We start from the raw sequence: 376779 nt of genomic DNA, 5'->3' as shown, positions 1-376779 counted from the left end.
TCGGCATTTCATGGTCGGAATAGCCAAGGAACCAAGTATAGCCATGCGGCGGTGGCGGCGTGACCGAAGGCGGAGGTGGCGGTGGCGGCGGTGGCGGCGGCGCATCGCTCAACGGTTGCGGTATCGGCGCCTGGGTCGCTTTCGGCGCGGTCACGGGCGTCGGCGTCTTGGTCGGCGCGGCGGTCTTGCCGCTGGCATCGGACTGCTGAACCGGGGCCGTGGGGCCCACGAAATCAACCGACACGGCAGCCAGATCCGGCTGCTCGTCCGGCTTCTTGGCCGGCAGGGAGACGATCAGCGCCACGAGCAGCAGGAAATGCAGGACCGCAGAGACGATCGCCGCCCGGCGCATCGGCTGGTTCACGGGCGCCCCCATAGGCGATTGCAGCGAGGCAGGTTGAAGGGCGACAAAGCGAAATCCATGATCTGCCGGAGGGGGCGCAAGCAGGCGGCCTTACTGGCCGCTGCTGCCGGAGGGAGCGGTGGTCGTGGTCGAAGCGGGGGCCGCGGCACCGGGGGCGCCGCCGTCGGGCTGCTGGGCCAGCAGCGCGACCTTGGAATAGCCGCCGGTCACGATGGTGCCCATGACCTGCATGATCTGGCCGTAGGACACGGTCTGATCGCCGCGCACGAAGATGCGGCGGTCGGTCTGTCCATTGGTCACCGCCTGCAGCTTGGCTACCAGCGAACCGATATCGGTCTGATCATTCTGCACGAAGACCTTGCCCTCGGCATTGATCGAGATGGTGATCGGCGTGCTGTCGGTATTGACCGGATTGGCGCTGGTCTTGGGCAGATCGACGGTCACGCCCGAGGTCATCAGCGGCGCCGTCACCATAAAGATGATGAGGAGCACCAGCATGACGTCCACCAGCGGCGTGACGTTGATATCCGCCATGGGACGGTAGCGCCCCCGACCGTTGCGGCCGCCGCCGCCGATGGTGCCCATGCCCATGGCTCAGGTCCTCTCTTCGGTCTGGCGCGACAGGATGGCGCTGAACTCGGTGCCGAAACCCTCAAGCCGCCCCGCGAAGCGGGACAGGTCGGTGTTGATCGCGTTATAGGCGAGCACCGAGGGGATGGCAGCGACGAGGCCGATGGCGGTCGCGAAAAGCGCTTCGGCGATGCCGGGGGCGACCACGGACAGATTGGTATTATGCATCGCGGCGATGGCCGAGAAGCTGTGCATGATGCCCCAGACCGTGCCGAAAAGGCCGATGAAGGGGGCGGTCGCGCCGACGGAGGCGAGGAAGATCATCCACCGCTCCATCCGTTCCAGCTCGCGCTGGATGGTGACGTTCATGGCGCGGTCGACGCGCTCGCGCACCGCCGTATGGCCGATATCGGCGCCCGCAACGCGGGAGGTGCGACGCCATTCACCCATGGCGGCGCCGAAAACGGCTGCCATCGGATTGCTGGGCTTCTGCCCCTCATGCTCATACAGGTCGTCCAGGCTGCCGCCGGACCAGAAGCGATCCTCGAAGGCATTGGCCTCACGATTGGCGCGCCGCAGGCTTGTCGTCTTCTCGAAGATGATCGCCCAGACCCAGATGCTTGCGGCCAGCAGGCAAAGGATGACGAGCTTGACGACGATATCGGCTTGCAAGAACAGACCCCAGAGCGACAGGCTGCTCCCGGGCGTCGCCAGCTGCGTGGCATTCACCGCCTGATCCAAATCACGAAACCCCTATGTTGTCAGCGGCTTGAGCGCCTTCTCGCGCCCGAGCCATAGCCGTTAGTGCGTCACGCCAGGCTGCCGGAATGCGGCCCGCCCGCCCGGTTCCCTCTGCGACGCTGACCAGCGTCACATCCACCACCACCAGCGTCTCGTCGTTGCGCTTGACCCGCTGCCGCAACTTCATCGACGCGCCCCCCACCGATACCGTGGTCGTCTCGACCACCAGCGAATCGTCGAGCCGGGCAGGGCGCTGATAGTCCAACTCCGCGTGTCGCACCACGAAGATCATGCCGTGTCGCAACATCATATCGGAATGGGGCAGGCCCATGGCACGCAGGGCTTCCGTCCGCGCCCTTTCGGCGAAGCGGAGATAGTTGGCGTGATAGACGATGCCGCCCGCATCCGTATCCTCGAAATAGACGCGAACCGGATAGAGATGGACGCCGTCAGCCACAGCAGTCTCGGTCATGGCTTGGCCGGATTCCTGTCATGTGCGGCGAAAAGATCGGGCGCGAGCAGGGCTGTCTGCTCCGGCGAGGGCGGCGGCGGCACCATGTCGAGGTGACGCCAGCCGGGCTCGCCCAGCATGCGGCCGCGACTGGTGCGCAGAATAAGCCCCTCCTGAATGAGATAAGGCTCGATCACGTCTTCCAGCGTATCCCGCGCCTCTGCCAGTGCTGCCGCCAGCGTCTCCACCCCCACCGGGCCGCCGGCGTGATGCTCGGCAATGCGGCGCAGATAGCGGCGATCCATGGCGTCCAACCCGCGATGATCGACCTCCAGCCGGGTCAGCGCGGCGTCGGCGATGGCGCGATCGACCTGACCGCGACCTTCGACGGCCGAAAAATCGCGCACGCGGCGCAGCAGGCGGCCGGCGATGCGCGGCGTGCCACGGCTGCGGCGGGCGATTTCATGGGCGCCGTCTTCCGTCAGATCGAAACCAAGCAGACGCGCGCCGCGTGCCACGATGACGCGGAGTTCATCCGGCGTGTACAGGACAAGGCGCAGCGGAATACCGAATCGATCCCGCAAAGGTGTGGCCAGCAGGCCGGACCGCGTCGTGGCGCCGACCAGGGTGAAGGGCGGCAGGTCGATCCGCAGGGACCGCGCGGCCGGGCCTTCCCCGATCACCAGATCGAGCTGGAAATCCTCCATCGCCGGATACAGCACTTCCTCGATCGCCGGCTGCAGGCGATGGATTTCGTCGATGAACAGCACGTCGCGCGGCTGCAAATTCGTCAGAATGGCGGCGAGGTCGCCGGATTTCTGGATGACGGGGCCGGAGGTCGCGCGGAAACCTACGCCCAGTTCGCGGGCGACGATCTGTGCCAGCGTCGTCTTGCCGAGGCCCGGCGGCCCGTGCAGCAGCACATGGTCCAAAGCCTCGCCGCGCGCGCGGGCGGCTTCGATGAAAATGGCAAGGTTCTGGCGGTTGCCTTCCTGGCCGATGAAGTCGGACAGCGTCTGCGGGCGTAGGCTGGCCTCACCCGCGTCTTCCGTGGCGCGGACGGGGGAGACGGGACGTTCCTCCATGTCTTCCGACATGTCAGGTTCCGGGCTTTTCCGGCTGCGCGGGCGCGCGGTCATCGCGCCAACTCCCGCAGCGCGGCCGGGATCAGGGTCGCGACATCGGGATCGTCACCCAGTTTCGCGGCCGCGCGATTCAGCGCTGCCTGCGCTTCCGGCCGGCGATAGCCGAGGTTGAGCAGCGCCGAGAGCGCGTCATCCAGCACGCCGCCGGGGGCGGCGGCCGGCGCGATAATGCCATCGGCGAGGGCGATCGGCAGCGGCAGACTGCCGGCTTTTTCCTTCAGCTCCAGCGCAAGACGGGCGGCGAGCTTCGGCCCGACGCCCGAGGCGCGGCCGAGCGCGATGCGATCCCCGGAGCCGATGGCAAGCGAAATTTCATCCGCCGAAAGCGCGGAGAGGATGGAGAGCGCGACCTTTGGGCCCACGCCCTGCACCGTCGTCAGCAGCCGGAACCAGGCGCGCTCGGCGGCTGTGACGAAACCGTAGAGCGTGATCGCGTCTTCCCGCACGAAAGTTTCGATCAGAAGACGAACCATCGCCGGTGCCGGCGGCAATGCGGATAGCGTGCGGGACGAGGCCTGCACCAGATAGCCGACGCCGCCCGACGTCTCGATCACGCAATGACCATCATCCTGGGATTCCACCACCCCGCGCAGGCTGCCGATCATGCCCGCACCGCATTGGCGGCCGAGCGGCTCCAGGCATTGCGGCTCGCCCGGTGATGGGCGTGGCAGATGGCGACGGCCAAGGCATCGGCGGCGTCCGCGCGTTTCAGCGTGGCACCCGGCAGCAGACGGCGGACCATGACGCCGACCTGGTTCTTATCCGCGCCCCCCGTGCCGACGACGGAGAGCTTCACCGTTTTGGCGCCATATTCGGCGACCGTGAGGCCGGCGAGCGCGGGCGCGAGCAGCGCGACCCCGCGCGCATAGCCGAGCTTGAGCGTGGCGGTGGCATTGGTGTTGACATAGGTTTCCTCGACCGCCGCCTCCTCCGGGCGATACAGCTCGATCAAGGCCGACAGCGCCTCGTGCAAGGCGCGCAGGCGTATCGGCACGCCGGCGGTGCTGTCGGTCATGACGATCCCGTCCGCGACATGGCGCAGGCGGTTGCCGTCCGACTCCACCACGCCCCAGCCGGTGATGCGCAGGCCAGGGTCGATGCCAAGGATTCGAATCAAGGCCAGCGCGTCATCCTCTCGGATTGAACCTCAGTCGGACAGCTTTTGCAGCAGCGACTCGGGCAGGTCGAAGTTCGCATAGACATTCTGCACATCGTCGAGTTCGTCCAGCACATCCAGGAGCTTGAGGACCGATGTTGCCGCATCTTCATCCAGCGGTACGCTGACACGCGGGCGCCAGTCGAATTTTGCCGTGTCGGACCCGCCGAAACGGCTTTCCAGCGCATCCTGCATGGCGAAGAAACTGTCGGGCGCGCCGGTGATTTCGTGCCACTCCTCCGTGCTTTCGACATTGTCGGCGCCGGCATCGATCGCGGCTTCCAGCATGTCGTCGCCACTGGCGCTGGCTGCCGGATAGCGGATGACCGCCAGACGGTCGAACATGAAGCTGACGGAATTGGTCTCGCCCAGGGCGCCGCCGTATTTGTTGAACGAGGCGCGGACTTCGGAGGCGGTGCGGTTGCGGTTGTCGGTCAGCGCCTCGACGATGACGGCGACGCCATGCGGGCCGTAACCTTCGTAGCGGACCTCGATATAGTCATCGCCGCCGCCGCCGCCGGTCGCGGCTTTCTTAATGGCGCGATCGACCGTGTCTTTCGGCATATTCTCCTTGCGGGCGGCCTGAATGGCCGCGCGTAGGCGCGGATTGGCGGCCGGGTCCGGCAGGCCCTGCTTGGCCGAGACGGTGATTTCGCGGATCAGCTTGGCGAACTGACGCCCACGCCGGGCGTCCTGCGCGCCCTTGCGATGCATGATGTTCTTGAACTGGCTATGACCGGCCATGGTTGCGGCTCCGCAAGGCGTGTGACTGTGACAATTGGGCTGGTCTCTCCGCCAAGCCAGGGGCAGGCGTCAAGTGCAGCTAGGACTGCCCAGTCGGCTTTCCGACTAAATCCACGCGGCGCAGCAGAGTGATCGCGGCCTGAGCCGCGACCGTCATCTTGTCTCAATACCGGCGCATCAGCCCGACAAGCTTGCCCTGCACGCGGACGCGTTCGGCCGGGAAGATGCGGCTTTCGTGGCGCGGGTTCGCGGGTTCCAGCGCGACCGAATTACCCCGGCGGCGCAGGCGCTTGAGGGTGACTTCCTCCTCGTCCACCAGTGCCACCACGATGGTTCCGTTCTCGGCCGTGTCGGCGCGGCGGATGACAACCGTGTCGCCGTCCCAGATGCCGGCGTCGATCATGGAATCGCCCGCGATTTCCAGCGCATAATGCTCACCGGTGCCGAGCATGGAGACCGGCACTTCGATGAAGGTCGAGGTATCGCGCATGGCCTCGATCGGCAGGCCGGCGGCGATGCGGCCATATAGCGGCAGCTGCACGGCACCGGCTTCCGGTGCCGCGCGAACGCCCGTCAGACGGGGTGAGAAGTCGCCCTGAATGACGGTCGGGGCGAAGCCCGGCGCCGGATCGGACCGTTTGGGCGTGTCGGCGATTTCCTTGCGGTCGCTGACCAGCGCCATTGCCGCTTCACCGGGCAGCCGCAGCACTTCCAGCGCGCGCGCCTGATGGTGGCGGCGGCTGAGAAAGCCGCGCTCCTCCAGCGCTGAAATCAACCGATGGATGCCGGATTTGGAGCGGAGGTTCAGCGCCTCCTTCATCTCGTCGAAGCTCGGCGAGTAGCCGGAGGCTTTGAGATGACGGTCAATAAACATGAGCAGCTCGTGCTGCTTGCGCGTCAACATGATCGGGCCCTTTGGCTGCCTCGCTTTGCCGCCAATGGGCCGGAACGGATCATGACCGGGCCACCTGGGCCCGAAACGTCACGAAACCGAACGCGAACAAATCAGCAACTTTGTTCTTCTAGGGAATCGTGACGCGTTGCGTCAAGCACAAGAATGGCCAGGGGCGATCCGGCTAACTCTCGGAAATCGAAAGAAATTAATTTTTGTCGTCGTAGGGGTTCACGGTTCCGCGGAAATCGATGCGGATCGGCGTGCCTGGCAGGTCGAAAATATTCCGCAATTCATTGACGAGATAGCGGCGATAATCCTCCGGGGTGCCTTCGGCGCGGGTGCCGAAAACCACGAAAGTCGGCGGTCGCGCCGTCGCTTGCGTAACGTAGCGCAGCTTCAGACGGCGGCCGGAGACATTCGGCGGCGGATGACGGCTGAGCGCATCGTCGAACCAGCGGTTGAGGGCGGAGGTGGTGATGCGCTTGTTCCAGGTCGCGTAGACCTGACGCACCGCGGGCAGCAACTTCTGGACGGATGCGCCGGTCATGGCGCTGAGCGTCACGACGGGAATGCCCTTGAGCTGGGCCAGGCTGCGTTCCAGCCGGTCCGACACGGCCTTGCGGGTCGCGTCGCGGTCTTCCACGGCGTCCCACTTATTCAAGGCGACGACCATGGCGCGGCCCTCGCGCTCGACCAGACGGGCGATCTGCAGGTCCTGATCATGCAAGCCGTCGACGGCATCGACCACCAGCACCACGACTTCGGCGAAGCGCATGGCGTTGATGCTGGCGCCGGTCGACATTTTTTCGATTTCGTTCTGCACGCGGGCGCGGCGGCGCAGCCCTGCCGTATCGACCAGCTGATAGGCGCGACCATCCACGTCATGCAGCGGCATGGTAATGGCGTCGCGCGTAATGCCCGGTTCCGGGCCGGTCAGCATCCGGTCCTCGCCTAGAAGGCGATTGACCAAGGTGGACTTGCCCGCGTTCGGCCGGCCGAGAATCACAAGCTTCAGCGGCTTGCCGGGATCTTCGGCGGCCGTCAGTGCCTCGGTCTCGTCCTCATCCTCGTTGCGGGTTTTCTTGGCCGGGGGCAGGGCGGCCGCGATATCGGCCATCAGCGAACTGATGCCCTCGCCATGTTCGGCGGAGACCAGCAGCGGCTCGCCCAGACCCAGGGAATAAGCGTCGATCGAGTTGTCATAGCCGGCGCGGCCTTCGGTCTTGTTCGCGACCAACAGCACGGGACGGCCAAGGCGGCGCAGCCAGGTGCCGAAATGCGCGTCGGGCGGCAGAATCCCGGCGCGCGCGTCGACCACGAACAGAATGAGGTCGGCCTGTTCCAGAATGGTGGCGGCACCCTGGCGCATACGCCCGGACAGGCTTTCGGGTGGGGCTTCCTCAAGCCCGGCGGTATCCGCGATGCGCACCATACGGCCGCCGATGCGGCAGGTGGCTTCCTGACGGTCGCGCGTCAGTCCTGGCTGATCTGCAACCAACGCCTGACGCCGCCCGATGAGGCGGTTGAACAAGCTGCTTTTGCCGACATTGGGGCGTCCGGCGATGACGACAAGCGGGGTTTCCATGCGCGAGGGGCAATACTGCCAAAGGATGGTTACAGGTAAGTGGTTATCCGGAATGTGTGGTCAGCGCCAGACGGGCGGGAGACAGACCTGAGATCGGTCCGTGGAGGCATCATCCGCCATGGTCGGGCTCAGGAGGAAGGAAAATGGAAGAATGAGCAGCACAGCAAGCACCCGGGAAACCCGAGCCATCCCGCCGGAGGGCATCGTCATGGCGGTCCTTTTGGCGGTCAGCTTCTCCCACTTCCTGAACGACACCATGCAATCGCTGCTGCCGGCGATCTATCCCAATCTGAAAGAGCAGTTTCAGCTCAACTTCGTGCAGATCGGGTTGTTGACATTCGTTTTTCAGGTGACCGCCTCCCTGTTGCAGCCTTTGGTGGGCATGGCGACCGACAAGCGGCCGCAGCCCTATTCGCTATCGGTCGGCATGGGCTTCACCATGATCGGGCTTATTCTTCTGTCGCGCGCCAATAGCTATCCCTTCCTGCTGGTCGCCGCCGGCATGATCGGGATCGGCTCGTCAATCTTTCACCCGGAATCCTCCCGCGTCGCGCGGCTTTCCTCCGGCGGTCGGCACGGCCTGGCACAATCCGTCTTTCAGGTCGGCGGCAATTTCGGGACGGCGCTCGGGCCCGTGCTCGCCGCCTTCATCGTCGTGCCCCATGGCCAGCGCAGCATTGTCTGGTTTTCGGGCATCGCATTGCTCGGCATGGTTGTGCTGGGGGCGGTGGGTCGTTGGTATCAGCAGAGGATGGCGAGCAATCGTCGTCGTCCGCGTGCGCAGATGCATCCGCATGAGGCACTGCCCCAGGCCCGTGTCCTCATCACCATGATTATCCTGGTGGCGCTTGTTTTCTCGAAGTTCTTTTACCTGGCTAGCATTTCCAGCTACTACACTTTTTATCTAATACATCAGTTCAATGTTTCAGTGCAGTCGGCGCAGCTATTACTGTTCGTCTTTCTCGGTGCGGCCGCGCTCGGTACTGTCTTCGGCGGTCCCATCGGCGACAAGATAGGTCGTAAACTTGTAATCTGGGTCTCCATTCTTGGCATTCTGCCCTTCACCCTGGCACTCCCCTATGTCGGCCTCGGCTGGACGGTTGTACTCTCCTTCATTATCGGTTTCGTGCTCTCCTCCGCGATGCCGGCCATGATTGTCTATGCGCAAGAACTGGTCCCTGGCCGAGTCGGGTTGATTTCCGGCCTGTTTTTTGGATTGGCTTTCGGTATGGGGGGCCTTGGCGCCGCGGCGATCGGCATCATCGCAGACCGTTTTGGAATAGTTACGACTTATGAAATCTGTTCGTTTTTGCCGGTGATTGGTCTTCTGGCTGCCTTCCTGCCGCATATTCGCGCGCCGCAGCATGGCTAGGAGCTGAGTTTTTCATATTTTTTCGCGGTGGCTTAAAAAATCACCACGAAAACCCTCGACCAATCGCAACTGCGAACACATATCGCGCGTAGGTACCAGCGAAAACTTTTGAGAACCGCAAACTTGAGGAGGGTTGCTCTATGGCCCGAGCGATGACGACTAAGCCCAAAGCCGGCGGCCGGACGAAGACAGCGGAGATGCCCCGCTCTGCGGTCGCCAAATCTTCTGCCGTATCATCAGCCAATAAGGCTTCTGCAAAACTGGCCGCCGCATCATCTGCCGCCAGCAAGGAAGAACTGCGCGCTCGCATTGAAAAGTTGGAGCGGGCGAATGCAACGTTGCGATTCAAGAACAAGGATCTGCGACTGGCTCATGTCGAAGCCTCGGAACAGGTCGACGCTTTGACAATGAAGATCGAGAGTCTGGAACGCCGCGCTGAGCGTCAGTCGCGGCAGGACCTGCCGAAAACCGCCAAGTCTCGCGGCCCCGCTTCACCCGCGCGTGGACGCGGCGTCAGCAAGGCGATGGCCAAGTCCATGGATCAGGACGAGGACCGGATGGAAGACATGGCCGAGGCGTAAGCCCCGGCCGCTTGCCTCAGGCTTCGGTTTCCGGGGCCGGCGTTTCCGCATCCAGGTGAATAAGCCGGATGCGCTTCCCCCTTGTCGCAAGTGCCACTCGCCCATCCCGCAAAGCCATTGCATCCTCACCGAACATCCGGCGGCGCCAACCCTGCGTCGCCGGCACTTGCGGTTCGGCCTCCGTCGCCAGCTTGTCGAGATCGTCGGAGGAGGCGAGAAGGCGCGGTGCGACCCCATGCTCCTCGCTTTTCGCCGCCAGCAGGACACGCAGCAGAGCAACCAGAGCGGGTGACGCGCGGGGGCCTTCGCGCTCCCCGCGCGGTGCAATCTCCGGCAAAGCATCGTCCGGAAACGATTTCGATTCGGCAATGGCGGCAAGCAGCGATACGCCGCTTTTGCCCTCCGCGAAGCCACGGGTAATGCCGCGCGCGCGGGTCAGCGCCTCGGCGCTGTCGGGTGCCAGCGCCGCGATCTCAGGGATCGCCTCATCCTTCAACAGCCGCCCGCGGGGAATATTGACGCGCTGGGCCTCACGCTCCCGCCAGGCCGCGATAGCGCGCAGCAGACCGGCCTGCCGGCGATTGCTGGGGCGCAGCTTAAGGCGCTGCCACATCGTCTCAGGATCGGTGCGGTAGAGGCCGGGGTCGGTCAATGCCGCCATCTCCTCCTGCACCCAGTCGCCGCGATTCTCGCGCTCCAGCCGCGCCAGCAGCTTCTGATAGACGGTCCTGAGATGCGTCACGTCCGCTGCCGCATAGGAAAGCTGAGAGGCGGAGAGGGGACGCGCCGACCAGTCGCTGAAACGGTGAGACTTGTCGATCTGGGTGCCGGTCAGCGAGGAGACCAGGGCATCATACCCAACCTGATCGCCGAAACCGGCGACCATGGCAGCCACCTGCGTATCGAAGATCGGGGTCGGCGTCGCGCCGAACATCAGCAGGAAAATCTCCACATCCTGTCGCGCGGCGTGGAAGACTTTGGTGACGCGGTCGTTGGCGAGCAGCGCACCGAGCGGGGCCATATCGATGCCCTCCGCCTGGGCGTCGATCACCGCCACGTCGTTTTCCCCGCCCAGCTGCACGACGCAGAGTTCCGGCCAATAGGTGCGCTCGCGGATGAATTCGGTGTCGATGGTGACGAAGGGCTCGGCCTCCAGACGCGCGCAGAGCGCGGCGAGCTCGTCACTGTCGGTGATGAAAACGGGGGTTGGAAACTCGGTACGGGACTGACGCGACATAAGGTCTTTCTATAGGGCCGCGCTCCGCTGTCAAAGCCTCACGGGTCCGTTCTGGCCAAGCCATCGTCATATCTGGCGCGGGACGCGCGGATGGTGGCGAAATTGGCGTCCGCCCATTGCGCAAGGGCGTGGAGCGGTTCAAGGGCAGACAGGCCGAGCGGAGACAGGCGATATTCGACGCTGGGGGGCGTGGTCGCGAAAACATGGCGGGTGACCAGCCCGTCGCGTTCCAGAAGCCGCAGCGTCTGGGTCAGCATGCGCTTTGAGATATCGGGCACCATGCGCAGCAACACGCCGAATCGGCGCGGTTCGCCAGCCAGCGCCATCAGGACCAGCATGGTCCACTTGTCACCGATCCGGTCCAGGACATTACGCATCGGGCAGCGGCCCGCATCGAAGTCACGCTCCTCCCAGATCCCGAACTGCGCCGCGATCGCGCTTGATCGCAGGATTGCCTCTGCCACATCAGCCAAGGTGGTTATCCTCCGGTAACCAGGGGAGAAAAAACTGCCGTCTTACGCCCCTGACCTAGACATTCTACCAATAGTCTCAGTTTGAGACCTTAGGAGAATCAACGATGTCAGACAATCAATCTCGTATTGCCTTGACCGGCGCCAGCGGCCAGCTTGGCCGGCTGGTGGTTGCCGAATTGCTGAAAACGGTCGCCGCGGACCGGATTGTGGCCCTGGTCCGCAGCGAAGCGGCAGGCGCCAGCTTCGCGTCCCAGGGCGTCGATTGGCGGATTGCTGACTATGACCGTCCCGATACCTTGGCCGCGGCGCTGGCCGGGATCGACCGACTGCTGCTGATCTCCTCGAACGATCTGGCCCATCGCATCGGCCAGCATGCGGCCGTGATCGCGGCGGCCAAGGCAGCCGGTGTGTCTTTCATCGCCTATACCAGCGTGCTGCATGCCGATGTCTCGCCGCTCGGCCTGGCAGCCGATCATCGCGCGACGGAGCTGGCCCTGCGGGAGTCGGGCCTGGCTTATGCCCTGCTGCGCAACGGCTGGTATACGGAGAATTATTTCGGCGCGATCGCCCCGGCGCTGGCCCATGGCGTCGTGCTGGGCAGTTCGGGCGAGGGCCGCATCTCGGCCGCGCCGCGTGCCGATTATGCCGCCGCCGCCGCCGTGGTGCTGACCTCCGACAGCCTGCCGGCCAGCCAAGTTTTTGAACTCGCCGGGGATAATGCCTTCACGCTGCCGGAATTCGCGGCGGCGCTGAGCCGGGCGAGCGGCGACAAGCCTGTCAAATATATGGACATGCCGCAGGCTGAGTACAAGGCGGCCCTGCTGGGCGTCGGCCTGCCGGAACCGATCGCTGAACTGGTCTCCGACAGCAGTGCGGCGGCGGCCGATGATGTCCTGTTCGATGACGGGCAGGCGCTGTCCGGCCTCATCGGGCGGAAAACGACCCCCTTGGACGAAAGCTTGAGCGCGGCCCTCGCGGCCGCCTGATCATATCGGTGTCATAAACATCAAGCGGTGGCGTTGGCATACTCCTCTGCCGCGCCAGCCCTTGCAAACTTTCGGGACGGCGCCAATTCGGGTCGGAGTGAGCGGCAAAGGCCGCCTGAACAGAATGAGGAGACTAAGCCATGATCAATACCAAGCTGCTATCCGCCCTGACGATTTTCGGTGGCCTTGCCATCAGCACTGGCGCCTTCGCGCAATCGGCGTCGCAGTCGAGCCTCGTCAACGGTGCGACGACGGGCCTTGGCGCGCATCACCGTTTCTCGACCATCGCGGCGGCGCAGGATCATTGCCAGGGCGATACCATCGTCTGGTCGAATGGCATGAGCAAGACGTACAAGATCGTGCAGTCCGGCGCAGGCAGCGCCAGCCACGGCTTCTTCGCCTGCAAGATGGAAGCTGACAGCGCCGGGTTCACCCAGGGCTGACGGATTAATTTGAAGACAAAAAAGGGGGGAGGCCGTCGGGCCTCCCCCCTTTTTTATGCGTCTTCGCCGATGAGCGCGGCAGGGTCCGGCGGCGGTTCTTCCACCGCCGCCGGATAGGCGGTTTCGATCTGCGCGATATCGTCTGAGACGGCGGTGGTGACGGGTATTGGCTTCGGCGGCCGCACATGTACGGCGCGGCGCTTGGTCCGCGCACTGCCGTAGCTCGGCTCCAGGACCAGTTCGAACAGAAGCAGAGATCGCCCGGTCACCTCATAGCTGTGGTCGAAGGCGAAACGCGGTTCCGGGTCGACGGCCTCGTCATCGAGATTGGTATCGACCAGCAGGCGCCATTCCCGGCCGCCCACGACCTCGGGCAAGGTGAATTCCACCACATCGTGATAGGCGTTGAGGATCAGCAGCAGCGTCGCGTCCCGGCCGCGCTGCACGATGCCGGTTTCCTGCGCACGACCGTCCAGCAGCACGCCCAGACAGCGGGCGTGACCCTCGCCCCATTGGTCATCGGCCATTTCGGTCGCGTCCGGCGCCAGCCAGGTGACGTCCTTCAGTTCCAGCGTCTCATCCCATTGGCCGTTGAGGAAGCGACCGCGCGTGAGTAGCGGGAAGCGGCGGCGCAGCGCCGAAAGGCGCGCCGTGAAGCGCATCATCGCTTCCGCCTCCGGTCCCATCTCCCAGTTCAGCCAGCTGACCTCGTTATCCTGGCAATAGGCATTGTTATTGCCCAGCTGGGTGCGCGCCATCTCGTCACCGGCCAGCAGCATGGGCGTGCCTTTGGACAGGAACAAGGTCGCCAGCATATTGCGCATCTGGCGGATGCGCAGGCCCTGGATCTCAGGATCATCGGTCGGGCCTTCGGCGCCGCAATTCCAGCTCAGATTATGGGAATGCCCGTCCTGGTTGTTCTCGCCATTCGCCTCATTATGCTTGTCGTTGAAGCTGACGAGATCATTCAGCGTGAAACCGTCATGCGAGGTGATGAAATTGACCGAGGCCCAGGGCTTGCGGCCGCGCCGGCCGAACAGATCGGCCGAGCCGGTGAGGCGGGAGGCGAGATCGGCCATCTGCCCGTCATCGCCTTTCCAGAAGCCGCGCACGGTATCGCGGAATTTGTCGTTCCATTCGCCCCAGCCGGGCGGAAAGCCGCCGACCTGATAGCCGCCGGGTCCGCAATCCCAGGGTTCGGCGATCAGCTTCACCGCACTCAGCGCCGGGTCCTGTTGCACGGCCTTGAGGAAGCCTGACTGCTCATCGAAGCCATGCGGCTCGCGCGCCAGAATGGTGCCGAGGTCGAAGCGGAAACCGTCGACATGCATTTCCGTCACCCAGTAGCGCAGGCTGTCCGTCACCATGCGGATGGTGGAAGGATGGCTGAGGTTGAGGGTGTTTCCGGTGCCGGTATCGTTGATGTAGTAGCGCTTCTGATCCGGCAGCAGGCGGTAGTAGCTTGCGTTGTCAATGCCCTTGAAGGACAGCGTCGGACCCAGCTCATTCCCTTCGGCGGTGTGGTTGTAGACGACGTCGAGGATGATCTCGATCCCGGAATCATGCAGGCGCGCCACCATTTCCTTGAATTCGGAATAAGCGGTCTCGGCCACCTGGGCGTAGCGCCGGGCCGGGGCGAAGAAGCTGAAGGTGTTATAGCCCCAGTAATTCGTCAGGCCTTTTTCGACGAGATAGGAATCGTCCGCGAAACGGTGGATGGGCAGGATCTCGACCGTCGTCACCCCCAGCTTGCGGAAATGCTGCAGCATGGGCGGGGAGGCGAGGCCGCGGAACGTCCCGCGGGTCTCGGGCGGCAGAGCGGGGTGCAGCCGCGTCAGGCCGCGCACATGGGCTTCGTAGATGACTGTCCGCTCCCAGGGCACGGCGGGCGGATGGTCCCGGCCCCAGGTGAAGGCGGGGTCGATCACCCGGCAGCGCGGCATGAAGGGCGCGCTGTCGCGCTCGTCATAGGATAGGTCGGCGTCGGGATGGCCGATCGTATAGCCAAACAGCGCATGATCCCAGGTCAGCTCGCCGACCACGGCCTTGGCATAGGGGTCCAGCACCAGCTTGTTCGGGTTGAAGCGATGCCCGGCATCGGGCTCGTAAGGGCCATGGACGCGATAGGCGTAATAGGTGCCTGGGCTCAGATCCGGAATGAAGCCGTGAAAGATTTCATTCGTATATTCAGGAAGCGGAATGCGTTCGATTTCGCGCTCGCCCTGATCGTCGAACAGGCAAAGCTCGACCTTGGTCGCATTGGCGGAAAAGAGCGCGAAATTCACGCCGAGGCCGGTCCAGGTGGCGCCCAGAGGGTAGGGGAGGCCCTCCCGAATTGTGCCGCCGAAGAGTGCCATGCCTTGCTCCATTCCCAGTCTATCGGTCAGGGAGATGGGGATGGCGCGGCCAGCCGCAACGCGGGCGCGGTGGTTTCAGACCGATTGGTGCGGTGTTCGCGGCAGGCGGAGCGCGTGCGGACCCTGCGCGACTGCGCCATAGATGGGATAGTGATGGGTCTTGCCGCGTGAATCCTTGAAGGTCACGAAAACCCAGGATTTCTGGACGATTTCCGACGTTTCAACACCCGAAATAAGGAAATAGGCATCCTGCACGCCGTCCCAGGCCTGCACCAGTTCCACCCAGCGGCAGGCAAGGGTCAGCTTCTCGTCCGGCCTGCCCGGCATATGGGTGATCAGGGTGATGGTTTGGGCCGCCCAGCCGGAATCATTATCCATCGATCTGCTTTTCGATTGCTTGAGCGGAAGGATAGGGCGGCCGGGCGACGCTCGCAAATCGTCCCCCGGGCGCGGCAGGCCTGCGGGTCGGCTCGTGCTCAGGCGCTTTCGCCTGGGTCAGGCGACTGCCGTCTGCTCTCTGATCAGTAGATCAGCCGGTATGCCCCACGCAGCACGGATGAGGCTGATCATCGCCAGGCTGAGATTGCGGCGCCCGGCCAGGAATTCGCTGGCCCGCGAGCGTGATCCGAGCACGGAGGCAAGTTCGGATTGCCCAAGATTGTTCTGCTCCATGTAAAAGCGCACCACCTCGACCGGATCAGGGGCGTCAACTGGATGATATTGGCGCTCGTATCCCGCGATGAGGGTGGCGAGCACGTCAAACCGATCAGCTTCCGGCGAGCCGAACAGGGGTTCATGCGTGAAATAAGGCTCTATTTCCCTAAGCGCCCAATCATAATCCGCCTCGGTGCGGATCGGTCGAATGTCCATCAGACGGTCTCCGGGTTGATACGGTCATAGTCGCTGTGCTTGCCGACGAACTTGATGAGCACGCGATGATGGCGGTAGGCGATATGCGCCACTATCCGGTATTTATTGCCGCCGATATCGAAGATGACGCGGTTGTCGCCGACGAAGTCAGCGGCCCCGAACATCCGGCGGATGTCCGCGGGACCTGACCAGTCCGCCTTGGAAACCAGACTGTGCCAGGCTCGCAACGGCAATTCAGCGCGCGGGTGCTCGTGCCAGAACTCCCGAAGCATGCGGAGTGCGATCACCTGCATGATCCGTGACTATCATGTTCCATTTTTAGGAACAAGAAAAAGCGCGTGCGCGCAAGATTGGGTGGGCCGGAACCGAAACCGCCCTCAGCCGCCCAGCCAACGCGTCCAAAAGCTTGACAGCGCCGGGAGGCCGCGCCTTGTTGCCCGCCCGGCTTCGTTGATCACCAGGACCCTTCGCTCATGCATTCCTATCGCACCCATCATTGTGGCGCTTTGCGCACCACCGATGCCGGCGTCACCGCCCGGCTGTCCGGCTGGGTTCATAGCAAGCGCGATCATGGCGGCCTGCTGTTCATCGACCTGCGCGACCATTTCGGCCTGACCCAAATCGTGCTGCCGGCAGGTTCCGAATCCTTTGCGGCCGCGGATGAGTTGCGCGTCGAAAGCGTCATCACCGTCACCGGCGAGGTCGTGCTGCGCGAGCCTTCCACGGTTAATCCGCGCCTGCCGACGGGCGGGATAGAGCTGCGCGTCCGCGCGCTGGAGGTTCAGTCCTCCGCCGATGTGCTGCCCATTCAGGTTGCCGGCGATCAGAACTACCCGGACGATCTGCGGCTGAAATACCGCTTCCTCGACCTGCGCCGCGATCGCGTTCACCGCAACATCATGCTGCGCGCGCAGGTTATCGCCTCGCTGCGCCGGCGGATGGTCGATCAGGGATTTGTCGAGTTCCAGACCCCGATCCTGACGGCCTCATCGCCGGAAGGGGCGCGGGACTTTCTGGTGCCCGCGCGCAACCATCCCGGCAAATTCTACGCCCTGCCGCAGGCACCGCAGCAGTTCAAGCAGCTTGCCATGGTCGCGGGTTTCGACCGCTATTTCCAGATCGCGCCCTGCTTCCGGGACGAGGCGGCGCGTGCCGACCGCAGCCCTGGCGAATTCTACCAGCTCGATTTCGAGATGAGCTTCGTGACCCAGGAAGACGTCTTCAACACGATCGAGCCGGTGATGGCGGGTGTCTTCGAGGAATTCGGCAACGGTCGCAGCGTAACGCCGACGCCCTTTCCGCGCATTCCCTATGCCGAATCACTGCTCGTCTATGGCTCGGACAAGCCGGATCTGCGCAATCCGATCAAGATCACCGACGTCACGGCGCATTTCGCCGATTCGGGTTTCGGGCTTTTTGCCAAGATCGCGGCCTCGGGCGGCATTATCCGCGCCATTCCGGCGCCGGGTGCGGGCGGCAATCCGCGCTCCTTTTTCGATAAGCTCAATGAATGGGCGCGGGCCGAGGGGGCAGGCGGCCTGGGCTATATCACCTTCGACGCCGAGGGTCCGAAGGGTCCGATCGCCAAGAACCTGGAAGCCGACCGTGCAGCTGCCATCGCGGCCGCCTGCGGCGTCGGGCCCGGCGACGCGGTCTTCTTCGCTGCCGGCAAGCCGGACGTGACGCCGAAATTCGCGGGCGCCGTGCGCACCAAACTCGGCACCGATCTGGGTCTGATCGAGGAGAACGCCTTCCGCTTCTGCTGGATCACCGATTTCCCGATGTATGAGCTGAACGAAGAGACGGGGAAGATCGATTTCAGCCACAACCCCTTCTCCATGCCGCAGGGCGGGCTGGAGGCGCTGAACAATCAGGACCCGCTGACGATCAACGCTTTCCAATACGACATCGTCTGTAACGGCATCGAGCTGTCGTCCGGGGCCATTCGCAACCATCGCCCGGACATCATGCTGCGGGCTTTCGAGATCGCGGGCTATGGCGCCGATGTCGTGGAAGCCCGTTTCGGCGGCATGCTGCAGGCCTTCCGCTACGGCGCGCCGCCGCATGGCGGTTCGGCGCCGGGCGTCGACCGCATGGTCATGCTGCTGGCGGACGAGCCCAATATCCGAGAGGTCATCCTCTTCCCGCTCAACCAGGGCGGCGAGGATCTGATGATGGGTGCGCCGGCCGAGGTGACGCCGGAGCGGATGCGGGAATTGTCTTTGCAGATCGTGCTGCCGCCGAAGGTCGTGAAAAGCTGATTGCAAGCCGATGATGATCGGCCTGACGAAAGACCTGGGCTGAACAAACTCAGGTCTTTTCTTGAGGGCAACCTCGCTTTCGTTTTCTGGCTCGCAGTCTGGGCAAAGTGTATGACTTGTGGAAACTGAGTCGTTTCTTTGTCCAAGGGAAGTCGGAGGCCGCCATTTCTGGACTTGGCATTATCGTCGGCATGGTCGCGGAAGCGCGGATAGCGCAGCGGGCCGGCTGCGCGGTCGCGATCGGTGGGGGAATGCCCCAGGGTGCGCGGAAAATGGCCGAACGTCTGGTGGCCGACGGCGCGACAGCGTTGATCAGCTTTGGTCTGGCCGGCGGGCTTGACCCGGCGCTCGCGGCCGGTGTGGCGGTCGTGCCCTGCAGGGTCTTGCATCAGGGCCAGGTTTACGACTGCGATCCCGCTCTCTCCCGCGTTTTGCTGACTGTCGGCCAGCAGGTGGATTTTTTGCTCGCGGGCGACGGTGTTGTGGGCTTGGCTGCCGACAAGGACCGGCTTTGGCGGCAGACGGGTGCGGCTGCGATCGATCTCGAAAGCGGGGCCGTGGCCGAGGTGGCAGCGGCGAGGGGCTTGCCTTTCGCGGTATTGCGCGCCGTCTGCGATCCCGCGTCGCGCGATCTGCCGAGCGCTGCGATCGAAGCCCTGGATGAGGCAGGCCGCATCGCACCAATGAAAATGGCGGGCATATTGGCCCGCCATCCCCAGCAAATCCTCGGTCTAATCGCCCTTGGCCGCGACGCCGCCCGAGGGCGGAGAACCTTAATCCGCGGTGCCGAAAGCCTCAGGGGCCTTGCTGCGGGTAACGCGAACCTTCGGTGACTTAGCTGCCAGCTCTTCCATCCGCTCTTCGACATGGCGGCTGAACACGGCGTAGTCGGCCGGCCGTTGGTTATCGAGTGGGATTTCGGCGGCCATGGCCCCTTCCGTCTTCGGCCCGCGAATGGCGGAGACGGCCATCTTGATCGGGTGACGGATGGCTTCCATGACGGCGGTCGCCTCATAGCCGGAATGCACCATGCAGTCGGCGCATTTCTCGTAATTGCCGGTGCCGTAAGCGTCCCAATCCGTCGTGGCCATCAGTTCGGCATAGGTCTTGGTATAGCCTTCGCCGAGCAGATAGCAGGGGCGCTGCCAGCCGAACACGTTGCGCGCGGGCTTGCCCCAGGGCGTGCAATGGAAGGTCTGGTTACCGGCCAGGAAGTCCAGGAACAGCGCCGACTGGTTGAACTTCCACTTGCGGCCCTTGCCGTAGCGGAAGATGCCGCGGAACAATTCCTTGGTCTTCTGGCGGTTGAGGAAATGCTCGCGGTCGGGCGCGCGCTCATACGCATAGCCGGGTGAGATCATCACGCCGTCGATGCCGAGATCCATCGCGCTGTCGATGAACTTGCCGACCCGCTCGGGCTGCGCGCCGTCGAACAGCGTCGTGTTGATGCACAGGCGGAAGCCGCGCGCCTTGGCGTTCTTGATGGCGCGGACGGCGACATCATAGGTGCCTTCCTGGCTCACGGCGTTGTCGTGCATTTCCTGGTCACCATCGAGATGGATATCCCAGGCGAAGTTCTTGTGCGGCTTGTAGAGGTCGATCTTCTTCTCAAGCAGCAGCGCGTTCGTGCAGAGATAGATGAACTTGCCGCGCTTCAGAAGGCCCTCGATGATCTGCGGCATTTCCTTGTGCAGCAGCGGCTCGCCGCCCGCGATGGCGACGATCGGCGCGCCGCATTCGTCGGCTGCCTCCAGGCATTCCTCGACTGTCAGGCGCTGGTTGAGGATCGGCGCCGGGTAATCGATCTTGCCGCAGCCGTTGCAGGCCAGGTTGCAGCGGAATAGCGGCTCCAGCATCAGCACCAGCGGGTAGCGCTTGTTGCCGATGAGATGCTGTTTGACGACATAGGCGCCAACGCGGAGCGCTTGATTGAGTGGAACACCCATAAGTGGTCAGCCCCTATTGTTAAGCGACATCCGCCACTTCGGGCGGCAGGCGGAAACGAACATCTTCCGGCACGCCATCGAGCAGGCCGACCTCGACCTCGCCGAACTGGCGCAGGCCATCAAGCACGTTTTGGACCAGCACTTCCGGGGCGGAAGCACCGGCGGTGACACCGACGCGGTCGATACCGTCGAACCACTCGGACTTCAGCCCTTTTTCATCATCGATGAGGTAGGAGCGGCAACCAAGTTCTTCGCCGAGTTCGCGCAGGCGATTCGAATTGGAACTGTTCCGGGAGCCGACGACCAGAATGACGTCGACTTCCCGTGCCAGATCACGCACGGCCTGTTGCCTATTCTGAGTGGCATAACAGATATCGCGCACGTCCGGTCCCATGATGGTCGGGAATCGGGTCTGCAGCGCCTGGATAATGCCGCGCGTATCATCGACCGACAGAGTCGTCTGGGTCACGTAGGCAAGCTTGTCGGCATCCGAGACGTCGAGCGTCGCGACGTCGGCAACCGTCTGCACCAGATGAACCTTGGCCGGGATTTGGCCGATCGTGCCTTCGACCTCGGCATGGCCGGCATGGCCGATGAGCACGATCTCACGCTCCTGGGACGCATAGCGGCGGCCTTCGGCATGGACCTTGGCGACAAGCGGGCAGGTGGCGTCGATCACCGGCAGACCAAGGCTGACGGCCTCATCCTGCACCTTTTTGGCAACGCCATGGGCACTGAAGACGGTGATGGCGCCTTCCGGCACCTCATCCAACTCATCGACGAACACGGCGCCGCGCTGGCGCAGATCCTCGACGACATGACGGTTATGGACGATCTCATGCCGCACATAGATCGGCGGGCCGTATTTCTTGAGGGCACGTTCCACGATATCGATCGCGCGAACGACGCCAGCACAAAAGCCGCGCGGCTGGGCGAGGAGGACACGCATATGTCTGGTCTTCTCCAAAAATCCTTGGCCGGACGTCCCGGAACAGGGGGCAACGACGGGCCTAAGTCATGATGGCTCGCAAGCCACTCATATCACGGGATAAGCAATTGCCGAAGCCTGAGCAAGGTTTTGCTGCATTGCAATCGGCCAGTTCACAAAGCCGTGGGCAGGTGAGGGGCAAGGTCACGGCGAGTGACACTTGTTTTCGGTCCGGCCTTAGGTACAACCGCGCCGCACGTTTCAGCCGGCGTCGCAGATTGAACGCCGAAGCCAGCTTGCGGATGGCGGTTTACTCCTCCTCGTTCTGTGGCACGCCGACGATGTCCGACGGTAAGGCAAGGTGCGGGTTAAGAAGATTTTGGAGGGCGGTCCCCGTGGCCGCGACATAGCATGATGCTGCGGTCACGACGGTTTCTTCTGGCGGCGGTCTGTTCCACGGCGCTTTTTCCCGTGGGGGCGTTTGCCCAGACAGCGTCCGGTTCGCCGACGGCGCCCGTCAGCGCGCTCAATGCAGGTCTGATCTCTATCATGAAGGCGGGCGAGCAGACGCCCTTCCTGCAGCGGTTCCAGACACTGGCGCCGATTGTGGATCAGGTCTTCGATCTGCCGCGCATTCTGCGCATTTCGGTCGGGTCCTATTGGAGCGGGCTGCCGGCGGCCCAGCAGCAGAAGCTGCAACAGGTTTTCCGCAGCTTCATCATCGCGACCTATGTCGCGAATTTTCAAAGCTATAACGGCGAGGTCTCCTCCATATCGCCCCAGACCCGCAGCGTCGGGGCGGAGCAGGTGGTGACAAGCCTGCTCGCCAAGCCTTCGGGCGACAGTTGGCGCATCGATTATGTGATGGGGCAGGCGACAGCGGGCTGGAAAATCCAGGATATTTTGCTAGACGGAACAATCAGCCGTGTTGCGGTGCAGCGATCCGATTTCGCCTCTCTGCTATCGGACGGCAACGCCACGCAGCTGATCGCCAGTCTGGAGCAGAAAGTCTCGACCCTTTCGGCTGGTGCGATCAGTTCTTGAACCGTTAGGAGCCTTCAGGCCTTGACCCTGCTCGCCGACGTAACGGCTCTCTTCTCCGCAGCCGGCCTGGTGCAGGCGGGCGGAGCGTGGCAGGCATTGAAGCGCTTCAACCAGCGTGCGCGGCCGCAATTGACCGACCGGCCGGCAGTTACGATTCTCAAGCCGCTGAAGGGCGACGAACCGCTGCTGGAGGCCGCCCTCGCGTCCTTCTGCACGCAGTCCTATCCCGAATATCAGATTGTCTTCGGCGTCCAGGACGCCAACGACCCGGCGATTCCCGTGGTCGAAAAGCTCCAGGCGATTTTTCCGAACCGCGACATAACGCTGATCGTCGATGAGACGCAGCATGGCGGCAATCGCAAGATCGCGAACCTCATCAACATGTGGTCCGCCGCGCGGCATGACGTCATCGTCCTGGCCGACTCGGATGTGCATGTGACGCCCCATTTTCTGGAACGCGTGGTGGCGGGGCTGGCAGAGCCGGATATCGGTCTGGTGACGGCACTCTATACCGGGGTCGCCAGCCGGCCCGGCATAGTCGGGCCTTTCGGTGCCGCGCAGATCAACCACATTTTTTTGCCGGGCGTGATGGTCGGGCGCGTGCTCGGCCGGCAGGACTGTCTGGGGGCGGCGATCGCGCTGCGGCGTGAGACGCTGGATGCCGTTGGCGGCTTTCCGGCGCTGCTGCCGCATCTGGCCGATGATTTCGCCCTTGGCCGGCTGGTCCGGGCCACCGGCCAGCGCATCGCGCTGATCTCCGGCCTTGTCGTCACGACGGTTTCCGAGGACAGCATCCGCGCGCTTTTTGCGCATGAGCTGCGCTGGGCGCGCACCATCCGCGCGCTGGAGCCGGTCACCTATGCGACGACCGCCCTTCAGTTCCCGGTCTTCTGGGGCTTGATGACCATCCTGACCGCCGGTTTTGCCTGGTGGTCTGTGATCTTCGCGGCCTCGGTCTGGATTTTGCGCGCCTTGCTGCTTCAGGCAGTGACGCGCCAACTCGGGCGAGGGCGTTTTTCCGGCTGGCTGCTGCCTGCGCGAGAAATTTTCTCGCTGTCGGTTCTGGTTGCCAGCTATCTTGGCAATCGTGTCGTCTGGCGCGGCAACAGCATGGCTGCCGTTTCTGATCGCCAGCAGTTCGGGGCCGGCTCTGGCTGGCTTGGTTTCGGTAGACTACGCTTCGGCAAGACAGGCCGCCTTACTCGGGGTATCAATCAGCTATGATGAAGACACTGTTCCTGCAGCCGCCCTCTTTCGACGGTTTCGACGGGGGCGCGGGCTCCCGCTACCAGGCGCGGCGGGAAATCAAATCCTTTTGGTACCCGACTTGGCTGGCTCAGCCTGCGGCACTCGTGCCCGGCAGCCGCCTGATCGATGCACCGCCGGCCCGCATGGGCATGGAGCCGATCCTGGCCGATGTGAAGGACCGCGACCTCGTCATCATCCACACCTCGACGCCGTCCTTCCAGAACGACGTCAAGGTCGCCGAGCAGATCAAGCAGGCCAATCCGGCCGTGAAGATCGGCTTCGTCGGCGCCAAGGTCGCGGTGCAGCCGACCGAGAGCCTGGCCGCCTCCACGGCCATCGATTTCGTCGCCCGCAACGAGTTCGACTTCACGATCAAGGAGATCGCGGAAGGTCGTGACTGGGCGGAGGTCGACGGCATCTCCTACCGCGACGCGACCGGCGCGTTGAAGCACAACCGCGACCGCGCGATCCTGGAAGACATGGATCAGCTGCCCTTCGTGACCGACGTCTATAAGCGCGATCTGAAGATCGAAGACTATTTCATCGGCTATCTGCAGCACCCCTATATTTCGATCTATACGGGGCGCGGCTGCAAGTCCCGCTGCACCTTCTGTCTTTGGCCGCAGACGGTCGGCGGCCATCGCTACCGCGTGCGCAGCCCCGAACATGTGGCGGCGGAAATCAAGCAGGCGATGAAGGACTTCCCGCAGGTTAAGGAATTCTTCTTCGACGACGATACCTTCACCGACAACCTGCCGCGCTCCGAGGAAATCGCCAAGGAACTCGGCAAGCTTGGCGTCACCTGGTCCTGCAATGCCAAGGCCAATGTGCCGCGCAAGACGCTGGAAGTGCTGAAGGCCAACGGCCTGCGCCTGCTGCTCGTCGGCTACGAGAGCGGTAATCAGCAGATCTTGCACAATATCAAGAAGGGCATGCTGGTCACGACGGCCGAGCAATTCACCAAGGACTGCCACGAACTCGGCATCAAGATCCACGGCACCTTCATCCTCGGTCTGCCCGGCGAGACCAAGGAGACGATCGAGGAAACGATCCAGTTCGCGACCCGTATCAATCCGCATACCATCCAGGTTTCGCTGGCCGCGCCCTATCCGGGCACGGCACTCTATAAGCAGGCGCTGGAAAACGGCTGGCTGGACGCGAAAAACGCCGAGCTGATCGACGACAGCGGCATCCAGATTGCGCCGCTGAGCTACGAGCATCTGACGCACCAGGAAATCTTCGATAACGTGGAAGTCTTCTACAAGCGCTTCTACTTCCGCCGGTCCAAGATCGGCTCCATCGTATGGGAGATGCTGGGCAGCCGGCAGATGCTGGTGCGCCGTCTGCGCGAGGGCGTGGAATTCTTCCAGTTCCTGCGCGAGCGTCACAAGATCGCTGCCTAAGGCGCTGTCTTGTTCAAAGCTGTCGCCCGCGTGCTTGTCACGCGGGTCTACCGCTGACGGCACCACCACGGGTAGGTACGCGGCATGACGCCGCGCATGACGGATGATCGCCGCCGCGCCATCATCTCCGCCGATGATTTCGGCCTGTCCATCGCCGTCAATGAGGGTATCGAGCGCGCCCATCGCAATGGGCTGCTGTCGACCGCGAGCCTGATGGTCGCGGGCGACGCCGCCGTCGATGCCCTGCGCCGGGCGCGGACGATGCCGGATCTGAAGCTCGGCCTGCATATCGTCGCCATCGAAGGTCCGGCGGTTCTGCCGCCGGGGGAGATCGCGGCGCTGTTGGACGGGGAGGGGCGCATCCCCTCGGATCAGCTCGGCCTTGGCCTGCGCTACGCCTTCAACGCGCGGGTGCGGGCGCAGTTGAGCCGGGAGATCGCGGCGCAATTCCGCACCTTCGCCGCGACCGGCCTGACGCTGGACCATGCCAATGCCCATAAGCATATGCATCTGCATCCTGTCGTCGGGCAGATGATGATCGCGGCCGGCCAGCAATACGGCCTGCGCGCGCTGCGCATTCCGGCCGAGCCGGCGGGTGTCATGGCATCCCTTGATGTTCCGCAGGGTCCTGGCGCGCGGGCGCTGCTGGCCTGGACGCAGTTGCTGCGCGGGCAAGCGCGGCGGGCCAAACTGCAGACCAATGACCATGCCTTCGGCATCGCCTGGAGCGGCCATATGACCGAGGATCGGCTGCTACGGCTCATTCCCCGCCTGCCGCCGGGCCTTTCGGAACTCTATTTCCACCCGGCGGCCGGCCGCGACGCGCTGCTGGATCGTTTTATGCCAAGCTATGAGCATGAGGCAGAGCTTGCCGCCTTGACCAGCCCGCGCCTGGCCGATGCCTTCCGATCGGCCGGGGTGGCGCTGACCACATGGTCTCAGTCCCACGAAACAATGCTCTTGCGTTGACAGGATCGGCCGGGGGCTTAAAGGTCCGCCGCTTCCCGGATGGAGACTGATATGACGAGCGCGAGTCTGGCCGCTCCTGAACTGGCCCCGCTGATCGATGCCCTGTGGGATCGCCGCACCGAGATTTCGTCGAAAACGAGGGGCGCCGACCGTGATGCCGTCGATGCGGCGTTGGCCTTGCTGGAATCGGGCGAGGCACGCGTGGCCGAGCCGAGCGCGAGCGGCTGGCAGGTCAATCAGTGGCTGAAGAAGGCTGTGCTGCTGTCCTTCCGTCTGCAGGACAGCGTCGCGGTGCCAGGGGCCGGCGGTGCGCCCGTCTATGACAAGGTGCCGATGAAGTTTGAGGGCTGGGGCGACAATCGCTTCGCCGATGCCGGTTTCCGTGCCGTGCCGGGCGCGATCGTGCGCCGTTCGGCCTTCATCGCCCGCAACGTCGTGCTGATGCCGTCTTTCGTGAATGTCGGCGCCTATGTCGGCGAAGGCACGATGATCGATACCTGGTCGACCGTCGGGTCCTGTGCGCAGGTCGGCCGCAACTGCCATATCAGCGGCGGCGTCGGTCTGGGCGGCGTGCTGGAACCCTTGCAGGCCAATCCGGTCGTGATCGAAGACGATTGCTTCATCGGCGCGCGGTCGGAAGTCGCCGAAGGCTTCATCGTCGAGCGTGGCTCGGTCATTTCCATGGGCGTCTTCCTTGGCGCCTCGACCAAGATCATCGACCGTGCCAGTGGCGAAATTTTCCAGGGCCGCGTTCCGGCTTATTCCGTGGTGGTTCCGGGCACGCTGCCGGGCAAGCCGCTGCCGGATGGCACGCCGGGCCCCTCGCTCGCCTGCGCCGTCATCGTCAAGCGCGTCGATCAGCGCACGCGGGAGAAGACCTCCATCAACGACCTTCTGCGGACGTGAGTTTGCCCGACCTCTCGCTGCAAGCCCTGACCGATCCGTTGCCGCTGGCGCAGGCTCTGCTGCGCTGCGCGTCGGTGACGCCGGCCGATGCCGGCGCCCAGGATGTGCTGGCGGAGGCGCTGTCGGCGCTGGGCTTCACCATCAACCGGCTGCCCTTCGGGGAGACGCCCAATCTCTATGCGCGTCTCGGGACCGAGGGACCGCATTTCTGCTTCGCGGGTCATACGGACGTGGTGCCGCCGGGCGAAGGCTGGACCTTTGATCCCTTCGGCGGGGTGGTGGCGGACGGCATTCTGTATGGCCGTGGCGCCTGCGACATGAAGGCGGCGATCGCGGCTTTCGTGGCCGGCGTCGCCCAGGCCAAGGACGCCGGCAAGCTGCGGGGCTCGGTCTCGCTGCTCATCACCGGGGACGAGGAAGGGCCGGCGCGCGATGGCACCGTCCGCGTCGTCGACTGGATGCGCGCGCAGGGCGAGGTCCCGGATTTCTGCCTGGTCGGCGAGCCGACCAACCCTGAGGCGCTGGGCGATATCATCAAAATCGGTCGTCGCGGCAGCTTGAGTGCGGCGATCGCCGTGCCGGGCGTTCAAGGCCATGCGGCCTATCCGCATCTGGCGGACAATCCCATCCACAAGTTGCTGGCCTTGTTACAGGCGCTGGTGACGCATCGGCTGGATGAGGGCAATCGCTGGTTTCAGCCGTCCTCGCTGCAGGTCACGAGCGTCGATGTCGGCAATCCGGCGACCAATGTCATTCCGGCCAGGGCCACAGCCAAGCTCAATATCCGCTATAACGATGCCCATAGCGCGGCGAGCCTGGAGGCTTGGATTATGGCCGAGGCTGAACGTCACGCCCCTGGCGCGACGATTGCCTTTCATCGCACCGGTGAGAGTTTCCTGACCGATCCGGGCGGCGAGGTCGAGAAACTGGCCGAGGTTCTGGGTGAGGTTTTCGGCAGAACGCCGAAACTCGATACCGGTGGCGGCACGTCGGACGCGCGGTTCATCACGCATCTCTGTCCGGTCGCCGAATTCGGCCTCGTCGGGCAAAGCATGCATAAGCTGGACGAGCAGACGACGGTCGCGGATCTTCGCGCGCTGGCCGGCGCTTACGCGACGGTGCTGGAGCGTTTCTCGGCATGATGGGGCAGGGCATGAACGCGAAGCCGGGGCGCGCCAATATCCTGCGCGGCATATTCCTGATCTGTCGCGGCAAGGCCGGCGGCCTGACAGAAATCGGCAGCGGACCGGAAGCCTTCCTGTCGAGCCTCGCGCCGATGATCGCTTTTCCGCTCGTCGGTTGTGCGCTGATGGCGATGCAAGGGCGCGTGCAGGACGGCATGACCGACTTCCTCGCCTCTCTCGTCGCCATCCTGGCGCCGCCGGTGCTGTCCTTCTCCCTGGTCAAGCGCTGGGGGCGGGAAGCCGGCTGGTACCGATTCGCGACCGCCTTCAACTGGTGCCAATGGGTGCTTCCGGTGCTGGGGGCCGCCCTGGTGATTCTGGCCGGCATTCTGGTTCAGGCAGGTCTGCCGCTGCGTCCGATCGTCATCGTGCTCTGCTGCCTGCTGCTGGGCTATGCCTTCTGGCTGCATTGGTTTCTGGCGCGGCATGCTTTGGCGCTGAGCGTGGGACGAGCGATTCTGCTGGTCGTCATCATCAATATGCTGACCATCGCGCTGGTGGCGGGGCCGCAGCTGATCGCCATGGCGGCCGGTGGGTCGTCGCCGCTGCCGCCAGGATGAGCGACGGCGCCAAGCAGGGTTTGCGCCTTTGGGCGCAGGAGATCGCGCTCTCTGCCCGCGGCATTGCCATGCTCACCTTCGGCCGGCCCGAGGGTGCCCGGTCCTTCACGAATGACCTGTCGGCCACGCGGCGCAGCTTCATCACCGCGCTGTTCGCTTTCCCGATCTTCGTGCTGTTTCACTATATGGATTGGCTGGCCGGGACAGGACCGCTGGAGAGCACACATGCTCTCATTCTGGACCTGCTGAGCTATCCGATCTCCTGGGCCGGCTATGCGCTGATCGCTGTGCCTTTGCTGCGCATGCTGGGTCTGGAAGCGATGTGGCCGCGTTTCATCGCGGCCTGGAACTGGAGCAATCTCGCCCAGTATGTGCTGCTGATGCTGACCTCGGTGCCGCTGTTGCTCCATGCGCCGTCGATCCTGTCGGAGACGGCGGCGCTGGTCGGTTACGGCTGGGCGCTTTGGCTGGAATGGTGGACGGCGCGGCTGGTGCTGGGCCTGTCGCCGAGCGGTGCCGCTTTGCTGGTATTGGTCGACGTCGCTTTCAGCGCGATCGTGTCGCTGATCACGCTTTATCCGTTCCCCGGATTTTCGCTCGGCTGATCGGGACGCGGGCGCGGTGGCGCCGGAATCAGACCATAGCGGCCCATAATCTCCCGCATGCGCGCGACGTCCGGCGGTCCCTCGGCCGGAATGGCGGCCGCGACCTCTCGGAAATAATCAGGCCCCAAGGCGCCGGGGGTCAGAATGACGAGGCAGCGGGCGACATCCCCGCTTTTATTGTCGAACCCGTGGACAATGCCGCGCGGGATGAAAAGGCTCTCGCCGGCCGGAAGGTCGAGGGTCGTGCCGTCCAGGGTCCAGCGGCTGACGCCTGACAGGCCGTAGATCGTCTCCTCCCAATCGCGATGCGAATGCGCGACGGGCATCGCCGCATTGGGGTGCAGCACCATCTCGAACATGTCGAGCATGCCACCGGTATCGTGTTTGCTGTGCAGGAACCGCAATTCCATGGCGCCGATGTGGATGATCTCGACCATGCTGTCCCCATTCCCGTTTGCGCTTGTTTTATAGGCGGAATGAGAGGTCTGGGCAAAAAAAGGGAGCCAGTTGCCTGGCCCCCTGACGGCTAAGCGAGGGTCACACCCAATCGTCGCTGCCGCCGCCACCGCCGCTGTCATCCCAGCTGCTGTCGCCGCCGGCCGAGGAATCGTCCGTCCAGCCGCTGTTATCCTGCGTCGTCTGGTCCGGCATGGTTTGCCAGCCGCTATTATCGGCCGCATTGCCGCCCCAGCCGGAATTATCGGCCGCGCCCTGATCCGGCACCGAAGCCCAGCCGGACTGATCGCCGGCGGCACCCGCCGCGGTCGCGGCCGCACCCTTGTCGGTGAACAGACCTTCGATCGCGTTGAAGGCGAGCATGCCGCCCGCGACGCCGGCGGCGGTCGTCAGGGCTGAGCCCAGGAAACCACTACCGCCGCGCTGGGCCATCATGCCCTGCTGGCCGTAACCCTGATTATAGCCGCCCTGGTTATAGCCGGGGGGCGGGGCGCCGAAGCCCGGCTGCTGCTGGGCATAGCCCTGGTTGGGATAAGGCTGGGAATAGGGGGGCTGCTGATAGCCGCCCTGCTGGGGCTGGCCGCCGCCGAACATGCGGCTGAAAAACCCGCCGCCCTGCTGGGGTTGGCCGCCGCCGAAGCCTGCAGGCTGTGCCACGACCTGCTGCACCTGCTGACGCAGCGCCGCATTTTCCTGCTGCAGCACCTGAAGCTGCTGGGCCGCGCCCTGCAGCGCCTGTTCCTGCCCGAAGGCGAATTGCGTCATGCGATAGCGCGCTTCCGGATATTGCTGGAACAGACCGGCCAGATGGCCGTCCGCATCGGTATCGACCGGGGGCAGGGAGGTCTGCGTGCTGGGAACCGAGCCCGCCGTTGGGGCGCCGGCCACCCGCTGCACGAAGCGGGAGATGATATCGCGTTCCTCGGGGGTCATTGGGTATCCTGTTCAGGAAAGTGTTTCGACCGCAGATTTGGTGGCGGACGGGCGTTCTGTCTATCGCGCCCGTGTTATCTTACCGAAAAGACAGCTGTGGTTCAGCTGGCACTTAATCGGCCGAGGACTGCGCGGCACTCAGTCCCAGACGCGGCCATTCGATCGCCGGGCAGCGATCAATGACGACGGTCAGCCCGGCCGCGCGCGCGGCCGCGGCGGCGTCCTGATTGACCACGCCGAGCTGCATCCAGATCACCTTCGCCCCCAGGCGGATCGCGTCCGCGACCACGGGCCCGACCTGGTCGGCGGCGCGGAAGATATCGACGATTTCGAGCGGGGCGGCGTCATCCAGGCTGGCGACCACGGTTTGGCCGTGAATGGTCTGCCCGGCGATTCCCGGGTTGACCGGCGTCACCGCGAATCCGTGGCGCAGCAAAAAGCCCATGACGCCATGCGACGGACGCTCTGCTTTCGCCGAAGCGCCGACCAAAGCCACGCGTTTATAGCGAGTCAGAACCTCGCGGATTGTAGCATTTGTTACATCCGCGGAGGTCGCGACGGGGAGATGGCTGGGCATGAAACGGTTCTTCCGATTTTTGTAGTCATAGGCGGCAGCCTCGCCAAGCGCAGGCAGGAGCGAAGCCTGGGAATAGACTTGCCCAATTGCAACAATTTAGCCACACTGACTGAGCCGAGATGTCTCTCGAGGACCAATTTCGGCGGCCAAGTTTAGGGAGACGTCTGGCGGGCTGGTTTTTCAAACCAGTCATGCTCGGTTGGCAAAGATCAGCCGGAATAAGCAGGGATTGGCCGAGGTTAATCCCTGCTTATTTGCATTTCCCCTTCCCAATCTTTTCAGTCCCATACTTGAGGTTTTGCGCTCTGCGATGATGGCGAGGGCAGGGCTTCGCACTGCGCGAAATCAAATGCGGTATTATAATACCACAAGGCAAAAGCCTTGACCGACCAAGGGGAAGCGGCCATAAGCCGCGCACTCTAAAAGGAACCGAGTTCGGATGAAGACAACCCTCTCGCTGAAGCCCACTGAGGCTCGCAAGAACTGGGTGATCATCGACGCGGAAGGTCTGGTTCTCGGCCGCTTGGCGGTCGTTGTTGCCAACCGTCTGCGCGGTAAGCACAAGCCCCAGTTCACCCCGCATGTCGATTGCGGCGACCACGTCATCATTGTGAATGCGCGCAAGGTGCAGGTCACGGGCAAGAAGGCTGAGCAGTCCGTCTTCTACTATCACACCGGTTATGCGGGCGGCATCAAAGGCCGTACCGTCGGCCAGCGTCTGGCATCCGCCCATCCCGAGCGGGTGGTCGAAAAGGCGGTTGAGCGCATGATCACGCGCGGCCCGCTGCAGCGCCAGCAGATGCGTCACCTTTATGTCTACGCCGATGATGTCCATCCGCATGCCGGCCAGCAGCCGACCGTGCTGGATGTCGGTGCCCTCAACTCCAAGAATCGGAGGGCCTGATCATGTCAGAGACCCAGACCCGCACGCTCGCTGATCTCGCCGACGCTCCGATCGCAACCAGCGCCGAGGCCCTGGTCACGCGCGTTGAGCCGAAGCGCGACGAATTCGGCCGCTCCTACGCGACCGGCCGCCGCAAGGAATCCACTGCCCGCGTTTGGATCAAGCCCGGCAAGGGCGAGATTTCCATCAACGGCAAGAAGGCGGCGACCTATTTCGCACGCCCCGTGCTGCGCATGCTGATCACGCAGCCCTTCCTGGTGGCCGACCGCTATAACCAGTTCGACGTCATCTGCACGGTCAAGGGCGGCGGTCTGTCCGGCCAGGCTGGCGCGGTCCGTCACGGCATCAGCCGCGCGCTGACCTATTACGAGCCCGAGCTGCGCGGCATCCTCAAGGTTGCCGGCTTCTTGACGCGTGATAGTCGCACGGTTGAACGTAAGAAGTATGGTAAGGCCAAGGCCCGCCGTAGCTTCCAGTTCAGCAAGCGTTGATCTACCCGTCGGTGCCACCTCTCCCGGGGCCGATGGTCATCCAGGAGAGTGTGGTGCCGACAATCTTTATCGACGGCGAGGCTGGAACCACGGGGCTTGGCATTCGCCAGCGCCTGTCCGGCCTCCCCGAAGTCAGGCTGCTCAGCATCCCCGATGCCGACCGGAAAAATCCGGCCGAGCGTCAGAAGCGGATGGCGGAAGCCGATCTCATCATTCTTTGCCTGCCCGATGCTGCGTCCCGCGAAGCGGTGGCGCTGGCTGCTGCCCTCGGCCCCGATGCGCCGCGCGTGCTGGACGCCAGCACGGCCTATCGCGTCGACCCGGACTGGGCTTTCGGCTTCCCCGAACTGACCGCCGGCCAGGCCGATCGGATTCGCGCGGCGACCCATGTCTCCAACCCCGGCTGCTATTCGACCGGCGCCATCGCGCTGCTGCGCCCGCTGGTCGAGGCCGGCAAGATCGCGCCCCATACGCCGCTCACCATCAATGCCGTCAGCGGCTATTCCGGCGGTGGCCGCACGATGATCGAGGCGCATGAGGCCGAAGGCGGCCCGGCTTTCGAGCTTTACGCGCTGGGTCTTGGCCATAAGCATGTGCCGGAAATCGAAATCCAGGCGGGGCTCAGTCGGCCGCCGGTCTTCGTGCCGTCGGTCGGGCATTTCCGCCAGGGCATGCTGGTCTCGATCCCGCTCCATCTCGACACCTTGCCGCGCTGCCCGACGGCGGCGGAGCTGACCGAGGTGCTGGCGGCCCATTACGCTGGTGCGCATGAGATCGAGGTTTCGGCCGAGCCCATCGGCAGCCTGCGGCCGGAAGCGTTGAACGACACCAACCGTATGTCGCTGCGCGTATTCTCGCATCCAGAGCGGCGGCATGCGCTGCTGGTCGCGCAGCTCGACAATCTCGGCAAAGGCGCCTCGGGCGCCGCTGTCCAGAACGTTAAACTCATGCTCGGGCTGGACGGCTGAACCGGATGGCGGCGACGATCCTGAGTTTCGAAGGCAAGGCGCCGCGCATCGACCCGACCGCCTGGGTGGCGCCGACCGCCGTGGTGATCGGCGATGTCACGATCGGGGCAGGGTCCAGCGTCTGGTATCATTGCGTGCTGCGCGGCGACACGAACGTCATTCGCATCGGTGCGCGCACCAATATCCAGGACGGCTCCATCCTGCATGTGAACCGTGACACATTCGCGTGCATTCTGGGTGATGACGTAACGGTCGGGCATGGCGCCATCGTTCATGCCTGCACGGTCGAAGACGGCGGTTTCGTCGGTATGGGCGCGACCGTGCTGGACGGTGCCGTCGTCGCCTCGGGCGCGGTGCTGGCCGCCGGCGCGCTGCTGACGCCCAATAAAAAGATGGGCCCGAACGAGCTTTGGGCGGGCAGCCCGGCCCGTTTCGTGCGGGTGCTGGGTGAGGAGGAGCGGGCGCGCTTCACGGCGACCGGCGCGCATTACGTGGCATTGGCCGAGCGTCACCGCAGCGGCACCTAGCCTTTGCATCCGTTTGGCAAATCTGCCCGTAATAGTTGCAATCTTGCAAAGGTATGCGTCATGAAGCGTTTCGCCCCTGTTGCCAGTTTCGCGGTGATGACCCTGCTCGGCGGATGCATGTATGCCGATCCGCTTCCGTCGACCGCCGTGCTGCAGCCCGCCGCCTTGCAGACCAATGGCGATGTCGATGTGCGGGCGATCAATCTCGTGGCCTATGGCTTCGGCCATTATAAGGAGCTGCAGGGCGATCCGGCGCTCTCGGCAGAAACGGTTGCGGCGCTCGATTATCTCGGCGGCCAGCTCAATACATCGCCGCGCTGGCAGATTATCCCGTCCCTGTTCCGGCTGCAGATGCTGGACGGACGCAATCAGGTGCGCGGGTTGCTGGGCATCAGCCCCGATGTGCCGTCGCAGGCGGTGGTCGATACCATGGTCGGTCTAGAATATGCCTATCGTGCCGGGGACCAGGCGGCGGTCGACAAGCTTTTGGCCGCGCCGATCTTCTCGCTGCCGCCGGCCGAGACCGCGCAGCGCCTCGCCAATCTTCCCTATCTGCCGGCGCTCAACAATGCGGCGAGCCATACGGCAGCCTTTGCTTTCGGCATCTATGTGGGTGGCTGATCAAGCCGGGGGGCGGCTATGCAGGGCAATTTGGGACGAAATAACGCCTGAAGCGCTTTGCCCCCCCTGATCGCTCCGCTATACAGCGGCCATGGACCTCAAAACGCATATCCGGTCGATCCCGGATTTTCCGAAGCCCGGCATTCTTTTCTATGACATCTCGACCTTGTTGCGGGATGCCGATGCCTGGCAGGTAGCGATGACCCGCATGGCGGATATCATTCGCGACTATAAGCCGGACTATCTGGCCGGGTTGGAAAGCCGCGGCTTTCTGTTTGCCGCCCCGCTCGCGCTCAAGCTCGGCTGCGGCTTCGTGATGCTGCGCAAGCCAGGCAAGCTGCCGGGCAATGTCGTCGGTCTCGACTATACGCTGGAATACCGCACCGACCGGATCGAGGCGCAGGCCGATGCCGTGCCGCCGGGCGCGCGCGTGGTGGTGGTGGACGATCTGCTGGCCACGGGCGGTACCTTATCCGCCGGCATTCGCCTGCTGCGCCAGTTGGGTGCTGAGGTTCCGGCCGCTGTCACCCTGATCGAACTGTCCTTCCTGTCGGGCCGTGACCTGATCGACGTGCCTTTCGCGTCCCTGCTGCAATACGACAGCTGACGGCCGGGCTGGGTCCGCCGCATGTCGCGTTCCGGATATTCACGCCGCAGCGTCCTTCGTCTCTCCGCTCTGCCGCTTGGCCTCGCCGCAGGGCCGGCTTTCGCCCAAGTTCAGGCTGCGGGGACCCAAGCGACCGGACCCGCGGTCTTTGAGAACGGGGTTTCGGTTCTGAGCAGCGGTCCGGCCTACGGCTATGTCGCGGGCTGGACCAAATTGCTGACCCCGCATTTATTGGGCGCGCTGCCGCATGACGTGACGGCGACCTTCGACGCCATGGGCGGTCCCGATGGCGTGACGGTCGGCAATGCCTTCGGTGCCCGGATGGACCCTGACGGCAGCACGCTGATGGTCGCGCCCGGCGCGGCGCTGCTCGCCTGGCTGGAAGGCGACAGTCGCGTGAAATACGCGCCGGATCATTGGACGCCGATTGTCGTCGGGTTGACCCCGGCCGTTCTGGTCGGCCGCCATGGGGTCTCTCTCACGCCGGGCCGTCGCCGGCCGTTGCGGATTGGGGCGACAAACCCGATCGGGCCGGAACTCGCGGCATTGCTGGCGCTTGATCTGATCGGCGTTCCGGCTGTGCCCGTGTTCGGCATGGGCGACGCGACCAGCCTCGCGGACGGGCTGCGCCGTCGCGCGATCGACCTTGCCTTCCTGTCAGGGCCAAAGATCAAGCAATCACTGCTGACGGCCGCCGGTGCCGGCGCTACGCCGCTGTTCTCGACCGGGGCGCAAGGCTGCGATGGTCCGGGCAAGCGCGATCCGCTGCTGCCGAATGTGCCAAGCTTCGTCGAGGCGGCGGCATCCCTTGCGATCGACGCGCCGCAATTGCCCAACTTCGGGGGCTATGACGCGGCAGCGGCGGCAGCGGCGACCTGCTTCGCGGCGGTCATCCCGGATCTGGTCCGCGCCGAGACAATCGCGACCTGGCGCCGCGGCGCGCAGGCCGGAACGGATAGCCTGTCGGTTGCAGCGGTCTCCGTGCCGCAGGGCGTGCGCTTCCTGACGGGGGGCTGCGCGGCTGCCCTGTTCACGCAGATGGCCGGCGGCCCCAGCATGATGAGCGCGCTGCGCGCCACGATCATGCAGCGCTACGGTTGGCACGCGTCCTGATTGGACGCCTGATCGGTCAGGTCGTTTTGGGCTTTTTGGCGCGGGGTTTGCGCGGGCGCGGCGTCGGCGCGACATCGCCCTGATCGGTCAGCTGGCCGGGAAATTCGCCCAGATTTTCCTGGATCGCGGCTTCCTCGACGCCGACCGGCGCGGACGGGTCGATACCTTCGGCAATCGGGTTAGGTAGCTGGCCGGGATTGCCGCTTTCTTCCATGAGCACGAGTTCTGCGGCGCGTTCCCAGAATTCGACCGCACGGCCATGGGGCCGGCCCTCACTCTCCCACATGTGATAGGCGCGCTCGCGGATCGCTTCCTCGCGCGCGGGGTCGAATTTCAGCGGATTCGTCATCTATCGTCTCCATCCAGGCCAGGACCGGCCTTATCTTTGCAAATGATATCCGCGCTGCCGTCGTCTAGAGCAGATCACAGCCAGATGGAATCATCTGACTGTGTGAAGATGCTCGCAAAAACAATAATCTAGAACGGTATCGGTGAGCGTAATCGAGCAGGAGACGCTCTAGGTGGTGCGCCATCCCGGCCGAGACTAGTCTGATGCTCCGAGCCGCGCCTATGCGTGATTCGGAGTGATACAGACTTGCCATAATCAGAATCATTTTCGGCCATACCGTAGAATCACTTTTCTCACGGACAACTTCTGGCCCATTGTCATTCAAATGAAGTCTTTGATCGGGATATCCTGCTGCCAGAAAGCCTTCGGTCGCTTCGCGATGCTCAATCACGCGGTGTCGGACACTTATGTCCGCGCGGTGGGAGAGCTGGTGGGCGGTGTTCCGGTGCTGATTCCGGCCAATGGATCGCGGGCCGATATCGAATGCCTCATTGAGCGGCTGGACGGCATTATCCTGACCGGCAGCCCATCGAATGTCGAGCCGGCGCTGTATGGCGGTGAGCCGCATCCGCCTGAAACGCCTGAGGACAAATTTCGCGACGCGGTCACCTTGCCGCTGGTGCGATCGGCCATCGCGCTGGGCTTGCCGCTTCTGGGGATCTGCCGCGGCTTTCAGGAGATGAATGTCGCGCTCGGCGGCAGTCTGCATCAGCGCTTGCAGGATCTGCCCGACCGTATGGATCATTCGACGCCGATGCAGAAGCTGGCGGTGATACGTCATGCCAAGGCCCATGCGATTCGCGTGGTACCCGGCAGCTGGCTGCATCGCGTCGCCCAGGCGCGGGACATTGCGGTGAATTCCCTGCACAACCAGGGTGTCGATCGCTTGGCGCCGGGCCTGGTCGCCGAAGGCTATGCGCCGGACGGGACGATCGAAGCCTTTCGTGTCGCCCAGGCGCCGGGTTTCGCCGTCGGCGTCCAATGGCATCCGGAATACGACATGGACTCGGAACCGGTGTCCCGCCGCATTTTCCTGTCCTTCGCCGATGCGGTTGCGTCCTATCGCACGGGCGGCCAGCGGCTCTCGACCGCCGCCGACTGACGGGCGCGCTATCCCATCAGGCGGAACCGCCTGCCGCTCAGATCGTGCCGTGCGGCGAGCTGAAGATCGAAGCGATGACCTGCGCATGGCCATCGCGGCTGACCAGCACCACGCCGTCGCCCGCCTGAAGCACGGTATCCGGCGGCGGCCGGCTGATTGACTGTTCGTCCGGCCGCTCCAGCCCCACGATGAAGAAACTGCCGGCGCCCGCGCTTTCCGTCTGCGCGAGGCTGAGACCGACACAGCGGCTCTCGGCCGCGACGGGATGGGTCAGCACGTTGAGGCCGAGGCGCAGAAGCTGGTTCTGAAAGGCGCGCATACGCTCGCTCCCTTGCAGGAACTGCTCGCTTTCCGGAAAGAGGATCATCTGCGCCATGCGCTCGGCACCAATATTGGCGGGCATGACGACGCGATTGGCGCCGGCCTGGATCAGCTTGCGCTCGGTCGAGGCAACCTCGCCGCGCGCGATGATTTCCAAACCCGGATTGAGGCTGCGGGCGCTGAGCGTGATGAAGACATTGGCCGCATCGTCCGGCAGGACGGTCGCCAGAACGCGCGCCCGCTCGATGCCCGCCTGCTGCAAGGTATGCTCATCCGTCGCGTCCGCCTGAAGGCAGAGATAGCCGAGGTCGCGGATTTCCGCGAAGCGGCGCTCGCTCCGTTCCAATATGATGAAGGGCATCTGCCCGGCCGATAGCTCCTGCGCCAGGGTATAGCCGATGCGGCCGAAGCCGCAGACGATGACATGCCCGTCGAGTTGGTCGATGTCGTGCTTCATGCGCCTCGTGCCGAAAAGCTGCTGGAACTGGGTGATGGTGATGAACTGCACCAAGGCACCGGTGAGGAAGATCATGCCCGTGCAGCCGAGGACAATCAGCATCATCGTATTGGCGCGCAGGAAGGGCGTGCTGATCGTCCGCACCTCGTCATAACCGACCGTATAGATGGTGATGACGACCATGTAGAGGGCGTCGCTCAGGCTCCATCCGGCGGCCAGATAGCCGCAGGTCGCGGCGACGCAGATGATGAAGACGAACAGCCCGCCGAGCACGAGATTGCGGATGGGGGAGCCGAGCAGCCGGCCCAGCCAGATGCGAAACGGCAGCGGACGTTTGCCGCGCGCGAGCTTAGGGTTTCGTCTCGCCATGCCGCCTGGTGACGCTTCCGAAGTGTAACGACCTTTCTGCCGCGCCGCAGGCGGCGGGTCCAGCGTTTGTGCTGTGAAACTGCGGAGTCTTTGCGCTGGACGCGTAACGGTGCCAGCCCTATCGGCTTGGCTTACGCGCGATAGGGGGTGGCATGCCGGTTCCGGGTGATGAATGGTTGCTGGTGATCGATATGCAGCGGGTTTTCGCCGATGCGCCCAGCCCCTGGGCTTCGCCGGATTTCTATCGGGCGCTGCCGCAGGTGATGCGGCTGGTCGAAGCCTATCGCGGCCGCGTCATCCTGACCCGTTACGTGGCGCCGATGCCGCCGACCGGTGCCTGGATTCCCTATTTTGCGGCTTTCCCCTCGGTACTGCGCGCCGAGGACGACGCCATCTGGGATCTGGCGCTGCCGGTGGGTGAGGGGGCTCTGGTCGAAACGCGCGAGACCTTCAGCAAATGGGACGCACGGATGGCGCAGCTGGTCGGGCCCGACAGCCGCGTCGCGGTCTGCGGGGTCGCGACGGAATGCTGCGTGCTGGGCACTGTCCTCGGCGCGGTCGACGCCGGGCGCTTCGTTCGTGTCGTCACCGATGCCTGTGCCGGCGGCACGCCGGACGGGCATGACCAAGCCTGCGCGATCCTCTCCGGTTTCGCGCCGATGGTCAGCCTCGTCACGACGGGCGCTTTGCTGGCCGACTGAACCAGCGCGGCGTCAGGCTGGCCGCGCCTGCTCCGTATAGATCATCCAGCCGAGGCCGAATTTATCGGCGACCATGCCGAAGGCGGGCGAAAAGAAGGTCGGACGCAGCGGCATGCGCACCTGCCCGGTCTCGGCCAAGGCCCGGAACAGCGTTTCCGCTTCCTCCGGCTTTTTAAGAACCAAGGTCAGGCACATGCCGGTGAAGTTCGGACTGCCGCCGCAGCGTCCATCCGACAGAAAGACCGTCGTCTCGCCGATCGTCATCTCGGCATGCATCACCATCTCGCCCGCGCCGGGCGGAAACATGGTATGATCGGGGTCGTCAGGGTTGTCCCGAAAGCGCATCAGCGGGCCGATCTCGGCGGCGAGCGTCTGCCGGTAGAATGCCAGCGCCTCCTCGCAGCGACCTTCGAAGAAAAGATAGGTTTGAACCTTCATAGCTTCCTCCGCACCGTGTTTTGGCCGGGCGGGCAAGACCGCGACCGGCGAGCGCGATCTTACACGGATGAGAGCCTGGCTGCGGCGATCAATGCCCTGGATCAAAGACTCGGCTGCCTAAGCGGCGTAACATGGCAAACGCAGCTTTGCGTTTTTGGCAAGCCAGACCGTCTCTATCCGGTTTGGCGGAGGTCCTGAAACCGTCGTGCCGCTCGGTTGTCATGATGATCTTTGTTGACAGCCGCGTTTCTAAAAGACACCTACCGAGAAGTTATCCCGGAGATTGACGATCCTCCATGTTCGGGCGACCGCGGCGATCTTAGGTTTCGTAACAGACAGGGGCGGTCGACGCATTCCTCCCATGCCGCCAGAGCGATGTCGCGATCGAGCTGACGCTTGACGACCTGCCTAGACCGGCTTTCAACGGGTTCGAAGATTTCAAAAATGATCGAAATGGCAAGAGATACGCGATGAGAGAGTTTTTCAGGCAGGTAGCGCGGCGGAAACCGTTGCTTCTCCTCCCCCTGCTGCTTCTGTCCGGCTGTAGCAACTGGGCCATCATGGACCCGCAGGGGCCGATCGGCCGGGCTGAGAAGAGCCTGGTCTTCACCGCCGTTATTCTCATGCTGATCGTCGTTGTGCCGGTCATCGTGCTGACCCTTGTCTTTGCCTGGCACTTTCGCGCCAGCAACAAGAAGGCCGTCTATCGTCCGGACTTCCATCACTCGACGACGATCGAAATCATCGTCTGGGTCGTCCCCTGCCTGATCGTGCTCGCACTCGGCATTCTGACCTGGAAAACCACCCACGCGCTGGACCCCTACAAGCCGCTTGTCGCTCAAAATGGCGAGAAGCCGATCGAGGTTGACGTCATCGCCCTCGATTGGAAGTGGCTGTTCGTCTATCCTCAGCTGCATATCGCGAGCGTGAACGAGCTGGCGATGCCGGTCGGTGCGTCTGTCGACTTCCGCATCACCTCCGGCACCGTGATGAACGCTTTCTTCATCCCGCAGCTCGGCACGCAGATTTATGCGATGGGCGGAATGCAGACTGAAGTGCATCTGTCGGCCGACCATGCCGGCATCTACCAGGGCCTTTCGGCGAATTTCAGCGGCAACGGCTTCTCGGGCATGACGTTCAAGGCCATCGCGACGGACAAGGCCGGGTTTGACGCCTGGGTGCAGAAGGTCCGCGGTTCCAGCCAGGTGCTTGACACGCAAAGCTTTGCGCTTCTGTCCAAAGCCTCTGAAAACGTTCCCGTGTCCTATTACGGCACAGTGAACGGCGATATTTTTGGCGAGCAAATCGCGTCCTTCGTTGGCTCGCCCCCGTCGATGAAGACCATGAAGGGCAATGGCGACCAGGCCTCCGCGAAGACGACGGGCGGCTCGAACGGCATGAGCGGGATGTGATGCTCAGCGAGATGAAGGTGCAGTGACATGCTCGGAAGACTAACCTGGGCGGCGATCCCGCTGGATAATCCTATTGAAATGGGCGCGGTCGGCCTGATGGGCATCGTCGTGCTCATCGTGCTGGGCTTCATCGCCCGTTACAATCTTTGGGTCTATTTGTGGAAAGAGTGGATCACCACGATCGACCACAAGAAGATCGGCATCATGTACATCCTGATGGCGCTGGTGATGCTGCTCCGCGGCTTCGCCGATGCGATCATGATGCGCACGCAGCTGGCTTTCTCTCATGGCGCCAGCCACGGCTATCTGCCGCCGGAACATTACGACCAGATCTTCTCGGCGCACGGCGTCATCATGATCTTCTTCGTGGCGATGCCCTTCGTCATCGGGTTCATGAACGTGGCCGTGCCCTTGCAGATCGGCGCGCGCGACGTGGCCTTCCCCTTCCTGAACTCGATCAGCTTCTGGCTGACCTTCGTCGGCATGGCGCTGGTCAATCTGTCGCTTGCGATCGGTGAGTTCGGTCAGGCCGGCTGGCTCGCCTATCCGCCGCTCTCCGAGCTGAAATACAGCCCCGGCAGCGGCATCGATTACTGGATCTGGTCGCTGCAGATTTCCGGTATCGGCACCCTGCTGACGGGCGTGAACTTCTTCGTCACGATAATCAAGATGCGGGCGCCGGGCATGACCTTCATGCGCATGCCGGTCTTCGTCTGGACGATCCTTTGCACCTCCATCCTCATCATGGCCGCCTTCCCGGTGCTGACCGCGACCATCGGCATGCTGACGCTCGACCGTTATCTGGACTTCCACTTCTTCACCAATGACGGTGGCGGCAACCAGATGATGTATGTGAACCTCATCTGGGCCTGGGGGCATCCGGAGGTTTATATTCTCATCCTGCCGGTCTTCGGCGTCTTCTCCGAAGTCGTCTCGACCTATTCCAGCAAGCGGCTGTTTGCCTATACCTCGATGGTCTGGGCGACCGTCTCGATTACCGTCCTCTCCTTCGTCGTCTGGCTGCATCACTTCTTCACCATGGGTTCCGGTGCGGATGTGAATGCCTTCTTCGGCATCTCGACGATGGTCATCGCCATCCCGACGGGCGTGAAGATCTTCAACTGGCTTTTCACCATGTATGGCGGCCGCGTGCGATACGAGCCCGCGATGCTCTGGACCGTGGGCTTCATGGTGACCTTCACCATCGGTGGCATGACCGGCGTCATGATGGCCGTGCCGGGTATCGACTTCATCGTCCACAACAGCCTGTTCCTGATCGCGCATTTCCATAACGTGATCATCGGCGGCGTGGTCTTCGGCTGCTTCGCCGGACTGAACTACTGGTTCCCGAAAATGTTCGGCTTCAAGCTGGAAGCCAAGTGGGGCACGCGCTCCTTCTGGTTCTGGCTGGTCGGCTTCTATGTCGCCTTCGTGCCGCTCTATGCGCTGGGCTTCATGGGCGCCACGCGCCGTATGGAGCACTACGACAACCCTGCCTGGGTCCCCTATATGTGGGTCGCCCTGCTGGGTGCCGTCCTGATCTTCTGCGGTATCGTCTGCTCCATTCTGCAGATCGTGGTCTCGATCCGTGACCGCGCCAAGCTGCAGGACGTGACCGGCGACATCTGGGGCGGCCGCACGCTGGAATGGGCGATCTCATCCCCGCCGCCCTTCTACAACTTCGCCACCACGCCGACGGTCGCCGATGCCGAACCGCTGTGGGATGCGAAGCAGCGCGGCACGATCGAGCGTCAGGCCCGTGACCACTACGAAGACATCCACATGCCTAAGAATACGGGGGCCGGCTTCATCATCGCCGTCTTCGCCGGAATCATGGGCTTCGCGATGATCTGGTATATCTGGTGGCTCGCCATCCTCAGCGTCGTCGGCATCATCCTCACGCTGATCATTCGTACCTGTAATGACGACATCGACTACTACGTGCCGGGTGAAGAGGTCGCGCGCATCGAAAAAGCGCATTTCCTGAAGGTCGCCTCGCTCGAGACGGAGAAGCAGCATGCCGACTGATGCGGTCGCCGCCCACGGCGGCCACGACCACCACCACGATCACGCCCAGGAACAGCTGGCCAATAAGGTCTTCGGCTTCTGGCTCTACCTGATGACCGACTGCATCCTGTTCGCCACCGCCTTTGCGGGCGTGGCGGTCAACCGGCATTCCTATGCCGGCGGGCCGACGGGCAAGGATATCTTCGAGCTTAACGGCGTCATCATCGAAACCGCCTGCCTGCTCTTCAGCTCGGTGACCTACGGTTTCGCCATGCTGGCGGCGCATCGCAACAACAAGTCGCAGGTCATGCTTTGGCTTGGCATCACCTTCCTGTTCGGCCTCGGCTTTATCGGGTTCGAAGTGAAGGAATTCATGCATCTCGTCGCCGACGGCAACGGGCCTGAGCGTAGCGCCTTCCTGTCGTCCTTCTTCCTGCTCGTCGCGACCCATGGTTGCCACGTGACGGCCGGCCTGCTGTGGATGGCGACGCTGATGTTCCAGATGGGTGTGATGGGCAAGCCGCTCAACACGACCTATATGAGCCGCCTGACCTGCCTCAGCCTGTTCTGGCACTTTCTGGACATCGTCTGGATCTGCGTCTTCACGGTCGTCTATCTGATGGGGGTCATATAAATATGGACCACAGCGCACACGGCCATAGCCATGGTCATGTCGATGCTGCCGGCGCTTCGCACGGCAGCTACACATCCTATGCTATCGGCTTCGTTCTCTCCGTCATTCTGACGGCGGCTGCCTTCTGGGCGGTGATGAGCCATGCGATGTCGCCGGGCGCGACGGTCACAACCATCGTGATCCTCGCCATCGTGCAGGTGTTCGTGCATCTCTATTACTTCCTGCACCTCAACTTCTCGTCCGAGCAGCGCTGGAACATCACGGCCTTCGCTTTCGCGGGGATTGTCGTTCTCATCGTCATCGGTGGTTCGCTGTGGATCATCCACAACATGACCGACCGCATGATGCCGCAGATGCAGCAGTCCCTTCCGGGTCTGCAGGAGCAGCAGGGCTAAAGCCTCGTTGCTTTCAGCGTTTGATTGGGAAAGGGGGGAGCGGGCAACCGCTCCCCTTTTTTGTTTGCGGATAAGGAACGATTTGTCGCCTATAGTTTACAGATAGGTCTGTGAAGTATAGATAACAAAATGGAACTGCGACGCACCCGCGAATTTGCAGATTGGCTTGACCGCCTGACGGACCAGGAAGCGCTTCGCCGCATCATCGTCAGGCTCGCTCGGCTGGAAGCCGGATTGTTCGGAGATGTGCGGCCGGTTGGTGACGGTGTCTCAGAGCTACGCGTCGATTACGGACCAGGCTATCGCGTCTATTTCGTCCAGCGTGGTCGGACTTTGATCGTTCTTCTGTGTGGTGGCGATAAGCGCAATCAGGATCGTGACATCAAGTGGGCGCGGCGATTGGCGGCCAGTTTGGAAAATTAGGCGAGCGCAATGGTAAAGACCGAACCCCTTGATCTGGCGAAGTATCTTGATACGCCGGAAGCGCGGCTTGCTTTGCTGAACGATGCTTTTGCTTCAGGAGAAGCGACCTATGTCGGGCATGCGCTGGGCCTCATTGCCCGATCCCGCGGCATGAGCGATGTCGCGCGTAAAGCCGGGGTCAGTCGCGAGGGACTGTATAAGTCCCTGAGCGACGATGGGGATCCGCGGCTGACGACGCTGCTTGGGGTTGCAGGCGCCCTCGGCTTCAGGCTTGCGGCGCTGCCGCTGGAGCAGAAGACGTCCGAAGACGTCTCTGGCTGACCATCAAGCCAGCCGTTCGGCGGCGCGGCGATCGGCATTGCCGATGAAGATGGACAGGAAGGCCGCGACGACGCCCAGCATGCCGGCGAACAGGAAGGCAGGCAGGTAAGACCCTTCCAGCGACCGGCTGAGGCCGGCGATGAAGGCGGCACTCGCGGCCCCCAGCTGATGGCCGGCGACGATCCAGCCGAAGATAACGGGCATGCGATGATCGCCGAAGGTCTCCGTCGCCAGGCGCACCGTCGGCGGCACGGTCGCGATCCAGTCGAGCCCGAAGAAGACGCCGAAGGCTGCGAGGCCGTACAGGCCGAAACCCGAATAGGGCAGGTAGATCAGGGCCAGGCCGCGCAGCGCGTAATACATGAACAGCAGCTTGCGGCTGTCGAAGCGGTCGGTCAGCCAGCCCGATAGCGTCGTGCCGATAAGATCGAAGAAACCCATCATGGCGAGCAGACCGGCGGCGCGGGTTTCCGGAATGCCGTGATCGGCGCAAAGCGCGATCATATGCACGCCCACCAGGCCGTTGGTCGTGAAGCCGCAGATATAGAAACTGGCAAACAGCAGCCAGAAGGTGCGGCTTTTCGCGCCCAGCATCAGGCCGCCGAACGCCTGCGCGAAGAGCGAGCCCACGGGGGCGACGGCCGGAACCGTTCCCGGCTTGGCGCCCCAGGGCAGCAGACCGATGGAGGACGGACGCTCCGGGATCAGAAAACCGATCAGCGGGATCATCAGCGCGGCAGCGGCGGCGATGATCAGCACAACCGGCCGCCAGCCGTCCGAAATGGCGATCGTCGAAAGGACCGGCGTGAAGATCAGCGTGCCCGTCGCCGTGCTGGCGGTGAGGATGCCCATGACCAGTCCGCGACGGGCAGTGAACCAGCGGGTCGCGACAATCGCGCCCAGAACATTGGCGACGCAGCCGGTCGCCATGCCGGAGAGCACGCCCCAGGTCAGCATCAATTGCCAGGGTGCGCGCATGAAGCTGCTGGCGAAGGTCGAGAGGGCCAGCAGGCCGAAGGCCAGCATCGTCACATGCCGGACGCCGTAGCGCTGGATAAAGGCAGCCGCGAAGGGACCGCAAAGCCCATAGAGAAGAATGCCGATGGCCGCCGCCAGGCTGACGGTCGCACGGCTCCAGCCGAAACTATTCTGCCAAGGGATGATCAGCACGCCCGGCGCACCGCGAACGCCGGCGGAGACGAGCAGGCAGACAAAGATCACACCCACGACCACGAAGGCATAGCGGGCGCCGAAAGGACGGCGATGAGCCGGAAGAGCAGGGGACTGGGACATGCGCCCGACCTTAGGGCGATTGGGCGCAATAGCCAGATGCCGGGCGTGAGGCTTGTGTCTGGTTGCGCAATCTTTTGTGTTATCTCCCTATTGCACGCCATGGTCCCGACCTTGGTCATTCATCGTTGCGAAGTGACTACGCTATAAGGAAGTCCTTCCCGTCCCATGCCTTCCGCGAGCGACTGAATGACTGTGACTGCACCAACGCCCGTCCCGACACCGCGAGGATCCGGTCGTGCCGCCTTGCGGCAGATACTGGCGACCGTCGTCTTCACCTTCGTCGGCTATCTCGTCGTCGGCCTGCCACTCGCGGCGCTACCGGTCTTCGTCCACAACACGCTCGCCTATAGTTCCGTGCTCGCGGGCCTGTCCGTCAGCGTGCAGTATCTGGCGACCTTCATCACCCGCGCACCGGTCGGCCGCATGACCGATACGGTGGGCCCGAAGCAGATGGTGCTGTTCGGCCTGCTTTGCTGCGCCGGGTCCGGAGTGATGACGCTGATCGGCGGAGCCCTGTACCATCATCAGGCCGTCAGCCTGACGCTGATCCTGATCGGCCGGCTGTTCCTGGGTGCGGGGGAAAGCGGCGTTGCGACCGGGTCCATCGCCTGGGCCATCGGCCGCACCTCACCCGCGCATAGCGCCAAGGTCATTTCCTGGAACGGGGTCGCGACCTACGGCGCCATCGCCCTCGGCGCTCCGCTCGGCATCGTCATCGAAAATCTGTTCGCCTTCTGGACGATCGGCGTCGTCATGATCTTGGTGCCGCTGATCGCTTATCCTTTTGCGATGAAGGGGCCTGTCACCAAGCGCGTTCGCGGCGAGCAGCTGCCGATGAAAAGCGTCTTCGGGCGCGTGCTGCCGCATGGCATGGCATTGGCTTTGGGTTCGATCGGCTTCGGCACCATCGCGTCATTCGTTACGCTGTTCTATGCCAGCCGCCATTGGCCCGATGCGGCGCTGGCGGTGACGGCTTTTGGCGTCTTCTTCATCGCCTCGCGCTTCATGTTCGTCGGTATCATCGCCCGCGAAGGCGCGCTGCGCGTCTCGTTCTATTCCTTCATGGTCGAGGCCGCCGGTCTTTTCATGCTGACCTTCGCGGGCTCTCCCTTGATCGCGACCATCGGCGCTGCCGTCACCGGCTTCGGCTTCGCGTTGATTTTCCCGGCTTTGGGGGTGGAGGCCTTTAATCGCGTGCCGGCCACCAGCCGCGGTGCGGCGCTCGGCGTCTTCTCTGTCTTCCTCGACGTCGCTCTCGGCCTCACCGGACCGCTCGCCGGCCTATTGGTCGGCTTCTACGGCTATTCCGCGATCTTTCTGCTCGCGGCCTTCGCTGCGATCGTCGCTGGCGTCATGATGCTGGGCCTCGGCGCGCGGCTCAGGCGGCCGCGCCCGACACCATCGGCCGCCTGATCATTCGCCCATCTGCCGCGCGCCGCGCTGGCCCTTATGCGCATCGGCGATGGTGAAGGCGGTATTGACGAGTGCCACATGGGTGAAGGCCTGCGGGAAATTCCCCATCTGGCGCTTCAGATCGGGGGCATATTCCTCGGCGATCAGGCCGAGATCGTTGGCGAGGCCGACCAGCCGACGGAACAATGTTGTCGCCTCGTCCAGCCTTCCCTGAAAGGCGAGGTTATCGACCAGCCAGAAGCTGCAGGCCAGAAACACGCCTTCGCCCGGTGGCAGACCGTCATCGCTGTCATGGGTATCGTAGCGGCGCACCAGCCCATCGACGACGAGCCCTTTTTCGATCGCCTCGACCGTGCCGATCATGCGCGGATCATGCGCATCCATGAAATGCACATGCGGGATCAGCAATAGGCTGGCGTCCAACTCGTCACCGTCAAAAACCTGGGTGAAGCTGTTCAGCTTTTTGTTGAAGCCGCGGGTCAGGATCTCCTCCCGCACCGCCGCGCGCTCGGTCCGCCAGCGCTCGATCGGTGCGGTGAAACCATGGGCCTCGACATCGCGGACGGAGCGGTCGAGCGCCACCCAGCACATGATCTTGGAGAAGGTGAAGGGCTGGCGGCCGCTGCGCACTTCCCACAGGCTGTCGTCATTCTGGCGCCAGATATCGCAGATATGGTCGGTCAGCGCGCATTGCAGGCCCCAACCGTCCGGCGTGTCCGCCAGGCCAAGCCGCCGACCGGCGGAGAGCACCGACATCACCTCGCCGAAGACATCCAGCTGCAATTGGCCGGAGGCGGCGTTGCCGACGCGGACGGGGGCCGAATTCTCATAACCTGGCAGCCAGGGCACTTCCCATTCGTCCAAGCGCCGCTCACCGGCGATGCCGTACATGATCTGGATCTGGTCCGGCATGCCGGCGGCGGCGCGCATCAGCCAGTCCCGCCAGTCCCGCGCTTCCGTGCGGTAGCCGGCGCGGAGCAGGGACCCCAGGGTCAGCGTCGCATCGCGCAGCCAGCAATAGCGATAATCCCAGTTGCGCGGGCCACCCAGCTGTTCGGGCAGGGAGGTTGTTGCCGCCGCCACGATACCGCCGGTCGGCGCATAGGTCAGCGCCTTCAGCACGATCAGGGAGCGGCGGACTTCTTCCGTCCATTCGCCGTCATAGGTCGAGACCTTGGACCAATCCTCCCAGAACAGAACGGTATCCGCCAGCAACTGATCGGCGTCCGGCAGTTCGGGCAGATTGAGATGCGAGGCGTTATGGACCAGGCAGAAGCTCTGCCGCTCGCCCGGCGTCACCTTGAAGCGCGCCTCCGTCACCATGTGTTCGCTGATCAGCGGGATCGAGGAAAAGAGCGTGATGCGATCCGGTCCGCAGATCGCCTGCAACCCGCTTTGATCTTCCAATCCGATGACCCAGGGGATGGTGCTGCCGTAATCGAAGCGGAGCGTAAGATCGAGCGCCATATCGACCTCACCTGTCAGCCCTTCGACGATGCGGATGATGGCGGTTTCGCTGGCGCCGACCGGCATGAAATCCGTCACCCTGGCGCGGCCGGTCTCGGTTTCGATGATGGTGTCGATGACGACGCTGCCGTCACGGTAGGCGCGGCTGACCCGCGCGTCATCGGTCGCAGCACCCAGGCGCCAACGCCCGTGCTCGGCGGTTCCGAGAAGAGCGGCCATGCAGGCGGCACTGTCGAAACGCGGCAGGCAAAGCCAATCGATGGACCCGTCCCGGCTGACGAGCGCGCAGGTCCGGCAATCGCCGATCATCCCGTAATCTTCGATGAGGGCGGGCCGGTAAACGTCGCTCTGACTATCGGGCATGGGCAGCCGTCTCCTGACACAAGAGGTCTTTCCTATGCCGCAGAGTTTGGCCCATCCGCGCGGAAATAAAGCCTGAGCGGACGGGAGGCTGCCAAACGCTGCGGCGTTATTCGTCGCCGGGAACGCCGTAGGACGGCGCCGCCACCGGGTTCAGCGCCCTGGTGACGTAGGCCTCCATCTGCGGCTTGTAGATATTCCAGAGCCGGCCGAGTTCGGCGATCGGCGTCTCATGCCAGTCGACCCGCAGATCGGCAATCGGCCAGGAAACCTCGCCCACCATCTGCATGCCGGCGGAAAAGATCGGCCCGGCCTCGCCACCGGCTGCCAATCCGGCCGCCATGGCGGCGATGATACGGTCGCCCAGGTCCTGGCCTGCGCTCGCCTCGAAAGCCGCGACGATCGCCTGCGGCACGTCGGGATTGGCGAGCAGATTGCCCGCCGAAACGACATCCTGTCCCTCGGCCTCTCCGTGGGTGCCGAGCGTGCCGCTACCCGAGAAGACGGCGGTGCGGCCTTGGGCATCGATCATGGTCAGCTGACGGTGATCGATATGGGGCGTCACCGCGACCAGAACCGCGCGGGCCGCGGCCGCGTCGGCGCCAAGCGCCATAAGGTCCAGCGCTTTCGGTCCAAGCCTCGGGTCGGTGATGTTCTGCGTGGTCGCGGCACCCACGCCGGCGCGGGCATAGGCGCAGCGGGCGGCGACGGCGGGGGAGGAGGAGGCGACGGCGACCGCGAAGCGGCCGGTCGTCGCACAGCGGGCAGCGATGGAGAATGTCATATGTCATTCCTGCCCGCCTTGACCCTGCGGCCGCAAGCCTCTCTCTTTGTCGCGATCTTTCCCCCGGAGGCCAGCATGACCGACATTACTCTCTCCAAACCCATCCGCCTCGTCGTCACGGATGTCGACGGCACGCTGGTCCGCAAGGACAAGACCTTGCATCCGGAAACCATCAAGGCCGCGCAGGAGCTGAAGGCCGCAGGCATCGTGCTTTGCCTCGCCTCCTCCCGGCCGCCGCGCGGCATGGAAATGTATCTGGAGCCGCTGGGCATCACGACGCCCCATGCCGGTTTCAATGGCGGCCAGATCGTCGCCGCCGACAACAAGACCATTCTGGATGAGCTGGCGATCCCGGAGGACGCCGCCCGCGTGGCGGTGGACCACATGACGGCCGCCGGGCTGGATGTCTGGGTTTTCGCCGGCAACGGCTGGTATGTGAAAAGCGCCAATGGCCCCTATGTCGCGCATGAGGCCGAGGTGACGCGCAATACCTTCACCGTCGTCGAGGATTTCAGCCCTTACCTGTCGAACACCAACAAGATCATGTCCTCGTCGAAGGATTTCGATCTCGTCGGCCGGGTGGAGGAGGAATTGCAGGCCAATCTGCACGGCCAGGCCTCGGTCAACCGATCCTCGCCCTATTATTGCGATGTCACCCATATGGACGCGAACAAGGGCCATGCGGCGCTGGCCCTCGCCAGGATCGCGGGCGTGACGCCGGAGGAGATGGCTTGCCTGGGCGACATGAATGTCGATGTGCCGATGCTGAAGATCGCAGGCCTTTCCATCGCCATGGGCAATGCGGCCGAGAGCGTGAAGGCAGCGTCGATGGTGGTGACCGGCGACAATGACGGCCCGGGCTGGGCGGATGCCATCCGCACCTATGTTCTGAAGTCCTAAACCAGACTTTCCACCACGCGCGTCAGAAACGCATCGCCGGCCGCGAGTTCATCCCGCGTGATGAACTCGTCCGGCTTATGGGCGCGGTCGATGGAGCCGGGCCCGCAGACCACGCTCGGCAGACCGAGCATGTCGCGGAACAAGCCGGCTTCCGTGCCGAAATCGAGTTTCGTGAAATGGGTCGAACCGCCGGCCAAGGTCGCGAGTGCGACGGCGGGTGAGGTTTCGGGCTCGGCCAGGCCCGGATAGGCATTGGTGACCGCGATGCTGATCGCACCGCCGCGTGCGGCGGCAATGGCAGCTGCGCGGTCGCGCAGACGGATCAGCAGCGCTTCGTAATCCTCGCCGGCCGGAAAGCGGATTTCGAACGCCAGGCTCGCCTCCGCCGGCACGATGTTGAGCGCGGTGCCGCCGCTGATGGTGCCGACCTGCGCGGTCCCGTGCGGCACGGCATAGGCCTTGTCCCGCACGCCTTGTTCGGCAAGCCAGGCCGCCACCGCCTCGACCTCGGCCACCATCGCCGCCGCCATGCCGATGGCATTGACGCCGAGACCCGGATTGGCGGAATGCGCGGCCTGTCCCTGGCAGGTGACGCGCACAGCGACCTTGCCCTTATGCCCGGTCGCGATGACAAGGCCGGTCGGTTCGCCGACGATACAGGCGCGCGCCCGGAACCCTTCGGCCGCCATGGCCTGCAGCATCGGGCGGACGCCGACGCAGCCGATTTCCTCGTCATGGGAAATGGCCAGATGCAGCGGACGCCGCAGCGTCAACCGGCTGGCGGTTTCGGCCGCCGTCACCATGCAAGCCAGGAAGCCCTTCATATCGACGGAACCGCGCCCGAACAGCTTGCCGTCACCCTCCCTCAACCGGAACGGGTCGGTGGTCCAGGCTTGTCCCGCGACCGGCACGACATCCTCATGCGCCGAGAGCAGGATGCCGTCCGGTCCGTCCGGCCCGAGTTTTGCCCAAAGGTTGATCCGGTTCGCATCGGTTCCGGGCATAACGCGAACGTGAGCGCCTAAGTCAGAGAGGCGCTGTTGCAACCAGCCCATCAGGTCCAGGTTCGGACCGCCGGCCAAGGTCGGAAAGCCGACGAGTGCGCTCAAGGTTTCGATAGTGTTTGTCATGGCAAGTTTTTAGCATCCTTTATGGCGCGGTGCGCCAGCCTGCCGCTGCGGGTTGGAACGGTTCTTGCGTGGGATGGTTCATGAGATTCGATAAAACCTTCGCGCCCGCCGATGGCGGTTCGGGCGCTGCCTCCCTCCCTGGCGCGGCCAGCGTGACACCGTCGCGGCCGAAGCGCCGCCGTGGCTTCGTCGATCGTGCGCTGACACCACGCGCGCCCATCTCGGCCCGCGCCGCGCTAATTGCCGGCCTGGTCGTCTGGGCCATCGTCCTCGGCGTCTGGTCGCTGCTGACCTATGGCGGCGTCATGCCGGACATTTTCCTGCCGTCACCCTCAGCCGTGATCGAGCGCGGCATTTCGATGGTGTCGGACGGGACGATCTGGCCGAATATGTGGTCCTCGATCGAGGTCATCCTGCTCGGCTTCATCATCTCCTCCGTCGTCGCCGTGCCGCTCGGCCTGCTGATGGGCACCTTCCGCATCGTTCAGGCGGCGCTGGAGCCGCTGGTCAATTTCATTCGCTACCTGCCGGTCACGGCCTTCGTGCCGCTGTTCATTCTGTGGATTGGCCTCGGCCTGTCGCAGCGCGTCGCCATCATCATCTTCGGCACCTTCTTCCAGCAGCTGGTCATGATCATGGACGGTGTGCGCGCGGTGCCGGAGGATATGCTCAACGCGTCCTATACACTGGGCTCCTCCCGGCGCGACGTGCTGACGCATGTCATTCTGCCGGCGGCCAAGCCCGGCATCATCGATACGCTGCGCATCACCATGGGCTGGGCCTGGACCTATCTCGTGGTCGCGGAACTCGTCGCGGCCGATAGCGGTCTTGGCTATATGAGCATGCAGGCGATGCGCGGCTTTCAGGTGGACAAGATTTTCCTGGCCATCGGCATCATCGGCATCCTGGGCCTGATCACCGATAGTTTCTTCCGGCTTCTGCGGGCCAAGACGGCAGGGTGGGCAGCATGAGCGCGGTCATGAACAAGCCCGTCACGGAGATCGCCGGCGCCCCGCTTCTGGAGGCGCGTTCGGTCGAGCTGCGCTACAATAGCGGCACCAGTTCCGTCCTCGCGCTGGACCGCGTGTCGCTGGACGTGCGGGAGAAGGAATTCGCCGTCATCGTCGGCCCCTCCGGCTGCGGCAAGTCCAGCCTGCTCTATCTGGCCGCCGGGCTTTTGGAATCGACGGGTGGGGAGATTATCGTCGGTGGCGAGGAAGTGGATGGTCCGGGCCGCGATCGTGGCATGGTCTTCCAGGCCTACACGCTGTTTCCCTGGCTGACGGTCGCCGAGAATATCGAATTCGGCCTCAAGCGGCGGCGCATGCCGGCGGCCGAGCGGCGCGAGATCGTCAGCTATTATCTCAATGAAGTGGGACTGGCGCAGTTCGGCAACCATTACCCGAAGCAGCTGTCGGGCGGCATGAAGCAGCGCGTGGCCATTGCCCGCGCGCTGGCGAACGACCCCAAGGTCCTGCTGATGGATGAGCCTTTCGGCGCGCTCGACAGTCAGACGCGCGCCACCATGCAGAAGCTGCTGCTGCGTGTCTGGGATCACAGCCATAAGACCGTGCTCTTCGTGACGCATGATATCGACGAGGCCATCATCCTCGGCGACCGCGTGCATGTCATGACGGCACGTCCCGGCCGCATGAAGGCGACGGTCAAGATCGACATTCCGCGTCCGCGTTCGCTGGACATGATGCTTGACCCTGACTTCATCGCCATCAAACGCCAAATTCTCGGTCTGCTGCATGACGAGATCGACGAGGATCATTGATCCGTCATCATGCTGTCCGCGAGCCTTCCCGCCGCAACCCTTTTGACCAAGCAATCAAGGAGACGACTTCGATGAAGATCCCGAACTGGCGCCGTTACGCGGGTGCGGCCATGGGCCTGGTGCTGGCGGCGGCGGCTACCGTCGGCGTCGCGAAGCCCGCCGAAGCCGGCAAGTTGCAGCTCTCCATGACCGTCTGGGTCGGCTACGGCCCGATCTTCCTGGCGCGCGACATGGGCTTCTTCAAGAAGCGCGGGCTGGACGCGAAGCTGACGATCGTGAGCGACAGCTCGCTTTCCATGGGTGCCATGGCGGCGGGACAGATTCAGGGCACGGCGGTGACGCTGGACGAGATCCTGAAATATCGCTCGCCGGAATTCTGCTTCAAGACGGTGATGGCGCTGGATGACAGCCATGGCGCCGACGGCATGGTGACGGGTGACAGCGTCAACAGTATCGCCGACCTCAAGGGCAAGACGATTGCCATGAACGAAGGCTCCACCAGCCAGTTCTGGTTCAATTATCTGCTCAGCAAGCAGGGCATGACGCAGAGCGACTTCAAGGTCGTGAACATGACGGCCGATGACGCGGCCGCCGCCTTCATCGCGGGCCGCATCCCCGCCGCCGTGACCTGGGAGCCGAACCTGTCCTTCGTCAAGGAACACAACAAGGGCAAGGTGCTGATCAGCTCGGCTGCCACGCCGGGCGTTATCCTCGACGTGCTGGTGCTGCGGTGCGACACCATCAAGAACGACCCGCAGGATGTGCAGGCGCTGGTCGACGGCATTCTGGAAGCCGTGGATTACACCAAGGCCCATCCGGACGAGGCCTATGCCGATATGGCGAAGAGCGTCGGCGGCTATCTGTCCAAGCCGGCTGATTTCGCCTCCGCCGCCGGTGGCGTGAACTTCTACACCGCTGCCATGAACAAGAGCTATTTCGGCACGCTCGCGGCGCCGGGCCAGGCTCAGGACGTCATGAAGCTCGGCCTGCAGATCTGGGGCAAGCTCTCCACGATCAAAATGCCGATCACCTATCCGGACGTCATCGACCCGTCCTTCATCGACAAATAAGCGCCAGCCGCTCCCACAAAAACGCGCCGGGGAGAAATCCCCGGCGCGTTTTTTATGTGAAAATGCGAGCAAGACCGCGCTTTAAAAATCTACTCATAAGTGCAACAACACAGGCGGATTTGGGGTGCGCCCGTTGTCACATCGTCTCAAGTCATAGAGCCCGCGATGGTGTGGGATGCGGTTAAAACCGCGTGGAGAGATCCACGATGGAGCGAAAAAATCTGGGGCGTTTGTCTGGCCCTGTCGTTCCTCATCTTTGCCATTGTCATCGTCGCGCTCGTCATGGACGCGTTCAGACTTATTGCCTGGACTTTGACGGGCAATAGCGCGGACGAGAAATTCGATCTCGATATTGTCTATGACGTCGCTAACATCCTGATGCCGATCATCACGGTGATCGCGCTTCTCATCGCCTGGAACCAGCTCAGATCGGTGGAGGAGCAACGAAAATCAGCGGAAAAAAGCTCAAAAGGCGAAACCTATATCGGGCTTTTTGAGGGAATGGTTGCTGACTTTCAGGCCATCGAAACGCTGACCCTGGAATTGACCGAGCGCTACATCGTCTATTTCGGCGGAGTGCCGAAGCAGGATGAGCCCGATTCCATCGGCACCTACGTCAACCATATTATCAGGTCATGGCCTGCAAACTATCCGTCGATGCTTGCCTTGCGGCAATTTCTTCTCAGGCTCGAAAATTTAGGGTTTCTGGCGCGCAAAGACTATATCGCCATGGATGATGTCTTTGGCGTGCTTGAAGGTCCGCTGCGCGAGACGCTTCGGATCTACGGGGTCTATATCCAATCCCTGAAGGATGACTCTAAACCAACGCCGCAATCGCCGGATGAAGAAGGGCGGCGGTTGGAGCATGCTCATTGGCTTCTAGCGGAGACGATCGACTACGAACCGAAGGTGCTGTTACCGCGCGCGAAGCGCCGCCTGCCGAATAGCTGAACTCAGCGCGGCGGCGGCTTCGGCATCTGGAAGACGGGCGTATAGCCAGAGGTTTCCCTCATGATCCCCATTCCTTCTCTGCTGCGTCTTGTCGGGCCAGCGTCACCGCAGCATCGACATCACGCTCCGCATGCTATTCCATTCAAGGCGTGGAATCAAACATAACGTGAACATCGGCTATGTCGAGTGCTGGGCTTCGCGTTGAAGCCCAGCCTCGATCATTGCTTGGACGTTCCTCAGCCCTTGGCGCGGGTGCGGACAGAGCGGTTATAGCCGCCACCAGCACCCGGGCCCTTGCCGAAGCTGGGCTTGCGGGCGGCGTAATCCGGACGGTCGCCGCTGGGGCGATCGCCATCGCGGCGCGGCGGACGGCTGCTGCGGTTGAAGTCACCGCGCGGGCGGGGGCTTTCCGCCGCCGGCGGGCCGTCGGCATGCTCGATACGGATTTCGTTGTCGCCGGCTTCGCCGACCGAGGCCATGAAGGCTTCGGAGGCCGCCGCGCTGATCTGGAACCGCGTCTCATGATCGGTGATGCGGATCGCGCCGACATCTTTTTTGGTGACAGTGCCGAGGCGGCAGATCAGCGGCAGCAGCCACTTCGGATCGGCCTTTTTGCTGCGGCCAACGCTGGTGCGGAACCACACCATCGGCTCGCCGGCATTCTCATAGAAATTCGCGCGCGGACCTTCGCCACCCTGATCGGGGGCGCGGTCGAAATTGCGTTCGCGGCGTTCGCTGTAGTCGCGCGGCGCCTTTTCGCGGTCGCGCTCGCGGAAGCCGGGACGGGCCTCCTCGAAGCCGGGACGCGCGCCTTCGATATCGGCCGGCGCCGGCAGGGACTGGCGGCGCACACGAATGAAGGCAGCAGCCATGGCTTCGGCGCCGTAACGCTCGGCCATCTGATAGGCCAAAGCCGCGTCATCCTCGGCCGTCGGCTCGGAGATGATGGCGTCGTTCAGAAGGCGCTGCTGGTCCTGCTCGCGAATTTCCGCGGCCGAGGGCGCCGTGCTCCACCGCGCCGTGATGCCGGCGGTGTTGATCAGCATCTCGGCCCGGCGGCGACGCGAATGCGCCACCATCAGCACGCAGATGCCCTTGCGACCCGCACGGCCGGTGCGGCCGGAACGGTGAAGGAGCGTTTCCTTATTCGTCGGCAGATCGGCGTGGATGACGAGGCCGAGTTCCGGCAGGTCGAGGCCGCGGGCCGCGACATCGGTCGCGACGCAGACGCGGGCGCGGCCGTCACGCACGGCCTGCAGCGCGTTGTTACGCTCCTGCTGCGACAATTCGCCGGACAGCGCCACGGCATTGAAGCCGCGTGCGTTCAGCGCATCCGTCATGGTGCGCACGCCGTCGCGACGGGCGCAGAAGATGATGGCCGGGCTGTCGATCAGGCGCAGCGTGTTCACCGTCGCCGCTTCGACCAGGCTCGGGTCGATCTTCATGGCGCGGTATTCGATATCGGCATGCGGCTGGCTGCGGTCGACGGTGTCGATGCGCAGCGCGTCCTTCTGGAAGCGGCGCGCCATATTCGCGATTTCACGCGCGATGGTCGCCGAGAACAGCAGGGTGCGACGCTCGGCCGGGGCCGCGTCGAGGATGAATTCCAGCTCCTCGCGGAAGCCGAGATCGAGCATCTCATCCGCTTCGTCCAGCACGACCACACGCAGTTGTGAGGAATCGAGCTGACGGCGCTCCAGATGGTCCTTCAGGCGGCCGGGGGTGCCGACCACGATATGGGCACCGCGCGCGAGCGCACGGGCCTCGGTGCGGGCATCCATGCCACCGACGCAGGACACGATGCGGGCGCGGGCCTCGGCATAAAGCCAGGTCAGCTCAGCGTGAACCTGCTGGGCCAATTCGCGGGTCGGCGCGATGATCAGGGCCAGCGGCGCGCCGGCCTGGGGCAGATGCTCGGCACCGGCGAACAGCGTCTCGGCGAAGGCAAGGCCATAGGCGACCGTCTTGCCAGAACCGGTCTGGGCGGAGACAAGCAGGTCCCGGCCGGGTTCAGCTGCCAGAATAGCGGCCTGGACAGAGGTCGGTTCGGAATAGCCGCGAGCCTCTAGGGCCTGCGCCAGAGCGGCGTGGGGGGTCGGAAAGGGCATATTGGTTTCGGGGATCCACCAGCAAAAGAAGCGCGTCATAGACCAAAGCGTCAGCGTTTCGCGACCTTTTCCGTAACAGGGGAGGCGTGCGTCAGGCACTGCCTTGTTTTAGTCACATCCCTGGTTGCCTGCTGCGCCGGCGGCCGGCCGGTCAGGAGGGGTTGGCGCTCTCGGTGCAAAAGGATTACGAGAATGGTCATGTTGCATTCCCGGCTCTGTTCGCGCGAGTGGATTTCCTGATGTCCGCTTCGTCCGCTTCCGATTCTACGCTGTCCGCTGCTTCAGGCGCTGTCAGCGATGTGTCTCATCTGTCCTTCGAGGAGGCCTTGGCCGAGCTCGAAAAAATCGTCCGTGGCCTGGAAAGCGGACAGCAGAAACTGGAAGAGGCGATCACCGCTTTCGAGCGTGGCAGCCAGCTGCGCCGCCATTGCGAAGCGAAGCTGGCCGAGGCCGAGACGCGAATCCAGGCGATTGTCGAACGGGCTGATGGCGCGCTGACCACCCGGCCCGTCGAATGAATGATTTTGAACAAAATGGAACGCGGATGCAGGTAGTCGGAAGCGAGCAGGCGACAAAGCTCGCCGAGGTCATGAAGAAGCGGGCGCAGGAGGTCGAGCGGGCGCTGGACGTTCTGCTGCCGCTGCCCGAAGGGCCGGAGAAGCGCCTGATCGAGGCTATGCGCTACGCCGTGCTCGGCGGCGGCAAGCGGCTGCGCGGCTTTCTGGTCATGGAAGTGGCGAGCCTGTTCTCGGTGGCGCCAGCCTGCGCCGCGCGCGTGGCTGCCTCGGTCGAGATGCTGCACGCCTATTCCCTGGTGCATGACGATCTGCCGGCGATGGATGATGACGACCTGCGCCGTGGCCAGCCCTCCTGTCACAAGGCTTTCGACGAGGCGACGGCTATTCTGGCCGGTGATGCGCTGCTGACCCGCGCCTTCGAAGTGCTGGTCGATGTCGACACGCATTCCGATTCGCAGGCGCGTTGCGAGCTGGTGGCCGCCCTTGGCGCCGCTTCCGGCGCGCGCGGCATGGTCGGCGGCCAGATGATCGATATGCTGTCGGAAGGCCAGGACCTGTCCGGCGCCGAGGTCACGCGCCTGCAGGCGCTCAAGACCGGGCGGCTGATCCAGTATAGCGCCGAGGCCGGCGCCATTCTAGGTCGCGCGCCTTCCCACCAGCGGCATCTGATCGCGGCTTTCGGCCGCGACCTCGGGGCCGCTTTCCAGATTGCCGACGATATCCTGGATACCGAAGGCACGGCTGAAGAAATCGGCAAGACCGCCGGCAAGGACGAGGCCGCGGGCAAGGCCACCATGGTTTCGATCATGGGGCTGGAACAGGCCCGCGCGCATGCGTCGATGCTGGCCGAACAGGCGGCGAACTATCTCTCCAGTTTTGGAGAGAAAGCCGCCAATCTGGTCGCGCTTACCGATTTCGTGGTTTCGAGACGGAGCTGATTGCCCATGCCCCCGCATACCCCCTTACTCGACCGCGTGACTTATCCGGCCGATCTGCGCAATTTCTCGGCCGAGCAGTTGGCGCAGGTCGCGGAGGAACTTCGGGCCGAGGTCGTCGACACCGTCTCGGTCACCGGCGGCCATCTTGGCTCGGCGCTGGGTGTGATCGAACTCACGGTCGCGATCCATGCCGTTTTCGATACGCCCAATGACCGGCTGATCTGGGATGTCGGCCATCAGGCCTATCCGCATAAGACGCTGACCGGCCGGCGCGACCGTATTCGCACGCTGCGCCAGCCGGGCGGCCTGTCCGGCTTCACGCGCCGCAGCGAAAGCGAATACGACCCTTTCGGCGCTGCCCATTCCTCCACCTCCATCTCCGCCGGTCTCGGCATGGCGGTGGCGCGCGACCTGAAGGGCGATGATCCCGACAAGCAGATCATCTGCGTGATCGGGGACGGCTCGATGAGCGCGGGCATGGCCTATGAGGCGATGAACAATGCCGGCTCGATGAAGAGCCGGCTGATCGTCATCCTCAACGACAATGACATGTCGATTGCGCCGCCCGTGGGTGCCATGAGCGCCTATCTGTCGCGGCTGATCTCCTCGCGCTCCTTCCTCAACCTGCGCGATCTGGCCGCCAAGATGGCGAAGCGTTTCCCGCGCTCGATCGAGCGCACGGCCAAGCGCGCCGAGGAATATGCCCGTGGGATTCTGACCGGCGGCACGCTGTTCGAGGAACTGGGCTTCTATTACGTCGGCCCTATCGACGGCCATAACATGGACCATCTTCTGCCCGTGCTGCGCAATCTGCGCGACCATGAGGAAGGCGGCCCGGTCCTGCTGCATGTCGTGACGCAGAAGGGCAAGGGCTATGCCCCGGCCGAGCAGAGCCCCGACAAGTATCACGGTGTGACGCGTTTCAACGTCGTCACCGGCGAGCAGGGCAAGGCACCGCCGGGTCCGCCGAGCTATACCAAGGTCTTCGCCAAGGCGCTGATAGCCGAAGCCGAAGCCGATCCGCGCATCGTCGCGGTCACGGCGGCGATGCCGACGGGCACCGGTCTGGACAGCTTCGGCAAAAGGTTCCCTGACCGCACCTTCGACGTCGGCATTGCCGAGCAGCATGCGGTGACTTTCGCCGCCGGCATGGCGACCGAAGGCATCAAACCCTTCGTTGCCATCTATTCCACCTTCCTGCAGCGCGGTTACGATCAGGTCGTGCATGACGTGGCGATCCAAAGCCTGCCCGTGCGCTTCGCCATGGATCGTGCCGGCATGGTCGGCGCCGACGGCCACACCCATGCCGGTGTCTATGACCTTTGCTTCATGGGCTGTCTGCCCGGCATGGTGGTGATGGCGCCCTCCGACGAGCTGGAGCTGATGGATGTGGTGGCGACGGCTGCCGCCATCGACGACCGTCCCAGCGCCTTCCGCTACCCGCGCGGCGACGGTTTCGGGCTGGATCTGCCCGCGCGCGGCAAGGTTTTGGAACTCGGCCGTGGCCGCGTGATGCGCGAAGGCAGCAAGATCGCGGTCCTCGCCCTCGGCCCGCGCCTGTATGAGGCGATGAAGGCGGCGGACGAGCTGGCCGCCCGCGGCTTCAGCACCACGGTCGCCGATGCGCGCTTCATGAAGCCGCTGGATACCGATCTCATCACCCAACTGGCGCGAAACCATGAAGTTGTCATCACGATCGAGGACAATGTCTCTGGCGGCTTTGGCTCGGCCGTGCTGCACTACATGGCCGTTTCCGGCCTGTTGGATCGTGGAGTGAAGGTGCGTCCCATGGTGATTCCTGACCGGTTGATTGACCACAACACGCCGGCCGCTCAGTCGATCGAGGCTGGTTTGACGGCCAAGGATATCGTCGCGACGGCACTGACGGCGCTTGGCGTGGCCGACGCGTCCGGCTCCACGTCCTCCGGTTCAGCGGTGCGCGCCTGATGTCCAAGACAGCCCCCGTCGACAGCGCCCGCATGTTCCGCAATGCGCTGGGTTCCTTCGCGACCGGCGTCACCGTCATCACCGCCCGCGCGGCGGATGGCGCGGATGTCGGCGTCACCGCCAATAGCTTCAACTCGGTCTCGCTCGATCCGCCGATGATCCTGTGGAGCATCGGCAAGAACTCCTCCAGCCTCGCTGCCTTCATGCAGGCGGAAAACTTCGTCGTGCATATCCTGGCGACTGATCAGGAGGCGCTTTCGGGCCGTTTCGCGAAATCGGGCACCGACAAGTTCGCGGGTATCGAGGTCGAGCGTGGCCAGGGTGATGTGCCGATGCTGAAGGGCTGTGCGGCGCGCTTCCAGTGCCGCACGGCGTTCCGGCACGAAGCCGGCGACCACTATATTATCGTCGGTGAGGTCAGCGATTTCGACCATGACGATCATGCGCCGCTCGCCTTCCATGGCGGCCGCTACGGCATGTTCGTGCGGAATGACCCCGCCGTGCCGGGTCAGGCGCCGGCCGAGGAAGCGCTGCTATCGGAATTGCTGGTGCGTGCCGAAGACGGGCTTATCCGCCAGATCGAGGACGAGCTGAGCGAGGCCGAGATTTCCTTGCCTGAGTTCGAGGTTCTGCGCAGCGTTTCCGACAGCGTGCTGAACGTCGAAGAGCTGGAGGAGATGGCAGGCCCCGGCCTCGACACCACGATTCTGGTTCTGGTCGAAGACCTGGCCGAGCGCGGCTATCTGGACGCGCCGAAGGGCGGCCCCATCACGCTGACGGAAGAAGGCGAGGCGGCGCTGCAGGGCGTGACCTTGGATATCGAGAGCATCGAGCAGGCGGCGCTTTCTACTCTCTCGCCGCATGAAGTCGCTCTGTTCCGTCGCTTCCTGGCCAAGATCGTCCATAGTTTCGAGGACGAGGCCGAGGGCTGAGGCTTTCGGCAACCGCTCTTCTCTCCTGTCATCCGCGCACTTGTTGCGCGGACCTACCCTCCGCCGCGCCACATCGGCGTCTGGGCGCCGGAACGGGTAGACCCGCGGCACGAGGCCGCGGGCGACAGATTTGGGTCGTTTCCAACTAGACCAGACGGACTCTAATTCGCCGACAGGTGCAAATTCAGCGCCGCCTGCGCGGCATGAAGGTCGGCTCCGGTGAAGGACCCGACCGCCACTGGCGCCGCCGGGGCCGCTGTCAGGGTTAGGGTCTTCGGATCGCTCAGGAAGTTCGCGATCTGCACCCCGGCATCAGCCTGACCCGGCACCAGCGCGGCCGCGAAGAAGGCCGCTGCGGCGCGCGCGCCGTCGGTGATCTCGGCCGGGGTTTTGCCCGCCTGTTTCGCCATCATGGCGGTGATCCGCTGCACCAGGCTTTCATTGCTGAAACTGATGCGGAAGGCACCGATGCCCGTCTGGCCGAGCGCCGCGGCGAAATCGTCGTTCGCCGGCAGGCTGCGGGGCAGATTGGTGAACTGGCCGCTCAAGCTGATGCTGCCGAGGCCTGCGGCGGAGAGCTTGGACGCATCGAGATGCGTATCGCCGCTCGCCTCGTCGTAGCTGCCGCGCTCGGAGAAGGAGAGCACCAGCGGGTCGATGCCGAGCGGCTGCAGCAGCTTCTCCAGGTCAGGCGTCGCCACGGCCGGAATGCTGAGGCCGTTCAGGGACATATCTGTCTGGACGGGCGTGCCGTAGGTGACGCTGTCCTTCAGATCCTTCAGCGTCACCGTGCCGCCATTGGGCAAGGGGGCGCTGAGACCGGCGATAGCGAGACTGGAGAGCTTCAGCCCGCCATTCTGGGCCGTGGCGACCAGGTCACTGAGCGAGGCATCCGCCGGCGCATGCAGCAGGGCGGTCGCATTCAGGCCGCTGAACTCGAAATGGCCCAGGCTGGCGGTGGTCTTGCCTTTCTCCTGCACCGTGACATGACCGATGGCGAAGCGGCCGACGGCCCCATCCGAATAGCCGGTGAGTGCGACGTGATTGATGATCGCTGTCGACGCGGTGCCGCTGTCCTGAAGCGTGAGGTTGACGACAGTCGCATTGCCGATGCCGATGGCGGCGGCCGCATCCCGCGCGAAAGCAGGGGTTTTGACGGTCTCGGGCATCGGGGCGGCGGCAAAGGGCCGACCTGTCAGGGTATCGAGCGTCAGATGATCAAAATGGCTGTCGCGTTGCCGGCCCTTGGTGGTGAGATTGGCAATCTCCAGATGGCCAAGAAGCGGGCGCGGCGCGGTCCAGCTTTCTGCGTCCGGCGTATAGCGCGCCGGGTTGAAGACACGGTCGAGCCCGTCGAGATCGACGGCCGTCGCCGCCGCGTTCTCGATCGTATTGCCATGGCTGTCCGTATAGTGGTTGAGGCTGATTTGCCGCAGCTGGCCGGTTTGGTAATCCGTGAGCGACAAGGCGACGACGCTCATGCCCTGATCGTCGCTGATCGTATTGGCGAGAAGCGACCCGACCGCGACGGGCGTGCCGTTCTCCGGCGCGATCAGCCAGCGCGGTGTGCCGGCGGGCGCCGGGATGCCGGGCGCCAGGATCGACACATTTTTGGCCGAGGCATCGCCGATTTTGATGTGATGGGCCCCGCGCCAGACATCGATGCCGACGAGGGTGACCGTGCTGGTGCGATAGGGGGTTTCGACCGTGCCGTTGCCGGAGACATGGTGCAGCACCACCTTTTGGACCGCCAGTTGCGGCTGGCCGGCCCGGGCGACGGACAGGCCGGACATCCGCAGCGTCTGCGTGAACAGGTTGTAGTGGAGATCGTCATAATGACCGGTGGTTCCGGCGGGCAGGGCGGCGAAGGTCTCATTCACCCGGACGCGGGCCTGATGCTCGGCCCAAAGCTGGGCGCCGCCGGCCGCCACAGCGACAAGCACAATGAAGGAGGGGATCGCGATGCGTGCTTTCTTGAACGGCACTGTCTTGGCTCTCCTGCGGTCTGGGCTCCTCTTCTCCACGGGGCAAGGCATGGGCGCAAGGGGCTGGGCGTGACGGTTCAAGGCACCGCGTGAATCGCACTCTGCACGAAAGGCACCAGCATCGCCTGCAGGCCGAGGGCGATGATCTGCACGCCGATCGAGAGCAGCAGCAGTGCCACCAGCCGTTTCACGGCGCGGGATCCGGCGGGGCCCAGCACGCGGCCGATGACATTGGCTGAGCGAAACAGAAGCACGATGATCCCGCAGACGATCAGCGCCGCCAGCGAGACGCCGACCAGATAGGGCGTGTGCAATCCGGGCGGTGTGGCCGCGCCGAGGGTGATGGCGACCGAGATCGCGCCCGGTCCCACGACCAGCGGCATCGCGATGGGGAAGAAGGCGAAATCGGCCGCCGATGGTCGCGCCGCGGCCGCTTCCTCCGCGCCGTCGTCTGGCGGACCGGTGGCTGCCTCCTCCTCCGAAAAGAGCAGGCGCCAGCCATTGGCTGCCACCACCAGCCCGCCGCCGACTTTCAGGGCCGGCAGGCTGACACCGAAGAAATGCAGAACCGGCGACCCCGCCCACAGGGAGGCGAGCAGAAAAAGTGCGGCATAGAGGCCGACGCGCGCGGCAATGGCGCGCCGCTCGGCATGGCTGCGGTCCGCCGCCATCTGGCTGAAGATGACGGAATTGCCGAGCGGATCGGTGATCGAAAACAGCGCCGGGAAACCCAGCAGCAGGCCTTGCGGCAGGGTGGAAAACGCGCCGAGGGCGGAAAGCAGCTGCATGCCCGGTCCCTCAGCCCTTCGCGGCCGCGATGATCGGCAGCAGCAGCGTCTCCACGCCCCCCGCCACGATCTGCACGCCGATGCATAGCAACAGCAGAGCGAACAGCCGGGTGATGGCGCGCGCGCCGGTGCGTCCGAACAAGGGGGCCAGGCGGTCGGCGAAGCTGAAGATGATCCAGATCGTGATCGCCATGACGACAGCGGCCGTGCTGAGCGCCAGAAGATAGGGCAAGACCGAGCCGTGGGTGGGCCGGTCGGCGCTCAGCGTGATGCAGACCGATATGGTGCCTGGCCCGATGGTGAAGGGAATGCTGACCGGAAAGAAGGCGATGTCGTTCACATTCTCGGCCGCAACCGTGCGGCCGTCCTGCCGCACTTGGCTTTGCTTCTCGACCTCGCGCTTTTCCGGCGTATGCAGCAAATGCCAGGCGCCGACGGCGATGATCAATCCTCCCGCCACCTGCAATGCGCCGAGCGATATGCCGAAGAAATTCAGCACATAGGAGCTGACCCAGAGCGAGAAAAGCAGCAAAGCGAGCGAATAGAGGCCGACGCGCCGGGCCAGTCTCATCCGCTCGGGATGGGTGCGATCGGCGGTGATCTGGCCGAAGATGATGGCATTGACGACGGGATTGACGATCGCGAACAGCGCCGAAAAGGTGAGCAGCACCGTGTGATAGAAATCCGCGTCCGCGAGCGGCAGGATGATGGTCGGCATCCGAGCTCCCTGTCGTTCCAGTGCCGCATTATCAAGGCTGGATCGGTCTTCGCGGTCAAGGTAACGCGGCGATCCCGTTTCCCGTATGATGCGGGTGGATTGTTGAATAGGGGACGGCCGATGCTGACAGGCTTTGCGCAATGGTTGTGCCTGATGCCGACGGCCGCCGCCGTCGCGATCGCCGTGCTCGGTTCGGCGGCGCTATCGGTGGGCGTCCTGTTTGTGGCGCATGCGATCATTCCGCATGGGCTGCGCAGCCAGCATAACGACCTCGCGGGCTTCGTGCTGGCGATCGTCGGTGTCATCTACGCCGTGCTGCTCGCCTTCATCGCGGTTGCGGTCTGGGAGAGTTACGCCGATGTCGGCAATCTGGTGCAGACGGAAGCGAATATGGTGGATGATCTCTATCGGGACACCATCAGCCTGCCGCCCGGCCTGGCGCTTGAGCTAAGGCAGGACCTGTTCAACTACGCCGAAACGGTTGTGCAGAAGGAATGGCCGCATATGGAAGCGGCGATGCCCGCGCATCTCAAAGGCTGGCGCATTCTCGACAGTTTCCACCTCGCGCTCGTCGGCTATAAGCCTGCGGACGGGACGGGATTGGCGGCGCAAAGCACGATGCTGGAGACATTGCGCAAGCTGTATGATGTGCGGCGCGGGCGCTTCCATGCCGCCGAATCCGATCTGCCGGCGGTCGTCTGGTGGAACCTCACCATCGGCGCCGGCATCCTGATCACCTTCAGCTGTCTGTTCGGGGCTGCACGCCTGTCGATGCACGCGGCCATGGTCGGGCTGCTCGGCGCCTCCATCGGCCTCGTGCTTGTCGTCATCGTGCTGCTCGACAATCCCTTTCTCGGCTCAAGCCATGTCTCGGTCGAGCCCTTCCAGGCGCTGACCATGGCGGTGGAGACGATGGATTATCCGAAACCGGGGCAGTGAGGGGCGGAGAAAGCCAGCCTAAACCTGCACATCCCTGGGTCAGGATTGGAGATGAGGATACAAGGCGGCTTTTGTTGTCTTGTCGCCCGCGGACTTGTTCCGCGGGTCTACCCGCTGCGGCGCCTGGCCGATCGCGTGCCTGCAAACTCGGGTAGATGCGCGGGTCAGAGCCCGCGCACGACAGATTTGGGGGCGCTTCCGATCAAACCTGACAGACTGTAGAAAGCGCCCTTTACCTCAAGCCTCGATCGTCACCGCCCGTCCCATCTGATCCAGGTCGAGATGGCAGCGGATGCCGTGGTCGCCCTCGCGCTGGACCAGTTCGGGCTCCGTCGTCTCGCAGATGGTGCCGATCTTGCGCGGGCAGCGGGTGTGGAAGACGCAGCCCGAGGGTGGGCGCATGGCACTCGGGATCTCCCCCTTCAGTCGCAGCTGACCGCTGGCTTCCTCAGCCGCCGAAGCCGCCATCAGGCTCTCGGTATAAGGATGATGTGGCCCGTTGAAGACGGCCTCCGCCGGGCCGATTTCCATCAGCCGGCCCAGATACAGGACGGCGATCCGGTCCGAAATATAGCGCACCACCCGCAGATCGTGGCTGACGAACAGGTAGCTCACGCCTTGTTCCGCCTGCAGATCGGCAAGCAGGTTGAGGATCGCGGCCTGCACCGAAACGTCCAGCGCCGATGTCGGCTCATCGCAGACGACGATGCGGGGGTCACCGGCGAAGGCGCGGGCGATCGCGACGCGCTGTTTCAACCCGCCGGAGAGCTGGCGCGGCCGCATGGGCAGATAGCGCTCCGCCAGCCGGATATGGCTCATCAACCCACGGAGCTTGTCGGCCAGCGCCGCACCGCGATAGCCGCCGAGCTTCTTCATCGGCCGGCTGATGATGCCGCGAATGGTCTGGCTGCGGTTCAGCGCCGCATCCGGGTTCTGGAAGACGATTTGCAGCGCCTCCAACTCGGCCGGCTGCCGCGCGGTCGCCAGATGCGCCAGCTTCTGGCCGTTCAGCTCGATGATGGCGTTGGGGTCCGGAGGCGTCAGGCCCATCAACAGCTTCGCGAGCGTGGTCTTGCCGCTGCCGGATTCGCCGACCAGTCCCAGCGTTTCACCCGGCCAGATTTCGACCGAGACATCGCGCAGGGCGTAGACCGGCGCCGCGGCATTACCGAAGGTCTTGCTGATATTGTCGGCGCGGATCACGGGCCGGAAGGCCGGGACCTTTTTGCGGTCCGTCGGCGGCGCGGGGGGCGTGGTGCGCGGCAGATCGGGCGCCTGTTCATGGAAATGGCAGCGGCTGACCCGGCCTTCCGACACCGGGATCAGCGGCGGCTCGGTGGTGCGGCAGATATCCTGCGCCAAGCCGCAGCGCGGCGCGAAGACGCAGCCCTTAACGTCGGCGAGGCTGGTCGGCAGGAAGCCCGGAATGGTGTCCAGCCGGGTCTGATGTTTCGACAGGCCCGGCCTTGGCAGGCAGCGCAGCAGCCCGACCGTGTAGGGATGGCGTGGTTGGCTGAAAATCTCCCGCGTCGGGCCTTCCTCGACCAGCGTTCCCGCGTAAAGCACGCCGACACGCGCGCACATGCGGCGGATGACGGCAAGGTTATGCCCGATGAACAGGACGGAACTGCCCATCTCCGCCCGCAGGGTCTCGATCAGGTCCAGCACCTCGGCCTCGACCGTCGCATCCAGCGCCGTTGTCGGCTCATCCAGAATGAGCAGCGTCGGGTCGACGGCGAGCGCCATGGCGATGACGACACGCTGCAGCATGCCGCCCGAAAGCTCATGCGGATAGCGGCCCATGACGCGTCCGGCATCGACGATGCGCACGCGGTTGAGGATAGCCTCGACCTTGCCCATGCGCTCGGACGCCGGCACGCCGGCGACCTCGAAAACCTCGGCCATCTGCGCGCCGATGCGGATGGAGGGGTTCAGCGCGCGGCCAGGGTCCTGATAGACCATGGAAATGCTGCGCGTGCGGAACTGGCGCAGCGCCTCGCCCTGCATCGATAGCGCGTCGGCGCCGCCGATATGGATGGAACCCGTGCGCACGCGGCCGTTATCGGGCAGGTAGCGCGCGACGGCCAGCGCCACGGTCGACTTGCCGCAGCCGGATTCCCCGACCAGGCCGAAGGTCTCCCCCTGGCCAATCCGGAAGGACAGGCCACGAATGACCTGCCGGTCGCGACGGCGCACCCGATAGGCGATGTCGAGGTCGCGCACGTCGAGTGCGGCGGCGGTTGCGTCCTGCATGGGGGTCAGAGCGTCAAGCATCGATCACCGATTGCACACCATCTGCTGTCAGGTTGACGCCGACGACCAGGCTGCCGATGGCGATGGCGTAGAACAGCACCGTCCACCAATAGCCGCCGCCGATCAGGCCGTAATTCTGCGAAATCGACAGCCCCCAGTCGGGCGAGGGCGGTTGAATGCCGAGGCCGAGGAAGCTCAGCGAGGCTACGGTGAAAATCGCGTAGCCCAGACGCACCGTCGTCTCCACCAGGATCGGCGGCAGGATATTGGGCAGGATTTCGACGAACAGGATGTAGATCGGCTTCTCGCCGCGCAGATTGGCGGCGGCGACATAGTCCAAATCCCGTTCGCCGAGCACCGCCGCGCGCACCGTGCGCCCGACGATCAGCCCGAAGGAGAGGCCGATGACGACGATCACCGTGGCGTTGGAGGCACCGAGCGCGGTGATGACCAGCATGGCGAGGATCAGCAGCGGCAGCGCCAGGAAAGCTTCGACGATGCGGCTGATGACATCGTCGGTCAGGCCGCGCGCATAGCCGGTGACGAGGCCGAGCACGGTGCCGACCAGCGTGCCGAGCAATGTGGCGAGCGGTGCCACGATCAGGATATCGCGGGAACCCACGATGACGCGGGAAAAGACGTCGCGGCCGAACTGATCGGTGCCGAACCAATGATCAGACGCCGGCGGCGTCAGCGTGTTCAACAGATTGGTGTCGTCAGCGCCGTAAGGCACGATCCAGGGTCCGACGATCGCCATCACCACCCAGAAGATCAGGATCAGCATGCCAACGACGAAGGGCGCGGAGCGCAGCAGCATGGAGATGCGTTCGCGCGAGATGCGCTTCGGCGTTTCCATGGCCTGTTCGGGGGCAGGTGCCCCCACGGTCATCTCTGCGCTCATCGGCTGCCTCCGAAGGAGATGCGCGGGTTGAGCGCGGAATAGAGAAGGTCAGCGATCAGATTGACGCTGACATAGACGGTGCCGATGACAAGGATGCCGGCGGCGAGCATCGGGAAATCCTTCGCCTTGGCGGCCGAGAAGATCAGGCTGCCGATGCCGTGGTAGTTGAACAGCGTCTCCACCACCACAAGACCGCCGATCAGATAGCCGCATTGGGTGGCGATGACGGTGATGGTCGGCAGCAGCGCATTGCGCATGACATGACGCCAGATGACCTGGCGACGGCTGAGGCCCTTCAGCACGGCGGTGCGCGTATAGTCGGAGTTCAGCGCTTCGATCATGCCGGCGCGGGCCATGCGCGCGATATAGCCGAACAGGATCATGAACAACGGGATGGAGGGCATCAGCAGATAATAGATCTGCGTCACCGGCCCGGCATGATGCGGTGCGGTGCCGGTCAGCGGAAAGATATGCAGCCAGATGCTGAAGACCATGATGAAGACGATGCCGGAGACGAATTCCGGCACCACGGTCGCGGATAATCCGGCGATGACGATGGTGCGGTCGATCCAGCTATTCGCCTTCAGCGCCGCCACGATGCCGCCCAGAATGCCCAGCGGCACGACGAGGACGAACGCGATTGCCGCAAGCTTCATGGAATTGAGCATCGCCTGGATGACGAAGGGCGCGACCGGCTCGCGATAGGTATAGGACATGCCCATATTCCCCTGCACCATGCCGGTGATCCAGCTCCAATATTGCACGAGCAAGGGACGGTCGATGCCAAGCTGATGGTTCAGCGCGGCGACCGCGCGCGCATCGGCGAAGGGGCCGAGGATCGCGCGCCCGACATCGCCCGGCAGGATCTGGCATCCCGCAAAGACGATGATACTCAGCAGCAGAAGAGTGACGACCGCCAGGACAAGCCGGTAGAAAATCGCGCGATAAAGACCCATGCTGGCAGTCGCCTCCTAACTCTATCTTCAGCTTTGGCTGATGCTGACCGTTTGCAGGAACAACCGGTCACCGACGGGCGAGACGCCCGAGACGGCCTTCGAAGTCGCATACAGGAAGTTGTAGAAATAGCCGAAGATGATCGGCGTCTCATCCAGCAGCAATGTTTCGATCTTGCCGGACACCGCCTTCTGGCCGGTCAGATCGAGCGCCTTCACGTAATCGGTGACAAGCCCGTCATAGGTCGGGTTCTTGAAGCGGGCAGCATTCCAGGTGCCGGTGCTGGTCAGCGGCGCGTTGAGGAAGACGTTCGGCACGCCGCGATTGCCGTAATCGGTAATGCCGAGCGGCACGTCCAGCCAGTCGGACTGGCCGGGCACGGCCTTGCCGTAATAGGCGTCCTGGCTTTCGATATGCAGCTTGATGTCGATGCCGATCTTCTTGGCGAAGCTGGCGATCAGAACCGCGTAGTCGGGGATTTCCAGGAACTGTTCGGTCGTCAGCGTGACGGAGAAGCCATGGCCGACGCCCGCCTGTTCCAGCAGGTCGCGCGCCTTCTTCAGGTCGATCTCGCGCTGCGGCACGGATGAGTCGGTGGACGGGAAGGCCGGGCAGAAGGGGCTGTCATTGCCGACATCGGCATAGCCCTGGAACAGGCCCTTCACCAGCGCCTTGCGGTTGATGGACAAAGCCAAAGCCTGACGCACGCGCTTGTCTTTGAACGGGCCGGCATCGCATTGCATATGGACCTGCTCATGCGCGCTCGACTTGCAGCGGATGACCTTGAACTGCGGGTCATGCAGAATGGCGCGGCCGGCCGCGACCGGCATCTGCGCCAGCATATCGACCTGACCGCCTTGCAGCGCCAGAACCTGCGGCTGCATATCCGTGTAGAAGGTGAATTCCACGCGATCGAGCAGCGCCTTCGGACCCCAATAATCGTCGTTGCGCACGAAGGAGCAGCCGACCTTCGGGATATATTTCTCGATCTTGAAGGGGCCCGTGCCGACGAAGCTCTGCTCGAAACCGCCGCTGTAGTTCGCGGGCAGGATGACCATGTTGTAGTTGTCGGAGGAGAGCGTATAGGGGAAATTGCCGTTCGGCGCGTCGAGATGGAAAGCGACGGTATAGTCATCAACCTTCTTCGACGCGCCGGGCGACAGAACGCCCTTGAAGGCCGACAGCGCGTTGGATGCGTTCTTCGGGTTGACCAGTCTCTCTACGCTGTTCACCACGGCATCCGCATTCATCGGCTCGCCGTTCGTGAACTTCACGCCCTGGCGGAGTTTGAAGGTCCAGACGGAACCGTCCTGATTGGGCGACCAACTGGTGGCCAGCACTGGGCGCAGCGTGGAATCCGGGTTGAGCGCGCAGAGGAAGTCCGCCGTCTGGATCAGCAGGGTCAGACCGCCGTCATCGGCGATGGTCACGGGGTCGATGGCGCCGGACGGTACCGTCATCGCGATGCGCAGCGTGCCGCCGGGCGTGCCGGCCGCGCGCGCCGGGCGCGTGCTGGCCATGCCCATGGCGCCACCCAGCGCGCCGAGCAGCGGCAGCGACAGGCCGAGCCGCGTGCCATGCCTGAGGAAGCCGCGACGATCGACCTGGCCCGCGAGGGCGTTGTCCATGAGATCGTTTTCGACCTCTGAAAGGTTTCGGCGGACGGCAGAGATCAGCTTATCGCTCTTGGACATTGCACCCTCTTGGTAAGGCCCGGTCAAAAACGGCGGGAAAGCGGAAGAACTTCGGTGTTAGGTAATTCACGCTGAGCGCCTATGCGCTGCTGGAATAGGATCACGGCCGGAAAACCCGCCGTTGTCAATTCGTGTGGCTCGTGCTCCTGGCAAGACGCGAAAAAGTCGAAAAAGATGGCGATCAGGGCCGGCCTTTGGCCGATGTCGAAAGCAAGGGACAGCAAGGATGATGCCAGATGAATTTTTGCTCAATGATCTGGCAAAAAGGAGGAGGCTCCCAAGGCTGCTAAGCTCCCTTGCACGATCGCTAGGCAAATGCCTAGACAATATCGGAGCGTGCCGGCTGGTGCGATATGGGGTGGTGGGTCGTAAGCAATGGCGGTGATTGATCGGCGCTGGCTGCCGTTGAACGCCCTCAGGGCGTTCGAAGCGGTCGGCCGTCAACTGAGTTTTACGGGTGGCGCGCAGCTTCTGCATGTCTCGCAGTCTGCGCTCAGTCGCCATGTCGCGTCGCTGGAAGACCTGCTCGGCCGGCCGTTGTTGGAACGCCGTCCCTCGGGTCTTGCGCTAACCCCGGCCGGCGCGGCACTTCTGCCCGTGGTGCGCAAGTCCTTCGACCGGCTGGAGGAGGTCATGAACGACATCCTGCAGGAGGAGGCAGGCCGGCAACGCCGTCTGCGCGTGCATATGCCGCCGAGCTTCCTGCATCAGGTGGCGCTGCCGATCCTGGGCGATTTCCGGCGTGAGTTCCCCGATATTCTGATCGACGTGTCGAGCAGCCTCGGCACCGGCCTGCCGCCGACCGAGGTCGATGTGGCCGTGGTCTATGACCGGCCGCAGGGCGGCGATACGGTGCGCGATCTGCTGTGGTCCGTGCGCGGCAGTCCGGTCTGCGCGCCCGCCGTGGCGGCTCAGGCGGCGGACCTCGCGCTGCCGGATTTTCTGGCGCGTCAGGAATTGCTGCATGTCAAACTGCCGGGCCAGCCGATCGGCGCGCATTGGACGCATTTCGCCCGCGCCCAGGGGTTTTCGCTCGATACGGCGCGGGGCATGGCTTTCGAAACCGTCACGCTGGCCGCGCAATACGCCATGGCGGGGCAAGGCGTCGTGCTGGCCGATATGGATATGTTCGCTGCCGATATCGCGGCCGGGCGTCTGGTCGCCCCCTATGAGGCGGTGTCCGAGGACGGCTACGGTTATTATCTGGCGCTCCACCCTGAAGATCTCGGTGATCCGGCGATCAGCGTGTTTCGGTCCTGGATGATTGCGCGCCTGGGGCGCGGCGGGCGGAAGGCTTCATGAAGGACTGCCATAATATCGCCGACCTCCGCCGTATGGCGGGACGGCGCCTGCCGCGCATTTTCTCGGACTATATCGATGGCGGTTCGCATAGCGAGCTGACGCTGGGGGCGAATGAGAGCGATTTCGCTCGCTGGCGCCTGCGCCAGCATGTGCTGCGTGATGTTTCGACACGCGATCTTTCCGCGACCTTTCTGGGCGCCAGCCACGCCTTGCCGCTGATGCTGGGGCCGATCGGTTTTCTGGGCATGTTCGGCCGTCGCGGCGAAGTGGCGGCGGCGCGGGCGGCTGGCGCTGCCGGGATACCAAGCTGTGTCTCGGCTTTCGCCATCCGCCCGATCGACGAAGTGGCGCGGGAGAATCCGGCCAGCACCCTCTACTCCCAGCTTTACGTGCTGCGGGACCGCGCGCTGACCGAAACACTGATCGCCCGCGCCGAGGCCGCCGGGGCGGCAGCGCTGTTCCTGACCGTCGATACCGCCGTGACCCCAGTGCGGGAGCGTGACGCCCGCAACGGCTTCCGCAATCTCACCCGGCCGACGCTGGGCCAGTGGTGCAATATCCTCGGCCGCCCATCCTGGTGCTGGGCCATGACCCGCGACGGCAAGCCTGAGGTGGGGCATGCCCGTGCCGCTGGTTTCGGCCGGGGCGTCATGGAACAGGCGGGCAATCTGGCCCGGCAGATCGACCCGGGCTTAAGCTGGTCCGATGTCGATTGGCTGCGCCGGCGCTGGCCGCGCAAGCTGGTGATCAAAGGGATTCTGGAGCCTGAGGATGCGCGGCGCGCGTTGGACGCCGGGGCGGACGGCATTGTGGTTTCCAACCACGGCGGCCGGCAGCTGGACGGCGCGTCCTCCACCATCATGGCCTTGCCGGCGATTGCCGAGGCTGTGGCTGGCAGGATGGATGTGCTGGTCGATGGCGGTTTTCGTCGCGGCTGGCATATCGCCCTCGCTTTGGCGCTCGGTGCCTCGGCTGTCTCGGTCGGCCGGCCCTATGCCTGGGGATTGGCCGCCGGCGGGGAGGCGGGCGTCGCGCGCGCCATCGCGCTTCTGGCGGGCGAACTCGACTCGACTTTGGCTTTGATGGGCCTCAGCAGCGTCGCGGAGCTGCGGGCAGGCGGCGGCAGCCTGGTTCACTTCAATTGACTGCCGTTTATGCTGCAGTGCGGCAAATCGTTATTTATGTAAAACGAGTTTCCTGAAAATGCAAAACCGGATGGCGCAAGCCTGCGCCATCCGGTTTTGCAAAGCCTGATCGGCGAAAAGCCTCAGTCGGCGGCCAGCGCCATCTGCTTACGCGCCATGGTCTGGCGGACGTATTCTTCCATTTCGGTGCCGACGCGATCGGCGTAATTCGCCATCACGTGGTCCGCACCTTCATAGACGCGATAGTCGATCGAAACGCCCTTCTGGGTGTTCAGCTTATCGACCAGCTTCCGCACGCCGGGCTCGGCCACCATTTCATCGGCATCGCCGTGGATCATCAGCCCGCCGGTCGGGCAAGGGGCCAGGAAGCCGAAATCGTAATGGGTCGCGGGCGGGGCGACGCTGATCCAGCCCGAGATTTCCGGGCGGCGCATCAACAGCTGCATGCCGACGAAGGCACCGAAGGAATAGCCCGCAATCCAGAGACCGCCGGAATTCGGGTTCACGGACTGCATCCAGTCCAGCGCGCCGGCGGCATCGCTGATCTCACCAATACCGCCGTCATAGCGGCCCTGGCTGCGGCCGACGCCGCGGAAATTGAAGCGCATCACGGAGAAGCCAAGGCGCTGGAAGCCCTGGAACATGGAATAGGTGATGCGGTTATTCATGGTCCCCCCATGCAGGGGGTGCGGGTGAAGAACGAGCGCCAGGGGGGCGCCCGTGTCCTTGCTGTGGTGGTAGCGGCCTTCCAAACGACCGTCAGGGCCGGCGAACATCACTTCAGGCATGGGCTCAAAACCTATCTTCGATAGCGATTGGGCCTCCCGGTTGCCCGGGCGGCCTTACAACTCAGCCCCTTCGATAAAGGCCCGCCTCCGCAGCTGCATCCTAATTCGTAAGCAATTCCTTCAATTCGCTGGTACCGAATGCCAGCCATGCCGCGCCACCATGGTGATGCGACACTCTACGAGGAGGCTGACAGGCGACGAGCGCAGCCTGAGCGATACGCGATGGCATCACCGCCCCAGGCATCAACGCGGGAAAGCGGAGGAAGGTATCAAGGGATAGCAGCTGCCCCGGCAAAGCCTTTCTTATGTCGAGGACAAGCATGATAATAAGGCGGCAGGCTGCCGAATTCATATGGAAATGTCGCATGGCCTTTATGTTTCTACGGGAAAGCATTGCTGCCTATCGTGAGAAGGACCCCGCGGCCCGGTCCTCGGCGGTGGTTCTGTTCTGTTATCCTGGCCTGCATGCCGTTCTTTGGCATCGCTTCGCGCAGCGCTTGTGGCGGGCGAATTGGACATCGCTGGCGCGCTTCACCGCCCATATCAGCCGCTGGCTGACCGGTATCGAGATTCATCCGGCGGCTAAGCTCGGCCGTCGCCTGGTCATCGACCATGGCATGGGCCTGGTGATCGGGGAGACGGCGATCGTGGGTGACGATGTCACCTTGTACCATCAGGTCACGCTCGGCGGCACCAGCCTCACCCATGGCAAGCGCCACCCGACTATCGGCAATAACGTCATTATCGGTGCCGGCGCCAAGATCCTGGGCGATATCCTGGTCGGCGACGGTGCGCGCATCGGCGCCAATGCTTTGATCATCAAGCCTGTGCCCGCCGGCACCACCATGGTCGCCGCTGCCGCCAATGCGCTGGACCGCGTGCGCGCCAAACCCTGTTTCGACGCGTACGGCACGCCCTGCTCGGAAATGGCGGTCGATCCCTTGCTGCGCGACATCGAAAGCCTGCGCGCGGAATTGGCGGAGCTTGAGGCGCGCGTGGGCAGGCTGGCCGGCGCCCGCGCGTCCCGGCTGGAACCGGCTGACTGATATGGCGGCCTCCTCCCGCGTCTATCTGGATGCCAATGCGACTGAGCCGCTGCGGTCAGAGGCAAGGGCCGCGGTGATGGCGGCGCTCGATACGCTGGGCAATCCGTCGTCCATTCACGGTGACGGCCGCGCGGCACGGAAAATCCTGGAAGACGCGCGGGAGGCGATTGCCACCCGTTTCGGTGGCTCGGCCCGCAACCTCGTCTTCGCCTCCGGCGGGACGGAGGCCAATGCCATCGCCATTCACGGCCTCGCCCGTGGCGGCCGCGTGCTGCGGGGTGCCACCGAACACGCGGCGGTGATCGCCGCCGCCGGGGACGGTGCCGCTATTCTGCCCGTGGATAGAGACGGGCGGGTTATGCTCGACGTCCTGGTCGCGGCTCTGGCGCATGAGAAGCCGGCGCTCGTCTCCGTCATGCTGGCCAATAATGAGACCGGAACCATCCAACCCTTGGCCGAAATCGCCAGCCTTTGCCGTGCGGCCGGCGTGCTGTTTCATGTCGATGCCGTGCAGGGTGCCGGGCGGTTGCCCGTCGATTTTTCCGCAAGCGGCGCCGATTGCATGACGCTCTCAGCCCATAAGCTCGGCGGGCCGCCTGGGGCCGGTGCGCTGTTGCTGACGCCTGCGGCCGCCGCCCTTTTGCAGCCGCTGGTGCTCGGCGGCGGGCAGGAGCGTGGGCGCCGGGGCGGCACCCATGCGCTGCCCAATATCGCCGGCTTCGCGGCCGCAGCCGTCACCTGCCGAGCGGACGAATCGGCCAGGCTCGCACCCTTGCGCGATGCGATGGAGGCGGCGGCTTTGGCGGCCGGCGCCACCGTCATCGGCGCCAGCGCCGCGCGTCTGCCCAATACCACCTGCCTGGCGCTGCCCGGCGTGCGCGCGGAATCGCAGGTCATCGCGCTCGATCTGGCCGGCATTTCGGTCTCGGCCGGTGCGGCCTGTTCCTCCGGCAAGGTCGCGCGCAGCCATGTGCTGGAAGCGATGGGCTTGGGCGATCTTTCGGCTCAGGCGATCCGCGTCTCTCTGCCATGGAACGCGACCGAGGCCGATGCGGCAGCCTTCATCGCCGCCTATCAGGCAATGGCGGCACGCATGCTTCGCCACGCAGCCGCATGATCTATCTCGACAATCACGCGACCACGCCCTGCGATCCGCGCGTTTTGGCGGAAATGCTGCCCTGGTTCACCGAGCGTTTCGGCAATGCCGGCAGTGTCGAACACGGCATGGGCCGTGACGCGGCAGCGGCCGTCGAGGCAGCGCGCATGCAGGTGGCAGCGCTGATCGGCGCCAGCGCGTCGGAGATCATCTTCACCTCCGGCGCGACCGAATCGAACAACCTTTCCATCCTGGGCGCGGCGCGTTTTGCGCGCAGCATGGGCGATAATCGGCGTCGCATCATTACCCTGGTGACTGAGCATCATGCGGTCCTCGATCCGGTCATGGCACTGGCGGATGAAGGGTTCGAGCCCGTGGTGCTGCCCGTGCAGCCGAACGGATTGCTGGACCCAGATGTTTTGGCCGAAGCGCTGACCGTGCCGACGCTGCTCGTCTCCATCATGGCCGTGAATAACGAGATCGGCGTGGTGCAGGATCTGGCGGGGCTCGGCCGCTTGGTGAAGGCGGCGGGGGCGGGTTTTCATGTCGACGCCGCCCAGGCGGCCGGTCGCTTCGCGCTTGATATCGGGCAGATTCCGGCCGATCTCGTCTCGCTTTCGGCCCATAAGATGTACGGGCCGAAAGGGATCGGCGCGCTTTATCTCCGCCGGCGTCCGCGTATGCGGATTGCCGCCCTCGTCGCCGGTGGCGGGCAGGAGCGTGGCCTGCGGTCGGGCACCTTGGCCGTGCCGTTGATCGTGGCGATGGGCGAGGCTGCGCGGCTTGCCCGGACGGAAGGCGAGGCCGAGACTCTGCGCATTCGCGCACAGACCAGCCGTCTACTGTCTCTCCTGCTGGCCGGCATTCCGGGGCTTGTTCTGAATGGCGACGCGGACAATCGGGTTGCCGGCAATCTCAACCTCACCTTTCCGCAGCGCGGCGCTGCGGCGATCCTGGCGGATGTCCCGGACCTTTGCCTCTCGTCCAGTTCCGCTTGCACAAGTGCCGCAGACGGGTCGGTTGGCGCGAGCCATGTGTTGACGGCCATCGGCCTGTCGACCGAAGCTGCAGCACGCAGCTTGCGCATCGGATTGGGACGATTTACCTCCGACGCCGATATCGATCTGGCCGCCACGCAGATGATCGCGGCGGCGCAGCCGGGTCGGGCCGCTGCGGCGGATTGACGGAACTTCTCGCCGGTTCGCAGCCGGCCTTGTGACAGGAATTGAGACGCCGATGCCGAAGATGACCTTCATCGAGCGCGATGGAACGCCCCGCGAAGTGGATGCGCCGGTCGGGCTATCCGTGCTGGAGGTCGCCCATAAGCATGGCGTTGACCTGGAAGGCGCCTGCGAGGGTTCGCTCGCCTGCTCCACCTGTCACGTCGTCATCGACCCGGATTGGTTCGAGAGGCTGACCCCGCCGACCGAGGATGAGGAAGACATGCTCGACCTCGCCTTCGGGCTGGAGGAGACGTCGCGTCTCGGCTGCCAGATCGTGATCAATGACGGTCTGGACGGCCTGGTGGTGAAATTGCCGACCGGCACCCGCAACGCGGGCGGCTGAGGCTAATCTCCCTCTATCGTCATCCGCGCAGCGAATGCGCGGATGACGATGTATTTTGCTAACCGAACGCGCCGACCTCATGCGCAACGGCCGTGCTGATTTCCCGCACCAGCGCGAAGTAGCGCGCGATGGGCGAGAAGATCTCGTCATGCTCGCGCCCATAACCCAGACTATTGGCTGAGGTGCCAGGCTCACCGAAATCGGTGCCCGTCGTCTCATCGGGGGCTTTCGGGAAGATGCGGCCGAGCGTCTGCAGCGCCGCCGGCACATCCAGTCGCAGCAGACGCTGCTGCAGGCCGGTCCGCATGACGCCGAGGCGCGGCGCGAAATCCGGGATCATCGCCGTCAGAATCCAGATGCGGTGAATGGCGGCTAGCCGCAGCGCATGCAGCAGCAGTTCGCGGTCATTCATCTGCGGCGCATCCGCCCAGGCCGCGCGCAATGCCAGATGATCGGCATGGACGCGGCGGAACATGGCCAGCACATCCGACCAGATATTGAGCTGCTCCAGACCGGTCGCGACCGCCGTTAGCGCTTCGCGCCGGCCGGGAATGACGCTATGGCCCGCCCGGTCCAGCCAGGTGCCGGGGTCCAGCGTTTCCACCACGGCGCGCAGCACATCCAGATGCGAATGGCGCATGGCGTGGGACGCGAAATCCATCGAGCGGCGGAAGCGCGGGCTGGTGCGCCGCAGTTCGGCCACCGCGTCCGGGTTGCGGCTGGCGGCAAGACCCAGCCCCTGCAAGGTATTCGCGCACCAGCCGAGCTGCTGCAGGATGGCGTTATTCGGAATGGCGCGCAGCTCACGCGGATGGCTGATGATGGCCGGCCCGCCCGAGGTATCGCTTTGCCGCGCCGCCGGGCGTGACCCCGTGCGGTCGATCAGCGCGGGGCCGAACGTGCCCAGCATGGCGGCATAGCCGGGGTCTTCGACCAGTTCTTCCATGCTATTGCGGATGGTCGCGAAGAAATCCGCCGCAAAATCGGCATCCTGATAGATCGGGTCATCGCCCTCATCCATCTCGCCGAGCGCGAATTCCGCGATCTTGAGGATGGTCGCCTGCGCCAGTGCCGGCGTGCCGAACAGCATATAGCCGTCGCCGCCCTGGAAGGCGCTTTCCTCGCGATACTTGATGCCGGCGACCTCGAAGGCCTTACGTCCGACGGCCGGCGACAGATAGGCGAGACGATCCGTGAGCGAGCCGGGATGTGCGCCACGGCCGATGCTTTCGCCATGCGTGTCGAACAGCACCAGCTCGACGTCGGTGAGGCCATGCTTCACCATCGCCTCGCAGATCTTCAGCCGCAGCCGTTCGATCAGATAAGTCGCCGCAATCTGGCCGACATAGCGGCCCGAATCGGAATAGCCGAACTGGACGGCGAGCTTGCCGGTGCGGCGCAGATAGGCGCGATAATGCGGGCTGCGCAGCGCCTCCTCGATGATGCGATTGCCCTGGGACAGCGCTTCCGCCGTTTCGAATAGCGGGCTGATCTCGATCTTGTCTTCGATCCCGAACAGTTTCGCGAAATAGAGCGCGGTCAGCAGGGTGTAGCCGGTCTCGGTCTCGGCGATCAGGAAGCGCACCGGGCTCGCGCCATCGATATGCTTGACCATCTGCACGACCGTCATCATCAGCCGCGCGGCGGAAGCCTGTTCCGCCATCAGCGTTCCGAAATTGATGGCTTCGGGCTTCACTTCGTCCAGCGCCGTATTGATGGCGCCGAGCAGCACGCGGCGGCGGGACGGATCGGCCGGTGGGTCGGCCAGACCCAGGCGCTGACGGACGGAATTATGCAATTGGGCCGAGTTCAGCCGCACATGGGTATGGGCGAGGCCGAGATTATGGGAGACGAGGCCGGCGCGGACGATCAGCAGCGCGCGCTTCTCGACATCGTCGGCGGCGGCAAGGGCGGCCGGGAACAAAGCCAGCAGCGGCTCGGGCGTCACCAGCGCCTGATCCTGCAGGCGCATCAGCGTGCGGCCGAATTCGCCCACGGCATCGACATCGGTGCCATTGGGCGCGGCGGCAATCTCTTCCTCGACCGCGGCGACCGCCGCCTGGACCTTGTCCAGAATGGCCGTGGCGCTGGGCAAGGGCAGCAGCTGCGCTTCCACACGCTGCAACTGATACAGCTTCATGCGCAGGCGCAGGCGCAGCGTATCCCACCAGCCGATATCGGTGCGGCCGTCGGTATCATAGCCGACCCAGGTGGTCAGCGTGATGGCCTTGGGCGCGAGATCGGCCCAGCGATGCGGCCAGATCCCCCGCGCGGCATCCAGAATGGCGCCGGTCAGCAGGTCGATCGCGTCACGCCCACGGGCGATGGCGGCATGCGCCTGATCGAACTCGTCTTCCAGCGTCACCGGCAATGGGCGGTGGGTGGTGAAGCAGGCGGCACTATCCTCGCCGGAGGCCGCACGCGCCAGCGCGTCGCCGACCGCGTAGGGCAAGGAGAAGGTCGGGTGGGCGGTGAAGACCGCTGAAAAACGGGTGCGCTCCGTCGCCTTCTGGAATTGGGCGAAGGGCACGGCGCTGTCATTCGGGTCAGGCCGTACCAGGCGGGTGGCCAGCACCTGCATGCCGGTGACGGGATCTTCGCCCGAGGAGAGGCCGGTATAATCGGCCAACCGTGCGGCGCGCTGCTGCCAGGCCTCGTCCCTCAGCCAACAGACCAGACCCTGCAGGTCAGCCTCGGTCAGGTGTCCCTGGTCGATGCGCCGGGAAACCGCCAGCGCCGTCGTCATGACGGGATTACTGAACGGGTCCTCGGCCGCGCGGACCAAGGCCTGATTCATGACGCCGAGCAGGTCGGCGGCCAGCGCCGCGATATGCGCGGGCTGTTCGATGGAGGAAGGGACGTCGCCGAGGGGTGCATGTTGGTCTGCCATGCCTACTATTGTGCACCGCAATGCTGCCGGAGCAACGATTACGTGATCTGTCCCGGCGGTTTTCCCGAGAATTTTTTGCGGCGGCCAAAATCGGGCGGGATTTTCGCCCGGCGCTTATCCGCTATGCGGACGGAAATCCGAACCGGCGATCCTTCGCCCTTGCTCCCAGCGCATGAGGTCTTTATAGACCCGCTCCACGCCAAACGGCGTTTAGCTGGCCTGTCCTGTTCGTCTAGAGGCCTAGGACACCGCCCTCTCACGGCGGTAACAGGGGTTCGAATCCCCTACGGGACGCCAAGCTTTTTCCATAAAACAGTGCTGTTTACAGCGAGTATTGGTCAGGTAGCCAGTCCTCGCACCGCAGGCCTTGAACGCGTTCAAACTCGCCAAGATTCCCGGTCACGACGATCAGTCCAAGGCTTCGGGCCTGGCCTGCGATCATCAGGTGATTAAGGTCAATCACGGTCCCGCGCCGCCGGCTGTGTGCGTGGTCCGAGATCGACGCCAGGCGCATCGAAAAAATCGTCCCAGGCCGCTTCGGCCGGCGCGATGATGCGCCGCGGACCGTCCGACACGATAACCACTTCCCGGACATCCTTGGCGAACGCGACCGACTTCGGCAGTCGGACCGTCTGGCAACCGTTGGATAGGAACAGCGATGTGCTGGCCATCATGATCGCCTCATTGTATATCCGGACTGAATATACAATGAGGTTGAGCAGATTCGACGACCGAGTTGCTGCACGTCGCCGCAAAGAGGGGGCGGATCACCGCCCCCGCCGATGTCATCAGTTACGCAGCAGCGTCCAGATACGGTCGAAATCCTTCGTCGCCTTCACGCCGCAGCCGGGCGAGAACAGGATCTTGTAGCCTGCGGGCGGGTTGAACTGCGGCGCCTGGGTGATGCTGGCCGGCAGATACTTGTTCGAATCCGGCACAGCGTTCTGATACTGCGCGAATTCGGTCTCCACCGCCGCATTCTGCGGATCCATCATGAAGTTCATGAACTTCTTGGCGTTCTCCAGATCCGGCGCGCCGACCGGCACGGCAAGATTATCCATCCAGCCGATGCCGCCTTCCTTTGCATAGACGTAATGAATGGTCGATTTGCGGGCCTGCATGCGGGCGGCTCCGCCCGAATAGGCCATGCTCATCGTGGTCTCGCCCGAAATCATGCGGTCGTCGATCGCGTCGGAATTATAGACTTTGACGAAAGGCTTCTGCGCTTCGAGCAGGGCCATCACCTTTTTCAAGGTCGCCGGATCGCTGCTGCAGGGCTCCGCCCCGACATCGAGCAGGGCGAAGTTGATGACCTCGCTCGGCGAACCCAGCATGCCGATCTTGCCCTTGAAGACGGCCGGCGGGTCGAACAGGGTCGACATGCTGTCCACCGGGCCGGGATAGACGTTGGTGTCATAGACGAAGGACGTCGTACCCCACTGCCAGGGAACGGTATAGGCGGCGGTCGCGTCCCAGGGGCGCTTCTGCCAGCGCGGGTCGAGATAGTGGAAATTCGCCATGGATGCCGCGTCGACCGGCTGGATCAGCTTTTGATCGATGAAGATTTTGACGAAATCGTTCGAAACGATGACGAGGTCATAACCGCCGGCGCCAGCCTTGAGCTTGGCCAGCAGCGTCTCGTTCGAATCATAGGTGTCGAGCGTCACCTTTATGCCGGTCTCCTTCGTAAACTTTTTGAGGAGATCGGGGGAGGTGTAATCCGTCCAGTTATAGATATGCAGGACACCGGGGTCGGCCGCCTGGGCTGCCGGGGCCAAGGGAAGCATCACCGGCAAGGCAGCAAGGGCATATCGAACGAAACGATTCATATTTCGACCTTAAGGTAACGGTTGCGAGAGGGCAGAACCCTATCAGCATGTTTCGTGCCAAATCAGGCGAAGTTCGCCTCGCTGGGCGGCGGAAAGGCGCCGCGGGCGTCCTCGAAGCGCATCGCCGCTTGCAACACGGCCCGGTCGCCGCCCCAGGGCCCGACCAGTTGCAGCCCGATGGGTAGACCGCTGCGCGTCACGCCGCAGGGGATCGAGCAGCAGGGGGAGCTGGTCAAGTTGAACGGATGCGTGAAGGGCGTCCAATCGGCTCGCCATTCACCGGTCTGCTCGCCGGGATAATCATGCAGGACCGGAAAGGCCGGTGCCGGCATGCTGGGCAAAACCAGCAGATCGTAGCGTGCAAACAAGGCACGCAAGGCGACGATATACTGGCTCCTTACCTGATGATAGGCGCGGGCATAGTCGACGCCTGAGACCTTGCGGCCCATCGCTGCCAATGTCCGCAGCGGCGGTTCCATCAGCGCCTGCTGCTCCGGCGTAAACCGATCGAGCAGCAATGCCGTGCCGGCAGACAGAATGGTGATGTAGATATCGGTCTCACCCGGCAGCGACAGGCTTGCTTCCTCAACCGTCGCGCCCAGCTCGCGAAAGCGCATCGCGCCTGCGGCGACCGCCTGCGCGATCTCGGGCTCCACCGGCGCGTCGTTGATCGTCGGCAGATAGCCGATGCGCCAGCCTTGCACCCCATCCTGCAGCACACCGTGGAAATCCGGTGTCGTGAAACTGGCGGGGTTGGGGTTGCGCGCGTCGGGCCGGGCGAGGACCGACATCATCAGCGCGGCATCGGCCACACTCCGCGTCAACGGGCCTGAGCCGACCAGCGGACCGGTGATCGAGGCCGGTTCCGGCACCACGCCGAAGCCCGGCTTGAAGCCGACGACGCCGCAGAAGGACGCCGGAATGCGGATGGAGCCGCCGCCATCGCTGCCGAGATTGAGCGGCGCCATATAGGCAGCCGTTGCCGTGCCGGCACCACCGCTGGACCCGCCCGGCGTCATCTCAGGGTTCCAGGGGTTGCGGGTAATGCCGGTCAGCGGATTGTCGCAGACGCCCTTATGGCCGAATTCCGAGGTCGTGGTCTTGCCGAGCAGCACGGCCCCGGCCTCCCGCAATCTGGCGACGGAGGGCGCATCGACCTCCCATTTCTGGTCAGGGTCTACCGCTTTCGAGCCGCAGAGCGTCGGCCAGCCCTTGGTCTGAAACAGATCCTTGATGGAGGTGGGAACGCCGTCCAGAACGCCCAGGCTTTCGCCCTTCTGCCAACGCGCTTCTGACGCCTGCGCTGAGGCGAGCGCCGAGGCTTCGTCGACCAGACAGAAAGCGTTCAGCACGGGGTTGGTCGCCGCGATCCGGTCCAGGCAGGCGCGCGTGACGTCAACCGGGGAGAAGTCCCGGCGCGCATAGCCCGCCAAAAGATCGGTCGCCGTCAGGCGATAGAGGTCCGATGCGCTCATGGACGGATCACGGCATTGACGGTCTTGGCTGCTTTCGTCAGCGCGTCTTTCGCCGAGACATGGCCGGTCACGATCTGATTGGTCGCGATCGCGAAAGCATCGAAAATCTGCGGCGCCTGCGGATGGAACAAAGCCGCCTTGGAGGGTGCGATGCTGGCATGGCTGAGGCTGTACAGCGCCGCGTCTGCTGCCTGGGTGCCGAAGGCTTTCTTGAAGGCAGCGCTGGACCAGGCGGAACTGCGCGTCGTCGCCAATCCGGCGAAGGCCGTCAGCAGGCTGGTCGGCTGGCTCGTCGCCCATTGCAGGAACAGGAAGGCGGCTTTCTTCTTGGCAGACTTGCTGTTGATACAGGCCTGCCAGCAGGACATGTAGGGCGTGGGCGCGTGGCTGCCGTCGGAGACGATCGAGGTGAAGGTCGTCTTGCCGGCCGCCCGGCTTTTGGTCGGGTCCGCGATGGTGCCGGCGAAATTGCTGCTATCGGATGCGATGGCTGCCGCGCCCTGGGTATAGTCGTTCAATACCTCATACCAATCATACGTGCCGACGCCGATCGGCCCCGCCTTGCGCAGCATCTCACCGTAAATCTCCATCGCGGCGATGGCTTCCGGACTGTCGAAGGCGGCGCGGCCGTCCTGCACCAATTGCCCGCCATAGGAGAAGACGAAGCCCATGCTGGCGGCGGTCGCGGACCCGGCGGCTTTGGCGCGCATGGCGATGCCGGCGACATCGGGCGTGTTCAGCTTTTCGGCCGCCGTCAGCAGCGCGTCGAAAGTCTTCGGCACCGCCACACCCTTCTTGTCCAGCATCGGCTGGTTGAAGAACATGATCTGGGCTTCGGTGGTGATGGGAAAGGCGTAGCGCTGCTTGTTGGACCAGACCGGAAAGTCCCGCGCGGCGCCCAGCAGATCGGCTTCATTATACCAGGCCGGGTCCATCAGCGTCTTATCGGCATACATCGCGTCCAGCGGCTCCAACCAGCCGGCGCCGATACCCTGGCCGTAGGAGATGAACATGAAGACATCCGGCGTCGGGCTGCCGGAGCCGAGGCGGATGGGCAGGGCAGCCGTATATTCGGCCTCCGACTGGTAATCGGTCTCGACCTTGATGCCCGTCAGCGCCGTGAATTGCGGGATCAGCGGGGTGATGGCGGCAGACCAGGGATGGGTCGCGCCTGCCAGCTGAATGGTCTGGCCGGCGGCCTGCCGCCAATCGATATTGGCCGCATGATAGGCCGCCGTCGCGTCATCCGCGAAAGCCGCGCGGCCCCAGTTGCCGGCACCGATTGCGGCGGCGGAGCCGAGCGCCAGCTTGCCGAAGCCGCGACGGTCCAGGGTCAGTGATTTGCGATCAGTCATCGGATGATCTCCTAACAAATCTTGTGAAGATATTTTGGGGAAGGGGCGCGGCTCACTTCACCGCGCCCATCGTCAGGCCTTGGACAAGATGCTTCTGAAACAACAGAAGAATGGCGAGCACGGGCAGCAGCATGATGATCGCTGCGGCCGAGAGATGGCCCCATTCGATCTGCTCGTAGCCGATAAACTTGTAGAGCCCGACGGCGACGGTCGGCAGAGACCCGCCGAGCACGAGGGAAAACAGAAACTCGTTCCAGGTGAACAGGAAGGTGAGGATGGCGATGGCCGCGATGCCGGTGCGGCTGATCGGCAGAATGACGGAGAGGAAGGTTTTCAGCGGTGACGCGCCGTCCAGCGACGCGGCCTCCTCCAACTCCTTCGGCAGGCCCATAAAGAAACTGCGCATCAGCCAGACGCCCATCGAGAGGTTGATGGCGACATGGGCGATGATAAGCCCGGCATAGGTATTGAGCAGGCCGGTCATCTCGAACATCACGAAGAACGGGATGAGCATGGCGACCGGCGGCGTGAAGCGCGACGACAATATCCAGAAGCCGATATCGGTATTGCCGCGAAAGCGGAACCGCGCCAGCACATAGGCGGCCGGGGTGCTCAGCAGAACGGTAAAGATCGTTGTGCCGACGGCAACGATCAAGGTCGTGACAAAGAAGCCGATGATCGCGGGGTCATGCAGCATGGCCGTGTAATTCGCGAAAGTCGGAGCGAAGATGAAAGTCGGCGGCCGCGCCGTCACGTCCAGCGGCATCTTCAGCGAGGTATTGAGCAGCCAATAGATCGGAAACACCGTCCATAGGGCAAAGACCCAGAGCACGCCTTGGCGCAGCACGGACTTCATGCGCCGACCTCCGGCACCGTCAGCAGTTTCGACCGGCGCAGGAAAAACTGGGAGGCGAGGGTGATGATGATCATGACGATGATGGCGGTCGCCGACCCTCGGCCGAGTTCGGTGAATTCGATGGCCTGTTTGAAGGCCATGACATTCAGCGTGGTGGTGGAGGTGCCGGGCCCACCGCCGGTCAGGACATAGATGAGGTCGAAGGTCTTGAAGGCATCGACGGCGCGGAACAAGACGGCCAGCGCCACGAAGGGCATCAGCATCGGCAGGGTGACGTAGCGGAAGCTCTGCCAGCCGGTGGCGCCATCGATGCGCGCGGCTTCCAGCGGTTCCGTGGGCAGGGCGGCCAAGCCGCCCGCGACGATCAGCAGGGTCAGCGGTGTCCATTGCCAGACATCGACAGTGACCAGGGAGATCATCGCCATGGTGCTGTCGCCCAGCCAATCCTGCGGCGGCAGGCCGATCAACCGGAACAGGTAATTGATGATGCCGAGGCCGGGATTGAACATCATCCGGAAGGTAAAGATGATCGCGATCGGGGTGACGGCCAGTGGCAGCATATAGATGGTGCGCAGAAATCCGCCGGTGCGGCGGGCGCCCACCAGCAAGGTCGCGATGGCGACGCCGATCACCGTCTCGACCAGTGTCGTCAGCGTCGTGAACAAGACGCTGATCCAAAAGGCGGACCAGAACGCGGCCGAGGTGAAGAGCTGGATGTAATTCGACAGGCCGATGAAGCGAGCCGGCGGTCGCGACAGAAGATAATCCGTGAAACTGAGCCAGACGCTGATGGCGAAAGGCGCGATGGTAAAGGCGAACAGCAGCGCCATCGCGGGCGCCAGCATCAGGAGAATGAACAGACGCTCGCCTTGCCAGATGCTGTGTGGCTTCAGCAGATTCACGATGCACGACACTCCATTCTGCCAAATCCTGTCTTCACTTACGCGGCGGGAGGCAGGAGTTCTTGACAGCACCTGCCAAAAAAATTGACAGTTCGCGCTGGAATTGGCGGATGTATTACTCAATTGCCCATTATTTAGCCGATCATTGAAGTTATGATCTCCAATCGAGCAGCGTCAGCGCGTCTGAGGGTTACTGCCGGCTTTGGGCTGGCGGATTGCCTGGCGCAACTGGGCAGCGCCCCGGACAAGGTTTTTCGCCAAGCTGGCATCGATCCGCAGCTTTTCGATGATCCGCGACGATCGATGCGCGTGAGGGATTTTGCCGCCGTGCTGGAACATGCGGCGCGGAGCACCCGATGCGGCGATTTCGGTCGCCGTTTCGCGAGCACGTACGACATCCGCAGGCTGGGACCGATCGGCTATCTTTTCCATCATGGCCCGACCTTGGGCGCAGCCCTGTCCGATTACGCGAGCTACTTTAATTCACTTCAAAGCGGCACCAGGGTTCAGCTTAATGTCTTCGGTGATTGCGCTGCCATGAGCTACCGGATCGAGGATGCCGAGAGCTACGAGCGCGCGCAGGACGCCGAATTCTCGACCGCGATCGTGATCAATACCGCGCGCCGTATCGCGGGTGCGCGCTGGTTCTGCCATGACGTTCAGTTCGAGCATCAGGCGGGTGAGGGGATGGGCGGTCTGTCGCCCGACTTTCTCGGCGCCCCGGTGCGGTTCGGTGCGGCCAGCAATCGCTTCACCTTTCCGGCGGCCTTGCTGGACCTGCCCAATCCTACGGTCGATCTGCTGCTGACGGATGCTTTGAAACTCTCTCTGACGGCCAAGCCGGTGCCGCTGGATGAGCCGGATTTCCAGACGGCCGTGCGGGATGCCGTCGTCGCCATGCTGATCGCCGGCCAAGGCTGCATGCTGGCTGTGGTCGCGGCCGAGCTTGGGGTGACGACGCGAACCATCCAAAGGCGCCTGCTGGAATCCGGCCTCAGCTTTCAGCGGCTTGCCCTGGAGGCGAAGCTCAAGCTTGCCTGTGACTGGTTGGAAACGACGGCGATGTCTGTGACCGATATCGCCCTCGCTTTGGATTTCAGCGAGACGAGTGCCTTTTCGCGCGCATTCCGCGTCGGTATCGGCCAGTCCCCGCGTGGCTTTCGGGCCGGGCGGCTTGGCCGAGATCATGATGCCTTGCACTCGAAACGTTGAGCGGCCGCCTGCGGCGCCAGAATAACAGCCGCCGGTCTAAAAATTCAGATATGGACGATACATCCGCTTCGAGGGTTCCGATGATGAGTTTGGCCGCGCCGTTCAGCCAATTCGCCTCCGGACTGGAACCGCAAAGCGCGCTGCGCGCGGCGATCACCCAGCATTATCGGACGCCTGAGCCGGATTGCGTCGCCGGTCTGATCCCGGGCGCGACCTTGTCCGGGGCCTCCGCCGAGCTTGCCCGGCACACAGCGACAGCCCTCGTCCGGGCGTTGCGCGCCAAGGGCAGCCGTGGTCCGGTGGAAGGCCTGGTGCGGGAATATGACCTGTCGAGCCAGGAAGGTGTCGCGCTGATGTGTCTGGCGGAGGCGCTGCTGCGCATCCCCGACAATGCGACGCGGGATGCCTTGATCCGCGACAAGATCAGCACCGGCGATTGGCGCGGCCATATCGGGCATTCGACCTCGCTCTTCGTCAATGCCGCCACCTGGGGGCTGGTCGTCACCGGCAAGCTGGTCGGGACCGCCAATGAAACCGGGCTGGGTGCGGCGCTGACGCGGCTGATCGCGCGGGGCGGTGAACCGGTCATCCGGCGCGGCGTCGAACTCGCCATGCGCATGATGGGGGAGCAATTCGTCACCGGTCAGACGATCGCGGAGGCTTTGCGCAACGCCCGTCGGCTGGAAGCGCAAGGCTTCCGCTATTCCTATGACATGCTGGGGGAGGCTGCCGTCACGGCGGATGACGCCGCGCGCTATGACCGGGAGTATGAGGCGGCGATCCATGCGATCGGCACGGCCGCCGCCGGGCGCGGGATCTATGAAGGTCCCGGCATTTCCATCAAGCTTTCGGCGCTCCATCCGCGTTACAGCCGGGCGCAGCGCGACCGCGTGATGACGGAGCTGCTGCCGCGCCTGACCGCGCTGGCGCGGCTCTGCCGGCGCTATGATATCGGCCTCAATATCGATGCGGAGGAGGCGGACAGGCTGGAACTGTCGCTTGATCTGCTGGAAGCGCTGTGTTTCGACGAGGCACTCGCCGGTTGGCAGGGCATCGGCTTCGTGGTGCAGGCCTATCAGAAGCGCGCGCCCTTCGTGCTGGACTGGATCATCGATCTCGGCCGGCGCAGCGGACACAGGTTGATGATACGACTGGTCAAGGGCGCCTATTGGGATAGCGAGATCAAGCGCGCGCAGGTGGATGGGCTGGATGGCTTTCCGGTCTTCACTCGGAAGATCCATACCGACATTTCCTATCGCGCCTGTGCGGCCAAGCTGCTGGCCGCGCCGGATGCGGTGTTTCCACAATTCGCGACCCATAACGCCCAGACCCTGGCCGCCATCTACCACATGGCGGGCGAGGATTTTCACCCTGGGCAATATGAGTTTCAGTGCCTGCACGGCATGGGCGAGCCCTTGTACGAGGAAGTCGTCGGGGCCGAGAAACTGGCCCGGCCCTGCCGCATCTATGCGCCGGTCGGCACCCATGAAACGCTGCTCGCCTATCTGGTGCGGCGCTTGCTGGAGAATGGTGCCAATTCATCCTTCGTGAATCGCATCCAGGATTCTGCGGTGTCGGTGGACGAACTCGTGGCCGACCCGGTGGCGGAAGCCGGGACCGGTGCGCCGCATGAGCGGATCGCCCTGCCACGCGATCTGTTTGCGCCGGGGCGGCCGAATTCCGCCGGCCTCGATCTCAGCAACGACCAGCAGCTTGCCACCATCGCGGCAGCGTTAAGGGAGAGCGTCGCGGTTGCCTGGTCCGCCAGACCGTCACCGGGGTCGGATGCGCCGGCGCAGGCGGTCCGCAACCCGGCCGACCGCCGCGATCTGGTCGGATATGTTGTCGAGGCAACATCAACGCAGGTCGATGCCGCACTCAGCCTGGCGCATGACGCGGCGGCATCCTGGGCCGCGACATCGCCCGACCATCGTGCGGACTGTCTTATGCGTGCCGCCGATCTGCTTGAGGTGCGAATGCCGTCACTCCTCGGCCTTATCATGCGTGAGGCCGGCAAAAGCCTGCCCAATGCGGTGGCGGAAGTGCGGGAGGCGGTTGACTTCCTGCGCTATTACGCGGAGCAGGGCAGGGGATTGCATGCGCCCGATTGCGCGCCGCTCGGCGTGGTGACCTGCATCTCGCCCTGGAACTTTCCACTCGCCATCTTCACGGGGCAGGTGGCAGCCGCGCTCGCCGCCGGGAATTGCGTGCTGGCGAAACCAGCCGAGGAAACGCCGCTGATCGCGGCCCAAGCGGTGGCCCTGCTGCACGAAGCCGGTGTGCCGCTGGGCGTGCTGCAGATTCTGCCCGGCCAGGGCGCGGTCGGCGCGCAACTGGTGGCGGACGCGCGCACGCGCGGTGTCGTCTTCACCGGCTCGACGGACGTCGCGAAGCTGATCCAAAGCGTTCTGGCAAAGCGGCTCAACCCCGATGGCGCGCCTGTGCCGCTGATCGCGGAGACGGGCGGCCAGAACGCGCTGGTGGTCGATTCCTCGGCCCTGACCGAACAGGTGGTGGCCGATGTGCTGGTCTCGGCCTTCGACAGCGCCGGGCAGCGCTGCTCAGCACTCAGGGTCTTATGCGTGCAGGAGGAGGTCGCGGGCCGCACGCTGGCCATGCTGCGCGGCGCGCTCCGCGAATTGTCGATCGGCAATCCGGATCGGCTTTCGGTCGATATCGGCCCTGTCATCACGCCGGAGGCGCAGGCGGGCATCACGGCGCATATCGACCGGATGCGGGGGGCGGGTTTCGCCGTCCATCACATGCCTTTGCCCGCGGACTGCGCGGAGGGCAGTTTCGTCCCGCCGACGATCATCGAGATTTCTGACCTCGCCGCATTGACGCGGGAGGTGTTCGGTCCCGTTCTGCATGTCCTACGCTATCCCAGGGACGGGCTGGACAAGCTCCTTACGGAGATCAACGCCACCGGCTTCGCGCTGACCTTCGGCCTGCATACGCGGATCGATGAGACGGTGGCGCGCGTCATATCGCAGGCGAGGGCGGGCAATATCTACGTCAATCGTAATCTGATCGGCGCTGTGGTGGGCGTGCAACCCTTCGGCGGGCATGGGCTGTCCGGCACCGGTCCCAAGGCGGGCGGCCCGCTTTATCTGCGCCGGCTGCTGTCCAAACTCCCTGCCGAAGCAGGCTTTGCCCTTGGTCGGGAGCAGGATCTGTCCGGTCCGGTCGGGGAGCGGAACCTGTATCGCACGGAGCCCCGGGGCGGCGTGCTATGCGTGGCGGCCGACCGGGCAGACCTGCTGGGGCAGATCGACGCCGTGCAGGCCATCGGCAATCGCGCGCTCGTCGTCGCAGGCGCGTTGACCGATCTGCCGGAAGGCGTGCGGACGGTGTCCGACATCGGGGGGGAGGCTTTCGATGCCGTCCTTTTCGCGGGTGAGCCAGAAGCGCTGCTGGCGCTCAGTCAGCAGATCGCGGAGCGGCCAGGGCCGATCATCGCTGTCCTTGTCCGTCAGGCCGACGGGACCTATCCGGTGGAGTTCCTGGTTCAGGAGCGGTCCATCAGTACCAATACCACGGCCGCCGGGGGCAATGCCAATCTCATGATGATCGGGTAACGATGGGGCGAGGTTCCGGCCCTGCCGCAAAAGGGCAATGGCTTGAGTCTCGCCTCGGGTGGCGGTCGGCGGCGCGCGGAAATCAGTTTTGCTCTATACATCGGTGAGCATCGCATGCATAGCCTGGGCGGCATCGGTCACTTGGCGGAAGAATCCGAAATTGTCTTTTCTGCGTCTAAATCTTAATCATTTCGGATCGTTGTTTCGGGGGCTTCGTCAGGAAGCTGCGCCCCTCACTCTCATTCCCGTCTTATTTGCGATTTTCTTCTCGGTCATGATGGTCTGCGGATGCGTGATCGCGCCGCCGTTTCAGACGCCTGACGAATACGCGCATTTCATGCGGAACGTGCAGATTTCCGAAGGGCACATTGTCGGGTCGAAAGGTGGCAAGGCGAGTGGGGGGAAATTACCCGCGAGCGTCGTTCAAGTGACTAGCCTGTTTGGATATCTGCCTGGTGATTCGACAAGGAAGGCAAACCTCGCGGAGATCGAGCGCTTCGATACCATCACCTGGGTCGGGCCGCCGGTCTTTGCCGATTTCCGCAATACTGTCCTGTACGGGCCCATCCTCTATCTGCCCGCGGCCACGGCCATTTGGGTGACCCGGCATTTGAACTGGACCGTTTTGCAAAGCTACTACATGGGTAGATTTGCCAATGCTCTGGTCTTTATGATTTTGGGCATCCTCGCGCTCGCGATCGCGCGGCGCGGTAGGGTGCTCATCTGTTTTATTTTATCCCTGCCGATGTCGGCCGCGCTCGCGATGTCGGTCTCGCAGGATGCGCAAATGATCGCGCTGGGTGCCGTTCTCGCGGCGATTTTGACCAATCATCGCCAGTCCGATCCCTGGTCCTGGCTCGAATGGGGGTTGGTCGGGCTTGGCTTTGGTGTTTTGGGCATGGCGAAGGCGCCCTATGTCGCTTTGTCGGCAATCCCTTGTCTGCTTGCCGGGCGTCGGGAATTTGTGCCGTCGCTGATCTGCCCCTTGGTTGCTCTCATCCTCACCTTTGCCTGGCTGAAAATCGGCGTGGCACCAACCCGGGTGCATTTCGCGGGTGACGCTGGTGTCGTCGAAGCAACGCAAGCCTTGTTCATTGCGCATCACCCGATCGAATTCGTCGGGATCGTGATCCATTCGATAAGCAGTTTTTGGACAATATACACGGAGCAGTTTACCGGCGCCTTGGGATGGTTGCAGATTCTTCTGCCGCAGAATTATTATGATTTCACCAGAAAATCTCTCGAATGGCTTATCCTTGGTGGCATTGTTCTGCGTATTGTTGGTGAGGTATTTAAGGGCAACTACTGGTTTGTCGTCAGGGCATTGCTGATTATTGCTCTGATGCTTCTCTCCGTTTTTGGGATATTCCTGTCGCTTTATATCATCTGGACGGTGGTCGCGGCGCCGCTCGTCAACGGTATCCAAGGGCGATATTTCCTGCCGATGACCTTCTTTCTTGCGGTCCTGATGCCGAATTTGCGCGACATCGACCTTCCTATCGTCAGAACGGTGATCGGCCGTTCATCAGCCTTGCTTTGTGCTGGCTGGATGGGGTGGGCGGGTTTCGTCTTCTTTCAGGCGATCCTCGTCCATTATTGGTTTCCCTGAGCCAAGGGCGGCGGCTTAATTCAAGGCAGCCGCCAAGCGATCGTCGATCGGGCCTTGTTCAGCCCTTGGCATCAGGGTCATGCTGATAATCCGGCCGTCGGCGCCCAAACCCGCGCGGCAGATGGCATCCGCCTCGACCGTGACATCGTCCGCGTGACGAAGGCGGAGATGAAGCGCAATCACGGCTTGCGGGTCGCTCAGCAGACGATCCCAGGCTGAGTGCAGCTGACTAACATCGGCCGGAAGCACGAAATTGGTGAAAGGCCGGCGCTGCAGGGCATGCGGCGGTAGACCGAGCACGGAGGCAGCGTTGCGGCTGATGGCTCGGATGAAGAATGCCATATCGAGAATACAGAGGTATTCCGGGTTTTCCGGTTGCTCTGCCGGCGGGCGGGGCGCCGCAGGCTGTGCGGTCGTTTCGCTGAACGCGGATTCCATCGGCCAAAAGGCGGGTTTTGGCGCAGCATTGGCCAGGCCCGCGAATGATAGGGCTGCCGGCTGGCTCCTGACGGCCATCGGTGCCGGCTTTTCCCCCCTGGCATAGGACAAAAGGGTGGCGATGCCATAGGCGAGAGCCGCCGCCGGATAGGTCAGAACAGCGATCTTGACGGCGGTGATGACCAGCGGATTGGCATACCATTCCGGATAAAACAGCTCGCCGAGATTCGTCGAAAAGACCGCGCTCGTCGGCCGCCCTTCCTCGGTCAGGGCAATGAGCAATGTCAAAACGACATAGGCCGAAGTGAGCCACATGCCGATGACGCCCAGGCGACGGAAGAGGTTTGCAAGGCTCATCTAAGACGTATTGCCCAAGAAAACGGTCGGAAGGTGCTGACTGCCCATTAGCGCATTCGGAGCTTAATTCCCTAACGCCATATCACCTGAAATTTGTGGTGTTGGATCAAAAAATGAAACAGATCGTCGATGAGTTTATCGAAACTCACTGGTATCCTTGCCCTGACTTGGATCGGATGGCGCTTGGGCTTAGGGAGGGATAGCGGGCATTTCTGACCCCGATGGCCTGGCCCTCTTCCAGCGGGTTTACTGACCGGATTTCTGACCGGATTTCTGGCCGAATTTCTGGCCGAATTGCTGCGGGATTGGCGAGACGATGGCGTTTGACGACGAAGACGAGGAAGATAGCGGGCCGCCCAAGCTGCCTGGCGGCAAATTCTATATGACGCCTGCGGGTTTCGCCCGGCTTGAGGCGGAGCTTGCCGCCCGGCGCGACGAACGGCACCGGGTGGTGGAGATCGTCGCCTGGGCCGCCAGCAACGGCGACCGCAGCGAAAACGCCGACTATAAGGAGGGCAAGCGCCGGCTTCGTGAGATCGACCGCCGCTTGCGCTTCCTCATACGCCGGCTGGCCCATGCCGAAGTCGTCGACGCCGCTGCCCAACCCCAGCGCGACCGCGTCTTTTTCGGCGCCACCGTGACCTACGCCAATGAGCGTGACGAGGAGAGGACGGTGACGATCGTCGGCATCGACGAGGCGGATATGGCGCAAGGCAAGATCAGCATCGGCTCACCCATCGCGCTCGCTTTGCTGCGGGCAAGGCGCGGGGATGAGGTGACGGTGCGGACGCCGCGTGGTGCCGAAATGATTGAAGTGATTGCAATCGCCTATCCCCGGCCGCAGCAAGCGGCCTGACGCCGGGGCAGAGGCTGCTCAGAAACTTTGGCCGGTGCCGAGGCGATTGGGACCCTGCAGAACGTTCTGATCGTTAAGCTTCTTCTGATCGTACTTATATTGATGGACTTTGTAATGTCCTGTGCCGCAGCCGCCGATTGTGCCCGGCTTCGTCGGATCGGCCGCGTTATGGTTGGCGGCCGTTTTATCGGCCTCCGTGCAGCCGTATGTGCCGGCTTTGGCCGTGCTGCCAAGGACGCAGACGGCCAGGAGAAGGGCAATTCCAAAAACTTTCATCGGTTCGGTCTCTGGCTCGCGTGACAAGGATGACGTGACGCCATCCATCGCATGGATCGGATGCACCCACAATCGAGCCATCCGCAAAGGATGGCGGAAAAACGGCCTGAGGTCCGCTGTCGTCGCGCGGCATCGATGCCACTATGCGTGATGCACAAAAACGCTCTCTAAAATACTGTTTTAAAATAAAATATTGAGCGGATGTTGATCACGCTGCTTGATCATTTGATGGGGTTGCACGCTCTGGCGCTTGTCGCGGTGGAATTCCACCCGATGTCAGGGGCAAGGTTTTGAGAAGGATCTGATCTATGAAACGCCTACTGACGGCCGCCGTGGCGGTTGCGATGATGGCAAGCCCGGTCGGGGCTTTCGCGCAAAATTGGCAGGGTGGTGGCGGCCAGCCGCCGCCCCAGCAGCAGCATGGTGGTCACCCGCCGCAGCAGGGTCACGGTGGTCCGGGCGGCGGTCGTCCGCCTGGGCCGCCGGGCGGCCCCGGCATGCACGGCCCGCAGCACCAAGGCGACTGGCGTCAGGGCCAGCGTTTCGACGTGCCGCCCGGTCAGCGTCGGGTGGTGAATGACTGGCATCATCATCACGGGCTCTATGCCCCGCCGCCGGGCCAGCAATGGGTCGAATACAATAACCAATATATGCTGGTCGCCATTACCAGCGGCATCATCGGTGCTGTCCTGGGGGCTGCCGCCGCCGGGTCCTACTGACACCTGAATTGTAATGACGCCGGTCCTGCCCGCTTTGGGGCGGGGCCGGCGCGTCTGCGAAGGATGGCGGCGACGCAGTTTGCGGAATCATCGCCCGGCGGGCTATCACGTTCAGGATTTGTATTTCCGATCGAGATTGCCCGGTTGAACACACTGCCGTTCCGGATCGATGCCCTCATCCCCGTTTGAAGATCCTCCGCGCGACGGTGTGACAGAAGGGCCGTCCGCAGTTTTGCGGGCGCTCAATGTCGGTGTCGCCTCGCTTTGGGTCGCGGTTTGTGCGGCAACGCCCGAGTTCATCTGGCGGGGGGCTCGGGTCGTCGCGAGCCATTTGAATGCGGCGGATCTGGCCTCGGCCCTGCTCGTCGGCCTGATTCTCGCTTTCTGTATCGAGCCCGCGTTGGAGCGGTTTCGCCACACCGCGGCTCAGCCGCCTGGCCCGCAATCCTATAATCTGGTGTTCAGGGCGGCCGTGGGGCTTGCCTTTGCCTTTGCCTCGGTCTGTTTGCATGACGCGATCACGGCCTTTCTCGCCAGCCATGCCGCGGATGACGCGGTGCGCCAGGCCGGACTTGTGGCCGGCCTGAGATTGGCCGGGGCCTGGACGGTGGTGCCTTTCTGCGTCGCACTTGCCTGGCTGACGGTCGGGCGCGCCAGGTGGCGCTGGGTCTTTGCGGTGCTGGCGCTTGCCTCGCCAGGCCTGGCGGCTTTGATGTTCTCTTGGCAGTTGCAAGACTGGATCACGGCACAATTGCCGGCGTCTTGCATCCTTTTGCTCGGCTATCGGCAATGGTCTCTTGGTCCGGTTGCGGGCTTTTTCCGCCGTAACGTCCAGGTCCTGCTGTGGGTCTCCCCGATTTGGCTTATCGGCGCGCTTTTGTTCAATTGGGCCGGCAATCAGCTTGGGCTGGCCTGGACACAATTGTACACCCCGGGCGAAGCCTGGATCGACGTTCGCTTTTATCTCGGCTGGGCGATCGGGCTCAGCCTGGCGCCGGTACCGCTGGCGGAGCGGGCGTGTCAGGCTGGGATTGGTAAGTAAGCAATGCTGGAGACTATCGTTATCGACTTCTCCGACATGCCAAACCGCGCCCCGCCAGGTATTCATATCAAGCACAACGAAGACATGACCTAAGCGGCCAGTTCCTGCTGCACCACGCCTGATTTTACCGTCGCGGCGGATCGGCTATTGATCAGGCTCACGTCCTCGCCATAAGGCGGAGGTCTGCGAAGCTGTGCCGCCGAGGCTGAACCAATCGGCGGGACAGTATCTCCGCTTTCGAATTCAAGTCTGAAGGAACACCACATGTCGGTCCTTAATGAACGACTGGAATGGCGCTACGCCACCAAGAAGTTCGATGCGACGAAAAGCGTGCCTGCGGAAACACTCGAACGCATCCTGGAAGCCGTGCGGCTGACGCCCACCTCAAGCGGGCTCCAGCCGTTTGAGCTGTTTGTGGTGAGCAATGCGGATATCCGCGCGAAGATAAGAGCCGTGGCTTGGGACCAAGCGCAAGTGACCGACTGTTCGCACCTGCTGGTATTTGCGGCATGGGACGACATCACCGCTGATCGCATCCATATGATGTTCGATCTCACCAACGACGTGCGGGGTTTTAAAAACGAGGGTTGGGAAAGTTATCGCCAGATGCTGCTGGGTATCGCTGCCGATCGTGGCACGGAGGCCAATTATCAGGCGGCAGCGCGGCAGGCTTATATCGGCCTGGGCGCGGCCTTGATCGCTGCGGCATTCGAGGAGGTTGATGCCACGCCGATGGAAGGGTTCGATCCGGCAGCAGTCGATGATATCCTCGATTTGAAATCGAAGAACCTGCGTAGCGTTGTCATGTTGCCGCTTGGTTATCGCGCGGCCGAAGGCGATTGGCTTGTGAACTTGAAAAAGGTTCGCCGCGGCCGGGACAGCTTTCTTACCGAAATAAACTGAGCCGGATTTTTGGGAGCGTGCAGAAGCAGTCATAGCGATGGCTGCTCCCAGGGTGCGCTTTCATTTGGCCGCATGCAGGGCAGGACCGGGACAAGCTTGTCCCATTCAGGGCAAATTGTTACCGCCGTGGAGGCGGGGCTCCGTCTTCCGCCGGGTCAATCATCGGCCAGACGGAGTTCCGCCGGGTCTTGACCCAGCATCTCGCATAGCGTGTCGACGATCAGCATGTGGTCGTCGCGTTGCGGCAGGCCCGACACGACAATCGCGCCAATGACGCCCGTGCCCTGAAGCGTGATTGGGAAGCCGCCGCCATGGTCGGCGTATTCGGCCAGCGAAAGCCCGTAGCGGTTGGCGAGCGTGTCCTTCTTCGCGACCATTTCACGTCCGACCGCGTAGCTTGAGCGATGGAAGCGCTCAACGACATTGCGCTTGCGCCTTGCCCATTCGACATTGTCGGGCGCGGAGCCAGGCAGGGCCGCAAAGAACAATTGACGATGGAACAGCCGGATGTCGACGACGATCGGCCAGCCTTCGGCCTCGCCCCGGTGGCGGATAAGCGACCCTAACGCCCAGGCGGTGTTTTCGGTGAACTTGCCGAAGGTCAGGCTGGCTTCCTGCCGCGCGATGGACGCGAGGATTGCGTTTGTCACCATGGGCCTTGCTCCTTCACAGCGTGTGTGTGCCGCGAGGCGGATAATGTCATGAAATGCCCGACCTCGGGCAGGGGCTTCACTTCGGCCCTTGATTAGGGAACTGGTGCCGGGTGAGGGACACTCGCACGTCACGAAAAACGACGCCTAACTTATTGATATCAGTGCCTCAGCGTCTTGCTGTGGTTCGAAATGTATACCCCGGATGTGTATGGCAGGGAAGGTCTAATAGGAACAGGTGTCGAGAGGCCTACAGTCCACGATATCAAGCCATGGCCGAAACACCCATGTCGCCTAGAATTTGTGCCATCCGCTCGGCTATGCCCCTTTGCATGTATATGACAGCCTCCTCCAAGGTTCTGAACGGGCTTCCAGAGCGTCGGTAAAGTGGAGCGGCGTTATCTTCAGGCGGGGTTGAGACCTCTCGGTTTCTCAGAAACTTCATTGTTGTCCTAGATTGTGAGTATGGCGCTTCTCAGCACCGACCTTTCAGCGAGGTGGCTGGGGCGTGACGGCTTAGAGGGGCCAGCGGTCGAATCGCAGATGATGGACGGCGTAAAGTTGACTCGTGCTTCCCACCTCGTTTGGGCTATCGGCCTATGACTTTCCGTCAAGTCAAGCATCACAGTAATTGCTCGAAACACATATTCGCATGCCAGCTAGCCGCTTGCTGTTTGTGCTTCTTGAGCGTCAGCACGCTAGGCGAACCGACCTCCTACCCGTAACGTCCTGCGTGATACATTTGTCGAGTCCGGTTCGAAGAGGTCAGTAGCAGTGTCTGCATCAGGCCGTCATAACCTTACAGAACCGCCTAGCCTCGCCAGGATGTCACGCGAGCTGCGCATCGATGCAATGGTCACGTGGTTTTTCGCAAATTTCGAGGACCCCGTCGAAAGCACACCCTATGAGACTGCGGAAGGTGGGTATCAATACATCTGGGGTGGCCCTTATGAAGCCGCCGACGAAATCACTGAAGCGTTTCCGGACGTTGCTCAGAACGAAGTCGAAGAGGCGGTCGGGCTTATAGAGGCGGGTGGCACTACCGACTGGACAATCGCCCAAGCTCGAATCGTTGAAGAGATTGATGATGACTTGCCATCGCCAGAAATTGTCACTCCACGGTTCCCAGATGGAATTTCTCTGGAAGGGCTGAGCGAACAGCCTCTCTTCATTCAAACGGAAACTTTGGCGATCTGGTTTGTAGGACATTGTGAACCCGCTACTACAGCTTCACCCGTCTATGGCACGGCGACTTATGGCACGGCGGTTTACGGCGGTGGTGGATATTTTGCGGGTCATCCCGCCACCAACATCCTCGAACAAAATTTCCCGAATAAGGTAGGAAAAGCGATCGAAGTGGTCGCTTCGATGTTCGCAGATTTCTGGATATTGAAGCCCGTCAAGCCAGCAATCACAGAATATTCGACTGAAGAAGCAAAGCGCACAGCCTTAGATGCCGCGCTGACGGATCTCTCGGTAGTGTTGGAGAAGATAGCATTCCCGCCGCCTGGGTGTCCTGGAATAAGGCACAATGGAGGTCCCCCCTTAGACGAAGCATCGCAATCGGAAGGTGCATCCATCACCTCCGAGGACTCCACAATTGCCCTCAGGGCTGTTCAAGATATGCGGCTTGCGGTGAAATCTGACGCAGATCCGTCAGTTATAGACGCAATGTGGGGCGGAATCGTCCCCTTAGTGGCCAAATTCGGGAAATGGGCTCTTGGCCAAGCAAAGCTCTTTATCGAAGAAACTCGACCGGAAGCGGCCAAGGCATTTGGTCAAGCACTTCCCGACCTCTTGATTGCCGTAACCGGATATTGCTCTGGCATGGATGTATCAACCTTGGTTAGCCTTCTGCTGATGAAACGCAGAGGACTTTCTGACGACAGCGACTTCTAGATGCGAAAGGCTTTCTCGATTTCCTAGCAGTTCCAGCCAACGCGTCGACGTTCGACACCCGTGATGATCTCCATCTTGCAGAACCGCCCTTGGATCAAAACCCCAATCAAATGTTCGGAAAGATGGTCGGCACCGGCTTTCGATTGCCCACAACCTGCGGAACTGCGAGCGAGCATGTAGCCCAGGTTGATGTCAGTTAGCCTCGAGAGGCCGCGCCACATTACGGTATTGCCCGCACCCGGTTACCTTCAGCGCAAGAGGATCGAAGTCAATTGAGGTATAAGTTTATCGCTCAAGGTCCGTTTTTGTGCCCCTGGTCTCTCCCAACCAATCGAGTGTGCGATGAACGAATTCAAGCTCTGCGCGGCTGCCTGCTAACCGCCGAAGTTTCACTTCGTGAGCCATGACGAATTGTCCGTGCTTGCGAAGACGAGACCTGAAGGTCTTGGCCTCTTCAATAGAAGATGGGTCAACCAACTCGTCCACGGTCGACGCCGCGGATTGAATACAAGCCTGGAACCAACGCGTTTTCTTTATCGTTTCGTTGAGGGCCAACCCTCCGACGTGAGCAAGGACTATCCCAGCTGTGCTTAACATCAGGGGGCCGGTGAAGCCGAGGGCGGCGCCTCCAATCGCGCCACTTGCCACTCCGATCATCACGTTGCGGACTACCGCACGACCAAGAAGCGTGCTTCGTTCCGGGTGACTGCCCGTATCAATTTCATTGACCGCCTCCGACATCTGCGCGGCAACATCAGGGTCCACGAGATCTGGCCGATCTCGCAATGCCGTTACGATTTCGGCGGCGTCATGGCGATATTGTCTTTCTTCGGCCGGTCTGCGTCGGTATCTCTCCTCGCCCACAATAGCCTCTGAACCTGCCGCTGTGGCTAGAATGAAGGGGCCGTGTAAATCCAGAAGAGAGTAAAGTTGTTCGTGTTCGGCTGCACTAAGTGGTGGCAGATCACCCCTCGCGATCGCGTCTTGAGTCGCTTTGGCGCAGTTAAATAAGCGTACACCTGCTGCGTAGAGCCGCCTAAAGTCGATCTGTTCTAGCTCTTGATCGACCAGATTGGCGTAGGCTTCAATTCGATCACTCAAAGTGGGGTGCGGAACGTTGCCGTTCCTCAAAAGTGATGAAAGATCCTTGGACATTTCTCGCAGATCGGGGTGCAGGGAACGCAAAGTAGGCAGGAAATTGCCGTCAGTGTCGATCGATTCTATAGGGGGAAAGCTGAGGACACCGTTGGTGTTAAGCTCAACGTGAGGACCAATGCCTTGTGCTGGTAGAGGAGGGGGAGGAGACGCATGCCGGTAGGTCGAATCGGGATAAATACGGTTGATCACGTCCACCGCGTCATTCCGGCTTATTTGCTGTACACTGAGGAAATAGGCCGCATGGCTTTCACGCTCGCTGAAGAGAGCGACCAGAGCATTGGCGCCCGTCACTTCGTCACGGCCAGAGGACTGCACTTGAATGGTCGCGCGCTGCACCACACGCTGGAAGCCGGCCGTGGGCTTTGGGTCGCCGGGGCGGTCTGTCGCCAGACCGACTAGATCCTTGTCGAGAAATTCGGTCAGGTCCGCGCGCAGCTTGTCGAGATTGACACCGCAGGCGCGGAGAACGGTTGCGGCATCGGTATCCTCGGCCAGACCCAGAAGGAGATGCTCAAGCGTAGCGTATTCGTGACGACGATCAGCAGCCAGCCCAAGGCTACGACGAAGGGTGTTTGCAAGCTCTCGAGACAGCATTCTGGGAGGCCTTCCAAAGCTCGCCGTTATTTTATGTCATCCGGAGGTCACGAGGCCAGCACCAAACCCATAAGCTAATGGCAAAATAGGTTATATTCGTAATTTGGACTTTTGTCCGGATTAGGTGGCGGGTCCCATTTGGACCTGGTCAGAACATCGCAACATGAGGAATCTCTGAAGTTTTTGAGGGCGGGAACGCTTCACCTCCATCACTCCAGCTAGCCCATACCATCGTGGTCCCCGCTCATCTTGATCAGATTGCTCTCGGCATCGACGGCGCCGTCGATGGCATGGCAGCAGCCCAAACCACACTAATTACAGGATGAAGTCGGCTAGTGTGGTTGCTAACGTGGGTGAGAAATATCCTCAAGATTCTACCACCACCACGATATTTTTGCCTAAAGGAAAGATGCTAGTGTGGTGGGCCTTTCAGTGGCCCCAACCACGCCTTCGGCCTAGCCCTTCCCCACTTTCCCGCGCTCCACTTTTTCATCAACGTGGGGTGCTAGTGTGGTGGGCCTAGTGTGGCGACTTACGCGTCCGCTAGCAGTTCCTCGATATCGTGCGGTTCGGTCGGGCGGAACTCTGAAATGTCTCTCGGCGCACCTTCAGCGGCATCATGTGGCGATCTGCGCTTCTGCTCTTCGACCTTAGCCCAGTCGACGTGCAGGCCTCTCCGCGTATTCCATTGTGTGCTTTTGGTCTTGTAGTCCTTTTCGAACAGAATACCCTGCTCTTGCCAAAGCCTCAACAAGCTTTCCGCGCGCTCCTCGTTTACCTCAGCTAGCCTCATGATAACGCTTCCCGCCCAGAGGTCGTGCTTTGCAGTATCACCAGCAACAATGACCTCGCGGGAGCGTTTACCGCGGCGATACCGCTCATCGGGCATAGGCTCGCCGTCCAATGTTCGCAGCATAGCTTCGGCAGCCTTCCATCCAAGCGTGCCAGACTGCCGCCCTGGCCACCAAGCCTGCATAGCCTGTACCGACACGTCTTCCGGGTATTCTGGATCAACGCTTGGCAGTGTTACAGGCACGAGACGGAACCACTGCTGGCTCTCTTGGCGAGGGGCAAGATTGGCCTTCACATTAGCGGAGCGAACGTACTGCCACCGCTCATCATCCGCAACATTGAGCCGCTTTGCGTCCTCGCCCGTCATGGCTGTTAAGGTTGTCATGGCCCGCGCTGCCCCTTGGATGGAGACCGCTCCACGAAAAGCTTCACTATCGCCCGATGATCCACCTTTGCGGAAATGATGGACGAGCCAGATCGCGCAGTCGGTGTCGTTGGCGATTTTGCCCCAGCTGCGCATGACGAAATTCATTTCGTCATTGGCGTTTTCCGAAAGCTCATGGCAATTAACAAAGGGGTCCACGATCAGCAATCGCACCTCACGGCGTCGAATCTCAGTGATAATCTGATCCACAAGAGGCGTGACCATCACCGAGCCATCGTCTTTATACTTCGCGATCACGAAGCTGCGGTCTCGGCCACTGTCCAGGAATATCCGCCCCGCAATTTCGGAACGCTGCACGCCATGAAGTTGGCAAGCGGCTTTAAGCCGAAGAACGTTTTCGCCTTGCGGGTCTTCAAGGCCCAGAAACCAGACATTTCCTTGCCGGTGTACGCGTGCGTGGGCTGACGGCAATCTTGAACTGGGGTTAAGCAGCGACCGGTTAGTAGCTACCGAAAGAGCGACAGCCATTGCGTATGCCGATTTGCCGACACCGCCTGGTGCGCCAAGCGCCGAGACGTACCTGTTGATCAGTTCGGTTCCGTACAGCCATCGGCGGGTATATGGCATATCCCACACAGCATCGCAGTCGGTTGCTTGAAGTGTGGCCGACGCCGCGTCAGCCGCTTGCTGCGTGTTTCTGTCGGCCTCCAGCAGGTCCCCGGCTAGGGTAGGTGCGGGCGCGTCATCGAAGCCCTCCACGGGCTCCGTAGCGCCACTAGCGTCGATGTCATCAGGAGGCGGAACATTATCGTCCACGGCATCGTCTGGACCGGGCGAATCATCGTCCCAATCGCCCGGATCGACCACGAATATGCCGGCTTCGATCCAAGTGTCAAATGGCGGCGTATCGTCACCAGGATCAGGACCGGTGAAATCATTGAAGGCGGACTTGAGGAAGCCGGGGTCAGTCAGGCGGGCAAGATGGACCAAGGACCCGAAGGACAGATCCGTGTACGGGTGGGTTTTCCAGTTATTCCACCGCCCATCGCATTCGGCATCGCGATGTTTGAGGGATTTGGACGACCACTCTTTGAACAGCGCCAGCCCGTCCGGTGATCCTTCCGTTGAGTTGTATATGGTCGCACCGATGCGTGACCAATCATTCCACGTTAAGTTGTCATTGGGGATTCGATTGAGCGATTCGGCGACCGTCGAAGGATCAGTGACCAGAGCAATCCCACGGTCAATCGTAGGCAGCTTTGCCGATAGACGGGCGGCACTTTCCCCCGCCAGAGTCCGCGTCAGCCCAGTGACATCACGGAGCGGCTTGTCATAGCCAGGCAGCGGGTCTGGAACGAAGGTGCTGAAATAGTTGGCGCCGGCCGTCTCCGCTTCCATCGCCGAGCCGACATAGATCTCAACCGGCGAAGCGTCCGCCAGTTCCAACTCATAGAGCCGTGGCTGGATGTCTTCGGCCGGGATCAGTCCGATCGCATGAATGCCGGTGCCACTGGGCGAGACGTGGGCAAACGTATCCAGCTTTTCGAGAAGGGACTTGACCTCACGATTGATCCGCCCGGTTGCGGGATCGCGGCACTTATCGAAGTCATAGACGACTACCCCGGGCCCAACGCGAAAAGCAACCATATCGACGCGGTAACCGCTGGCATGTTCGGGGCGGTAGTCTTTCTTCGGGGTGGGATCGACCATGCCGAGGCGTTCGACGGCGCTGTCGAATGACCGGAGGGTTTCGGGCCGCTTGGTGGAAGCGGAGTAGAGATTGACCTTTGCACGGCGGGAGTCGCCCTGGCGGAGCCCATAGCCGAAATTGGCCCAAGACTTTTCAGGTAGGAAAGGCAGAAGATGACGTGCAACTCGTTTGAAGTCGGCGCCTTGGCGCGAAGAATCATAAGTCAAAGCGGTGATCCGCTTGACTTTTCTGTAGCATTCATGTGCATATTACTTCAATTTAGACTATCTTATATTTGGCGACTCCTTGCACGGGTCGCCTTTTTCTGGAACTAAGTGATCTTTGGGCTCTCACGCTCGCAGTTACGCACATACGCACCGAGCAGAAACCGAATCACGGCGCTCCTTGTTGGAAGCCTAAGATATTCACGTGCCCTCTCAAGACGGGCATCAAAGGCGGCGTCCGTGACCAGGTTGATTCGGTTGGTATTCACGGCGCTAGCTTCTCTTCCTGCTCGAAGGTGGTAAGTGCCTCATCCAGCGCAATGGCTAGCGCGGTGCTGTCGGCGCGTAGGCGCCTCAACCATCGGAATTCCCGAATGCTGTCGGCGAGTTCGGGGCCAAGATCGACTTGGCGGCGTAAAGTGCACATGCTGGTGCGGGAGGCTTTCAAATGTCATGGGAATGCGGCTATCCGCCGCGGGCAACATCATCGGGCCTAAACCAATCGGGCTAAGTCAAGCTTATTTGGTGCATTAGAACATTACAAGTTATCCACAATAGATAAATTCGGGTTGTCCCATACCTTATCGGAAACCGTGACCTCCGACGCTTCAGGGTCACAGGCGACCGACAGAAAAACCCCGACCGACCGACCGACCGGGGTTTTCGTCATAACCAACCGGGTTTGAACGCTTACAGCATCGGCATGTCTCCCCGTGAATACGCCCAAAACGAAACTTCGGTGTTGCCCCTCGCACGTCTAGGCCCGTCGTCGGGCCATCCCCGAAAATGAGCCTGCCTGAGCGCGAAGCTCGCGATCAGCCGACGCGCAGGCCCAGTCAGCACTGCGACGTCATAGGCCACGGTCTCATCGAGCAAAGCGATAAGGTCCTCTGTTATCTGATCGGCCGGCACGGTTAGCGAAATAACCGGGCTGATTTTTGTTGTCAGAGCATTGACTCCAAGATGGATGCCATCGCCATAAGCCCAGTCATCAGGTAGCAGGCTCGCGCCCACTACCTGGATTTCGTAAAACATGGGACTTCCAGTACGTCTGATGCGCGCCGTGAACCTATCTAGTTTCACGTCCAGTCCTCAAAGTTCTCAGCGACGAAGATCAGCGACCCGGCGCGCGAGTACGGATTGGCCCTGAAATTCGACCAACCGCAAAATCGGGCTTGCCTCAAGCCGATGTTGCAAGCCAAGCGGCGATTAAAATCGTCGAGCAGCATTACATCGTAACCGTGCCCGCCCGGAAGGATTTCTCGGATCGAGTCCGTGACCGATTCAGAATCCACGAGCAAATCTAGAATGGGGCGGGTCGTCCGTGCACGACGCGCCTTGCCGAATGCAATTCCAGCGCCGCCTGCTTGTGTGCCGGGGTAGAAAGACCATCCGACAGCGGGGAGCGTCACAAGGGGCTCCTTGGCGCCTGGTAGTCGAACTTCCAATCGCACAATGTGCGGGACGGGGCTGCTCTTATCGTAAATCCCCACCGTCAGGCAGCTCCGAACATGAGCCCATCTATTTGTTCGAACACCAAAGTACGAACCTGGCCATATCGCGGCCGGTGCCCTTCATGATTCGAAATAAGCCTCGCGCGACCTTTTTGTAAGCCGCCGTCGTACCGACGCGCCTCAATATCATAATCGCCCATGACAAGATCGATGTGGCTCTCTACCGTCACGGTGATGCGCGCGGGTTTCGACTGTAAGTCCGGACGCCAATGTGGGGCTATCTCCGCGGGCGTGAATCTACCGTCGAGGACTCTGTGAGGACTGCTCCCATCTATCTGGATTGCCACGAATTCCATGATTAGGATTCCCTCACGCTGGTACCGCTACCCAGCAGGCCCACCCGCCAGACACCGGGCGCGGTCTTTTCACAGATGGCAACGTTCAGCGAAACGCCCGTGATGAGGGGTTGAGTGGGATCAAGGACGATGCTGGCGTTGACGGTCTTGCCTTTCAGGGCCGCGATCATAGCGTCAGCGTCAGTCGCAATGGTCAGGCTGATGCCCGCCGGCTTCTTATAATCTCCGCGATCACCAAGGCTGTAGTCACAAAACAGAATTTCGTACGTTGTGTCGTTGATAGTCGCCCATCGTTTTGGCTGCGGATTTTCAGCACTGACCGGCTGCGGCTTGTCTATGGTCTTGACCCGTGCGGTAGTTGTGTAAGGCGTCACCGTGCCCTGTTTGACGGTCACCTGCTGCGGATTCACCCGAGCGGGGAGCCCACTCTTTTTCACATCCGCAATTTCCTGGCGGAGCCTGTCCATATCAGCTTTGATGAAGCCTATGCCATCCTTGATGTCCTCATTGAGAATACCCATCGAAGCGTTATAATAATGCGTGGCGGCCAGCATGGCAGGTTCGAGTGCAAGAAACTCCCCCAGCGACTTACGCAGGAGTAGATCACGGTCCGTGGTGGGGCCATGTGTAAAGATGTCGCGAAGGATTAATTGCGATTTCTCCACAGCGGCCAAGACGTTTTTATAAGCACCCGCCATCACCTCACGAGCGCTATCTGCATCGCGAGAGGATTTCATCAGGGCAAAGGTGTGTCGGCGCTTGGCTTTGGATAGTGTATTGTACGCGGGATTGTTTGCATCCGCAGCAAATTTAGGCAAAGGTTTTAGGCTTTCGTGTGGTTTAAGGCGTCGTATCTCTGAGCGCCTTCCCCTATATACCTCGCATGTTGCCTCGCATCCTATGGTCCGCTGGGACGGATACGGGAATATCATTGTTAGGACTGGAAATTCCCTAAATCAGGTTTGTTGCTTGGGCGCCCGCAACGTAACCGATGGTTCCATCGGCTCCCATATTATTTCTCGATCATCGACCGCGTCCGCATTTTGGAACTCGGTAAAGACATGTCCCGCCGACCACCGATCCTCACCACAGAGGAGGCGGGTTTCGGCCTGACTGCGCAACAAGCGCCAGGTCGCACGCCACACACATTCGCCAACCGGTAAACCTGTTGCGTCACTCGCGAAAGCGGACACGAGGGTTTCACAGGGAGTCCAAAAGGCTTTAGGGCGCACGGCACCATCCCGCGCTTTGGTATAACGGAACAGAAAGAGATCTTCTTCGCCCTCGTCGATGAAGCGGCAGGACTCCGCGCGCACGGATCTATCGCCGGCTCGAAGCAAACGTATGGGCCGGTAAAGAATGTTGATTAGCTCGGGTTTGATTAGTTCCATCATGCGCCAGTCCATATTATGTCCCTGTGGCGCGCAGTTTATCTCTTCGTCGGGCAAGAATCACCATCCCAATGGTTCACTCTGGGTATACCCAACCGAAACTATCTGAATCAGTCTGTTTTAAACGACTTGAACAAACCAAAACATACCGTTATTATCAGACCAACGTAAACAGACTCAGGGCGAACAATATGCTTACCCGGATGTACCTCAGAGCTTCTAGCCAGGACCAAGATGCACAACGTGCCCGCGCAACCCTCGACAAGTTCGCTGAGGAGCACGATCTTGTGGTCGCCGCGCGATATGCTGAGAATGAGTCGGGTGCGAAGCTTGCCCGCCCGGAACTTTTCCGCCTCCTCGCTGATAGCCGCCCCGGTGATATCCTTCTGATTGAGCAGGTTGATAGGCTCTCCAGATTGAACGACGCGGATTGGAAGCGCCTTAGGGCAGAGATTGACGCTAAGCAGGTCCGTGTTGTGGCGCTGGACCTCCCGACATCCTGGATGCTGCTCAATGGCTCCAAGGACGACTTTTCGGGCCGCATGCTATCGGCGCTGAATGGCATGATGCTGGACATGCTCGCCGCAATCGCGCGCAAGGATTACGAAGACCGCCGCCGCCGCCAAGCGGAAGGTCAGGCTAAAGCCAAAGCCGCTGGCGTATACAAGGGGCGCCCCGAAGACACCAAGCAGCTGGACCGTATCGCCAAGCTGCTTGGCGCGAAGATGTCTTGGAGCAGCATCCAGGACGCCGTTGGATGCAGCCGCGCCACTGTCGCCAAGGTTGCTGCGCGGGCACGTGTAGTTGAACAAGCAGCTTGATGATGCGACATGAAATGATCGCCGTCACATCGACAAGCATTACTAGTAGAAGTCAAGTATTCTTGTCGGTGTGACGGCGATTAAGCTATGCGTTCCAAGTGTAGTGTTATGAAATATTAGATGTTTATTCAATATAATTCTTCTTTATAATATAAGGGACCCCGCCCCCTGGTGGGGAGGCGATCCGGCCTTCTCTTCAACGGGGGTCGAGGGGGTCGTAGAAAATTTTGACTAATCAACATTGGTCGGAGGTCCGACCATCAGCGGTTGCGGCTCCTTCGTGTATAATGCCCTAAGAGAGACGAGCCGCCCCCGGCTTCCCACCCACACGATCGACACGCCGTGCCTGCTATTAACATATCCGGATCTAAACCTGCAGCTTCCACCCGCAAGGGACGCGGCAAACAAACCGCAGTCGAAGACGTAGCCGATACGTTCGCCCAGACCAGCGGCAGCGATGGCAACTCACCCAGTAGCCGCAAAGCCCGCAAGTCGAGGGTCCCCTACAGCGCCGCCGATCGATCGGCCGCTGATTATGAACAGGCTGACACTCTCCGCCGCGAGCGGAAGACCCGGAACGACCAGCGGCTCCTCGATCAGCAGCGCAAGCTTCTCGCCGAACAGGAAGCCCTCCAAAAGCGTGAGTTTCGCCTCCAGCATTTCGAAGGCATCTATGAGGCCACACAGGCGAACCAGGAACGCAACCGGGAGAAGCTGGTCAAGGAAAGAGCGGAACGGTCAAAGCTATTCCAAGGTTATGACGCAGGGCACCGGGACAACCGTGCACGCGACAAGGCCACAGTTGACGCCACGCACCAGCGAAATTTCGGTGGCTACAGCGAAGCCAATCGTGAAAACTCCCAACGCACGGCCGACTCTCGACGCTCGCACTTCCAGGGGTATGCGGCAGCCTGGCGCGAGAACGCAAACCGTGATCATGACACTCGCTTCTCTGGATACGATGAAGCCCATGCCGAGAACGACGCACGGGACGACCACGCCTACCGCAACATGCGCTACGACGCAGATCAGGATAATCGGGCGTTTGACAACGAAAAGGCCCGCAGCAACCAAGGGTTCTTCAGCCGCTATCTGAACCGCAATGCGCGGGGTATCGGCAGTTATATGGCCGGTGGTAGGGGTGGTGGGCTATTCGGTGGTGTCCTCACAAGCCTTGACGAACTTGGACCCGTGGGCGTTGCTGCCAGTGCCGCGCTAGGTGCGGGAGCTGCTACTTGGTTTGCGCCGGCGCTTTATTCCCGAGCACTGGGCGGGCTGATCAACGGTGCGCAGCCTTACTATGACTATGAGAATGGCCTCTACCAGCAAGGTAAATACACCGGGACTAATGGCGGCGCGCTCATCAATCAGCTGAACTGGCAAGGCACGGCTCTTCCCGGTTGGATGAAACGCTACGGGATTGGACCAGCACAGGCGGCGGAAATAGCGGGAAGCACGGGTCTACCCTGGACTACCAAAGACCAGGCATGGACGATCGACAAGAGCATCCTAGGGGCCTCCAATAACGTCTATACGGGTGCTATTGGCCAAGACGACCTGACGAGCATGTACTCCACCGTCAGCCGTGCTTCCGGGCATGGGAACATCCGCCAGGGTGATGCGGCGGCCAATCGCTACTTCGACAAGTTGGGTGCTGTGACGAAACTCGCCATGACCCATGGCATCGACGCATCGACCGTGTCCGATACCATGAAGGGCCTGCTCGCCAGCCAGATCGCCAGCGGTGGGTCACTCAATACCGGCTATCTTGCCCGCCTGGCGGCCGGACTTCAGGCCAGCGGCAGTCCCCTTATGCAAACGGCTCAAGGCGTCCTTGGCGTCCAGCAAGCCCTCGACGGCGCGGCTAACAACGCGGGCTATAACGGCACCGCCATGATGAACAGCGCGATGCTCAACGAGATCGATCGCCGCGGGGGGCTGCCCACCAGCATCGGGGATCTATCCAAGCGGTTTGGAATCAAGGTCGACCCCGGTGATCACGCGCAGGCCGCCATCATCCAGAGCGCCATGACCTTCGCCAAGCAGGGCAATAAACTCGGCTTCTTGACTCTGATGCGTCCGCTACTCCAAGGCAACGACGATTTCACCCGCTCGTCCATCGCGGATTTTAGCCGACTCATGGGGCCTAACCGCATCCCGGTTGCGGCTACATTGCTCACGGGTTCTGCCGATGGCGCGTCACAAACGGCGGCCGCCTCACTCCTCTATCCCCAGCCGACACTTCCAAAAACGCCCCGCAGCGATGGCACTTTCCCGAATCAGCCTTTCTCTGATTACCTTCAGAAATATGCGGATAAGGCCGGCGTGCCCGCGGGGTTGGTGCGGTCACTGATCTACAACGTCGAAGACCCATCGGGCGACCCGAACGCGGTTAATAAGAGCGGAGGCGGCTTTGGAGCTATCGGGCTTATGCAGATCCGCAAACCCGCGCTGGACGACCTGCACAAGCAAGGGATGGATCTCGATATCAAGACGCCCGACGATCTGAAAAATCCGCAGAACAACCTTCGCGCCGGTATCGACTATCTCAAGCTCGTAAATGGCCGGAACGGCGGAAACTGGGAAAGCACCCTCGAGCACTATTACGGATCGAGCAGCCCTGGTGCGAACCAGGCGTATGCGGGTCTTGTGATGGCGGGGTCCAACATCAATTACGACCCAAGCCAGAAGAACGGTTTGGCAAACTACCAGAATCAGTCGCTGGAAGCTGCACGCCGTGATGCCATAATGGCCGCTCAGATCAGCCAGGATGATGTGACGCACTCACTTCAAGGTCTAAACTCCGCTGCTGAAAGCGCAACCTCCGCGCTAGCCAGCATGGCTGCCACGATCCGCAAAGTCTTTGGCGCCGTCACAGCACCCACCTATCACCCGGCACGCTCCATCAATCCACCCATGACCGGAAATTAACACTCTTTACTATGACTAGAACGATGACAAACGACATCCCCATCAAAGCGCCGCCGAAGAACCGGCGCGCAATCGAGATCGCGGCCCTAAAGGCCGAAGCTTTGGCCAAAGACCCTAACGCCAAGTATTGGCAGGACAATCGCCCATGCAGCGCGGCGGGGCACCCGTCACCCCTTCGGTATTGGGGCTGTCATGGTTGCGTCCCGTGTAGGCTAGAAGCGAGCCAGCCATGGAAGAGACGCAACCGGGAACGCCTAGAGGCGGGGTCCGCACAATGATTCTCGCATCGTCCTCTGGACACATTCTGAAGGGGTGGCTCCCCATGCCAAGATCACGCGAGCAATTGCTTGCTCTCTGGGTATCAACAATACGCGCTGAGCTAGGCAGAAGTGCATCCGTTGCGGACGTACGAGATTTCTTTGCGAATCGCTGTCTGGCTTCAGCTGACGAAGCCGATGTAGCATCCTTAGCGCTACAAGAAATCTTACGTCACGGTACATAACACGACGGCGCCGATGAGGGCGCCGTATTCGTGTCAACCGCACGCGTTCATGATATCAGCCCATGTTGTCGGTGTCTCTTGCTGCTGCAGGGTGATGATAATTCCAGTTGGGCCGACCTCCTTGGCCCGCTTGGCATCTATCCGTTGAATCGTCTTGGCGACTTCTGTGAGGCGCAGCTTCATCTGTGCAAAGTCATGGAGCGTTATGGCCGCTTCGCGGAGGTCTCGTCGATTTTCTGCGGTGGTGGCATAGGCTAGGTCGAGCAGGACAACAGAGGGTGCCACTACATGGCCAATATCGGTGGCCCGATCGTCGTAGTCTTCCAGTAGTGTTCGAAGGCAATGCAGAAAAAAGGTGGATTCCGTAGGCTCTTTCACGCAATGTCTTGGTTCACCAGAAATCATCGACATGGCCTTATTTCCACTTTAATTACATCACGCCCGAACCAGCGCCCACAAAACAATAACGAAATCAACATTCGTGCGCAACAATTTTGTTGATGAATCATTAATCTACACAATTAGTGTAAATTAGACCGTGCGTTATTGGCAGATTTCTGCCTTTATTCGTGAAATATCGTCGACCTCGTCAGTTTCAAGAGAACTGTGGACGCTGGTCACCGAATTCCGATCACAGCTGTGTTTGACGAAAAATAATAGGCATGGTGGTCTATAGCTGACGCTTATATGAGAGGGTCAACGTCAATGCCTGGGTTGCCGGTAGGAGCAGGTTTTGCGGTGGGTGGATCGGGTTATCTTCTCGGCCAAGTGACGAAGGCTGGGCGGGACGTATGCCTTACCGCTATAGCGCCTTGGATCGCACGTCGGAACAACATCGAAGCCAACGCCAACATCGTGCGGACGGCCGAAGCACGGAGGCTGGAGAAACTAATCGACGAAAAGACCAAGGCAGATGTAAAGGCCTTACGCGCCGGCAACGCGGCTCTGAATAGCAACAACGAATTGGTTTACTTCCATGACGAGAGTCAGCATCCGCTCATGCTACCACCCGGAGAATCGCTAGGAGAAATCATCAAACTGGCACAAACACAGGACGCGCTCGATAGCGCAGAAAGGTTTCTTGCGCTTCGTCAAATCGCTCGTCTCGCCGAAGAGGAGGCCGCCAGACTCGATCGGCCCGCGAAGTTTGACAAACCCATTGAAAGTGGGTGGCTTAGGCAGTTTAGTGTAGCGGCATCAAACAGCCCTGATGACGAAACCCTCCGAGCCATTTGGGCTAAATTGCTTGTAGCGGAAGCGGATTCGCCCGGTAGCCAGTCGGTTCGAACGATCAACACATTAAGCCTTCTCAGCTCGGATGAGGCTAGGATCTTTGCTGACTTGGCTCCACTAGTTATCGACTTCACTTTCTTTCTCCGGGAGGATGGGATCGTTCAATTGCCGGGGATGAATTTTCCTGCGGGAGCGGCTGTTGGCTTCTCCGGGGATAGCTTTCTTACGGATCGGGGGCTAACTTATGACAAAATGATGCTTCTCGAAAACGCAGGTTTAATCACTTACGATAGCTTTTACTACCTTGATATACCCGTACTGGAATGGGACAATCGTATTTGGTATAAATTTTCATTTCATAACAAGCATCTATTGCTGGTGCGCAGTCCAACCATTAAAGGTCCTGCGCGCCTTCCCTCTGGCAATATAACTCCAGAAGGACAAGCAATCTTGCGATTGGGTGATTTCCAAGGCGACCGATCCTATATGAGTATCCTCGCCGACCATATGAAACTCTACAATCCTGATCGTATCGAAATAGTTCCAGTAATACTGGAGAAAAATGTCTTCGCTTCCGCAGGCTCATCTGAAGTATTATTTACACGACTTAACAACGAAAACGAAGGAAATTAGCCCGCAAATTCCTTATGGAAGTTGTAATTCGGATGGCAGACTTTCAGAACGCAGGAGGCGTCAGATCGGTGCAGCGGGCTTCCTTAGAAACCTATTGCTGAGGTGCTAGCCACTAGTGTGGACTACTGCGGGGAGGGGAGGCGCTTCCGATGTCCATGCTTGTGCCCGTCATGGCGCCCAGATCGTGGTGGAGGTAACGCGACGGTTCCGGTATCGAATACCCCGATGCAAAGAAAAACCTGTGAGTTTACTGCTCAAGCGTGGCAGCTAAGAGACCCCACTCATTGAGCCGGTCCCACGGTTAGGTGTAGTGCCTCACGCCTCTGGATGGCTCGCCTGGTCCCTGTTATTGTAGTTCCGATTCGGCCGAAGGGGATTGTGGCTTGCTCACCTATTTCCAGAAGCATTTCCAAGATGAAGTTATTGGTGGCTTATTCGTCGCCATTATCCTCGGAATTCTAGGCCTCGTCTGGGCCGTTGTCTGGGCAAAGACCGGGCCATGGCTGTCCGACCGATGGGCGCTGAGATCCACTAGGAGCCGCCTCAAAAAGGTAAATCAGCATCATGCCCGTTTGGAAGACCTGCGGAAGCAACTGACGGAACCGCACTACAATAACACCCGGATCTGCGGTGAGTTCGCTCGAGCGATGCTGTTTGGCTTCTACGCGATGTTCTTCCTGATAATCGCGGTGATGATGTTCATCGTCGATATTGAACAGAGTATTTCTGCAAACTTGCTCGATGCGGGCTTGTTGAATTCTGCAGCCTTGGGCCTCAAGATACCCAAGGGTTTACATGGTTACGTGGCGTCAACCTTTGACCAGCTACTGCTGCTGTTCTTCTTTGTAGGCTGGCTATACCATTCCGCATTCTTGCTTCGTGCGTTCGTGAACATTGCCCAGTCCGTCAATCTCCCGCAGAGCATCAAACGTCTCGAAGCGCGCTTTGATGCCTTGGTTGAGCAGAATAGGAAGCAGAATCCACAAAGATAGTCCGCTCCCAACACACAAGCTACCTAGGGTGTGATACCAAGGATGCTCGCGGGCAGGAATTCGTTGATAGGCACGGCGTTTTGACCAGTCTGATTGATCTCACGTCGCTGAAGTGCGGTCCTTTTATCCGAGCCTACAGCAAGCCACTTGAGAGATAGGTCTCGCGAAGCTATCCATGGGCTACGTGACATCACGCGTTAACTTGGATGAACTTGAGTATCGTTTCATTCCGATTTTTTAATAACCACAGAAGTTGCATCAACTTGCGTCTTCGTCAAGGACGTCGCGAACCGCAGGGTTAATGACCATGGGGTTGGGGACCTTGGCAACTGCCGCGTAAAGACGCCGCAACCCCACGCCGCGAACGCCATAAGAGCGCCCGACCGTCTTCCTTGCATGGCCCACGATGGCGTCCCGGTCTTCCTCATGGATTTCGGCAGCTCGCAGTTCGTCTTCCATCCGATGCCGCCACGAATGGTTCGGGGCCTTCTTTGGGTCGGTGATCCCTACGGTTTCTCGAACCCATCTACCCAACACCTGCCAGCCCTTACCACCGCGATTGCCGTGAGCATCGGCTTTCTTGTCCGGAAAAAGGGCCTCGGTTTTATCCCGCCCTTCAATAAGTGAAAGCAGGCCCTCAGCAATGACAGCTGGATGAATGGGGACGTGACGTCTCTGACCGCTCTTCACGCTCTTGCCGGGGTCATCTTCGTTGATTGCGTAGAACCATATGCTAGTTTCCCTGTCTTGCCTGATATCACCCACCGAAAATTGCAGTGCCTCGGCTACCCGCATGCCCGAGAACGCCATGATCCAGGGAGCCCAGCGGCGAGACTTGCGCGCCTCTAAGCGTGCCGCTTCCAATATCTTCACAGCGTCCTCATCGCTGTAAGGATGGCGCTCCGCATTCTTGCTTTTCTTCAGGCGAAGGTCATTATCTGCTGGATTGGTTGTCAGCTTTCCCGCTTCCACGGCAGCACGGAACACTTGGCCAATAAGTGACAGGCGGTTGTTCCACGTATTATTGGTGATTCCACCGGCCTTGATGGCATCGCGCCACCTCCGAAGGTCATCGCGCGTGACCTTACGTGCCTCCCGGTGACCAACCGCAGTTGCCATAGCGTCAATGGCGTATCGGGTCTCAGCCTTGGTGCTTGCCTTTACGGTGGTGACCGCTTCCCAGTCTTTGAAGAGGTCATCCAGGGTAAGCGTCTGCTCAGCCGGCTGAAAGGGAAGCGGTCGAGTGCGGTGCCCTCTTGAGTGGGCGGTGAGCTTTGAACCGTTCAGCCGTTCCCAATCGCGTTCGAGTAATATCGCCCGAGCCATAGCCAGTTCCAGGGGCTCCATAGACTCGTCAGTGATGGCAATGCAGGACAATTGCAGAGCCTTTGCAACGTGACGCTCTATGACCTCTTGGGGCGGCCAGGGATACATCAGGCCAGGGTCGGTGTCAGACTTCGTCAGGGTTTCTGAGCGAAAGTCCGAACGATCCACAGAGGGGTCATATAGCGCCCACTCGCGCCATTTCGTGACGACCGCTTCAATGTCCTCGGATCTCAGCGACACAAGGGACATCTGTTGTCCCCAGCGCTCCTGTCGCTCCTCCCACCACTTTAGTGCGGACGGCCAGCGTTTCAGAGCCTCCGCTTTGTCAGTGGTGCTCAAGCTATGGGTTATCAGCCCCGTGCCAGCAACGGCCTCGTAGGCCTTGGGAATCCGCTTACGGAGTTTCCATATACCCGTCTTCGGGTGCCGCCAAAGGCCAGCAACAGACACAGTGACCATCCAATGTATATCCCCAATGTATACCAGAGGAGACGGTCTAAGTCACTGATAACCCAGAAAACCTAGGTAATCCGCCGCTTTCCGTGAGGGGGTATGCCGGGTGAGGGATTTGAACCCCCGACCTTCGGTTTACAAAACCGCTGCACTACCACTGTGCTAACCCGGCTATCCTGGCAGCCGGGTCCTGTCAGGCTCCGGCCAGTCGCGGGCTTTTAGCTCGCTTTGCCTGCCTATGGCAATCATCCTCTGGCCAGCGTGGCGGGCGGAGGGGAAGCGGTCTGCGGGCATCTTCCCGGCCGCTTTCTTCCCCCTATAATCGGTCTAGTCTTGCCTTTATCCGCCGCAGTCCCGCGGCAGCCTTGTTTGTCGTCGAGATCCATGATTCAGCCCCCGCATACGCAAGCCCGCTACGGCATCGCGGCCATTACATCGGTTTTCGCCCTGCTTCTGGTCATGACGCTTGGCGCCTTCACCTTTGTGCAGGTCGAGCATGGCGAGCGGCTGAGGATAGACGCGGCCGAGCAGCGAAAATGGGATCTCGTCAGTCTGCTGCAGACATTGGTCGATGCCGAGACCGGGCAGCGGGGCTATCTGCTGACGGGCGATCCCGAATATCTGCTGCCCTACAGGAATGCCGCCAGCAAAATTGCGCAGGATGTCACGGCGTTCGAACGACATTTCAGCGCGACACCTGCGGAGCGGCTGACCTTCGACAAATTCTCATCGGCCATCAATGCGAAGATGACGGAGTTGAGCACGACGGTTGCCCTGTATAAGGCCGGCGATCAGGCAAGCGCGATCGACCTCGTGCGCAGCAATTTCGGCAAGGATCGGATGGACGATATCCGTGCCCAGATCGCCAAGGTCTTGATTCGGGAAGATGCAAGGATCGCCTTGCTGCATCATCGGCTCAGGGAATACGCAACTCTTCTCCGCATAATTGTTGTCGGGACATCGATTGTTCTGTTTGCGACGGCAACTTTGACGATCTGGTATCTTCTGCGCGTCCTGGGGGAGACGACAGCGGCGGCGGAGGGGATCAAACGCGCCAATCAGGAAATACTGCTGCAGACGCAACAGCGTGAAGAGGCCGAGACCCAGCTACGCCAGATCCAGAAAATGGAATCCCTCGGTCAGCTGGCCGGCGGTCTTGCCCATGACCTGAACAACATGCTGACGGTTATCATCGGTGGTCTGAGCGTCTTCAAACGTCGTTACGAGCGGGGCGACACCGGGCTTCTTCGCTATATCGACGCGGCCGAGGAGGCGGCAGGCAATGCCGCCACGGTGACGCAGCGCATGCTGGCCTTTTCGCGCCAGCAGTCACTGGCGCCACGCCATCTTGACGTCAATCGGTTCGTCGGCAGCACATCGGAATTGCTGCGCCATGCCATGGGCGGTGCCATTCAGTTGGAAACGGTGCTGGCCGGCGGGATTTGGCCGGTTTTTGCCGATTCAAGCCAGTTGGAGAATGCGCTGCTCAATCTCGCGATCAATGCGCGGGATGCCATGCCGGGCGGCGGTCGTCTGACCATCGAAACCTCGAACGCGCATTTGGATGAGGCTTATGCCACGACCAATCCGGAAAGCCGGGCCGGACAATATGTTCTGATCGCCATCACGGATACGGGCAGCGGCATGAATGCGGCAACGATCGCTCGCGCCTTCGACCCCTTCTTTACGACCAAGGGCGTGGGGCAGGGGACCGGCCTTGGCCTTTCCCAGGTCTATGGCTTCGTCAAACAATCGGACGGCCATATCAAGATCTATTCCGAGATCGGCGAAGGCACCACGATGAAAGTCTATCTCCCGCGCCACCGCGCGGCGGATGCTCCGGGCCAAACAGGCGTAACACCGATCGAGACGGCCATGCCGATGGCGGAAGCCGGGACAATCGTCTTGGTCGTGGATGACGAGGCGCCGGTGCGCGTCGTCACGGCTGAGACCTTGCGGGAGCTGGGCTATAAGGTGCTGGAGGCAGGAAGCGGCGCCGAAGGGCTCGCTCTCCTGGACGAGCATCCCGATATCGCGGTCCTGCTGACGGACGTGATGATGCCGGGGATGAATGGCCGCCAATTGGCCGAGGAAGCCTGCCGCCGCCGGCCGGGGCTGCGCGTGCTCTACGCTTCGGGCTATACCCGCAATGCCGTGGTCCATAACGGCATCATCGATCCGGGCGTGCATCTTCTCTCCAAGCCCTTCACCATGGCCGAGCTTGGCCGCAAGCTCAAAGAGGTGCTCGCGGGCCCGGACGCTGCTCCGCTCGCGCGGGCATGAGTTGCGCGCCGGCGCGAGCACCATCATGCTTGCCTATCCTGGGGGATGGGCGCCCTGTCGTGCTGGCCGCGTCGGGGCGATTTGACGATATGAACGACCTGACTTGCCTTATCCGGAGTCGCGATCATGCCTAAGGATAGTTCGATCCCAGCCGAGTTGCAGCCCGATCCGGCTCATTATGCCTTCGATCTGGAAAGCGCGCTGGCCGCAATCGTGAGCCTGCGCGTCACCGCGCCGGCCGACGCGTTCACGGCCTCGGCACTCGGCACGGAACGTGAGGGTTCGGGCGTCGTCATCCGCGATGACGGTCTTATCCTGACGATCGGCTATCTGATCGCGGAAGCGGAGACGATCTGGATTTCCTCCAGCGACGGCCAGTTCATTCCGGGCCATGCGCTCGCCTATGATGCCGAGACCGGTTTCGGTCTCGTGCAGCCGCTGGGACGGCTCAAGGTTCAGGCCATGGAACTTGGTCAAAGTGCCCAGGTGGAACTGGGGCAGCCGGCGATCTTTGCCTCGGCCGGCGGGCGCCGGATGGCGATCGAAACGCGGATCGTCGGCCGTCAGGAATTTGCGGGCTATTGGGAATATCTGCTGGATGATGCCTTGTTCACGGCACCGGCCCATCCCTTCTGGGGCGGCGCCGCGCTGATCAGCCGCGACGCCAAGCTACTCGGTATCGGTTCGCTCAGCCTGCAGCAGGATGACGCGCGCGGAAACCGGCTCGACATGAATATGATCGTGCCGATCGATCTGTTGCATTCGGTCTTCGGCGATATGACCCGCTACGGTCGCGTCAATCGTCCTGGCTCACCTTGGCTTGGCATCTATGCCATGGAGGAGGAGGAGCGCGTGCTCATCGGCGGGGTCGCGGATGGCGGGCCGGCCGATCTCGCGGGGTTGCGCCAGGGGGATCAGGTTCTGGCGGTGGAAGGGGAGGAGATTCTTAGCCTCGCCCATCTCTGGCGCTCGGTTCGTGTGCGTGGTCCGGCCGGGGCGAAGCTTGTCCTGTCCGTGCAGCGCGATGAGCGGGAGTTGCGCGTGCCCATCGCGACCGTCGACCGCCACCAGCTCCTCAAGGGTCCCCGTTTGCATTGACGACCTGCCCTGAAGTGCCGCCTGCGGGTGTGCTGACAAGGATAGCGTCTTTGCTTGCCATGTGAGAGGTTGGCACTCCAGCTGATGGCTGGCGCAGAGCATTGGCCGCGCCCCTCGATCGGCAGGTGGAAGGCCAAGGTTGGCGACGCAGTAGAAACCAGCCGAGGAGATGCAGCATGGCCAAAGGTCGCGACAAGGGCGGGCGTGAGCCCAAGAAGCCCAAGGCTGACAAGAAGACGCTGGCACCGTCGCAGTCACCCTTCAAGCAGGCGCCGGTGCAGCCGACCAAGGGCAGCGCCAAAAAAGATTGATTTTCCGAGAGACGAGACCCGTTTTCGATCTGCAAGCGGGTTGAAACGCAAAAGGGGCGCCCCGTGAAGGGCGCCCCTTTTTTCGTCTGAGCCAGGAGGGGTCGGCCGGACAGGTCCGGCCGAGAAGGCTTAGGCGGAGTAGTACATTTCGAACTCGACCGGGTGCGGCGTGTGTTCGAAGCGATAGACTTCCTTCCACTTCAGCTCGATGTAGCTCTCGATCATTTCTTCGGAGAAAACATCGCCCTGCAGAAGGAATTCGTGGTCGGCGGCCAGGGCACCCAGCGCTTCGCGCAGGCTGCCGCAGACGGTCGGGATTTCCTTCAGCTCTTCCGGCGGCAGGTCGTACAGATCCTTGTCCATCGGGTCGCCCGGGTGGATCTTGTTCTTGATGCCGTCGAGGCCGGCCATCGCGATCGCCGAATAGGCGAGATAGGGGTTCGCGGTCGGATCCGGGAAGCGGACTTCGACGCGCTTGGCCTTCGGGCTGGTCGTGTAGGGGATACGGCAGGAAGCGGACCGGTTGCGCGCGGAATAGGCGAGCAGCACGGGGGCTTCGAAGCCGGGGATCAGGCGCTTGTAGCTATTGGTCGAGGGGTTCGTGAAGGCGTTGATGGCCTTCGCGTGCTTGATGATGCCGCCGATGAAATAAAGGCACATCTCGGACAGATCGGCATAACCGTTGCCCGCGAAAAGCGGCTTGCCGTCCTTCCAGATGGACTGGTGGGTGTGCATGCCCGAGCCGTTATCGCCATAGATCGGCTTCGGCATGAAGGTCGCTGTCTTGCCGTAGCTATGGGCGACGTTATGGACGCAGTATTTATAGATCTGCATCTCATCGGCCATCTTGGTCAGCGTCGCGAAACGCGTGCCGAGCTCGTGCTGGCTCTGCGCGACTTCGTGATGGTGCTTCTCGATGATGAGGCCCATCTCGCCCATGGTCGACAGCATCTCGGCGCGCAGGTCGACGTCGCCGTCAACCGGGGAAACCGGGAAATAGCCACCCTTCACGGCCGGGCGATGGCCCATATTGCCTTCCGGGTAATCCTTCATCGAAGAGCCGGGGCCTTCGATGCTGTCCAGCTGATAGGTGCCGAAATTGCCGCCCGTGCCGAACTTGACGCTGTCGAAGATGAAGAATTCAGCTTCGGCGCCCACGATCAGCGTATCGCCCAGGCCGGTCGCCTTCAGGTATTCTTCGGTGCGCTTGGCGATGCTGCGGGGATCGCGGGCATAGCCCAGACCCGTCGACGGCTCCACGATGTCGCAGAACAGGATTAACTGCGGCTTGGCAGTGAAGGGGTCCATGACGGCCGTATCCGGGTCCGGCATCAGGATCATGTCGCTTTCGTTGATCGCCTTCCAGCCGGCGATCGACGAACCGTCGAACATGAGACCATCGACGAAGGAATCCTCGTCGATCGTCGAGACATGCTGAGCGGTATGCTGCCACTTGCCCTTCATATCGGTGAAGCGCAGATCCACATATTCGACTGAGTGTTCCTTGATCATTTCCATGACCTTCTGAACACCCGTCAGGGACTCACTCGCCATCCTGAAATCCTCGTTCATGCTTGTTTACGCGTGGTGGTCTGCTGTGACACAGACCGGATGATCCTGGCCATGCGCGAAGGCAGGGCCGCTTCGGCAAGTCTTCCGGAATTACACGGCGTCCGCGCCGCGTTCCCCCGTCCGAATGCGAATCACTTCCTCGACCGTGCTGATGAAGATCTTGCCGTCGCCGATCCGGCCGGTGCGGGCGGCGTTCATGATCGCCTCAACCGCACGCTCAGCGACGCTATCCTCGCAGACGAGTTCGATTTTAACCTTGGGCAGGAAATCGACGACGTATTCAGCGCCGCGGTAGAGCTCCGTATGGCCTTTCTGACGGCCAAAACCCTTCGCCTCGACAACAGTGATACCCTGCAAACCGACTTCGTGCAGAGCCTCTTTCACCTCGTCCAGCTTGAAAGGTTTGATAACGGCCTCGATTTTCTTCATCGCATCCTCGTAGCGGGTCGGGTCAGCGCGGACTCAAGCCCCATGCAAACCGGCGGCCAGAGCACCCGCGGGCACCTTCTATGCGGCCGCAAACTCGCACGCCCGGGCTTGGCCTGCAATTGGCAGCGCGGCGTCTGACGTGTTTTTCATGAAGGAAAGCTTGGAAAGCCTGCGGTTTAGGCGATTGCCTGCAGTGTTTGCCCGCAAAGTGTACAAATAATCGCAGGGCGGATCGGCGACGGGATAAGTTGTCCCGGAGCGTTGTTTTCGCCAAATTGCGCGGCGTTGAGGGAGTTCTGACGTGAAGCCTGCCAATAGCCTGCTCGCCAATACCGGGACCACGATTTTCACGGTCATGTCCGCCTTGGCGCTTCGCCATCAGGCGATCAACCTCGGCCAGGGTTTTCCCGATACCGACGGCCCGGCCGATATCGTCGCGGCCGCCGCGGCCGCCCTTCAGGACGGGCGCAACCAGTATCCGCCGCTGACGGGTGTGCCGGAGCTGCGTCAGGCTGTGGCCGCCGCCAATGCCCGCTTCTACGGGCTCGACATCGACCCTGACCGCGAGGTTGTCGTGACCTCCGGGGCGACGGAGGCGATCACCGCCTCGCTGATGGCGCTGATCGATCCGGGCGATGAGGTCGTCCTTATTGAACCCCTTTACGACACCTATCTGCCGGTCGTGAAACTGCTTGGCGGCGTGCCGAAGCTGGTGCGATTGGCGCCTCCGGCATGGGAACTGCCGCGCGCCGAACTGGCCGCCGCCTTCACGCCGCGCACCAAGGCGATCCTGCTCAACAGCCCGATGAACCCGATCGGCAAGGTGTTTTCGGCCGAAGAACTGGGCTTCATTGCCGGGCTGCTGCAGCAGCACGATGCCTATGCGGTCTGCGATGAGGTCTATGAGCATCTTGTCTTCGACGGGCTGAGCCATATTCCGCTGATGACCCTGCCGGGCATGCGGGAGCGCTGCCTGCGCATCGGCTCCGCCGGCAAGACCTTCAGCCTGACGGGCTGGAAGGTCGGCTATGTCACCGGCCCTGCCGCCCTGATGGGCGTGGTCGCGAAGGCGCATCAGAATCTGACCTTCACCACGGCGCCCAATCTGCAGCGGGCGGTGGCCGTGGGTCTTGCCAAGGACGACAGCTATTTCAGGGGTTTGTCAGCCGATCTGCAGGCGCAGCGGGATCATCTGGTGGCGGGGCTGACCGCCGCCGGCTTCAAGATGCTGCCCTCCGGCGGCAGCTATTTCGTGCTCGCCGACTATGCGGCGCTCGATTCGGACGGGGATGACGCGGCCTTCTGCATGAAGCTGGCGGAGCAGGCCGGGGTCGTCGCCATACCGCTTTCGGCCTTCTACGCGGGCGAAAAACCGCGCCACCACGTGCGATTTGCCTTTTGCAAGCAGACTGCCGTGCTGGATGAGGCGATCGCGCGCCTGACCCGCTACTTCGGCGCGGGGCAGAATACCGCGCAAGCGACGTTGACGGCCGCGGACTGATCGGTCTAAACGGCGGGCCTCGGCGCTTTGATGACAAGATCAAGGCAGCCGGAGACAGGGTGGCGGTCGTAGCTCAGTTGGTAGAGCGCCAGGTTGTGGTCTTGGATGCCGTGGGTTCGAGCCCCATCGATCGCCCCAGTCTCCCTGTTTAGTCTAGCCCCATAGAAAAAGCCGCGTCCGGATGCCCGGACGCGGCTTTTTTATTGGCCTTTGGCCGGCGCCTTAGCCGGCGCGCAGCATCCGGCCCGAGCGGTAGAGCAGAACCGCCATAGCCAGCTTGGTGGCTTCGGCCGGCAGGAAAGGCACCAGGCCGAAGGTCAAAGCCTTCTGCGTGCCGAACAGAACCGCGAGCCAGGCGATGCCGGGGACATAGATGACGGCGATGCCGGCGGCGAAAGCCGCGATCGTGCCGAGCCAGCCGCGCATGATGCCGCGCGAGGCACAGAAGCCCATCAGCGCCGAGGCGGCGAGGAAGCCGAACAGATAGCCGCCGGTCGGCCCGACCATATAGGCGAGGCCCGCGCCCGAGGCGAAGACCGGCAGGCCGAGCGCGCCCGCGACCAGATAGGCGGCCAGCGTCGCTTCCGCGAGGCCGCTGCCATAGACGGCGGAGAGCAGCAGGATGGTGCCGCTCTGCATGGTCATGGCCACGGGCCAGAAGGGGATGGAAATATGGGCGGCGGCGGCGATGAGGCAGACGCCGAGGCCGATCGCCACGGCCTTCAGCGGCAGCGGCAGGCTGCTGGTCTTAGGACGTCCAGCGGTGACGGTCTTTGCCTGTGCGGGCATGGGCAACTCCAAACGACAAGGGCAAGAGGCGGACGCTGGGCTGAGCCTTAATCGACGCTTAGGCCCCGTTCTTCACGCACCGCGAGAGGCGCCATGCTGCCCGTCCTTTTTCCGCTGCGCAAGTAAGACCTGCGTTCGAGGTGGGCTATAGGCAGGTCAAGACGAAAATTGGCGGAGGATCGATCTCAGATTGATCTAAGTCACGCCGGTTGAGGGCGCTTATGCTATGGGCAAGCGGGGCGGCTGGCATTCGCCCAGATCGGTTGTCCGGATAGGACGCCACGCGCTTATTCTGCGCTGCGGGAGATTTGCCGAATGACTGATTTCATCACCCATTGCCGGGCGCATCTGGCTGATATCAAGACGCAGGGCCGCTATCGGCGCTTCACCCCGCTGCAGCGCGAGGCCGCAACCTTCCCTGTCTATGTCATGGCGCAGGATGGCGAGACGCGGCCCGTCACGGTCTGGTCCGCCAATGACTATCTCGGCATGGGTGTGGATCCCGAGGTTATTGCCGGCGCTCGCGATGCGCTGGAGCATCTGGGCGCCGGGGCCGGTGGCACGCGCAATATCGGCGGCACCTCGCCCTTGCATGATGCGCTGGAGGCCGAGCTTGCCAGCCTGCACGGCAAGGAAGCCGCGCTGCTGTTCACCTCGGGGTTCGTCTCCAACCAGGCGACGCTGAACGCCATTCTGCGCAGCCTGCCAGGTTTCATCTGCTTCTCGGACGAGAAGAACCACGCGTCCATGATCGCGGGCATCAAGAACAGCCCGGCAAAATGTCTTGTCTTCCGCCACAATGACCTGGCCCACCTGGAAGACCTGCTGGCGGCCGCGCCGGCCGATGCGCCGAAACTCATTGCCTTCGAGAGCGTCTATTCCATGGACGCCGATATCGCCCCCATCGGCGCGATCTGCGACCTTGCCGAGAAATACGGCGCGCTGACCTATCTCGATGAGGTCCATGCCGTCGGCATGTATGGCCCGACGGGCGGCGGCGTGTCCGAGCGTGACGGTGTCGCGCATCGTCTGACGATCATCGAGGGCACGCTGGCCAAGGCTTTCGGTGCCCATGGCGGCTATGTCGCGGCCGATGCGGTCATCATCGACTTCATCCGCTCGACCGCGCCTGGGTTCATCTTCACGACCTCCCTGCCGCCATCGGTGGTGGGGGCGGCTTTGACCAGCATCCGCCGCATCCGCCATGACGATGCGCGCCGCGCCGCGCTCTTCGCCAATGCCGAGCGGCTGAAGGCCAAGCTGGACGCGGCCGGGCTGCCGCGCATGCCGTCCGTCAGCCATATCGTGCCGCTGATGATCCGGGACGCCGATCTCTGCCGCGAAGTCAGCCGCCTGCTGCTGGAGCGTCACGGCCATTACGCGACGCCGATCAATTACCCGACTGTGCCGCGCGGCACGGAGCGTTTGCGGCTGACGCCGACCCCGCTGCATACCGAGGCTATGATGGATGATCTGATCGCGGCGCTGACCGAAATCTTCGCGGCCCTCGGCAGTAAGGCTGCTTAGACGTAAAAAAACTCCCGGTAATCATCCTGTCATCTCGCCCTATGGCAGGATGGTCCATGAAGAGTTTCTGGCGTTTCACAGCCTGCCGTTTCAGACCAAGGAAAATCCTATGAAGCAGTCGATCGTTTCATCCAGCCGGCGCGGGCTGTTGTCGTTTGCCGCCGTCGCGGCCTTTGCCGTGGCGGGACTGGCTGGCGTCTCCGTCGCCCATGCCGATCCGGTGACGCTGACGGCGAAGCTGGTGCCGGTGACGGGCGCCCCGCCGACCGGTATCGGCCATGTCACGGCGACCTATGATCCCGCGAGCGAGACCATAAGCTGGCAGGTCGATTACGCCGGTCTTTCCGGCCCCGTGCTCGCTGCCCATATCCACGGCCCCGCGACGCCGGGCATGGATGCGGGCGTTGTGGTGCCCTTCACGCCGCCTTTCCCCAGCCCCTTCATGGGGAAGGCGCATTTGACGCTGGATCAGGTCTCGCAGCTTCTGGGTGGGCTGTATTACGTCAATCTGCATACCCAGGCTTTCCCGGGCGGCGAAATCCGCGGCCAGTTGAACGTTCAGCCGAGCAACTGATTTAGAATCAGTTAGAGCCCGCGGCCCTGTGCCGCGGGCTCATAGCAATCCCCAATAAAACGACAGCGCAATCAGCGCGAGGGGATGCAGGAAAATCACGATCCACAGCAGAATGGCCAGAAGGTCAGAGAGTCTCTGACCGAGAGCGGCGTTCCTGATCCGGTCTGACCCCTGCGCCTCGGGCGCAGTGACATCCAGCATTCGCAGTTCCAGAGCATCGGCTGAAACAGCCATCGGTTCACCTCTTACCTCGCAAGCCGATATAACGCTCTAAAATAAAACCGTCTAGACGGTTTGTAACTATCCAGCTAAGCATCGAACCCGAGGCGGAGCGGGGCGGCGCGGCAAGCGCGGCTCGCGCGTCAATCCTGGCGATAGATGTGGAGCGAGAGAGTGAAAACGGTTATTGGGCGTTTGCTTCCGGCGGTGGTCGGATGCTTGGTATTGGCGGGCTGTGCCGGGCAACAGCCGGCTGCTTATACCGGCCTGTCGTCGAGTTCCTATCTCAAACCGAACGACCAGGACGGTTCGGGAAAGATGCCGTTCCGGTATCGTACAACGGTCGACTGGTCACAGTATCACAATGCCGTCATCGAGACTGTCGCGGTTTACGGTGGACCAGACAACCAATTCGGCAAGATGAGCGATCAGGACCGCCAAGCGCTTGCACGATACACGCAGACAGCCCTGACCAAGGCACTCGCGAAGCGCTTCGCACTGATCAATGATCCGATCCCCGGCACGGTTCGGATCAAGATGACGCTGACCGGGGCGGCCGGCAGTGCAGCGGTTATCAGCAGCGTCGCGCATCTCGATATCGGCGGCAACCTCTATAACGGCATTCAGGCCATCCGCGGCAAGGAAGGGCTGATGACGGGCTGGGTGATGTACGCCGTCGAAATCAGTGACGCATCAAATGGAAAGCTTCTCGAAGCCTATGAGGAGAAGCAATATCCGAATGCCTTCAACCCGCTTCCGACCTTTGGCGCTCTGGCCGCCGCAAAGACGGGAATTGACAAGGGGAGCGACGCCTTGGTCGTGCAGATGCAGCAGCCATGACCTTGTCCGGACCTGCGGCGGATGAGTTCACGCTTCCGCGTCACCCCTTGCTGAGGATCATTTTCTGGACATCGACGGCGCTGTTCATCGGCTTCAGCCTTGGTGTGGTGACATCCCAAATCGCTGCCTTTCACCAGCCGAAATGCATCGAGGGAAAAAGCGAGATCGCGCCGTCCCCGTTCACCGGTTAGGCAATTTCAGCGGTGTTCGAGTCACAAAAGCGCGTTAATTTTGTCTCGAACCTGTACAGAGTTGCACTTGCTTTAAGTTTTCGGTAATCCTGACACGTAAAGATCGGGAGATGCCAATGCCGAGCGTGACCGTTTCGGGCGCAGGTACCACTGCTATACTCTCCTATTCGTCGAATGACTCCGCTCCTTACGCAGTCATTTTGGCGAGTTCTCTCAGTGCGGGCCTTGAGGACGGTACCCTGACGGCGCTAAACTATACCTCCGGTCCGTTTGCCCCGGCAGATTTTGGCGGTATCGTCTTTATCAACACGGCCCCCACCGAAATAGTTGAAATACCCGCCCAGGACGTCGGTGTGGTCATCACAGGCGGCCTCACGAGCATTACTGGCGGTGGCGCGGGCGAGACTGTCGTCGCCGGCAGTGGTGGGTTGACCTATACCGACATCACCCCGGACGGAAACACCATCGACTATATCGTAGCAGGCGACGGGCCAAACCTGATCACCACCTCCACGACTGGGACGGGCAATTACCAGATCAATACCGGCGCCGGGAATGACACGATTTTCGTGTTTGGGAATGCCCTAGTCAACGCAGGCACGGGCAATAACACGATCTCGGTGTCCGGCGGCAGCTCGATGATCTCTTCCGAAGGCAACGACAATATCACGATGAGTGGTACCGGAACCGACTCGGTCAATATCGGCACCGGTCAGGCGACGATCAATCCGGGCTCGGCCAACCTCTTTATTTACGAAACCAGCGATTCCGCGAAACCGCTTTTCTTAGCGCCAGGCACCGGATCGGACACGGTTTCCCTGAGCACAGGCCCTGGCACCGTCTACGCTGGATTGGGTGGCAATTCTGTCCTGATTGCCGGCGCTGACGGCACCGCTGCGACCGGCGCCGCGACCTTGCTGAATGGCGCCGCGAGCGGCGACCAGTTGTATGCAACCGGCAGTGGAGCGGTCGTCTTGGCGGCTGGTTCCGGCAGTGAGACCCTCAGCGGGGCAGGTGGGACAGTGGGCGGAGTTTCCATGTCCGCTTCAACCGCCGACCTCATCTTCAGAGCCGGCACCGGAAATGACGTGATCGAGGGCGGCAGCGGCAGCGACACGGTGGAGTTCTTCGGGCTGCGCGCCGATTACACAGTCGCCGAGGGGCCTGCCGGCACGCTGATTGTCACCGCGATCGACGGCGGGTTTTCCGGCGTCGACACGTTGAGCAACATCGAAACGCTCGCCTTTGCTGATGAGACGGAGACCCAGTGCTTCGCGCACGGCACGCATATCCTGACACTTTCCGGTGAGGTTCCCGTCCAGGATCTGAGCGTCGGGGATGTCCTGGTGTCCGGCACGGGCGGTCCGCCGCAGGCCATCCGCTGGATCGGTGCCCGGCGCGTGGATTGCCATCGGCACCCCGATCCGGACAAGGTCGTGCCGGTTCGCATTGCGGCCAACGCTTTCGGCCAGGGCTGCCCTCATCGCGATCTTGTTCTCTCCCCGGACCACGCCGTCTTCGCGGAAGGCGTGCTTATTCCCGTCAAGCATCTGGTCAACGGCAAGACCGTGCGCCGGATGCCGCCGCGAAGCCTGATGTACTACCATATCGAGCTTGAGCAGCATGATGTGGTTTTGGCTGAAGGCCTGCCCTGTGAGAGCTATCTCGATACCGGCGACCGCGCCGCTTTCTCTGACGGCCCGACAACGGATCTGCATCCGGCATGGGGGTCTATGGCCCGTGACATCATGCTGATCATGGATGCCTTGGGCGTGGCACCCCTTCGGGTGGAGGGACCGGAAGTGGAAGCCGCACGCGCAAAGCTTTATCGCCAGGCGGAGGCTTTCGCGAACATTGCCTGATCGTCCCGAGCGCGCGACGGGATATAAGTTCCGTCTCCGCGCCCACTGTTCTCGGTAGAAAAAAGATGCGCGGACTGTTTTTGTAGGGGCAGGTGGCGTAGCCTGTCGCCCCGACAGAACAGACGAGCAATATGGTTGAGAATTCCCTACGCTCCCAACGAACCCGCGAGGCCGCGATTGCCGCCGCATTGGCGATCGTCACGCGGGACGGTGCCACCAAGCTGACCATCGATGCCATCGCGCGGGAAAGCGGTGTCAGCAAGGGCGGCGTGCTGCATCATTTCCGCACGAAGGAGGCCGTGCTGAAGGCCTTGTTCGAGCATCAGATCGAAAGCGGCACCGCTCTTATTCAATCCTTGCTGGATGGCATGGCGTCTAACCAACCTGAACGCCATCTGGCAGCCCAGATAGCGGCCTTCCGCATCGCTGTCTCTCACCCGACATCGGCGAGCTTCGCCATCGCGACGGCGATGGCGGACTCGCCGGAGCTTCTTGCCGGCATCCGGGAGAACGACGCCAAGCGGATTGAGATCGTGAAGGCCGAAGCCGCTGACCCGACGATCGCGCTCGTCCGCTGGTCTGCCGCCATGGGGCTGGCTCTGTCGGAGATACTGGGGCTGAGCCCGGTATCGGCGCAGGAGCGGGAGCGTCTGTTCGACTATCTGCAGGACGACCGGCAATGGTCGCAATCGCCAAAGCCGGTCCCCGCGAAGACGCGCGCCCATCAGGCGCTGTCTTCCTCCCGTCCGTAGAGCAGCAGCAGCGCCAGGATGACGATGCCGTAGACGATGCTGCGGCCGTAATCCGGCATGTTGAACGCCAGCAACACGCTGACCAGCACGGTCAGGCTGATGGCACCCGCGACCGAGCCCAGGTAATGCCCGCGTCCGCCCAGGATATACACGCCGCCGATAACGACGGCCGCGATGGACTGGAACAGATAGGGGTCGCCCATGCCGAGCGCCGCCTGACCGCCGAAACCCACCAGCATGATGCCGGCGAGCGCCGAGAAGAACCCGCTCAGCGCGTAAAGCACGATGGTGACGCCCGAGACATGGATGCCGGCCAGGTGGCTCGCCCGCGCATTATTACCGACCGTGTAGGTCATCCGTCCGAACCGCGTCATGGCGAGCAGGAAGGACACCACGATGATGATGGCGATCCAGATCCACAGCACGATCGGCAGGCCGAGGAAGCTTTGATGCACGGCCGCCTGCACTACGGGCGGGGCATAGGCGCCGCAACTGGTGCAGGTCATGCCGCCCGACAGGCCCAGCGTCAGCCCCTGCATGATGCCGTTCATGGCGAGCGTCATGACCACGGCGGGAATGCCCAGCAAAGCGACGCCCGCGCCGTTCAGGGCACCGACCGCCGCCCCCATGCCGAGTGTCAGGGCCAGCGCGGGAATGGCCCGCGCATCATGGCCGAGCGAACTCGTCACCATCAGGATGGCGCCGGCATTCAGCACCCAGGGCACGGAAAGGTCGATCCCGCCGATCAGGATGACGAAGGTCTGTCCGGCCGCGACGATGCCGACGAAGGACGCCACGACCAGGATGGCGCGAATGCCGCTGGGGCTGGCGAAGCCCGGCCGCACCATCTCGCCCACGATGAACAGCACGATGCCGGCCAGGAAGGCGTAAAGGATGCGGCGCCGTTCCTTGTTGAGGAAGGGCTGCTTTTGGCTCGCGCTCATCGCCGGCGCCTCACGATCTGACCGATGACATTGGCGGCAATCACCGCGGCGAGAAGAAACAGACCCTCGTAGAAGGTCTGATAGAGCGGATCGATATGGGCGAAGAACAGGATGTTCACGACCATGACGGTGACGAAGGCGCCGAACAGCGCGCCGAGCCCGCTGCCGCGCCCGCCGAACAGGCTGACGCCGCCCAGCACGGCCGCGACGATGGAGGTCAGCGTATAGGTATCCCCGGTCGTGGCATCCCCGGCGGTCGCATTCGCCGCCAGAAACAGCCCCGCGCAGGCGGAGGCAACGCCACCCAGCATATAGGCGAGGATCGTCGTGCGCTTGACGGAAATACCGTGGCTGCTGGCCGCCATCGCATCATTGCCGATGGCAAAGACCGCGACGCCCAGCGGCGTGCGCCGGAAGATCGCCCATAGAATGCCGATGATCGGAATATAGATCAGCGACAGCGGCACATTCGGATTGGCGAGCACACCGGTGAAGCCCGGCGGCATCGCGCCGCCCGGCTGCGGCAGGATGCGGATGGCGATGCCCTGGAAGATGGACAGCGTCGACAGCGTCACCAGAATGGGCTGCAACCGCCCGATGGCCACCAGCACGCCGTTGAGCAGACCGCACAGCGCGCCGATGCCCAGGATGGCGATGGTCCAAAGCGTGGTCGAAACCGGACCGCCCATCAGCGTCAGCGCGGCGACGGCATTGGTAAGGTCGATGACACCGCCGACCGAGAGGTCGATACCGCGCGTCAGCACGACCAAGGTCTGCGCCAGCGCCGCGAAGGCCAGCGGCATGGTATTGTTCAGCGTCGAGGTCAGCTCGAAACCGCCTGGCAGGCGATGCTGGGTGACGATATAGAGCACGCAATAGAGAATGACGCAGGCGATCAGCAGCGCGACGACAAGGGCGAGACCGATATTCTGCGTCAGCGCGTGAGACAGGCGCGAACGGCGCGGGCCGCTCGCGGCCAATATTGTTTCGGGTAAGGGCATCTTGGTGCTCAAATCTTCTCAGGCGGCACGATGATCGCGCACGGCGGCGGAGACGATGTCCTCGGCGGTCACGCCGGGGGCGCGCAGTTCGGCCGCGACCACGCCTTCGCGCATGACAAGGACACGGTGGCAGAGATGGGCCAGCTCCTCGGCATCGCTGGAATAGAACAGGATGGCATGGCCATCCCGGGCCAGGGCCACGACAAGCTCGTAGATTTCATGCTTGGTGGCGACATCAACGCCACGGGTCACGTCATACAGAAGAAGAATCTGGCACTCCGTCTCCAGCCAGCGGCCGAGCAGCACCTTCTGCTGATTGCCGCCCGATAGCGCGCCGACGGCAAGCCCGATCCCCGCCGTGCGCACGCGCAAGCTGTCGACCACATGCTGCGCCGCGCGGCGTTCTTCCTGCGGCTTCAGAATGCCGAAGCGCGTCAGGCGCTTGAGGATGGCGAGCGACGCATTGTCCCGCACGCTCATGCGCAGCAGCAGGCCCTCGCTTTTGCGGTCCTCCGGCACCAGCGCGATGCCGCTGGCGATCGCCGCGCGCGGGGAACGGAACCTCTTTTCTTTTCCCTGCACGCTGAGCGTGCCGCCGCTGGCATGCGCGTCACCGAAGACCGTGCGGAACAACTCCCGATGGCCATGCCCGGCCAGACCGCCGACGCCCAGCACCTCGCCACGGCGCAGCGCGAAGGAGACCTGACGCAGATTGGGACCGGACAGCGCGCGCGCCTCCATCATCACCGGCGCATCGTCCGGGGCAGGGGACATGGCCGGGTACAGCGCCTCGACCCGCCGCCCGGTCATCAACCTGACAGCCTCGTCTTCATCGATATCCGTGAAGGTTCCGACATCCTGACCGCCGCGAAAGATCGTGATACGGTCTGCGATGCTGCGGATTTCCGCCCAGCGGTGAGAGGTGAAGACGATGCAGCAGCCTTGCTCCCGCAACCGTCTGATCTGGCCGAACAGCCATTCCACTTCCCGCTCCACGAGCGAGGATGTGGGCTCATCCAGAAACAGGATTTTGGGCGCATGGCTGACGGCGCGAACGATTTCGACCGTCTGCCGTTCGGCGAGCGAAATATCCTCGACCAAGGCGCGGGGATCGATATGCATGACGCCGAAACGCGCGAGCAGCGCATCGGCGTCACGCAGCGTCGCTTTCCGGTCGATCAGGCCGAAAGCGCGGGGTTCCTGCCGCAGCAACAGGTTTTCCGCGACCGTCATCCAGGGCAGCAGCGTCAATTCCTGAAACACGGTCCAGGCGCCGAGCTGATGGGCGGCTTGCGGCCCGGCGAGCGATACCGCCTGGCCGCCGATGCGGATCTCCCCGGTATCGGGCCGCACGCGCCCGCCCATGATCTTGATCAAGGTCGATTTGCCGGCGCCGTTCTCACCGACGAGGGCATGAACCTCGCCGGCGCTGGCGGTGAAGGACGCTTTCGTCAGCGCCGCGACACCGCCATAGGCTTTGCCGATATCGACCGCTTCGACAGCGGCAATGGTCACGATCAGGCTGCCGGCAGATTGATGATGAGTTTCTGATCGGTGCAGGCGCTGCCGTCGATCGCCGCCTGGGCGCAGATATCGACCGGCGATGTCGGGCCGCCGGCTGTGAAGTCATCGAAGAAACTATCGGGCTGGTCAGCGAAGACATTTACCCCGAGCTTCAGGTCGGCGTTCGACAGGAAGACGTTGGGCACGTCGATATTCTTCTTCGGATAGCTGCCGTTCAGGATGCGGCGGGCGAGTTCCAAAGCCATCAGCGACAGATAGGGCGGGCTGCCTGCGGAATAACCGGTGACGGTATGGCCGCCGATACCCAGCATCATCTTGCGGAAACCGTTCTCGGCTTCGCCGGCGGTCGGCGGCAAGGGACGATTGGCGGAGATGAAGGCCTTCAGCACGCCGTCCGTGCCGCCCTGGCACCAGATCGCGTCGATCTTCGGCAGGGAGGGCAGTACGGCAGCCGTATTGCGCTCGGCGGTGGAGGAATCCCACATGCCGGTGAAGCGGTTGACGACCTTGATGCCGGGATTTTGCGCCCAGACACTGTCGGCGCCCTTGTTACGGTCCAGATCGACCTCGGTGCCGGCCACGCCTGTCACCATGATGACATTGCCCTTGCCGTTGATCTGCTTGACGATCCACTCCGCCCAGCCCTTGCCGAGGTCGTACTGGCTGATATTGACCTTGATGGCGGAAGGCGCGGTAACACCGCTGTCGAAGCTCACGACCAGAATGCCGCGTGACGTCGCCTGATGGATGATGCCGTTCAACGCGGTGGGCGAGGCGGCATCCATGACGATGGCATCGACCCGCTCGGCGATCATATTCGAGATCTGCTGCGACTGCTTGCTGACGTCATTGCCGGAATTGTAGATCGAGCCGACGACCTCGGTCTTGAACGGGTCCATCTGCAGCGCGGCTTTGAAGACGTTTTCCATCTCCAGGCGCCATTTATTGCCGATATAGGAATTGGACAGCGCGATCTTGTAGGTCTTGCCCGCGCTCTGCGCGAAGCTTGGTCGCGCTACCATCAGCGGCATGGCGGCGAGGCCCAAACCCGCTGTCTGCAATAGATGCCGACGTGTGGCCTGAATGGTCATGGTCAAGTTTCCCCCGGTTGTCTCTTCGGACGTGTTTTCACGGATAGTCTTGGCTTTTAGCCGTTTCTTATGGACGTCTGCCGATTTTGGATCGGTCAGGCACAGCATTATGCGCCTGTCTCTCTTTGTCCAGAGACAAGGCGCATAAATCAGATCGTTTCACCTCAGTCCAGAGCAGCCGGCCGGCGCTGGCCCCGTTATCGGTTCAATGCAGGATGAGCTGCTCGGTCACTTCGTCCAGATAGATCGCCTGCCGCCGCTTCAGGCGGGCGTCGAGCTTGAGGCGCTTTGCGATGAACGTCTGCACCTCCGCGATCTCATCGACATGGCGGCGGCCGTCCAGCGCATGCGTGACGCTGCTTTGATGCCGGCGGTGGCGGTTCAGCGGTTCCGCGACATAGGCGATGCGGGCGGCCGGCTGGCTGAGGATATCGGCATAAAGATACCAGTCCCCGGCGACCCGGAAATCCCGCAGCTTGTCGCCGCAGCGGTCGAGGGCCGCCAGCAGCGCCGAACGGCGCCAGACCACGCTGCTGACATTCAGGATCAGATTACGCTCGGCCAGGCAACGGCGCAGGAAATCCCGCCCGGCGAAATCCCCATCCACTTCCAGCAATCCCGGCGCGGCGCGATTGTAATAGGCCTTGTAGCTGTCGCTGAGGATCGTGCCGTCCTGATCCATCGCGATACTGTCGCAGAAGGCCATGACATTGTCCGGATTGGCCTTCAGCCGGCGCAGGACATGGCTGAGGAAGCGCGGGTCGCTTTCGTCATCTGCTTCCGCGATCCAGATGAAATCGCCGCTGGCGGCTTCGGCCGCCCGGCGCCATTGCGCGAAGACGGAGCCGGAATTCTTCTTGTTGGCGATGATGGTGATGGCGCGGTCGGCGTCCAGCGCCGTTCTGTCCGCAACCGCGATACTGTCATCGGTCGAGCGATCGTCGAGCAACAGAATTTCTCGCACCGGGCACCATTGCTGGAAGATCGTTTCCAGGCGCGCCGGCATATGCCGCGCATAATTGTAGTTTGGTACAGCGACGGAGAGGCTGAGCAGATCGGGATCGATCAGGTCGATCAGCACCTGCGTATAATGCTGGAAGTTGAAGTCGCTTTCGGCGACGGCCGATAGCCGGGCGCGGCGCGCGCGGATGTCAGCCTCCTTGGCGCCGGCGAGGGCGACCGCCGCATCCGCCATCGCCGCGATATCGCCGCGCGGCACGACGCGGCCTGCGTCATGCTCCGCGATAAGGTCGGGCACGCCGCCCGAGCCCGAGAAGGCGACGATCGGAATGCCGGCACTGAGCGCTTCCAGCGCGGTTGAAGGGAAGGGGTCCTCGCGGGAGGTCAGAATGAAGACATCCGCCGTCGAAAAAAGCACTTCGACGTCGTTTCTGAACCCTAATAGATGGAAGCGCCCGCTGGCCTCGGCCTCGGCGATCTCGGGTTCGAAATAACTCGCCAGTTCGCGGTCCATATTCCCGGCCCAGGCCAGATGCGCGCGCGGGGCGACGGTCTGCAGGCGCTGCCATAGTTGCAGGAACAGGTCGAAGCCTTTGCGCATATCGGCATAGCCGACGCCGATGAACAGCGGCGCTTTGACGGGAATGCCGAGGGTCTTGCGCGTCTCGGCACGCGACGCGGCGTCATAGGGCAAAGTCTGGTAGATGCCCTGTGGCTTGATCAGCGTTTTGGGCAGAAAGTCCTCACCGTCCAAGGTCAGATGCCGCAGCACGCCGTCCCGTACCGCGGCCGCCGGGAAGATGACCTGGCGTGCGGCAATCAGGCCACGGCGCGCCAGCTGGGTCAGGTTCTTTTCGCGGATCAGGCTGGGCAGTTCATGCACCAGCAGAACCGTCGCGATCTCGGCCTCTTCCAGCACGGGACAAGCCCCGCCGGCTGCGACCGTATTGACGATGGCACGCCGAAAGCCGCGCGCGGCGAATTTCTGCGCCTCGACGGTAAGATCGGCCGAGCGCGTCAGCACCGTCACCGGGGCCAAGGCGTCATAGTCCGGCACCATCGGGCCGCCTTCCAGCAGCAGGAATTCGACGGCAATGCCGTGCCGGTGCTTGAACTGCTGCGCGATCGCCAGCAGCAGCGTCTGCGCGCCGTGGCGATGCCCGTCATGCCCGACCAGCAGGATTTTACCATGGGCGATGCTGGGCGCCTCGGCGCTCAACGCACGGGACAAGGCATTGAGATAGGCCGAGCCGAAATGCAGGTCGGGCTCCAGATAGGCGCCTTCAGCCCATTCGTTCCAGGCATTGATGCAGATGATGGGCTCGCCGAAGACAGGGTTCTCCTCGGCGTCGCGTACGAGGGCAGAGACCCATTCGCCGAAATCGGCCGGGGTGCTGCCGTGCAGCAGCAGGCCACGACCTTCGCGCCGTGCGTCATTGTCCCAGGACGGCACCGCTGTCTTGATCAGCGGAAAGGACGTCCGTGGTTCGGCCAAGGAAACCGCGACCGTATCCTGATAGCTCACGACATGGTTTTTCGCGTCCATGTCCAGCCATTCCAGGCTGTCGTTGATCTTGGGCAGGCTGGCGGTGAGCTTATGCGGCGGGAATTCTATCGCAGCGTCGAGCCCGTATTCGCGCGGGTCGATGGCGTCAAAACCCTGGCCCATCACCAGAATCGGGTTTTCCTTGCACAGTCTTTGGAACAGACCGCGCCAGCGGGCGATCGTCGCCCGCGCGTCGGGTATCAGGCCGGGCCGATAGATCATCAGCACGGGCCGGCCTTCCAGCCGGATATAGCGCGGATCGGCGAAATGCCGGCCGAAGGTGCGGATCAGCTCCTCATCCTCGCTCTGCCGGTAATCCTGGCTGATAAGGATTTCCTCGTCATGCCCGTCCCAACGCCGCGTCCAATTCTCGTTCGCCCACATCAGGCAGAAGGGCATGTCGAGGCTGCGGTCGGCGAGCAGCATCTCCAGCGGCTTTTCCATCAGCCGATGGCCGTTGAACCAGTAGAAGTAGAAAATGAACCCGCCGAGGCCAGCCGCCTGCGCCATGTCGATCTGGCGTCGCAAAGTCTCGGGATTGTCGAGCGTGTAATGACCGAGGTCCCTTGGCGTGCGCGGCTGATAATGGCCAGAGAAGCGCGGCGCCCCGCGTGACAGATTGGTCCATTCGGTAAAACCGCGACCCCACCAGGCGTCGTTTTCCGGCATATGGTGGTATTGCGGCAGGTAATAGGCCAGCGCCCGGGCGCGCAGCGGCGTGCCGGCGGGTAGCGGCTCGAACGGCTCGAAGGCTTCGCCGGGACGGCTGAACCGCGCGATTTCCCCCGGAATAGTCGCTTCCTTCACGGGGCGCTTGGGAAAGACCCCGGTTTCGTCCCGCCGCCGCTGATAGTCCAGCAGCGGGTTCACCCCGGGCTGCAGGCGCAGGTAGCGGCTGCGGTAGAAGGCCGTATCGAAATCGGTGGAAGGATCGCGATCCTCCCGAAACCCGATCTGCATGAAATGGATGAAGGCATCCAGTCCGGCGGTCGCGACATCGGCATAGGTGGTGAGATAGAAGCCGGTATCGAAATCGGGGTTAGGGTTGACGCGGCCGCCCAGCCGCTCGCGCAGATAATGCGCGAGGCAAAGATCGTTGGCGGGGACAAGGAAGGTCTCGCGGTACCAGGCCGGGTCGAAATGTTCCGAGGGACGCCGCCCCTCGCGTTCACCGAATTGGATGTAGTGCAAAAGCGGATTATTGCCGCTGGACGCGACGTCCGCGTAATAGGTCAGGTACCAGCCGGTGTCGAAATAGAAATTGGGTTGCTGTCCCTGGCGCCAGCCGGACTTTGCCCAATAGTGGAGCGCCGTCGCGGGATCGGCCTTATATTCCCCACAATACCAGGCAAGGTCGAAAAGCCCGCTCTGTTCGATGACGGTATAGGCTAAGGAATCGAAGTCCGGACCTTCCTCCGAATCGAAGCCGCTATCCATCAAACAGAATCCAATTGACACATGGCTGCATAATGCTGAGCGGGCCGCGTGTGGGCAATGGGTTCCTGCCGATTTCCCCCGTGCCCGATGACTTTGGGCGGCTGCGGCCCAAAGTCCGAATTCGGTCTCTAAACCTTTGATCGAGAGCAGGATTCAGATTTGGGGTAGTTCACCCTGACATCGTCCCGCTTTCGCCGGCTCCGTGCGCCGCCCGGCGCAGGCGATCGTTGATCGCGCATCCAATCCCGTGCTCCGGCAAGGCCATGGCGGCGATGCCGCGCAGATGCTGCGCGCGGCCGAGCTTGTCGAGCATGCGCAGGCCGGCGAAAAGACGTGCTGCCGCCTCGGTCAGGTCGCTGCCCTCGCTGAGATTGAAGACGGCAGCGGCCCCGGTGAGTGCCGGGCCGAAGGCGAGCAGGGCTTCGTCGGCGCCAACCGTCTCGGCCTGCAGGCGGAGCGGTAATTCCGGCGCGTAATGGGCGAGCAATTGGCCGGGCGAGCGTGGTGCGGCCTGATCCGCGCTGTCGGGCACCAGGATATCCGGCGCATAGGCCGCCAGCATCTCAACCGTTATCCCGCCGGCCCGCAGCAAGGCCGGGCGGTCGCCCGAGAGATCGACGACCGTCGATTCCAGCCCGACCGCGCAAGCGCCACCGTCGATCACCGCTGCGATGCGGCCGGACAGGCCGTCCAGCACATGGCCAGCCGTCGTCGGGCTGACCCGGCCCGAGCGATTGGCGGAAGGGGCGGCGACCGGTTTGCCGACGGCGGTCAGCAGCCGATGGGCCAAGGGATGCGCCGGCACGCGCACGGCCTGGGTGGCAAGCCCCGCGCCGGTGATCTCCGCCACCCGGCAATCGGGGCGGCGCGGCAGCACCAAAGTCAGCGGCCCCGGCCAGAAGGCCGCCGCGAGCGTTTCGGCCAGCGGCGTCGGGATGACATCGGCGAAGGCCGCTTCCGTATTTGCATAATGCGCGATCAGCGGGTTGAAGCCCGGCCGGTCCTTGGCCGTGTAGATAGCGGCCACGGCACCGGCATCGGTCGCGTCGGCGCCGAGGCCGTAGACGGTCTCGGTCGGAAAAGCGACGAGCTTCCCGGCGCGCAACAAGGCTGCGGCCTTATCCAACCCGGATTCGTCATCGGATAGAACGAGCGTTTCCATTTTCAATGCCGGTCTCAATGCCGGCCCATGCAATAGAAGCCGGGATTCTCCCAGCCCGCCTTGCCGTAGGTGAGGCGGGTGCCGTCATCCAGCCGGCAGACATGACCACCGGCTGCTTCGACCAGCGCCTGCGGGGCAGCCGTGTCCCACTCCATGGTGCGGCCACGGCGCGGATAGAAATCGGCCGAACCTTCCGCGATGCGGCAGAATTTGGCGGCCGAGCCCATGGGGATCGTGGCGGCCGTCGGCCGGCCGGCGAGGGTCGGTGGCAGAACCGGCTGCCAGTCACCGTGAAAGCGGGAGACGACCAGGGTGATTCCCTCGTCCGGCGGCCTGCGAGCGGAAATTGACGTTTCACCGGTCACGTCCCGGCGAAACGCACCGAAATCCTTCATCCCGAGATAGACCTGCCCCAGCGCCGGCACGCCGACGACGCCCAGCACCGGCTCGCCGTGCCGGATCAGGCCAATATTGACCGCGAAATCATCCAGCCCGGCGACGAAATCCCTTGTCCCGTCCAAGGGGTCGACCAGCCAGAACTCATGCTCGGCGTCAGGCGCGATGCCGGCGGCTGATTCCTCCTCCGCGATCACCGGCACGCCGGGGTCGGCGCGGCGCAGCCCGTCCAGGATCAGCGCTTCGGCCGCGCCGTCGGCATCCGTCACCAGCGATCGGTCCGCCTTGCGGTCCACCCACATGCCGCGGGCACGGATCTCTAGAATAAGCGCGCCGGCGCGCTCCGCGAGGGCAGCGGCCAAGTGCAGCAGGGCTTCATCCGAGGGGCGATAGGTCATGCACGGGTGATAGACGGGCTGGGTGGCATGGCAAAGCACGGCGTTGCTGTTAGTGTTGCATATCGACCATCTCTCGTAACCCGCCGCGCGCCTGTCCTTTCGCGGCTGTGGCAGTTCAAGGATCCGTTCATGCTCGACGTCGCCTTCTCCAAGCTTGCTGCGCCCAAGACCGGCGCGGTTGTCCTGTTGCTGGCCGAGGATGAGCAGCTGTCCGGCTTGGCGGCGGGGTTGAACGAGGCATCGGGTGGCGCCGTCGCGCGGGCTTTGGAAGTGGCAGGGTTCAAGGGCCAAAAGGGCAAGACCGCGCTTCTGCTGGCTCCCGTCGCCGGGCTGACGCGCGTGCTGGCTTATGGTCTCGGCAAGCGTATGGAGCTGACGACCTCCGTTCTGGAGGAAGCCGGCGGCTGCATCGCTGCGACGCTTGCGGCCGAAACCCAGGCCACCATCATCGCCGAAGGCATCGGCGGTGCGGAGGCCGCCCATATCGCCTATGGCGCCGTGCTGCGCAGCTATCGCTTCGATCTTTACCGCACCAAGGAGAAGCTGGAGGACAAGCCGAAGCTCGCCGGTATCGCGGTGCTGCTGGCCGACGCAACGAAAGCCCGCGCTGCTTTCGTACCGCTGAAGGCCGTGGCGGAAGGTATTTTCCTGACCCGCGATCTGGTGACCGAGCCCGCGAATATCCTGACCCCGGCTGTCATGGCGGAGCGCTGCAAGGAGCTGACGAAGCTCGGCGTGAAGGTCGAGATTCTGGGACCGAAGGAGATGACGAAACTCGGTTTCGGCGCGTTGATGGGCGTCGCCCAGGGCAGCGTGCAGGAGCCGCGCATGGTCGTGATGCAATGGAATGGCGCCGGCACACGCCGCGCGCGCAAGCCGCTGGTCTTCGTCGGCAAGGGTGTCACCTTCGATAGCGGCGGCATTTCCATCAAACCCGCTGCCGGCATGGAAGACATGAAGTGGGACATGGCCGGCGCTGGCGCCGTCATCGGTCTGATGGCCGCCCTTGCGGGTCGCAAGGCCAAAGCCGATGTCGTGGGCATCGTCGGCCTCGTGGAGAATATGATCTCCGGCAACGCGCAGCGTCCGGGCGATGTCGTCACCAGCTATTCCGGTCAGACGATCGAGGTGCTGAATACCGATGCTGAAGGCCGCCTCGTGCTTGCTGACGTGCTCTGGTACGCGCAGGAGAAATTCGATCCGGCCTTCATGGTGAACCTCGCCACGCTGACGGGCGCCATCATCGTGGCCCTCGGCCAGGAACATGGCGGGCTTTTCAGCAATGACGACGAGCTGTCGCAGAAGCTGCTCGCCGCCGGCACCGAGACGGGCGAGAAGCTGTGGCGCATGCCCCTGGGTGACGCCTATGACCGCGCCATCAAGTCCGATATCGCGGATATGAAGAATATCGGCGGCCGTTACGGCAGCGCCATCATCGCGGCCCAGTTCATCCAGCGCTTCGTCAACGGCAAGCCCTGGGCGCATCTCGATATCGCGGGCATGGCCTGGTCCGGCAAGGATACGGCGATCACCCCCAAGGGGGCGACGGCTTACGGCGTGCGCCTGCTCGATCAACTCGTCCGCGCGCATTACGAGAGCTGAGCGCAGCCTGTGACTTCGACGAAAGACTGACCGCTGATGCTGCCTCCCCAGCCGGCCCTATCCCTGATCGGTTCGGCCGAACTCGCGCCGCAGACCACACTGGTTATCCCCGTAATCGGGGGTGCGATTCCGGCGGATGTCGCGGCGGCGGCCGCTGCCGGTGGCTTCACCGGGGCTAAGGGCGACACCCTGCGGCTGCATGCGCCGAGCCCCGATCATGCCGGTCGCTCGGTTCTGCTGCTGGGGCTTGGCAAGGGCGGGGAGGCTAAGGCCGAGGCAGCGGGTGCCGCTGCCGCGGCGGCTCTTGGGTCCCTGCGTCATATCGCGATCGACGGCCGTGCTCTGCCTCGCGGTCTGTCGGTCCCCTTGGCCTTGGGCGCGGCGCTGCGCGCCTGGCGGATGCCGCAATACCGCCAGGGCGAAATGCCGGACGATATCTGCCGCATCGACCGTATCGACCTGGTGGTCGAAGACCCCGAGCGGCTGGGACGGCGTTTCGAGGAAGCGCAGATCACGGTCGAAGCCGTCTGCTTCGCCAAAACGCTCACCGCCGAGCCCTCCAACATCCTGACGCCGGCCGCTTTCATCAAGCGCCTGAGCAAGCTGGAGAAGGTCGGCATTGCGGTGGAGGTTATCGAGGGCAAGGCTTTGGCAAGGGAAGGGCTGAACCTGCTCGCGGCGGTCGGCCGCGGTTCCGCCAATCCGCCGGCGCTCGTCATTCTGCGCTGGCCCGGCACGCTGGATGCGCCGCCCGTCACCTTCGTGGGCAAAGGCATCACCTTCGATACCGGCGGCATCTCCATCAAATCGGCCGATCATATGTGGGATATGCGGGGCGATATGGGTGGGGCTGCCGTCTGTGCGGGGGCCATGCTCGCCCTTGCGCGCCGCAAGACACCGGCGCCGGTCTCAGCCGTATTGGCGCTGGCCGAGAACATGGTCAGCGGCGAGGCCTATCGCCCTGGCGATGTCGTGCAAAGCCATAGCGGTCTGACGGTCGAGATCATCGATACGGATGCCGAGGGCAGGCTGGTTCTGGCGGACGCGCTGTCCTATGCCCTGGCCCATCTCAAACCGCGGGCCATCGTCGATGTCGCGACCCTGACCTATGCCGTCGGCGCGGCGCTCGGCCAGGAGATGGCGGGCGTTTATGCCAATGACACCGTGCTGGCGGCCAATCTGGCGGCGGCCGGGGAAAAGGTCTCGGAACGCCTATGGCGTCTGCCGATGACGGATCGGGACCGCGATGCGCTAGCCTCCGACATCGCCGATATCAAGCAATGCCTGGCGGGCAAGCTGGTGCCGGATGCTAGTCTGGCGGCCGCCTTCCTCAGCCGCTTCGTCGGCGACACGCCCTGGGCGCATATCGATATCGGCGGTACCGATGCGCGGGAGGAGGCGGATGAGCGCTATCCCGCCGGCCCCACCGCTTTCGGCCTAAGGCTGCTCGATCAGCTGATCGCGCTGCGCTACGAAGACCCGGATCACCCTTGAGGCTGGACGGAGGCTGAAACCATGGCCGAGATCGGCTTCTACCATCTGACCCGCACCACCACGCAGGACGCGCTGCCGGCCCTGCTGGGACGGACGCTCTCGGCCGGGCAACGCGCGGTGATCCTGTGCGGCAGCGAGGACCGTCTCGCGGCCCTCGATACGGCGCTGTGGCAATGCCAGAACCCAGACTGGCTGCCGCATGGCTCGGCCGCCACAGGCTATGCCGCCCAACAGCCGATCTGGCTGACGCTGCAGGATGAGGAGGCACCGAACGGCGCGCGTTTCCTATTCCTCATTGATGGCATGTCGAGCGCGCGGCTGGACAATGTCGACCGCGCCTTCGATCTATTCGATGGCAATGATGGAACGGCGGTTGCCGCCGCCCGCCAGCGCTGGGTCTCGGCCAAGGCCGGCGGCCACACGCTCAGCTATTGGCAGCAGGGACCTCAGGGATGGGAGCGCAAGCAGTGACCCGGATCGCGACACTGGACCATCGGGCCGTTATCGCCGTCGAAGGCGAGGATCGCGTTTCCTTTCTTCAGGGACTGGTGAGCCAGGATGTGGCCCTGGCCGAACCCGGCCGCGCGCTGTGGTCCGCGCTGCTGACGCCGCAGGGCAAATGGCTTGCGGAATTCTTCATCATCGCCGAAGGCGAGCGGCTGTTGCTGGATGTCGAGGCGGATCAGCGCGAGGACCTCATCAAGCGGCTGTCGCGGTTTCGGTTGCGCGCCAAGGTTAAGGTCGCGGCTGACGACTATGCGGTGCAAGTTGCCTGGGATGGGCCGGCGCCCGATGTGACGGATGGTCTGGTGGCTGTAGATGCGCGCTTGCCCGAGGCCGGGTTTCGCATCCTCAGCCGCGCTGGGCTGCCCGCGAATGCGACGCTCGCGGAATGGGACGCGCATCGGCTCGCCCTCGGCCTGCCGGACGGCGTGCGGGATCTGGAGCGCGAGAAGACGGTTCTGCTGGAAGCCGGGTTCGACGAGCTTGGCGGCATTTCCTGGACCAAGGGTTGTTACATGGGCCAGGAGCTGACGGCCCGCACGCGCTATCGTGGCTTGCTGAAGCGCCGTCTGGTGCCGGTCGGGATCGAAGGTCCGGCGCCCGCGCCGGGCACCATCATCCTGACGGCGGAGGGGCGCGATGTCGGCACCATGCGCTCATCCGAGGGCGCGCTCGGCCTCGCCGTTCTGCGGCTCGATGTGCTGGGCGGCGCGGTCACGCTGATCGCGGGCGAGGCCCGTCTGGTGCCGAAGGTCCCGGCCTGGATGAAACTGCCCGAGCCGGCTTCGGCGGTCTGACCAGGATCTGCTCTAACCAGAAAAATTAACGTCGTCGAGCACACTGTCGGCGCGCGTCGTCACGGCGTTCAGGCTCGCATTATAGGGAATATTGCCCAGCCGGTCGGCGACCTGATCGGGCGGGATGGTGAAGATGGGGGAGGCCAGCAGGTGCTGCACGGCCGCCTGGTCATTCGCCTGATAGGCTTGTCCGAGTGCCAGCATGGTGTTGAGCACGGCCTGCGCCGGAGCGGTCGGGCTGATGCCGACCTGTGCCCGCATCTTGGTGCGCCAATCCAGCATCTGCAGCCGCGTCAGCGAATCCATATCGATCCAGCGCGGGCTGCTGTTCAGCTCCCCGCCCAGATAATCGAGCGCGGCGATCGCGGTCGCAGCCTTGCCGGGATTGCCGGTAATGGCGTGGGCGAAGTCGAAGGCCGCGATATCCAGCGCGCGGATATCGATATCGCCATTGGTACCGAGCGCACCGGCCGGCATCACCGCCGTGTCGGGCGGCAGATCCCTATGCAGGCAGCCGGCGAGCGCCAGAAGGCTGACAGCAGCGAAGGTCGCCAGTCGCTTGCGCATAGGGGCTCTCAGCCTTGGAGGTTAAAGGTGGTTTTCGACCGAATTCGCGGCATGGCTGACGGCATGGCCGGTATTGGAGACATCCTGCCCGGCGCCCGAAATTGTATTGCATCCCGCGAGGGTCAGCACGACCGCGGCGGCCAGCGCCATCAGCAGCAGATAGCGCGGCAGGATCGGGGTCGGGATGGCGGCAGTCCTGGTCTTCACGTTACTCTCCTCATGGGCAGCCCGTTGGTCCGGTCAGATGGTCAGCGGCAGGGTAGAGCATTTCACATTGAAGGGAGCAGACCTGCAATAAGCTGGCAGGTCTCTAACAAAGACGGGATCATGTCACCACATGTATCCCGATGAAACAAATCGGATGAAAAAGGAGACGCCCCCGATGCGCATTTCGAATCCGAAAATTGTCTCAAGTGCCATCACGCTGACACCGGCGGATGCCGATGCATCGATGGCCGGCCGCCGCAAGGAACTGGCGGCGCTGATCCAGGCAGCCCTGAAGGTGGGGTCCGATCTTCCGTCGCGTGAAGCCGGGCGCCGGGCCTTTGCCGAATTCATGAAGCTGGTGCCAGGCGTGCAGCCGGCCAATGCCATTGCCGTCGCGGCGTCGGGTCAGGTGTTGTTCACCGGGGCCAAGCGCAAGAAGATGCGCGGCGCCATTCTGTAACGCTGTTATGGATAATTGAATGCAAAAGGGGCGGCCGGACATTGTCCAGCCGCCCCTTTGCGTTATCTGGCCTGGCGATCAGATATGGATCGCGCGACCTTCGACGGCCAAAGCGGCTTCCTTTACCGCCTCGCTCAGCGTCGGATGGGCGTGACAGATGCGAGCGACGTCTTCGGACGAAGCGCCGAATTCGATCGCCGTCACCAGTTCCGCGATCAAACCGCCCGCATCCGCCCCGATGATCTGGGCGCCGAGCAGACGGTCGCTGGTCTTCTCCGCCAAAATCTTCACGTAGCCGTCCGTCATGCCGATGGCCCGCGCGCGGCCGTTCGCCGAGAAGGGGAATTTGCCGATCGTATAGGCGACGCCGGCTGACTTCAGCTCGGCCTCGGTCTTGCCGACCGCCGAAACCTCGGGCCAGGTGTAGATGACCGAGGGGATGGCGTCGTAATTCACATGGCCCGCCTGGCCGGCCAGGATTTCGGCGACGGCCATGCCCTCATCCTCGGCCTTATGCGCCAGCATCGGGCCCACGCGCACATCGCCGATGGCAAAGATGCCGGGGACATTGGTCGCGAAATGCGCGTCCGTCGCCACCCGTCCGCGCTCATCCAGCGCGACACCGGCATCGGCAAGGCCCAGACCGTCCACGAAGACGCGGCGGCCGATGGCGAGCAGCACGATATCGGCGTCCAAGGTCGTCGCTTCGCCACCTTTGGCGGGCTCCACCGTCAGCGTCACGCCCTTATCCGTCGTCTCCGCCTTGGTGACCTTGGACCCGAGCTTGAACGAAAGACCCTGCTTTTCCAGGATGCGCTGGAAGTCCTTCGCGACATCGGCGTCCAGCGTCGGCACGATCCGGTCGAGGAATTCGATGACCGTGACCTCCGCACCCAGGCGGCTCCAGACGCTGCCGAGTTCCAGGCCGATGACGCCGGCGCCGATGACGACCATGTGCTTCGGCACGGCCGAGAGTTCCAGCGCGCCGGTGGAGGTCACGATGCGCGTCTCATCCACCGCCACACCCGGCAGGGGCGTGCTTTCGCTGCCCGTCGCGATGACGATGGATTTCGTCGCGTATTCGGTGCCGGAGACGGAAACGCGGCCGGCACCGAGGATTTTACCCTCGCCCTTCAGCCAGGTCACCTTGTTCTTGCGAAACAGGAACTCGACGCCCTTGGTATTGGCCTGAACGACTTCCAGCTTGCGTGCCATCATCCGTTCCAGATCCAGCTTCACGCTGTCGATCAGGATGCCGTGGTCCGCGAAGCTATGAGCGGCTTCATGGAAATTCTCGGAGGATTGCAGCAGCGCCTTGGACGGGATGCAGCCGATATTGAGGCAGGTGCCGCCCAGGGTCTCGCGCTTTTCGACGCAGGCGACCTTCAGGCCAAGCTGGGCCGCGCGAATGGCGCAGACATAGCCGCCGGGGCCGGAGCCGATGACGATCAGGTCGAAGGCGTCGCTCATGTTCTCTCTCCAAACACCCCTCGTCATGCGCGGGCTTGTCCCGCGCGACTACCCGCAGGGCCGCCAAGACACGCAAATGCGCCGAGGGTTAAACCCGCGGGACAGGCCCGCGGGCGACTGCGTTAAGCTATAACCCTCAGAGACCGAGCAGCAGACGGCGCGGGTCTTCGATGTTTTCCTTGACGCGCACCAGGAAGGAAACAGCCTCCTTCCCGTCGACGATGCGGTGATCATAGCTCAGCGCCAGATACATCATCGGCCGGATCTCGACCTTGCCGGCGATCGCGACCGGACGGTCCTGGATCTTGTGCATGCCCAGAATGGCGGATTGCGGCGGGTTGAGGATCGGCGTCGACATCAGCGAACCGTAGACGCCGCCATTGGTGATGCTGAAGCTGCCGCCGGACAATTCGTCCAGCTTCAGCTGGCCGTCGCGCGCGCGCTTGCCGAAGCTGGAGATGGCCCCTTCGATTTCGGCGAAGCCCATCTGGTCGGCGTCGCGCAGGACCGGCACCACAAGGCCGTTCGCGCCGCCCACGGCTATGCCCATATGGACATAGTTCTTGTAGACGATGTCATCGCCGTCGATCTCGGCATTGACGGCCGGGAATTCCTTCAGCCCGGCGACGCAGGCACGCACGAAGAAGGACATGAAGCCCAGGCGGACGCCGTTGTTCTTCTTCTCGAACGCGTCCTTGTAGCTGGCCCGCAGCGCCATGGCCGCCGACATATCCACCTCATTGAAGGTGGTCAGCATGGCCGCGGTGTTCTGCGCTTCCTTCAGCCGGTTGGCGATGGTCTTGCGCAGGCGCGTCATCTTCACGCGTTCGTCGCGCGGCTCGTCCACGCGCGTGGATTTCGGCGCGGCAGCAGCGGCTTTGGCGGGCGCGGGCTTCGCCAGGAAGTCGAGCACATCGCCCTTGGTGATACGGCCGTCCTTGCCGGAACCGGCACCGACGTCGCTCGCTGCCACACCGGCCTCGGCCATGCGCTTGGCGGCACTCGGGAAGGCGGCGGCAGCCGGCGTCGCCGGACGCGCGACCGGGCCGGAGGCCGGCGGCGGCGGATTGATACCGGCGTCAGGCTTGGCGGCCGGTTTCGCAGCGGCAGCACCGCCGGCACCGGTCGTGATGGCGCCGAGCACGGCACCGACATCGACTTCGCCGCCGTCCTGAACCAGGATCTTGCCGAGCGTGCCGGCGGCCGGCGCATTGACTTCGACCGAGACCTTGTCGGTTTCGAGTTCCAGCAGCGCCTCGTCGGCGGCGACGGCGTCGCCCTCTTTCTTCAGCCAGCGCGAGACGGTGGCCGTCGTGACGCTTTCGCCCAGCGTCGGCACGACGATATCGACCGAACCGCCCTTGGCCGCAGGCTCAGCCGCTGCCGGCGCGGCGGCGGGGGTCGCCTTGGGTGCGGCGGGCGCCTTGGCAGCGCCGCCGGCTTCCGAAATCTCACCCAGGACCGCGCCGACATCGACCTCAGCGCCGTCCTTCTGCAGGACGGCACTCAGCACGCCGGCAGCGGGGGCATTGACCTCCACCGTGACCTTATCGGTCTCCAGCTCGACCAAGGCTTCATCCGCAGCCACGGTCTCGCCCTCCTGCTTGAGCCAGCGGGCAATGGTGGCGGTGGTCACGCTTTCGCCTAGCGTCGGAACCTTAATCTCGGTCGGCATCGTCGCTCCTGATCGGACTGACAGAACTCAGCGTTCGTCTGTTATTGCAGGGCGGCGGCAACCAGCGCCGCCTGCTGTAGGGCATGGACTTTCGCGGAACCGGTCGCCGGGCTTGCCGCTTCCTCGCGGCCGACATAACGCGGCCGCTTGCTGGGTGCGTCAATCGCCACCAGCACACGTTCCAGCCGGCGATCGACGAAGGTCCAGGCACCGCTATTCTCGGGCTCTTCCTGGCACCAGACGACCTCGGCATTCGGATAGGTCTGCAGCAGCGTGCGCAGGCCCATGGCGGGGAAGGGATAGATCTGTTCCAGCCGGACCAGCGCGACATCGTCGATGGCGCGCTCCCGGCGGGCGGCCAGAAGATCGTAATAGACTTTGCCGGTGCTGATCACGACGCGGCGAACACGGTCGTTCGCGGCCAGGGTATCGACCTCGCCGATGACCTTGCGGAAGCTCGTGCCCTCAGCCATCTCGCTGAGCGGGGAGACGGCCAGCTTGTGCCGCAGCAGGCTCTTCGGCGTCATGATGACCAGCGGCTTGCGGTAGTTCCGCTTCATCTGCCGGCGCAGCGCATGGTAGTAATTTCCTGGCGTCGTGATGTTGCAGACCTGCATGTTGTTCTCGGCGCAGAGCTGCAGATAGCGTTCCAGACGCGCGGATGAATGCTCCGGACCCTGGCCTTCCTGGCCATGCGGCAGCAGCAGCGTCAGGCCCGACATGCGCAGCCATTTCGTTTCGCCGCTGGCGATGAACTGGTCGATCACCGCCTGGGCGCCGTTCGCGAAGTCGCCGAACTGGGCTTCCCACAGCACCAGCGTGCGCGGATCGGCGACGCTATAGCCATATTCGAAGCCGAGCACGCCGACTTCGGACAGAAGCGAGTTATAGACTTCGATCTTGGTCTGACCGTCGCGGATATTGTTCAGCGGCGTGTATTCGTTCTGATTGACCTGATCGATCAGCACCGCGTGGCGCTGGCTGAAGGTGCCGCGCTGGCAATCCTCGCCCGACAGGCGCACGCGATGGCCGTCCAGCAGCAGCGTGCCGTAGGCCAAAGCCTCGCCGGTCGCCCAGTCGATGCCTTCGCCGCTTTCGATGGCGACCTTCTTGGCCTCCAGCTGGCGGGCGATCTTCGGATTGACGTAGAAATCGGCCGGCACGCGGGAGATGGCGGCGCCGACCTCACGCAGCGTGTCGAGCGCGACACCCGTCGTCTCTTCCTGGCGGGTTTCGTCGTCCTCGCCGCGATTGAGGCCGGTCCACTTGCCTTCAAGCCAGTCGGCCTTGTTCGGACGGTAGGACTTGGCGGCCTGGAACGCCTCCTCCAGCGTCGCATTGAACTGGTCCCAGACGCCGCGAGCCTCGGCTTCCGTCATCGTGCCCTCGGCGACCAGCTTCTCGGCATAGAGCGTGCGGGTCGTCTTCAGCTGGTCGATGGCGCGATACATGATCGGCTGGGTGAAGGCCGGTTCGTCGGACTCGTTATGGCCATGGCGGCGATAGCAGACGATGTCGAGCACGGTATCGCAGGCGAATTCCTGGCGGAATTCCGTCACCAGCTGGGACGCGAAGAAGACCGCTTCCGGGTCGTCGCCGTTCACATGCAGGATCGGGGACTGCACGGATTTCGCGACGTCCGTGCAATACAGGCCGGAATAGGCATGGGCCGGAACGGTGGTGAAGCCGATCTGGTTATTGGTGATGACATGCACCGTGCCGCCGGTGCGGTAGCCGATGAGCTGGCTCATCGCCAAGGTCTCGTAAACGATGCCCTGGCCGGCGAAGGCCGCGTCGCCATGCAGCAGGATGCCCATGACGGAGCGGCGGCCGCGCGTGTCGCCCGCTTCATCCTGGCGCGCGCGGACCTTACCGACCACGACCGGGTCGACGACTTCCAGGTGCGACGGATTGGGCTGCAGCGACAGGTGAACGCGGCGGCCCTCGATCTCCAGATCGGTCGAGGTGCCGAGATGGTATTTCACGTCGCCCGAACCCTGGACGTCATCCGGCTTGGAACTGGCGCCGCCGAATTCGCTGAAGACGGCGGTGAAGGGCTTCTTGACGATATTGACGAGCGTGTTCAGGCGGCCACGATGGGCCATGCCGATCGCCATCTCGCTGACGCCGTCACGGGCGGCGGTGCGGATAATGGTGTGCAGGGCCGGAATGGTCGCCTCGCCACCTTCCAGGCCGAAACGCTTGGTGCCGACGAAACGCTTCTGACAAAACATCTCGAAGGCTTCCGCCTCGGTCAGTTCCTGCAGAAGCTGCTTCTTGATGCTGGCGTCGATCTGTCGGCGCCAGGAGGCGTTTTCGATACGGCGCTGCAGCCAATCCTTCTGCGCCATGTCCTGGATATGCATGAACTCGATGCCGATCGAGCCGCAATACGTCTCCTCCAGCACGGCCATGATTTCGCGAATGGTCGCCGTCTCGCGGCCGAGGAGATTGTCGATAAAGATCGGCTTGTCATAGTCGGAAGGCGTGAACCCATAGGTTGCCGGGTCAAGCTCAGGATGATGGCGCGGCTCAGACTGGTGCAGCGGATCGAGCTTCGCGTTCAGATGGCCGCGCACCCGATAGGAGCGGATCAGCATCAGAGCGCGGATGGAATTGATCGTGTCTTCGTGGGCGTGAGCGGCGGCTTCGGCCATGGAGACCGGAACGCCGGGCTGCTGCGCGGCCAAGGGTGCGGGGCTTTGAGCCTTCGCGGCACCATCGGATTTTTTGGCCGGGGCAGGGGGCGGCGGGCCGTCAGCCTCGATCGCCCATTGGCGGGGCGCCCAGGAAGCGCCGGAGGCGTCGGTCAGAACCGATCTCGCCTCGTCATTCAAGGCCTCGAAAAGGATTGCAAAGCTCTGATCGACAGAGGCCGGATCGCGCACCCAACGGGCGTAAAGGTCGGCTATGAAGGCTGCATTCGCACCGTTGAACGCGGTCGCGAGGATATCGACGCCTGGCATGGGGGCTCCGTTCAAAACAGCCCGCCCGATCAGGGCGGGGCCGCCGCTTGATGGCCAAGTCCTATAAGCCGCGGCGCCCTTCAAAAATAGTGTGCACGGCCGGATAAGGAGGCAACCAAGTCAAACGCCTGGGTTGCCTCCCACGCATGGAAATGCCCTGTTGCAGCCTTAATTTGCGCGACAGGACGCGACCTGATCCTAGCCGCCGAGTGCCTTGATCATGGTGCTGCCGAGCGAAGCCGGGCTGTCGGCGACGAAAATGCCGGCTTCCAGCATCGCTTCGGTCTTGGCGGCGGCGGTATCCTTGCCACCGCTGATGACCGCGCCGGCATGGCCCATGCGGCGGCCCGGAGGGGCGGTCGCACCGGCAATGAAACCGACGACCGGCTTCTTCGTGCCGCAGGCCTTGATGTATTCGGCGGCCACGACTTCGCTCTGGCCACCGATTTCGCCGATCATGATCAGCGCTTCGGTTTCATCATCTGCCAGGAACATCTTGACGACGTCGATGAAGTCCAGACCCTTCACCGGGTCGCCGCCGATGCCGACGCAGGTGCTCTGGCCGAGGCCGGCGGCCGTCGTCTGAGCGACCGCCTCATAAGTCAGCGTGCCCGAACGGCTGACGATGCCGATCTTGCCGCGGCGATGGATGTGGCCCGGCATGATGCCGATCTTGCAGGCGTCGGGGGTGATGACGCCGGGGCAGTTCGGGCCGATCAGGATCGACTTCGAATCGAGCAGGGCGCGGCGCACCTTCACCATGTCCAGCACCGGAATGCCTTCGGTGATGCAGACGATCAGCGGCATTTCGGCATCGATCGCTTCCAGGATCGAATCGGCCGCGAAGGGCGGCGGCACATAGATCGCGGTGGCGGTCGCGCCGGTCTTCTCGCGCGCTTCCTTGACGGTGTCGAAGACGGGCAGGTCGATATGGACCGATCCGCCCTTGCCCGGGGTGACGCCGCCGACGACCTTGGTGCCGTAGGCGAGGGCCTGTTCCGAGTGGAAGGTGCCCTGGGCGCCGGTAAAGCCCTGGGTGATGACGCGCGTATTGCTATCGACGAGGATGGCCATGTTATGCGGCTTCCTTAACGGCGCGGACCACCTTTTCGGCGGCATCCGCGAGATTGTCGGCCGCGATGATCGGCAGGCCGGACTTCGCCATGATTTCCTTGCCGAGGGCGACATTCGTGCCTTCGAGGCGAACCACGAGCGGAACGGTGAGGGAGACTTCGCGGGCAGCGGCGATCACGCCTTCGGCGATGACGTCGCAGCGCATGATGCCGCCGAAGATATTCACCAGGATCCCTTCGACGTTCGGGTCGGAGAGGATGATTTTGAAGGCGGCCGTCACGCGTTCCTTCGTGGCGCCGCCACCGACGTCAAGGAAGTTCGCGGGCTCACCGCCATAGAGCTTGATGATGTCCATGGTCGCCATGGCCAGGCCAGCGCCGTTCACCATGCAGCCGATGGTACCGTCGAGGGCGACGTAGGAGAGGCTGTATTTATTCGCCTCAAGCTCCTTCGGATCTTCCTCGGCCTCGTCACGCAGCTCTTCAAGTTCCGGATGACGGAACAGCGCGTTGTCGTCGAAGCTCACCTTGGCGTCGAGCGCCACGACTTCGCCGGCCTTGGTGACGACCAGCGGGTTGATTTCGACGATCGCACAATCGAGCTCGACGAAAGCTTTGTACATCGCCAGCACAAATTTCGTGAACGAGCCAACCTGCTTGCCGGACAGACCCAGGCCGAAGGCGAGGCCGCGGGCATGGAAAGCGGAAATGCCGGTCGCGGGATCAATCGCGACGCGCAGGATCTTTTCCGGGGCGTGCTCGGCGACCTCTTCGATCTCCATGCCGCCTTCGGTCGATGCCATGACCAGGATGCGCGAGGTAGCGCGGTCAACGAGCAGGGACAGATAAAGCTCGCGGGCGATATCGCAGCCGGCTTCGACATAGATGCGATGCACGGTCTTGCCGGCAGGGCCGGTCTGCTTCGTGATCAGCGTATGGCCGAGCATGGCGCTTGCCGCCGCGCGGGTTTCCTCGACCGACTTCGCGAGACGCACGCCGCCCTTGCCGTCGGGATCGTCGGCGAAATGGCCGGCGCCGCGACCGCCGGCATGGATCTGTGACTTGACCACATAGATCGGGCCGGGAAGCTTTTCCGCCGCCGCGACCGCCTCATCAGGGGTCCAGGCCACGTAACCATCGAGCACCGCAACGCCTGCGGCTTTGAGGAGCTCTTTGGCCTGGTATTCATGGATGTTCATGAGGTTCAGCCCACCAGTTGCTTGGATAGTACAATCAAGGAACGCACGGAGCGCGGCCGGCCCACAAAGCCCGGCCGATCCGCATCATCGGTCTTGATGTCAACGACGCGCCGCAACCCGCTTCCCTGCACAAGGGCAAGCCGGACGGCGCGACCGTTAATTAGAAAAGGAGAAAAGCGGCCAGCCGGTGCTTCCGCGCTTTGGCCGCAAAAAATCAGACCCGACGGACCTGGCCCCACACGCGGGTCGATCGCGCCACCGGTCTTGCCGGCGCCGATCATGGCGTTCTCGTTCCGGGGCATCAGGGTCCTTCCACGGAGGTTCGGGAGGCGGACGAATTATGGCCGGCCCATCCGGATAGAGGCCGGCACGAAGATTAATTGGCCTTGTGCTATCTCAGTTGTTGCAGTGCGACAAGCAGGCGGGCCGGGCATTGGTTGGAACAATTCCTGCGGGTCTGCACTGTCCAGATTGCGGGACTGTCATCATCCGATCAGAAACCAGAGCCGAAATAGCGCTGTTTGCAGACGGGCATTGCGTGTGAAGCCCGGAAGCCGCAGCGCCCGCAGTCGCGCGACAGGGCCGCGCCTTAAGCTTTCGGCAATGATTTCAAGCTGCTGGCGCGTGTCAGGGTTGAACGCATCCGCCTCTTTTTGTAGCGCCGCTACATTTTTCCTGAAAACGAGCATAAATGCAGCCGGCCCGCGACGCAGCGCAGCCAGCGCGCGGCGCGGCGCGGATGTCGGCGCACCGACGACATTGGCGGCATGCTGGCGATACAGGATGACGCCCCGTTCATCGCGCAGAAGTCGCCCGCCGGCGGCCGTCACCATCAGATAGCACCACCAGTCGTGCCAGCATTCGCGCGGCGGCGCTGTCGGCGCGATCAGGCCGAGCGCGGCGCGGTTGAGGATGACGGTATTGCCCGTCGCGATATTCTGCGTCAGGCAGGCGGGGAAGCCGGCCGGGCCTGCCAGCGAGGCCGAGAGGCCGATGCGCGTCAGACCGTCATCCACCAGCACCTGACGCGCGCAATACAGGGCTGGCGCAGCTTCGGTGCCCAGCGCCTCCAGGCCCCAGGCGAGCTTCTCGGGCAGCCAGACGTCATCCTGATCTGCGAAGGCGGCTTGGGCAAAACCGGCCGTGTGCGCGGCCCGGAGCAGCGCCATAAAACTGCCGGTGACACCCTGATTGCCCTGGGGGTCCGCGACCTCCGCACAGCGATCCGGGCGGGCCGCGCCCCAGTCCCGCATCAGCGTGGTTGTCCCGTCGCGCGATCCGTCGTCGCGCCACAACAGCACCCAGTCCTCATGCGTCTGGGCAAGAAAGCTGCCGAGCAGCGCCGGCAGATAAGGGGCGCCGTTATAGGTGGACAGCAGAATCGCGACCTTGGCGCGATCCCCTTTGGCCGGCGTCGGCGCGGCCGGCATCGGCGTCGTCAGCCCTGTGGGCCGAGCAGCTGGTCGATCGTGCGGGCCAGGCTGTCGCGCCATTGCGGCAGGCTGACGCCGAAGGTCTGCGCCAGCTTCGTATTATCCAGACGCGAATCGGCCGGACGCCGGGCCGGGGTCGGCCAGTCGGCTGTCGCAATCGGTTCCACCTCGGGGGAGGGGCCATGGTAGCGCTGGGCTTCCGCGAAGGTCGCGACGGCAAGACCATGCCAGGTCGTCTCGCCGCTGCCGGTCGCGTGATAGATGCCGCCGAATGCGGGTTCCCAGCCGCGCGTCTCGATGACGGCGATGATGTCGAGAATGGCGGTCGCCAGATCGGCCGCCGCCGTCGGACTGCCCTTCTGGTCGCCGACCACCCGCAGCTTGGGCAGTTTCGCGCCGGCCGCCAGCATCGTCTTCACAAAGTTCTTGCCGGTCGCGGCATAGACCCAGGCGGTGCGCAGGATGATGGATTTGCCGCCCGAGGCCAGAACCCGCTCCTCACCGTCCCGCTTGGTGCGGCCATAGGCGCCGGTCGGATTGGTGGGGTCGGTTTCCAGATAAGGCGCGCCCTTGGATCCATCGAAGACATAATCGGTGGAGATATGGATGAAGGGAATATCGGCGAGGGCGGACAATTCCGCCAGCAGGCCAGGACCGTCACGATTGGCACGCTCCGCACCTGCCTCATCCGCTTCCGCCGCGTCGACCGCCGTATAGGCAGCGGCATTCACGACATAGGCCCAAGGCTGGCTGGCGAAGACAGCGCGCAGGGTCTCAGGCTGGTCGAAATCGAATTCGGGCCGGCCAAGGACCTGGACCTCCATGTCGCGACCGGGGGCCAGGACCTTTAGCGCTTGCGCGACCTGGCCGCTGCCGCCGGTGACCAGAATGGGGCCGATCGCCATGGCGCTTTTCCTCAGGCAGGATAGGTGAACAGCGTGCCGGCATCCGCCAGACGCGGCAGCAGCTTGTCCTTGTCGGACAGCACCACCTCGGACGGATCGACAGGCCAGGGCAGAGCGAGATCAGGGTCATTCCAGATGACGCCCGCTTCGCTCGCCTTATCGTAGTCGCCGGTCACCTTGTAGACGACCTCGGTATTGGGTTCGAGCGTGCAGAACCCGTGCACGAAGCCGCCCGGAATCCAAAGCTGCTTCCAGTTATCGGCCGAAAGCTCGGCCGCGACCCATTTGCCGAAGGTGGGAGAGCCGACGCGCGCATCGACCGCCACATCCCAGATCGCGCCACGCACGCAACGCACCAGCTTGCCCTGCATGAAGGGCGAGAGCTGGCAATGCAGACCGCGGATGACGCCCTTCGGAACGGAGAGGCTGTGATTGTCCTGCACGAACTGGCCGTCGATGCCAGTCGCGGCCAGCAGCTTCTTCGCGTTGAAGGTCTCGGAGAAGAAGCCCCGCTCATCCCCGAATTTCGGCGGGGTGATGAGCAGGACTTCGGGGATGTCCATGCGTTCGACGTTCATGGCGCGCGCTCCGTCTCGGTCAGGGCTTAGAAATGGCCGTCGGCGACTTCGGCCAGGAAGCGGCCAAGCTCTGTCTTGCCCAGCAGCTTCGCCTGTGCGCGCAGCTGGTCGGCATCGATGAAGCCCTTGCGGAAGGCGACTTCCTCCGGGCTGCCCACCAGCATGCCCTGGCGGGACTGGATGGTCTGCACGAAGGTCGCGGCCTGCATCAGGCTATCGGTCGTCCCGGCATCGAGCCAGGCGGCACCGCGACCCAGACGCTCGACATGGAGCGAACCTTCCTCAAGGTAGAACTTGTTGAGGTCGGTGATCTCAAGCTCGCCGCGCGGGGAGGGCTGGATCTGCTCGGCGAACTGCGTCACGCGGTTGTCGTAGAAATAGAGGCCCGTGACAGCCCAGTTGGATTGGGGCGTCGTCGGCTTTTCAATGATTTCCAGCGCATGACCGGCTTCATCGAAGCTCACCACGCCATAGCGCTCGGGGTCGCGCACCTGATAGGCGAAGACGGTCGCGCCTTCCGGGCGGGCGGCGGCGGCGCGCAGCAGCACCGAGAGATGCTCGCCGTGAATCAGATTGTCGCCGAGCGCCAGCGCGCAGGCCTCACCGGCCAGCCATTCCTTGGCGATCACGAAGGCCTGGGCGATGCCGTCCGGCTTAGGCTGTTCGGCATAAGTGAACTGGAGGCCGAAGCGGGAGCCGTCGCCCAGCAGACGCTTGAACTGGGGCAGGTCCGCCGGCGTCGAGATCAGCATGATCTCCCGAATGCCGGCCAGCATCAGCGTGGTCAGCGGGTAGTAGATCATCGGCTTGTCGTAGACAGGCAGCAGCTGCTTCGAGGTCGCGAGAGTGATCGGGTGCAGCCGCGTGCCGGAGCCGCCTGCGAGCAGGATGCCTTTCATGGACTATCTCATTCTTCCGTAAAGGTTGTCGGTCAGTCTGTGAAATGACGCGGAAGGCGGCTATCAGGCCGCCGTGCCGAGGCGCTGGCCCTGATAGCGGCCACCGCGGATCTTTTCCCACCAATCCCGGTGCGACAGATACCAGTCGATGGTCTTGGCGAGGCCCTGTTCGAAATCATGCTCGGCCGTCCAGCCGATGGCGGCTTCGGCCGTCGTGGGGTCGATCTCATACCGGAAATCATGGCCCGGACGGTCGGTGACGAACTGGATCAGACGGGAGCGCGGGCCTTCCGGGTCCGGCACGCGGCGGTCAAGCTCGGCGCAGATGGCATGGACCACGTCCAGATTGGTGCGCGGCTGGCGGGCGCCGATGCAATAGGTCTCGCCCGGCTTGCCCTGGATCAGGACCTTCACCAAAGCGACCGCATGATCCTCGACGAACAGCCAGTCACGCATGTTCGACCCGTCGCCGTAGACCGGCAGGGTCTTGCCTTCCAGCGCGTTGAGCGTGACGAGCGGGATCAGCTTCTCGGGGAACTGCCAAATGCCATAGTTGTTCGTCGTGTTGGAGACGAAGGCCGGCAATCCGTAGGTGTGATACCAGGCGCGGACCAGATGGTCGGACGCGGCCTTGGAGGAGGAATAAGGGCTGCGCGGATCGTAAGGCGTATGCTCGTTGAAGGGCGGGTCATTCTCCTCCAGCGCGCCGAAGACTTCGTCGGTCGAGACGTGATGGAAGCGGAAATTTTCGCGCTTCTCACCCGTCAGGGTCGCGTAATAGCCGCGCGTCGCTTCCAGGAGAGAGAAAGTGCCCATGATATTGGTGCGCATGAAATCGCCTGGCCCATCGATCGAGCGGTCGACATGGCTTTCGGCGGCCAGATGCATCACGGCGTCTGGCGCATGCGTCGCAAAGACCTCGCGCATCGCGGCAGGGTCGGCGATGTCGGCACGCACCAGCACATGGCGGGGATCGGTCAGCGCGCCTTCCAGCGCGTCCTCGGAAGCCGCATAGGTCATGACATCGACATTGATCACGGAATGATCCGTGTCGCGGATAATGTGGCGGACGACCGCCGAGCCGATGAAGCCACAGCCACCCGTAATCAGCAGACGCATCGCAATTCCACCTAAAGACTTAAGCTACTCGCTTGCACTGGCATGTTTGCGGCGGCGCGGCAAGCGCTTAACGGAGTCGTTTGCCGTCTCATGCCAACCGCAATCGGAGGCTCCTGCGGATCGATCCAATACATCGATTTAGCCAAATTTCCGAGCATGCAAGGCTCCACCGCCTGTAACGATGAACGGAAGCTGCGCGGATTGATTGACAGCGGCGTTGCCGCTCCTTATGCACCTGCCAAGACGACAGGGCCGGGTGACCGGCCTTCTCTGTGTGTATGTAGAAACTCCAGCCCGGGCCGCGCGCGGTTCCGGCTTGCCAAGATCGGGCTTGAACTATGAAGGTGCGTAACTCCCTCCGTTCCGCGAAGACTCGCGACAAGAATTGCCGCGTTGTTCGCCGCCGTGGCCGCGTCTATGTGATCAACAAGAAAAACCCGCGCATGAAGGCTCGCCAGGGCTAATCAGCGGGTGGGCTGCGCTGAGCAGCCTTGGCTTCTGAACAAAGAATAGGGCGGATGGTGAAAACCATCCGCCCTATTTTTATTCTTGCACAATGCAAACCGCCATCCGCGGCATCAAGCCGCGGATGGCGAAAGAGAAGAGTAACGCTTACCCCTCGAAGGGGTCCTTCATCAGGATGGTGTCGTCACGTTCCGGGCTGGTCGACAGCAGCGTCACCGGGCATTCGACCAGTTCTTCGATGCGGCGGACATATTTGATCGCCTGGGCCGGCAGGTCGGCATAGGACCGCGCACCGCGAGTCGAATCGAGCCAGCCTTCCATGCTCTCGTAGATCGGCTTGGCAGCCGCCTGCGCGCCGGCCGCCGCCGGCAGATGGCGCATCGTCTGGCCGTTGATCTCATAGCCTGTGCAGATCTTCAGCTCGGCGAATCCGTCCAGCACGTCGAGCTTGGTCAGCGCGAGGCCCTGGATGCCGGCGACCTTCACGGCCTGCCGCACCATGGCGGCGTCGAACCAGCCGCAGCGGCGCGGACGGCCCGTCACCGTGCCGAATTCATGCCCGCGCTCACCCAGCAGCTTGCCGGTCTCATCGAACAACTCGGTCGGGAAGGGGCCGGACCCGACTCGCGTCGTATAGGCCTTGGCGATGCCCAGAACCGTGCCGACGACCGAGGGGCCGACACCGGCGCCGGAGGCCGCCGTCGCCGCCACCGTGTTGCTGCTGGTGACGAAGGGGTAGGTGCCGTGATCGACGTCCAGCATCACCGCCTGCGCGCCTTCGAACAGAATGCGCTTGCCGGCACGGCGGGCCTCGTCCAGCCGCTCCCAGACCGGTTCGGCGAAGGGCAGCAGTAGCGGGGCGAGTTCCAGCAGCCGGCCCAGCAGCGCCTGCTTCTCGAAGGGCTCGGCGCCAAGGCCGACCAGAAGCGTATTGTGGTGCAGCAGCAATTCGTCGAGCTTCGCCGAAAGCGTCTCTGGCTCGGCCAGATCGCACAAGCGGATGGCGCGGCGGGCGACCTTATCCTCGTAAGCCGGCCCGATGCCCCGCCCAGTGGTGCCGATCTTGTGCTCGCCACGCGCGGCTTCGCGCGCACGGTCCAATGCGGCATGCAGCGGCAGGATCAGCGGCACATTCTCGGCGATGCGCAGCGTTGCGGGGTTGATCACCAGGCCCTGGCCCTGCAGCCGGGCCATTTCCGTCAGCAGCGCTTCCGGATCCACCACGACGCCATTGCCGATGATGCCGAGCTTGCCGCGGACCAGACCGCTCGGCAGCAGCGACAGCTTGTAGGTCTGGTCTCCGACGACCAGCGTATGGCCGGCATTATGCCCGCCCTGAAAGCGCACAACGATATCGGCGCGGCTGGCAAGCCAGTCGACCACTTTGCCTTTGCCCTCATCGCCCCATTGGGCGCCGATGATCGCAACATTGGCCATGAGCGGGTACTCCGGAATTCTTCTTATAAGGTCAGGAAAGTGGGGCTGCCGCGCCATCTGTCAAAAGATGGCTGCAGAGAAGGCGGCGTGCTTCTGCCGCGATATCGATCACCTCGTCGCCGAGGGCTGCAACGGTGGCATAGCCTTCCGCACGAAAACGGGCCGCAAGCTTGGCGTCCGTCCCGGCGGGCAGATAAAGGCGCGGGCGCAAAGCGGGGGCACGCGCCGCTTCCAGTATGACGTCGGGAAACAGTGTCAGCCCGGTCGCGGGCTCGCGCTCGCCGCTGATATAGCGCCCGCCGCGGCCGAGTTCCTGCTGGTGACCGAGCGCATAGACCGTGACGCAAGGGCCGGTATGGTAGCGGATGCCGCGGAATTCCAGGGGATCGACGGTCAGGCGCAGAGCGGGCGCGCGGGCGCGGATAGCGTCCACGACCGCGGCCAGCCGGTCCGCCAGCACGCGGGCCTCGGCCGGCAAATCGACCTCGCTCAGTGCGGCCAGCGCCGGTGTCGCTTCGCCGGCCGCGAGCAGCAGGCGCGTCAAAGTCGCCGCCATGCTGCCGCCCAAAGCCGTCACGGCCGCGGCGTCCTTACGGTCCAGCGCGTGGGCGAGCAAAGCGCGGCGATCGGGCGGTAAGCCGGCGCTATCCAGCAGCATCGCCGCCATGGTCGGCAAAGTGAGATCGAAGCTGACCTCGGTCAGGCCCAGCACGGCGAGGGCTTCCGCGCCGGCCAGGACGATTTCGGCATCGGCTTCGACCGCGTCCGAGCCGATCAGCTCGATCCCTGCCTGACTGATCTGGCGGTCGGGGGCAAGCTGGCTGCCGCGCACGCGCAGGCAATGCTCGGCATAGGACAGGCGCAGCGGGCGCGGCGACTGGGCCAGACGGGTATTGGCGATACGGGCGACCTGGGGCGTGGTATCGGCGCGCAGGCCCAGCATGCGCTGGCTGTCGGGATCCATCAGTCGAAAGGTCTGTTCCGAGACAGCCGCGCCGGAACCCGCCAGCAGATTATGCTCGAATTCCACCAAGGGCGGGCGGACGCGCTGATAGCCGTGGCCGGCGAAGCAATCCATCATGGCTTCGATGGAGCGCGCCTCGATTTCGGCGTCGGGCGGCAGCAGGTCACGCAGACCGGCCGGAAGTAGCGCGGGGTTGGGTAGAAAATCGTCGGTCAAGATGCGTCTCTCTCAGATCGCATCAGCCGCGAGCCCGTCTTGATCAAGCTCGCCTTGATCAGGGTCGGGGTGATGCCGCAGCGCTATAGCACCGTGGCGTCAGATGACAAAACGGGGACGAATTAATAATCCGTTTACGAAACGAATATCCTATGTGCAAGCTCGGCCCATGCTGTTCGGCACGCCGCTTTTCCTGCTCGGTTTTCTGCCGCTGACTTTGGTCGCTTTCACCGTTGCGGCCAGGATAGCGGGCAGCAGCGCTGCCCTGACTACCCTGCTGGCAGCCAATTTCGTCTTCTATGGGTTCGGCAATCTGGCGGATTGCCTGCTGCTGGCGGCCTCCATCCTCGGCAATTGGTGGGTTTTGCCGAAAGTCGCTCAGCGCCCTTGGTATATCGCGGCGATCCTCAGCAATCTCGCGCTGCTCGGTCTCTTCAAATATGGCGGCCTGATCGCCCGCAGCCTCGGCCTGCCGGTGCCAGCGCTGGCCCTGCCGTTAGGCATCAGTTTTTTTTCGTTTCAGCAGCTAGTATCTAATCAGCCGATATCAAAGACTTACAAAAGCAAAACCGGAGATGGTCCGAGTCGCGTCGAGAGATGTCGGAAGGGGTGGACGAAAATGATGTTCGCTTTATGTTCACGTCATGCTCACCGCCCGCGCCATCGACATGCTCTCCTCGCCATTGGGCCGGTATCGCGGATTTCGCCTGCAATCGTTCTGCTCTGGCGTCGGTCGCCACTCGGGCGATGTCTATGTGCTGGATCTGCCGGATCGGTTGCATGCGATCGAGGTCCAGGAGATCGTGCGGCGGCTGCGCTGCGGGGCGTGCGGAGCGAGGCCGGATAAAGTCGCGCTACGACATCACCTGATCTGCGAGTGGTTGATCGGAGAGGGGTAGGGATTCTCAGCCGCCGTCGATTCTGCTATGAGATGCGAGCTGCGGCGGGTGGTCGAGAGGTTGAAGGCAGGGCCTGCATCCCAGGGTGGCGATCTAGAATAGCACCTCCCTCGTTGGTTCGAATCCAACTCCGCCGCAACAATGACGTAGGGTGGAGCAGTCCGGTAGCTCGTCAGGCTCATAACCTGAAGGTCGGTGGTTCAAATCCACCCCCCCCCTGCAACCGATACGAGGAAGCCGAGAATACTAGACGCCAGTGATAGGGCAACTCGGCGCCTGCATGCTGACGTAGAGGCGGGAGCACCCGCCGCGCCCGATGGAAGCTCGGGACCAGTTTCTAATAAGCCCCGCGTTGGGGCCAGGTCGGGTTGATCGCCGACTTGAGACCCCGGCCACTATGCATCGCATGTGCAAACGCCGGGGTATTATAGAGCCCCACCTGGCAGTCGTCGGGTGGGGTTTTGCTTTTGAGCGAGGCATGGCATTCAAGGCTGTATTCGGAGCGTGGCGCAGTCTGGTAGCGCATCTGGTTTGGGACCAGAGGGCCGGAGGTTCGAATCCTCTCGCTCCGACCATTCCCCACAAACGACGAAAGCCCGGCCGCCGAAGCGACCGGGCCATCCATCTCAGCGGTGTGGACTTTAGCGGGTTAGGCTTGGGCGGCGACCGGTTGCACGGGAGCGGCTGCTGCCACCGGAGCCGACAGCGTCGCCAAGCCTGGGAACATAGCCAGCAGGCTCTCCGCCGTCACAGTGGGACTGCGGTGGTGACAGCCGCAGCGACTGCCACGATCTGAGCCGGGGCAATGCGGGCCGTGGCCGCGGAAGGCGCAAGGGTCGAAATCACCTTGTCAGCCACATCTGTCAGGTTCGTCGCCTGAGCGGCGGACACCAGCTTACGACGCGCCAGCATCGTCATGCCTTCCTCGGTCGCGTCGTCGCCCAGTTCGGTGATCAGCCCAGGTGCGGATGCCTTGGTCTCGGCCTTCATCCAGGCGACCGCATCATGCGGCGTCATCGTAGGATTGGCTTTGAGCATCGCCAGCGCCGAATTGGCCACATCGACGAACAGGGCCGACAAGCGCAGGAGCGCGGGGTGATCGGTGGCATCCTTGGTGGACTGCCAGGCTGTGATTTCCTTGACCGCAAGGCCAAGGAGGCCGGTGCCAATCATCAGCACGGCGGCCCAAAGCAGATCGGTGTTCATGTTTCGCTCCTTATGCGGCGGTGACGGTGAAGCTGCCGGCCGAGGCGACGGCGCTGCGCAGCGTGCTGGTGGCGGTGGAAAGCAGCCCGAGCGCACTGGCGAGTTCGGTCGCGTCGCTCACGGCCCCGGGCAGCGCATTGATGATGGTGGTGCCGGCGGAGATCGCGGTCTCGATCGTGGCGACGAGCGGGTTGGTCGACGCCAGGGCCAACAGCGCCTGCTCGGCCAGGCCGAGGATTTCTTGCCAGCCCGAGACCTCGCCTGTCGCGGTCGTGGTGATGGAGGCGACGACGGCTTCCGTCTTGGTCGCGACGGCAGCGGCGGCGATCTTGGCAGCCGCAACCGCATCGCTGAAGGTCGTCGCCACATCCCCTTCGAGCGTTTTGGCACTGGTAGCGAGTGCGGCGCATCCCGACAGGCTGAGTGCGCCGGCCCCGAGGATGATGGCGCCAAGATGCCGGCGGTTGAGATCGGTCATGTTATCACCTGAGAAATGGGAGTGGCGGCATCGAGGGCCGCGAGAAAATGGCTGTAGTATCCGGCGATCTGGGCCGCGCAATCGGTTCCGTTGATGATGCGACGCGCATTGACAGGGTCGCTTTCCTCGCCGTTGAAGTAATCAGCGAGAGATTTTCCAGTGAAGTCGCCATCACGCATACCGATGAGCATGACCTTCGCGGAGACGGCGGGACTAAGCATGAGATCCGGATTGCTGACCATATCGATGCCGAGCTTCTCGCCCATCTTGCGATAATTGATCTTCCAGGTCAGTTGAGGAAAACCACGGCCATAGTAGATCTGATGCGTGATGGGATCGGCGATGCCGTAGGTGCGCCCACGACCCAGGCCATATTCCCGGATCGGTTTCATCATCTTGTTAGTCTCGTGGTACGTCGTAGCCAGGACATAAGATAGCCACCGTTCGTCGGTATTCGGAAGGATGCTTTCCCACGCGGATAGAATGGCATTGATGCCAGAAACCTGATCGACGCCGAGGGCTCCTGAGAATAAAGGGCCCCGGATCGAGTTGAAGAAAAGGGTGAGGGTGATGCTCACGGCAGAGACACCTTGAGAATGAAATGCATCACGAGACCAACGGCTGCCGACAGGGCTGTTCCCCAGGCTATGAAAGCGGGCTGCATGAGGACACGAAGAACAGCCTTGGCGCCGGCCTGAGACGCCATCACCTCCAAGATTTTGTCGGCCTTCGCGTCGACGCCATCAATCTTTCCTTCAAGTGAGGTGAATTTTTCACCCACCCAATTCTCGTGGCGATCCATCCGGCGCTCATGCGCACGCATTCGGCCGCGCAAATCACCAACGAGCATCGGCATCGAACTGCTCGGGCTGACATCATCATCGTTGTCAATTTCTGGCATGGAGTGTTCCTCATCAAACAAAGCTCGAGGCCGGAGGACTACCTTTAGAAGAGCCTCAGAGTTTTAACTGTCAAAAAAAATCCGATATTTTCTTTCGTCTAAGCAATCACTGGAGGCGTCAGTAAAGCCAGCTTGCTACTGATGCTGCTTACTGCAGTGTTCAGATCATTTGTGCTAAGAACAGAATTATGAATTTCTGCCGTAAGGTAGGCACAAGGTCCAATATTATTAATCGTCGATACCGGAGTTCCGCCCAAGTAAATTCCAGTACCCGATGGAGAGAGCGCGAAAGTGCCTGTTCTGGCTGATACCGTATTCGCAGTATGGTTCCTCACCGTAAGAACAGGCGCAGATGGAATGGAGCTATCAAATTCTATGCTGACAATGTTGGCTCGCGTATCATCCATAGCGAGAGTGGCAGGAGTTATTGTGCCACCGGAACAGAACGCTGTGAGTTGCAGCCCAGTGCTGAAGATAAAATTAAAACCAAGTATCGTACTGACTGCAGTGGAACATAGCGCCACAAAAGTCGAACCAACTCCCGGGGTTGGCGGAACGGGCAACGGCTCGATCGCCAAGATAATTGTGAGATTCGGGCTGTCCGGTACGCCAAGCTGGATACCAGCAGATGGACCGCTTGATTCCATTGAGGGAGGAGAAGTGCCAATCGAAATAGGGCCAGTTCCAGTTATTTTTGCCGCAGCCGTTCCTGAGATAGGCGCGCGGTTTTTTAAACAATTTGGCAGATCTAGGCCGAAACGATGGTACGCTTGGAGCCCAGTTACGATAGGAACCGCGACTTGTTGTGCCTTGCCAGTAAAATCGGCGGCTAGACCCGTCACTGGATTGACGGATGTGATGGTGAGGAGATTACCGCTCATCTAAAAATTCCTGTGCCGAAACTATGCAGTTGCGATTGGCATGATGAAGGATGCGCAGAATGGGTATCTAGTCACCCCAGGTTCTGCGACGGATGGGTATCCAATGCTGCCCCGGAAAGGCAGGCGAGCACCCGCATTCGGACCATCCGCACCAGGCGTTGATCTGACCGTGCCTCCCGCGAACTGGCAGCTGTAGTATTGCGCCGGTGGCGTTGCGAGATTGAACACAACATCACAGGCAAAGTTGCTCGCTGTGGGCGCAACATTAGGAACTAAAGAACAACTCACGATCGCAGGAGGCGATGAACTTCGATCATTGAAGAATAGACCATAAAAGCCCGCGATTGCTGCAACTCCAGTCGTGCTATTTGGTGTGAGACCAATAACAGTCTCCGTCGTATCTAGGATAGGCACACCTCCGAAGGGCACATAGAATCGAACCGTAAGCTGGCTCGCGCCACTCCACCAAGCATCGGTTGGACGCATATGCGACCAGCCTTCACCAAATTCTTCAGCGGCATATGCGACACCAGCATCGACCCCAAGTTGATAGCATCCATAGCTGCTGCAATGCTCCGCACCTGGGCCAAAGGTGACAACCGGCTGCTGGCGTTGAGCTACCCAGTCCGACCCTACAATGCGAATGTATCCCGAAGCCCTCTCTCGAAGAAGTTCCCAAGCTTCAAGGATGGGGTCGTTGAATGGAGATGTCACGGAACCCTGAACGGCTACTTGACTATCCTTTGTGATGTAGACTTTCGGGTCCCGCGGATTATTCAGAATGCGTCGCGCATCTTCAAACATCTTCCAAAGATGATTTTCCCAGTTGCGCGCGAAATCCTCTTTCGCAAATCCAAATGATAGAGGGACTGAGTTGACAAGAGACGTGTTGGCTTGACCTTGATCAATAAAAATTCCGTCGAGGATCATTTCATCGTAAAGAGCTGCAGCACCCAAGCGCTTGAAGTCCTGCAAAACCTGTAGATAACTTATGTATTGCTGTGTCCCCCGGCCAAGGTTTTGAACGCTTTGACCGCTCACTGCGCCATTGGCGATGACGAAATATTGATCATTGTCAGGCACAGTAAGGCCTGCGAGCATGCTGGCAACCTGCGTCCCAATAGCTACCCCACGTTCACCACGCGCATTTAGGGTGGCGAAATCAGTGAGGACATCATGTGCCGGGACGATGCCTGTTGCAGGAGTTCCATTTACCCTTGGGCTTCCTCCATTTATGTTATTGAACATAAAGACGTTGTCAGGGTAGAGCGCATTCGGAATTATCGGATTGTCGCTTGAGTTTGGATTAAAACCCACATCAAGTGACTGCCCTCCAATGTAGAGCATGCGCCAACGCTTAACCCCCCTGAGAATCGCAAAATTTGGGGGAACAAATCCGGATTGATTTGGATCTTTAAAATAAGTCGGGAGCGGAACTGACGATCCTCCGCCTCCGCTGGAGCCGCCTTCACCATCAAGCGTACCGTCCCACCGGAGCCCAAAGCCGACATTGCCTTGAGGGTCACCAAAGGCTATCGCGTATGCGGGACTCGAAAAGATTGTGAGGCCACCAAAAGTGCTTCCGTAGAGAAGACCCAAAGTTCCAACACCACCGAGAATGTTTGCATAGCTGATGGTAAATGAACCATCATATTCCCATGCGGTGGAAATATTACCCTGACCATCATCGGCCGATAGCGCCTTCGGACCACCAACAGTAAACGTTATAGTATTAACTGTAACCAATTGAGATGACACTGCACTGAATGTCTGCGCTCCTTGAGGTGTTAGAATTGATTGCCACTGATTGACTCCGGTCGAGACGTTGACACACTGTATCCGGTTTCCGACCGCCAATGCACCGACATCATCGATCGTCATGGTTCCGGCACCGCCGTTGCCAATCGTGTAAGTGTCGCCTACCGATCCTCCGCCACCATTAGCCGAAAGCGTTGGTGTATTTGTTGCGGCGTTGTAAAATCCCTTCGACGTCCCGGCAGTTGAATTTTGACCTGCCGCCCCCGGCGGTCCTGCCGGACCTGTCCCACCTTGAGCGCCATCGGCACCTGCAGGGCCTGGATCACCTTTGTCTCCAGGCGCGCCTGCGGGGACGCCAATTGTGAGAGTAAGATTTTTGACATCGTCTCCCGTGACATCGACAGTCGGTGTGGCCCCTGGCTCAAGTGCCTCCCCAGCGCCCGTAAACGATGGGATTGCGATGCCGGGAAGATCTAGAAGAGAAGCAGTCACTGTGACATCTTTCTCTCCCTGCTGCTGAGAAAGCATAAGTTTCTCGCTTCCCGATAGAGGAAGATTAGGGATCGGATACTGATTAAATTGTGCCATTAGTTGTCTCTACAAAAACTAGGCGTGAGTGATCATCCGCCTGCGCGGACGGTTTCAAGACGAATTGTCAGGCGTCAGTTTTGAGAGGAAGGAGACGTTTGAAGCGCGGCTGCGGCGAGCATGCTGCGCAATTGTTTCACGAACCGGGCTTCCGCGCCGGCCTCGCGGGGAACGGGCGCCGTCAGCTTCATGAACAACTTGGGATCGACCAGAGCATGGGCAACGATCTGCGCAACTGCCTCGCGGCTTTTGGAGATGATGGCCTGCCCGGCGGTCGATGCTAGAAAGGTCGGCACCGCTGCCGCCGGGTGGGTGGCGGCAGCCAGGACGGTATTGACGACCGGGCGGGACAATTCCTGCATCATGCGGCCGAGCGTGGTCGTAGGCTGTCCGATGTTGTTGGCCGCATGAGCCAGCGGCGTCGTGCGCGAGCCTGCCGCGCCTAGCCGGCTCATGGCCGGCGTATTGTAGAGGTCGTAATCGTCGAGGATGCGGCGAAGTGTTTGAGGCGCCTGCGGTCCAATTATTGACCTTATGATGGCCAATTTTGATGGCTCACGAAGCAGGCCGCGAACACGAGAAATCTGAACGCCCTCGTCACCCGCTGACCCTGCCGCCTTAGGCGATAGGAGAGAGTTGGCTAAATTGTCCGCCATGGCCTTCTGAGCGCCGGCATGAGCCGCCGGATCGCGGCGGATATAATTCAAAAACTTAGCCGCATCAGCCGTTGTTCCATTCAAAAGATGCTGCATGGAAACAGAGGGGTCGTCGCCACCCATAAGCGATGAGATGGCTTTGGTCTTGAAAACGTCTGAAGCTACAGCCGCACTTTTTGCAGCTTCATCTACGAACTGCTGCGCGGAGTCGATCGACGTCAGTCGTCGCGCAGTTTCTGGTAGCTCCGAGAGAAGCGCCTGATGATTACGCGTCCAAGCCGCTAGAAGACTTCGATTCACTTGGCCATCGCGAACAACGGAATTGCGGAGGCCGAGGCCGACAATCGACTGGTAGTAGTTCATGATATTAGGGTCGTCTTGCGCAGTAGCCGCGATGGACCGCGCCATGACACCACCGGACGGCCCAGTTGGCACCGCTTCCTTGACGACGGATTCTGGCGCCAAGGCCAGATTGCCTCCCGGTGCTTTTGCGAGAATGTGCCCAATCTGTGGATTGGAATAGAGCCGCTTGCGCGCCGCGTGTTGGGCTAGGGCGTCTGAGTAGGTGGCGGCGTCGGAGGAATCCCAAGCTCCTTGCGCATTAAGCGCATCAGGCTCAGCTCCACCATATCCTCCCGGCCGAGCGCCAGCCGTTCCAACTCCAGAACGCTCTCCACCTTCTTGCGGTAATCCACCTGATCCAGGAGATCCCGAAGGTGAGCCATCCGCTCCTGTAGCCGTGCGTGTACTGTTCTCACTCGCCCTGCCTGTCGCCGCCATCCGTTCGAGGCCCATTCTAGCCTCATCGACGGACGCTTGCGAGGGGATGGTTCCTACCACTTGAGACTGAAGTGCGGCCCACGCCGGATCTTGGGACGGGAGACGGTCAACGGCGCTTGCCGTCGCATCATCAATTCCGCTCTTTAGCCGAGATAGCCGCAGCGTCGCGGGGCTTGCCGCGCCATATTGCACAGTGCTGTCGGTGATTGCGTTTCCGACCTCGCTACGGAGCTGCTGGACCTGCCCCCAGGTTGTGTTCGGGGCCGAACCCAAGGCCTGTGCCCGCTTGTAAAGCTCCCGCTCTGCTGAAGAAACATCTCCGGCCCGCAATGAGGAGATGCCGCTTTCGATGTCCGAGGCGGATTGCTTCAGAGGAGTAACGTCGATCACCGGGTTCTTCTGACGCAGGGCATTGAACAGCGTGTCCGTCGCGCGCTTCCGCGCCTGGTCGCCAGCGCTCAGCGCACCTTGGAGCTGCTGACCGGCCTGATAGGGCTGGATCTCGCCGGCCGCCCCCGGCTGGGTCGCAAGTGCCGCATCTCTGGTCTGGTTCTCACCGGCCAATTGGCGTTGATACAGGGCGTCCTGATCGCCTTGGGCCTGTCGAAAAAAAGCCCCAAGAGACGAGGTGTCTGCATTATCCGGTGCCAGGCCACGGACCGCATTCGCCCGGGCCGCTTCCTGATTCTGCTCAGCCTCGACGAGAGAATCGCCATATCCGCGCGCTTTGAGACCCTCGGCCACCCGGGCGAGGGGCGTTGACCCGGCCATCTGCACGGCCGTCGGCGTGGCCCCATCCACGATCTCACCATTTGGGCCGAGGGGCACGCTACGACCGCCGGCTTGGATGGTGGCACCGGGCGCCGTCCTTGCCGATACATTGGCGCGCGCGGCCGTCAGATCGGGATCGGCATTGGCCAGAACCCGGGAAGCTCCCTTCATCTTGGCGCCGGTGGTTAGCGGCACGAAATCGCCAATCGCATCCGCCGCCTTGGCGGCAGAATAGCCGCCAGCCAGGGGAAGGATGCCACCGACAAGAGAACCGATCGTTCCGCCGATCTCGCCACCCATGTCACCGCCCACCATCTGGCCCAGCCGCTGGCCTTCGAAGCCGCCCGCACCAGATGCCGCGCCGGACCCGGCCAAGGCACCAGCACCCCTGGCAGCCGAATACAGCTTGCTCAGTGCGGTGGCCTCGCTCGCGGCGTCAGCGCCGGGAATGAACTGGCTCGCAGCAAACGGCAGCATCGCGCCCGCGCCGTAGGCCATCTTCTCGCCGAGCGTCTGAGGCTGGTTCTGCTGGACGAATTTCGACACGACGGGAATCTGCGCCGGCGCAGTCTTCTTGGGCAGCATCATATCCGGAGTGGCGGCCGTGTTGAGATTGCCCCCTTCGACCTCAGCCAGCCCGGGTGCGCTGGCATTGTTCCACATCCACTTCGCAGCATCCGCCACATCCTGCACGCCGGATGCCGCGCCGGCCGCCAGACTGTGCAGAATACCAGGCGATGAGACTGCCCCGCTGTCGGGCTCTGGCGACGACCCTGGTTGAGGAGTAGCGACCTTCATGAAATCCTCCACCGTTGGGCCGCCGGAGGCCGGCGGCTGCGGTGGCGTGGCCGAGGGCTCGGAAGAAGGTTCGATGCCCGGTGCTGGCGTGCCAGCTTTCATGAAGTCATTGACCGTCGGGCCAGACTGCACGGGCGGCGAAGAACCAACGCCAATCTGGGGCGTCGCCACCTTCATGAAGTCGTCGACGGTTAGAGAGGGAGCTGATGTCATTGTCCGGCGTTTCCGAGGGCATCGACGCCAGCAAAGCCAGACCCCGTCCATTGCCCGACGCGGCCGTTGACCGTGTAATTAAAGCCGGGCTTCAGCTGACCCGCATCAACCTTGCCGCCGGATGCCGGCAACGGAAGCGGATTGACACGGCTGGCGTACATCTGCGGCGGATGCGACTGGAAGAACTGATCTTCCCAGCCATAGGGATTGGACGGATCTTGCGCTTGCTGCGCCTGCCGGTTTTGGACACCGTAGCCATAAAGATCCTGCTGCAGTTGAAGCTGCTGCCCGACACTGCGCGTGACCTGCGCAAAGGACTGCGGCGAAGACATATTGCCGCTTGGAACAGCGCTCTGAACGGTCTGCAGCGCGGCAAATGCCTTGTCTCCCCAGGAACGAGCGATGTTGCCCGCAAGCTGGGTGTTGATCTTCTTCATGAGGTCAGATGCCGAGGCATAATCGGTCACGTTCTGGCTGACGGGAATGCCAAGGGACTGAGCAACGCCAGTCAGGGTCGACGCCGCGCCGGCTATCGTGGACTGGAACTTGCTCGGAGGCGCTTCGTTCGCCGCATTGGCCAATTCGTGAATCTGTGTAAGGGAAGTGACAGTGCCCTGCATTTCTTCATGCATATTGCTCCACTGCGACGCCTCTTGCGTGACTTGGCCCTGCACGGATGTGGCCTGCGCGCCTGCGCCGACCGCGCCAGCAAGATTAACCTTCTGCCCGAATTGGTTAACGAAACCACCCGTGCTGACGGCGTCCTTAGCTTGATTATAATAATTGCTCGCCGCATTGCCGACGACACCGCCCATACCCGTATAGATAGACATCGAATTCATGCGATCCATTGGCGATTGGGCCGGAAAGGACATGCTGCCGATCGTCGCGGGCGGCAGCATCTGGTTGGGGTCTCCGGCAGGCGCGCTCGCCGATCCTCCTGATGGTGCCGAACCACCGCCGGGAGATCCCATACCTGCGACAGGGGTGGCACCAGGAAGGGCGACCTGAGGCGTCTTGATGCCTGCAAGGTTAAGCGTCGAGGCAGCGCCAGGCGCACCGACCGCCGCCGCACCCATGAGCGGCGGCAAGTTTGACAGCGCGTTCAGTCCGGCCACAGCGTTTCCTTGCGCGCCTTCCATGCCGGCGCCGCCTTGCAGACCCTGACTGCGTTGCACGAGGTTGTTCTGAGTCTGCTTATTTCCTTGATCAAACTGCATGCCCTGACGAGCCCGTTGTTGACCAAGCATGCTCTGGGCATACTGGCTGCCATCGAGCATACCCTGACCGATATTGACACCGAAGAACGGAGACGCGCTGGACATCATCCCGAATCCGGCATTGGCGAGTGCCATCCAGGGGCTTTCCTCCATCTTTTCCAGGCCGGTCGTTGGAGAAGAGTTTGGTGTGGAGATGGGCTGATTTGCCGCATCGGCTGCCGACACCATCTGCGACGGTGGCGTGAATGGCGAATAGAAGCCGCCCTGCGATGGTCCGCCACCGTTCGCGCCGCCATACGACGCATCTGAGGCGACATTTCCGGCCTGAGCGTACTGCGCGCCGCCCGGCCGCTTATATGTCGATAGTCCGAGCTGCACGCCATCCGAGATCGTTTTCGGGTCGGCACCATTCGGCGTTTCGAAGGGGATCATGGCAGACACGATCTTCTGCATTGTCACCGGATCCGAAACGTCGATGGGATCAGTCGGCTTCACGCCCAGAGCACTCGACACAGCCTGGAGGTATTGCGGTGAGGCATTGCCGGCCGTCCATTTGCCTACAACCCCGGAAACCGTATTCACGCCCTGGGATTGATAAGTGAGAAGCTGGTGGGTGGCTGCAGCAATACCGAGGGTCGGTGTCTGGAAGCGCGCCTCCTGCCCATCGGTCGGCGCATTGGGATCGAGGCCCGCCTGCCCCTGAGAAAAGTCCAGGTTCAGCGGGTTGTTGTCGCGCACACCACGCGGCACGGTTGGCACCGCGTTGAAACCACCCGGACTAGGCGACGGGCCGGATGCGGGCGGTGCGCCGGGCGCCGCATTGAATCCACCTGCCGTCGGTGTGAACGGCGCGGGCGGATTGGCTGCCTGTGTGGCATCTCCCGGCATGTTCGCCGGTAGCGATGCAGATCCACTCGGTGCCGCGGCGGCGGCCGCAGGGGTAGGCGCTGGTGCACCCGGAGGTGGATTGGCGAGACTGGCAACACCAGCCTGTTGAGGCGGTGTCGATGTGGAAGAAGGCGCAGGAGATGCAGAAGAGGTTGAATTTGCCAATCCGGCCAAACCCGCTTGCGGCGGCGATGGTGGTGTCGTTGGAGCGACTGGCGCTGGCGCATAGATCATCTGCCCGCGGACATTTGTTTGGCCGGTCGGAATCATCGCCGGATCGCCGTCGCCGCCCGCGTCGCCACCGTCGGCAAAACCCACGCGACCGCCGCGGCGCAGACCGCGATCGTTCAGATAATCAGCGGTTGTCGGCATGCTCGTTTTCGAGCTGGAAGTCTGATTGAGGTCGGCAAGGATCTGATTCAGTGTGGAATTACTGACACTTGTCGAATTGGCCGGCGTTCCGGCATTACTCTGGCCACCCGTCAGACCAGATGATGTCGTGCCGCTGATATAGTAAGGCGATGTAGCAAAAATTTGCGCTGAATAGTTATCTGGGACACCGGTTGACGGGTTGATGGCCTGACCCGATCCCGTTCCGGTCACGGCCGCATAATTGCCGCCGGTGTTCGATGTCGGAATGGACAAGCCGCTCGTCGTCGGTGTGGTATAGGATTTGTTCTGACCGGTCGGCATGGAGATGCCACTGGTCTGCGGCGCGGCCGGAAGTGTGGCCCCGCTCCATGTGCCAGCGGCATTGGAACCGCCATAGTTGATCCCGCTGGTCTCCTCCGCGGGATTGACCAGCGTCATACCGGAAACGCCCTGCATGCCCTGTGATCCGGTCGTGCCGCCGCTGGCAAAGCCGGAGATTTGGCCACCACGCCTATAGACACCCTGCGGCGCATCATATTGGATCTTCTGCATCGCCGCGCCGGGCGCGAGTTGCGACAGAAGCTGATAGTCGTCCATGGATTCAGCGCTCGGCGCTTCGGGGGGCGCGCCCATCACCTCGCCACCGCCATCACGCCGCGCTATTGGGCCGCCACGCTTCTCGGTCTGAAAGCCAGTGGTAAAGGGAGTTGTGGAAAAGCCACCCGTGTCGCCTGAACCGCTTGCGCTCGGCTTGGCTCCGTTCAGATAACTGACCAGATCGGGGATCGAGGAAAAGCCAGCGATCTTCTGTTGGCTTCCTTGCCCACCCTGCGGCGCTTGCGGCGCGCCCTGACCATGGGTCAGTTGCGGCATCTGGCCAATATAACCGGCATTATCTGTCGTGCCGAATTCGTCCTGCCCCGTCAGGCCCGAGACGCCTGCGGTCGCTCCGCCGGTAGCTCGCCCAACCCTGCCGCCGCGCTTGAGAAGGCCAGTGAGCCAGCCCTTGGCTCCAAAACCTCCAGTCCCACCGATAAGACCCGCCACGCCAAGAAGACCACCAGCCGTCTCGGAATAAGGGTTCGGGCTCGGGCCGGTGGTGCTGCTGTCCCCACCCATAAGCGATCCGATGCTGCTCTGGATTCCGGCTAGATAGTCGGTGTCCTGGTAGGGGTATTGGACACTGCCAAGCCATTGCGAATACGCGGCGTTAAGCGCGTTCTGCTGCTGCGTCTGCTCGGTCGATCCGGCCGTCAGCTGGGACTGAGCGCCGGTCATACCGGCATCCAGGGCGCTGGTAGAGGCGCTTTGGTTCAGCGACCCAAGATTACCCATTTGCGATCCGGAACTGAGCAAGCCGGAACCCATGGTGCTGGCGGCGCTGAAAGGTGCTTCCAACCCCGAAAGTGCAGAATTCTCCGCAGTCTGGCCCAGCTGGCTATCAAGGCTGCCTGCCTGGAGCATTTGCGAATTCTGCGTCTGCGCGGCGCCGAGCGCGGAGGTGTAACCCTGGCTATTGATGTTGGCCAAGGTCGCATTCTCGGCAAGATCCTGCTGATTGGCGAGCGAGGATTGTGCCAGACCCACCCGGTTGCCGCCGAGCGCACCGGACGCTGCGGCGCTGCCCAGAAGCTGCTGCTGCTGGATAGCATTGTTCTGGTTCATCTCATTCGAAGTTGTTTGACCAACCTGAGAGAGATACGGGTTCATATACTGGTTGATATCGCTCGACGTGATCGGCGAAGAACCAGCAGAAATCAGAGACGAGGCTGCATTATAGTACGGCGTTGCCTGCCCATAGGTATTGCTTGGGTTTTCCAGAGATGCCAATGAATCTCCGAGGCTGCCATACGTATTTGCCGCATCCGTCGTCATGCCGGCAGAAGAGCCAATATAAGGCGAAGCCATCCCATAGGTATTGCTGGGATTCTCCATCGCCGAAGCGAGATTGCCGATCGACCCAATGCCGGATAGCTGGTCGCTGTTCAGGCCTGCGACTTGGTCTCCCGTGTAGTAATAATAGGGGTTTGAGGCAGTCGTGTTCGCCTGATTACTGACGTTCGTGTATTGAGCCAACGCCGCAGGATTTGGCGTCGTAGTTGAGGTTGTTGTATTGCCGCCGCTACCCTTACCCACAAGCAGCCTCCTTCACGTCCGGAACATATCGAAATGCAGCCCCGACAAATGGAAGCTGCCGCTCATACAATCTGACCTTGGCAGCCGTGCGCTCATTGCTCGTGACGCCCATCAGCAACGGGACGCCGATATTATCAGCGGCGCGCTTGGCAAATTCGATGACCGGACGGGCTATGTGATGTTTCCGGTAGTCCGGATCGACGTAGTTCCAGAAGTCTTCGAGATGGGAATCATAGGAATACCACCAGCGCCCCACAAAAAGACCGACCGATGCGGCAATCTTGCCTTCATCATCTACGATACCGACAACAGCCTTGTCTCGATGAAGACCGCGCAAGAGTGAATGCGCAACAAGATCGGGATCCATCGCGGCCATGCCATTCTCAGCGTGCATTTGCATGAGAAAGGGCATCATCTGATCAAAGTCGCCCGGATTTCCAATGCGCACCTTGACTGCAGCATCCGTTTTCATGGTCATCTGCTAATCCCGCTTTGGAGGTTTGAGCTTGCCGAGCGTTTTGCGCAGATGGCCACGGGTCTCGATGACAAACTGATCAAGGGCACGATGACCTTTTTCAAGATCGCCTTTCCCCAACCAGCGACATTCATGAGGGCGCAGGATATATTCGCCGCCGGCTGCAATGATTGGGACCAGTTCTGTTTTATCTGCCGATCCGGTTTGGCCACCTTCCTTATCGCCAACCATGCCGCGCAGCTTGTCGAGAGCGACGAGACAGCCAGGATGGAGCGGCATCGGTGGGTGAGATGGAGATGCCCAAACGGCATCGGTATGTTCCCCGTTGAGGCGCGGACGAAACGGCTGCGGCGTCTTCACGATAAAGGTCGCAAAATCGACCCCATCCGCAACGCGGCGCGTCCATAGCGCGGGATGACCGCCGGCCGGGAAGCCTACTTCCTCGTGCGTTTCGCGGAGGGCCGCCTGGGCCGGCGTCTCACCAGGATCGATATGACCGCCGGGAAAGCACCATTCGCCGCCATGATCGCCGACACCGGAACGCTTGATAAACAGCACAGAGACGTGCGGCCGCGTGGCGACTATCATCAGTCCGGCGGCGCGAACCAGAGCCCGCCCGCCTGCCGCCCTCGCTGGCGAAGAGACCGCGGCCGTTTTGCCTGGTGCCATGAGCGCTGGAGGATCTGGAATTCCCCGACCCTCGCCGTGCTTCATCGCAATCTGGCCCGCGCCATAAGGGCCGGAGGTTCCATGATACGGCGCGCCCTTCATGACCTCCTGGATGGCCCGCGCGCCGGCCAGTGTGTTGCCCTGCCCCATCGCCGAGACGATATCCGCCGGCAGCACATAGGACCCCGACGGGATATTCAGCGGGATCTTGTCGGTTCGGCCGTGGACTGGCGCATCAATGAGGCCGCCCCCGAAATCGATCCCATTTCCTGCGGGCGCAGTCGTCTTCGGCTGCGGGGCATGGATAGGCTGCCCGGCGACGTGCATTGCCTCGTCGATCGCCATTGGCCCGGATGTGTCCATGATCAGTCGCCGTAATAGGGGATTTTGCGGACGGTGCCGGAGGTGTCGGTGAACGTGATGAAGCCAACAGGACCGACCGGAAGGGTCGCCGCTCCGGCCGTGGCCGTTGGTGAATTGGTGCTCAGCGCTGTGGTCGTGGACGTCGATGAACCTTTCGAAATCACCGTGCCCAGGCCGTTCACTGCCTGGATCAGCTGCCGGAGCAGCGTCTCAACGGTTGAGAGGCCGCTTCCTGACAAACCGTTTCCTGATGGACCGCTGGCCATATCAATATTTCCCATCAGGAGCAGCGCGATACCGAATGCTGCCGAGGCGCGCGAAACCCGGTCCGCCGAAGGTGAAGCTCAGGTTGCGGCCGCGTACCCTTGGATTGCTGAACCCGCTACCGGACTGCGTGAAAGTCATCGAACTCTGGGTGACGGGCGCTACGTCATTCGAAAAACGATAGCCGCTGATGGTCAAAGTCACCGGGGAGACTGTCGTCGGCGTCCCTCGGATGCCCCAGTAGAATTCTGGCAGAAGCCAATCGACAAACATCATCATGTCGCCTTCGGCGATCATGACGGCGCCGCTCGCGACCGACCAATTCAGATCAGCACCGTCGGCCGTGATGCCGACCTCATGGGCATAGAGATATCCGTCCGAGCCGCCCCCTATCGGATTTCCTGCGGCTGAATAGTCCTGCCATCCGCAGCGCGGAAGCTTGCCGAAATCCCACGTGCTCTCTTTCTTGTTGAATTTGACGTAGCTGTCGCATTCGCCAGATCCACCTGAGAGCGATGGATAAAACCAGGAAACCTCGTGAAAAAGGGCATTTGAGGCCGCGACGATCTTTTCGGAATTCGCCCAGTCGAGATCCTGAAAGATCGTGTCATAGACCGTGCAGGGCAGTGGCTCCGTCACGCCGCCATTGTAGACCATGAACCGACCGCCGGATGGACCCTGACTGTCCTGCAAGCCGGATGGCCCCGCGATCCAGAAGACCGTCTCATCCAAGACGCAGACCGCTCTGGTGGCAATCAGCCCGCAGTGGTCGGCAAGCTTGATGAAGCCCCAAGCGAGGGATGCCTCACCAGATCCCCCGAGATAGTTCATCGAGTAAACATCGACGTCGGTAAAGATTAGAGCCTGCTGGGGCCCTTGGATGGCGCCGACGACCCTGGATCCGCTCGGGATCGTCTGGCTGCCGGCCTGGTTCTCTACCGTTGGAATCCAATTCGTGTAGTCGCCGATCGTCGACCACTGGACGAGCAATGGCTCTTGAATGCCCGATGTCGATGAGCCCCATGCGACAAGCGTCAGTTCAGGCATGGCGACGAATATTCCGCCGTTGATCGGCGGGGCACCGGCAATCAATTGCGCCTGCGTTTGCCCGGACTCAGGCGTCCATGTAAAGATAGGGCCACCTCCTTGGCAGAGGATCAGCGTTTCACCCCAGGTATCGAAGGTCCAGAGAGGAACCTGAGTGACGGCGGGCGGCACATAAATGCTGCCTTCGCCATACCCACCAAGCCCATAGCCACCGATGCCATAACCATAGCTCACATATGTCGACTGGTTGGCATTGTAGTAGACGAATCGGGCATTTCCACCGTTCATCAATGCGGTTGCAGAAGACGTCGCGGCGCTTACAGCCGAAATGGTGAATGTGTTATCATCTACGACTGATTCGATGAGATAAGCGCCATTAAGCGTCAATCCTCCAACCGTCACCGGAACAGTGACTCCAAAAGTCTCTTGCGCCGCGTAGCCGTGGTTCTCAAGAGTGACCGTAACGGTCAAACTTCCTGACATTGTGGTAAATGAAGGAACGATACCACCATCGATCACAGTTGATGTTGCACTCGAAGACGACGTGATCGTGAATGAGTCAAAATTTAGCATGGTAATCTGATAGAGGCCTTGAAGGACAATTCCCCCCACTGCCACGGGAGTGACAATATTGACTGCAGTTCCGTTCAAGACTCCAACGGCATTGTCAAGAATTGTGACGGTGGTACTGCCTTCTACAGTGGAAAAATCCACTGTCGGATTTGTTGTATTGATTATCGGCGTTATATTGAGCTGTTGACCATCTCCGATCACATAGACGGAGGTATCCGTGCCGACCGCCGTCCACACAGTGCCGTTGAAATCTGCCCAGGACCGGATCGCGCGGGCAGGGCTGTCAAGCTCCGTTTCCCACCATTTTACCCACCCGCCGATAGCCTGCGGCTGGCCATTCTCGAAGCGAATGAGCTGGGACTGAGACCATCCTCCTTCATTGAGAATGGGCGGCAACTGGGTGTTGATCCCCGGCCGGATTTTCAATTGTTGCAGAGGCATAGATCAGCCGCGCTGCTTGTCGACTGAGGTTGGATTGATTTGCGACGTCCAGGACGAACTCTGCATCTTTTTGCGGAATTCTTCGGATTTTGCGTATTGCATCAACTCTTTGTATTGCGTCTCCCAAGACGTGGCCATCTTGGGATCGTCGGCCTGAGAACCGAAATTCTTCTGATAGCCGGAAGCAAAAACCATGCTTGCGGCAAGGAAGAGAGCCGGAAGCATTTCTGTCAGCATAGTGGTGGTATTGTCATCAGACAGTGGCGCTGGACGCGAGGTGCCGGTGATCTCGATCCCATAGACGCCATCTGGACAAGGCCCGAGGAGGACCGTGGTTTGGGTCAGCATCGCAAAAAACTGCGGGGTTGCCTGATATGCGACGCCATCAGACGGATAGATCATGTCGATGAAGTCATGCGTCACTGCCTGGCATATCCGGCGCGCGCCGGAGGTTGCGGTTGTGCTTCCAGCCGGTGAGATAATTGCCAAGGTCTCTAAGACGATGAGCGTGGCGGGAAGAGAGACCTGTCGGCTTCCGATCGCCGTGGTGCTTGTCGCATCCCGAAATCGGGTATTGAGGAGATCGAGCTCTTGATAGATGCGGAGCTCGGCATAATCAATAATGTCGGGCAGGATCGTGACGAAGTAGGGGTCTTCCGTCGTCGTCGCCATCAGCGTCACAAGCGCGGTCTGATATCCTGCATAATCGTAAGACATGGATCACTGGCCCGCGTAGATGATCCAGGGGATCAGAATTGCCGGCGGCATATTCTGAGACCCGCCTCCGCCGGTCGAATCGACGCTTATTCCTGTATCGGCCGAGACAATGGTGATCCCTGTCATTGCCGAATTGTTCGTCGCAGTTGCATTGTTAACGGTGATACCCGTTAGGGCGCTTTGGATGGATATTCCGGTAAGAGAACTGCCTGTTGTCCCTGGGCCGCCAGCTGAAGCATTTGCCGCTCCGGCCTGACCCGATCCCGCCGTCCCAACGCTGCCATATGTATGCACGTGGCCGATATCATTGACCCCATGCGTGTGCTCGGGATCGGTCAGGTTGTGGTTATGGGGATTTTGGGTGTGATTATGACCGGGATCAGTGACCGTGTGCGCATGCCCTGGGTCAGTGATGCCATGGGTGTGCGCCTGAAGCAGTTCACTGCCGCCTGAAGTGGCGATTGTCGCGCTACCAAAACCGGAGGCCGATGTCACTCGGCCGGCGCCGGCGTCGGGCCCGAATATGCTGCGCCCGCGGGTGTCAGGGACATTGAAGGTTGTGGAGCCGTCTCCACTTCCGTAGGTTTCTCCAATCGTATTGAACAGATCCAGGTAAGTCGTGCGGCTGACGGCTTGCCCATTGCAAGCCAAATATAGCGGCGGAACACCAAGACCAGCGTTGGGGTTCATGTCACCGAAATTAGCCGGCGGAGAGAGAAACCAAACGCTCGCGCTGTCTGTGAAGACCTGACAGAAATTCATTCCGATGTTCTGATTTCTGCCGCCGCTGGCTGAGGTGGTGATCGATATAGAATACCCATTTCTTGTTGTGGTGTCCTGAAACGAATAACAACTGGCCTTCTGCGGAACCACGACAGTGACCGGACCCGTCAATGATCCCGTCAAAATGATGCGAAAAAACTGCGTCTGAGCCGTCGTCAGTGTGACGGTTCCAGTCGTCACCGGAACGAAAGTCCCACCAGCCAAAAGGGAATCTATGAGCGAGAAATTGCCGTTTACCGAAGGGCCCCACGCATTAACCTGATCCCCAGTATTGGGGATCGTGAAGCCTTTTAGTGGGGTCGTCGGTTCGGCCATGACGATCAGTCCGGAATAAGGATGACCGGACCGCCAAGGGGCGCCCGGAGAATGTACCGATCTTGGGCCTGAGCATTGGTCAGAATGTCAGGTGAAGGACCCAGTCCATCGGCTGTGATGGTGCGCCCCTGGTCGTCGAGGAGCGGGAAAGACAGATTGTCCACCATCACGCCTGTGACAGTGGAATTGGCATTGCTCAACGGCGGCGGCTGGGGCGCGGAACTAGCCGTCAGGAATACGGCATTTGTGTCGGTGATCTCGCGGCCCTGAGTATCGGTCATGATGTATGGCATCTGCCGCGCATAGAGGTCCGGCCGCGGCTGGTAGACCGGCACCGGATCGGGCGGCAGGATGATTGGTCGGAAATGCTCGAAGGGCTTGTCCAGGCACGGCGTGCAGACGCGTCGGTATAGGTTTTGCAGGCGAGTGCCGCGCCAGTCGTGCTGCCATTTCAGGTCGACGAGATTGTACCGGAAACCGCACCTGTCGCAGACGGCCTGGGCCTGCGGGTTCCTGGTGCTGACCCTTGCTCTGCCGTTTTGTCGCCAAGACATCGCATCAGATCCGGTAATAATCGCCCAGTGCCGGCGCGAGCTGCAGCGGCACATTCTCGGCGTTTCTGTTCTTCGCCTTGAGGAAGCTTTTGTCTGCCACCATCATCAGAGCTTGCGCCCGGTCCGGGGCATATGAGACCGCCAGTTCCGCCGCCAGGCGATCGGTGAAGGCCTTCAAGAAGTAGAAGGGCAGGCCGAGCGTCGCGGCATTGGCCAAATCGGCATCGGGGAGCTGATTGACGCCATAGAAATGGAAAACCCACTCCCCCTGGCTCGGCGGCTGCCAGAGGGTCACAGTTGGCTCGATGAGTCGGTCGAACCAATAGACGGTCGGCTGCCCGACTGTGACCTTATCTGGAAACGAGATGTATTCGGTGCGGCTGACCGGCGTCATGAAGAAATCGTATTGGGTGGGCTGCCCACTGTTCATGCGCAGGAAGGCATCGAGGATCAGGACCGTGTCAGGATTGACCACATAAGAGGTCTGGCCCGGAACGCACTGGATGGTCTGTTCCTGAACGCTCCAGAGGTTCGGCTGCTCGTTGTCCCAGTCTGACTGGATGAGGTTCGCGGCCATACGAGCGTCGGCATAATGCTCGGCCGTCAGCGCTGTGCGACGGATACCGCAGCGGGAAAACGCATAGAGGACAGATTCGCCAAGCGACGGGTTGAACGCCGTCGTGCCGGTTGGTTGCCCGAGCCCAGATCCTGACATGCTCAAGCGCCTCGGCTAGTTGATCGACATCGGTTGGATGATGTTGATCTTGACGCCAGCACCCGTAACCGTAGCGACCACGAGACGCAGTGCTTGGCGCGGGGCCGTGATAACACCATTGGCGGAAGCGGTGGTGCCAGCCGCCTGCACCACATCCCACACAGGGTTCGGAGACACCTGAACGCCATATCCGACACCCACCGTGAAGTCGATCGCGTCGGTCGTCGCATCGAGCTCATAGGAACCGGTGCCTAGCACCTGGACTTCCCATGCGACGTTGAGCGGATTGATCATGTAGTCGAGCGCGAAAACATAGGTGCCCGTGGCAGTGATGACCCGGGATATCGGATTTGCCATCGGGCGCCCTCAAAAGGTGATTTCGCGATGAGAGTTACTGGGGCGCCTTGGAGCGCCCCAGCCATCAGACGGTCAACCGCCGGAGCGGGAGTCTTCGGAGCCGCCGACGCGGTCCTTCGTGCGGGATGCAGTGGTCAGCGGGCTGCTGTCCGATCCCACACCGCCGCCGCGCTTGCGGCCAGGGCGGTCAAGACGCTTCTTCGCAGCCATGCCTTCCATATTCTCGGTGCGGCCGCCGCGCTTGCGCTCATGGCGCTCGTGACGACTTTTCGTGACGTTGCCGCCGCGCTTGCGCATCTCGCCCTTGGACTCTTTCTCGACATTCGAGCCCTTGCCGGCATAGGTCTCGGACGTGTCCTTGTCCTCTGCCTTGTCGCCTTCCTTGGCATCCCAGTCCGCGTCGGAAACTTTGCCGCCTTCCTTGCGCTGCTTGGTCATGTCCTGCTCCTGTCGGCTGACGTCAGCGATTACTGCGCAGCCTGGATATACTCGATGGTGACGATGGTGGTGCCGGCCGTGGCCGCCGTGCCGACTGGCGTGACAGTCACGTCGACGGTGGTGTTGACCCCGATGTTGGACATCGCGAGCAATTCCGCCGCCGTATAGGAGATTGCGGCGCGCGCGGCCGTTGCTACGCTGACGCCACCGACATACTGCGATCCTGCCGCAGCCGTGCCGATGGTCAGCGTATCGCTCGTGCCCGAATTCCAGGCCGTGACGGTGTCGACATTGAACCCGACGATCTGCGAATTGGCAGGCAGCACGAACGCGGCGGTGACCGCCGTCGTGCCGTTCTGCGTCAACGTCAAAGTCTGCGTCAGAAGGACGGAACCGATATTCGCGGCTCCGGTCTGATCGGCATCCTTCTTGGTGCCGGCCTGAACTGGACCGGAGAAGTGAGTTGCGGCCATTTGACGGGTCCCCTCTCGGTCTCAGTTCGTCGGGAAGCTGCCATAGAGCGACCGGGGATTGTATCCGCCGAAGCTATACCGCTCGTAGCCCTTCACCATCAGATTGTCGGTGACGAAATCGACCTGCATGTCCGTCTCGAAGGGAATGCGCTGCAGATACAGGATGCCCTTGATGTCGGTCAGCAGGAACCACGCATACGGCGACGTGAGGAACGGGTTCACGACATACCCTTCAGGGATGCCGCCAGCCGTGCCCGGGATCGCATTCACGTCATTATCTGCCGTGCCGGGCCGCAGCTCGGTCTTCAGCAGACGGATCATCACGGGCTCCAGCGCCGGCGGGATAATCGCTTTGCGTGCGCGAGCCCATACCAGCAGCCCGGCCTGATCCTTGATGGTCGAAGAAATCTGCACCTGGGCATTGAGCAGCGTGCTCTCGTTCAGGTCGACAGCGGTGGCCGGCGCATTGGCATAGGTGCCACCGTCGATCGGATGCGCGGTCGAGCAGAACGGCTGGCCGTCACCACCGAGATAGGCATTCGTGACATTGGCGGTGTTCAGGAAATTCGCGCCGTAAATTTCCTTGGTCTGATTGAAGCTCTCGATCAGACCAAGATTCGACGGGTTGAACTGGCGCTTATAGAGGTTGTCGTCGATCGCCTTACGGGTGATCGCGTAACCCAGGCCAAGCTCCATGTGCTCCTGGTTCCAGACCAGGCGCTCACCTGCGTCGTTGTCGAACGCGGTGGAACCACCTTCCGACTTCAGCTGGGCGAGGCCGAGATACCGCATCTCGGTGGTGCGTTCGAGCGCCATCTCCGACTGGCCGACGTCGAAGATCTTGTCGTAGATCCGCGGGATCATCTGGTACTTGCCGACGACGCCGCGCAGACCGGGGAGGAGTTCGTTCTTGATGGCCGAAAGCGAAATGGGCATTTGTCAGCTCCCCCTTACACGCCCGTCAGGACTTTGAAGTCCTGATTGTTGAATGTGACGTAGGCGTAGTTGTACGCCGTGGTCGGGTCGGAGCCGGGGCCGGCCTGCGTGAAGCCGGTTGCGCCGCCATAGCCGATGATGCGGAAGGGCAGCGTTCCGGTGGTGGCGACGGTCGAGAAATCGAGCGAAGCGGCCGACATTCCGGTCAGCGTATTGCCGGTGCCGATCGCGAAATTCGCGTTCTGTCCGACATCGGCGAGAACGACGGGACCACCATTTGCCTGGACGGCGAAAACGGCATTCGGATCGTCAATGATATAGGCTTCGACATCTCCATTCGCATCAGCGCCGGGATAGTAGTTGTTCCAGACAGTGCGGCCCATCGACTTCGACAGGTAGCGGCATCCGACGAAGATGCCCGCGATCTGGGTGGTGCCGGGCGCGGCCTGCTGGATATAGCCGCTGGACTGGCTGGTGACCGGATCGCCATGAAAAATGGCGGTCGTATTGGTCGAGAGAATCTTGCGCACAGATTGCGCGCAGTTCGGTGCCACACCGGTGAGCTCACGAAACCACCGGAAACCGAACGGGGCGAGAATATTCGCCACGGGTTCAATTCCTATCCTGTCGCCTCGCTTGCCCGATACGCCGGGGGCGACACGCTATGTTCTGGATAAAGCCCCTGCGACGTGAGGAACTTCGGTTGGTGCGCTCCGGAACTATTCCGGAATGACGCGGACGCTCGCTTTGTCGGACCGTGTCACGGGAGAATAAGCGCGCGAGACCTTCGGGGCCGTGCGAGGCGCTTCATCCCTATTGGACATGCCGAGTCGTTGCTCTTGGTTCTTGACACGTTGTAGGCTGGTGTCAAGGATTTCTTCGTGTGCCTCTTGCGTCAAATACTCAGGACGGCACATCAACACCTGGCCGCCACGGTTAACGTGGCCTTTGTAATCGGCCGGCATCATACCCGGCATCTCGGATGCCAGAACCGGCTTCCAATGGTTCGCCGCCAGTTCAACCTGATGCTCCATCTGTTCCATGCCCGTCACGGTGGCGGTTTTCCACTCGTAAGACATGTCAGGCTGCTTCAGATCATCAGGCACATGATACTTGTCCGTGTGCAGGCCGCGGCGGCGGGTGAGACGCGCCGGCTCTTCGCGCAGATTTTCGCGCGCATCGTCCTGACGCATTTCAGAGCGGGGAGAAACTGCCATGATGGATTCCTCAGTGGATCGGGCTGACGGAGCCATCCGAGAGGCCCTCGTTGTAATTTTTTAGCCATTCCGCATCCGTCAAACCTGCCTCGCGAGCAAGTTGCTGATGCTTCGGCGTCATGTCGCGGATGTCAGCCTTTTGCGCCTGACGGCTGCCGGCCGTACCCGAGCGAGAGGGTGGCGCGGCCAGATTTCGGCGCACCGGCTGCTGCTGACTGCTGCTATTGCCGCCGTGGGTCTGACCATTTTGGCCTTGATCGCCGGCGGCTTGTTTGAAGCCGAGCTTGGTGTCCAGAAAGTCGAAATATCCGTCGCTATCCGAGACAAAATCGTTCGCGATCGCCTCATGGTGCGCGGCGACGGCAAGGTTGGTCATGCGTTGATCGCGCAGAAGATCGGGGTGCTGCCTGATCCAATCGCGTGTTCGCGGCGTGTAGCGTGCCAGCTGCGCTTCGAACGGATCGCCGTGCTGCTGGTTTTGCGTCGGGCCATTGCGAATGGCCTGCTCAAGCTGACCTTTGCCGACCTCAATCTGCACTTTCCGGGCCGCAGCCTCGGACATCTTCTGTTGCAGATCAGCGACCTGCGTATAATCGCCGGCAGCCATCGCTGCAGCATAGCTGTTTCGGAGATTCGCCAGCAGCGCTTCCTGGCCCTCCAAGGCGCGTGAAACGGCCGTGAGATTGGCCTGTTGAACTGACTGCTCGCTGGTCGCCACCGCCGCACGATGACGCCCAGCCTCTTCTTCAGCGCGGCGCTGTCCTTGCTCGGCATTCTGCCGCTGGCGCTTCTCGTCGTCGAGTTGCCGCTTCAGATCCTCGAACGCGACGTCATTGTCATCGCGGCCGGCCTTTTGCGCTTGGCCACCACCGAGCGCCTCACTGTGCGCGCCAGCGGCTGGCGCCTGCCCGAGCGCTTCGCCATCGGCATCGATCTTGCCATCACGCTCGCGGTCAAACTGTCCTTCGAAGGCCATTGCCGATCTCCTCAGTACACGTCGTCAGGAGAGGAGATGCGAAGCCGCACATGCACATCTTCCATCATGCGGCACTTGACCTGTTCCTTCGGACCATTGACCGCCAAAGGCCAAGCATCCTGGACCCGAAAGACGATCCAGTCGCCGATCTCGACGGTCTGCCCTTGGAAGTCGTTGCGGGCATCATTCTCGAACGCGAGAGGACCCTTTTTGACGACCAAGCCGACCTTGCCTTGATACTGATCTTCCTGCCGCGTCTTGTCGGGAAGAAATAGACCAGCTGCCGTCTTCTCGGGCCGCTCATAAAGCGCGACGAGGATCTGGTTGTTGAAGATCTCGATCTCCGAGATATCGCCCAGTTGGCTCGTAAGCTTTTCGCGAGGATCATCCTCATGCGACATGCGCAGGACGCCTCTATTCGATACAGATGACATGGTATCCCTTCACTGGCTTTGGGGTGAATGAGCGGCAACCGTCTCTTTTTCTGCTTCTTCGAGAAGCTTCACGGCGAGACGGAGACCGAGGACTGTGCCGACGCGTTGCGCATGTTCGTGCGGCGCTTCGCTCGCCTTAGCGATGCCGGCTTCTTTAAGCTTTTCGATTTCCTGGATGATCTTCCGGGCGAGAACGCGCGCCGGGCGGGTGTGGAACTTGTCCGGGTCGACTAGCATCAGTCTGAATTCAGCTGCTTGACGTAATGCGCACGCAACGCCTCTTCACGCTGGCTCACATAGTCATCGAGACGTTTGAAGACGGCGCAAAGAGAATCGTCGAAGGCTTTATCTCCGCTCTTATTGACCAGAGGCTTCATATCTTCTCGCACATGAAATATGACGCGCCTGGCTTCCTCGGCACTATCGTCAAGCTCGTTGCTCATCAGGTACGCGCGCCGTAGCGCCGCGCCTTTTCCAGGCGACCCAACCCGGAGCCAGCACCAGCATCATAATCGGCCTTTTCTGCCCGACCGCCGCGCTTGCGCGGCATCATCGCGCCAGGAGGCGGTCCGCCCGGCATAGGGCCAGCACCACCCATCGGCGGCGCACCCGTACCGGGCGGCATGCCCTGCGGCGGCATCGGCGGACGCGGGGGTATTGCCGCTGTCGGCGGCATGGCGGACGGCATGCTCCCCATCGGCGCGCCGCCGGGCTGCTGGCCCTTGTCGGCGATGATGATATTGACCTCGGTGCCTTTGGACTTGGCGGCGCCACCCTTCTTGTAGCCGGCGCGGTCCAGCCGTTTCTTGGCCGCTCGGCCCTCGAACTTGGTGAGCTCGCCGCCATGCTCGTGCTCTTCGTGGCGATGGACGGCCTTCGCCGCCTCCTTGTCTGCCACTCGCTTCATATCGGCACCACCGCCGCAGGCCTTTCGAATGCGATCGACCCGGCGGGCAGCATGCTCTTTCGCTTCGGCTTTGTAGCTCATCAGAACTGGCCTCCTTGGCCTGCAGGCGGCTCGCTCGCGGCCGCATCCATTTGCGCCCGGACCTCGGCAGTCTTGTGCAGACCCCCGATGCCGTCTGTTGCGAGTTCGGCCCCAAGCCGCATCCTATCTGTCTGCATGTGCTGCGCCTCGATGCGCTCTTCCGAAGCGCGATCGGCCGCCGCTTCTTGGGCGCGCATTTGGGTCTCTTGCAGCTTCGTGGCATTCGCCTGCTCAGCGATCTGAGCCTTCTGCTGCAACTCTTGCTGCTTGAGTTGCAGGGTCAGCAGCGCCGGATTGGGCGGCGGCGGCCCAGGCTTGGCAAAGAACTGCTGGGGATTTGAGAAACCAAGCATCCGCAGGATATGCGAATCAATAGCGTTCATGTCGTACCCTGACGGGTTCATCTGCGCGAGCGTCTTCAGCGCCTGCGCCTTCATCAGGCGATGGGTTCGCGTCGGGTCATTGGGGTCTGAAACCGGCGCGAGTTCAAAGGTATCAAGCGCCTGGATGAAGGTTTCCTTGTCCCACTCGTAAATGCCGCGCTGGCCATGCTGCCAGAATGCCTCGGGGTCCTCGCGGAAGAGATCCACCAGCATCTGAAATTCTTCAGCCTGGGCCGCGTGCAGCCGCTTGTGGACCGCCGACATCGGCTTGGTCGCCTGATCCAAAATGGCCATGATGGTGCCAACCGGCATATTCGCCTGGCTCTGGCCGACCGGAAGCTCCGCGGATCCGGCAAGCTCCTTCGATGAGGAGCCGAGCGCCTGCACAAGCTGCATCAGGACGGGAGAGGGCTCCTTATAGGGCAGCGCCATGACCTGTTCATTGATATTTCCACCACCGGTCTCGATCTTGACGCCGGTGCCAGGCGCCACCCGGATATCCATGGTCGTCTGGCGCGATGCATTCTCGCCATAGAGGAAACCAGGAAAGCAGGCGAACATGCCGGCGTCGAGCAGCTCTCTCGTCGCCGCGGTCATGGCCTTTGACGTATTGCCCAGCAGATGGAGCAGGCCGATCCCATAGATGCCGATGGCGTCGATGTAGGGATAGCGGACATACATCTTCTTGGCGATGTAGAGATCATCATCCTCGCGCCAGTTCCGGCGCACTTCGAGGATCTGCGACGAATCTTTGTCCAGCGTCACCCGGTAGGGAAGCGGCATGTCGTCCGGACCCTCTCCAAGGTCCAGTTCACAGCAGGTCTCGAAGATGGTGCGGTTCTGGTCGTGCGGCTGCTGGGAGACTGGATCGACACCCTCGATCTGGGCCTGCCGCTCCTGCACCTGGCTTGCCATATAATTGGCCTGTCCAAGCGGGATATCCCGATAGGCGCCCACCAGTTGCATGCGCTTGACCATCGATTCCCGCATCGGAATGCGGTGGGTCACACGGCGTGCATTGGCGAGATCGGTCGCTCCAGCATTCACGATCAGATCGGCGGCATCGACGCTTTCCGACACCGGACGGCGCCGTAGCGGGCAGTTGAAGATCTTCTTGAAGCCCGAGCCGCCGAACGCCGTATAGAACAGCATCCGGTCGGTATCCGGGTAATATTCCGTCGCCACCCGCGTCAGGTAGGTGTTCATGTCCTTTTCAAGGGCATCGGCAATTTCGTCACGCTCGCCGGTGCCATAGGTGCTCTCGTCGATCACCCGCACCGGCCCGTCGGACGGTAGCAACTCGCCGCGCGCCGTAGCCTGGGCCTTCAGAACTTCCCCGAGCAACAGGGGCGAGACGACCTTGCTCATACCTTCGAGGGGAGCGCCGCCTGTGGCCGCGCTGCTGCCAGGCGCCTGAATTTCGAGCCCAAGTAGCGATAAACCCTCGTTGCGCGTATCCAGCCAGCCCGTCCGGCTGCGATCATCGGCGTCGATATCGGTCAGCAACTCGTTGGCAACACGCTGCAGCATGCCGTGATTAAGCGTCTCGGCTAGGTTTTCGCCGAAATCTGACGAACTATCGGAGCCATCGTCTTCCTCGGGGCCGATATTAATTTCGACATCCCCGTCATTCGAAACGAGCGTCAGCCCGCCAGCGCGGCGGACCTCCGGCTTAACGCTGCCAGCATCGCCTTGAATGTCGATGACGGGGACCAGATCCCCAAGGCTTGCGCTCATAAATCAGCCCTTGCGAATTGCGCTTTGACCGCCATTCCCGCCCATTTTTCACCGACACTGGGTTTGCGCATGCCGACCTCCTGAGATGAGGCGCGTCTCCTGAAGGCGACAGGATGGGCGCCCGTAGGGGAGAGATCGGCTAGCGTGGCGGCCCTTCGAAGCCGGGCGCTGTCGGCTTTTGGATGTGTCAGCCCCTACACCGGGTAGAGCGGTTCGCTCTTACTTCTATGCGCCATATCGCTTTCTGCTGCCCGAGAATGCTCAACCTTGCTGAGTGCAAAGCCAATGTCTCGTAAGTGCCGGAGCGCCATGGAGGTCGAGTCCGTAATATCGTCGTGCGCTGCACGCGGGAAGTTCGCGATCTCATCGATCGCCATCTCCGCCCATTCGCGCCAATTAGTGTTGCCGGCCGGGTCGATGGTGACAGGGGCATAGACCAGCCCCTCAGAAAACAGATGCTGCACCGACAGCAGGCGCGCCATCTTGTCACCATAGCGACGGGGGTCGAACATCGTGATCCCGAACTTATGGCCGCTGGACTTGATGGCTTTCCGAATTTCTTGCTGCGCCACCCAGCCATTGGCCTTGTCTTCGATGACCAAGCGATCGACCCGAAGCGCCTTGCAGGTATTCACCGTGCGGGTAACGATCTCAGCCAAGGTAGCGCGCTCCTTCCATGCGTTGAGCATGAGAAGCTTCGGCGTCTCCGTGTCGGGATCTAACCACACCGCCCAGACGGTGAGCGCATAATAGTCGTTCTCTTCCTTTTCTTTGATCGCCGTGTCCAGGCTGGCGACGACAAATTCAACCGGCGGCGACTCTCGATGTGGCCACTCCTGCCACCAGTCGCGCTGGATGATGCCGCCGCCTCGCGGTACCGGAGACTGCTGCAGCTGGGACGAGACCGCATACGGCCCCATGCGCTCCAACTCTCGCACGGCCGTTTCGGGAAAACGCGCCTCCCAGAGCAACTCCCCCTCTTCAGTGCGCCAGTCGGAAAAACCAATCTCCGTCTCGCAATGTCGGTTCGGATCATAGCGCATCGGAAGCATCAGATGCGTGCAGTCTTCCCAGAACTTCAGAAGCGTCCCGGTAGCGTCTTCCTCGTGCGTCCTCTGTTGAATATTGACGATTGCGGACTTACGAGGATTGTTCAGGCGAGTTGGGACAACTTCGGTAAGCCAGAGATTGGTTGCGTCTCTGATGGCCTTTGACTCTGACTTCTTAGGATTGTTGGCGTCATCTATGATGATGAAATCGCCACGCTCGCCAGTTGTCGTCCCTTCTACCGAAGTGGCGAACTTCCATCCCGTATGATTGGTCTGAATTTTGCCGACGCCGATCTTGGAAAGCTTAACACGATCACCCCAATACCTCTGATATTCTGGCGATGTCATGATTCTCGCGCAGCGTTCGTTGTCGCGCTCCGTCAAATAGACCGAATACGACGCGTTGATGAAACGCATGCTCGGTCTATTGACCGGCCCCCACATCCAGGCAGGCCAGAATACGGAAGTAATGAGGCTCTTAGAACATCCTGGCGGGACATTGATGATAAGCTTGCGAAAATCTCCGTATGTGACTGCTTCTAGATGATCGCAAATGACCTCTAGAACCTTGCCCTCTACGAATTCAGCGGCTGGTTCAACGACATGCCAGAAGTGCTGGACAAACTCATAGAGCGAACGCTCACAGAGGTTTTTGCATGCGCCCAGGAGCGCAGTGCTCGGCACCATCAATTCTGGAAGGATGTCCACGGGGCCTGCTGAGTTTCACCTGCGATCTTGAAGGCAGGTCAACTAGTCTAGAATTTCGTAGTACTTATTTGCCTATTCGTCAACGGGTAACTTCAGCTTCGCTCCGTGGAGAAGCTGTATTGCTTCAACAGCGAGTTTCTCGATTCCATCACGCGCGCCACCGCTGTCTGAACCAAGGTATTTCCTGGCCATGGCCGAGCCATTCATTCCCTCGCAGCACGCATCAATCAGGATGGGGAAACGCCAGGCGCCCACACGGCCTGTGGCTAGACGAACCTTGGTCGACGCGATCAGAACCGTATCTGCCGGCCCATCGGAAGATCCCCGGACGTCCAATTGACCAAGGGTGCTTCCAAGACCGGACCGAGCTATAAAGGACCAATCCTTGACAAAACGCTCGACCGAATCATGCTCCAGGTCGGTGATCTTTCCGCGCTCAAGCAATCGATCGTGCATGGCGATGCGATAGGCGCGGCGGCCGCCGTGGTATTTCTTCACATCGACATCGCCGTGCTGGCTCATCACCGGCACCTGTCGCCGACCATCCGCGGGATCCGCCATCATGGGGCCAAAGTCGCCGACGGCGAATGAGATCGTCGCCAGCTGCGGCTTGGCTGGTGTTCGCTTTGCCATCATAAACCTCGGCCCTTGAATGGGTCAGTTGACGGATGACGTTCCGGGATGGACCGGAAGACACTCATCATCATCCAAGGTGATGGGCGCCGGCTGCGGGCTGGCGATCAGAGGGTTCTTCTCAAGATAGGCCTTGATGTTGCCGACGATGGTGTCAGCGGTCTGCCGTGGGATCGTCACACGCCCGACCACGACGCGGACTGGCTCTCCCTGCTTATCATTGTCGTGGCGCAGGCGCGTCAGAACCAGCGTCAGCATCCCGGCGTTGAACGACACGAAGGGGATATCATCGGCCGTCAGCTCGGGGGCCTTTAGGTCTTCGATATAGCGAGCCTGGGCGGGATCAATCGTCGTCATTGTCTTCATCTCCATGGGGTTCATCTAGCGCAGGCACCTCGCCTGCGCTGTCATGCTCGATGGTCTCGGGTGGTGGTTCGTGCGGGAGAATGACGCCCATCTTTCGGTACAAATAGATGAGCATCTTGAGCTCAGCGGTCGTTAGCTTATCCATCGCCAGAGAGGCGATATCGACGGCCTGGGGATCGGCTGGGTTCCCGTTCCTATCGAGGTGCTGCAAGTCATGGTGGACGCGCTCGCCATATCGAGCCGATCGCTTGCCGGCCACCCACTGCAAGGCCGATGTCTGAACGCGGGCGGCGGCCGCGCTGTCCTTGTCCTTGGCCGTTTTCGATATCTCAATGATTTTGGCTTCGACGATGTCTGCGGATGCATCGCGCGCAAGAAGGTAGTCTTGCTTGAAGCTCGCGTGCCTGCGCATCCATCCATGAATAGTCGACCACGACGGCATGCCAGGCATCGCGATGATCTCGCGGATCGTATGATCTTCGCGGATAAGTCGGCAGAACTCGTCGGCGAATTCCTGGGTGAACTGGTCGACGACCTTCCGCTTGACTGCGGCAGCACGCGTCTTGTTGGCGGCGCGCGGTGTGGGCGCCTTAGCCTTAGCGCGTCCTTCGGTTTTTGCCGGCGACTTAGTCATTGGCCCGGAGCGGGATAATCGCCGAGCCAGATGTATCGGCCATCGGCTTGTCTTTCGAAAGGAGAGAAGGCCGTCGAATCTTTCGACGCAGTGTCAATCCCGAAGACGATCGGCTTATGAGATTTCCGTGGGCACGCCTGATTTTCGCATTCCTTGTTTGCGCCGGGTGGGCAAATGCAACCAACAGGAGCAGGCTCGGCAGATTGGAGAGCGGGGGTGCGAAACTCGCGCGGTCCCGAATGAGAAAAGCCACAGAGAAGGCAAAGACGAGCAGGGCTCACTGCAACGGCTCCTTTCCATTCCAAACCCGCCATAGATCCTCGACGAGCGCCTTGGTCATGACGCGGCAGGCATCCGCATGCTGATGACCAAGGCTCCAACCTTCGCGCTCCCGCGTGTTGACCCGACGCCGTGCATAGACCTCGCCATACGGCCCCTTCGGACCGGCGGCCCGATCATCCTTCTCGGCCGCCCATTGGTGACGGAACATGCTGTCGGTGCAGATCGTCCAAAGCTCGGCCCGGCGTGACGGGCTGTAACCATGGATAGCGGCCTCTTCCGCATTCGTGCGGCGGCCTTGCCGCTGCCCCTCAATGACGGCCAGACCAAGCCGCTTCCAGACGCGCTCTTTGGTCGCATAGAGGGATAGGTCCCCGGTCTCGCCAAGGATGATCGAAAGGCCGAGATCCCCAAAGCCCTTCACCTGCTGCGCCCATGGATAGGCCGGGAGGGCCTTTGCCAAGGTGCGCATGCGCTTCTCGACGTTCTTGCGATGGACATCCCAGGACTCACGTGACTGTGCCGAGAGCAGCACCATGGGCACGCAGGCAGCGAGGGCAAAGGAACCTGGGTCTCCAAGGCCTCTATGGCCGTCGCCGCCTGCTGAGGGGGCAGCTGTATGATGGCTGTCGCGGACAGGACGGCCCCCTTTTTCGATCGCCACCCGGGCGGCGCGCACGCGCTTCCACAGAGCCTTCGAAGCTTCCGCCTCCATATCCGGCGCGTAACCAAGAAACCGCGCCATGAAGGCTTCGATGGACCGGTCCAACCGGCTCTGCGTCTTAATGCACAGCCGGCGCTGCTTCTGCAGCTCGACCAGTTCTCCGACGATCGCGGCGACCGCCGACGAAGACGGTCGCAGCTCGGGCACTGAGCTATTGGTTGGCAAGCTGGATATGGCCCGAGCATTGTCGGCCGGGCTCTCACCCGACCCCTGAGGCATCATTATAACGGGAGACAAAGCTCCATTGGCCTCAGAAACAGGCTGCTGAGGCAGGCTTATACTGGCGAGCAGGCCTCCATCGGCCACAGCATGGGAAGCGGGAAGGGCAGGCCTACTCTGATCATCAGGAATGGAATGGCCCTCCCCGCCGCGGGGCAGGACATCAACGGCGGATGCATCTGTTGCGGCCCCGTCACTAAGCCCGGAAGCGGGCACTATTTCATCGGCAACCGAACGACTCTTGGCCCGCTTCCGGCGGCCCAACGACTCCGCCGGACCGATAGGTGTGGGGCACTCATCTACTGACTGACTTGCAAGTCCCATCGGGAGCGCCCCGTCGAATGCGGCATCATCGCGTTCGATATCATCTGCTTGGGACCGGGCATCGGTATTCAGGCCGCCAAAGGAACCGTGGCCCGATCCCTTCGAACCTGAAGATGCAGGCTCGATCTCTTCGGGAGAGGCATAGACCAATTGGGTTTCAATATATCTACGGCCCCTCCCATCGGTCACCGAATGATCGGCACCGATCTGATCAGGTGGGGAAGCGTCAAGAGATGTAAGATACGCATCTTCGCTTCGGACGCTTCCCCGTTCGAGCTGCGACATGGCGCCGCTCTCGATTTCTGCGGGATGGGGCGTAGTTATTATGGTACTCAGAACCAAATTGGCCCCATCCCGCACACCGCGGATCGCGGTATCAGTCATGGTCATTCGCCTCCGCCAGGCAGCGCTGCGCATCCTCGGCCGAACGGAATTTGCGGATCGGCTGGTCGGTCGGCAAGTTCGCGGTCAGCAGCCGCACGAAGCGAGCGTTGCGCTCGTTCTGAAGCGCCCAGGCATTTGCGACCTTGGGTGTGACATCGCCGACGGGGCGCCCCCCGATCTTGAACGTGTCGAGAAGGCTCTGCGCCGCTACACCGGCAGCAGCAACCATTGCCGCAACAGGCCGCGGCCGCAGAGGCGCCGGCCGGCATTCGGGCTGACGGGGCGGGAGACGGGCGGGTTCAGGCGCCACGCGATGGAACAACGCATTGATGGCAGCGTCCTGAAATGGCGCGAAGAATTCCCACAGCATGTTCGGATCATGACGAATGGCACTCAGCACCATGGTCTTGGCGCGCGTCCTATCGTGCTGGTTGTCGGCGAGACCACGGCGTGCGATGCCCTGCAGCCGCTCACCGAGGCTTTGGGGTTGCGCCGGAGCGGGGACAACAACCGACGGGGTGACCTTGATCGGTGCCGGGGGTTCGGAGAACGCAGCCCGCCCCAGCATATTAGCAGTCAATCGAAAAGGTGGCAGACCATAACTGAGACGAGCGCGATTGACCGAATTGATCTCATGCGACGGGAGCTTCTGCGCATCCGCCCAATCGCGAATTACTGTGATGTCTGCTGCGACGGCTTCCATAGGGATCTCTCGAAACGATGGAGCCACGTAATGACGACAAAACAACGGGGCATTGCAAGGGCCACCGGTTGCGACGAATTCATGTCAGTGAGCGTCATCACTTCGTCGCTCCCGTTTCGCACACCCACCGCTTGAACACCTCGACGCTTGAGCAGGTTTCCATCGGTCGATCAATCAGCGGATGCTGCGTCCAAATCACCCAGACACCGCAGCGATCGATCCGCAGCACCTCGACGGTCTCGGTCTTGTTCGACCATGTCTGGCCGGGTTCCGGATCAGCAATAGGATCCAGCACCCTATAGCCTGCGCCGCGCAGGATGTAGGCCTGGGCCATCAGATCAGTCGGCTCAGTGGGCACCACTGGATCACCCAAAACACCACCTCCACACCCCGATAGCCGCGAGCGCGACGATGATGCTGATGCAGGCGATGACCGGCACCATGATGCTGGTCTCCGGGTCGGGCCCGGGTTCCCTCCCCGGATCCAGACCCGCAGACTTGGAATCGCCAATCATGCCGTCATCGAAAATATTTTATGGCTGTGCCGTATTTTTCCATTGACGAAGTTATGGCTGTGCCATATATCTACGTCACCGAGACGGGATGGCCCGCTCGGGCGGGGCGGAGAGAGACGATGATCATCACAAAAACTAAGAGCGCTTTTATCATCTCCGCTCAGAGCGATTGCGGCCGCATCACTTACAAAGCCCCCTATGCGGTCGTTACGGGTGATGGCAACCTGTCGGTTGATGGGCGCCCCGTCTATCGCGGCAGCTATTTTGGGGCAGACGGCTTTGTGAGCAAAACGGATCGAGTGAGCGGAGAAGACTGGCAAATTTGCTGCGACTTGATGTCGGCCGTTGACGACAGCAATCGCAAGGAGAGCAAAGCCGCCGCCGAGCGCGTGAATGATAAGGACTGGGCGCGCGAGGACGCGGAAGAAGCCGCGCTCAATCGCGTCGGATACTACCGCTAACCCGTCGCAGTTAAAAATCAAACCAGGAGGCGAATAATGACCAACAATGTAGCGGTCGCCGGAACGTGGATCGACGAGAATGGTTTTGTTGCGGAAGATGATCGTCTGCGCCTCACAGAAGACAATGGCCGTTGGTATTGGGAGGGAAGCCAGCCCGTGAAGGCCGAGCGCTATGGTTTGACTGGTGATCTGACTGCTGTGCGCATCGTCAGCGCCGCGACAGCCGCCGATCAAGCGATGGGTCTCGGGGTGGCCTGGGAATTCTCGACGTCCGAAGACGAATGCGCACGCGTTGGCATGATGATCCACGAGATCGCCTGACATGGACGGTCCCACCCTGCGCGCCTGGCGTGAGGCGCGCGGACTTTCGCGCCGGGCCGCATCCGATGTGCTCGGCGTCAACGAGCAAACGCTTGTCGATCTTGAGAGCGGCCGCCGGTCTGGCGCCGTGCTGATGCCGGTGCTGGAGCGACTGACGGCCGCGCTGCAAAGGCTGGGCGAGTAATAAACGTCACTCCGCTGCATGGGCCATCTCCGTCGCGATCCTGGCCCGAGACGACAAGGCGGCTTTACGGGCCGTCAGAGACGCCGCAAGAGCAACCCGCGCCTGCTGTTTGTCGGACAGGCCCGTGATCCAGCTGTAGCCCGGCTGCTGGTCACGCACACAGACCGAGCACGAGCGATGGGGGATCGGGGCGCCGTCAACGGCCTGACAGGCAGAGCAGGCCCATTCGCCATCGGGTGAGCGGGTAGGGGCGCTGTGTGTGTCGACCGCGCTCATCGCCGCGCCTCCCACAACTTGCCTTCGGAGCCGCATTCATCTTGCGAAAAAAGGCGCATGGTGGACGCGTACCACATCTCGCCAGACACTTTGCCCGAAACGAGATCCACGCTCTTGTTGCGAAATGCCAGGAGGTGACCGCAATGCGGCGATACCGGAACTCTCCCAAACCACCCACGCTCCACCCACCGGCAGTCCCGGCAGAGCTTCACGGTGGGGGCGTTCGGCTCGGCGATGGAGCTGAGGGTCATGTCTGCACCCTCCAATCTTCGCCCTCTTGATCCTCAAACCAAGCAACGAGGTCGTGCGCGTCCTCAGGATTTTCGGTCGCATATTTCTTGGCCGCTTTGTAGCAGGCCTCGCAGACCTGCTTGTCGTCACCATCAACTGGTAGCGTGTGCTTCAGGTGCGCCGTGCAGAAATATCCCTCGCACGCCAAATCAAGGTCGCCGTGCATGTCGCCGCAGGCGTACGACAGGCCCCGATCGATCTTCGTCTTGCAGTCGGGATGGTCACAGGTCGCGGGGAAGCCATAGCCGATGGGGCGCCCTTTGCTGTCAGTACCGCAATTGGCCCAGCCCATCAGGAAAGCCTCGTGTAGCCGGACTCGAAAGCCTCGGCAGGGCTCCACGATTTGTAGCCGTCGTCATAAACCACATAGTAGCCGCCGGCCTGCGGGGCATGCTTCAGAACGTACGAGGCGTCGACGGTGAAAGAGGTATATCTACCTTCCTCCGGCATAATGATCGCCGTCCCGTTGCTGTGAAGGGTGATGTCCCTGATCTTCAGCGCCCAGACCTTCTTGTGCGACTGATAGCGGGGCATTTCGCATTCAAGTGTCATTTCAGTTTCCATCTCATCGGGGTTTCGCGGGCCGGTCTCGCGCGCGTTTTGTGTCGGGGCGCAGCGTGGCGCGCGGCGCTGTATCTGGGTCGGCCGCCGATATGACCGACTGCGCCAAATGGTGCGCCATTTCTGCGCCAATTCCTCGGCTTCGGGACAAGGTGTGGTGGAAGGGGTGGATGGGATGCGCCAATTCATGCCGCCAAATAACCCCCTGTAAGGGGGTATTTGGCGCAATGGCGCACCACCCCTCCGACCGCCCCTTCGCCGGGATCAGTTGCGCCAATTCTGCGCCAAATGCGCGCCATAAAGTGCGCCATTTCGAGGGGTTACATTTCGTCATTGGACGGCCTCTTGGAGTTGTCCACGATCACGCCATCGGCAGACTTCCGAGTGTCGGGATTGCGGAAAGTCTCGACCTTTAGCAGGCCACTTTCGAGCCACTTGGCTACCATCTGCTTGGCCTGGCCGTCCTCGACGTCAAGCACGTCGATCAGCACCTGCCCGACCCATCGCGATGCCGCGGCGCCGCGCTTGGTTGGCGCATAGAACATATCCGGCTTGGGGCCCTGCTCAATCCTGTCCAGTGCCGCATTGAGGTCGGCGCCGGTGTGTCGCGCCCAAAGGCTCGGCGGCTGCCACGAAACGATGGCGGCCACGAAATCACCCTTGGGATAGTCGCATGTGGAATTTCCGAGCTCCACACGATCAAGCTCGAACCACTTGGCCTTACCGGCTTTGGGGGCGAGGTTGGCCTTGGCGTCATCGAGACGCACGTATCGGCCACGCTGATCTTCTTTGATGCCGAACGTCTCGGCGTCTTCTGGCGACATGGACGACATGAGCATGCCGACCCGCGCGCTGTCTGTGAGGGCTTTGGCACCCCGGGCGCTGTCGATGTCCGCGACGGCGCCCTTGCGCACATGGTGAACGAGTAGGACGGCGCAGTCGGCAGCGCGCGCCACACGGCGCCAAGCAGCAGCAGCGCGCACCATCTGCGGGTTGCTGTTCTCTTCGAGGGTGTGGCTCTCCGCGAAGGGATCCACGATGATGAGGCCGATCCGGTGAGCCTTCAGCTCCGCGATCAGCACGGCCTCATCAGGATGCACCACCGTGTAACCATCGTCATCTAGGGCCGCCAGAATGACCGTGCGGCTTTCGCCTGAATGCATGAAGAACCGGTTCTCAACATCAGTCTCATCGATCTGATGGCGGATCATCAACGCCGCCAAGCGCCGGTCCAGCTCGTCGATTGGATCTTCGAGATTGAGGCACGCGACGTTGACGCGCTCGAAGATATGCTCACCGAGGAACGAATTGCCGGTGGCGAGGCATAGCCCAACAGCCATGGCATAGGACGACTTGCCGGTCCCACCTGGTGCTACCAACACGCTGACGAACCCCTTGAGCAGGTGCGTGCCGTACAGCCAGCGTCGCGGGGGAATCGTTTTGGGATCAGGCAGTCGGGCGGCCTGCAGCACGAATGCGGGTTGTTCGACATCGTCCGTGACAACCGATAGGCGCGGTCGGCCGCCGGCGGGAGGTGCTCCACCAGGACCCCAGATTGGATCATAGTCTGCGGCCATGTGGCTTCCGTCCCGTAGCTGCCGCGACTGCGATCATGCGCGTGACCTCGATTAAATCGTCGGTCGCGAGATCGATCCCGAAGCGGTCATGTTGGTATTGGTTGACGGACTTGGCGCGTGCCAGGATTTCGAAACCGGGGGCCCGATCGCGGCCCATGGTCCAGACCGCCTTGCGCAGCGCATCGGCAAACAGACGAGCGCGCTCTTTGGCCTCGGGCCATTCCGCGAGATAGGCCGTCCATCCGATGGAGCCGGGATATCCCACGCGTTTGGCGTAGCCGACGCAGCCCAACATCACCTGGCCGGGCGCATCGTTATAGTCGTATGGGCCGATCTGGTAGATTTCTTCGAGCGCCATGACATTAGCGAAGCCGCGCATTTCCTTGCGGATCCAGCGCACTTTCTCGTCTGAGCGCGCATTGGCATGCGGCGGATTGGCCGAGCGCAGCCATGACGGCAGGATTTCCGCCGACTGGCTCACCGCTTCACCACGTTGATGTCGGTGCCCTTGATGAACCGCTTGATCTCAGCCTGCGTCGGCTCGCGCTTTTCCTTGCGGCCGCCGCGACGGGCGTTGCGATCCCATTCCCGGGCCATGGTGCCCTCCATGGCCTTCATGTCGGGCTCGATGACATCAAGGTAGGCTTGCCATTCTGCGTCGGTGATCATGCCTCCCGCACCGTTAGAATGGTCTGCGGCGCTTCGGCATAGAGCTTACGGAGATGGGCCTCCACGATCTGCGCGTCGTCGGACCAAACAATGCCGTTGAGTGCGTCGAAGTGCAGCTTCGCGGTATTGTCCAGATCGGGCTTTCCGGTCGGACGTAAGGCACCGGATAGAGCATCGGCGCGCTTTTTCTTCGACCAGGATTTCGGGACTTCGACATGAACGGTCATCTCAACCAGCAGGTGCCCGGCCATGGGCGGCATCCCGCCGATTACGTCGATGGCACAGGACTTCACCCAAGCCTCGGCATTGACAGTCTTGCTGTCAGTAAAAGTTCTGCCCCCGCCGAAACGCGAAAAGCGCGGCCTACCCTTGCCGCGCGCGTGACCGGGGATGATGATGGTGTACCTGAGCTCAGGTGTCACTGCGGATACCCTCGGCCGCGACGGTTTCTGATGCTGCATTGAGAATGTCGAGCACGCCGCTCTTCTCGCCGGTACGTTGGCGATAGAAATGCACGACCTGCGGATCCTGCCGCAGCTTGGCCAATTGGGACCGGCTTAGACCCTTGATCTGCTCCAGAGCTGCCTCGTGCGTCAGCGGACGCTTGGCGCGCGCACTCTCCTCGACGACGGCGTCGGCCATTGCTGCATGCCAAGGCGGCGTGCGCTCAGTGGTACCGGAGCGCGTGGGCAGGATGCCAGATTCCAGGTCAGCCAACGCCTTGGCACGATCGTCCACCGCCAGCAGGCGCAGCCGCAGTCCGGCCAACGCGAGCCAGGTCAGGGCATGCTGCGGGATATCCTCCATCGAATAGACGGCGCCCTCAATGGTGACGGTGCCGCCCCGGATATCGATCTCCGTTTTGGAACGCGTGCCCACGACGGCTGGGGTGTCGGATGCTTCGGCCATGCTTTTATCCTGCGGAGATGGGAGCGACAGAGAAGCCGGGCGCGGCAAAAGGGGTGCCCGGCTTCCACGGCGGGGAGGGCGTCAGCCGGGCGGCAGGCCGTCCATGACGGAAATGTTCGCGCCACGCTCGATCTTGCCGATGACGTCCTCGACGATCTTTCCCATCATCGTCTCGACGCGCTGCAGCTTGTAACCCATCTGCAGGCGACCTTCCTGGATCCGATAACGGAAGCGGGCGGGCACCGCATAGGACGCCAGGCCGAAGATCGGTGCGATGCCAAGCGTGAAGGTCTCGGGAACTGCAATCGACCCGGCGCCGACCTGGGCCTGAACGTCTTCCATGTGTTGGAACTGAATTTCGCCGGAGCTCAGCCGGACGCCGGATTTGAAATTCACAGTCCTGATCGCCTGAAGCTTGGTCACGATGTCCAGCATCGCGCCACCAGCCGGCTCAGCGATATCATCGAGATTTTCCTCGACGAATTCGGCAAAATCGACTTGGGAAAGGAGCTTGCCGTCAAAGCGTTTCCACTTCTCCCACTGCGGGGTGGGCCGGAAAACGATATGCGCGCGGAAATCTCCGAACCCTGGACCGCTCGGCCCATTGCCGTTGAGGATCGCGACGACGGATGGCTTTTCGGGACTGCGGTCGAAATAGACCGCGATGTTGCCGGCATCGGCATTGTCGGCCAGGACTTGGTTGAAACTGGCGGCATCGAACACGATAACGTTGCCGCGCTTGCGATGGGGATGGCCTCCGGCATTCTCGGTCTCGATCTTCTCGATGCGGCCCTGATCGCTGCCAGCGCCTGGAACAAAGAACCACCGCGTCGTGCCGACGGATTCGATTTGGGTCGAAACGGTGCCTTGGCGCGCGGCGTCAATCACCGCCTGCATATTATCGTATTCCATTAGGCGATTCCCTTATGAGCTGTCGCCACGCTGATCTCGCGCAGTTCCAGCGATTGCTGACGGGGGTCTTGACGCACAAGGTTGTTCTCGGGCGTCGGGAAGAAGACGGATGTGCCGGGCGTCTTCTTGGGCGGCGCGGCCTTGATGTCGCAGGCGACTTCCAGCGCACCGCTGTCGCGGCCCATCGGCTTGACCGTAATCGTCACGGTCAGCTTGCCGCCTTTGCCTTCCTCGGTGACGGCGGCGACAAGTTCCTGCAACGCGTCACTCATTTCATCCAGGGTGACGCCGTTGCGGTGCTCCCTTAGTAAGTCAGTGATCGGACGGGCCGACATTCTGTCTTTCCTCTCAATATGGATTCTGTTTCGGAACAGCGATTACGCAGCCAGATCGGCGCCTTTCGGAACCGATTGGACATACACGCGTGCCAAGTGGGCGCAGCACCAGGACCGGCCTGGAACCGTCGGCGCGTGGCAGAAATTGAGATCGCGAGGGCGCCCCTCAAGCCATTGGCACTTGCCAGCGGCGATGGGCGCGAAATGTGTGGGTGGCGAAATGGCTTCGCCAATGAACTGTACGGGCAGCGGCTTGCGGGTCGTCGCGCGCGGCGCCGACGAGGTGCGGATCGGCGACGGTCGCGCCGGCAGGCCCATGCGATGGATATGGCCGGAGACGGAATTTTTCGTGCGGCCGACGCGGTCCGCAATATCCTGCATTGATGTGCCGGCGGCCCATTCGGTTCGGATTACGGATTCTTCTTCGGCAGACAGCGGATTGCCAATCATGATGCCTTTTCCTTTTTGTTGGTCTCACTCGAAAGCCATGGCCAGCCTGACAGCATCGCGTGCTCAACCCCGCAAAATCCAAGCTCGATCGCTCCATTATCATTGGAGTCGAGAACAAGAATCGTCACACCAGGAGCGCGGCATTGATGACAGGGCATCTCTGCTAGGGAGTGAGGTGTTCCAGCACCAGTCTCAACCTGCATGGCCTGGGCGCGCCTCATGCCGACACCTGCGCGAACATGCCGGCATCATCGTGAATACGGTCGGTCGCGATGGCGGCGTAAGCAGGATTCAACTCGATGAGGATGGCCGAACGGCCGAGACGATCGGCAACCATGCCAGTCGTGCCAGCGCCACCGAAGGGATCGAGCACGACATCAGCCGGCTTGGATCCGGCCTTGATGCAGCGCTCAGCCAAGTCCGGCGCCATCGTAGCAAAATGTGCCCCGCCATAAGGCTGTGTGGCTATGGTCCAGACGCTGCGGGCATTCCTAAAGCCATTATACTCCCAGTATTCGGGTGGCCGGCTATTTACATCCTTGAGCTCACTACGAACGTTGCTCCCCTTCGCAGCGCGGGTACCGGCGGGGACTGCCCCGACTTCCTTGATGGCATCGGCATCGTAGAAATACTGCGCCGACTTGCTCAACAAGAAAACATGCTCGTGCGCGTTCGTCGGACGATCGGAGACGCTCTCGGGCATTGGGTTCGGCTTATGCCAGATGATGTCGGAGCGCAGGTACCAACCATCAGCACGAAGGGCGAACGCAAGCATCCACGGAATGCCGATAAGATCCTTCGGCTTTAGCCCTTCTCCGCCTTTGGCTTTATCGATCCGTGCGGTGAACGTGCGCGAAGCCCGCTGTCCACTTTTGCCCTGGTATCCTCCAGGTGTTCCTGCATAGCTATCGCCTATATTGAGCCAGAGCGTGCCGTCGTCTCGCAGAACCCGCCGGACCTCCCGGAACACCGCGACCATTTCCGCAACATAGGCTTCGGGCGTCACCTCAAGGCCGATCTGTCCATCCATCCCGTAATCTCGCAGGCCGTAGTACGGGGGCGATGTGACGCAGCAGTGTACCGAGGCACTGGGGAGGGCCATCAGAAGCTCGCGGCAGTCGCCAGTGAGGATGTTGCTGCTCACTTCCGACCCCGCAGCTTCACGATCAGCGCATTGGCTGCGGACAGCGCATCCTCATAGGTCTTCATCGCGCCGATGACGCCCTGGCTCGTCCAAATGATGCGCACCAAGCCAAGCATCAGCGATGCCGGCGGCCCGCTGTCGCGACCGAAACCGGTGCGACCAAACTCTATGATCAGCGACCGCATTTAGTTTCCTCAACCAACCGCCAAATTTCCTTGGCTAGGTCATCATTGTTGGCCATCAGCCGGATCAGTTCTTCGGCTTTCGGCGGGTGTTTTTGGGATAGCCAGTTCTCGGCAGTCCGCGGACTGGCCTTCGCGTCGCGTGCAAGTAGCTCTTTGGCCTGACGCAGGGGCGCGTATTTCCGCGCAGCCCAGGTCGAAAACACCATTGAGTATGTGGACGCGGCATCACTCATCACTGGGTGACCGCGCAACTTCTGCGGGGAATTCCCGCATTTATGGTGTGGAATACCGCTTTTGTGCCGCATGCGCTCGCTCTACCTGTTGGGGCAGAGGCACACGGAGACACGCACATGCAGGAGGAACCCGAAGACATCACGCCGACCTGGTGGGTCAACAGACTATGCGGATGGGCACTGTGGCTGATGGGGATCAGCCGCCGGTCGAGGAAACGATGAATGGCGCTGACGCACATCAGCATCATGGTAGACACGTGCTTACGGCGCGCAGGGGTGCGAGCCGCAAGGGCGCAGCAGAAAACGGAAGACCTTGAGGAGCTCAGGGCAGAGCGACGGGAAATCGCGACCGCCCTTGTTCCAGACAGGTTGGGGTATGGATTCACGCAGCGCGCCGAGAGAGCGACGGACGGAGAAGAGAATCCGCCGCGGCACGCTGATGCACATCACAAAGCTCGATCGGATCGCCCGGAAGGTCATTCAGCGCCCGAAGGATCTTCCACTGATCGGCACCATCTTCGTACATTCGACGCAGACACAGCAGCCGGGCACGGCTCCAGCGCTGATCGGTGAGGGTGGCCGGCGGCGGATCGATCGCGGGCTGCACGAATTGATGACGCAGACCGGGCAAATCACCATCGACCTGGGCGCACCAGATCAGCTCATTGACGGCGGAAAGACTGACGGAGAGGGCCTGTGCGATCAGACGCCGGCTGAGACCACTTTTGAAAAGGGACACAACCTGCGGCCGCAAGGATACGGTTTCGAGAACAGCACGCTGCTTGGTAAACCCGTGGTCGCGGAAAAAGCCCTGCAGGGACTTGTAACTGCGGTTCAGGATCTTGGAGATGAGAAGGATGCTTTTGCCTTGCTTTCTGAGAGCGAAGGCAGTGGCAACCTCGTCTGGGCTATAGCGCCCCCTTTGATAAGCATGCGTCACAGAAATGGAACTCCGGTTGGGGATAAAACAAATCTATTCGGTGCCTACGATTTGCTCGGCAGTCGCCGGCACATGCTCGCGATGGTCTGGATGCAGGACCCGCGACACGATGCCGTCCATGCGGGACTTGGCCGTCTCTACCAGGGTGACCTGCTCGTCGTGAGACAGGACGCGGGTCCGATGGCGCGGTGACGAAGCGGCGAGGGGATGCAGGGTCATTGTGTCACCGCGAAATAGCCGAGCCCTGAATTCCTGAGTGCGGCTACGGCTTTGCTGCCCTTGGCAAGCAGAGCGATGCCGTCATGCGGGCTGCCGCCAACGCTGCCATCGGGCCGGATGAATTTGGTCTTTCCGCGCGGAAACAGAATTGCGTCGACCATAGGGGCGAAGTCGTGAAACCAACCAGCAGATGTCCGGGCACAAACAAGGGCGATGCCGTCACCATGATCAATGAAGCGGGACAGCCAAGGAACAACGCCATTGCGACCGCCGAACGGAGGATTGAGCCAGACGAAGCCATGCCAGGGCGATGTCAGGCCATCTTCGAACGCCGTTAGAAAACGATCACAGGGCACAGACAGGAACGCGCGACCTTCGGACGGCTGGCACGGATCAAGGTCAAATCGGCAGTTGAGTGCGGCGAAGATCGAAGGCGGCGTGAACCACTCGTCACTTTCGCCGACTGCATTGCGATGGGTCGCGCTCATATCTGCGTGCCCCCATCAGCCTGCGGGTGACGCACCTCAGCCGCGAAATACTCCAGCGCCTGGGCGATCAGGATGAGGGCGAGCAGGGCGGTCATGGCGCGATGCCTCCAGCCTGCCCCAGGCACAGTCGGTTCATGGTCGGGGATGTCTGCCCTGACTTTGCGGTCCATTCTCCGAACGCCATGCAAAGCGCGGGAGAAACCGGGTAGTGGCACACGGGTTTTGGCGACCACATCCAAAAAGACAACGCGACGAAAAGGACTGTCGTTGCGCAACCGCATAAGACGCCGACAAAGCCGGCAACTGCTGGTTCTCTCATACCCCCCGCTCCCGCAGCCGCAGCAGCGCCATTCCCAGCCCGATCGCCAGCAACAGGAGTCCGACATCGATGACGGCGAGACCGATCATGCGGCTTCTCCGCCCTGACGGGGCCACAGCACTATGCCTTCGGACCCTGGAAGTGGGCGATATTGCATTTTTGGTAAATCTCGAAACGATAGAGCTGCTTCGTCGTCAGTTAGCGACTGCGGAAAACTTTCTATGTCGAGAGGCCGGGAGCGCATGATCATGCAACCACCGAGGAAGGGGAGGCGGGGCGCTTCTGGCGCGCGGCGGCAGCAATCTTCGCAAGATCACTTGCCGATGCGCCTTCAATGCTCCGAAGCTTTGCCGCTTCTTCTACGGCAGCCCAGTATTCAGAAGGAATTGACCTGCGATGCTTCCAAACACGAACAATCCCGATACTAACATCGAGATCGTCAGCAAAGATCGCTGGAGTGGGCCAAAGCCCAATGACATCTGAGACAACGTGCATAGCCGCATGTTGCATATCGAAATACAAATTGCAAGATGAAGTTTTTTATTTCAAGCAAGTTGCATTACGAGATGCAATATGAGTGGGCAGTCATCTCCGAAGGTTATTCAGCGCAAGCAAGCCGGCGATCGCCTCAGGCGCGCGCGGATCGCTGCTGGGTATGCAGAGCAGATTGATTTCTATGATCTTTTTGGCATCCCTCAGGGAACCTATGCGAACCACGAGAGTGGGCTTCGTGGATTCGATATGATTGTCGCCAAGGACTACGCTGAAAAACTCGGTAATGTGACGGCAGCCTGGCTCATTACAGGGGAGGGTGACGCTCCATCTGAAATGTCCGCAAAATCACCTAGGGGCAAAAGGTCCCTTGTCGGCGACTCCGAGATTGGTAGCAATCCGAAGGAGAAGGCGCTCAATGAAAAGATGACTTTCGTCTGGGAGCATCTTCCGTTCGACGCCAAGGTTGCTGTCCTGCCGGTTATCGAGGCTCTTTCGAGCGTCTGGCCTCGAAAACCTTCCTAAAACCACCTCACCCATTTCCGATCCCCCTTGATGCTTGAGAGTTGCGGCACTGCATCAATCACGGTGCCGTGATGAAGTAGTCTTTGCCCTACTTTTGGGTTAATCAAGCGCCAATTTGGCGCATCTTTTTTTGGTTCTACTACTCATTTGGGGCTTTTTCGTCGCCAGCCTCAGCGGCCAGACGCGCCACGATGGCGGCGCGAATGTCGGCCAAACCGCGCTTAAAGGCGAGAACGAGACGTTCCGATGGATAGACGCATTTCGTTCGGCCGGCTCGCGAAGCCACCTTCAAGAATAGGAGCTCGCGGTCAACCAAATCCTGGATTTCTCGACGCACCGAGGTAGCGCTCCCGAGGTGCGCGCAGGACCGTTGGAAAAAATGTATCGTTTCAGGCTTTTGATCAAAAAAAGACGCGACCGCCAGGCGCATTACCTCGTCCCGAACAGGCGAGCGCGGGCGGTTTTGTCCCAGCAGGGCGACGATTGCCCGGTCGCGGAGAGCCGCGCGCTGCTGAAAAAATCCCAAATCCGACGCGGTTCGAGGGTCGATAAGGTCCGGGGAGGCTGGGCGGTCGGGGGCACGGCGGGGCATCTGGGATGGATAACTGCAAGTTTTTGTCGCTGGAAGCAGAATACGTATGGAACCGTTATGCTGACCTGGACGGGCAGAATTAGGCAATCGGATAGGTCGCCATTCATCAGATCGTATGCAGTTCCATGATATCAGCCGATAATATGAGTCATAACTTGCAGAAACCGGCTAATCTTCGTGGACTTGGGTAACGACGGGAACCATATTACGCGTAAGCGTAATTTTAGGAGCCCATATGTCAAACTCTCTCACTGAGCATGACCGCGTCCAGGCAGTTGCTTTTGTGGATCAGGCCGTTGGCATGGGCGTCCTCCCTACTTTTGTGTTCAATTCGGCCGTAACGGCTGCAACTGCTTCGGAGGTTCTGGCTGTTCTTCAGTTTGGTTCAAAGCCGATAGCCGTGATGTCAATGAGCCCGGTTGTCGCGAAAACGTTGGCTGCCTCTTTGACGTCTCGTATTGCCGAATACGAGAAGAAGACCGGTATGGTTGTTCCGACTATCGACCAAATCGCAAGCCGTTAAAAAAAGAAAAAATCATGTCGAACGCACTGGCGAAAATCGATGGCTTTCTACGCTTAGAAAAGGGCTGGCATTATGGAAGTGGGGTGCCGGTAAGCCGCGCTTTGGTGGGGCGCGCGAAACTTCTCATCAATCTTTTTCACGCACTGGGATTTCCCAATGTGGATGCGTTTCCAGGGGTCGATGGCGAACTCATGATCAGCGCCTTCGAGGAAGGGCATTGCATTGAGGTCACACTGGAGCTTGACGGCACATTCCGTCTTTTGCATGAAGATAAGGGGCAAGAGGTCTTTTATGAAGAAGGCCTATCAACCTATGATTTGGCGAAGCATTTTTCATTCGAAACCACCAAAGCAAAGCGTACCGAATGGTATTCGTCCGACTTGTCCACCCCAGTCACTACGACGTCGCGGCTGGGAAGTTCAAGGACTTGGCGTTTAGACCAGCAAAGGGAAACGCAGCAGTTTCTTGCTTTGAGTCGGAATGCGCCTGTCAACGAAGTGGCGGAATATGCCAGCATGCACGTAAATACTACGAATCTATCGCACACAATCCTCCAATCTTCTGGCTTTTCGACCAATCCGACCTTCCACAAGATAGCCGCATAGAGCAGTACCCTGAGAATGGAGATGATTGTCACCACAACATTCTCGGGGCATCTGGAACAGCGATGAGAAAGGTGCCCGGGAAATGGGCGCCCGAAGATCTAAAGATCTGTGACGGTGATATTTATAGGGGGCTTACGCGAGAGGAGATTGAGTTTTTTTCCAGTCGATTCTTCGCTTTGATGGCAGCTCCTCAGCCTCTGTCTGAACCATCCGCCTAACCAAAACCCCGCTCCGGCGGGGTTTTTCGTGCCCAGAGGCTACATGTCGCCACCGCCTATGATGTCATGCGAACTCTAGTCGCCGTCGATCCACCCATAATTTCTGACGACAACGGCCAACGCAGGCGGACCTGGCTTTAACTCAGGTCGCGCAGGCTGCGGATGGTGTTTGATATAAAGAACCTCAAGAATTTCGATATCCAAATTCCGAAAGACATGAATCTTGTCGCCGGCAGAAGGAATTGCGGAAAACGTCCAAACAGCGTCTAAAAGACCATCGGCGTATTCAACTCGCAAATTTATTGTCATTTTCGCTCCCGATTTCCTGGCAAACGGTAGCTCCTCCGCCTCAGCCTGTATCGTCTGCTTAACCCAAACCCTACTGGAGCGGGTTTTTCATGGCTTGATCTCAATCAGAGCATTATCCAGGCACATAAAATAAGTGCTTCCGTTTCCGAAGAGATAGACCTCAGGCTGGTAAGCGTAGGCATAGTGGTATGTCGCGCAATGAACGACCGTATTGTCTGTGAAGACAATTGCTTGATCGAAGTTGCATCCATTAAAGGTACCGTTGATCGTCTTTTCGGCGACGATAGTGAAGCCTACCAAACTTTCGCCAACGTCTGACAAGTCACAGTCAGCATTGGCAGAAGAGGCAATTCCGACCGACGACAAGCATAAGCCTGTCAGTACAACTGCCGTTATTAACGCCCTCAGCATGAGGATGCCGCTGTCAGCCCTACGATCCAAAGCCGACGCATAAAATCTCTCCCGTTTTCGAGATCCTAGCGCGTCACCAAGCGTGATGAAATCCCCGATAAACTAGTGAACGAAAAGGAGTTTTCTTCCAATTCGGTAAAAATTCATGTCGAATATAATTTCGTATTGCAATTCAAGTTGCGATATGAAATAACAATCCCCACACACCGCCGCGGCGGCAGAGGGGACACCATGAACCAGCCAAGCGCCACCGACAGCATCACGGGAGCCGCCTTCCCAGGCTGGACGCTGATCGCCATCGAGCCGGACGGCCTGTGCGAGTTGCAGTTCGTCGGGCCGCTGGTGTTCACGGATAGCGCGCCGGTTGTGCGGCTTGAGGTCGAAGAGATCGATCTGAGCGCGTTTCGGCTGCGGGGTGTGTGATGGGCTTTTACCCCGACAATTACCGCGCGTCGCATGATCCCTATCAATCGAGCCGTGAACCCTCGTCAGATGCGATGTGCGCTTATGCCGCCTTCGACAAAATCGAGGCGCTGAAGCTCCAACTGCATCAGGCGATCGAGATGGCAGAAGATTTGCCGGGAATTTCCGATCAATACGCGGTGATCAAGGATGAGACGAGCACGCAACTGACCAGCGAGCAGATCGAGGCCGTTGTCTACGAGGCAGAGCGCGATCTGATCGCCGCCTAACCCTTGAACACGCAACCCGCACGGCGGGAACGAAACCCAAGAGGATGAAATGACCGAAGTAACCAAATTCCAGATCCTGAATCGCTTCTCAGGGTCCATTATATTCGAATGCGAGATCTCGGCAGAAGTCGCGATCCTTGGGATCGGCGCGCGTCTCGGGTTCGCAGTGAAGAAGGCTATTGAGGTAAGCGCCAACCTCAGCCGCGCCAACCTCAGCCGCGCCGACCTCAGCCGCGCCGACCTCAGCGACGCCAACCTCAGCCGCGCCGACCTCAGCCGCGCCAACCTCAGCGACGCCAACCTCAGCCGCGCCGACCTCAGCCGCGCCGACCTCAGCCGCGCCGACCTCAGGAGCGCCAACCTCAGCCGCGCCGACCTCAGCGACGCCAACCTCAGCGACGCCAACCTCAGCCGCGCCGACCTCAGCGACGCCAACCTCAGCCGCGCCAACCTCAGCCGCGCCGACCTCAGCCGCGCCAACCTCAGCCGCGCCGACCTCAGCGACGCCAACCTCAGCGACGCCAACCTCAGCCGCGCCGACCTCAGGAGCGCCGACCTCAGGAGCGCCGACCTCAGGAGCGCGAAGAACGATGTCTTTGACATCCTCCTGCGTGCCATTCCCGAGGTTCCGGCGCTTCTCGACGCCCTTCGCGCCGGCAAGATCGATGGGTCTGTCTACGAGGGCGATTGCGCTTGCCTGTGCGGCACGATCGCGAATGTCCGCGGCATCAACTATCGAGCCCTCGGTTTCGCAGATTCATACCGACCGGCCGAGCGCTGGTTTCTGGGGATCAAGAAAGGCGACACGCCTGAGAATAGCTCGGTCGCCAAGATCACCGAGGGCTGGATCGTTGAGTTTCAGCAACTCATCGCCGCCGGAACTGTGCCGGCTTCAGCCTAACCTTTGCGTCTGCCGGGCCGCAGCCCGGCTTTCGTGAGAGCTAGAACAATAGGTCGGAGGATTTCGACATGACTGAACAATTGGAAAAGACGAAGCTGCCGTTTCTGGCGGAAGCGATGACGGCGAAACAGCGGATGATCATCAATCTGCTCGATGCCGGTTATGCTTTACCTGAGAATGCAGAGGCCCTGGCCGACTTCATCCTGCAGCGTGAAGCCAATATTCTCGATACGGCGCGGCGTGCGGTCGATGCATTGGGTGGCAGTTACCCCGCCGATGATGAGCATGGCGAAGGCTATGACGAGGCTCTTGGCGATGTGATCCAAGAGCTGGAAAAAATCGGGGCAAAGGATCGTTATCTGCGCGGCCAGGAATTTGTCGGATGACCCGCGCCCAGCATCTCCGGTTCGTCGCCCTTGTCCTCGGCCTGTTCGCCGCCCTCGCGGCAATCGCCGTCACAGAAGACCCTGCGTGTGACGCGTATGTAACGACGATCGGCAAGTTTCAGGGAGCGGGGCGGTGAGTGACATTGCAATCCCTAAGCCGCCGCGACCATTCCGCGCCGATGCGAACAGCCGGGCTCTGGCACTGATGAAATTTGCATCGTCACTCGACCTTCAGGCGGCCGGTCTTCGCGCTCACGGCTTCATTGTGCGCGCCGACGATACGGCCGAGCGCGCTAGAGAGATCAGGGAGGTGGCGTGATGTCCCTAACCACAACCCCGGCCACGTCATACCGGCAGCCGGCGGCGGATGCGCTGTTGGCCCGCGACATGGCGGCGCTACTGGCGAAGCTTGAGCGCGCTGAAGACAAACTGATGCGCTCGCTATCACGGAAACGCCGCGTCGCCGGACAGAAACAGATCAACATCATGGCCGATCGACACGAGGCCATGCGCGAAGAACGCAACAGAATGGAGGCTCGCTATGAGTGAGACCATAGAGCGGCCGGATGCCGGCGCGCTTGTCGTCGCCGGGCAACCCGTCACCGCCGTAACATTGTTCGGCAACGGTGGGGTCGAAAGTCTGCTGACGCGGATGGAAACCGAGGTGCGCGGCATCAAGCGCGACATCTCGACCGAGAAGGGCAGGAAAGCCGTTAGACAACTTGCCCATAAGGTAGCCAGGTCAAAAACCGCTCTGGATGAGATGGGTAAGGGGCTGAATGAGACCAAGCGCGCCGAGATCAACAAGGTCGACGCCGAGCGCCGCGTCATCCGCGAACGCTGCGATGCCCTGAAGGAAGAAGTGCTGTCCGAACTGACGGCATGGGAGGCCAAGGAAATTGTCCGCATCAAGGGCCACGAGGACGCACTGACTGCCATGTCCGCCCTGGCCACGCTGTTGCCCGCCGAACCAACGCCTGAGCAGGTCCGCGAAAGCCTTGAGCGGCTAGACCTGCACGAAGATGGCCGCGACTGGGCCGAGTTCGCGCAGCGCGCCAATGAGCTGCATGCCGAGGTCGGCTTCAAGCTGACGAACCTGCTGGCCCAGGCGGTTGCCCGCGAAGAAGCGACGGCAGAGGCCGAGCGGCTGCGGCTGGAAGCCGAAGAGGCCGCCCGCCAGGAAGCCGCGCGCCAGCAGCGTGAGAGGGAAGCCCGTATCGCCGCCGAAGCTGCGGAGGAAGCTCGGCTAGCCGCAGAGCGTCGCGCGGCTGAGGCTGCAGCGGCCGAGCGTCAGCGGGTCGAGCAGGAGCGCAAGGACGCCGAGGATGCGCGCCGGGAGGCGGAAGAGGCTGCCCAGGCTGAGATCGACGCGCTGGAAGAGCTGAACCGGATCGCTGCTGAACGTGCTGCCGAAGCCGAACGCAAGGCCGCCGCTTTGGTTGAGAAGGCCGAGGCTGACCGCATTAAAGGCCATAAGTTCGCCCTTCAATCCATTAGAGGCGTAATCTCAGATGCCGTGTCGCCGATGAACGGCAGCGACATGATCAAGCATATCTCGACAATCTTCGAGGGAATGCACGAGCTTTCCAGGAATTGGGAGGAATTCTCCGATGAGGCTTCCCAAACCATTATGTCAGGCCGTCAGGATATTGCTAGGCGCCTACATATTGTTGAGGGCGCTGATGCCGAGCGGGCTACGAAACAAAAGCTAGCGGCCGATGCCCAAGCTGAGCGCGACCGGGAGAAGGCCGTCGAGGCTGAGCGTGCCAGAGCGGCTGCGGTGCTGAAGGCTGAGCAGGATGCAGCGGCGGCACGCGAACGGGACCGGGAGCATCGCGGCCGGATCAACTTCCAAGCTGCCAGCGCGCTCGTCATCAAGGCTGGGATTACCGAGGAGCAGGCGAAGCTGATCGTTACCGCAATCGCTAAGGGCGAAGTCGCGAACGTGAGGATTTCATACTGATGAACAAGCTCGCGCCACCGACAATCTCCATCCCCGGTGTCTATGAGATGGACGCAGAGACTTACCACGCTGACCCTTGCGAAACGCCTTCGCTGTCGGCCGGCATGATCAACGAGATCATCAAGGCGCCGAAGCTATGCTGGCATAACTCGCCCAGACTCAACCCCGATTGGGAGGAGCCCGATGGGCAAGAAAAGTTCAGCATCGGCACCGTCGCGCACGTCATTTTCCTTGAGCCCGATCTGTTCAGTCAGAAGGTCGCCGTTCTGGAATATGACGACTATCGCAAGAACGAAGCGAAGATGTCGCGGGATAATGCCCTGGCTATCGGCAAGACACCGATCCTGGCCAAGCATATGGACAAGATCGAAGCGGCTCGCGATGCCTTCATGGCGAACGAGTTCACCCGGCAGGCATTCTCCAATGGCCGCACGGAAATGGCGATGTTCTGGAAGCATCCTCTCTGGGGCTTCTGGTGCCGGGCACGTCCTGACTTCATCGCTGATAGCGGACGGCACCTGAATGACTACAAGGCCACGTCTAGCGCTGACCCGGAGAAGTTCGGCAAGCATGCGTTTGATATGGGCTACCACCGCCGGGCGGCCTGGTATCTGGAAGGCGCGACAATCCTGCTCGGCAAGAAGCCCGAGCACTATTGGTTCGCCAATCAGGAGCCGAAGGCGCCCTACCTGACCAGTATCGTGGAACTGGACGAGCAAGCGCTGGACGCCGGTCAATACGAGAACACGCTGGCCGGTGAGATTTTTGAACAATGCCTGCGAACGGGCGACTGGTACGGCTACCGGCATAATACCGATCGGACCCGCGACCTCGCGTTCCGCGTCGGCCTCCCAACCTGGGCTCACATTCAAATCGAGACGAGGAATTCCTGATGCCGATCGTTCAGATCGCGCCCGCCACGCGGCAGGGCATGAAGCTACTCATCAGCCTGTTCGGCCTATCCGAGACCGGCAAGACCTATTCGGCGCTGAAGCTGGCGGCCGGCATCGAGCCCGATCCTCGGAAACGCGGGCTTCTGGATACCGAGGGCGGCGAGCGCGGCCGCGCCTATGTCGATGTCATCGAGGGCGGCTACATGTACGGCTCCCTGACGGCGCCGTTCACGCCTGAGCGCTATATGGAGGCGCTGCAGGACTTCGTCGCGGCCGGCGTCACCACTCTGGTGGTGGACAGCGTAAGCCATGCCTGGTTTGCCGAGGGCGGCATCCTCGACATGGTCGAGAACGCCACTGAGAAGAACGACATGGCTAAGTGGGCCAAGCCGAAGCGGCGTCTGGGCAAGCTCACGCGCCAATGGCTCGGCTGCGGTTTGCACCTGATCCTGTGCTCGCGCGCCAAGCAGCCAATGATCGAGGAGAACATTGACGGAAAGAAGAAGTATGTCGTCGGCCCCGTTGTTCCCATTCAGGAAAAATCACTTCGCTATGACATGACGATCATGGCGATGATGCTGGGCGATGGCGAGTTCACCGTCGATAAGCAGTGGGGCGGAAAGTGCCCCGGCTCATTGCGTCCGATCTTCGCCGCCGGCACCAAGATGGACGAGGCCATGGGCAAGCGGCTCATCGACTGGATCGGTGGACAGGATGCGGCGTCTTCGCATCAGCGGGCGCTAGCGCTCAAGGCTGATGAAGTCGCGCAGTATGGCACCGACCAGTTTCGTAATTTCTGGAAGGCATTGAAGCAAGACGAGCGCGACTTCCTGAAGCCGAAACTCGACAATTATCAGTCAGTTGCAAAGGCAGCAGACGACGAAGCCACACGGTTGGCTGCTGGGGAGCGGGAGAACAGCCAATCCGGCGATGCCTCCGATCCGTTCGGGAATGGCCCAGCACTTCAGGGAGGCGTTGTTCACACATCGGAAGCAGCATGACCGCGCAGGACGCCGCGAGGCAGGAAAGTGGAAGTCTTGGAGATGCGTTGCCCAGAGAAATGACGCGGGTAAGAGATCATGTTCTTCCGCATTACGTCGAACTCGGCCCTGTCGGGATTTTCGGGGTGACGATGATCCGCAAGGATCTGGATGATGCCGCTAGGGCTATGGCAGCGGGTGATCTCATTGAGATGATCCGCTGCTATAAGGCGCTCAAGGAGACGCAAGCATGACAATCGTAAAGGTTCAGCGGCCCCTTTCTGGAGGCGATGGACGTTACCTCGTCTATGCCGAAGGCAAATCCAGAATGTGTGAGCAGCCCATTCCGCCTGCCGCGAAGAAATCTCTTGGCGACGATCTGAAGGGTTACTTCAACGCGCACTATTCCAGCATCGTGGGATGGGCGGTCAATGAGCGCGTGAAGGATCAGTCATGGTGATGACTACGCCCTCGGCCGCAGAGGCGGTAACGCACGTTGTCAAATGCGCACCACAGTTCTTCGCTCCGATCCTAGAGGGAACGAAGACGGCAGAGGCACGCTTCAATGACCGGGACTATAGGGTTGGCAATTGCCTGTCTCTAATGGAATGGGATGGGGAGAAGTTCACAGGCCTTTATACGGTTCGACGCATCACCCACATTCTACGCGACACCGATGGTCCTTGGCTGCGTCCTGGCTTTGTCATGCTGTCGCTTGGCCCCCTCGCAGGAGGCTCATCCGATGCCCAGTCCTGATCCCGCAGAGGCGCGCGAGACAGCGCTATCAACTTTTGAACTACATAAGACTCTAAGCGCGGTCATTCACGCAGGCATCACCAGCGGCGATGACAATACGTCTCGGCTGGCCCGCAACATTGCGCATGACATCATGCGGAAGTTTCCCACAATCGCAGCCGAGAAGTGCGCGGAACAGATGCCGGCGAGTATGCAACGCGCAGATGGAACTCTCGCCAGCATAGATGAGATTCTGCGCGGCGAGGGATCGTTCTTCGCCAAGATTGGGGCGTCAATGCTCTTGATTCAGAACTATCGCGCTGCACTCGCCCAGGAGAAGCCCCATGAGTAAAGGCAAACATTACGTCGTCATCGACACATCAGGCCGTGCTGAAAACATTAAACCTGAATGGGCTTGGTTGGACATTTTAGATAATGTCTCGCGCATTGTCGGAAGCGCTGGAGGACATGCGCCATTGCCGGATAAATTGCTTCTCAATGGCGTAACAATTGTCTCTAAGGGCCTTGATCAGATCGGTTGGGATTACGGCCAGCGGAGACAAAAACTTAACGCCGAAAACCAAGCCAAACTCGTTGAGGAGTTCCCTGAACCAACAGGAGACGCCCCATGAGTGACGCAGAGGCGCGCGCAAAGCTGGTGGAAGCTTTGTATTTCGGATGCTGGTATGATTCCGGTCATTATCTGCATCGGGTTGGCGGGTCAAAGTTATATGATCCGCTCACAGGAATGCCGTGGACGACGGCATTGATGGATACTGGCTTGCTCAAGAACGGCAATCATAAAGATATCCCTGATGGGCGTGTTTGGTGGACTTGCGGTGGGAAGTCGGTCAAAGCCCAGGATCTTTGGTATGCGTTCTTCTGGTGGGACCGGTCGATCGATAAGCGCGGCAATTCCAATTCGGGCTTCTATGTGCGCGGCTTCGATTGGCCCAAGGCAAAGGAAGCATTTGACTTCGCATGCCAGCAATTCCCACGCGTAATCTCACGACAGAAATATCAACTGGTCCTGCAAGATGCAGAAAGAGGCAGCGCCGCAATCGAAGCAATGCCCCTCCCCACCGTCGCCGCGACTGAGGGGGAGTGATGAGCAGGACTCCTATCAATGAAGCCGCTAGAGCCCACAGCAATCTAAATACCTTCGCCTCAATCGTGACGATTCTTGAAGGCGGCCATATCTACGGGCTTGAAAAATCCCAAACGGCGCAAAAGACGGCACAGAAAATTATCGATATTTGCAAGCGAGAGCAGCAATTTCAGTTGCGCGCTTATGACGCGGCAGTTCATGCAGCAAATAAAGAGACCTCGCAATGACCGACCAGACCGACAAGGCGCTGGCCCGAGCAGTAGAAGGGTTCCTCTCGATCTATAGGGGAAAATACTTCGCCGGGATCAAGTTCGGAATTCGGCCTAACGCTCCGTTACGGTCTGATGTGGCTAAGCTTGCTTCAGCGTTCGCCGCTTGGAACGCCCGCGCCGCTGCACCCGAGGCCGGCACCCCATGTGAGGGCCACGGCGCGTTAAAATTTGACCCAGACGCGCGCGAAGATGAGGCATTCATTCTTTTATATTCTGATAAGGATGTGCCTTACGAACTGTTCTCTGGGAATGGCGCGCGGGGCGCTGCGTGGGCGAGATATCACAACCAATTGAGCGCCTGGACATGCCATCTTTTCAAGATGGTTCAGGGAATACCCCGCGATCATGCCCGCTTCGCTGCACCCGAACCCGATGGCGCACGGGAGGCATGGCAAGAACTTGTCGAAAGAGATGGCCGGACATCGCCGGCTGACTATCCCGAGATGGCGCTTATCACAGAGCAAGAACTTTCCGCGTTCATCGCCACCGCCCGCGCAGTCGGATATGCCGCGGGTCTGGCGGAAGCACGGGCAGCTTGTATTGAGGCCGCCTCTATCTGTGGAATGGTCCAAAATAACGCCGCGAGAGACGGTGCGGATTCCTGCATTAAAGCCATAGATGCCCTAGTCCGAGGAGAAAAGCCTTAGACGGCGGTCGAGGAAGATTCAAGAGATAGACCGGCTAGAGATTCAATAGTCTACGCTTCAACACTTTCGGCGCATTCCGTCCGCTACAAAGGAGGTTTACAGACATGATCATTATCAACGGGCATTCTTATTTGAGCGGCCCCATTGCTTTTGATATAACCGAATTTAAAGACACAACATCATCGATAGAGATGACGGATGTGTCAAAGTCTTTCGATGTCATCACCCTTCAGGATGATGGGACGGTTACAATCAACAAATCCCGCTTGGAGGCTCTGGAGAAGATTTACGACCTCTCGAAAGCCATGGCCGAGCCGTATTCCCCTAATCCGTATCGCGAAATGGGGATGCAATTCGATAAAGACATGGCGACTCTTATTTCCATAGTCGACGCCCTGGTTATCCACGTTGATAAGGTGAAATTTATTGGAGACGACGGAGAACCGCTCAATGAGCTTTACGGGAATACCCCAACCTACTGGGGTCCCGTTGTTAGCACAGACGTCACCCCTTCCGAACCGCCCTGTGGACCGATAATAGAGCCCGGTGTAGATTGCTACATCCCATCATTACGGGAGCAGAGTCATGAGCAAAAATGAAGAAGAGATTAAGCCATTTTCTCACGAGTGGTGCCATGGGTTCAATTGCGCAGGCCTCATGATGCTATCCCTGATGCTGCCTGCGGCTATGCATCTCCACCGGGAAAGTCTGTTTGTCATTCCAATAACCACAGTCAGCGGCCTATTCATTGGGACATATGGCGGCCAGTATATGCGTCGGCGCCTTAGAAGAGAAAAGCCGTGAGCGATGCGCAGGCACTGGCCGACTGCCGAAAGAAAGCACTGACTTTGGCAGGTGAACGCAATCAATATGAGGCTGCCGCTAAGCGCTGGCGGGAACAGAGCGACGCAGCCCATGAGCTGCTACACGCGCAATATGCACTTGCGCGCAGGCAAGAAGATGAGTTGCGAGAGATGGTCGGGGAGATTGAGCGGCTGTCAGTTCAATTGGCTCTTGCGCAATCCGCCCTCACGCCATCCGAGGATAAATGACCATGCAAGCCAGCAATGAGATGGCTTTACTGCCGTGTCCGTTTTGCGGATGCCAATTAGAAACCGATCACGATATCCATCACACGGCGCATCCACGGAATGACTGCATAGGGGCGAGGGTTTCCTTTGCAAGCGATCGTCTAGATTGCATCAAAAAATGGAACACGCGCGCTGCCCTATCCGCAAGGTCGGTGGTGGGGGAGGATGGGGAAGACGCAGCGCGGTTTCGGTGGCTGCTGTTTCACTTCTTCAACCTCATCCGAGGCGTCAAGCTGCCTACAGTTAAGATCACGATCGACTATAGCTCTCCGCGCTTTCCCGGTGACGAAGACCAGTTCCGCGCCATCATTGATGCAGAGCGCGCCCTCGGCCGCGACGGCGGGGAGGGGTGATGTCGCTTTCCCATACAGACCTCTGCATCCTAGCCTGCAGCTGGCTCAAGCGGTCATTCTCTGCTGGCGGTCATGGCTGCCAGATTGCGTTTCCCGAAACACGGACGAGCTTCATGGCAGGCGAGAGCCCTGACGCGATCGGCTTTCGTGTTTCCGAGCTGCGCGATGGCGGCGGATCGACGGTTGTCGAATGCAAGGTGTCACGATCAGACTTCCTGGCCGACCAGAAAAAGCCGCACCGCACGCAAGGCGCCGGCATGGGCCGCTTCCGGTATTTCATGGTTCCGGAAGGCATGCTGTCGGCCGATGAAGTCCCGTCCGGCTGGGGCTTAATTTATGTGGGTGAGCGAAATCGAATTCAGATCGCATCCGGTGCGGCTCTGTCGATCCGCGAGCCTGGGGCATTCAGCTGTTGGCATGATAGCTTCAGCGAGACCCTTCTGCTCGCCAATCTCCTTCATCGTGTCGGTAATCCTGAGCGGCTGAATGCGCGCCTTCGATCTGCTGACGCTCAGAACGCCAATCTGATCCGCGCCATCGATCGCGAAAGGAAGCGCGCTGACGAGATGCAGCGTCAGTTTTGGGAATTGAAGACCGCGGATATGGCGCGGGAGAAAGCAGCATGACGCATTACCGTGCCTATGGGCACCAGGGCGACGGGATGCCGCAATGTGGAGTCGGGGATGGCTGACGAGAAATGGCTCAATGCCGCCGAGACGGCTAAGCGGATGGGGCTAAGGGTCGATCAGCTGTCTCGATATGTCAGGGACGGTAAGCTTCCCGAGCCCTCCTACCGCTTTGGTCCTAAATCCCCCCGCTGGGATGTAGATGAGCTGGACGCGTCCATGGGTGTGACGCAAGTGTCTAGAAAACGTAATGTCGTCATGCCGTCAGGGCTCGCCAATGCCATCCTCGCAAGACACCAAGCGCGCCGTCAAAAGACGGCTCGCTGATGGTAGGGTCAAAACCTACTATTATGACCGGAAGCCTCAGCCGAAAGAGGCCTTCTATGACGAGGGATCGATCGGCGCGCTGATCGCTGCGTATCAGATCAGCCCCGAATTCACCCGGCTGGCCAAGAACAGCAAGGAAAACTATCTCCGTGCTCTGGGGCATTTTCAGGATAGCCACCATGCGCCAGTGAAGGCTATCCGGCGTCGGGACATCCTGGCGACGCGGGATGCCATTATCGCCACGAAGGGGCCGGCTGCGGCGACGCTCTTTATAAGGGTGGCGAGCACGCTTCTGTCTTGGGCGGTCGATCGCGAGTGGATTGAATATTCCCCGGCGACCAAGCTCAAGAATCTTCCGGGCGGCCACCTTCCGGCTTGGACCGATGAGCAGGCCGAAATCGCTCTCAAGGGGCTTCCTGAATATCTGCGCCGGGTGGTTATCCTGGGCATGTATACAGGCCAGCGCCGCGGCGATCTGGCGGCCATGCCTTGGTCAACCTACCAAGACGGCGTCCTGCGTATCCGGCCACAGAAGACGAGCAAGCCCGGTGACCCGCCGCTCGTCATTCCGGTGCACGTCGAGCTTCGCCGGGAACTGGAAATCTGGACCAAGAACCGCAAAGCCGTGACGATCTTGACGACGAAGTTGGGGCGTCCATGGATACCGCTCTATCTCTCGCGCGAGATGGCGACCGAGCTGCAGAAGCTCGGACTGCCCAAGGGTCTGAATGTCCACGGGCTCCGCAAACTGGCCTCGGCCCGACTTGCCCAGGCGGGGTGCTCGACCCATGAAATCGCCGCTATCACCGGCCACAAGAGCTTGAGCATGGTGCAGCTTTACACCAAGTCGGCAGACCAAGAACGTCTCGCGAAAGCAGCTGTTTTGAGGCTTGAAAACAATTTCACGAAAAGAGCAAAAAAGACATCTAAGTAATTGATATAGGCTGAAAATACATATCAGCAGCTTATGATGTTGAGCGACGCCCGCACACGGCGGTCACGCCGCACGGTCCGGGATTTTCTCGGCTATGCCAATTGCGTCGGCTTTTTCGCCCATCTGCTGGCCGGGCCGCTGGTCCGGCCGTCCGAAATCATCCCGCAGATCGCGCGCGCCCCGCAGACAGCCTTGCAGGCGCAGGATCTGGCCGAAGGGTTGACCCGCATCCTGCTCGGCCTCGCCAAAAAGCTGGTGCTGGCGGATAGTTTCGCGCCGCTGGCCAATCGCGGCTTTGCGGCGGCCGATCACGGCATGGCGCTGACGCTGATCGAAGCCTGGGTCGCAATCCTCGCCTTCGCATTGCAGGTCTATTTCGATTTTTCCGGCTATTCCGATATTGCCGTGGGTCTCGCGCGCCTGTTCGGCATCCGCTTTCCGGAGAATTTCGACAGCCCCTACAAGGCAATGTCGATCCGGGATTTCTGGCGGCGCTGGAATATGACGCTCAGCCGCTTCCTGCGCGATTTTCTCTACGTTCCGCTCGGTGGCAACCGCCACGGCGAGGCGCGACGGTATCTGAACCTCATGCTGACCATGCTGCTCGGCGGGCTATGGCATGGGGCGGCCTGGCGATTCCTGCTGTGGGGCGGGCTGCACGGGCTCTATCTCATCATCAACCATATATGGGATCGCGCGGCGCCGCGCTGGCTGCGATTGCCCCGGCCCTTCGCGCAGGGTTTGACCCTGCTCGCCGTGCTGTTCGCCTGGGTGCCATTTCGCGCACCGAGTATGGAAGCGAGCGTTTCCATGCTGCGCGGATTAATCGGGCTGAACGGTTTTGCGCTCCCGACCGCCTTGATCGCGCTGGCACCGCCATTGGGGTGGATCGCCCGCGCCGTGCCGGTTCTGCCGGCTTTGGGTGACGCGCGCACGCTCAGCCTGCCGGAGGCGATCGCGCTGCTGGCGCTCGGCTGGTTCATCGTGCTGGCGCTGCCCAATGTGGCGCAGGCCTCCGCGCGGTGGCGGGGGGCCGGCCTGCTCGCCAGCTTTGGCCTCATGATCCAGGCGCTGTTCTTTGCCGGGATCGCTCAGCCCTTCCTGTATTTCAGGTTCTGAGGCGCGGTGCGACGGGTCTGGCGCTTGGTCGGACTGCTTTTGGCCTCGGTGCTGCTTTATGTCGCCGCCTTTTCGGTCTTGCTCGACCGGCCGCTGAGCTTGGGAACGTTGCGAGAGACTTTAGAGCGGAAAATTGCGGCGGCGAGTGCGATGCCGCCGCCAAGGCTGATCATCCTGGCCGGATCGAACGCGCTGTTTTCCCATTCCTGCGCCACCATCGGCGCCATGCTGGCGCTGCCTTGCGTCAATGGCGGCGTCGCGCTGGGCCTCGGGCTCGACTATCAGTTCGCGCTCTGGAAGCCGGTCCTGCGCCCCGGCGACAATCTCTATCTGCCGATGGAGCTGGAGCAATATGCCCGGCCGCTTGGTGCGGCGCGAACCGGACCGGACGCCGCGCTGGTGCTGCAACAGGATCGCTTTCTGCTCGTCCATCTCGGGATTGGCCGGGTGCTGCCCGCCTTGTTTTCCGGCACGATGTCAGATGCGGTGGCGTCCGTGGTCGAGCAGGCGGCGGTCGCTTTTCGCCCTGATCTCGCGAATCCCGCTTTCAGCGACATCAACGGCCAGGGCGACGGCATCGGCCATAGTCTGCTGAAGGCGAGGGCGAATCGCGTCTTTCTGGCCAGCCTTCATCGCCAGGATCCGTCACCCGCCGTGATCCGCGACGGCTATGGACGTCAGGAAATCGCCGCGTTTCTGCACTGGGCGCGGCGGCATGGCGTGCAGGTCATCGGCGGCTTCCCGACAGAATTCGCGGACAACCCGTCGGAACCGGCACTCGGCGCGACGCTGGCGGCCATCTACACAGCCGAAGGCGCGCGCTTCCTGCCATTGGCGGGCGAAGGCCGTTATCCCCGCGCGGATTTCTTCGACGCCCAGGATCATCTGATGACGGAATGTCAGATGCGGCATTCCATCCGAGTCGCCGACGCGCTCGCACCGTTTTTGGGTCGCGCCATTCAACCGCCGCCCGCAGGCGCGACACTGCTCGCCGCGAACTGCCCCTGACTTCCACGGTCCCCCATGATACCAGCGCGCCCATGTCGGATCATCTGGAGGGGCTGAACGAGTCGCAACGCGCGGCCGCCATTGCCCCGGCGCCCCAACTCGTCCTTGCCGGCGCCGGCTCCGGTAAGACGGAAACCCTGGCCCGCCGTGCGATCGACCTCATCCTGCAGCGCGACGAGCCGCCGGAGCGGTTGCTCTGCATCACCTTTACCAATCGCGCCGCCGCCGAAATGCGCGCCCGCATGGCCATGAAGCTCGGCCCCCGCGCGCCGCATTGGGTCGGCACCTTCCACGCCTGCATGGCGCGGCTATTGACCGAGGATGCCGGCGCGGCGGTCGAGGCCGCGCCGCGCGGCTTCACGATTCTGGACCCGCCGCGGTCTCGCGCCCTGGTCGGGCAATTGACGGGTATCAAGGACGTCAAGGAAATGGCGATGGTGCAGGAGGCTGTCTCCCTCCTGCGCAATTACGGCGTGAAACCCAAGGGCCGCCCGCCCAAGACCCCGGCGCTGACGCGGTTCGAGGGTGAAGTGCTGGACCAGGCGATGACCGTCCTGCCGGCCTATATCGCCGAGCTCCGCCGCCAGCGCGTGCTGGATTTCGACGATCTGCTCGTCGTGCCGGCCGAGGCGATGGAACAGGATCCAGCGCTCGCCGCCCGCTGGTCGGCGCGTTGGAGCGAAATCCTGGTCGATGAATATCAGGATACCAATGCCGCTCAGCATCGGCTGTTGCGCTTGCTGGCCTCCGGCCATGGCCGGGTCTTCGCGGTCGGCGACGACTGCCAGTCCATCTACGGCTGGCGCGGGGCGGAGATCGCCCATATCCGCCGCTTCGGGCAGGATTTTCCGAAAGCGCGCCAGGCGATCAAGCTGGAGACCAATTACCGCTCCACCCGCACCATTCTGGCCGCCGCCAATGCCATCGCCGCCAAGGACCCGGAAGCGATGCGCAAGACGCTGCATTCGGCAGCCCCTTTGGGCGTCGCGGGTGCCGCCATCGCGCTCTATGGCGTGGAAACAGCGGAGGAGGAGGGGCGGGCCGTCATCTCCTGGATCCGCGGGCTGCGCCAGCAGTCGCCGGACCAGCCCCTGCGCGAATGTGCTGTCCTGGTGCGCGCCGGTTTTGTCTCCGAGCCGATCATGGACGCGCTGCGCGAGGCCGGCGTGCCGGCCCAGATGGTCAGCGACCGCGAGGCCGATCTGCCGCGCGAAGTGCTGGCCGTCATCGCTTGGCTACGCCTGTCCCTCAGCCGGGATGCCGATATGGATCATGGTGAGCGCTGGGACGCGGCGGCCGATGACGCTTTCCGCCGCGCCTGCGTATTGCCGCGCCGGCCGGTGACGGGGCAGGCTTTCGCGCGTCTCCGCCAGCATGCGACGGAGGGTGAGATCGCCTTCGCCGATGCTGTGCCGACCGCCCCGATCAGCGAACCGGAGCGCAAGGCTTTTGCCGCCGTGCTGGACGTCGCGCGCCTCATCCAGGAACGGATCATGGCTAGGCGCACCAAATCCTCGGAAGCCCTGCAGATCGCGGCCGATCTCAGCGGGCTTGCCGATGCTTTGAGCGACAGCGCGCCCTTGCGCCGGTCATGGCAGGCGCTGCTCGGTCGTGCCGATCGCCTCGGTTCGGTCCATGATTTTGCGGAAGCCTCCGCACTCGGCGCGCTGGACGTGGAGCCGGAAGGGCCGGACAGCATCCAGGTCATGACGCTGCATCGCGCCAAGGGGCTGGAATTCGACCATGTCTTCATGGCCGGGCTGGAGGAGGGGATTTTCCCCAGCCGCAAGGCCGAACAGCAAGGCACGCTGCCGGAAGAACGGCGGCTATTCTACGTCGGCCTTACCCGCGCGCGTTACACGCTGCGCTTGAGCTATGTGCATCGCCGGCGGCAATGGAAGAGCAATCCGTCGCGCTTCATTGCCGAGATTCCCCGGAATTTGCTGACGGGTTCGGTTCCGGCCGCCAAGGCGGAGACCGGCGATAAGACGAAGTCAGCGGCCGGTCGCAAACCCTCCGCCGCCACGGCGCGCAAGCTGCCGAGCGAGGCCGACACCGCGCGCATGGTCGCTGCCTTCAAGTCCCGCAAGCGGGTTCCGTCCAGCCGGGGCTGATTTCTCAGCCGGTCAGCGGAAGCTTGCGGGCACCCTCATGTCGCTTTCCAGCGGCGGCAGATCGATCCAGGACAGATGGCCGCCCTTGCCGGCGCCGGTATCCAGAAAGATCGCGCGTCCGCCGGCCCGTGACCATTGTTCCAGCGGCCGTCCGTCCTGACTGCGCCGGTCATGGCCGACATAGACCGTGACCCCCGGCGGAATGCGATGCACCCAACGCAGGCTGCGTTCGGGGAAGCCGTCCATCTGCGTCATCCCCGTGGGCTCGCCGAAGAGGGCGCGGGCATTGACGCCCACGGCACGGCCGATTTCCATCTGCGGCGAGGGACCCAGCAGCATGTCGGTGTGGAAGCCGGCATGGATGAAGAGACGCGGCCCGTCCTGCAGCCAAAGCGGCGCACGCGCGACCTCGGCCAGAAACCGCTCGCGCAAGGCATCGTCCATCTGCTTGCGTGTCGCGATCAGCTCGGCATTGCTGCGCACCTTCTGCCCGAGCAGAAAACGGGCGAGCTTGAGGTCGTGATTGCCAAGCAGGAACAGGCCGCGACCCTGATCGATCAGGTCGAACATCCGGCGCAGGACGCCGGCGCTATCCGGCCCGTAATCGACAAGATCGCCCAGCTGAATCAGGAACCGGTCGGTATCGGTGGCATAGGCAAAGGCACTCACATCGCCATGGACATCGCCGACGACGCGAAGGGGACGAGACTCGGGAATCGATAGCGGCGCTTCAACCATCATGACATTTATAGGCATGTCTTCCGGCAATGCGTGAGAGCTTGCTGCACTGCATCTCGGCAAGTTTGGCAGGGCTGCGTCGGTTGCCGGGTCTGGTGGCACAACCACAAGGCCATAGGCTGCACATCCTCCGCCGGCCGCGCCTCGCCGGCCGCGCCTCGCCAGCCTCAGCCGCCTTCCAGCAGGCGGCCAAGGCTCGCGGCCGTATAAGGTTTCTTGACGGTCGGCGTGCCGGCATGGGCTTCGGGCAGCCGCAGCTGATCGCCATAACCGGTTGCGAAGACGTAGCGAATGCCGGCGGCCTTCAGCGCGTCCGCGACGGGGAAGCTGTTCTCCTCGCCCAGATTGACGTCGAGCACGGCGACGCTGGGCCGCTCCCGCTCCAGCAGAGCCAAGGCCTGGGCGACGGTCGAGACCGTCAGCACTTCGGTGGCGCCCAGTTCCATCAGGATGTCTTCGGCATCCATGGCGATGATGAGGCTGTCTTCGACGAGCAGAACCTTGCCGCTGAGCTTGGCCTCGCCGCCTTGCGCCGATCCGGGTTGCGATGCCGCGTCGCCAATTTGGCCGGTCATGGCGGCCTGCCGCACATAGCGCGCCGGGATCACGAATTGCGCCTCGAACCCGGCAGGTTTGTACCAGACCTCGGCCTTGCCCTTCAGGTCATAAGGCACAGACCGCTGTATGATGGTCGTGCCGAAGCCATGGCGCAGCGGCGGCTTGACGATGGGACCGCCGAATTCCCGCCAATCGATGGTGAGGTCGCCCAGCGCGTCGCGCGACCATGTCACCCGCACGCCACCGCTATCGGACAAGCCGCCGTATTTCGCCGAATTCGTCATCAGCTCATGGATGACAAGCGCCATGGTGGAGAAGGCGGAGGGTTCCAGCAGCACGGCCTCGCCCTCAATCTCCAGTCGCTGACGCCTGCCGCCGAGATAGGCGGCGGCTTCGGTTTCGATCAGCGCGCGCAGCAGCGCCGGAGCCCAATTGTCCTGCGTGATCTGGTCATGCGCTCGGGCCAGCGCTTCGATGCGGCCTTCCAGAAGGGCGATGTAGTCGACCGCCCGCGTCTTTGAATCCCGTGACTGCCGCACAAGCCCGCGGATCAGCGCCAGGATATTACGCACGCGGTGGTTCAGTTCCGCGATCAGCAGTTCCTGCCGTTCGGCCGCCGTCTGCCGTTCCGACTGCGCCGCATCCGACAGGCGCAGCACGACCTCGATCAGCGACACGCGCAGCGTTTCCGCCACGCGCTGTTCGGCGGCGCTGAAGGGCTCGCTGCGATTGCGCACTTCCTGTCGCCATTCCGCGAAGCTTTCGCGCGGCGTCAACCGGGCGCCGTTCGGACCATAGCTTGCCGGCTTGTGCGGGTCGCCCGCCCAGCGCGCCTGACGCACGCGCTCCTCCCGGAACAGCATCACGTAATCGCGCGGCGAGCGGGAGATGGGAATGGAGAGAACGCCGGCCGCCTGAGCGGCATAGGCATCCGCCCCCGGCACGATGGCGGCGAGATGATCGGTCGAGAAGACACGTCCGGCTGCGAGCGCGTTGAAGCGGCGGGCGATCGCCGGAATGGCATCCGGCGGCGGCGCGGACCCACCGCAGGCGGCCTTGGCGCCGATCCAGATGCCGATGCCGTCGCAGGGGATGATGGCGCGCAGCGTCTCCCCCACCCATTCCGGATTGTCGAGCAGGGCGACATCATTGGCGACGGAGGCCATCAGTCGGTCGGTCGCCCGGCGGGCGTTGTTTTCGTAGGCCGCCGCTTCCTGACGGTCGCGGCTTTCCAGCTTCAGCGCGAACATCTGGCCGAAAAGCTCGGCGATGGTGCGTTTCTGGAAGGAGGGGCAGAGCGCGGAGTAATGATGGCAGGCGAACAGCCCCCATAGCTTGCCTTCGATGATGATCGAGACCGACATCGAGGCGCCGACGCCCATATTCTTGAGATATTCGATATGGATGGGAGAGACGGAGCGCAGCACCGACAGCGACAGGTCCAGCGGCGCGCCCATCGCATCCCGCGCCGGCAGGATGGGCACCGGCTCCGCCGCGATATCGGCGATGATGCGCAAGGAGGTGCGCAGATACAGGGCGCGCGCCTGCTGCGGAATATCGGAAGCCGGGTAGTGCAGGCCGAGGAAGCTGCCGATGTCATGCCGCGCGGCTTCACCCACAACCTCGCCCGATCCGTCGCGGTCGAAGCGATAGACCATGACGCGATCGAAGCCGGTCAGCGCACGCAACTGCCGGGCGCCGGCCTTGAAATAGCCGGGCAGGTCGGTCGGCTGATCCAGCCGCGTCATCATCGAGCGGATGGTGCTTGCCGCATCAACATAATCCTCGCGGCGGTTATGCTCCAACTCGATGACGATCATCTCACCCGAGAAATGCAGCGCGCAGTCATACAGATCGCCGGGCCTGCTTGCGATGCAGGCAATGCCCAGCACACGCTCTACCGCGTCAGGCCCCTGGATGCCGGTGAGCCGGTTGCGAAGATCGTGCAAAGCCTCATCTGCGAAAATATCCGCCGCTGGCAGTCCGATCAGATCATCGGCCGCGCGGCCCAGATGTTCGATCACATTGTCCGATGCGCGCGCAACCAGCCAATCGGCCGTCATGCACAGCAAAAAGCCGATGGGCTGGATGGCACTGAGAAGATGGATCGGCTCGCGGTCGCAATTGGTCAGGTCGACCTGGGTCTCGCTCATGCCGTGCATCCCAGGGCTGATAGCTCGCCCGCTCGGGCGAAGCGGTCGAAGGTCAGAAGGGCTGCGGCCAGCGCGCTCTCCTCCGACGCCGTATCGGTCACCAGATCGTCCAGCCGCTGCAGCAAGGAAGGCCAGCTTGGGGCATCGCCTGACGGCGGCGTCAGATAGGTCGCCGGCAGGCCAGGCGACAGCCGGCGCGCGAGGACCCGTCCGCCGAGGCGGGACCCTTCCACGACATACAGCACGCCGATGACGGCGGCCGGGGTGCTTGCGCTGTCGAATGGCATCACTGGCGGCGGCACGTCACCCAAGGCAGCAAGATCGGCCGTCAGATAATGCGCGCGCCGGCGGGACGGCCAGTCCGTGATCGCTTTTGCCGCATGGGCGTCAAGCCAGGCCTCGGTCGGCAGCAAAGCGGCGGCGTGCGCGGATAGAAACGCGCTGTAGCCGGCCAGGGTTGTCAGATCGAAACGCGTGAAAATCCGGTCAACCTCGGCATGGGCCGATGCGGTCGCGGCTCTCAGCCGGGTGCGGGCGTCTGACCTCACTGGGGCCAGGCTTTGCGACAGTTGTCTGGTCGGAACGGCATCGGTTGGAATCTTGAACTCGGGCAAAGGGCGAAAGTCTGAACATTCGCCCATTTCGCTGGATATGAGAAGGTCTGGGGGCGGCAGGGAGACTGACTAACGCGTGATGGTGCAGAGGGGCGGCCATTGGCTGTTCGGTCCCTGGACGGCAGGCTTCGCTTGACAGTAAAATGGTTATCGCTAACATTCCGGCCCTAAGCACCGCGCAAGACGGGCCGTGACGACTGGATAGGGGGAAAGCTTGAAACTGTTCGATCTCACGGGCCGTATCGCGCTCATCACCGGGTCCAGCAAAGGCATCGGCTTCGCGATTGCTGAAGCTCTGGCGGAAGCGGGCGCCCATGTCGTGCTGAACGGCCGTGACCATGCGGCCCTCATTCGCGCCCAGGCTGACCTTGCCGAGCGTCGTGGTTTCAAGGTTGAGATTGCGGGTTTTGACGTGACCAACCCGGCCGCCGTGACAGCAGGCGTGGCTGGGATCGAGGCCGAGATCGGGCCGATCGAAATCCTGTTCAATAATGCCGGCATGCAGCACCGCACGCCGTTGCATGAATTTCCGCTCGAAGCCTGGGTGAAGATCACGACCGTCAATCTCGACAGCGTCTTCTTTGTCGGCCAGGCGGTCGCGCGTCATATGATCCCGCGCGGTCATGGCAAGATCATCAATGTCTGTTCCGTGCAAAGCGAACTCGCTCGTCCGGGTATCGCGCCTTATACCGCGACCAAGGGTGCGGTGAAGATGCTGACCAAGGGCATGGCGACCGATTGGGGCAAGCTTGGTCTGCAGATCAACGGTCTGGGGCCAGGCTATTTCCGAACGGAACTGAACCAGGCGCTGGTCGATGACCCGGCCTTCTCCGGCTGGCTGGCGACCCGCACGCCGGCCGGGCGCTGGGGTGAAGTGGCCGAACTCGGCGGCGCGGCGGTGTTTTTGGCATCCGACGCGTCGAGCTTCGTCAATGGCCATATTCTCTATGTCGATGGCGGCATTACCGCGAGCCTGTAACCTGCGATTAAAGTAACGCCTGACTAAAACGCGACACTGGCGTCATCTTCGTAAAGAAGAGGCGTCAGTCGATAAAAAGAAGCCTTGCGAAGAACGAGGGGCAAAAGCCCCCGAAGGAGGCGGCAATGGGTGGAGCAGGCAAGCTGAGGTTTGACGGTCTCGTCAAAACCTTCGGCGGCACGCATGCCTTGAAGGGCGTGAGTTTCGATGTGCCGCGGGGCGAGGTCGTGGCCCTTCTGGGCGAAAATGGCGCCGGCAAATCGACGCTGATCAAGATCCTCGGCGGCATCGTCCGCGCCGATCAGGGCACTGTCTCGATCGACAATGTGCCTTATCGCCATCGCGTGCAGAGCGCCGGCGGGACCGGTCATCGGGTCGCCTTCATCCATCAGGATCTCGGCCTCATCGAATGGATGACGGTGGCGGAAAACATGAGCCTGGCGGAAGGCTTTGCCGCAAAACCCTCGCTGTTCGGCGCGATCGACTGGCGGCGCACCGAGGAGAGGGCGACGGAAGCGCTTGCCCGCGTCGGGTGCGATATCGATCCCGGCAGCCGCGTTCATAGCCTCAGCCGGACCGAGAAATCGCTCGTCGCCATTGCCCGCGCGCTGGTGGTCGATTGCGACTTTCTGGTGTTGGACGAACCGACGGCGAGCCTGCCTGCGAATGAGGTGGAGCGTCTGTTCGCCGCCATCCGCACGCTGAAGGCGCGCGGTGTCGGCATGATCTACGTCTCCCACCGGCTGGATGAGATTTTCCGTATCGCCGATCATGTCGTCGTCATGCGCGACGGCGCTTTGATCGGGCAGAAGCCGGTTGCCGAAACAACGTCGGATGAGCTGATCTCCTGGATCGTCGGGCGGTCCAACCTCAGCCTGTTCGAGAAGGCGCCCTTGCGCCCCGGCCCGACCCGGCTGTCCGTCCGGCATCTCACCACGCCCAATGCCGGTCCTGTCAGTTTCGATCTGCATGAGGGCGAATTGCTCGGCCTCGTCGGTCTGCGCGGCGCGGGGCAGGAGGAGGTCGGGCGCGCGTTGTTCGGCACGCTGCCGCATCGGGGAGAGATCCTGCTCGACGGTCAGCCGCCCGATCTCTCCTCCACCCGCGCCGCGCTGAAGGCAGGCATCGGTCTGATGGCGCGGGATCGTGCCGAGGAATCGATCGCGCCCAGTCTCTCCATTCGTGAAAACGCTTTTCTCAATCCGGGGGCAGCGGGCAGGGGGCTGTTTCAGCCGATGACGCGCCGCGCGGAGACGGCCGCCGCGCGCAGCCTCGGCGCCTCGGTCGGCCTCTCACCCAATGACCCGGATCTTGCCATCGAAGGGTTGTCGGGCGGCAATCAGCAGAAGGTCGTCGTCGGCCGATGGCTTGCCACCGGGCGCAAACTGCTGATCGCGGAGGACCCGACCGCCGGCGTCGATGTCGGCGCCAAGGCGGAAATCTACCGGCTGATCGCCCGCGCGCTGGACGCCGGCCTCGCGGTGCTTGTCGTCTCCACCGATTTCGAGGAGATCGCCCATATCTGCCATCGCGCGCTGGTCTTCAATCGTGGACAGATCATCGCTGAACTTAAGGACAACGCGCTGACGACGGAGGCATTGATCGCGTCTGCCTCCGCATCCGAAGCCGCATAAGGGAACGAAACATGGCGATCAATTCCGTGCGCTCCGACGCGCTGGAGCCGACGGCCAAGGAGTTGGCAGGGGCAAGCCTCAGGGAAAAGGCGATGCGGCTGATGCCGGTCTACGGCCTGCCGCTGCTCATGCTGGCGCTCATCCTGCTTTTCTCGATCCTGCTGCCCGATACTTTCCCGACCATGCTCAATCTGCGATCCATCATCGCCGATAAGGCCATCATCGCCTTGCTGTCGCTGGCGGCGATGATCCCGATGGTATCGGGCAAGATCGACTTGACGGTCGGCTACGGCATTGTGCTTTGGCATATCCTGGCGATCAGCCTGCAGGTGAATTACGGCGTCAGCTGGCCTGTCGCGGTTCTCGTCGTCGTCGTGATCTCAGCCTTTGTCGGCCTGCTCAACGGCATGCTGGTCGAGATCGCGCGGATCGACAGCTTCATCGCGACCCTTGGCACCGGCACGGTGCTGTACGCCCTGGCGCTGTGGCATACGGGCGGGGAGCAGGTGGTGGGTGTGCTGCCGCGCGGCTTCCTGGCGCTGAACGCGACGCGGATCGCGCATCTGCCCATTACCGGTTTCTACGTCCTCGCGCTCGCCTTTGTTCTGTGGTTCGTGCTCGAACATCTGCCGATCGGCCGTTATCTTTACGCCATCGGTGCCAATCCGAAATCGGCGGCGCTGAACGGCATTCCGGTGCAGCGCTATACGATCGGCGCCTTCGTGGCCTCGGGCCTGCTGACCGGCGTCGCGGGCGTGCTGCTGGCTTCCAAGCTGCGGATCGGACAAGCCAGCGTGGGGTTGGAATATCTTCTGCCCGCGCTGGTTGGCGCCTTTCTGGGCTCGACGACCATCAAGCCCGGACGGGTCAATGTCTGGGGCACCATCGTCGGTGTTGCCATCCTGGCCGTCGGCATTGCCGGCATCCAGCAATTCGGCGGCTCCTTCTGGGTGGAGCCGATGTTCAACGGCGTCACCTTGCTGATCGCGATCGGTATCGCGGGCTATGCCCAAAGGCGGCGCGGGGCGGCGAAGCTGCGCCCGAAATCCGCCCAATCCTGACCTGGCAACCCAACACAAAAAACAAAAAAAAGGGAGTGCGTTGATGACATTGCATCGGAGATTGATGGCAAGTGCCGCGATCGTTCTGGGGCTGGCGATGGCGGCCGGGCAGGCACGTGCCGATACCATGGCGGATGCCAAGGCCTTCCTGGCCCAATATGCGAGCCATGTGACGACGTGGGACGGGCCGACCACGGGTCCCAAAGCCGAGAAGGGCAAGCATGTCGTGGTCGTCGCGGGCGATATGAAGAATGGCGGCATTCTGGGCGCGACCAAGGGCTTTCAGGAAGCGGCCAAGGCCGTCGGCTGGGATGTGCGCGTGATCGACGGCGCGGGCACGGTCTCGGGCCGGACCTCGGCCTTCAGTCAGGCGCTGGCGTTGAAGCCTGACGGCATCGTGCTGGAAGGGTTTGACCCGATCGAGCAACGGCCGGGCCTGCAGGCGGCCAAGGCCGCCGGCATTCCCATCGTCGCCTGGCATGCGGCACCGAAGGTCGGGCCTATTCCGGGCACGGATGTGCGCGCGAATGTCTCGACCGACGCCATGCTGGTCGCCAAGGCAGCAGCCGACTGGGCCTATATCGACGCCGCCGGCAAACCCGCCGTGATCATCTTCACCGACGGCCAGTATCAGATCGCGGTCGCCAAGGCGAAAGAGATGGAGAGAAACATCAAAGCCATGGGCGGCAAGGTTCTGGCCTATGAGGATACGCCGATTGCCGATACATCCACGCGCATGCCGCAGCTGACGACGTCGCTGCTGCAGAAGTTCGGCGCGAAATGGACGGACAGCCTGGCCATCAACGATATCTATTTCGACTTCATGGGGCCGTCCTTGGAGGATGCCGGCGTGGACGGCACCGGCAATCCGAAATCTGTCGCGGCGGGTGACGGTTCGCGTTCGGCCTATGAGCGTATCCGGGCCGGTCAGTACCAATCCGTGACGGTGGCCGAGCCCCTGAACCTGCAGGGCTGGCAATTGGTGGATGAGATGAACCGCGCTTTCGCGGGCCAGCCTTGGTCGGGTTATGTCGCGCCCTTCCATGTCGTGACCCAGGCGAACATCGCCTATGACGGCGGCCCGAAGGACGCATTCGACCCGGATAACGGCTACCGCGATCATTACAAGGCCATCTGGGGCGTGCAATAACACGCCATACCCCGGCCGCGGAGATAACGCGGCCGGGCATAAAAATAATGAGGACGTTCGATGACTTATGAGATTCTCGATCCGCGCTTCAAGCAGCTGATCATCGGCCATGCCAGGCTGGAGAAGCTGCATACGGGCATGCGCTGGGCGGAAGGTCCGGTCTATGTGCCGGCCGCGAAAAGCCTGCTCTGGTCGGATATTCCGAACAACCGTCTGATGCGCTTTGATGAGACGGATAGTTCCGTCAGCATTTTCGAATCGCCCTGCGGCAATCAGAACGGCCATACGCTGGATCTGCAGGGACGCGTGATCGCCTGCGAGCATAGCGGTCGTCGCGTCTCCCGGTTGGAGCATGATGGGCGCTGGACGAATCTGGTCGATCGTTTTCAGGGCAAGCGGCTGAATTCACCCAATGACGTCGTCGTCAAGCGTGACGGCAGCATCTGGTTCACCGATCCGACCTACGGCATCGATAGCGAATACGAGGGTGACGCGGCGGAATCCGAAATCGGCAGCGCGGATGTCTATCGTCTCGATCCCGAGACGGGCGAGATGACGATGGTGGTGAACGATCTGCTGCGGCCCAATGGGCTTGCCTTCTCACCCGAGGAGGATCTGCTTTATGTCGTCGATACCGGGGTGACGCATGATCCGTCCTGCACGCCCAAGATCGTCGCTTATACGGTTGCCGCCGATGGTCGTTCGGTCAGCCGCAAGGGGATCTTCTCGACGATGGAAGCGGGTCTCTATGACGGTTTCCGTGTCGATCGCGCCGGCAATATCTGGACCTCGGCCGGTGACGCGGTCGCGATCTACGCGGCTGACGGCACAATGATCGGTCGCATTCCGGTGGGTGAGACGGTGGCCAATGTCACCTTCGGCGGTGCCAAGCGCAACCGTCTTTATATCACCGCGCAGACGTCGCTCTATTCCATCTATGTCAATGCCCATCCCTACGGCTGGTAACGACCAGGACGTGGCGGCCGCGGGGGAGGACGCGTCCCACCTTCTCCCCCGCGCGGCGCCGAAGATGACGGATGTCGCGAAGCGGGCCGGCGTTTCGGCCATGACCGTGTCGCGGGCGCTGAAAGCCGATGGCGCGGTCTCCGACAAGACGCGGCTGCGCATTCTGAAAGCGGTCGATGAACTCGGCTATGTGCTGGACCAGACGGCCGGCACGCTCTCCTCCAAACGCTCAGGTTTTGTGGCGGCGCTTATTCCCTCGCTCAACAATTCCAACTTCTCCGATACGGCGCGGGGTATGGAGCGCGCGCTGGAGCAGAGCGGCTTGCAGCTTCTGCTGGGCGCGACCGATTATGTGCAGGAGAAGGAGGAGCGGCTGGCGGAAGCCATGCTGCGCCGCCGACCGGAGGGGATCATCGTCACCGGCGGTGACCACTCACCCAAGCTGCGCCGCTTGTTGCAGGGCGCCGGCGTGCCGGTGGTGGAAACCTGGGACCTGCCCACCGATCCTATCGAGCATGTCGTCGGGTTTTCCAATGTGGGGGCCATGCGCGCGCTGGTGCATCGGCTCTATCAGCTTGGCTATCGGGAGATCGGCTTCCTGGGGGGCGCCGGCCTGCGCGATACGCGCGGTGCCGCGCGCCGTGCGGGGTATGAGGCGGCCGTGGCCGAGCTTGGCCTGCCCCTGGGCCGCGTGATCGCCTTCGGCGAAGCGCCGATCAGCATGGACCATGGCAGCATCGCCATGACGCAGATGATGGCGCATTGGCCTGGCGTTGATGCCGTGGTCTGCGTCTCGGATCTTTCGGCTTTCGGCGCGATGACGGAATGTCAGCGGCGTGGCTGGGCCGTTCCGGGGCAGATCGCCATTGCCGGTTTCGGCGATTTTGAGGTCGCGCGCTGCTGTCATCCGCGTTTGACGACGGTTTCCGTCGATCCCATGGGCATCGGCATGGCGGCCGGCGCGCTGCTTTGGCGTTCGATCGAGGCCATGCGCGCCGGCGCCCGCCTGGCGGCGGAGCAGCATCCGATCCCTTACCAGATCATCGAGCGGGAAACGACATGACCGGTGATGTCCGGCATATCCGATCCCCGCTCTCGGCCGTTATGCTAGGCGCGGGCAGCCAGGCTTCTATCAAGACCTCTATCCGACAGTGACGTCATCGGCCACGACGCGGTTTCGCCCCTGATGCTTGGCGCGGTACAGTCTGGCATCCGCAAGCGCCATGCGGGACGCGTCATCCGCACCTTCCCGCGACATCGCTAGTCCGATGCTCGCCGTCACGTGCAGGCCTGTCGCGATGCCGTCCCAATCGTTATGCTCGATCGCGGTTCGCATCCTTTCGCAAAAGGCCTTGGCAGCGGTCTGGTCGACGGTCACGAGGATCACGGAAAATTCCTCACCGCCGAGACGAATGGCGACACCCGCCAGATCCGCTTGCTCTGACAGATTGCGATGGAGGATCGTCGCCACGGTTTTGATGACGGCGTCGCCCACCAGATGAGAAAAGCGGTCGTTCACCGCCTTGAAGTGATCCAGATCGAGAAGCAGGATCGCATAGGGCGTTGCATTGGCATTGAGTTCGGCGACCACCGCCGTCATCCTGCGGCGATTACCGGTGCCGGTCAGCGGGTCTTCCAGCGACGATTGCAACAGGCGGTCAGCCTCGGCTTGCAGGTCGGCATGCACCTTCTCCAGGGCCTTGATGCGCTCGCGTTCGATAGAAATGGCAGCACGCAATTCATTGACCTGGTCGCGGACAAGCGCGGATCGCAGATGGGCACCACCCTGCCGGTCACGAAGCTGTCGAGACAATGTCTGAAAGCGCTCCTGCTCGTAATAGGCACTTTCGAAGTTGCCAGTCTGTGCCAAGGCACGCGCAAGATATCCCGATGAAAATACCGCCAATTCGATAAAAGGATAGGCGATATAGACGTCGATCGCGCGTTGCAGCGAGGCGATGGCGCCGGTGATATCGCCGCGTGCGATTTGCAGCAGGTTTTCGATATGGGTCAGGTGAATGGCGCCGCGCGGGCTGGCGTTCTCGGTATGAAGATCGCTATCCCGCAAGACGGCTTCGGCCTGCTCGCGCCTGTCGGCCATCAGAAGGAATTCGACGAGGTTGAAGCCGGCCAGGCGACACATCTCCCCGTCATCATGGGCGCTGGCGAGCCTGCGGGCGCGTTCGGTCTGCTGGATCGCGTGGGTCAGAAAACCCTGCTTTTCCTCGGCGGTTCCGGACCCGAGGCGATACAGGTAATCGGCATGGATGGAGCCGTCGTTGATGAGCGCATGAGCGATCGCTTCGCTGTCGCCCGACCGCTCGGCAAGTTCTATCGCTTCGCGTGCCAGGTCTACGCCGGCATCGTTGATGCCGAGCGGCGAGCAGATGATCGCGAGGATCGTCAAAGCGATTGATTGAGGAAGCGGCTGTTCGGTGGTGCGCGCAATGCGAACCGCCGCCGTCGCCTCATCGGCGGCCCGGATGATGTCATTTCCCTCGCAAAGCACGCGGGCATGATAGGCGCGGGCGATCGCTTCCCTTGCCGGGTCCTGCAAGTGGCAGGCTAAGGCGATGGCCGTGATTGCGACCTCGGCTGCTTCCCGGTGATGGCCGCGATGAAACTCGATCCAGATGAGGCGGGTGAGGGCGTCGAGGAGGATGGGCTTCGGCACCGCATCCTCGGGCGCATCCAACAGGATAGACACGGAGGATTTCGCCTGGTCGAGCAATCCCAGGCGGGACAGGCGGTAGCACTGGGCTAGAATGTCAGCATAGTCCGATGACACTTGGGCTTGGCTCTCCCGCATCGATTGAAAGGCTAGCGCCTTATTGTCCATAATGAACAGCATGTTCTGGCGTTCTAGCGCTGACCGCCAGTCGGTTCCTTGCCAATTCGTCACGGAGCTTGGTCAGGCCTGGTGACGATTGCGTGAGACGGCCGTCGCCCGCAGGGAGCCCGCTGGGAGGGAGAAGGCGCCGCCACGTTAAACATCGGACAGACGACGTCCCGTCATCCCGGCGGCTATGGCCTCTGCGCTGCGACCTCCTACATAATGCGAAGATTACCGCTACTGCAGAGAGATTCTGGCTCTTGCCTCAACCACCCGCCTATCCTGTCTCGGACCATTTCAACGGCGCCATCTTCTTCAATCCGCCGGCCATGGAGGCGGCGCATATTCCGCCGGTCCCCATCCCGGTAGAGGCTGGCCCAAAGGGAAAGCCGCGCAAGCGCGGCGGGTTGATCAGCATCCTGCGCTGGCGTTTTCGCGAGGATCGGCAGCCCTGGCCCGTCCTGCCGCCGGACCCCGCGCCCGCGGGCGATCCGCACCGTTTGCCGCCGCCGGGGGCGGTGTCCGTCACCTTCATCGGCCATAGCAGCTTCCTGATCCGCCTGCCGAACCTGACGATCCTGACCGATCCGGTCTTCAGCGACCGCTGCTCCCCCGTCTCCTGGGCGGGGCCGAAGCGCGCCCGCCCGCCAGGCCGGGCATTTCGCGATCTGCCCAAGATCGATCTGCTGCTGCTCTCCCATAACCACTACGACCACATGGATTTCCCCAGCCTGCGGGCCATTCGCCGGCGGGATGATCCCGTTGTGGTGACGCCACTCGGCAATGCCCGGCATCTGGCGAAGGTCGGCCTGAACCGCGTTACTGAGCTGGACTGGTGGGGTGAGACGCGGCTGGCGGATGGCACCAGCATCACGGTGACGCCGGCCCGGCATTTCTCCGCTCGCACGCTCTGGGATCGGGGACAAAGCCTGTGGGGCGGCTTCATGCTCAAGACCGGCCGTCACCAGATTTTCTTCGCCGGCGATTCCGGCCATGGCCGTCATTGGGCGACGATCGGCCAGCGCCTCGGCTCGCCCGATCTCGCCCTCATTCCCATCGGCGCCTATGAGCCGCGGCAGATCATGGCGGCGGTGCACGTCAACCCGGCGGAGGCCGTGGCAGCGCATGTCGCCATGGGCGCGCGGCAGTCCATCGGCATGCATTTCGGCACCTTCAAGCTGACGGATGAGCCGATCGGGGCCCCGCCGCGCGATATGGCGGCGGCGCGGGCTGCCGCAGGCTTGGCGGATGACGCCTTCGTCACGCTCGGCAGTGGAGAGACGCGGCTGTTCTCGCTGTAGCGACAATTCATCGCTCTGATGACTGGCGGCGCTGGTCAGCCTCGGGCAAGCTCTGGTCCTGACGATTTTCAGGAGATCCGGGCATGGATGAGGCCAATGATATCGCGGCTTATGTGCGCGCCGCCGCCAATCTGCAGGGGCTGGGCCTTGACGAGGCCGAGCTTGCCCGCGTCACCGCGGCCTTCGTGCTCGTCACCCGTTTCGCGGAGCCGGTGCTGACTTGGCCGGTCGATGCGACGGTTGAGCCCGCTCTTGTTTTCCAGCCCTGAGGGTGCGCGCCATGTCCATCATCACCCAATCGGCGGGCGATATCGCCCGCGAGATTAAAAGCGGTGCGATCTCGGCGACCGAAGTCGCGCGCGCGACGCTCGACCGCGTTCAGGCGCTGGATTCCAAGGTGAATGCCTTCACCGAAGTGACCGAAGCGCGCGCTTTGGCCGATGCGGCGGCCGTCGATGCGGCGATCGCGCGCGGCGAGGATGTCGGGCCCCTGGCAGGCGTGCCTTATGCCGTGAAGAACCTGTTCGATATCGAAGGTGTCACGACGCTCGCCGGTTCGAAGATCGAAGCCGATAACGCACCGGCGACGGCCGATTGCTTTGCGGTGGCGCAGCTGAAGGCGGCCGGCGGCCTCTGTATCGGCGCGCTGAATATGGACGAATACGCCTACGGTTTCACGACCGAGAACACCCATTACGGCCCGGCGCGCAATCCGCATGATCTGACGCGCAGCGCGGGCGGGTCATCCGGCGGATCGGGGGCTGCCATCGCCGCCGGTCTGGTGCCGCTGACGCTCGGGACCGATACCAATGGCTCCATCCGCGTGCCGGCCAGTATGAACGGCATTTTCGGCCTCAAGCCGACCTATGGTCGCCTGTCCCGCGCGGGGTCCATCGCTTTCGTGCCGAGCCTGGACCATATCGGTCCCTTCGCCCGCACGGTGGCCGATCTCGCCCTCGCCTATGATGTCATGCAGGGGCGGGACGAGGCGGATGCCGGGCAGGTGCCGCGTCCGTTGGAGCCCGTCTTGCCGGACCTGGGCGCGGGCATCGACGGTCTTCGTTTCGGCCGGCTCGGCGGCTATTTCGACAAGCCTTTGGGCGAAGCCGCGCGCGGCGCGGTCGAGCGGATCAGCGCGGCGCTGAAGGCGGTGTCCGTCGCCGCGCCAGATATCACGGCGGCCGGCCGGTCGGCGGCCTTCGTCATCACTGGGGTGGAAGGGGCAGGGCAACACCGCGCGCATCTGCGCGAGCGGCGCGCGGATATGGAACCCCTCTCGCGGGACCGTCTGCTGGCCGGCGCGCTGATCCCGGCCGAGTGGTATCAGCATGCGCTGAAGGTCCGCGCCTTGTGGCGGGCCGCGATGGCCGAGCTGTTCCGCGACTATGATGTGCTGATCGCGCCGGCGACTGCCGTGCCGGCCCAGCCCATCGGACAGGAGCGGCTGACGGTCGACGGTTTGACCATGCCGCTGCGACCGTCCTTCGGGTTGTTCACCCAGCCCATCACCTGCATCGGCCTGCCGGTGCTGGCCGTGCCGCTGCAGAATGCCGAAGGTAAGCTGCCGATCGCGGTGCAGCTGATCGCGGCACCCTGGCGGGAAGACCTGCTGGTTCGCACCGCCGCGGCATTGGAAGAACAAGGTATTTGCCGGTCGCCCATCGCCCCGGCTTTCCAGGACTGAAGAGAGAATGTCGATGGAGATCAACAAGCCCGCCCCGTTGGCGGAACTGACGGCGGAGTTCGAGCGCTACGAGGTCGCCCTCGTCACCAATGACGTCGATACGCTGACGGCGCTGTTCTGGGACAGCGCGGAGACCATCCGCTATGGTGGCGGCGAGAACCTTTATGGCGCGGCGGAGATCGCGGCCTTCCGCCAGGGGCGCGGCTCGGGCGATCTGGACCGTGACCTGGCCCGCACCTTGGTCACGACCTTCGGTGAGGATTTCGGCACCGCGAGCACGCTCTTTCGGCGCCGGTCAACCGGGAAAACGGGCCGGCAGATGCAGACCTGGGTGAAGCTCGACGGCCATTGGCGGATCGTCGCCGCCCATGTTTCGATACTGGACTTTCCGTTTCCGGAAACCGAACCGAGCGCATGAGGATCCTGTCTCAATGATTGGTGTTGATTGGGGCACGAGCAGTTTTCGCGCCTACCGGATCGGGCCGAACGGCCAGGTGCTGGACAAGGCTTCCGCCCATTCCGGCATCATGTTCGTGGAGAATGGGCGTTTCGCCGATGTCCTGCGCCGCACGATCCAGCCCTGGGTGAATGGCGGCGAACGCCGGGTTCTGCTTTCGGGCATGATCGGCAGCCGCCAGGGCTGGGTGGAAGCGCCTTATGCCAATTGCCCGGCCGGTGCCGCCGACCTTGCGTCCGCCACCATCCCCGTCACCTATGACGGGGCCGAGGTCCGCATCATCCCCGGCGTCACGACCGAGGAAGCCGGCGTGCCGGAAGTGATGCGCGGCGAGGAGACGCAGATCATCGGCGCCTTGGCCGAGTTCGGAGATCGCGGCGTCGCCTGCATGCCCGGCAGCCATTCCAAATGGGTGAGGATCGAGGGCGGGCGGATTACCGGCTTCTCCACCTATATGACCGGCGAGGGGTTCGCGGCGCTCAGCGGCCATACCATTCTGGGCCGGATGATGAAGGTCGATGCGCCGGCCGATCCGGACGCGCTGCGTCAGGGCCTTGCCCGCAGCGGGGATGCCGGCGGGCTGCTGCGCCATCTGTTCGGTGTGCGCACGCTGGGCCTGTTCGGCCGCCTGTCCGAAACCTCTGCGGCGTCCTATCTCTCGGGCCTGTTGCTGGGCCATGAAGTGCGTGCCGCGCTGGCCGCCCATGAAAACGCGGGTCCCGTCGTGCTGATCGGCGATCCGAAACTGTGCGGCCTTTATGCCGATGCCATTGCCTTCTGTGGTGGGGCCGCCCGCAATCTGGCTTACGAGGCGGCGCCCGCCGGGTTGCATCGCATCGGGCAGGCCGTGGCCTGGGCCGCCTGATACAAGGAATAAAGTGTTATGAAACAGTGGTTTGAGAAATGCCCGCTGATCGCCATCCTGCGCGGTGTGCGCCCGGATGAGGTCATCCCCATCGTCGCCGCCCTGGAAGCGGCCGGTGTCGCGATCGTCGAAGTGCCGCTGAACTCCCCGCAGCCGCTGGAAAGCATCAAGCTGGTCGCCGAGAATTTCGGTGACCGCATGCTGGTCGGTGCCGGCACGGTGATGACGCCCGATCAGGTGCGAGAGATCGCGGCGGTCGGCGGCAAGCTGATCGTGACGCCGCATGCAGACCCTGAGATCGTGCGCACCGCCAAAAGCCTCGGCATGCTGGCCGCGCCCGGATTCTTTACCCCGGCGGAGGCCTTCACCTTGCTGCGCGCCGGTGCGGATTGCATCAAGCTCTTCCCGGCCGAAGCGTCCAACCCGGCCGCGCTGAGGGGCATTCGCGCTATTCTGCCGCCGGGCACGATGGTGGTGCCGGTGGGCGGCATGACGGCTGAGACCATCCCGGAATGGACGGCCGCCGGTGCCGCCGGTTTCGGCATCGCCTCGGCTATCTACAAGGTGGGCGATACGGCCGAGATCGTGGGCCAGAAGGCAGCCGCGCTGGTGGCCTCCCTGCGCAAATCAGCCTGATCACACGGCGCTCAGCAGCCAGCGGCGGAAGCCGGCGACAGCCGGTTTTTCAGCCGCCTGGCGGCTGATCAGAAGCCGATAGGCGCGTTCGGTCTTCAGCGCCTTTTCCGACATCGCGACCAGACTGCCGGCAGCGAGATGCCGCGCGAGCAGCGGCTGCCAGCCGAGTGCCGCGCCTTGGCCCAGCATCGCGGCCTCCACCGCCAGCGGATAGGTATTGAGATGCAGCACCGGCGCGCGGGCCGGTCGCGGTGGCAGGCCGCTGGCGGAAAGCCATTCGGTCCAAGCCATCCAGCGGTCGGGCTCCGGCGCATCCAGTTCCAGTAGCGGCAGGCGCGTCCAGTCAAAACTGCCATCCGGGCGTCGATGCCGGGTCAGAAAGGCCGGGCTGCAAACCGGCACGACCTCTTCCGGGAACAGGAACTCGCCGCCCAGGTTCGCGGCGCCGAAGGCAATGGTGACGTCGCATTCCGGCATCGCCATGCGCGGCGCCTGCTGGCCGGTGATCAGCCGCACCTCCACCCCCGGTAAAGCGGTGCCCAGCGCTTCCAGCCTTGGCATCAGCCAAAACGTGGCAAATCCGAAATCGGTCGCGATGGTCAGCGCGGGCGCGCTGCCCGTGCGGCTCAAATCCTCCAACGTGCTCTCGATCAGGTCGAACCCGCGGGCGAGTGCCGCCCGGAGCGTCTTGCCGGCTTCGGTCAGCGCCACGCCGCGATGCAGGCGCCGGAACAGCGGCTGGCCGATGAAGCGCTCCAGCGCCGCCACATGCTGGCTGACGGCCGCCTGGCTTTGGCCGAGTTGTCGGGCCGCGAGGCTGAAATTCTCGGTGGCGGCGGCCGCTTCGAAAGCAAGCAGGGCGGGCAGGGGCGGAAGGGTGCGCGATGTTCCCATAAGCCAGCATGATAGCACCATAAGGCCGCAACCGCTTCACGCTTTCGCCTTAAAGCGCGATTACTCGTGGGATTGCAGAAGGGACTGAACGTGACCCAGCGGCCGAATATTCTTATCCTGATGGCAGACCAGATGACGGCGGGCGCATTGCCAGCCTATGGCAATACCGTCGTCAAGACACCGCATCTGGACCGGCTGGCCGCCGAAGGCGTGGTCTTCGACGCGGCCTATTGCAACAGCCCGCTCTGCGCGCCGTCCCGCGCCATTTTGATGAGCGGTCGTCTGCCCTCCGCGACCGGCGCTTATGACAATGCGGTGGAGTTTCCGTCCCAATCCCCGACCTTTGCGCATTACCTGCGTGCCGCCGGCTACCGCACCATCCTTGCCGGCAAGATGCATTTCTGCGGCCCCGATCAGCTCCATGGGTTCGAGGAGCGGCTGACGACCGACATCTACCCGGCCGATTTCGGCTGGACGCCGGATTGGACGCGGCCGGATGAGCGTCTGGATTGGTATCACAACATGGACAGCGTTACCCAGGCGGGACGTTGCGTGCGCACCAACCAAATGGATTTCGACGAGGAGGTCGGCTTCGCCGCGCGTCAGAAGATCTATGACATGGCGCGGGACCGTGACGGTCGGCCCTTTTGCATGGTCGTTTCCATGACGCATCCGCATGACCCCTTCACCATGGCCGACCCCTATTGGTCCCGCTATGCGGATGATGAGATCGACATGCCGCAGGTGGACGCGGCGACGGCCGGCGAAGACCCCCATGCCGCGCGCCTCCGTCATGTTTGCGGCCAGGATTTGCAGGAGATTACGGAGGGCCAAGTGCGCGACGCGCGCCACGCCTATTACGCCGCCTGTTCCTATTTTGACGATCACGTCGGCAGCATTACCGGCGCGCTGCGCGAGAGTGCTTTCGCCGATAACACCATCACCATCGTCATCGCCGACCATGGCGAAATGCTGGGTGAGCGCGGGCTGTGGTTCAAGATGAACTTCTATGAGGGCGCATCGCGCATTCCCCTCATCATGCATGCGCCCGGCCGTTTCCAGCCGCATCGCGTCGCGGCCCCGGTCTCGCTGGTCGATATCCTGCCGACGCTGGCGGCTGTCGCGGGTGAGGGCCAGGAGCCCGATTACGCGACCGATCATGACGGTCGCAACCTGCTGCCCTATGCGCTGGGCGCGGATGATGACGGTGAGGTGATCGGCGAATACTGTGCCGAAGGTGTCATCGCGCCCATGGTCATGATCCGGCGCGGGACGTTGAAATACATCCATTGCCCGAGCGATCCCGACCGCTTCTATGATTTGGCGGTCGACCCGCAGGAATTGGACAATATCGCGACGCTTGACCCGGATGATGCGCGTCTGGTCGCGATGCAGGAGGAAGCGGCCCGGCGTTGGGATCTGCCGGGTTTGCACGCGCAGGTACTGGCCAGCCAGAAGCGCCGGCATCTGGTTTCCCGAGCCCTGCAAAAAGGACAGCAGACCTCTTGGGATTTTCAGCCTGTGCGCGACGCCAGTCAGCTTTATATGCGCAACCATATGAAGCTGGACGATCTGGAAGCCATGGCGCGGTTTCCGCGTGTGGCAGTTCAGGACTGAAGAAAAACTAAAGACTGAGACGGTAGGAGGAAGACATGGCCGAGCCGATGAAATCACAGCCTGCACGCGGATCGGCGTTCCGACCTGCCGGCATGATCGTGGCGCTCGTGGTCAGTCTGCTCCTCCTCGTGCTGTTCCATTTCATGGTCGACCCGCATTTTTGATCCGCGTCTGAGGCGTGGGATTGGATCGCCGGGTCGAGCGCGGCTGGCCAAGCCCGGCGAGGAAGAGAAGATAGAGCCGCTTCAGTCAGAGCCTGGCAAAGCCTAGAGCGTTTCCTGTTCGCTTACGCTCACAGGCGCCGCTCTAGTTTATTGTTTTTGCGAGCATCTTTACCCGGCAGATGATTCCATCTGACCGGGATCTGCTCTAGAACGCCTTGTTGAGTGTGATGGTCAGGCTCTGCGTGACGATGTTTTCTGACGCGTAGCCCGCAAGCGTGCCATAGGCTGTCGTCCCCGGAACCGAATCCGCGTTCACGAAGGTCGAGTTATAGTCACCCTTCTGCGCAGCGGTTTTCGCGGCGGTATAGTCGGCATCGAGGAACCAGGTCGGGCTGAGGAAGTAGGTGACACCGATATCGACCGCGCCGCCCAGCACCCAGCCGGATGTGTCGTAATTCGCGGGCGCGCCGGATATATTGGTATTGACGCCTGAGCCGCTGGTTGCATAGCCGATAGTGTCGTCCATATCCGTGTCGACCTGGGTCACGGTGGCGCCCATGCCGAGATAGACGAAACCCTTTCCGAAGGACCGCCCGATGAAGGGCATCAGCGAAAAGCGGCTATTGGCTTTCGTCTTATAGGAACCGATCACGACGGTGCCGGTGAAGGGCACGACCTCATGCGTATCGGTATAGGTGAAGGTGCCGGCCTGCGGCACGCCGACATTGCTCTGCGTCGTGCTGGCCAGCAGATCCGTATAGGAAAACTTGGCGCCCCATAGCCAAGGGCTGTCGCTGAAATGCTGGAAATATCCGACCTGAAGATTGGGACTAGCCGAGGACGGGGAAGAGAGCGAGGCCGTGCCGTAGCCGTCAGCCGAGCCCGTCGAATAGACGCTGCCATTTTCGTAATTATCGGAAGTACCGATGGCATAGGTGTCCTGTTTGCCGAAATCGGTGTGATTATAACCGGCGCCGGCACCGCCAAAAAAAGCATGGTCCGGTGCGGCCCAGGTCTGGGCGAAGGCGGGTAGCGATAATCCGGAGCAAGATAGTAATGCGGCCAGACCAGCCCATAGTTTTTTAGCATTGGCACGATTGATCGACACGCTGAAACCCCTCGCAAAACCGGATTGACCAAGTCTTGTAGATGGAGCGGGGATTATGTCGATGTTTTATTTATAAAAGCTTAATTTGCCGAAATTCAAACAAAAACCGAATAGTTTTTTATTGCAAGGTCAATAGTCCTATTTTGATTTTGCAAATGTGAATCCGGCCGAATCATGCGGAAGCAACCTTACGCCGGCCGCAGGCGGTAATGCGTGACGCCCCATTCCTCGCCGTCGGCATGACCGAACAGGCCGGCGGTGGCCAGGAAGAACAGCCGCCAGCGGCGCTCCCAGACAGCAGTATCGCGCCCATAGACGGGTGACAGGATCTGACGGATGTCTGCGCGGTTCGCATCGAAATTGCGCAGCCAATCGTCCGCCGTGCGCTGATAATGCTGGCCGCTCCACTGCCATTCCTGTTCGACGGAGAAAAGGTCGGGGAAGCAGCGCATCAATTGGCGGCTCGGCATGATGCCGCCGGTGAAGAAATGCTGCGCGATCCAATCCGCCTTGTCGTTCAGGTCGAAGCGATAGGGCGCCAGGCGATGGGTAAAGATATGGATCATCGCCAAACCATTCGGCCTCAGCCAATCCCGCATGCCGGACAGCAGCGGCCGCCAATTGGCCATATGCTCGAACATCTCGACCGAGACGATGCGGTCGAAACGGCCCTCGGCACGGAAATCGTTCATATCGGCGGTGATGACGCGGATATTGGTCAAACCCCGCGACCGCGCTTCGGCCTCGATATGGGCGCGTTGAGAGGCCGAGTTGGAGACGGCAGTGATGCGGGCGCTCGGAAACATCTCGCCCATGAACAGCGTCAGTGACCCCCAACCGCAGCCGAGTTCCAGGATATCCTGCCCATCCATGATCGCGGCATGGTCCACGGTCGCTTGCAGCGCCAGGATTTCAGCCTCGGCCAGGGTTTCGCGCCCGGTCTCATAAAGGCAGGACGAATATTTGCGTCGCTGTCCCAAGACTTTGCCGAAAAAGGCTGCCGGCACTTCGTAATGCTGCGCGTTCGCGGCATCCGTGTGCTGCGCAATCGGAAAATCCACCATATCGGCAGCGAACTTCCCGTCACTGCCGCTCTGCGCGGCCAGTTTCTCCCGCGTGCGCGCGACCATCATGGTGATGCCGAGGCGCGACAGCGCATCGGGGATGGGAAAGCGCTCGGCAGTGGCGGCAGCGATGGTCGCAAGCGCGGTCATGGGCGAGGTTTCCGTGGCGGGAGGGGGACAAACTTGGAGACGCGGTGTTGATAGTCGCGGAATGCGTCGCCGCGGGACTGCAGCATATGCGCTTCCGTCGGCGGTATGCCGGAGGCGTGAACGAGGACCAGATACATGACGATCGGGCCGGCCCAGGCGAGCAGTCCCCACGCCGATGCGAAACCGCTGATTGCGAAAAGGGCATAGGCGACCCAGATCAGCCACTCGAAAAAGTAATTGGGATGGCGCGACCAGCCCCAAAGCCCTGTCTCGCAGATCCTGCCCTTGTTCGCGGGATCGGCCGCGAAGCGCGCGACCTCACGGTCGGCTATTGCTTCCCCGGCGATGGAACAGACCGCAACCAGGGTCGCGAGAATGTCGAGCGGGTTGAGGCCGGGCGCCGGGTTACGCCCGGCGAGCAGGATGAACAGGCCGAGGATAAAGACGCTGACCGCTTGTATCTGCAGGAAGGCCGGCATCTTCCACACATAGCTTTCGCCCCAGCTGTCCTTGAGCTTGGCATAGCGCGGATCGTCACGGCCTTTCAGCGCGCGGCGCAGAAGATGGATGCCGAGCCGCAGCGCCCAAATGGCAGCGAGGACGGACACGACCGTCTGTCGCCCGGTGATCGGCCCATAACCGTGCAAAGGCCAAAGCACGAGACCGATGCCGGCGGCGCCGGTGCCAAAAGTCCAGGCGACATCGATCCAGGTACTATTGCCGCTCGCCTGCTGCACGCGCCAGGCGATCAGCATCAGCAGGCTGCAGCATAGAAGCGTGACGAAGAGAAGAAGCGCCATGAAAACCCTACGCGGGCTGAACCTTGGCAGATGCGGTTTGGTGCAGGAACGACACGCTGTCGGACAAGGTCGGCGCGAGGAAGCGGAAGGGCTGCCCGATGGCGCCGATGATCTCCCGGTGATCGATGCCCGGATAAAGCTTCGATGAGACCGGACCGCCGGCGTCCCGAATGCGCGCGGCAAGGCGCGTCGTATTGCGCGGCAACACGGTGGTATCCTGAGTGCCGGCCAGCAGCAGCATCGGCGCGTTATGGCCGTCGACATGGTTGATCGGTTGGGTCAGCGGTGCGGTCGGGAAGCCGAAGATCGTCTTCAGCTCTGCGCTTTCCAGCGGCAGGAAGTCATACGGCCCGGCGATCCCCACGGTACCGGCCGGCATCAGCCGGCTTTGCGCGGCGCGGAGATAGGACAGGTCGAGCGCGAGCATGGCAGCGTTATAGGCCCCGGCGGAATGGCCCATCAGAAACTGCGTGTCGCTGCCGCCCCATTGCCTGGCGTGTTCGGCAGTCCAGGCGAAGGCACTCGCGCAATCGTCCAGAAAAGTCGGGTAGCGCACCTGCGGATAAAGCCGGTAATCTGGGATGACGGTCACGAACCCTTGTGCGGCCAGCGCGCCACCGACGAAGCGATACATCGCCTTCGATCCGCTGTCCCAACTGCCGCCATAATAGAAGACGATGACCGGGGCCGGGGATCTCAGGCCCTCAGGCACATAGATATCCAGCCGCTGGCGCGGATCGCTGCCATAGGCGATGTCCTGCGCTGCCTGCCGGCGTGGTGCCATGCCGTTCAGCACACCCAAAGGTGAGCAGGCCGTCGTCACCAGACTGACGATGCCGAGACCGCCCAAACCGAGCATGCCGCGGGTCACGCCGCGCCGCGTGGGGGCGGATATCGCCGTCTGCTGTTCACGCTCTTGCAACCCATGCCGCATGGAATCCTGACATCCTGCCTCTGTCCTGGGCGGAGTGAAGCGTCTCCGCCGTCAGCGCGCGAGAGGGTCCGTGGCAGGTCTGGTCCCTGCATCCACGCTGGTTTTCCCTGCGTAGGGAACAAGTTGGAGCCGAAGACCGTTCCAACAGGTGGATGGGATGGACGCATGTCTTTGAACTTTTCCGAACCGGTTGCGGCGGGGCCTCACTCTGGTCCTTTGGACATCGCCGTGATCGGCTCGGGCATTGCCGGTCTCTCGGCCGCCTGGCTGCTCAGCCAGCACCATCACGTCACGCTGTACGAGGCCGATGATCGCCTCGGCGGCCATAGCAACACGGCCTTTGTGCCAAGCCCGACCGGCCCGCTCGGCATCGATACCGGCTTCATCGTCTATAACGAGCAGACCTATCCCAATCTGACGGCGCTGTTCCGGCACCTGGATGTGCGGACGGAAGCGTCAGACATGTCCTTCGCCGTCTCGAAGGATGAGGGGGGCTTCGAATATGCCGGCCGCGATCTGCCGGGACTTTTCGCGCAGCCGCGCAACATTCTGCGGCCGCGCTTCTGGTCCATGCTGCGCGATCTGCTGCGCTTCTATCGCGAAGCGCCGGCCGATATCGCGATGGTCGAGCGGGAGACGATGAGTCTCGGTGCCTATCTCGATCTTCGGCGATATAGCGCCGCTTTTCGGGACGATCATCTTCTGCCCATGGCTTCCGCCATCTGGTCGACACCGACGGACGGGGTCGCGCATTATCCGGCCGGTGCCTTTCTGCGTTTCTGTGTCAACCACGGGTTGCTGCAGATCGCGCGCCGCCCGATCTGGCGCACGGTTTCAGGCGGGTCGTCTTCCTATGTCTTCAAGTTGGTGTCGGGCATGTCGGGACGTATCTGCCTTAACCGGCCGATCCGCAGCGTCGAACGCCTGGGCAAGCGCGTGCGGTTGCGGGACATGAGCGGCGAGACGGTTGAGCACGATCAAGTTGTCATCGCCACACACGCGCATCAGGCCTTGGCGATGCTGGGCGATGCCGATGAACTGGAGCGCGACCTGCTCGGCGCCTTCCGGAGCACGAAGAATCTCGCTGTGCTGCATACTGACAGCAGCCTGATGCCCAAGCGCCGCCGCGCCTGGTCATCCTGGAACTTCATCGAAGCGGAGCAGGACGGCGCGGTCTCTCCGTACCTGACCTATTGGATGAACCGCCTGCAGAATCTTCCGCCGCGCAAGGATTATTTCGTCAGCATCAATCCGCCGCGCCCGCCCAAAATGGGCAGCATGGTGCAGACAGAGACTTACGCGCATCCGCTGTTCGACGCGCGATCCCTGGCGGCCCAGCGGCGCCTTTGGGATATCCAGGGACGCAGCGGCGTCTGGTTCTGCGGTGCCTGGTTCGGCGCCGGTTTTCATGAAGATGGTTTGCAGGCCGGGCTCGCTGTTGCCGAGGCGCTCGGTTCCGTGCGGCGCCCTTGGACGGTTGCCGAGGAATCAGGGCGCATTTTCCTGCCCACCGGCGGACTTGCCCAATCCACGCCGCAACCGCTCGCCGCATGACGGTCAGGGGCAGCATCATGCAATCGGCCCTCTATCCCGGTATCGTGACCCACCGGCGCTATCATCCGGTCAGGCATGAGTTGCGGTATCGCATCTTCTCCTTGCTTATCGACCTTGATGATCTGGAAAGCCTTTCGTCAAAGTTGAGGCTTTTCTCCATCGGCCGTTTCAATCTGGTGAGTTTTTTTGAACGCGACCATGGCGACGGACGCAAGCGCGGCTTGCGCGACTGGGTGAGGGGTCAATGCACCGATGCCGGCATTGATGCGTCAGGCCCGATCCGGCTGTTGTCGATGCCGCGCGTGCTGGGTCATGCCTTCAATCCGCTCAGCGTGTTTTTCTGTCATGACGCGGCGGGCGTGCTGACCAGCATTCTGTATCAGGTCAACAATACCTTCGGGCAGCGCCACAGCTATCTGATCCGGGTCGAGAAACCAGAAAGCCGCTTGATCTGTCAGGCTTCGCGGAAAGTCTTCTACGTCTCGCCCTTCATGCCCATGGACATGGAATATCGCTTCCGTGTGGTGCCGCCGGGCGCGCGCATGTCGGTCGTCATCGACGGATTGGGATTGGGCAATATGGGGGAGGCAACGGGCAAGCTGATCACCGCCAGCCTCACGGGCCGCCGTGTCGAATTGACCGATCGCGCGCTGCTCGGCAATTTTCTGCGGTCTCCCGCGCTCAGTCTCAAGGTTGTGACCGGCATCCATTGGGAAGCCTTGAAGCTTTGGCGCAAGAAGGTCGGCTTTCATCCGAAGCCCGCGCCGCCACCCCACCCCGTGACAATCGTGACAGGCTGATCATGTCCAGTTTTGTTGCCTCGGCTTCTATTCCTTTTGCCCCCGGCGCGCTTGCCGGACGCTTCGTGCTGGCCAAGCTGTTGCGACGTCTGGCGCTCGGGCGTCTTGTCGTCCGTCTGCCCGGCGGCGTCGAACTGATCGGCCAGGGCCGCGAGCCCGGACCGGAAGCGGTGCTCGTGCTGCATAATTGGCGGCCCCTGCTGAAGCTGGCGCTGCGTGGCGATGTCGGTTTCGCGGAATCCTATATGGATGGGGATTGGCAAAGTCCCGACCTGCCGGTGCTGATCGAACTCGCTGCCCGCAATCAGACCGCGCTGGGCAATTCGCTCGACGGTTCCTGGCTCACGCGCGTCGTTAACAGGCTGCGCCACGGCCGGCATGCCAATACCAAGATGGGCGCGCGGCGCAATATCATGGCCCATTACGATCTCGGCAACGACTTCTATCGGCGCTGGCTGGATGACGGGATGACCTATTCCTCGGCCCTGTACCGTCCGTCGCGGCTGACGCTGGAACAGGCGCAGACGGCGAAGCAGGATCGCATTCTGCAATTGCTCGATATCGATGGTGGGGAAGAGGTGTTGGAGATCGGCTGCGGTTGGGGCGGTCTCGCCGAACGTCTGGTCCAACGGGGTTGTCGTGTCACCGGACTGACGCTCTCCCCGGCGCAGCTCGCCTATGCCAGCGACCGGCTGGCCTTCTCGGTCCAGGCCGGCCAGGCGGATCTGCGCTTGCAGGATTACCGCGATGTCGAAGGCCAGTTCGACCGCGTCGTCTCCATCGAAATGCTGGAAGCAGTCGGCCGCGACTATTGGCCGCTCTATTTCCAGCGGCTGCAGGACTGCCTGGCGCCCGGCGGCACCGCCGTGCTGCAGGTGATTTCGATTTCGGAGGAGAAGTTCGAGGCCTATCTGCGAGTGCCGGATTTCATCCAGCTCTATGTCTTTCCCGGCGGCATGCTGCCGACGATATCGATCATGCAGGCGGAAATCGCCCGCGTCGGGCTGACGCTGGACAGCGTGGAGACCTTCGGTCTCAGCTACGCCGAAACGCTGGCCGAATGGCGCCGTCGCTTCCATACGGCGACGCCGCGGCTGCGGGCCGAAGGCATGGATGAGGCCTTCAGCCGCCGCTGGGATTATTATCTCGCCTATTGCGAGGCAGGGTTCCGCGCGAGTGCCATCGATGTCGGACTTTACCGGATCACGAAGCCGGTGTGTCAGGACGCCTGATAGTCAGGTCAGCAGATTGTCTGGCGTTGCCAGCGACAGTTCGTGCGCGACATTCCTCAGTCGACGGTCTCTTGTCCAGATGGTTGTGCCTGCGGTTTTTGCTGCCGCTGTCATCAGGTGAGCGTCGACATAGCCGATACCGCGTCCTCCTAACCCCAGTTGCTCGATGAAACTCAGCACCGTCGCGTCATCCACGCTGGGCAGAGAAGCGAGCCCTTGGAGAGCATCGATCACGCGCCGCCGGTTACGAAGACTGCCAAGCGCAATCTCTCCGATGATGAAAGGGTGACAGATAACAACGCCGGAATTCAGCAAACCGGCAAGCGTCCTATCCTCGATCCGCAGGTGATCGATCCAGACGGAGGTATCAACCAGGATCAAGAAGCAGAAACAGGTCGCCGCCGGTCGGGCGGCAGCAAGCCGGGCTCGGTTCCGCCAAGCTGAACCAGGCGCCGAGCGCTTTCGCGCTCGATCAAAGCTTTCAGGGCCTCGTTGATGACCGCCGATTGCTCCTCAATGCCGCTGACCTTGCTGGCCTTCTCATACAGGAGATCGTCTATAGAAACGGTAGACCGCATGTCGTTCACCGCCATGGCAATTAACGCAGTCTAGCATAGAGCGCGATCGGCCTGTCGGAGAAGATTTAAACCCCTGTCTCGACCGGCGTCAGCGTCCAGGGTTCACCTTCGGCCTTGGGCGGCTCGCAGAAGATCGGCATGGCGTTCGGCGTGCGCACATTGGGTTCCAGCCCCATCGCTGCGCGCACGGCGCGGAACAAGGCGCCATGGGCGACGACCAGAACCGGTGCCGGCTTTTCCAGCGCGCGGTTGATAGCGAGCGTCACGCGTTCCCGCAGGCCTGCGAAGGTCTCGGCCCGGTCCGGCGTATAGGTGCCGGCGATCCAGTCATCGTACCAATCGCCCATCGGCTGGCCTTCCTGCTCGCCGAACTTCACTTCCCGCAGCCCGTCATCGGTCTGGACCGCAATCCCGGTGACGGCGGAAACGGCCTCTGCCGTATCCTTCGCGCGGGACAAGGTGGAGGCGACGATGGTCGCGATCGCATGGCCCTGCATCAGCTCGGCGGCGCGCAAGGCCTGCGCCCGCCCGGTCGCATTCAAGGGAATATCGATATCGCCCTGGCTCAGGTTCTGGGCATTCCAGTCCGTTTCGCCATGGCGAAGGAACCAGAAGGCGACTGGCGTCAGCTGCGTCATGGGGATGATCCTTAATCGAAGAGCGAGCTGACGGAGCTTTCGTCCGAAATACGGCGCATGGCTTCGGCCAATAGCGGTGCGATGGTGACCTGGCGGACATTGCTCGCCAGCCGCACGGCTTCGGTGGCGATGATGCTGTCCGTGATCGTCATCATCTCGATGGGGGAGGAGGCGATGCGCGCAACGGCCCCACCCGACAGCACGCCATGGGTCGTATAGACGCTCGCCGACCGGGCGCCTTCCTTGATCAGGGCCGCCGCTGCATTGCACAGCGTCCCGCCGGAATCGACGATATCATCGACCAGGATACAGTCCCGCCCTTCGACGTCGCCGATCACGTTCATGACTTCCGAGACGCCCGCCTGCTCACGCCGCTTGTCGATGATGGCCAGATCGACGTCCAGGCGCTTGGCCAGCGCGCGGGCGCGGACCACGCCGCCGACATCGGGCGAGACGATCATCAGGTTGCGGCCGGCATAACGCTCCTGAATATCGCGGGCATAGAGCGGCGCGGCATAAAGGTTATCGACCGGGATATCGAAGAAGCCCTGAATCTGGGCCGCGTGCAGATCCATCGTCAGCACACGGTTGGCGCCAGCCTCGGTGATGAGATTGGCCACCAGCTTGGCGCTGATCGGCGTGCGCGAGCCCGATTTCCGGTCCTGCCGCGCATAGCCGAAATAGGGGATGACGGCGGTGATGCGCTTGGCGGAGGCGCGGCGCAGCGCATCCAAAGTGATGAGCAGTTCCATGAGGTGATCATTCGCCGGATAGGCGGTCGACTGCACCACAAACACGTCCTCACCGCGGACATTCTCATGGATTTCGACGAAAATCTCCATATCCGCGAAGCGTCGGACCGAAGCCTTGGTGAGCGGAAGGTTCAGCGCGGCGGCGACTGCTTCCGCCAGAGGACGGTTGCTGTTGCAGGCAACGATTTTCATGCGGCAGGTTCCGTCAGCATCGCCGGATTGGCTTCTTGCGGCCGGCTTCTAGCAACGCGGGTGCGATGTGTCCACGCAGATACGGGCAGTCCACAGTCCCGCGCGCCTGTGTCAAGCGTCGTCTTCATGACGGATTGGCGGTGTCTGACGGCGGAACCGATAGATCGATCTTGCCGGCAGCGCCGCCTGCGGCGGGCTTTCCGGCAGCCGGTGCGGGCGACGCTTTCTTGGCGTAGGCGCGCTTGCCGATATTATTGTCGAGCACTTCCTTGACCCCGCCGGCCGCCTGCTGTGCCGCGACGACCGCGACATCGCCCCAGAAACTGTCGAGCGAGCCTTTCGGAATGTCATGCAGCTGCGCGACGCGGCCGATTTCCTTGCCGTCCGACGTATCGATGATCCAGTAGATTTCGATACGCTGGGTTTTGGCGTCTACGGTGACGGTCTTCACTTGGCCGCGCATGAGATAATCGGCATCGCGTTTCTGGTCGACGACGATGACGCCGAGCGCGCCGATATCCTTGGTCATTTCCCTTGCCAGGGCGGTATCGCCGTCGCCCGGTGCGCCGGTGACCTTGCTGAAATCCAGCTGCGGCGGACGGTTGTAGAGGCTGTTCGGATCGTTTTCCTTCAGCGCCGCATCGATATTCGACAGCAGATTGGCGATCTTCGGGCCGGCGTCATTGGCCTCCGCCGTCAGGGTCGGCTGGTCGCCATCGGCCCATGCCTGGCTTGGCACGGGCTGGCCGGATTCACGGCCTTGAACATGGCCGCGCGGATCGAAGACGGTATAGGTCGGTGTCACCTGATTACCCGCCATGGTCGCGGAGATGCCAAGCACCCAGTCGCCGCGCTGCGGCTTCTGCGCCATCGCGGGCACGGTCTGGGCGGCCAGGGCATCGGCCATATCGCCGGCGAAGGCGGCCGCGGATTTGTCGTCCAGCAGCGCGCGCATCGGCACCGGGATCACCAGGCGTTGCGGCGGCGGATGGGCGAGTATCGCGCCCATCCGGCCGGGATGGCCCATCATCGGCTGTGGAAAATCGCCGCAGGCAGCGAGCGCCAGCGGCAGGGCCATTACCCCGTAACGGAAGGACAAAGTCAGGCGTCGCATAGAATTCCCGAAATCTGATGCCCGATCGAACCGCCGCCGGATAGCGTGCGGCGTCGGTGGCTGAAGAACAGATCCGCCTCAGCGGCGGTGTCGCCTGGGGTGATCGAGACATGCCCAACCCCTGCCTGGGTCAGGCGTGCAGCACAATAGCCACTAAGGTCAAACATCCACCTTTCGGGCCGTCCAGGCGTGAAGAACCGGGCATCGGCGGCATGATGCGCGAGCACTGCGTCTCTCAGATCCGCCGCCACTTCGTAGGACGGCTGGCGGATACAGGGGCCGACGACGGCCGCAATCCGCGACCGCTCAGCACCGAGCGCCAGCATCGCATCGATCGTCGCCTCCAGAATGCCGGCAACCGCACCGCGCCAGCCGGCATGGGCGGCGCCGACGATGCCGGCCTCAGCATCGGCGAACAGGATCGGCCCGCAATCGGCGGTGACGATGCCAAGGGCGATGCCGGGCGTCTTCGTCACCATGGCGTCCGCGCGCGGGCCGTCACCCGGTGCCCAGGGGGTCGTGACGGTTGCGACGTCGATGCCGTGAACCTGCGTCAGGCCGACGAGATTTTCGGGCCTGGCGCCCAGGGTAAGGGCGACGCGGGCTCTGTTCTCCAGCACCGCCGCCCGGTCGTCGCCGCCGGACAAGCTACAGTTCAGGCTGGCATAGGGACCGGTGGAAACCCCGCCCGCCCGCGTGAAGAAACCGTGTGGAACGGGCAGGGACGGGGCGGTCACGACAGGCAAGGTCATGCGGAAAATCCTGGCAGAGGCGGGAAGCCGGGCGCCGTGACGGCAATGGCCTTGAACAATCGGCCCATAGCGGTCGGTTCGGCAAGCCGTCGTGCGGCCGCCATGATGCCGGCGGCTTCCGTCTCCGGCCGACCGGCGGCAAGTTTGATGGCGCGAGGCACCAGGCCGAGTGCGGTCAGGAAGGCACCCTGCGTGACCGGGCCTTGCACGTCGGCACCGCCGCGCCGGGCCGCCCGGGCGACCGCACCGAAATCGACCAGCGCGGTCAGATCGGCTTCGCCCGCCTGTTCCAGGGGTGGCGCCATGCGCTTTCCCCGAATCGCTTGCAGGCTGTCGCCGGGATTTTGGGCCGAGCCGTAGTCGATCAGCAGCGCGACGCCGCCTTGCGACGCGATGCGATGGCCCAGCGCCGCGACAAAGCGTTCCGCCGGCTCGTTCTGTTCCAGAATGCCCTGCTCATCCGCCTCATCCGCCGGCAGAGCGGGTGGCGATGGGCAGGCGATGTCCAGGAATGCCGTGCCGCGCACATGGCGCTCAAACCACTGGCCGTCGCTGATCCGAAACTGGCGGATGGGCAGCGCGTCCAGAAACTCGTTCCCGACCAGGATCAGCGGCCCGTCGGGCAGGCTGCTGAGATCGTCATGCCAAGCGGCGTCCGGCACGCGTTTGGCCTGTTCGGCGCGCAGGCGGGGGGAGGTTTCGATGAAATGGACCTGGCAAGCGGTATGGAAATCGGGCGCCACGCGCGCTGTCAGCCGCCGCGCGTCGGCCATCAGCGTGCCGCGACCGGGTCCGGCTTCAGCCAGGATCACCGCCGCCGGGCTGCCCATAAGCCCCCAGACCACAGCGGCCCAGGCGCCGATCAGCTCGCCGAAGATCTGACTGATTTCAGGCGCGGTCGTGAAATCGCCGAAGGGATCGTGGTTCGCATAATAGGCCGCATTGGCGCGACCCATGAACCGATCGAGCCGCTCCGGCGTTTCCTCCGTCAAGCGGTCACCGGGATCGGCCGGCTTTTATAGGCGTAGATCAGCAGCGCGATGCCGGCCAGCAGCATCGGCACGCAGAGCAGCTGGCCCATGGTCAGCCCCTGGAACAGGAAGCCCAGGAAGGCGTCCGGCTCGCGGAAGCATTCGCCGATGCTGCGGGCAACGGCATAACCGACCAGGAAGAAACCCGTCAGCGCGCCGGCATGGCGGCGCCTCGTCTCCGATTGTGCCATCAGCAGCATGAAGACGAAGAGGCACAGCCCTTCCAAGAAGGCTTCGTACAACTCGCTCGGAAAGCGCGGGATCTGGTCGACACGCGGAAAGATCATCGCGCCCGGCCAGCCGGCCGGCGCCGGACGGCCCCATAATTCGCCGTTGATGAAATTCGCGAGGCGCCCGAAGCCAAGGCCGATGGGGGCCACGATCGCGATGCGGTCGGCGAAGGCCAGGACATTGAGGCGGTGCTTGAGGCAAAACCAGATGATGGCGGCCGCCACCCCCAGCATGCCGCCATGGAAGCTCATGCCGCCGTCCCAGACCGCGAAGATGCTCAGCGGATGGGCGAAAAAGGCGCCCGGCTGATAGAACAGCACATAGCCGCTGCGCCCTCCCAGCACGACGCCGAGCGTCGCCCAGGACAGGAAATCATCGACCAGAAGCGGGGTGGCGGCGGTGGGCGCCCAGGTCACGAAGCGCCGCACCAGACGCCAGCCGATCACCAGTCCGGCGATATAGGCGATGGCATACCAATGGATGGCGAAAGGCCCGATCTTGACCAGGATCGGGTTAAAGTCCGGAAAAACCAAGGGTTTCATAGGGAAGCCAGGCCTCGCGCTTGTGGGATGCTGCGGCCGGTCTTGGTCAGCGGTCGGTCTCGACCCATGTATACTGCCCTCGGCGACACAAGTCTGTTAGGAACGGGCTGAGCCGCCAGCGGCTGGGACCTCAGGTTCCGGTTCATGGCGGCGGCTTATACGCAACCCACCCCTGGGGTGGAAGGCAGGAGGACGAATATGAAGGAGCGCGGCCGCTTCATGGATGATCTGGCAGGGGTGGCGCAGGGCGCTTTCTCCGCCTTTACCGGCCTGCGCGACGAGGCCGAAGCTGTTTTCACGGCAAGGGTTGAGGCTGTCATTCACAAGCTCGACATCGCCCGCGGCGAACAGCTTGCCGCCGTGCAGGACCTGGCCGCCAATACGCGTCTGGCGTTGGAAACGGCCGAGGTCGAGATCGCGGCGCTGAAAGCCCGCGTGGCGGCTTTGGAAGGCACGGCACCGTCGGAAACCCCTGTGGTCGACCCGATCACGGCCTTCCCGCAGGACCTGCCGCCGGCCGTGCCGAGCGATGCGCCGCCGGACGCATCCGGTGACGCCCATGGCGGCAGCCCGGTTTCGCCCATTGCCTGATGAGGGTTTTGTGGCAGTTTAGCCCATAAGCCTTTGCACGAGCGGGCTTTACTTGCGGTTTGCGCCGTAGAGCCCCTAGTGTTTTTACGGAGGCGGCGATTCGCGACGTCGGAACTGGGATCCATCGGGGAGCCCATCATCCGGCAGCGGCAACGTCTCACCGCCGATCCGGCCTTCCTCCCAGCACCGAGGAGACCTTCGATGTCTGCAAGCAGCATTGCCGCTCACGCCAGCGTCAAAAATCCGCTCGATGTGATCGAGCAGATCGTATCAACCAATGAATGGGCTTTCGAACGCCGCAACGATGCCGAGATGGCGGCCGAGGCGCCGGGCCAATGGTCGGATTACGGTCTTTATTTCAACTGGTCTTCCGAAATTTCGGCCATGCACTTCACTTGCGCCTTCGACATGAAGGTGCCCGAGAAGCGCCGGGCTGATTTCTACAAGCTGCTCGCTTTGGCCAATACGCATCTGTGGATCGGCCATTTCGGCATGGACGCCGATGACGGCATGCCCGTCTTCCGTCATGCCGTGCTGCTGCGCGGCGCGCCGGGTGCGTCGCTCGAAAGCATGGAGGATATGGTCGATATCGCGATCACCGAATGCGAGCGCTTCTTCCCCGCCTTCCAGTTTGTGATCGCCGGCGGCAAACCGCCGGAGGAGGCGCTGCGTGCTGCCATGCTGGAATGCGTGGGCGAGGCCTGACAGCCGAAGGTTAGGCTTGCGATGAATGGGGGCAGGGGTGGCAACGCCTCTGCCCCTTCTTTGTCGCAATAGGAATGCCAAGATAAGCGACCGTGATTGAGGGCAGATCAGCATGACCGACAGTGAATTCGATGCAGCCTTGGTGGCCGCGGTTTTCGCCCAGGCGGGCGAGCGCGGCTGGGCCCGCGTCAGCATCGTCGAGGCCGCGCGCACGGCCGCTCTCGATCTGCCGCGCGCCCGCGCCCGCTTCCCCACCAAGTTGCACGTGCTGATCCGTTTCGGCAGCATCGCCGATCAGGCGGCGCTGACGGGTGCCACGACGGAAGGCCCGGTCAAGGATCGTCTGTTCGATATCATCATGCGCCGCTTTGACGTGCTGCAGGCGCATCGCGCCGGTGTTACGGCGGTACTGGATGCCGCCCGCTTCGACCCCATGCTCGGCCTTGTTCTGACGCGGCTGTCGACCCGCAGCATGGGCTGGCTGCTGGAAGGCGCGGGCATTCCGGCCGGTGGCTTGCGCGGCAAGCTGCGCGTCAAGGGCCTGCTGGGCGTCTGGCTTTATGCCGTGCGCGCCTGGACCCAGGATGACAGTCCGGATCTCTCCAGCACCATGACGGCGACCGATAAGGCGCTGGACCGGGCCGGCATGCTGGCGCGCTATCTGGGTGACAAGACGCCTGAGGAGGAGGAAGCCTCATCCGGCATCGGCAGCGATGAGATGCCCTTCACGGCGCCGCCGCCCGCCGATCCGGCCTTCTGACGCGGCCCCTGTTGCCGCTTGTCCAGGCGCCGTCACGATCGTGTTGACGGTTGCATGTCATGTCCGCCCGCCGCTTGCCAGAGAGGGCCCGAGGGCGCGTTATGCGGGCGGAGACGAGCCAATTCGTCCCGCCAGGCCGGAAGCGGCCTGTCTGCCCAAAAAGCCTGCCCCCAGGAGGTAAAGCGATGTCCGATCTGCCGAATTTCCCCGCCGACATCACCAAATACTTCACGTCTCTGAACATGCTGCCGGCCTTTCCGGCCGTGACGGCGCTGGTCGAGACGCAGAAGCGCAACCTTGCGGCGCTGACCGCCGCCAACAAGCTCATCTTCGAAGGCGCGCAGGCCATCACGCAGCGGCAGGTCGAAGTGATCCGCCGCCAAGTGGCCGACGCGACCGAGGCGGCCCGCGTGCTGGCGACGACTGCCAGCCCGCAGGAGCGCGCGGTCATTCAGACCGAAATGCTCAAGACCGCTTACGAGAAAAGCGTCTCGGATCTGAAAGAGGTCGAGGACCTGCTGCGCAAGTCCAGCACCGAAGCGCTTGGCCTGGTCCATAGCCGCTTCCTGGAAGCGGTGGACGAGGTCAAGGCAGCGGTCGAGAAGAAGTAAATTTCATTCGATAAAGTCGTCCGCGCAACGCCTGCGCGGGCGACGGCCTATCCAGACCGCTGCTCGTTCTCAGACGATCGCGGGGGTCCGCTCACCCGAGACGCGACCCCAGCTTTCGCCGCCCGTCTCATCGAAGAGCGATGTCAGCTGACGCATCATCGTCCCGCCCAGTTCCTCGGCGTCGACGATGGTGACGGCGCGGCGATAGTAGCGCGTCACGTCATGGCCGATGCCGATCGCGACCAGTTCCACGGCGCTGCGGCTTTCGATTTCATGGATCACCTGGCGCAGATGCTTTTCCAGGTAATTACCGGGATTGACCGAGAGGGTCGAATCATCGACCGGTGCGCCATCGCTGATCACCATCAGGATGCGGCGATGCTCGGGCCGCGTCAGCAGGCGACGGTAGGCCCAGTTCAGCGCCTCGCCGTCGATATTCTCCTTCAGCAGCCCTTCGCGCAGCATCAAGCCGAGATTGCGGCGGCTGCGCCGCCAGGGCGCGTCGGCGGATTTGTAGATGATATGGCGCAGATCGTTCAGACGGCCGGGGTTGCGGGGCTTGCCGTCCTGCACCCAACGCTCGCGGCTTTGCCCGCCCTTCCAGGCGCGCGTCGTGAAGCCCAGCACTTCCACCTTCACCGCGCAGCGTTCCAGCGTGCGGGCCAGAATATCGCCGCACATTGCCGCGACCGTGATCGGCCTTCCGCGCATGCTGCCGGAATTGTCGATCAGCAGCGTCACCACGGTATCGCGGAAATCGGTGTCGCGTTCGCGCTTGTAGGACAGGGAGGCGGTCGGTGTCGTCACCACGCGGGCAAGGCGGCTGACATCCAGCAGCCCGTCTTCCAGATCGAAATCCCAGGCGCGGGTCTGCTGGGCCAGCAGTTTGCGCTGCAACCGGTTGGCGAGTTTGGAAACGACGCCCTGCAGATGCTGTAGCTGATGATCCAGCTGCTGACGGAGCCGGGACAATTCTTCGGAATCGCACAGCTCCGATGCCTCGATCTCTTCGTCGAAATTCTTGGCATAGGCGCGGTACTGATTGTCTTCCTGACCGCGATCCTTGGTCTGCTGCTGGCCGCCGGGGCGTTCGTCGCCCTCGGCCTCCATCGCCTCATCCTCTTCGCCTTCGGTCGCTTCCTCGGCCGAGGCCTCGCCGTCCATATCCTGCGGATCGGCCGACATGCTGGCCTCGGCTTCGGATTGCGACTGGCTTTCGCCTTCCGAGGAGGCGTCCTGCTGCGGATTCTCCTCCGGCGCGTCGTCGCCGCCCTCGGGCTGCTCCTCCGGCTCGGCTTCAATCTCGGCGTCGGCCAGATCATAGGCTTGCAGCAGCTTGCGGGCCGCGCGGGTAAAGGCCTGCTGGTCGTCGGCATTGGCCGCCATGTCGGTCAAAGCGGCGGCGGCGTCCGCCCCCACCGCGTCGCGCCATTGTGCCAGCACGCGCTCGGCCCCCGCCGGCACCGGCTGACCGGACATCCGTTCCCGCGCCAGTAGCGACAAGGCGGAGGACAGCGGCAGCTGCTCCATCTTCGTCATGCGGTCCAGGCCCTCGGCCTCGATCTGCTCGACCAGCTTCTGGTGCAAATTGGCCGCGACCCCGGCCATATGGCGGCTGCCGACGATTTCGACGCGGGCCTGTTCCAACGCGTCATAGACGTCCCGCGCCTCGCGGCTGGCGGGCGACCGTGCGGAATGGACGGCGCTGTCGTGATGCTTCAACCGCAGCGCCACCGCATCCGCCGCGCCACGAATGCGGGTGATTTCGGCAGGCGGCAGGCCGCGGGTGGGTGAGGGCAGGCGCGCCCGCTTACCGGTCAGGCTGGCCGGACCGGCCTGGAAGGCGACTTCCAGCTCCGGCTGGCCGGCGACCGCGCGAATGGTGCCGGCCGTCGCGCGCTTGAACGCTTCCGCTCGTTCCTGTCCGTCCTTGGTTCCGCTCAAAGCCTGCCCCTGGGGTCTGATCCACTCAGCACTATGAATCGAACCTTATCAATACGTTAGAGACCGAAAGTTTTTGCGTCTTTTGAAAAAAGAACCAAAAACTTTTATGCCTTAGCTCGCGCGGCGAAGCCCGGTGGCCAGTTCCTCGTTGAAGCAGCGCTGGTAATATTCCGCCACGGTCTGGCGCTCGGCCTCGTCGCACTTGTTCAGGAAGGTGACGCGAAAGGCATACATCAGGTCGCCAAAAATATTGGTATTCTCGGCCCAGGTGATGACCGTGCGCGGCGACATGACGGTAGAGATATCGCCCGCGATGAAACCCGCGCGCGTCAGGTCGGCCAGCGCGACCATGCTTTCCACACGGCGCTTGGCCGGCCCGTCCTTCGGGTCGATGCCGAGCTTCGCCATCACGATCGCCGTCTCCTGCGCATGCGGCAGATAGTTCAGCGTCGCGACGATGCTCCAGCGGTCCATCTGGCCCTGATTGATCTGCTGGGTGCCATGATAAAGGCCGGTCGTATCGCCCAGGCCCACGGTATTCGCCGTCGAGAACAGACGGAAGCCGGGATGCGGATGGATGACGCGATTCTGATCCAGCAGCGTCAGCCGCCCGGCCACTTCCAGCACACGCTGAATGACGAACATCACGTCCGGCCGGCCGGCATCATATTCGTCAAAGACCAGCGCGACGGGGTGCTGCAACGCCCAGGGCAGAATACCTTCGCGGAATTCCGTGATCTGCTGACCGTCTTTCAAGACGATCGCATCCTTGCCGATGAGATCGATGCGGCTGATATGGCTGTCGAGATTGATGCGGATGCAGGGCCAGTTGAGGCGGGCCGCGACCTGCTCGATATGCGTCGATTTGCCGGTGCCATGATAGCCCTGCACCATCACGCGGCGGTTGTATTCAAAGCCGGCCAGGATCGCGAGCGTCGTCTCCCGATCGAATTGATAGGTCGGATCGATATCCGGCACATGCTCGGTTTTGCTGTCGAAGCGGTGGACGACGAGGTCGGAATCGATGCCGAAAGTCTCACGCACATTCACCTTAACGTCGGGCGAACCGAGAAAGCTGAGGCTCTTCGCAATATCTGTTTCGGAATTTGCGGCATTCGTCATCGAAAAGACTGTCCTGTCATGCTCATGTCAGATTAGCGGAGTGGGGGCGCATCGCAACCCGCAGGCTGCGCAGAAAGCCAATGTCAGCCCAGCCCATGCGGTCCGGCCTAAGCGCGCTGACGGTTCCGGCGTGTCAGGGCGGGGCCGTGGCCGGCTGCCTGTCATCCGCCGGCCAATGCCGCTTCAACGTCGTATAGGCGCCGTTGATGGCCTTGATCTGCTCCTCCGCCGCGCCGTCGCCGCCGCCGGTCGCATCCGGATGATGTTTCTTGGCCAGTGCCTTGTAGCGCGCCTTCACGGTATCCATGGTCACCGGCCAGGTGAGACCGAGAACGCCGAGCGGCTGGCGCAGCTCGGCCGGAACCTCGATCGCTTCACGAAAGGCATGCGAATGCGGGTGGCGGCCGTCCATATGCAGCAGCGGATCGCGCAGCAATTCCTCCTGCGCCGCATGCGTGCCGCCATTGCTGCCCAATCGCCAGGTCGGCCGCTGCCAGGAGACATCGTCCCGCAGCTGCTGCTCGATCTGCCCGGGCGTCATATCCTTGTAGTAGTCCCATTTCGCGTTATAGGCGCGAACATGGTCCAGGCAGAACCAGAAGTAATCGTTAAGGGCGAGGCGCGATTTGGGTGCGCGATAGCAGCCCAGTTCTTCGCAACCGGGTGAATCGCACAGCCGGCCCGGCGCATCCGGGTCGGGCGCGTAGGCCCTCGCACGGGGGACGCGTCGGTTTGTCATGGCCGCTATATGGTGAAAACCGACTGCCCTTGGCAACACCGCACTTGCACGGCAGGACGGCAATCGGGGGAGTTGAACTCCCCCCGTGATTTCGGCGAAAATCGCTGCCATGAGCCGCCAGACCCGCATCACCGATACCTTGTCGCGCGCCTTCGTGCCGCTGTCTCTGGTGGTGGAGGACGATAGCGCCCGCCATATCGGTCACGCTGGTCATCCGGGCGGTGCCGGGCAGGGCGGCGAATCTCATTTCAACGTCACCATGGTCGCCGATTGTTTTGCCAGCATGAACCGGGTCGCCCGCGCCCGCGCTGTCAATGAAGCATTGGCCGATGAGTTCGCAGGCGGTTTGCATGCGCTGTCGCTGACCCTGCGCGCGCCGGCGGAGATTGCCGGCACCATCCAAAGCTAAGAACGCTAAGCGCGTCCTAAATTTGGGGGCGCTCGCGGATAGTTTTTCTATATCGTAAGACCATATGGCTGGGCCGGAGAAAATTATGTTTCCGCCGGTTCGATAATCTGATGGAATGATCAAACGGGGCAGGTCGCTCCGCATTGTTTGATCAGAGAGTTGGGCGCTCATGGCCGCAGCCGTGTCGATGGACGAAACCGATCGGGCCATCCTTCGCCTCATCGCGCGCGATGCATCCCTGTCGCTCGCCGAAATTGCCGCCGAAGTCCATCTCACCCCGACGCCCTGCTGGAAGCGCATCCGCCGGTTGGAGAAGGACGGCGTCATCAAGGCGCGGGTCGCCGTGCTGGATCAAAAGGCGCTGGGCTTGCCGGTCTCGGTCTTCGTCTCGGTGGAGACGACGGACCACTCGGCCGATTGGCTGGGGAAATTCGCGGCCCTGGTTGAGCAGACGCCCGAAATCGTCGATGCATGGCGTATGGGTGGCGATGTGGATTATCTTCTCCATGTCGTCGTGAGCGATATCAGCGCCTATGATGCATTCTACCGGCGCATGATCGCGGCAGTGCCTTTGCGCAACGTGACCAGCCGATTCGCTATGGAGCAGATCAAGGCAGCGCCCTTGCCGCTCTAGCCGATCCATCGATAGGATCGGCGCCAGATGAAGGAGACCGATCCTGAGCGACGATCGCGAACAGCCCTCTCCGGGCGGTCAGGATGATCAGGCTGCCGCCATGATCCGTGCGGCGCTCGATGCTGTGGGGCAACTGCCGGATAATGAAATCGCGCTCGCGGATACGGCGCTGCTGCTGGCGCGGCTTGATGCGCCGGGTGCCGATTGGCGGCGCGCTCAGAAACATCTAACGCTTCTTGCCCGCGAAGCGGCGGAATTGCAGCTTTGGGCCGGCAGCAGCGCGCAGGATCAGGCGGAAGCGCTCTCAGGCATGCTCGGCTGCCGCCACGACTATAGCGGCGATTACGAGACCTATGACGATTTGCAGAATTTGAACCTGATCGCGGTGACCGAGCGCAGGCGCGGTATGCCGATCGGTCTCGGCATCATCTGGCTGCATTGCGCGGAAGTGGCCGGCTGGGATTGCTACGGCATTAATTTCCCCAGCCATTTCGTGCTCGGCTTGGACGGCGATGACGGGCAGGCGCTGCTGGATATCTTTGCCGGCGGCCGCATTCTGGAGCCCGAGGATTTGGAAGGCATGCTGGCGCGCATCGGCGACGGGCGTCGCCGTGCGAAAGCTGCGCCGGTGCTGACCGTGCGTATGACGAAGCGGGAAGTGCTGATCCGGCTGCAGCAGAATATCAGCTACCGCCGCGAACAATCGGGCGACCTCGCGGGCGCCCTGCGCGTTGTGGAGGACATGCTCCGCTTCGCACCGGGTGACATCAACCTTTGGCAGCAGGCGGCGGGGATCAATCAGCAGATGGGCCAGATCGCGGCGGCCGTCCGTTGCATGGGGCGGGTGGTTGATCTGATTCCGCCCGGCGCCGATTCCGACCGCGCGCGTGCCGTGATGCGCCGACTGCGCAGCAGTCTGAATTAACGATTCTGCGCAGCAGTCTGAACTAGAGTCTGTCAGGTTTTAATAGATAATCCGTCATCCGCGCACTCGTTGCGCGGACCTACCCGGCGCGGCGCCCAGACGCCGTGTTGGCGCCTAACTGGGTAGACCCGCGGCATGAAGCCGCGGGCGACAGATTTGGGGGCGTTTCCAACTAAACCTGACAGAGTTTAAGGATCCTGCGCGGCGACCGCGTTCAAGATCGGCCTTTGACCGTCGAACGCTTGGTTGCGATACCGGCCAGAATGAGGTCGATGCCGGCCAGGAATTGCGCTTGGTCGTCGTGCGCCCGCATCTCTGTCGCGACCTGTCGCACGAATGGATAGGCTGCGGGGTCCAGTTGCCGCCATTGCGCGGCGACGGTCGCCTCTGCCTCGGCGATCAGGCACCGCTTGGATTGGTCGATTTCTTGGCCGGTGGCTGAAGCGAATAGCCGAAGGGTCTGTGTCGTGCGGCTGCCTGGTGCGATGAAGTTGCGAATTATTCTTAACTAGAAGGCCTGCTCTGCGGGATCTGGCCCTCGACGTTATCGGAACCATAGCCAAGTCTCTGTTCGGTTTTAATGGATGGAGCTTAGCCGATGCCGGCGTCGGGCAAGTCTTATCAATTGGTGATCGTGGGTGGCGGTGTCGCCGGGATCGAAATCGCGACGACGCTCGGCCGCAAATGGGGTCCGGCGCGGCGCCGCGGCAAGCCAGCGCCGGAGATCACGCTGGTCGACGCCGATTTCGCCCATGTCTGGAAGCCGATCCTGCACACCATCGCCGCCGGCACGCGGGATGTAGCGCAGCAGAACCTCGCCTTCGTCAAACAAGCCCGAGACGCCGGCTTCGCTTATCAGGCCGGTGCGCTGGCCGGGCTGGACCGTGCGGCGAAGGCGATCGTCGTCGCGCCACTGCACGCGGCGGACGGGCGGCTTGTCATCCCCGAGCGCCGTATCGCCTATGACGCGCTGGTGCTCGCGATCGGCAGCGAGGCCAATGATTTCGGCACGCCCGGTGTGAAGGATCATTGCCGCACCATCGATTCGCGGCGCGAGGCCATCGCTTTCAATCACGAAATCCGCACGCGCATGCTGCAGTCGGTGGCGTTCGAGCAACCGCTGTCGATCGCGATCGTCGGGGGCGGTGCCACCGGCGTGGAATTGGCGGCCGAACTCATCCAGCTTCTGGATATCTCAACTGGTCTCGGCGCGCATGGGCTGTCGGGCCTGATGACCGTCACGCTGATGGAAGCGGGGCCCCGTCTGCTGGCGGGCTTCCCCGAGGATATCTCGGCGGCGACCGAGCGCCGGCTGACCGCCATCGGCATCAAGGTCATGACCAATGCTAAAGTGAGTGCGGCGACGGAAGCCGGCTTTACGCTTGCGGACGGGTCCGAGGTTGCCGCTAGCCTAAAAGTCTGGGCGGCAGGCGTGAAGGCGCCGGGCCTGCTGGCCGATCTGGACGGGTTGGAAGCCGTGCGCAGCAATCAATTGGCGATCCTGCCCAATCTGCAGACGACGCGGGACCCGGCCATTTTCGCGGTCGGCGACTGTGCGACGCTGAAACCGGCGGGCGCCGCCCATCCGCTACCGCCCACCGCCCAGGTCGCGCATCAGGAGGCCCGGCATCTGGTGCTGCATCTGCCGGCCTTGATCGACAAGGGGACGCCGATTCCGGATTTCGCCTATCACGACATGGGTATGTTGGTGTCGCTGGCCGATTACGACGCTTTCGGCTCGCTCGGGCGGCTTGGCCTGTTCAAGGGCATCACCTTTCGAGGGCGGTTGGCCCAGTTCAGTCACGAAATGCTCTATCGCAGCCATCAGCAGAAAATTTTCGGCTTCTGGCGCGGCGGTATCGTCTGGTTCCTGGATTGGCTCAATGCCCGCGTGCGGGCACCGATCAAGCTGGATTAGGGTTTGTCGGAGGTCATTGGAACAGCGCCGAGCAACCGTCTTCCCTGGGCTTGACGGCGTAGGAGGCGCTTCAGACCTAAGCTGAAACGCTCAAACCGCCGGTCCGTCAGGAAGCGGCGGTCCCGAGGTCGGGCAGCTTGCCGCTGCCGTTTGTCTTCAGCTTGCGAAATTCCAGATATTGCCACAGCAGCAAAGCGGGCAGGCCGATGACGAGATCGCGGGCGCGCGTCAGCAGGGAGACAGCGACGGAAATCTCGACCGGCAGACCGAAAATGGCGCCAAGCCCGGCATAGGCGGCTTCCTGCACGCCGGCCGCCCCGGGAATGAAGAAGGTCATGCTCAGGGCCGCGCGCAGCAAAGCCTCGATTGCCAGCGCTTGGCTGACGGTGATCTGCGCGCCGAGCAGATGATAGGCGAGCCAGGACTGGCAGGCGGACCCGAGCCAGGCCAGGAAATGCAGCAGAACCGCGCCGATGATGGCGCTCTTGCGGGCGTAGATCGCGTCGAACTGGCTGGCCATGCTGTCGAGCGAGCCGAGCGCGCGCCCCTCGCCCTTGCCGATGCGGGCGGCGAGCTTCTGCAGAAGCCGCGTGCCCTGGCCGGGCAGCGCGATGAAGATCGCGGCAGCGACGGCCGCCACCAGAATGCCGGCGCCGACCGGCAGAATCAGGTCCGAATGCGGTTGCCAGACCAGGAGAACGCCAAGGCCGAGCGCCGCGAACATGACCTCGGCCGTGAACTCGGCCGCGACATCGACCAGGGTCGAGGCCGCCGACAGCGCCATGGGCAGACCGGTGAGGGAGACGGCGCGGGCGCCGATGACGAAACCGCCCACGGGCAGAAAGGGCAAAAAGCGCCCGCCGGCCTCACGCACCAGCCGTCCCCAATACAGACGCGGCAGCAATTGCCAGGTTCGGTGCGGCAGAATGATCAGCCAGGCGAAGGCGAGCGGGATGGAAATAAGGAGCTGCGCCAGGGTCAGCTCAGCGAAGCCCCACCAGCCGACCGACAGCATCGCTTCCAGCACATGCCGGGCACCGAAGCCGAAGACGATGGCGATGCCAAGCAGGATTCCGCCCAGCATGAACACAAAGGAAAGCCGCTTCATGCCTGTGCTGCCGTACCCGGGAACCGGGTCTTGGAATGGTCAATCAATTGTCTCTTGCCTTGGATACGCGCTTGCGCCAGGGGCGTCGGTGGCTTCTATACCGGCCCCATGAGGGCGCGCCAATTCATGTGCACGGATACTGTATTGAGGAGGAAGCCTTGGCCCGAGACAATCTGACCCTCGTCACCGGTGCGACCGGTTTCGTGGGCGCTGCCGTGGCCCGGGCGCTGGCCGCGCGGGGCCATCCCCTGCGCCTGCTGGTGCGGGGCACATCGTCGCGCAAACACCTGACCGATCTGCATGCCGAGTTCGTCGAAGGCGACCTGAATGACAATGAGAGCCTCGCCCATGCTGTGAAAGACTGCCGCTATGTCTTTCATGTTGCAGCAGATTATCGTATCTGGGTACCGAACCCCGAGGCCATGATCGCGACCAATGTGCAGGCGACCGAAAATTTACTGCGCCTGGCTTACGCCGCCGGGGTCGAACGTATCATCTATACCAGCAGCGTCGCGGCGCTCGGCCTCAACCCCAAGGGCGGGCCGCCGGCCACGGAAAACACGCCGATCACCTATGACAAAGTCGTCGGCACCTACAAGAAATCCAAGTTTCTGGCCGAGCAGATGGCGCTGAAACTCTCCGACGAAGGCATTCCCGTCGTCATCGTCAATCCGGCAGCGCCCATCGGTCCGGGGGACGTCAAACCGACGCCGACCGGCGTGATGATCCGGGACGCGGCGCTCGGCCGCATGCCGGCCTATGTCGATACCGGCCTGTCGGTCGTGCATGTGGATGACTGCGCGGCCGGGCATCTCATGGCGCTCGACCATGGTGAAATCGGGGAGCGCTATATCCTCGGCGGCCAGAATATCCCGATGAGCGAAGTGCTGGGTCTGGTGGATAAAGTGGTCGGCCAGTCCCCGCGCCGGGTGCGGCTGCCGATCGCGCCGCTGATGCCGGCGGCGGTGATCGCCGAGCAGGTCGCGCGGGTTACGGGGAAGGAGCCGCGGCTGACCCGCGACCATCTCAAAATGGCGAAGAAGATGATGTATTTCTCTTCCGCCAAGGCCGAACAGACGCTCGGCTATACCTATCGCCCGGCGATCGATGCCGTGCGCGATGCCATTCAGTGGTTCGACCAGCACGGCTATCTCAAGGCATGACTTTGCTCACGGCGCTGACGCTTCTGGCTCTCCTGATCTGGTGCGGGATGATCGTCTTCCACGGCCGCTACTGGCAGGCGGGGCCCATTCTGCCGCCGGCGCCGGTCGGCCTGCGCCTGCCGGCGGTCGATATCGTTGTGCCCGCGCGGGATGAGGCGGAGAGTATCGGCGCCGCCATCGGTTCGCTGACGCGGCAGGTCTTGCCCGGTGGTGCCGCGGTCCGCGTCTTTCTGGTCGATGACGGCAGTTCCGACGGCACGGCTGGCATCGCCCGCCGCGCGGCGGAAGGCGCGCCCAACCCGCTGACCGTCATCACCGGCGCGGATAAGCCGGCGGATTGGAGCGGCAAGCTTTGGGCCGTGCGGCAGGGCGTCGCCGCGACCTCAGCTGACCTGATCCTGCTGACCGATGCCGATATCGCGCATGAGCCGGATCATCTCGCCCGCCTTGTCGCCAAGGCCGAGGGCGGCCGCTACGACATGGTCTCCGAGATGGTGCTGCTGAATTGCGAGAGCATTGCCGAGCGCGCGCTGGTGCCGGCCTTCGTCTATTTCTTCCAGCTGCTTTACCCCTTCGCCAAGGTCGATGACCCGAAAAGCAAAGTGGGCGGGGCGGCCGGCGGCACGGTGTTGATCCGCCGCTCGGCGCTTGATCGGATCGGCGGGATCGAGGTCATGCGCGGCGCGCTGATCGATGACGTGACGCTGGGTCGCGCGGTCAAGAAAAGCGGTGGCCGGACCTGGCTCGGCCATACCACGCGCGCGCGCTCCATCCGGCTTTATCCGCATTTCGCGGATATCTGGGCCATGATCGCGCGCTCGGCCTATGTCCAGCTCGGTTTCTCGCCGCTCAATCTTCTCGGCACCATTCTCGGCATGCTGCTGGTCTGGCTGCTGCCGCCGGCCGCCGCCATCTTCGGCCATGGTGCGGCCCGCGCCTTCGGCCTGATCGCCTGGGTGCTGATGGCGGGCAGCTATGTGCCCAGCATCCGGCGCTATCACCTCTCGCCGCTCTGGGGGATCTTTCTCCCCCTCATCGCTCTGTTCTACATGGCAGCGACCGTCGGCTCCGCCGTCAATCACATGCGGGGGCGAAGCGTGATGTGGAAGAACCGGGTCTATGTCGAGGGCGGATCGTGAGCGCTGAGCTGTCCAAGGCCGATTTCGAGAATGTCGAAAGCTGGTCCGGCAAGGACAAGGCGGACGAGAATTTTCCGGTCGGCGGCCTTATCCGGCCTGACCTGCGCCGTCACGTCCACGCCTATTACGATTTCGCCCGCAATGCCGATGATATCGGGGACAGCCCCGATCTGTCGGCCGGGGAGAAAATCCGCCGCCTCGACCATATGGAGGATGTGCTGCTCGGAAACCGCATCGGCGGATCGCCGAGTGCCGCCAAGCTGCGCGTGTCGCTGGCCGAGACCCGTGTTGACCCTGCCCATGCGACCGATCTGCTCATCGCCTTCCGCCAGGACGCGACCAAGACGCGCTATGCGACCTGGGATGAGCTGTACAATTACTGCCGTTATTCCGCGATGCCGGTCGGGCGCTTTGTCCTGGCCGTCCATGGCGAGAGCGAGACGACCTTTCCGCCTTCGGACGCGCTGTGTGCCGTCTTGCAGGTGCTGAACCATCTTCAGGACTGCCAGAAGGATCTGGCCGCGCTGGACCGTTGCTACCTGCCTCAGGATCTCATGACAGCCTATTCCGCCGATATCTCCGATCTTCCCGGCCGCGCCGAAACCCCTGGTCTGCGGCGCGTCTTCGACGCCCTGCTGGCGCAATGCGACAGGCTGAACGCCGAAGGTGCGGCTTTGCCGCGCCGCGTGCGCGACCGGCGGTTGCGGTTGGAGACGGGGGTGATCCTCAAAATCTCCCGCCGTCTGACGCAGCGCCTGCAGCGGCAGGACCCCATCGCCGGGCGCGTGAAGGTCACCAAACCCGATGCCGTCTTCGCGCTGCTCGGCGCGCTGGGCTACGCGCTATGAGCCTCGCGAAGCTGCCGGTGCCGCCGCTGGGCGCGCAGCCCGCCGATTTGGAGGAGATCGAGACGCTGGTCCGCCGCTCCGGCTCCTCCTTCTATTGGGGGATGCGGATGCTGCCGCCGGATCGGCGCGCGGCCGTCTATTCCGTCTATGCCTTCTGCCGCGTGGTGGATGATATCGCCGACGAACCCGGCGCGCTGGTCGCGAAACGGGAAATGCTGGACGGCTGGCGTGACCGCGTGAATGCGCTGCTGGAAGGCCGCACCGATAGCGCGCTGACGCGCATGATGCTGCTCTCCACCCGCGCCTTCGACCTGCGGGCGATCGACTTTCTGGCCGTCATCGACGGCATGCAGATGGACGCGGAGCGGGAGATCGTGGCCCCGGCGATGGCCGTGCTCGACCTTTATTGCGACCGGGTGGCGAGCGCGGTGGGTCGTCTCTCCGTCCGCGCTTTCGGCGATAGCTCGCCCGCCGCTGACCGCGTCGCCTATTGCCTGGGCCGTGCCTTGCAGCTGACCAATATCCTGCGCGATGTGGGGGAGGATGCCGAGCGGTCGCGTCTTTATCTGCCGCGCGAATGGCTGGCGGAGGAGAGCGTGCCGCCCAATCCGCAGGTGGCTTTGAAATCCCCCGGCCTGCCGCGCGTCTGTCAGCGCGTCGCGGCCCTGGCGCGGGACCATTATGCGGGGGCCGAGGAGGCGATGGCGCTGTGCAACCAGAAGGCCATTAAACCGGCGCGGCTGATGGCCGCCCCCTATAAGGCGCTGCTGACCCAGATGGAGCGCACGAATTTCCTGCGCCCGGCTGAGCGGGTGAGCCTGCCGAAATGGAAAAAGCTGGCCTTCGCCGTACGGATGCTGACGGCTTGAGCATGGCGGCCGGCGGACAAGCGGGTCGGGTCCACGTCATCGGCGCCGGGCTTGCGGGTCTGTCGGCCGCCATGGTGCTGGCCGAGACGGGCAGGCCAGTGACGGTGCATGAAGCTGGCCCGCAGGCCGGCGGGCGCTGCCGCTCCTATTTCGACCGGGAACTCGGCTGCCGCATCGACAACGGCAATCACCTGCTGCTGTCGGGCAATCCCGGCGCCATGCGCTATCTGGACCGCATCGGCGCGCGGCAGACGATGGTGGGACCGAAAACACCGGTCTTTCCCTTCATCGACCGGACGGACGGCTTGCGCTGGGTGTTGCGGCTCGATTCGGGGCGGATTCCGCTCTGGATTTTTGACCGCAAGCGCCGCGTGCCGGGCACGACCTGGCGCGACTATCTCTCTCTTCTCCGTCTTCGCAAAGCGAGCGGCTCTGTGGCTGCGGCAATCGGCGATGCCGGCCCGGTCTATCGCCGGTTGCTGGAGCCGCTGGCCATTGCCGGCCTTAATACGATGCCGGACGAGGCCTATGCGCCGCTGATGCAGGCGATTGTGGCCCAGACATTGGGCGCGGGCGGGGCCGCCTGCCTGCCATTGGTGCCGGCCGAAGGGCTGACCGAGAGTTTCATCGACCCGGCGATCGCTTGGCTGTCGGCCCGTGGTGCCAAGGTCGGGCTCGGCCAGCGCCTGCTGTCCCTGGACCGCGCCGGCAATCGCGTCTCAATCCTGCATTTCGCCGATGGCGCGGTGAAGGTCGGGCCGCAGGACAGCGTCATCCTGGCCGTGCCGGCGCCCGTTGCAGGTGGGCTGCTGCCGGACCTGACGGTGCCGGACGCCTTCGAGGCGATCGCCAATATCCACTTTCTGGCTGAGGTTGCGCCGGGTGAGGCGCCTTTTACCGGAATCGTCGGCGGCCTGGCCGAATGGGTCTTCGTCAAACCGGGCATCGTCTCCGTCACCATCAGCGCGGCCAATCGCTGGGCGGAGATGCCGGGTGAGGTCATGGCGGCCCGCGCCTGGGCCGATTGCCGCGCGGCCTACCCAGATCTGCCCGAGTCGATGCCCGCCTATCGGCTGGTGCGCGAGAAGCGCGCGACCTTCGCTGCCACCGCACTGCAACAAAAACGCAGGCCAGCCGCCAGCGGCTCAGGACTTGCAAACCTTGCCCTGGCGGGCGACTGGACCGATACAGGGCTGCCGTCCACGATTGAAGGCAGTATTCTTTCCGGCGAATCCGCCGCGCGCATGCTGATGAGGCAAATATAAAACCACGATGCCGCACGATATTCTGCTCGACACCACAATTGCGACCGATGATCTGACTGCGGCGATCGAACGCGCCGAAGGCGCGCTCACGTCACGTCAGAACGGTGACGGCCATTGGGTCTTCGAGCTGGAGGCTGATGCGACCATCCCGGCCGAATATGTGCTGCTGGAACATTACCTCGACCGGATCGACGCGCCGCTGCAGCAGAAGATCGGCGTCTATCTGCGCCGCATCCAGGGCGATCACGGCGGTTGGCCGCTCTACCACGGCGGCGTCTTCAATATCTCGGCGAGCGTGAAGGCCTATTTCGCCCTCAAGGCGATCGGCGACGATATCAACGCGCCGCATATGGCTCGTGCCCGCAAAGCGATCCTCGCCGCTGGCGGGGCCGAGCGGACCAATGTCTTCACCCGCATTCAGCTGGCGCTGTTCGGCGAAGTGCCCTGGCGCGCCGTGCCGGTGATGCCGATCGAAATCATGGGCCTGCCGCGCTGGTTCCCCTTCCATCTGCTGAAGGTGAGCTATTGGTCGCGCACTGTCATCGTGCCGCTGCTGGTGCTGATGGCGCTGAAGCCCCGCGCGCGCAATCCGCGCGACATTCATGTGGCTGAGCTGTTCGCGACGCCGCCCGACCGGGTCAATGACTGGATTCGCGGCCCCTATCGCAACCAATGGGGGCATTTCTTCAAGGCGGTCGACGGCGTGCTGCAGGCGGTGGAGCCGCGCATCTCCCAAGGTCGCCGGCAGAAGCATGTCGATGCCGCCGTCGCCTGGGTGCAGGAGCGTTTGAACGGCGAGGACGGGCTGGGCGCGATCTACCCGGCCATGGCCAATTCCGTGATGATGTTCGACGTGCTGGGCTATGCGCCGGATCATCCGGATTTCGCGATCGCCTGGACATCCGTGCAGAAGCTGGTGACGGTCAAGGACGGGGAAGCCTATTGCCAGCCTTGTCTTTCGCCGATTTGGGATACGGGGCTCGCCGCCCATGCCCTGGCCGAGTCCCAGGGCCTGGGTGCGGCGGGGGTGGAGGCCGCGGCCAATTGGCTCAAGGCCAAACAGATCACCGAATTGCGTGGCGACTGGGCCGAGGTCAAGCCGGACTTGCCGCCGGGCGGCTGGGCTTTCCAATACAATAACGACCACTACCCGGATGTGGACGACACGGCCGTGGTCGGCATGCTGCTCCATCGCAACGGCGATCCGGCCCATGCGGAGTCCATCGAACGGGCACGCGCCTGGGTGGTCGGCATGCAGAGCAAGAACGGCGGCTGGGGCGCCTTCGACGCCGATAACAACCACGACTTCCTCAATCATATCCCCTTCGCCGACCACGGCGCCTTGCTTGACCCGCCGACAGCCGATGTGACGGCGCGCTGCGTATCCTTCCTCGCTCAGCTTGGGCATGCGGAAGACCTGCCCGTGATCGCCCGCGCGCTCGATTTCCTGCGCGCCGATCAGGAGAAGGACGGCTGCTGGTTCGGCCGCTGGGGTACCAACTACATCTACGGCACCTGGTCCGTGCTCTGCGCGCTCAACGCGGCTGGCGTCCCGCAGGATGACCCGATGATGACGCGGGCGATCGACTGGCTGATCGCGAAGCAGCGGCCGGAAGGCGGTTGGGGTGAGGATTGCGCCAGTTTCGAAGGCGCGCCGCCGGGCGAGTATCACGAAAGCCTGCCGAGCCAGACGGCCTGGGCCGTGCTGGGCCTGATGGCGGCCGGGCAGGCGGATCATCCCGCCGTCGCGCGCGGCATCGCCTGGCTGCAATCAGTGCAGAAGGATGACGGCGAGTGGGACGAGGCACCCTATAACGCCGTCGGCTTCCCGAAGGTCTTCTACCTCCGCTACCACGGTTATCGGCTGTTCTTTCCGCTGATGGCCATGGCGCGCTACCGCAACCTGCAACAGGGCAATAGCCGTCAGGTGCAGTGGGGTTTTTGAGCGGCGGCCTTACCGCCTGCGGCTGATCCAGATCAGCGGCACCATGACGGCGGCTGTTATCAAGGCGCTGGCGACCAGCCCCGCCGGGGTCGCGCGGGCCGTGGCCGTCAGGCTGATCGTCTCGCCGATGCGCAAGCTGACGCTGGCCTTCATCTCTTCCGGATGCGCGGACGGCGCGGTTTCGGCCGCAGCAACAGGCTCGGCCGGGGGCACCGCGCTTTTCGTATCGTCTCCATCCGGCATCTCGGGCATCAGCGCCAATGTCCGCTTTGCCTCGGCTTCGGCCAGGCGCTGCTTTTTCTTCTCACCCATGGTCTGGTTCTTTCGGTTCGGGTGAGGGGATATGTCCCTCATATTGGGGCAGATCATCCGTGATCGTGAACCAGGGCGCCTTGGACCCCACGAAGATATGGGCGGCGGGACGGATGGTGGGGCAGTCTTCCAGCACGCCGAGTGCCACATGAACGAAGGCGCCGTCCTGGACCAAAGCGAAGAGGAAGGACCCGCACCGCGCGCAGCGCGTGTCATGCCCGGTCGCGTCCCCGAAGGTCATCAGAGCGTCCGCACCTTGGCTGAAGGCCAGTTGGTCTCGCCCGATCCCGGCCAGGGGTTTGAAGGCGGAGCCCGTGACCTGCCGGCAGCCCGAGCAGTGGCAATTGACGGCATAGAGAAACGCATCCGCGACCGTGAAACGGACGGCACCGCAAACGCAGCGACCGCGCAACTGGCCCGGTTCGCGCGGCGTCGTCATGCCGCGTCCGCCCGCTGCCGCTGCGCCGTGAAAGCATCCAGCGCATCGGCATTCTGTCGGCCCCAGGCATAGAGCAGCGCGATCGGCTCGACGAAACGGTAGCCGAGCGGGGTCAGGGTGTAATCGACCGCCGGCGGCACGGTGCCGTAGACGCGGCGTTGGACCAGGCCTGACGCCTCCATGTCGCGCAGCGTCTGGGTCAGCATTTTCTTGGAAATGCCGGGCAGGCTGCGCAGCAGGACGCCCGTCCGCGCGGTGCCGCCATGCCGCGCTTCCAGGGCATGCAGGATCATGCTCGTCCATTTGCTGGCGAAAATCTCAAGCACGCGACGCGGCGCGCAATCTTCCCGCCAATCGTCATCGGCCGGCGGTGCTGTCATCATGGAGTCTGGCATGGTTACCTCAGGGTCTCTATGTCCCTTCCGGGTGCCTTCTAGCCCGATCGCCGATGTCTGACTATGTGAAGCAAGAACAAGAAATCAGGAGGCGTCATGACAGGCCAAGCTTTGATCGCGGGTGTGAGCGGTATCATAGGCGGCGCGACGGCCGAGGTGCTGACGGAGGCCGGATGGCAGGTCGCGGGCCTCGCGCGCCGGCCGGAAGGCCCGGCCAGCATGGTGAAGGTCGCGGCCGATCTGCTGGACCCAGCCTCGCTCAAGACGGCGCTGGCCGGACAGGCACCCAGCCATGTCTTCATCACGACCTGGCTGCGCCAGGCGACGGAGGCCGAGAATATCCGCATCAACAGCGCCATGGTCCGCAATCTGCTGGATGCGCTGCGCCCGGCGGGCTCCGTCCGCCATGTCGCCCTCGTCACCGGGCTGAAGCATTACCTGGGGCCGTTCGAGGCTTACGGCAAAGGCAGCCTGCCGGCGACGCCCTTCCGGGAGGAGCAGCCGCGCCTGGATATCGAGAATTTCTACTACGCGCAGGAGGATGAGGTTTTCGCGGCCGCACAACGCGACGGCTTCACCTGGTCCGTCCATCGCCCGCATACCGTCATCGGCAAGGCGGTCGGCAATGCCATGAACATGGGCACCACGCTCGCCGTCTATGCCACGATCTGCCGCGCGACCGGCCGGCCCTTCCAGTTTCCGGGCTCGCCCGCGCAATGGAGCAGCCTGACGGATATGACGGACGCGCATATTCTCGCCCGTCATCTGCTCTGGGCCGCGACCACGCCGGCCGCCGCGAACGAGGCCTTCAACGTGGTCGACGGCGATGTGTTCCGCTGGAGCTGGATGTGGGAACGGATCGCGGGTTGGTTCGGCATCGAAGCTCAGCCCTTCGACGGTGTCGTGAGACCCCTGGAAAGCCAGATGGCGGATGACGGCACAATCTGGGCCGAGATCGCGGCGAAACACGGTTTGGTCGAAGCCGAGATCGGCCGCCTGATCTCGCCCTGGCATACGGATGCCGACCTTGGCCGCCCGATCGAGGTGGTGACGGATATGTCCAAAAGCCGCCGCCTGGGCTTCACCACTTATCAGCCGACGGACGATGCCTTCTTCACGCTGTTTGCACGGCTGCGGGCGGAAAAGCTTATTCCTTAGGGTCGGTCAGGTTTGGTTGGGAGCGCCCCCAAATTCGTCGCCCGCGGCTTCATGCCGCGGGTCTACCCGTTGCGGCGCAAAACGCTGGCGAGGCGCCAGCCATGACGATCCTTGCCCTTTGGCCCAACTGCTGCTGGGTCGGTGGCGGCAATTGGCGGTGCGACTGCCCGCGGGGATAGGTCATGTCGGGGGTTGAGTCCGCATCCGGGTAAAGCGCCTGATGCTTCTCCCAATTGTCGAAGCCCGTGCGGGTGACGTTGTCGACGAAGGTTTCCGCCGGCATGCTCGCGGATTTGGATGCATTGTCAACATAGACGGACGACGCTCTTGCCGGCGTTCCGTTCGACAGTGATGATAACGCGACTTCCTCACATGCGGCGGGTTTGATCTATCCGCGCATAGATCCGGATATCGTCTGAGACGGTTACTTGCGGCGCTTGCCGTCTTCGATCAGGCCGGTGGAGCGCAACACGCGGCCGAGCAGCGTGTCCGGCGCCGTCAATTCGGCGGTGATCTCCTTCAATCCGGTCGATCCACCCGGCAGCAGGTTCTGCCACAGCGGATGGCCGCCGAAAGGCGTGCCGGGCCCCTTGTCCCAACTGCTGTTGCGGCGGCGTGACAGGCCTTCGCCCGTCAGGCCCCAGCTTTCGGCGATACGATAGGTGGAGGAGATGCCGGCCGGCAGAATATAGCGGCTGGCCGAGACGGAGCCGCAGCGGGCGGCGGCGGGTGTCGCCATCGGGTCGATCGGCGTCGCATGGCCCAGGCCCGGAACCACATAAAGCTCGACCGCCAAACGGCCGGTCGGGCTGCGCCAGACCTTGTGGCTGACGAACCCGATCAGGGACTCCTCAGGCTTGGCATCGCTGACGCCATGGATATCGGTCCATTGCTTCACAAGCTCGGTCGCGTTCACCGGATTGACGGTGGTGTCGGCATCACCCTGCCAGATAGCGACGCTCGGCCAAGGCCCTTGATGGGCGGAGGCCGCGCGGACGCGATCCCCCAATGCCTGCGCGCTCCGGATGCGGCCTTGGCCCATCACGCCGAAAGCCTCATGCATGCCGTCGGCGCTGCCGAAAGGCAGGCCGGCGATAATCGCGCCGCCGGCAAACAGTTCGGGATAGGTCGCCAGCATGGCAGCCGTCATGCCGCCACCGGCCGAAAGCCCGGTGATGAAGACGCGGCTGGCATCGAGCCGATGGTCGCGCAGCATGACGCGGATCATGCTGGCGATGGACGCGACCTCACCCGAATCGCGACTGACATCCTCGGACTGAAACCAGTCGAAACATCCCTGCGGATTATTGAGGCGCCGCTGCTCGGGCATCAGCAGGGCAAAGCCGAATTGCCGGGCAAGCTGGGACCAGCCGGTGCCACGGTCATACACGCCAGCCGTCTGCTTGCAGCCATGCAGCACCACGACCAGCGGCGCATGATCTGGCAGTCCCTCCGGCCGGAAGGACAGCATGCGGAGATTGCCCGGATTGGCGCCGAAATCGCGTGTCACGGTCAAGGCATGATCCTCCTCACCCTCATTATCCAGCATGGCTTGCACCAGCGGGTGGGGCGCGAAATTCAGCAACTGACCAAAGAAGCTATCCTGGCCGAGGAGGAGAGCCATCACACGGAACTCTGACTGTCACGGGGTTTGGCGGCGCTGAGCGTCGCTATTCGTTACAGCGAACATGGTGCAGTGCAACAAAAGACGCAAGCGCGCCTTAGGGCGGCAGCCTTGCGCCCTGGGCCTGACTTAATCGGTTCGGGAGGGACGGTCGGCGGATCAGCTGAAGATGTTGCGATCGATTCCGGCGAGCTGAATGACGGTACCATCCGAAAGGGTTATGAGATCGGACCCCAGCGAAGCACCGTCCGACGCGATCGGACCGCTGCCGAAGGTCAGCGACTCCAGTGCTGTCAGGCTGCCGAGGATGTCGCCAACACCGGTATGCCCATCGACGAAGTCATAGACATGCGAGCCCGCGCCATCGATCCCAGCACCGCCGGCCGCCAGGACAGTGCCGGCGCCGGCGCTCACCAGAATAGCGTCGGTGCCATCGCCCTGGGCAAGCATCAGCCCGTGTATGGCGTCGCCCGTGAGGGTTGATGCGCCGACACTGGCGGTAACCGTCGTCGCGCCAGTGCCGCCGTGGATATGCGTGGCACCGGAGCCGCCTTCCAGCAATGTCTGCGCCGTATTGCCGGCCGCGCCGTAGAGTGTCACGGCGCCGCCGTCGCGCATGACGGAGATCGCACCCGAACCGCCGATGAAGGTAAGCGGCGGCGTATCGCTTCCGGACGCCGGCAGCACGGCTTGCGCTGCGGCCTGATCTGTCGCGGATGCACCAGCCGATTGGCCGGACAGAATGATGTCACGCGGGCTGTAGCCGGCGGCTTCCGCATCGGCCAGCCCGGTTTGGGTCAGGTCAAGCGCCGGCTGTTGCGCAGACGGCGAGCTAGCCAAAGGGTCGACCGTGAAACCGGTATTACCGCTATCGAGGTGAGAGCTCTCAAAGGTGACAACGAGCTGGCCCGAGTCGTCGACGACCGCCGCCGTGTAAAGACCGGTATTGGGATCGGATTGAACCAAAGGATGGCCGCCAACCGTGAAATAACTCACGCTCGGCGCAGTATTCGCGGTGTCAGACATGCGCGGCTTTCACTCCAGGCCGCAGCTTTTGCTCGGCCTTTATTGCTTTCCAAGTAGAATTAATCGCAGAAGTCTTGCGGTCAATCTCATGGCAGAGCCTCAGTTTTCGGGGCAGTCTCACCCCGTTTGCGCCGCAACATCCGCTTCAGCTCACGCGGGTGTGCAACGCCCAGCGCCAAACATAGCAGAGCAAAGACTGCCATCCCACTTCCGACAAGTGACGAAAGGGCAATCAACCTGACAGCCAGGTGATGCGCGCCCAGGACAGGGTGCAGCAGATGCTGCACGCCGATCAGCGCCGCGCCCATGCCGGTGGCGGCCAGGATGATGCGCGGCAGGCTGCGGCGGCTGCGCTGGTCGAGGGAGAAGTGCCGGCGGCGGGAGGAGATGACCATCAGGCTGCCGGCATTGACCCAGCCGGCGATGGAGGTCGCGAGCGCGATGCCGACATGAGCGAGGCCGGAATAGAGGCCGAGCGAGATCGTCAGCACGATATTCACCGCCATAGCGCAGGCCGCGACCTTCACCGGCGTCAGCGTATCCTGCCGCGCCAGGAAATCGGTGATGACGACCTTGATGAGCACGAAGGCGGGCAGGCCGAACGCATAGGCGGCGAGCGTGGGTGCCACCTCGTTCACCTGATGCGGCCCGAATTTCCCCCGCTCGAACAACACCTGCAGGATGGCATGGCTTTCCAGCAGCAAGGCGACGGCCGCCGGCAGGGTCAGCAGCAAAGCCAGCTCCAATCCACGATTCTGCGTGTGCAGGGCCGCGCTATCCTCGCCCTTCCGGATATGGCGCGACAGCGTGGGCAGAATGGCGGTCGCGACGGCAATGCCGACGACGCCCAGCGGCAGCTGGTTCAGCCGGTCGGCATAGGCGAGGTAGGAGACCGAGCCCACCGGCGCGAGCGAGGCGATCGCGGTCGAGACCATCAGGTTCAACTGCGTCGCCCCGGCGCCGAAGACGCCCGGCAGCATGACGCGCATCAGCCGGCGCAGCTCGGGTGACAGATGCAGCCGCGGCATGCCGAGCCTCAGTCCGGCACGGCGGCAGGACCAGGCGAGCCAAAGGCATTGTGCGATACCCGCCAGCGTCACCGCCCAGGACAGGTTCTGGCCCGTCACCGGGTGGATCAGCAGGGCGGCGATGATGAAGACGTTGAGCAGGATCGAGGTCGCGGCCGTCGCGGCGAACCGGTCCACCGCATTCAGCAATCCGCCCTGGAAGGAGGCGAGGGAGATGAACATGAGATAGGGGAAGGTGATGCGCGTCAGATCCACCGTCAGGCGGAAATGCGCGGGGTCCGCGTCGAAGCCGGGTGCCACGACATGCAGAATGGCCGGCGCGAAAATCTCCCCCAAGATCAGGAAGATCGTCAGCGCCGTCAGCAGGCCGGAAAAGGTATCCTGGGCGAAGCGCATGGCGGGCTCGCGCCCGTCCTTGGCGATCATGCCCGAGAATAGCGGCACGAAGGCGGCCGAGAACGCGCCCTCCGCGAACAGCGTGCGGAACAGATTGGGCAGGCGCAGCGCCACGAAGAAGGCGTCGCTCGTGGCCCCAGCGCCCAGCGCCGAAGCGGTGAGGATTTCGCGCACGAAGCCCAGTATCCGGCTGATCATCGTATAGCCGCCGACGGTCGCGACGCGGCGAAGCATGGCCATGGACGGTTCAGCTTTCAGCAGAGGAAGGGGGCAGCCAAATCCGGCTGACCCGCCACCCCGCTAATGCACGACGGAGGGGCCGATCTCAAGCTGCCGCAGCGTCACCTCGATCAGCGCCTGCGCCTTGGCGAGATTCTGCGCGACTGGGGCCGACTGATCCTCGGCCTTCTCGGACAGGCGTTGCTGCACCGACTGGATCAGCTCGGCCGATTCCACCGAGTGTTGCAGCTCCTCGATACCGTCCACTTCCATGGCGATGGCGACGTCGAATAGCTCGCTCGCGAGCATTACAAGACCCGCGGCGGCGGCGGCGGCTTCGTCAGGTTTGTCGAGCAGATCGAGCAGGCTGCGCATATCCTGGATATAGGAGCGGAAGACGCGTTCGGTGACGCGCTCGGCCAAGGAACGCCAGTCCGGTGTCGTCTCCTCCTTCCGCCATTCGAGAAGGATCGCGGCGGCGACGGCCAGATCCATCCGTTCGTCACGCGCGAAATGCCGATGCAGCACCACGCGCCAATCCTCCCAGGCCGGGCCTTCGGCCGCGGTCGCGGCGATGACCGCCAGGATCAGCCCTTCGGTCGTGCGCCGGCTGCGGGCGCCGAGCGTCGCGAAATGCTGAGCGAGGCTGGCGTCCAGCTCCTTCGGCCCGGCCTCCTGCGTCGCCGCCAGCAGGGCCGCCCAAAGTGCGATCAATTCCTCATCGTCACCGATGGTATTCGACCACTGGTCCAGCCCGTCAGCCTCAAAATTATCCGCAGATCCGTCGCTCACCCTCTGCTCCTCGCTCGCATATCCGCCCCTCTATACCCGGCCGCTTTCGCCAGCGCCAAGACATGGGTGAGGCTTCAGCTGGGCGCATCCGGGGCAGGGTTCAATGCGGCGCCTGGTGCAGGGCCTGGATAAAGGCATAGGCGACGATCGGAATCGCGATCAGCACATAGATGCGGAGCAGATAAAGAAGCGTCAGCGCGAACCGGCTGAGCTTGGCGCGGGGCAAGGGCGCGAGCGCGCCATCGGGCCGGCGGGCGGTGATCATGGGATCGGGTGTCATGGCGGTATCTCCTTAGCCCAGACAGCCGGGGAAGACGGTGATCAGACCGTACAGCGCGCCGACCAGGGAGATGGCGACGACGATGGTGCCGCCGGCGATATTGGCGAGGGTGCCGTTCGCCAGCTTGCCCATGATCATGCGGTCGTTCACCAGCAGCAGCAGGAACAGCAAAGCGGGTGCCATCAGCAGTGTCGCGATGACATTGACCGTGAGTGTCATGGCGAGCAGGGGTGCGCCGGGTATCAGCACGACAGCGCCGGCCAAGACCGCCGAGACGATCGCGGCGCCATAGAACAGCTTGCCGTCACGGAAATTGAGATTGAGGCTGTGGCGCGCGGACAGCGTTTCGGCGAAGGCATAGGACGAACTGGTGGAAATCGTCATCGCCGCCACCAGCCCGGCCTCGATGATCCCAAGCGCGAACAGCGTCGCCCCGGTCGAGCCGATATAGGGGCGGAGCGCGGTCGCGAAATCGGCGCCGCTGGCGAAGTTCGAGATATCGACGTGATGGTGAAACAAGGGCGCTGTCGCGACGACGGTTGCGATGGCAGCGATGGCCGCGATCAGCGCGCCCATGGCGGTATCCATCCGGCCCTGTGGCAGATCGGCTTCCGTCAGCCCTTTGTCGACGACGGCGCTCTGCTGGAAGAAGACCATCCAGGGCGTCACCGTGGCACCGATATTGGCCAGGATGAGCGTCACGAAGGCGGTGCTGAAGCCGCCGGGCAGCGGCCCCCAATGGACCAGCGCATGGGTCAAGGCATGCCCATCCGGATGGGCGAAGAGGGCGGCCGGAATGAACAGCAGGTTGAAGCCCGCCAGCACCATCAACACCCGCTCCCAGGTCGCGTAGCGGCGCAGCCCCAGCGAGGCGATGATGGTGATGATGCCGAGCACCACCGACAGCCAGGCGGGCAGGCCGAAATAGAGGCCGCCGGCCTGGATGGCGATGAATTCCGTCACCAGCGTCAGCACATTGCCGAAGACGAGATCGGCCATGGCGAAATAGCCCCAGAAAGGGCCGAATCGCTGGAAGATCAGCTCGGCATGCCCACGTCCGGTCGCAATGCCCAGCCGCACCGTCATTTCCTGCACGATGTAGGACATGGCAAAGGTGGCCAGGATAAAGGGGACAAAGAAGCCGACGCCGTAGGTCGCGCCCGTGGTGGCGTAGGAGACCATGGACGGGCCGTCATTCTCGCCCAGCATGACCAGCACGCCAGGCCCGGCCAAAAGCCAGAGTAGACGCCAGCTGCGCCCGGCCGCCCGCGTGCGGAGAATATTCAGCCGATCCAGCGCACGCTGACGCTCATCGGCTGCCAGCGCCGCACCCGCTCCGGCGGGAGCGGTCTCGAATTCAGGCGCCTCACAGCTCATGCGAAACCCAGCCCATGCCAAACTCTCGCTACCGGATCTATCATCTCGCAAATGTAGCCAAGGGTACAATTCAGTCAATGGGCTTTGAGGTTGCGCCCCGGCATTGTCATGATGGCATAGCTCTAGATTGACCGGATGCCTGTTTGATCGGCTAGAAGAGGTCTCTGCTAACTGAGCGTGGTGAAGACGGCGTGGTTGACGACCCATCCGAAATTCCGGCGGACATGCCGGAGGAGCCGACCCAGGCGGAGCGTTTCGGCAAGGCGCGGTCCGCCCGCTCCGGCGTCGTGCAGGAAGACTATGTCGAGCTGATTGCGGATCTGATGGCCGCGCATGGCGAGGCGCGGGCGACCGACATCGCCAAGCGCATGGGCGTCACCCACCCGACGGCGCTGAAATGCATCGCGCGGTTGAAGCGGGAAGGGCTTGTCACCTCGCGCCCCTATCGCGGCATCTTTTTGACAGAGGCCGGGCAGGAACTGGCGCAGCGCGTGCGGGCCCGCCATCGGCTGATGGTCGAATTCCTCATTGCCATCGGTGTGCCGGAAGAGGCGGCGGAGGAAGACGCGGAGGGCATGGAGCATTATGCCTCCGAGGCGACTCTCGCGGCATTCAGCCGATTTCTGGCGGGTGATCCGCCGCGGAACTGAGCGCGAAAGGGTAGGGCTATCGCCTCTTTTTCGCCTTATTGTCACAACCCTGCGATGTCATCGATTCCGCAGCGCCGGGTTCTGCCCTGATCCTATATAAGCGCTCGGCTAGTTATTCGAGGGTCAGCCATGAAACCGCTGCAGGGCGTTCTGCTCGCCGCTTCCGCCGTCTGTCTGTTCGCAGCTTCCGCCCGCGCGGATAGTGATAAGGTTCTGGCGGATCATTGGATCGAGATCGGCGCCAAGAATGACGTCACGCGCTATATCGCGGCGTCCGCTTTGGTAAGGCAGGATCAGTATGCGGTGATCTGGCGCATGCAAAACTATGCGGCCGAGCGCGTCATCGACAAGCAACCGGTGCGCTCGATCAAGTATCAGGTCGAGTATAATTGTGCGTCCCACCAGCGACGCGGGCTTTATTACGAGATGTATTCTGGCCAGATGGGCACAGGCGACTTGATCGCGATGAGCTATGATCGCGATCATTGGCGCGCGCTGCCCGTCAATGCCTCCCATGCCTATCAACTGGCCTGTGGCACAGCAGCTGCGGCGCCGGCCGTCGTCGCCTCCGCCCCTTGATCCTCAGCCTGTAGACAGATCGCGTTGGATGGGTCGTTCTATCCCTTTCTGAGGAACGGAGACCGACCCATGCCGCATGCTGTCATCAAGATGTTTCCCGGGCGGGATCAGGCGCAAAAGGAAGCGCTTGCGCGCGCGATCAACGACGCCATCATCGCGACCCTTGGCAGCAAGCCGGAATCCGTCTCGGTCAGCATCGAGGATGTGACGCCCGAGACTTGGGGGCAGAGCGTCTATGGGCCGGAGATCGCGGATAAGCCGGAGACGCTGTTCATCAAGCCGGGCTACGCCGACCCTCGCTGATCCGCCGCCGACGCGCACGAGATCGTGTGTTGGAATGAAACGAAGCCGAACTAATATCGCGATCCGCGATCGACGCCACTGGCTATGTAAGCCGTCGTTTCTTTGAACCAGAGGCGGGGAGGGCCGCAAAACCTCCCCGCCCGCGGGACTGGCGAAAAAAGCGTATTCAATCCGCCCGTTGATTAGGTCTCGGGCAGCGCTGCCGCGTCAAAGAAGGTCATCTCCTGGTTGTTAATCAGGGCCTGGCTTCTTGACCAAGAGCAATTCTCACGTACGACTTTCGCGGGAACGCCGACGCATATCGAAAATTCTCCGACGTCGCGTGTGACCACTGCGCCGGAGCCGATCACCGACCCTCTGCCAATCTTGACGTCGGGCATGACAATGGAACGCCGTCCAACCCAAACATGTTCACCGAGGTGGATTTGGCTACGCCCGCTATTGATTATTTTTTTATCCGGTAAAGAGACGATGCCATGCTGGTCGTTGGACTGCAGCAGGATGTTATCTGAAAGCATGCAGTCGCGGCCAATGATGATATCTGAGTTATCAAGAACAATACGGGCTTGATTGCAAGTTGAATGATCTCCGACGACGAAATTAGAATTATTCCAAATGCAAATCTCTGAGTAAAAAGCATATCCGAAGCGCCCAATGAATATCTTATTGTTATGGCCGCCAACTTTTATTTGCGGGTCAGAGTGATTTTTCAACAGAACGATTTGGACATTTTCGCAGGGCCGATTAGGCCCAAGCCGGGAGATGACCGTTTTTCTGGCGGGGATCGGTGCGCTGGTATCCAGGAAGATTGTGCAGTCGCCACTAAAGGCGCCAACCACATCGACCCACCGGGATGCCTCGTTCAGGCGGACTTCTGAAAGTTCGACGTCGTCATTGTCGAGGATCGGGATATTGTCTAACGAAATATTCCAGGAATCCAGAATGTTGTGCGGCCTCATCCTGGTCCCCGAAATCTATTCTATAAGTCTGTCGAATTGTAACTGTGGCGATCACAACGCACAATAGGCCAGCAAAGCGGCGCATAAAACCTCAGCCTAATGACCGAAGCCAATGCCTTAAATCGGATCCAGCAGATTGTCTGATGCAGTCCACTAACCGACGAAAAATGGTGCTGCTGGAGGGGATTGAACTCTCGACCTCTCCCTTACCAAGGGAGTGCTCTACCACTGAGCTACAGCAGCGCCGGTGCGCGTGGCGCGCTTCATAGGGGGTCGCGACAAGCCACGCAACCCCCCTTGAAACAGGGCTTCAATCTTCGTCGCGGTCATCCTTGTCCTTGTCGCGATCAAAGACGCGCCGGGTCAGCGTGGCGGAGGGCAAGGTCGAACTCATGACCTCTCCCCGCTTTTTCAGAAGAATCCAGCCGACAGCGAGAATGATGGCAAGAACGGGGATCGAGCAGACGGTGACGGTGCCGTCCGGATAGTCGAAGGCCATGACGACGACGACGGCGGCCAGAAAAACGAGCGCGAGCCATGACGTGAAAGGCGCGAAGGGCATGCGGAAGGCGACGGGCTCGTTCTCGCCGCGATTGATCGAGGCGCGAAGCTTCATCTGGCAGACGACGATGAAGGCCCAGGTGCTCAGCACGCCGACCGAGGCGATGTTCAGCACCAGCTCGAAAACTTGGCTGGGCACCATGTAGTTCAGCACCACGCCGATCAGATAGACGATGACGGTGACGGCAATGCCCTTATAGGGCACGGCCTGGGCATTCAGGGCGGCCAGGCCGGTCGGCGCCGATCCGCCGATCGCCAGCGACCGCAGCACGCGCCCGGTGGAATAGAGGCCGGAATTGAGGCTGGAGAGGGCGGCGGTGATGACGATGATATTCATCACCGAGCCCGAGCCCGCGATTCCCAGCGTATGGAAGAAGGTCACGAAAGGGCTCTGCCCGGCGTGATAGGCGGTCCAGGGCAGCAGCAGCACCAGCAGCACGACCGAGCCGACATAGAACAGCGCGATACGCCAGATGACGCTGTTGATGGCGCGGGGCAGGATTTTGCGGGCGTCCGCCGCCTCGCCGGCCGCGACGCCCAGAATCTCCACGCCGGCATAAGCGAAGATGACGCCTTGGGTAATGACGACGGCCGGCAGCAGCCCGTGCGGGAAGATACCGCCGTTATGGGAAATCATGGCGAATCCGGGCGTATGCCCGCCGACATGAATACCCGCGCCGAGGACGACAACGCCGATGACGAGGAACAGGACCAAAGCCGCCACCTTCAGAATGGCGAACCAGAATTCCATCTCCCCGAACCATTTGACGCCGACCATATTGGTTGCCGTCACGATCACCAGGGCAATGAGGGCGAAGACCCATTGCGGCACGTCGCCGAAGGCGTGCCAATAATGCATGTAGAGCGCGACGGCGGTGATATCGACGATGCCGGTCATCGCCCAGTTCAGGAAGTAGAGCCAGCCCGCGACATAGGACGCCCGCTCGCCCAGGAATTCCCGCGAATACGAGACGAAACTGCCCGAGGTCGGGCGATGCATCACCAATTCGCCCAAGGCCCGCAAGATCAGGAAGGCGATGACGCCGCAGGCCAGATAGACGACGGCCAGCGCCGGGCCGGCGAGTTGCAGCCGCGCCCCGGCGCCGAGGAACAATCCGGTGCCGATGGCGCCGCCGATGGCGATCATCTGGATCTGCCGATTGCTGAGCCCGTGCTTCAGACCCGCCTCGGCGGCGTCGATACGAGCAATATGGTCTAAATGCTCCTTGCTGGCCGTCATATCGTCTCCGCTTTGCCTGAATACGGGTCTCTTGCCCTCACGATCTTGAGCTAAAGCTATTTCTTGAGCACAAACAATGAGGTATTGCGGCGGCGCAGCCGATCTCGCGCCTTGTTCATACTGTTTCGGGCTCGGCAGAAATTGACAAGCGCCGGGCGCCACGTCAGATCCCTGACCCGTGGACGACACCGACCCCTCTCTCCCGGTCTTGGGGCCTCACGCCCAGCGCGCGAAAGACAAGCGTGACGCTCAGCGTGCGGCGGCACTTCGCGCCAATCTGCGCCGCCGCAAGGTGCAGGAGCGTGGCCGGGATGAGGATGCGCAAGCTCAACCGGTGGATGACGGCGGCGCCGAACCACACAACGCATTTCCACATATTTCAGACTGAGCTAGAGGGAAGTATCGCGCGGCCTTGTCGTGCTCTCTCTTTTTTCTCGAGTCCCGGAGTCTCTTTCAATGTCCGTTCTGCCCGACCACGAGATCCGCCGCCTCGCGACCGAACGCGGCATGATCGATCCCTTTGTCGAAACCCAGAAGCGGGACGGCGTGGTCAGCTTCGGCCTCTCCTCCTACGGCTATGACGCGCGGGTGGCGGACGACTTCAAAGTCTTCACCAATGTCGATTCGGCGGTGGTCGACCCCAAGGCCTTCAACCCGTCCAGCTTCGTGGATCGCAAGGTGCCGGTCTGCATCATCCCGCCGAACAGCTTCGCGCTCGCCCATACGGTCGAGTATTTCCGTATTCCGCGCGACGTGCTGGTGATCTGCCTGGGCAAATCGACCTATGCCCGCTGCGGTATCATCGTGAACGTGACGCCGCTGGAACCCGAATGGGAAGGCCAGGTTACGATCGAGATCAGCAATACGACGCCGCTGCCGGCCAAGATCTATGCGGGCGAGGGCATCTGCCAGTTCCTGTTCCTGCGCGGCGAGGGCTCGCCGGAAGTGAGCTACGCCGATAAGGCCGGCAAATATATGGGGCAGCGCGGCGTCGCACTGCCCCGCATGTAATCGGCAGCAGCGGATAGAACGGCGCCTTTATGGATCGCATCAGGATAATCGGCGGGCAACCGCTGGCGGGTGACATTCCCATCGGGGGTGCCAAGAACGCGGCTTTGCCGTTGATGGCGGCGGGGCTGCTGACGGACGAACGGCTGGTGCTGACGCGCGTGCCGCGCCTCGCCGATATCGCGACCATGGCCGAGCTGCTGGCCGGCCACGGTATCGCGGTGGAACAGACCGATAGCGACGGCCGTGTGCTCTCGCTCGGCGGCGCCATCACCAATACCGAGGCGCCCTACGACATCGTGCGCAAGATGCGTGCCTCCATCCTCGTGCTTGGACCTTTGCTGGCCCGCTGCGGGGAAGCGCGGGTCTCGCTGCCTGGCGGCTGCGCCATCGGCACGCGCCCGGTCGATCTCCACCTCAAGGGGTTGGAGCAGATGGGCGCCATCATCGATCTGGAAGCGGGCTATGTCGTGGCTCGCGTCATCGGCCGGCTGAAGGGCGCGACCATCATCTTCCCCATGGTCTCGGTCGGTGCGACCGAAAACCTGCTGATGGCGGCAAGCCTCGCGGACGGTCAGACCGTGTTGCGCAATGCCGCGCGCGAGCCTGAGATCATCGACCTCTGCCATTGCCTCGTCGCCATGGGTGCCCGCATCGGCGGCATCGGCACGGGCGAGCTGGTGATCGAGGGGGTCGAGCGTCTGCATGGCGCGACCCATGCCATCATCCCGGACCGGATCGAGACCGGGACCTATGCCTGCGCGGTCGCCATGACCGGCGGCTCCGTCGTGCTGCGTGACGCCCGCATCGACCATCTCGGCGCGGTTGCGCGCGTGTTGGAGGAAGCTGGCATCGACGTTGCCGAAGTGCCCGGCGGCGTGCGCGTGCAGCGGCGCAACGGGCTGCACGGCGCGGATGTGATGACGGAACCCTATCCCGGCTTCCCGACCGATATGCAGGCGCAGTTCATGGCGCTGATGGCGGTGGCCAATGGCGCCTCCATGATCACCGAGTCGATCTTTGAGAACCGCTTCATGCATGTCTCGGAACTCACGCGCATGGGCGCGCGGGTGAATGTGCATGGCGCTTCCGCCATCGTGCGCGGCGTGCCGCAATTGGCCGGCGCGCAGGTGATGGCGACGGACCTGCGCGCGTCGTCATCGCTCATCCTCGCGGGGCTTGTCGCGAAGGGGGAGACCATCGTCAGCCGCGTCTATCACCTCGACCGCGGCTATGAGGATGTCGAGGGCAAGCTTTCGGCCGTCGGCGCGCGGATCGAGCGTATCCGCGAATAGCGGTTTCGTTCCTCGTCATCCGCGCCCGACTCTCTATCTCGTCGCCCGCGCAACAAGTGCGCGGGCGACAGTAAAGTCTAGCTGTTTAAACTCTGTCAGGTTTAGGTGGAAACGCCCCCAAATCTGTCGCCCGCGGCTTCATGCCGCGGGTCTACCCAGTTAGGCGCCAACACGGCGTCGGGGCGCCGCGCCGGGTAGGTCCGCGCAACGAGTGCGCGGATGACGCATTATCTATCAAAACCTTCCAGCCTAACCGACCGTCAGCAGTTCCTCGTAGAACCCGCCGATCTGACGGTCGCGATCGACCAGATGAATTTCCAGAATCCAATGCAGCGCGCGCCCGGCCTCGTCACGGTCGCGCAGCCGCGTCGTGCTGCCGGGCATGACATAGGACCCGATGCGGTCGCCCGGAATCAGCTCATAATGCGCTTTCGCTGATGCCGGGACGGACCAGCTCCCGCTCGATCACATCGAACAGGCTCGCGGCCTTTTCCTGCGCTGCAAGCAGGGAGGCCGCGCGGGCGGCATCGTCCGGGTGCGGTGTATCGGTCATCGGCGGCAAGGCTCCGGTTAAGGACGATCAGCAAACCGCAGCGGGCGAGCGCTGTCGATAGCCTGTGTGCTAGCGCTCGGGCCACCAGCCGTCCGCGCGGCGGGTGAAGCGCGGGGTCGTGAAGACATGGGCGATGGGGAAGGGATCGGCCGCCGGATCATGCGCGCCTTGGCGCATGGCGACGACCGCGCCCGCGACCGTCACATCGCAGGCAGCGAGAAGCTTGGCCACCGCCAACAGCGAGCGACCGGTGCTCGCGACATCATCCACGACCAGAACGCGCCGACCCGCGATGCGCGGCAGGATCAGCGGATCGATGAAAAGCTGCTTCTCGGCGTCCGGCGAGGTGATGGAGCTGATCGGCACCGATAGATCATCCCGGTACCAGAATTTGCGGGAATAGCCGAGCGGCACATAGTTCGGATGTCCCAGCGCGCGGGCGATGCCGGGCGCGAAGGTGAGGCCGAGGGTGGGCAGGCCCACGACCACATCCGGCTGAAAGCCGGCAGCCAGATCGGCCATCGCTTCCGTCAATTGGTCGATGACGGCAAAGCTCGCCTGATTGGCGATGAGCGAGGCGACGGCCTTGTCCTCCTGCGGCAATGGCCGGATCGGCAGGTCCAGCACCCTTTCGCCCAGCATGACGCTGTAGCGGTCGCCATAGGCCGGCCCGACCGCCGGTGCGGTCGAAAAATCCTGCCAAAAGCCTTCCATGACCTGCCCCGCCTGTCGCCAGCCCTCTGGCTATCAGGGCTCAGGCAGAACGTCGATGCCGATCCCGTCGAGCAGAATATGCTGCTGTCCCTGCGTGATCTTCAGCCCGGCGAACCCCGCCAGCTGCATCAACTTCAGCCCGCTGATCTCGGCGCCGCAGAGGTCCGCGCCGTCCAGCTTGGCGTCGGTCAGGATGGCCTGGAACAGATCGGCTTCCTGCAAAATCGCCCCCGTCAGATCGGCGGCGGAGAGGTCCGCCTCCCGCAGCCGGCTGCCGGTAAAATCGGCATGGAGCAACGATGCCTCGGCCAGATCCGCGAGTTCGAGATTGCAATGCCGGAAGGTCGCCTGGGTCTGCACCACCTTGCGGCTGAAGGCACGGCTGAAATCGACCTTCGTGAACTGCGCGCCGCGCATCTTGCAGTGCTCGAAGGCGATGGCGAAGAGATCGGATCGCTCGAATGTCGCGAAGGACAGGTCGCAGTTCGCGAACCGCGCCTGCCGCATCTCGCTCATGAAGAAGGCGGCGCCGCTCTCCGTCTGGCCCGGCGCGGTGAAGACGCAATCCGTGAACCGGGTATCGATCAGATTGGCGCGGGAGAAGCGAGCGCTGGGGAACTGGCAATGCACGAACGCAGCGCCCGCGATATTGGTATTGGTGAATTGGGCGTCCTCGAACCGGCAGCCCGAGAAGCGGGCAGCTTCGGCTTCGACATCCGCCCAATCGATGTCGGTGAAGATCGCGTCGGCGATGACCTTGCGATCCGCGAGTTGGGCTGCGAGCTTCGATCTGTCCAAAGCGAGCAATCCCTGCGGTTCCGGTAGGGGAAAGCTTAGCGCCCCCTTCTGACGCTCGCCATCACCGCAAGGCGAAGCGCTTGACGCTGTGGCTGGCGCTCAGCGGCTCGGGCAGATAGCGCAGCAACAATGCGTGCCATTCCAGCGGCGGGGCCGCGATTCGATGGCCTGTGCTGACGTGGGAGGAGAAGGCATCCGCCATCAGGGCCGTGCGGCCGGTGGGCGTCGCCTCTGCGGTCTCTGGGGTCTGGATGCGCGTTTTCATGACCCTAGATTGCCCCGGCGACCATGACATCGCTGTGGCCGAACTATGTCTAAATGTTGAGACGGCGTCTCAGCACGCAGACGTTAGTCGTTGATACAATTGGAAATATGAAAAACGGAAATGGTGGAGCTGAGGGGAATCGAACCCCTGACCTCGTCATTGCGAACGACGCGCTCTACCAACTGAGCTACAGCCCCATTCCCGTGGGCGGGTTAATGCTTGCGTTGCCGTTCGGTGTCAAGCACGCCACCGCGCTCCTCAGTTGCATGGCTGATTGGCGGCGGTTAGGTTCCGGCCTCGCACGGAGAAGGGCTTCCATGGACCCCGTACTGAATACGGTTGTTTGGCTCATACAGAAGGTGATCAGCCTCTATATCTGGGCGATCATTCTGGCAGCGCTGTTCAGCATGCTGGCATCGTTCGGGGTTATCGATACCCGCAACAGGATGGTCTGGACGGTCATGGATTTCCTGGACCGGGTGACGACGCCGATCCTCAGGCCGATTCGCCGGGTCATTCCCTATCTGGGCAATATCGACATCAGCCCCCTGATCGCGATCCTTCTATTGGAAGGTCTGCAGCGGCTGATCTCGATGGTCTATATTCGGGCGATGATGGGTGGCTACTGACGGCAGCCTTAGAGACCGCGCTCGCGCTTGATGCGGTCCCAGGCCGCATTGATGCGGGCGGCGCGCTCCGTCGCACGGGCGACGAATTCCGGCGGCACGCCGCGGGACGCCAGGCTGTCGGGGTGGTTTTCCCGCATCAGCTTCTTGCGGGCCTCGCGCAATTCCTCATTCGTGGCGGCGCGGGTCAAGCCAAGCTCGGCATAGGCATCGCCTTCGTCCGAGCCGCGAGCGGCGCGGCTTTGATTGTTCATCGCCTGATCCCAGGCGAAGCGGTCCAGCCGCAGCAGGCGATGGACCTCCGCCAGGTAGCGCGTCTCGGCCGCATTCACCGGGCCGTCGGCACGGGCGATGACAAACAGCGAACGCAGCACTTCATCGAGCACGACGCGGTTGTCGTCGAAGGCCAGCGCCAGTTCCTCGGCGAAGGGTTCGAAACCCTGGGCGGAGGACCGCGCTTCGTCGAACAGTCGCCCGACCAGCGGCACATTCTGCGGCGGCACATGAAAGGCGCGCTTGAAGGCGTCGATCTCCAGCCGGTTCACCGGGCCGTCGCATTTCGCGAGCTTGGCCGAGAGGCTGACGGCGGCGATCGCAAAAAGCTGATCGCGCTGGCCGAGCATGGCAGCGAGTCGGGCGGAATTGAGCGGCGCGGAGGCCGCGCCGAATCGGGTTCCGGCGAAGCCTCTCAGGCCTTTTTGGATTTGCGGAATGGCGCCCGAATCGGCCGCATGGCCGAGTGCGGCGCCCATAATGGCGCCGGCAGGACCGCCGACGGCGAAGCCCGCGACGCCGCCGATGATCTTTCCCCAAAGCATGGCGGAGGTCTAACACGCTGCGCGCGGGAGGGCGATATCAACAAGTGGCGGGGCGCAGATGAATAACCGCCTGTTCGCGGATGCCGGTCGCCAGTATGACGAGACCTTCTGCAGCGGCGCTGATGCCGGGCCAGGATTGCATGGGACGGCTTCGGTTCAAGGACATATGACGCATCACGTTATGACGCATGAGGCAGGCCGGACGTGAGAGCGCCTGCGCCTTTGACCCCGCGTGAGCCTCGTCGCCCGCACCACGCGCCGCGGCTGGCGCGACGCTCGCGGCGCGGTCGCCTATTCGGCCTCGTCGTGGTGGCGCTGGGGCTGCTGTTTGCCCTGCTGTGGTTCGGTCCGCGCCTCGCCGATTGGAGCGCCCATCGCGCCGCCGTGCAGGCCGTCGCCAGCGAAATCCTGGGCCGCGACGTGCAGATCAACGGCGAGATTCATCTTATTCTGCTGCCGCAGCCTTCCATCACCGCCGAACAGGTGAAGGTCAATGACGGCGGTGACGGCGTGCGCATGACGACAGGGTCGCTGGTGCTGAACCTGTCGCTCGGCGCCTTGGTTACGGGTCGTATCGCCGTCACCCATGTCGAGCTGGACAGGCCGGATATCCGGCTGCCTTGGCCCTTGCCGGGCGGGCCGGATGCGATCGAGCCGCCGCCTTGGCTGGCCGCATTATCGGCCGATGTCACCCACGGTACCTTCACCTTCGGCACGCTGCGCGTGACGGACGCGGATTTTTCCGTCGTCACCGGCGGCGCGGATGACGCCTTGGCGGTGGACGGGACAGCGAAAGCCGGCGGCCGGCCCTGGCAGGTCGATATGCATTTGTCCTGGCCCTCGTCGGACGGCAATGCCGGGGTCCATCTGACGCTGGCGACCACGGCCGCGCCCGATACCAAGCTCGACCTCAAAGGCATGCTCAACGAGGATGGGCAGCTGTCCGGTCAGTTTACCGCGCATGGTGCCGATCTCTCGGCCTTCGTCGCCGCCCCGCCGGTCGGCTTCGACGGGCAAGGTCAACTGCTGGCTGACGGGCTCACGATTCATCTGATGGATGTCGCGGCGACGCTCGGCAGCATGGCCACGACCGGCGACGTGCTGCTGCGGCTGGATGGACCGAAGGCCGCCAGAACCTCGACCCCACGGCTGTCCGTCGATCTGCATACGCCGCAGCTGAATTTGGCGCCCTGGCTGAAGGCATTTCCGGCCGCCAGCAGCCATGGCCTGCCGCTCACGCTCTCGCTCGACGCCGACGCCGCCATGTATGGGGACGGGCTGCTGCGTCATTTCGGCGTCAAGCTCTCGACCTCGCCGACGCGGCTGAGGCTCGATGCATTGACGGCCGTTTTGCCGGGCGAGGCCGGGCTGTCGCTGACCGGCTATTATGATCCCCAGGGTCTTGGTTTCAGCGGCCGCGTGCAGCTGTCGGCGCCGTCGCCTTTGGTGACCTTGCATTGGCTGGCCCAGACCGGGCTCTTGCCCGATCTTTCGAACGCCTTGTCCGGGCTGAACTCTCTGGCCATCGACTCGCGCCTGGACGCGATACCCGGCCAGATTGCCTTGACCGAGATCGACGGCTTGATGAACGACACCACCATGACCGGCGGCATGGTGCTGACCACGGGCAAGCCCGCGCATATCTCGGCCGGCCTGTCATTCGCGCGCATCGACCTCGGTCAATGGTTGCCCGCCGCCTGGCTGATCGACCCGCCGCGACCCGATGCGCTGGCCCGCCAGTTGTACGGAATAAATGCCGATCTGCAGCTTTCGGCCGATGAGGTCTGGGTCGGCGGCGACCGGCTGGATCATGCGCTGCTGGATGCGGCGATCGACAATGGCGCCCTCAATCTACGGCAATTTGCGGCCCAGGATGACGGGATGCAGATTTTGTCCTCCGGCGCGATGGATGCGAAGGGGACGATCGCCAGCGGACGCCTGGTGCTGACAGCCCCGCACGCGACCCCCATCGTCGATCTGCTGCCGGCACCCCTGCGCGATCTCAATACCGATGTCTGGTCGCAGCCGCTGACCACGACCGTCACGGCCTCCGGTCCGACGGCGGCTTTGGCGCTCAACCTGCAAGGCAGCCTTGGCGATCTTGGCTTCTCGGCCCAGCCGGTGCTGGATTTAGTGCATGATCGCTGGCAGGGCGCGGTGACCTTGCAGCACCCAAGTGCGCGGCGGCTGATGACGGCGCTGGGCTTCGGCCAGTCTGAGAATTGGCTGGGGGAGGGCTCGCTCTCCGTCGTCGCCAACGCCGCCTCCGACGGCGTCAATTGGAGCATCAGCCCGCTGACGTTCAGCGCTGGTCTGATCCATGGTAGCGGCCATCTCGCGCATCAGGTGCAAGGACCGCCCGAGGAGCGTCGGGTCACCGGTGCGCTGGACTTCGCCTCTCTGCCCTTGCCGCATCCCGATACCGAGGATCCGCTGCCGCTGGATCTGTTTCAGGGCTGGAACGCGACCTTGGATGTCTCGGTCGGCGCCATTACCGACGATCTCACCCCCATCGCCCGTGCGATCAGGGCCAATCTCGATGTCTCCGACGGCGTGCTCAGGCTGGCCTTGGAGCGGGCGTCTTTCCTGGGCGGCAATGCCTTCGGCGCCGTGAAACTGACCATGGCCGATCCGCCGCAGGCCGAGGCCGATCTGGGGTTGCAGGCTGCGCAAGTCGGCCAGGTCGGGGCATTGCCGAGCTGGGTGCCGGACGGGTCCAAGGTCAAGAATTTGAGCGGGCAGCTGACGCTTACGGCGCACGGCTATAGCCTGGCCTCCTGGCTCGCGAGTCTCGCAGGGAAATTTGGCTTCACCGCCGGCTCGGGCAGCCTGCCGGGCCTGACCTTGGCGGCCGCCGGCACCAAGCCCGCTCTATCCGAGGCGGCACTCAGCAAAGCGCTGTTCCAGGGCGCCACGCCCTTCGATCAAGCGACAGGCGTGGCGACACTCAGCCAGGGCGAGCTGGCGATCGACAGTTTCGGGATATCGGGTAGCGCCGGCACCTTGGACGCGGCCGGGCAGGTCGATCTGGTGCGCGGTGTCTGCAATCTGGATCTCACCCTCAAGCCTGCCGGTGCCGCGCCTGCGGCGGCCGTGCTGCGTGGACCCTTGCGTGACCCGGCAGCCTGGATGGTCGGCACCCCTCCCGGCTAAGGGCAAACCCGGCTAAGCGTCCCGCTCCGCGGCGTCGCGCAAGGCCCGCAGACGCAAGGCGGAGGCGAGGGGGCTTGCCTCGGCGCGGTCGGCATCCACGGAAATGATCAGGGCTGCCAGCGTGTCTCCCCGCCGTTGGGCCGTCCGCTCCAGCACCGCCCAGAATTCCGCCTCCAGCGCGACCGATGTCCGGTGGCCCGCGATGCTGAAGCTTTTTTTAATCAACATACCGCAATGAAATCCGCTAGATGACAGTGCTATGAACAGGGGTGACATCGCCTGTCTATCATTCGTTGAAGGATGTATTGACCGAAGCAGGAATCGGACAATCTGATCCTTGTCCCGGACAGAGCTCCCGGGCTTGGGGAGTGTTTTCTGCCTTCGGATTGCAGGCGCGATGATCTTTCGTGACGATTTGGTAAATAGCGGGTCGATCTCGCACATTCTTCACAAATGACATCAAAAAAGACCAATAGATGATTGGTCACAAATAGTTTTCTTTTACAATTCGCGACCCGCGATTAAATCCTCGTCAAGCAGAACAGGCCCATTTGAGGCTGTATCTGCGGAGTTGGATTTCGCCAGGAGACTAGGGTGAAACAGTCTTACGTGATTGAGGTCGACGGCGTGTTTGTGGGTGCCGCGGCCTTCTATGGCGACAGCTATCGATTTGTCGGGGTTCACTCCCGTCTCAAGGAATTGGACGGGCAGCGTTTCGCGGATCTCTCCCTGGTGCGGGAAGCCGCCAGCCGCACCTATCGTCTTGCGCCGCTGACCTCACGGATGAAAACCAGCAATATTTCCATTTTGGCTGCCTGAAAGATCCAGGCGCGGCATGCGGCTGCTTAATGCAGCCGCGAATTCTGATGCGGGCTGTCGAGACTGAAGGCCGGGATGGCGACCTCGAAACCGTCGCCCGTGGCCGGCACCACCATCTCATAACTACCGGCCATGAAGCCCGTGGGCGTGTCGAGCGGCGTGCCGGATGTGTATTCGAAGCTCTCACCGGGATCGAGCACCGGCTGTTCTCCCACCACGCCATCGCCATGCACGCGTTGGATCCGGCCGGCGGCATTGGTGATGCGCCAGCTGCGCCTGAGCAATTGCACCGTCTGCTGGCTCTGATTTTCAATCGTCACCCGATAGGCCCAGACGAAGCGACCTTCGTCGGGTTGAGACTGATCATCGAGATAGAAAGCGCGAACGGTAACGCGGATGCCCCGCGTGATTTCGATATAGGCGTCAGTCATGGCGTCCCGCCCTTTAAGCGGTCCTTCTCGGGCGTGGTGTTGGGCTGCCCTTAGGCTGCCCGGAAGCGCAGCCTACGCCGCCCGATGAGGGGCGGCAATCTCAAGCCTTGGCCCACCGGGCAGACCCGCCCGATGGGAAGATTGTCCGGTCTTATCAGACGGCTAGAGTTTGTCTGATTTTAACTGAAGTTTGTCCCTAATATCGTCATGCCCGACCCCAGAGCCGGGCATCCATTCGTTGGGGCGCCCAAGGACTGGATGACCGGGTCAAGCCCGGCCATGACGGGGCAGGGGTCGTTTCCACCTAAACCTGACGGACTCTAATCAGGCCGCGATACGCTGCCGCCCGGCGGCAATTTCGGTGATCTCGGCGGCCGGCCGCTCCCCGGTAATGGCCTGGGCCGCAAGCTCTCCGGTTAGCGCGCCCAGCTTGAAGCCATGGCCGGAACAGGCACTGATCAGCCAGCCCTTCGGTCCCAGCGGCTTCTGGATGAAATGCTCATCCTCGGTCACGGTATAGAAGCAGGCCTTACGTTCCAGGATCTGGTAGCCCTCGTAATTGCGCAGCACCTTCGGCAGCACGCGCATCAGCCGCGCCACATCCTCGTCGGTCGCGCGGCGATCCTCATCCGCGTCGCCGCGGCGGGTGAAGACGTGATCGCCGATCTTCAGGCGCATGCCACGGCGCGGCGGCAGCACGTAGCAGCTGGTCTCGTCGCCCAGATCGGCCATCACGCCGGCTTCGCGCCAGGCATCCGTCAGTTCGGGCGGCGGGGCCAGGAAGATGACGGCCTGACGCGACGGCATGGCGTCCTGGCGGAGTTCCGGCACCAGCTTGTCCGCCCAAGCACCGGCCGCGACCACGACATAGTCGCCGGTAAAGGTCTTGCCGTTCGCGGTGAGGCTGCCCTTTTCGGCGTCGATCGCGCTGACCTGATGCAAGGCATGGAAGGTCACGCCATGCGCACCCAGGAAGTTCACCAGCCCGCGCACGATGCGGTAGGGGAACAGCATGCCGGCGCCGTCCGTCTCCACCACCCGCGTCACCGTCTCCAGATTGAACATCGGAAACCGGTGCTCGGCCTTGGCCAGCGGAATATCGCGGTAGCGGACGCCCATTTCCGTCAGAGCGGTGGAGGTCCCGTGATACCAGGGCGTCTCCTCATGGATGAAATAGGTCGCCCCCGTCGGCTCGTAATGCGTGGCGCCCAGATCCTTCCAAAGCCGGTCCCACATCTTGAAGGCATAGGGCATCAGATGGGCATAGCCCTCGAACTCGCCGTAAGCATGGCGGGTAATGCGATGCTCGTCCCAGGAGGAGCTGATCGGATTGGGGATCGGCCCCCGGTCGAAAATTTCGACATCGTAACCGCGCCGCTTCAGGTTCCACGCGGTCGAAAGACCCGCGATGCCCGCACCGACGATCAGAACCTTACCCTTGGCGGCCATTGCCTTCGTCCCTCTCAAGCCTGCGCGGTCTGCGCACGTCCGTCTGAATCATAATCCTGCACGATAGGCGGAACCCAGCCCTGCCGCACGCGCCAATCGCGCGGCAGGTTCGCGAAACGGCCGAGGCTGAGCTTGCCGATATCCGTGAAACTGCAAACCCCGTCCATCACCAGGTCGCGGATCGCGTGACCGGTGGCCGGCGACAGGCCGAAGCCGACGCCGCTCATGGTGGTCACAGTCAGGTTATCGGGCTCCGACAGCCGGTCGATCACCGGGCGCCCGTCCGGCGTATTCTCGATGATCCCGGCCCAGGACCGGATGACGCGCACATGGCCGGCCTTCGGGAAAAGCTCCATCAACCGGCGCGACAGATTTTGCAGCAGCTGGGTGGCGGGACGGCTCATCGGACCGCCTTCGGGGGGGCGGCCGTCTGCCGTGGTATCGGCCAGCCATTCATGCGGCCCGCCGCCATAGGCCAGATTGCCGCGCAACGTCTGCCGGCCGTACAGGCCGTTACCGTCGACGCCGCCGACCTTCATCAGCGGCAGCGGTTCCGTCACGATCATCTCGGCCCGCGCCGGGGCGACGGGCAGATAGACGCCGATCGTCTCCAGCAGCGCGCCGGTCTGCGGGCCGGCGGCGAGCACCAGATGGTCGCAGTCGAAGCGGCCGAGCGAGGTCTCGACGCCCTTCACCTTGCCGGCCTCGACGATGATGGAGGAGACGGCGGTGTGCTGCAGAATGCGGCCGCCGAGATCCTGCAAAGCCCAGGCATAGGCTTGCACGGTGCGCTGCGGATTGGCCTGGCCGCCGAAGTGGTAATAGACCGAGCCCACGACGTTATCGCCGGCGAAGGGCACCAGCTCGCGCGTCTGCTTCGGGTCCAGCGTCTCGTAGCGATAGCCCATGGCGGCGCAGATCTCGCCGTGATCCTGATATTGCGCCAGCTGCCGCTCGGTCAGCGCCATGATGACGCGCTCCTGCCGATGCTCGGTCGGATAGCCCAGCAGCTCATCCATTTGCGGCCAAAGCCGCTGCTCCTCGTTGAAAAGCGGGCTTTGGTAATGGGTGCAGCCGCCGCCATTGCGGCCCGATGCCTCCCAGCCCACGATACCCTTCTCGATGAGCAAAACATCGACGCCGTCCCGCGCCAGCCACCAGGCGGCGCTGAGGCCGGTGACGCCGCCGCCGATGACGATGACCGAGGCATTCTTTTTCATCTCTGACATTCCCCGCACCCCTCAGAAATGCGCCATGCGGCCGGCGCGCTCAGCTTCGCGCTCCGTGCCGATATCGTCATAGGGAATCCATTGGGTGCGGATGCCGAACCAGACGTTCCAGCCTTCGACCATGCCGGGCGTTTCGGAGGCCGCCGCCAGCACGCCGAGGGGCAGCGGGCGCACGGGCGCGCGGTAGCCGGCCAGCGCGATGGAGCCGAGCGGCCGGTCCGTGCCGATCGCCATGATCATCGCCACCTGCTCGCGGCAGCGACGCGCCTGACAGGGGCCCATGCAGGCGCGCGTCAGGCGCTTGATCTGATCCTGACTGACAGGCCCGTCCTCGGCCAGTTGCTTGAGGCTGTTGTGCTTGTCGGTGGGTGCGGCCAGGTAGCGCGGCGGCTGCACGTCCAGCAGGTCGCGGCGCGACACCTCCTCGCAGGAACAGGCGATGACGTCCTGGCCGCCGGTCGTCATCAGCGCGCGCATCCAGTCCATGCGATAGGCGTCCGTGTCGGCAGGCAGCGCGGTCGCTTCTGACGGCACAGCGCTGGCTTGAACATCATGACCGAGCGAGGCGAGGGCGGCGGTTGCCGCCGCCACGCCAGCGGCAGCGGCGTCTGTTCCCAGACCTGCTGCGTCACCGGTGACGAAGACGCCGGCCGGCAGCTTGCCCGGCACGAAAGCCCCTGCCTCGTTCCGCGCAATTTTGGCGCCCGCGACATCGGCGAGGTCGATCACCGGCACGGCCCCGACCGCGAGGCAAATGGTGTCGCAGGCGATGCTGCGGGTCTCGCCACCCGCGACGGGCGCGAGCAGGGCAGCGGTGACGCCCTCGGCATTGCCCAGGGCTTCCAGAATGGCATGGCCGGTGACGATCTCGACGCCACGCGCGATAAGCGCCGAGACATCGGCCTGCGGCGTATCCCGCACTTCGACCAAGGCAGCGACATCATACCCGGCATCCAGTGCCATGGTGGCGGTCGCAACCGCCAGGTCGCCCGTTCCCAGAATGACGATGCGCTGGCCATTGAATGAAGCGTAGGTCTGGATGAGCGCGGTCAGGCCCAGCGCGCCGACCACGCCCGGCGTCTCGAACCCCTTGAAGGCATAGACCAGATCGCGTGCGCCGGTCGCGATGATCAGGCGCCGGAAGCCCACGATCCAGGAGCGGGTCTCGTCCGCCAGACCGACGACGGGTTCAGGCAGGGACCGCAGATTGGGTCCGCCGGTAAAGGCGCCCCAGGCATAGGTGCCGAGCTTGACGTCGATCCCGAGTTCGAACGCTTCTTCCAGGCCAGGATTGGCGGTCAGAACCTGTTCCAGCATGCGGCCCTGGTTCTGCACCGCCGCCGTCCAGCGATTGCCGAAGAGCAGCGGCACATCCATGCCGATCAGCCCGGCGCCGAGCGGATTCTCGTCCACCAGCATCACTTGCGCGCCGGCTTTGGCAGCCGTAATGGCGGCAGCGAGCCCGGCGGCACCCGCGCCGATGACGACGATCTCGGCATGCTCGTCGGCTTTGGTGTGTTTCTCGCCGATGGCGTGAAAGTCGGAAACGACGTCTTCGTCTTCCATCAGACGGCCTCCAGCGCTTGGGTAAGATCGGCGATCAGATCGGCCGCGGTTTCGATGCCGATCGAGACGCGCATGGTGGCGGGGCCGATATGCACGGCCATGCGGAGTTCCTCCGGCACGGCGTAATGGGTGGTCGTGGCCGGGTGACAGATCAAGGTTTCCGTCCCGCCCAGGCTGACCGCGAAGCGCAGTAGGCGGAGCTTGTCCAGAAAGCGGAAGGCGCCGGCCTCACCACCCTCGACATCGAAGGAGAAGGTGGACCCAGGCCCCGCGCATTGCCGGTCATAGACTGCGCGGGCGGCGGAGCCTTCCGCCAGGAAGTCCAGATAGGTGATGCGGATCACCTTGGGATGGTCGCGCAAAAAGCTCGCGATCGTCTTTGCATTGGCAACCGCGCGTTCCGTGCGCAGCGCCATGGTTTCGACCGAGCGCAGCAGCATCCAGCAATTATGCGGATCGGCATGATTGCCGAGCAGCGTGCGCAGCTTCTTGAGGCGGCCGACGAGTGCCGCAGACCCGCTGACGCTGCCGCCCATGAAATCGCTATGCCCGCCGGCATATTTGGTGAGCGAGGTCAGGCAAAGATCGGCGCCGTGTTCCAGCGGGCTCTGCAGGAAGGGACCGAGGAAGGTATTGTCAACCGAGATGATCGGCCGCCGGCCCTGGGCAAGCGCAATCCGGTCCGCCAGCCGGCTGATCAGCGCGATATCGGCAATGGCGCAGGTCGGGTTGGCAGGGCTTTCCACCATGATCAAGGTCAGCGGACCTTTCGCCATGGCAGCATCCGCCACCTGCGCCAGATGAGCCTCATCCACGCCATCGGTAAAGCCGAAGGGATGAACGCCCATCTGCGTCATATGGGTGTTCAGAAACATATCCGTGCCGCCATAGATCGGGCGGCTATGCATGACGCTGTCGCCCGGCCGCAGGAAACACTGGGCGAGGGTGGAGACGGCGGCCATGCCGGAGGAGAACAGGGCGCTGTCCTCGGCACGGTCGAGGGCCGCGATTCGCGTCTGCGCCATGACCAGATTCGGATGGTCGAGGCGGGCATAGATGAAGCCGTTCTTGCCTGACCGCTCCGGCACGTCGCCGTCGAAAAAGGCCTGATGCACGGCGCGCGCCACGGCGGCGGAGGGATAGACGAAGGTCGAAGTCATATAGATCGGCGGCTTGGCCGATCCGTTATGCTCGGCCGGATCGTAGCCGGCGCCGATGGCCAGCGTCTCCAGCGACAAGGCAGGGCCGTCTTTGGGGTCAGCCATGGTCAGACTTTCAAGACAAGATTGGATCGGGGATAGGCGCAGCAGGCCAGGATCTCGCCATCGGCGACTTCGTCATCCTCGATGCCGCCCTGGTGGTTCATCTCAACCGCGCCTTCCAGCTTGGTGATGCGGCAGGTGCCGCAAATGCCGTCGCCGCAGGCATAGGAGATGGGAATGCCGAGCTTGCCGGCGGCCGTCAGCACCGTGTCTTCCGGCCCGATGGCAACGGTCTTGCCGGACGGCTCGAATCGCAGCGTGAAGCCGACAGGCGTCACGCCGGGCTCCGGCTCGGCCTTATGCGTGGTCGCGAGTTCTGGGATCGGGATGGCCAGGAACGCCTCCTTGCGGAAGGCGTCGGCCGTGCCGCCGGCCTGAGCGTGAGCGGTCTCGATCGCCGCCATGAAGCCGGCCGGGCCGCAGCAAAACACCTCCCGCTCTGCAAGATCGGGGGCCATTGCCGCGAAGGTTTCGGCAGAGGGGCGACCCTGCTCGGCGCTCGTCAGCCAGTCAAGCTTCCAGCTGCCAAGCTCGGCCGCGATCGACTCGATCTCGGGCTTGAACAGGAAGTCGGCGGCGCTGCGGGCGAGATGGATGTAATGGACCGGCGTGCGGTCCCCGATATCGCGCAGAAAACGGGCGATGGCGGCCATGGGGGTGGCGCCGCTGCCGGCCGAGACCAGCAGCAGCGGCCGCTCGGGCGGGTGCATCAGGCAGAAAGGTCCGGTCGGCGACCGCGCCGCGATCTCCATCCCGGCTTGCAGATGATGATGCATCCAGGCGCTGCCGGACGCGTTGATCGCATCCGCGCTGGCTTGTGCCTTGATGGTCAGGTCGATCGCGTCTTCCTGCAGCGGGGAGGACGCGATAGTGAAGCAACGCCAGACATGGCCGCTGGCCTGCGGCAGGCGCAGCGTCACGAATTGGCCGGCGTGAAACTGCACGACAGCGCCGCTGACGGGGGCGAAGCGAAAGGTTTTGACGCCGGGGGCTTCCAGCGTCACGCCCAGGCAGCGCAGCAGATCCTCTCCGCCGCGCCAGATCGCCTTGTTCGGCTTGTCCGCCACGCTCAATCGGCGGCCAGAGCGGCGAGCCGGCTTTCGCCCTCGACCTCGTCGATATAGTCCAGCGCCTTGGCGACGTAATAGCTGGTGAAGCGCTGTACCAGAGACTCCGCAACCTCGGAATAAGGGCCGGGGCGATAGCCGGGGCTATCGACGCCACGCTGATTGAGCTCGCAAAGATCGCGATCCTCTATATTGGTCACGTCCCAGAGCTTCACGAGATTTTCCAGGTCGTAGTCGACGCCTTCGACCGCATCCTTGTGAACCAGCCACTTGCCGAGCACGAGGGTTTCCTTCGTGCTGATGGGAATGCAGGTGAACATGAAGGTGAAGTCGCCGGTCGAATGGCAGAAACTATGCGGCTCCAGCGCCCAGCGCAGGCTGCCGATATCGCCGTCGCCGATCGGGCACATCAGCTTGCTGACGGCACGCTGCCCGTCCATGGTCATGGAGACCATGCCTTCGTTGAGCGGGAAACGCGCCGCCTGCCACCAATCGGCTTCGACCGGGGCACCGGCAAGACCCAGTTCCGCCATGCGGGCGTCGAAATTCGCCTCATGATCGCTCACCGTCTCGAAATTGCCCTTGGCATAGATCGGGAATGTGACGGCAAGTTCAGGATGGCGGCCGGCGCAGTGATAGCATTCCCGCGCGTTTTCCATGACCAGCTTCCAGTTCGCCTTTTCCATCAGCGTTGCCTGATGGGCGATCTTGGCGTTCTTGAAGTCATGCGCTGCCAGCATCGGCGCGACCGCGCGGGCATAGGGCGCGAAATCGGGCGGGTTCTCGGCCAGGCAGACATAGACCGTGCCCTCCAGCGTCTCGACATGGATCGGTGCCAGGCCGTGGGCCGAGGCGTCGAAATCATCGCCCATGCGCCCGGCGAAGATGAGCTTGCCGGCGGTATCGTAGGTCCACTGATGATAGGGGCAAACCAGGCGCGCGCTTTTGCCGGAGCCTTCGGGGCAAAGCTCCGCGCCGCGATGACGGCAGGTGTTGTGGAAACCACGCAGCACCCCGTCGCGGCCGCGGATGATGATGACGGGCGCGCCGCCGAGCTTGATGGACTGGTAGCTGCCGCTGGTCGGAAACTCGATCTCGAAACCGATCAGGATCCAGCTGCGGTGAAAGATCGCCTTCTGGTCGAAAGCAAAGACCGCATCATCATTGTAGAGATACTGGGACAAGGAATGACGCGGCGGCCGCGCTTCGAGAGCAGCCTTGATCCGACCGTATTCCGCCATCGCCGATTCTCCGCTTGCGCCTCGATCCCGATCGGTCGCGGCAATGCCGGATATCATGACATGATCCATGGGCAGAGCTGCAAATCGCATTTGTGCATATGGTTATCGAATTTCGGTACCCGCCTCTTTTTTCCGCGGTAGCCCCGCGATTTCCACCTAGCCAGCCGGCCTGGAACCGGTCATAGATTCGGGCGGCGCTTTTGATCCTGGGCTACACGTGTTTCGGTATGCGGGTCTCCGCGCGCCGCGCGCCTCCCCCAAAACAAAAGTCAGTTTGGCCCGCATGTTGCGGGTTGCCAGGTGCGAGGAGAGACCCGATGTCGGTGGGCACGGTTAAGTGGTTTAATGCTACCAAGGGCTATGGCTTCATTCAGCCGGAAGATGGCGGTGCCGATGTGTTTGTGCACATCTCCGCCGTGCAGCGCGCCGGTCTGGGCGGTCTGAATGAAGGCCAGAAGGTCAGCTTCGATCTGGAGCGTGGCCAGAAGGGCAAGATGGCGGCCGTGAACCTCAAGGTCTGACCAGCAAAGGAAAGCGGCCCGTGGCGCGCCGCCGCGGGCCGTGATCTTCGTAAGTTTTTGATGTTTCGTTGTTTCGAGCCAAACTAGCGCAAGATTAAAGTCTAGAATTATCATCGAGATGAGACCGACGGCCAGATCGGGCGTTGTCAGGCGCTCTCTCTTTCTCCCCTCTTATTGATCGATATCAAGGCGAGATCCCTGCGCAGGGTGCAGCATTCTCTTGCGCGGTCAGGACCTGTGTTCCGGACCGATGTCGGAGGGGATCATGCTGCAGGCACGCGATATCATGACGACGCCGGTTGAGACGGTCGGGCCCGACGCCAGGATCGAGACCGTCATAGGGCTGATGGTGGCCGGGCGTTTGTCCGGTGTGCCGGTGGTGACAAAGACCGGCGAGATTATGGGCATCGTGACGGAAGGCGATCTGCTGCGGCGCGTGGAGACCGGCACGGATCACGGGCCTGGCCGCAAGCACATGAATTTTCTCGAATTCCTTGTCGGCAGCGGTAAGGAGATCACGCAATACATCCATAGCCACAGCCGCCGCGTCAGCGATCTGATGACCGAGACCGTCATCACCGTGACAGAAGACACGCCGGTCACGGAGATCGTCAGGTTGATGGAACAGCACAAGGTCCGCCGTCTGCCGGTGGAACAGGCTGGCCGGTTGATCGGCATCGTCTCGCGGTCCGATCTGGTCGTGGCGCTCGGCCGCAAACTGGCCGAGATCGCGCCGGCAGCGGGGTCCGATGCGGAGATCGAGGCGCGTATCCATGGCGCGCTGGAAGCCGCCCCCTGGTTCGCGCAAAGCGATGTCGATGTGCGGGTGGCCGGGGGCATCGCGACCTTGGAGGGCGTCATTCATGACGAGCGGCTCAGGACGGCCATTCGCGTGGCGGTGGAAACCGTCCCGGGCCTGGTCGGATTGGAGGATAAAATCGTCTTCGTGGAACCGATGACCGGCGCTGTCTACCCCACTTGACCGATCGGAGCCTGACCAAAGGTCGCGCCCTAACCAGGGCTGGGCGGCGGGGCGAGCGAAGTCTATAGGCAGAACTCTGTTTCTGTATCGGACCTGCTTTATGTCTTCTGGCGATCTTCGCCCTCTTCTCGTGACCCATAGCGGCAAATTCCATTGTGACGAGGTCTTTGCCTATGCCGTGCTCAAGCTGGCGCTCGGCCTGAAGGCAGCCGGCGAAGACCACCGCCTGCTGCGCACGCGGGACGCAAAGCTGATCGAGACGGGTGATATCGTCTGGGACGTCGGCACCGTTTTCGATCCCGCCCTCAGCCGTTTCGACCATCATCAGCGCGGGGCGCCCACACGCCCGGACGGCACGCCCTATTCCGCCGCCGGTCTGATCTGGCAGGTCTATGGCGCGCAGGCGATTTCCGCTCTTCTCGGGCCGGACGCGGTCGCGGGCATGGCGGCCGCCATTGCGGGGGAACTGGACGAGAGCGTCCTCCGCCGTATCGACGAATTGGATAATGGCGTTTCGCTGCGCGGACCGCTGCAGGATGACGGTCTCGGTCTCGGCCGGCTGATCGGGGATTTCAACCCGACCTGGGACAACCCCACGGCCCGCGGCCCGCAATCCGGGGATGCGGAGTTTCTGGAGGCCGCTGATTTCGCGTCCGGCGTTTTGCGGCGGCGCGTGGATGCGCTCCGTGCCCGGCATTTCGCCGACGGGCTTGTCTTGGCGGCCCATGCGGCGGGCGAGGACCCGCGTATCCTGGTGCTTGCGCAGGGCATGCCCTGGAAGAACACGGTCTTCAGCCGCAATCTGCCGGTCATCTACTGCGTCAGTCAGGCGTCCAACGGCAATTGGATGATCGATACCATGCCGCCGGAGAAGGATTCCTTCGCGCAGCGTGTGCCGCTGCCGGCCGCCTGGGCCGGGCTGGAGCGGGATGCGCTGGCCGCCACGTCCGGTGTGCCGGATGCGGTTTTCGTCCATGTCCGCCGCTTCGTGGGCGCCGCCAAAAGCCGCGACGGGGCCTTGGCCATGGCCCAGCGCGCGCTGGAAATCGGCGAGGCCGAAGCCGAGGCCACGGACAAGGCGCCCGACGCCGGCTGAGCCATCCGGTCTTGCTGCCGATCTTGTCGCCAGCCTTGCGGCCAGTCTTGCGGCCAGTCTTCCGAGGGATCAGAACAACGCGATGCGGCCTGGGCAGGCGCCCGGCGCCGCACGTTTTCTGATACCGGCGGACGGCATGATCAGGTTCCTGAGACGACTATCCTTTGCCTTGGCGGCCTTGCTGATCCTGACGGTCGGTGTCGTCAGCCTTGTCGGGCCGGCGCATTTTCCAAGATTGATGGGCCTGCTGCGCCAAGGGGCGGGGACGGGGCTTACGGTCGGCGGCCCCTTCGCGCTGCTCGATGCCGCGAGCGGAAAGCCCTTCACACAGGACAATCTGCGCGGGCATTGGACGCTCCTCTATTTCGGCTACACCTTCTGCCCCGATATCTGCCCGACCGATCTGGCCAAGGCAGTGCAGGTCTTGACCAGCCTCGGCCCTGACGGGGCGGCCATCACGCCCGTTTTCATCACCGTCGACCCGGCCCGCGATACCCCCAGCGTCATGGACCGCTACGTGGCGCTGTTCAGCCCGCGCCTTGTTGGGCTGACGGGCAGCCAGACGGCGATCGACCAGGCTGAGAGCGATTTTCGCGTCTTCGCCGAGAAGCAGCCGGTGCCCAATGGCGGCAGCGGCGCCTATCTGATGAACCATTCCGCCTTTTTCTATCTGATGAACCCGCAAGGGGAGGCTGCGGCCATTCTGCCGCCGCAGCTGGACGCGACTGGCATGGTGGCGGCCATCCGCCGCGCCATCGGCAAAGCCGCGACCAGCTAGAGTTTGTCTGATTTTAACTGAAGCTTGTCCCTAATATCGTCATGCCCGGCCCCAGAGCCGGGCATCCATTCGTTGGGGCGCCCAAGGACTGGATGACCGGGTCAAGCCCGGCCATGACGGGGCATGGGGTCGTTTCCACCTAAACCTGATGGACTCTAGAGCGATATCCCATCAGGCGAAATCACCCGATGGGAGAGTTTACGTATCGATCAATACGTCAGAGTTTGAGAATCGTCGTGGCATTGCCTGACGCAACGGCGACGCGCTCGGCCTCGCTGATCTTGGCGGTCTTTATCCAGCCCGTCGCGTCCTCGGTCTTCTCGAACGGATAGTCGATCGAGAACATCACCGCTTCCGGTCCGATGGCGTCGAGCGAGCAGCGCAGCGCGCTGTCGGAAAACACGCCCGAGGTGGTGATCCGGATATTCTGACGCACATACTCGGATGGCTTCTTCTTGATGTGGAAGCGCAGATTGGCGGTCGGCAGCCGGCTGTCGAGGCGGGAGAGTTGGATGGGCAAAGTCTCGCCCATATGCCCAAGGATGACGATGGCGCCGGGATAGCGGTCGAAGACGCCACTGAAGATCAGGCGCATGGCGTGGCTGCAGGTCTCCACCGCCCAGCTCCAGACCGGTCCCCACATTTCGGGATGGCCCTCATACATATGGCTTTTATCCGGCGGATTGCCGGGATGGATGTAGATCGGCGCGCCGATCGCCTGCACCCGCTCCCAGAACACGTCGTAGCGGCGATCGTCGAGATAAACGCCGTTGGTCTCGCCATTGATCAGCGCGCCCTTGAAGCCAAGCTGGCGCACGCAGCGTTCCAACTCGTCGGCGGCGCCCGTCGGGTCTTGCAGCGCCAGATGGGCGAAGCCGCCATAGCGGGTCGGCTGCTTTTGTATTTCCTGGGCAAGCCGGTCGTTGCAAAGGCGCGCGAGCTTGGTGGCTTTGGCTATATCCGGTTCGATCTGCACACCGGGGCCGGACAAGGACAGCACGACGAAATCGACGCCGTTCTTGTCCATGACATCCAGCCGTCCTTGGCCGAAATCCGACAGGATCGGCACCGCCATGTCGAACAGCGCCGGATTGATGTTCTGCTTGGTCTCGCCCAGATAGCCGAGGAATTCCGGGAACATGAAATGCTCTTCCAGCCCAACGATGCGAAGCGGGCTATCTGATTGCGCCGCTGCCTCATGCCCCGTCGCCGCCGCCATTAACAGGCCGGCGGCCGGTGCCTTGGTCATCAGGTTGCGTTTGGATATCTGCATCGCCATGGCAGGGGCCCCCGGTCGCCGATGATCATGCCGTTTCTTATAGAGAACGAAAGCGGTGTCGTCAGGTGGGGTGGTTGGCTAGCGCCGTTGCAGATCCAGCGCCGCCGCGTCCCGCAGAATGGCATGGGCGGCCAGCGTATAGGCCGGGCCGTCATGCAGGATCAGCCCAGGTAGCATCCGGCATTCCGCGCGTCCGCCCTTGGTCGCCTGAACCAGCAGCATCTTCGCCTCCCGTGCCGGGCGCGGCCAGAGCGGGAAGAGTACGGGCGATCCGCAGCCCCCGGCGCCGAGGGCGGCCAGCGCTTCCGGGATCATGCGGGACGGCAGGATGAGGGTGATGGTGCCACGCGGCTTCAGCCTTGGCGCAAGCCGGGCAATCCACCGCTCCAGCAACCCGTCCTCGGCCATCTTCGCTCGCTCGCGCAGGCCGTCCGCCGGATGCGTGCCTGATGCGTCATGCCAGGGCGGATTGCTGAGGATATGATCGAAGGGTTCGGCACCCAGCAGGCGGGGCAGGGGGCTGGCGGCGACATCGGCGCAGAGGGCGGCAAGACCGCTATATCCATTGGCCGCGAAATTCGCCGCCGCCAGCGCCGCCATGGCGGGTTCGATCTCAAGGCCGATGCCGTGCAGGCCACCGATCCGCCGTTCAAGGCATAACAGCCCCGCGCCCGCGCCTGTGCCTGCCTCCAGCACGCGCTCGCCCGGCCGGGCCGGCACGCTGGCGGCCAGAAAAACCGGTTCGATTCCCGTCCGATAGCCATCTTTCGGTTGTGTGTAACGGATCCTGCCGCCGAGCAGATAGCCTTGGGTGGCGGCCGGCGGCGGCACTTCAGCCTCCATGGCCGGCCTGCCTCTCGGCACGCCTGGCCAAGCCGCCCCGAGCTTGGGCAGTAGCGACAGCGAGCGTTTTGTGCGATGGCGAAGCCGGCTGGCGATAACCCGGCCGGCGGAGCGCCCCGTTTTCGGGCTCCGATCGACCTGCGTTAGGAAGGGCTTCAGTTTGGGCATGAATGCCGACGTTACAACTTCCAACCAAGATGATGCGGCCCTGGCCGCGCCGCGCGATGCTTTGACGAAGCTGGCGGCTTTGCTCCAGGCGGATATGGAAGCCTGCAATCAAGCCATCGTCACCCGGATGGATAGTCCGGTGGCGCTGATCGGCCAGGTGGCAGCCCATATCGTGGCGGCCGGCGGCAAGCGCCTGCGCCCGCTGCTGACGCTCGCCGCCGCGCGCATGTGCGGCTATGCCGGCGGTCAGCGGCATGTCCATCTCGCCGCCTGTGTCGAGTTCATCCATACCGCGACCCTGTTGCACGATGACGTCGTGGATGAAAGCAAGTTGCGCCGGGGTCTGGACTCCGCCAATGCGATTTTCGACAATAAGACGCCGATCCTGGTGGGCGATTTCATGTTCGCCCGCGCCTTCCAGCTGATGGTGGATGACGGGTCCCTGCATGTGCTGCACATCCTGTGCTCGGCTTCGGCCACGATCGCCGAGGGCGAGGTTCTGCAGCTTGTCACCCAGCATGATCTGACGACGACCGAGGCGCGCTATCTGGACGTCGTGCGCGGCAAGACCGCCGCCCTTTTCGCCGCCGCCGCCCAGGTCGGTGCTGTGGTCGCCGAGCGCCCTGTGGCTGAGGAGACGGCGCTCGCGAGCTACGGTCTGGATCTCGGCATCGCCTTCCAGCTGGTCGATGACGCGCTGGACTACGCGGCGGACGAGGCCGTGCTGGGCAAGACCGTCGGTGATGACTTCCGCGAGGGCAAGGTCACGCTGCCGGTGCTGATCGCCTATGCCGAGGGGACGGAGGAGGCGCGAGCCTTCTGGCGTCGGACGCTGGAAGACGGGCAGCAGACCGAGGACGATCTGCCGCATGCCATGCAGTTGCTGAAACGTCATCAGGCGATCGAGAAGACGCTCGACCGGGCCGCCGGTTTCGTGCGCAGCGCGCAGGAAGCGCTGACGATTTTCCCGCCCTCCGCATTACGTGACGCGCTGATGGATGTAGCCAACTACACGATTAAACGGGTCCATTGACGCACCGCGCGGCCAGACCCACCTTTGCCTCAGGCTCGATGACCGCTTTTGAAAAGGGTGACTTCCATGGCTGCCAAGCCGATGCATAATCACAAGACCCATAATGACCTGGAGAGCAACGCGAAAACGGTTGCGATCTCCATTCTGAACGCGCGCCTGGCCGATATGATCGACCTCGCGCTGATCACCAAGCAGGCGCATTGGAACCTCAAGGGTCCGCGCTTCATCATGATCCATGAAATGCTGGACGGTTTCCGCGATCAGATCGACGAGCATGTCGATACCGTCGCCGAACGAGTGGTCCAGCTTGGCGGCACCGCGCTCGGCACCACGCAGGTGGTGGACGCGCAGTCCACGGTCCCGGCCTATCCCACGAACATCTACAAGGTCGAGGATCACCTGGCCGCGCTGATCGAGCGTTACGGCCTGGTCGCCAATGCGACCCGCAAGGCGATCGATGAGACGGCCGATGCCGGCGACGCCAATACCGCCGATATCTTCACCGCCGCCTCGCGCGACATGGACAAGGCATTGTGGTTCCTGGAAGCGCATACGCAGGAACCCGCGTAACGCCACCCGACGACAGCGCTGTGAGACGGGGCGGGCCGGATCAGCAGATCCGGCCCGTTTCATTTGCCGCGAAGGGTTGATGCCCCTTCGTCCCCAATCCGCATCATTCCGCCCCGTAACCTAACTATATTGTAGCAAATTCACTGTCCCGGAGTGCTGGGCATGCCCGGCACTTCGCGCTATGCCCAAGGCATGGACGCAAAAAAGAAAGCTGCAACCGCCTGGCTGCGACAGCAGAGCACGCAGGGCCGCAAGGCGGCGTCGGGTGCGATCGCATTCGGTCTTCTCGGCACCCTTTTCGGCGTCATTCAGGCGGCGGCCGCCGCCGATCTTCTCCGCGCCATGATCGTGCGGGACGACCAGCCGGTTCTGCTGGCCGCGATCGTCTTTGGCCTGGCCGCCGTGCTGCGCGGCCTCATGGGCCTGGGCGCGGATGCGGCAGGCTTCGCGGCCGGGGCGGCCGGCCGGCGCCGCTTGCGCAGCGAAACGCTCAGCCGCCTGCTTTCCATCGGGCCCAGCCTGCTGCGTCAGGGCCATAGCGCGCATCTGGCCGGTATCGTGGTCGACCGCATCGAAGCGCTGGACGGTTTCTTCGCGCGCTGGATCCCGGCCGCCATGCTGGCGATTCTGGCGCCGCTGATGATCGTCATCGTCGCGGGCATCGCCGACCCGATCGCGGCCGTCATCCTGCTGGCCTGCGGCATTTTCGTGCCCTTCGCCCAGGCTGTCGCCGGTATCGGCGCGGCCATCGCCGCGCGGTCCCAGCTTGCCGCCATGATGCGTCTCGAATCCCGTTTCCTGGATCGTATTCGCGGCATCGGCACCATCGTGCTTGCCGGACGGGCGGAGGATGAGGCCAAGGCGTTGCGCGTCGCGGCGGATGAGCTGCGTGTCCGCACCATGCGCGTGCTGCGTACCGCCTTCCTGTCCTCGGCCGCCCTTGATCTGGCTGCGGCCGTGGCCCTTGTCGGCATTGCGATCCAGCAGGGCGATCTCATCCTGCATGCCCCGCATGGGTCAGAGATGGCAGCGCAATCCGGCCGCGCGCTGTTCCTGCTGCTGCTGGTGCCCGAGATGTTCGCGCCGCTGCGCGCCTTCGCGCTGGCCTATCAGGACCGAGGGGCCGGTGTGGCCGCCGCGGAAGCGCTGATCGCGCTGCCCGAGGCCGATACCGATTCGCGCTTCATCGCCGAGCCGCCGGCAGCCGCCCCGGTGACGGTCGCGGCGCATGGCATCAGCGTCGCTTTCGAGGATGTCCACCTGACCTGGGACAAGGCGCGCGGCCCGGCGCTGGACGGCGTCAGCTTCCGCCTGCCGGCCGGTGGCGCCGTGATCCTGGCGGGCGTCTCGGGTGCCGGCAAATCGACCGTCATCGAAATTCTGCTCGGCTTCGTCCGGCCCGATCATGGCCGCGTCCTGCTGAACGGCATGGATATGGGCAGCATCGTGCCGCAGGCGCTCGCCCGACTCACCGCCTGGATCGGCCAGAAGCCGGTGATCTTCGCGACCACGATCCGCGACAATATCCGCTTCGCGAAGCCGGAGGCGAGTGCGACGGAACTGGCCGAAGCTGTCCGCCTCGCCAGCATGGATAGTTTCCTGGAGGAATTGCCGGACGGTTTGGACACGATGATCGGCGAGGGCGGGTTCGGCCTGTCGGGCGGGCAGGTGCAGCGCATCGCCATTGCGCGCGCCTTCCTCAAGAACGCGCCGCTGCTGCTGCTGGACGAGCCGACGGCGCATCTGGATCCGGCGACCGAGGCGGAGGTGCTGGAAAGCCTGCGGCGCCTCGCGGTCGGCCGCACCGTCATCATGGCGAGTCACTCGACACAGGCCCATATGCTGACCGGCCGCCGTCTGAACATGGCGGCAGGACGTTTGCTCGCGGGCGATGCCCAGAAGGGAGTCGCCTGATGCAGGATATTCTCGCGATATTCCGTTTGTGGAAGGCCAGAACCGGCTGGATGGCCGCCGGGATCATCCTGTCGCTGCTGGCGGTGCTGGCCGGTCTGCTCATGATGGCCCTGGCCGGCCGTCTGACGGCGGTGGCGGTCCTGGCCGGCGTAATCGCAACGCCCGTCCTGCTGCGGGTCGCCGGCGTGGCGCGCGTCATTCTGCGCTATGCCGAGCGCGTGGTGACGCATGAGGCAACCTTCCGCGCACTCGCCGATATCCGGGTCTGGTTCTTTGGCGGCATCGCCCAGCGCCTGGCCGGCGGCCTTGGTCTCGCCCGCAGCGGCGACGTGCTGAGCCGTGCGGTGAGCGACGTCGAATCGCTCGACGGTCTCTATTCTCGCATTCTGGTGCCGCTGGCGGGCGCTGTTCTTGTGCTGCCGGTGCTGGTCGTGGTGCTGGCGCTGCATAGCGCCGCCCTGGCCATCATCGTGGGCGTGCTCTTCGCGCTCTCCGCCTTCCTGTTGCCGGTGCTGGCCGCCCGTGGCACGGCCTCCGCCGGGCAGCGTCTGGCCGGCAATCTCTCCAGCCTGCGGGTAACGGTGCTGGACGCCATAACCGGTTTGCGCGAAGTGCGCGTCTTCGGCGCCGAAGGCCGGATGCTGGCCGCCGTTCAGGCGCGCGAGGCCAATTTGCTGGCGGCCCAGCGCGATGTCGCGAAATTTGCCCGGCTCGCGCAGCTTGCCTCCTTCCTGCTGGCGCAGGCAGCGATCCTCGCCGTGCTGGTCGGCCTCGGTGCCCCGGCCCCGGCGGCGGTCGCGGCTGCCTTCCTGACGATCGCGGCTTTCGAGACGGTGGGCGGGCTGCCCCGCGCCGGGGCGCTGGCGGGCTATGCCATGGCCGGCGCCCGCCGTGTCCGCCACGCTGCCACCGCGCCGCTGCTGTCCCCGGACCCCGACCAGCCGCGGTCGTTGCCGGTCGATTCGACGCTGCGATTCGAAGGCGTGCGCTTCCGCTGGCAGCCTGAGCGGACGCCCGTGCTGGATGGACTGACGATGGAGATCCCGGGCGGATCGCGGGTCGCCATCCTCGGTCCCTCCGGCTCAGGCAAATCGACGCTGGCGCAACTCGCCTTGCGGCTTGTGGAACCCGAGGAAGGGCGCATTCTGCTCGGCGGTGTCGATATCACCGAGTTGAAGGCGGCCGACCTCCGCGCCCGTGTGGCACTGTTGAGTCAGGCGACGCATCTGTTCGACGATACCATCCGCGCCAATCTGCTGCTTGCCCGGCCGGACGCGGATGAGCGTGCGCTGTGGGCGGCGCTCGATGCCGCGCAGATCGGCGACATGGTCAGGGCGCTGCCCGAAAAGCTCGATACCTGGGTGGGTGAGGGCGGCTATCGCTTCTCGGGCGGCCAGGGCCGGCGCCTGGCGCTTGCCCGCGTGCTGCTGTCGCCCGCGCTGGTCGTGATCCTGGACGAGCCCTGCGCTGGGTTGGATATGGAGACCGAGCAGGCTTTCCTGGCGACGCTGAACGATCTCGGCCGCGGCCGCACCTTCGTTCTCATCGCGCATCGGCTGCTGGGAGGGGAGAAGCTGGACCGGATCTGGCGCATTTCAGGCCAGCATGCGGTCGCGGCCACCGCCTGAAGGCGTCGCCGCAAGCCGTTTAATTCCTTCAAACCTCACGGTTTTACGCGGCCCTCCCTTGACGGAGGCCGCGCTCTCAGGCCCCATCGCGCCAACCTAGTATGGAGCCCAATTCATGCGCCGCAGAGCCGCCTTTCTTGCCTTGTCCCTGATCGGCCTCAGCGGCTGCGCGGCGGTCACCCAGCAATATCATCCGGCCGAGCCGAAATTCGTCGTCTTCTATAGCCCCTGGGGCGCGACGCTGGACGCTAAGGGCCTCGCGGTCGTGTCACAGGCGGCTCAGGCCGCGTTGAAGGACCCGGCCTCGACCGTGCAGGTCGTGGGCTTCGCCAGCACCGTCGGGACGGATGCCGACAATCAGGCATTGTCCGAACAGCGGGCGAGCAATGTGCTGAACCAGATCGTGGCTGACGGCGTGCCGGCCAGCCGCGTCACCAGCATGGCGCGCGGGGCGACCACCTATGAGTTGAGCCCGATCGAGGCACGCCGGGTTGAGATCGACATCATCCACGCCGGCTTCTAGAGTTTGTCTGATTTTAACTGAAGCTTGTCCCGAATATCGTCATGCCCGGCCCCAGAGCCGGGCATCCATTCGTTGGGGCGCCCAAGGACTGGATGACCGGGTCAAGCCCGGCCATGACGGGGCAAGGGGTCGTTTCCACCTAAACCTGACGGACTCTAATCCGTTCTTTTTTCTCCAAGCCTGTGCGCGGGCCTCAGTGCAGGCTTGCGTCCGGCACCCTGAAAACGGCATGAAGGCAACAGGATAGCGCGTCTTCCTGGAGTGGAACTTTATGTCGTTTGCGATCTCGATCAAGCGGCGGGTGCGGGCTTCGATCCCGCCTCTGATCTTCCTGGCGGTGGCGAGCTATTTCGCATGGAACGCCACGCGCGGGGATCGCGGTCTGGTCGCCCAGCAGCAGGATCGGCTCGATCTCGTGGCGGCCCAGGCCCAGCTCGCCCATGCCAATGAAGATGTCGCGCAGTGGCAGAACCGCCTTCAAGGGATCGGCGGGCGCACGCTTGATCTGGATGCGCTGGATGGGCAGGCGCGCAGCATGCTCAACCTGGTCGACCCTGCCGATCGCGTCGTCATGATGGGCAATGGCACGGCCGCCAGCGGATTGCCGGCCGCCGATCCGGGCTCCGTCATCGCGCCGGCACCGATGCCGACGACGACCGCCGGACAGTAGCGCGCGTCCGCGTCCTTCCCGATTTGCCATGAGAAAAGGGGCCGCGAGGCCCCTTTTGCTTGTATCCGGCGTTGTCCTCCCGGCCCGAAGGCCAGGAGGAGCGGAGCGGAAAATCAGCCCTCCATATCCTCGGCGATCAGGCGCAGCGTCTGCGGCGACTTGCTTTTGAGGATCGAGAACCAGATGAAGCCGATCACCATGTAGAGGATGAACAGCGGCGGCAGCCAGTTGTACGGGGCGGCCGGGAAGGGCACGACGCTGCCGTAGATGACGAAGGCCATCAGGGCGGCACCGACGACGCCATACAGCATGTGCTGCGGTTGCAGCTTGCCGGAACGGTAGAGGTCGACCGGGGCGGTCACGCAGACGCCGAAATAGACGACCACGAAGCCGTAGGTCGCGATGGTGCCGGTGAGACCGAACCCGTTGAGGAAGCCTTCGGGCAGCAGCAGCAGCACCAGCACCAGCACGATGGCGGCCGAGGCCAGAACGGCCACATGCGGCGTCTTATGGACCCCATGGACCAGGCCCATGGAGCGGTGCAGGAACTGATAGCGGCCCATGGAATACAGCATGCGCGAGCTGGCATTGATGCAGGCCAGCGCGCAGGCGAAGCCTGAGATCATGGCGGCGAAATAGACGACGGCGGCGGCCCAGGGCAGACCGGCCTTGGTCGTCATATCCGCGAAGGGCGAGGAGGAGCTGCCGATGGCGGCCGCGTTGTCGCCCATGCCCATGACCATGCAATAGGACATGATGCAGAAGAAGATGCCGGCGACAGCCGCGCTGCCGATGATGGCGATCGGCACATTGCGCTGCGGATTGGCGGATTCCTTCGCCAGTGTCGCGGCACTTTCGAAACCGACGAAGCTGAAGACGGCGAAGGTCAGCGCCGACATCACGCCGCCGAACTTCATATGGCTGACGTCCAGCTGGGTGCTGTCGACAATCGTGCCGTGCTTGCCGACGACGACGGCGGTGATCAGGATGATGATGCCGATGGACAGCGTCTCCATCACCAGGCCGACGCGCGACGACATCTGAATATCGCGATAGGCGGCGTAGGTGACGAGGCCGAGGAACAGCACCGTGAAGACCACGAGGATCGGGGTCGACAGGCTGGCGTGGAACACGGTCAGGAAGTTCGACAGGAAGATCGGGAAGCCGAAGACGACCGCGACGGCGGTGGTGATATAGGCAAGGATCATCGCCCAGCCGGCCAGCGCGCCCGTCATCGGGCCGAAGTTGCGGCCGATATAGACGAAGTAGGAACCGGCCTCGGGGTGGCGCTTCGCGAGAGACGCGATGCAGGCACCGACGAAGACAAGACCGATCGTCGCAATCAGATAGGACAGCCATGACCCGACGCCGGCCAGGCCGGCCACGACGGTGATGTTCAGTGCTGGCGTCAGCGTCGGTGCAATATTGGCGATGGACTGGCCGATCGTTTCGATCAGGCTCAAAGCACCATGCTTCAGCTGCGCCTTCGCCGGGGCGGCGTTAAGGTCGGTGGCGGCCACCATGAGGCTCGTCTCCTTGGTAAAATAAACGTGCGTCGAAAACCGAGTATTCTCGACGTCTCACAGCATTGGCAAGAGTTGTTTCGTCATAAAAACCGACGAAGATTCGGGACAAAAGCGACACAGCGCAGTTGATATGTCAGTGCTGCCGCCGCTTGTCTTATCCGCAGCAGCCGGAATTCGCGTGGCGGCTTTCGCTATTGACGCTCTCCGCGACATTGATCGCCGGATTGCCGTTGAAAAACCCTGTCGGCATCAGCTTGAATCCGGTCGAGATGCAAGGCTGCACGGGAAAATCCTCGACGCGCACCGAGTGATGCAGGCCGAAGACGTGCCACAGCACGACGCTTTCATTCTCGATCGCGCGGTCCTTGGCCACGAAATCGGCGATGCCGCCCTGGCCGTCCGAATGGTTCATGAAGTCGCCGGCGGGAAAGCGTTCCTCGGCATCATGTGCCGAGACCCAGAGATGGTTTTCGACGAAGTTGGAGCGCTTGCCCGAAGGTCCTGACGGTACCAGGAAAGACGTCACGGTATTCGTCGGCATCAGCTTATAGGCGGTGGGCTGCCCGACGGCATTGGTGACGTTGGGATTTGTCACCTTCCAATAGCGCTGGCTGGCCAGATTGGCGCGGCGGCTGCCCTCCAACTCCGTTTTGAACGCCGTCTGCGTCTCAAAGAAGGCGTTGCCGTAAGGATTGTTCTCCTCCGTCTCCGCCTGCGTATTGCATTCGACGACGGTATTCTTCTCGCCGTCGATCGCCATGTCGAGGCGCGCGCAAAAGATATGCTGATGGATCTGCCCGGCGACGCCGGGCGAGACCTCGGTCTCATACTTGCTGGGCTTGCCCGGCTCGATGCCGACGGTGTTGATGATGCCGGTCGCTTTCATCTCGAACTCGATCTCACCGGACTGGTTGAAATACCAGTATTGGGCATATTCGTAGTTGCCGACGGTGCAGATGCAGGAGATGACGAGTTTGCGGCCACGACGCACCTGCGTGCGCTCGGTGCGGAAATCCCAGTGCTTCCACAGGATGCCGCTATCTTCCTCATGAATGCAGATCGCCTTCTCGATCGAGAAGATATCGCCTGCCATGGTATTCATATGCACGTCCAGATACTGGATCACGCCCAAGCAGTCGCAGCCGAGTTTCAGCGAATTGGCAAGCTTGCCCAGACCGTATTCGCCGATGTCGAAAACATTCTTGCGGAAATGCCCACGATCGGGGGAGCCGTAGGGCACCACCATCTCGACCAGCGACGCGCGGTTGACCAGCGGCCGTCCGTCGAAACGAATGTCGTTCAGCACCAGCCCTTCGCGTGCATTGAAGCCGATCGAGACGGACCAGCGATCCCAGGTGAGGTGATGACCGTCCAGCACGAAGCTGACGCCCTCGGGCTGGACGATATGCAAGGGTGTCAATGGCGGCAGGGTGTCGGTGAGGAATTTGCTGTCGTAATTGACTTCCGTCATCGCGATCGGCGGCCCGGCACGGTCATCGACGCGAATGACCTCGCCCGTCTTGACGTCAACGACGGCATTCAGCCCTTCGATCGGATGCGCATAGAAGGCTTCGTCCTCATAAAGGCGCAGCCAGGCGAAGGTATGACACAGCAGGCGGCCGTCCTCCTCGGCATAGCCGAAATTGCCGGCCGACCAGGGATCGACGCAAACCTGTTCCATATCGGTGATGCCGCGTTTCGCGCAGGCTGCGATGAAGCGCGCATCGCCCTTCACCCAGCCTTCCACCAGCATGAACTGTTCAAGCTGGATCATCGGCCGCGCGGCGGGCAGATGCGTGCGCGTGAGGATGGATTTCTCGTCGAGCGAGACGGTCAGTTTCCAAACGCCGGCTAAGTCACTGTGAAAGACGTTGGCGCGGGCGCGGCGACTGATGGGGGCACCGCTCTCATCAGCCGCCTGTCCGTTCACGATCGCGCTTTTCGGCGGATCCATCGCCTCGATCGTTTCGAACAGCACCGCATCGCCGAAGGCGGTGTCGGCCTTGATGATCGCGACGACAGCGCGGATTTCAGACGGGCTCAGCGGTTCCAGCAGCGCACGATAGGCGGGGACGGTCGCCGCCGATAGGGAGGCGTGAGAAGCGATGTCATCCACAGGCCGAACTCCTCATGACCAAGATTCCGCCGTGGCGGTCAAACTGTATTCAAGCAAACCCTGTGCCAGCCGTTGCAGGATCGTTGATTTGTGGTGCTCGGCCCCCTGGCAACTGCGGCTGCCGCGCCCATATCAGGATTGTTGCAGCATCAGGGAGGAGTGCGGGATGACCAGCCATGTCGATCATGCCAAGCATAAAAAGCCACATGCTTCGCAGAAATCCCGCGTTGAGCCTGTGGCGCAATCCGCCGGCGGTGAGCCTGACGGACGGCCGACGCCCGTGCATCACACGCCGCATGTCGGTCCGGAGGATGAACCCAAAGGGCATCCGAACAGCGACCGCTTTCAGACCGAGCAGGCCGCGCGCCCCGCGAAGGGCAAGCATTGAACCTTGCCTAGTCAGGCGGCGCCTGTGCCTGACAAAGAAGCGTTTCACACCTTTGCCGGTCTCGCGGGCGCGCGAAATGCATGGGCGACGAAACCTGTGGGTCATGCCACTATAGCTGTATGAGCGCGACCGCCTTGCCCATGCCGGACAGCCCTGCCGCAATCCCTGTGCTGCTCATTCGCGTCGCAGGGCAAGCCATGGCTGTGCGACAGCGCGATATCGCCGAAATTCTGCCACTGCCCCGCCTTGCCGCCGTGCCGGAGGCGCCGCCGATCCTCGCCGGGGCCTTCTCCCTCGGCGGTACGGCCGTCTTCGTGCTGCCGATGAGCCATCTGCTGGCCTTGGCGGGCCCCGCCGAGGGGACGGCGCTCTACCACCACCTGCTGCTTCTGCCGGCCCAGCGTGGGGAAGCGCGTTTCGCGCTCCGCGTCGATCGGGTGACGGATATCGTCTTGGCCGAACCGCAGCCGCTGCCGAAGGGCGAAAGTTTCAACGATTGTGTGGAGGCCGAGATCGGCCAAGGTGGCGGCCTTTTGCCGCTGCTGTCGGTTTCCCGGCTGATCACCGTCTATGAGCGCGAGAGGCTGCAGGCTTTTGCCTTGCGCGACAGCACGCGCGCCGCGATCTTTCGACCAGGGGAGCCGGGCTGATGCTGGCGCCCAAGCCAGTCCCTACAAACGATAAAGGCTTCGCGGCGCTGAAAGACGCGATCATCGCGCGCACCGGCCATCATTATTACGTCGACAAGGATTACCTGCTGCGCGACCGGCTGGACCGCAGGCTGGCGGCCACAGGCTGCGCCAGTCTGGCGGATTATCTGGCGCTGCTCGGCCAACCCAAGCGCGGGGCCTTGGAATGGCAGGAACTGGAAGCCGAGATCACCATCGGCGAGACGTTTTTTTTCCGCCATCAGGAGCAATTCGCGGCCCTGCGTGACGTGATCTTTCCCGATTTGATCCGCACGAATACCCATCGCCGGGCCCTGCGTATCTGGAGTGCCGGCTGCGCGGTCGGCGCCGAGCCCTATTCGATCGCGATCCTGCTGGAGCGCCTTCTGGGTGCTGCGCTGCGAGACTGGACGATCGAGATCCTCGGCAGTGACATCAGCGCGCGCGCCTTGGACCAAGCGCGGGCAGGTGTCTTCACGGACTGGGCTTTGCGCGGCATGCCGGCTGCCGAGCGCGCGCGAGATTTTACCGCCATGCCGGATCGCAGGCATTGGCGCATCGCCGACCGTCACCGCCTGCGGCTGCGGTTCGTCCAGCATAACCTGCTGAGCCTGCCGGCCGAGGGCGGCAGCGCCGATTGGGCCGGTTTCGACCTCATCCTTTGCCGTAACGTGCTGATCTATTTCGCGCCGGCGCGCATTGCGCCGACGCTTTCGGCGCTTTCCCACTGTCTCTCGCCCACCGGCTGGCTGATGGTCGGCCATTCGGATGCCATCGCCGCCCTGCCGCGCCATCTGCGGGTGGTGGAACTGGCGGGCACCATGGCGTTCCGTCGTCCGGACCGGTCGGAAGCGGCACCTCCGCGCTTCCCCTGGCAGCCAAACCTGCTGCGACCGGCCGAGGCATCAGGGCCAGGGTCTGAGGTACGACGCTTGCCCATCCCGCCATTGCCGCCCGCGGAAGTCTCGGCCTTTCAACCTGAGCCGGGGCGCCGGACGGCGCCGCCTTTGGCCGTCATCCGGGCGCTTGCCGACGCGGGTCGATTGACCGAGGCCGCTGTCGCTTGCCGCTTGGCGATCGAGGCGGCCCCGCTGGACGCCCGGCTGCATCTGTATGACGGCATCATCGCCCAGGCCGGCGGGGATGGCGCTGCGGCAGAGGCGGCGCTGCGCCGCGCCGTCTATCTTGCCGGTGATTTGACCATGGCGCATTACCACCTCGGTCTGCTGCTGCTGGACGGTCCTGCGCCGGAGGCCGGACGGCGGAGTATGGCGCAGGTGATCCGGCTCTGCGCCGCTCTGCCGCAGGATGCGGTCTTGCTGGAAAGCGACGGGCTGACCCCGCGCGAATTGGTTGAACAAGTGCGGTTGCGGTTAAGGGCATGGCGCGGCTGATGCACGACAAAGGGCAGGGGTCATGAACCGCCAGGAAGAGCGCGCCAATGCGATTCTGGACCTGCGCACCCGCGCGCTGGCCGAGCGGCCGGGCGGGATCACGATCGAGACGCCGAAACGCGCTTTGATCGTCGTGACCGTTGGGGCAAGCCTGCTCGGTATCGACATCGCCGAGGTCGTTGCCGCCATTCCGTTCGAGGGCTGCGCGCGCATGCCGATGCGCGAACCGGCGGTTCTGGGCGTGATCGGCCGTGGCGGCCGGTTCTACAGCGTCATCGGCATGCGCCGCATGCTGGCCTTGTCCACGGCCGAGGACAATGCGACCGGTGGCCCGGATCACCTGTTGCTCCTTCGCGGCGGCGCGCCGCACCTGGCGCTTGCCGTGGACCGTGTGCTCGGCCGGTTCGATTTGGCCGGCGGCGGTGGCAGCTTCGATTTGGATGGCAGGTTGGTCGCATTCTTTGATCCGGAAACGCTGCGCAGCCGCTTCGGCCGTCCTGCCCCCGACGCCCATCCCTGATCGCCGGACGAAACAGAATCCCGCAGCGGCGCGCCGCTGTTTCAGACGAGTGGAGTGACCGCCTTGACCATCGCCGCCCGGCTTTTCCTCGGTTTTCTGATCAGCATCCTGCTGCTGATCGGTGTCGGCGTCTTCGCGCTCAACCGCATCGGCACGGTGCGGGACACGACGGTCGCCATCATCAACCACGATATCTGGGCCTATCGCGCCTTTCAGAACATCCTTCAGGGGCAGATCACGCTGCTGGAAGCCAGGCGCGCGATCATCGTCGACTTCATGCAGGAGAAGCAGACGGTCGCGCCGGTCAATCCGGATGCCACGCCGCCGTCCATCGCCGCGGCAGTCACCCAGTGGCGGGCGCTGGCCGCCGATTTCAGTAGCCAGTTGAACAAGACCGTGGCCGTCACGGCAGAGAATGAGCAGCAGGCGGCGGCGGTCGGCAATGGCGTCCGCGCCGATAGCTGGCGCGGCATCACGGCCATCCTGCAGCAGGCGCAGCGGCAGTTCGAGCAGCTGCAGTCGGATTCGCTGACCGAGTTCAACGCGGTCGAGCAGGGCGATTCCCTGACCGTGATGGCGTCAGAGCCGAAGCTTGTCGATGACAACAAAGTCTTCGGCAAGACGCTATCCCAGGCGGTCGATGCGCTGGCCGCCGGCAGCAGCGCGGGCGTTACCCGTATCGGTGAGCTTTATGCGGAGGGCCGCATGCTGCTGATATGGGCGGTGGTCGTCGCTGTGGTGCTGCTGATCCTGATCGCCTGGATCATCCTCCGCTCCATTATCCGGCCGCTGGAAGCCTTTACGGGCTTTGCCGAGCGCGTCGGCCTGGGCGATCTGACCGGCGATCCGCTGCGGGTGGGCCGGGACGAACTCGGCCGGCTCGGCAAGACGCTGAACGGCATGGCGGAAAGCCTGCGGGACGTCAGCCTGCAAAGCCGGCAGCTGACCAGCACGCTCAATGCCTCGGCCGCGCAGATCCGCGCCTCGACCCAGGAACAGGCGGCGAGCGTGGAGCAGCAGCTGGCGGCCTTGCAGGAGACGGCGGCGACGGCGGATGAGATCACCCATTCCGGCGCCCGCATCTCCACCCGCGCGCAGGAGGTCATCCAGGTCGCGCAGCAGGCCGTGCAGACCAGCGCCAATGGTCTCAATGCTGTCGGCGAGGCCGTGCGGGCCATGGACGCGATCCGTGAGCAGGGCGAGGTCGTGGCCGCCAATATCGTCGCGCTGAGCGAAAAAACCCAGGCAATCGGCGAGATCATCTCGACCGTCAACGACGTCTCGGAACGCGCGCATCTGCTTGCCTTGAATGCGGCGATCGAGGCAGCGGCGGCGGGCGAGAACGGGCGCAGCTTCGCGGTCGTGGCGTCGGAGCTGAAGGTGCTGGCCGATCAGGCCAAGGAGGCGACGGTGCAGGTGCGCTCGCTCCTCGGCGAAATTCAGCGCGGCATCAATTCCTCGGTGATGATGACGGAGGAGGCGGTCAAGCGCGTGGCGGTCGGGCGGGAAAGGTCGGACGTGACCGAGCGGACTATCGAGGCGATTACGGCCAGCGTTCAGGAAAGCGTGCAGACCTTTCAGCAGATCGTCGCCTCCACCAACCAGCAGCAGATCGGTATCGAACAGGTCATGGGCGCGCTGCAGAATATCCGTCAGGCCAGCCAGCAGACGGCGGCCGGCACGCGGGAATTGGATGTCGCGGCCAGCAGCCTCGCGGAGCTCGCCGGTCAGCTTATGACCCTCGGCGACCGCTACAAGATCTGAGCGGCGAGGGACCGCTGGCGCCATGCCGCCCATCAACCCCGCCGACCTGCGCCAGGAACTGCTCGCGGCCTTCGAGGTCGAATACCGGGAGCATCTTTCGGTCGTGCGCGCGGGCCTGGGGGCCGCGCGGCGGGGGGAGCGTGCCGATCTCAAGGATATCTTCCGCCGCCTGCACTCTCTGAAAGGGGCTGCCCGCGCGGTCGATCTGCCGGAGGTCGAGAGCCGCGCGCATGAGCTGGAAGCGCAGATGGCGAGCGTGATCGAGGCCGGGCGCGGCCTGTCGCGCGACCGCATCGCCGTCCTTGAAAACGGGCTCGATAAGGTCGAGGCGGTGATCGAGACGGCTTTCAACGGCGCCGATGCTGAGCCCGGTCCGGCTGTGGCGCGGGACGAGCCGGCGCACGGCTATCTGCGCATCGAGGCTGTGCAGGTGACGGATCTGATCGTCGCTGCCACTCAGCTGGCCCAGGCGGTCGAGCGGCAGGACGGGCTGCAGCATCGCCTGGCCGGGATAGAGGCCGTGGTGCGGCGGGCGCGCCGGGTCATCGAACCCTTGCTCAGCGGCGGCAATGCGTCGCCGCAACTGGCCGAGCTGGCGAGCGAGTTGAGCCAGGCCGTGCGGCAATCGGCGCTCATGCGGCACGATCTGCGCGATTCGTCCTGGGCATTGGATGAGGCGCTGCGGCGGGTGCGCGACGACGTCGATCGCATGAGCCTGGTGCCGGCCGAGACCATTTTCGGGCCGATGGCGCGTATGGTGCGCGATATCGCGCGGGACGAGGGCGTGGAAGCGGAGCCGGACTTCCTGGGGCTCGGCCTGCAGGCCGATCGGCGCGTTCTGCAGGCTTTGAAAGATCCTGTGCTGCAGCTTCTGCGCAATGCCATCGGCCATGGCAGCGAAACGGCGGCAAGGCGTCGGGCGCGCGGCCTGCCGCCGGCGACCCGTATTACGCTCGCGCTGCGCAGCGGCGGTGGGATGTTGACGGTGCGGGTGACGGATGACGGGCCGGGGCCGGATCTCGCTTCCATCCGCGCACGCGCGGTCGAGCGCGGTCTGCTGACCGAGGCCGCCGGCCGACAAGCCAGCACGGACCAGCTTCTGGCGCTGGTCTTCGAACCCGGCTTTTCCACCCGCGCCGCCGTCGGTCAACTGTCCGGTCGCGGCATGGGGCTGTCCATCGTCGCCGAAGCGGCGCGCAGCCTGGGTGGTTCGGCGCGCATGATGATGGCAGCTCAGACCGCGAAGGCGCAGGCCGGTCGCGGTCAAGGGGCGACGGTCGAAATCAGCGTGCCGCTGCTGGTCGCCCGGCAATATGCCGTGCTGCTGGATTTCGCGGATGTCACGGTCGCCATTCCCGCCGCGTCCCTCGTTCGTCTGCTGCGCGTGCCCGTCGCGCAGATCGAGCCCCTGGCCGGGCAAATGTGCGTGCGGATCGACGGCCCGGCCAATCAACGCCTGGCGCCGGTCGCGGTGCTGGGCGATCTGCTCGGCATGGGGCGGTCAAGCCTGCCGGTCCATGACGGTCATGTGAAGCTCGCCGTCATTCAGACCGGTGTTATGAACCAGCGTCTGGCCCTGGCGGTCGATCATTTTCAAGACGCCCGGCGGTTCCTGTCGCACAGCGCCGATCTGGTCGGGCTGGATACCGAATTGGTTGCGGGACTGGTGATGATCACAAGCGGTCTGCCGGCGGCGCTGCTGTCGCCGGATGGGCTGATGTCGCGCTGGGGGCGTCTTGGCGGCTGGTCGGGCGAGGCGGGAACGGCGGAGACAATCGCCGAGGATGAGGTCGATATCGTGCGGACCATCCTGGTCGTGGACGATTCGATCACCAGCCGCACCTTGGAGAAATCGATTCTGGAAGCACATGGGTATCGGGTGCTCGTGGCGGTCGACGGTATGGAGGCACTCGACGTCCTGCGGCGCGTTGGCACGCGCCGCCTGGATCAGGATGAGGCGAGCATTGGCGGCATTGACTTGGTGCTGGCCGATGTCGAAATGCCGCGGATGGATGGATTGACGCTTTTGCGGACGATGAAGGGCGATACGGCTCTTAAGGACACGCCGGTCATTATCATGACCTCGCGCAATGCGGCCGACGACATCCGGCGCGGGCTTGATCTGGGCGCCAGCGCCTATATCGCGAAGCAGAGCTTCGACCAGCAGGATCTGCTCGGCGCGATCGGGCGGCTGTTGTGATGTCCGACACAGCGATCTCTCCCGCCCGTCCGGTGCGCGTCATGGTGGTGGAGGACAGCCCCGTCATCCAGGGACTGTTGCGCATGATCATCGCGGCCGACCCCCGGCTGCAGGTCTGTGCGGTCTGTCCTTCGGGCGAGGCCGCGATCGCGGCACTGCCGGAGGTCAATCCCGATGTGATTTCCATGGATATCCGGCTTCCCGGCATGGACGGGTTGGAGGCGACGCGCATCATCATGTCGCGCCTGCCGACGCCGATCGTCGTCATTGCCGACGCGGTCGAGGATTCCTCGCTCCGCATCTCCATGAACGCGCTGCGCTCGGGCGCGCTCTCGGTGGTGGAGAAGCCGGCTGGCTTCAGCCATGCCCATCATGCGGCGATCGCCGAGACGATCTGCACGCAGCTTTATATCATGAGCCAGGTGCCGGTGATCCGGCAGCGGCCCCTGCGACCGCCGATTGCGCCTCCCGGTCAGACCTTGCGACCGGAACGCGGCCAGCGCGCCACGCCGGCCATCGCCGGGATTGTCGCCTCCACCGGCGGGCCGGCAGCACTTGCCCGCGTGCTGGGCGGATTGCCGGCCGATCTGCCGATACCCATCCTCGTCGTGCAGCATATGGGCGCGGCCTTCATGCCCGGCTTCGCCGCCTGGCTGGACGGTATCGTGCCGATGCAGGTGGGTATCGCGGTATCGGGCCAGACGCCGATGCCGGGTCAGGTCTATGTCGCGCCCGGCGATCAGCATCTTACCATCGCGGCGGACGGCAAGCTGCGGCTGGGGCGGGAAGCGCAGGTCAGCAGCCAGCGGCCCTCGGGCACCGTGCTGTTCCGCTCCCTGGCGCAGGTCTGCGGGCCGCGTGCGCTGGGCGTTCTGCTCACCGGCATGGGGGAGGACGGCGCCGAGGGGTTGCTGGCCATGCGCCACAACGGTGCCCTGACGTTGACCGAGGATGACACCACCGCCGTCGTCTACGGCATGCCGCAGGCGGCGGTGAAGCTCGGCGCCTCGTCCCTGTCGCTGCCGCTGGACCGGATCGCGGAGACCATGCGCCGGGCGGTGTTGGAGCCCGCGTCATGGTAGCGGTTGCGGTGTCAGAGCGGATCCCCAATCTGCTGGTGGTCGAGGATTCTGAGACCCAGGCGATCATGATCCGCCGCATGCTGGAATCCCACGGCTTTCAGGTCGAGCGTGCGGCCTCGGCCGAGGCCGCACTTGACCATCTCAACGCCAAGCTGCCCGATCTCGTCATCGCCGATTTTCATCTGCCCGGCATGTCGGGCGGCGAATTGTCCCGCCAGCTGCGCCTGAACAGCCGGACGCGATCCATTCCGCTGCTGATGTTGACGGAAGCGGCTGAGGTCGAGACCGAGCGCGAGGGGCTGGAAAGCGGGGCTGACGCCTATATCTCCAAAGCCGCCGACCCGGATTTCCTGATCCTGCGCATCCGCGCGCTGCTGCGCGAACGGCCGGCGGTGCTGGAGGAGAAGGGCGACGAGATGCCGCATTTCCGGCGTCTCCGCTTCCTGGTGCTGGATGATGATCCGACGGGGCTCGCGGATCACAGCGCGACCCTGCTGCGCGAAGGCTATCTGGTCGAGGCGGCGTCGGACGTTGACAGCGCGCTGGCGGCTCTCTGCAATGCCGACCTGCCGGTCGATTGTTTGCTGATGGGCCTGCCGCCACGGCGTTTCGACAGCGTCGAGGCTTGTCGTGTGCTCAACGCCCGCCGTGTCGAGGAGCGCGCGCAACAGGCCGAGCGCAGCACCGCACCCTTCCTGCTGATCGGTATCGAGCGTGACGGTGCGGTCTCGAAAGACAAGCTCGCCCGCGCTTTCGATGCCGGTCTCGACGAATTCATTCCGACTTTGAACGATCACGGACTGCTGCGCGTGCGTCTGCGCGCCATCGTGCGGCGCAAGATGATGCAGGACGAGATGGCGCAGGCCGATGCCGATCGGCGGGAGCGCGCGATTACGGTCGAACGTGCGCGGATGACGGAAGCGCTGACCCAGGCCAATGCCGAATTGGGCGCGGCCAATGACAAGCTGATCGAAACCCAGGCGAAACTTGTCCAAGCCGCCAAGATGGCCTCGCTCGGCGAACTCGTGGCCGGGATTGCGCATGAAATCAACAACCCGCTCGCCTTTATCCTGGCGCATCAGGCGACCGTGCAGCGCGTGCTGAGCCAGATCGGCAGCCAGGATGTAACGACCGAAAAGGCGCGGGGCCATATAGCCAAGGCGCAGGATCGTGCCGTTGCCATGGGCGCCGGGCTTAAGCGCATCCGCGATCTTGTATTCAACCTGCGCCAGTTCTCCAGGCTCGATGAAGGCGGTTTCCAGCTCGTCGATATTTTCGAGGCGATCGATACGGTGTTGACGCTGCTGCGGCCGAAGCTTGGAGATCGGATCAGCGTCGCACGCCATTATGATGCCCCGCCGACGCTGTGGTGCTCGCCCGCTTTGCTGAACCAGGTGGTGATGAATATCGTCAGCAATGCCGCCGATGCCATCGAAGGCAAGGGGCTCATCGACATCACGGTGACGGTCGAAGGACCGGACTATGTCATCCTCATCGAGGATTCGGGCCCGGGCGTGCCGGAAGAGGTGCAGGAGCGGGTGTTCGAACCCTTTTTCACAACGAAACCGATCGGCTCGGGTACCGGCCTCGGCCTTGCCATCGCTTATTCCGTGGTGAAGGCGCATCAAGGGGCTATCACCATTGGCCGCTCGCCTTTCGGCGGCGCATCCTTCAAGATAGCCGTGCCTTTGACGGAGGAGATGGGACAGCCGTCATCCCCGGCGGTCGCCATGGATGAGCAAGCGCCGTCACGTCAGCCGATACCAGGAGAATGACCGATTCTATGAGAGGCACTGTTCTCATCGTCGATGACGAGCCGGAGATTCTGACCGCGCTCCGCGACCTGCTGGAAGACGAGTTCGACGTCTGGAGCGCCGTATCGCCCATCGCCGCTCTCGAAATTCTTGGCGATGAGCCGTCAATTTCCGTGATCGTTTCCGACCAGCGCATGCCCGAAATGACCGGGGATGTTTTTCTGTCGAAAGCACGCGGCATTTCGGATGCGCAAACGATTTTGCTGACCGGCTATGCCGATCTCAGCGCGGTCGTGAACGCTGTCAACCACGGTCGCATCTCCGCCTATATGCAGAAGCCGTGGGAGCCGTCGCTGCTGCTGAGCATGGTCGGCAATGCGCATGAGCAATGCCAGCTGCGGCGGTCGCTGGCCGAGGAAAAGGCGCTGTTGCACGGGCTGATGAACGGCAGCCAGGACGCCTTGTCCTTCAAGGACGCGGCCGGTCGTTTCGTGCGCCTGAACCGGGTCAAGGCCGAGGCGCTGGGCCTGGCGCCCGAGGCGGCTTTGCATCGCCGGGAAGCCGAGATTTCCGAGATTGTGGACGGCGCGCATCTCGCGGCGGTTGAGCGGGAGACGCTGGCCGCCGGCCGGGCGAGCGAGCATCTGGAAGAGCGTGGCAGCGGTCTCTCCCCGCGCTTCCTGCAGGTGACGCGTGTGCCCATACCGGGTGCCGATGGTACGCCGCGCTACCTTGCCGTGCTGGAACATGACGTCACGGACCGGCGGATGATGGAGAACCGGCTGCATCAGGCGGAGAAGATGCAGGCGCTGGGCACCATGGCGGGCGGCGTCGCGCATGATTTCAACAATCTGCTGACGGCGATCCTGGGCAGCCTGGAACTCGCCGTGCGCCGCAATCATGGTGACGCGCGGCTGCAGCGCTTGCTGGAAAACGCGACCATGGCGGCCGAGCGCGGCACGACATTGACCCAGCGCCTGCTCACCTTCAGCCGCCAGCGTGACCTCGCCCTCCGCTCCGTCGAGGCCAATGAGGTCATCCATGAGATGCAGGATCTGATTCTCCGCAGCATCGGACCCGGAATTGTCGTGACGCAGGACCTGGCCGCCGATCTTTGGCTCGCCCATGTCGATCCCGATCAGCTGGAACTGGCTTTGCTCAATCTCTGCATCAATGCGCGCGATGCGATGGAGCAGGATGCGTCGGGCAGCCTGACGCTCGTCACCCGCAATCTGGAAGTGGCGGCGGATGACGCGATTGATCTGGCACCGGGCGACTATGTCTCGGTCGGCGTCCGTGATACCGGCCCCGGCATTCCGCCTGAGGTTCTGGCGCGTGTCTTCGAGCCTTTCTTCACGACGAAGCCCATCGGCAAGGGCACGGGACTGGGGCTCTCGATGGTCTATGGCCTGGCGCAGCAAGCGGGCGGCCTCGCGCGCGTGCATTGCCCGAAGGGTGGCGGCACGACCGTGGAAATCATCGTTCCGCGCGCACCGGACGCCTGAGGACGCGCGGCGCGTCGATATCCGACAAAACGACCTTCAGAGTTTGTCAGGCTTTTACTGAAGCTCAGGCTTTTACTGAAGCAACGTCATCCCGGCCTTGAGCCGGGATCTTCTCTCGTGGGCGCCCAGCTAAGAAGATCCCCGTGACAAGCACGGGGATGACGAGTTTCAGATCCGAATTCTATGACGTTCGGGTTCGGGCAAGCTTCAGGCCGCCGGCTGGCGCTTCAGCCGGTCCAGGAATTCCTTCCGCATCTTAGCGACCTTCGGCGCGATGATGACCCGGCAATAGCCGGCATTCGGATTACGGATGAAATAGTCGTCATGGTAATCCTCGGCCGGGTAGAAGATGTCCAGCGGCTCGATCTTGGTGACGACCGGCGCACCCCAGGCGCCGCGCGCGTCGATCTCGGCGATCACCGCCCGCGCGGTTTCCGCTTCCTCGGGCGTTACGGGCATGATGGTCGAGCGGTATTGGGTGCCGACGTCATTGCCCTGGCGGTTGAGCGTGGTCGGGTCATGCGTCGCAAAAAAGACGCGCAGCAGATCGGCATAGGAAATGATATCCGGATCATAGGTGATCTGGATCACCTCGGCATGGCCGGTGCGGCCCGTGCAGACGGCTTCATAGGTCGGATTGACCACATGCCCGCCGGCATAGCCGGATTTGACGGCCGAGACGCCCGCCAGCACCTGAAACACCGCTTCCGTGCACCAAAAGCATCCGCCGCCGACGGTGGCCGTTGCGGTTGTCATGTTTGTCTCCCATTTTGACCAAATGTCTGGATGCGCATATCGGCATCCGCACAGGACCGTAAAAGATGTCGTCCAGCAAGGGAACGCGAGTACATGGTTATGGCAGACGGCAAGGTAACGCCGGGCGGCATTGTCACCATCGGAGAGATCCTGGTCGAGATCATGGCGACGGAGCCCGGGCTTGGCTTCCGTGAGGCGATCGGTCTGGTCGGGCCTTTCCCCAGCGGGGCGACCGCCATTTTCATCGACCAGGTCGGTAAGCTCGGCTTCCCCTGCGGGATCGTCAGCTGCGTGGGCGAGGATGATTTCGCGACCGTCAATGTCGAGCGTCTGGCCAGGGACGGCGTGGACGTCAGCGCCATCGCGGTCGACCCGTCCTATGCGACCGGCAGTGCCTTCGTGCGCTATCGCCCCAACGGCGACCGCGATTTCGTCTATAATATCCGCCATAGCGCCTCGGGCCAGACGCAGTTGACGGAGGCCGCGCTGGCGCTGCTGCGCCGTAGCAGCCATCTGCATATCATGGGCTCCTCGCTTGCCTCTCCGCGCATCATCGCGGAGACCAAGGCCGCGATCGTGATGATCAAGGAACAGGGCGGCAGCATTTCCTTCGATCCCAATATCCGCAAGGAAATGCTCGGTGCGCCGGGCATGCGCGAAGCGCTGACCTATATGCTCGGCGCCTGCGACATCTTCCTGCCGAGCGGGCATGAGCTGACGTTGCTGACCGAATCGAAGAGCGAGGGCGGGGCCGTCGCCGAAATCCTGGGCCTCGGCGTCTCGGCCATCGTCATCAAGCATGGTGCCGAGGGCGCGGCTTATCATGACGGGCGGGAACATCGGCGCCAGCCGGCTTTCGCGGTCAATGAGGTCGATCCGACCGGGGCCGGGGACTGCTTCGGCGCCACCTTCATCACCTGCCGCCTGCAAGGGCGCAGCGTCTCGGAATGTCTGCGCTATGCGGCGGCCTCCGGCGCGCTGGCCGTCACCCGCAAGGGGCCGATGGAAGGCACGGCGACCTTCGCGGAGCTTGACGGTTTCATCCTCTCCCAGCGGCGCGGCCTTGTCCCCGGCGCCCCAGCGCCGACGCCGTCGGGCGCCGATATCCTGGCGGAATTGGCGACGGCCCGCGCCGCCGGTCAGCCCTTCGGCATAACCTCCGTCTGCTCGGCCAATCCTTTCGTCATCGAAGCCGCTCTGCTCCAGGCGAAAGAGGACGGCACCCCCGCGCTGATCGAGGCGACCTGCAATCAGGTCAATCAGCACGGCGGCTATACCGGCATGACGGCCGCCGACTTCCGCGACTTCGTCTTCGGCATCGCGCAGGATGTCGGCTTCCCCCGGGCGCGGATCATCCTCGGCGGCGACCACCTTGGCCCCAATCCCTGGAAGTCGCTTCCGGCCGAGGAGGCGATGGCCGAGGCCGAAATCATGGTCGAGGACTTCCTGCGGGCCGGCTTCCTGAAAATCCATCTCGACTGCAGCATGGGCTGCGCGGGGGAGCCGGTGGCGCTGGCCGATGCCGAGGTCGCGTCCCGCGCCGCACGTCTGGCGGCCGTCGCCGAACGCGTCGCGGCCCAGGTCGGCACGAAACCCTATTACATCATCGGCACCGAGGTCCCGGCACCGGGCGGCACGGTGGAAGCGGTTCCTGAGACCGAGGTGACGGACCCGGAAGCGCCGCTCACGACCTATGCCATCCACCGGCAGGTTTTCACCGAACAAGGGCTCGGCCGCATGCTGGGCCGCGTTATCGCTCTGGTGGTGCAGCCCGGCGTCGAACACGGCAATGAAAGTGTCACGCGCTATTCATCGGCGGCGGCGCGGGCGTTGACCGGCGCGCTCGCCCATCTGCCCGGCCTCATCTTCGAAGCCCATGCGACGGATTATCAGACGGCCGAGGCGCTGGCTGACTTGGTGCGCGACGGCCTGCCGATCCTGAAGGTCGGCCCGTCGCTGACCTTCGCCCTGCGCGAAGCGCTGTATGGGCTGGACGAGATCGCGGCGGTGATCGCGCCGGAGATCGATCCGGAAGTCCTTGGCCTGGCCGAGGTGATGGAGCAGCAGATGATGCTGAAGCCGCAATACTGGCGGTCCCATTATCACGGCAATCCGGCCGCCCTGCGCATTCTGCGGCACTACAGCTACAGCGATCGCATCCGCTACTACTGGCCCGAGCCGGAAGCGGTAACGGCCGTCGACCGGCTTTTCGCGCGGTTGGACGGCGTGACGATCCCGGAACCGCTGATCAGCCAATATCTGCCGCGCTTCTATACCCGTGTCGCGGCCGGAACCCTGCCGGCGACGGCGCGGGGGCTTGCCATCGAAGCGGTCAGGGATGTGCTGCGGATCTATGCGGCCGCCTGCCGCCCGGCTGCCTGATGCGGCGCTTGACCGGGACGGCGTCGTCCATGCGAAACCGTCCCGGTCAGGATAGCTGCGCTGCAACATAAAGGCTTGGACTGGGCCGCCGCGCTGCCTTATGTGACAGTCAGCGGACGAAAGAAGGCGAGTTAAGGATGTCGGCGTTCAATACGGAAACGGTTACCAAAGTCCATCATTGGACCGACCGGTTGTTCAGCTTCCAGACCACGCGGGACCCGGCTTTCCGCTTTCTCAACGGCCAGTTTACGATGATCGGCCTGGAAGTGAACGGCAAGCCGCTGATGCGGGCCTATAGCCTGGCCAGCGCAAATTATGAGGAGGGGTTGGAATTCCTCTCCATCAAGGTGCAGGACGGCCCGCTGACCTCCCGGCTGCAGCATCTGAAGGAAGGCGATACCATCCTCGTCGGCCGCAAGCCGGTCGGCACGCTGGTATCCGACAGCCTGATTCCGGGCAAAACCCTGTATCTGCTCGGCACCGGCACCGGTCTGGCGCCCTTCATGGCGATCATCAAGGACCCGGAGATTTACGAAAAGTTCGAGCATATCGTGCTGGTCCATGGCGTCCGTCAGGTGGCCGAACTGGCCTATGCCGACTTCATCGAGACCGAATTGCCCAATGACGAGCTGCTGGGCGATATCGTCCGCGGCAAGCTGCTGTACTACCCGACCGTGACGCGGGAGCCCTTCCGCAATCGCGGTCGCCTGACCGACCTCATCGGCGACGGCACCATCGCCCGCGAACTCGGCCTCGCCCCGATCGGGGCCGAGGATGCGCGCTTCATGCTGTGCGGCAGTCCCGAAATGCTGGTCGATATGACGGCCTGGCTGCGGGAGAACGGGTTCGAGGAAGGCAGCCACGCCAAGCCCGGCCAATTCGTCGTCGAGAAAGCCTTCGTCGAAAAGTAAAAGAGCATGGCCGGCAGCGCTCACCTTCCGGGCGCTCGGCCCAGCACGGGCCCGATTGAAGGGTCTTTCGAGAAGATCCAGCACGGCAGCCGCGCTTTCCTGAAGACGCAGGTGGCGCTGGCGATCGCCGGCTTCTCGACCTTCGCATTGCTTTATTCCATCCAGCCGCTTCTTCCGGTCTTTTCGCTGGTCTTTCACAAGACGGAGGCGAGCGCCAGCCTGGCGCTATCCGTCACCAGCGGTGTCATGGCCTTCTGCATGCTGGTCGCCAGCAGCATCTCGGAAAGCATCGGCCGCAAGCCGGTGATGGTCGCCTCGGTCGTTTCCTCCTCCCTGCTGATGGCCCTTTCCGCGCTGGTGCCGGAATGGTGGCAGTTTCTGGCTCTGCGCGCGCTGATGGGCGTGACACTCAGCGGATTGCCGGCGGTTGCCATGGCCTATGTGGCGGAGGAGATCCATCCGCGCTCCACCGGTCTCTCCATTGGTCTCTATATCGGCGGCAATGCCTTCGGCGGCATGGTCGGTCGGCTGGTCATCGGCGTTCTGACCACCCATATCGGCTGGCGCGATGCGGTGCTGGTAATCGGGCTCGTCTCCCTGATCGGCAATCTCACCTTCTGGCGTCTGTTGCCGCCCTCGCGCTTTTTCCAGCCGCGCCGCTTCTCGCCTGCGGCCTTGGGCAGCGCTTTCATCGCCCATCTGCGCGACGGCGCCTTGCTCATGCTCTATGCCGAGGGCTTCCTGCTCATGGGCAGTTTCATCGTCATCTACAATTACCTTGGCTACCGCTTGCTGGCGCCGCCCTTCAACCTCAGCCAAACGATCGTCGGCCTGATTTTCTCCTGCTATTTGATCGGCATCTTCAGCTCGGCCTGGATGGGCAATCTGGGCAATAAGCTCGGTCGCCGCCGCGTGCTGTGGGTCGGCTTTGCGATCATGCTGGCGGGCACGGCGCTGACGGAGACACATAGCGTCATCCTCATCATCGCGGGCGTGGCGCTGGTCACCTTCGGCTTCTTCGGTTCGCATTCCATTGCCAGTAGCTGGGTCGGCATGCGCGCCCGGCATGCCCGCGCGCAGGCCTCCTCGCTGTATCTTTTCTTCTATTATCTCAGCGCGAGTGTGGTCGGCACCACGGGCGGGGTTTTCATGCAGCATTGGGGTTGGAACGGCGTGGTGTTTCTGACCTGCCTGCTTCTGCTGACCGGCCTGTTCCTGTCGTGGCGTCTCAGCCGCATGCAGCCGCTGCCGACCGTTTAGGCCGCCAGCGCCATCCGCGCGTCATAGGTCGCCTGCGCGTCCGACAGTGCCCCGCCATGCTGGACCGTCCAGTCGAGAAGGGCCGCGAAGGGCGCGCGCAGCGTCTGTCCCATTGGCGTGATGGCGTATTCCACGGCGACGGGCGAGGTCGCCAGAACATGCCGCGTCACCAGCCCGTTCCGTTCCAGCCGCCGCAATGCCTGGGTCAGCGCCTTATGCGTGATGCCGCCACCCAAACGGCGCTGAATGGCATTGAAGCGGGCTGGCTGGGTGCAGAGCACTGACAGGATCATGATCGACCATTTATTGGCGATCTGGTCGAGGATGAGCTGAGCGGCCTGCGCTTCCGGGAAGGCATTCGCGGTGAAATCCGCAGTGTAATCGGGCAAGGCGGTTTCCTCCGATATACCTAGGCGATATCAGGTGCGTAATTGACCCTAGATATACATCCTATACTTGGTCTGCTCCCCTTTAAGGAGTAGCGAGATGTCTCAACTGAACGGCAAGAATGCGGTCGTCACCGGCGGCAATAGCGGCATCGGCCTTGCCATCGCCCGGCGCTTCGCCGCCGAAGGTGCCGACGTCACCATTACCGGCCGCCGGCAGGCAGCGCTGGATGCGGCGGTGGCCGAGATCGGCGGCCAGGTCACGGCCGTGCAGGGCGATGTCACCAGCGAAGCGGATCTGGACCGTCTGGCGGCCCAGATCCAGGCTCTGCATGGCAAACTCGATATCCTCGTCGTCAATTCCGGCGTGGCCGAGCCAGCGGCTTTGGGCGAGATCGGGCCAGAGCATTTCGACAAGACCTTCGACATCAATGTGCGGGCGGCGCTGTTCACGGTGCAAAAACTGCTGCCCTTGATGGCCGATGGCGGCGCCATCGTGCTGGTCGGCTCCATCGCGGGCTTCATCGGCACGCCAAATTACACGGTCTATGGTGCCAGCAAGGCGGCGATCCGCTCCTTCGCGCGGACCTGGGCGAAGGAACTGGCGCCGCGCGGCATTCGCGTCAATACGCTCAGCCCGGGCCCGATCGACACGCCGATATTTGATAATGCAACGGATGAGCTGCGCGAGACGCTGGGCAAAATGATCCCGCTCGGCCGCTTCGGCCGGCCGGAGGAGGCTGCCGCCGCCGCGCTGTTCCTGGCCTCGGATCAGAGCAGTTTCGTGACCGGCGCCGAGCTTTGCGTCGACGGCGGTCTCGCTCAGGGCTGACGGGCGTTTGCCCTGTCATGGCCGGGGCTTGACCCGGCCATCCAGTCCTTGGGCGTTACCGGCGTCACGCGGTCGCGGAGGACGCATTATCTACCAAACCTGACAGGCTCTAGCTCTCGCCAGACTCCGTCCGAAAGGTCGCTTCCCCGGCGTCCGACACCGCAACCCAGGTTTTGTCGGGCGGCGCGTCGGGGGTGTAGCTGTCGTGCCAGTTCCACCATTTATAGGGCGCGCTCTGCGGAAAGCCCTCCGGCGACTCCTCCCAGACTTCCTGCCGGCCGAGGGCCGTGATGTCGAGATAGCTCCAGGTGCTGCCCATGGCCTCATCGCCACGGCTATTGATGAAATAGCTGCGGAAGATGGCGTCGCCGTCGCGGATGAAGGCGTTGGTGCCGTGCCATTCGCCGACACCGAAATCCGCGTCGAAATCATCCGTGACGGTGTACCAAGGCATCGTCCAGCCCATGCGCGCCTTCAGTCGCGCGATATCGGCCTGGGTACCGCGTGAGATGAAGATCAGCGTGGTGTCGCGCGCGTTGAGATGGGACAGATGGGCGATCTGATCGGCGACCATGGAACACCCGCGACAGGCCTGATCGGGCCAGCCGAAAACGCCGGGCTCAAAAAACGCGCGATAGACGATCAACTGGCGGCGGCCCGCGAAAAGCTCCGGCAGGCTCGCTTTGCCCTCCGGTCCGTCGAAGACATAGGGTTTCTCGACCGCCTGCCAGGGCATGCGTCGGCGTTCGGCGGCCAGCGCATCCCGCGCGCGGGTCATGGCCTTCTCTTGCACCAGCAATTGCTGTCTGGCCTCTTCCCATTGTTGCGGGGAGACAACCGGCGGCCGGGTTTTCAGCATGTCATCGCGCATGGTTTTTCTTTCTTTTGTAAAATCCCTAGATCAGGTCATCTGGTCTTATCATGTGCCTTCGCCGGCAATGGTGATGATGCGGGGAATGACCTTCGTCCATCCGCCGCTCATATTGCGATAGGCCGTCTCGTTCCGGGGCAGCACGAAGCCCGCATGCACAAGGCTGAGTCTTGTGCCGCCGGTGACCTTCTCCAAGGTAAAGGTCACGATGGTGTCAAGCGGTGAGCCGTAGCCGGTATTCCCCGCATGGCCGCCTTTCCAGGAATAGCGCAGCCGCCGGTTCGGGATCAGGTCCAGAATTTCGCAATGGATGGTGCCGTCCCATTCGCCCGCAGGCGTCGTCCGGTAGGTGAAGCGATTGCCGATCACAGGCTCGAAACCCACCGGCGTCATCCCAAGCCATCGGCCCATCAAGGCGCCGCTGGTCAGGGTTTTCCAGATCGTCTCAGGCGCGTGCGGAAAGATATCGGTGACGGTAATGTCCTGAGAGGGGCTAAGCGATGCTGCGTCGCTCATGGATCGATCTCCTTCAACAGACTGCGCAGATTGTCGAACCGGTCGCGCCAGAACGCGTCGTAATGGCTCAACCAGTCGAAGAGCGGGGCCAGACCTTCCGGCTTGGCCCGATAGAAGACGTGTCGCCCCTGCGGGCGTTCCGTGACCAGCCCGGCAAGTTTCAGGGATTTGAGATGTTGCGAGACGGCGCCCTGCGTCACGCCGCTGTCGCGCGTGAGGTCGACCACCGTGATTTCGTCCGACCGCGCGATCCGCTCGAACACCGCCCGGCGGGTCGGATCAGCGAGGGCACGCATGACGGTATCGAGGGTGCTGGCTTGAAGCATGAATTTAAATTAGCAATCGCTAATGCATTAGTCAATGCTAATTTATGGTGGAGTGACGTCCTTGCCCGGCAGAGGCCGGTTCTGTCTGGTCGCTAGAGTCCGTGGGGTTTTGCTAGATAATTCGTCATCCGCGCACTCGTTGCGCGGACCTACCCCCCGCGGCGCCCAGACGGCCGCTTGCCTGCACAAACGGGTAGATGCGCGGCACGGGGGCCGCGCACGACAGATTGGGGGCGTTTCCAACCAAACCTCGCTGCCTCTAACGCTCCGACTTCGGCGGGAAATACCATTTGCCGTTGCGGAGCGGCAGGAAGGCGCCGTCATCCATGCCCACTTCTTCCGCGATACGCGTGTTCAGCACCGTGTTCATGGCGAGGACAAGGTCTTTATGCGCGGGCATCGCCGCAAGATTGTTGATCTCCTCGGGGTCGTTCTGAAGATCATAGAGTTCCAGATCGTTATTCCGGGTCAGATCCTCATAGGTCGCGGGCGTGTTGAAATCGAGCGGCGCGAAATAGCGGCTGAAGCGATAGCGCCCGTCGAACACGCTGCGGATGCCGCAACGATCGTAGAAATCGGGTTCGGTCTTGAGCAGGGATGCGATCTTGTCCGCGATGGGCGCAGTGGACTCCATGAAATCATCCATGCGCTTCGCCCATTTGGCATCCTGAAAGGACAGCATATTGTAGTTGAAGAGGGCGGCCGGGCGCAGCGATTGGGGCGCGGCCTTTTCGGGGGCGGTCAGCAAGTCTGAGAAGTCACGGCCCTTCAGGTCGGTACTGACCATTTTCAGCTTGTCGGCATCCGCCCCCGTCAGCGCCAGCAGCGTCGGCACCAGATCGATCTGCGATGTCACGGCCTTGCAGGAAACACCACCCGGATAGGCCGGGTGCACGATCATCAGCGGCAGATGATTCTGCTGCCAATAGGCGCAATTGCCCTTGCCGCGCATCTGGTGATTGCCGCCCAGCTCACCGTGATCGGCGGTGAAGACGATGATCGTGTTCTGGTCCAGGCCATTGTCTTTCAGGGAGCCGAGCACGCGCGCCACCTGCCGGTCGCAGTCGCGAATACAATTCAGATAATAGTTGCGCAGCACCCGCCAGCGCCTGTCCTCATCCGGCCAAGGTCCGACCAGCACATCCTGCACGCCCTGATAGATTTTCTGGCCGTGCGGACGTCCGGGTTCGTCGAAGGACTGGCCGCGCGTGGCGGGCAGGGGCAAATCCCAATCGGCCTGATAGATCTTATCGGCCGGCGGCCGCGCGATCGGCATGGCATGGCTTTTACCTTGCACCGTCTCGCCCGGCAGATCGGAATTGACATACATCACATCATGCGGATTGACGAAATTGACGGCCAGGAACCAGGGCTTTCCGGCCGCACGCAAATCCTCGCCGATGGTGCGGAACCAGCGCGTGGTGAAGGCGGTTGTCGTGTCATCGTAATTGTAGCCGCCGAGCGTGGTGTCGATGATATCGCCCACACCGAAAAAATCATCGAAACCATAGGATTCGATGATCTTGCGGTAATCGGCCAAGGGCGCGTCGATCGCCTCCCGCGTTTGATCCAGATTGGCGCTGAGATGCCATTTGCCCTGATAGGCCGCGTGATAGCCGAGGGACGCCATGCGATGGCCGATCGTCTGCACATCGGTCGCCATGTCAGGCTGCCACAGCGACCCGGCATTATCGAAGACGCCGGTGTGCTGGATATGCTGGCCGGTATAGATGGTCGACCGCGCGGGTGAGCAGACGCAGGACGCCGCCTGGTGATTGAGGAAGGAAATCCCCTTCGCCTTCAGCCATTCCCGGGCTGGTACCGGCATCGGCCATTGCGGGAAGAAATGTTCCTGATCGACCAGAATAAACAGGATATTATAGCCGCCGGGCGGCCTGTCCGGCGGCACGACGGGCGGGGCCAGCGATTGCGTCTCGCCCGCCTGCGCGGTGCCGATCAAGGGTGGCAGAAGGCTGCCCGCGCCCAACATCGCGGCGCCGCTGGCGATGAGCCGGCGGCGCGACGGATTGGGCGCATCGTCCTTGGGCTGGTCCGCCATAGCCGTGCCTCCGTCCAATGCCGGAACGCTATCATTTCAATCCGGCATTGGTAAGAGGCGCTGCTTTCGTCAGGCGGCTGGGCAACCCGTGCCGGGCGGGACGATCACATGCTCGCCCTCGCGTCGAGGATTGGCGGTCAGCGCATCACCAGGGCATCGGGCCGGCTGCGTTCGAGAAGCTGCCATGCGGGCCGTCAGCGCCGATCAGGGCCAGACGCACGGGCTCGGCCGCGCCTTCCGCCAACGTCTGTGTGCCGGAATAGTTGTTGAGATTGGTTTTGGTATAGCCGGGGCAGGCGGCATTGACCTTGATATTGGTATCTTCCAGCTCGATCGCCATGGCGAGCGTCATGGCATTCAGCGCGGTCTTGGACGCCGAATAGACAGGTCCGAAAATCGCCCGATGGGGATTGGATTTGTCTGAATTCCGCGTCAGCGACCCGGCACCGCTGGAGACGTTCACAATGCGGGCGGAGGGCGCCGCGCGCAGCAGCGGCAGCAGCGCTTGCGTGACGGCGATGACGCCGAAGACATTGGTCTCGAAAACCGCTCGGATTTCATCGAGCTTCACATTGCTCGGCCGCACGGATTTGGAATATTCCTCGACCGTCATGCCTGGGCGAAGGGTCGTATTCGAAATGGCAGCGTTGTTGATCAGCACATCAAGGCGGCCGAATTCCTGGGTAATACGCTCGGCCGCAGCCGTGATTGATGCCGCATCGGTGACATCCAGCTGAATGGCATGGGCGTCCGGCCCGATCTCGCGCGTGGCGGTCTCACCACGGTCATGATTGCGTGATCCCACCAGCACGGTGAAACCTTGCGCGATCATATCCTTGGCGATCTGGAAGCCGATCCCTTGATTGGCTCCGGTAACGAGGGCGACGGGTTTATTCTGCATGGCTTTTCTCCTCTGTGCATTGCCCCTTGGCCAGCGCTGGTGCTCTGCGCTAATCTGGCCAATCGGAACAGCATTCCGTTTTATACGGAACAATGTTCCGTTTAGCAAGTGGGGCTAAGGTGCCAGCGGGGCTAAGGTGCCAGTGGGGCTAAGGTGCAAGTGGGGCTGAGGTGAAGGACGCGGTGGACGTAAAACCTGCGGGCAAGGAGAGGCGCGTCCGCGCCGACGCGCAGCGCAATCTCGACGCGCTGCTGCAGGCGGCCAAGGCGGTTTTCGTGACATCGGGCGTCGACGCCCCGGTGCGGGAGGTCGCGGAAAAGGCAGGGGTCGGCATCGGCACGCTGTATCGGCATTTCCCGCAGCGGGCGGACCTGATCGCCGCCGTCTTTCGCCGCGAGATCGATGCCTGCGCCGATGCGGCGGCGGTGCTGGCGGCCGAACACCCGCCCTTCGAGGCGCTGGCTTTATGGATGCAGCGCTATGCGGTCTTCGTCGCCACAAAAAAGGGCCTCGCCCCGGCGCTCCATTCGGGCGACACGGCTTTCTGCACGCTGCGCGCGCATTTCGAAGAGCGTGTCAGGCCGGCCATCAAGATGCTTCTGGATGCCGCCGTCGCGGCCGGCGCGGTCCGTCCGGATGTCGATCCCGATGATCTCATCATCGCTGTCTCCAGCCTGGGCAGTTCCGGCTATACGGACAAGCCCGGTCGGGTGGCGCGCATTGTCGCCCTTCTCGCGGACGGGCTGCGCGCCCATCCGTGAGCCCGTTGCGCGCTGGCTAGAACCGGTTCAGGTTCGCCGCGCAATAATCTAGAGGACGATGCCGGATGGCTGGTGAGATGACGCGGGCGCTGATGCGCCAGATGGGCGCGCCCCTGGTTCTGGGCTGCGATTCCATCCCGACGCCAGGGCCGGGTGAGGTCCTGATCCGTGTCGCCGCCTGCGGCGTCTGCCATTCCGACCTGCATATCGTTGACGGTGACTGGGGCATGCCGCCCAAACTGCCGCTGATCCCGGGGCATGAGGTGGTGGGCGAGGTCATCTCCTATGGCCCCGACACGATCGGGCCGGCTGTCGGCGCGATTGTCGGTGTCGCCTGGAACGGCGGCGCCTGCGGCCATTGCCGCGCCTGCCTGGAAGGCGATGAGACGATCTGCCGGGAGTCCGAGGGCACCGGCTTCAGCCGCGACGGCGGCTATGCCGATTATATCGTCGCGCGTGCGGCCTTCGTGGTGGAATTGCCGAAGGACGTGGATGCCGCACGGTTCGCCCCCGTGCTCTGCGCCGGGGTCACCACCTATCGCGGGTTGAAGCGCGCGCAACTGCGGCCGGGCGCGTTTGTCGCTGTCATCGGCTGCGGCGGCTTGGGTCAGATGGCCGTGCAATATGCGCGCGCCATGGGCTTCCGGCCTATCGCGGTCGATCTCGATGCCGGCAAGCTGGAACTCGCGACGCGCCTGGGTGCGGTCGCCACGGTCAAGGGCGACGTGGCCGATCTGCCGGCAGAACTCCGCGCCATTGCGGGTGAGGCCGGCCTGCGCGCGGCGATTGTCGTGGCGCCTGCACTCAGTGCCTTCACCGCCGCCATCGCGGCGATCTCGCCCGGTGGCGCGGTCATCTTCATCGCGCTGCCCGCGAAGGACCGTGACACACTGCCGGTCTCGATCTCCACACTCGCGAATTTCGAGAAGCGGCTGATCGGCTCCAATGTCGGCACGCGGGCGGATTTGATGGAGGCGGTGGAACTGGCGCTGACCGCCGGTATCCTGGCTGATGTCGAGACAATGCCGCTGGCCGAGGCCAATGCGGCGCTGGATCGGCTGCGCCGTGGTCAGGTGCCAGGGCGGCTTGTGCTGACGACCTGACGGCCAGCGCTGAGCATCGCCGCGATGCTCATCTGTACATCGGCGTCTGTGGTGGACCAGTTGCAGACGCTGATGCGCATGGCGGTGCGGCCCTGCCACACCGTGCCGCCACACCAGCAGATGCCGTCTGCCTGAATCCGAGCGATTACCGCGCGCGTTTCCTCTGGCGATCCGAAGGAGACCAGCACCTGGTTGAGCACGACGTCATTGAGGATGTCGTAACCTTCATCCTGAAGAGCTTGAGCGAATGCACGCGCGTGTCGGCATGTGCGGTCAATAAGGTCGGAAATGCCGTCGCGGCCAAGGTTGAGCAGGGCCGCCCAAATTTCCACGCCGCGTGCGCGGCGGGAGGATTCGGGCGTGTAATGCGCGGGTTCTCGGCCGCCCGCCTCGCCTTGGGCATGATAGACGGCGGTGGCCGCCATTGCTTCCCGCAGATCCGCCGGGTTGCGGACGAAAACGATGCCGCTGTCATAAGGCACGTTCAGCCATTTATGCCCGTCCGTGGCCCAGGAATCCGCTTCCGCGAAGCCCGCGCTAATCGCGGTCATGGCCGGGTTGGCAATGGCCCAAAGGCCGAAGGCGCCGTCGACATGCACCCAGGCGCCGGCTTTTTTCGCCCGGAGACAGATCTCTGCCGCAGGGTCGAATGCGCCGGTATTCACGTTGCCGGCCTGGATGCAGAGGATGGTATGGTCATCGAGAGCCGGCAGGGCATCGATCCGCATCCGCCCTTGGGTGTCGGTCGGCACGCGGATCACGCGATCACGCCCGAGTCCCAGCAGAGAGAGCGCCTTCAGAACCGTGACATGAACTTCATCGCTGACGATGACACGCAATTCCGGCGCGCCGTACAGGCCCTTTGCCTCCACATCCCAGCCCTGTCGCGCGAGGATCGCGTGACGGGCAGCGGCCAATGCGGTGACATTCGCCATCGACGCACCGGTGACGAAACCGCCTGCTGTGCCGCTAGGCAAGCCGAATAGATCGATGAGCCAGGTGAGCGCCACATCTTCAAGCGTTGCTGCGATGGGGGAGGTCGCGCGGAAGCAAGCATTCTGATCCCAGGCGGCCGCGAGCCAACTGGCCGCGACGGTCGCGGGCAGCGCGCCACCGATGACTAGGCCGAAATACCGCCCGCCTGCGGTGGCGGTGGTTGCGGGCGATCCGATCTCGTCCAGCCGGCTGATCACCGCGCTCGCATCCAGGCCTGATTGTGGCAGTGGATGGCGGAGGTCGTCCAGACGCCGCAGAGCCTCGGGCGAGGCCGTCACCGGCCGGTCCCGGACGCTGTGCAGATAGGCGATGGCGCGGTCTGCCGCCTCTCGCAAAGCCCTGTCTGCTGGCGTTGGTTCCATGCCTGGCTTATCCCGATCACAGCGGCAGTTTTGCCGCGCTGTCCGGGATGCTCCGACCTTGGATATTCGTCAACGTGCTGGCCTTCTTCTGGGTCTCCCGCGCATTGACTTGGTCATCCGCGCACGTGTTGCGCGGACCTACCCGACGTGGCGCCCAAACGCCGACTGGGCGCCGCATCGGATAGACCCCCGGAACAAGTCCGGGGGCGACGAAAGTGAGAAAGCCTGCGCGTTCAGCCAGCCGCCTTCAGGATCAGGTCGGCGATCGTCTCAGGATGCGAGATCATCGAGACATGGCTCGACTTCACCTCGATCGTATGCGCGCCCATGCGCTTCGCCATGAAGCGTTCCAGATCCGAATTGATGGTCCGGTCCTGGGTGGAGACGGCATAGAAGCTCGGCTTGTGACGCCAGGCCGCCTGCGTCACCTGGCCGGCGAGCAGCGCCTTATGGAAGGGTTCCTGCACCGCATACAGCACGCGTGCCTTGGCAGCCGGAACGTCACCCGCAAAGTCGCGCAAAAAAGCCTCTTCCGTCAGGCGGCCTTCATCACCGTCAAACACGATCCCGGCGGAAGCCGGCGGCGTCGGGAAGGTCTTGGCCAGGGCCGTGTAGTTCTCGCCCGCATCCGGGGCGCGCGCCGCGACATAGACGAGTGACGCCACATTCGGGTGCATGCCGGCTTCCGTCACAATCATGCCCGAGAAGGAATGGCCGACCAGCACGGTGGGGCCGTTCTGCCGGTTCAGCACGCGCTCGGCCGAGGCAACCGCGTCCGGCAGGGTCGTCAGCGGGTTCTGAACGGAGGTGACGTTCAGCCCGGCCGCCTGCAGGCGGGGGATGACCAGATTCCAGCAGGACCCGTCGGCGAACAGCCCATGGACCAGCACGATATTGCGGGCCTTCGCACCCGGCGCCACGGGTGTCGCCGGGACAGTGGCGGTGGTGGCGGTCGCGTCTGCGGCGACGGTATCGGCATGGGCCTTGGTCGCGATGACGGTGGCGGCGGCACCCGCCATAATGGCGGTCGAGAAGTTGCGGCGGTTCAACATGGCAATTCATCCTAATGATGTGCCGCTCGCGGTCTGCGACAGCGGCTTCAAGGGTGGTTTCGCTTTCGCCTGCGGGAACGCATCATGGGCGGCGCGCAATCCGACGCGCGGCAGGGCTGCGGAAGATTTTTAGGCGTGCGCGTGACAAATCTGGTTTTCGATCGAATGGGCTTCTGATGAGCGTGACGGAGGAGCGGTGGTCCGCCGCCATGCGGGCCGAACGCGCGGGGGATAAGGCGGCCTATGAGTGGCTGTTGCGTGACGTCAGCCGGGTGTTGCGGCCGTCTGTCCGTAGCCGGGTCGCGGGCCTCGGCCTGCCTGCGGCGGAGATTGAGGATATTCTGCAGGAAGTGTTGATCGGCCTGCATACGATGCGGCAGCGCTGGGACGCCGAGCGGCCCTTCCTGCCCTGGGTCTACGCGATCCTGCGCTACAAGCTGACGGATGCGGTTCGGCGCCGCACGCGGGAGCGACGCCGGCAGATCGATCTCTCCGAGGACGAATGGGGGGCGATCGTGGATCAGGCGGCGGCGGCCGACGAGGCTCTGTCCGCAGCACGCGGGCTGGATCAGGCCTTGTCGGCCTTGCCGGAGGGCCAGCGCCAGGTGGTGGAGGCGCTGGCGGTCGATGGCGCTTCTGTCCGGGAAACGGCGGATGCGCTGCATGTCACCGAAGGGGCAGTGCGCATGACGATGCACCGCGCCATGAAGCGGCTTTCCGCACTTGCCGGCGGAAATACGAAGGGAGACCAGGGATGAGCGACACGGATTTCATAGTGCGATTGGCGACTGAGGCCGGGCAGGGATGTGGATCGGCCCGTTTCGGCAGGCCGCTGCTGCTGGGCACGCTCGGCGCCTTCGTGGTCGCGATCGCGCTGATCCTGGCGGTCTTCGCCGGCACCTTCGATGCGGCCAGCGTGCTGCAATCCTATCCCTTCCATTTCAAGGAGGGGACCATGCTGCTGCTCGCTGCCGGGGCCTTCTGGCTGCTGCACCAGCAGGGGATACCGGGTACCAGTGATCGCGCCGCCTGGGCGCTGCTACCGGGGCCGCTTCTTCTTTGTGTCCTGGCATTGACCGATGGCAGCGGCTACCCGCTGCTGGGTCGGGATTCGGCCTCCGTGCCGATCTGCTATTTCGCGATCCTCGGTGCGGCCGTGCCGGCGCTCGCCATTCTACTGTATGTCAGCAAGCGCGGTGTCGTGACGCGGCCTGGGCGAGCGGGCGCGGTGGCCGGCATTCTGGCCGGTGCGCTGGGGGCTGCCGCCTATGCCATCGCCTGCAAGAATGACGGCGCGCGCTTCGTCATCCTGTGGTACGGCGCGGCCGTCGGTACCATCACCTGCGCGGGCGCCGTCATCGGCCAGCGCTATCTGCGCTGGTAGGACCCGCTACCGGATCAGAATCGCCCGGAAGTCATTCACATTGGTCAGCGTCGGGCCGGTGATGACGCCCGCGCCCAGCGCCTCGAAGAAACCATGGCCGTCATTGGCGTCGAGCGATGTCTGCGCCGCGATGCCCAATGCGGCGGCTTGAGACAAAGTGGCGGGGGAGATGACGGCCCCCGCAATCTCCTCCGCGCCGTCGACGCCATCGGTATCGCCGGCAATCGCGGAAATGCCGGCCTTGCCCTTCAGCGCGATGGCGAGCGACAGCAGAAACTCCACATTCCGCCCGCCACGCCCGGTGCCGCGCACCGTCACCGTCGTTTCCCCGCCCGATAGCAGCACGCAGGGCGCCTGCACGGGCTGACCGTGCCGGGCGACCTGCAGCGCGATGCCAGCCATGACGCGGCCGACCTCGCGGGATTCGCCCTCGATCGCGTCACCCAGAACGATGGGCGTAATACCGGCGGCCTCCGCCACGCGGGCTGCGGCTTCCAGCGCCGCCTGCGGTGTCGCGATCATGCGCGTCTCGGCACCGATGAAGGCAGGGTTGCCGGGTTTGGGCGATTCGAAACGCGGGTCGGCCAGGACGGCCGCGACCGATGGCGGCAGGTCGATACCGTAGCGGGCCAGCACGGCGCGGGCTTCCGCCTGGGTGGTGGCGTCGGCGACGGTCGGGCCGGACGCGATGACGGAGGGATCATCCCCCGGCACATCGGAAATGACGAGTGTCACGAGACGGGCCGGGGCGGCAGCCTGGGCCAGCCGTCCGCCTTTCACGGCAGACAGGTGCTTGCGGACGCAGTTCATCTCCTCGATGGCCGCGCCCGAGCGCAGCAGCGCCCGGTTGATGGCCTGCTTGTCCGTGAGCGTCACGCCGGGCAGGGGGGCTGCCAGCAGTGCCGAGCCGCCGCCGGAGATGAGACAGAGAACCAGATCCTGCGGCGTCAGGCCCTGCACCCTATCCAGAATGCGCCAAGCGGCGGCCTCGCCGGCCGCGTCCGGCACCGGATGGCTGGCTTCGACGACCTCGATTCGGTCGAGCGCGCCGACGCCATGGCCGTAGCGCGTGACGACCAGACCGCTCAGCGGCTTGTCTTGCGGCCAGGCGCGTTCGACCGCGCGGGCCATGCTCGCGGCGGCCTTGCCGGCGCCCACGACAATGGTGTGGCCCGCCGGCGGCATCGGCAGATGGAAGGGCAGCGTGTGGTCCGGCGAAGCGGAGTCGATGGCCGCCTGAAACATATGCCGCAGTAGTTTTTCGTCGTCAGTCACGGCTCTTCCTTCAGCATCAGGCGCGCATCATCGCCAGCTTGCACCGGTTCCATGGGCAGGAAAAGCGCGTGCCAGTCAGGACAGGAATTGTGACATTGCTCCCATCGTTCTGTGACGACCCTTTCAGATGGAGTTGTCATTCGGACGCAATCTGATAAAGATGTCGCAAGAGACGGTTCATGTTTTGAGTGACCGCGTGGAACTCACCAGAGGTTCCAAGGAGGAAACGATGATCGCCAAAGGCCCAAGCCTTGGCACTGCGGAGCATTGCGCGTGAGTGCGTCAGCTGTCGCGGACAAGCCGCAGCCAGCCGGCGATATCGCCGTCGACTGCAGCAGCCTGACCAAATCCTATGAAGGCGTGCCTGTTCTGCGCGGCATCTCGGCGCGCTTTATGCGCGGCACCGTGAATGTGCTGGCGGGGGAGAATGGCGCCGGAAAATCCACGCTTTTCAAGATCATATCGGGACAGGTGACGCCGGACAGCGGCCATTTGGCTTTGTTCGGCGACGATGTGCGGCGGTTTGACGCGCGTCACGCTCAGGGTCTGGGCGTTTCCATCATTCCACAGGAACTGGCCCCCATCCCGGATATGAAGGTGTGGCAGAACCTGATGATCGGGCGGGAGAAAAGCGGCTTCGGCCTGCTTCGCCGCAAGCAGATGATCGAGGAAGCGGTCGCCATGATGGAGGGCGTCGGTCTTTCCGTTGACCCCTCCCTGCCGATGAAACGTCTCAACGTCGCAACCACGCAGATGATCGAAATCCTGAAGGCGACGTCGCGTCAGGCCAAGATCATTCTGATGGATGAGCCGACATCCTCGCTCAGCGGTCGGGAGGTGGAGCAGCTGTTTCGCGTCATCCGTCGCCTGCAGGCCGATGGCGTCTGCATCCTTTATACCAGTCATCGCATGGAAGAGATCGAGGCGATTTCGGACACCGTCGCCATCATGCGGGACGGTGCCATCATCCGTCATGCACCGACCTCGACGCTGACCGAACGGGCCATCATCGCCGATATGGTCGGGCGCGAGATCACCGAGCTGTTCCCGGATCGGCAGATCACCGAGAGTGACAAGCCGGTTCTGGAAGTCAGCAATCTTGCCGTCAAAGGCTATAAGTCCTTGGTCTCCTTCACCGTGAAGGCCGGCGAGATTCTCGGCCTCGGCGGGCTTATCGGCGCCGGGCGGAGCGAGATGCTGGAAGCGATCTACGGCATGCGCCGCGCGACCGGTTCGCTGCGCCTGGACGGCCGCGATCTGCCGCTGGGCCATATGAAGGAATCGATCAAGCGCGGCATCGCCATGGTGCCGGAGGATCGGAAAATCTCCGGCATCCTGACCTCGCTCTCCATCCTCGACAATATCACCTTGCCGCATCTGAACTCTTTCGTGACGCCGGGCGGCTTGCTGGAAAACGGCAAACGCCGCGCGCAGGCGCTGGATGTTCTGAAGCGCACCAAGGTCGCTTATGCGACACTGGGGCAGAAGGTCGGGCATCTGTCGGGCGGCAATCAGCAGAAGGTGGCGCTGGCGCGCTGGCTTGTCACCGGCACACCGCGCCTGCTGATCCTGGATGAGCCGACGCGCGGCATCGATGTCGGTGCGCGCAGCGAGCTTTATCGTCTCATCAACGATCTCGCCGCCCAGGGTGTGGCGGTTCTGCTGGCATCGTCCGATATGCCGGAACTTATCAACCTCAGTCACCGTGTCCTCGTCATCCGCGAAGGGGCGATCATGGGAGAGCTGAAGAAGAACGAGCTGGAACAGGAAGCGATCCTGCGTCTGGCGATGGGAAGGTCGTCCAATGGCAAGCAATAGCGTTACCCCGGCGGTTGCCAACGCGACCGAACCGAAGGGCATGCCGTCGCCGCGGCAATTGGGCCGCTTCGCACTGCGTTACGCTCTGGTGATCATCCTGGCCTTGTTCCTGGTGACATTGGCCGTTTCGAATCGCAGCTTCCTGACCTTCTCCAATATGAACGTCATCCTGATTCAGGTGGCGGCGAATGCGCTGCTGGCGACGGGCGCGACTTTCGTGATCCTGACCGGCGGTATCGATCTTTCGGTCGGCAGCATCGTCGGTCTGTCCGGTGTCGTCGGGGCCTTGTTCGCGCAGGATGACGGCGTTCTGACCTGCACCGAAGCTGTTATCCTCGGCATCGCGGCCGGCACGGCTATCGGCGCCTTCAACGGCGCGCTGGTCGCTTTCGCCCGCGTGCCGCCTTTCGTGGCGACTCTCGGCAATATGACGGTCGCGTCCGGCCTTGCCTTCGTGGCCAGCGACGGCCAGCCGATTTCGGGCCTGTCCGACCAGTTCCTGGCGCTGAGCGGCAAGGTCTTCGGGCTGTCCATTCCGGTCGCGGTGATGATCGTCGTCGTGGTCCTGGCCTGGATCATTCTCGCCCGCACCAAATTCGGCATGCATATCTATGCCGTCGGCGGCAATCCGCAGGCCGCCCGCGTGGCGGGCGTGAACCTCCGTACCAATCGCTTCGCGGTCTATACGATCTCGGGCTTCCTCGCCGGTATCGCGGGCGTCATCCTGGCCGCACGTGCCACCGCCGGTATCGCGACCAACGGCACGGGCTATGAGCTGAACGCCATCGCGGCGGCCGTCATCGGCGGCATCAGCCTGGCCGGCGGACGCGGTTCCATCATCGGCACCGTCTTCGGCTTCCTGATCATCGGGGTGCTCGATAACGGCCTCAACATCATCAATGTTTCACCCTTCTACCAGCTCATCGTCAAAGGCCTGATCATCATCGGCGCGGTCTTCGTGGACAGCGTGATGAACCGCGGCGACGACTGAGCCTGAAGATGCCGTGCCTTGGCTGCTCCGCCACCCGTGGTGGCGGAGATCCTCAAAAGCAAAAATGCGACCATAAAAGGGATAGAGAAATGCCGTCCAAATTCCTCAAGCATCTTCTGGCGGGCGCTGCCCTCTCATTCGGCATCGCGGGCGCTGCCCCGGCTTTCGCCGATAGCGCGCATCCTGTCATCGGTTTCACCGTTTATGACATGTCCTCCTTCATCTCCCTCGGCAAGCGCGGCGTCGAGAAGGTGGCCGAGGCCAATCACGCCACCCTGCTGTGGAACAGCGCTGGCATGGACGTGAACGCCCAGATCTCGCAGTTCCAGCAGTTCATCAACCGCAAGGTCGATGCGATCGTCGTCGCTCCGGTGAATTCCGCGACGCTGACGCCGCAGATCAAGGCTGCCAAGGAAGCCGGTATCGCGGTCATCGTGACCAACCTGACGGCGAGCCCGGATGCGACGCCGTACCTCACCTCCTATGTCGGCCCGGATGACGTGATGGCCGGCGCGAATGAGGCGAAGCACATGGTCGCCGTCCTCGGCGGCAAGGGCAATGTCGTGGTTCTGCAGGGGCCGCTCGGCCAGTCCGGCGAAATTGATCGCACCAAGGGCATCAAGCAGGTCCTGGCGCAGAATCCGGGCGTGACCGTGCTCGCCATCCAGCCCGGCAATTGGGCGCGTAACCAGGCTTACAGCATCACGCAGGATTGGCTGTCGCGCTACGGCAGCAAGATCGACGGCATCATCGCCGAGAATGACGACATGGCCATCGGCGCCATTCAGGCGCTGAAGGAAAAGGGCCTTGCCGGCAAGATCCCGGTCACCGGCACGGACGGCATCAAGGACGGCATGCGTGCGGTTCGTGACGGCACCGAGCTGGAAAGCAACCTGCAGGATGGCCCGCTGGAACTGGGCATGGCCGAGCAGGTCGCCATCAACCATGTCCAGGGCAAGCCGGTTCCGGCCACCGCCATGTTCATCATGCCGGAACTGACCAAGGACAATGTCGACCATTACTATACGCAGATGTATGGCGACTTTAACGGCTTCCTGAACACGCTGCCGGCGCTGATCAACGCCAATCTGGCGTCCGGCAACTACGGCAACCAGTAACACCAAGCCTTAGACTGTAGAGGCACCCGGCTCATTCATGAGCCGGGTCGCCCTTGCCCCATGACGGAGCCGGAGTCTTATGGGAGATGATAGTCAGAAAGTGCGGGGTGTCGACGGCAGGCGTCAGCGCATTCTGAACTACCTTTTGAAAGAGACCGCAGCCCAGGTCGATGAACTGGCGGAGCGCTTCGGCGTCAGCCGCATGACGGTGCATCGCGATCTGGATGCGCTGTCGGAACAGGGTTTCGTCCGCAAGGTGCATGGGGGCGCCCGCGTACAATCCTTCACGCTGGTGGAAACCGATTTCGCGCAGCGCGGCACCATCGCGACCGCCGAGAAGCGGGCCATCGCACGCCTCGCGGCCGAGCTTGTGCAGCCCGGCCAGATCATCGCCATCGACGATTCCAGCACCTCGACCTTTCTCGCCGAGCAATTGGCGCCGATTTCACCGCTAACGGTCATCACCAATGGACTTGGACCCTTGGAACGGCTGCGCGGCGATCCCGGCAAGACCGTGATTTGCCTCGGCGGCACCTATTACGAGCATTTCCACGCCTTCTTCGGCCTTGTCTGCGAACAGGCCATGCGCGGTTTGCGCGCCAATATGGCTTTCATCTCGGCCCAGAGCATCTGGGATAATACGCTCTATCATTCGGAGGAGGACGTCGCGAAAATCAAGCTGACGATGGCCTCCGTCGCGACGGAGCGCGTGCTGATGGCCAATAGCCAGAAATTTGGCGTCACCGCCTTGCATCGCTTCGGCGATGTCGCGGATTTCGACATCATCATTACGGATTGCGGCATTTCGGCGCCGGATCTGGATAAATTGCGGGAGACCAAGCTGCAGATCAAACTGGCCGATCCGCAGCAGACCTAACCGGCCTCGCGCAACCCATCCCTCACCAGGATCAGAACCATGACAACAAGTCTCGCCAAAGCCTACGACCTTTCCGGTCAGGTCGCGATCGTCACCGGCGGCGCCCAAGGCATCGGCCTTGCCATTTCGACCATGCTGGCCGAGCAGGGCGCGCGCATCGTCATCGTGGATCAGAACCCGGCCGTCAGCGATATCGCGGAAGCATTGGGCAATGGCAGCTACGGCCTGGCCGTCGATGTGCGGGATGACGCTGCCGTCCATGCGGCGGTCGATGAGATTGCGGGCGAGAACGGCCGCATCGACATTCTGGTCAATAATGTCGGCATTGCGCCGATTGCACTCGCGACCGATCTGACCATGGGTCAATGGGATGCGACCTTCGCCATCAATCTCCGCGCGGCCTTCATGTTCAGCCAGGCCGCTGGCAAGCATATGATCAAGCGCGGCTATGGCCGCATCGTCAGCATGGCGTCGCAGGCGGCGATCGTGGCGCTTGAGGGCCATATCGCCTATACGGCGAGCAAGGCCGGCATCATCGCCATGTCCAAGGTTCTGGCCTTGGAATGGGGCCCTTACGGCATCACCGCCAATACGATCTCACCCACCGTCGTCAATACCGCGATGGGTCGTGAGGTCTGGGCGGGTGAGAAGGGCATTGCTTTCCGCGCCAAGATCCCGGTCGGCCGCTTCGGCGAGGTCGAGGAAATCGCCCATGGCGTGCTCTATCTGGTCAGCGGCGCGGCCGGGCTGATCAACGGCGAGAACCTCGTCATCGACGGCGGCTATACCGTCGTCTGACGGTTAATCGTCATGCGCGCCGCGCCCCGTCATCCGCGGACTCGTTCCGCGGACCTACCCGGCCGGGCGCCTGGCGGGCCGCTTGCCCGCACACGACAGATTGGGGGTCGAGTCCGATCAAATCGGACAGACGCTAAACCTCTCATGAAAGTTTCATGCGCCTAGGGCAGCATTCCGGACCATCATTTTCCGCGCGCTGATGATCAGCGCGCCATCCCCTCGGGGCGTGAGAAGCCCGCGCCAAGGCAGGCTTTTGGAGAGGTCTAGACATTTGGATATGCGCGCCTGATAAACGATCATGGCTAAATCTGATCGAACCACAGATACGCAGTTTGCGGCGTTGCCCTACCGACTCGAGAAGGGTGAGCTTGAAGTGATGCTCATCACCAGCCGTGGCCGCGGGCGTTGGGTCATACCGAAGGGCTGGCCGATGATCGGCCGCAAGCCGCATGAGGCAGCCGAGATCGAGGCGTTTCAGGAAGCCGGCGTCAAAGGCAAGGTCGAGAAAAAGCCGATCGGCACCTATGCCTATTCGAAGCGCTTGCCGGATGGCGAGGACCGACTGTTTTTCGTCGTCGTCTTTCCGCTGCGGGTAACGTTGGAAGCGGTCAAGTGGCGGGAGCGCGCGGAGCGCAAGCGCGTCTGGTTCGGCCGCGAGGATGCCGCCGCTTTGGTGGAAGAGGGCGGCCTGGCCGAAATCATCGCCAGTTGGCGGTAGGCGGCGCTTGCTTGCGTCAACTGCCGGCGGGGCGGCGCTGAATTTGGCGGACCTGGCTGTCCAGGCTACCTGAAAAGACGACGCCTTGCGGGCTGACGGGCAGCCCCCCGGCCGCCAGCGCCTCCGCACTCCAACGATTGCAGGTATGGTTCAGGGCATAGCCTTGGCTCGCCGCATAGAACTGGCTGCCGGGCCAATTGCCGGTCGCGATATAAAGCGGCGTTCCTGTTCCGTCCTTGGCGATTGCGGCCCAGAGAAAATCGGACAGGTGTTTTGCCCCGCCGGGCGGCAAGGGCAGGGTGATGACATGCGACGCGCCGTAAGCGTCGACCGGGTCGCCGCTGATGGCGCTGACCTCGATGGCGGCCGGACCGGGAAAGGGACCGATGATCCATTCGCCCAGCGTATGGGCGGGCGCGATCATGAAGGTGCGTTTGCCATAGCCGAAGACGAGCGTGCTGGCGCCCGGAAATATTTGCCGAAAGCGCGCAAGCGGCCCGCTGGCCTCCGTCGCCGGCAAGGCGATGTCGGTATGCCAACCATGGGTGACGAGGCTGACCTCACCTTTAGCCAAGGCAGGCGGCGGCAGGGGAGCACCCGGCAAAGGAGAATCGGCGCAGCTAGCCAGAAGCGCTGACAGCAGCAGACAGCCCAGCAGCAGCGGCCTGCTCGGCCGCCGATCAGACGTCATGTGGTCAGGGATCGGCGTGCAGGCGTTTGGTCAGCGCTCTCAGCAGCTGGCGCCGTTGCTCTTCTGGCAAGACCCGACCTGACCGTTCGGCATAACGATATAGGTCTTGGACGGCCGGGCGCTGCCGCCGCCGCTGGACGAGCTGCAGCCGGCCAAAGCGAGGCCAAGAAGGGAAAGCACCAGGGCGGCAAAGCGCATGAAGGACAGTCTCCGAACAATCCAGGAGGGTGATCTCAAGGGTTCGATACGCCGGATCGGGCGGGTCAAGCAAGCAGGCGAAGCGGTTCTATGACCGTGCCGCGCGCGCAAACCTTGCAGGGCCGGGCCTTGCCGCGCCCGGCTGTCGCCGGGGTCGACAGGCCCTGCCTTGGGCAGGCATTATTGTTGACATAACAACAAAAATCGATTCAGCGGGTGTTATTCTGGGTATCTGTCCGTGACGGCATCAAAACAGCGTGAAGATATGACGCTGTACTGTAACAATCTTTTGCAATTGAGGTGAAAAGCCAAGTGTAGCGCTATGCGCTGAGCGTAAGGCAGTGCTCGTCGTATGAGTCTCATGCCGTGAGTTGGAGAAGCGCCATCTATCGCCAAGGCGCAGATTGGCCATCAAAGAACACGGCAAAAAATACACATGGACTTTTTAGATCACGAGACGGCGGAGCAGGACGATCAGCCTGCAACCCGTCTTGATACCACGGCGATCAGCCCGGCGGCTTTGCCGTTCACGGCCCTCGTCGGACAGACGGTCATGGCCGCCAATGAATTGGTGAGCGCTTGGGCCATGCTTTATACGGCGATGTCCGGCCATAGCCTGCCCTTCGTCGGCTCGCTTTTCGACAAATGGGCGCGCGAAAGCGTGCAACGCGAGCATGTGTCGGAACTCGCAGGTCAGTTCCTGGGCAAATTGCCCCGGGAGCTGGAGCAGGTGGAGACATTGCTGGAGCGGGCGGAGGAGCTGGCGCATGAGCGTGACCTGCTCGTCAGCCAGCCCTGGAGCATCAGCCAACTGCATGAGATGCGGCAGGGCCAGCCGGTCGATTCGTCGGGCCATCTGCCCGTCCGGCGCGAATTCCTGCTGGAGCATATTGCGCAGTTCGAGATTCTGTTCGAGGCGTTGGAGCGGTTGCACAGCGATGTCATGGCGCTGGCGGCGGAATTCAGCCAGTCGCGCGATGTGGAGAAGGCGCGGGTGTTGAACCGCAGCGCTGTTCTGGCCGCAGAGTTGAAATCCGCCCAGAAGGGCCGGCGCATCAAGACGGGGTCCCGCCAAAAGGCTTGGCAGCCGCCGGTCGGAATTTAGACCTGACTCGTGCGTGAGACTCTATGACGGGCTTTCTGGCGGGCCAATCTGCGCGATACGGCAGGCCGGCAGGCCGTAGCGTGGTTTGAGCCAGGACAGAAGTGTGGCGGCCGGAACGGGTTTGCTGAACCCGTAGCCCTGGGCCTCATCGCAGCCGGCTGCACGCAGTTGGTCTGCGATTTCCATGGTCTCGACGCCTTCCGCGATGACGCGATAGCCAAGCTCATGGCAAAGGCTGATGGTCGAACTGACCAGCGCATATTTGCGCCTGTCTTCGGTCATGCCGTGCATGAAGCTCTGGTCCAGCTTCACCGTATGGGCAGGCAGCTGTTCCAGATAGGAAAGGCTGGAATAGCCGGTACCGAAATCGTCGATCGCGATCCGAACGCCGGCATGAGCGAGCGCATGCAAGGCCGCCATCGCGGCATCGTCGTTCAGGATGAAGGTGCCTTCGGTGATCTCAACCTCCAGCGCATGCGGCGGCAAGCCCCGCATTTCGAGCTTGGCAAGCAGGTGGCCGAGGAAGTCAGGCTCGCGCAGGTTATGGGCCGAGACGTTGACGGCCATGATGAAGTCCGGAAAATCCCGTCGCATTTCTGCCAATTGGTCGAGCGCGCTTTTAAGCACCCGATCGGTCAGGGCTTGCATCAGCATGGTCGGGTCGATCAGCGGGATGAACTCGCTCGGCGAGATCGAGCCGAGCTCGCTATGCGTCCAGCGCAGCAAGGCTTCGGCAGCGTAACAGCGGCCGGAGGACAGATCGACGCGCGGTTGGTAGACGAGAAAAAGCTCGTCCTCGCTCTCCATCGCGGCCGCGAAATTGCTTACGATCGCGAAGCGGCGCTGATGATCGCGATCCTGCTGGGGTGAATAGACACGAATATACTCGCGGGCCTGTCGCGCATCCTGCGCCGCACTATTGGCCATGCGCAGGATATCCTCCGCGTCATGATCGCCTGGCTTGAAGGGCAGAATACCCATCGCGATGGTGACGGCAAAACGGCTGAGCTGCCTGCGATTGATATTGCTCAGGCGCTGACTTAGTTGGCTGAGCAGAATGTCAAGATTGGCTTCTGGCGGCGGCAGAAGCGCCAATTGCGTTTGCGAAATCTGGTAAAGACGATAGGACTTATCAACCGAGCGTTGGAATGTCTGCGCAACATCGGCGACGACCTGATCAAGATGCCCTGGCCCCAGGACGCGCATGATGGCATCCACCTGCTGCTGCGGCATGATGTCCACCAGTGCTACAATCCCGTGCTGACCGGCATGTTGCACTGTCCAGTCGGTCATATCGAGGATGAATTGGGCGCGATTGGGCAATCGGGTGACCGGATCGATCATGCCGGTCACGACATTCATTTCCACTTGCGCCACCGCAATATCGGCAAGTTCCCGCAAAAGTGCGAGGTCGAAGCTGTCTGCTTCGCGCGATGAGGAATCGGCGATGCCAAGACAGCCGATTGCGAAACCATCCGGCAGGACGAGGGGGACGCCGGCAAAGAATTTGATGTGCGGCGTAAAGAAGGCCTCGGGCCGATAGCGTGATTGCGCGTCCAGATCGGGAATCACGATCGGCTCGCCGCGCAAAACGATCTCATAGGATGGGGAACCATCCATGGGGTGGCGGCGGTCACCCAGGCCGTGATTGGCAACCACGAACTGCCGATCCAGTCCTGCCACTGTCAGAGCGGCATAAGGGGTGCGGAACAGCTTCGCCGTCAGTGCGACGAGACGGTCGAAGGATTTGTTGCCGGAAATATCCGCAGCACGAACATGCCGCTGCATGGGCGGCGACGTCTTGTCTGAACCTGTCATAGGCAAGCCATCGTCCGGGAAGGCAATGACGGGCTCCTGAAAAACAAGACTTTTCAAATTAGTCCAGATGGTTAGCACCCTAACAATCACGCGTCTATGAGAGAGCTGCATCATGATGAATGCGTTATAAAAATTGCCAGAACCCGGTATTTTTCGGCTCTGACTTGCCAGACCAACGATTGAGCGATCCGCGTTTATTCTGCGCGACGGCAGAAAACCTGCCGGAATCCATGACAGTCTGAGCATCCGGCGCCTGCTGTTGGGACCTTTGCTCTTATATCGGTTGGACAAGGGCTGTTCACGGCAGCTTGTACCTTTGTGGCAGACTACCGGGATCGCTTGCCGAAAGCGGCCAATACCGTCATTTTCCTGCTATTCTACGCAAAAGAGGTGGTCATGCCGGGCGATTGGGCGATCTATGGCCGAGCCATTCACGCGCCGGATGGGATCGAGGCGCTAGTCTCGGCTCTGATTTGCGTCGGCACAGACGGTATGATCTTGAGTGTCGAGACTGCCGTGGCGGCGGATGACCCCCGTCTGGCCAGGCTGCGTGCGGGCGGAAGTCTGGTCGAGCTCACGCCGGATGACATCCTCATTCCTGGGCTGATCGACCTTCACATCCATGCGCCGCAATTCCCGCAACTGGGCACCGCCCTTGACGTGCCGCTGGAAGACTGGCTGCAGCGCTACACCTTTCCGCTCGAAAGCCGTTACGAGGACTTGGCTTTTGCTGAGGATGTTTATGCCTGTCTGGTCGAGACGCTGCTGGCGCATGGCACGACGACGGCCGTTTATTTCGCGACCATCCATTTGCCCGCGACGAAACGTCTGGCCGAGATTTGCCTAGACAAAGGACAGCGCGCCTTGGTCGGCCGCGTCGGCATGGATCATCCGGAACAATGCCCGGACTTCTATCGTGACGCGTCCGCTGAGATTGCCATCGCCGAAACGCGGGCGCTGATCGGCCATATCCGTGACCTGCCAGGGAATGAGGCGGCATTGGTGCGGCCCATGATCACGCCCCGCTTCGTGCCGGCCTGCACCGATGCGTTGCTGGAAGGGTTGGGGGCACTGGCGGCCGAGACCCGGTGCACCGTGCAGACCCATTGCTCGGAGAGTGACTGGGAACATGGCCATGTTCTGGACCGCTGCGGTGTCACGGATACTGCGGTGCTGGACCGCGCCGGCCTGCTGCGGCGCGGCAGCGTGCTGGCGCATGCGAATTTCATCACGGAGCCTGACGCCGCGCTGATCCGCGCGCGGGGCGCGGCGGTCGCGCATTGCCCGCTCTCCAATATCTACTTCGCCGGCGCGGTCTTCCCCTTGCGGGAGATGCTGGACCAGGGGCTGCATATCGGCCTTGGGTCCGATATCGCGGGCGGCCCCAGCGCGTCGCTGTTCGAGGCCGCGCGGCAGGCGGTCGCTGTCTCCCGCTTGCTGGAAAGCGGGACCGATTCGCGCAAGTCAGCGGCAGCGCGCGGCAAGCCCGGTGCGCGCATCGATTTTCGAACCGCCTTCCGGATGGCGACGGCCGGCGGCGGCGAATCGCTCGATCTGCCCATCGGTCTGTTCCGCCCCGGCTATGCTTTCGATGCCGTTTTGCTGCGGTCGGGGTTGCCGGACGGCAATCTGCGCTTCGCCGAGGCTGAAAGCGCGGCAGGGATCCTGGAAAAAATCGTCATGCTGGCCGGGCGCGGCGATGTCGCGCAGGTTTGGGTCGCGGGCAGGCTCGTCAAATCGCGCTGATTATGGTCATAGGCGAGGGGCCATGCCTCTGGCACGGGGCAGGTAATCGTGGCATGAAATTTGCGTGATTTGGCAGTGCGTTTGGCTGCCTGGATAGGAAACAACTTGGCTTTTGAGGCAATCCCCATCATCGATTTCGCGCCCATGCTGGGCGAGGATGTGGCGGCGAAGCGCGCGCTTGCTGCGGAACTGCGCGCTGCCTGCACGGAAATCGGCTTCTTCTATATCAAGAACCACGGCGTCGCTCAGGCGCTGATCGACCAGACCTTCGCCGAATGCCCGCGCTTCTTTGGTCTGCCCTTGGACGAGAAGATGCGCATCCATGTGCGCCACTCGGTCAATAACAGCGGCTATACCCCGTTGTTGGAGGAGAATACGGACCCGACAGCCAAGGGCGACCTGCATGAGGCATTCGATATTGCCCATGAGCGGCCGGAGAGCGACCCGGACCGCGCGGGTCAACCGAAGCATTTCGGTCCCAACCAATGGCCCGCAGGCTTGCCCGGTTTTCGCGCGCAGGTGGACGCCTATTACGCGGCGATGCACGTCCTCGGTCAGCGGTTGTTTGCAGCCTTCGCTCTCGCACTCGATCTGCCGGAAGACTATTTCACGCCGCTCGCCAATAAGCCGACCGCGATCATGCGATTGCTGTCCTATCCCAGCCAGGACGGCCCGGTGGACCCCAAGCAGATCGGCATCGGCGCGCATTCCGACTACGAATGCTTCACCATCCTTTGCCAGGAAACGGTGCCGGCTTTGCAGGTGCGCAATACCGACGGAAAATGGATCGACGCGCCGCCCATCCGCGGCACTTTCGTCATCAATATCGGTGACCAGATGGCGCGTTGGACGAATGACCTGTTCGCCTCCACCCTGCATCGGGCCATGAATACCTCGGGCCGGGCGCGCTATTCCATTCCCTGTTTCGTGGGTTCGAACTTCGATACGAAAATCGAGGCGCTGCCCGGCACCGTCACGGCAGATCGCCCAGCGAAATACCCGCCCGTTCTGGCCGGCGATTACGTCCAGGGTCGACTGGACGCGACCTATGCCTATCGTCAGGAAGGAACCGAGCCGGTTGGCTGAGCATCGCTCGACCTTCCGTCACCCGCTTGTTAAATCATAATTGCCTTAATCCTAGGAGGATCTCCGTGAAACGGCTTTCCCTGCTTGCTTCGGTCTGCGGCCTTTTCGGCGCCATCGGTTTCGCCTCCCATGCTCAGGCACAGGTGAAGCTCAGCGGTCCGCCCAAGATTGCTTTCATCTATCTCGGCGCCATCAGCGACGGCGGCTGGACCGGCGCGCAGAACCGCGCGCGCCTGGTTCTGCAGAAGGAATTCGGCGTCAAGATTCCCTATGTCGAAAACATCCCCGAGCAGACCGAGAAGGTTGAGCAGACGGTCGAGTTGTTCGTGAACCGTGGCTTCAACGTCATCATCGGCGGCACCTATGGTTACGGCGATGCCTTCGCGGCTGAAGCGAAGCTCCACCCCAATGTGGCCTTCGTGAACATGGCCGGCGTGACGACCGCACCGAACCTGGAAAGCCCTTACCCGAAAACCTATCAGGGCTGGTATCTGGCCGGCTACGCGGCAGGCTCGGTCACCAAGTCCAAGGTCATCGGCATGATCGAAGGCTTCCCCATCCCGACCGTGCTTTGGGATATCAACGCTTTCGCGACCGGCGCCCGCGCCGCCAACCCCGGCACCGTCGCCAAGGTCGCCTTTGTCAATTCCTGGGATGATCCGGTGAAGGAAGGCCAGCTTTCCAATGCCATGATCGAGCAGGGCGCGGATGTCATTGCAACCGACATGGATAGCCCGGCGGCCATCGTGCAGTCCGAGAAGGCCGGCAAGTTCTCCATCGGCTATGAGAATGACATGTCGGCCGCCGCCCCCAAGACGATCATGACCTCGGTCGTCTTCCATTGGGACAAGATGCTGGTGCCGATGGTCAAGGCGCTGAAGGCCGGCACCTGGACCAGCGCCGGCGCCAGCCTTTACGGCATCGATTCCGGCATGGTGGATATCACCGAGCCTGTCGGTCACGTGACGCCCGACGTGCAGACCAAAATCGACGCGCTGAAGGCCGAGATGGTCGCCGGCAAGTTCGATCCCTTCACCGGCCCGCTGAAGGCGCAGGACGGTTCGGTCAAAGTCGAAGCCGGCAAGGTCATGACTATCGACCAGCTCTTCGGGATGAACTACCTCTTCGATAACGTTCAAGGCTCGATCAAGTAGGCATGACACTCGCGACCACTGACCGCGCGGATAAGGAAGCGGAGCCCGTCTTGCCCGCGTCTCGCGGCGCGGTCGCTGTTCGCATGCAGGCCGTGCGTAAGGCCTTCGGAGACCGCATCGCGCTTGACGGTGCGGATCTCTCGGTCGCCTGGGGGGAGGTTCACGCGCTCCTCGGGGAAAACGGCGCCGGCAAATCCAGCCTCATGAACATTCTCGCCGGTTTCTACGGTGCGGATGACGGGTTGATCGAGGTGGACGGCGCACCGGCTGCCTTCGCCGAGCCGAAGGCGGCCTCGGCCGCCGGCATCGGCATGATCCACCAGCATTTTAAACTCGTGGGTCCGCTGACGGTCCTGGAGAATCTGCGTCTCGCTTGCGGTCGGAAGGCCGGCTGGACCTCGAACGAGGCCGCCCTCTCGGCCAGTCAGGCCATGGCCCAGGATCTGGGCTTCGTGATCCCCATGGATGTGCGGGTCGATCAGCTCTCGGTCTCCGAGCAGCAGAAGGTCGAAATCCTGAAAGTGCTGCTGGGTGGGGCGCGCATCCTGATCATGGACGAGCCGACGGCGGTTCTGGCCGAAAGCGAGGCCGCCGGCATGCTGGAGCTTGCGCGCCGGCTCGCCGATGACGGGCGCGCGGTCATTCTGATCACCCATAAGCTGCGTGACGTCAGTGCGACGGCCGACCGTGTCACCGTCATGCGCGCCGGCAAAACCGTCATCGACGGCGCACCCGCGCGCGGGCTGTCAGCGGCGGAACTCGCCCGCGCCATGGTCGGCGGTGAAACCGCGGTCGTCCGCCGGGGCAATGCCAGCTTCTCCGCGCAGGTCGTGTTGGAGCTGAAGGGCGTCGGCACGCCAGCGGCCGAGCATGACGTGCCGCTGCGCGACCTCAACCTGCGCCTGCATAAGGGTGAAATCCTCGGCGTCGCCGGATTGGGCGGCAATGGCCAGTCCGAATTGCTGGAAACCATCATCGGTCTGCGCGCGCCCACGCATGGCGACATCATCATGCATGGTGAGACCGCGCCGGTGCAGCCGGCCGACCGGCGAGAGGCCGGGCTGCGCTTCGTGCCCGCCGACCGTTTTCATCTCGGCCTGTTCGGCTCCCTGTCGCTGGCCGAAAACCTGGCC

General features: G+C 62.7%; 380 protein-coding genes, 8 tRNA genes and 5 pseudogenes (1 of these 393 cut by a window edge). 192 read left to right on the top strand and 201 right to left on the bottom strand.

The window, feature by feature from the left end; translation table 11 throughout:
• The 10 genes and pseudogenes from ACELLULO517_RS08675 to der all read right to left on the bottom strand — a co-directional run.
• Nucleotides 1-364 (bottom strand): annotated as a pseudogene (locus ACELLULO517_RS08675) (hypothetical protein); the annotation flags it as partial.
• Between the two features lie 90 nt (nt 365-454).
• On the bottom strand, nt 455-955 hold the full coding sequence (gene tolR / locus ACELLULO517_RS08670; RefSeq protein ID WP_227306896.1) for a protein TolR: 501 nt from the start codon (nt 953-955) through the stop codon (nt 455-457).
• 3 nt (nt 956-958) lie between these two features.
• Nucleotides 959-1675, bottom strand: a complete 717-nt coding sequence (tolQ, locus tag ACELLULO517_RS08665) for a protein TolQ (RefSeq protein WP_227306895.1) — start codon at nt 1673-1675, stop codon at nt 959-961.
• 1 nt (nt 1676) lies between these two features.
• The gene (gene ybgC / locus ACELLULO517_RS08660) at nt 1677-2147 is read right to left on the bottom strand and encodes a tol-pal system-associated acyl-CoA thioesterase (RefSeq protein ID WP_227306894.1); all 471 of its coding nucleotides are present in this window, start codon (nt 2145-2147) and stop codon (nt 1677-1679) included.
• Nucleotides 2144-3223, bottom strand: coding sequence for a Holliday junction branch migration DNA helicase RuvB (gene ruvB, locus ACELLULO517_RS08655; protein ID WP_406566250.1), 1080 nt, complete (start codon nt 3221-3223; stop codon nt 2144-2146). Before ruvB ends, ybgC begins: the two co-directional genes overlap by 4 nt.
• A gap of 38 nt (nt 3224-3261) precedes the next feature.
• Nucleotides 3262-3876, bottom strand: a complete 615-nt coding sequence (gene ruvA / locus ACELLULO517_RS08650) for a Holliday junction branch migration protein RuvA (RefSeq protein WP_227306893.1) — start codon at nt 3874-3876, stop codon at nt 3262-3264.
• Complete coding sequence (gene ruvC, locus ACELLULO517_RS08645) at nt 3873-4388, bottom strand: crossover junction endodeoxyribonuclease RuvC (RefSeq protein ID WP_227306892.1); 516 nt, start codon at nt 4386-4388, stop codon at nt 3873-3875. Before ruvC ends, ruvA begins: the two co-directional genes overlap by 4 nt.
• Before the next feature lie 30 nt (nt 4389-4418).
• On the bottom strand, nt 4419-5171 hold the full coding sequence (locus ACELLULO517_RS08640; protein ID WP_227306891.1) for a YebC/PmpR family DNA-binding transcriptional regulator: 753 nt from the start codon (nt 5169-5171) through the stop codon (nt 4419-4421).
• 163 nt (nt 5172-5334) lie between these two features.
• The gene (gene lexA, locus ACELLULO517_RS08635; protein WP_227306890.1) at nt 5335-6075 is read right to left on the bottom strand and encodes a transcriptional repressor LexA; all 741 of its coding nucleotides are present in this window, start codon (nt 6073-6075) and stop codon (nt 5335-5337) included.
• A 196-nt stretch (nt 6076-6271) separates the two neighbouring features.
• On the bottom strand, nt 6272-7651 hold the full coding sequence (gene der / locus ACELLULO517_RS08630) for a ribosome biogenesis GTPase Der (RefSeq protein ID WP_227306889.1): 1380 nt from the start codon (nt 7649-7651) through the stop codon (nt 6272-6274).
• 151 nt (nt 7652-7802) lie between these two features.
• Here der and ACELLULO517_RS08625 point away from each other — a divergent pair, with 151 nt between their 5' ends.
• Both ACELLULO517_RS08625 and ACELLULO517_RS08620 read left to right on the top strand, forming a co-directional pair.
• On the top strand, nt 7803-9023 hold the full coding sequence (locus ACELLULO517_RS08625) for an MFS transporter (RefSeq protein WP_227306888.1): 1221 nt from the start codon (nt 7803-7805) through the stop codon (nt 9021-9023).
• Nucleotides 9024-9220: 197 nt separating this feature from the next.
• Complete coding sequence (locus ACELLULO517_RS08620) at nt 9221-9604, top strand: hypothetical protein (RefSeq protein WP_227306887.1); 384 nt, start codon at nt 9221-9223, stop codon at nt 9602-9604.
• Nucleotides 9605-9620: 16 nt separating this feature from the next.
• Here ACELLULO517_RS08620 and rnd read toward each other — a convergent pair whose 3' ends face one another.
• The gene (rnd, locus tag ACELLULO517_RS08615) at nt 9621-10841 is read right to left on the bottom strand and encodes a ribonuclease D (protein ID WP_227306886.1); all 1221 of its coding nucleotides are present in this window, start codon (nt 10839-10841) and stop codon (nt 9621-9623) included.
• Nucleotides 10842-10879: 38 nt separating this feature from the next.
• On the bottom strand, nt 10880-11305 hold the full coding sequence (locus ACELLULO517_RS08610; protein ID WP_227306935.1) for a winged helix-turn-helix transcriptional regulator: 426 nt from the start codon (nt 11303-11305) through the stop codon (nt 10880-10882).
• Nucleotides 11306-11418: 113 nt separating this feature from the next.
• On the opposite strand from ACELLULO517_RS08610, the gene ACELLULO517_RS08605 reads away from it, so the two are divergent.
• Nucleotides 11419-12300 (top strand): NAD(P)H-binding protein, encoded by an 882-nt coding sequence (locus ACELLULO517_RS08605; protein WP_227306885.1) that lies wholly within the window; start codon nt 11419-11421, stop codon nt 12298-12300.
• A gap of 140 nt (nt 12301-12440) precedes the next feature.
• A complete protein-coding gene (locus ACELLULO517_RS08600; protein ID WP_227306884.1) occupies nt 12441-12743 on the top strand; it encodes a hypothetical protein in 303 nt (100 codons plus the stop codon).
• A gap of 53 nt (nt 12744-12796) precedes the next feature.
• Here the strand turns inward: ACELLULO517_RS08600 and glgX are convergent, their stop codons facing one another.
• From glgX to ACELLULO517_RS08580, 4 genes are all read right to left on the bottom strand, one after another.
• Nucleotides 12797-15100: a glycogen debranching protein GlgX gene (gene glgX, locus ACELLULO517_RS08595; RefSeq protein WP_227306883.1), complete on the bottom strand. Its 2304-nt coding sequence runs from the start codon at nt 15098-15100 to the stop codon at nt 12797-12799.
• A 75-nt stretch (nt 15101-15175) separates the two neighbouring features.
• Complete coding sequence (locus tag ACELLULO517_RS08590) at nt 15176-15478, bottom strand: hypothetical protein (protein WP_227306882.1); 303 nt, start codon at nt 15476-15478, stop codon at nt 15176-15178.
• A gap of 117 nt (nt 15479-15595) precedes the next feature.
• Complete coding sequence (locus tag ACELLULO517_RS08585; protein ID WP_227306881.1) at nt 15596-15970, bottom strand: helix-turn-helix domain-containing protein; 375 nt, start codon at nt 15968-15970, stop codon at nt 15596-15598.
• Nucleotides 15970-16263: a type II toxin-antitoxin system HigB family toxin gene (locus ACELLULO517_RS08580; protein WP_227306880.1), complete on the bottom strand. Its 294-nt coding sequence runs from the start codon at nt 16261-16263 to the stop codon at nt 15970-15972. Before ACELLULO517_RS08580 ends, ACELLULO517_RS08585 begins: the two co-directional genes overlap by 1 nt.
• A gap of 180 nt (nt 16264-16443) precedes the next feature.
• Between ACELLULO517_RS08580 and aspS the strand changes: the two genes are divergently transcribed.
• Nucleotides 16444-18231 (top strand): aspartate--tRNA ligase, encoded by a 1788-nt coding sequence (gene aspS / locus ACELLULO517_RS08575; RefSeq protein ID WP_227306879.1) that lies wholly within the window; start codon nt 16444-16446, stop codon nt 18229-18231.
• A gap of 116 nt (nt 18232-18347) precedes the next feature.
• Nucleotides 18348-19064: a phosphorylase family protein gene (locus ACELLULO517_RS08570; RefSeq protein WP_227306878.1), complete on the top strand. Its 717-nt coding sequence runs from the start codon at nt 18348-18350 to the stop codon at nt 19062-19064.
• On the opposite strand, the gene hpnH is transcribed toward ACELLULO517_RS08570, so the two are convergent.
• Entirely contained in the window at nt 19005-20177 is a 1173-nt protein-coding gene (hpnH, locus tag ACELLULO517_RS08565; RefSeq protein WP_227306877.1) for an adenosyl-hopene transferase HpnH, read from the bottom strand. The two genes, ACELLULO517_RS08570 and hpnH, sit on opposite strands and share 60 nt — an antisense overlap.
• A gap of 19 nt (nt 20178-20196) precedes the next feature.
• Nucleotides 20197-21126 carry a 4-hydroxy-3-methylbut-2-enyl diphosphate reductase gene (gene ispH / locus ACELLULO517_RS08560; protein WP_227306876.1) on the bottom strand — a complete coding sequence of 310 codons (930 nt, stop codon included), beginning with the start codon at nt 21124-21126 and terminating at the stop codon, nt 20197-20199.
• A gap of 390 nt (nt 21127-21516) precedes the next feature.
• On the opposite strand from ispH, the gene ACELLULO517_RS08555 reads away from it, so the two are divergent.
• From ACELLULO517_RS08555 to ACELLULO517_RS08520, 8 genes are all read left to right on the top strand, one after another.
• Nucleotides 21517-22149, top strand: a complete 633-nt coding sequence (locus ACELLULO517_RS08555) for an ABC transporter substrate-binding protein (RefSeq protein WP_227306875.1) — start codon at nt 21517-21519, stop codon at nt 22147-22149.
• Nucleotides 22150-22170: 21 nt separating this feature from the next.
• Complete coding sequence (gene hpnI / locus ACELLULO517_RS08550; protein WP_227306874.1) at nt 22171-23373, top strand: bacteriohopanetetrol glucosamine biosynthesis glycosyltransferase HpnI; 1203 nt, start codon at nt 22171-22173, stop codon at nt 23371-23373.
• A complete protein-coding gene (gene hpnJ, locus ACELLULO517_RS08545; RefSeq protein ID WP_227306873.1) occupies nt 23370-24800 on the top strand; it encodes a hopanoid biosynthesis associated radical SAM protein HpnJ in 1431 nt (476 codons plus the stop codon). Before hpnI ends, hpnJ begins: the two co-directional genes overlap by 4 nt.
• Before the next feature lie 84 nt (nt 24801-24884).
• The gene (gene hpnK / locus ACELLULO517_RS08540) at nt 24885-25769 is read left to right on the top strand and encodes a hopanoid biosynthesis-associated protein HpnK (protein ID WP_227306872.1); all 885 of its coding nucleotides are present in this window, start codon (nt 24885-24887) and stop codon (nt 25767-25769) included.
• A gap of 51 nt (nt 25770-25820) precedes the next feature.
• Nucleotides 25821-26675 carry a 2,3,4,5-tetrahydropyridine-2,6-dicarboxylate N-succinyltransferase gene (gene dapD / locus ACELLULO517_RS08535; protein WP_227306871.1) on the top strand — a complete coding sequence of 285 codons (855 nt, stop codon included), beginning with the start codon at nt 25821-25823 and terminating at the stop codon, nt 26673-26675.
• A 2-nt stretch (nt 26676-26677) separates the two neighbouring features.
• A complete protein-coding gene (dapE, locus tag ACELLULO517_RS08530) occupies nt 26678-27817 on the top strand; it encodes a succinyl-diaminopimelate desuccinylase (RefSeq protein WP_264481419.1) in 1140 nt (379 codons plus the stop codon).
• An 11-nt stretch (nt 27818-27828) separates the two neighbouring features.
• Entirely contained in the window at nt 27829-28419 is a 591-nt protein-coding gene (locus ACELLULO517_RS08525) for a hypothetical protein (protein ID WP_227306869.1), read from the top strand.
• Entirely contained in the window at nt 28416-29024 is a 609-nt protein-coding gene (locus tag ACELLULO517_RS08520; protein WP_227306868.1) for a hypothetical protein, read from the top strand. The genes ACELLULO517_RS08525 and ACELLULO517_RS08520 overlap by 4 nt, the downstream gene beginning before the upstream one ends.
• Here the strand turns inward: ACELLULO517_RS08520 and ACELLULO517_RS08515 are convergent.
• The 3 genes from ACELLULO517_RS08515 to ACELLULO517_RS08505 all read right to left on the bottom strand — a co-directional run bounded on the left by ACELLULO517_RS08515 (nt 28994) and on the right by ACELLULO517_RS08505 (nt 30990).
• Nucleotides 28994-29461 (bottom strand): cupin domain-containing protein, encoded by a 468-nt coding sequence (locus tag ACELLULO517_RS08515; RefSeq protein WP_227306867.1) that lies wholly within the window; start codon nt 29459-29461, stop codon nt 28994-28996. The two genes, ACELLULO517_RS08520 and ACELLULO517_RS08515, sit on opposite strands and share 31 nt — an antisense overlap.
• Nucleotides 29462-29561: 100 nt before the next feature.
• On the bottom strand, nt 29562-30413 hold the full coding sequence (locus ACELLULO517_RS08510; RefSeq protein WP_227306866.1) for a DUF2076 domain-containing protein: 852 nt from the start codon (nt 30411-30413) through the stop codon (nt 29562-29564).
• Nucleotides 30414-30525: 112 nt separating this feature from the next.
• Entirely contained in the window at nt 30526-30990 is a 465-nt protein-coding gene (locus tag ACELLULO517_RS08505) for a CoA-binding protein (RefSeq protein WP_227306865.1), read from the bottom strand.
• Nucleotides 30991-31429: 439 nt separating this feature from the next.
• Here ACELLULO517_RS08505 and rplM point away from each other — a divergent pair, with 439 nt between their 5' ends.
• From rplM to ACELLULO517_RS08470, 7 genes are all read left to right on the top strand, one after another.
• Nucleotides 31430-31894 (top strand): 50S ribosomal protein L13, encoded by a 465-nt coding sequence (gene rplM / locus ACELLULO517_RS08500; RefSeq protein WP_227306864.1) that lies wholly within the window; start codon nt 31430-31432, stop codon nt 31892-31894.
• A 2-nt stretch (nt 31895-31896) separates the two neighbouring features.
• Complete coding sequence (rpsI, locus tag ACELLULO517_RS08495; RefSeq protein WP_227306863.1) at nt 31897-32385, top strand: 30S ribosomal protein S9; 489 nt, start codon at nt 31897-31899, stop codon at nt 32383-32385.
• 32 nt (nt 32386-32417) lie between these two features.
• Nucleotides 32418-33353, top strand: a complete 936-nt coding sequence (argC, locus tag ACELLULO517_RS08490) for an N-acetyl-gamma-glutamyl-phosphate reductase (RefSeq protein ID WP_227306934.1) — start codon at nt 32418-32420, stop codon at nt 33351-33353.
• A gap of 5 nt (nt 33354-33358) precedes the next feature.
• The gene (locus ACELLULO517_RS08485; RefSeq protein WP_227306862.1) at nt 33359-33880 is read left to right on the top strand and encodes a gamma carbonic anhydrase family protein; all 522 of its coding nucleotides are present in this window, start codon (nt 33359-33361) and stop codon (nt 33878-33880) included.
• 60 nt (nt 33881-33940) lie between these two features.
• Entirely contained in the window at nt 33941-34501 is a 561-nt protein-coding gene (locus ACELLULO517_RS08480) for a hypothetical protein (protein WP_227306861.1), read from the top strand.
• Nucleotides 34502-34592: 91 nt separating this feature from the next.
• On the top strand, nt 34593-35108 hold the full coding sequence (locus ACELLULO517_RS08475) for an adenine phosphoribosyltransferase (protein WP_227306860.1): 516 nt from the start codon (nt 34593-34595) through the stop codon (nt 35106-35108).
• Nucleotides 35109-35129: 21 nt separating this feature from the next.
• Nucleotides 35130-36221, top strand: a complete 1092-nt coding sequence (locus ACELLULO517_RS08470) for a hypothetical protein (protein ID WP_227306859.1) — start codon at nt 35130-35132, stop codon at nt 36219-36221.
• Between the two features lie 16 nt (nt 36222-36237).
• Here ACELLULO517_RS08470 and ACELLULO517_RS08465 read toward each other — a convergent pair whose 3' ends face one another.
• A complete protein-coding gene (locus ACELLULO517_RS08465; RefSeq protein WP_227306858.1) occupies nt 36238-36570 on the bottom strand; it encodes a DUF2934 domain-containing protein in 333 nt (110 codons plus the stop codon).
• A 325-nt stretch (nt 36571-36895) separates the two neighbouring features.
• Between ACELLULO517_RS08465 and ACELLULO517_RS08460 the strand changes: the two genes are divergently transcribed.
• Nucleotides 36896-37672 carry a gamma-glutamyl-gamma-aminobutyrate hydrolase family protein gene (locus ACELLULO517_RS08460; protein WP_227306857.1) on the top strand — a complete coding sequence of 259 codons (777 nt, stop codon included), beginning with the start codon at nt 36896-36898 and terminating at the stop codon, nt 37670-37672.
• 37 nt (nt 37673-37709) lie between these two features.
• On the opposite strand, the gene ACELLULO517_RS08455 is transcribed toward ACELLULO517_RS08460, so the two are convergent.
• Nucleotides 37710-38819, bottom strand: a complete 1110-nt coding sequence (locus ACELLULO517_RS08455) for a potassium channel family protein (RefSeq protein ID WP_227306856.1) — start codon at nt 38817-38819, stop codon at nt 37710-37712.
• Nucleotides 38820-38971: 152 nt separating this feature from the next.
• Between ACELLULO517_RS08455 and ACELLULO517_RS08450 the strand changes: the two genes are divergently transcribed.
• Nucleotides 38972-39520 carry a cysteine hydrolase family protein gene (locus ACELLULO517_RS08450; RefSeq protein WP_227306855.1) on the top strand — a complete coding sequence of 183 codons (549 nt, stop codon included), beginning with the start codon at nt 38972-38974 and terminating at the stop codon, nt 39518-39520.
• A gap of 12 nt (nt 39521-39532) precedes the next feature.
• Here the strand turns inward: ACELLULO517_RS08450 and ACELLULO517_RS08445 are convergent, their stop codons facing one another.
• Nucleotides 39533-39958 (bottom strand): VOC family protein, encoded by a 426-nt coding sequence (locus tag ACELLULO517_RS08445; protein ID WP_227306854.1) that lies wholly within the window; start codon nt 39956-39958, stop codon nt 39533-39535.
• A gap of 509 nt (nt 39959-40467) precedes the next feature.
• Between ACELLULO517_RS08445 and cyoA the strand changes: the two genes are divergently transcribed.
• From cyoA to ACELLULO517_RS08415, 6 genes are all read left to right on the top strand, one after another.
• The gene (gene cyoA / locus ACELLULO517_RS08440; protein WP_227306853.1) at nt 40468-41370 is read left to right on the top strand and encodes a ubiquinol oxidase subunit II; all 903 of its coding nucleotides are present in this window, start codon (nt 40468-40470) and stop codon (nt 41368-41370) included.
• A gap of 27 nt (nt 41371-41397) precedes the next feature.
• Nucleotides 41398-43398: a cytochrome o ubiquinol oxidase subunit I gene (gene cyoB / locus ACELLULO517_RS08435; protein ID WP_227306852.1), complete on the top strand. Its 2001-nt coding sequence runs from the start codon at nt 41398-41400 to the stop codon at nt 43396-43398.
• Nucleotides 43388-44011 carry a cytochrome o ubiquinol oxidase subunit III gene (cyoC, locus tag ACELLULO517_RS08430; RefSeq protein ID WP_227306851.1) on the top strand — a complete coding sequence of 208 codons (624 nt, stop codon included), beginning with the start codon at nt 43388-43390 and terminating at the stop codon, nt 44009-44011. The genes cyoB and cyoC overlap by 11 nt, the downstream gene beginning before the upstream one ends.
• Nucleotides 44012-44013: 2 nt before the next feature.
• Complete coding sequence (gene cyoD / locus ACELLULO517_RS08425) at nt 44014-44406, top strand: cytochrome o ubiquinol oxidase subunit IV (RefSeq protein ID WP_227306850.1); 393 nt, start codon at nt 44014-44016, stop codon at nt 44404-44406.
• A 129-nt stretch (nt 44407-44535) separates the two neighbouring features.
• A complete protein-coding gene (locus ACELLULO517_RS08420) occupies nt 44536-44829 on the top strand; it encodes a type II toxin-antitoxin system RelE/ParE family toxin (RefSeq protein ID WP_227306849.1) in 294 nt (97 codons plus the stop codon).
• A gap of 9 nt (nt 44830-44838) precedes the next feature.
• Nucleotides 44839-45150 carry an addiction module antidote protein gene (locus ACELLULO517_RS08415; protein ID WP_227306848.1) on the top strand — a complete coding sequence of 104 codons (312 nt, stop codon included), beginning with the start codon at nt 44839-44841 and terminating at the stop codon, nt 45148-45150.
• A 3-nt stretch (nt 45151-45153) separates the two neighbouring features.
• On the opposite strand, the gene ACELLULO517_RS08410 is transcribed toward ACELLULO517_RS08415, so the two are convergent.
• Entirely contained in the window at nt 45154-46443 is a 1290-nt protein-coding gene (locus ACELLULO517_RS08410; RefSeq protein WP_227306847.1) for an MFS transporter, read from the bottom strand.
• Between the two features lie 186 nt (nt 46444-46629).
• Here ACELLULO517_RS08410 and ACELLULO517_RS08405 point away from each other — a divergent pair, with 186 nt between their 5' ends.
• A complete protein-coding gene (locus ACELLULO517_RS08405; protein ID WP_227306846.1) occupies nt 46630-47856 on the top strand; it encodes an MFS transporter in 1227 nt (408 codons plus the stop codon).
• Here ACELLULO517_RS08405 and ACELLULO517_RS08400 read toward each other — a convergent pair whose 3' ends face one another.
• On the bottom strand, nt 47857-49686 hold the full coding sequence (locus tag ACELLULO517_RS08400) for a glycoside hydrolase family 15 protein (protein WP_227306845.1): 1830 nt from the start codon (nt 49684-49686) through the stop codon (nt 47857-47859).
• A 106-nt stretch (nt 49687-49792) separates the two neighbouring features.
• Nucleotides 49793-50467, bottom strand: coding sequence for a DUF1028 domain-containing protein (locus ACELLULO517_RS08395; protein WP_227306844.1), 675 nt, complete (start codon nt 50465-50467; stop codon nt 49793-49795).
• A 75-nt stretch (nt 50468-50542) separates the two neighbouring features.
• Here ACELLULO517_RS08395 and ACELLULO517_RS08390 point away from each other — a divergent pair, with 75 nt between their 5' ends.
• A complete protein-coding gene (locus tag ACELLULO517_RS08390) occupies nt 50543-51367 on the top strand; it encodes a Cof-type HAD-IIB family hydrolase (RefSeq protein ID WP_227306843.1) in 825 nt (274 codons plus the stop codon).
• Here ACELLULO517_RS08390 and argE read toward each other — a convergent pair.
• Nucleotides 51364-52497, bottom strand: coding sequence for an acetylornithine deacetylase (argE, locus tag ACELLULO517_RS08385; RefSeq protein ID WP_227306842.1), 1134 nt, complete (start codon nt 52495-52497; stop codon nt 51364-51366). The two genes, ACELLULO517_RS08390 and argE, sit on opposite strands and share 4 nt — an antisense overlap.
• Nucleotides 52498-52577: 80 nt before the next feature.
• Here argE and ACELLULO517_RS08380 point away from each other — a divergent pair, with 80 nt between their 5' ends.
• From ACELLULO517_RS08380 to ACELLULO517_RS08365, 4 genes are all read left to right on the top strand, one after another.
• Nucleotides 52578-53468 carry an ABC transporter permease gene (locus ACELLULO517_RS08380; protein WP_227306841.1) on the top strand — a complete coding sequence of 297 codons (891 nt, stop codon included), beginning with the start codon at nt 52578-52580 and terminating at the stop codon, nt 53466-53468.
• Complete coding sequence (locus ACELLULO517_RS08375) at nt 53465-54277, top strand: ABC transporter ATP-binding protein (protein ID WP_227306840.1); 813 nt, start codon at nt 53465-53467, stop codon at nt 54275-54277. The genes ACELLULO517_RS08380 and ACELLULO517_RS08375 overlap by 4 nt, the downstream gene beginning before the upstream one ends.
• A gap of 71 nt (nt 54278-54348) precedes the next feature.
• Nucleotides 54349-55347: an ABC transporter substrate-binding protein gene (locus tag ACELLULO517_RS08370; protein WP_227306839.1), complete on the top strand. Its 999-nt coding sequence runs from the start codon at nt 54349-54351 to the stop codon at nt 55345-55347.
• Nucleotides 55348-55512: 165 nt separating this feature from the next.
• Complete coding sequence (locus ACELLULO517_RS08365; protein ID WP_227306838.1) at nt 55513-56298, top strand: hypothetical protein; 786 nt, start codon at nt 55513-55515, stop codon at nt 56296-56298.
• Between the two features lie 236 nt (nt 56299-56534).
• Here ACELLULO517_RS08365 and ACELLULO517_RS08360 read toward each other — a convergent pair whose 3' ends face one another.
• The gene (locus ACELLULO517_RS08360) at nt 56535-58406 is read right to left on the bottom strand and encodes a DEAD/DEAH box helicase (protein WP_227306837.1); all 1872 of its coding nucleotides are present in this window, start codon (nt 58404-58406) and stop codon (nt 56535-56537) included.
• A 239-nt stretch (nt 58407-58645) separates the two neighbouring features.
• Between ACELLULO517_RS08360 and ACELLULO517_RS08355 the strand changes: the two genes are divergently transcribed.
• Genes ACELLULO517_RS08355 through ACELLULO517_RS08340 form a run of 4 tightly spaced genes read left to right on the top strand, consistent with a single transcriptional unit; the run spans nt 58646 to nt 62741 of the window.
• Entirely contained in the window at nt 58646-58924 is a 279-nt protein-coding gene (locus tag ACELLULO517_RS08355) for an exodeoxyribonuclease VII small subunit (RefSeq protein ID WP_227306933.1), read from the top strand.
• Between the two features lie 26 nt (nt 58925-58950).
• Nucleotides 58951-59862, top strand: a complete 912-nt coding sequence (locus ACELLULO517_RS08350; protein ID WP_319796418.1) for a polyprenyl synthetase family protein — start codon at nt 58951-58953, stop codon at nt 59860-59862.
• A 6-nt stretch (nt 59863-59868) separates the two neighbouring features.
• Complete coding sequence (gene dxs / locus ACELLULO517_RS08345) at nt 59869-61809, top strand: 1-deoxy-D-xylulose-5-phosphate synthase (protein ID WP_227306836.1); 1941 nt, start codon at nt 59869-59871, stop codon at nt 61807-61809.
• Nucleotides 61809-62741, top strand: coding sequence for a flavin reductase (locus tag ACELLULO517_RS08340; protein WP_227306835.1), 933 nt, complete (start codon nt 61809-61811; stop codon nt 62739-62741). Before dxs ends, ACELLULO517_RS08340 begins: the two co-directional genes overlap by 1 nt.
• A 161-nt stretch (nt 62742-62902) precedes the next feature.
• Here the strand turns inward: ACELLULO517_RS08340 and ACELLULO517_RS08335 are convergent, their stop codons facing one another.
• The 3 genes from ACELLULO517_RS08335 to ACELLULO517_RS08325 form a co-directional block, all read right to left on the bottom strand.
• Nucleotides 62903-64726: a hypothetical protein gene (locus ACELLULO517_RS08335; RefSeq protein ID WP_227306834.1), complete on the bottom strand. Its 1824-nt coding sequence runs from the start codon at nt 64724-64726 to the stop codon at nt 62903-62905.
• Nucleotides 64727-64803: 77 nt separating this feature from the next.
• Nucleotides 64804-65514: a MarC family protein gene (locus ACELLULO517_RS08330; protein ID WP_227306833.1), complete on the bottom strand. Its 711-nt coding sequence runs from the start codon at nt 65512-65514 to the stop codon at nt 64804-64806.
• Nucleotides 65515-65524: 10 nt separating this feature from the next.
• Nucleotides 65525-66232 (bottom strand): MarC family protein, encoded by a 708-nt coding sequence (locus ACELLULO517_RS08325; protein ID WP_227306832.1) that lies wholly within the window; start codon nt 66230-66232, stop codon nt 65525-65527.
• Nucleotides 66233-66352: 120 nt separating this feature from the next.
• On the opposite strand from ACELLULO517_RS08325, the gene ACELLULO517_RS08320 reads away from it, so the two are divergent.
• Nucleotides 66353-67171: a bestrophin-like domain gene (locus ACELLULO517_RS08320; protein WP_227306831.1), complete on the top strand. Its 819-nt coding sequence runs from the start codon at nt 66353-66355 to the stop codon at nt 67169-67171.
• A gap of 237 nt (nt 67172-67408) precedes the next feature.
• Here the strand turns inward: ACELLULO517_RS08320 and ACELLULO517_RS08315 are convergent, their stop codons facing one another.
• From ACELLULO517_RS08315 to ACELLULO517_RS08300, 4 genes are read right to left on the bottom strand one after another with little or no spacing between them, the layout of a single operon-like run.
• Nucleotides 67409-69445 (bottom strand): ABC transporter ATP-binding protein, encoded by a 2037-nt coding sequence (locus tag ACELLULO517_RS08315; protein WP_227306830.1) that lies wholly within the window; start codon nt 69443-69445, stop codon nt 67409-67411.
• Nucleotides 69438-70325 carry an ABC transporter permease gene (locus tag ACELLULO517_RS08310; RefSeq protein WP_227306829.1) on the bottom strand — a complete coding sequence of 296 codons (888 nt, stop codon included), beginning with the start codon at nt 70323-70325 and terminating at the stop codon, nt 69438-69440. Before ACELLULO517_RS08310 ends, ACELLULO517_RS08315 begins: the two co-directional genes overlap by 8 nt.
• Nucleotides 70322-71281, bottom strand: coding sequence for an ABC transporter permease (locus ACELLULO517_RS08305; protein WP_227306828.1), 960 nt, complete (start codon nt 71279-71281; stop codon nt 70322-70324). Before ACELLULO517_RS08305 ends, ACELLULO517_RS08310 begins: the two co-directional genes overlap by 4 nt.
• Nucleotides 71282-71308: 27 nt before the next feature.
• Complete coding sequence (locus tag ACELLULO517_RS08300) at nt 71309-72973, bottom strand: ABC transporter substrate-binding protein (RefSeq protein WP_227306827.1); 1665 nt, start codon at nt 72971-72973, stop codon at nt 71309-71311.
• 375 nt (nt 72974-73348) lie between these two features.
• Between ACELLULO517_RS08300 and ACELLULO517_RS08295 the strand changes: the two genes are divergently transcribed.
• Nucleotides 73349-74275, top strand: coding sequence for a LysR substrate-binding domain-containing protein (locus ACELLULO517_RS08295; protein WP_227306826.1), 927 nt, complete (start codon nt 73349-73351; stop codon nt 74273-74275).
• On the top strand, nt 74272-75420 hold the full coding sequence (locus tag ACELLULO517_RS08290; protein ID WP_227306825.1) for an alpha-hydroxy acid oxidase: 1149 nt from the start codon (nt 74272-74274) through the stop codon (nt 75418-75420). The genes ACELLULO517_RS08295 and ACELLULO517_RS08290 overlap by 4 nt, the downstream gene beginning before the upstream one ends.
• Nucleotides 75421-75542: 122 nt before the next feature.
• On the opposite strand, the gene ACELLULO517_RS08285 is transcribed toward ACELLULO517_RS08290, so the two are convergent.
• Nucleotides 75543-76208, bottom strand: coding sequence for an alpha/beta hydrolase (locus tag ACELLULO517_RS08285; protein ID WP_227306824.1), 666 nt, complete (start codon nt 76206-76208; stop codon nt 75543-75545).
• Between the two features lie 365 nt (nt 76209-76573).
• Here ACELLULO517_RS08285 and cysE point away from each other — a divergent pair, with 365 nt between their 5' ends.
• The 4 genes from cysE to ACELLULO517_RS08265 are packed head-to-tail and all read left to right on the top strand — an operon-like array spanning nt 76574 to nt 79916.
• Entirely contained in the window at nt 76574-77254 is a 681-nt protein-coding gene (gene cysE / locus ACELLULO517_RS08280) for a serine O-acetyltransferase (RefSeq protein WP_227306823.1), read from the top strand.
• 1 nt (nt 77255) lies between these two features.
• A complete protein-coding gene (locus ACELLULO517_RS08275; RefSeq protein ID WP_227306822.1) occupies nt 77256-78371 on the top strand; it encodes a cysteine desulfurase family protein in 1116 nt (371 codons plus the stop codon).
• Nucleotides 78368-79534 (top strand): cysteine desulfurase family protein, encoded by a 1167-nt coding sequence (locus ACELLULO517_RS08270; RefSeq protein WP_227306821.1) that lies wholly within the window; start codon nt 78368-78370, stop codon nt 79532-79534. Before ACELLULO517_RS08275 ends, ACELLULO517_RS08270 begins: the two co-directional genes overlap by 4 nt.
• Before the next feature lie 52 nt (nt 79535-79586).
• Entirely contained in the window at nt 79587-79916 is a 330-nt protein-coding gene (locus ACELLULO517_RS08265) for a ferredoxin family 2Fe-2S iron-sulfur cluster binding protein (RefSeq protein ID WP_227306820.1), read from the top strand.
• 58 nt (nt 79917-79974) lie between these two features.
• Here ACELLULO517_RS08265 and ACELLULO517_RS08260 read toward each other — a convergent pair whose 3' ends face one another.
• The gene (locus tag ACELLULO517_RS08260; protein ID WP_406566249.1) at nt 79975-82713 is read right to left on the bottom strand and encodes a phosphoenolpyruvate carboxylase; all 2739 of its coding nucleotides are present in this window, start codon (nt 82711-82713) and stop codon (nt 79975-79977) included.
• Nucleotides 82714-83027: 314 nt separating this feature from the next.
• On the opposite strand from ACELLULO517_RS08260, the gene ACELLULO517_RS08255 reads away from it, so the two are divergent.
• Nucleotides 83028-83103 (top strand) — tRNA-Glu (locus ACELLULO517_RS08255).
• 25 nt (nt 83104-83128) lie between these two features.
• Here the strand turns inward: ACELLULO517_RS08255 and ACELLULO517_RS29200 are convergent.
• The 7 genes and pseudogenes from ACELLULO517_RS29200 to ACELLULO517_RS08225 form a co-directional block, all read right to left on the bottom strand.
• Nucleotides 83129-83257 (bottom strand): annotated as a pseudogene (locus ACELLULO517_RS29200) (type II toxin-antitoxin system VapC family toxin); the annotation flags it as partial.
• A 4-nt stretch (nt 83258-83261) separates the two neighbouring features.
• Complete coding sequence (vapB, locus tag ACELLULO517_RS08250) at nt 83262-83480, bottom strand: type II toxin-antitoxin system VapB family antitoxin (protein ID WP_227306818.1); 219 nt, start codon at nt 83478-83480, stop codon at nt 83262-83264.
• A gap of 114 nt (nt 83481-83594) precedes the next feature.
• Entirely contained in the window at nt 83595-84635 is a 1041-nt protein-coding gene (locus tag ACELLULO517_RS08245; RefSeq protein WP_227306817.1) for an extracellular solute-binding protein, read from the bottom strand.
• Between the two features lie 62 nt (nt 84636-84697).
• Nucleotides 84698-86110: an amidase gene (locus ACELLULO517_RS08240; protein ID WP_227306816.1), complete on the bottom strand. Its 1413-nt coding sequence runs from the start codon at nt 86108-86110 to the stop codon at nt 84698-84700.
• Nucleotides 86107-87465 carry an extracellular solute-binding protein gene (locus ACELLULO517_RS08235; protein ID WP_227306815.1) on the bottom strand — a complete coding sequence of 453 codons (1359 nt, stop codon included), beginning with the start codon at nt 87463-87465 and terminating at the stop codon, nt 86107-86109. Before ACELLULO517_RS08235 ends, ACELLULO517_RS08240 begins: the two co-directional genes overlap by 4 nt.
• 52 nt (nt 87466-87517) lie before the next feature.
• Complete coding sequence (locus ACELLULO517_RS08230) at nt 87518-88321, bottom strand: carbohydrate ABC transporter permease (RefSeq protein WP_227306814.1); 804 nt, start codon at nt 88319-88321, stop codon at nt 87518-87520.
• Nucleotides 88318-89223 (bottom strand): carbohydrate ABC transporter permease, encoded by a 906-nt coding sequence (locus ACELLULO517_RS08225; RefSeq protein WP_227306813.1) that lies wholly within the window; start codon nt 89221-89223, stop codon nt 88318-88320. The genes ACELLULO517_RS08230 and ACELLULO517_RS08225 overlap by 4 nt, the downstream gene beginning before the upstream one ends.
• A 153-nt stretch (nt 89224-89376) precedes the next feature.
• Between ACELLULO517_RS08225 and ACELLULO517_RS08220 the strand changes: the two genes are divergently transcribed.
• The 3 genes from ACELLULO517_RS08220 to ACELLULO517_RS08210 all read left to right on the top strand — a co-directional run bounded on the left by ACELLULO517_RS08220 (nt 89377) and on the right by ACELLULO517_RS08210 (nt 95622).
• Nucleotides 89377-90435: an AraC family transcriptional regulator gene (locus ACELLULO517_RS08220; RefSeq protein WP_227306812.1), complete on the top strand. Its 1059-nt coding sequence runs from the start codon at nt 89377-89379 to the stop codon at nt 90433-90435.
• 8 nt (nt 90436-90443) lie between these two features.
• Complete coding sequence (gene putA / locus ACELLULO517_RS08215) at nt 90444-94013, top strand: trifunctional transcriptional regulator/proline dehydrogenase/L-glutamate gamma-semialdehyde dehydrogenase (protein ID WP_264481417.1); 3570 nt, start codon at nt 90444-90446, stop codon at nt 94011-94013.
• Between the two features lie 88 nt (nt 94014-94101).
• Nucleotides 94102-95622 carry a DUF2142 domain-containing protein gene (locus ACELLULO517_RS08210; protein ID WP_227306810.1) on the top strand — a complete coding sequence of 507 codons (1521 nt, stop codon included), beginning with the start codon at nt 94102-94104 and terminating at the stop codon, nt 95620-95622.
• 15 nt (nt 95623-95637) lie between these two features.
• Here ACELLULO517_RS08210 and ACELLULO517_RS08205 read toward each other — a convergent pair whose 3' ends face one another.
• Nucleotides 95638-96417, bottom strand: a complete 780-nt coding sequence (locus ACELLULO517_RS08205) for a PAS domain-containing protein (RefSeq protein ID WP_227306809.1) — start codon at nt 96415-96417, stop codon at nt 95638-95640.
• Between the two features lie 316 nt (nt 96418-96733).
• Here ACELLULO517_RS08205 and greB point away from each other — a divergent pair, with 316 nt between their 5' ends.
• Nucleotides 96734-97273, top strand: a complete 540-nt coding sequence (gene greB, locus ACELLULO517_RS08200; protein WP_227306808.1) for a transcription elongation factor GreB — start codon at nt 96734-96736, stop codon at nt 97271-97273.
• Between the two features lie 18 nt (nt 97274-97291).
• On the opposite strand, the gene ACELLULO517_RS08195 is transcribed toward greB, so the two are convergent.
• The gene (locus ACELLULO517_RS08195) at nt 97292-97549 is read right to left on the bottom strand and encodes a hypothetical protein (protein ID WP_227306807.1); all 258 of its coding nucleotides are present in this window, start codon (nt 97547-97549) and stop codon (nt 97292-97294) included.
• 308 nt (nt 97550-97857) lie between these two features.
• Here ACELLULO517_RS08195 and ACELLULO517_RS08190 point away from each other — a divergent pair, with 308 nt between their 5' ends.
• From ACELLULO517_RS08190 to ACELLULO517_RS08180, 3 genes are all read left to right on the top strand, one after another.
• On the top strand, nt 97858-98268 hold the full coding sequence (locus ACELLULO517_RS08190) for an RcnB family protein (protein WP_227306806.1): 411 nt from the start codon (nt 97858-97860) through the stop codon (nt 98266-98268).
• A gap of 208 nt (nt 98269-98476) precedes the next feature.
• Nucleotides 98477-99310 (top strand): hypothetical protein, encoded by an 834-nt coding sequence (locus ACELLULO517_RS08185; protein ID WP_227306805.1) that lies wholly within the window; start codon nt 98477-98479, stop codon nt 99308-99310.
• A 264-nt stretch (nt 99311-99574) separates the two neighbouring features.
• The gene (locus tag ACELLULO517_RS08180) at nt 99575-100213 is read left to right on the top strand and encodes a nitroreductase family protein (RefSeq protein ID WP_227306804.1); all 639 of its coding nucleotides are present in this window, start codon (nt 99575-99577) and stop codon (nt 100211-100213) included.
• Nucleotides 100214-100368: 155 nt separating this feature from the next.
• Here the strand turns inward: ACELLULO517_RS08180 and ACELLULO517_RS08175 are convergent, their stop codons facing one another.
• Entirely contained in the window at nt 100369-100866 is a 498-nt protein-coding gene (locus ACELLULO517_RS08175) for a heme-degrading domain-containing protein (RefSeq protein WP_227306803.1), read from the bottom strand.
• A gap of 822 nt (nt 100867-101688) precedes the next feature.
• Between ACELLULO517_RS08175 and ACELLULO517_RS08170 the strand changes: the two genes are divergently transcribed.
• On the top strand, nt 101689-102762 hold the full coding sequence (locus ACELLULO517_RS08170) for a hypothetical protein (RefSeq protein WP_227306802.1): 1074 nt from the start codon (nt 101689-101691) through the stop codon (nt 102760-102762).
• Between the two features lie 1338 nt (nt 102763-104100).
• Here the strand turns inward: ACELLULO517_RS08170 and ACELLULO517_RS08165 are convergent.
• The 6 genes and pseudogenes from ACELLULO517_RS08165 to ACELLULO517_RS08140 form a co-directional block, all read right to left on the bottom strand.
• Nucleotides 104101-104514, bottom strand: a pseudogene (locus ACELLULO517_RS08165) (Clp protease N-terminal domain-containing protein); the annotation flags it as partial.
• Nucleotides 104515-105046: 532 nt separating this feature from the next.
• Complete coding sequence (locus tag ACELLULO517_RS08160; RefSeq protein ID WP_227306801.1) at nt 105047-107608, bottom strand: AAA family ATPase; 2562 nt, start codon at nt 107606-107608, stop codon at nt 105047-105049.
• A 687-nt stretch (nt 107609-108295) separates the two neighbouring features.
• The gene (locus ACELLULO517_RS08155; protein WP_227306800.1) at nt 108296-108640 is read right to left on the bottom strand and encodes a hypothetical protein; all 345 of its coding nucleotides are present in this window, start codon (nt 108638-108640) and stop codon (nt 108296-108298) included.
• Between the two features lie 44 nt (nt 108641-108684).
• On the bottom strand, nt 108685-109017 hold the full coding sequence (locus ACELLULO517_RS08150; RefSeq protein WP_227306799.1) for a hypothetical protein: 333 nt from the start codon (nt 109015-109017) through the stop codon (nt 108685-108687).
• Nucleotides 109018-109417: 400 nt separating this feature from the next.
• Nucleotides 109418-110233 (bottom strand): hypothetical protein, encoded by an 816-nt coding sequence (locus ACELLULO517_RS08145; RefSeq protein ID WP_227306798.1) that lies wholly within the window; start codon nt 110231-110233, stop codon nt 109418-109420.
• Between the two features lie 138 nt (nt 110234-110371).
• Nucleotides 110372-110863 (bottom strand): hypothetical protein, encoded by a 492-nt coding sequence (locus ACELLULO517_RS08140; protein ID WP_227306797.1) that lies wholly within the window; start codon nt 110861-110863, stop codon nt 110372-110374.
• 134 nt (nt 110864-110997) lie between these two features.
• On the opposite strand from ACELLULO517_RS08140, the gene ACELLULO517_RS08135 reads away from it, so the two are divergent.
• Nucleotides 110998-111627 carry a recombinase family protein gene (locus ACELLULO517_RS08135; protein ID WP_227306796.1) on the top strand — a complete coding sequence of 210 codons (630 nt, stop codon included), beginning with the start codon at nt 110998-111000 and terminating at the stop codon, nt 111625-111627.
• 342 nt (nt 111628-111969) lie between these two features.
• Nucleotides 111970-114558 (top strand): transglycosylase SLT domain-containing protein, encoded by a 2589-nt coding sequence (locus ACELLULO517_RS28885; RefSeq protein ID WP_227306795.1) that lies wholly within the window; start codon nt 111970-111972, stop codon nt 114556-114558.
• 535 nt (nt 114559-115093) lie between these two features.
• Here the strand turns inward: ACELLULO517_RS28885 and ACELLULO517_RS08125 are convergent.
• The gene (locus ACELLULO517_RS08125; RefSeq protein ID WP_227306794.1) at nt 115094-115471 is read right to left on the bottom strand and encodes a hypothetical protein; all 378 of its coding nucleotides are present in this window, start codon (nt 115469-115471) and stop codon (nt 115094-115096) included.
• A gap of 294 nt (nt 115472-115765) precedes the next feature.
• Here ACELLULO517_RS08125 and ACELLULO517_RS08120 point away from each other — a divergent pair, with 294 nt between their 5' ends.
• Complete coding sequence (locus ACELLULO517_RS08120; protein ID WP_227306793.1) at nt 115766-116926, top strand: DUF2806 domain-containing protein; 1161 nt, start codon at nt 115766-115768, stop codon at nt 116924-116926.
• Between the two features lie 383 nt (nt 116927-117309).
• Nucleotides 117310-117918 carry a hypothetical protein gene (locus tag ACELLULO517_RS08115; RefSeq protein ID WP_227306792.1) on the top strand — a complete coding sequence of 203 codons (609 nt, stop codon included), beginning with the start codon at nt 117310-117312 and terminating at the stop codon, nt 117916-117918.
• Nucleotides 117919-118176: 258 nt separating this feature from the next.
• Here ACELLULO517_RS08115 and ACELLULO517_RS08110 read toward each other — a convergent pair whose 3' ends face one another.
• Together ACELLULO517_RS08110 and ACELLULO517_RS08105 are read right to left on the bottom strand one after the other, a co-directional pair.
• Entirely contained in the window at nt 118177-119583 is a 1407-nt protein-coding gene (locus ACELLULO517_RS08110; protein WP_227306791.1) for a site-specific integrase, read from the bottom strand.
• A 214-nt stretch (nt 119584-119797) separates the two neighbouring features.
• Nucleotides 119798-119869: transfer RNA gene (locus tag ACELLULO517_RS08105), tRNA-Thr, on the bottom strand.
• A 212-nt stretch (nt 119870-120081) separates the two neighbouring features.
• Here ACELLULO517_RS08105 and ACELLULO517_RS08100 point away from each other — a divergent pair.
• The 3 genes from ACELLULO517_RS08100 to ACELLULO517_RS28595 all read left to right on the top strand — a co-directional run bounded on the left by ACELLULO517_RS08100 (nt 120082) and on the right by ACELLULO517_RS28595 (nt 123389).
• Nucleotides 120082-121980: a CHASE3 domain-containing protein gene (locus ACELLULO517_RS08100; protein ID WP_227306790.1), complete on the top strand. Its 1899-nt coding sequence runs from the start codon at nt 120082-120084 to the stop codon at nt 121978-121980.
• 126 nt (nt 121981-122106) lie between these two features.
• Nucleotides 122107-123078: a S1C family serine protease gene (locus ACELLULO517_RS08095; protein WP_227306789.1), complete on the top strand. Its 972-nt coding sequence runs from the start codon at nt 122107-122109 to the stop codon at nt 123076-123078.
• A 176-nt stretch (nt 123079-123254) separates the two neighbouring features.
• The gene (locus tag ACELLULO517_RS28595) at nt 123255-123389 is read left to right on the top strand and encodes a hypothetical protein (RefSeq protein WP_264481375.1); all 135 of its coding nucleotides are present in this window, start codon (nt 123255-123257) and stop codon (nt 123387-123389) included.
• 129 nt (nt 123390-123518) lie between these two features.
• Here the strand turns inward: ACELLULO517_RS28595 and glnA are convergent, their stop codons facing one another.
• Together glnA and ACELLULO517_RS08085 are read right to left on the bottom strand one after the other, a co-directional pair.
• Nucleotides 123519-124943, bottom strand: a complete 1425-nt coding sequence (gene glnA / locus ACELLULO517_RS08090; RefSeq protein WP_227306788.1) for a type I glutamate--ammonia ligase — start codon at nt 124941-124943, stop codon at nt 123519-123521.
• Between the two features lie 108 nt (nt 124944-125051).
• Nucleotides 125052-125390, bottom strand: coding sequence for a P-II family nitrogen regulator (locus ACELLULO517_RS08085; protein WP_227306787.1), 339 nt, complete (start codon nt 125388-125390; stop codon nt 125052-125054).
• 301 nt (nt 125391-125691) lie between these two features.
• On the opposite strand from ACELLULO517_RS08085, the gene ACELLULO517_RS08080 reads away from it, so the two are divergent.
• Nucleotides 125692-126891, top strand: coding sequence for an aminotransferase (locus ACELLULO517_RS08080; protein WP_227306786.1), 1200 nt, complete (start codon nt 125692-125694; stop codon nt 126889-126891).
• Between the two features lie 62 nt (nt 126892-126953).
• Nucleotides 126954-127029 (top strand) — tRNA-His (locus ACELLULO517_RS08075).
• Nucleotides 127030-127113: 84 nt separating this feature from the next.
• On the opposite strand, the gene ACELLULO517_RS08070 is transcribed toward ACELLULO517_RS08075, so the two are convergent.
• Nucleotides 127114-127680 carry a biotin transporter BioY gene (locus tag ACELLULO517_RS08070; RefSeq protein WP_227306785.1) on the bottom strand — a complete coding sequence of 189 codons (567 nt, stop codon included), beginning with the start codon at nt 127678-127680 and terminating at the stop codon, nt 127114-127116.
• Nucleotides 127681-127995: 315 nt separating this feature from the next.
• On the opposite strand from ACELLULO517_RS08070, the gene hemA reads away from it, so the two are divergent.
• Nucleotides 127996-129207: a 5-aminolevulinate synthase gene (gene hemA / locus ACELLULO517_RS08065; RefSeq protein ID WP_227306784.1), complete on the top strand. Its 1212-nt coding sequence runs from the start codon at nt 127996-127998 to the stop codon at nt 129205-129207.
• Between the two features lie 109 nt (nt 129208-129316).
• Complete coding sequence (locus ACELLULO517_RS08060; protein ID WP_227306783.1) at nt 129317-129781, top strand: CHRD domain-containing protein; 465 nt, start codon at nt 129317-129319, stop codon at nt 129779-129781.
• Nucleotides 129782-129820: 39 nt separating this feature from the next.
• Here ACELLULO517_RS08060 and ACELLULO517_RS08055 read toward each other — a convergent pair whose 3' ends face one another.
• Nucleotides 129821-130015, bottom strand: a complete 195-nt coding sequence (locus ACELLULO517_RS08055; protein WP_227306782.1) for a hypothetical protein — start codon at nt 130013-130015, stop codon at nt 129821-129823.
• 159 nt (nt 130016-130174) lie between these two features.
• On the opposite strand from ACELLULO517_RS08055, the gene ACELLULO517_RS08050 reads away from it, so the two are divergent.
• From ACELLULO517_RS08050 to ACELLULO517_RS08035, 4 genes are all read left to right on the top strand, one after another.
• The gene (locus ACELLULO517_RS08050) at nt 130175-130840 is read left to right on the top strand and encodes a DUF3313 domain-containing protein (protein ID WP_227306781.1); all 666 of its coding nucleotides are present in this window, start codon (nt 130175-130177) and stop codon (nt 130838-130840) included.
• A complete protein-coding gene (locus ACELLULO517_RS08045; protein WP_227306780.1) occupies nt 130837-131031 on the top strand; it encodes a hypothetical protein in 195 nt (64 codons plus the stop codon). The genes ACELLULO517_RS08050 and ACELLULO517_RS08045 overlap by 4 nt, the downstream gene beginning before the upstream one ends.
• Nucleotides 131032-131231: 200 nt before the next feature.
• A complete protein-coding gene (locus tag ACELLULO517_RS08040) occupies nt 131232-132893 on the top strand; it encodes a Hint domain-containing protein (protein WP_227306779.1) in 1662 nt (553 codons plus the stop codon).
• Nucleotides 132894-133024: 131 nt separating this feature from the next.
• A complete protein-coding gene (locus ACELLULO517_RS08035) occupies nt 133025-133645 on the top strand; it encodes a TetR/AcrR family transcriptional regulator (RefSeq protein ID WP_227306778.1) in 621 nt (206 codons plus the stop codon).
• Here ACELLULO517_RS08035 and ACELLULO517_RS08030 read toward each other — a convergent pair.
• The 7 genes from ACELLULO517_RS08030 to ACELLULO517_RS08000 form a co-directional block, all read right to left on the bottom strand.
• Nucleotides 133618-134589, bottom strand: a complete 972-nt coding sequence (locus ACELLULO517_RS08030; protein WP_227306777.1) for an ABC transporter permease — start codon at nt 134587-134589, stop codon at nt 133618-133620. The genes ACELLULO517_RS08035 and ACELLULO517_RS08030 overlap by 28 nt on opposite strands.
• Complete coding sequence (locus ACELLULO517_RS08025) at nt 134586-135590, bottom strand: ABC transporter permease (protein ID WP_227306776.1); 1005 nt, start codon at nt 135588-135590, stop codon at nt 134586-134588. The genes ACELLULO517_RS08030 and ACELLULO517_RS08025 overlap by 4 nt, the downstream gene beginning before the upstream one ends.
• Before the next feature lie 18 nt (nt 135591-135608).
• Entirely contained in the window at nt 135609-137105 is a 1497-nt protein-coding gene (locus ACELLULO517_RS08020; protein WP_227306775.1) for a sugar ABC transporter ATP-binding protein, read from the bottom strand.
• 2 nt (nt 137106-137107) lie between these two features.
• On the bottom strand, nt 137108-138205 hold the full coding sequence (locus tag ACELLULO517_RS08015; RefSeq protein ID WP_227306774.1) for a sugar ABC transporter substrate-binding protein: 1098 nt from the start codon (nt 138203-138205) through the stop codon (nt 137108-137110).
• Nucleotides 138206-138410: 205 nt separating this feature from the next.
• Complete coding sequence (locus ACELLULO517_RS08010) at nt 138411-142148, bottom strand: glycoside hydrolase family 99-like domain-containing protein (protein ID WP_227306773.1); 3738 nt, start codon at nt 142146-142148, stop codon at nt 138411-138413.
• Nucleotides 142149-142317: 169 nt separating this feature from the next.
• Nucleotides 142318-143310 (bottom strand): L-threonylcarbamoyladenylate synthase, encoded by a 993-nt coding sequence (locus ACELLULO517_RS08005; RefSeq protein ID WP_227306772.1) that lies wholly within the window; start codon nt 143308-143310, stop codon nt 142318-142320.
• A 14-nt stretch (nt 143311-143324) separates the two neighbouring features.
• The gene (locus ACELLULO517_RS08000) at nt 143325-144104 is read right to left on the bottom strand and encodes a 3'(2'),5'-bisphosphate nucleotidase CysQ family protein (protein WP_227306771.1); all 780 of its coding nucleotides are present in this window, start codon (nt 144102-144104) and stop codon (nt 143325-143327) included.
• 129 nt (nt 144105-144233) lie between these two features.
• Between ACELLULO517_RS08000 and ACELLULO517_RS07995 the strand changes: the two genes are divergently transcribed.
• From ACELLULO517_RS07995 to ygfZ, 4 genes are read left to right on the top strand one after another with little or no spacing between them, the layout of a single operon-like run.
• Nucleotides 144234-145706: a leucyl aminopeptidase gene (locus ACELLULO517_RS07995; protein WP_227306770.1), complete on the top strand. Its 1473-nt coding sequence runs from the start codon at nt 144234-144236 to the stop codon at nt 145704-145706.
• 36 nt (nt 145707-145742) lie between these two features.
• Entirely contained in the window at nt 145743-147200 is a 1458-nt protein-coding gene (locus tag ACELLULO517_RS07990; RefSeq protein WP_227306769.1) for a leucyl aminopeptidase family protein, read from the top strand.
• 21 nt (nt 147201-147221) lie between these two features.
• Nucleotides 147222-147671, top strand: coding sequence for a DNA polymerase III subunit chi (locus ACELLULO517_RS07985; RefSeq protein ID WP_227306768.1), 450 nt, complete (start codon nt 147222-147224; stop codon nt 147669-147671).
• Nucleotides 147653-148501, top strand: a complete 849-nt coding sequence (gene ygfZ, locus ACELLULO517_RS07980) for a CAF17-like 4Fe-4S cluster assembly/insertion protein YgfZ (RefSeq protein WP_227306767.1) — start codon at nt 147653-147655, stop codon at nt 148499-148501. The genes ACELLULO517_RS07985 and ygfZ overlap by 19 nt, the downstream gene beginning before the upstream one ends.
• Before the next feature lie 12 nt (nt 148502-148513).
• On the opposite strand, the gene ACELLULO517_RS07975 is transcribed toward ygfZ, so the two are convergent.
• Nucleotides 148514-149068 (bottom strand): hypothetical protein, encoded by a 555-nt coding sequence (locus tag ACELLULO517_RS07975; protein WP_227306766.1) that lies wholly within the window; start codon nt 149066-149068, stop codon nt 148514-148516.
• 21 nt (nt 149069-149089) lie between these two features.
• Nucleotides 149090-149275: an entericidin A/B family lipoprotein gene (locus tag ACELLULO517_RS07970; RefSeq protein WP_227306765.1), complete on the bottom strand. Its 186-nt coding sequence runs from the start codon at nt 149273-149275 to the stop codon at nt 149090-149092.
• A 175-nt stretch (nt 149276-149450) separates the two neighbouring features.
• On the opposite strand from ACELLULO517_RS07970, the gene ACELLULO517_RS07965 reads away from it, so the two are divergent.
• Entirely contained in the window at nt 149451-149735 is a 285-nt protein-coding gene (locus ACELLULO517_RS07965; RefSeq protein ID WP_227306764.1) for a hypothetical protein, read from the top strand.
• Nucleotides 149736-149813: 78 nt separating this feature from the next.
• Here the strand turns inward: ACELLULO517_RS07965 and lpdA are convergent, their stop codons facing one another.
• The 12 genes and pseudogenes from lpdA to rfbB form a co-directional block, all read right to left on the bottom strand.
• The gene (gene lpdA, locus ACELLULO517_RS07960; protein ID WP_227306763.1) at nt 149814-151205 is read right to left on the bottom strand and encodes a dihydrolipoyl dehydrogenase; all 1392 of its coding nucleotides are present in this window, start codon (nt 151203-151205) and stop codon (nt 149814-149816) included.
• Between the two features lie 136 nt (nt 151206-151341).
• Nucleotides 151342-152550 carry a 2-oxoglutarate dehydrogenase complex dihydrolipoyllysine-residue succinyltransferase gene (gene odhB, locus ACELLULO517_RS07955; protein WP_227306930.1) on the bottom strand — a complete coding sequence of 403 codons (1209 nt, stop codon included), beginning with the start codon at nt 152548-152550 and terminating at the stop codon, nt 151342-151344.
• Nucleotides 152551-152664: 114 nt separating this feature from the next.
• Nucleotides 152665-152880 (bottom strand): annotated as a pseudogene (locus ACELLULO517_RS28880) (biotin/lipoyl-containing protein); the annotation flags it as partial.
• A gap of 41 nt (nt 152881-152921) precedes the next feature.
• Nucleotides 152922-155846 carry a 2-oxoglutarate dehydrogenase E1 component gene (locus ACELLULO517_RS07945; protein WP_227306762.1) on the bottom strand — a complete coding sequence of 975 codons (2925 nt, stop codon included), beginning with the start codon at nt 155844-155846 and terminating at the stop codon, nt 152922-152924.
• Between the two features lie 198 nt (nt 155847-156044).
• Nucleotides 156045-156920 (bottom strand): succinate--CoA ligase subunit alpha, encoded by an 876-nt coding sequence (gene sucD / locus ACELLULO517_RS07940; RefSeq protein ID WP_227306761.1) that lies wholly within the window; start codon nt 156918-156920, stop codon nt 156045-156047.
• Between the two features lies 1 nt (nt 156921).
• Entirely contained in the window at nt 156922-158118 is a 1197-nt protein-coding gene (gene sucC, locus ACELLULO517_RS07935) for an ADP-forming succinate--CoA ligase subunit beta (RefSeq protein WP_227306760.1), read from the bottom strand.
• 5 nt (nt 158119-158123) lie between these two features.
• On the bottom strand, nt 158124-158399 hold the full coding sequence (locus ACELLULO517_RS07930; protein ID WP_227306759.1) for a hypothetical protein: 276 nt from the start codon (nt 158397-158399) through the stop codon (nt 158124-158126).
• A 204-nt stretch (nt 158400-158603) separates the two neighbouring features.
• Nucleotides 158604-159548 (bottom strand): glycosyltransferase, encoded by a 945-nt coding sequence (locus tag ACELLULO517_RS07925; protein WP_227306758.1) that lies wholly within the window; start codon nt 159546-159548, stop codon nt 158604-158606.
• A gap of 8 nt (nt 159549-159556) precedes the next feature.
• The gene (gene rfbD / locus ACELLULO517_RS07920; RefSeq protein WP_227306757.1) at nt 159557-160456 is read right to left on the bottom strand and encodes a dTDP-4-dehydrorhamnose reductase; all 900 of its coding nucleotides are present in this window, start codon (nt 160454-160456) and stop codon (nt 159557-159559) included.
• A gap of 11 nt (nt 160457-160467) precedes the next feature.
• Nucleotides 160468-161034 (bottom strand): dTDP-4-dehydrorhamnose 3,5-epimerase, encoded by a 567-nt coding sequence (rfbC, locus tag ACELLULO517_RS07915; protein WP_227306756.1) that lies wholly within the window; start codon nt 161032-161034, stop codon nt 160468-160470.
• A gap of 26 nt (nt 161035-161060) precedes the next feature.
• The gene (rfbA, locus tag ACELLULO517_RS07910; protein ID WP_227306755.1) at nt 161061-161933 is read right to left on the bottom strand and encodes a glucose-1-phosphate thymidylyltransferase RfbA; all 873 of its coding nucleotides are present in this window, start codon (nt 161931-161933) and stop codon (nt 161061-161063) included.
• 63 nt (nt 161934-161996) lie between these two features.
• Nucleotides 161997-163052 (bottom strand): dTDP-glucose 4,6-dehydratase, encoded by a 1056-nt coding sequence (rfbB, locus tag ACELLULO517_RS07905; protein WP_227306754.1) that lies wholly within the window; start codon nt 163050-163052, stop codon nt 161997-161999.
• A 338-nt stretch (nt 163053-163390) separates the two neighbouring features.
• Here rfbB and ykgO point away from each other — a divergent pair, with 338 nt between their 5' ends.
• Nucleotides 163391-163516: a type B 50S ribosomal protein L36 gene (ykgO, locus tag ACELLULO517_RS07900; protein WP_227306753.1), complete on the top strand. Its 126-nt coding sequence runs from the start codon at nt 163391-163393 to the stop codon at nt 163514-163516.
• A gap of 148 nt (nt 163517-163664) precedes the next feature.
• Here ykgO and ACELLULO517_RS07895 read toward each other — a convergent pair whose 3' ends face one another.
• Together ACELLULO517_RS07895 and ACELLULO517_RS07890 are read right to left on the bottom strand one after the other, a co-directional pair.
• Complete coding sequence (locus ACELLULO517_RS07895) at nt 163665-164954, bottom strand: adenylosuccinate synthase (RefSeq protein WP_227306752.1); 1290 nt, start codon at nt 164952-164954, stop codon at nt 163665-163667.
• 31 nt (nt 164955-164985) lie between these two features.
• Nucleotides 164986-166134 carry an ATP phosphoribosyltransferase regulatory subunit gene (locus ACELLULO517_RS07890; protein WP_227306751.1) on the bottom strand — a complete coding sequence of 383 codons (1149 nt, stop codon included), beginning with the start codon at nt 166132-166134 and terminating at the stop codon, nt 164986-164988.
• A gap of 169 nt (nt 166135-166303) precedes the next feature.
• Between ACELLULO517_RS07890 and ACELLULO517_RS07885 the strand changes: the two genes are divergently transcribed.
• The 4 genes from ACELLULO517_RS07885 to ACELLULO517_RS07870 all read left to right on the top strand — a co-directional run bounded on the left by ACELLULO517_RS07885 (nt 166304) and on the right by ACELLULO517_RS07870 (nt 167608).
• Nucleotides 166304-166981, top strand: coding sequence for a hypothetical protein (locus tag ACELLULO517_RS07885; RefSeq protein WP_227306750.1), 678 nt, complete (start codon nt 166304-166306; stop codon nt 166979-166981).
• Between the two features lie 93 nt (nt 166982-167074).
• Nucleotides 167075-167171, top strand: a tRNA-Ala gene (locus ACELLULO517_RS07880).
• Nucleotides 167172-167181: 10 nt separating this feature from the next.
• Nucleotides 167182-167249 (top strand) — tRNA-Met (locus ACELLULO517_RS07875).
• Between the two features lie 282 nt (nt 167250-167531).
• Nucleotides 167532-167608, top strand: a tRNA-Pro gene (locus ACELLULO517_RS07870).
• Between the two features lie 172 nt (nt 167609-167780).
• Here the strand turns inward: ACELLULO517_RS07870 and ACELLULO517_RS07865 are convergent.
• The 35 genes from ACELLULO517_RS07865 to ACELLULO517_RS07695 form a co-directional block, all read right to left on the bottom strand.
• The gene (locus ACELLULO517_RS07865; protein ID WP_227306749.1) at nt 167781-168239 is read right to left on the bottom strand and encodes a hypothetical protein; all 459 of its coding nucleotides are present in this window, start codon (nt 168237-168239) and stop codon (nt 167781-167783) included.
• Nucleotides 168240-168249: 10 nt separating this feature from the next.
• Complete coding sequence (locus ACELLULO517_RS07860) at nt 168250-168717, bottom strand: hypothetical protein (protein ID WP_227306748.1); 468 nt, start codon at nt 168715-168717, stop codon at nt 168250-168252.
• Complete coding sequence (locus tag ACELLULO517_RS07855; protein WP_227306747.1) at nt 168714-169295, bottom strand: glycoside hydrolase family 19 protein; 582 nt, start codon at nt 169293-169295, stop codon at nt 168714-168716. The genes ACELLULO517_RS07860 and ACELLULO517_RS07855 overlap by 4 nt, the downstream gene beginning before the upstream one ends.
• Nucleotides 169292-169618, bottom strand: a complete 327-nt coding sequence (locus ACELLULO517_RS07850) for a hypothetical protein (RefSeq protein WP_227306746.1) — start codon at nt 169616-169618, stop codon at nt 169292-169294. The genes ACELLULO517_RS07855 and ACELLULO517_RS07850 overlap by 4 nt, the downstream gene beginning before the upstream one ends.
• Nucleotides 169619-169716: 98 nt before the next feature.
• Complete coding sequence (locus tag ACELLULO517_RS07845) at nt 169717-170499, bottom strand: hypothetical protein (RefSeq protein WP_227306745.1); 783 nt, start codon at nt 170497-170499, stop codon at nt 169717-169719.
• A gap of 21 nt (nt 170500-170520) precedes the next feature.
• On the bottom strand, nt 170521-172845 hold the full coding sequence (locus ACELLULO517_RS07840; RefSeq protein ID WP_227306744.1) for a hypothetical protein: 2325 nt from the start codon (nt 172843-172845) through the stop codon (nt 170521-170523).
• A gap of 74 nt (nt 172846-172919) precedes the next feature.
• Nucleotides 172920-176063, bottom strand: a complete 3144-nt coding sequence (locus ACELLULO517_RS07835; protein WP_227306743.1) for a hypothetical protein — start codon at nt 176061-176063, stop codon at nt 172920-172922.
• The gene (locus tag ACELLULO517_RS07830) at nt 176060-180679 is read right to left on the bottom strand and encodes a hypothetical protein (RefSeq protein WP_227306742.1); all 4620 of its coding nucleotides are present in this window, start codon (nt 180677-180679) and stop codon (nt 176060-176062) included. Before ACELLULO517_RS07830 ends, ACELLULO517_RS07835 begins: the two co-directional genes overlap by 4 nt.
• Nucleotides 180672-181157 carry a GNAT family N-acetyltransferase gene (locus tag ACELLULO517_RS07825; RefSeq protein ID WP_227306741.1) on the bottom strand — a complete coding sequence of 162 codons (486 nt, stop codon included), beginning with the start codon at nt 181155-181157 and terminating at the stop codon, nt 180672-180674. Before ACELLULO517_RS07825 ends, ACELLULO517_RS07830 begins: the two co-directional genes overlap by 8 nt.
• Before the next feature lie 3 nt (nt 181158-181160).
• On the bottom strand, nt 181161-182168 hold the full coding sequence (locus tag ACELLULO517_RS07820) for an NUDIX hydrolase (RefSeq protein WP_227306740.1): 1008 nt from the start codon (nt 182166-182168) through the stop codon (nt 181161-181163).
• 20 nt (nt 182169-182188) lie between these two features.
• On the bottom strand, nt 182189-182452 hold the full coding sequence (locus ACELLULO517_RS07815) for a hypothetical protein (RefSeq protein WP_227306739.1): 264 nt from the start codon (nt 182450-182452) through the stop codon (nt 182189-182191).
• Nucleotide 182453: 1 nt separating this feature from the next.
• Nucleotides 182454-184511: a hypothetical protein gene (locus ACELLULO517_RS07810; protein ID WP_227306738.1), complete on the bottom strand. Its 2058-nt coding sequence runs from the start codon at nt 184509-184511 to the stop codon at nt 182454-182456.
• 3 nt (nt 184512-184514) lie between these two features.
• On the bottom strand, nt 184515-185228 hold the full coding sequence (locus ACELLULO517_RS07805; protein ID WP_227306737.1) for a phage adaptor protein: 714 nt from the start codon (nt 185226-185228) through the stop codon (nt 184515-184517).
• A 3-nt stretch (nt 185229-185231) separates the two neighbouring features.
• On the bottom strand, nt 185232-186326 hold the full coding sequence (locus ACELLULO517_RS07800) for a tail fiber protein (RefSeq protein ID WP_227306736.1): 1095 nt from the start codon (nt 186324-186326) through the stop codon (nt 185232-185234).
• A gap of 5 nt (nt 186327-186331) precedes the next feature.
• On the bottom strand, nt 186332-186880 hold the full coding sequence (locus tag ACELLULO517_RS07795; RefSeq protein WP_227306735.1) for a hypothetical protein: 549 nt from the start codon (nt 186878-186880) through the stop codon (nt 186332-186334).
• 4 nt (nt 186881-186884) lie between these two features.
• A complete protein-coding gene (locus ACELLULO517_RS07790; RefSeq protein WP_227306734.1) occupies nt 186885-187595 on the bottom strand; it encodes a hypothetical protein in 711 nt (236 codons plus the stop codon).
• 15 nt (nt 187596-187610) lie between these two features.
• Nucleotides 187611-187952: a hypothetical protein gene (locus ACELLULO517_RS07785; protein WP_227306733.1), complete on the bottom strand. Its 342-nt coding sequence runs from the start codon at nt 187950-187952 to the stop codon at nt 187611-187613.
• 72 nt (nt 187953-188024) lie between these two features.
• A complete protein-coding gene (locus ACELLULO517_RS07780) occupies nt 188025-188390 on the bottom strand; it encodes a hypothetical protein (protein ID WP_227306732.1) in 366 nt (121 codons plus the stop codon).
• A 29-nt stretch (nt 188391-188419) separates the two neighbouring features.
• Nucleotides 188420-188863 (bottom strand): hypothetical protein, encoded by a 444-nt coding sequence (locus ACELLULO517_RS07775; protein ID WP_227306731.1) that lies wholly within the window; start codon nt 188861-188863, stop codon nt 188420-188422.
• Nucleotides 188864-188884: 21 nt separating this feature from the next.
• On the bottom strand, nt 188885-189799 hold the full coding sequence (locus ACELLULO517_RS07770) for a hypothetical protein (RefSeq protein ID WP_227306730.1): 915 nt from the start codon (nt 189797-189799) through the stop codon (nt 188885-188887).
• A gap of 14 nt (nt 189800-189813) precedes the next feature.
• The gene (locus tag ACELLULO517_RS07765; RefSeq protein ID WP_227306729.1) at nt 189814-190407 is read right to left on the bottom strand and encodes a hypothetical protein; all 594 of its coding nucleotides are present in this window, start codon (nt 190405-190407) and stop codon (nt 189814-189816) included.
• A 111-nt stretch (nt 190408-190518) separates the two neighbouring features.
• Entirely contained in the window at nt 190519-191016 is a 498-nt protein-coding gene (locus tag ACELLULO517_RS07760; protein WP_227306728.1) for a hypothetical protein, read from the bottom strand.
• 10 nt (nt 191017-191026) lie between these two features.
• Nucleotides 191027-191992, bottom strand: a complete 966-nt coding sequence (locus tag ACELLULO517_RS07755; protein WP_227306727.1) for a hypothetical protein — start codon at nt 191990-191992, stop codon at nt 191027-191029.
• A gap of 11 nt (nt 191993-192003) precedes the next feature.
• Nucleotides 192004-192426 (bottom strand): hypothetical protein, encoded by a 423-nt coding sequence (locus tag ACELLULO517_RS07750; protein ID WP_227306726.1) that lies wholly within the window; start codon nt 192424-192426, stop codon nt 192004-192006.
• A 9-nt stretch (nt 192427-192435) separates the two neighbouring features.
• A complete protein-coding gene (locus ACELLULO517_RS07745; RefSeq protein WP_227306725.1) occupies nt 192436-192663 on the bottom strand; it encodes a hypothetical protein in 228 nt (75 codons plus the stop codon).
• On the bottom strand, nt 192663-192869 hold the full coding sequence (locus ACELLULO517_RS07740; RefSeq protein ID WP_227306724.1) for a hypothetical protein: 207 nt from the start codon (nt 192867-192869) through the stop codon (nt 192663-192665). The genes ACELLULO517_RS07745 and ACELLULO517_RS07740 overlap by 1 nt, the downstream gene beginning before the upstream one ends.
• Entirely contained in the window at nt 192869-193414 is a 546-nt protein-coding gene (locus ACELLULO517_RS07735; RefSeq protein WP_227306723.1) for a hypothetical protein, read from the bottom strand. The genes ACELLULO517_RS07740 and ACELLULO517_RS07735 overlap by 1 nt, the downstream gene beginning before the upstream one ends.
• A complete protein-coding gene (locus tag ACELLULO517_RS07730) occupies nt 193414-195534 on the bottom strand; it encodes a portal protein (RefSeq protein WP_227306722.1) in 2121 nt (706 codons plus the stop codon). The genes ACELLULO517_RS07735 and ACELLULO517_RS07730 overlap by 1 nt, the downstream gene beginning before the upstream one ends.
• 194 nt (nt 195535-195728) lie before the next feature.
• A complete protein-coding gene (gene terL / locus ACELLULO517_RS28875) occupies nt 195729-197291 on the bottom strand; it encodes a phage terminase large subunit (protein ID WP_227306721.1) in 1563 nt (520 codons plus the stop codon).
• Between the two features lie 72 nt (nt 197292-197363).
• Complete coding sequence (locus ACELLULO517_RS07720; protein WP_227306720.1) at nt 197364-197924, bottom strand: hypothetical protein; 561 nt, start codon at nt 197922-197924, stop codon at nt 197364-197366.
• Between the two features lie 24 nt (nt 197925-197948).
• Nucleotides 197949-198281, bottom strand: coding sequence for a hypothetical protein (locus ACELLULO517_RS07715; RefSeq protein WP_227306719.1), 333 nt, complete (start codon nt 198279-198281; stop codon nt 197949-197951).
• Nucleotides 198268-198924: a terminase small subunit-like protein gene (locus ACELLULO517_RS07710; protein ID WP_227306718.1), complete on the bottom strand. Its 657-nt coding sequence runs from the start codon at nt 198922-198924 to the stop codon at nt 198268-198270. The genes ACELLULO517_RS07715 and ACELLULO517_RS07710 overlap by 14 nt, the downstream gene beginning before the upstream one ends.
• A gap of 277 nt (nt 198925-199201) precedes the next feature.
• Nucleotides 199202-200854 (bottom strand): hypothetical protein, encoded by a 1653-nt coding sequence (locus tag ACELLULO517_RS07705; RefSeq protein WP_227306717.1) that lies wholly within the window; start codon nt 200852-200854, stop codon nt 199202-199204.
• On the bottom strand, nt 200847-201422 hold the full coding sequence (locus ACELLULO517_RS07700; RefSeq protein ID WP_227306716.1) for a hypothetical protein: 576 nt from the start codon (nt 201420-201422) through the stop codon (nt 200847-200849). The genes ACELLULO517_RS07705 and ACELLULO517_RS07700 overlap by 8 nt, the downstream gene beginning before the upstream one ends.
• Nucleotides 201423-201654: 232 nt before the next feature.
• Nucleotides 201655-201891 (bottom strand): hypothetical protein, encoded by a 237-nt coding sequence (locus ACELLULO517_RS07695; RefSeq protein WP_227306715.1) that lies wholly within the window; start codon nt 201889-201891, stop codon nt 201655-201657.
• 300 nt (nt 201892-202191) lie between these two features.
• On the opposite strand from ACELLULO517_RS07695, the gene ACELLULO517_RS07690 reads away from it, so the two are divergent.
• The 3 genes from ACELLULO517_RS07690 to ACELLULO517_RS07680 are packed head-to-tail and all read left to right on the top strand — an operon-like array spanning nt 202192 to nt 203038.
• A complete protein-coding gene (locus tag ACELLULO517_RS07690; RefSeq protein ID WP_227306714.1) occupies nt 202192-202533 on the top strand; it encodes a hypothetical protein in 342 nt (113 codons plus the stop codon).
• A 36-nt stretch (nt 202534-202569) separates the two neighbouring features.
• Complete coding sequence (locus tag ACELLULO517_RS07685) at nt 202570-202854, top strand: hypothetical protein (protein ID WP_227306713.1); 285 nt, start codon at nt 202570-202572, stop codon at nt 202852-202854.
• 1 nt (nt 202855) lies between these two features.
• A complete protein-coding gene (locus ACELLULO517_RS07680; protein ID WP_227306712.1) occupies nt 202856-203038 on the top strand; it encodes a helix-turn-helix domain-containing protein in 183 nt (60 codons plus the stop codon).
• A gap of 523 nt (nt 203039-203561) precedes the next feature.
• Here ACELLULO517_RS07680 and ACELLULO517_RS07675 read toward each other — a convergent pair.
• From ACELLULO517_RS07675 to ACELLULO517_RS07615, 13 genes are all read right to left on the bottom strand, one after another.
• Nucleotides 203562-203897, bottom strand: coding sequence for a hypothetical protein (locus tag ACELLULO517_RS07675; protein ID WP_227306711.1), 336 nt, complete (start codon nt 203895-203897; stop codon nt 203562-203564).
• The gene (locus tag ACELLULO517_RS07670) at nt 203897-204355 is read right to left on the bottom strand and encodes a hypothetical protein (protein WP_227306710.1); all 459 of its coding nucleotides are present in this window, start codon (nt 204353-204355) and stop codon (nt 203897-203899) included. The genes ACELLULO517_RS07675 and ACELLULO517_RS07670 overlap by 1 nt, the downstream gene beginning before the upstream one ends.
• A 131-nt stretch (nt 204356-204486) precedes the next feature.
• Complete coding sequence (locus ACELLULO517_RS07665; RefSeq protein ID WP_227306709.1) at nt 204487-205743, bottom strand: AAA family ATPase; 1257 nt, start codon at nt 205741-205743, stop codon at nt 204487-204489.
• Nucleotides 205727-206224 carry a hypothetical protein gene (locus ACELLULO517_RS07660; protein WP_227306708.1) on the bottom strand — a complete coding sequence of 166 codons (498 nt, stop codon included), beginning with the start codon at nt 206222-206224 and terminating at the stop codon, nt 205727-205729. Before ACELLULO517_RS07660 ends, ACELLULO517_RS07665 begins: the two co-directional genes overlap by 17 nt.
• A complete protein-coding gene (locus ACELLULO517_RS07655) occupies nt 206221-206412 on the bottom strand; it encodes a hypothetical protein (RefSeq protein WP_227306707.1) in 192 nt (63 codons plus the stop codon). Before ACELLULO517_RS07655 ends, ACELLULO517_RS07660 begins: the two co-directional genes overlap by 4 nt.
• Nucleotides 206409-206873 carry a RusA family crossover junction endodeoxyribonuclease gene (locus tag ACELLULO517_RS07650; protein ID WP_227306706.1) on the bottom strand — a complete coding sequence of 155 codons (465 nt, stop codon included), beginning with the start codon at nt 206871-206873 and terminating at the stop codon, nt 206409-206411. The genes ACELLULO517_RS07655 and ACELLULO517_RS07650 overlap by 4 nt, the downstream gene beginning before the upstream one ends.
• A complete protein-coding gene (locus tag ACELLULO517_RS07645; RefSeq protein ID WP_227306705.1) occupies nt 206824-207321 on the bottom strand; it encodes a hypothetical protein in 498 nt (165 codons plus the stop codon). Before ACELLULO517_RS07645 ends, ACELLULO517_RS07650 begins: the two co-directional genes overlap by 50 nt.
• 81 nt (nt 207322-207402) lie before the next feature.
• Nucleotides 207403-208233, bottom strand: coding sequence for a DUF2303 family protein (locus tag ACELLULO517_RS07640; RefSeq protein ID WP_227306704.1), 831 nt, complete (start codon nt 208231-208233; stop codon nt 207403-207405).
• On the bottom strand, nt 208233-208568 hold the full coding sequence (locus ACELLULO517_RS07635; protein ID WP_227306703.1) for a hypothetical protein: 336 nt from the start codon (nt 208566-208568) through the stop codon (nt 208233-208235). Before ACELLULO517_RS07635 ends, ACELLULO517_RS07640 begins: the two co-directional genes overlap by 1 nt.
• Nucleotides 208569-208610: 42 nt before the next feature.
• Nucleotides 208611-209018: a GcrA family cell cycle regulator gene (locus ACELLULO517_RS07630; RefSeq protein WP_227306702.1), complete on the bottom strand. Its 408-nt coding sequence runs from the start codon at nt 209016-209018 to the stop codon at nt 208611-208613.
• Nucleotides 209019-209235: 217 nt separating this feature from the next.
• Nucleotides 209236-210120, bottom strand: a complete 885-nt coding sequence (locus ACELLULO517_RS07625; RefSeq protein ID WP_227306929.1) for a DNA-methyltransferase — start codon at nt 210118-210120, stop codon at nt 209236-209238.
• A 38-nt stretch (nt 210121-210158) separates the two neighbouring features.
• On the bottom strand, nt 210159-210347 hold the full coding sequence (locus tag ACELLULO517_RS07620) for a hypothetical protein (RefSeq protein WP_227306701.1): 189 nt from the start codon (nt 210345-210347) through the stop codon (nt 210159-210161).
• Nucleotides 210335-210580 (bottom strand): hypothetical protein, encoded by a 246-nt coding sequence (locus ACELLULO517_RS07615; protein WP_227306700.1) that lies wholly within the window; start codon nt 210578-210580, stop codon nt 210335-210337. The genes ACELLULO517_RS07620 and ACELLULO517_RS07615 overlap by 13 nt, the downstream gene beginning before the upstream one ends.
• A 376-nt stretch (nt 210581-210956) precedes the next feature.
• Here ACELLULO517_RS07615 and ACELLULO517_RS07610 point away from each other — a divergent pair, with 376 nt between their 5' ends.
• Entirely contained in the window at nt 210957-211712 is a 756-nt protein-coding gene (locus tag ACELLULO517_RS07610; RefSeq protein ID WP_227306699.1) for a hypothetical protein, read from the top strand.
• 23 nt (nt 211713-211735) lie between these two features.
• Here the strand turns inward: ACELLULO517_RS07610 and ACELLULO517_RS07605 are convergent, their stop codons facing one another.
• Complete coding sequence (locus ACELLULO517_RS07605) at nt 211736-212227, bottom strand: phage N-6-adenine-methyltransferase (RefSeq protein WP_227306698.1); 492 nt, start codon at nt 212225-212227, stop codon at nt 211736-211738.
• 892 nt (nt 212228-213119) lie between these two features.
• On the opposite strand from ACELLULO517_RS07605, the gene ACELLULO517_RS07600 reads away from it, so the two are divergent.
• From ACELLULO517_RS07600 to ACELLULO517_RS07590, 3 genes are all read left to right on the top strand, one after another.
• Nucleotides 213120-213563, top strand: coding sequence for a helix-turn-helix domain-containing protein (locus ACELLULO517_RS07600; RefSeq protein ID WP_227306697.1), 444 nt, complete (start codon nt 213120-213122; stop codon nt 213561-213563).
• An 827-nt stretch (nt 213564-214390) separates the two neighbouring features.
• Nucleotides 214391-214678, top strand: a complete 288-nt coding sequence (locus ACELLULO517_RS07595; protein WP_227306696.1) for a hypothetical protein — start codon at nt 214391-214393, stop codon at nt 214676-214678.
• Between the two features lie 14 nt (nt 214679-214692).
• Nucleotides 214693-215283, top strand: coding sequence for a hypothetical protein (locus ACELLULO517_RS07590; RefSeq protein ID WP_227306695.1), 591 nt, complete (start codon nt 214693-214695; stop codon nt 215281-215283).
• A gap of 293 nt (nt 215284-215576) precedes the next feature.
• On the opposite strand, the gene ACELLULO517_RS07585 is transcribed toward ACELLULO517_RS07590, so the two are convergent.
• Nucleotides 215577-215810, bottom strand: coding sequence for a hypothetical protein (locus ACELLULO517_RS07585; RefSeq protein ID WP_227306694.1), 234 nt, complete (start codon nt 215808-215810; stop codon nt 215577-215579).
• Between the two features lie 642 nt (nt 215811-216452).
• Between ACELLULO517_RS07585 and ACELLULO517_RS07580 the strand changes: the two genes are divergently transcribed.
• Nucleotides 216453-216644, top strand: a complete 192-nt coding sequence (locus ACELLULO517_RS07580) for a hypothetical protein (protein ID WP_227306693.1) — start codon at nt 216453-216455, stop codon at nt 216642-216644.
• A 65-nt stretch (nt 216645-216709) separates the two neighbouring features.
• Here the strand turns inward: ACELLULO517_RS07580 and ACELLULO517_RS29040 are convergent.
• Nucleotides 216710-217171: pseudogene (locus ACELLULO517_RS29040) on the bottom strand (hypothetical protein); the annotation flags it as partial.
• Here ACELLULO517_RS29040 and ACELLULO517_RS07570 point away from each other — a divergent pair.
• From ACELLULO517_RS07570 to ACELLULO517_RS07455, 24 genes are all read left to right on the top strand, one after another.
• Nucleotides 217080-217814 carry a pentapeptide repeat-containing protein gene (locus tag ACELLULO517_RS07570; RefSeq protein ID WP_406566245.1) on the top strand — a complete coding sequence of 245 codons (735 nt, stop codon included), beginning with the start codon at nt 217080-217082 and terminating at the stop codon, nt 217812-217814. The pseudogene ACELLULO517_RS29040 and the gene ACELLULO517_RS07570 sit on opposite strands and share 92 nt — an antisense overlap.
• A 68-nt stretch (nt 217815-217882) precedes the next feature.
• Nucleotides 217883-218200, top strand: a complete 318-nt coding sequence (locus ACELLULO517_RS07565; RefSeq protein ID WP_227306690.1) for a hypothetical protein — start codon at nt 217883-217885, stop codon at nt 218198-218200.
• Complete coding sequence (locus ACELLULO517_RS07560) at nt 218197-218337, top strand: hypothetical protein (protein WP_227306689.1); 141 nt, start codon at nt 218197-218199, stop codon at nt 218335-218337. Before ACELLULO517_RS07565 ends, ACELLULO517_RS07560 begins: the two co-directional genes overlap by 4 nt.
• A 181-nt stretch (nt 218338-218518) precedes the next feature.
• Nucleotides 218519-218749 (top strand): hypothetical protein, encoded by a 231-nt coding sequence (locus ACELLULO517_RS07555; protein WP_227306688.1) that lies wholly within the window; start codon nt 218519-218521, stop codon nt 218747-218749.
• Nucleotides 218742-220163, top strand: a complete 1422-nt coding sequence (locus tag ACELLULO517_RS07550; RefSeq protein WP_227306687.1) for a hypothetical protein — start codon at nt 218742-218744, stop codon at nt 220161-220163. The genes ACELLULO517_RS07555 and ACELLULO517_RS07550 overlap by 8 nt, the downstream gene beginning before the upstream one ends.
• A complete protein-coding gene (locus ACELLULO517_RS07545) occupies nt 220163-221056 on the top strand; it encodes a PD-(D/E)XK nuclease-like domain-containing protein (RefSeq protein ID WP_227306686.1) in 894 nt (297 codons plus the stop codon). Before ACELLULO517_RS07550 ends, ACELLULO517_RS07545 begins: the two co-directional genes overlap by 1 nt.
• Nucleotides 221056-222057: an AAA family ATPase gene (locus tag ACELLULO517_RS07540; protein ID WP_227306685.1), complete on the top strand. Its 1002-nt coding sequence runs from the start codon at nt 221056-221058 to the stop codon at nt 222055-222057. Before ACELLULO517_RS07545 ends, ACELLULO517_RS07540 begins: the two co-directional genes overlap by 1 nt.
• Nucleotides 222054-222290 carry a hypothetical protein gene (locus ACELLULO517_RS07535; protein WP_227306684.1) on the top strand — a complete coding sequence of 79 codons (237 nt, stop codon included), beginning with the start codon at nt 222054-222056 and terminating at the stop codon, nt 222288-222290. The genes ACELLULO517_RS07540 and ACELLULO517_RS07535 overlap by 4 nt, the downstream gene beginning before the upstream one ends.
• The gene (locus ACELLULO517_RS07530; RefSeq protein ID WP_227306683.1) at nt 222287-222496 is read left to right on the top strand and encodes a hypothetical protein; all 210 of its coding nucleotides are present in this window, start codon (nt 222287-222289) and stop codon (nt 222494-222496) included. Before ACELLULO517_RS07535 ends, ACELLULO517_RS07530 begins: the two co-directional genes overlap by 4 nt.
• Nucleotides 222490-222792, top strand: a complete 303-nt coding sequence (locus ACELLULO517_RS29035; protein ID WP_406566244.1) for a DUF3850 domain-containing protein — start codon at nt 222490-222492, stop codon at nt 222790-222792. Before ACELLULO517_RS07530 ends, ACELLULO517_RS29035 begins: the two co-directional genes overlap by 7 nt.
• Entirely contained in the window at nt 222779-223123 is a 345-nt protein-coding gene (locus tag ACELLULO517_RS07520) for a hypothetical protein (protein WP_227306682.1), read from the top strand. The genes ACELLULO517_RS29035 and ACELLULO517_RS07520 overlap by 14 nt, the downstream gene beginning before the upstream one ends.
• Nucleotides 223116-223403: a hypothetical protein gene (locus ACELLULO517_RS07515; RefSeq protein WP_227306681.1), complete on the top strand. Its 288-nt coding sequence runs from the start codon at nt 223116-223118 to the stop codon at nt 223401-223403. Before ACELLULO517_RS07520 ends, ACELLULO517_RS07515 begins: the two co-directional genes overlap by 8 nt.
• Nucleotides 223400-223879 carry a hypothetical protein gene (locus ACELLULO517_RS07510; protein WP_227306680.1) on the top strand — a complete coding sequence of 160 codons (480 nt, stop codon included), beginning with the start codon at nt 223400-223402 and terminating at the stop codon, nt 223877-223879. Before ACELLULO517_RS07515 ends, ACELLULO517_RS07510 begins: the two co-directional genes overlap by 4 nt.
• Nucleotides 223879-224106, top strand: a complete 228-nt coding sequence (locus ACELLULO517_RS07505; RefSeq protein ID WP_227306679.1) for a hypothetical protein — start codon at nt 223879-223881, stop codon at nt 224104-224106. The genes ACELLULO517_RS07510 and ACELLULO517_RS07505 overlap by 1 nt, the downstream gene beginning before the upstream one ends.
• Nucleotides 224103-224798: a hypothetical protein gene (locus ACELLULO517_RS07500; protein WP_227306678.1), complete on the top strand. Its 696-nt coding sequence runs from the start codon at nt 224103-224105 to the stop codon at nt 224796-224798. The genes ACELLULO517_RS07505 and ACELLULO517_RS07500 overlap by 4 nt, the downstream gene beginning before the upstream one ends.
• Before the next feature lie 104 nt (nt 224799-224902).
• On the top strand, nt 224903-225397 hold the full coding sequence (locus tag ACELLULO517_RS07495; protein ID WP_227306677.1) for a hypothetical protein: 495 nt from the start codon (nt 224903-224905) through the stop codon (nt 225395-225397).
• A 201-nt stretch (nt 225398-225598) separates the two neighbouring features.
• Nucleotides 225599-225850: a hypothetical protein gene (locus ACELLULO517_RS07490; RefSeq protein WP_227306676.1), complete on the top strand. Its 252-nt coding sequence runs from the start codon at nt 225599-225601 to the stop codon at nt 225848-225850.
• 2 nt (nt 225851-225852) lie between these two features.
• Nucleotides 225853-226242: a hypothetical protein gene (locus tag ACELLULO517_RS07485; protein WP_227306675.1), complete on the top strand. Its 390-nt coding sequence runs from the start codon at nt 225853-225855 to the stop codon at nt 226240-226242.
• 113 nt (nt 226243-226355) lie between these two features.
• Nucleotides 226356-226868, top strand: a complete 513-nt coding sequence (locus ACELLULO517_RS07480; protein WP_227306674.1) for a hypothetical protein — start codon at nt 226356-226358, stop codon at nt 226866-226868.
• A gap of 57 nt (nt 226869-226925) precedes the next feature.
• The gene (locus ACELLULO517_RS07475; RefSeq protein WP_227306673.1) at nt 226926-227195 is read left to right on the top strand and encodes a hypothetical protein; all 270 of its coding nucleotides are present in this window, start codon (nt 226926-226928) and stop codon (nt 227193-227195) included.
• Nucleotides 227146-228129 (top strand): tyrosine-type recombinase/integrase, encoded by a 984-nt coding sequence (locus tag ACELLULO517_RS07470; protein ID WP_227306672.1) that lies wholly within the window; start codon nt 227146-227148, stop codon nt 228127-228129. The genes ACELLULO517_RS07475 and ACELLULO517_RS07470 overlap by 50 nt, the downstream gene beginning before the upstream one ends.
• Before the next feature lie 33 nt (nt 228130-228162).
• The gene (locus ACELLULO517_RS07465; RefSeq protein ID WP_227306671.1) at nt 228163-229248 is read left to right on the top strand and encodes an MBOAT family O-acyltransferase; all 1086 of its coding nucleotides are present in this window, start codon (nt 228163-228165) and stop codon (nt 229246-229248) included.
• Nucleotides 229249-229272: 24 nt separating this feature from the next.
• The gene (locus ACELLULO517_RS07460) at nt 229273-230256 is read left to right on the top strand and encodes a hypothetical protein (protein WP_227306670.1); all 984 of its coding nucleotides are present in this window, start codon (nt 229273-229275) and stop codon (nt 230254-230256) included.
• Between the two features lie 32 nt (nt 230257-230288).
• Complete coding sequence (locus ACELLULO517_RS07455; protein WP_227306669.1) at nt 230289-232370, top strand: ATP-dependent helicase; 2082 nt, start codon at nt 230289-230291, stop codon at nt 232368-232370.
• Between the two features lie 12 nt (nt 232371-232382).
• On the opposite strand, the gene ACELLULO517_RS07450 is transcribed toward ACELLULO517_RS07455, so the two are convergent.
• The 3 genes from ACELLULO517_RS07450 to ACELLULO517_RS07440 form a co-directional block, all read right to left on the bottom strand.
• Complete coding sequence (locus ACELLULO517_RS07450) at nt 232383-233126, bottom strand: metallophosphoesterase (RefSeq protein ID WP_227306668.1); 744 nt, start codon at nt 233124-233126, stop codon at nt 232383-232385.
• A 149-nt stretch (nt 233127-233275) separates the two neighbouring features.
• Complete coding sequence (locus ACELLULO517_RS07445; protein ID WP_227306667.1) at nt 233276-235819, bottom strand: HWE histidine kinase domain-containing protein; 2544 nt, start codon at nt 235817-235819, stop codon at nt 233276-233278.
• A complete protein-coding gene (locus ACELLULO517_RS07440; RefSeq protein WP_227306666.1) occupies nt 235816-236433 on the bottom strand; it encodes a biliverdin-producing heme oxygenase in 618 nt (205 codons plus the stop codon). Before ACELLULO517_RS07440 ends, ACELLULO517_RS07445 begins: the two co-directional genes overlap by 4 nt.
• Nucleotides 236434-236647: 214 nt before the next feature.
• Here ACELLULO517_RS07440 and ACELLULO517_RS07435 point away from each other — a divergent pair, with 214 nt between their 5' ends.
• The 6 genes from ACELLULO517_RS07435 (at nt 236648) to ACELLULO517_RS07410 (ending at nt 243286) form a co-directional block, all read left to right on the top strand.
• A complete protein-coding gene (locus tag ACELLULO517_RS07435) occupies nt 236648-237412 on the top strand; it encodes an SDR family oxidoreductase (RefSeq protein ID WP_227306665.1) in 765 nt (254 codons plus the stop codon).
• Between the two features lie 125 nt (nt 237413-237537).
• Nucleotides 237538-239046 (top strand): sugar ABC transporter ATP-binding protein, encoded by a 1509-nt coding sequence (locus ACELLULO517_RS07430; protein ID WP_227306664.1) that lies wholly within the window; start codon nt 237538-237540, stop codon nt 239044-239046.
• 11 nt (nt 239047-239057) lie between these two features.
• Complete coding sequence (locus tag ACELLULO517_RS07425; protein WP_227306663.1) at nt 239058-240107, top strand: ABC transporter permease; 1050 nt, start codon at nt 239058-239060, stop codon at nt 240105-240107.
• 43 nt (nt 240108-240150) lie between these two features.
• Complete coding sequence (locus tag ACELLULO517_RS07420) at nt 240151-241257, top strand: substrate-binding domain-containing protein (RefSeq protein ID WP_227306662.1); 1107 nt, start codon at nt 240151-240153, stop codon at nt 241255-241257.
• A gap of 60 nt (nt 241258-241317) precedes the next feature.
• Nucleotides 241318-242223, top strand: coding sequence for an SMP-30/gluconolactonase/LRE family protein (locus ACELLULO517_RS07415; RefSeq protein ID WP_227306661.1), 906 nt, complete (start codon nt 241318-241320; stop codon nt 242221-242223).
• Nucleotides 242224-242287: 64 nt separating this feature from the next.
• Nucleotides 242288-243286, top strand: a complete 999-nt coding sequence (locus ACELLULO517_RS07410) for a LacI family DNA-binding transcriptional regulator (RefSeq protein ID WP_264481372.1) — start codon at nt 242288-242290, stop codon at nt 243284-243286.
• A 78-nt stretch (nt 243287-243364) separates the two neighbouring features.
• Here ACELLULO517_RS07410 and ACELLULO517_RS28870 read toward each other — a convergent pair whose 3' ends face one another.
• Nucleotides 243365-245011 (bottom strand): GGDEF domain-containing protein, encoded by a 1647-nt coding sequence (locus tag ACELLULO517_RS28870; protein ID WP_227306659.1) that lies wholly within the window; start codon nt 245009-245011, stop codon nt 243365-243367.
• Nucleotides 245012-245316: 305 nt separating this feature from the next.
• Between ACELLULO517_RS28870 and ACELLULO517_RS07400 the strand changes: the two genes are divergently transcribed.
• The 6 genes from ACELLULO517_RS07400 (at nt 245317) to ACELLULO517_RS07375 (ending at nt 249999) form a co-directional block, all read left to right on the top strand.
• Nucleotides 245317-246357, top strand: a complete 1041-nt coding sequence (locus ACELLULO517_RS07400; RefSeq protein WP_227306658.1) for an MBL fold metallo-hydrolase — start codon at nt 245317-245319, stop codon at nt 246355-246357.
• 83 nt (nt 246358-246440) lie between these two features.
• Nucleotides 246441-246626: an AtzG-like protein gene (locus tag ACELLULO517_RS07395; protein ID WP_227306657.1), complete on the top strand. Its 186-nt coding sequence runs from the start codon at nt 246441-246443 to the stop codon at nt 246624-246626.
• Between the two features lie 11 nt (nt 246627-246637).
• Nucleotides 246638-248041 carry an AtzE family amidohydrolase gene (locus tag ACELLULO517_RS07390; protein ID WP_227306656.1) on the top strand — a complete coding sequence of 468 codons (1404 nt, stop codon included), beginning with the start codon at nt 246638-246640 and terminating at the stop codon, nt 248039-248041.
• Between the two features lie 7 nt (nt 248042-248048).
• Nucleotides 248049-248459: an oxalurate catabolism protein HpxZ gene (gene hpxZ, locus ACELLULO517_RS07385; protein ID WP_227306655.1), complete on the top strand. Its 411-nt coding sequence runs from the start codon at nt 248049-248051 to the stop codon at nt 248457-248459.
• 13 nt (nt 248460-248472) lie between these two features.
• Nucleotides 248473-249363: a 2-dehydro-3-deoxygalactonokinase gene (locus ACELLULO517_RS07380; protein WP_227306654.1), complete on the top strand. Its 891-nt coding sequence runs from the start codon at nt 248473-248475 to the stop codon at nt 249361-249363.
• 18 nt (nt 249364-249381) lie between these two features.
• Complete coding sequence (locus ACELLULO517_RS07375) at nt 249382-249999, top strand: 2-dehydro-3-deoxy-6-phosphogalactonate aldolase (protein WP_227306653.1); 618 nt, start codon at nt 249382-249384, stop codon at nt 249997-249999.
• On the opposite strand, the gene ACELLULO517_RS07370 is transcribed toward ACELLULO517_RS07375, so the two are convergent.
• A complete protein-coding gene (locus ACELLULO517_RS07370; RefSeq protein WP_227306652.1) occupies nt 250000-250893 on the bottom strand; it encodes a LysR substrate-binding domain-containing protein in 894 nt (297 codons plus the stop codon).
• Nucleotides 250894-250983: 90 nt separating this feature from the next.
• Between ACELLULO517_RS07370 and betC the strand changes: the two genes are divergently transcribed.
• Nucleotides 250984-252510: a choline-sulfatase gene (gene betC / locus ACELLULO517_RS07365; RefSeq protein ID WP_227306651.1), complete on the top strand. Its 1527-nt coding sequence runs from the start codon at nt 250984-250986 to the stop codon at nt 252508-252510.
• Between the two features lie 35 nt (nt 252511-252545).
• Nucleotides 252546-252674, top strand: coding sequence for a hypothetical protein (locus tag ACELLULO517_RS28580; protein WP_264481371.1), 129 nt, complete (start codon nt 252546-252548; stop codon nt 252672-252674).
• Nucleotides 252675-252879: 205 nt separating this feature from the next.
• Here the strand turns inward: ACELLULO517_RS28580 and ACELLULO517_RS07360 are convergent, their stop codons facing one another.
• From ACELLULO517_RS07360 to ACELLULO517_RS07345, 4 genes are all read right to left on the bottom strand, one after another.
• The gene (locus tag ACELLULO517_RS07360) at nt 252880-253782 is read right to left on the bottom strand and encodes an outer membrane protein (RefSeq protein ID WP_227306650.1); all 903 of its coding nucleotides are present in this window, start codon (nt 253780-253782) and stop codon (nt 252880-252882) included.
• Between the two features lie 188 nt (nt 253783-253970).
• Nucleotides 253971-254996 carry an SAM-dependent methyltransferase gene (locus ACELLULO517_RS07355; RefSeq protein WP_227306649.1) on the bottom strand — a complete coding sequence of 342 codons (1026 nt, stop codon included), beginning with the start codon at nt 254994-254996 and terminating at the stop codon, nt 253971-253973.
• Nucleotides 254993-255796 carry a DUF1295 domain-containing protein gene (locus tag ACELLULO517_RS07350; protein WP_227306648.1) on the bottom strand — a complete coding sequence of 268 codons (804 nt, stop codon included), beginning with the start codon at nt 255794-255796 and terminating at the stop codon, nt 254993-254995. Before ACELLULO517_RS07350 ends, ACELLULO517_RS07355 begins: the two co-directional genes overlap by 4 nt.
• A 7-nt stretch (nt 255797-255803) precedes the next feature.
• Nucleotides 255804-256730: an alpha/beta hydrolase gene (locus ACELLULO517_RS07345; RefSeq protein WP_227306647.1), complete on the bottom strand. Its 927-nt coding sequence runs from the start codon at nt 256728-256730 to the stop codon at nt 255804-255806.
• Nucleotides 256731-256895: 165 nt separating this feature from the next.
• Here ACELLULO517_RS07345 and ACELLULO517_RS07340 point away from each other — a divergent pair, with 165 nt between their 5' ends.
• From ACELLULO517_RS07340 to ACELLULO517_RS07330, 3 genes are read left to right on the top strand one after another with little or no spacing between them, the layout of a single operon-like run.
• Nucleotides 256896-258284 carry an NAD(P)/FAD-dependent oxidoreductase gene (locus ACELLULO517_RS07340; RefSeq protein WP_227306646.1) on the top strand — a complete coding sequence of 463 codons (1389 nt, stop codon included), beginning with the start codon at nt 256896-256898 and terminating at the stop codon, nt 258282-258284.
• 17 nt (nt 258285-258301) lie between these two features.
• Nucleotides 258302-259084 (top strand): DUF1365 domain-containing protein, encoded by a 783-nt coding sequence (locus ACELLULO517_RS07335; RefSeq protein WP_227306645.1) that lies wholly within the window; start codon nt 258302-258304, stop codon nt 259082-259084.
• 2 nt (nt 259085-259086) lie between these two features.
• On the top strand, nt 259087-260316 hold the full coding sequence (locus ACELLULO517_RS07330; RefSeq protein WP_227306644.1) for an SAM-dependent methyltransferase: 1230 nt from the start codon (nt 259087-259089) through the stop codon (nt 260314-260316).
• Between the two features lie 3 nt (nt 260317-260319).
• Here ACELLULO517_RS07330 and ACELLULO517_RS07325 read toward each other — a convergent pair whose 3' ends face one another.
• The 8 genes from ACELLULO517_RS07325 to lgt form a co-directional block, all read right to left on the bottom strand.
• On the bottom strand, nt 260320-260697 hold the full coding sequence (locus tag ACELLULO517_RS07325) for a type II toxin-antitoxin system VapC family toxin (protein WP_227306643.1): 378 nt from the start codon (nt 260695-260697) through the stop codon (nt 260320-260322).
• A complete protein-coding gene (locus ACELLULO517_RS07320) occupies nt 260694-260909 on the bottom strand; it encodes a type II toxin-antitoxin system VapB family antitoxin (protein WP_227306642.1) in 216 nt (71 codons plus the stop codon). The genes ACELLULO517_RS07325 and ACELLULO517_RS07320 overlap by 4 nt, the downstream gene beginning before the upstream one ends.
• A 50-nt stretch (nt 260910-260959) precedes the next feature.
• Nucleotides 260960-261532, bottom strand: coding sequence for a histidine phosphatase family protein (locus ACELLULO517_RS07315; protein WP_227306641.1), 573 nt, complete (start codon nt 261530-261532; stop codon nt 260960-260962).
• 11 nt (nt 261533-261543) lie between these two features.
• On the bottom strand, nt 261544-262476 hold the full coding sequence (locus ACELLULO517_RS07310) for a ribose-phosphate pyrophosphokinase (RefSeq protein ID WP_227306640.1): 933 nt from the start codon (nt 262474-262476) through the stop codon (nt 261544-261546).
• Nucleotides 262477-262600: 124 nt separating this feature from the next.
• A complete protein-coding gene (locus ACELLULO517_RS07305) occupies nt 262601-263590 on the bottom strand; it encodes a hypothetical protein (protein ID WP_227306639.1) in 990 nt (329 codons plus the stop codon).
• Nucleotides 263578-264342, bottom strand: a complete 765-nt coding sequence (pgeF, locus tag ACELLULO517_RS07300; protein WP_227306638.1) for a peptidoglycan editing factor PgeF — start codon at nt 264340-264342, stop codon at nt 263578-263580. The genes ACELLULO517_RS07305 and pgeF overlap by 13 nt, the downstream gene beginning before the upstream one ends.
• A complete protein-coding gene (locus tag ACELLULO517_RS07295) occupies nt 264339-265298 on the bottom strand; it encodes a class I SAM-dependent methyltransferase (RefSeq protein WP_227306926.1) in 960 nt (319 codons plus the stop codon). The genes pgeF and ACELLULO517_RS07295 overlap by 4 nt, the downstream gene beginning before the upstream one ends.
• Before the next feature lie 32 nt (nt 265299-265330).
• On the bottom strand, nt 265331-266146 hold the full coding sequence (lgt, locus tag ACELLULO517_RS07290) for a prolipoprotein diacylglyceryl transferase (RefSeq protein ID WP_227306637.1): 816 nt from the start codon (nt 266144-266146) through the stop codon (nt 265331-265333).
• 198 nt (nt 266147-266344) lie between these two features.
• Here lgt and ACELLULO517_RS07285 point away from each other — a divergent pair, with 198 nt between their 5' ends.
• From ACELLULO517_RS07285 to ACELLULO517_RS07270, 4 genes are all read left to right on the top strand, one after another.
• Complete coding sequence (locus tag ACELLULO517_RS07285) at nt 266345-266737, top strand: accessory factor UbiK family protein (RefSeq protein WP_227306636.1); 393 nt, start codon at nt 266345-266347, stop codon at nt 266735-266737.
• A gap of 201 nt (nt 266738-266938) precedes the next feature.
• A complete protein-coding gene (locus ACELLULO517_RS07280; protein ID WP_227306635.1) occupies nt 266939-267442 on the top strand; it encodes a type III secretion system chaperone family protein in 504 nt (167 codons plus the stop codon).
• A 112-nt stretch (nt 267443-267554) separates the two neighbouring features.
• Nucleotides 267555-268202 (top strand): TetR family transcriptional regulator, encoded by a 648-nt coding sequence (locus tag ACELLULO517_RS07275; protein WP_227306634.1) that lies wholly within the window; start codon nt 267555-267557, stop codon nt 268200-268202.
• Between the two features lie 185 nt (nt 268203-268387).
• Entirely contained in the window at nt 268388-268813 is a 426-nt protein-coding gene (locus ACELLULO517_RS07270) for a phasin family protein (RefSeq protein ID WP_227306633.1), read from the top strand.
• 69 nt (nt 268814-268882) lie between these two features.
• Here the strand turns inward: ACELLULO517_RS07270 and cobT are convergent, their stop codons facing one another.
• The 3 genes from cobT to ACELLULO517_RS07255 all read right to left on the bottom strand — a co-directional run bounded on the left by cobT (nt 268883) and on the right by ACELLULO517_RS07255 (nt 272618).
• Entirely contained in the window at nt 268883-270757 is a 1875-nt protein-coding gene (gene cobT / locus ACELLULO517_RS07265; protein ID WP_227306632.1) for a cobaltochelatase subunit CobT, read from the bottom strand.
• Nucleotides 270758-270868: 111 nt separating this feature from the next.
• Complete coding sequence (gene cobS, locus ACELLULO517_RS07260) at nt 270869-271879, bottom strand: cobaltochelatase subunit CobS (protein WP_227306631.1); 1011 nt, start codon at nt 271877-271879, stop codon at nt 270869-270871.
• 133 nt (nt 271880-272012) lie between these two features.
• Nucleotides 272013-272618 carry a J domain-containing protein gene (locus ACELLULO517_RS07255; RefSeq protein WP_227306630.1) on the bottom strand — a complete coding sequence of 202 codons (606 nt, stop codon included), beginning with the start codon at nt 272616-272618 and terminating at the stop codon, nt 272013-272015.
• A 109-nt stretch (nt 272619-272727) separates the two neighbouring features.
• Between ACELLULO517_RS07255 and ACELLULO517_RS07250 the strand changes: the two genes are divergently transcribed.
• From ACELLULO517_RS07250 to ACELLULO517_RS07235, 4 genes are all read left to right on the top strand, one after another.
• Complete coding sequence (locus ACELLULO517_RS07250) at nt 272728-273027, top strand: BolA family protein (RefSeq protein ID WP_227306629.1); 300 nt, start codon at nt 272728-272730, stop codon at nt 273025-273027.
• Between the two features lie 169 nt (nt 273028-273196).
• Complete coding sequence (locus ACELLULO517_RS07245; protein WP_227306628.1) at nt 273197-273661, top strand: Lrp/AsnC family transcriptional regulator; 465 nt, start codon at nt 273197-273199, stop codon at nt 273659-273661.
• Nucleotides 273662-273761: 100 nt separating this feature from the next.
• Nucleotides 273762-274586, top strand: a complete 825-nt coding sequence (locus ACELLULO517_RS07240) for a SirB1 family protein (protein ID WP_227306627.1) — start codon at nt 273762-273764, stop codon at nt 274584-274586.
• A 598-nt stretch (nt 274587-275184) separates the two neighbouring features.
• Nucleotides 275185-276504 carry an NAD(P)/FAD-dependent oxidoreductase gene (locus ACELLULO517_RS07235; RefSeq protein WP_227306626.1) on the top strand — a complete coding sequence of 440 codons (1320 nt, stop codon included), beginning with the start codon at nt 275185-275187 and terminating at the stop codon, nt 276502-276504.
• A gap of 106 nt (nt 276505-276610) precedes the next feature.
• Here ACELLULO517_RS07235 and ACELLULO517_RS07230 read toward each other — a convergent pair whose 3' ends face one another.
• A complete protein-coding gene (locus tag ACELLULO517_RS07230) occupies nt 276611-277612 on the bottom strand; it encodes a lysylphosphatidylglycerol synthase domain-containing protein (RefSeq protein WP_227306625.1) in 1002 nt (333 codons plus the stop codon).
• Nucleotides 277613-277770: 158 nt separating this feature from the next.
• On the opposite strand from ACELLULO517_RS07230, the gene hpnA reads away from it, so the two are divergent.
• Genes hpnA through shc form a run of 6 tightly spaced genes read left to right on the top strand, consistent with a single transcriptional unit; the run spans nt 277771 to nt 284841 of the window.
• Entirely contained in the window at nt 277771-278775 is a 1005-nt protein-coding gene (gene hpnA / locus ACELLULO517_RS07225) for a hopanoid-associated sugar epimerase (RefSeq protein ID WP_227306624.1), read from the top strand.
• Nucleotides 278776-278777: 2 nt separating this feature from the next.
• Nucleotides 278778-279914 (top strand): glycosyltransferase, encoded by a 1137-nt coding sequence (locus ACELLULO517_RS07220; protein WP_227306925.1) that lies wholly within the window; start codon nt 278778-278780, stop codon nt 279912-279914.
• Entirely contained in the window at nt 279911-280762 is an 852-nt protein-coding gene (gene hpnC / locus ACELLULO517_RS07215) for a squalene synthase HpnC (RefSeq protein WP_227306623.1), read from the top strand. Before ACELLULO517_RS07220 ends, hpnC begins: the two co-directional genes overlap by 4 nt.
• Complete coding sequence (gene hpnD / locus ACELLULO517_RS07210; protein ID WP_227306622.1) at nt 280759-281631, top strand: presqualene diphosphate synthase HpnD; 873 nt, start codon at nt 280759-280761, stop codon at nt 281629-281631. Before hpnC ends, hpnD begins: the two co-directional genes overlap by 4 nt.
• 2 nt (nt 281632-281633) lie before the next feature.
• Complete coding sequence (gene hpnE / locus ACELLULO517_RS07205) at nt 281634-282896, top strand: hydroxysqualene dehydroxylase HpnE (RefSeq protein ID WP_227306924.1); 1263 nt, start codon at nt 281634-281636, stop codon at nt 282894-282896.
• Between the two features lie 7 nt (nt 282897-282903).
• Complete coding sequence (gene shc, locus ACELLULO517_RS07200; protein ID WP_227306621.1) at nt 282904-284841, top strand: squalene--hopene cyclase; 1938 nt, start codon at nt 282904-282906, stop codon at nt 284839-284841.
• 9 nt (nt 284842-284850) lie between these two features.
• Here shc and ACELLULO517_RS07195 read toward each other — a convergent pair whose 3' ends face one another.
• Genes ACELLULO517_RS07195 through ACELLULO517_RS07185 form a run of 3 tightly spaced genes read right to left on the bottom strand, consistent with a single transcriptional unit; the run spans nt 284851 to nt 285987 of the window.
• Nucleotides 284851-285153: a hypothetical protein gene (locus tag ACELLULO517_RS07195; RefSeq protein WP_227306620.1), complete on the bottom strand. Its 303-nt coding sequence runs from the start codon at nt 285151-285153 to the stop codon at nt 284851-284853.
• Nucleotides 285146-285592 carry a GFA family protein gene (locus tag ACELLULO517_RS07190; protein WP_227306619.1) on the bottom strand — a complete coding sequence of 149 codons (447 nt, stop codon included), beginning with the start codon at nt 285590-285592 and terminating at the stop codon, nt 285146-285148. The genes ACELLULO517_RS07195 and ACELLULO517_RS07190 overlap by 8 nt, the downstream gene beginning before the upstream one ends.
• Nucleotides 285589-285987 (bottom strand): winged helix-turn-helix transcriptional regulator, encoded by a 399-nt coding sequence (locus tag ACELLULO517_RS07185; protein WP_227306618.1) that lies wholly within the window; start codon nt 285985-285987, stop codon nt 285589-285591. The genes ACELLULO517_RS07190 and ACELLULO517_RS07185 overlap by 4 nt, the downstream gene beginning before the upstream one ends.
• A gap of 96 nt (nt 285988-286083) precedes the next feature.
• Here ACELLULO517_RS07185 and ACELLULO517_RS07180 point away from each other — a divergent pair, with 96 nt between their 5' ends.
• Entirely contained in the window at nt 286084-287145 is a 1062-nt protein-coding gene (locus ACELLULO517_RS07180) for an SDR family oxidoreductase (RefSeq protein WP_227306617.1), read from the top strand.
• 49 nt (nt 287146-287194) lie between these two features.
• On the opposite strand, the gene ACELLULO517_RS07175 is transcribed toward ACELLULO517_RS07180, so the two are convergent.
• The 7 genes from ACELLULO517_RS07175 to ACELLULO517_RS07145 form a co-directional block, all read right to left on the bottom strand.
• A complete protein-coding gene (locus ACELLULO517_RS07175; RefSeq protein WP_227306616.1) occupies nt 287195-287428 on the bottom strand; it encodes a hypothetical protein in 234 nt (77 codons plus the stop codon).
• 141 nt (nt 287429-287569) lie between these two features.
• Nucleotides 287570-288769 carry an extracellular catalytic domain type 1 short-chain-length polyhydroxyalkanoate depolymerase gene (locus tag ACELLULO517_RS07170; protein WP_227306615.1) on the bottom strand — a complete coding sequence of 400 codons (1200 nt, stop codon included), beginning with the start codon at nt 288767-288769 and terminating at the stop codon, nt 287570-287572.
• Nucleotides 288770-288928: 159 nt separating this feature from the next.
• Nucleotides 288929-289795: a hypothetical protein gene (locus tag ACELLULO517_RS07165; protein ID WP_227306614.1), complete on the bottom strand. Its 867-nt coding sequence runs from the start codon at nt 289793-289795 to the stop codon at nt 288929-288931.
• Between the two features lie 86 nt (nt 289796-289881).
• Nucleotides 289882-291459: a murein biosynthesis integral membrane protein MurJ gene (murJ, locus tag ACELLULO517_RS07160; RefSeq protein WP_227306613.1), complete on the bottom strand. Its 1578-nt coding sequence runs from the start codon at nt 291457-291459 to the stop codon at nt 289882-289884.
• A gap of 60 nt (nt 291460-291519) precedes the next feature.
• A complete protein-coding gene (locus ACELLULO517_RS07155) occupies nt 291520-292230 on the bottom strand; it encodes a hypothetical protein (RefSeq protein ID WP_227306612.1) in 711 nt (236 codons plus the stop codon).
• A 100-nt stretch (nt 292231-292330) separates the two neighbouring features.
• Entirely contained in the window at nt 292331-292510 is a 180-nt protein-coding gene (locus ACELLULO517_RS07150) for a hypothetical protein (RefSeq protein WP_227306611.1), read from the bottom strand.
• A gap of 12 nt (nt 292511-292522) precedes the next feature.
• Entirely contained in the window at nt 292523-293887 is a 1365-nt protein-coding gene (locus ACELLULO517_RS07145) for an NRAMP family divalent metal transporter (RefSeq protein WP_227306610.1), read from the bottom strand.
• 224 nt (nt 293888-294111) lie between these two features.
• On the opposite strand from ACELLULO517_RS07145, the gene mntR reads away from it, so the two are divergent.
• The 3 genes from mntR (at nt 294112) to ACELLULO517_RS07130 (ending at nt 295419) form a co-directional block, all read left to right on the top strand.
• Nucleotides 294112-294537 carry a manganese-binding transcriptional regulator MntR gene (gene mntR, locus ACELLULO517_RS07140; protein ID WP_227306923.1) on the top strand — a complete coding sequence of 142 codons (426 nt, stop codon included), beginning with the start codon at nt 294112-294114 and terminating at the stop codon, nt 294535-294537.
• A gap of 129 nt (nt 294538-294666) precedes the next feature.
• The gene (locus ACELLULO517_RS07135) at nt 294667-295116 is read left to right on the top strand and encodes a surface-adhesin E family protein (RefSeq protein ID WP_227306609.1); all 450 of its coding nucleotides are present in this window, start codon (nt 294667-294669) and stop codon (nt 295114-295116) included.
• A 69-nt stretch (nt 295117-295185) separates the two neighbouring features.
• Nucleotides 295186-295419 (top strand): tautomerase family protein, encoded by a 234-nt coding sequence (locus tag ACELLULO517_RS07130; protein ID WP_227306608.1) that lies wholly within the window; start codon nt 295186-295188, stop codon nt 295417-295419.
• Between the two features lie 182 nt (nt 295420-295601).
• Here ACELLULO517_RS07130 and ACELLULO517_RS07125 read toward each other — a convergent pair whose 3' ends face one another.
• The 3 genes from ACELLULO517_RS07125 to ACELLULO517_RS07115 all read right to left on the bottom strand — a co-directional run bounded on the left by ACELLULO517_RS07125 (nt 295602) and on the right by ACELLULO517_RS07115 (nt 298179).
• A complete protein-coding gene (locus ACELLULO517_RS07125; RefSeq protein ID WP_227306607.1) occupies nt 295602-296378 on the bottom strand; it encodes an acyltransferase in 777 nt (258 codons plus the stop codon).
• A gap of 168 nt (nt 296379-296546) precedes the next feature.
• Nucleotides 296547-296621, bottom strand: a tRNA-Thr gene (locus tag ACELLULO517_RS07120).
• Between the two features lie 67 nt (nt 296622-296688).
• Nucleotides 296689-298179, bottom strand: coding sequence for an amino acid permease (locus ACELLULO517_RS07115; protein WP_227306606.1), 1491 nt, complete (start codon nt 298177-298179; stop codon nt 296689-296691).
• A 178-nt stretch (nt 298180-298357) separates the two neighbouring features.
• Here ACELLULO517_RS07115 and ACELLULO517_RS07110 point away from each other — a divergent pair, with 178 nt between their 5' ends.
• From ACELLULO517_RS07110 to murA, 3 genes are all read left to right on the top strand, one after another.
• Nucleotides 298358-298567 (top strand): hypothetical protein, encoded by a 210-nt coding sequence (locus tag ACELLULO517_RS07110; protein WP_227306605.1) that lies wholly within the window; start codon nt 298358-298360, stop codon nt 298565-298567.
• Nucleotides 298568-298635: 68 nt separating this feature from the next.
• The gene (gene dcd, locus ACELLULO517_RS07105) at nt 298636-299190 is read left to right on the top strand and encodes a dCTP deaminase (RefSeq protein ID WP_227306604.1); all 555 of its coding nucleotides are present in this window, start codon (nt 298636-298638) and stop codon (nt 299188-299190) included.
• A gap of 29 nt (nt 299191-299219) precedes the next feature.
• The gene (gene murA / locus ACELLULO517_RS07100; protein ID WP_227306603.1) at nt 299220-300482 is read left to right on the top strand and encodes a UDP-N-acetylglucosamine 1-carboxyvinyltransferase; all 1263 of its coding nucleotides are present in this window, start codon (nt 299220-299222) and stop codon (nt 300480-300482) included.
• 249 nt (nt 300483-300731) lie between these two features.
• Here murA and ACELLULO517_RS28575 read toward each other — a convergent pair whose 3' ends face one another.
• The 6 genes from ACELLULO517_RS28575 to ACELLULO517_RS07080 form a co-directional block, all read right to left on the bottom strand.
• A complete protein-coding gene (locus ACELLULO517_RS28575; protein ID WP_264481370.1) occupies nt 300732-300866 on the bottom strand; it encodes a hypothetical protein in 135 nt (44 codons plus the stop codon).
• 34 nt (nt 300867-300900) lie between these two features.
• Nucleotides 300901-301035 carry a hypothetical protein gene (locus ACELLULO517_RS28570; protein WP_264481369.1) on the bottom strand — a complete coding sequence of 45 codons (135 nt, stop codon included), beginning with the start codon at nt 301033-301035 and terminating at the stop codon, nt 300901-300903.
• A 69-nt stretch (nt 301036-301104) separates the two neighbouring features.
• Nucleotides 301105-301749 carry a phosphoribosyltransferase gene (locus tag ACELLULO517_RS07095; protein WP_227306602.1) on the bottom strand — a complete coding sequence of 215 codons (645 nt, stop codon included), beginning with the start codon at nt 301747-301749 and terminating at the stop codon, nt 301105-301107.
• Nucleotides 301750-301782: 33 nt separating this feature from the next.
• The gene (locus ACELLULO517_RS07090) at nt 301783-302547 is read right to left on the bottom strand and encodes a pentapeptide repeat-containing protein (RefSeq protein WP_227306601.1); all 765 of its coding nucleotides are present in this window, start codon (nt 302545-302547) and stop codon (nt 301783-301785) included.
• A 61-nt stretch (nt 302548-302608) separates the two neighbouring features.
• Complete coding sequence (locus ACELLULO517_RS07085; protein ID WP_227306600.1) at nt 302609-302812, bottom strand: hypothetical protein; 204 nt, start codon at nt 302810-302812, stop codon at nt 302609-302611.
• Between the two features lie 121 nt (nt 302813-302933).
• A tRNA-Ala gene (locus ACELLULO517_RS07080) sits at nt 302934-303009 on the bottom strand.
• Nucleotides 303010-303129: 120 nt separating this feature from the next.
• Between ACELLULO517_RS07080 and ACELLULO517_RS07075 the strand changes: the two genes are divergently transcribed.
• The gene (locus ACELLULO517_RS07075) at nt 303130-303441 is read left to right on the top strand and encodes a YggT family protein (RefSeq protein WP_227306599.1); all 312 of its coding nucleotides are present in this window, start codon (nt 303130-303132) and stop codon (nt 303439-303441) included.
• A gap of 8 nt (nt 303442-303449) precedes the next feature.
• Here ACELLULO517_RS07075 and ACELLULO517_RS07070 read toward each other — a convergent pair whose 3' ends face one another.
• Nucleotides 303450-304256 (bottom strand): TerB family tellurite resistance protein, encoded by an 807-nt coding sequence (locus ACELLULO517_RS07070; protein WP_227306598.1) that lies wholly within the window; start codon nt 304254-304256, stop codon nt 303450-303452.
• Between the two features lie 58 nt (nt 304257-304314).
• Between ACELLULO517_RS07070 and ACELLULO517_RS07065 the strand changes: the two genes are divergently transcribed.
• The gene (locus ACELLULO517_RS07065; protein WP_227306597.1) at nt 304315-304464 is read left to right on the top strand and encodes a hypothetical protein; all 150 of its coding nucleotides are present in this window, start codon (nt 304315-304317) and stop codon (nt 304462-304464) included.
• Nucleotides 304461-307409, top strand: a complete 2949-nt coding sequence (locus ACELLULO517_RS07060; RefSeq protein WP_227306596.1) for an AsmA family protein — start codon at nt 304461-304463, stop codon at nt 307407-307409. The genes ACELLULO517_RS07065 and ACELLULO517_RS07060 overlap by 4 nt, the downstream gene beginning before the upstream one ends.
• 12 nt (nt 307410-307421) lie before the next feature.
• Here the strand turns inward: ACELLULO517_RS07060 and ACELLULO517_RS07055 are convergent, their stop codons facing one another.
• Complete coding sequence (locus ACELLULO517_RS07055; protein ID WP_227306595.1) at nt 307422-307637, bottom strand: ribbon-helix-helix domain-containing protein; 216 nt, start codon at nt 307635-307637, stop codon at nt 307422-307424.
• A gap of 366 nt (nt 307638-308003) precedes the next feature.
• Between ACELLULO517_RS07055 and ACELLULO517_RS07050 the strand changes: the two genes are divergently transcribed.
• Nucleotides 308004-308228 (top strand): hypothetical protein, encoded by a 225-nt coding sequence (locus tag ACELLULO517_RS07050; RefSeq protein ID WP_227306594.1) that lies wholly within the window; start codon nt 308004-308006, stop codon nt 308226-308228.
• Nucleotides 308229-308254: 26 nt separating this feature from the next.
• Here ACELLULO517_RS07050 and apaG read toward each other — a convergent pair whose 3' ends face one another.
• The 7 genes from apaG to ACELLULO517_RS07015 form a co-directional block, all read right to left on the bottom strand.
• On the bottom strand, nt 308255-308659 hold the full coding sequence (gene apaG / locus ACELLULO517_RS07045; protein ID WP_227306593.1) for a Co2+/Mg2+ efflux protein ApaG: 405 nt from the start codon (nt 308657-308659) through the stop codon (nt 308255-308257).
• A 324-nt stretch (nt 308660-308983) separates the two neighbouring features.
• Nucleotides 308984-310108, bottom strand: a complete 1125-nt coding sequence (locus ACELLULO517_RS07040; RefSeq protein WP_227306592.1) for an NAD(P)/FAD-dependent oxidoreductase — start codon at nt 310106-310108, stop codon at nt 308984-308986.
• Nucleotides 310109-310122: 14 nt separating this feature from the next.
• On the bottom strand, nt 310123-311328 hold the full coding sequence (locus tag ACELLULO517_RS07035; RefSeq protein WP_227306591.1) for an NAD(P)/FAD-dependent oxidoreductase: 1206 nt from the start codon (nt 311326-311328) through the stop codon (nt 310123-310125).
• Nucleotides 311329-311349: 21 nt separating this feature from the next.
• Nucleotides 311350-312903: an FAD-dependent oxidoreductase gene (locus tag ACELLULO517_RS07030; RefSeq protein ID WP_227306590.1), complete on the bottom strand. Its 1554-nt coding sequence runs from the start codon at nt 312901-312903 to the stop codon at nt 311350-311352.
• Nucleotides 312903-314168 (bottom strand): cystathionine gamma-synthase family protein, encoded by a 1266-nt coding sequence (locus ACELLULO517_RS07025; RefSeq protein WP_227306589.1) that lies wholly within the window; start codon nt 314166-314168, stop codon nt 312903-312905. Before ACELLULO517_RS07025 ends, ACELLULO517_RS07030 begins: the two co-directional genes overlap by 1 nt.
• 2 nt (nt 314169-314170) lie before the next feature.
• On the bottom strand, nt 314171-315232 hold the full coding sequence (locus tag ACELLULO517_RS07020; protein WP_227306588.1) for a flavin reductase family protein: 1062 nt from the start codon (nt 315230-315232) through the stop codon (nt 314171-314173).
• A 2-nt stretch (nt 315233-315234) separates the two neighbouring features.
• Complete coding sequence (locus ACELLULO517_RS07015; RefSeq protein ID WP_227306587.1) at nt 315235-316473, bottom strand: aromatic ring-hydroxylating oxygenase subunit alpha; 1239 nt, start codon at nt 316471-316473, stop codon at nt 315235-315237.
• Nucleotides 316474-316790: 317 nt separating this feature from the next.
• Here ACELLULO517_RS07015 and ACELLULO517_RS07010 point away from each other — a divergent pair, with 317 nt between their 5' ends.
• From ACELLULO517_RS07010 to ACELLULO517_RS06995, 4 genes are all read left to right on the top strand, one after another.
• Nucleotides 316791-316994, top strand: a complete 204-nt coding sequence (locus ACELLULO517_RS07010) for a cold-shock protein (protein ID WP_227306586.1) — start codon at nt 316791-316793, stop codon at nt 316992-316994.
• Between the two features lie 265 nt (nt 316995-317259).
• Nucleotides 317260-317976 (top strand): CBS domain-containing protein, encoded by a 717-nt coding sequence (locus ACELLULO517_RS07005; protein WP_227306585.1) that lies wholly within the window; start codon nt 317260-317262, stop codon nt 317974-317976.
• Between the two features lie 100 nt (nt 317977-318076).
• Entirely contained in the window at nt 318077-319072 is a 996-nt protein-coding gene (locus tag ACELLULO517_RS07000) for an MYG1 family protein (RefSeq protein ID WP_227306584.1), read from the top strand.
• 82 nt (nt 319073-319154) lie between these two features.
• A complete protein-coding gene (locus ACELLULO517_RS06995) occupies nt 319155-319850 on the top strand; it encodes an SCO family protein (RefSeq protein WP_227306583.1) in 696 nt (231 codons plus the stop codon).
• Nucleotides 319851-320067: 217 nt separating this feature from the next.
• On the opposite strand, the gene ACELLULO517_RS06990 is transcribed toward ACELLULO517_RS06995, so the two are convergent.
• Nucleotides 320068-321129 (bottom strand): amidohydrolase family protein, encoded by a 1062-nt coding sequence (locus ACELLULO517_RS06990; RefSeq protein ID WP_227306582.1) that lies wholly within the window; start codon nt 321127-321129, stop codon nt 320068-320070.
• Between the two features lie 78 nt (nt 321130-321207).
• Nucleotides 321208-322140: a tRNA1(Val) (adenine(37)-N6)-methyltransferase gene (locus ACELLULO517_RS06985; protein ID WP_227306581.1), complete on the bottom strand. Its 933-nt coding sequence runs from the start codon at nt 322138-322140 to the stop codon at nt 321208-321210.
• On the opposite strand from ACELLULO517_RS06985, the gene ACELLULO517_RS06980 reads away from it, so the two are divergent.
• The 6 genes from ACELLULO517_RS06980 (at nt 322139) to ACELLULO517_RS06955 (ending at nt 328478) form a co-directional block, all read left to right on the top strand.
• The gene (locus ACELLULO517_RS06980; RefSeq protein WP_227306580.1) at nt 322139-323173 is read left to right on the top strand and encodes a polyprenyl synthetase family protein; all 1035 of its coding nucleotides are present in this window, start codon (nt 322139-322141) and stop codon (nt 323171-323173) included. The genes ACELLULO517_RS06985 and ACELLULO517_RS06980 overlap by 2 nt on opposite strands.
• 66 nt (nt 323174-323239) lie before the next feature.
• Nucleotides 323240-323743 carry a DNA starvation/stationary phase protection protein Dps gene (dps, locus tag ACELLULO517_RS06975; protein ID WP_227306579.1) on the top strand — a complete coding sequence of 168 codons (504 nt, stop codon included), beginning with the start codon at nt 323240-323242 and terminating at the stop codon, nt 323741-323743.
• Between the two features lie 192 nt (nt 323744-323935).
• A complete protein-coding gene (gene cydD, locus ACELLULO517_RS06970; RefSeq protein ID WP_227306922.1) occupies nt 323936-325657 on the top strand; it encodes a thiol reductant ABC exporter subunit CydD in 1722 nt (573 codons plus the stop codon).
• The gene (cydC, locus tag ACELLULO517_RS06965; protein WP_227306578.1) at nt 325657-327285 is read left to right on the top strand and encodes a thiol reductant ABC exporter subunit CydC; all 1629 of its coding nucleotides are present in this window, start codon (nt 325657-325659) and stop codon (nt 327283-327285) included. Before cydD ends, cydC begins: the two co-directional genes overlap by 1 nt.
• A 115-nt stretch (nt 327286-327400) precedes the next feature.
• Nucleotides 327401-327808, top strand: coding sequence for an OmpA family protein (locus tag ACELLULO517_RS06960; RefSeq protein ID WP_227306577.1), 408 nt, complete (start codon nt 327401-327403; stop codon nt 327806-327808).
• A gap of 271 nt (nt 327809-328079) precedes the next feature.
• Nucleotides 328080-328478 (top strand): FtsB family cell division protein, encoded by a 399-nt coding sequence (locus ACELLULO517_RS06955; RefSeq protein ID WP_227306576.1) that lies wholly within the window; start codon nt 328080-328082, stop codon nt 328476-328478.
• A gap of 113 nt (nt 328479-328591) precedes the next feature.
• Here the strand turns inward: ACELLULO517_RS06955 and ACELLULO517_RS06950 are convergent, their stop codons facing one another.
• Both ACELLULO517_RS06950 and ACELLULO517_RS06945 read right to left on the bottom strand, forming a co-directional pair.
• Entirely contained in the window at nt 328592-330001 is a 1410-nt protein-coding gene (locus ACELLULO517_RS06950; RefSeq protein ID WP_227306575.1) for an APC family permease, read from the bottom strand.
• 157 nt (nt 330002-330158) lie between these two features.
• Nucleotides 330159-332120, bottom strand: coding sequence for a primary-amine oxidase (locus tag ACELLULO517_RS06945; protein ID WP_319796417.1), 1962 nt, complete (start codon nt 332118-332120; stop codon nt 330159-330161).
• 166 nt (nt 332121-332286) lie between these two features.
• On the opposite strand from ACELLULO517_RS06945, the gene ACELLULO517_RS06940 reads away from it, so the two are divergent.
• The 9 genes from ACELLULO517_RS06940 (at nt 332287) to ACELLULO517_RS06900 (ending at nt 343395) form a co-directional block, all read left to right on the top strand.
• The gene (locus ACELLULO517_RS06940) at nt 332287-332508 is read left to right on the top strand and encodes a hypothetical protein (protein ID WP_227306574.1); all 222 of its coding nucleotides are present in this window, start codon (nt 332287-332289) and stop codon (nt 332506-332508) included.
• Nucleotides 332509-332627: 119 nt separating this feature from the next.
• A complete protein-coding gene (locus tag ACELLULO517_RS06935) occupies nt 332628-333158 on the top strand; it encodes a chemotaxis protein CheW (RefSeq protein ID WP_227306573.1) in 531 nt (176 codons plus the stop codon).
• Nucleotides 333158-334570, top strand: a complete 1413-nt coding sequence (locus tag ACELLULO517_RS06930; protein ID WP_227306572.1) for a CheR family methyltransferase — start codon at nt 333158-333160, stop codon at nt 334568-334570. Before ACELLULO517_RS06935 ends, ACELLULO517_RS06930 begins: the two co-directional genes overlap by 1 nt.
• A gap of 22 nt (nt 334571-334592) precedes the next feature.
• Nucleotides 334593-335090: a chemotaxis protein CheW gene (locus tag ACELLULO517_RS06925; RefSeq protein ID WP_227306571.1), complete on the top strand. Its 498-nt coding sequence runs from the start codon at nt 334593-334595 to the stop codon at nt 335088-335090.
• A gap of 63 nt (nt 335091-335153) precedes the next feature.
• Entirely contained in the window at nt 335154-336854 is a 1701-nt protein-coding gene (locus ACELLULO517_RS06920; RefSeq protein WP_227306570.1) for a methyl-accepting chemotaxis protein, read from the top strand.
• 22 nt (nt 336855-336876) lie between these two features.
• On the top strand, nt 336877-339054 hold the full coding sequence (locus ACELLULO517_RS06915) for a hybrid sensor histidine kinase/response regulator (protein ID WP_227306569.1): 2178 nt from the start codon (nt 336877-336879) through the stop codon (nt 339052-339054).
• Nucleotides 339054-340136 carry a chemotaxis-specific protein-glutamate methyltransferase CheB gene (gene cheB / locus ACELLULO517_RS06910; RefSeq protein ID WP_227306568.1) on the top strand — a complete coding sequence of 361 codons (1083 nt, stop codon included), beginning with the start codon at nt 339054-339056 and terminating at the stop codon, nt 340134-340136. The genes ACELLULO517_RS06915 and cheB overlap by 1 nt, the downstream gene beginning before the upstream one ends.
• A complete protein-coding gene (locus tag ACELLULO517_RS06905; RefSeq protein WP_227306567.1) occupies nt 340130-341911 on the top strand; it encodes a response regulator in 1782 nt (593 codons plus the stop codon). The genes cheB and ACELLULO517_RS06905 overlap by 7 nt, the downstream gene beginning before the upstream one ends.
• Before the next feature lie 8 nt (nt 341912-341919).
• Nucleotides 341920-343395: an ATP-binding response regulator gene (locus ACELLULO517_RS06900; protein ID WP_227306566.1), complete on the top strand. Its 1476-nt coding sequence runs from the start codon at nt 341920-341922 to the stop codon at nt 343393-343395.
• A gap of 207 nt (nt 343396-343602) precedes the next feature.
• On the opposite strand, the gene msrA is transcribed toward ACELLULO517_RS06900, so the two are convergent.
• On the bottom strand, nt 343603-344151 hold the full coding sequence (gene msrA, locus ACELLULO517_RS06895; RefSeq protein WP_227306565.1) for a peptide-methionine (S)-S-oxide reductase MsrA: 549 nt from the start codon (nt 344149-344151) through the stop codon (nt 343603-343605).
• Between the two features lie 93 nt (nt 344152-344244).
• On the opposite strand from msrA, the gene ACELLULO517_RS06890 reads away from it, so the two are divergent.
• The 3 genes from ACELLULO517_RS06890 to ACELLULO517_RS06880 all read left to right on the top strand — a co-directional run bounded on the left by ACELLULO517_RS06890 (nt 344245) and on the right by ACELLULO517_RS06880 (nt 348704).
• Nucleotides 344245-346533 carry a D-tagatose-bisphosphate aldolase, class II, non-catalytic subunit gene (locus ACELLULO517_RS06890; RefSeq protein WP_227306564.1) on the top strand — a complete coding sequence of 763 codons (2289 nt, stop codon included), beginning with the start codon at nt 344245-344247 and terminating at the stop codon, nt 346531-346533.
• Nucleotides 346534-346670: 137 nt separating this feature from the next.
• Nucleotides 346671-347444: a ferredoxin--NADP reductase gene (locus ACELLULO517_RS06885; RefSeq protein WP_227306563.1), complete on the top strand. Its 774-nt coding sequence runs from the start codon at nt 346671-346673 to the stop codon at nt 347442-347444.
• A 6-nt stretch (nt 347445-347450) separates the two neighbouring features.
• Nucleotides 347451-348704: an MFS transporter gene (locus ACELLULO517_RS06880; protein WP_227306562.1), complete on the top strand. Its 1254-nt coding sequence runs from the start codon at nt 347451-347453 to the stop codon at nt 348702-348704.
• Here the strand turns inward: ACELLULO517_RS06880 and ACELLULO517_RS06875 are convergent.
• The gene (locus ACELLULO517_RS06875) at nt 348701-349093 is read right to left on the bottom strand and encodes a winged helix-turn-helix transcriptional regulator (RefSeq protein WP_227306561.1); all 393 of its coding nucleotides are present in this window, start codon (nt 349091-349093) and stop codon (nt 348701-348703) included. The two genes, ACELLULO517_RS06880 and ACELLULO517_RS06875, sit on opposite strands and share 4 nt — an antisense overlap.
• 97 nt (nt 349094-349190) lie before the next feature.
• On the opposite strand from ACELLULO517_RS06875, the gene ACELLULO517_RS06870 reads away from it, so the two are divergent.
• Complete coding sequence (locus tag ACELLULO517_RS06870; protein WP_227306560.1) at nt 349191-349922, top strand: SDR family NAD(P)-dependent oxidoreductase; 732 nt, start codon at nt 349191-349193, stop codon at nt 349920-349922.
• 109 nt (nt 349923-350031) lie between these two features.
• Here the strand turns inward: ACELLULO517_RS06870 and ACELLULO517_RS06865 are convergent, their stop codons facing one another.
• The 5 genes from ACELLULO517_RS06865 to ACELLULO517_RS06845 form a co-directional block, all read right to left on the bottom strand.
• On the bottom strand, nt 350032-350793 hold the full coding sequence (locus ACELLULO517_RS06865; protein WP_227306559.1) for a DUF899 domain-containing protein: 762 nt from the start codon (nt 350791-350793) through the stop codon (nt 350032-350034).
• Between the two features lie 48 nt (nt 350794-350841).
• Complete coding sequence (locus tag ACELLULO517_RS06860; RefSeq protein WP_227306558.1) at nt 350842-351309, bottom strand: SRPBCC family protein; 468 nt, start codon at nt 351307-351309, stop codon at nt 350842-350844.
• Complete coding sequence (locus tag ACELLULO517_RS06855; protein ID WP_227306557.1) at nt 351306-351635, bottom strand: ArsR/SmtB family transcription factor; 330 nt, start codon at nt 351633-351635, stop codon at nt 351306-351308. Before ACELLULO517_RS06855 ends, ACELLULO517_RS06860 begins: the two co-directional genes overlap by 4 nt.
• A gap of 259 nt (nt 351636-351894) precedes the next feature.
• Nucleotides 351895-353694 carry a sulfatase-like hydrolase/transferase gene (locus ACELLULO517_RS06850; RefSeq protein WP_227306556.1) on the bottom strand — a complete coding sequence of 600 codons (1800 nt, stop codon included), beginning with the start codon at nt 353692-353694 and terminating at the stop codon, nt 351895-351897.
• 145 nt (nt 353695-353839) lie between these two features.
• Nucleotides 353840-354595: an SDR family oxidoreductase gene (locus ACELLULO517_RS06845; RefSeq protein WP_227306555.1), complete on the bottom strand. Its 756-nt coding sequence runs from the start codon at nt 354593-354595 to the stop codon at nt 353840-353842.
• 182 nt (nt 354596-354777) lie between these two features.
• Here ACELLULO517_RS06845 and ACELLULO517_RS06840 point away from each other — a divergent pair, with 182 nt between their 5' ends.
• On the top strand, nt 354778-355356 hold the full coding sequence (locus tag ACELLULO517_RS06840) for a TetR/AcrR family transcriptional regulator (RefSeq protein ID WP_227306554.1): 579 nt from the start codon (nt 354778-354780) through the stop codon (nt 355354-355356).
• 65 nt (nt 355357-355421) lie between these two features.
• The gene (locus ACELLULO517_RS06835) at nt 355422-356459 is read left to right on the top strand and encodes an alcohol dehydrogenase catalytic domain-containing protein (protein ID WP_227306553.1); all 1038 of its coding nucleotides are present in this window, start codon (nt 355422-355424) and stop codon (nt 356457-356459) included.
• Here ACELLULO517_RS06835 and ACELLULO517_RS06830 read toward each other — a convergent pair.
• Together ACELLULO517_RS06830 and ACELLULO517_RS06825 are read right to left on the bottom strand one after the other, a co-directional pair.
• Nucleotides 356426-357817, bottom strand: coding sequence for a pyridoxal phosphate-dependent decarboxylase family protein (locus tag ACELLULO517_RS06830; RefSeq protein ID WP_227306552.1), 1392 nt, complete (start codon nt 357815-357817; stop codon nt 356426-356428). The genes ACELLULO517_RS06835 and ACELLULO517_RS06830 overlap by 34 nt on opposite strands.
• Before the next feature lie 233 nt (nt 357818-358050).
• Nucleotides 358051-358869 carry an alpha/beta fold hydrolase gene (locus tag ACELLULO517_RS06825; protein ID WP_227306551.1) on the bottom strand — a complete coding sequence of 273 codons (819 nt, stop codon included), beginning with the start codon at nt 358867-358869 and terminating at the stop codon, nt 358051-358053.
• 176 nt (nt 358870-359045) lie between these two features.
• Here ACELLULO517_RS06825 and ACELLULO517_RS06820 point away from each other — a divergent pair, with 176 nt between their 5' ends.
• The gene (locus tag ACELLULO517_RS06820) at nt 359046-359627 is read left to right on the top strand and encodes a sigma-70 family RNA polymerase sigma factor (protein WP_227306550.1); all 582 of its coding nucleotides are present in this window, start codon (nt 359046-359048) and stop codon (nt 359625-359627) included.
• The gene (locus ACELLULO517_RS06815; protein WP_227306549.1) at nt 359624-360253 is read left to right on the top strand and encodes an NrsF family protein; all 630 of its coding nucleotides are present in this window, start codon (nt 359624-359626) and stop codon (nt 360251-360253) included. Before ACELLULO517_RS06820 ends, ACELLULO517_RS06815 begins: the two co-directional genes overlap by 4 nt.
• A gap of 6 nt (nt 360254-360259) precedes the next feature.
• Here ACELLULO517_RS06815 and ACELLULO517_RS06810 read toward each other — a convergent pair whose 3' ends face one another.
• Entirely contained in the window at nt 360260-361498 is a 1239-nt protein-coding gene (locus ACELLULO517_RS06810; protein WP_227306920.1) for a glycerate kinase type-2 family protein, read from the bottom strand.
• A 303-nt stretch (nt 361499-361801) separates the two neighbouring features.
• Between ACELLULO517_RS06810 and ACELLULO517_RS06805 the strand changes: the two genes are divergently transcribed.
• From ACELLULO517_RS06805 to ACELLULO517_RS06780, 6 genes are all read left to right on the top strand, one after another.
• Nucleotides 361802-363346 carry a sugar ABC transporter ATP-binding protein gene (locus ACELLULO517_RS06805; protein ID WP_227306548.1) on the top strand — a complete coding sequence of 515 codons (1545 nt, stop codon included), beginning with the start codon at nt 361802-361804 and terminating at the stop codon, nt 363344-363346.
• Nucleotides 363333-364337, top strand: coding sequence for an ABC transporter permease (locus tag ACELLULO517_RS06800; RefSeq protein ID WP_227306547.1), 1005 nt, complete (start codon nt 363333-363335; stop codon nt 364335-364337). The genes ACELLULO517_RS06805 and ACELLULO517_RS06800 overlap by 14 nt, the downstream gene beginning before the upstream one ends.
• Nucleotides 364338-364426: 89 nt before the next feature.
• The gene (locus tag ACELLULO517_RS06795) at nt 364427-365455 is read left to right on the top strand and encodes a substrate-binding domain-containing protein (RefSeq protein ID WP_227306546.1); all 1029 of its coding nucleotides are present in this window, start codon (nt 364427-364429) and stop codon (nt 365453-365455) included.
• A 79-nt stretch (nt 365456-365534) separates the two neighbouring features.
• Nucleotides 365535-366332 carry a DeoR/GlpR family DNA-binding transcription regulator gene (locus tag ACELLULO517_RS06790; RefSeq protein WP_227306545.1) on the top strand — a complete coding sequence of 266 codons (798 nt, stop codon included), beginning with the start codon at nt 365535-365537 and terminating at the stop codon, nt 366330-366332.
• Nucleotides 366333-366371: 39 nt separating this feature from the next.
• Nucleotides 366372-367130, top strand: a complete 759-nt coding sequence (locus ACELLULO517_RS06785) for a GolD/DthD family dehydrogenase (RefSeq protein WP_227306544.1) — start codon at nt 366372-366374, stop codon at nt 367128-367130.
• A gap of 298 nt (nt 367131-367428) precedes the next feature.
• Complete coding sequence (locus ACELLULO517_RS06780) at nt 367429-367848, top strand: NUDIX hydrolase (RefSeq protein WP_227306543.1); 420 nt, start codon at nt 367429-367431, stop codon at nt 367846-367848.
• A 16-nt stretch (nt 367849-367864) separates the two neighbouring features.
• Here the strand turns inward: ACELLULO517_RS06780 and ACELLULO517_RS06775 are convergent, their stop codons facing one another.
• Complete coding sequence (locus ACELLULO517_RS06775) at nt 367865-368539, bottom strand: DUF2459 domain-containing protein (protein ID WP_227306542.1); 675 nt, start codon at nt 368537-368539, stop codon at nt 367865-367867.
• Between the two features lie 39 nt (nt 368540-368578).
• Nucleotides 368579-368737 (bottom strand): hypothetical protein, encoded by a 159-nt coding sequence (locus ACELLULO517_RS06770; RefSeq protein ID WP_227306541.1) that lies wholly within the window; start codon nt 368735-368737, stop codon nt 368579-368581.
• 436 nt (nt 368738-369173) lie between these two features.
• Here ACELLULO517_RS06770 and ACELLULO517_RS06765 point away from each other — a divergent pair, with 436 nt between their 5' ends.
• Nucleotides 369174-369842, top strand: coding sequence for a hypothetical protein (locus ACELLULO517_RS06765; protein ID WP_227306540.1), 669 nt, complete (start codon nt 369174-369176; stop codon nt 369840-369842).
• Between the two features lie 21 nt (nt 369843-369863).
• Here the strand turns inward: ACELLULO517_RS06765 and ACELLULO517_RS06760 are convergent, their stop codons facing one another.
• Nucleotides 369864-371660 carry a sensor domain-containing phosphodiesterase gene (locus ACELLULO517_RS06760; RefSeq protein WP_227306539.1) on the bottom strand — a complete coding sequence of 599 codons (1797 nt, stop codon included), beginning with the start codon at nt 371658-371660 and terminating at the stop codon, nt 369864-369866.
• A 318-nt stretch (nt 371661-371978) separates the two neighbouring features.
• Between ACELLULO517_RS06760 and guaD the strand changes: the two genes are divergently transcribed.
• From guaD to ACELLULO517_RS06740, 4 genes are all read left to right on the top strand, one after another.
• Complete coding sequence (gene guaD / locus ACELLULO517_RS06755; RefSeq protein ID WP_227306538.1) at nt 371979-373406, top strand: guanine deaminase; 1428 nt, start codon at nt 371979-371981, stop codon at nt 373404-373406.
• A gap of 105 nt (nt 373407-373511) precedes the next feature.
• The gene (locus tag ACELLULO517_RS06750) at nt 373512-374492 is read left to right on the top strand and encodes an isopenicillin N synthase family dioxygenase (RefSeq protein ID WP_227306537.1); all 981 of its coding nucleotides are present in this window, start codon (nt 373512-373514) and stop codon (nt 374490-374492) included.
• Nucleotides 374493-374557: 65 nt separating this feature from the next.
• On the top strand, nt 374558-375646 hold the full coding sequence (locus ACELLULO517_RS06745; RefSeq protein ID WP_227306536.1) for a BMP family ABC transporter substrate-binding protein: 1089 nt from the start codon (nt 374558-374560) through the stop codon (nt 375644-375646).
• Between the two features lie 2 nt (nt 375647-375648).
• Nucleotides 375649-376779 carry the 5' portion of an ABC transporter ATP-binding protein gene (locus tag ACELLULO517_RS06740; protein ID WP_227306535.1) on the top strand. Its footprint extends 435 nt past the window's final position, so only the first 1131 of its 1566 coding nucleotides appear in the window; the start codon lies at nt 375649-375651; its stop codon lies off the right edge, out of view.

The organism is Acidisoma cellulosilyticum (genome assembly GCF_020621385.1).
GTDB lineage: Bacteria > Pseudomonadota > Alphaproteobacteria > Acetobacterales > Acetobacteraceae > Acidisoma > Acidisoma cellulosilyticum.
The sequence above is the reverse complement of the archived record's forward strand: the minus strand, read 5'-3'. Positions and strand labels throughout refer to the sequence as shown.

Bases quoted from the DNA above. Each gene is read 5' to 3' on its own strand.
- tolR (WP_227306896.1), bottom strand. From the start codon at position 955: ATGGGCATGGGCACCATCGGCGGCGGCGGCCGCAACGGTCGGGGGCGC.
- ybgC (WP_227306894.1), bottom strand. From the start codon at position 2,147: ATGACCGAGACTGCTGTGGCTGACGGCGTCCATCTCTATCCGGTTCGC.
- ruvB (WP_406566250.1), bottom strand. From the start codon at position 3,223: ATGTCGGAAGACATGGAGGAACGTCCCGTCTCCCCCGTCCGCGCCACG.
- ruvA (WP_227306893.1), bottom strand. From the start codon at position 3,876: ATGATCGGCAGCCTGCGCGGGGTGGTGGAATCCCAGGATGATGGTCAT.
- ACELLULO517_RS08640 (WP_227306891.1), bottom strand. From the start codon at position 5,171: ATGGCCGGTCATAGCCAGTTCAAGAACATCATGCATCGCAAGGGCGCG.
- lexA (WP_227306890.1), bottom strand. From the start codon at position 6,075: ATGTTGACGCGCAAGCAGCACGAGCTGCTCATGTTTATTGACCGTCAT.
- der (WP_227306889.1), bottom strand. From the start codon at position 7,651: ATGGAAACCCCGCTTGTCGTCATCGCCGGACGCCCCAATGTCGGCAAA.
- ACELLULO517_RS08625 (WP_227306888.1), top strand. From the start codon at position 7,803: ATGAGCAGCACAGCAAGCACCCGGGAAACCCGAGCCATCCCGCCGGAG.
- ACELLULO517_RS08620 (WP_227306887.1), top strand. From the start codon at position 9,221: ATGCCCCGCTCTGCGGTCGCCAAATCTTCTGCCGTATCATCAGCCAAT.
- rnd (WP_227306886.1), bottom strand. From the start codon at position 10,841: ATGTCGCGTCAGTCCCGTACCGAGTTTCCAACCCCCGTTTTCATCACC.
- ACELLULO517_RS08605 (WP_227306885.1), top strand. From the start codon at position 11,419: ATGTCAGACAATCAATCTCGTATTGCCTTGACCGGCGCCAGCGGCCAG.
- ACELLULO517_RS08600 (WP_227306884.1), top strand. From the start codon at position 12,441: ATGATCAATACCAAGCTGCTATCCGCCCTGACGATTTTCGGTGGCCTT.
- glgX (WP_227306883.1), bottom strand. From the start codon at position 15,100: ATGGCACTCTTCGGCGGCACAATTCGGGAGGGCCTCCCCTACCCTCTG.
- ACELLULO517_RS08590 (WP_227306882.1), bottom strand. From the start codon at position 15,478: ATGGATAATGATTCCGGCTGGGCGGCCCAAACCATCACCCTGATCACC.
- ACELLULO517_RS08585 (WP_227306881.1), bottom strand. From the start codon at position 15,970: ATGGACATTCGACCGATCCGCACCGAGGCGGATTATGATTGGGCGCTT.
- ACELLULO517_RS08580 (WP_227306880.1), bottom strand. From the start codon at position 16,263: ATGCAGGTGATCGCACTCCGCATGCTTCGGGAGTTCTGGCACGAGCAC.
- aspS (WP_227306879.1), top strand. From the start codon at position 16,444: ATGCATTCCTATCGCACCCATCATTGTGGCGCTTTGCGCACCACCGAT.
- hpnH (WP_227306877.1), bottom strand. From the start codon at position 20,177: ATGGGTGTTCCACTCAATCAAGCGCTCCGCGTTGGCGCCTATGTCGTC.
- ispH (WP_227306876.1), bottom strand. From the start codon at position 21,126: ATGCGTGTCCTCCTCGCCCAGCCGCGCGGCTTTTGTGCTGGCGTCGTT.
- ACELLULO517_RS08555 (WP_227306875.1), top strand. From the start codon at position 21,517: ATGATGCTGCGGTCACGACGGTTTCTTCTGGCGGCGGTCTGTTCCACG.
- hpnJ (WP_227306873.1), top strand. From the start codon at position 23,370: ATGATGAAGACACTGTTCCTGCAGCCGCCCTCTTTCGACGGTTTCGAC.
- hpnK (WP_227306872.1), top strand. From the start codon at position 24,885: ATGACGCCGCGCATGACGGATGATCGCCGCCGCGCCATCATCTCCGCC.
- dapD (WP_227306871.1), top strand. From the start codon at position 25,821: ATGACGAGCGCGAGTCTGGCCGCTCCTGAACTGGCCCCGCTGATCGAT.
- ACELLULO517_RS08525 (WP_227306869.1), top strand. From the start codon at position 27,829: ATGAACGCGAAGCCGGGGCGCGCCAATATCCTGCGCGGCATATTCCTG.
- ACELLULO517_RS08520 (WP_227306868.1), top strand. From the start codon at position 28,416: ATGAGCGACGGCGCCAAGCAGGGTTTGCGCCTTTGGGCGCAGGAGATC.
- ACELLULO517_RS08515 (WP_227306867.1), bottom strand. From the start codon at position 29,461: ATGGTCGAGATCATCCACATCGGCGCCATGGAATTGCGGTTCCTGCAC.
- ACELLULO517_RS08510 (WP_227306866.1), bottom strand. From the start codon at position 30,413: ATGACCCCCGAGGAACGCGATATCATCTCCCGCTTCGTGCAGCGGGTG.
- ACELLULO517_RS08505 (WP_227306865.1), bottom strand. From the start codon at position 30,990: ATGCCCAGCCATCTCCCCGTCGCGACCTCCGCGGATGTAACAAATGCT.
- rplM (WP_227306864.1), top strand. From the start codon at position 31,430: ATGAAGACAACCCTCTCGCTGAAGCCCACTGAGGCTCGCAAGAACTGG.
- rpsI (WP_227306863.1), top strand. From the start codon at position 31,897: ATGTCAGAGACCCAGACCCGCACGCTCGCTGATCTCGCCGACGCTCCG.
- argC (WP_227306934.1), top strand. From the start codon at position 32,418: ATGGTCATCCAGGAGAGTGTGGTGCCGACAATCTTTATCGACGGCGAG.
- ACELLULO517_RS08485 (WP_227306862.1), top strand. From the start codon at position 33,359: ATGGCGGCGACGATCCTGAGTTTCGAAGGCAAGGCGCCGCGCATCGAC.
- ACELLULO517_RS08480 (WP_227306861.1), top strand. From the start codon at position 33,941: ATGAAGCGTTTCGCCCCTGTTGCCAGTTTCGCGGTGATGACCCTGCTC.
- ACELLULO517_RS08475 (WP_227306860.1), top strand. From the start codon at position 34,593: ATGGACCTCAAAACGCATATCCGGTCGATCCCGGATTTTCCGAAGCCC.
- ACELLULO517_RS08470 (WP_227306859.1), top strand. From the start codon at position 35,130: ATGTCGCGTTCCGGATATTCACGCCGCAGCGTCCTTCGTCTCTCCGCT.
- ACELLULO517_RS08465 (WP_227306858.1), bottom strand. From the start codon at position 36,570: ATGACGAATCCGCTGAAATTCGACCCCGCGCGCGAGGAAGCGATCCGC.
- ACELLULO517_RS08460 (WP_227306857.1), top strand. From the start codon at position 36,896: ATGAAGTCTTTGATCGGGATATCCTGCTGCCAGAAAGCCTTCGGTCGC.
- ACELLULO517_RS08455 (WP_227306856.1), bottom strand. From the start codon at position 38,819: ATGGCGAGACGAAACCCTAAGCTCGCGCGCGGCAAACGTCCGCTGCCG.
- ACELLULO517_RS08450 (WP_227306855.1), top strand. From the start codon at position 38,972: ATGCCGGTTCCGGGTGATGAATGGTTGCTGGTGATCGATATGCAGCGG.
- ACELLULO517_RS08445 (WP_227306854.1), bottom strand. From the start codon at position 39,958: ATGAAGGTTCAAACCTATCTTTTCTTCGAAGGTCGCTGCGAGGAGGCG.
- cyoB (WP_227306852.1), top strand. From the start codon at position 41,398: ATGCTCGGAAGACTAACCTGGGCGGCGATCCCGCTGGATAATCCTATT.
- cyoC (WP_227306851.1), top strand. From the start codon at position 43,388: ATGCCGACTGATGCGGTCGCCGCCCACGGCGGCCACGACCACCACCAC.
- cyoD (WP_227306850.1), top strand. From the start codon at position 44,014: ATGGACCACAGCGCACACGGCCATAGCCATGGTCATGTCGATGCTGCC.
- ACELLULO517_RS08420 (WP_227306849.1), top strand. From the start codon at position 44,536: ATGGAACTGCGACGCACCCGCGAATTTGCAGATTGGCTTGACCGCCTG.
- ACELLULO517_RS08415 (WP_227306848.1), top strand. From the start codon at position 44,839: ATGGTAAAGACCGAACCCCTTGATCTGGCGAAGTATCTTGATACGCCG.
- ACELLULO517_RS08410 (WP_227306847.1), bottom strand. From the start codon at position 46,443: ATGTCCCAGTCCCCTGCTCTTCCGGCTCATCGCCGTCCTTTCGGCGCC.
- ACELLULO517_RS08405 (WP_227306846.1), top strand. From the start codon at position 46,630: ATGACTGTGACTGCACCAACGCCCGTCCCGACACCGCGAGGATCCGGT.
- ACELLULO517_RS08400 (WP_227306845.1), bottom strand. From the start codon at position 49,686: ATGCCCGATAGTCAGAGCGACGTTTACCGGCCCGCCCTCATCGAAGAT.
- ACELLULO517_RS08395 (WP_227306844.1), bottom strand. From the start codon at position 50,467: ATGACATTCTCCATCGCTGCCCGCTGTGCGACGACCGGCCGCTTCGCG.
- ACELLULO517_RS08390 (WP_227306843.1), top strand. From the start codon at position 50,543: ATGACCGACATTACTCTCTCCAAACCCATCCGCCTCGTCGTCACGGAT.
- argE (WP_227306842.1), bottom strand. From the start codon at position 52,497: ATGACAAACACTATCGAAACCTTGAGCGCACTCGTCGGCTTTCCGACC.
- ACELLULO517_RS08380 (WP_227306841.1), top strand. From the start codon at position 52,578: ATGAGATTCGATAAAACCTTCGCGCCCGCCGATGGCGGTTCGGGCGCT.
- ACELLULO517_RS08375 (WP_227306840.1), top strand. From the start codon at position 53,465: ATGAGCGCGGTCATGAACAAGCCCGTCACGGAGATCGCCGGCGCCCCG.
- ACELLULO517_RS08370 (WP_227306839.1), top strand. From the start codon at position 54,349: ATGAAGATCCCGAACTGGCGCCGTTACGCGGGTGCGGCCATGGGCCTG.
- ACELLULO517_RS08365 (WP_227306838.1), top strand. From the start codon at position 55,513: ATGGTGTGGGATGCGGTTAAAACCGCGTGGAGAGATCCACGATGGAGC.
- ACELLULO517_RS08360 (WP_227306837.1), bottom strand. From the start codon at position 58,406: ATGCCCTTTCCGACCCCCCACGCCGCTCTGGCGCAGGCCCTAGAGGCT.
- ACELLULO517_RS08355 (WP_227306933.1), top strand. From the start codon at position 58,646: ATGTCCGCTTCGTCCGCTTCCGATTCTACGCTGTCCGCTGCTTCAGGC.
- ACELLULO517_RS08350 (WP_319796418.1), top strand. From the start codon at position 58,951: ATGCAGGTAGTCGGAAGCGAGCAGGCGACAAAGCTCGCCGAGGTCATG.
- dxs (WP_227306836.1), top strand. From the start codon at position 59,869: ATGCCCCCGCATACCCCCTTACTCGACCGCGTGACTTATCCGGCCGAT.
- ACELLULO517_RS08340 (WP_227306835.1), top strand. From the start codon at position 61,809: ATGTCCAAGACAGCCCCCGTCGACAGCGCCCGCATGTTCCGCAATGCG.
- ACELLULO517_RS08330 (WP_227306833.1), bottom strand. From the start codon at position 65,514: ATGCAGCTGCTTTCCGCCCTCGGCGCGTTTTCCACCCTGCCGCAAGGC.
- ACELLULO517_RS08325 (WP_227306832.1), bottom strand. From the start codon at position 66,232: ATGCCGACCATCATCCTGCCGCTCGCGGACGCGGATTTCTATCACACG.
- ACELLULO517_RS08320 (WP_227306831.1), top strand. From the start codon at position 66,353: ATGCTGACAGGCTTTGCGCAATGGTTGTGCCTGATGCCGACGGCCGCC.
- ACELLULO517_RS08315 (WP_227306830.1), bottom strand. From the start codon at position 69,445: ATGCTTGACGCTCTGACCCCCATGCAGGACGCAACCGCCGCCGCACTC.
- ACELLULO517_RS08310 (WP_227306829.1), bottom strand. From the start codon at position 70,325: ATGAGCGCAGAGATGACCGTGGGGGCACCTGCCCCCGAACAGGCCATG.
- ACELLULO517_RS08305 (WP_227306828.1), bottom strand. From the start codon at position 71,281: ATGGGTCTTTATCGCGCGATTTTCTACCGGCTTGTCCTGGCGGTCGTC.
- ACELLULO517_RS08300 (WP_227306827.1), bottom strand. From the start codon at position 72,973: ATGTCCAAGAGCGATAAGCTGATCTCTGCCGTCCGCCGAAACCTTTCA.
- ACELLULO517_RS08295 (WP_227306826.1), top strand. From the start codon at position 73,349: ATGGCGGTGATTGATCGGCGCTGGCTGCCGTTGAACGCCCTCAGGGCG.
- ACELLULO517_RS08290 (WP_227306825.1), top strand. From the start codon at position 74,272: ATGAAGGACTGCCATAATATCGCCGACCTCCGCCGTATGGCGGGACGG.
- ACELLULO517_RS08285 (WP_227306824.1), bottom strand. From the start codon at position 76,208: ATGCCTGAAGTGATGTTCGCCGGCCCTGACGGTCGTTTGGAAGGCCGC.
- cysE (WP_227306823.1), top strand. From the start codon at position 76,574: ATGGCCTTTATGTTTCTACGGGAAAGCATTGCTGCCTATCGTGAGAAG.
- ACELLULO517_RS08275 (WP_227306822.1), top strand. From the start codon at position 77,256: ATGGCGGCCTCCTCCCGCGTCTATCTGGATGCCAATGCGACTGAGCCG.
- ACELLULO517_RS08270 (WP_227306821.1), top strand. From the start codon at position 78,368: ATGATCTATCTCGACAATCACGCGACCACGCCCTGCGATCCGCGCGTT.
- ACELLULO517_RS08265 (WP_227306820.1), top strand. From the start codon at position 79,587: ATGCCGAAGATGACCTTCATCGAGCGCGATGGAACGCCCCGCGAAGTG.
- ACELLULO517_RS08260 (WP_406566249.1), bottom strand. From the start codon at position 82,713: ATGAATCAGGCCTTGGTCCGCGCGGCCGAGGACCCGTTCAGTAATCCC.
- vapB (WP_227306818.1), bottom strand. From the start codon at position 83,480: ATGATGGCCAGCACATCGCTGTTCCTATCCAACGGTTGCCAGACGGTC.
- ACELLULO517_RS08245 (WP_227306817.1), bottom strand. From the start codon at position 84,635: ATGAATCGTTTCGTTCGATATGCCCTTGCTGCCTTGCCGGTGATGCTT.
- ACELLULO517_RS08240 (WP_227306816.1), bottom strand. From the start codon at position 86,110: ATGAGCGCATCGGACCTCTATCGCCTGACGGCGACCGATCTTTTGGCG.
- ACELLULO517_RS08235 (WP_227306815.1), bottom strand. From the start codon at position 87,465: ATGACTGATCGCAAATCACTGACCCTGGACCGTCGCGGCTTCGGCAAG.
- ACELLULO517_RS08230 (WP_227306814.1), bottom strand. From the start codon at position 88,321: ATGAAGTCCGTGCTGCGCCAAGGCGTGCTCTGGGTCTTTGCCCTATGG.
- ACELLULO517_RS08220 (WP_227306812.1), top strand. From the start codon at position 89,377: ATGATCTCCAATCGAGCAGCGTCAGCGCGTCTGAGGGTTACTGCCGGC.
- ACELLULO517_RS08205 (WP_227306809.1), bottom strand. From the start codon at position 96,417: ATGAGCCTTGCAAACCTCTTCCGTCGCCTGGGCGTCATCGGCATGTGG.
- greB (WP_227306808.1), top strand. From the start codon at position 96,734: ATGGCGTTTGACGACGAAGACGAGGAAGATAGCGGGCCGCCCAAGCTG.
- ACELLULO517_RS08195 (WP_227306807.1), bottom strand. From the start codon at position 97,549: ATGAAAGTTTTTGGAATTGCCCTTCTCCTGGCCGTCTGCGTCCTTGGC.
- ACELLULO517_RS08190 (WP_227306806.1), top strand. From the start codon at position 97,858: ATGAAACGCCTACTGACGGCCGCCGTGGCGGTTGCGATGATGGCAAGC.
- ACELLULO517_RS08180 (WP_227306804.1), top strand. From the start codon at position 99,575: ATGTCGGTCCTTAATGAACGACTGGAATGGCGCTACGCCACCAAGAAG.
- ACELLULO517_RS08175 (WP_227306803.1), bottom strand. From the start codon at position 100,866: ATGGTGACAAACGCAATCCTCGCGTCCATCGCGCGGCAGGAAGCCAGC.
- ACELLULO517_RS08170 (WP_227306802.1), top strand. From the start codon at position 101,689: ATGTCACGCGAGCTGCGCATCGATGCAATGGTCACGTGGTTTTTCGCA.
- ACELLULO517_RS08155 (WP_227306800.1), bottom strand. From the start codon at position 108,640: ATGTTTTACGAAATCCAGGTAGTGGGCGCGAGCCTGCTACCTGATGAC.
- ACELLULO517_RS08135 (WP_227306796.1), top strand. From the start codon at position 110,998: ATGCTTACCCGGATGTACCTCAGAGCTTCTAGCCAGGACCAAGATGCA.
- ACELLULO517_RS08125 (WP_227306794.1), bottom strand. From the start codon at position 115,471: ATGTCGATGATTTCTGGTGAACCAAGACATTGCGTGAAAGAGCCTACG.
- ACELLULO517_RS08120 (WP_227306793.1), top strand. From the start codon at position 115,766: ATGCCTGGGTTGCCGGTAGGAGCAGGTTTTGCGGTGGGTGGATCGGGT.
- ACELLULO517_RS08100 (WP_227306790.1), top strand. From the start codon at position 120,082: ATGATTCAGCCCCCGCATACGCAAGCCCGCTACGGCATCGCGGCCATT.
- ACELLULO517_RS08095 (WP_227306789.1), top strand. From the start codon at position 122,107: ATGCCTAAGGATAGTTCGATCCCAGCCGAGTTGCAGCCCGATCCGGCT.
- ACELLULO517_RS28595 (WP_264481375.1), top strand. From the start codon at position 123,255: ATGGCCAAAGGTCGCGACAAGGGCGGGCGTGAGCCCAAGAAGCCCAAG.
- glnA (WP_227306788.1), bottom strand. From the start codon at position 124,943: ATGGCGAGTGAGTCCCTGACGGGTGTTCAGAAGGTCATGGAAATGATC.
- ACELLULO517_RS08085 (WP_227306787.1), bottom strand. From the start codon at position 125,390: ATGAAGAAAATCGAGGCCGTTATCAAACCTTTCAAGCTGGACGAGGTG.
- ACELLULO517_RS08070 (WP_227306785.1), bottom strand. From the start codon at position 127,680: ATGCCCGCACAGGCAAAGACCGTCACCGCTGGACGTCCTAAGACCAGC.
- hemA (WP_227306784.1), top strand. From the start codon at position 127,996: ATGACTGATTTCATCACCCATTGCCGGGCGCATCTGGCTGATATCAAG.
- ACELLULO517_RS08060 (WP_227306783.1), top strand. From the start codon at position 129,317: ATGAAGCAGTCGATCGTTTCATCCAGCCGGCGCGGGCTGTTGTCGTTT.
- ACELLULO517_RS08055 (WP_227306782.1), bottom strand. From the start codon at position 130,015: ATGGCTGTTTCAGCCGATGCTCTGGAACTGCGAATGCTGGATGTCACT.
- ACELLULO517_RS08045 (WP_227306780.1), top strand. From the start codon at position 130,837: ATGACCTTGTCCGGACCTGCGGCGGATGAGTTCACGCTTCCGCGTCAC.
- ACELLULO517_RS08035 (WP_227306778.1), top strand. From the start codon at position 133,025: ATGGTTGAGAATTCCCTACGCTCCCAACGAACCCGCGAGGCCGCGATT.
- ACELLULO517_RS08030 (WP_227306777.1), bottom strand. From the start codon at position 134,589: ATGAGCGCGAGCCAAAAGCAGCCCTTCCTCAACAAGGAACGGCGCCGC.
- ACELLULO517_RS08025 (WP_227306776.1), bottom strand. From the start codon at position 135,590: ATGCCCTTACCCGAAACAATATTGGCCGCGAGCGGCCCGCGCCGTTCG.
- ACELLULO517_RS08015 (WP_227306774.1), bottom strand. From the start codon at position 138,205: ATGACCATTCAGGCCACACGTCGGCATCTATTGCAGACAGCGGGTTTG.
- ACELLULO517_RS08010 (WP_227306773.1), bottom strand. From the start codon at position 142,148: ATGGATAGCGGCTTCGATTCGGAGGAAGGTCCGGACTTCGATTCCTTA.
- ACELLULO517_RS08005 (WP_227306772.1), bottom strand. From the start codon at position 143,310: ATGGAAACGCTCGTTCTATCCGATGACGAATCCGGGTTGGATAAGGCC.
- ACELLULO517_RS08000 (WP_227306771.1), bottom strand. From the start codon at position 144,104: ATGACCTATCGCCCCTCGGATGAAGCCCTGCTGCACTTGGCCGCTGCC.
- ACELLULO517_RS07995 (WP_227306770.1), top strand. From the start codon at position 144,234: ATGCTCGACGTCGCCTTCTCCAAGCTTGCTGCGCCCAAGACCGGCGCG.
- ACELLULO517_RS07990 (WP_227306769.1), top strand. From the start codon at position 145,743: ATGCTGCCTCCCCAGCCGGCCCTATCCCTGATCGGTTCGGCCGAACTC.
- ACELLULO517_RS07985 (WP_227306768.1), top strand. From the start codon at position 147,222: ATGGCCGAGATCGGCTTCTACCATCTGACCCGCACCACCACGCAGGAC.
- ygfZ (WP_227306767.1), top strand. From the start codon at position 147,653: ATGGGAGCGCAAGCAGTGACCCGGATCGCGACACTGGACCATCGGGCC.
- ACELLULO517_RS07975 (WP_227306766.1), bottom strand. From the start codon at position 149,068: ATGCGCAAGCGACTGGCGACCTTCGCTGCTGTCAGCCTTCTGGCGCTC.
- ACELLULO517_RS07965 (WP_227306764.1), top strand. From the start codon at position 149,451: ATGCGCATTTCGAATCCGAAAATTGTCTCAAGTGCCATCACGCTGACA.
- lpdA (WP_227306763.1), bottom strand. From the start codon at position 151,205: ATGAGCGACGCCTTCGACCTGATCGTCATCGGCTCCGGCCCCGGCGGC.
- ACELLULO517_RS07945 (WP_227306762.1), bottom strand. From the start codon at position 155,846: ATGCCAGGCGTCGATATCCTCGCGACCGCGTTCAACGGTGCGAATGCA.
- sucD (WP_227306761.1), bottom strand. From the start codon at position 156,920: ATGGCCATCCTCGTCGATAGCAATACGCGCGTCATCACCCAGGGCTTT.
- sucC (WP_227306760.1), bottom strand. From the start codon at position 158,118: ATGAACATCCATGAATACCAGGCCAAAGAGCTCCTCAAAGCCGCAGGC.
- ACELLULO517_RS07930 (WP_227306759.1), bottom strand. From the start codon at position 158,399: ATGATCGGCGCCGGCAAGACCGGTGGCGCGATCGACCCGCGTGTGGGG.
- ACELLULO517_RS07925 (WP_227306758.1), bottom strand. From the start codon at position 159,548: ATGCCGGCCGCGCCGACGCCGGCCAAAGGGGATCGCGCCAAGGTCGCG.
- rfbD (WP_227306757.1), bottom strand. From the start codon at position 160,456: ATGGCGATCGGCCCCATTCTGGTCACCGGCGGCAGCGGCCAGGTCGCG.
- rfbC (WP_227306756.1), bottom strand. From the start codon at position 161,034: ATGAACGTCGAACGCATGGACATCCCCGAAGTCCTGCTCATCACCCCG.
- rfbA (WP_227306755.1), bottom strand. From the start codon at position 161,933: ATGAAAGGCATCCTGCTCGCAGGCGGCTCCGGCACGCGGCTGCACCCG.
- rfbB (WP_227306754.1), bottom strand. From the start codon at position 163,052: ATGCGTCTGCTGATTACGGGTGGCTGTGGCTTCATCGGCTCGGCGGTC.
- ykgO (WP_227306753.1), top strand. From the start codon at position 163,391: ATGAAGGTGCGTAACTCCCTCCGTTCCGCGAAGACTCGCGACAAGAAT.
- ACELLULO517_RS07895 (WP_227306752.1), bottom strand. From the start codon at position 164,954: ATGGCCAATGTTGCGATCATCGGCGCCCAATGGGGCGATGAGGGCAAA.
- ACELLULO517_RS07885 (WP_227306750.1), top strand. From the start codon at position 166,304: ATGCTGTTCGGCACGCCGCTTTTCCTGCTCGGTTTTCTGCCGCTGACT.
- ACELLULO517_RS07865 (WP_227306749.1), bottom strand. From the start codon at position 168,239: ATGAACACCGATCTGCTTTGGGCCGCCGTGCTGATGATTGGCACCGGC.
- ACELLULO517_RS07860 (WP_227306748.1), bottom strand. From the start codon at position 168,717: ATGACCGATCTCAACCGCCGGCATCTTGGCGCCATCATCCTCGGGGCC.
- ACELLULO517_RS07850 (WP_227306746.1), bottom strand. From the start codon at position 169,618: ATGCCAGAAATTGACAACGATGATGATGTCAGCCCGAGCAGTTCGATG.
- ACELLULO517_RS07845 (WP_227306745.1), bottom strand. From the start codon at position 170,499: ATGAGCGGTAATCTCCTCACCATCACATCCGTCAATCCAGTGACGGGT.
- ACELLULO517_RS07840 (WP_227306744.1), bottom strand. From the start codon at position 172,845: ATGGCACAATTTAATCAGTATCCGATCCCTAATCTTCCTCTATCGGGA.
- ACELLULO517_RS07835 (WP_227306743.1), bottom strand. From the start codon at position 176,063: ATGACATCAGCTCCCTCTCTAACCGTCGACGACTTCATGAAGGTGGCG.
- ACELLULO517_RS07825 (WP_227306741.1), bottom strand. From the start codon at position 181,157: ATGACCATGAAAACGGATGCTGCAGTCAAGGTGCGCATTGGAAATCCG.
- ACELLULO517_RS07820 (WP_227306740.1), bottom strand. From the start codon at position 182,168: ATGGCGATCGACGAGGCAATGCACGTCGCCGGGCAGCCTATCCATGCC.
- ACELLULO517_RS07815 (WP_227306739.1), bottom strand. From the start codon at position 182,452: ATGGCCAGCGGTCCATCAGGAAACGGTTTGTCAGGAAGCGGCCTCTCA.
- ACELLULO517_RS07810 (WP_227306738.1), bottom strand. From the start codon at position 184,511: ATGCCTCTGCAACAATTGAAAATCCGGCCGGGGATCAACACCCAGTTG.
- ACELLULO517_RS07805 (WP_227306737.1), bottom strand. From the start codon at position 185,228: ATGTCTTACGATTATGCAGGATATCAGACCGCGCTTGTGACGCTGATG.
- ACELLULO517_RS07800 (WP_227306736.1), bottom strand. From the start codon at position 186,326: ATGGCCGAACCGACGACCCCACTAAAAGGCTTCACGATCCCCAATACT.
- ACELLULO517_RS07795 (WP_227306735.1), bottom strand. From the start codon at position 186,880: ATGTCTTGGCGACAAAACGGCAGAGCAAGGGTCAGCACCAGGAACCCG.
- ACELLULO517_RS07790 (WP_227306734.1), bottom strand. From the start codon at position 187,595: ATGTCAGGATCTGGGCTCGGGCAACCAACCGGCACGACGGCGTTCAAC.
- ACELLULO517_RS07785 (WP_227306733.1), bottom strand. From the start codon at position 187,952: ATGGCAAATCCGATATCCCGGGTCATCACTGCCACGGGCACCTATGTT.
- ACELLULO517_RS07780 (WP_227306732.1), bottom strand. From the start codon at position 188,390: ATGACCAAGCAGCGCAAGGAAGGCGGCAAAGTTTCCGACGCGGACTGG.
- ACELLULO517_RS07775 (WP_227306731.1), bottom strand. From the start codon at position 188,863: ATGGCCGCAACTCACTTCTCCGGTCCAGTTCAGGCCGGCACCAAGAAG.
- ACELLULO517_RS07770 (WP_227306730.1), bottom strand. From the start codon at position 189,799: ATGCCCATTTCGCTTTCGGCCATCAAGAACGAACTCCTCCCCGGTCTG.
- ACELLULO517_RS07760 (WP_227306728.1), bottom strand. From the start codon at position 191,016: ATGGCAGTTTCTCCCCGCTCTGAAATGCGTCAGGACGATGCGCGCGAA.
- ACELLULO517_RS07755 (WP_227306727.1), bottom strand. From the start codon at position 191,992: ATGGCCTTCGAAGGACAGTTTGACCGCGAGCGTGATGGCAAGATCGAT.
- ACELLULO517_RS07750 (WP_227306726.1), bottom strand. From the start codon at position 192,426: ATGTCATCTGTATCGAATAGAGGCGTCCTGCGCATGTCGCATGAGGAT.
- ACELLULO517_RS07745 (WP_227306725.1), bottom strand. From the start codon at position 192,663: ATGCTAGTCGACCCGGACAAGTTCCACACCCGCCCGGCGCGCGTTCTC.
- ACELLULO517_RS07740 (WP_227306724.1), bottom strand. From the start codon at position 192,869: ATGAGCAACGAGCTTGACGATAGTGCCGAGGAAGCCAGGCGCGTCATA.
- ACELLULO517_RS07735 (WP_227306723.1), bottom strand. From the start codon at position 193,414: ATGAGCTACAAAGCCGAAGCGAAAGAGCATGCTGCCCGCCGGGTCGAT.
- ACELLULO517_RS07730 (WP_227306722.1), bottom strand. From the start codon at position 195,534: ATGAGCGCAAGCCTTGGGGATCTGGTCCCCGTCATCGACATTCAAGGC.
- ACELLULO517_RS07720 (WP_227306720.1), bottom strand. From the start codon at position 197,924: ATGGCAAAGCGAACACCAGCCAAGCCGCAGCTGGCGACGATCTCATTC.
- ACELLULO517_RS07715 (WP_227306719.1), bottom strand. From the start codon at position 198,281: ATGACGACGATTGATCCCGCCCAGGCTCGCTATATCGAAGACCTAAAG.
- ACELLULO517_RS07710 (WP_227306718.1), bottom strand. From the start codon at position 198,924: ATGACTAAGTCGCCGGCAAAAACCGAAGGACGCGCTAAGGCTAAGGCG.
- ACELLULO517_RS07705 (WP_227306717.1), bottom strand. From the start codon at position 200,854: ATGACTGATACCGCGATCCGCGGTGTGCGGGATGGGGCCAATTTGGTT.
- ACELLULO517_RS07700 (WP_227306716.1), bottom strand. From the start codon at position 201,422: ATGCTGGGGCGGGCTGCGTTCTCCGAACCCCCGGCACCGATCAAGGTC.
- ACELLULO517_RS07695 (WP_227306715.1), bottom strand. From the start codon at position 201,891: ATGGCCCAGGCCTACATCCTGCGCGGCGCAGGCTATAGGGTGCTGGAT.
- ACELLULO517_RS07690 (WP_227306714.1), top strand. From the start codon at position 202,192: ATGATCATCACAAAAACTAAGAGCGCTTTTATCATCTCCGCTCAGAGC.
- ACELLULO517_RS07685 (WP_227306713.1), top strand. From the start codon at position 202,570: ATGACCAACAATGTAGCGGTCGCCGGAACGTGGATCGACGAGAATGGT.
- ACELLULO517_RS07680 (WP_227306712.1), top strand. From the start codon at position 202,856: ATGGACGGTCCCACCCTGCGCGCCTGGCGTGAGGCGCGCGGACTTTCG.
- ACELLULO517_RS07675 (WP_227306711.1), bottom strand. From the start codon at position 203,897: ATGGGCTGGGCCAATTGCGGTACTGACAGCAAAGGGCGCCCCATCGGC.
- ACELLULO517_RS07670 (WP_227306710.1), bottom strand. From the start codon at position 204,355: ATGAATTGGCGCATCCCATCCACCCCTTCCACCACACCTTGTCCCGAA.
- ACELLULO517_RS07665 (WP_227306709.1), bottom strand. From the start codon at position 205,743: ATGGCCGCAGACTATGATCCAATCTGGGGTCCTGGTGGAGCACCTCCC.
- ACELLULO517_RS07655 (WP_227306707.1), bottom strand. From the start codon at position 206,412: ATGATCACCGACGCAGAATGGCAAGCCTACCTTGATGTCATCGAGCCC.
- ACELLULO517_RS07650 (WP_227306706.1), bottom strand. From the start codon at position 206,873: ATGCAGCATCAGAAACCGTCGCGGCCGAGGGTATCCGCAGTGACACCT.
- ACELLULO517_RS07645 (WP_227306705.1), bottom strand. From the start codon at position 207,321: ATGGCCGAAGCATCCGACACCCCAGCCGTCGTGGGCACGCGTTCCAAA.
- ACELLULO517_RS07640 (WP_227306704.1), bottom strand. From the start codon at position 208,233: ATGGAATACGATAATATGCAGGCGGTGATTGACGCCGCGCGCCAAGGC.
- ACELLULO517_RS07635 (WP_227306703.1), bottom strand. From the start codon at position 208,568: ATGTCGGCCCGTCCGATCACTGACTTACTAAGGGAGCACCGCAACGGC.
- ACELLULO517_RS07630 (WP_227306702.1), bottom strand. From the start codon at position 209,018: ATGATTGGCAATCCGCTGTCTGCCGAAGAAGAATCCGTAATCCGAACC.
- ACELLULO517_RS07625 (WP_227306929.1), bottom strand. From the start codon at position 210,120: ATGGCCCTCCCCAGTGCCTCGGTACACTGCTGCGTCACATCGCCCCCG.
- ACELLULO517_RS07620 (WP_227306701.1), bottom strand. From the start codon at position 210,347: ATGCGGTCGCTGATCATAGAGTTTGGTCGCACCGGTTTCGGTCGCGAC.
- ACELLULO517_RS07615 (WP_227306700.1), bottom strand. From the start codon at position 210,580: ATGAGTGATGCCGCGTCCACATACTCAATGGTGTTTTCGACCTGGGCT.
- ACELLULO517_RS07610 (WP_227306699.1), top strand. From the start codon at position 210,957: ATGGATTCACGCAGCGCGCCGAGAGAGCGACGGACGGAGAAGAGAATC.
- ACELLULO517_RS07605 (WP_227306698.1), bottom strand. From the start codon at position 212,227: ATGAGCGCGACCCATCGCAATGCAGTCGGCGAAAGTGACGAGTGGTTC.
- ACELLULO517_RS07600 (WP_227306697.1), top strand. From the start codon at position 213,120: ATGAGTGGGCAGTCATCTCCGAAGGTTATTCAGCGCAAGCAAGCCGGC.
- ACELLULO517_RS07595 (WP_227306696.1), top strand. From the start codon at position 214,391: ATGTCAAACTCTCTCACTGAGCATGACCGCGTCCAGGCAGTTGCTTTT.
- ACELLULO517_RS07590 (WP_227306695.1), top strand. From the start codon at position 214,693: ATGTCGAACGCACTGGCGAAAATCGATGGCTTTCTACGCTTAGAAAAG.
- ACELLULO517_RS07585 (WP_227306694.1), bottom strand. From the start codon at position 215,810: ATGACAATAAATTTGCGAGTTGAATACGCCGATGGTCTTTTAGACGCT.
- ACELLULO517_RS07580 (WP_227306693.1), top strand. From the start codon at position 216,453: ATGAACCAGCCAAGCGCCACCGACAGCATCACGGGAGCCGCCTTCCCA.
- ACELLULO517_RS07565 (WP_227306690.1), top strand. From the start codon at position 217,883: ATGACTGAACAATTGGAAAAGACGAAGCTGCCGTTTCTGGCGGAAGCG.
- ACELLULO517_RS07560 (WP_227306689.1), top strand. From the start codon at position 218,197: ATGACCCGCGCCCAGCATCTCCGGTTCGTCGCCCTTGTCCTCGGCCTG.
- ACELLULO517_RS07555 (WP_227306688.1), top strand. From the start codon at position 218,519: ATGTCCCTAACCACAACCCCGGCCACGTCATACCGGCAGCCGGCGGCG.
- ACELLULO517_RS07550 (WP_227306687.1), top strand. From the start codon at position 218,742: ATGAGTGAGACCATAGAGCGGCCGGATGCCGGCGCGCTTGTCGTCGCC.
- ACELLULO517_RS07545 (WP_227306686.1), top strand. From the start codon at position 220,163: ATGAACAAGCTCGCGCCACCGACAATCTCCATCCCCGGTGTCTATGAG.
- ACELLULO517_RS07540 (WP_227306685.1), top strand. From the start codon at position 221,056: ATGCCGATCGTTCAGATCGCGCCCGCCACGCGGCAGGGCATGAAGCTA.
- ACELLULO517_RS07535 (WP_227306684.1), top strand. From the start codon at position 222,054: ATGACCGCGCAGGACGCCGCGAGGCAGGAAAGTGGAAGTCTTGGAGAT.
- ACELLULO517_RS07530 (WP_227306683.1), top strand. From the start codon at position 222,287: ATGACAATCGTAAAGGTTCAGCGGCCCCTTTCTGGAGGCGATGGACGT.
- ACELLULO517_RS29035 (WP_406566244.1), top strand. From the start codon at position 222,490: ATGGTGATGACTACGCCCTCGGCCGCAGAGGCGGTAACGCACGTTGTC.
- ACELLULO517_RS07520 (WP_227306682.1), top strand. From the start codon at position 222,779: ATGCCCAGTCCTGATCCCGCAGAGGCGCGCGAGACAGCGCTATCAACT.
- ACELLULO517_RS07515 (WP_227306681.1), top strand. From the start codon at position 223,116: ATGAGTAAAGGCAAACATTACGTCGTCATCGACACATCAGGCCGTGCT.
- ACELLULO517_RS07510 (WP_227306680.1), top strand. From the start codon at position 223,400: ATGAGTGACGCAGAGGCGCGCGCAAAGCTGGTGGAAGCTTTGTATTTC.
- ACELLULO517_RS07505 (WP_227306679.1), top strand. From the start codon at position 223,879: ATGAGCAGGACTCCTATCAATGAAGCCGCTAGAGCCCACAGCAATCTA.
- ACELLULO517_RS07500 (WP_227306678.1), top strand. From the start codon at position 224,103: ATGACCGACCAGACCGACAAGGCGCTGGCCCGAGCAGTAGAAGGGTTC.
- ACELLULO517_RS07495 (WP_227306677.1), top strand. From the start codon at position 224,903: ATGATCATTATCAACGGGCATTCTTATTTGAGCGGCCCCATTGCTTTT.
- ACELLULO517_RS07485 (WP_227306675.1), top strand. From the start codon at position 225,853: ATGCAAGCCAGCAATGAGATGGCTTTACTGCCGTGTCCGTTTTGCGGA.
- ACELLULO517_RS07480 (WP_227306674.1), top strand. From the start codon at position 226,356: ATGGCAGGCGAGAGCCCTGACGCGATCGGCTTTCGTGTTTCCGAGCTG.
- ACELLULO517_RS07475 (WP_227306673.1), top strand. From the start codon at position 226,926: ATGGCTGACGAGAAATGGCTCAATGCCGCCGAGACGGCTAAGCGGATG.
- ACELLULO517_RS07470 (WP_227306672.1), top strand. From the start codon at position 227,146: ATGCCATCCTCGCAAGACACCAAGCGCGCCGTCAAAAGACGGCTCGCT.
- ACELLULO517_RS07465 (WP_227306671.1), top strand. From the start codon at position 228,163: ATGATGTTGAGCGACGCCCGCACACGGCGGTCACGCCGCACGGTCCGG.
- ACELLULO517_RS07455 (WP_227306669.1), top strand. From the start codon at position 230,289: ATGTCGGATCATCTGGAGGGGCTGAACGAGTCGCAACGCGCGGCCGCC.
- ACELLULO517_RS07450 (WP_227306668.1), bottom strand. From the start codon at position 233,126: ATGCCTATAAATGTCATGATGGTTGAAGCGCCGCTATCGATTCCCGAG.
- ACELLULO517_RS07445 (WP_227306667.1), bottom strand. From the start codon at position 235,819: ATGAGCGAGACCCAGGTCGACCTGACCAATTGCGACCGCGAGCCGATC.
- ACELLULO517_RS07430 (WP_227306664.1), top strand. From the start codon at position 237,538: ATGGGTGGAGCAGGCAAGCTGAGGTTTGACGGTCTCGTCAAAACCTTC.
- ACELLULO517_RS07425 (WP_227306663.1), top strand. From the start codon at position 239,058: ATGGCGATCAATTCCGTGCGCTCCGACGCGCTGGAGCCGACGGCCAAG.
- ACELLULO517_RS07420 (WP_227306662.1), top strand. From the start codon at position 240,151: ATGACATTGCATCGGAGATTGATGGCAAGTGCCGCGATCGTTCTGGGG.
- ACELLULO517_RS07415 (WP_227306661.1), top strand. From the start codon at position 241,318: ATGACTTATGAGATTCTCGATCCGCGCTTCAAGCAGCTGATCATCGGC.
- ACELLULO517_RS07410 (WP_264481372.1), top strand. From the start codon at position 242,288: ATGACGGATGTCGCGAAGCGGGCCGGCGTTTCGGCCATGACCGTGTCG.
- ACELLULO517_RS07395 (WP_227306657.1), top strand. From the start codon at position 246,441: ATGGATGAGGCCAATGATATCGCGGCTTATGTGCGCGCCGCCGCCAAT.
- ACELLULO517_RS07390 (WP_227306656.1), top strand. From the start codon at position 246,638: ATGTCCATCATCACCCAATCGGCGGGCGATATCGCCCGCGAGATTAAA.
- hpxZ (WP_227306655.1), top strand. From the start codon at position 248,049: ATGTCGATGGAGATCAACAAGCCCGCCCCGTTGGCGGAACTGACGGCG.
- ACELLULO517_RS07380 (WP_227306654.1), top strand. From the start codon at position 248,473: ATGATTGGTGTTGATTGGGGCACGAGCAGTTTTCGCGCCTACCGGATC.
- ACELLULO517_RS07375 (WP_227306653.1), top strand. From the start codon at position 249,382: ATGAAACAGTGGTTTGAGAAATGCCCGCTGATCGCCATCCTGCGCGGT.
- ACELLULO517_RS07370 (WP_227306652.1), bottom strand. From the start codon at position 250,893: ATGGGAACATCGCGCACCCTTCCGCCCCTGCCCGCCCTGCTTGCTTTC.
- ACELLULO517_RS28580 (WP_264481371.1), top strand. From the start codon at position 252,546: ATGGCCGAGCCGATGAAATCACAGCCTGCACGCGGATCGGCGTTCCGA.
- ACELLULO517_RS07355 (WP_227306649.1), bottom strand. From the start codon at position 254,996: ATGACCGCGCTTGCGACCATCGCTGCCGCCACTGCCGAGCGCTTTCCC.
- ACELLULO517_RS07350 (WP_227306648.1), bottom strand. From the start codon at position 255,796: ATGGCGCTTCTTCTCTTCGTCACGCTTCTATGCTGCAGCCTGCTGATG.
- ACELLULO517_RS07345 (WP_227306647.1), bottom strand. From the start codon at position 256,730: ATGCGGCATGGGTTGCAAGAGCGTGAACAGCAGACGGCGATATCCGCC.
- ACELLULO517_RS07340 (WP_227306646.1), top strand. From the start codon at position 256,896: ATGTCTTTGAACTTTTCCGAACCGGTTGCGGCGGGGCCTCACTCTGGT.
- ACELLULO517_RS07335 (WP_227306645.1), top strand. From the start codon at position 258,302: ATGCAATCGGCCCTCTATCCCGGTATCGTGACCCACCGGCGCTATCAT.
- ACELLULO517_RS07330 (WP_227306644.1), top strand. From the start codon at position 259,087: ATGTCCAGTTTTGTTGCCTCGGCTTCTATTCCTTTTGCCCCCGGCGCG.
- ACELLULO517_RS07320 (WP_227306642.1), bottom strand. From the start codon at position 260,909: ATGGCGGTGAACGACATGCGGTCTACCGTTTCTATAGACGATCTCCTG.
- ACELLULO517_RS07315 (WP_227306641.1), bottom strand. From the start codon at position 261,532: ATGACGCAGCTGACGCCAGTCGCCTTCTGGTTCCTTCGCCATGGCGAA.
- ACELLULO517_RS07310 (WP_227306640.1), bottom strand. From the start codon at position 262,476: ATGAAAATCGTTGCCTGCAACAGCAACCGTCCTCTGGCGGAAGCAGTC.
- ACELLULO517_RS07305 (WP_227306639.1), bottom strand. From the start codon at position 263,590: ATGCGACGCCTGACTTTGTCCTTCCGTTACGGGGTAATGGCCCTGCCG.
- pgeF (WP_227306638.1), bottom strand. From the start codon at position 264,342: ATGACCTTGCCTGTCGTGACCGCCCCGTCCCTGCCCGTTCCACACGGT.
- ACELLULO517_RS07295 (WP_227306926.1), bottom strand. From the start codon at position 265,298: ATGGGTCGCGCCAATGCGGCCTATTATGCGAACCACGATCCCTTCGGC.
- lgt (WP_227306637.1), bottom strand. From the start codon at position 266,146: ATGAAACCCTTGGTTTTTCCGGACTTTAACCCGATCCTGGTCAAGATC.
- ACELLULO517_RS07285 (WP_227306636.1), top strand. From the start codon at position 266,345: ATGAAGGAGCGCGGCCGCTTCATGGATGATCTGGCAGGGGTGGCGCAG.
- ACELLULO517_RS07280 (WP_227306635.1), top strand. From the start codon at position 266,939: ATGTCTGCAAGCAGCATTGCCGCTCACGCCAGCGTCAAAAATCCGCTC.
- ACELLULO517_RS07275 (WP_227306634.1), top strand. From the start codon at position 267,555: ATGACCGACAGTGAATTCGATGCAGCCTTGGTGGCCGCGGTTTTCGCC.
- ACELLULO517_RS07270 (WP_227306633.1), top strand. From the start codon at position 268,388: ATGTCCGATCTGCCGAATTTCCCCGCCGACATCACCAAATACTTCACG.
- cobS (WP_227306631.1), bottom strand. From the start codon at position 271,879: ATGACGAATGCCGCAAATTCCGAAACAGATATTGCGAAGAGCCTCAGC.
- ACELLULO517_RS07255 (WP_227306630.1), bottom strand. From the start codon at position 272,618: ATGACAAACCGACGCGTCCCCCGTGCGAGGGCCTACGCGCCCGACCCG.
- ACELLULO517_RS07250 (WP_227306629.1), top strand. From the start codon at position 272,728: ATGAGCCGCCAGACCCGCATCACCGATACCTTGTCGCGCGCCTTCGTG.
- ACELLULO517_RS07245 (WP_227306628.1), top strand. From the start codon at position 273,197: ATGGCCGCAGCCGTGTCGATGGACGAAACCGATCGGGCCATCCTTCGC.
- ACELLULO517_RS07240 (WP_227306627.1), top strand. From the start codon at position 273,762: ATGATCCGTGCGGCGCTCGATGCTGTGGGGCAACTGCCGGATAATGAA.
- ACELLULO517_RS07235 (WP_227306626.1), top strand. From the start codon at position 275,185: ATGCCGGCGTCGGGCAAGTCTTATCAATTGGTGATCGTGGGTGGCGGT.
- ACELLULO517_RS07230 (WP_227306625.1), bottom strand. From the start codon at position 277,612: ATGAAGCGGCTTTCCTTTGTGTTCATGCTGGGCGGAATCCTGCTTGGC.
- hpnD (WP_227306622.1), top strand. From the start codon at position 280,759: ATGAGCCTCGCGAAGCTGCCGGTGCCGCCGCTGGGCGCGCAGCCCGCC.
- hpnE (WP_227306924.1), top strand. From the start codon at position 281,634: ATGGCGGCCGGCGGACAAGCGGGTCGGGTCCACGTCATCGGCGCCGGG.
- shc (WP_227306621.1), top strand. From the start codon at position 282,904: ATGCCGCACGATATTCTGCTCGACACCACAATTGCGACCGATGATCTG.
- ACELLULO517_RS07195 (WP_227306620.1), bottom strand. From the start codon at position 285,153: ATGGGTGAGAAGAAAAAGCAGCGCCTGGCCGAAGCCGAGGCAAAGCGG.
- ACELLULO517_RS07190 (WP_227306619.1), bottom strand. From the start codon at position 285,592: ATGACGACGCCGCGCGAACCGGGCCAGTTGCGCGGTCGCTGCGTTTGC.
- ACELLULO517_RS07185 (WP_227306618.1), bottom strand. From the start codon at position 285,987: ATGCCAGACTCCATGATGACAGCACCGCCGGCCGATGACGATTGGCGG.
- ACELLULO517_RS07180 (WP_227306617.1), top strand. From the start codon at position 286,084: ATGACAGGCCAAGCTTTGATCGCGGGTGTGAGCGGTATCATAGGCGGC.
- ACELLULO517_RS07175 (WP_227306616.1), bottom strand. From the start codon at position 287,428: ATGCCGGCGGAAACCTTCGTCGACAACGTCACCCGCACGGGCTTCGAC.
- ACELLULO517_RS07170 (WP_227306615.1), bottom strand. From the start codon at position 288,769: ATGGCTCTCCTCCTCGGCCAGGATAGCTTCTTTGGTCAGTTGCTGAAT.
- ACELLULO517_RS07165 (WP_227306614.1), bottom strand. From the start codon at position 289,795: ATGTCTGACACCGCGAATACTGCGCCGAGCGTGAGTTATTTCACGGTT.
- murJ (WP_227306613.1), bottom strand. From the start codon at position 291,459: ATGGCCATGCTTCGCCGCGTCGCGACCGTCGGCGGCTATACGATGATC.
- ACELLULO517_RS07150 (WP_227306611.1), bottom strand. From the start codon at position 292,510: ATGACACCCGATCCCATGATCACCGCCCGCCGGCCCGATGGCGCGCTC.
- ACELLULO517_RS07145 (WP_227306610.1), bottom strand. From the start codon at position 293,887: ATGAGCTGTGAGGCGCCTGAATTCGAGACCGCTCCCGCCGGAGCGGGT.
- mntR (WP_227306923.1), top strand. From the start codon at position 294,112: ATGCCGGAGGAGCCGACCCAGGCGGAGCGTTTCGGCAAGGCGCGGTCC.
- ACELLULO517_RS07135 (WP_227306609.1), top strand. From the start codon at position 294,667: ATGAAACCGCTGCAGGGCGTTCTGCTCGCCGCTTCCGCCGTCTGTCTG.
- ACELLULO517_RS07130 (WP_227306608.1), top strand. From the start codon at position 295,186: ATGCCGCATGCTGTCATCAAGATGTTTCCCGGGCGGGATCAGGCGCAA.
- ACELLULO517_RS07125 (WP_227306607.1), bottom strand. From the start codon at position 296,378: ATGAGGCCGCACAACATTCTGGATTCCTGGAATATTTCGTTAGACAAT.
- ACELLULO517_RS07115 (WP_227306606.1), bottom strand. From the start codon at position 298,179: ATGACGGCCAGCAAGGAGCATTTAGACCATATTGCTCGTATCGACGCC.
- dcd (WP_227306604.1), top strand. From the start codon at position 298,636: ATGTCCGTTCTGCCCGACCACGAGATCCGCCGCCTCGCGACCGAACGC.
- murA (WP_227306603.1), top strand. From the start codon at position 299,220: ATGGATCGCATCAGGATAATCGGCGGGCAACCGCTGGCGGGTGACATT.
- ACELLULO517_RS28575 (WP_264481370.1), bottom strand. From the start codon at position 300,866: ATGCCCGGCAGCACGACGCGGCTGCGCGACCGTGACGAGGCCGGGCGC.
- ACELLULO517_RS28570 (WP_264481369.1), bottom strand. From the start codon at position 301,035: ATGACCGATACACCGCACCCGGACGATGCCGCCCGCGCGGCCTCCCTG.
- ACELLULO517_RS07095 (WP_227306602.1), bottom strand. From the start codon at position 301,749: ATGGAAGGCTTTTGGCAGGATTTTTCGACCGCACCGGCGGTCGGGCCG.
- ACELLULO517_RS07085 (WP_227306600.1), bottom strand. From the start codon at position 302,812: ATGAAAACGCGCATCCAGACCCCAGAGACCGCAGAGGCGACGCCCACC.
- ACELLULO517_RS07075 (WP_227306599.1), top strand. From the start codon at position 303,130: ATGGACCCCGTACTGAATACGGTTGTTTGGCTCATACAGAAGGTGATC.
- ACELLULO517_RS07070 (WP_227306598.1), bottom strand. From the start codon at position 304,256: ATGCTTTGGGGAAAGATCATCGGCGGCGTCGCGGGCTTCGCCGTCGGC.
- ACELLULO517_RS07065 (WP_227306597.1), top strand. From the start codon at position 304,315: ATGAATAACCGCCTGTTCGCGGATGCCGGTCGCCAGTATGACGAGACC.
- ACELLULO517_RS07055 (WP_227306595.1), bottom strand. From the start codon at position 307,637: ATGTTGATTAAAAAAAGCTTCAGCATCGCGGGCCACCGGACATCGGTC.
- apaG (WP_227306593.1), bottom strand. From the start codon at position 308,659: ATGACTGACGCCTATATCGAAATCACGCGGGGCATCCGCGTTACCGTT.
- ACELLULO517_RS07040 (WP_227306592.1), bottom strand. From the start codon at position 310,108: ATGGCCGCCAAGGGTAAGGTTCTGATCGTCGGTGCGGGCATCGCGGGT.
- ACELLULO517_RS07035 (WP_227306591.1), bottom strand. From the start codon at position 311,328: ATGAAAAAGAATGCCTCGGTCATCGTCATCGGCGGCGGCGTCACCGGC.
- ACELLULO517_RS07030 (WP_227306590.1), bottom strand. From the start codon at position 312,903: ATGGAAGACGAAGACGTCGTTTCCGACTTTCACGCCATCGGCGAGAAA.
- ACELLULO517_RS07025 (WP_227306589.1), bottom strand. From the start codon at position 314,168: ATGGCTGACCCCAAAGACGGCCCTGCCTTGTCGCTGGAGACGCTGGCC.
- ACELLULO517_RS07015 (WP_227306587.1), bottom strand. From the start codon at position 316,473: ATGGCGGAATACGGTCGGATCAAGGCTGCTCTCGAAGCGCGGCCGCCG.
- ACELLULO517_RS07010 (WP_227306586.1), top strand. From the start codon at position 316,791: ATGTCGGTGGGCACGGTTAAGTGGTTTAATGCTACCAAGGGCTATGGC.
- ACELLULO517_RS07005 (WP_227306585.1), top strand. From the start codon at position 317,260: ATGCTGCAGGCACGCGATATCATGACGACGCCGGTTGAGACGGTCGGG.
- ACELLULO517_RS07000 (WP_227306584.1), top strand. From the start codon at position 318,077: ATGTCTTCTGGCGATCTTCGCCCTCTTCTCGTGACCCATAGCGGCAAA.
- ACELLULO517_RS06995 (WP_227306583.1), top strand. From the start codon at position 319,155: ATGCGGCCTGGGCAGGCGCCCGGCGCCGCACGTTTTCTGATACCGGCG.
- ACELLULO517_RS06990 (WP_227306582.1), bottom strand. From the start codon at position 321,129: ATGGCGATGCAGATATCCAAACGCAACCTGATGACCAAGGCACCGGCC.
- ACELLULO517_RS06980 (WP_227306580.1), top strand. From the start codon at position 322,139: ATGAATGCCGACGTTACAACTTCCAACCAAGATGATGCGGCCCTGGCC.
- ACELLULO517_RS06985 (WP_227306581.1), bottom strand. From the start codon at position 322,140: ATGCCCAAACTGAAGCCCTTCCTAACGCAGGTCGATCGGAGCCCGAAA.
- dps (WP_227306579.1), top strand. From the start codon at position 323,240: ATGGCTGCCAAGCCGATGCATAATCACAAGACCCATAATGACCTGGAG.
- cydD (WP_227306922.1), top strand. From the start codon at position 323,936: ATGGACGCAAAAAAGAAAGCTGCAACCGCCTGGCTGCGACAGCAGAGC.
- cydC (WP_227306578.1), top strand. From the start codon at position 325,657: ATGCAGGATATTCTCGCGATATTCCGTTTGTGGAAGGCCAGAACCGGC.
- ACELLULO517_RS06960 (WP_227306577.1), top strand. From the start codon at position 327,401: ATGCGCCGCAGAGCCGCCTTTCTTGCCTTGTCCCTGATCGGCCTCAGC.
- ACELLULO517_RS06955 (WP_227306576.1), top strand. From the start codon at position 328,080: ATGTCGTTTGCGATCTCGATCAAGCGGCGGGTGCGGGCTTCGATCCCG.
- ACELLULO517_RS06950 (WP_227306575.1), bottom strand. From the start codon at position 330,001: ATGGTGGCCGCCACCGACCTTAACGCCGCCCCGGCGAAGGCGCAGCTG.
- ACELLULO517_RS06940 (WP_227306574.1), top strand. From the start codon at position 332,287: ATGACCAGCCATGTCGATCATGCCAAGCATAAAAAGCCACATGCTTCG.
- ACELLULO517_RS06935 (WP_227306573.1), top strand. From the start codon at position 332,628: ATGAGCGCGACCGCCTTGCCCATGCCGGACAGCCCTGCCGCAATCCCT.
- ACELLULO517_RS06930 (WP_227306572.1), top strand. From the start codon at position 333,158: ATGCTGGCGCCCAAGCCAGTCCCTACAAACGATAAAGGCTTCGCGGCG.
- ACELLULO517_RS06925 (WP_227306571.1), top strand. From the start codon at position 334,593: ATGAACCGCCAGGAAGAGCGCGCCAATGCGATTCTGGACCTGCGCACC.
- ACELLULO517_RS06915 (WP_227306569.1), top strand. From the start codon at position 336,877: ATGCCGCCCATCAACCCCGCCGACCTGCGCCAGGAACTGCTCGCGGCC.
- cheB (WP_227306568.1), top strand. From the start codon at position 339,054: ATGTCCGACACAGCGATCTCTCCCGCCCGTCCGGTGCGCGTCATGGTG.
- ACELLULO517_RS06905 (WP_227306567.1), top strand. From the start codon at position 340,130: ATGGTAGCGGTTGCGGTGTCAGAGCGGATCCCCAATCTGCTGGTGGTC.
- ACELLULO517_RS06900 (WP_227306566.1), top strand. From the start codon at position 341,920: ATGAGAGGCACTGTTCTCATCGTCGATGACGAGCCGGAGATTCTGACC.
- msrA (WP_227306565.1), bottom strand. From the start codon at position 344,151: ATGACAACCGCAACGGCCACCGTCGGCGGCGGATGCTTTTGGTGCACG.
- ACELLULO517_RS06890 (WP_227306564.1), top strand. From the start codon at position 344,245: ATGGTTATGGCAGACGGCAAGGTAACGCCGGGCGGCATTGTCACCATC.
- ACELLULO517_RS06885 (WP_227306563.1), top strand. From the start codon at position 346,671: ATGTCGGCGTTCAATACGGAAACGGTTACCAAAGTCCATCATTGGACC.
- ACELLULO517_RS06880 (WP_227306562.1), top strand. From the start codon at position 347,451: ATGGCCGGCAGCGCTCACCTTCCGGGCGCTCGGCCCAGCACGGGCCCG.
- ACELLULO517_RS06870 (WP_227306560.1), top strand. From the start codon at position 349,191: ATGTCTCAACTGAACGGCAAGAATGCGGTCGTCACCGGCGGCAATAGC.
- ACELLULO517_RS06865 (WP_227306559.1), bottom strand. From the start codon at position 350,793: ATGCGCGATGACATGCTGAAAACCCGGCCGCCGGTTGTCTCCCCGCAA.
- ACELLULO517_RS06860 (WP_227306558.1), bottom strand. From the start codon at position 351,309: ATGAGCGACGCAGCATCGCTTAGCCCCTCTCAGGACATTACCGTCACC.
- ACELLULO517_RS06855 (WP_227306557.1), bottom strand. From the start codon at position 351,635: ATGCTTCAAGCCAGCACCCTCGATACCGTCATGCGTGCCCTCGCTGAT.
- ACELLULO517_RS06850 (WP_227306556.1), bottom strand. From the start codon at position 353,694: ATGGCGGACCAGCCCAAGGACGATGCGCCCAATCCGTCGCGCCGCCGG.
- ACELLULO517_RS06845 (WP_227306555.1), bottom strand. From the start codon at position 354,595: ATGCAGAATAAACCCGTCGCCCTCGTTACCGGAGCCAATCAAGGGATC.
- ACELLULO517_RS06835 (WP_227306553.1), top strand. From the start codon at position 355,422: ATGGCTGGTGAGATGACGCGGGCGCTGATGCGCCAGATGGGCGCGCCC.
- ACELLULO517_RS06830 (WP_227306552.1), bottom strand. From the start codon at position 357,817: ATGGAACCAACGCCAGCAGACAGGGCTTTGCGAGAGGCGGCAGACCGC.
- ACELLULO517_RS06825 (WP_227306551.1), bottom strand. From the start codon at position 358,869: ATGTTGAACCGCCGCAACTTCTCGACCGCCATTATGGCGGGTGCCGCC.
- ACELLULO517_RS06820 (WP_227306550.1), top strand. From the start codon at position 359,046: ATGAGCGTGACGGAGGAGCGGTGGTCCGCCGCCATGCGGGCCGAACGC.
- ACELLULO517_RS06815 (WP_227306549.1), top strand. From the start codon at position 359,624: ATGAGCGACACGGATTTCATAGTGCGATTGGCGACTGAGGCCGGGCAG.
- ACELLULO517_RS06810 (WP_227306920.1), bottom strand. From the start codon at position 361,498: ATGTTTCAGGCGGCCATCGACTCCGCTTCGCCGGACCACACGCTGCCC.
- ACELLULO517_RS06800 (WP_227306547.1), top strand. From the start codon at position 363,333: ATGGCAAGCAATAGCGTTACCCCGGCGGTTGCCAACGCGACCGAACCG.
- ACELLULO517_RS06795 (WP_227306546.1), top strand. From the start codon at position 364,427: ATGCCGTCCAAATTCCTCAAGCATCTTCTGGCGGGCGCTGCCCTCTCA.
- ACELLULO517_RS06790 (WP_227306545.1), top strand. From the start codon at position 365,535: ATGGGAGATGATAGTCAGAAAGTGCGGGGTGTCGACGGCAGGCGTCAG.
- ACELLULO517_RS06785 (WP_227306544.1), top strand. From the start codon at position 366,372: ATGACAACAAGTCTCGCCAAAGCCTACGACCTTTCCGGTCAGGTCGCG.
- ACELLULO517_RS06780 (WP_227306543.1), top strand. From the start codon at position 367,429: ATGGCTAAATCTGATCGAACCACAGATACGCAGTTTGCGGCGTTGCCC.
- ACELLULO517_RS06775 (WP_227306542.1), bottom strand. From the start codon at position 368,539: ATGACGTCTGATCGGCGGCCGAGCAGGCCGCTGCTGCTGGGCTGTCTG.
- ACELLULO517_RS06770 (WP_227306541.1), bottom strand. From the start codon at position 368,737: ATGCGCTTTGCCGCCCTGGTGCTTTCCCTTCTTGGCCTCGCTTTGGCC.
- ACELLULO517_RS06765 (WP_227306540.1), top strand. From the start codon at position 369,174: ATGGACTTTTTAGATCACGAGACGGCGGAGCAGGACGATCAGCCTGCA.
- ACELLULO517_RS06760 (WP_227306539.1), bottom strand. From the start codon at position 371,660: ATGACAGGTTCAGACAAGACGTCGCCGCCCATGCAGCGGCATGTTCGT.